This window comes from Maridesulfovibrio frigidus DSM 17176 (assembly GCF_000711735.1).
GTDB classification, from domain to species: domain Bacteria; phylum Desulfobacterota; class Desulfovibrionia; order Desulfovibrionales; family Desulfovibrionaceae; genus Maridesulfovibrio; species Maridesulfovibrio frigidus.
In genome coordinates, this window is record NZ_JONL01000003.1 from 1 (window position 1) to 447,561 (window position 447,561).

Below are 447,561 nucleotides of genomic sequence, written 5' to 3' on the forward strand. Positions count from 1 at the left end.
ATTCTTCTGAATACTTTCGATTACTCATGAGTATTTCTCCTGCATGAGCTGACTTTAACCTCTCGAGCCGTGTCCGTCATCTATAGAGCACTTCAAGGTTCGTACTCTTCCTTACATTTTGTTTACTCGCCCGATGAAAGGCAGAGTATTGGAGAGTGGGGGAGATATTCTATGGTTCGTGGTTATTTAGCTGATGATTTACCAATCGAAAAGTATGGTAGTTATTACTATGAAGTAAAATTAGAAACAGGGGAGACAGTATTTTTTCAAACAGATGTTGATGAAGATTTAGAATCAAAATTTGGTGCTGCGCATGTTATGTGGCATGATATATATTTAGAAAGAACGTCTGCCGTGGGCGAATATATTGTTGAAGGAAGTGACGTTACTCTTACAGGGTATGATCCTGTATATAATAGGTATGAAACAAATGTTGGTAAAAAAGTAGATGCTGTACATCTTGAAAATATAATTAGATTTGTATCTACATTGAAAAGTAATAAAGCTGAAGTTGCTGACTTCTTGGTTGATTATGAAATAACATATAAAGAGTTTGACGATAAATATTTTATAAAAAATCATAATGGGTATAAAACATCTGTATCGATGTATATTGGAAGAATGAGCAAAAAAGTTTGGGGTAGATTTTACCTAACATATCATGATGATGACTGGATTTTTATTGATGCTTTTGGTGTTTCTAATGATGGTCTTCAATACAGATCTCAGAAATTAGATTTTGAAAGAGATAATTCACAGACTATTTGGGAAACATATGATGGAGCTATGTCAAAAGAGTTGCTTAAGTTGACTACTAATATCAGCAAATCAAAAAAATCGATTATCCGCTTTTACGGTAGCAAAGGGACCGTGGATTATGTTGTTCCTTTAAAGCAAAAGAAAGAGCTTTCTAATATGTTGAAATTATATCAGTTGCTAAAATCTTCTGTGTAAACGTTGGAGATGTTGTCAGCCTCAAGATATTAAAATCAGTGGGGAATGTGTGATATATGAATGGAACTAATGTTTGCATTAATATTTTTGTTGAACAACTTCCGCAAAAAATATTTTTTACACCGAACCTAGCTAGCCTGACTAAAGAGTTTCTTCTCCCATTAGCTGCTGTTGCTCTGGGGGCGTATCTAACAAGTTTAGCTTATGAGCGACAACAAAGTGATAAAAAGAAAGATCATGAAATGGGGAAATGTGTTGAATGTCTTGTCGCATTAAATGATCAAGTGAATAGTATTGTTGATTTGGTTGGCTATATGGATGATTATTTATTTGTAGATAATGAGATTGAATGTGAAAAAATGGAATTATTTCAGACATTCTTTTTTTCTAGATCAAACATATACTTTTTGTTTTTGAGTGAATCGAATTTGTATTTAGATATTACAGATTCCTTCAACCTCTATGGTCAAGCTATTGCTCAGATAAATAAATATGAAGAATGGACTGGGAATAGGGGTAAACAATTGGGAATTCTTCTTACAATTGTAAAGGTTTTTGAAACTCTCCTAAATGATCACAGAAAGTCATTCAATAATCTCAAAAAGTTTATTCAGGAAAAGTATGATGTTGTTTTGGATCAATTAAGTTTAGATGAACCAAAAATTGAAGATAAGTTGGCTTTTGTAAAGAAAAAGAGAATTTTAATGTTGATGAAGAAGGATGGCGTAACTTTATAGCCTTGTTCTTTTTGGCAGTGTTCTCATTTCAGCAATTAACCACCGATCCCCAGAATCACACCCCACACTCACACACCCATCTCAAAAAAATCCCCAAAAGAAAAAGGGTTAACTAATTTCTTAGTTAACCCTTTGTATTCTCAGTGGTCGGGGCGAAGAGATTCGAACTCCCGGCATCCTGCTCCCAAAGCAGGCGCGCTACCAAACTGCGCCACGCCCCGACTGATGTAAATTGCTGCACTAGCGCTGTGCACAAGAGAGGGGATAGTTTAAACCCATATGCTTGGCAAGCTTTTTTTTATAAAAAGTAAGTTTATTTTGTTCTTTTTTAAGTGCTGCTAGTTATTTCAACGCTTTACGAAGTGGCTCTGATTTTTGTCTTAAGCTGGTTTTATTTCAAAAACTCCATTTGCGTGAGTTCCACAGTACTTGCACATTCCATTTTCTACCCCTTTTTCTTCCATAGAAAAGCCAAAGCGGCTGATAATTTCCTTTTTACAGGTCGGACAAAAGGTCGCGGACGATTCATTATCGGAGACATTGCCGATATATACATAATTCAGTCCGGCATCCGTTCCTGCTTTCCGGGCAAGAGCTAAGGATTTCATGGGAGTAACAGCGAGGTCCTGCATCATATAGTCTGGGTGGAATCGTGAAATATGCCACGGAACTTCTTCCCCAAGTTCGTCAGCGATGAATTTGGCCATGTTTTTTATTTCAGATATATCATCATTTTTACCTGGAATGAGCAGGGTTGTTACTTCCAGCCACCAGCCTAGCCGTTTTATGTGCTTCAGAGTTTCGAGCACTGGGTTTAGGCTGCCTTTGCATATGTCTTTGTAGAAATCATTATTAAAGCTCTTAAGGTCGATATTTGCTGCATCTATGAGGGGGCTTAGTTCCTCAAGGCATTCAGGGCTTTGGAAGCCATTTGATACTATGATGTTCTTCAATCCTCTTTCATGAGCTAATTTTGCAGTATCCTGCATTAGTTCAAAGAAAACGGTCGGTTCAGAATATGTGTATGAGATTGATCGGCAGTTGTGAGCGAGCGCCGCCTCGACAAGTGTTTCCGGCGTGGCTTTTTGGCCTGTGACGGCTCGCCCGGATTTAGGATGCTGCGACAGCGATGCATTCTGGCAGAATTCACAGCCGAAATTGCACCCTTGCGTACCAAATGAGAAGGTCTCGCTCCCCGGCAGGAAGTGGTACATCGGCTTTTTTTCAACCGGGTCAATATTTATTGCCGCAACTAAATCGTATGTTTTGGTAAAAAGTGAACCATCAACATTTTGTCTTACTCCGCATGTTCCGTGATCATCAGGTCTGATTACGCAAAAATGATTACAAAGGCGGCATTGAACTTTATTGTTTTTAAGTTGTTTCCAAAGTCGTGCAGGATGCAGCATTTTTTGTTGTCCTTATGGTTCTATTTTGGGAACTATGAGAATAGGACCTATATTCGGGTCTATTTCCTCATCATTTTTTTCTTTCGGCTTGGTGCTCATAATATTTGATTTGTTGTCGGACTTTATGGAAATGTCGTTGCTCTTTCCGCTGGTGCCGAGAGTAATATTTTCGCGGTCTTTAGCCGTGTCTTTATTAATAAACTTTGTGCCGGCAGAAGCTGTTCCTGTAAAAGTCAGCCCCAAAATAATAAATAAGAATAATAAACTTTTCTTGTACATGATATTTCTCCGTGTAATAGTGTACCAGACTGTTTGGAAAATGACACTTGCTTATTTCGCTTAGGACATAAAGCTTTGTTTGAGTGTAAGTGTTCGTATTTGATAGTTTTAAGTTGTTTAATGTCGCGGTCTTATTACGGCTGTTGCACATGTTAAAAGTTGAATGATCAGCGTTTTTATATGTTGCAAGCTGTGGGCCTTAACGGTGAATATTTCGGCATAAAGAGGACCGATGTCCCTTGAACTCTTGCCGATTTAAGCATATACAATCCCTTCTAAAGAGATTGTTAGGAGATAAATATATGGCAAGTCGTTCTGATGCTTATAAGGCCGCCGGTGTTGATATCGACGCGGCAAATGATTTTATAGGTCGCATTAAAGGTATGGTGGGTTCCACTTTTACTAAAGGTGTGGTCACGGACATTGGTGGTTTTGGGGGGCTTTTTAAGCTTGACCTGACCCAGATGGATGAACCTGTTCTCGTGGCTGGTGCCGACGGGGTGGGTACAAAATTAAAACTCGCTTTCGCTATAGGCAAGCATGATACCATTGGTATTGATCTTGTGGCTATGAGCGTTAACGATATACTTGTTCAAGGTGCTAAGCCCTTATTTTTCCTAGATTATTTTGCAACTGGAAAACTTGAAACCGGCGTGGCTGAAGAAGTGCTCTCCGGAATAGTTGAAGGGTGTAAGATTTCGGGATGTGCTCTTCTGGGCGGAGAAACAGCAGAAATGCCTGGTTTTTACGCTGATGGAGAATACGACCTGTCCGGCTTCTGTGTCGGCATGGTAGACAATACTAAGATTGTTGATGGTTCCTCTATCACAATCGGTGATTCCATTATTGGACTGGCGTCTTCGGGTATCCATTCAAACGGGTATTCTTTAGTTCGCAAGTTGTATGATGAATCTGGTCTGACTGCTGATGACCTCCTTCCCGGAACAGATACCAAGATCGGCGAAGCTCTTATGACGCCGACTAAAATTTATGCTGATGTTGTACGCAGTCTTTCTCGCGATATTGAAATCAAAGGAATGATTCACGTAACTGGCGGCGGTTTTTACGATAACCTGCCAAGAGTTCTACCTAATCAGGTAACAGCTGAGATTAATTTTGGATCATGGGATGTTCTCCCTGTCTTTAACTGGATGAAAGAGCAGGGTAACCTGAGCTGGCCTGAAATGTTGCAGATTTTTAACTGCGGCGTTGGCTACATCATGATTGTTAAAAAAGACAGAGAAGAAGATGTGCTCAATAGATTGAGGGGCATGAATATTAATTCATGGAAGATTGGCGAAACTATTGCTCGTGACGGTGATTCTGAGCAGGTGAACGTTAACTTTTAGTCTGATTCAGCCCACATTCATTTAATTCCAATAAGAAAGCCCTGAAATATTTATTTCAGGGCTTTCTTTGTTTAATTTATCCAATGTTATTTCTGCTTCCAGTTTCCGGATGCATCTTGAATCCACCATCCAGCGGGAGCTTTCTTCTGCCAGACATCTGTGAAAATATTGGTTACTTTTTGAATTTCACTGCCGGGTATGTTCATTGATGTTGCGACTTCAGCGTATAGTTCTTTTCTAGTCTTGTTGTCTTGTGCGATCAGTCTGCGAATTTTTGCCTTATCGGAAAGATTCAGTCCATCTTTGTTTTTTACTTTGAGTAATCCTTTATTGTCGATGCCGATATTCCCTGCGTTATAATAGGGAATGAGCTTTTGATGAGTGGCAGATATGCTTTGCTTAAGTCCCCTGATTGCCGAGTTTGATTTTTTTAGACCTTCTATGTCGGAAGTCGTTACGCTTTGTGCATGAGCATTAGATGGCGTGAGCATTGCTAAAAATGAAGGCAAGGATGAACTGTCCCCATTTGTTTGTGCGGGGTCTTGCGTACTGGTTCCATACACATCGTCAACAATATCTTCTGCGGCTTTTTCCACCTGCGCGGCTGGGAAGTAGATATTGACCGTGACACATGCAGCAAACGCAAATAACGTCATTAAGGTTAAAACCTGTGCGGTTTTTTTTAACATGAAAATCTCCTGTAAAATTATTTTAGGGCTACTCTGAAATTCTTTTCAGCCTCTTAAGCATGTCTGAGAAGCTAATAAGATTTTCAGGGTTGCTGTTGATGACATTTATGCCGAACAATGGTGGCTTCTTAATAATATACTCGATTCCATCCTCTCTGATCAAGCCTCTAATTTTAAATAAGTCATTGTTTAAGGTACACTCTAGACCAAGTCCTGCATAACTGAATTGCCGGAAAATCTGTGAGAAAAGGCCAACCCCGGCCCCCGTTAAGCCTGATCCTGTCCCGATTACGGACAATGTGTTAACAGCTTTCAAGCTTATTTCCTGATCAGAATCAGCGTCAGGTATGGAAACGGCGATAAGTTTAAATTCCGCTGGTTGTCCATATGCAACAACTAAATCTGTAAGATCAAGATTCATCCTTCCTGTAATTCGTCCGATATCTAATGCCTTGCTTAATGGAATAAGTTTCAAACTTTTAACTTTGAAATCCGCTCCGTATTGTCTGGATGGCGAAAATGGGTTTTCCGCGAAAATTTCAGAAACTTCCATATCACCACCGTAAACCTCACCTGAAAAGGAGCCTTCGGTGGATAAAGTATTTGCAAGAAGCCAGAATTGGAGATCACCGTTGAGTAAACCATCTATAGGAAGAGAGGGGGGCGATAAAGGTAAAAGGTTAACAGCGCTTACATTTAGCTTGCCGTTCAAAGCAAAGTCCTTTGAAAACGGTTTTTCTAGCCTAACTTTTAAAAGTTTTAGCTGTCCCCCGCTTAGTTTAATAGATGGTATTTTCCCAAAAATTACTTCATTTGACGATACAGATAAAGGAATGTTGAAATCTTTTAAAACCAGCGGCCCTGCACTGAATTCTCCAAGACGGATTGTTCCCTGATCAGTTTTTTTGAGTTTATCACTTGTCTGAGGCAGAAAATCATCACCAAGTACAACCGCAAAAGGGAGTTTGGACGATATCTTGTTGGTGTTTATGGAGGAAGAATGAAAGCTGCCTTTCGCGAGGGCAAGGACTCCGTTAATGAGAGTCTCAGAAGGTGATCCGTTGAACTTGCAAGACAGTGCTATGGTTCCGTTCGCCGAAAGATCAGATAGTGAAAAAGGGTCGGCCACAAAAGCTTTAAAAGGATCGTTTAAAGACGGGATATTTATATCCATATTACCTGAGTAGCGTATTTCTTTTTTAGCAGTATTAATTTTCGTATCGATTCTGGTAGTGCCCATCTCTTGCCAGGTAACATCAATTTTTGATGAAATGACTTTCTTATTCTTAGACTGAGTAGCGAGGATGGAAGCCTTTAGCGGCTTATTCTTGAGGTTTAGATAGAGAGTATTAAAGAGGGCTTCACCTGAATTAATATTTAATACTGTGCGTATTTTTGATTCATTAAGTGGCAAGAAGGATTTTAGTGATCCGGAAAAGCTGTCTACAAGGTATAATCCGTCAGGTGAACTTGCGGAAAAATCATCGAAATTAAGCGATAAAGTTGACTCTGGCGCAGAATTTAACTTGTTCAGGTTTAGTGCCAGATTTAATTTGCCCTCTTTTTCCCATTCTAAGGCGGCTTCTCCTAGAAGATTTTCCGCAATATTTTGTAATAGAGGAAGTGGATCGAAAATATTTAGGGAAAGAGTTCCGTCAAACTTAGGAGAATAATTCAAGGCTGCATTGATTATGGGAAGATTTCCGGCTTTTATTTTTAAATTGCTAAATTGGGCCGTTTTAGAATCTGTGAAATATTTACCGCTACCGGTTATAGTTATGTCGGGATTGTGCAGTTTAAGTTCTGAGATATTTAGATTCAGGCTTGCGATATGAATTGATAGTTTACGAAAAGCAACGAACCCTTTTTCTAAGCTCAGTTCAGTGCTAATGTTAATTGGGCCGCTTTTCAGAGGGGATAGTTCGGGGTTAAAATTGCCCTCAAACTTAAAGTTGGCTTGTTGAATATGCTCAAGGTAGCCCTTTAATATCCCGGATAAACCCGCTTTTGGTAGGTCTACCTTAAACTGGTAATTAACACCGAAACTGCTTGTCTCATTCGAGATAGCTGTATGCGGCATAATCAGCACCAGCAGGATTGTGCTGATAAGCATATTGAAGCGGAGCTTATTCATAAATTAATATATACACCTACGGCTGGCGTCTGAAAACAAAAAACCGCCAGAATATTTATGTAATTCTGACGGTTGTTTTATGCTTAGTCTTGTTAGTTAGAATACCACTTCAGGGGTGTTTGTTAGCCCAAGAATGGATTAAAATAACCAAATTTTATCCACGGACATTCTGCTTTTATGCGTTTGCGGAAATTAATGAAGCCCATTCCCGGGCCGAATTCGTACTGTTCCACAAGCTCCATGTAAAGATCGGGATCAATGTTCAGATTGCGTAGCTGTATAAAATCAAGTTCGGATTCCTTCACTACTTTAATCAGTGCATCCGCTTCTTTCTCGGTATCATTAACTCCCGGGAAGAACAGGTAGTTTAGCGATACATGGATACCATGTTTTTTGGCTTCGAATATTGTCGCTATAACATCTTCAAATTTATATCCTTTTGGGCGGTAATACGCATTGTAAACTGGCTCTAGTAAACTGTTCATACTGACTCTGATAGAGGTCAGGCCAGCTTCTGCTAGTGGCTGTATTGCGGCTGTTAAAGATCCGTTAGTGTTTATGTTAACGGTACCCTTACCACCTGCGGATCTAAATTTGCTGATCGCTTTTGTCAGCAACTTCGCTTCGGTTAATGGCTCACCTTCGCAACCCTGACCAAATGAGAATATCGGCCGTGATTCGCGCTTGGCGTGGTAGTGCATTATTTCAGTAATTTCATCTGCTGTCGGTGTAAATTTGATACGTTCCTGCGTGGATGGAAATCCAGACTCCTCAGGTTGTTCGGATATGCAACCTAGGCAACGTGCATTACAGGTCTGTGAGGTTGGAAGGGGCGCTTCAAATCTTCCTAAGGCTAGGTTTTGGGCCGCAGGACAGCCGTAAGTCAATGCGCAGGTAGCTAAATGGCGGACCAGACGATTTTCAGGCATATCTTTCATAAGACGTTTTGCGCCTGAATCTATTTTTTGCCGTGGAATTTTGGTAAAAACCTGTCTTTTATCTTCATCGACTACTTTCGCAGTGATCCAGAATCTGCCGTTTGCAAAACCAACCGCTCCGTAAGAAAACATCGGCAAAACCGGGGAATCATCGGTATTTCCATACGCGGCAAGTCCAGTCAAAGTTAGACCGGGGCAAGCAAAAGCCGCAACCGCTGTTCCTTCGACTTCAACAACTTCGCCTGTTTCAGGATCAAGGCCTATAGGGATTCTCCCGGGCAATAGGAAAAATTCGCTGTCGGGAGGAAGTGGGATATATTCTTCAGGCTTTGGTTGAGCCAGTTCATCGCCTCTGCGGCATATCATTTCAAGTTCCGGATGGTCGAAAATCTGTCCGTCTTTATCCGCGTAAACGAGTAATGGGCGCGGTTTTTTTTTAGAAGCCATTGATTGTTAATTCCTGTCCTAGTTTTCTGGGGGTTTAGGGAGAGTGGCTGTAAGAGTTGTTCCGTGATTTAATGAGCTAGTAAAAGAAAGATCTCCGCCTGAGGCCATGGCGATAAGTTTTGAGCTATATGTTCCAAGTCCGGTTCCATTCTTTTTACCATGAGTAGCATAGCGGTCAAAGAAGTTGCTCTTAATGGATTCAGGGACTTCGCCCTGATTATTAATAGTTGTAACAATCTGATTATCTTTATCCTGCATAGTCACTTTAATAGTGCTATCATTGGGAGCAGCTTCGGCAGCGTTTTTAATAAGATTAGAAAACATAGTGATGATAAGGGATGCTTCCCCGTAGCACACCACCGGACATTCATCCTGTAAAGGCGTATCCTCGAGAAAGCACTCAATGTTAAGTTTTTTCTCTTCTACGATCTGGTTCACATCACCGATTGCAGCCGTGATTGCTCTAAAAATATTAAATGGATGTGCGTCAGCGACAAGCGATCCTGTTTCGAGTCTGATAAGAGTTAAGGATGTATCAATCTGACGGATCATTCGTTCGCTTGTGGTACGAACAATCTTAGCTAAAGGCTGATATTCTTCATTAATTTCAGCTTCAGTTTCAAGTATGCGTGACATCCCTACAATTGTCGCTGTGGGGGATCTTAAGTCATGGCGCGCGATGCGCTCCATTTCTTCCCTGAGTTGAAGTTGCTTACGCTGCTCCGTTACGTCTACAGATAAAAGTAGGAACACAGATGGCGCAACCTGCTCAATGGTCAGATCCCAAAACCTGTCATATGCAAAAACTGATTTAAGCGAGTGGATGCGATACGCTTCTTGATCTGTAAAAAGATTATTGCGCACTTCTTCTGCAAGGAATGGAATGAAGGGAACGATTGAATCTGATTGCTTAATTGGAAGCGTTTCAAGAGCCGACTTGTTTGCCAAAATAGTTTTACTAGTACAAGCACAAATCAGAAGTGCGGGAAATGGCAGCCCTTGAAGGATCAAATCATAAAGTTTTGAGTTGTCTTCGATTTCTCTTTTGCGGCAAATTTCTTTCTGAAATTCAGAAATTTGAGAGATAATTTTGGATATGGATGCGGTGGATGAAATATATGAAACATTATGAAACTCAAATAGACGTTCGAAATTTTCCGGTTTGTTTACGTCTAATAAAAAGAGAGCGGTAGAATCCGGATTGATATCGCGGATTGATGAAAACGTTTCAAATGTATCTTCAAATTCTGCAAAGATGATCAGATCTGGTTGTTGGCTCGCATATATAAAAAGAGTCTCTCTAGCCATTTTAGCTATGGAGACGGAGTGACCCTGATTATGAAGTTCGAGCGTCAAAGAATGGAGTTGCGGATTTTTACCCGCAATCAAAATATTGAGATTGCTATGAGAATCGACAGAACAACAGTCTTTCATACATCCTCCAACAGCTTACGCAGAACCTGGTGTCTGGAAGAAACCATTTGCCCAACGCGTTGAGTCGTAATAACTACGAGAAACTGATACTGGGTTAAGTCCAAGTTTCAGGATAGATTCTTCAAGTTTGTCCCACTGAGCCTCTTCAAAATGAGTAATTAGATCTAAATATTGATGGTAGTTATTGGCTTCTCCGCATAGTGCTGCGCGGATGTCTACTTCCAGAGGTAAATATTTAGTAACTGAAGCCATGGGCATGTCGAACATTGCTTCAAGTAATGAAAATAAACCCAGCAAAAACATTGATTCGGGGTTTAATTTGTTCTTGGATTCTGCTGTAACCATTTCAAGAAATTTTGCTCGCTGAGTAGCTAACTGTGGCAGTTCTGAACTCTTTCCGCTTGAGGTCAAGTCAGTAAGAAGAATAACTCGCAGCCAGTTCTTTATAAGTGTCCATCCGGCTAAAACAATAGCTTGTTTTATAGATGTAATCTTTTGCTTGAACCCAAAAGTGGGAGAGTTCAGAAGAGTCAGAAGTCTGTAGCTGATGGAAACATCGTTTTGTAAAGCTTTGGCGAGTGCAGCAAAGTCTTGAGCTGGATCTTCGATGAGTTTGAAAAGTTTTAATCTGACTATTTCACTAGGGCGCAGTTTTCTACCTGCGATATTCTCAGGTCGTTTGAAATAGAATCCCTGAAAAAATGCAAATCCAAATTTCTGAGCTAATTCAAAGTGAGGCATGTCTTCCACGCGCTTTGCTATTAACTTAACACCTGCTTGCTGTGCTATGCAGTGTATTTTATGTAACTGTTCTTCAGTGGCGGATTTGATGTCTACAATTGCTACATCTGCGTAGTTTATGAAAATTTCACCTTGCGGACGCCCCTCAAAATCATCAATTGCAATTGTGTATCCATCTTTAGATAGTTCTTGCAGTGATTTGATAAGGCTTGGTGTGGGCGGAGTCATCTCCGGGATTTGAACAACTGTATTATTTGCAGGTAGCGAGTAAGGTATCTTTTCGACAATGGATTTATGAGAAAAATTTATAACTAACTTAACATCGCTAGGAAGCTCTTCCCCGGGAGTTGAACAGGAGTCTGCAGCAACATTTAGAGTTGCTTTGTAGTCATCAGATATAATTGCGGTTGTCGCAGAACTGCTGTTGCGGAAAAAAAGTTCATATCCCCACAGAGATTGGTCCGGCTGTAAAATTGGCTGCCGGGCAAAAAATATTTTGTCATATAGCGGGGCGTTACCGGAGTTCATATTTACTACTGCTTTGTTACGAATTTGTTCAACAACTAGTATTAGATATAATGTTTTTTTAACATTTACCAGTGCTTAATTCTGGTGGAGTTTCTTAAATAGTAGTCTTGGATCTTATGTGTATAGAATAGTTGAGATTTGTTTAGTTAATGTGTTTGATTTCTTACATTTTTGTATGTTTTTATTTTTTAGTCTTTGTAGTACGCGCTGAATACTGGGCATTTTGTTAGTAATCAGCTCATTGTACAACGCCAAAAAAGGCGGAATCGAATAAACGATTCCGCCTAAATAAAGGCATATATAAGTCGTTGTATGACTTAACGTTTTGAATACTGGTACTTTGCGCGTGCGCCTGGCTGACCTGGTTTCTTACGTTCTTTCTTACGAGCATCACGAGTCAGAAGACCAGCGCGTTTAAGAAGAGGACGAAGTTCAGGGTCCATAGCTAGAAGAGCGCGGGAAATACCGTGTCTGACAGCCTGTGCCTGACCAGCTACTCCGCCGCCATCAGCGTTGACTTTGATGTCAAATTTGCCGACGTTCTTTGTTAATTTAAGAGGCTGCTGAACAATCATCTGGAGAGTTTTACGAGGAAAGTAATCTTCGTAAGACTTACCGTTGACTGTGATCACGCCTGTACCTGCGTACATGCGAGTGCGTGCTACAGCATTCTTTCTTTTACCAGTACCGTAATTAAAATCTTGGCTCATGTTTTTATCCACCTGTAATTAGAATTCGAAAGGCTTAGGAAGCTGTGCTTCGTGAGGATGCTCAGTGCCAGTGTAAATTTTAAGCTTAGTGAGCATCTTTCTGCCGAGGCTACTCTTAGGAAGCATGCCGCGTACAGCAATTTCGATAACTGCTTCAGGTTTTCTTTCAAGCATTTCTTTCAAAGTCCTGGATTTGATTCCGCCAGGGTGATTTGTGTGCTTGTAGTAAGTCTTCTGATCTAGCTTGTTGCCTGTAACTCTGATTTTGTCCGCGTTAAGAACGATGACGAAGTCACCAGTGTCAGCGTGAGGTGTGAACATTGCTTTGTCCTTGCCTCTGAGCTTTGTAGCGATTCTTGTTGCCAGACGGCCAAGTACCATGTCGGTTGCATCAACTACGTACCATTCACGGCTGATGTCTTCACTCTTTGGAATATATGTTTTCATTTAAAAATGCTCCTTTACGTAGAATCGGGGAATGGGACTTATACATATAATGTTCGTTTGCTGTCAAGAGCAAATAGTCTCATCCCGGTTTTATTTATGATTCGGCAATAACCTTCTTGAGGGTAGCTAAAGCTTTATCAATTCCTTTTGGATCGGTACCACCGGCCTGTGCCATGTCTGGCCTGCCGCCGCCACCGCCGCCTACCTCTGCTGCAACGGGTTTGATCAACGCACCTGCCTTAAACCTACTTGTTAGGTCTTTGGTAACTGCAATGATCAGGGAAACTTTATTATCTTCAACCTCGGCCATCAGACAAATGATACCGGAATCCAGTTTGGACTTCAGCGCATCAGTTTGATCGCGCAGGGCTTTAACATTTGTCACTTCAAGTTTGGCTGCAATAACTTTAATGCCGCCAATTTCTTCAATAGAACCCATAAGGTCCGCACCAGCACCAGAAGCAAGCTTCGCCTGCAATTGATCGTTCTTACGGGTCAGTTCTTTGGTTTGTGCAACCAAGGCTGCGATTTTATCTGCAAGCTGGCCTGGGGCAGCTCTCAGTATGTCCTGAGACTTGCTTAGCTCGTCGCGCTGTCCTTGTAAGAACGCGAGAGAGTTCCAGCCCGTTGCTGCTTCAATGCGGCGTATGCCCGCAGCAACGCCTGATTCGGATAGGATCACGAATGTCCCGGCCTCGCCAGTCGACTTTATGTGTGTACCTCCGCAAAGTTCCATGCTTTCTCCGGCAATGTCGACAACTCTAACGACATCTCCGTATTTTTCACCGAACAGTGCGGTCGCGCCTTTTTCAACAGCTTCTTTGCTGGTGAGTTCCTGAACATCAACTGCAGTTGATGCCAGAATAGCGCGGTTCACTTCGTTTTCAACTTGCCTGACTTCTTCAGGTGTCATGGCAGCAATATGAGTAAAGTCAAAGCGGAGTCTGTTCGGACCAACCAGTGAACCGGACTGCTTAACATGGTCCCCTAGAATCTTTCTAAGGGAGGCATGGAGCAGGTGAGTCGCTGTGTGGTTACGCTCAGTTGCTACTCTGATTTCATCATTTACTTCCAGTTTTGCTTCCTGATCGAGAAGAAGCTCGCCTTCGTTCACAAAAATTTTACAAGCGGTCAGGTCTTGAGATGCTTTAACTGATTCCAGTATATCAGCATTTCCAGTCAGGGTTCCAACTTGGCCTGAATCGCCCATCTGTCCACCGGATTCTCCGTAGAAAGGAGTCGCAGCAGTTATCATCCAGCCGCCTTCACCTTGAGTAATGCGTTCGGTGTGCTGACCGTCTTCAGTGAGGATGTTAACGATTCTGGATTCAGTCACCAGCTCACCATAACCTGTGAATTGGTTTTTAAGTCCTGCTTCGAGAACAGAGCGGAATATAACCGTAGTGTCTTTCTCTCCGGACCCTTTCCATGCTTTCTTAGCGCGAGTTTTCTGTTCCAGCATAGCTGCTTTAAATCCTACTTCATCAACAGTGAATCCGTGCTTTTCAGTGACATCGTTAACGATATCAAGCGGGAATCCGAAAGTGTCGTAAAGCTTAAATGCTAGCTCACCGGAAATTGTATTCTTACCGTCCTGCCTAAGAGCTTCCATCTCGTCTTCGAGAATGATGAGGCCCTTGTCGAGAGTCTGGCTGAATCTTTCTTCTTCTTCACGGACCATGCGGGCCATGAAATCTTTGTTATCTTTAAGCTCGGGGAACTGTCCGCCCATGTCCGCGACAACCATTTTGACTGTCTCGTGAAGGAATGGATCTGTTAACCCGAGAAGGCGGCCGAAGCGGAATGCTCGTCTGATCAAACGGCGGAGTACATATCCGCGTCCTTCGTTTGAAGGAAGGATCTGATCAGTGATTAAAAATGCGATAGAACGAGAGTGGTCAGCAATGACCTGAAGCGCAGTATCGATTTCTGTGTCATCGTTATATTTTACACCAGCTTTTTTCGCAACAGCTTGAATCATGGGCTGAAATAAGTCTGTTTCGTAGTTGGATTGCACACCCTGACAAACAGCAGTTATGCGCTCAAGCCCCATCCCTGTATCAATTGATGGGCGTGGAAGCGGTACACGGTTGCCTTTTTCGTCTTGATCGTACTGCATGAAAACGAGATTCCAGATTTCAAGGTAGCGGTCACAGTCGCATTTTCCGATCCCGCAATTGGGACCACAGCTCATGTTTTCGCCCTGATCTATATGAACTTCGGAACAAGGGCCACAAGGGCCAGTATCACCCATAGTCCAGAAGTTTTCTTTTTCACCTAGTTTGTAAATGCGGTCAGGTGAAACATTGACGACTGTCTTCCAGATTTCTCCGGCTTCATCATCGTCATTGAATATAGTAATGTATAGTTTGTCTTTAGGGAGCTTCAATTCCTCAGTTAGGAATTCCCAGCAAAATTTAATGGCGTCTTCTTTAAAATAGTCGCCGAAAGAGAAATTGCCCAGCATTTCAAAAAAAGTATGATGTCGAGCCGTACGGCCTACGTTTTCGAGGTCGTTATGCTTGCCACCGACACGTAGACACTTCTGAGAAGTGGTAGCGCGGACATATGCTCTTTTTTCCTGTCCAAGAAAGGTTTTCTTGAACTGGACCATTCCTGCATTCGTAAAAAGCAGGGTTGGATCGTCTTTAGGAACCAAGGAGGAACTACTTATAACAGTATGTTCTTTTTCCTCGAAAAATTTTAGGAATCTTTCTCTTATTTCACTGGCCTTCATGAGCTGCCTCCGTAAAAAGATATAATGCTTTTGAACTAAGTAATACTGCACAAAACACGCATTTTTTAACTAGTTCTGGTTAATATTTGCGGCTTTTTCTTTTTAAAACCCCGGATGGCCGAGGTGATTAATCTATTGTCAGGCCAAAAGGCTCTACTCGTCAGAAGTGGCTTCGTCAACCTTCTCTGCTTTTGTAGTCTCTTTCGTAGCTTTTTTGGGAACTTCTTTAGGAGCTTCTTTCATTCCGAGATGAATAAGGATTTTATCTTCAATTTCCTGGCGCATTACAGGGGTGTCCATCAAGAACTGGCGAACATTTTCTTTACCTTGTCCAAGTCTTTCAGAACCGTAAGCGTACCATGCTCCGCTCTTGTCAATGATTCCATAATCTACACCTAGGTCAATAATTTCGCCTTCGCGAGACATCCCTGTACCATATAATATGTCAACAAGGGCTTCTCTGAATGGCGGTGCAACTTTGTTTTTAACAATCTTGATGCGTGTGCGGGAGCCGTAGACTTCCTCTTTGTCTTTGAGGGTCTGGATTCTGCGGATATCAAAACGTACTGATGCGTAGAATTTGAGGGCATTACCACCGGAAGTTGTTTCCGGGTTACCGTATCCAGCCATACCTATTTTCATGCGGATCTGGTTGATAAAGAGCACAACCGAATTCGATTTGTGGATGGTTCCGGTAAGTTTTCTGAGAGCATGAGACATCAGTCTGGCCTGTCCGCCAACTTGAGTTTCACCCATGTTACCTTCAAGCTCAGCCTGTGGGATAAGTGCGGCAACGGAGTCAATAACAACGATATCGACTGCGCTGGAACGAACCAGCAAGTCAGTGATTTCGAGAGCCTGCTCACCATAATCCGGCTGAGAAATGAGAAGTTCGTCGGTATTTACGCCGAGTCTCTGAGCATACTTAACATCAAGAGCATGTTCCGCATCAACGAAGGCAGCAGTTCCGCCGTTTTTCTGACATTCTGCAATTACATGCAGGGCCAGCGTTGTTTTACCTGATGATTCAGGTCCGTAAACTTCAGTAACTCTACCTTTAGGAATTCCGCCGATACCGAGAGCCAAGTCGAGGCTGATGGATCCTGTTGGGATAACGGGGATGGCTTGTATAGCTCCAGAGTCAAGGCGCATGATTGAGCCCTTACCGAACTTGCGTTCAATGGTGGTAAGTGCTGTATTCAGGGCTTCCTTGCGAAGTTCTGCGGGATTTGCTGATTTTCTACTCATGTTTTCTCCAGTTTTGGCTTAGATGTTTTGGCGCATTTTTTTTCAAGTGATTGTCACATGCACAAGAACCCTTTCGGGCGGGATGCGGTATCCACATCAAGCAACTGCTTCCGATACCAAATCGGCGCAAATAAGGCAATCTTTAACGTTCATATAAACTATTATTATTTAATCAAAATTGTTGGAATTATTTTGCATAATGCGCTGCTCATCACGTCTTTTGATAAGATTCAGGTGCATATATGGCAGTTGCAGTTTATAAAAAATGAAGGTACTGCCGCCCCTATGAACAAACAATATGACGCACTAGCCCTTTTTTCAGGGGGCCTCGATAGTATATTAGCATGTAAGGTTATTCAGGATCAGGGACTCAAAGTTCTCGGACTTCATTTTATCACGCCGTTTTTCGGCAATCCCGAGAAAATTGAAGAATGGCAGGATCTCTACGGTGTGGAGATTATGCCTGTCGATATTAGCGAAGAGTATATACAAATGATGCTCGATGTTCCTGCTCATGGCATGGGTAAGCTGATTAATCCTTGTGTTGACTGCAAGATTATGATGATTCGCCGTACCCGAGATATGATGGAACAGTTTGGCGCTAAATTTATCATTTCCGGCGAAGTGCTCGGTCAACGGCCGATGTCTCAGCGTCAGGAATCCCTTAATTCCATTAAAAATGATGCTGATGTTAAAGATCTACTTTTACGTCCGCTTTGTGCAAAAACACAGACCATCACTCCGGTTGAAGCATCTGGTTTGGTGGATAGAGAAAAGCTTCCACGCATCAGTGGGCGCGGTCGCAAAGATCAACTTGCTCTGGCGAAGCATTACGGATTTACCGTAATTCCAACTCCTGCGGGCGGTTGCAAACTCACAGAGTACGAAAATACTGCTCGGATTTTGCCTTTGCTCAAAAATCTCGAAACCCCTGATGTGAATTTCTACAAGCTAGTGCTTGCGGGAAGGCAGTACTGGGCTGGAAATAAGCTATTGGCTGTCGGTAGAAATCAGGCTGATAATGAGGTCCTGGAAACTTTGGTTCGCGAAAATGATTATACCTTTGAAGTAAGAGATTTTACTGGGCCGCTGAGTCTAGGCCGCAGTCTCCATGGAGAACCATGGTCTGAACTGGATATCCTTTCTGCCGCAGCATTCACCGCTGCATTTTCAGCTAAGGCCCGTAATGAAGGATGTGAAGTCGTTGTTGAAGTTATAGGTCCAGAGGGCAAAAGCGAAGTTTCAGTTGTTCCGTCAAAAGAAACTTCGGTCGTTTTTGCAGGCCCTAACATTGATGGGCTAAAAGGGTGGAAAATAGGACGGGATAAGTTTAGAGTCGAAAAGATTGAACTTGAAAAATCAAAACTCAGAAATGAGTACTAATCTTTATACTGTATACTTTCTTCATTCCCGGAGGGGTTAATGCTTTCTCATTCTATTTACTTTTTTATCAGTATATTTCTGCTTTGGTTTGGCGCGGACTGGATTGTTGATGCCGCGTCTAAAATAGCTAAAAAATATCACGTATCAGATCTCGTTATCGGACTTACCATTGTTGCTTTTGGTACTTCCGCTCCTGAGTTTCTTGTTACCGCAACTGCGGCTTTCAAAGGTCTTTCAGATATATCTTTGTCTAATGTAGTTGGGTCTAATATTTTCAATCTCGGTTTCATTCTAGGGCTTATGGCTCTGATTAAACCACTTCCGACCACGCGTGCTCTTGCTTACCGTGACGCACCTATTCTGTTGGCGACCACTGCGCTTATTCTAGGGCTTGCCTACACTGGAAATCTTGGGCACGGCGCAGGTTTTCTGCTTATGTCGATTCTCATAACGTATATTGTTTACTTAATTGTACACAGCAAACGTGCGGCGAAGTCTCTTGCGGGAATTCCGAAAGGGGACGAAATAGAAGTCGATATGACCTGGAAAGACTACGCGAAACTCCTTGCGGGATTCGTAGCAATCGCGCTCGGCGGCGAGTTTATGGTTGATTCTGCCTCGGCCATTGCGACTCATTTTGGTGTGTCCAACTGGGTTATTGGTATGACAATTGTTGCTGCTGGAACATCGCTTCCTGAGCTAGTAACGTGCTTATCCGCCGCCCTTAAGGGACGTAATGAAATGTTGCTTGGTAACTTGATCGGTAGCGATTTCTTCAACTTTGCCGGAGTACTCGGGCTGACATGTATGATGCGTCCGCTGGAAGTTTCTCCCGAAGCATTGCCTGGACTGGCTATTTTGGTCGGAATGGTCGCGCTTGTGTGGCTATTTATCCGTACAGGATGGAAGGTTAGCCGTACCGAAGGGGCCATACTTGTTTCACTCAGCTTGCTCAGATGGGTGCAGGATTTTATGCTTTAGATTTTGTTTTGTGAAGTTGGGTAAGTATTTAAGAATAAATTGCTAAGCCCTCCTCCTATTATTTAGGCGGAGGGCTTTTTATTTGTCTGTTTAGTCGTTTAGCTGTTTGTTGGGTTGCTTATTTATGCGACAACAAGCTTTTTGCTGGGTAATAGGTCCCTTAATACGTAGTGACGATGGTAGGAGGTTGCTTGGTAGAATCTGTAAAGTGAAGTGTTGAGGGCTTTCATTGATGAATCTTTACCTTCTAGTTCGCCCTTCTCGGTTAGCCAGTCAATTCCTAGATATTCTGGAAAGGTTTGATTGTTTCCCAAAAAAGCTTCCTTGGTAACAGCATCTTTCCACTTCTTAATCCTTTCTTCTTCGGTTCCCTCAAATTCCAGAATGTTTTTAACTTTCTCGCGGATGCTGTTAAAATCTAATGCAGTCATGTCGGTTATGCCAGATTTTGCTTGGGTATATTCCACGAACATTTTGTGCAGGGCCTCGCAGGCTTCCATGAACGTAGATGGATTGTCTCGCCATCCGCTGCTTTTTACCGGTTTGTCATAGTCAAATTTCCATACGAGGAAAGGACGGTCTGGGAATGTGCAGGCAGCCCCGTGTCCAAGTGCTCCTGATAATTCTTCAGCAAACCACGATGCAATTGTTTCGAAAAAACCGGCATCTTCTGAGTATTTAACTTTAAAATGTTTTTGTTTATTTTCTACATATTCGATGATTTCTGAAGAGTTTTTAGCGATGTCAAATTCAAAACTGTCATTGTCAATTCTGTTAAGCTCGGAGCTAACTCCACTAAAGCCATAGTGCGAAAATGTGTCTGCATAGACATGGGCAGCAACTCCCATTAATTCATCAGAAAAATCTTCTTTATGTTGTTCTCGATGATTTCGAGTCATTTCTTTCGCAAGGTCACTATTTTTAGTACATACTAATTTTTCAGTAAAAGATTCACCTTCGTTCCCTGGAAGAAAGTGAAACGGAACCCAGATGAAACGTTGGTCGTCTCTGTCTAGGTTTTTGATGTTCATAGCGTGATGAGCACTAGCTCGTGAGTGTAACGCTCCGCCATCTTCGAAATTTACAGATTTCTTCGTCGCGTTATCATCCACAAACTGCGCCGCGCTAGCTATAATCTGTGCTCTTTTTTGAGTTATCCCCGCAGCCCTAGCCATAACGTATGTGCCATAATAGTGCATGTCTTTTTGCATTTTTTAAATCTCCATGCTGTTATAATGTTTGTTTGGCTATTATCCTATTTTAAAAATAGGTCTGTGTGAAGTTTTTATTGATAAAATGCTATATAAATAATTGATATTAATTTTAAATATAGTGTGTGTTTTTTTTGTGGGATTTCAGGAGTAAGCACCGTAAGCTTTAGCTCTCGCAATTTTAGGCTAGTTGTCGTACTGAATAAAAATAGTATATTTTGATGAAAATAAAGGAGTTGAGGAATGTCTGAGAGCTCTTCTGGTCCATTTCAGCACCCTAAACCGTTTTACCTGCTTTTCTCTGTGGAGATGTGGGAACGGTTCGGATATTATGGAATGCAGGCCCTTTTGGTTTTGTTCATGGTCAAGAAGCTGGGGTTCACGGATGAACTTGCGGACACGACTTTCAGTGCATTTGCAGCTCTCGTTTATGCTTTTATGTGCCTTGGCGGGTATATCGGAGATAAAATTCTCGGTAACCGAAGAACCATGTTTCTCGGGGCAATTGTACTTGCGATTGGGTATGGCCTGCTCGGTATTGACTGCGAAAAATTCTTCTATCCAGCCCTCGGGATAATTATTGCGGGTAATGGTCTATTCAAAGCGAACCCCTCAGCCCTTGTGTCGAAACTTTACGATAAAGGTGATCCGCGAGTGGACGGAGCTTTTACTCTTTATTATATGGCTATCAATGTCGGCTCCTTTGCGGCTATGTCGCTTTGTCCATTTATACAAGAAAGATATGGTTGGGATGCTGGATTCTTTGTTTGTTTCATCGGAATGGGTGTTGCCGTTGTTAACTTCATCTTTTTTAGACGAATACTCGATCCGATAGGTTCAGAGGCAGATTTTAGACCTCTTCATTTTCGCAATTGCGGTATTACCATAGTCGGGACAATCGTTGTTGCCGCTGCGTCTGCTCTTTTACTGAAACACCTGACGGTTGCGCATGGGCTGCTATATACCGCTGTCGTTGTTGTTGCTGGTTTGTATATTCGAGAAATTTATAGGGCGGAGCCTCATGAACGCTCAAATTTAATTATCTGTCTGATTCTGATGGCGGAGGCTGTTGTCTTTTTTGCGCTGTACCAGCAAATGCCAACATCGCTTAACCTTTTTGCCGCAAGAAATGTTCATCTTTCAATATTCGGTATGCCCGTACAGGCCGCAACCTTTCAGGCTTTGAATCCTTTCTGGATAATGATTCTCAGCCCTATTTTAGCTGTTGCTTACACAAAGCTTGATAGGTCGGGTAAAGATTTTTCCTTGCCCGGCAAATTCGCACTTGGAATGATCATGTGTTGCGCGTCTTTTCTGACTTTGGCGTTGGTTGCCAAGTATAGGGCCGATGCTACCGGTTATATTGACGGTAACTGGCTTGTCATTAGCTACTGTTTTCAAAGTTTAGGTGAACTTCTCGTCAGTGGGCTGGGGCTGGCAATGGTAGCGCGTTTGACTCCTGAAAGATCCATGGGGTTTATGATGGGGGCATGGTTTATGTTTCAGTCAGTTGCTATGGTGCTTGGCGGGTACATCGCGACCATGGCAAGTGTGCCGGAAGGGGGCGTACATGCTACCAAATCCCTAATTATTTATGGTGATCTATTTATGCGCATTGGTCTTGCTACCGGTGCTATTGCGCTTGTGATGACTCTTTTCGTCCCAGTCCTTAAAAAGCATATTAGTGACTAGCGTCTATTATATATGATATGACTATTCTGACCTAAATGTCTTGCCTGTTTGAAAGAAGGTGACTATCTTTTGTGAACAACGATTGGAAGTAATAGAATGTCTTGAATATTAGCAGGGGCTGGTTTTGTCAGCTATCCTGTTTATTTTCATTGGATAATAAAAATTGTGAGGAGAAAATTATGAGTAGATTTGGTTCTGCCGGTTCAATTCAGACAAAACCGGAAATCCTGAACGCTTTTATGCGCGGGGTTTATAATTGGATGAGTTTGGGGCTTTTGCTAACTGCCGCTGTTGCGTGGCTTACCGCATCAACTCCAGCTGTTTTGAATATGGTTTTCGCAGTGAATCCAACAACTGGAGTAGCTGGTCCTACCATGCTTTTCTGGGCTGCTCTTGTTGGTGAAATCGGGCTTGTTTTCTACTTAAGCGCCCGCATTGCAACTCTTTCCGCTGGTGCTGCAACTGGTTTGTTCATGGCTTACAGTGGACTTAACGGTCTAACTTTGTCCGTTCTTCTACTTGCTTACACAGCATCTTCAATTTTTCAGACATTTCTTGTCACCGCTGGAATGTTTGCGGCTTTATCCATGTACGGTCTTACTACAAAGAAAGATCTGACTGGTATGGGAACCTTTATGATGATGGGTGTTTTCGGAATCATCATTGCTTCTGTTGTGAACATGTTCATGCAGAGCTCAGCAATGAACTTCGTAATCTCCGTAATCGGTGTAGTTGTATTCGCTGGTCTTACTGCTTATGATTCCCAGAAGCTTAGGATTATGGGCGAAAATGTTCCTGAAGGTGACGAGGTTGCTCTTAGGCGCGGCACAATTATGGGCGCGCTGACACTCTACCTTGATTTCATCAACTTGTTCTTATTCCTACTAAGATTCATGGGTTCTTCACGCAATTAAGTTGCGGGCATGATTTGGTTGAATTGACTTGATGCAGATGATGGCTTAGCAGCATTGCTGTTCATTTAAGAGTCTGTAGCAATATGAGATTAATAGTATCAAGGGGAACCGCGAGGTTCCCCTTGATTTTTCAGGTGAGAAACTAATGGCTTGTTTACGTACCGCGCAAAATATTCTCAGTCCCATACTGACTCCGGCAGGGCATGTTTACGGAGCTGTGATGGGGTGCAGGGCAAATCTGTTCAGCAGAGGAACCTTTACTCGTTTTAATCCTTCGTGCCCGTGTGTTTCTGTAGGGAATATTGGGTCCGGTGGTAGTGGAAAAACACCGCTGTCCGGTTGGCTTTTAAAATGGGCGCATGAACAGGGTATGGAATCTGCTCTTCTTACGCGTGGATACGGTGGCTCTCCAACAAAATTTCCGTGTCTGGTCACTGCTGAGACTCCAGTAAAAGAGTCCGGTGATGAACCTTTGATGCTTGCAACAGATAATCCTTATGCGCGGGTTATTGTTGATCCTGTCCGAAAGCGTTCCGGTAAATGGGCGACTGAGTCTTTTCAGCCCGATTTTATGGTGCTGGACGATGGTTTTCAGCATATGGCTGTCCAGCGTGATCTAGACTTTGTTCTGATGACTCATGAGGATCTTACTGATGGGTGGAATAAGGTTATTCCGCGAGGAACTTGGCGTGAAACGGAAGATGCGTTGCGTCGAGCAGATTGCTTTTTCGTTAAGAGTTCGGTTGCAGAGTTTAATTCTATGAAGGGTGTGATAAAGGAAAGGCTGGGCGAATTTAAGAAACCTGTGTTTCAATTTAACTTGAAAGCGGAAAGCTTAATATCCTTGAAGAGCGGTGATGCGGCTCCTTTCGGTTGTGATAAATTTCTATTGGTTTCAGGAATCGGAAAACCTGATCAGTTTTTTGATGACAGTGTTAAGTTTATGAGTCAGGAACCGGCTGGGCACGTTGTATTTAAGGATCATCATCCGTACCGAGCGCAGGATGTGGATGATATAAGGCGCAAAGCTAAACTTATTGCGCGTGAGAATGGCCAGTATAATTTTGTAAAAGTTATTTGCACGCCTAAAGATGCAGTTAAATTGAGCGCTCTTGGGTGCGATGAGTTTTATACAATTGACCTTCGAGTTGAATTTTCAGACTCAATTTTCTTCGACGAAACTGAACCTTGCGGTTTCGATAACTGGTGGAGTCGAGACAGACTTAATTCATATTCGCAGAAACGTATCAGTGAAAATGAAAGTGCGTAAATAATAAGTGCGCATCAATTAATAGTAGTATGCATAACTAACGTTTAGAATATGCCGTTTAAATAAAATTTCAGAATAGATTTGTAAAATTGCGATCTCTAGGTCGCAGTCGAATTTTAAAAGATCAACTTATATAATCTTCGAAAACATGCAGCCGTTTGAGCTGCTCATTTACATCATAACAATTTAGAATCAGGATATATACATCATGGGAAAGAAATCAAAGAAATCAGGCGTACTTAAGCCTTTTGAAGTACTTAAAGTTTTGCGTGCAGCCGAAAGACCTCTTTCAGGTGGCGAAGTTCAAAAAAAACTTGGACTCACAAAACAACATCGTAAATTTGTAAAGAATATACTCATTGATCTCGTCGATGACGGAACCATTGTCAAAGCCAAAAGAGGCTATGGTTTGCTTGAAAAAATGGATCTTATAATTGGTAAATTGCAGGTTCAGAGATCCCGCGTTGCATTTGTGATCCGCGAAGATAAAGGTAGCAACGATATATTTATCAGCCCCCGTGCAATGGGTGATGCGTGGCATGGAGATAGGGTTTCAGTTGCTCTCATCGGTGGCAAAAGCCGTGGCAAGAATCCTGAAGGACGTATTGTTGCTGTGCTTGAACGTGGGAAGCAGGTATTCCCAGTCAGAGTCGTGCGACCTATGGGTGAAAGTGGGCTGTTGTGTAACCCAACAGATCCAAGGCTTGATTTTGGAATTCTGGTTGAGCCGCAGGGTGCTGCAAAGGTTCATCCGAAGAGGAAGAAAAAATACATTGATGAAAATGTCGGTAAAGAAGCTTTTGAAAAAGCTAATGGTCCGGCCGCTATTCCAGAACCCGTTGAAGCTGAATTTGATTATTCAAAAGTTTCTAGCGGAGATATTTTGCTTGTTGCTCCAGGCGCGCGGCTTAAGTCAGATTTGTGGAAAGGTAAGATTCTTAAATACCTTGGACGCGAAGATGATGCTCTTGTGCAGGAAGCTATTGTTAAGGCGAATCACGGTGTTCCTACAGAGTTTCCGGGATCTGTGCTCGCTCAGGCAAGTAAGTTGCCGGATCAGCCAACCGAAGATGATTATAAAACTCGCGAAGACATGCGCGAAATCCCGTTCGTCACCATTGATGGTGCTACCGCAAAAGATTTTGATGACGCTATTCATGTCGAAACTACTCCTACGGGATACCGCTTACGGGTCGCAATTGCGGACGTGAGTCACTATGTCGCAATGGAAACGCCTATGGACCGTGAGGCTCGCAGACGCGGTAACTCATACTATTTCCCGAAATCAGTGGAACCTATGTTCCCTGAAGCGCTCAGCAACGGTCTTTGCAGTCTCAATCCAAATGTTGAACGCCTCGCCATGAATGCAACAATTGAGTTCGATAAAACTGGCGTTCCAAAGTCTTCAACATTCGCACCTGTCGTAATCCGCAGTCATGCCCGCCTTACTTACGATCAGGTATTTAATGCTGTTATCGAAGGCGACAAAGCAGAGCGCGAGAAGATTAAAGATGTGATTCCAATGCTTGAAGTTGCGGAAAAGCTTGCTCGCCAGATTAATGCACGAAGGAACGAGCGTGGAAGCTTGCAGTTTGATCTGCCGGAACCAGAAATTATTTCTAATGAAGAGGGTGTGACCGTTGATATTCGCCCACGGACTCGCAATTTTGCTCATCAGATGATCGAAGAATTCATGATCGCGGCCAATGAAGCTGTTGCGGAATTTCTAACTGCGCGCGAAATGCCATGTTTGTATCGTGTGCATCCCGGACCAGATCCGGAAAAGCTGAGAAACTTTTTCAAAGTGTTGAATAAGATGGGTATTGCTGGAGAGATTCCAGACGCCGTGACACCGCAAGCTTTGCAGCAAGTGCTAGGCAGCGCTGTAGGTGAGGATCAGGAGTTTTTGGTCAGCAGAATGCTCATTCGTTCAATGAAACAAGCTAAGTATGAGCCGGGTAACGAAGGGCATTTTGGTCTTGCTTCAGATTGCTATTGCCATTTCACTTCACCAATCAGGCGTTATGCAGATCTTGCTGTTCACAGATTTTTGAAGGTAACGTTGGGTGATCCGCATCAAGCTATGCCTGCGCAGAAGCAGCTTACGAGCCTCGGCGCTCACTTAAGTGGACGCGAAAGAGTTGCCATGGAAGCTGAGCGTGAAATACTAAAACGCCTTACAATTATCTTCCTTAAAGATAGAGTTGGCGGAACTTTCGACGCGATAGTATCTTCTATGGCTGACTTCGGATTCTGGGTAGAATTCCAGGGTGTTATGGCTGAAGGTATGATCAGATTAGCAAATTTAAGCGATGATTATTATACTTTCTGGCCTGAGCGTCAGATGATTGTCGGCGAGCGTTCAGGTAAGTCATTTAGAATGGGGCAGAGAATAAAGGTAAAACTGGACTCTGTGAGCTTGGAAATGCTTGAAGCGAATTTGTCAGTGGTGAGCGGGGCGGAAGATTTTAAGAAGTTTGTTTAGCTTGCGGGCTGAATTTACTTGTTAGCAGTCTCATCTAAGTATCTGACTACTCTACAAAAAAGGGGTAAGCTAATGACTTTTTCATCAACTTCACAGCTGAAAACGTCATCTGCTTCGGATATGATATTAAGAGCTTCGTATAGTTTTACGAGTGATTCCTGAGAACTGTTGCCGAATAAATCTTTGAGTATAGTGGATATTTCAGAGGGCGCTTCCTTTGCAAGAGTCAGGGTCATCCCTGAATCTCCAAAGTCAAAGTCGAAGTACTCCACATACTCTGCTGCAACGTCGCGCATATCTCTTCCCTTGGTCATTTCGTATAGCTCCAGATTAATTCTGTACAATATAAGAGGACATTACTACATCCATCCGGGTTTGAAAAGTAATCTGTACTCATAAAATGGTTGCGGTAAAGCTTTGCTTAAGTTAATCATAGATTAACACTTGTTAAATTGTGATTGATTGGAGCAAGCAATGCATAACAAAGATTTTGATTCATTCTTCGAACGCTTACAGGGCCAGACCGATATATCCACACAGGCGGAACTTGCTCGTGTTTTAGGTGTCGGGCGGGCTGCTGTTTCCTTGGTTAAGAAAAAAGGAGCAGTTCCCCCGCGCTGGATACTTGATTTGTCTGTGCGGTATAATATTGATTCAACATGGCTTGAATCCGGAGTAGGGTTACCACACCCTGAGGAAAATGTCGAAGCCTTTGCTGATGATTTTGCTAGAATACCTAAAGTTGCAGCTAGGTTATCAGCTGGAGGCGGCTCTTTTGAGACTGGCGGAGAAGTTGAAGGATATTATGCTTTTCGTAAAGATTGGATAGGCTCGAAGGGGAATACTTCAGATATGGTGCTGATGGAAGTCTATGGAAACAGCATGGAGCCAGAATTAAAAGAGGGTGATGTTGTTTTGCTTGATCAGTCTAAGCAAGATATCCTAGCCGGCGGAATATACGCTATTGGTGTTGAAGATACTGTTATGGTAAAGCGTGTAGAAAAACGTCCTGGGCAAATTGTTCTCCATAGCGATAACAAAGACTATACACCTATATTCCTTGGTGGAGACGAATTGCGAAATGTTAGGGTGCTTGGTCAGGTGATGTGGGTTTCACGCGAATATCATTAAAGTCTGATAAACTATAATCTTATAGGCGAGTTCGTTAAGTGTTTACACTGCGGGCTCGCTTTTTTTTGAGAAATAAATATTAAGTGTGTCAATTAAATTTAACTTAATGTTAATTTTAAATTGACACACAGGTTGTGTTATGATTGATTTGAGTTGTCACATGCCAAGAGTTGCGGCGGGAGTGTAAATGCTTCCATGTCAATCAGATGAATTTCAGGAGACTTGTTATGCAGGAAAGATATTGCAAATGTGGAAACCCGGTTATCGTCCAGTACCATAGTAAAAGATCCGAAGATTGGTTTACCCGTTTCTGGGTAATGGGGTCTACTTTTGGAAAGACGGTTAAAGCATGTCCTCATTGTGGTAATCCGCTTAGCATAGACAGCCTTAAATAATGAGTATTAAGTAATAGGGCGCCATATTTATAGTAGCGATCTTGGAGTCGTCTAAATCTAAAAATTGATGTTTTAACAGTAATACTTTTACGCGCTGAGGGTTTTAGTGCGTAAGAGCTAAGTTTAAATTCATTTAAATATAACAAAAATTTTATGAATTTCGGTGAACTTCCCCCCTGTTGTTTACCGGGAAAGTGACTTCCAATTACACACTCCTCAAAAGGATTTCCATCCATTTCTTCAGGCATGCTGCCGTTCTGGCAGCATGCCTCTTTTTAACTTAATTTAAGCTTTATAATGAACAGGATTTGAGCTTTTTGATATTTTTTAATTAAGTGCTATGTCTTATTTTTTGAAGGTAATATTAAGGCACAATTCTAGTTGAGATTCTCTTTCCTTTTTGTTCCTTGAAAGGTAATACCCTTTTTAAATTGAGAACGAATTGGAGGAAGTATGGGAAACTGGATCGTTGATTTTCAGGGTCGTAATCACTCTATGGCCATAAAGCTGAATTTTCTTTGGAACGACAAAAATATTTTCATAATGGATAACCATAGAGCAGCTTTATGGTGTTGGATTCAAAGTCTGAAGGGCGGACAGTCTCTTAAAGTTTTTCATGTAGATAGACATTTTGATGCCCTGTTTTCAGCACAGGATTATGCCCACTTTCCTCACGATGAGTTTGAATCAATGGACATCGAAGAATATCTTACATTTGGTTACGATAACGATTTCTTTGCTGTTACTCCGCTTTTCAGGTGGGATAATTATTTGGGATTATTTATTGAAAAGTATCGTGCACAAATATCTGAATGGGCGTTTGCAACGCATGGAAAAGGTGCGGCACCAAAAGATATCAGCTATGCAGGCTATGAGCCTTGGGAATTCCCATCTGCCATCAGCGACTTGACTGGTAAATGGATTTTCAATCTTGATCTCGACTATTTTTTTGGAAGAATGGCAAATGGACAGATGGAAAGGCTTTTTACCGATATTTATATTAATGATTTTGCCAAAGCCTTACGCACAGCTCTTGATTCTGGAGTTGTCGAAGTTTTAACTATCAGTTTAAGTCCTGAGTGTGCTGCTGGATGGGCTGGTGCAGAGGGGGCGCTTAACGTTTTAGCAAAAGGACTCGGTATTGATTTTTGTTTACCCGACTAGTGGCTCTTAGTTACTCTCTACTACTTTTTTTGTTAGTATAGGAGGGCGTGAACTGATGGGTTGAAGGTCAGATTTTATTTTATGTATTGTACCGTCTTCCAGCATTTTTGAGATTGCCTTGGAAAAGTTGTCAGCTAGTGCGATACCTTCTGGCGTTCTATGGAAGGCAATAAAGACAGGTTCTTCGTAAATGGGGTTAGCCAAATCGTAACTTAATGATAAGTTTAGTTCTTTCATTGCGTTTAGGGTTATGTCCGGGTCCCCTATAAAACAATCGATGCGGCCTGCTTGTAGCTTTTTGAGGCTTGACTGAAAGAAGGCAGTAAAGTCGACCGTGATGTCAGAGTCATTTACTATATTTGGTGGGTACGAAAATCCTGTAGTTAGACCGACTCTCTTCCCTTTTAACTCACTAACAGTTGTTATTGCTTTGGTACCTTTTCTGGTAAAAGCAAAAGCCCTTTTATAGTGGAAAGGAGTCGTTAAAACAAATTGTTCTCTTAGATGAAAGGGGATGGCGGGAAAGAATGCCTGGGTTTTTTTTTCACTAAAATATTTGAACGAACGCTTCGGTGGATATATCAAAATATCGGGCTTAATATTCAGCCTTGAGCAGGCTTCTCTGACTATATCAATGAAAGTTCCTTTTTGTGAATTTTGTATAAGAACAGGAACAGGGAAAGAGGCAAAAGAAACTCTATTGGATGCATAGATAGAAGTGTTCGAAAGTGTAAAGAGTAAGACAAGAAGAGATAGTAATATAGATTTTTTTGCGGTCATTCGGCTTCTCTTAATTTATACTACTACAGTTACTTTGCGTTGACTAAATATCTCTAAAAACAGATCATTTCAAATGAAAGATTATTAAACCTACTCTTTATTCCATACTTTAAATTTATGGTCAGAGAAAAATTCCTTGTACAATTTTTCTGCTTTCTGTTTGAAGTTCTTGTCATGCATTACGAGTACGCTTAGCGCTTCGTATTTAAAATAAGCAATCACATCATCCCAATCTATTTCATCATTACTTACTTTATGCCTAAATCCCTGCAGGCCGGGCTCAACTAGCTTTTGCTTCATAGGCTCGTCAACGCCTGCATCTTTAAAGAAAGCACAAATTTCGTCTTTAACATGTTCAGGCCAATCTGTTTCGCCTAAAGGAATGAGATCTTGAAACTTATTGTCTTCGCCTTTTTTTAAAATATGCATAACCAGTATCTCCACATTTGCTAATTTAATTAGATATATTATATATAATAGTATTAAAAGTAAATTAATAAAATTATTAGTTAATAGTATTAAGAAATAAAAAGCTATTTTGTACGCGTAAACCTACCAATTATCTGCCCCGTTGCGGGGTTACTCTTCGCGTCATCAAATTCAGTCTTTAAAAATGTTAACGCCGAAAGGTCAGAGTTGAAGACTAATGTTCTAATCTGCGAATTACCGCCATTATTTTTATAGTTAATAATATCTGTTATATAAATTGTATTGCCTGAAATGGTGACTGATCTTTTAACTTTAAGTCCATCTAATTCCCATTCACTTTCTAAAAATGAAACTTCTGTCGGGATAACATAAAAGTCATAATCGCTTTTAGTTAGATCATTTTGATCTGAACTGATTGTTATGGTTGCATGAGCAGCAACCATTTTCTTCAGGTAGTGAACTGTGACCTTGCCTGTTAATTTTCCAACAAACTTTGACGTATTAAGTCTTTCAAGTTTAGTTACGGGAGGCGAAGTGTTGGCCATTTGGGGCTGACTTAACGGAAATATTGGCACTATAGCTGTCGCTGGTTTGTACGCTTCTTTTCCAGAAGCGGATGACACGGTTATGATAATGATGGATATGGTTAAGAGCATTAGTTTTATCATTAGTTTCTCTTTTGTTCTATTCTGTTTACTGGCTAATTTTATTAGCTTATTATAAGATATAAAAAATAAGTTTCAATAGGAGAATAGCATGATTCGTCAGTACTGGAAAATAATTACTTTGGTGTTTGTTTTATCCATTTTTATTTCATCGACAAGCTTGCGTGCTGAAATGAAGATCACCTTAAAAGATGGAAAAGTTATAGATGTACCTGTTTCGGAAGATAGTGTTGAATCAATCTCTTACGACAATTCAAAAGATAACACCGAGGATGCGGAACAACCTGTCTTTGCGAAAAATTCAATTAGAATTGAAAGTGCTAAATACGGTAATGTTAGTTTTGAACTTGGTAATGAACTTGGTTATAAGCAGTATTTTTGTGATGCAAAAGGTGCTCTGGTTGAACTTTGTGATGGAACAAAAGCCTGTAGGATAATTGTTGGTAGTAAGATTTGCGGAGATCCTTATCCTGGAAAAGGTAAATATTTGTATGTTGAATATTCATGCGGTGAGAAACTTAAACGGGCCAAAAATACACAAACAGAAATTATGAAATTAAAGTGCCCTTAAATTAAATATATCATTCCTTTTGGGCCTCTTTTTTGCATGTAAATGCAGGTATGGAAAAATAATCCCTATCGGAGGTTTCTTATGAGGAAGGTTATTGCTTTGGGATTAGTTTTTCTAAGTGGTGCGTTGCTTTTTAAATCTGGAATGAACGTTTATTCTTCTCTTAGCCCGAGTCATATTGAAATTCAGCGAGTTGCCGAATTTGATAGAATTGAAGGCAAAAATTGTCCTTTATTTTTTCCGAAGGGGCAATAAAAGGGACGGCTAACTGGAATTATAATTTATAAGGCAGAGCAACCTATTTTTTCACATTATGTGAGTTTTAAAGGCGTATCAAATTAATCTTTGATGCGCCTTTTTTTTGTTAACTTTTGATGACTACTTTGTGTAATGAAAGATTTATGTTTAACTAAAACAAGGAAAACATCTATCTGTTTTGGTCAGTGTCATTGTGTGAGGAAAGGTTTTGTACGTATTATTAAAGTCGGCCTGAAATATTCATTTTACAGGAACTTTAATACATAATTAAGTTTTTTATCAGAGGCTTTTATGACTTTAGGGTATGCTTTTATAAAACCACTTGCTGCCTTTTTGTTGCTCGTGGCTTTTACTATTGTGTGTTGGTTGCTTTTCAATTGGTATAATAGTCCTGATTTTGAGGTAAGTTCTCTTAAGCATGGATCAGTTATAAAGTTTGAAAACGGTATCAATGAAGTTAATGCAAAAAAAGGTAAGTTGACCGTTCTTAGCTATAACCTTGGTTTTGCTGCAGGACCTATGCAAGAGACTTTAGCGGATGATCATCCCGAGTCTTTTTATACAAATAATTTAGATAAATTTATTGAATTAGTTAAATCAAAAGATGTTGATATCCTTTTATTACAGGAGGTTGATTTAGATTCAAAGCGCTCCAGTTATATGGATCAACTGGAGTATATAATGGATCGTCTCGGCTGGGGGTATGCTGCTCCGGTTGTTGATTGGGATTTATACTTTCCGTTTCGTAAAGAACATAAAATAGTTAAGGCTACTGTTGTATTATCCAAGTTCCCAATATCTTCTAATGACTATACTCTTACTTCCTGCAAGCCAAATTTTGATAATAAGTTATTAAATATTTTTTATTATCCGCTTTTGTGGAAATCGACTATGCAGCGTGTTTCCATCTTAGTAGAAGATAATCCTATCGATATTTATAATGTTCACCTTTGTGTATGGAATAGAGCTGCGCGCGTTGAGCAGATTAAATCTCTGTCAAAGTGGATCAACGAGAAATCCTCTGATCGTGCTTTTTTAGTTGCGGGAGATTTTAATTTTCAAGCTTATATACGTGGAACGCCTATTCCATTTGCAGATATGTCCGAGCCTTCCTTTATGAAACATTTATGGGATCAAGTTCCAGAAATTTCTGAATTGTATAGCTCTAAATCTTCTGATGCTAAATCTATTCATAACTATTTTACATTTCCTGAGCGCAGACATCGCTATGATTTTATGTATTACTCTAAAAAAGTTCACTTTTTAGACTCTAATATTATCCAAGACATAGATTCTTCTGACCATTTACCTCTCATTGCAACTTTTAAATTAAAGTAACTTAACCAATGTTAACTTATTGTCGTTATATATCTAATCATTAATCGGGGTGCATGTTTGTTTTTACAATGCAATAAAAATGATACAGTATTCCATAATTACGATTAATAATATTAATGGATAATTCTTAACTGTATTTAATCTATAAATGCGGAGCTTGCATGAAAAGGGTATTCGGCTTGTGTTTAATGGTTGGACTTAGCACGGTTTTGCTTTGTTCTTTTGCACTTGCAGAGGCCGTCGGACCTAAGAAAATTTTCATCGTAAGTAGTTACGCACAAGACAATATTTGCGGACTGCCTCAGTATCAGGGCGTTATTGAAGCTATTGCCGGTGCCGGTTTCCGGATTGATACCGATGTGAAGATTTATTCTTACGCAATGGAAACTAAAAAAGTAAATAATACTCCTGCCTTGATTGATGCACAGGCTGAAATTGTTTTGGCTAAAATAGAGAAAATTAACCCTGATGTTGTTGTTGTTTTGGATGATAATGCATTCAGGGCAGTTGCTTTAAAGCTTGTTGATTCTAAAATAGCGGTCGTGTTTTCGGGGCTTAATGGTCAGCCGGAAGATTACAATGAAATTGTGACGTGGATAGATTCTCGCAGTAAGCCCGGCCATAACATAACAGGCATTTATGAAAAACTACACATCGTACAAGCTTTTAAGGTTCAGAAGAAAATTCTTCCCGATCTAGAGCGAGCATTAATTGTTTCTGACGAGTCTCCCACAGGAAAGGCCGTTTTAAAGGAAGTAAATCTAGAACTTTCAGAGGAAAGTGTAGATGTTTTTTTTGATGTTAAGATTGCCACTTCTTGGGAAGATTATAAGGATATAATATTAAAAAGTTGTTCCAGTCCTGATATAGGTACTATTTATACTGCAGCCACTCTTTTAAAAGACAAGCATGGGCAAGTACATTCCACCTCGGAAATTATTAAGTGGACAGTTGGAAATTGCCTGAAACCAGGTATTCCTATTAATTATTCATTTTCTCGTCTTGGAATGTTTGGCGGGGCCGGAGTAGACTTTATTTCCATGGGGCGGCAAGCAGGCGTCATGGTTGGTCGGATACTAAATGGAGATAAGCCCGGGGACATAGCTATTGAGAATGCTAAACGTTATGGGCTAGTCTTTAATCTTAAGCGCGCTGAAGAACTCGGTATAACCATTCCTAACGACGTATTAATGGCTTCTGACGCAATTTACAGGTAGTTAATTGTCGAAACTTGCTCAAAATATAAAAAGTATAAAAACTTATAGATTGTGTACGCTCTTGGCTGCGGCTATTTGTGGTATTGCGCTACTTTCTGCGCTGTCCATTGGCAGTGTCCTTTCTTATAGTTATTTTAAAAGTCTCAAGGCTGAATTTCATGACCGTGTCAGAGCTGAAGGGGAAGTTCACAGTCTTGAAGTATACAGCTTTTTAAATCGGGCCATGTCTCGGCTTGGCGAGCTTAGTAGGGATAATTCAATTCGAGTTACGATGATGCTCGGAGCAGATTATCCGCTCATTGAAAAGCTTGAAGAGTACGATCAAAGTCCCTTAGGTGTGGATTATTTCATATTGAGAAAAGGTGATGATAAAATTTTTTCATCCACTTCTAAAAAATTCGATAGTGTCCTTGTAAGGCAAGCCCTCGAAAATACACCATATCGCTGCACTTTTTGCCGATCTTCTGACGGTAAATTGGTGACAGTTTTTTCAGTTCCTATTCGTAGCCGGCTGAAAGTTGTCGGTAGCGTTGCCTGTATTGTTGATGCCTCTAAGTCGCGACTTGATTCACTTGTCGATAGCAGTACTGGCGGAAGACTTATTCTATTCAATCAAGGAATCGCATCAGATTTTCTTTCAGGCAAGCCTCTTTCTTTAGAAGTCAATGATGCTATTTCTGATGAAATGGTTCACGCGCGTCTTGGCGATAAACTGGAGGGCGCTCTCTTTCGCAGTTCGCTAGTTCCCGGTCTTTCTTATTTCGTTTCAGATGAGCGTTTGTTCAAAGTCATTTCGAAAGCATTCTATCTTTCACTACCTTTTATTATCATAATTTCAGGGATATGTATGTTTGTGGCGCTCTTTATCAGCCGCAAACTTGGCCAGCCGCTGCAGACTATTACTGAGACTGTAGAGAGTGTTTCAAAGGGGATGGATGTAGCTATCAATGATAAGGATAGCCATATTCACGAGATAGGTACACTTGAGAAATCTTTGTCTTATCTTTTGGAAAGTTTACGTAGGGCAAAGGGGCTTGAGGCTTACCAGTTTTACTTTGATAACGTTAGTGATCTTGTTTGTATTACTGATATTGATGGTCTTTTCATTGAAACAAATGTTCAAATCACTGATCAGTTGGGCTATTCTAAGGAAGAGCTTCTGTCTAAAACTATTTTTGAACTGGTACCTGCGTATGAGCGCGCCTCTTTACGTGCAGTGTTAAGTGATATTTTGGGAGGCAGCGCAACTGATAGTTTTGAATGTTCCATGATTACGAAGACAGGGCGCTCAGTTTACTCTGAAGTTCGTACCCGAAAGATTAAGTACCATGGGGCCGATGTTTTACTCAGTGTTGTTCGTGATGCTACTGACAGAAAAAATGATGAAGAAGAGTTACAGCGTTATGCCGCAGAACTGCTTCGGGCTAATGAAGTGGAGGAGAGAAACTCCGCACATATGGCTGACACTCTTAAGCAACTTGAAGATGCCATGGCTCGTGCTGAGGTTGCAAGCCGAACTAAAAGCAGCTTTCTTGCCCAGATGAGTCATGAGATCCGTACTCCTATGAACTCAATTCTAGGTATGGCGGATATGCTTAGAGAGACTCCGCTTGACGCTGAGCAGAATAGTTATGTGAATATATTTCAGGACTCCGGTGTGGTCCTTATGGATCTTATTAATGATATTCTTGATTTATCAAAGATTGAAGCCGGTGAGCTATCCATAGAAAAAACCGAATTTAACTTGGATCGTCTGGTTGATGAAGTTTCGGGCATTATGTCTGTCACTGCGTGGAAGAAGGGGCTGGATTTAGATTGTCATATAGATCCTTCCGTCCCGTCCCTCTTTGTGGGAGATCCTACAAGAATGAAGCAAATAATTATTAATCTGCTGAGTAACGCAATTAAATTTACAGACATAGGGACTATCAGTCTAGGCATCACCAGTCGATTTGTGGACGATGGCAAAGTGCTTTTAAAGATGGTTGTAACTGATACGGGTATTGGAATTCCAGAAGAGAATGTAGATCTTCTATTTGAAAATTTTACGCAGGCGGATTCCTCTACAACTCGTAAGTTCGGTGGTACCGGGCTGGGGCTTGCTATCACAAAAAATCTTGTAGAACTTATGGGTGGGACTATTTCTGCTTTAAATGGCATTTCGGGCGGTGCGCAGTTTAATGTTGAAGTAGTTGTGCACATGGCAGACAGTCTTGACCTGCAAATGGCAGAGATTGAAAAAGCTGTCCGCGGTAAGACTCTTTTGGTGGTTGACCAGAGCCCGGTTGTTAGAACTTATATTTGTGCATGTTTGGAAAAGTGGGGCGCTGCATGCATTTTGGCAGAGAATGGTATTTCGGCATGTCAGAAGATCAAAAAAACCAATAAAAAAATTGATCTTATAATTATATCAGAGAAATTTGGTGACTCAGATGGACTTGGAGAAGTTGATGCTATCAAAGAATGCATGACTTTTTCTAAGCCGGACGTTTGCCTGCTTTCTTTGTCTCCCGGTGAGAGTTACAGTAGCCCGGTAGTTAATAAATTATTCGGGGTGAAAGGGAGCATTCGCTGGCCCATGACGCGGGGCATTTTGCAATGCGCAATGCTGAATGTGTTGGGTAATGAATCTGTGGAATGTTTGGTAAAAGATCCGGAAGCGATACTTTTACCAACACGAATTCTTTTTGCTGAAGATTCTGAAAGTAACAGAATGCTGGTTGAATTCTATTTGAAAGATACTCCGTTCAAAATCACTTCAGTGCCCGATGGCCGCACGGCTGTAGATATGTATAAGAAGCACAACTTTGACTTGGTGCTGATGGATGTCAATATGCCCGTTTTGGATGGTTATGCGGCAACAAAAGAAATACGGTACTATGAGAGGAAGAACGGGTACCCCAATACTCCGATTGTTATTTTGACAGCGAACGAAATCTCTGAAGATATACAACACCGTATTGAGTATGGATACAATGGTTATATCACAAAGCCGATTAAGAAGATTGCTTTGGTCCGGAATGTTTTGAAATTCACTTCTTAATTGAATCTTTTACAGAATAAATGGGTGGTATATTTAAGCTCCGGAACTTTTGTTTAACCATGCTCCAAGAGCATCCTGCAGAGCAGATGACGCAAGGTGGGCACAGTGTCTTTTATCTTCCGGTATTTTGCCTAGTACCTCTATAATTTCCTCACCGCCTATTTCAGACGCTTCATCAATGCTTTTACCTTTAGCCAGTTCACAGGCTACGTCAGAACTCACGATGCTGGCCCCGCATCCGTCGGTATAAAATGACGCTTCAGATATTTTATCTCCCTCAAATAGAAGAAATATTTTTATGCAGTCTCCGCATGTGCCGGTAACTTCGCCCATTGTATCAGGCTTTTCCATTGTCGCGGCAAAAGATGGATTTTTCCATCTGAGAGTTGTTTCTTCACCGAACATATCTACAGCTGCATCGTCACACTTCTGCTGAATTTCTAATAATAGACTGTCGAGTGGGTCGCTCATTTATGGCTCCTTGTTTATTCTTTTTTGTAGCTACCAAAAAAAAGCGATGCGGGCTATTACAACTATTTTGCTGAAAATTAATGTCTTTCTTGAACGCGTGCTCTTTGATAATAATTAATGAACCAATTTTAAAAATTTAAAATAGATTATCAGGTGTATTCAGAAATGGAATTACGACAGCTTAGATATTTTGTTGCAGTTGCAGAGGAGTTGCACTTCGGACGTGCTGCCCGCAGAGTGCATATCGCTCAGCCTCCTTTTTCACAGCAAATAAAAGGTCTCGAAGAGGAGATTGGCGCAAAATTACTTGAGCGCAATAGTCGTAACGTTCAGCTCACTGCGGAAGGTCAGTACTTTTATGGTCAGGCCGTTTCTATTTTAGCGCAAGCACAAGTTGTTGCTCTTACTGTAGCTAGAATGGCGAAAGGTGAATCTGGCTGCGTGAATGTGGGTTTTATGGAAGTGGCTATGGATAGCCCTTTGCCGGAGGCTATACGGGGTTTTAGGCATAGCTCTCCTGATGTTTCCGTGCAAATCAGCCAACTTGGTGGTTCTGCTCAACTTGCAAAGATCCGTTCTGGGGAACTTGATGTCGGTTTTTCTACCGTTTTCTTGCATGGAATGGATGGACTTGCCTCCATAAGATTGTTTTCAAAAAAACATGCAATTGCTGTCCCTGATGACCATAAATTTGCGCGTGAAAAAAGTTTGTCATTAGAAGATATTGCGGACGAAAAGCTGATATTATTCCCTCGGTCAGGCCAGCCCGATTTGCATGATTCTATAATTAAGGCCTTCAGTAAAAAGAGATTGGTGCCGATAATAAGTCAAGAGGTAGCCGGACTATCTGGAGCCGCTGCTTTAATTGCTTCTGGGATGGGCATTACTTTTTTGCCGGATAGCAGTCGTGTCATCCGGGAGGGGATAACTTTGATTCCTATACGGGATGAATTTCCTACTATGGACCTTTTTATGGTATGGAAGAGGGGAGACCTCTCTAATACCAATAAAGGTTTTATGGAGAGTGTTGCTGACTATTTTTTAAAGTGTACATCTTTCTTTGATGAGATTGGCGAATAACTCGAGCAACATTTATAATTAAGGTCGCACAATGACTGATATTCTTAAGGGTTATGATATATCTTGGGCTCAGTCCGTTACCAGCGTGGATAAAGACGAATGGAACGGGCTTGCAAGCCTTATCGATTTTCCTTTTTTGGAATGGGATTGGTTGCGCCTTCTTGAAGAAAGCGGCAGCATTTGCGCTGAAACTGGATGGCTAAGTGCGCATATGCTTGTTCGTCACGAGGGCAGGCTTGTTGCTGCTGCTCCCTTGTACGTGAGGGATCAAAGTGAAGGCGAATTCATTTTTGATCGGGTTTGGCACGAAGTAGCTCAGAAAGGCGGCATAACTTATTATCCAAAAGTTGTTGGGATGAGTCCTTATACTCCTGCTTCGGGATACCGCTTTTTGATTGCTCCTGATGCTTGTGCGGAGCATCTTGTAAGATTGATTTGCCAGACTTTAGATAGATTTTGCGCAGCCAATGGCCTTGGAAGTAGTGCGTTTAATTTTGTTGATCCAGAATGGACAGCTGAAATGGAAACTCATGGGTATGCTACATGGCAGCATCAAGGATACGTCTGGGAAAATCATAATTACGCAGATTATGATCAGTGGCTGGCGACCTTGAATGGCAATCGCAGAAAAACTGTCCGCCGCGAGAGGAAGTCTTTGAAGGCCGATAATATAAGAATTGAAACCCTCGTGGGGGATGATATCCCCGAAGAATATTTCCCTTTGATGTATGAATGCTATGCCGCAACTAACGATAAATTCGGGGTCTGGAGTTGCAAATTTTTGAATGAACGTTTCTTTGATGGGCTGCAAAAGCATATGCGCAAGAATCTTCTTTTCACTGTTGCGTTTAAAGAAGGAAGTCCCGATCCTATTGCTATGTCGATGTTTGTTTTCGCTGGTGACAGGCTTTGGGGCAGGTATTGGGGATGCTTTGAGGAAGTAAGATTTTTACACTTTGAATTATGCTATTATGCTCCGATCGAATGGGCTATTGCGAATAATATCCGTCTATACGACCCTGGAATGGGTGGTGAACATAAAGCCAGACGCGGATTTTTATCTGCTCCCTGTTACAGTCTTCACAGGTTTAGTGATCCTTCCATGGATTTAACTTTTAAGACTTATATTCTCGAGGTTAATACTCTGGAGAACGGCTATATCAATGAAATGAACGATATGATGCCTATCATTAAAGGCCGCTCGTTAAATCATATCAAGAACGGGTAGTTAATAGAAAAGATCTAACTTTTTGATCATCTTCAGTTACTTTGTCATAGCCCGCAAAGTGGTGGTCTGTTTCGTATGAAATGACTTCCGCGCCAAGTTTTGTAAGTATTCCTTTCATTATATTCTGATCTAATACTTCATCCTGCTCACCGATAAGAGCTAGAACTCCACCTTTATTGATGCCGCCAGCGGTGAGGGCTTCAGTGATTTCTTTTTCGACGCGCGCAAATCTTTCTACATGTTCTTGCTCTATGAGGAGTTGCTGCCCATTTTTAAAGTCATACATTTCACCTACTCTAGATTGGACGAGGGCCGCAGGTGTGAGAGCTGGATTTATCAGTAAAGCCGGAATACCGTGCCTTAAATGCATAACAAGTGCGTAGAATCCGCCCATGGATGAGCCTTGCATTATTATTCGGGCTGATTCGTTTTCGGCAATTATCTTTTCTAGAACCTTCAAACTTTCCTCCGGATCAGTGGGAAGATCCGGGCTAATCAGTTTATGGTTAGGAAAAGATTCAATCAGAGCCTGAGCCTTCGAATTTTGCCCGGATGAACCGAAGCCGTGAATATTCAAAAAAATATTTTTCATTATACTTCCTCCAAGTCCCCATAATGAGTACGGTAATGAGACTTTTAAAGTCAAAGGATAATTGCGCCTTGTGCTGTCTGTCATCTGATAGTAGACGGGGCGGATATTTGAAGGCATAGTCCTTAAGCAATGCTTAGGGTTGCTCAAAAAGCCAATACATTAGGGCTTTGTGGGGAGTTTTTTTGTTAATAGGAGAGAAATGTGGTAAAGGATCATCCCGGGATTGTTTTTTTCAGCGGTGGGACAGCGCTTGCGGGTCTTTCCGGAAGGTTAGCTGATGTTAATCCTGAATGTTCTTATATTATCACCACATTTGATTCCGGTGGCAGTTCTGCCGAACTGAGAAAAACTTTTGATATGCCCGCTGTAGGTGACATTCGCAACAGGCTTATATCGCTGGCAAATTGTGATACCGTTGAGAACTTAGAAATTGTCAGGTTGCTCGCTTATCGCTTTCCTAAATACAGAGATATAGAAGCTCTTAATGGGGAGCTGTTTCATTTAGCCAACGGAACTCATCCGTTAATGGAAAATATTTCAGAAGTGGTTTGTAAAATACTTTCAAATCATTTTACCCGCTTTATAGAACTGTCTGACGGCAGATTTAACCCTGCATATGCTTGTCTCGGCAATATTATTCTTGCTACCGGATATATGATTCATAAGGGGGTATTAGCTCCTCCCATTGCTCAATTTTCCAGACTTATCAGGGCTAGGGGAGTAGTTCGTGCTGCTTCTATGGATAGCGGTCATTTGGCCGTTCGTTTGCTTAATGGTGAAGTTCTTGCTGGGCAGCATTTATTTACCGGCAAAGAAGCCCCGCCTGTTTCGTCTCCCATAGATGGTTTGTGGGCTTGTTCTGGAGTTGAAGATCCATGGCCTCGTTCAGTTCATGCCTCATCGCTTGCTATGATGCTTATCAAAGAGGCCGATGTCATTGTTTATCCCATGGGAAGTTTTTATTCGAGTATACTTGCTTCTCTTCTTCCGAGAGGAATGGGGCAGGCTATATCCAGAAATAATTGCTCGAAAATTTTTATCCCTAATATGGGACATGACCCTGAACTTCTTGGACATGATGTGCCTTTGCAGGTTGAAAAACTGCTAGAAATATTGAGAATGGACAATGCAGCTGAAATTTCAAGTGAGTCCGTTTTATCCATAATACTCATCGATTCTAAAAATGGGAATTACGAGGGAGGGCTGTCGTTAGAAGCTCTTCAAAAACTACCTCTGACAATTATTGATCGTAAGCTTGTTTCTGCAAAAACTGCTCCGCTTATTGATCCAGATTTACTTGCACCAGTGCTTATGGAAATAGCTCAGGATAATTAGTTTATGAATTTGAGTGTTTTTTACATATAATTTTTAAAGTTAATAGGGATCATATATAATATGTATTTGGGCGCTCATATGCCGATTACCGGCGGACTCGATAAGGCTGTTGACAGGATAATGTCTATTGGTGGAACTGCGTTACAGATTTTCACTCACAATCAGAGGCAGTGGAAGGTTAAGCCGCTTGACGATGAATTGGTCGAGAAATTTAAGTCGCGCAGAGCAGAGTGGGGCAATTACCCCGTTTCTGTTCATGATTCCTATCTAATCAATTTAGCTTCGCCCAAACCGGAAAGTGCTGAAAAATCTATTAAGGCTTTTGCTAAAGAACTTACTAGAACTGAACGCCTTGGGATTGAATATGTCGTGACACATCCCGGATCACACCTAGGTTCTGGTAAAGTTGAAGCTCTTGAACGGTATGTTGCTAACCTTGATCAGGCTATAGCTATGTCTGAGACCGAAGAGGTCAGGGTTCTTATTGAGAATACAGCCGGACAGGGAACGAACTTAGGCAGTCGATTTGGTGAGCTGGCTACAATTCTCGAAGATTCCGGCTATACGGAGCGGTTGGGAGTTTGTTTTGATACGTGCCATGCTTTTGCCGCAGGGTACGATTTGCGGACACCTGAAACCTATGAAAAAGTTTTTGAAAGGTTTGATAGTCTCATTGGGCTAGATTTTATACGGTTCTTCCATTTGAATGATTGCAAGGAAGGGCTTGAGAGCAACAAAGATCGCCACGAGAATATAGGTAAGGGGCAGATCGGAATTGAAGGATTCAGATCCCTTCTCAACGACACCCGTTTCTCTACCATTCCAAAGGTCCTTGAGACTCCTAAAGGCGATGATGCTGAATTTGAGGCTGATAGAATGAATCTTGAAGTTTTACGCTCACTTCGCTTAGGTTAGGCTGCACATCAGAGCTTTTTCAGACAAGCTTTAAGAGTTGAAACCCCACAAGAGTGAAACATGTGCAGGGGAATATTGTTTGCCTTTGCATACTTAACGGCGCCTATTTTGGCTGAATGTGATATTTGGTTGGTAAAAATTATTACATGATCTGCCTTCCCCAGCATGGCGGAAACGTTGTTTTCTTTCCCCGTAAAAACTTTAAGCTTAACCCCTTGCTCCTTAGCAGAGGTGATGTAATTCCTTTTTAGCCGATCCATCCCGCCTATAAGAGCTGCACACATAATTTTTCCTCGGTTAACGGTGTCTTTGAGTATATATCTATTGAAAATGAGATTCATTGTCAACAGGTACATGGTAAAAATTTAAACCTGTGGTGTGTGACAAATTATAATGCCTTTTGTCGTTCTTTGGGGTTAAATATAATTATGTTTTTTAGCTTGTTTTATTGTTAACTATAAATTGGTTATGTTTTTTTAAGATGTTACTTTTAAGTAAATAATTTTGTTAGTAGTATAGATAGCAGGGCTCTAATTATTTTATGGTAAAAGATATTAAATACGGAGAAGATCCTCCAAATTATTTTCGTTTCCGGCTATTTTTTATTAGTGCGGTAATCGTTTTTGCAGGGCTTATCGGCTATCTGCTATGGACGAGCTATTGCTCTCAACTCCAAGTAAGGCGGACAGCGAGATCTTTTTTTGTGGGTGAGTCTGCCAAAAGAGCGATGGCTGTGAGCTTTTTCTTTTCCGGGAGAATGACCGAACTTGGTAACCTTGCCACTGATAGTGATATAGTATCTTTAGTAAAAAAGACGGACGTTATTGATTCCGGAGATCTTGAAGAAAATAAACTAATTCAGCTGAGTAGCGTCTGCGATAAAATTTTTGAGACAGTTTATACTAAGTTTTTAGGATTTGAACAGATTTTTGCTAAGATTGCGATTCTCGATGGTCAGGGGAATTTGCTTGCGGATACTGATAGTGAGTGTGTTTTAATTAGCGACAATGATATTTATGCTAAATATGCGTCAAAAGGAAAAGACGTATCATTTAGTGCGGGAAATATCGGTGGTGTATTTTCAATTTTGGTTAGTATGCCTATCGTCGATAATAGTGGGAGTCTCGGTACTGTTGTTGGGTGGGTGAGGGCTGAAAGCCTGTTTGAGAGCCTTCGCGATATGACATCTTCTCCTTCTGTCGGTAGTGATTTCCTCATTGTTGAGGATATCGTTCTGGCAATATCGAGTAGTTCTGCTCTGCAAAGTGGGCAATTGCTTCTTATGGATGTTCTTGGTGGAGACTGGAGTGGAGTTACTCGTCTCGAAGCTGGGAAGTCCGGACGAACAGTGGATTATCTTGCTATATCCTCTCCTGTGAAAAAAACATCGCTCAATGTTGTAAGCTTAGTTGAAGAACAGGAAATTTTCGGGAATATCGACCCTCAAAATCTATTGATGCTTTCAATCGTCCTTTTTCTTTCCATTACAGGTGGCTGTTATTATTTAGTTAGATCAATCATCATGCGTCAGGTCTATGAGACTCGCATTTCTGAAGCAGGCAGACGCGAAGATGCTATCAATAAGCAACGGCTGGTTCTGAAACATGAAGTCGAGGGTAGAAAGCTAGCAGACAGCCTCAGGGTTCAAGCCGAGTCCAGGTACCAAGAGATCTTCGACAATGCTCCGGTGGGCATATTTCAAATTGATTTCGATGGTAGATATTTGACGGTTAACAATGCCTTGATTACTCTTTTACGCTATAATGACGCTGATGATTTGATGAGCTCAGTTACCAGTGTCAGGAATCAAGTTTTTCTAAATAGAGCGGACTGGGATAATATTCTAGGTGAGCTTAAAAGGTCTGGTCAGGTTGTTCGCTATGAAGCCGAATGTGTATGTAAAGATGGCTCCGTACTTTGGACCGCAGGGAACTTACGGCTTGTAAAACCCGAAGGGGAAACCCCAGGGTATATTGAAGGTTTTGTCGTCGATATAAGCTCTCGCAAAAAGATTGAACAAAAACTTATGATTAATCAAAACCGCCTTCGTTCTTTATTTGATAATTCTCCTGTTGCGTTGTGGGAGCTTGATTTTTCAAAGCTGAAAGAGAAGATAGATTCGTGTGATGCTAAAAATACTACGGATATCCGTGGTCGTTTATTCGATTCTATGAATGATGTTCTCCGTAATTTAGGACTGATTAAAATCATATCTGCGAATAACCTTGGCATGGAATTTCTTGGGGTAAAGTCGCGTGAAAGACTACTGGAAACTGGTTTTTCTTCATATCTTTCAGAAAGTTCATGGAAGTATTTCAGAGCAATCCTTCTCGATTTGGTTTCGGGAGTGATGCGTCACCGCAGCGAGTTTTACTATGTTCGCGATGATGGCACAGAACAGTATTTTATTGTTAATTGTACCTTGATCCCGGGATATGAAGATTCATGGAAGAGGGTGCTAGCTACTGTCGAGGATATATCAGAAATTAAGCATATTGAAAAAGAACTGCGCATTAGCAAGGAAGAAGCACAAAGAGCAAACGACGCCAAAGGGCAGTTCCTGGCGAATATGAGTCACGAGTTTAGAACGCCGATGAATTCCATTAAAGGCATGGCTCAACTTGTTGAAACAACGAATTTATCTGCTGAGCAGCGCGAACATATACGTCTCATTAAGTCCTCTGTTGATAGTTTGCTTGTTATCGTAAATGACATTCTAGATTTTTCAAAAATGGGCTCAGGGCATATGGAATTGCAAGCTGAACCTCTTGAATTCCCACCGTTTTTAAAAGAAATGCGTGATGTTATGGACGTAGGGGCTGCTAATAAGGAACTGGATGTTGTCCTTAAGGCTGAGGGGCTTCCTCCTGTTATTGAAATTGACAGCATGAGATTGCGCCAAATTTTGATTAATCTGCTTGGAAATGCGATTAAGTTTACAAGTGAAGGGACTGTGACTCTGACCGTAAAAATGTTGCCTGAAATGACATCTTCCAAAAAGCGTAAAATTTATTTTGAAATTTCAGATACTGGTATAGGCCTTCCTGAGGAGGGAGTTGAATCTCTTTTCAAGTCCTTTGTACAGGCTGACCCTTCAATTACCCGTGAATTCGGTGGTACCGGCTTGGGACTGGCTATATGCCATAGGTTGGTAAGCTTAATGGGTGGGAAGCTGGAAGCAAGGAATAGTCCTGAAGGTGGAGCCGTTTTCTACTTTACATTGCTTGTTAAGGAATGCTTTCAAGAAAATTATTCAGATATCAAAGCCTTGGAACCAGAAAGGTTAGATCAGGTAGCAGACCTGTCAAAAGTAAAAGTGTTAGTTGCCGAAGATAGTAAAATGAACCAGATTCTGCTGCGTAAAATTTTTGAGAAACATAATATTGAGAAGTTTACCATTGTTGAAAATGGCAAAGAAGCTGTTGATGCTTTTATAGCTGAAGAAGATTTTGACATAATATTTATGGACCTTCAAATGCCTGTAATGGATGGCTTTGAAGCTGCTCTTGCTATTCGTAAACTCCATTACCCAGTAAGAATTGTCGCACTTACTGCTAACAATGATGATGATTATTGGTTGCGTTGTAAGCAGTGCGGTATGGATGAGCGTATTACTAAGCCGTTTAATTTTGATGAGCTTCTCGCTGAGCTTGAGAAGGTTGCCTGATTTTTTATTTGTTTGGTAAATATAACTATTTTAAGGTCTTATCTTTTTAAAATATCATTATAAAGAACTGCTTGAAGGTAAGTGTTTACGGTGTTATTTCCTATCCGTGGCGGATGAAATAAACTCAAATGACTTACTGTGGTGAAATTCCGATGATAAAGTCCTTTGCCTTAAGGCATAATAATTATTTGCGGGTGGCCCCGCTACCCCATTTTGTTTTAGGCTTATGCATTGGCATGGTCGTTACTTTGGTGTGGCTTGCCGCAGAATTCTATCGCGATGGTCACAGCTTTGGGTTTGTGTCATCTACTGCTATTGCGCTTAGCTGGGTGACGGGAGCTTTTTTTTCCGTGGCTGATATAATCAGCAGGCACAGGGAATACTTGAGAATAAGGAAAATGCTTGCAGATAAGGGATATAGCGAAAAAATTTTCAAAGCAGTTGCGGCTTCGCGCTGTCAGAGAGACGCGGCAATTTGGGCAGCTAAGCAGACCGGATACGGGTGTTTGGCTAAAAAAGTTTACCATACTCTCGGCTACCGTTGGTATCATTTGATGCCGGATGTGCTAGTTAAAAACCCTTTTCGGATATTTACTCCGTCATTTTTGAAGACAGCTTTTCGTCCGGGTAAGCAAGTTAAATCTGATTAAAAAGTCTCCAGCTTAAACAAGCTGGAGACTTTCTTTTTTAGCACTATCAGGTTTTTCTAATGTTCATTTTCACGCGCGGGGAAGACATATCCTTCTCCGGCTTTTTCTGCGACCGCTTTGTGACGCGGAGGCGCGTTACTGTATTTTACTGAAGGATGTCCAAGCAGCATTACACCATGCAGGCTATGATCTTCAGGCACGCCCAAGAAGGTTCTTATCGGTTCGCTGAATTTTGCGGCAAGCAGTACATATCCGCCCCAACATGCGCCAAGTCCTTTAGCGTGAGCGGCAAGCTCAAGGTGAGTTGCCGCGATAATGGCATCAAGGTCGGGAGTTATACCAACGGTTGGTGCCCAGCTTGCAGCAACTGCCGGAGCGCTGCGGCAGATTATGTCAGCCCCATTTTTAAAAGCGTTAACGATAGCCGCAAGAGACATTTTCTCAGCCATATCAGGGTTGGTGATGCTCATTCCAGCCATCCAATCTATGACAAGGGCTGCGAGTTCCTGAACTTTTTCAGGCTGATTAAGAACCGTCCATGATACTGGCTGAGCGTTGTGGCCGGAAGGAGCGTAGGCGCTCAGGTGAATAAGCTCACCTATTTCATCGATCGTAAGAGGTTTCTTTTTAAATTGGCGAACTGAGCGTCTGCTCTTAAAGAAAGATTCGACAGATGCGTAATCAGCTATATTTTCAGTGGTATAAGGAATGGGCTGTTGGTCCGCAAAAGCACTCAAGGTAATAGCATTGGTCGGACAAACAGAAGCACAGTGTCCGCAATTTATGCAGAATTTTGCTTTTTTGGGATTTACAACGGGAGCTTGTCCCTTTTCATTAATAATAAGAATGGAGGCGGGGCAGTCGCGGACGCAATGTCCATCAGAATTACAAAGACTTGCATCGATTGTTACTGGCATCATTTTTAGGTCCTATGTCTTAGGTTAAATTCTACGAGCTGTCGTTGCTGATCTGTGGTTTTCTCAGCGTGGTCCGATTTCAATAAGTGTTCAGTTTATACAAGCAGCTGGTTGTGTTTTGTTGCTGCAAAGCGTTAAATTGTATTATGATAAAAGATAAATCATTTTTCAGAATTGGCTAGTCTTTTTGACCAAATAAAAAAGGCCACCCTTTTTTATGGGCGGCCTTCAATTGTAATCTATCTACTATTTTCGTTTACGATAATGTTCGCTTTACTCCTGATATTATGAGCAGTCCTCCGCTTATGATTATCCATGAAGCGGGAATCGGAACTGGTGCAGGAACAGTGCTGAGGAACCCCATCTTACCATTATCCTTCAATGTCTTTGATCCCTTAAAACCAAAGTTATCCAACTGAATCTTCGTAGGGCTGAATTCAACATAAAACGCGTTTGTAATGGTCTGTGTTGCTGAACCAGTGTAATCAAACTCAGTGCTTGGTGACAACTGGACGAACTCAGTCAGTCCATTCAAGTTTGTCCCTGCATAGAACTTAACAGCCGTTCCCTTACTTATCTGACCTTGAATGTCAGCTAGCGTAAAGGTTGAGGTAATATCTAGGTCCTTAAATCCAACTGAACCTAAATAGTTGGTGTTAGCTAGTTCCCAAGTATTTCCCTTGTTGTCTAGCTCAAACTTGAAGCTCACGGCATTTGCAGTTGCACCGGATAGAATGAGCACAACAGCCATCAAAATGGCAATAAAGGTAGTCTTCATATTAGTTGATCTCATTTTGTCCTCCGTGCAATATATCCATTAACCCTGTTTTTCTATTTTATAAGTTAATCCCTCTTCTATGATAAAATAATCACTTGATAATGAATGTCAATTGGGGTGAGGGTTATTGTGTTCTTAGCTTATTAAATACAGAATCTTAGGATGTTAGTACTATAGTGTACGAATGAGAAAACCCCTCCGCACAAATATTATTTGTAGGGAGGGGCCAACTATCAATTTGTCTTAGAAAATTATTCTTTATCTTCTATTTTCGGCTCTTCTTCGGTTTTTGTCGCAGGCTTAGCTTTTGGTTTCGCCTTTGCCTTCGGTTTCGCTTTAGTTTCAGCTTTGGCCTTGGGTTTTACTGTCTTGGCTGCAGCTTTTTTAGGTTTCTTGTCGTCATCTTCTTTTTTGTCTTTGGGCTTAGTTTTTGCTTTTGCTTTTTTAGGCTTAGCTTCTTCTTTGTCCTTATCGATCATGACAGTAGTAGGAGTTTCTTCTTCTTGCCATACCAGCTTCATGCTTAATTTGCTTTTGCCGCGCTTGAATCCACCTTTTACTTCGAGGCTTATTTCATCTGTGGGAGCAAGAGTTAGTTTGCTGTCGTCAGTGGATAAATTGACTTTGCCTTCTTTGAATTTTTTCAGAATATCTCTGAGATATGCCACAGCTTCATCACTGGTCATAGTCTTTGTAACAGTGACTTTGTTCTTCTTATCCTTACTCATGCAATACCTCTGAGGTTGCGGAAAATCGGCTGGATTATTGCCGGACTTCCATGTTTGTTTAAAAAATCTATGCGTGTTTTGCCGTGGTGGGCTGAAAAGTTCCGCGCGTCATGAATTTATGACATATTTTTGCCGCCATATCAAAATCTACTCCACCGCTAATTTCGATAACTGTAGTCTTAGAAAGAAGTTTTGCGTAATCTTCAATGTTCTGGTCTTTAATTTTGGCCGGTGAGTCTGGAATATAGAACAGTCCGGTCTCTTTCGTGAAAGCTGGAAGCAGGTCTTTTCGCTTAAGCGGATCAACTACTTTAATGACAGTTTCGCTTTCGTCTCTTTGCCAGTTCAGGATTACTAATGCATTCATCGACGCGCGTAAAATGAATTTTTCTGGACCGAAACATTCGTGAATAAGAGCATCATATTTGTGCTCTAAATCCCAAAGTTTTGCCTTGGAAATAGATAGAAAATGATCACGTTCCTCTAAAGGAATGATCGGTAGCAGATCTGGATTATTAAGCGCAGTGCCGGGGTTAATTCTAGGTTGTTTCGCCACTCCGTAAAAGGTGACTTGTTCACCGGACTCTTTAACCATTACCCTGTCATTACTGACGAAGGTCGCTCCCATGCTCATCAGGTGCAGGGCCAGAGTAGATTTACCCATTCCTGAGAATCCGGCAATAGCGAGACCTCGCCCGTGCTGAATAACGCCTGCAGCATGGCCTAGAAAGCACCCTTGGTTGAGCTTATGCTCTATGAAACGGGTGTTGATGAAATTAATCACCTGATTCGAATTCTCAGTGCAAGGGCCGATAGCTATATTTTCCCCGTCCCCGAAAGCGAAGATCATACCAGTAAGCATTTTGCGCACAACTTTTCCATCGCTAAGATTACAAAATTCTTCCTTGATTTTAATTTTACCGGGATCTGGCTGTTTCACTGTATAGTTAATATTCAGATCTACAGCACCGCATTCATGGGCGGTAATTAAAATGTCGCTCTTTTGTTTGGATGCAAGAAAATCTTTGAAATAGTTCTCAAGATAACGGTATAGTTTGCCCGCGCTAATCCGTATTTCGATGATGATGTCGTCAAGGCGGATAAACAGACTTTTCGTAGCCGGAAAATCTTTGCGGTATTTTTTTACCAGTTCGGCTCGCGTGATGGTTGTCATGCTAAGCTTTTATCCTCTCAATGGCGTAGTCCGCGTATAAAGACGCAGCATCTATACCTCTCGCATCAAGAAGGCCCCGGAACCCGCCGAAGGCTGATACTTCAAAGACTAGTGGCCCATCATCTGTCAGGGCAACATCCACGCACGTAAAATCGAGGTTGAAAAGGGACTGTGCTTTACGAGCAAGTTCTATGACTTCTTTCGGGGGATCTACAGGGGCGTATTTGCCGCCATTTACAGTTGTAGTGTTCCATGATCCGTTTGCCTTACAGCGTGCGTAGGTCGTTAAGTATTCCCCGCCTAGAAAGACTATTCCGAGGTCGCGGTCTTTGAAATCTATAGTTTTTTGGATGTAGAGAATTTTTTTTTCTTTGCTGTACTCTTCAATTGTGGTGCGAGCTGCAGGATTTGGACTTAGAACAAACATGCCCCTTGCTTTTGTGCTGTATAATGGTTTGAAAACAGCCTCTTCATATTCTTCAACTGCCGCAAGAGCGTGATCTATATTTTCGGTAATTGTCGTTGGCGGCATAGGGATGTTTCCGAGCTGCAAGGTAATGGTGCAGCTTAGCCTGTCCAAAACTCTCAGGATGCTTTTCGGGGATGAAAATATTTTAACTCCGCGACCTTCGAGTAGGCGGAGCATTTCTAAACGGTCCAGCAAATCCGGCGAATATTGCTTGCCAATCTTTTTTATGATTATCCCATCGAGCTTTGAAAGGTCGATTCCATCGACAACAGCTGTGCCAGAAGGGAGATCAAGACGGACGTCCTGCATCTCGAAAATCTTTTTTTTCTGTCCCGTTTTGCGTGCAACAGCTTCAGCCAGTTGTTCCGTTGACCATGCATCCTTGATCCCGATTACACCTATTTTCATGAATTATCCTTTTTGCCACTCGAATTAATAATGAAGAATGTCTTCAGGAAGAATGAACTCGTCCCAGTTGCCGTTATAGCGGTTGATCTTTTCAAGCAGGAACATAGAGCGGCTGAACATATCTTTTGCAAATCCGTAATTAAACTCGAATCGTGTGGACGTATAGAGGGAACGGGCTAAGGCCAGCGCCATGCGTGCCTGCCATGTCGAGTCTTTGTGTTCCAGCGCGAATTCCTCAGTAAAGCTGTAGAATCTTGAGATTACATCATTGATCTTGTTTCGTACGGGCCGATCAAAGACGGGCATGCGAAAGCTCGATACGAGAAAGACTGATACATCCTGAATATAGTCGAAATCGCGGGATCTATGCAGATCGATGAACCGCACTCTTTCATCACTATTACTGTATACAACATTATTACAGTTGAAGTCGCCGTGGATGAATACGGTGAAGGGGGCTGGAATATCGTTCTCCGCAACCATAGCTTCGAGTATTAACTCTTCTGATGATACTAATTCAGGAGATCCGGGTGATCTTGCATAGCGGTAAAACTCAGGGTGAACCTGTAGAACTCCCGGCTGACGTGATTTCAGCTGATCCATATAGTTGGTTTTAAATGGAGTGGGATTGATGGTTTTTGTCCAGATGTGTCGCAGGGTTTGCTCTAGGGTGAACAGGCCGTTTTCGATGTCTGCGTCATCTGAAGTAAGAAGCATGGTGTCGAGTGTACAACCCGGTAAAAATTCAACAAGCATTGAACCTTTATTTTCATCAGGAGTTTCGTGATATCCGAAAACATCCGGTACCATATTCGGGAACTTTTCGCTCCAGATTTTAAGGTTTTTACGTTCCCCTCTAATCTTATCAAGGTTGCCTTCTTTATAGATACTTCCCTGCGCGACAGGCGGTCCGTTCTCTTTATCCTTTGCCTGCACGTGTCCGATTCGGCACCCTGAACGCGATCCCCAGATTCCTTGAAAATCTATATCTGAAAATGCACCGTCGTAGCCAGAAACTGATAGTGTTTGCTGTAAAGATTCAAACTGTTCAATTTTGATACGTTCACCGAGAATTGAAAAAATGATTGCTTCGCCTATGTTCAGGAGAGAATCGCCGATTCTTTCAAGGTACCTGAAAATGAAAAGGACTGTGACAAGGTTGGGTATATTTTTACCGCTACCCATTTCCGCCATGATGCGGTTGAAATTGTCTTTGTAGAGCGAGTCCAGACTGTTCTCGGATTTACATATTTCAAGAGCCAGCGGCATGTTGTCTTCGGTAAAGCCTTGATCAATTAAGTCTGTAGTGCCTTCGATTATGTCAAAAGCTTCCGGGCATTCAAAGCGGTTAATAAAACTTTTATCTTCAAGGTAAGCCATCTGGTTAACAATATTAACGCAGTAGTCGCCTATTCTTTCAAGGTTAACTGAGGCAAGCTGAATTGCTCTGATTTTGTTCAGAGTTTTATCATCAAGTTCCGTATCTTTGTTTATGCGTGAATAGCTTTTGTTTTCGATGATAGTTTTAAGGTTATCGATATGATCGTCGCGCGAGGTGATTTTGCGAAAAAGAGAGCGTGACGGAGAGTGCACGAATTCCCGTGTTGCGGTGATCTGCTTTCTTACTTCAAAGACAAGAAATTTAAAGTTCTCGTCCAAACCTTCAAATGTGAGCATTGGTGTGAATTCTCCGTGTAAAAGAAATATGTGAAATTTTTAAAATAGCTTAAATAACGGCTGAATAAGTTATCCAGCTAACCGCGCTTTGTACTCTTTGATAATTGATTGCCTGTCTATACCGGCCACGATTAGTTTTTTCCTGATATTCAGATCGTCCCATGCTGGTTGCAGTCCAATTTCTCTGGCAGCTTTTAGCGGGTCTTGCGTGCTGAGTGGTTTGCTTTTTTCGCTCATGTGGCAGTCATCGCCCATGAAGATGAATACTTCTTTGCTTCCGCTTGCACGGTTTAAGTTTTGCTCATTTATGACTGAGATGAGGAAGTCGGTATACCTTTGTGATTGAGGATTCCATGCCTCAATGCCGTCCACATCATATTTGGCGAGCAAAATGGGCCAAAATTCTTCAGGATGGGGGATAACAACGCATCCGCCAAGGGCGTGCGTTTCTTCGATTATTTCAGTAGCCCTGTAGAAAAATTTTAATGAAAAATCGGCTTTTACCTGAACCTTAATTGCTTTGAGATAGGCTTGAGCTCTATTAATAAGGGTGTTTCCATATTTAGGGCGCATTGCATCAAAGTAGTTTTTGAGAAGTTTGTTTTTAACGGAAGCTTTCGAAATAGCAGACCAGTTTTCGTCCAGCATGGTTTGAATTTTGGTTACGTATATTCTGACCATCTCAACGAGATTTTTGTCCACTCCAGTTTTTCGCGCAGCTTCGTGTACTCTTTTTTCGATGGGCTTGGTTATGGAATCCATGAATTCAAAAAGTTGCGATGAGCGGTATTTGAATGTGTGCGCCAGCATGGATTTTAAAACGTGTGCCTTTTCAATTTTTTCATTTTCAAAATGTAGCAAAAGCTGAACCTTTTGGTTGAATCCGCTAGCGTAGCAATCAACCTCAACTCCAGTGTAGCGGCCATAGCTCATTAGCTCGTTATGCTGGGTAGGAATAAGCATTTCGTCTTTGCAGCCGGGAAACATAGCTTCGATTCGCTGGGAGATTAAGTTCATAGGTACAAATTCAGGATGCCAGTGTACGGCGAGTATTTGTTTCTGCTCAGGGTAAATATTAGAAGGGGTTACTATTTGCTGAATTTGCCAGTCGGCAAGCTCAGTTGAGACAACCTTAAAGAATATTTCGCGATCTTCGTCGGAAATTTCTGGATCTACCTTAATATTTTCAGCGCACACATTATTTGTATTCATTGTTTTCTTACTTATATTGAGAATGGCAATGGGCTTTTATGCTGTTTATATTGTCACAAGCCTTATGAGCATCTTCAATGTTCTTATTTTCAAGCGCTTTCACGAATTCATCGCAGGCTCCGGCGTATTCATCATAGTAGTCTTCACCATGCCCTTCGTAAGTGACCATTAATTTGGAGTCTTCAATGAACTGAGCTGCAATACGCTCAGGAGGCAAGACTCCTGCATGAATGGATTTAAAAATTGTTTTAAACGAGTTTTTCATGCGCTTTTTAAGCTCTGTGTACTTTGTCTTTGGTGGGCTATCTTTTGTCTGATCTTGCGCAGTATTTTGTGTCTCTTGTGTGGCTGGTTGGTAGTTTTTTTCAGGTTTTACTTTTACAGTAATGAGAGTTTCTTCGGGGTCTTGGCTGATTTTAATCTTTAATTTCTTAAAACCTTCGATGGCAGTGAAGTAGGTCATCCCGTCAGTTTCACCCGTTTCAATGGCATCAGCCATTTGGCGCAGGAAATTGGGCAACTCTTCCGGCCTTATGGATCTTTCAATTTTATTTCCTTTTCCCATTACAATTCTCCAGTGTTCTCAAATTTTGTCCCTGAAGCGGGCCTAATCATTGTCCGCGATGGCTAGTTCTTCCAGATTCTTTCCCGTTTCGCGCTCAATGGCTGATTTTATTTTTAGTGCGATTATTTTTTTACGTTCAAGGTCCGCGACTTTTAGTGGATCATTTTTAACATTTTCTATTGCATAGTCATACTTATAAACAACGCTGACAAGTTCTTCGTCATCGACAAGCTTGTCCGCAATAAATATAATTCCTTTTTCGGAGACTGTAAAATCGTCTGAAAAATCAAGATAGTTGTTTATGTCCGCAATTTCAGCAATTTCGGGGTAGCCCAGTTCTTTAAGTTTAGCGCATTCTTCTTTCGCCTCTTTATTACTACCGATAGTAATGGCGCTTAAAATAGATCCTGCTTTGATCAGGTTGAGATTCGGCCCTCTGTCGCGTAGCCATTTGAGGTCGCGACCAATGCGCATGGCGACTGTTTTAACAAGCCGTGCGTTATTAAGCTCGTTTTCAGAAATATTGAAGACTTCGGTTAAAAGCCGCTCGCATTCTTGCTCGGTCGGGATAGTTATGGCTGTTTTATTCTGCACGGGTCACCTTTAATTCTATTATATGATAAAATAATCTCAAAATTTATGGCTCGTATCAAGTAAATTAATTCGCTGATGCATTTTTCAACGACTCTATTAATTTTCAATACCATTTCAGTAGTGTTTAAAATATTATTTTTGATAAGCTATAAATGAAGTGATTATTATTAAACAATCTAGTCCTGTCGATTCTTGTGATTAGATCGATTTAGATCTCTTCAATACTATCTTTATAGTAATCAAGGAAATTCTGTATCAGCGGGGTGACTCTATTCGGATCCCAAATCATTGCAACTTCCAGCTGAGAAGTATCATCCTCTATATGTTTTAGAGCTACTCCATCAGGAATGATATGCTCTGAATCACAGTTTACGAAGGTCCAGCCTAGCCCGGCTGCCACGAAAACTGTGCCAGTGTGCTTTCGCTTATACTGCATCCCCAATTTTAGTTCGAGGCCTTCTTCGCTAAATCGTCTTTGAACCTCTTTAACCCGCATTTTACAATAAGACTCTCGGCTGCATATGTAAGGGATTTCGGATAAATCTTTGAGAGTTACCATCTTTTTTTTTGCAAGTGGGTGATTTGATGGAATAGCCGCACAAGAAGAAGTCCTTTGCACGACAATGTCCGATAATTCTTTGGTGTCTAAAGTACTACGAGTGACAAATCCCACATGACGAGATCCTTCGAGCACTCCTTCAATTTGTTGATGACTGGATTCATCGTGCAAAACAACTTCGACTTGTGGATATTTCTTCATGAAATCTCCCACAATATCTGGAAAAGCTGAGGAGAGTACTAGATATACAAAACTCACATGAAGTTTTCCTGCTGTACCGTCACCCATAGCTTGAAGAGTGGATCTTGCTCGCAACATTGATTTCAGAATTGCTTTTGCTTCACCTAGAAAATATTTACCAGCGTCGGTAAGTTCAACCTTCCGATTCGTACGATCGAACAGTTGCACACCTAAATCTTCTTCTAATTTTTGAATCTGTCTACTGAGCGGAGGTTGCTGTATGTGTAAACGTTCAGCAGCTCTTCCAAAGTGCAGTTCTTCCGCTACAGCTTCAAAGTAGCGTAATTGGCGCATTCTCATATGATACCTTTTGGGTATTGTTAAGGCGTTAAATGGTATTGGATTTGTATGATAACCTGCCATATAACATATGAAACAGCAAGGAGGTCATTATGACTTTTAAAATTTCAAGGGTGATGGTTTGCTGCGTAGTATCATGTATGTTTGTGATTGCGTGCGCATCTTTTGCTTTAGCAGGTGTTGATGAGGTCAAGAGCGGGATGTTGGTTGCAACTGGGAAGAAATGTCATTTCATTGCGGAGCAGGCGGAAGGGAAGGTGTATGTTGTATACGCCGATAATGAGAAGCAGCTTCTTGCGGATGGGTTCGGCTATATTTGCGGCATGGCGGCTGCACCTGATAATTCTGTGTATGTGATGTCACACACCAGTAAACGTCTTTTCAGGGCTACTCCTGATGGCAAGGTGCAGATGGTCAGGAAGGTGGATGAGGTGCCGCGAGCTATTTTGGTGGATCGTGATGGGATGGTGAGATTTGTCACACATGGTGGGGCGGTACACGCGCTTAAATAAGGACTCAGTTTTAGATACTTTTTATGTGGGGACATACAAAAGAGAAAAAGCCTTACGTTTGTAACGTAAGGCTTTTTCTCTTTTAGTGGCGTCCCCAAGGGGATTTGAACCCCTGTCGCCGGCGTGAAAGGCCGGTGTCCTAGGCCAGGCTAGACGATGGGGACGCATCTAAAAAAAATTTGTGTGGCAGGGACACAAGGACTCGAACCTTGATTGACGGAATCAGAATCCGCTGTCCTGCCAATTGAACGATGTCCCTGCAACGAAAGTGGTTCTATGTGGAAAGGATTGTTCTGTCAACAACTTATCGAACAAAAATTAAAAAATGTTGAAGTATTGATTGTCTAATGAACTAAGTCTGTTACTTGCGTTTGAAATACGGGTTGTAAGACGTTGTCTTTGTCCATATGAGTAGTTGGTTGAAAATGTTGCTTAGGTCGCTGTAAGGGTGAATACAGCGTTTTTTTGTCTTATGTGAGTATAGGCTTGCTACTGGGAAACTTATAGCTCCTACAAGCTCTGTTTGGCTTCTGTATGAGCAACATCTGTTGAGCCTAAAAACGAAGAAAGGACTGAATCTTTCGATTCAGTCCTTTTTCAAATTCGTGGCGTCCCCAAGGGGATTTGAACCCCTGTCGCCGGCGTGAAAGGCCGGTGTCCTGGGCCAGGCTAGACGATGGGGACGCATCTAAAAATCGTACTTACTTCTGCGAGCCTGATCGCGTAAATGAAGCAAGTTATGTTGTTGCAGCCAGCACGACTCTATTGGCTTTAGCGAGTCTCACTGTTTTTTGATTGGCGTCCCCAAGGGGATTTGAACCCCTGTCGCCGGCGTGAAAGGCCGGTGTCCTAGGCCAGGCTAGACGATGGGGACGCATTAATCAAAAAAGTGTTGCTGGCAGGGACACAAGGACTCGAACCTTGATTGACGGAATCAGAATCCGCTGTCCTGCCAATTGAACGATGTCCCTGCAACAGAAATGAGTGTTTATTTGGAATCTCTCAGTCTGTCAACAGTTATCTTCAAATATTTTGAAAATAAGATTAAACTGCTTTCGCCATTGCGCGAGTGCGTTTTTTCAGTTTGTTGATTTTACGACGGATAAGGTCGCGATCCTTGCGGGATTCAGCCTTAACTTTATCTTCACGCATAGTTTTGATCTGGCTCTTAATAGTAAAGATCTGATCTTTGTAAGGGGATACTGCGCCTTCTTCTTCAACGATTCCGAGAAATTCTTTAACGTTGGTGATGATAGTTGCTTTGTCCATTCCGGATACACCAGCGATCAAAGGCATCTTGTTGATGCATATCTCGCGGAGTTCTTTAGTGGTCATTTTGTCGAGAGGCTTCTTAAGTGCTAGGCCTTCTAAAGTAATTTTGTCTTCGCTCATGATATTCTCCTTGGGGCCGTCTCCGGCCGTGAAATCTTATGATTTTTCAAATAGACGGACGTACTTCAGATAACATCTGCCGACCGCCGATTCTGGATCAAATTTGTCTTTCATCCCGCCAATGTTTCCGGGACTTTTGATCTTGGCTCTTTGGAAGTGAGTTCGCTGTAATTCGTACCCACCCAATGGAACCCTGCCGTTTAACAGCTCGAATAGCACCTTGTCAAAGACTTCTTCACCAAAAAACGAATTAATTCTCAATAAAATCTCTGGAGCGAAGTATGTGAGCTCCTGCGCGGCAACAGAATCCTCTGCTGCGAGAATCAATGTAGTCTTGCGATGTCCCAGTGGTTTGGCGAACTCCGCAAGTTCCCCCATCAGGTCCGGCCATGCCTTCCATAGCTTGGCAAGCCTGAGTTTGTTTTTACCGTCGAGGGTAGAAACAAACTCCGTCATAGCTTCACCTACGGTGCATAGTGAGCGCTGGCGGGGGTGGAAGAACCTTTTTTTAGGTCCTGTATATTTAGTTTTTTTAGCCATAATTGAAGTTTGATAAAATGCGTTTGTTCAATTTGTTACTATATACATCTAAAAGGCTAATTGCAAAGGGTTCCGTTTATGTAAATATTTTATCTGTCTATAACTGTGTGAAGCGCTAGCAATTCCTAAAATTACCCTGTGATGTTACTCAAATGGGGCGCTTGAATAAATCCACTAATGGAGTTTTTTAATCTTGACGATATTAATTTTGGAGGATAGGCAGTGTTTATATCGTTATATAAAGATGTTTTTATATAGCCACTTCTTATGTCGCCCTAGGGCGAGGGTCTTGATGGAAATTATTAAATTCAGCAAAGCGTTATCAGATGAGATACGAGTGCGGCTTTTAGCTATGCTCCGCGATAACGAGCTTAACGTCGGTGAGGTCGTCCAGGTTCTAGGGATGTCTCAGCCGCGTGTTTCCCGTCATCTCAAAATTCTTCATGAGAGCGGATTGCTTGAATCAAGGCGCGAAGGGTTATGGAATTTTTACAGACTAGCTCAGTCCGGCGCGGGTTTGCGTTTTTCAGATTCAATTAGCTGGCTGATTGAAAATGAAGATGAGGTTTTAGCAGATAAGCGAAGGGTGGTTGAAGTTTTAGCTGAGCGTAATCTGGAAACACGTAGGTTTTTTGATGAAATTGCTGAAGACTGGGAACGTTTACAGCGCGAAGTTTTTGGAGATTTCAACCTTAATTCCGAAGTGCTTAGCTTTATGAACGACTGCGCGGTGGGTGTGGACCTTGGGTGTGGTAACGGATCTTTGCTCGGAGACATGCTTTCTAAGTGTAAATCCGTTATCGGTGTGGATAGCTCCCGTAAGATGCTTGAACTTGCATCTAATAGGATAGGCGAAAATCCAGGAGTGAGTCTTCGTATCGGCGAACTTACACATTTGCCGCTTCGGGACTGGGAAGCAGATTTCGCGGTCATTTCGATGGTGCTTCACCATTTGCCGAATCCTGATAAAGCTGTTGCCGAGGCGGCAAGGGCTTTATCGAGCGGAGGCAGGCTGGTGGTGGCTGATTTTGTGATGCACTCAAATGAGAAGATGCGGACAGAATTCGGTGATCGCAGATTAGGTTTTACTGAGGAAGAGCTTCGTGGGTGGATGGATGAGGCCGGTCTCGGTTCAATAAAAACTCATCGTTTCCCTGTAAAAGAAGGTCTTACGGTTTTGGTTTGCGTTTCTGAAAAAAAATAGTGGGTATTAGCCTACAAAAAAATGGAGTTTGTAATGATTAAATTAGATCCTAAAATGGATAATAAAGTAGCGGATATGTCTCTTGCCGATTGGGGTAACAAAGAAATGCAGCTTTCCGAGCGCGAAATGCCGGGTCTTATGTCCCTGCGTGAAAAGTATGGTAAAGAAAAGCCTCTTAAAGGTCTAAAAATCATGGGCAGCCTGCACATGACTATCCAGACTGCAATGCTTATCGAAACCCTTACAGAGCTCGGCGCTGATCTGCGTTGGGCTTCTTGTAATATTTTCTCCACTCAGGATCACGCGGCAGCAGCTATCGCAGCAAACGGAACTTCTAAAGTTTTCGCTTGGAAGGGCGAAACTCTTGAAGAATTCTGGTGGTGTACAGAGCAGGCTTTGACATGGCCTGACGGTTCCGGTCCTGACCTTATCGTTGATGACGGTGGCGACGCTACTCTCATGATCCACAAAGGTGTTCAGGCTGAAAAAGATCCTTCCATTCTTGAGAAGAAATATGACAACAAAGAATTTCAGATGGTTATCGACCGTTTGAAGGCTTCTGTTGCTGAAAATCCAACTAAATGGACAGACATCGCTAAGAAAGTTCAGGGCGTTTCTGAAGAAACAACTACTGGTGTTCACCGTCTTTACCAGATGCTTGAAGCTGGCGAACTTCTTTTCCCTGCTATCAATGTTAATGACTCTGTTACTAAATCCAAGTTCGACAACCTCTACGGTTGCCGCGAGTCTCTTGCTGACGGAATCAAACGTGCTACTGACGTTATGATCGCTGGTAAGATCGTTGTTGTCATCGGTTACGGTGATGTTGGTAAAGGTTGTGCTCAGTCCATGCGCGGTTTCGGTGCTCGTGTTATCGTTACTGAAGTTGATCCTATCTGTGCGCTTCAGGCGGCTATGGAAGGATTCGAAGTTGCTCCAATGGCGAAAGCTGTTGAGCGCGGTGATATCTTTGTTACTTGCACAGGTAACTACCACGTTATCACAGGCAAAGACATTGAACTGATGAAAGATGAAGCTATCATTTGTAACATCGGTCACTTCGATAACGAAATCGAAATGAGCTATCTCGAAGTTGACTCTAAAGCTGTGAAGCTTGAAGTTAAACCACAGGTTGATAAATGGACTCTCAAGTCCGGCAAATCTGTAATCGTTCTTGCTGAAGGACGTTTGGTTAACCTTGGTTGTGCAACAGGTCATCCTAGCTTTGTTATGAGTAACAGCTTCACTAACCAGGTTCTTGCTCAGATTGACCTTGCTCAGAACACATATGAGCCGACTGTTATGATTCTGCCTAAAAAACTTGATGAAGAAGTTGCTCGGTTGCATCTTGCTCGTCTTGGCGTTGAGCTTGAAGTTCTTTCTAAAGAACAGGCTGACTACATCAACGTTGATGTTGCTGGTCCATACAAGCCGAATCACTACCGTTACTAAAGTAAGGCGATTAATTTAACCTTATTTTTTAGTGTATTGAATTAAAAAGGCCCATTCGTTGAAGCTGATATCAGTTATGATAAAAGTTAATTCGAGTGGGCCTTATTTTATTTTTTTTATAAATATGTCTTTACTTTTTCAGTAGAGTGAGTAAATAACCCACACCTCAGCGTGACTGGACTCACGGAAATCCTCTTTGCCATCCTTTGGCAAACCTACTCCGCACATACGCCGGATTACGATCAAATTCATGTTCCAGAGCCTCAGATAAATACCCTCCGAAATAATCGGATTACGACCGCTGTCACGCGCCGTCGTTATATAATTCCCTTTCACACCAGGATTTACTTGTGAATTTTGATTCTTTTTCTTTTGACCAGCGCATTGTCACTGGCATCATCGGTTGCGGCTATACGATTCCTACTCCAATTCAAGTGCGCGCTATCCCTGAAGTTTTAAGCGGCCGTGATGTTATGGGCCTTGCTCAGACAGGAACAGGAAAGACAGCTGCTTTTGCACTTCCTATTTTGCAGCGCTTGCTTACTAGTAACGCTCCTAAGCAGGGGCCTTGCCGCACATTGGTGCTTGCTCCTACACGTGAACTAGCTTTGCAGATTCACGAAAATTTTATTTCTCTTGGAAAACAGACCGGCATCCGCAGCGCAGCTGTATTCGGAGGCGTCGGCGCCAATCCTCAGATTAAGGCCGCGAACAAAGCTACCGTTATTGTAGCTTGTCCCGGCAGACTTATTGACCTTCTTAATCAAGGTGTACTTAAACTTGATCAGGTCGATACTTTGGTTCTCGACGAAGCTGACCGTATGCTTGATATGGGTTTCATGCCTGACATCAAACGTATTCTTGCTCGTCTCCCTGCTACTCGCCAGAACTTGTTGTTCTCAGCGACTATGCCGCATGATATTAGAGAGCTTGCTGGGAAGATTCTTGTTAACCCAGCAACTGTTCAGGTTGCGAATACTGCTCCTGCTACAAGCGTTGGGCATACTTTCTACCCTGTTCATCCTCAGCTTAAAGTCGGCCTTTTGGAAGCTTTGCTGGACGTAACTAAATATGACAGCATGCTCATTTTTACTCGTACAAAGCATCGTGCTAAAAACTTGGCTAGAAAGCTTAGCTTTCGTGGTCATGAAGCAACATTTTTGCAGGGTAATATGAGTCAGAATCAGCGTCAGCGCGCGCTTGATGGCTTTAAAGACGGTACTTTCAAAGTGATGGTTGCTACCGATATCGCAGCTCGCGGTATTGACTGTGATCGCATTACTCACGTTATCAACTTCGATGTGCCTGATACTGCTGAAACTTACACTCACCGTATTGGTCGTACAGGCCGTGCTGGACGTAGTGGTATGGCTCTTAGTCTCGTAACAAAAGAAGATGAACGCTTGATGCGTGAGATCGAGAAAATTGTGGGCAGACAGATTGACCGTCGCAAAGTGGAAGAGTTTGATTACGATCAGCCTCTCAAAAGTGTGCCGGGAATGGATCGTAGAGGACCAGCTCCTGCTAAGCATAAAAAAACTTACGGCTCTGATAAAAGGCGTCCTGCTGCACCTACTCGCAGACGCACAACTAAAGCTCCCGTTCGTACTAAACGCTAGTCATATCAAGGTCTTGCGTGTATTTTCGAGTGTTATATGAAGTTAGTCTTAATTTCATAATAATTTGTGTTGACTTTTTTCTGACGGTAGGTCAAAGTCAAACCTATTGCATTGGCGACCTCCGTGAAGGCGCCGATTTCGATTACGACAGATATATCAAGGAGCAGTTACGCATCTTGTATGCTGTCCTTGGTTTATATCTGTGGCACATGAGTGCCATGCATCATTACTTTTTATGGAGAATATTGAATGTCTAAGAACATCTATGTAGGCAACTTGCCCTGGTCCGCTAGTGAAGACGACGTCCGCGCAGCATTTGAAGCTTTCGGCGAAGTCATTTCTGTTAAACTTATCGAAGATAGAGAAACAGGCCGCCCACGCGGTTTCGGTTTCGTCGAAATGGACGATTCTGGTGCTCTCGAAGCTATCGATGCTCTTGACGGTAAAGATTTCGACGGTCGTAACCTAAAGGTTAACGAAGCTAAGCCTCGCGCAGAACGCCCACGCTGGTAGTATCCAGATATAAGCAGATTCTGCTCTTTACGCCCGTTTCCCCCAAGGGAAACGGGCGTTTTTTTTGGCCTTGCCGTTTTCTTCATTCATGGTCTAGCTTAAGCTAGTTCTTTCTATGTTTGAATCTTCCTCTGGAGCTTAAATATGATTCGCAAATTATTTCTTCTTATAGCCATCTTGATGGCAATTCCTAGCTTATGTCATGCTGAGGCTGTGCAAATGAAAGTGTCTTCATTTGTTCCGCAAGCTGGTTCAAGTTTGTTCAATGCGAGTGCTCTTTCTGATGGGGATGAATCGACTGGCTGGCTGGAAAATGTTGATGGCAATGGTGCGGGGCAGTGGGTTCAGTTTGTTTTTCCGAATAATGTTGTTGTTGATTCTGTGGTTTTTCGGAACGGTTTAGATTCGGAAAGTGCTGATTTTCAGGTTGCCAAAGTTAAGGGTGTGCGGGTTTCCTTCGGCGGAGTGCATCGGCAGTCGGTAAACCTCAAAGATACCGATAAAATGCAGAAGATTGAAGCTGTAAAGTGTATTACTAAAAGCCTTGAGCTTACGATTGATTCTGTGCATTCAAACGCAACCAATAGTGTTGCAGGTTTTTCTGAAATTTTAGTTGAGTATCACGATCCTTCCACGCAAGAACTGGCGGCTTTAGTTATAAGCAAAAAAGTCTTGGTTAAAGAGCCTTACCTAACTCCCAAGCAAAGAGAACTGCTTGCAGAAAAGTTGGAAAAATTAGAGCAGGAAAGAATTTTACGGGCTGAAGTAGAAGCTTTTTTTGATAAGTTTTACACGGCTTTTGTTACTATCAGTGAAGAGTATCCGCGTATGTTTGTCGAGGCCCAGTTTTTACGTGAAAGTTCATATTTTGAAAGTTTCAGAGCAATGTTGGATAAGCGGGGTGTATTGGAAAAATATCAGAACGCAATCGTTTCTACCTCAGGCCTGCGCTATAATTTTAGAACTCATACGCCGACAGAAATTGAACTTTGGGTGAAGGGTGATTACACCGTGATATTTGATCTTAGAGATAATCTAGTTACTGAAAACTCGTTGTATACTCTTAAAAGAGAGCTTGGTGAGTGGAAGGTTAAAAGCAAGGTTGAGTTTTAAGAAAAATTAACTTTTGACGCTCTGGAATCGAGATTGTTTGGACAATAAGTAATCATTACTTAAGTCGTCTGGAGTTGTAATCCAAACAATAAACAGTCGTAATTGCCAGAATCTCGCACTTAAATTGTTTGAGCATATGAACATAAGTAAAAGGCCCCTTGCAGTATAGTTCTGCAAGGGGCCTTTTAGTGTGCTCTTATCGATGTGCTTTATTAGCGAGAGTTGTTTAAGCTTTATTAATAGTGACTTATTAAGGAGCTCTATTGCGGAGAGGATGAGTCCAGTACTCTACGTTCGGGCTGAGGTGAAGCAGGCCTGTTTCCTGTCCAAGCTCAATGAGTAGGACTGCGCTGAAACAGACGATCAAGGCGATGCCCGTCATCCTTTTGAAACTTCCAGGTGCGGAATATTTCCAGACAATGAATCCTGGCAGAATTCCGAAGATAATACATTCTCCGACTCCGCCAACCATGTTGATGGCGACAAGGAAAATGTCCGGATAAATGAGAGCAACTAGAAGTGGTGGTATAAAGGATAAACACCAGACTAGTGATTTATTCTTTGTTCCCATGTAGGTGGCAGTTAAATCTCGTATGAAACTCATAAGAGCCGTTCCATTTGCCATAAACGCTGTCGACATAGCGACCAGCGCAAAAACTAGTGCCACATAAGTAAATGCCGGAGTTTTAAGCAATTGTTCAAGTGGGATCGTTGCGGGCTGATTTTTAGCAAAGGCTGAAATAAGATCAACTCCGTTAGGTGATGATAGCGGAACAGCTCCCAGAACAACAAACAGCCAAGTCATATTCATAAGCATTCCGATGGTGGTACCACCTATGATTGCTGTCTTGATCTTTTTTGCGTCATGATCAAGCGTACGACAGATACTTGGAATGATATTGTGGAAATGGAAAGCCATTAACAGAACGGGCAACCCGGCTGGGACGTAGCTCCAATCAAAGTGCTCGAGATTTGTAGCCGTGACATCGGGTACAACCATGAAAACGAGCATTCCAAAGGTAATCCACATGGTGATAACCATGGCGGGGGTACATTTTTTCATCATTGTCATGCCGAAAGCTGTCATGCTTGTAACTACGATGAAATAAATAATCATTACAACGGACATTGATACCGTTGATTGCAAACTCATTATGATCGCGGAAATTCCAGCCAGATAAGCTACAAGTACCCCATATAGAACGATCATATTTGCAACGATGCTAACCCATTTTCCGATTGACCCTAGTTCTTCGTGAAAGAATGTAGGTAGGTCCGCATGTTCGTTGTAGGTTAAGCTTTTTTGTCCTGCATAAATGAGAGCTGTATAGGTCATCAGCACCCACATAACCAGTGTTGCCGCAATTGCCGGATATAGGCCCGCCGCACATAGATTAACAGGAATTGCCAGTATTCCTGCCCCGAGCATATTACCAACAACAACAAACATCATTGTCATTGCGGATACGGATTTTTTGTCAGACATTCAGGTCTCCTGTAAGATTGACGAGTCAAGTTTGAATGGCATAATTAAGGGTTGCAACTCTAAAGAATTGCAACCCTTTCTATAAAATTAGCAGCAAGGTGGTTCCAGTGTCAGTGGATGTGAATGAATCATGCTTTCAGGAGAGAGGGCTTTATCCAAATCTTCTTTGGTCATGTACCCCTTCTTGATAACAATGTCGTAAACCGATCCACCTGTATTCAGGGCCTCGTTTGCGACTTCAGTAGATTTTTCATAGCCGATGTATGGATTTAAGGCTGTTACCAGTCCTATGCTGTTCTCAACATATCCTCTGCATACGTCTTCGTTTGCAGTTATACCGGACACACATTTGTCCGCTAAGGTTCTGAATCCTCTTCGCATAATGGTCAGTGAATTTAGCAAGCTGGCAGTAATAACAGGTTCCATGACGTTAAGCTCAAGCTGTCCGGCTTCAGCTGCCATAGTTACGGTTACATCGCCGCCGATAACGGTGAAAGCAATCTGGTTAACCACTTCGGGGATAATTGGATTAACTTTGCCCGGCATAATTGAGGAGCCCGGGGCCATACGCGGCAGGTTAATCTCATTTAATCCACAGCGAGGGCCGGAAGAGAGGAGTCGAAGGTCATTGCAAATTTTTGAAATTTTAACAGCAACGCGCTTAAGAACGCCCGAAAGCTGAACATAGGCTCCCGTATCCTGTGTGGCTTCAATAAGGTCAGGGGCTAGGGTTAATTCGAAACCAGTAAGTTCTTTAAGTTTATCGGTAACTTTTTCAGCGTATTGCGGAGGAGCGTTGAGGCCCGTTCCGATAGCAGTCCCGCCCATATTAATCTCGCAAATGAGGTCTTTTGCTTCACGAACTCTCAAAATATCTTCGCCAATCATAATGGAGTATGATGTGAATTCCTGTCCTAGAGTCATGGGAACTGCATCTTGAAGCTGGGTTCTTCCCATTTTCATGATGTGTGAAAATTCATCACCTTTGGCTGCAAAACTTTTTTGTAAATATTCCATCGCACTGATGAGCAGGTTCATCTTTTCAAGAAGTGCAAGCCTTAAACATGTGGGGTAAACATCATTTGTGGACTGCGCCATGTTTACGTGAATGTTAGGGTGCAAGTTCTCGTACTCAGCTTTTTTGTGCCCTAGAAATTCAAGCCCGACATTCGCAATAACTTCGTTTGCGTTCATGTTGGTTGAAGTTCCGGCCCCGCCTTGAATAATGTCTACTATAAACTGATCATGGTATTTGCCGCTCAGTAGCTCGTCGGACGCAAATACTATTGCTTTTGTTTTGTCATCTTCAAGCTTCCCCAGCTCATTGTTGGTAATCGCGGCAGCTTTTTTGATGTAGGCTAGTGCATTAACAATTTGCGGATAGTGAGAAATTGGGATTCCAGTTATTTTAAAGTTCTCAGCCGCTCTAAGAGTTTGCACTCCATATAAAGCGTCTTCGGGAACGTTCATTTCTCCAATACAGTCATGTTCCAAACGGTATTTCATCGTTTTCTCCTGAGGATTTGCATGTAAAAATATAAGTCTGTTTTGTATAAATGTTCAAATCTGATGCTACAACATAAAGGAAATCTGAAGGATGTAAAACCTCAGATACGTGTAATTTTTGTTAATCTTTAATTCTTTTTATCACAATGACCTGAGGGGTCAATGGGCGAGTACTATTTTGCTTTTTGAGCCGAGTTCATATGTTTATGGATACCGTCATAAAGGTAAATGGCAATTCCAATCCAAATGAAACAGAACGTAACTAGACGAGCCTCGCTAAACGGTTCGTCGTACATAAATACGCCGAGCAGGAGCATTAATGTCGGTGAAAGATATTGGAACATACCCAGAGTCATGAGTTTTAAGCGCCTTGCTGCGTTGGCAAAGCAAATGAGAGGTATAGATGTTACGACTCCCGCGCCAAGAAGGAGGGTCGTTTCCTCTAATCCTATGGTGCCGAAACTGAGAGTGCCCTGGCTATTTAGCCATAGCAGATAACCTCCGGCAAGCGGGAGCAATATTGTCGTTTCAATAAATAGCCCTGGAATAGATTCGACCTTCATAACTTTGCGGACAAGTCCGTAAAGTCCGAAACTTACAGCTAAAGTTAATGCAATATAAGGGAATCTCCCAAGATCTATGACAGAGTAGAGAACCCCCGCGATGGCGAAACCAATTGCGGTTGCTTGCAACCTGTTAAGCTTGTCGCCCATGACGATGAAGCCCAAAAGAACATTTACGAGGGGGTTGATGTAATAGCCTAGGCTGGCTTCAACAACATGATTGTTGCTTACCGACCAGATGAAAGTATACCAGTTCACTGCGATTAACGAGCTGCTGGCGGCGAGTAGTATTTTGCCCTTAGGATCTTTGAGGGCAGTAAGGATTTCACCCCAGCTTTTTTTGGCTGTAACGACAAAGGCCAGAAAGAAAAAGGACCACACAATGCGGTGACAGATAAGCTCGAGCGGGGCGACTTCTTTTAAGGCCTTCCAGTAGATGGGAAGAAGGCCCCACATGATAAATGTGGCGGCAGCAAAAAAAAGACCCTCGCGGGTACGGGTGTTCATTATTTAAATCCAGAGTAAAAAGAATAGATTACGCTAACTGAATTTGTACTCTGAACTTGATGAACTTGAAAAGTCTTTATTTGAAAATTAAAATAATAACTACTCGTTAATATGAGTACTGATGTCTATGCAGAGCACTTTACTATCTTCTCCGCATCCAAGTTTTGTTGAAACTGTTATGCACGTATTACCCGAGGCAAGGGATATATACGGGCAGGTTGTGTGCCACGCTTTGCCGGAGCGAATATTTAAATAGTATTCCTTAAGAGAGTGGTCTGCTCCAACAGGGGCAGGCTGATAGATTAGTCTTCTATTTTCTCTAAGTCTGAATGGATTGCATATAGTCTGCGATACCTGTTTGCCACTCTCATTTAAGATATATGCACACTCAATATTACTGTTCTCATCTATAAAAGAAGATAGAATTGAATCGAAATTAATATCTTTCTCGGTGAGGAGAGCGCTTTTAAGCTGTTTTGCAAGGCGTTTGTAATTTTTATCGCGTTCTTTTTTTAAGGCCAGCTTTTCCATCATGTGAGTTTTGAAGCGCGACGCTATAGATTTTATGGGCGCAGTGTGATCTTTTTCTACATTATCAACATTCATGGGCTTGCCGAAATAGTACCCCTGGAAGACGTCTATTCCGAGGCGCATAAGGGTTAATGCTTCCTGAGTTGTTTCAACACCTTCTGCGAGGGGCAGAGTACCTGTTCTTTCAGCAAGATTAATGAGCGAACGTGTGACTTCGTAGTTGTGAAATTTTGTGTCGATATCTTTAATAAGAGAGCGGTCTATCTTAATGATGTCTGGCTTTAGTGCTGGTATGCGGTCCAGATTTGAGTGGCCTGTACCAATATCATCTAAGGCAATGAGAAATCCCTGTCTGCGGCAGTTTGCAACAAAGCGGTTGAGGACGTCATCATTACCGGCTTTGGATTCAATAACTTCTATGACAATGTTGTTCGCTGTAATGCCGAATTCATTAATCATATTCTTTGTAGTGCCCAGACTTAGTGTATTCTCTCCAAGTACTCCCGCGTCAACATTTACGGATAGGATTAGAGAACGGTCCTTGTGAAATATGGGGGCGAAAGTTTTAAAGGCTTTCCTTCTGCATGCTCGGTCTAGTTTGGTCAGAGTCTCTACATCCTCACACATCGAGAATAAATCAAGAGGAGAGATTACTTCTTCAGTATATGGATTGACACCTCTGGTGAGGGCTTCATAACCGATTACTGATTTTCTGTTCATTGAAATGAGCGGCTGAAACATGGTTGCCAGACATTCTCGTTCAATGATTTCGTGAATTGATATTTTTGATTTGCTGTACATAAGAGTGAACTTTAAGGGCCGGCCGAAAGGAAGTAAATCCCTTTCGGCCGGAGGGTGGCCCGATGTGGGTGGTCATCGGGAATTGTTTAATGCCGGACTTTCTTTCGTGGATGAAAGTCCGGCTAGATTTTTTTGATTTAAAGCGCTTCTTCGCCAGTCCTGATTCTGATAGTTCTAGGCAGATCCTGTACGAAGATAACTCCGTCGCCTTCTTTACCAGTATGAGCACCTGTTTTGATGGCATCTACTGCGTCTTCAACTTTTTCTTCTGCAAGTCCTATTTCGAGGCGAACTTTTTTGAGAAGGTTAACTTCCATTACAACTCCGCGATAGGTCTCTGTGAATCCTGCGCCTCGTCCTGAACCAAGGATGTTGGTTACTGACATGGTATAGATTCCTTTTGCGTAAAGAGCCTGTTTAATTGGAGTCAGACACTCGGGCCGTGTATATGCAATAATGAGTTTCATTTAATTATCCTCGTCTAGTGTGACTATTCGTTGGTGAAGATCTGGAAGCCGCTGTATGATTCAGAGCCGTGTTCAGCTATGTCGAGGCCTTTCATTTCTTCTTCAGCTGTTACTCTGATTCCGATGGTTGCCTTAGCAAGAGCGAAAGCTATGAGGCCTGCACCGAATGCCCAGACGAAACATGCTCCGATACCGATGAGCTGTGGGGTTACAAGTGCGAATCCACCGCCGTAGAACAGTCCGCCTACTCCGTCGTTAAGAACAGGTGTTGTGAATAGTCCACAAGCTAGTGTTCCCCATGCTCCACATACACCGTGAACTGATACTGCACCAACTGGATCATCAATTTTGAGTATTTTGTCGATAAATTCAATGGATAGAACTACTAGGATACCAGCGATAAGGCCGATGATAATGGATGCTGCAGGAGATACTGTTGCACAAGCTGCGGTGATACCTACGAGTCCTGCTAATGCTCCGTTACAAGTCATGGAAATATCTGGTTTTCCGTATCTGAACCATGATGTGAACATTGCTCCGAGTGTTCCTGCACAAGCGGAGAGGCTTGTTACTACTGCGATAAGACCGATAGAGCCGTCTGCAGTTGTTGTGGAACCCGGGTTGAATCCGAACCAACCGAACCAGAGGATGAATACACCAAGTGCAGCCATTGGGATGTTGTGACCTGGGATAGCTTTTGCTTTTCCATCTGGTGTGTATTTACCGATGCGTGGTCCGAGAACGATAGCCCCTGCAAGAGCGATCCAGCCACCTACGGAGTGAACAACTGTTGATCCTGCGAAGTCCATGAATCCGAGCCCTTCGAGCCAACCTGAGCCAGCGTCGCCAAGCCATAGACTTCCCCATGCCCAGTGACCTGAAATAGGGTAGATCAGTCCGGTTACGATCATGGTTACAAGGATGTAGCCACTAAATTTGGTGCGTTCTGCGATACCACCAGAAACAATTGTTGCTGCTGTTGCGGCAAATACGGACTGGAAGAACCAGAAAGTAAGAGTCCACTGTCCGTCAGCGTTAACTAGATTGACGCCTTCAAGGCCGAAACCGGAAGTTCCGATGAATCCACCTGCATCAAGACCGAACATCAGCGCAAATCCGAATAGGAAAAAGATGATTGATCCTGCTGCAAAATCAAGAAAGTTTTTCATAAGGATATTACCGGCGCTTTTACTGCGGGTAAATCCTGCTTCAACACATGCGAAACCAGCCTGCATGAACATAACTAGTATGGCTGCAATAAGTGTCCATAAAATGTTGGCATGGGTCTGAGTCAAATACTCTTCGCCAGCGAAGGCTGCAGTTGGTGCAGCTACCATTAGCATGGCTGCGACAGCCGATACCTTACGGTTAATTGATGGAAATTTGAAAGTCATAAGTTCCTCCTCCTTCGGGGTGTAAATTGCTTTAAGGATGCTATTCTCTAAGCATTTACCGTGCCAACTGCATAAGTGTCTGTATTAATTGTGTTTTATGTAAACGCGCGCAAATAGTCTCTTACAAAATTGTATTAATGAACTTTTTTGTATACTATTTATAGCCCGTTATTGACAAAAAGGTAATAAGTGACGAGGGGTATCTTTTTAAAGTAGGGTAGGATTAACAATAAGTGTCTATTATATTAATGATGGTAGAAAAATAAAGAAAGTTGTTGACTCTTTTTTGCAGTGGTGGTTACTTAATGCCCATGCAGACTTTAACAACCACCACAGGCGCCAGCCTCTCATATTTCTATTTCTTTTATTTTTGGTGCACCTACGCTTGTGGTCGCGTTGAGGTTTGCTCGTGAGAAAATAGAAATTTCTTAACAAACTACCTCTACAAAGGGCCGCAGGCGATAATTCGCCGGCGGCCCTTTTTTTTGATTTGAGGCCGCCACTGGCAGCGGTTCTTATATAAAGGCAAAACTACCGGAGAAGTAAAATGGATGTTGGTAAAAAGATTAGACTTGAAAGAATTTTCAATAGAGCAACTGAAAGAACAATAATCGTCCCTATGGACCACGGTGTTAGTGTTGGTCCAATAGCTGGACTTGAAAATATGCGTAATGCTGTTGATGATATGGTAGCTGGCGGAGCCAATGCCGTTCTTGGGCACAGAGGCCTTGTTCGTTGCGGACATCGTAGCGAAGGACAGGATTGTGGTCTTATTGTTCATCTTTCTGCAAGCACTTCACTTTCCCCCACTCCAAATGCTAAAATCCTTGTAGGTACTGTTGAAGATGCTCTTCGCCGCGGTGCTGACGCTGTAAGTGTCCACGTTAACCTAGGTGACGAAACTGAAATGCAGATGCTTCGTGATCTCGGTGAAGTCTCTGACAAAGCGACCAGTTGGGGAATGCCTATTCTCGCAATGGTTTACGCTCGTGGGCCTAAAATTAAAGATGAGTTCGATCCTGAAATAGTTGCTCATTGTGCCCGTGTTGGTGAAGAACTTGGCGCAGATATCGTTAAAGTTTCTTACACTGGTGATCCTGAAACTTTCGGGCGTGTTGTTGATGGTGTTTGTATTCCGGTTGTTATTGCAGGTGGCCCTAAGCTTGATTCAACCCAGTCTTTCCTTCAGATGGTTTCAGACTCCATTAGCGCAGGTGGCTCCGGTCTTTCCGTTGGACGTAATGTCTTTCAGCATAAGAACCGCGTAAGACTGGTAGAAGCCCTTAGCAAAGTTGTTCATCAGGATGAAACTGTTGAAGCTGCTCTTAAATACATCGGCGAATAACATAATTGGAAATTAAGATGAAAAAGATAGTATACAAAGCAATACCGTTCGATAAAAATCTTTTGACTATTGCTCTCGAGTCCGGCGTAGACGCCGTTCTCGCTGAGCCTGAGCATAAGGATGCGATCACTGAACTTGGCAGAGTTGTTGTTATTACTCCTGAAGAAATGCCGCTTGTTGCGATAAATCAGAAGAGTGATGAAGACATTGCCATCGACCTTTCCAAAGATGGCACCGAAGTTTGTCTTGCTAAGGGCTGGGAAATTATCCCGGTTGAAAACATTCTTGCACAGGTCGATAAGCTTGCCCTTGAAGTTGAATCCTTGGATCGTGCAACTCTTGCCGCAGGAGTTCTTGAACGAGGCGCAGATACCATTGTTGTTCTTCCCGAAGCAGCGCATGAGCTGAAAGCAATTGTCGCGGAACTAAAACTTAGTCAGGGTCACATGGATTTACAGAAAGCTAAGATTACCAAGATTGAATCCGCAGGACTTGGGCACCGTGTTTGTGTTGATACTATTTCCATGCTTAAGAAAGGGCAGGGAATGTTGGTCGGTAATTCCAGTGCATTTACATTTCTGGTACATGGCGAAACCGAGTCCAATCCTTATGTTGCAGCTCGTCCGTTCCGTGTTAATGCCGGAGCTGTTCATGCTTACGCACAGATGCCTGGAGATCGCACAACTTACCTTCAGGAGCTGGCTTCCGGTACGGAAGTACTTATAGTTGATGCTGAAGGTAAAACTTCTATTGCAACTGTAGGTCGCTGTAAGGTTGAAGTCAGACCAATGCTGCTGATAACTGCCGAAGTTACTACCCCGCAAGGGCCTGTAACCGGTAAAGTGTTTTTGCAGAATGCTGAAACAATCAGAGTTGTGAGCGCAACAGGTGAGCCTGTAAGTGTAGTAACAATCAAGCCGGGCGACGAAATTTTATGCCGCTTAGACGATGCTGGACGTCATTTCGGAATGCGTATCAGTGAAGAAATCGTTGAGGACTAGTAGTAAATGCCAGATTCTAAAAAAGAAAAATTAGATGTTCTCAGAGTAACAATAGACACTCTAGACACACAAATCCTGGATCTTCTTAATAAAAGAGCTGAAGCTTCTTTGTCTGTCGGGGCAGTAAAAGCTGGATCTGCCGATCAGATTTTTAAGCCTTTTCGTGAGCAGGAAGTTCTTAAAGGGTTGAGTGATCTAAATCCGGGGCCGCTCCCAGAAGAGCATCTTGAAGGTATATACAGGGAGATCATTTCTTCTTCGCGTAGATTGCAGCGGCCTGAAAGGGTCGTTTATCTAGGGCCTGAAGGAACCTTTTCGTACTTTGCAGGTCTCGAGCATATGGGACGTCAGGCTGACCTCGTCCCTAAAAATAACTTTGAAGACATTTTTGTCGCAGTTTCCAAAGGGGAAGCCGATTTAGGTATTATCCCTCTTGAAAATTCACTCAAAGGGACAGTTGGGCAAAACGTTGATTTATTCATGCGTTATCCCGTGTACATTCAAGATGAAGTTTATAGCCGTATTAGTCATGGCCTTATTACTAAAGGTTCAGGACTGGATAAGATCAAGACTGTATACTCGCACTCAAAAGCTATAGAGCAATGTGCTGGCTGGCTACGCACCAACTTGCCGAATGCGACTCTTCAGTCTGTTGATTCTACAGCAAAAGCTGCTGAAATGGTTGCGGATGGAGATGATTCTTGTGCAGCTCTGGGTAACATCAAGCTGGCAAACATTTTTGGCCTTCATGTTGTTGCCGAAGCAATTGAAGATTTGCCTGACAACTGGACAAGATTTTTAATAATTGGACCTAAGCCCGGTATTGAGGGTAAAAGAGATAAAACAACTATCCTCTTTACTACGCCGGATAAGCCGGGTGCATTGGTTGGTGTTCTTGGTGTCCTTTCGGGCAAAAGTATCAACATGACCAAACTTGAATCTCGTCCTTTCCTTGGCGAAAAGTGGAAGTATATGTTTTTTGTGGATCTTCAAGGTGATCTAAGCACTGAAGAGTATGAAAGTATTATTGATGAACTCAAGGAACGCTGTCTTACTTTTAGAATTCTGGGAAGTTATCCTAGCGGTTCGCAGGGTGGCAGCAAGTTTTAGTTCTTACAACTGCTTTTAAAAAAAACACAGGGATAAACGGATGACTTCCGATACATGTATTAAAATTAAGGCTCCTTCATCGAAATCTTTGTCACATAGGGCGCTCATTGCGGGCGCTTTTTCCGCAGGGACTACAACGGTGCTTGATCCATTAGATAGTAATGATATTAAGCGCACTATGGATTGTCTCACCTCAATGGGGGCAGAATTCAGCGTTGAATCCGGCTCTACTATAGTAATAGGTATGAGCGGAGGCCCTAAGGGGGGCGATAAAGAACCTGCTATCCTTGAAATGAGAGATTCTGGAACAACTTGCAGGCTCATTACTGCGATTGCAGGGGCTGGAAAAGGGCAGTTTCGCATTCAGGGTACATCCCGCATGCATGATCGTCCTATCGGTGAATTAACTAAAGCTCTCGAATCTCAGGGTGTGAAAGTTACTTTTGCTGAGAAAGAAGGATATCCTCCGGTAATACTTGAGTCGGATGGTTTCAGCGGCGGTGAAATGGAAATTTCTCTTGAGGAAAGCAGCCAGTATTTATCCGGTTTGCTTCTTGCCGCTCCATATGCGAAAAAGAGCACAACAATAACAGTTGTCGGTAAAAAAGCCGTATCGTGGCCATATGTTGCTTTGACCCTGAATGTGATGGAAGATTTCGGTGTCTCATTCGCTGTAGAAGTTATTAGCGATGGCAAGTGGGTGCAAACAGATTGGCGCTTGGTGGAGCAGGTTATACCTGGCGAGATCAGATTTGTTGTGCAGCCTTCAAAGTATCAAAGCGATAGTTGCCGCGTTGAGGGTGACTGGAGTAATGGATCATACTTCTTAGCCGCCGGAGCTGTTGGTCAGCATCCTGTTAGAATTGATGGTTTAGCTATCGATTCTTTGCAGGGAGACAGGGCCATTGTGGATATTTTGAAAGCTATGGGTGCTAAAATCGAAAGTGACTCTAACGGGGTTACAGTTTTTCCCTCAAAACTTCATGGCATCGAAGTAGACATGGGACTTTGTCCTGATTTAGTTCCGACAGTAGCAGTTGCTGCTTCTTTTGCAGATGGTCCTACTACTATAACTAATGTAGCTCATCTGAAAATTAAAGAATGTGATCGTTTAGATGCAAGTGCTACAGAGGTTATTAGAGCAGGTGGAAAGGCCGAAGTCGGTGATGATTTCATAAAAATTATTCCTGGGACCCTTAAAAAGGGTGAAAAAATTGTCTTTTCGACATATGACGATCACAGACTGGCAATGAGTACGGCTATTTTCAGCTTGGCAGGCATTGAAGCTGTTGCAGAAGATCCGGATTGCGTTAAAAAGTCATTCCCGAATTTCTGGAAAGAATGGGATAAAATCAAAAAAGGTAATGGTTGCTAAAATGGAATCTGAGTTTAACAGAATTCACAGCATAGCCGTAATTGGCTCAAGAGGACAGATGGGCGGATTTCTAGCCCTGAAAGCCGAGCGTGCGGGTATTCTCGTACATCGGTTTGACCAGCCTCTTGACGAGGAAGAGATGGCTCGCCTTCTTCCTAAGAGCGACTTTGTGCTGCTTTGTATTCCTGTGACCGTTATGGATGATGTGCTTCCTATGGTTGTACCTCATATGAAGAAAGGCGCGGTTCTTTCTGATGTAGGCTCTGTTAAAGGGCGTCCGTTGCAGCAGATGATCAGGGCTTATGACGGCCCTGTGGTCGGAACCCATCCTTTGTTCGGGCCTACCATTCCTGTTGATTTTGATCCAACCGTTGCTCTTGTTGCAGAGCGTGATGGAGACAAACCTTCGCTGCCAGCGGTTAAAGATTTCTTTGAGCGGTTAGATTTCGGAGCATTCGAATCTACAGAAGAAGAGCATGACCGGGCAATGGCAATGATTCAAAGTTTAAACTTCAGTTCCTCCATAGCATTTTTTGCATGTGCGAGAGAACTTCCTAATATTGAAAAGTATGTGACTCCATCTTTTAAGCGCAGGCTTGAAGCCGCTAAGAAAATGGTGACACAGGACAGTGACCTTTTTGTAACTATTTCTGGTGCAAATGAGTATAGCCTTGAAGCTATTCGCTTGTTTCGTTCGTTCCTAAGCCTTGCTGCGTCTGGAGATATGGATCTTCTTTCCGAACGCGCATCTTGGTGGTGGCGTGAAGACAATAAATAGGAGAATAGCATCAAAAAAATTTTAAGCCGTATTCTCCTAGAGGATGCGGCTTTTTTTATATGCCTCGTTTAAGCGAGCACTTACTGTAAAATTAAAAAAGTGGAGTAAATATATGAAAATCGAATTGACGCAGTATGGCAAATGGTTGCCGGCTGATGTGCAAACTCCGATCAGTCTTTATCTTGGACTTGTTGGGGATGCACCGGGAATACTTCTTGAGAGTGCTGAGGTTGATGGAAGGCTTGGGCGTTACAGTCTTATAGCTTGGGATTTTAGACTTTCTTTGACTCCTGTGCGCGGGAAGCTTTCTGTTGAATGTGCGGATTCTCGTCTGGCAGGGCTTGCCCAGTATTCAGGTATGGACTTTCTTGAAGGTCTTCGGGCTGTTATGAAATCCCTGCATGTAGATGCGCAGGATGAAGTTGGTCCGCTTCCGGCTTTTACTAGGGGTTTATACGGTACGCTCGGTTACGGATTGGCAGGAATGCTTGAGCCTAAGCTGGCAGATAAAATTCCAGCCAAAGATGCTGAGGTCCGTCTCGTTTTACCGGGCAGGGCAGTTTTGTTTGACCACCTTAAGCACCGTTGCTGCTTCCTATCTTTAGATGAAGGGGCAGAGCCTGAATTTACGCCTCAGGATTTCACCAACAAAACCGAACCGACTGTCGTTGGCGAACCTACAGTTTCTCCAGGACGTGAGAAGTATATTGAAGGTGTTAAAAAAGTTAAAGATCTTATCGCAGAAGGTGAATGTATCCAGGTGGTTCTATCCACTCGTTTTTCAGCTCCTTTTGCCGGAGATTCTTTCAACCTATACCGCAGACTGCGTCAGGCAAATCCGTCCCCATTCATGTTCTATATGAAGTTCAGCCGTGAAGAGATTCTGCTTGGATCATCACCTGAAATGATGGCTCGTTGTGAACGCGGCAGACTTGAAGTTCGCCCCATTGCCGGAACCCGTCTTAGAGGCGTTGATGCTGCAGGAGACCTGAAAAATTCCGAAGAACTGCTTGCTGATCCGAAAGAGCGTGCGGAACACGTAATGCTTGTTGATCTAGGTCGTAATGACCTCGGGCGCATTGCTAAGGCTGGGACCGTTACCGTTGAGAAGTTTATGCAGGTTGAATATTTCAGTCACGTTATGCATCTGACTTCTTATGTCGAAGCGGACCTTCGCGACGATCATGATGCTATCGATGTTTTGCAGGCGACTTTCCCTGCTGGAACTTTATCCGGCGCTCCTAAAATCAGGGCTATGGAAATTATCTCCGAAATTGAAGAAGTTCCCCGTGGACCATACGGCGGAGCAATTGGTTTCATTGGTTTGGATAAAGATTCTATTAACCTTGATACCGGTATAACTATTCGCTCCATGTGGATCAGAGATGGCAAGTGCCACTGGCAGGCTGGGGCTGGAATTGTTTATGATTCCATCCCTGAAATGGAATGGGAAGAATGCAATAATAAGGCAAGAGTTTTACGGGAAATTTTGCAGTCGGAGGGTGGCGATGTTTTTGCTTGTTGATAATTACGATTCATTCACTTTCAATTTGGTGCAGGCGTTTCAGCAGTTAGGTGCTGAGCCTCTGGTTCTAAGAAATGATCGCGAAGAAATTCTTGAACTTGCCGAATCTGGTAAACTTGATCGCGTCTGTCTTTCTCCCGGACCAAGCCGCCCTGAAAATGCGGGTCTGAGCCTTGAATTTTTGTCGCGCTTACCAAAGGAAATTCCAGTTCTCGGTGTTTGTTTAGGTCATCAGACCCTCGGTCATTTCGGCGGAGCATCTGTTGTGCGCGCGGACCGCATCATGCACGGTAAAACTTCTGAAGTTTATCATAGTAATGATGGACTTTTCAGGGGGATGGATAATCCCTTTCAGGTTTGCCGCTACCATTCATTAGTCGTGAATGTTGATGAAGCTATCGATATGATGGAACTTACTGCTTGGACAGACCAGAAAGAAGTTATGGGATTACGTTATAAGGACCGTCCATGGGCAGGGGTTCAGTTTCATCCAGAGTCAATTTTGACTCCAGATGGACCGAAGCTTCTTAAGAACTTCCTCGACGGTAGTATTTAATCAACTCTCAAGAATTTAAGGATGATAGGGTGAGCAAAATGGCAGAATGTGTAACCTCGGCTTTAAATGAACTTGCCGCAGGGAATGATCTTTCAACAGAACAGGCTGACTGTGTTTTTGAAGAGCTTTTTACTGGGAAAGTCTCGCCCGTACAGGCAGGAGCTTTGCTCATGGGACTGCGCACAAAGGGTGAAACATCCACAGAAGTGGCTTCCGGTGTAAAGGCTGCTCTCAAGGCAGCTAAACTTGTTACAGGTTTAAGTGGTCCTTGTATTGATACCTGCGGGACTGGCGGAGATGGAAGTAATAGCTTTAACTGTTCCACCGCTGTGGCTTTGTATCTTGCCGACATGGGCTATAAGGTTGTTAAGCACGGTAACAGAGCAGTTTCATCTTCATGCGGAAGTGCTGACATTTTGGAAGAGCTTGAAATACCAATCGACACGACTTTCGAAAATGTTTCAGAAGTTCTTGATCGCGATAATTTTGTTTTTCTTTTTGCTCCCAATTATCATCCTGCTTTTGGCATAGTCGGGCCCATCAGAAAAGAGCTTGGTATCCCGACTCTATTCAATCTTATGGGACCTCTTTTAAATCCTGCTCGTCCTACACATCAGGTGCTGGGTGTCGGTCGTCCAGAAATAATGCGCCTTATGGCGGAAGTTCTCGCTTTGACAAAAGTGGAGAAAGCTTACGTTGTTCACGGTGCTGGTAATTTTGATGAGCTGACACCATTTGGCGTTAACAAGGCTGTTCTTGTGGATAATGGCAAACTCACCGAGCTTGAAATTAATCCTGCTGACTATGGTTTCGCGGTTTCTGATCCGAAAGATGTAGCAGTTACAGACCGCAAGAATGCGCTTGAAACTATACGCAAAGTTCTAGCGGGAACAGCGCCACAGCCGATGCTTGATATGGTTGCATTAAATCTCGGGGCCGCGATTTCATTACTTGATGGAATCAGTCTTGCCGACGGAATTAAGAAAGCAAAAGCCAAAGTATCCACTGGCGTAAGTAAGGAGTATTAGAAAATGCTTGAGAAGTTTCGCATAGCCAAACAGGGCGAAGTGGACATGCTCCACAAGCTTGATGCGGAAGGAAAACTTCCCGCGCCTTACACAGGTGAGCGCCCTTCATTTGCTGATGCAATTAAGCGTGACAAGTCAGGTATGAAGGTTATCGCTGAATATAAACGGGCCTCTCCTTCAAAAGGGATTATAAACCTTGAGCTTGGCCCTGTTGATATAGCTAATATGTATGCACGGGGCGGGGCTTCTGCCATTTCGGTCTTGACCGAAGAGCTATATTTCAAAGGTAGTCTTGACTATCTCGATGAAATTAAGCCCTGCGGGTTGCCGATGCTACGTAAAGACTTTTTGGTTGATCCTCTACAGGTCATCCAGACTTCGGCAACTCCAGCTTCAGCCCTATTAGTTATAGTACGTATGTTCGAAGATGACGCATCGCTTAAGGACATGATTGATAAAACTCATGCTGCCGGGCTTGATGCGGTGGTTGAAGCTTTTGATATGGACGACCTTATGCGGGCTAAGAAGGCCGGAGCGCGGATTATTCAAATTAATAATCGCGATCTTGATAACCTCGGTATCGATATGAATAGGTCGGTCGAGTTCATTAAAGAGCGCGATGATAATGAAATATGGATTTGCGCCAGCGGCATTAACGAGCCTGATGATTGTACGAAAATGGCTGAACTTGGCTATGACTGCGTACTGGTAGGAACCTCGATAATGTCAAACGCGAGTCCCGAAGATAAGCTGGCATCTTTGGTTGAAGGGGCTGCGCGATGAATTTACTCGTAAAAGTTTGCGGCATGACCCGTGCAGAAGATGTGGAAGCTTGTGAAGAGCTAGGTGCTGACTTTTTAGGTTTCATCTTTCATCAATCAAGCCCTCGCTGTGTTGATGAGGCTTTTGCCAGTTCAATTGTTACCAAAAAGGCCAACAAAGTTGGTGTTTTTGTAAAGCAGAGCGCAGCGGAAGTTCTTGCAATTTTAAAAAATGGAAAGATTGACTATGCGCAGCTTCATGGCGGGCAGAACGAAGAGTTTTGCAACGCCATCGGAAAGAACCGCATTATTAAAGTTCTTTGGCCCCAGCGGTATGATTCTGTGAAAGAATTTCAAGAGGATATTGACCGTTTTACCCCGCATTGCACCTACCTTCTTTTTGACGCAGGAAGTTCTGGTGGCGGACATGGAAAGACGCTTGATTTCTCAATTTTTTCAGAAGTCAAGATTCGGATTCCATGGCTATTGGCCGGCGGGTTATCAGCTAAAAATTTGATGGATGCTATAAGTGCTGCGAAGCCAAGTGGTGTTGACCTTAATTCCGGAGTTGAAGTCAGCCCCGGTATAAAAGATAAATATAAATTGAGTGCAGCTTTTGTTTCAGTGCACTTAGCAAATAAGAGGAACCAGTCATGAAAAGAGGATACTTTGGAGATTTTGGTGGACAGTTTGTGCCTGAACTGCTCATGCCGCCGCTTCTAGAGCTTGAAGAGGCTATGGGAAGAATTTTAAAGTCGGCTGAATTTCAGCAGGAATATACTAGCTTACTCAAGAATTTTGTAGGGCGTCCTACCGCTCTTACTCATTGCCAAAATCTTTCCCGAGAGCTTGGATTCAACCTCTGGCTGAAGCGCGAAGATCTAGCACACACCGGAGCGCATAAAATCAACAACACTGTTGGTCAGGCTCTGCTTACTAAGATGATGGGTAAGCCAAAGATGCTTGCTGAAACTGGAGCAGGTCAGCACGGAGTTGCTACCGCTACAGCGGCGGCTTTGCTTGATCTTGAATGTGATATTTACATGGGCGCAATTGATGTGAAACGCCAGTCTCACAATGTTCGCCGCATGGAGCTTTTCGGTGCAAAGTGTATTCCTGTTCATTCAGGAACGCAGACATTAAAAGATGCAATCAACGCAGCTATGCGTGTGTGGATAGCAAACCAGCGCACCACTCATTACTGTTTTGGAACTGCCGCCGGAGCGCATCCGTTCCCACTTTTAGTTAGAGAATTTCAGTCCGTAATCGGGCGTGAGGCTAAACAGCAGTTTAAAGAACGCACTGGCGAAATGCCTTACATGGTTGTCGCCTGTGTTGGTGGCGGGTCCAATGCAATCGGTATGTTCCACGAGTTTGTTAACGAAAAATCCGTTAAGATCGTGGGCGTAGAAGCTGCCGGAACTGGCGAGCCTGGATGTACAAATTCAGCACCTATTAATCTAGGTACTCCGGGAGTGCTTCACGGGATGAATACTCTGTTATTACAGAGTGATGACGGGCAGATACTTCCATCACATTCCATCGCCGCGGGACTGGATTATCCGGGCGTAGGACCAGAGCATGTTCACCTACATGCTACTGGCAGAGCTGAGTTCGGCATGGTTAACGATAGTCAGGCTATCAATGCTTTCCAGATGCTTTGTCAGAAGGAAGGAATTCTTCCTGCTCTTGAAAGTTCACACGCAGTAGCGTGGGTTATCGAGAACAAAGACACCATTCCTAAAGACGCAAACGTAATTGTTAACCTGTCTGGTCGTGGTGATAAAGATATGGATATCTTGGATGATTACCTTGCGCAGCACGGAAAATAGTGGAGCAAATAAAATGAGTATTACAACACTTGCTGATAAAATAAATGATGCCAATGCAAAAGGGCGCACAGCTCTTATTCCATTTCTTCCCGGTGGATATCCTAATAAGGAATCGTTCTGGAAAGAAATCCTAGAGCTGGACGCAAATGGCGCAGATATAATCGAAATCGGAATGCCTTTTTCTGACCCTGTAGCTGACGGACCCGTTGTCGAAGCGGCTTCAATGAAATGCCTTGCTGACGGAGTTAATCTTAAATGGATTATCGAGGGACTAGCAAAAGTTCGCTCGCAGATAAACGCAGGAATCGTATTGATGGGATATTACAATCCCGTCTTGCAATACGGACTTGAAAAGTTTGCAAAAGATGCCAACGGAGCCGGAATAAATGGGCTAATCATCGCCGATTTACCTTACGAAGAGGGTCTTGAGTTTCGTGACTTGCTAGCAGCAAACGAAGTTGCGCTAGTGCCACTCGTCGGCTTAAACACCGAGCCTGAGCGCATGAAGCTATATGCCGATGGCGGAAACGGGTTCTGCTATTTCGTATCAGTACTCGGAACAACTGGTGATCGTGATTCTTTGCCTGAAGAGATTAAAGTAGGGCTCAAGCACGCTAAGGACATATTTGATATACCCGTAGCTCTAGGGTTCGGACTAAAGCATCCGTCACAGTTAGAACAGCTCGAAGGGCTGGTCGACGCAGCTGTTTTCGGATCTGCTCTTATTCGTCATATTGATGATGGTAAAAGCTGTGCGGAATTTATGAAAGTTTGGACTTAATAACAGGCTTTTGACTACCAGAGGGGGAACTTTTTTAGGAAAGTTTCCCCTTTTTTACGGATAAACAACAGCCCAGTCTTTGGTTCTTTCATTAATTACGCCAGATTGCCTAAGCGCACGGTCAATGGTCCCATTTTCTCTTAATATTCTAAGACCTTTTTCAAGAGATTTATATACACATTTTCCTTGATGGTGTTTTTTGGAAATCATGAAGTTTCTGCTGTCTGCGAATACTATTTTAGCATTTGGAATAGGGCGGAGTTCTATGTTTTCGACTGTTCGTGATAAGTTGTCGCGATTTGGGAATTCTATTAGTGAAAAATCTGCACGACCTTTCCCCATCATTTTATAAATCAGTTCGTACTTCGGAGCTGTTTCAATATGTGTAAAACCCATTTTTTTTAATAATTTAGAATCCGCCGCCCATGTATTTCCAATTAGTGGAATCTGTTTTTTTAGTGATTCGAATGGTGGACACATGTCTAGTAAACAGGAATCTTTTTTCACGTATATACCTTTTTGAAAATCCCCTGCCTGGATGAGCGGGGTTGTCATATATACTGATTCGTCAAAGTCGCTTTTACACATATCCTCAGCAAGTAGTGTTACTTTGCCTTTTTTTACTTCTGTCATAGCGCGCCCTGAGTTTGGGTAGCACTTGAATTCCATTTCGCAGTCAAATTCTCCGGCGTGTAGTGCTTGGATAAGAATAAGGAGCGAAACCAGACTTCGACTCATTTCTGGTCCACCGTAATCGCTTATTAGTAAAGGATCCCCGCCGTTTTTCTTTATGTAATTTTCGTAGCTATTAATGGTTCTGGTGTTGGTTGCTACCAAAATGTGTTCAGAAGATATGGCGAATGTTGGCGTAAGTAACATAATTAAAATTATGGAAAATATTGTTATTTTATTCATTCTCAAGTGTGTTTTAAATTTATATGTTCGAAGGTGTATGTTTTTTAGAGAATATGTAAGTAAACACTTTCAGAAAGTAAAGCTCAAATTATGAATAAAATAACTCTAGGTGGCTGCGCAGGTAGAACTTCAGATGTGTTGACGATTATAACATGTCTAGGTTGCTGGTGTTTTAGGGAAGGGAGGGTGTCGGATAAATAATATCCCAGTCTTTAACTTTTTCATTAATAATATAGGACTGTCTAAGAGCTCGCTTTATTGTCCCGTTTTCCCGCATAATTTTTAGTCCCTTTTCCAGAGCTTCGAATACGATCTTACCTTGCGGGTGCTTTTTAGAAACCATAAAATGTCTGCTATGTGGAAATACTACTTTAACGTTTGGAAGCGGGTATAAGTCGCCGTCAGTACTTTGTACAATCAGATTTTTATTTAGTGGAAAATCTAGTAAAGTGAAGTCTGCACGGTCTCTATTAATCATTTTGAAAAGGAGATCATATTGCGGCGCAGTTTGTATGTTTTTGAATCCGATTTGTTTTAATGTTTCTATATCAGTGGTCCATGTGTGCTCGACCAGAGGCGTTTTCTTTTTTAGGGATAGAACTGTAGGATTATTTTTTAGTAAAAGAGATTTTTTATTAACGTAAATCCCTTTCTGAAATTCTCCGCGCTGTAAGAGAGGTGCTGTTTTGTAAACAGAGTCATCAAATTCTTGTTCCCAAATGTCAGATGAATATAGAACCGCGCGCCCGTTTTTTACCTCATTGATAGATCTTCCCGGGTTAGGGCAGGTAATAAAAAAAAAGTCTGAGTTCATACCTCCTAAACTTAGGGCCTGCCGTAAAATAAGCATAGATACAGCTGGTCGCGAAGAATCAGGTGAATAGTAATCCGCAATAGCAAGAGGATCCCCACCTTTGCTTTCGACTAAATGCAGGTAGCTCTTCTTGGTTCCCTTGTTACCTGCAATCGGAATTATTTCTGATGCGGTTGTAGGCGCAGGAGCGAGGAGTAATAGTACGGAAAGAATGAAATAAATAAAATTCATATTATGGTTATTTTGAGGTTCTGTGTACACGTTCACAAAAAAATAATGTATTTCTTATTGGAGGTAAAGCTTTAAACTTTCGCAACAGGTAAAGTCATTATGATTGTGAATCCATCGCTTGTATTTGTGGCATGTATTAGCCCTTGATGTATGTTTGCTATCTTTTGAGCTGCCGCAAGGCCGAGCCCGTAACCAGGAGTGTCGTGACCTTTTAAACGATGGAAAGGGTTGAATATTTCTTTAAGATCTTCTTCTGGAACCGGCTCATGACTATTGGTCACACTTACAACCACTTCCTTCATTTGTTCGTTGTTTTTAGCCGCCCGTAAGTCTATCTTGATAGTACCGCTTTTATCGGTGTATTTAAAAGCATTTCCCAGAACATTATCCAGCATTATTCTAATGCCGTTTTGGTTGCAGTCCGTGATTTTTACGTCGGAAAGGTCAGTCTTTATTTCAAGGTGCTTATGATCCGCAGTGGGTTGGTACTGGTACAGCAACTCAGTAATTAATAAATTAAGATCAACAGAATCTTCCATGGCTGGGCTTTTTTGCATGTCCAGCTTAGAAAATTCAATTATTTTACCGATTAATATGTCCATATGTGCAATCTCAGCCTGCATGCCACTGATAAAAACTTCGCACTGAGCAGCTTTTTTGTCGTTAATCCGCTCCCTTATCATCTCCAGAGAAATACGCATCCTAGCTAGTGGGCTTCTTAACTCATGCGAAACATTTGCTGTGAGCTCTCTGCTACTTTTGATTATCTTTTCCAGACTTCCAGCCATGTGGTTGAAAGTTCTTGCCAGTTCGGCCACTTCGTCTTTTCCGCGCACTTCTACGCGCTGCGTTAAATCTCCTTGGCCAAGCTTTGCCGCTTTTTTGGTGAGTTCTTTGATTGGTCTGATTATTCTAAGAGCCACCGGAAGCAGGAAAATAGCCGCAAGTAATGTTATTAAAACCTGCCCGCGCAGAAACCAGATTTCTTCTTCAAACCTGCTCCATGGGTGAAATATATGATAAGTGAAGGGGTAGCCCTCTGGCCGTTTGGAAGCATAAGTTCCATAAATGGATTTCATGCCTTTACTGCGCTCTCTGTATATGTAGGCTCCTTCAAGTGTTTTTTTAGGCGCGTCTTCAAGGTGGACCGTGAGGTCAGGAATTTTTTCTTCTGATGAAGCTATTACTTCAGAATATGGACCGGTAATCCACACATTTGCGTGAAAAGAATCGCTCAGAGCTTTCAGTATAGGGGTGAGGGTTTCTTTTTCTTTTCCGGCAGAAAGCTGATTTAAATCCATTTCCATTTCAGTGAGGTTTTTAACGGTCATGAGCTGACCTTCAGTTCTCTTCATGCGGGGACTGCCACCCCATCCTGAATGAATTATCGAGATGACCGTAAATTCAGAAATCATGAGCACAAGCAAGAATGCTAGAAAAATTTTTAGGTAGAGCCTACTTATTTTCATTTTTCACCCACGAATAGATAGCCGGTTCCCCACACAGTTTTTATTCGCGATTCGTGGTTCTGGTAGGGCTTTAGAAGGGCGCGGAGCTTACTTATATGTACGTCGATGCTGCGATCGAATGCGTTAAAATCTTTGCCCCAGACTGAGGTCATGAGATCATCACGGGTGAGCGGATCGCCTGCATTTTCCATCAGCGCGTGAAGTAGTTTAAACTCTGTAGAAGATAGTTCAAGAGTGTCACCTTCTATCTCTAATCTCTGATGAGGTATGTTCAAAGTCAGCCCTGCGACGTTTATGGTGCTCGAATTTTTAGCGTTTCCATTGCGCTCAGAATCTTGAGCACGGCGAAGTACAGCTTTGATCCTAGCCAAGAGCTCGCGGGGGTTAAACGGCTTGGACATATAATCATCCGCGCCTAGTTCGAGGCCGACTATGCGGTCAGTATCCTCTCCTTTCGCGGTGAGCATGATTACCGGAACATTTGAATGCGGGCGTAGGTCTCGCAAGACTTCAAGGCCATCTTTACCGGGCATCATTATATCTAAGATGATAATTGACGGGTGCACTTTTTTTACCGTTTCAACACATTTATCGCCGGACGGAAGAGTGTTTACCACGTAGCCGTATCCATCAAGATACTGGCTTAACAGGTCTCTAAGTTTAGAATCATCGTCGATTATGAGAATGGATAGTTGTTTTTCCATAACACTTAGATACCCATACAAACTGTTTCATGCAAAGAGAGAAATCGTTCTTTTTACATTTGTTAACAATTTTTATCATAAGCATAATACTCTTTTCTCTCCTTTGCGGTAGTTAGTGAAAAAATGAATCGTAACGGAGATATTATTTATGCCCTCATTTAAATATAAATTTTTAATTTACAGCTTGATCACGGTATTTAGCGTGTCAGCTTGTTCCCCTTTTAAGCCTGATCCTAGAGGGGGCGAACCAATGGGGCTTCCTTTAGCGTATGAGCTATATTCCACTGAACCCGAAGATGGTGGAAAGTGGTGGGAAAGGCTTGGAAGTGCGGAACTTAACGGGTTTGTTGATGAGGCTCTAACATCTGATTTTGATATCCGTATTGCATGGGCAAAATTACGTCAGCTTCGTGCTACAGCTATTAAATCCGGAGCAGATAAATATCCTACCCTCGACGGGAGCGGTTCATCCAGTAATGCTATGACAGGTTCTGACGGAACTGAGAGTACAAAAGGCTCTACTTCAACAGATAGTTATGAGCTTGGGCTGACTCTTTCTTATGAGATTGATGTATGGGGAAAGATTGAAGCTAAGGCCAAATCCGGCCAATTGGATTTTCTTGTTTCCCGTGAAGATGTAAGTACTGCAGCGATGACTGTTGCAGCGGAAGTTGTCTCAAGATGGCTAGAAATTCAGGCACAGCGCCAGAAGAAAGTTATACTTGAACAACAGGTTGAGACTAACCGGATTTACCTAGATCTCATCGAACTCAGGTTCCGTAATTCTCTTGCTACTGCGTTGGACGTTTATCAGCAGCGTGAAAACGTAGCTCGTGTGAATTCTTTAATTCCTCCAATAGAATCCCGCGAAAGACTTTTGCTGAATGAATTGGCACTTCTCATGGGACGTCCCGCCGGAACTGTCCAAGTTCAGACAGCTCTTTATCCTGATCTTGAGCCTATTCCGGGCCTTGGAATTCCTTTCGATCTTATTGCAAAACGCCCTGATATTCGCGCTGCAGGACTTAAACTACAGTCCGCAGATTGGGCCATTACTGCCGCAAAAGCGGATAGACTTCCTAGCTTCAACCTTACGGGTAATGCGGCACTGACAAGTGCGCAAATAGCAAATATTTTCAGTGGCTGGATGGTTGGCCTTGCTGCTTCTATTGCGGGTCCAATTTTTGATGGTGGTCTTCGTGCAGCGGAAGTCGAAAGGACTCAGGCTGTTGTTGATGAGAGGTTAGTGAATTATAAACGTACTGTTTATACTGCGTACAAAGAAGTTCAGGATTCTTTGATTCAGGAATCCTGGCAGAAGAAATACATCACAGCCCGCAAAAATCAGCTTGAAGCCGCAAAAAAGAATCTGAACGAAGCTGGTTCCCGTTACTTACAGAGTCTTGAAGAGTATCTCCCGGTTTTGAATGCTTTGCTTAGTGTTCAGAGTTTGGAGATTAATATTGTTGACGATGAATCCAATCTTTTATTGTACAGGGTTTCGCTCTACCGCGCACTTGGCGGAAGTTGGACCGATTCACTTCAGTCTGCAGATGAGCTTCCTCGTGAAGAAGGCAACATGACTGCCGCAGAGATCAAAACTGCTTCCGCAGAATAAGGATACTTAGATATGACAAAAAAATTAATGTATTATGTAAAAAACATAGGCCTGAAAGGGGTAATACCTCTTTTGATCGTTGGCTTAGCGATATTTGGAGCACAGATGCTCATCAAAACTAAGCCAGTTGCAAGAAAAAAAGCTCGGGTAAGCTCGGCCCCTCTGGTTAATGTTTCCAGTATGAAACCACAGGAACTTAGGATCTGGACTCCTGTTATGGGAACGGTTGAAGCGTCGCGCAAAATTTCGCTTGAGCCTCAGGTTACAGGTAGAGTTATTTCCGTGAGTGATTCTTTTATTCCCGGTGGTTATTTTGCAAAGGGCGATGAACTATTACGCATTGACCCCTTGGATTATGAACTTGCATTGAAGCAACAGCAGTCTGTTGTCATCGAAGCTGAGTATAATCTAAAGCTTGAACGGGGACACCAAAAAGTTGCAGGCCGTGAGTGGAAGTTGCTGAGAAAATCTTCTGGTGGAACCGTGCAGGAAGCCGAATTGGCGCTTAGAAAACCTCATCTTGAAAAAGCTGAAGCAAATCTTGCCGCGTCTAAAGCTAAATTGCGCCAATCCCGTGTTAATCTATCTCGTACAAGGGTTCGGGTTCCCTTTTCTTCCATGGTTGTGACTAAAGATGCCGGACTTGGAGCTAATCTAGCCGCGCAGGAATCAATTGCCACTATGGTTGGTACTGGCGAATTCTGGGTGATGGTTTCTGTGCCTGTAGATCGTTTAGACCGTATAGTGATTCCAAGTGCAGCAAACGAATTTAAAGGGTCGGCAGCACGGGTTCTTTCCGGCAGCAACGGTAACTCTTATGAACGAGAAGGACATGTTTTACGTCTTTTGCCTTCTCTTGAATCAAAGGGGCGTATGGCGCGCGTGATTGTTGCAGTTGAAGATCCATTGAATTTGAAAGGAACCCCGGGCGTTCTTCCTTTGCTCCTTGGAAGCTATATTAATGTATATATCGACAGTGGAACCCTAGACAGTGTTTTTGCTATACCGCGCTCAGCCTACCGAGATGGCGATACCCTTTGGATCATGAATGATAACAGTGAATTAGAAATTAGAAATGCAGAGTCGCTCTGGCGTGATTCGGATTACATATACCTTGAAAAGGGTTTGGTCGAAGGTGAGAAACTAGTTACCTCCGATATTTCTACCCCTTTGCATGGAATGAAGCTTCGCGAAAATGTGTCCGCAGTAGAAATGGATAATACCGATGGCTGATATTATTAAAAAGATAACCGGTCCCATTGCTTGGATGGCAGGTAATTCAGTCGCTTCGAACCTTTTGATGGCTATTCTGCTTGTTGGTGGCCTTTTGATGGCTTTCAGCATTAAGCAGGAAGTTTTTCCTGAGTTCTCCGACGATACGGTAACAGTTTCTGTTACTTACCATGGAGCCAGCCCTGAGGAAGTTGAACAGGGTATTGTGCTGGCGGTTGAAGAAGCTGTTATTGGATTGGATGGGGTAAAGGAAGTCACAAGTTCTGCAGCTGAAGGCGGCGGTTCCGTTACTATTGAAGCTCTTGAGGGATATGACCTTCAACAGCTGTCTCAGGATGTTAAGAGTGAAGTTGATCGTATTACATCTTTCCCTGAAGAGGCGGAAGACCCTTCTGTAAAAGCTTCCAGTCATAAACGTCAGGTTTTGACTTTAATGGTTTACGGTGATGAAAATCCTTTGATTCTACGTAAACTGGCAGAGCAGTTGCGTGAAGAGTTGATCAGTGATCCTGGTATTACTCAGGTTGACCTTTCGGAAGTAAGTGGACTGCAGGTTTCAATTGAAGTGCCACAGGATAAATTACGTGCGTATAATCTTACTTTAACTGAGGTTGCTAAAACTATTAACGCCGCTTCGGTGGAACTGCCTGGTGGTGGTATTAAAACTGGATCTGGTGAAGTTCTCGTACGTTTTAAGGAGCGTAAAGATTTTGCTAGGGAATTTGCCCGTGTACCCGTTGTTACAGGAGATGATGGAACACAGATCCTGCTGGAAGATATCGCGGATGTAAAAGAAGATTTTCAAAGTGATGATAATCTTACTTCATATAATGGTAAACCAGCAGTTCGGTTAAATGTATACAGAGTTGGAACTCAGACCCCCATAACTGTTTCTGACGCTGTTCACGCAAAACTGAAAACATTTAATGCCGGTTTGCCTCCTAGCGTACATGTTGATGTGCGAAATGATTCTTCTGATGTATTTAAGCAGCGTATGGATCTTTTGCTTAAAAATGGATTCATGGGACTTGTCCTTGTGTTTATTTTTCTGGCTTTGTTTCTTGAGCCAAGGCTTGCATTCTGGGTATCCATGGGGATTCCTATTTCTTTCTTAGGTGCAATGCTGATTCTTGCTCCGGCCGGGGCGAGTATTAATATGATTTCAATGTTTGCCTTTATCATTTCTCTGGGTATTGTTGTTGATGATGCTATTGTTGTCGGGGAAAATGTTTATACTATGCGACAACAGGGCATGTCGTGGCAGAAAGCCGCTTATGAAGGGGCGAAAAGAATTGCCATGCCTGTGACATTTAGTGTTCTCACGAATATTGTGGCGTTTATGCCTCTATTCTTTATTCCCGGTGTCATGGGGAAAATATTTAAGATTATCCCGCTGGTAGTGTGTAGTGTTTTTGCAATTTCATTGATTGAAAGTCTTTTTGTTCTTCCCGCTCATCTTGCTCATGGTAGCGAGAAAAAGCCGGGTAAGATAATGAGCTTTATTTTAAGAAACCAGCAAAAGGTATCAAAGGGATTACTGGTCTTTATTGATAAGGTATATCGGCCTATTCTTGATAGAGCTATTGCATGGAAATATTTGACAGTGGCCCTTGGAATTGCCTGTCTGTTGGTTTCATTTGCATATATTAAAAGTGGACGCCTCGGGTTCACCATGTTTCCGAAGATCGAATCTGATTATGCATACCTGACCGTTGATTTGCCATATGGAACAGCGAAAGAAGTAACCCTACAAGTTCAGAATAAAGCTCTCAGAGCTGCAGAAATCGTTAAGAAAGCAAATGGCGGCGATGAACTTGTGCGTGGTATTTATTCTAAAATCGGTGGGGCTGGGCGTGGCAAATCAAGTGGTAGTCATGTTCTAAAGATTCAAATTTTTCTGGCTGAATCTGATGTTAGACAGATTTCAACTGATCAGTTTGTAAAGCAATGGCGCCGTGAAATGGGTCTTCTTGCGGGTGCTGAATCAGTCCTTTTTGAGTCAGACCGTGGCGGTCCGGGATCTGGTGGATCGCTTGAGATTGAACTTAGTCATAGTGATGTGGATGTTCTAGAAAAAGCAGCAGCTTCGCTGGCTGAGTCGCTTGGCACATATCCTAAAGTAAAAGATATTGATGATGGATTTTCACCAGGTAAAAGACAACTCGACTTTGAGCTTTTACCAGAAGGTAGAAGTTTAGGTTTAACTCCGCAAGCTGTAGCTTCTCAAGTGCGTGCGGCCTATTATGGCGCTGAAGTTCTTCGGCAGCAGCGTGGTCGGAATGAAGTTAAAGTCATGGTTCGGTTACCCCTCTCTGAAAGGGTTTCTGAGTATAATCTTGAAGAAATGATGATCAGAACTCCTGAAGGTACAGATGTTCCTTTGCGGGAAGTTGTTAAAATTAAAGGTGGAAGATCATATACATCAATTACTCGCAGAAACGGGCGAAGGGTTGTTTCTGTAAGTGCTGATGTAAATCCGCGTAAAGAAACCTCACAGATTATTACCTCGGTGAAGAGTGATATTCTTCCACAGCTTAAAGCCGACTATCCGGGCCTTGGATTTTCTCTTGAAGGTAAACAAGCGGAGATGCAGGAAAGTACCGATAGTTTGTTCTCAGGTCTGGCAATGGCTATGATGTGTATTTATGCACTTCTTGCAATCCCTTTCCGAAGTTATTTTCAGCCGATTATTATCATGTTCTGTATTCCTTTCGGGATAGTTGGGGCGGTAATAGGGCATATACTTCTGGGATACAGCCTTAGTCTTATGAGTCTATTCGGTATTGTTGCTCTTAGCGGGGTTGTGGTTAATGATTCGCTGGTCTTTATTGACTACGTGAATAAAATGAGGCGCAAAGGGCATTGTGCATATGATGCGGTTCTTGCGGCGGGAACAGCACGTTTCCGGCCAATTATGCTAACCACATTAACGACTTTTGGTGGACTTGCTCCAATGATTCTTGAAACATCAAGACAGGCGCGCTTCTTGATTCCAATGGCGATATCACTTGGCTTTGGGATACTTTTCGCAACAGCAATTACCCTGCTCTTAGTGCCTTCTTTCTATATGATATTTGAAGATATCAGGCTCGGTATACGTAAATTGTTTAATCTTCCCATTGCGGAAGGACCTGTTGATGGACCTATTGAGAATGTTCCAGTTAAGTTTTGTGAACATAAAGATGACTAATTACCGTAATTAGAATGATATAAAAAATCCCGACCGAGAATATCTCGGGCGGGATTTTTTGTTGTGGGTAGTTGTTCTAAACTATGCAGATTTCGTACGTCCGATGGTCAATGCCGCTATAAGTGCTACAGCTTTTGCCGCCACCAGTATGGAAAGGCTGTAGCGGAAGTCCGGAAGGGTAAATTCTTTTGCGCCATGGGAACTTGCAACAAGCATCCAGCCGATAATTGGCTGAGCGAGAGCACTTCCGCCGATCAAAAAAGTATTAACGAACCCGAGTGAAATACCGTTGGCTCCTTTGGGGCTGATGTCATTACCATATGCGTAGGCGACAACATTACCGCTGCAAAAGAAGCCGAGCAGGAACATAAGTCCATACATCAATTGCATCGGAATTCCGGGCAAATATACAACTGCGCTAACACAGATAAGTCCGCCAGAAGCGGCAATAATCATGGGCAGACTGCGTTTGCCTAGTTTGTCGGAAAACCAGCCGAAAAAGAAACTACCCGGTATTGCGCCGACAAAGAGCATGGAAACCACAATCGCCGCATTGGTGGATGATATGCCGTAGAGTTTCGCTATGAAGGATGTTCCCCACAAAGCGCCAAAGCCTGTATATATCATATTTATAGTAGCGGCGTAGCTCGCGTTCAGCCATGCGTGCGGATTGGATGCTATAGTTTTAAGTGCGGTAAGAGCTTCCGCTAAGCCTGACCCTCTGTCTGCAAGAGTGTGCTTTTGAATAATGACTGGAGGGTGGTCTTTAACCAGAAATATTATTAGAAGAGCTACAATCCCGCCAAATGCGGCGATGCCTAGGATAGTGCCGTGCCAACCTGAAACTGCCACCGCGCGGGTGAGCGGAGCCTCGCCCATTACAGCCCCGACCATGCCTATAATATTGGTAAGTCCTACCATGGTAGCGAATTTTTCGGGCGGGAACCAGTTGGATACGAGCTTTAGACAGGATACGAAGGAAAAACCCGTAGCCGCGCCAAGCATGATTCTAACTCCGATTGCCTCTGCGGGGGTGGTCGTGAAGGTAAAAAAAGCCCCAGCGCAAGTAGAAACAATGGCGGCAATGGCAAGTGGACGGTGCGGGCCGAATCTATCCGCCATGATCCCGATTGGGATTTGCATGAGCGCGTATGAATAGAAATATACTGATGAAATAAGTCCCATAGAAGCCGCATCGGCGTGGAAATGCGCGGCAAGTTGCGGCTCCATTGCGCTTGGGGCGACTTGCTGCATGTAGTCGTAGAAGAAATATAAAGTGGCTATGGCCCATACTGCCCAAGGCATTAGCGGGTGGGATATTTGGGATTTTGTTGTCATTGTATGTGGGGTTTTAGGATTGTTATTCTGAACCTCATGACTGTGAAGATAAAAAGATCTTAGGTCAACCTAGGGCGTGGAATTTCTTGCAATAATGCTGTAAGCTCTCCCTCATGTCAAAACGCCCGATACTTGTACTTCAGATGCAGCGAATGGGGGATTTAATCCTTTCCTTTCCGCTTTTTCTGTGGCTTGAGAGAACTTACCCCGGTCACCCCATTTGGGTTGTGGCGGAGGAGAAGTTCTTCCGTCCCCTGATGCCCTTAAGCCCGCAGGTGGTCTACTTCCCTTGGGCGGGACTTGGTGTTCTTCGCAAAGAAAAATACGAGCTGATCATAAATCTTAGCATCCGCAAGCAAGCGGCCTCTCTTGCGGGTGAGCTTAGCTCAGAAGGCAAGCTTGGGCCTGTTTCTAACTCTGATGGCGATGCTTATATCCTTGGAGATTGGCAACTTTACCGTGCAAGTGTGGTCCATAATAATCGGCACAATCGCTTTCATTGGGCGGACTTGAACGCGCTGGACTGCATACCTTTGGATACTATTTCCCGCACATCTTGGTCAGACCCCCGTACTTTACATGGCGGAGATAAGCGCATTGGACTGTTTCTCGGAGCAAGCGAGGAATCTAAGCGCCCTACTGTGCCTTTCTGGGCTGAACTGTGCTCGGAAATACTTAGCCGCGGCATGAAACCGGTGCTTTTTGGCGGTCCTGATGAAACAGGGCTTGGCGCAGAGGTTACGCGTGCTTTCGGTGGCCCTGTGCTCGATATGACTGGCAAGTTAAACCTTGGCGAACTTGTTGCTGTGGGCCAGTCTTTACAACTTTTCATCACACCTGATACTGGGCCTATGCATCTTGCTGCATGGTCTGGCCTGAAGGTGCTGAACCTTTCCATGGGTAATGTTAACCCTTGGGAAACTGGCCCTTATCAGAATGACCATTATGTGCTGCGCTCGACTATGAGCTGCGCGCATGGTTGCTGGGCATGTTCGCGGGATAGGCTTCATTGCCATGATCCCTTTGTTCCTTCTCGTATAGCGGCCATTGCAAAGAGTATGATGCGTGATGATAAGGCTGCGCTTTTAAAAACTTCTCTACCGGGATTGCGTCTTTATTCGTCTTTACAGAGAACGAGCGGGTTGTATAAATTGCAGCATTTTAGCGGTCATTCTTCTGGGGCAGGAGATCGGCTAGGGCTTTTCTGGCAGGAATTCTTCGGTATGTCCTTCGGCTTATGGGATGATGCTGGAACTAAGCTGATATGGGCTGATTTCAGTGAAAATCACCCGCGTCTGGCTCAGAAGATGCGCTCACATTTGCCGGGGTTAGGCAGCGAGTTTAGTAGAGGGCTGGCTAAAAGCGCTCCTCTGTCCGATAATTTCTGGAATTCATGTCCACTTATTATTCGTCAATTCGCTGGATATATTCATCTTTTTCTTCAAAATAACAACTATGATCGCCCGTCGTGGATCAAAGTTTTATCTCTCTACGAACGACTTGCTTCTATAGTAAGTGGCAGCTGATTTTCACTGAACTATTTTCCCCTCTCGGAATAATATTCCCTTTTTTGCCTACCATTATTTATTTTAACATGCTGTAATAATTCATGTTCAGTTTTGGCACGCCTTGTGAAAGAAGAGTTCTCGAGGAGCTAAAAAATGCAAATACTTCCACATCTCGATCAAAGTACCAATGAATTGGCAAAGATTACAGACAGGTCCAACTTGGTTGAAGACTCTTATCGTTCTTCAATGTTCGATGATTTTCTTTACTCAAGCAAGGAGGCTGGTCTCGAAAGTGTCTATCAGCCTGTGCAGGAAGCTGTTGCCGACATCCGTTCTACTTATGATGAAGCACCTAGTGAAAGTGTGCAGTATGATGATGAGGTTCGGAGTACTTCTGAATATATAGAAGAAGCCGCGCGGGAAGTAGCAAATCAGTCTGTTGATCAGCAGCCTCAGGATATCAAGGTCAGTCGTGAAGATTGGAATGAAATCAAGGAAGAGCTTGAAGAGTATGGCGTAGACAAGAAGGACATTGTTGATCTTGAAGAAAAGGTCATGAGCGAGGGTGGCCTAAGTTACGGTGAACTTGTTAGTGAGCTCACCGGCATGATGACGTCCGTAAAGGGTTTTACGCTAAATCCTGTTCAAGAGCAGAATATGCATTCCCTCTTTTCGAAGCTCGGATTCACTCCAGATGAATCTAAGGGAATGCTTACAAAAATTTCTCAGGGAAAGATGGGGGAAGTTGTTGAACAGGTACAGGCTAAAATTGCCTCTCTTCCTGATTCTCAGCCGCTCCAACTTTCAGAAGATGAAACTAAAACTCTCAGCGAATTTTTTAAGCTCTCAGGGGAAAAGACTTCGCAGCTCGCTAAGATGGTCATGACAGAAGGATCTACCGTCGGCTCTGTTAAGAAGGGATTCTCAATGCTGGAAGATGTCTTGACTGAGAATACTGCAGTTCAAGATGCGAAGGATCTTGATCTGGTTAAGACTGTTAGCAACTCTTTGCAGAACTCTATTGATAAGGCTTCCGATCAGACTCCGGATAATTTCCGCATGGCTTCTGCAAAGGTTATTCGCGACTCCATGGGAGTTGGCAAAGATATTAGCGAAAAGAATAATCCTACTGCTGGTGAAGGGGAGCCTGAGAATAGTCATTCCGTAATGACTGGTAAAGATACTGTTGGAGTTGCTTCAAGCAGTACTACAAATCATTCAGGAGCTAACTCAGAAGCTAAATCAGCAAATAATTTAGATGGTAAGTCAGATAAGAGTTCTACAGCCGGTAATCAGAAGGGTGCTTTTGAAGGCAACGCTCAGGATAAGAATACCTTTGGCAGTAGCACTAACGGTGACTCCCAGACTAATCAGGATGGAAACAATTCAGCGAGTGGTGATACTAAGTATACAGCTAAGCACTGGCTTGAAAATATTCTCACAGATTCCAAGGATGTTGACACTTGGAATGACTTTTTCGGCAAGCTGACTGATGGCTCTACTATTAAGGGAGAGTCTGCTCTTCTGGGTGAGGGACTTGGATCTTCTAGTATGGGAGCTCTTAAGGGGGCTGCTACAGCTGCTCAGGCTGGCAAGACTAGTGGCATGTGGGCAAATACTGCCCGGTCAAATGTTCTCGAGCAGGTTCAGGAAGGTGCTTTTAAGAACCTTGGGCAGGGAACTAAGCAACTTACTCTTACGCTTAACCCTCTTGAACTTGGCACAGTTAACGTCATGATTCAGGTTAAGAATAAGGAAGTGCAGGCAACTATAAGAGCAGAAAGCCCAGAGACTGCAAAGGTCATTGCAGAACAGCTGGAAGCCGTTAAGCAAGTTTTGGAAGAACAGGGACTTAAGGTAGAAAAGCTTGAAGTTCAGACCGGTCTTGCGGATAGCGAAACTCAGGATTCATGGAACGGCGCACAGGATCATAACAGCGCACACTATCAGGAGATGATGGCTGGAATGAAGAAGCGTTGGCAGGCTCTTAGACAAGAAGGAACCTCTTTGGCCCAAGATATGCAAAATATAGAGCATGCGGCAACAATTTCCCAAAGTGGATTGCATGTAGTCGCTTAACGAAAAAAGAGAGGTAAGAGTCATGGGATATGTAGGTTACAGTAATATACTAGGCAGAGCGGAAGCCGATTTGGCAGCCAGCAATATGCCGGACCACCAAACGCAGCTGGGAAGCGATGACTTCTTAAAACTACTTTTGACCCAGATGCAGAATCAGGATCCTGCAAACCCCATGGAAGATAAAGAGTACATGGCGCAAATGGCGCAGTTCTCGAGTCTTGAACAGCTTACCAAACTTAATACTACTATGGAAGGCGTGGCCGACAATGGAGAGCAGGAACAGATGGTTTCCGCAGTAAGCTTTATCGGCAAAGAAGTGAAGGCAGAAGGTTACACCGTAAGTCGCTCAGACGGAGAGATCAGTAAAGTCTATTATGGACTAGGTGAAACGGTAGCAAATGCATTTATCAATATTTATGATCAGAATCAGAACCTTGTAAGAACAACCCAGCTCGGTACTAAGGCCGAAGGTACCCACGAATTTGAGTGGGACGGAAAGGACTGGGCAGGGAATGATGTGCCGGATGGTGTCTATACTATTGCAATGGCAGCAGAAGATGTTGATGGCGCACCAGTTATGGTTAAGACGGAAGTCAGTGGTGAAGTTTCAGGAGTCGTTTCTGAGGGCGGACAACAGTTTCTGCATCTCAAAGACGGTCGTTACATCAACTTTCTCAATATTAGAGAAGTTGTCAGTCCCACGGTTGTTGCAGATAGTTCTGACGAAACTACAAGCTAAATACAACCACGAGTCAACGGGACTTAAAGGAGGTTTCTCATGGGTTTATCAGCATCATTATTTTCAGGAATCACAGGACTACAGGCACATGGCGATAAGATGTCTGTTCTCGGTAATAACATTGCTAACGTTAACACTGTCGGTTTTAAAAGTGCAAAGATGCATTTTGAAGATGCGATCAGTCAGGATGTTACAACTGCGACAGGCACAGCGCAGGTTGGTCGAGGTGTTCAGGTCGGGGCAATTTATGCCGACTTTGCACAGGGATCATTTGAGACAACATCAGAAGCAACAGACCTCGCGATTGGTGGGTCAGGCTTCTTCATAGTAAAGCCAAAGGAAGATGAGACCGTTTATTACAGTAGAGCCGGTAATTTCCGTTTCGATAAAGATGGCTATCTAACAGATCCGCACGGTTATGTGTTGCAGGGCTGGGAAGTTCAAACTTCCTCCACTACAGTTGCTACAGGCGACTCAACAACTGCATCAGAGGCTGTGCGAACTGTAGGGGTGCCGACAGATATTAGGCTAGAAAATTTCCAGTCTGCTCCGCAGGCTACATCGCGTATTAATATGATTACCAACCTTGATTCCGGGGAGGAAAGTCATGCTTCCAGTGCGAACAATCCATTTTTCTCTCTCTTTGAAGCGTGGGATGGAACCGCAGACACGCCAGTAGGTGATTCTCTGTACGGATACCAGTCTACCATGAAAGTTTATGATGAAAATGGTTCTTCCCACAATGTGACCACTTATTATGATCAGGTTACACTCAGTAATGCGGGTGGTAAGAAGGTCTGGGAATACATTGTTACAAGTACGCCTGCTGAAGATGGACGTCTTATAAGTGGCACAACTGCTTTCGCAACATCTTCCGCTGCAGGGTTGCTTATGACCGGGACTTTGACCTTTAACGCTGCGGGAGATCTGACAGGAACATCTGCCTTTACTCTTAAGAGCGGCGTAGCGGCGGACGGCATTAAGAACCTTTCTAACTGGACACTTGCGAACTTCTCGCAGAATGGCATGCCACTATTGACTGCCAACTTCTTGTCCACTTCAAATGCCAGTTTTACTGACTCTGTGGGTGTTGCAACTATTGAAATGAACTTCGGACTCAGCAATTCGGATCTCTCAGGAAGTGGTGTAACTAAAGGCTGGAGCACCGGGACAAGTGCTATTTCGAATGCTTCACAGATCGGAACAAATATTACTGATATCTCCAGAATACCAAATTACGGTAGTGTTGAAACCAGTGCGCTGGCCTCGACCAGTTATAGTACGGGATCAACTACATTATTCCAGTCGCAGGACGGTTACACCGCAGGTTTCTTACAGAGTGTATCAGTCGATAGAGATGGGGTTTTGACCGGACGATACTCAAATGGACAGATCCTTGAATTATACGCCTTGACCATTGCCGACTTTAATAATCGGTGGGGACTCCGGCGGGAAGGGGGTAACCTCTTCTCTGAAACCAGAGACTCAGGGGATGCGCTTACAGGTAGGCCGAATAGCGGAGGAAAGGGCTCAATAGCCTCAAACTCTCTAGAAGCCTCAAACGTTGACCTTGCGGTGGAATTTGTAAACATGATTACCACCCAGCGCGGTTTCCAGGCGAACTCGAAGGTTATCACAACAACTGACTCAATGATGGGTGAACTCATCCAGCTCAAGCGCTAATAGTCTCTAATGTATCCTGATAAGATGCTGAAAATATAAGAAAGCTCCTTTCTTACAACCTCCGTAACCGGGATTGACTCCCTCGGTTACACGGTTACCAGAACCCCTGTTCCCGAAACGTGCCGTTTCGAGAACAGGGGTTTCTTTTTGCCAGAAAGCTGACTCTGCTTAATGCCAAATATACGGAATAAATTTCCTGCTTTGGAAAGTGTGTATGGTTCTTTTTTGGGGAAATAGTTATTTAAATAAGTGTGTTGTGTGCTTGAGTGTCGTAGCTATTTCCGTCTTTGCGAGAGGGGTTTGTATAATTTAGTTAGGAGGGAAAAAATTGACTAGGTCAGTCCATTTTAGAGAGTCTAGACTTTGTCTATCTATATAAATCTTTATATTAGTTGATAAAAATGTTTTTGGCATTAGCATTGCTTTAAGTTGTTTAAGAAAACGGATTTTTTGTGAACAACAAGGAGGTTCAGATATGTCCTTAGTCATTAACCACAACCTTATGGCGATGACCGCTACGCGAAATCTTGATCAAGCGTACGGCAACCTCGGCGTCTCCACCCGACGCCTCTCGTCCGGACTAAGAGTTGGAACAGCAGCAGATGATGCTGCCGGACTGGCGATTCGCGAACTTATGCGAGCAGACGTTAAGTCTTTGAATCAGGGAATGAGAAACGCAAATGATGCGATTTCCATGATTCAGACTGCTGATGGAGCTTTGCAGGTTATCGATGAAAAACTCATCCGCATGAAAGAACTTGCAACCCAGGCATCGACCGGTACTTACAACTCCGATCAGCGCCTGATTATCGATTCAGAATTTCAGGCAATGGCATCGGAAATTACCCGTATTGCCAACGCAACAGATTTTAATGGAATTCACTTGCTGAATGGTAATCTTTCAGGGGCGACCAGCGCGCACAACGGAAACGGCGTGCATTCTACAGGTCCTATGAAGGTTCACTTTGGAGCAGGAAACGATTCTGCTGAAGATTACTACTACATTTCAGTAGCGACTTCTACAGCTTCTGCTCTCGGTGTTAACACCGCTATTTCTACTCAGGCCCTTGCTCAGCAGGCACTTGAGAAGATTCAGAACGCTATTATTTCAAAAGATAAGATTCGTGCGAATCTCGGTGCTATGCAGAATAGGTTGGAGAATACTATCACCAACCTATCAATTCAGGCTGAAAATGTTCAGGCTTCAGAGTCTCGTATCTCTGATGTGGACGTTGCAACTGAAATGACCGAATTTGTAAGGAATCAGATTCTCACTCAGGCCGCAGTAGCAATGCTGTCCCAGGCCAACTCACTGCCTAAGATGGCAATGCAGCTTATAGGCGGATAAGTCCGCTTAACATATTGGGTGACGATTAAGGACTGTGGAGGCTGGCTGATCACCGCCTCCCGGTCCTTAGCCTTTTGGGTCAGATTTTTCTGGATATTTGGAATTCAAATAAACAATTGCAGTCGCAGCCGCAGTTTGTTCCGCTTTTTTTAGACTTGTTCCTTCTGCTTCAAAAGTTTTTCCCGTCGGCAAATTTAAAATTACCTGAAATACTTTTTCATGCTCAGGGCCTGCAGTTCCGCTCAGCACATATGTTGGTCGTTCTTTAAATATTTCCTGAGTGACTTCTTGTAATTGACTTTTAAAATCTTTCGATGTTTCGATTTTAAATGTTTCAGGCCATTTATCTTCAAATAAATTTAGTATTAATTTGCACGCTTCAGGGTAACCCCCATCAAGAAAAACTGCTCCGATTACCGCTTCCATTGTATCTGCCAGTAAGGATGAGCGCATTCTGCCGCCCTGTGATTCTTCGCCCCTTCCTAGCTTCAGAAAGTCGTTAAGCCCCAGTTCGAGGGCAACGTTTGAAAGGCTTTTTTCTTTTACTAACTTAGACCTGATTTTAGTCAGTTGGCCTTCGTGAGCCTCTGGAAATCGTTTGAAAAGCTCTTCGGTTACGCTCAATTCGAGGACTGCGTCTCCAAGAAATTCAAGTCTTTCGTTGTCATCGCAAGGCTCAGCCTGCTCATTTGCCCATGAACTATGAGTTAAAGCTGTAGCTAAATGCTTGACTTGCGAAAATCGATAGTGGATACCTTGCTGTAGGCGTAAAAACTCTTCTTCCATAAAACCCTGCTTAAATTTATATATATTAATAATGCAATCTTATTCATCATTAGCGGCTCTTTTTGAGCCCGCATCTATCGCCATTATCGGGGCTACTTCAGATCCGGCTAATCCCGGAAATATTGCAGTGTCCAATCTTCTTGCCTCAGGATATAAGGGCAAAATCTTCCCAGTCAATGGTGAAGGTGAAGAAGTTCTTGGATTTAAGTCCTTTTCTTCTGTTTCGGACATCCCTCGCTTTACCGATTTAGCCATTATATGTCTATCTCCTGCTGAGGTTGTCAGGACAGTGGAAATGCTAGCTGAGCTTCCTGTTCACGCGGTGATTGTTCCCACTGAAGGTTTCGGTGAGACTGGCCGCGAAGGGTATATGCTCGAGCAGCGCCTTGCTAAGATCTCAAAAAATAGTGGGATGGCCATATTAGGCCCGAATTGTCTTGGATTAATGAATTCTTCAATTTTCATGAATGCAAGTCTTGCTACTGACTACATCACGCATGGTAATATTGCATTCTTTTCTCAGTCCGGTGCTCTGTGCAATACTGCACTCGATTGGGCAAATAGTGAAGGAGTCGGTTTTTCAAAATTTATTAGTCTTGGAAATAAGGCAGTTCTCAGCGAAGCGACAATGCTGCGCTATCTTGCCAATGATCCAGATACTAAAGTTATCGTTGGTTATTGCGAAACTTTGAAAGACGGACAGGATTTTTTAAGGGTTGCCTACGACACCACCAGCAAGAAGCCTTTAATTTTGCTTAGGGCTGGCGGAACGGCTGCCGGTGCGCGTGCTGCATCAGCTCATTCCGGTGCTTTGACCGGATCAACCGATGCATACAACGCAGCGTTCAATCAGGCTGGAGTTTTGCAAGCCACTGATATCGAGGATATGTTCAACTTGGCTCACGCTTTTTCATGTCAGCCACTGCCGGAAGGGCCAAATGTTGCTATTGTCACAAATTCCGGTGGTCCCGGAATTCTTGCAGCTGATATGTGCGAGAAGGGTACTCTTAATATTTCGCGTCCGTCTTCAGCTACTCTTGAAAAGATGAAAGACTTCCTCGGGCCGCATGCTGCATTGTACAACCCTATTGATATGATCGGTGATGCAAACGCGGAAACTTATGCAAAGACAATTAGAGCGGTAATTGAGGACGACGTTTTCGATTCAGTTCTGGTTATTCTTACCCCTGCCGCAAATATTTTGGGTGAAGTAGAAAAAGTTGCTGCGGACCTGCTTGTGGCGGCTGAGACCTCTACAAAACCAATTGTAGCGTGTTTTATGGGAGATCCTTCTGTGGAGAAGGCTAGAAAATTGCTCCGCGATGGTGGAATTCCATGTTACGATTTTCCAGAGTCAGCAGTGAGAAGTCTTGATGCGATGGCTCGTTGCCACAGATGGCAGAACAAAGATTGGCCCATCGAAGTTTGTTTTAGGCGTGATATTGCTAAAGCTAAAAGTATTGTAGCAAATTCCAGAAGAGTCGGCATGATGGAACTTGTCGAGCTGGATGCACAGCACTTAGCATCTGCTTATGAACTTCCTGTGCCGGAAACTGTGCTTGCGCGTACTTCAAATCAGGCGGCAAAAGCGGCTAAAAGAATCGGGTATCCCGTAGTTCTTAAAGTTGCTTCTCCTCAGATATCGAGGAAAGACGATCTTGGACTGGTTGTAACCGATCTTCATACTCCTCAAGATCTTAGGCGGGCATTTCAGCAAATAACAGCCCGTGCAGCGCGTAGGCGTAAAGATGCGTATATTACCGGCTGTCTTGTTCAGGCTATGGGGCCTAAGGATTCGCACGAAGTCGAAATTTCTTTCCGCCGTGACGCTCAATTCGGAGCTCTTATACGGTTTTCTCTTGGTGGCATTCACGCAGATATGTTGGGAGATGTGTCATCAAGACTTGCTCCACTTGCGTTAAATGATGCACAGGAAATGATTCGCGAAGTTACGGCTTATCCTGTTCTACGGGGAGCAAGAGCCGGGGCTGCGGTCAATCTAGGTGCCTTAGAAGATATATTGCTTATGGTTTCTCAGATGGCTTCAGATATACCTGAGATTCAAGAAGCAGAGTTTAGTCCCATTATTGCGGGACCTGATGGGGCGGTTGTCGCCAATATGCGTATGACAATCGGTTAAAAATTTCAAATTTAAGGAGTAACCTCCATGCCCGGTTTATATATAGGCTCTACTAGCGGCTATTCCGGTAAGAATATGATCGTTATGGGTCTTGGCTTACATTTTCAAAAACAAGGTGTCAGTCTTGGTTATATGAAGCCTGTTGGAGCTATCCCTGTTGAGGTGGATGGCAGACTAGGTGACGAGGATGCATTCTTTCTTCAAGAGGTCCTAGGAGTCTCCAACCCCGCGAAAGTAGTTACGCCCGTAGTCGTTACTCACGATTTCAAGGTGTCTGCCTTTAACGGAAAAGTTGAAGATCACGTTACGCCTATCGTTGAGTCTTATGCAAAAATAAGTGCTGGTAAAGATCTGACTCTCGTCGCTGGGTCTGGTTCCATGTATTCTGGAAAATATTGCGGAGTGGACGGGGTTCACCTTGTTAAAACTCTTGATGTTAAGTGTATCGTTATTGATAGATTTCAAAAAGAGTTGAATTACGATTATCTGGTAGTGCTTAAAGAAACTCTCGGCGACAATATGGTCGGGGTTATTCTGAACGATATTCCACCTACCTTTATGGATGAGATTACGTCCTTGATTAAGCCTTTTCTCGAAAGAAAAGGGGTTAAGGTTCTGGGAGTCATTCCTAAAGATCCTCTCATGGGGACTATTAAAGTCGGAGATCTCGCGGATCATCTCGGCGGTAAAATAATTTCTGCTCACAGCAAAAGTGATCAGCCTGTGGAAAGCTTCTTGATAGGCACCATGCAGGTTGAAAATTTCATGACGCATTTCAGAAAACATCGTAATTCAGCCGTTATTGTTGGCGGAGACAGATCTGATGTTCAGCTTGTTGCCCTTGAGGGAGAATGTCCTTGTCTGGTGCTAACAGGAAACCTTTACCCTAACGATATCATTTTGACTCGCTCCGAAGTTCTGGGTACGCCCATTATTGTCGTCAGGGATGATACTTTTTCCGTTGCTAAAAAAATGGAAGATGTTCTTTCACGGCATAAATTGCGCGAGCCTGCTAAAATTAAGCATGGCGTTGAGCTTGTTGAGTCTCATATTGATTTCGCGCACCTTAAAAAGGAACTCGGCTTGAAGTATTAGATTTTATTCAGTTGATGTGAACGAACAGCCCCGCAGGATTTACCCGTGGGGCTGTTTTTTTGTGTATTGTATGTGATGGTTGAAAGACAGAAAGATAGAATGCAGAATTACAGACTGACTTATGGCGGTGGCTCTTTACGAGAAAAAAGGACTGTTCTCTTTTTCGTGCACTACGGTGGTCATGGGGCCGTGTCCTGAATAAATTTGCGTATTATCTGGTAGTATAAATATTCTGTTTTTTACAGAACTTAGCAGTGTTTCGCTGTCTCCGCCAGGGAAGTCCGTTCTTCCTACCGATATCATAAATATCACGTCCCCCACGAAAACTGCTCCGATGGTGGGAAAAAAGAATGAAAGCCCTCCCGGAGTATGTCCAGGAGTATCGAGCACCATCATGGGCTGTTCAAAGACCATCTGTCTGCCTGCTTTCAGATCAGTAATATCAAGATCGAAAACGTGTTCGAATTCTTTAGATCCGCCATATGCGTAGGATACATCTTCTAAATATTTGTCAGCAATATTTCCAAATACAGGTGCGCCGGTCATTTTTTGCAATTCGGCCGCTCCGCCGATATGATCCAGATGCATATGAGTCAGGTAGATTGCCGTAATTTTTAAACCGCGTGTTTGTATAGCTTCTAAAAGCGGTAAAGGTTCGGGAGCACAGTCAATGACTACAGCTTCCCGTCCGCAAGTGAGTAGGTAGCAGTTCGTCTCAAGGGGGCCTAGGACAAATGTTTCAACGATAATATCGGACATGTTTACAAAGCCTTGACTACGGGTCGGCAATAGAGTGGAATCGGGCAAATTAATTTTCGAAATTATTTCAACAACTAGCTAGGAATTACGATGCTTTACTTTTTAGGAAACTGTCAAATGGATTTCCTCAGCCGCGCTGTTCGCGAGGCGGGGCATGAATGTACTTATAGAGTGCTGGCTTCCTCGTTTACGTATAACAGTTCGCCCGGTACGATTCCTCCAGAGTTGCTTGAAAAGGATACGCAGCTTGGGCTTGGCGACTTCTACCACGACCGTTCTTTGTTCAATCAGTTTGAAATGATTTCGCAAGATGAAGCTGGAAACGGGGCTGAGCCGGAAGCTATCGTTATTAATCTGTTCCATGAGAGTAGCCCTCTTTTTATTCATAAAGAACAGAAATATGTATTTTTCATTGATCCTAAAGTGTGGCAACATCATCCTGATTTTGAAAAATGGATGTTAGCAGGATTTGGAATGATTCAGGCTAATCCTGCTTCGTATATGAAACGTTTCGAGAAAATGCTGAATAATTTACGCGATAAATTTCCGTCCACGCCTATCCTCGTTGTGTCAAGACTTTCTCATCATCCTGCTTTCGGCCCTGATCCATATTCCTATCTCGAAGGGTGGAATGATTCGTGGAAATATAGTGGCACAACCTTTAATCGCTGGCAAAATAATGTTTCCAACTTAACTGTCCTTGATATGGATAGAGTTTTTGGCGGCATTTGGGCTTCTTCCGAAAAAATAATTGAGCAGCACTGTCCCTTTATGAAATTTAAATTAACCGAAGAAGGCGAGGTCATTAAAGAGATTCATGCGAGCAGAGATGTTGAGCATGTTGGTTCCATGTGGCCTGTACTTGCCCAAAAGATAATCGAGTTTAAAGAGACTGGAAAAATCAGCTACTCTGAAAGCGAAGTAGTGCCGGATGAATGGTCACTTCCGTGGCAGGCTGAGAAGTTTGAAGATGATGAACTGCTGAATATGCTGTCATCCGGCGCGAATTATTCGTGTGCGCGCGCAGTGGGATCATTTTTCGGTAATCTTGAAAAGGATTACACCGCATTATTGGTTCAGTCCGCGGAGTTGACTCCTGTCTGTCATAATACTTTGCATATGATTAAAACATATGGACGGATTTGGAGAAATCCTACTCTTGCCGTGTGGTGTCTGGCACATCGTATAAACGTGACAGCATTTACTGCAAATGGCCCGCTTTACACTGAGGAATATTTGTTGAAGCTGGACGAAATTGAACGATATGCTCTGGGATAAAAAATTGGTCTAATAATTAATTAGCTACGGTCATTCCGTATTCTTGCAGTATTTTTTTAAGCTCGCCTGATTTTTTCATTTCACGCAGCGCCTTATTGAATTCCTTCACGAACGCAGTCGGAGTGTGCTTTTTAGAAAAGGCAATGTAGTATTTCAAAGTTTTGTCTGTGCCTGCATATTGGATATTGTCCAGAGCTAGTTTATGGATCATGGCGGAGCCAACATCTTTGTTGGAATAAACAGCATCAACCTTGCTCTTGGAAAGTTTTTTAAATAGGGCGCTGTCATCTGGCATAATGCTAACATCTATTCTTGATTCAAGTTTCTGTGCAATTTTTTTAAGCTCGATAGATGTGTTTGATGGACCATATGCTCCAACTGTCAGGTCTTGCAGGCTGTGTATATTTTCATAGTTTATTGGCGAATATGTACATTCAAAAAAACCATATTCTACTTGAATAATCGGCGGTGAGAAATCGAGCCATGTTTCTCTTTGCTTATTTTTGCCAACAAAGAATAGAGCTTGAACCTCACCTTTCTCAGCCATATCCTGTGCTTGCTGCCACGCAAACAATTGCAGTTCTATTTTTTTACTCATTTTGTTGCAAACACTGTTTATGATATCTGCCCCCGGGCCTTTCACTTCTCCATTCACTAAATATGAAAAGGGAGGGAAATCCTGAGTTGCAAAAACTAAATAATCTTCAGCATATGCAGGCTTGCAAAGAGTTAGTAGTATTGCGAACAATGCACTTAAAAATATATTTTTTTTCAAGTAATAATCCTTTTCTCTGAAAGCTTGTAGGCCCTAATCGTTTTAGCAAAGGGTCTTCTGTTCTTATGGGATATTGGATTTAGAAAAAATAAATCCTGCACAACAAAATTGTTATACAGGAACTAAGTTAACATTTGGCGCAGTAACCTGCAATGCTGACGTTGAATTATTTAGGAGATTGCCTCTCCGCTTTTAAAGCGCCAAGCAATGCTTCATCCAGGGAAGGGTGCGGGAAAATGATATTATGCAGGTCGTCCTCTGTCCAAGCTTCCTGCACAATCATTGCCGCAGCGGTGGTGAATCCTGAAACGTGATGCCCAACGGCAGTTATTCCAGCTACCTTATCATCCAGCCAGACAACTTTTACGAAACCCTGTGTTAAGGCGTATGACTGGGCAATAGGATTGGCTACCAATTTGAATGAGGAAACTTTTACGTCCCCCTCACCTTCAAGGTCAGAGACCATTCTTCCCACGCGCATTGTTTCTGGTGATCCATAAAGAATAGAAGGAATTGGCGCGTGGGTGTAAGGAGCGGTATCCTTGCCCGCAATTCTGCGGACGACATAACCAGCCTGATGACTGGCCGCGTGAGCAAGCAGCATTTTCCCGTTTAAGTCGCCGATGGCGTAGACATTCGGGGCTGCTTCGAGATTTTCGTTTATCTCCACAAAACCGGGGTCTACTGTCGTAGCTCCGCAATTCTCCAGACCAAGGTCTTTAGAATTGGGGCGTCTTCCTACGGCTATGAGGGCTTTCTCTGCGATAATTTCTATGCCGTCTTCAGTACGTAAAATTGCTTTGCCGTTTTCAGCTGTGACGGTCTTAACTTTAACGCCGAGTTTAATATCCCATTTGTGACGTTTGAACACTGAGTGCAGTGTTTTGGATACTTCGGGATCTTCATAAACAGCGATGCGGTCGAGAGCATCAACGATGGTGATCTTAGTCCCTGTTCTATGGGCAATCTGCGCCATTTCGAGGCCGATAAATCCTGCGCCGATAACGAGGAGTGATTCCGGCATTTCAGTCAATGCAAGAAATCCTGCGTTATCTAAAACTGTTTCGTTGTCAGGATCTAGTCCCGGAAAAACAGTAGGATGGGAGCCAGTAGCTAGAATAAGATTTTTATATTCTAAAACAGCTTCTTCTTCTGGGTGGGAAACTTCAACTTTTCCCGCTTCAATAATTTTGGCAGTGGCTGGATAAAAATCAATTCCGAGAGCTTTCAGCTTTTGCATCATGGCTTTACGGGTGCCAGCTACAAAGCGGTCTTTCTTGGTGCAAAGGGCTTCGAAATTTATCTGAATATCACCAGTTGCAACTTTAGCCTTAACCTGCGCTGCAAGGTCTTCGACAGGAGAAGTTGCTCCGAGATATAACTTGGTGGGGATACAGCCCACATTCAGGCAGGTTCCACCAAGTAAATCTTTTTCTACCAGAGCTACTTTTATGCCAAGTGCAGCCGCTTCTGTGGCAGCATCAAAGCCGCCGGGGCCTGCACCTACGACAACGAGGTCGTAGGCGCGGTTTCCGGTTGGTAAATTACTAGAGGTCATCTGTGATCACCATGTCACGGGCTGCTTTGGTTTCATCAAGCCTGCTGACAGAAAGTGTTATCGGAGCATTTTTGATGAAGTCAGGATCGGAGTCGGATAGCATTGCTATTTCGATCATATCGTCAATGAATCCGTCCAAGGTTTCTTTGCTTTCAGTTTCTGTTGGCTCAAACATCATACATTCCTTAACAATAAGCGGGAAGTAGATGGTTGGAGCGTGATGACCTTTATCGAGCAGAGCTTTAGCCACATCCAGAGCGCGAATGCCATTCTTAGCCTGCTTTACAGCAGATGCTACGAACTCATGCATACAGATGCGGTTATAAGGAATTTCGTAATCGTTTTCGAGTCTCACACGCATGTAGTTAGCGCTGAGAACTGCGTTTTCGGTAGCTCTGATCAAGCCTTCGCGACCAAGGCGCAGCATGTAAGCATATGCTTTCAGGTATACGCCAAAGTTGCCGTAAAACGGTGCAACGTAACCGATTGATTTCGGTGCATCGTAGTCGAGGTAATACTGTCCGTCTTCCAGCTTTTTAACGCGTGAAATCGGTAGGTAGGGGATAAGTTTTTCGCAAACTCCGACAGGTCCGGAACCGGGACCGCCTCCGCCGTGAGGAGTAGCGAGAGTCTTGTGTAAATTGAGATGCACAACATCAAATCCGGCATCACCGACACGCATTTTACCCATAATAGCGTTCATGTTTGCTCCGTCATAGTAAAGTAGAGCGTCTTTTTCATGAATCATTTTAACTATTTCGGGGAGATGATTTTCGAATAGTCCGAGGGTGTTAGGGCAGGTCATCATGACTGCTGCTACTTCATCATCAAGCACTTCCGCCAGAGCTTCAGGAGTGATGATTCCGTCGTGGGACTCAACCGAAACAACGTCATATCCGGCAATAGCGGCTGATGCGGGGTTTGTTCCATGTGCAGAGTCCGGACATATAATTTTGTTTTTCTTGTTGCCCTTATCTTTATGATAGGCAGCAATGATCATTACACCTGTTAGTTCGCCATGAGCGCCAGCCATAGGGTGCATAGTGAAATCTGCCATTCCGGTCAGTTCACTCAGCATTTTCTCGCTTTCGTGGATAACTTCGAGTGCGCCCTGACAATGGCGTCCAGCGCCTTTAAGCTGAGAAATAACAGGATGCAGTCTTGCAAAACCAGGTAGTGCGGCAACCTGTTCTGTGAACTTTGGGTTGTATTTCATGGTGCAAGAACCAAGAGGATAGAAATTTGAGTCTACCCCGAAGTTCTTCATGGACAACTTCGTAAAGTGGCGAACCACATCAAGCTCAGATAAGGAAGGCATGCCTGAAGTCTCACGTAGCAGATCTGTCGGAATAAAATCTTCGAGTTTTGATTTAGGCTTTTCAGGCCAAACACCTTCGCGACCGGGAACGGATTTCTTAAATACGGTTTTCATTATAATGCCCCCCGCAGGATTTCAGCAAATATGCCTATTTGTTCTTCCGTTGTTTTCTCAGTGCAAGCTATAAGCAGCCCGTTTTCGATACCCTCGTAATAGCGTCCAAGCGGGAACCCCGGGATTATACCGCGTTCAGTCAGCTTATCTATTACTTCAAACGCATTTACGGGAAGGGTAACAGCAAATTCGTTGCCGAATGGTCCCTTAGTAAATAGGTCAACTCCATCGATGGAGGTAAGTCTGTCTGCTGCATAATGAGCGCGCTCTATTGAAAGTCCGGCAGTGCGTCGCATTCCTTCGTCGCCTAGGAGGCAAAGGTGGATCAGCGTGCGCAGTGCACAAAGTGCCTGATTGGAGCAAATGTTTGAGGTAGCTTTCTGTCTTCTGATGTGCTGTTCGCGGGCTTGGAGGGTAAGCACGTAGCCGGTCTTTCCTTCGCCGTCTTCAGTACGTCCTGCCATGCGGCCCGGCATTTGACGAACAAGGGCTTTAGAACAAGCCATAATTCCGAGGTATGGGCCACCGAAAGATAACGGCTGACCAACGCTCTGGCCTTCTGCTACTGCAATGTCCGCTCCCATTTGGCCCGGAGTTTTCAGTACAGACTGAAGGACCGGGTAGGTGGACATGATTGCGACCGCTTTGTGCTCGTGTACTGTTGTGAATAGGTCTGTGAAGTCGTTAACAGAACCGAAAAAGTTGGGGTTCTGAACAATTACAGCGGCGGTATCTTTGTCGATGATAGCTGTAAGTGATTTGATGTTTGTACGCCCGTGATTGTGCGGTACGGTTATCAATTCAAGGTTCAGATTAGTTGTGTAAGAATCGAGCATGACCCTATAGATTGGGTTAAGTGCTTCACTTACGATGATTTTGCGGCGCTTGGTTTTGCGCACTGCCATCAGGGTTGCTTCGTACAGAGCTGTTCCGCCGTCGTAAACGGATGCATTGGCGTATGGAAGGTCCATGAGTCTCGCCATTGCGGTCTGGTATTCGAAGATAGCCTGCAAAGTTCCTTGGGAAGCTTCTGGCTGGTATGGTGTATAGGCTGTGTAAAATTCGCTTCTGGAAATTAGTGCGTCGACTGCGGTGGGAATGAAGTGGTCGTAAAATCCAGCTCCAAGAAAGCTGGTCAGGTTTGTGGTGTTTCTGGACGCTATTTTTTCCATTTTTTCAAGAACGGCCATTTCGCTGTTGCCTTTAGGAAGGTCAAAGCTTTTGGGCCTGAGTTCTGTTGGAATTTCAGCGAACAGATCGTCCACGGAGTTTACGCCGATAACTTCAAGCATTTCCCGAATTTCTTCCGGGGAATGAGGTACGTAAGGCATTTCGTCCTCCTGTGAAAAAATTACTTCCCCGCAATCTGATACGGATTGCGGGGAAGATGGTGAATATTATATTTGCAGATGCACCCAGATTAGTGAGCGTCTTCTTCTGTTACGGCCTGATAAGCGGCTGCGTCCAGAAGATCGTCGGTGGAACCAGTGATTTTAACTTTGATCAGCCAACCTTCCTCGTAAGGATCGTCGTTGACTTTTTCAGGAGCGTCTTCGAGGGATTCATTGATTTCGGTTACTTCACAGGCAACAGGAACGTAAACTTCGCTGGCTGCTTTAACTGATTCAATTGAACCGAATTCGTCGCCGGCTTCTAAAACATCTCCTACGCTAGGAAGTTCGATGAAAGTCAAATCGCCAAGCTGTTCTTGAGCGAAATGGGTGATTCCGATAGTTCCGTTTTCGCCTTCAACTTTTAGCCATTCGTGAGATTTGGCGTAAAGAAGTTCCTGAGGGATCATAAAGCCTCCTCTATTGGGTGCACTTGATTTTAAGTTATTTAAGCGTCCTCTGGTGAAGACGTTTTCCTGATAGCATTCCTGCTTAAGAAATAAAAGCCTTACTTATAGAGTTAAACAAGAAAAATTTACTGTGAAATTGCCAGATAACTAAAAAAGATGATATTTAATAAAAACATAATCTGTGTGATTCGTGTTACTAACTATTGTGTTTTGGCGAAGAAAAGCATACGCAAAAGAAGTTAGCTCGTTCTTTGCTTTGCTAACAATTTGTCAAAACAATTTGAGATGTCCCTTATATATAGGATGTCTAAGAAATAAGTAAGCTATATTTTTCAGGAGTAGTCCTAAATGGATTGGGTTTCAGGCGATAGAGAAATAATTGTAGTCAATACTGCCGGACGCGAGTGGAAAATCGAGCGTAGTGCCGATCTGGAAAGTCTATGGAATTCCATCGGCGAAGATGATTTCGGTGATGACGAGCGTCTGCCATACTGGGCAGAACTTTGGCCTGCGAGTGTATTGCTTGGGGAATGGCTGTACCGTAATCAGAAATTAATCAAGGGTAAAAAGTGCCTTGATCTTGGGTGCGGACTAGGACTAACTGCTGTAATCGGGGCTTCTCTTGGCGCGGATGTTGTCGCTTTTGATTATGAATTTCCCCCGCTATATTTTGCCAGAAACAATGCCGAACTTAATGAGACCACGCAGCCTCTCTGGCTTCAGATGGACTGGAGAGATCATTCACTTTCTGAAGGATCTTTCGATTATATATGGGGCGGCGATGTCCTTTACGAAAAAAGATTTTTTGATCCTCTTGAGAGATTATTCCGGCAGGTATTAAAGCCGGAAGGAACTATTTGGATGGCAGAGCCTGTCCGGGATATTTCTACTCCTGTATGGGAGAAGTTAGATCGTTTAGGGTGGAAAACATCTCTACCGCTTACCGAGAAGGCCGCCTGTTGCAACGCTGAAATGACAGTTAATATTCGCGAAGTTGTTCCGGGCATATTTAAGAATTAATACGGAGGTTTGAAATGGGCAAAACTATACGCTTCGGAGTGTCTCTGGATTCAGATCTGTTGGAGAAATTCGATAAGCTTTGTGATGAAAAAAGTTATCAGACCCGCTCTGAGGCCATCAGAGATCTGATCCGTAATATGCTGGTAGAAAAAGAATGGGATGAGACTGATGGCGAAATGGCCGGAACTCTTTCTCTTGTTTATGATCATCACCAAAGCGGTCTCTCTCAGAGACTGACTGAACTACAGCACGACAGTCATGATCTCATCATGTCCACTCTTCATGTGCATCTCGATCATGACAATTGTCTGGAAGTTCTTGTTCTTAAAGGTGACGGGAAAGAAATTAAAGAATTGGCACATAGACTTATTTCCACCAAAGGGGTTAAGCACGGCAAACTCGGGCTTACCACAACCGGTGAAACTCTCGTATAACGGGCTTTAGAATATATAAGGCATCAGCGCAGCGATGCCGTTGGAGTAAAATGGAAGACGTTCAAAACAGTCCATCTCAGGTAGCTATGTCCATAGACAGGGTCGGTGTGCGTGACCTAACTCTCCCTCTTGTTGTGCGAGATAGGGCGGCTGAATGCCAGCATACCATGGCCAAGGTTGCTCTTTCTGTAGATTTGCCGGCCCACTTTAAGGGCACACATATGAGCCGGTTTATCGAAGCTCTTGAAGATTGGACCGAGGAATTGGATTATAAGAGTTTCTTTAATCTGTTGAATGATATTTTGAGAAGACTCGAAGCTAGAAGTGCACATGCAAAATTGTGCTTTCCATTTTGCTTGAAAAAAACATCTCCTGTGAGCGGGCGCAAGGGTTTCATGAGCTACGATTGCTCTGTGGAAGGCGAGCTTGTTGGCGGGCAGTTGGAGTTCACCTTGGGAGTTAAGGTTCCTGTGATGACCGTTTGCCCTTGTTCAAAAGCTATCAGTGATGAAGGAGCACATAGCCAGCGAGCTGTGGTCCATATAAAGACGCGCTCGAAGGGATTTGTCTGGCTGGAGGATCTGATTGAGATTGCAGAGGCATCCGGATCGTCGCAGGTCTATTCTCTTCTTAAGCGTGAAGATGAAAAGTACGTAACAGAGAAATCTTTTTCAAATCCTACGTTTGTTGAAGATGTAGTAAGAAATGCCGCTAACGGTTTGGAAAAACAGCCTAAAATTTCATGGTACAAAGTAGACGTTGAAAGTTTTGAATCAATTCACAATCATTGTGCCTTTGCAAGTATTGAAAAAAAATAAATCGTACTTATATTCTATGTACAGGGGAAAGCGGGGCAACTGCCCCACTGCTCTCCGCCACACAGCCGCTGTTGCTTCCTTAATTGGTCAAGCTATGGCGGCGACTTTTTGGGATAGATTAAAATATTATTGAATCTTTTCAAAAATAATTCGCATCTTTTTAATCCTGTTTCTGTTGGCTGAAAAGTCTGAGTAGCCGATCCTAGATGCTGACCGAATTTGAATCTCGCTTTTATCCTCTTCATAAAAACATTCCAGATCATCAACAAACTTCATTATGCTGCTGGTGAATTCTGCGTGAAGGTATGGACCTTCTCGCTGCACAACTTTTGCTCCGCTCATTTGCTCGATGCTTTCTGCAAGAGTTTTCATTACGATCTCTATGTCGCCGTGCGCTTTTAGGGGAGCAACTTTATGCTCATCATCAATTGCCTGCGAGGACACGCAGTTCGGGCTTTTCGGGCATGTTGCAAATTTTCCATTTTTAATACCTAGGTTCTTAGGCTTACTTGCTGAGCATGCTGAAATAAAAAGTGTCGCCAGCAAAACTAAACCGCAGAGTATAATTAATTTATATGTCATTTTGAGATTTTAGATGAATTATGAAGGAATAAGCAAGTCTTGTTGTTTAGATTAAAATCAATAAAAAAGGGTCGGCAGAAAATTCTGCCGACCCTTTTAAAATTTATAAAACTTAAAAATTATTTGGATTCAACTGCATAAGGCCAACCGTCCTGACCATTAGTAAGAACAAACAAACGGTAAGATGGAATTCCATTGGAAGCCAGGTAGTTAACGGTACGTTCAGCGCCGCCTTTACCACGTGGGCAGATTACAACTACGGGTTCGTTGCTATTTTTGAGCTGGGAAATGGTGTCATTCAGCTTGGCAGTGTCTTCACCTGATTTTACAGGGTAAGCGTAAGTGGCAATAGCGTTTTTGATGTGGTGATCTTTGAAGTCTTCTGCAAGCTGAATATCTACGATACTGATCGCAGCATTCTGGTCCAATGCTTTTTGTAGGGACTCGGCGTTCATGTAATTATATTCATCTTTCATGGCAAAAGCAGTGCTAGCCAAGACGAGGATCATAAGAATAGCAGAACAAACACTTAAAACTTTTTTGGGCGCAAACATAGTATTCTCCTTTGAAATTACAGGCAGTTGATGCGCACTTATAGAATTCCAGAGAGAAAAGGTCCAATATTTAATATTGATAGATGTGGAGAGTATAGATCAGGAACATCTATGAATGTGAAGGTCGTGAAGTGCAGAACTTCTTATGCGAGCAGGGAAATTTATCAAATTATATAAAGTTATGAACAATCTGTGGAAAAGATTGTTCATAACTCTTAGTCACGCCAAAGCAGAGTGCATAATAATGCACTCATTTTGTAGGTGATGTGAAAAACGGGGAGTTTATTTGAACGGGTTCGTTCTAACGCAGAAAGATCCTTCTTTGAGCATGTCAGCGATGCTTATTTCATCTAGAGCTACGTACATAGCCTTGCTTGCTTTAATCCATACTTCACGGGTCGGGCAGTCTTCTATGCGCTGGCAGAGTGTGTCATTATCTAAACATTCCACAAGTCCAATATCGCCTTCAAGGGATCTGACTATGGCTCCGACTGAAATGTCGCTCGGGGCCATGGCTAAGGTGTGTCCGCCTCCGGGACCGCGCTTACTGGAAATGAATCCAGCCTTTTTGAGCTCCCGTATTAGCTTCTCAAGATATTTTGTGGATAACCCCTGACGTTGTGCAATATCGCTGATACGAACGGGGCCACCTTCGCAGTGCATGGCAATATCGAGCATCATTCTTGTTCCGTATCGGCTTCTTGTGGTTAGTCTCATGGCGGGTTCCTTGTGTTTTTTTGTCAGCATTAGGAAAGTAACGCCGTGCGGTCAAGTGCCAAAGTTGAATTAAGTTGAAAATATACTAGATCGTTTTCAAGCGCGCTGAAAGCAGTATTTCTTGAAAATATAAAAAAAGATTGCAACCTTGAGATTTGTTGAATAGAAACGTATATTGGGAAGTTCGCGCGGCATTAGTCAGCGCTGAAAAAATGACCTAATTGGAGAATATTATGAGCCCGAATAGTACCGGGAAGAAAGAGTTTGATGTAATTATCGTAGGCGGCGGTCCGGCAGGACTTTTCGCTGCATACTACCTTGGTGAAAATACTGATCTCGATGTTCTTGTCATCGAAAAAGGTAAACAACCGCTTAAACGGAACTGTCCTATTACCGGAGATCAGGAATGCATTAAATGCAAACCCTGTAATATTCTTTCCGGTGTTGGCGGGGCTGGTTTGTTTTCCGATGGAAAGTTGAACTACATCCATAAACTCGGGAAAACAGACTTAACCCAGTTCATGTCTGTTGAAAAAGCCAAAGATCTCATCAACGAAACTGAAGATATTTTTAACCGTTTCAATATGGACGGGAAAGTATTTCCGACTGATATGGAAGCAGCTAAAGATATTCGTAAAAATGCTCTAAAGAACGGCATTGATTTACTTTTGATTAAACAAAAACATCTGGGAAGTGATAACCTTCCGAATCACATTGCGGCTATGGCTGAATATGTGAAAGGGTGTGGAGTTACTTTCCACACTTCTGAAGATGTTAAAGATATTTTGATTGAAGACGGTGCTCTTGCCGGGGTTATTACAAATCGTGGTGAATATCGCGCTAAAAATGTAATTCTCGCTCCGGGAAGAGTTGGGTCTGAGTGGATGGGATCACTTGCTAAAAGACATGATCTCGCTATCACTCAGCGCGGTATTGAAGTTGGAGTACGTGTTGAAGTTCCCGCAGATATTATGCGTGACCTTTGTGACGTTATTTACGATCCGACATTTTTCATCCGTACTAATACTTATGATGATCAGGTTCGCACATTCTGTACAAATCAGGGCGGTTTTATTGCTCTGGAAAATTATCAGGATTTCGTTTGCGTCAATGGTCATGCATATATGGGTAAAAAATCTGAAAACACCAACTTCGCATTTCTTTCAAAGGTAGTGCTCGAAGAGCCTGTTACAGATAACCATGCGTATGGCGAATCTATTGGTAAGCTTGCTACTATTATTGGTGGCGGTAAACCTATCCTTCAGCGTTTTGGCGATTTGAAAAGAGGGCGTCGTTCGACTTGGAACAGGGTGCGCAATAGTTTCATTGAGCCTACCATGAAGAATGTCACATGTGGTGATATCGCAATGGCTCTACCCGAGCGTATTGTCAGAAACCTCATTGAAGGGCTGGAAAAACTGAATGAAGTTATTCCAGGTGTAGCTAACGAAGAAACACTGCTTTATGCTCCTGAGATTAAATTTTTCTCAACTCAGGTAGAAACAAGTCCTCAGCTTGAAACAGCTTTCGAAGGTCTATTTGTCGCTGGCGACGGTCCAGGGGTTGCGGGTAATATTGTATCTGCTTCCGCTACAGGGATTATTCCTGCTAAAGAAATAACCCGCAGAAACAGTTAGTATCAGTTACTGAAGTAATCTCTCTTAGGCCTCCGCATACACTGTATGCGGAGGCCTTTTTTATTTTATTTTTATTTTAACGGTTTCTAGCTGTCCTCTTCTCTTTTGATGACACGTATTACCTGGTATGCTACTGATTTTTAAGTATTCAACAATATTTCAAACTCAGAGGCCCGAATATGGTTAATGGACCCATGCAAGAAAAACAGTCTGCCAGTGTTATATTTGTTTTACTGATTTCCGCCGCAGCGGCACTGGGTGGATTTCTTTTTGGATTTGATACGGCTGTTATTAATGGGGCTGTAGTTGCTCTGGGAGAGCATTTTAATGTTGGACCTGTTCTTGTGGGGATGTCGGTTTCACTTGCTCTTGTCGGATCAGCGGTCGGGGCTTTAGGGTCCGGCGCAATTTCTGAGCGCTATGGGCGCGTAAGGCCGATGCTTTTTGCCGCACTTCTTTTTACAGCAAGCGGTATTGGGTCGGGATTTCCGATAACCATCTGGGATTTTATTTTATGGCGTTTTGTCGGCGGCGTCGGAATCGGTTTGGCTAGTGCCATTACCCCCGCCTATATTGCGGAAATTTCTCCAGCAGAGCTTCGTGGGCGGTTTGGGTCCTTGCAGCAGTTAGCTATTGTTACAGGGATTTTTGTTGCAATGCTCAGCAACTATATGTTGGTGAAATTTGCAGGAGGCTCCGCTGACATGGAACTTTGGATGGGAGCTGAAACGTGGCGCTGGATGTTCTGGGCCGAAGTTCCTCCTGCATTGCTCTATGGTTTTGCTGCTCTGATGATACCGGAATCTCCACGCTATTTGATTGGAACCGGGCGCGAACGGGAAGCTGAGTCGGTGCTTAGAAGGGTTCTAGGCGAATCCGTTTTGGAAAAAATTGAAGAAATCAAATTGACTCTTAAAGTTGAGAGCGGGACTTCATTTGCTGATTTAAAAGGGCGCTACGGGCTTTCCCCTATTATATGGGTTGGACTGGGACTTTCTGTTTTACAGCAGTTTGTCGGAATTAACGTGATCTTTTATTATGGTAGTATGTTGTGGCGCAGTGTTGGATTTACAGAAGAAAACTCACTCTGGATTACAGTCGTTACGGGCGTTGTAAATATTGTAACAACGTTGGTGGCGATTGCTTTTATTGATCGTGTAGGGCGTAAGCCATTGCTCCTACTCGGTTCGGCTGGCATGTTTGTAAGTCTCGGCTTGCTGGCGTTTCTTTTTGCTAGTGCTCCGCTCGATGCCATGGGAAATCCTGCTCTGTCTGGAGGGGCGGCTACGACCGCGCTGATATCTGCTAATGTTTACGTTTTTTGTTTTGGATTCTCATGGGGGCCTGTTGTCTGGGTTTTGCTCGGGGAAATGTTCAACAACAGGGTCAGAGCTTCGGCATTGGCTCTCGGGGCAGGCGCTCAGTGGATAGCGAACTTCATGGTTTCAGCCTCATTTCCTTCACTTGTGAAATGGGCCGGACTAGGCATAACTTACTCTATGTATGCATTTTTTGCCGCAATTTCGTTTTTCTTTGTGATGTTTGTAGTGAACGAGACACGCGGGAAAGAGCTTGAGGATATGGAGTAGCAGGCAATAAAAGTTAACTTCCATATTGACTTTGTGTCATTTCATTGACAGTGATTATGTAAGCTTTTGTTTAAATAGTCTTTTAGCGTTCATTTGGCAGTCAGGCCATGGTAGTGCGGAATGGCTTTTTGCCAGTATGTGTAGAATAATTTTCGGAGACTAGATGGCTCTTAATTTAGACGGAATAATTGGCAATAGTATCGCCCTCAAGGATGTGTTTAAAATCCTTGGAAAAGTTGCACCTACCGATAGTACTGTACTGGTTACAGGTGAGTCTGGCACTGGTAAAGAACTGATAGTTCGTGCGCTTCACCAGAACAGCAAGCGTAAAGGAAAGCCCTTTGTCCCTGTCAACTGTGGAGCTATTCCCGGGGAACTGCTGGAGTCAGAATTATTTGGTCATGAGAAGGGTGCATTCACGCATGCTATTCGCTCACGTCCTGGGCGTTTTGAACTTGCTGATGGCGGAACTATTTTTCTTGATGAGATAGGTGAAATGGACCTTAGCCTACAGGTTAAGATTCTACGCGTATTGCAGGAAAAAGAAATTGAGCGGGTTGGCGGGACTCAGATAAAAAAGGTTGATGTCAGGATTGTAGCTGCAACCAACCGTGATCTTGAAGCTGAAGTTGCTGCCGGAAGATTTCGTGAGGATCTTTTTTACCGTTTAAATGTAATTCCCATGCACCTTCCTCCGCTACGCGATAGAGGCGGGGATGTGCTGGTTTTAGCAAAGCATTTCTTGTCTAAATTCTGTGTGGATAAAGATAGATGTACTATGCAACTTGGCGGTGAGACCGCTGATTTGCTTGTTTCATATTCATGGCCCGGCAATGTTCGCGAGCTTGAAAATTTCATGGAAAGGTTATCCATTCTTTGTGATGAGGATTTGGTGACACCTGAGGATCTGCCAGAAAAAATATTGAGAGATGTTGGCAGGGAGCCCAAAAAGAAAGCGGCTGACCTTGTTCAACCAATGGGTTTTGCATGGCCTACTTTAGATGATATGAAAGAGCATAGCAGTGAAGGTCTTAAGGATTTTCTTGAACAAATTGAGGATAAAATACTCATTGAAGCTTTGCAAAAAACTGGTGGCGTAAAGAATAAGGCTGCTGAGCTTTTAGGAGTTAAACGGACCACGCTCATTGAGAAAATTAAAAAAAGAAAACTGGAAGTTTAAAAGTTTTTAATTTTTATTTGCTGATTTTGCAAGGTAGGCAAGAATATTGCAGAAATACCAGATTGTGATGATCAGCAATTTAACCGGTTTATTCCGGACTCTTTTGATGGCGGCCTTCATTTGGCTCGTCTGCCCTTATCCTGGTTTGGCTATGGAGTATTTTGTAGACACCAAGTCAGACATGGACTCCCTTCGTTTTGTCTTTGACCAAAAGAATCTTTCCGGCACAGTTCGTAGAAGCGGACGTGAAGAACTCACAATTACATTTCCTACCGGGGCATTAAGAGCGGAAAAACTTCCTACTCCTATGTCGTTATCCGGTCTGCGCATTATCAATTCTATCAAAATGGGGCCTAGCTCCCTTGTTATCGGGACTAGAACGACTGGATTCGGTTTCATTCGCATACCGGGTGGAAACGGGGAGATGGTTTTACAATTTTTCCGTGACCCTATCGGCTCAAAATGGCGTACGCCAACTGAAAAAGCAGCGCGGGTTGCTGCAGCTTCTCCTCCACCTGCCGTGATTGAGCAGGACGTCCAACCTCCCATCATTGATGAAATTGATATAGATCCTGAGTCTGAGGGTGAAAGTCTTTATGAAGATGATGAAGTTGCGCCTGTTCAAAATGAAGAAGTTGAATCTGTACAAGACGAAACTGTCTTGCCAGACCCAGTTGTTACGGAACGACCTGTTTCTTCTGTTCCATATACCTACCGTTCGCCCATTTCTAAAGTAGGCCCTGCTGAAGCAGTGGCTGTTGATACATCCCAGGCATCAGCCAGAGCTGGTGGAAGTGTTCGCTCTGAACCCGTGAATGGACCTGTAAGTGGAAGTGTCGGAGGCCAAGTTTCTCCTCCTGATGGTCAGGTGGAAGGTTCTATTACGGGTAGCGTCAGTCCTCCAGAAGTTCAGCCTCCTGACGATATGGTCATAGAAGATGATGGGCCTGATGAATTTGACCCTGAAGCTGGCGGGCCAGATGATGTAGAAGAACAAGTTTTTCCTCAAGCTCAGCCAGAAGGTGCGGTTGTCAGGCGGGTTAGTCCTCCTGTCCAAGACGCAGGTAGCGTTTCCGGTCAAATTTCAAGACCGCCTTCTCAGGCTTCCGGCAGCGTTACTCCTCCTCCGGGGCAGACTTCCGGACAGGTTACTCCTCCGCCGCAGAGTGATTTTATTCCTGCTGCCAATGATGAGTTCCCTGCTGCTGAAGGTGATGATAATTATTACGGTGCTGCTGAAAATGGAACCGATGACGATTTTTACGGTGAAAATGATAACGCAACAGATGATGGCGAATTTGCCGATTTAGCGACCGATGATACTGATGCTTTTCCTGTTGAAGAAGGGGGGCCTGCTGAAGGTGAGGATGGAGAGACGAAAGAACTGACCCTTGAGGAGAAATTAAAAGTAGCAAGAGGGATCATGCTCGTTGCAGAGAGTGCTCTTGAAGAGGGACAAATTCAAGTTGCGCTTGAAGCGTATGAAGAAGTTCTTGTGATGCCTTACCTGACAAAAGATTTGAGAATCAAGGCCCTTTACGGAAAAGCTGAAGCACTCACTGAGCTTCATAAAGATGATCTGCAAAATAATTTCGGCGATGTTTCTAGCTCATGGATGGAAGCCATGAACTCCGATACGAATTCGCCGAACGTTCCGATGGCTTTGCTTAATCTTGGTCTGATTAACTTGAAGGCGGGAAATATGCCGGAAGCCAAGGCGTATTTTAACCTGTTAAAGTCTCAGTATCCGAACGATCTTAATATTCCCTACATTAGCTTTTATTGGGGTGAATATTACTTAGGCATTCAGGAATATGAAAAAGCCGCAGATCAATTTCAAAATCTTGTACAGACTTATCCTGATAGCAAGGTTGTACGCGAAGCTGCCCTTGGACTTGCTAAATCACTTGATGCTTTAGGCTACAACGAACAGTCTTTTCAGATTATTGACTATATAGATAAACGCTGGCCTAGATACTATATTGAAGATCTTGAGTTTTTGCTGATGGCAGCGAATACGCAGAACCGGCTTGGTAAAGTCGATGATGCTAAAGAAAACTATTGGGCATTTTATAATCTAGCACCGGATTCGAAGGAAAATGATATCGTTTTAGCACGCTTAGGTGATATCTATTTGAAAAATGGTGATACTAAAGCCGCAAAAGATCTCTACGAGAAGGCTGCGGAAGATTATCCAGAAGAAGAAGGCGGTCTGGTTTCTATGATGCGCCTTGCGGAAGAAGGCATTTATGATAACCCTGATATGAATCAGATGGATAAGGTCTTTGATCGCCCTTATAATTTAAGACCTCAGAAAATTTATACGCAAATTATTGAAAAACATCCTAATAGCCCTTTGGCTCCTCTTGCCCAGCTCAAGCTTGGAATGTGGTATTATTGGAATAAAAAGTATGGCGAGTGTCTTGGTTCCGTGCAGGACTTTTTGGATAAATATCCAAGGAGCACTTTGCGCACGAAGGCGAGCGAACTCGGGCATAGAGTCTTTGATAAAGCTGTTCCGGAGCTTGTTCAGGATGAAAATTACGGCAGAGTTGTTAAATTCTGGAATTCTTACGGCAAGAAAAATAACGAAGGTGATGGAGTTAACGACGAAACCAGAATGGGTGTAGCTTTAAGTTACTGGAAAAAAGAACAGCCTAATGAAGCTCTGAAACTTATCGATCGCTATCTGACTGAGAAACAGGTTCCAAAGTATTCCGCCATGGCGCTTGATATGGCTCTTGGTATTTATGTTGAGGAACAGGCTTGGAGTAAGGTTACAGAACTGGTAGACCTAGCAAGAAACAATTGGGAGCTCGATCCGAAGCAGAGTGTGCATATTGATTTTGCCAAAGCTATGGCCTTTGAAAATCTTGGCGAAACAGAGCTTAGTACTCCCCTTTGGGCTGGGCTTGCATCCAATTTATTGTTGCCTGAATCTTCACGGGCATATGCCATGTATTATATGGCGAAATCTGCTATGAAGAAGAAAGAGCTGAAAAAAGTTTTTATTTACGCTCAGGAAGCTCTTGCTATGTTGCTTCAAACTGGTGGTGATCGTGAGAAGATTAAAGATTGTATTCTTATGACAATTTTTGCTGCGGAAAGTTCCGGCAGATATAGAGAAGCTCTTAAATGGGCTGCCGAGTATGATAAGTATATCCCGATTTCTGACCCTGAATGGGCGTCTTCCCGTTTCAGGCTGGCGCAGCTTTATGAGAAGGCTGGAGCAATTGAAGAATGGGGAAAACTGATGGAAGAAGTTGCAAAGAAAAGTCCTGATGATCTCTATGGACGTTTGGCTACATCCGCTCTGGCGACTCGTAAAATTGAGCGTGATGCATCAAAATTTGATTCAGGATCGTCTTTTTAATAACCCTAGTTTATTACGGTCATAAAATCTTATAAAGGCAGGTGGATATGGACAGGAAGCCCGTTGTTGCCGGACGTTTTTATACTGATGATCCTCAGGAACTTAAAATAGAAATCGAAAAATATGTTGGCGAACGCACTAAATGTGCAAAGCCTCCGTATGATCGATTGGTTATGCTCCCTCATGCTGGTTACATGTTTTCCGGCGGTACATGCGGTAAAACTTTATCCGAAGCATCGCTTGCTCCTACCGTAATATTGCTCGGTCCTAATCATAGCGGACTCGGAGCTCCTTTATCTGTTTGGGGTCAGGGGTGCTGGGAATTCCCAGGCGGCAAGCTTGAAGTAGCTGACGTTCTTGCGAAAGAGATAATTGAATGCGGCGCTGGGTTTGTTTCAAATGAAGCTGCTCATAGCCGGGAACATTCTCTCGAAGTCCTTATCCCGTTTTTAAAGTATGTAAATCCGAAAACCCGTATTGTTCCAATCTGTGTGTCAGAACGTGCCCCGGGGGTATTGAAAAAAGCTGGTGATGCTCTTGCCGAGATTATTGCTGAAAGCGATGATGAAATCACCATCGTAGTCAGTTCGGATATGAGCCACTTTATTACCGCTGATCAAGCCAAAAAACTTGATTCTATCGCGCTGGAAGCTGTGATTCGCATGGACCCTGAAGGGCTTTACTCTGCTGTGTCTAGCAATGATATAAGCATGTGCGGAGTTCTTCCTATGACTATGGGTATGCATGCCGTTCAAAAGGCGGGTGCCAGTGGCGGACGATTAGTCGAGTACACTAATTCCGGCAAGGTTACTGGCGATTTTGAAAGCGTAGTAGCCTATGCGGGAATCATTATTTCTTAAAAAGTGTTGAACTGTTAAAATATATTTAGCGACTGTTACTGATGTAGCAGTCGCTTTTTTCGTATAAGAATCCATTATAGAGGTTGCCATTCGCCAAAAGCGGCATTATCAGTACTGAGCATCGATTGAAGGTCTGTTTTCGGACTTGCCTTGATTAGACACAATAATGAGTGAAGGATATATATATGAATTTTGAAAATGGCTATGCAATTGGAATTGATACAGGTGGAACTTACACTGATACCGTCATTGTTAAATGTGCGGATTCGAGCGTTGTTGCTACTGCTAAATCTCCTACGACTCACCATAATTTGAGTCTTGGACTTGCCGCCTCTCTTGATAAGGCTCTGGCAGAAAGCGGAATTGAACCTGGTGAGGTAAATCTCGTTTCTGTTTCGACTACTCTTGCTACAAACGCCGTTGTGGAAAATAAGGGCGCTAAGGTTGGACTTTTTATAATCGGGTCCGGCAAAGTTGTCAGGCTTCCAGTTGTTACCGTCCGTTATATTACTGGCGGACATAAAGTAACAGGCGATGAATATGATCCGCTCGATATTGAGTCTTTGGTAGATGGCATCACTGATATGAAAGGGCATGTAGACAGTTACGCTGTCTGTTCAGCCATGAGCATTAAAAATCCAGCTCACGAAGCCATCGCAGAAAAAGCTATATCCATGACTGATCCAAAACCTGTTTTTTGTTCACACCGGATAAGCACTAAAGCAGGACAGAAAGAAAGGGCAGCTACAACCGTATTAAACGCGCGTCTTATGCCTGTGATGAAAGAATTTCTAGAGGGAGTCGGCAAGGCTCTTGATGAACGCAATCTTGGTAAATTAGTGGTGGTCATTCGCGGTAATGCAACTTCTATGAGCATGGAAAAAGCCGTAGAGCGCGCAGCTGACACTTTTGCAAGTGGACCTGCTTCTACAGCTTATTATGGCTGTGTATATTCTCCTGCAAAAGATGCTCTGATTGTTGATGTGGGCGGAACCACCACTGATGTTACTTTAATCAGAAATTCAAAGCCGACCATTCAGGATAGCGGTAGCATCATCGGTGACTGGGAAACCCATGTTGAGGCCGTTGAGATGTTTACTGTCGGCGTGGGCGGGGATAGTTTTTCGCGTATTACTCGTTCTGGTAATCTTGAAGTTGGCCCGGGCAGAGTTGTTCCTTTATGTATGGCGGGAGATATTCCGCTTCCTGATAAATGGCTCGGGAAAGGAAATGATGCGCGTTTGATAAAGATTGGCCCCGCTGTTGTGGAAAATCCTGATGACCAAATTTTAGTTTATCTTGCCGAAAATGGCCCATCTACCTTCGGGCAGATCATGAAAGGGTTGGACATGGTCGAAATGACCCTCGGTACAAAGCTGGAAAAGCTTGTACGTGTTCAGGCTGTTGACGAAGTCGGCTTTACTCCGACTGACGCACTTCATGTTCTAAATAAAATCGATATCGGCAACCGTGAAATGTCTGTTTCGGGTGCTGCTGCTTTGGGTACGGAATTTGATCTTAACGGCGATGAATTTGCTGAAAAAGTTCTGGATGTGACCCGACTAAAAATCGAGAATGCAATGCTTGAGCATATTGTCCGTAAAGAAATTGGTGGCAATATGGCTGGAATCGTTGCGGGGCGCTCAGCTAGTCCGCTAGTGAGATTTGATGTTTCTTTGAACTTACCAATTGTTGGAATTGGAGCTGCTGCTGATTGTCTTTTGTCTGAAGTAGCTGAGAAATTACACACTGAAGCTGTTTATCCTGAACACCATGAGGTCGGAAACGCTCTTGGCGCGGTTAGAATGGCTCTTGATAATATGAACAAAGGGAGCGAATAATGCGTGATGGTAGAAAGCCTTCGGCTTATGAATATTGCCTTGAAGGGGCCAGCGAAAATATTGAGACAGAAGTCGTTCACGGCTGGATTTTTAAAAATGGCAAATGGGTAGCACACGCATGGTGTGAATTTGCGGATAAGGTCATTGATTTGACCGAATCGACTCATTCTATGTCTAAATTTGATTACTATCAAAAATTTATGGTGAGCGATCAGCGTTGTAAAAGATATTCACGCATAGAATTTTTCACCCTTGTTGGTGATGAAAAGCACTACGGACCATATGATAAAGATTTGTTTTATGCTGAAACATCAGACGAAGATCCTATTGATGTGGTCGAGTCTGGCAGAAACAAAGAAGCCTAGACTGCAGTATGAATATTCCCGGTATTTTTATAACAGGAACAGGTACAGACATCGGTAAAACCGTTGTCACAGCAGGCCTAGCGAGGCTTTTTAATAAAGCTGGCGTGAAGGTTTTACCTGTAAAACCAGCCCAATCCGGCGGAGTTCGCCAGCCAAATGGTAAGCTGGGTTCGCCTGATGGGGATGTTTATAAAAGTGCCGGAGCTGAATGGAATGTAGAAATTCAGTGTCCGTATATATTTGAACCTGCCTGTTCTCCTCATTTGGCTGCAAAGCTAGCTGGCGTTGAACTTGATGTCAGCTCTATTGCTGGAAAAGTGAGGTCTCTTGAAGGGAGTGGAACGCTGCTTGTTGAAGGGGCTGGAGGGGTTTTAGTTCCTCTGAACGGGAAAAGCACTATGCTGGACCTGATGAAAGAACTTTCGTACCCTGTTGTCCTTGTTGCCGGAAATAAGCTGGGCACAATCAATGATTCTTTACTTTCTCTGATGGCCTTAAAACAGGCCGGAGTAAAAGTGTGCGGCGTGATTATGACTGCTTGCGAAGGTCCTGCGCCTTCCGAATTCGGTATGGCTGAAGATAATATACGCTCCATAGAAAATTTTTCCGGAGTTAAAGTCTTGTCCTCCATTCCATATATTTCGGACTGGAATGTTGATGAACTTCGTTGCTGGGAAGAAGTAGACCGCGCCCTTTCTGGTATTAATATTAGCTCATTTTAAGATTTATCCCGCATTTCACTGTTTCATTTAATAACCGCACAAGCCTGATTACAGAGCACAAATGAGTAATAACGAACCTATGATTAGCTTTGATCGAGATCACATTTGGCATCCATATACTTCGGCTGTTAATCCGCTAACAGTTTATCCCGTTGCCGGAACTGACGGGGTACGCATTATCCTTGAAGACGGTACAGAGCTTATTGACGGCATGGCTTCATGGTGGTGCGCCATTCACGGGTATAATAATCCTGTGCTCAGCAAAGCTCTTTGCGATCAAGCGCAGAAGATGCCTCATGTAATGTTCGGCGGTCTAACTCACGAGCCGGCTGTTACTCTAGCCCGTAAATTAATAGATCTTTCGCCTGCACCTTTGCAGCATGTGTTTTTTGCAGACTCTGGGTCGGTATCGGTTGAAGTTGCGCTTAAAATGGCGATTCAATACTTTCAGGGAACGGGCCGTACTGAAAAGAATAGGATAATGACCATTCGTAACGGCTATCATGGCGATACGCTCGGATGTATGTCTGTGTGTGATCCAGTAAACGGGATGCATTCCTTATTTTCCTCAGTTTTACCTAAACATATTTTTGCTGAAGCTCCTTCCTGTCGTTACGATGAAGGGTGTACTGATGAAGATTTTGCGGACTTTAAAAGCAAAATTGAATCTCACGCGCATGAGCTTGCGGCTGTTATTCTTGAGCCTGTGGTACAGGGTGCTGGCGGTATGCGTTTTTATTCTCCCGAGTACCTTAAAAGGGTACGCGAAGCGTGTGATGAGCATGACGTTTTACTTATTTGCGATGAGATAGCGACTGGATTTTGCCGTGCCGGGGCTGTGTTTGGCAGTGATCTCGCCGGAATCAGTCCCGATATTATGTGCGTAGGCAAAGCCATAACAGGCGGCTATATGACCCTTGCCGCAACTCTTGCCACTGAGAAAGTCGCTCAAGGGATTTCATCTGATGGTGGGGTTTTCATGCACGGGCCAACTTTCATGGCTAATCCGCTTGCCTGCGCTGTTGCGAATGCATCCTTAGATCTACTTGTTGAAAGTAATTGGGAAGAGCGCATTCCGCAGATCACAACAATGCTTGAAGACGGGTTTTCGCCTTGCGCGAATCTCCCGACTGTAGCTGAGGTTCGATGTCTTGGTACTATAGGTGTTGTTGAGATGAAACAGCCTGTAGATTTGGACGCGATTCAGGCTGAATTTGTGAAGCGGGGCGTTTGGGTGCGGCCTTTCGGGAAGCTTATTTATGTGATGCCTCCTTATGTTATTTCCAACCTTGAGCTTGAAGCTCTCACTTCCGCTATTTGCGAAGTGGTAAGTTTACAGGGGTAAGGTAATTCGATGGACAGACAAGAAAAGCAAGCTATGTGGGATGCAATTAACGCTGGAAAGCCCATAGATAGGCACGTAGCTTTAGCTATTTTAAGAGCTTCGCACGGTGAACTTGCTGAAATTTTACACGCTGCTCACAAAGTGACATCGCTTCGTTTTGGCAAGGAAGTTTCGCTCTGCTCAATTGCCAATGTGCGTAGCGGAAATTGTTCTGAAGATTGTTCATTCTGTGCTCAGTCAAGTCACTTTAAGGGTGTTCCAGCTCCTACGTACCCGCTTATGTCCACTGAGCAGATTAAAGAATGTGCCGAGAAAGGTGGCAAGGCTCCTCTAGAATATTTCAGCTACGTTACCAGCGGAAGAGCGTTAGAAGGTAAGTCACTTAGCCGCGTTTGTGAGGCTGTTTCCGAAATGGAAGCGGATAAGCAAGAGATTAGTTCAGGTGGATTAAATTCTGCGGATGGAAACTTTAAGCATTGCGCTTCACTCGGGTGTTTGAGTTTTGAAAGCTTAAAAAAACTTAAAGAGTCTGGTGTATCTCGTTACCATCATAACCTTGAGGCAGCTGAGAGTTTTTTTCCTGCCGTATGCACTACTCATAGCTATTCAGAAAGAATTGAGACAGTGCGTAATGCTAAAAAGGCGGGACTTGAAGTTTGTTGCGGCGGCTTGCTGGGTCTTGGTGAAAGCCTTGAGCAGCGGGTAGAGCTTGCAGTCGCTATTGCAACCGAGCAGGTTGATTCCATACCTCTCAATTTTCTAGTGCCAATCCCTGGAACTCCGATGGAAAATAACACTCCACTGGAACCGCTTGAGATCTTACTCTCTATTGCAATGTTCCGCCTCGTAAATCCGCACTCTGAAGTCAGAATGGCAGCGGGGCGTGGATCTCTTCGTTCATTGCAATCATTTATTTTTCACGCTGGATGCAATGGACTAATGGTAGGAGATTTTCTAACTGTGTCGGGGCAAGGGCTTGAAAATGACCTTACCATGCTCCGTGATTTAGGACTTACAGTTAAGTAATAGGATAAGTTTAAAATAGAGTTAGATAGTCTTAGATAATTTGCTCAGAGAATTTCAGTGAAGAATTACAAATAGCATTTTATAAAAAAATCTATCCATAAAGAAAAAGATCAAATCCGCGAAATATTTAATCGCAGGTTTGATCTTTTTTAGTTTCTATAGAAAACAAGGTTTAATCTCGGCGCAAGTTGTACCGGTCTTTTCCTTTTAGTTCGATTAAGTTGAGTGCTGAAGAACTGTGGAAACGTAATCCTGAATTTTAATAAGAATTTCAGGAGAAGGTTTATCAAAGGTTAAGCCTAGAGCAATTTTGCGAGAATCTTTCGTGGCCCTTTGAACCTTGCACGGAATAAAACCATCTTTTTCTTCAATGAAATACGGGCAGAATAGCTTAACGTCATCTCCAATTTCAGGGAAAATAGATGTATCATCCTTGAGGTAAGTTATTCCGCATCCGCTGCTGCTGAGATCTTCGACAATAGTCAAATATTTTTGTTTTTCGATTATGACATCTGCTTCAAGGAAGCAGTTAATTCGTTTATGTCTTCTGAGATTATAAGTCTCTATGCGCTTGGGGTATTTTAAAAAAAGTATTTTATCGGGAGAGTTTATCAGCTTTATGATGTTGGTTTTAAAACCAGAGGCTACTCCCTCAAAAATGTAACGAACAGTCGCTTCATTGCCAGAGTACAGGTATTCAGACCAAATAGCCTTATCATTGGGGTGAACCATAGGCTCTTTAAGGAGAACGTATTTTGACGGATAGCCGCCAAGAACTATGGAAGGAGCCTTATCATTAAGACCTCCTAGTTCGATTGCCACTCTAAGCCCTGGTGTGCATGCTGCCTTTAACTTGGCACTTTGACTCATCATTTTTTTGTCTTCTTAAGTATATATGTTTTAAATTTGTGTGCCCATTCTAAGTCTGGCTGAATGACTAAAGCTTTGTCAATATGATTTAAAGCTTCATTAGACTGCCCTGCGTCAAAGTAAGATCTTGCAATATTAAAATGAAGATTTTCATCTTCCTGATTCAATTCAATCGCTTTCTTATAAAAATTTATGGACTCTTCAAAAAGAGATTGTTTGCGGAGAGAAATAGCAAAAAGATTAAATTCCTGTCTTTGGGCTTCTAAGAAAACAGAATCATTTTTTAAGAGTTTATTAACTATTTTAGATAGTTTAGTGTAGTTCTGTTTGCTGCAGAGAACCGAACCCATTCCTAAATTTGCTTTGGGGTTTGCAGGGTCAATGAGTAGTGCTCGTGCAAAAGATTGCTCTGCATCATCAAGTTCGCCCTTTGCAAATAAGTCTTCACCTTTCAAAATCTTCGCATTGAGAGATTTTAGTGCAGGAAGAGTTTTTCTTTCATAATAATCTATTTCAGGGCTGAATGATGTGAGAAACTGTCTTTTAGTTAGGGTTGTTACCAACCCAGAAGGTATAAATCTCTCATTTAAAGGTTGAACATGATACTGGTCAACTCCTGTACGAGTGACGTAGTAGTATGTTTTGTGCTCGGATTTTTGGAGGGTGGTTCCCGCCCCTGTCTTTTCCTTCGTGTTCTTGGAAAAGACCCCGAGTACTTGATTAAGATCATCCATATATTCTTTCTCCAAAGAATGAATCAGAAATCTCAGCCTATGAGACAAATGCTAAAAATGTTTAAGTCGCTTAAAAAAGTTTTTTGCTTACAAGGTAACTAAATAAGGATGTTACACCGTAAAAATACTATTGTGATTTGCGGATATCCGCGATTTCAAAAGCTTACTGTTCACAACTTAAGTGATATAAGTCGCTCTTTGTAAAATCTTCAATTATTATTGTTTGTAATTAGTAATCGAATAATTTGCTGAAGCGTTTGTAATATAAGCATAGTTTGTCGATTTGTCGATTAGAATATTATTATTGTCTTTCTTTGTGACAAATTATAATTAGTCCATGATCAAAATATATTATAAATAATAATAGTTAATGAAAAAGCCTACTTGCATGTAAGTAGGCTTTTGAATAGTTTTCTAATTTATATTCGTCCTTCTTCTACTGCGTGGCATACGACCAACCCTTCACTGCCGACTTTCATACTCTGCGGTATTTCCATCCGGCAACGGTCATTAGCATGCGGGCATCTACCATTAAAAACACAGCCTGTAGGCAGGTTTATTGGTGTAGGAACGTCACCTGATAGGTGAATATGTTTCTTACGTTTTCCGCCAACTGTTGGAATTGCGGAGAGCAGGGCCTGTGTGTACGGATGCCTAGGTGATGAGAACAGTTCTTTCGCCGGCGCCAGCTCACATAGACAACCAAGATACATAACCGCAACTCTGGTGCTTATGTGCTCAACAACCGACAAGTCATGGCTGATGAACAGGTAAGTTAGATTGCGCTCTTCCTGTGCATCCATGAGCAGATTAAGTACCTGCGCCTGAATTGAAACATCAAGTGCCGCTATAGGCTCATCTGCTACGATAAATTCAGGATCTACTGCCAGCGCCCGTGCGATGCTGATTCGTTGTCTTTGTCCACCCGAAAATTCATGCGGATAGCTATTTGCCCACTCTGGGTCCATTCCAACGCTGCGCATTACTTTGTGAAGACGTCCTTTTGCGTCACCTCGCGTAATGCCTTTGTTGTGAAAATAGATCGGCTCTTCAATTATCTGGCGGACTGTCATGCGCGGATTAAGTGACGCATACGGGTCCTGAAAAACCATCTGCATTTTGGTGCGGAACGGAAGCATTTGTTTGGAAGAAAGCTGATCAATACGCTCGCCCCCATAATAAACTTCTCCGCTGTTAGGCGGGTAGAGACCCATAATAGTTCTGGCAAGTGTGGATTTACCACAGCCGGATTCGCCAACCACACTCAAAGTTTCGCCTTTTTTGATTGCGAAGCTGATGTTATTTACAGCTTGAACAATTGTATGGCGTCGCGTGATTCGTCCGTTTTCCATTGTTAACTGGTCAAGCAAGCCTCCGGAAATATCGAAGTGCTTAACCAGATTTTTTACTTCTACGAGGGAATCGGTCTGCATGACAAATCTCTATTATTTATCGGCATGGTGACAAGCCACCAGAATACCGGATTTATTCGGGGCAAGCTGCGGAACTTCAACTTTACATATGTCCGTACAAATGGTGCATCTGGGATGAAAAGGACAACCTGACGGCATGTTGAGTAGTGAGGGCATCGCGCCTGGAATCTGAGTCAACCTGTCTCCAGCACCGCCACTTTGCGGCAATGCCGCGATAAGTCCTTTTGTATAAGGATGTGCCGGATTAGTTGTAACTTCGCTGGTCAGCCCCGTTTCGACAATACTACCTGCGTACATGACAGCAATTCTTTCCGTTACTTCAGAAACTACAGCTAGATCGTGCGTGATAAGTATCAGTCCCATATCATCAGTCAGGCAGAGTTCAAGGAGTAGATCCATTATCTCTGCCTGAATAGTAACGTCGAGCGCTGTAGTCGGCTCATCTGCTATAATCAGGGAAGGCTCAGTAAGTAGTGATATAGCGATTACAATGCGCTGTCGCATACCTCCGGAGAATTCATGCGGGTACTGGGCGAGGCGTTTTCGCGGTGAAGGGATATAAACTTTTTTGAGCTTTTTAAGAGCAATCTCTTCAGCTTCTTTATAGGATACATCCATGTGCGCTAAAACAGTCTCTGTCATCTGAGTTCCGATGGTGAGAACCGGATTAAGGGTCATCATCGGGTCCTGAAAGATCATTGAGATTCTGTTGCCGCGAATGTTACGAATCTCTTCACTGGACATTTTAGCCAGATCTTTCCCTTCAAACAGAATTGATCCACCTGAGATGTAACCCGGCTGTGAAATAAGTTTGATGATGGAGAAACCTGTCACAGATTTACCTGCCCCTGATTCACCAACTAAGCCCAATCTTTCGCCTTTATTTAAATTGAAACTCACATTACGCACAGCCCTTAGAGCTCCGGTACGCAACGCGAATTCGACGCTTAAGTCTTTTACTTCGAGTAAGTGTTGCATTCTTTATCCCTTATACAGCTTGGGGTTCAGGAAATCTCTAAGCCAGTCACCAAGTAAATTGATAACTAGAATGAGGACAACAAGTACAATTCCCGGGAACATAGTGATCCACCACGATCCGCTGAAAATGTACTCAAAACCCACGTTGATAAGTGAACCAAGTGATGGCTGAGTGACGGGCATTCCAAGTCCGACAAAGGACAGGGCCGCTTCGCTCATAATAGCATTCGCAACTTGAATTGTTGAAATAACAAATACCGGAGAAAGAGTATTGGGGAGAACGTGTCTCCACATTATACGTGTTTTTGATAGCCCTATGACTTTAGCGGCTTCAACATATTCTTTCTTTTTTTCCGCCAGTACGGAAGCGCGGACAGTTCGTGCATATTGAGGCCATTCTGCAAATCCGATAATCAGGATAAGTAGCGGAACTGCAATTTCTTCATATTTTGCAAGACCGAAAGCCGCCTGAAATATTGCGGAAATAAAGATAGCAACCATGTATGTTGAGAATGAAAGCTGTACGTCCGCAATTCGCATCAAGATTGATTCGACACTTTTGCCCATGAATCCGGCAATAAGTCCGACGAATATTCCTATGAATGCTTGTAGGGCAACAGCTCCGAATCCGATAATAAGAGATACTCTCAGGCCGTAAAGCATGGTTGAGAACAGATCCCTTCCCTGTCCGTCAGTGCCGAATAGGAAATCTGGATTTCCACCGGGCAACCATGCTGGTGGAATCTCGGCATCCATAATGTTTATGTTTATGGAGTCATATGGATTGAAGGGAGCAATGAGGTGCGCCGCAAATCCCAATATGAGAAACACAACTAGGATGCAGAAACTGGTAAGAGCGACCGGGTCGCGTAAAAAGTCGTGTAGAAAATATGACTCTTTAAATCTTTGTAATCGAGATCTAGTTTTCATTTTCGCCCCGTAATTCTTACTTGCGGATTGACAAGGCCGTAAATGACGTCAACCAAAGTGTTAACAATGACAAAGATCAATCCGACAACAACCAGATATGCAACCATAAGCGGCGCATCGCCGCGTTCAACTGCTTCGATGAACATGAACCCCATACCCTGCCACTGAAATACAGTTTCAGTAAGGATGGTGAACGCGATCATAGTTCCAAGCTGTACACCCCCGACGGTGATAACTGGGAGAAGTGTGTTTTTGAAAGCGTGAACAATAAATACGCGGCGCGGGGCAAGTCCTTTAGCCCATGCGTATTTGATGTAATCGTTCTGAAGAACTTCCATCATTTCAGATCGAATGAGGCGAATAAACAAGGGCAGCATAATTGATGACAATGCAATGGAAGGCATAATTAGGTGTTTGAGACCGTCTAAGGTCAAAAGTCCTGTTCGCCAGCCCCATAGGTTGATAGTCTCACCGCGCCCGTATGAGGGAAGCCAGTGCAGTTCTACCGAAAAAATGTATATCATTAAAATTGCGGTCAGGAAGACGGGGATAGAAACTCCCAGAGTCGACCCTCCCATGATAATTCGTGAGAATATCGATCGCGGATTAATCGCAGAATATATCCCTAAAGGTATCGAGAAAAATACGATAATGAGCGCGGCACAAAACACAAGCTCAAGGGTTGCAGGCGCTTTGCTGAGAATGACCTTAAGGGCAGATTTTTTGTAGAAAAAGGATCTGCCGATATCGCCATGCATAGCACCTTTTATGAATCTACCGAACTGAACCAGAAAAGGATCATTCAGGCCAAGCTCGTTTCGTAGTTTAGTCCGTTCTTCTACCGAGACAGAAACTCCGGTGATTTCCCTGATAGGGTCTCCGAAGCTCTGCTTAATGGCAAAACCAATAAAACCGATAACCACCATAACTATGATCGCTTGCGCGATTCTTCGTACTATAAAAGCAAACATATGCACTTCATTTCAAAGGGGAACCCCAGTTGGGATTCCCCTTTGTTATTTGTATTAGGTTAAGAAGATCAGTTACTTGATGACAAGATTGCCGAAGTAAGGGAAGTTCTGAACGTTGACGATATCATCAGTGTTCATGTTGTTCTTGCTGGCCCATGAAAGGTTCTGCCAGTGTAAAGGAACAAATGCTGCGTCGTCGTAAAGTGCTTTTTCTATTTTCTGAAGAAGAGCACTACGTTTTGCAGTGTCTGTTTCAGTCTGAGTCTGGATAGTCATAGCGTCAACTTCTGGGTTGCAGTATTGACCGCTGTTGTACTGACCGTAGCCTGTTTCAGTGTTCGGGCACATGAGAAGGAATTCTGTGTAGTTAGCAGAATCTTCAGTATCAGGATGCCAGCCGATCATCTGAATGTCAGCAACGCGTGCATCAAATTGATCCCAGTACTGTGCTTTTGGCATAGTCTTGAGGCTTACTTTGATACCGATTTTACCGAGCATGGAAACAAATGCTTCCGCGATCTTTTCGTCGTTAACGTAGCGGTTGTTTGGTGCGATCATAGTACACGCAAAACCGTCTGCGTAGCCAGCTTCTTTCATGAGCTGTTTTGCTTTTTCAAGGTCGTAGCGAGGAGTAAGAGCTGAATTGTAGCTAGCGAATTCTTTTGGACCCTGCTGAGCTGCAACTGTTGCAAAACCTTTCATTACTTTTTCTACGATACCAGTGTTGTCTGTTGCGTAGATGATAGCCTGACGGACTTTAAGATTCTTGAAAGGCTCAAAACGTTTTGAATTAAGCTGGAAGGTGATGACGCGTGATCCGGACATTGTGACAAGCTCAAGTCCTTCGGTGGATTCAATGCGCTTAAGATCCTGAGGAGGAACAGGCATAATGAAATCAACATCGCCAGAAAGAAGGGCGGCTACGCGAGTTGCGTCATTCTTAATAGGAGTAAGGATGATTGTTTCAACGTTACCTTCTTTAGCCCAGTACTGTGGGAAAGCTTTGAATACAGTGCGAACACCTTGTTCACGCTCAGCAACGATGTATTTACCTGTGCCGGATTCGTTGATGTTTGCGAAGGAAGGTCCAGTCTTAACGATAGCATCCTTGGCCTGTCCGCTTTCGTCTTTACCTGTGTAGAATTTGCTATCCATTGGAAAGATGTAAGTAGCCATGTTCAGGAGGAGTCCGTAAGGCTTCTTGGTGATTACGTCGACAGTGTGTGCGTCAACAACTTTAGCTTCTGCGAAAGGCTCGAAAAGACCTTTGAAGTCAGGGCTAACTTTGAGGCGGTTAATTGACCATACAACGTCTTCCGCTGTAAATGGGTTTCCACTATGGAAGGTTACACCTTTACGAAGATGAAAACGCATGGTGGTGTCATTGATGTGTTCCCATGATTCCGCAAGGCGAGGCTCGAAAGAACCGTCTTTTGCCCAGCGCACGAGTGGATCAAATACCATGTGTGCGTACTGTATCATACCACCGGAAAGCTGTACCTGAGGGTCAAGAGATACTGGGTCAGCATCCATTGCCAGTTTCAGGACTTTTCCTGCATCTGTAGTTTCTTCTTTTTTTTCTGAGCTACAGCCGACTAGGCCGAGGGCCAGAATGACCACAAGAGATAGAAATACTAATGAACGTTTCATCCTCACACTCCTTGAAAGGTAAAAACTGTAATAAAAAATCAGACATCCTTTAAACAAATGACGCTCTAAAAAAGGTCATATCTCTAAACATGAAAATTAAAAAACCCATTCTGCCCACTGCTTCCCCTTGCCGTGCGCATCTCTTAGTATTACACTCGATTTAACATTTATTCAAATCTTTAACTTATTGAAATGACTTATGAAAAATATTATGTTGTTTGAAATTGTCGATTTCTTGAAAAAACGTCAACATTTGTTGCATTTCGGCAAAAAATACAGGGCTGCACACCTTATTACGTATATACTGATTATGGTCAGCTTTTCAGGTTGTGCTGCTTTAAATCCATTCGCAGATTCTATTCCTGAGTACGATCTTGATGGTACACATGAAATGGAGTTGGTAATGATGCCCGGAGATTCTGTAGCATTTGATATGCGAAACCCAGGATCGGGAGGATATCTTTTTGATGGAGTTACTTTTGATCCGAAGCTTGTGAGTCTTGAAAAGTATAATATTTTGAAAGCTGATTCCGGTAGGCTTGGTGATTTTGGGCGCTGGCGGTTTGAGTTTAAGCTTCTTAAAATTGGTGAAGCAGTGGTCATTATCAATATAAAGAGAGCAAATGAGGATCAGCGAGATTCTTATAAAATCGTGACCTTAAGCATAACAGAGGAAGGGGAACCCTTTTTCGAGTGGTAGTTGTAGGTTTTTGTGAATAAAAAAAGGCGGAATTTCGTATACGAAATTCCGCCTTTTAACGTTTGTTCTTATTAATACTTATTCAAATCTTTGATCCAATTTCATTAAAGAGTAGTCTAGCAGGGTACTCTTTGGACATATTACCGCGAGCATTTTAGTTGGGCTCAGGTAAAGGTTGGTCCAGTCAAAATGGATAATGACTTTGTTTGGTGCCACTTCTTCATAGCTTTGCACAGTAGGACGAATGTCTTTGTCTTTGAATCCTTTTTTCGTCTTGTGCTTAATTACATATTCTTCTGATTCCAGAAAATTACGAAGTTCAGCCATTCTTGCCGCTACAGCTTCATCATCGCCATTAAAAGTGATGGCGAAATCTTCGATTTGCGGCTGGGGTTGCTTGCGTGAAAGTGTAAGTGTGTCCGCTCTGGTCATGAGAATACCTATTGGCATTTGCTCATTTAGTCTTTCAACTACTTCTTCTGAAGTGAGTTCCGTGCGGTACATTACGTTCATCCATTCAGCCTGACTTTCTACGGCCACCGGCAGTGCTCGTCCAAAGGATATCAGCGGCATGGGGTGGAACCCTTGAGAGAATGTCAGTGGAAGTTTTGCTCTGCGCATTGCTCTTTCGAAAACAGGGGCAAGGTCTAGCTGGCTTAAGTAAGCTGTTGTTCCTGTTTTTGTGTACCAGATGCGGAAATGGCTGCCCTTGATTCCAAGGTCTGGCTTTTCTTCCTGAACAAATGGTGGAACTTCGCCAGTCTGGTCTCTTTCGGTGAAGACCATCTTCGGGCGGATATCACTTTCAATAGCCTGATCCTTAAGAAGCGACTTGCGCCCGTCAAATTCGCAGACTCCGCAACTGTTGCATTCTGCGTAACGACAGTCATCGGTCATCTTTTCTTTGAAACTGCGATTCCTTTCTGTCAGCAGGTATTTTTTGCTGACACCGCTTGAAATATGATCCCACGGAAGTCTTTGATCTACATCGCGCGCTGCGAGATAATCTTCCGGAGATAAGCCTTCTTCTTTCATTGCTTCAAGGAACTCTGGCAGACTCATATGGTCTTTCCAGCTTGTGAATATGGCTCCGCGTTCGTATGCCTTCTGCACAACTGGGCCTAGTTTGCGGTCCCCGCGTGAGAAAATACCTTCAAGGAAGCTCATACGCGGAATGTGAAATTTTAGTTTGATGCGCTTATATTTGCTGAACTTTTCGCGCAGGTAATCAAGTTTCTCATTAATTTCATCAAGGGAGCTTTGGCGTTCCCACTGGAATGGTGTGTGCGGTTTAGGCACGAAAGGAGAAATTGCAGCGGAGATCTGCATGACTTTGACATGCGGTCCTCCGATGTCGCGAACCTTGACGCAAAGGTCGAGGATTGCATCCAGATCTTCAAATGTTTCCGTGGGCAAACCGATCATGAAATATAGTTTGATGCTCTGCCAGCCATTTTCGAATAGCATTTGCGAATGATCAAGCAACTGCTGTTCGGATATCCCTTTATTGATTACATCACGCAGTCTCTGGCTTCCGGCTTCAGGAGCCAGCGTTGCGCCGGTACGTCTGATGGTTGCAATGCGCTCCATGATAGGAGCGGAAAGTGATCCAACGCGCAGGGAGGGCAGTGAAATTGAAATCTGTTCAGCCGCACAGTGGTCAAAACTTTTTGCAAAAAGAGTATCGAGGGCAGAATAGTCGCCAGTACTGAGTGAGAGATATGAAGTCTCTTCGTAACCTGTTTTATCAAGGCCTTTCATCAATGTATTGGTCAACGTTTTAGGAGTACGTTCTCGAACCGGACGGTAGATTACACCAGCCTGACAGAAACGGCACCCTCTGGTGCAACCTCTGGCAATTTCAAGAGTGAGCCTGTCGTGGATGGCTTTACCATATGGAAGAACCTGATTCTCAGGGAAATCTATAGGATTTAGGTCGTCGACAATGGCTTTTTCAACAGAAAAATCACCTGGATTTTCGGGATCGAAAAATGAAGGGATGTAGATGCCTGCGAGTTTCGAGAGAGCCGTAAGTTTATCAGCTCTTCCCAGTCCCTTTTCTTTACAGTCGGCAATTGTTTCAAGAACACGCAGAATTGATTCTTCTCCGTCACCAATCATCATGACATCTAAAAAGTCTGCCATTGGCTCCGCATTGAAACAAGCGCCTCCACCAGCAATAATAAGCGGGTGATCTTCAGTCCTGTCGGCTGCCTTAAGTGGAATTCCCGAAAGGTCTAACATGTAGAGCACGTTAGTATAGCACAGCTCATGCGTCAGGCTAATTCCTAGGGCGTCAAGATCTTTGACAGGGGTGTCGCTCTCAAGGGTTGCCAGCAATTCATCATGCTCGCGCATTATTCCTGCTGTTTCCTGACAAGGAACATAGGCGCGTTCAGCGTAGAAATCAGGATTGTTGTTCACGATTTCGTAGAGAATTTTTTGTCCAAGGTAAGACATCCCAATTTCGTATAGATCTGGAAAACCGAGAGCTATATGAACTTTGACAGAAGCCAAGTCCTTGTGAACGGTTCCCCATTCGGAACCAAGATAACGTGTAGGACGGGGCAGGAGGGGGAGTAGCTTTTTCAAGTGTATTACCTGTGAAAAAAAGATTTAACTGCGATATTGCCGGAAATATTGAGCCGGAAATTTAAACTGGAAAATATACGAATAGAAATCGGGGAGTCTTGTTTAAGACTCCCCGTACTAATTATTTCTTGAGAAGCTCTGAGATATCGGAAACGTTTCCGCCGCCCATTCCGCCACCTAGGCTTCCGCCAAGTCCGCCGGAGGAAAGAGTAAGCTTGCTGGAAGCTTCAAGGTACTTAGTAGATACATCTTCAGGGCAATTTTTGTATTCATACATAATGTGCTTGCCGTCGAGTTCTCCTTCGATTTCGTTGTCGAAGGGGTAGCCGAAAGGTAGAATCATCATTTGTACACCCTGTTCGGCAGGAACAGTCTGAAGTACAGCAGGATCAGAGATGATATTTTTTTCAGCATCCCATTTACCTATAACCATTTCGCCATTAACCAGTTTGAAAAGCTTTACATTATAGCCCACTAGAACTCTCCTTGAAATTAAGTGCCATTATAAAAAAAGACCGGAAGATGAAAAGTCCGTTCCGGCTTCAAAATTGCGCATTGCAGTAACAAGAGAGAATTAGTGATTGACCTGTGACCTGTCAAGCATATCTACCTTAAAAGGGAAGAGTTGTTTTACTTAATTTAAATAGAAGATCCCTGCCTATGTGTGTCATAGACAGGGATTTTTAAAGAAACGGTCAACGGGGTCATTTCATGACCGCTTAGTTTTAATGGCTATTAGCGTATTCTGGCTGTCCGGAAAGTTCTTTTTTTGGGGCTTTTACAAGTGAGATAGCAATGGATCCCAATATACAGCAAGCTCCGCAGATGGTGAATGCCATAGGGAAGTTTCCTAGATCGCCAAGCTGTCCACCTAACATTGGGCCGAATATTCCGCCTACTCCGTAAGCTAAGAATACGTATGGGTAGTTCTGTCCAACATTTTTTGTCCCGAACGTATCCGCTGTCATGGTCGGGAAGAGAGCAAAGTTGCCACCGAAGTTAAAGCCGATAATTGTTGCTCCAATGTACAATAAGTATTCATTTCCGGCCATGCTTGTGAAAGCAAGCAGTGTTACACCCTGAATTGTCGTCATCATAAAAATTGACATTTTACGTCCAATTTTATCGCTTGCGATCCCCCATGCAATTCTTCCTATTCCGTTTGCAAGGCTAAAGAAAACAGCCATCGCGGTTCCAGATATTGCACTTGATTCTGCTGCTGAAAGTCCCTGTGCTTGAAGTGCTTCCATCGGGTAAAGTTTCATAAGTCCAATGGACATAAGGCCTGCAGCAGCACTAACCGTAAAAGTTAAAAATATAAGAATAAACTGTGGTGTTTTAAGCATTTCTCTAAATGAGAAATCAACTTCTTTTTTAGCAGTTTTACCGGAGGATGTTACTTCTGGGTTGTATCCTTCAGGCAACCAGCCTTCGGGCGGGAAAACCATCCATGTTCCGCCCAGTGCGATCATCGCGAAAAAGAGAACTCCATAGATTGAAAAGGTCATGGAAAGGCCAAAATCGTTTATGAGATTCCCCCATGCTCCAGCGAGTTTTACCCATGCCATTGCACCAAATCCGAAACCCGCAACAGCAAAGCCGGTGATGAATCCTTTTCTATCCGGGAACCAGCGCATACCAACTGCGATAGGTACAGCATAGCCGAATCCGATGCCTGCGCCTCCGATAACTCCGATAAAGAGACAAAGAGCCGGGAAGCTGGTGCCGCCGAACATTCCTGCAAGAGCGTAACCTGCGCCGAGAACAATCCCACTCAGCATTGCGAGTTTTTTAGGACCCCAAACAGCCATTTTTTTACCTGCCCAAACCATGGAGAGGGCAAAAGTTACAAGGCCGATGGAGAAAACAGCCTGAGTCTGAATCTTAGTCCATCCGTCTTGAATAAGAGAGGGAGTAAATACAGACCATGCATAGATTGCTCCGAGAGCCAGTTGAATAAGAATAGCTCCCAGTACTGCAAACCATCTGTTCATTATTTTTTGTTCACTCATTTGTCCTGCCCCCAGTGTTGAGATTGAAAAAAAGCCCTTTCTGCTGTTTTAATTGTGTGCGCTCACTTCTGCGGGTGACCGCCTCTTCCATTTATGAATTAAAACACAGACTAATTTTCAGTGCATTCCATTTTCGGTGAACGGCATGAAAAATAACGAAAAAGTAGTTTTAACCTAGTTTTTACCGCCTATCGCTGGATTTTTGCCGCTGGCAGGGAGGATTATTTCAAAATCATCTCACTATATGTCTGACGCCAGCCTTTTGGGTGAACGTTTACTCCAGGTTTCAAATAACCGACAGCTATAAGCATAGGAATCCAATAATTGTCGGGGATATTAAACTCTTTTTTCACGCCGTCATGATCGAAACCATCCATAGGATGGGTCTCAAGACCTTGCGCCGATGCTGAATACATTAGTGACATAGCGAATAAGCCTGCATTCTTATTGGCAAAAGCTTGTGACGCCTCACTATCTCTTCCGTAAAGTCCTGTGGTTGCACCTAAAAACCAGTCGCGCTGTTCGGGCTGCATTTTTCCAGATTCAAGATTGTCTTTAAAAACACTTTCTAGTGAACTACTTCCTTCTTTCCAACCATCACGGTCGGCTAGAACAATTAGTATAACTGGTGCTTCGGTGACTTTTGGCTGATCGAAGGCAAGCTTTTGAAGCACAGCTTTTTGTTTATTGTCGCGAAGTATCTTCAACTTCCATGGCTGGAGATTGTAGCTGGAAGGCGCTTTTGCTCCGTTTTCAATAACGGTTTTTAAAAGAGCTTCGTCGACATCGCGTTCTGTATCGAAATAATTAACAGCTCTTCTTTTGGTCAGAGTATCGTTGAAATCCATATTATTTCCCCCTTGATATACCTTGTTTCACAAATGTCCCTTCCTCATACTCACGGAATGCAAGATCAAGATCTTCCTTGGTGTGCATGACAATTGGGCCGCGCCAGAAAATTGGTTCATTTAAAGGTTTGCCGGTCATAAGTAGGAAACGTATTCCGCCTTCACCTGCGGTTACCGCAAATTCATCTCCTTTTTCGAACAATACGAGGGAGCGGTTTTTTACCAAAGTTCCGTTCACAGTTCCATCTCCATCAATAATATATATGAAGGCGGTATATTCTTTATTGATAGGGTGAACAAATTCCAGTCCTGCGGGAACAATACAATCAAAGTATTGCGGGTTGATGGCAATGTTTCTTGCCGGGCCACTTATGCCGTCTATTTCTCCTGCAATTACTTTGATAACGGTTCCATTTTCGCGCACAACTTCAGGTATTTCATCCTTCGTTATTTCACGGTAATATGGATCAATCATTTTATGGGAAGCAGGCAGGTTTGCCCATAATTGAAAGCCGAGCATTGCCCCGTTTTCATCTCCTTTGGGCATTTCCTGATGAACAATACCACTTCCGGCAGTCATCCACTGAACACACCCAGCTGAAATAGTGCCCTCATTTCCAAGGCTGTCATCATGTTCTACATCACCACTATGTATATATGTGATGGTTTCGATGCCGCGATGGGGATGCCATGTAAATCCTTTGAGATAATCTGCTGGATTGTGTGAACGAAAATCGTCCAGCATCAGGAATGGATCGAAAAGTGATGCTTCAAAGTATCCGAAGGCGCGGTGGAGCTTTACTCCGGCACCTTCGGTTACAGGTTCACCCTTAAATATTTGTTGAATTTCGCGTCGCACATAAGCTCCTTTATTCTGGAATTCTGTTCTTCCGAAAGGGAGAATGGCTTGAGGATATCAGTAAGATGCGACTTTGTAAGCAGGAATATAATGTAGGTAGCGTTAAATTTGTCATTGGACATAAGAAAGCCGGGGTTCAGAATGCTATTGTTGCCACCTTCCAATAGTCAAAAGCATCTGAACACCCGGCCTGATCCGGACTAAATTACCTTAATATTAAGGTTTCATGATTTCATCGTAACCTTCGATAAGAGTCGTCACAACTGACGGATCTGCGAGGGTTGAGGTGTCACCGAGATTAGCGGTGTCGCCTTCAACAATCTTACGAAGGATACGGCGCATGATTTTACCACTTCTGGTTTTAGGCAGAGATGGGGAGAACTGGATAACTTCCGGAGAAGCCAGAGGTCCAATTTCCTTACGAACATGCATGCGCAGTTCTTTGGTCATATCATCATCTTCGTCAAACTCTGCTTTAAGAGTTACGTAAGCGTAAATTGTCTGTCCTTTAACTTCATGAGGCATACCAACTACGGCTGCTTCAGAAACTTTAGGATGTGAAACTAGAGCTGATTCGATTTCAGCTGTTCCGAGTCTGTGGCCGGATACGTTGATAACGTCATCTACGCGGCCCATGATCCAGTAGTAACCGTCTTCGTCCACGCGAGCTCCGTCACCGGATTCGTAAACGCCCGGGAAGCCCTGGAAGTACTGTTGTTTAAATCTTTCCTGATTACCCCAAACGCCGCGAAGCATCCCAGGCCAAGGTTTATTGATAACGAGGAATCCACCTTCGTTCGGACCGACTTCTTTGCCGTGTCTGTCAACAATCGATGCATCGATGCCGGGCAGAGGGAGTGTTGCGGAGCCTGGCTTAGTCGGCGTTGCGTAAGGCAGAGGAGCAAGAACGTGACCACCTGTTTCAGTCTGCCACCATGTGTCAACGATCGGGATATCTTTATCACCGATTTTATCGTGGTACCACATCCATGCTTCGGGGTTGATAGGTTCACCAACTGTTCCGAGAACACGCAGGCTGGAGAGGTCATATTTTTCAGCCCACTGGTCGCCTTCACGCATTAGAGCACGAATGGCAGTAGGAGCTGTGTAGAAAACATTAACTCTGAATTTTTCACAAACCTGCCAGAATCTAGCTGGATCTGGATAGGTCGGAACGGATTCGAACATGATGCTGGTCGCACCGAGAGCGAGTGGTCCGTATACGATGTATGAATGTCCTGTTACCCAGCCAATATCAGCGGTACACCAGTGAACGTCATCATCTTTAAGATCGAAAACCCATTGGCAGGTATGAGCTGCGTAGGTCATGTAACCACCTGTTGTGTGGAAAACACCTTTAGGTTTGCCAGTACTACCGGAAGTGTAGAGAATGAAAAGAGGATCTTCAGAATCCATGAGCTCGTAAGGGCAGTCGTTGGAAATTTCCGGGTCGGACATTAGGTCGCCCCAGAATCTGTCTCTACCTTCAACCATTTCAACTTCGTTGCCAGCTCTTGGAACAACAACACATTGTTCAACTGTTGGACATTCTTTGAGTGCTTCGTCGGAGTTTGGCTTCAAAGGAATAACTCTGCCGCCGCGAAGTACGCCGTCGCCTGTGATGTGAACCTTAACTTCACAGTCATTGATGCGGTCGCGAAGACTGTTGGAGCTGAATCCTGCAAAAATAATAGTGTGCGGTGCACCGATACGGGTACATGCAAGCATTGCGATAGCAAGTTCAGGAATCATTGGAAGGTAGATAGAAACGCGGTCGCCTTTTTCTACGCCCATTTTTTTAAGAACATTTGCAAATCGGCAAACTTCACGGTGAAGCATGTCGTAAGTGTAAACTTTAACTTCATCGTCCTGCTCGCCCTGCCAGATAAGTGCAGCTTTGTTGCGGCGACCATTTTCAATATGACGATCTAAGCAGTTTGCAGAAGCATTCAGCTTTCCGCCCTTGAACCAGTTAATTTCTGGTTTGTCGAAATCGTATTCTAGAACTGTGTCCCATTTTTTGTCCCATGTGATGAGCTCTTCTGCGCGTTCGGCCCAGAATCCATCCATATCATTAATAGAACGGTCATAAATGGCTTTGTATTCTTCAAGACTTTTCACGCACGCTGTAGGTACGTTGGTGGGAGGATTAAAAAGTCTTTTTTCGGTAGAAAGGCTTTCAATTTTGTTCTCTTTAGTCATTTGGTGAAACCTCCTGAGAGTTAATAGGTGCCTGATTGTGCAGAAAAGGGTTATCCGGTTTGTAACCCCACAAATGGTTTTTCTGACCGGATGAGCTAGTTATATACACTTTTCACTTTTGATGCACATGGTTTTCGATAAACGGTAGGATAAAAGCGTGGACGGAACTAACTGCCGTTTGGCGGTGTTAATTACCCGTTAAACTGAAAAAGCTACCGTTTGCAGCATCTTGTTCCTATTGCCCGAGCTTGTATACTGATGTTACCAAGGTATATTCTCTTAAAAAGATTAAAGAAAGGAAGCTCCACGTGATGAAAGCACTTGTTATAAATCTTACTCGTTTCGGAGATTTGCTCCAGACTCAGCCCGTTATTTCCGGGCTTAAGCTTGCCGGATATGAACCAAGTATAATGTGTCTTGATAATTTTTCCGGAACAACGGCTCTTATGCGCGATGTCGCAAGCACTATTGCCATGCCCGGAGCTTCTCTCCTTGCCGCGCTTGATCGTGATTGGCGCGAGGCCTTGTTGTTATTTGAATCTTTCTGCGCTGAGATTGAAGAGCAAATAGATCCAGACCTGATCATTAATCTAACGCCGTCTCTTCCGGCCCGTTTGCTAGCAATGCGCTTGACCCGCAATGGTAATAAGGTCCGCGAACTTCGCGGTTTTGCCGTGGATAATTTTGGATTCAATGCCGACACCTCACCTTGGGCCGGCTTTCTACAAGTTGCGTCTGCCAATAGAGGGGCCAGCCCTTTTAATGTAGTTGATCTATTTAATAGAGTCGCAGGGCTTGGTGACACTGTACCGTTTAAGCTTGCGGAACCATCTACTGAGATGAACGCTGTCGCAGATGAGTTACTTACACCTCCCATATATGAAGGTACGCAGGTCGATGGCGTTCAAGGCTATGTTGGATTTCAGCCCGGAGCGAGTGAAGACCGCAGGCGTTGGCCTGTTGAACATTTCAGGGAGCTAGGCAATAAATTATGGAATGAATTGCGCAGAGTTCCGGTTCTTTTGGGAACAGAGGGTGAACAGGGCATAGGTAGCAGGATTCTTGAGGGGGCATCATTTCCACCTATTAATCTTATGGGTAAAACGGGTTTGTCGGAACTTTCTGCCGTTCTTGGTAAGCTAGATATTCTAGTTACTAACGATACCGGAACAATGCACCTTGCTGCCGGACGCGGCGTACCTGTTGCTGCTATTTTTCTGGCTACCGCGCAGCCGTGGGATACTGGCCCTGCTGCGGAAAACCTACTTTGTCTTGAGCCTGATGCAGATTGTCATCCTTGTCCGTTTGGAGTTCCCTGCCCAAGCGGTAATATGTGCCGCCACGAAGTCAGCGGGACTTATGTATTTGAAGCTGTCGCACATTTTTTGTCGACTGGACAGTGGGCTAGCCCAGAAAATTCAGGCGCGCGCGCATATCTTACTGGGCGCGATGGTCAGGGGTTTATGGCACTTTCATCGCTATCTGGTCATGATACTTCAGACCGCTATAAATGGATCAAGCTTCAAAGGGATTTGTACCGTCGTTTTCTTGACGGGGAAGACCTTTCCACATTTAAATTAGCAGATGTGGTCCCATCTCTAGAATTTCGGTCAAAACTGGTTCCGCCTCTAGCAGAAGCCCGCGATTTGCTATTTCTTTTGACCAAACAGGCTCTATTGCTACAGGCAAATCCTATTGAAAGTATGAAAGTTAAATTCTTAGCTAACTTTCAGAAAATACAGGATATTTTTTCATCAAAGCCAGAGTTGGTTGTTCTTTCTTCTCTCTGGTATTTCGAGTCCAGAGCGCATGATTCCATGGATGGACTTGCTCTTCTTCTGGAGCGTTACAGAGGGCTTGTTTTTGCGCTTCATTCCTCTTTTGAATAAGTTGGCATAGCTTTTGTATGTTCTCCAGTGTACCGGACTAACCGGAAAAAAATACGTACCAATTTTAGAAGGAGAGTAATCATGATCGTTATCGATGGACAAAAAAGGGACATGGACATTAGAAGTTTTGAGAATCTGGAGCAGGTTTTCGAAAGCGTTATCGAGCAGGGATTTCTTGCTGATCGCATTGTAACTGATGTGTTTGTAAACGATGAACCTTTCAGCGAAATTTACCCGAATCAATCAGAAGATATCGAAACTTCTGAAGTTGAATCTCTCGAAATCAAAAGCTCTACCACTGTCGAAATGGCTAGCAGCATTACCCTTGAACTATACAAAGTCGTGAATATCATGGCGGGTGGCGGTAAGCAGGTTGCTGAACTTTTCAGACAGGCTGATGATGCTGAAGCACTTGAATTATATCAGGATCTACTTGATGTAACCAGAGACTTCCTTGGCATGGTCGGAACTCTAAGGGATCAATTTTCCCTGAGCAAAAAGATTGGTTTTGAGGCTGTTGTAGATGAATTTTCCAGTCTTTTCACTGAAATGACTGAAGTGCTTGAAAATGAAGATTGGATTTTGCTTGCAGATTTACTTGAATATGAATTCCTGCCTTCAGTTGAAAAGTGGAAGAATGTTATTTCCGCAATTCGTGAAGATGTCAGAGAAGCAGCTAAGGGGTAACTGTTATGGCAGATACTTTAAATCTTTTAGATCAGGCTTTGGATTTGGGCCATCAGGAAATGAAGTATCTGGTAGCCGGAGAAGTTGAAGAAGCTTTTCAGATTACTGAAAAAAGAGTGCTTTATACCAGTCAGGCCTTGCAGACTAAAGAAAGTGTAAGTCTTGATGCCATTACAGGTAAGCTTGAGAAGCTAAAGTCCCTTCAAGGACAGCTTACTTCAGTAGCAAAGAAGTTACATGCAACTCTTAAAGAGGATCTTGGTCAGGCCAAAAAGGACGGAGTGCGGTGTCGAGGATATTTAGGAGTTGCGAAAGGAACTCCTCTTATGAAGAACCGCTACATCCATAAGGTCGGATAAACTTATAGACCGGTTTGTAGATTTAGCCCTTTGCGTTAGATGACGGTACGACATGATTCGCCCCGGCAGGAATAATATTCTTGCCGGGGTTTTATCCGTTAAATGCTTATATTTCTGTCCAGTCAATGAGTTGCTCATTTTCATCATGGAGAGTTCCGCTCATGGTGAATTCAACTCCTAAGCGACATGTTGCTCTATCAATGTTTTCAACTGTGCGTATTTGTCCAGCATACCAATAAGGTTTAAATACCTTTTGGCGGAAGTTGAACATGAAAATATTGATAAGCACATTGGTCCCTGTATCAAACTTGTTTTCGCTCAGTATCAGCGGAGTGCTGACTCCGATTCCTCCGTTTGAAATGTTGATAACCTCGTTATCTTCGTGACCACCCGATCTTGGGTCATATGAGTTTACTGCCAAATCTGGAACTGCGTCTGCAAAAGATGCATCGTCTGTGTCAGGTGCTCCGAGCCACATTTTGACCCGTATAAATTGCTGATCAATAACTCTTTTGCGCTTATGCCGACGGCGCTTAACGCTGGAAAACTTGGTCGGGGTGCTGATTGTTATCCGCCCGCAATTTTCAGTTCGACAATCGACTGAAACCATTATGGTCTTAAAGCAGTTAACTGATCCGGTTTCTGTTTTCTCAGGCGGGAACATTATCAGCATTGGTCTGGAGTCGGTGTTTTTTGATAGCCCCAGATCTTCTACTAATTCAAGCTGGAGTCTATCTTCCTGAATATCGGTAATAACAGCGCGTGCGAATAAATTGTCATGCGCATCTGGTTCTGCGATGTCTAATATTACACCGTCGTTTTTGAACGATGAGATAAAATTATTGGATTTACCGGAAGATCCGCTTCCCTTCTTAGGTGATGGACGCAGGATAATATAGCCGATGATTGAGGCTAGCAGTCCAATTCCACCTGCTATAGCCAGAATGATAGGCAGAGATTCAGGCGGAAGAGACTTATACAGTTCTATGGCAGGATTAATTACCATTAAATCCAGTTTGTCTAACCAGTGCCTGAAGTCGAGCTTGTCTAATTTATCTAATATGGATTGAAAATCAAAATTTTCCATTATATATGTCCTGTAATGACAATTTTACGATGACAAAAAATATCTCTAAGTTTTATTCATGTAGGTTCCAAATCAATAAATTGTCAATGTCGGCTTCGAACTGGACTATATTGGTTATTACCGCTATTGACCGCTACAATGAATAGTTAGTGAAGTGGTTCAAGGTTGAATTTAAATCTCCATCTGCGGTGTTTTTAACTGCAGACAGAAATATATACGCAAGGTTTTGATATGCTCGAAAGAACTTTTTGTCATCTTAAAGGGATCGGTAATACTACCGAGGCCAAAATATGGAATTCTGGAATAAGTAGTTGGTCAGACATTGTTAAAGGTGCTGACATGCCTTTTTCAGATGCTAAAATCAGTGAGCTTGAAAAAGGTTGCAGTGAATCTTTGGAGCGTCTCAAAGGGCGAGACCCTCGCTGGTTTGCGGATAGACTTCCGGCGTCTGATCAGTGGCGTATGTATTCTCATTTTCAGGATAATATCGCATATATAGATATAGAAACTACAGGCACAGATGCCCACTCCTGCGATATTACGACCATAGCTCTCTGGAATGGCCGTGAAGTGAAAACCTATGTTCAGGGGCGCAATCTTCATGATTTTGAAGATGAGATTGCTAAGTATCCCATGATCGTAAGTTTCAATGGAAAATGCTTTGATGTGCCTTTTATAGAGAAATATTTCGGCATTAAAATTAATGCAGCTCATATTGATTTGCGCTTTGTTTTCAGATCGCTTGGAATAACCGGCGGCTTAAAGGGTATCGAACAATATTTCGGCATCGATCGTGGCGACGCGGCCGGACTTGATGGTTATTTCGCTGTTCTTTTGTGGAATGAATATGAAATGTCCGGCAATGAAAAAGCGCTTGAAACTCTATTAGCATATAATGTTTTAGATAGCGTGAACCTCGAAAACCTTATGATTCTGGCGTATAACCTTCATATAGAAAGGTTTCCCCAGCATGATCTAAAGCCGATAACCGCGGCTGCGGTCCCGGGTAATCCGTTCAATGCTCATATCAGCGTGGTAGATTCCATTAGGCGCAGATATCCTTCTGGAGGATCTTTCCGTAAATTCTAACGTGAATATTTTTCCTGTTAAAAGCCGCTTTCATTATTTGAAGGCGGCTTTTTTTTGTCGTTTTAAAAAAAATATTTCCTTTGTATTCTCCTGATATAATAGGTTTAATTTTTTTAGAGATTGCGAATGAAGAGGTGGCTGTAAAATTTGGGTATGGTCTATGCAATATGGGGAGGGAAGGGCAAAGAGTGCCTAATTAACATATTGATGATTGTAAGGAGAGAATGGAGATGCAGGAACAGACCGCCATGGAAGCTGAAAAAGTTCGCTATCCGCGCCAATTCACACAGGATCTGGTCATCGACCCATCCCTTTATACTGATAGTTCACTGCTTAAAGATGTCGATATGCTTAGTGATCCTACTGTAGCTGTAACAGATCCCATGATTATGGGTATGGTTCTCAAATATTTTTATTGCTATGTTCACAAGGGTAGTTTTGATGAAGTTGTGCCGTTGCAGGATATTAGTGCGCTTTGTGAAATGTTCAGCCGTCACAGCAGTCTTAATGAACCTGACGATGACATTGAGCTGATGAATTACTTGCGTCAGTGGTCCTTTTCTCTAAGGATGCTAGCCGATATCACTAAGACAAGTCATATTATTCGTTCCATTATTACTCAAAAACTTTCTTCTAAGCTCCAGAAATCAGACGAATATGTTGGTCTTGATATTGGAACCGGAACTGGTATTTTGCTACTTGCTCAGCACATTCACGCTCGTAGGCTCGGCTTTAAAGAGATAACTCTTTACGGAATTGAGTATGACAAAATGGTTGGACTGCAGAGCTATAAAATTTTCAATGAGTTAGGCTTAGCTGATATCATTTTAGGTGATGCTAGAGATAAACGCAATTATGAACCTCTTTTAAATAAGCAGGTTTCATTTGTTTCGAATGAAATGGTTGCTGCTATGCATCAGCCGCTGCGCAGGGAACATTTTGTTTCCATCAGTAAAACCCTTTTCGGGACACTTGGTGAGAACATTGCGAACGCAGGCTTTTTCCCTGAAGGTCTAATTGCTTTTTGTAAGGAAATGAATGTTTCTGTGCTGCTAGCAAAGAATACTGCCTTTCTAGGGCCGAAAGAATATCACGATATGAATCTTCTTCCGCAGGGTATTATTATTGAAGGGAATATTGTGCCTCTCCATGAACTTGGTAATGAACTGATGCCATACTTATCGGAATGGTCCAAAACTCGTCTTTCTCATCGCTGGTAAATTAAGCCGTTTTATAAAGAATTTCAAAAAGCTCCTTTGGTATCTAAATGCCTAAGGAGCTTTTTTATGTTTGAACGGCAATCCATTTCACTTTACAGTGCGTAATAAATATATGATAGTCCGCGCGCTCTACACGGCATTATCTTGTATCGCGGCAATGGAGTTTTTTTTGAGTTTTGATTCTTTTGGCTTTGATTCTCGCATCTCTTCGGGGGTTCGCGCGTCTGGCCAGGATACACCTACTCTGATTCAAGAGAAAATTATACCTGCTGTTTTAGCTGGCCGCGATGTGCTGGGCTTTACTCAGGCGGGCACGGGAAAAACCGCTTCCTTCGTACTGCCTATTTTGCAGAAGTTGGTAAAAAATGGAGTTGAAACACGCGGCCCCATCCGCGTTTTAGTCCTAGCTCCTACTCTTGATATAGCTCAAAAAATACACGAAAATTTTATATCTCTCGGTAAGCAGACCGGAATGCGCAGTGGACTTGCTTGTCCTAATGAAACGAGTAGTGCCGCGTATAAAGCTGATCCCGCAAAACAAGTTAAAGATATTTCCCGTGTATCACTGCTGACTGCATGTCCCGCTGAGCTATCATATATGATAGGCCGTAGTGAGGTTGATTTATCGCAAGTTGATACACTAGTAATCGATGAAGCTGACCGCATGCTGGAGATGGGTTTTTTAGATAATATAAAAACTGTGTTGGCAGAGCTTCCTTTTGAACGTCAAAATTTGATGTTTTCTGCAACACTCCACTCGGGAGTGGGTACACTCAGTTCAGAAGTGTTATGTCAGCCTGAAATATTTCAAATTGCAAACACAGCTCCAGTTGAAACGGTTAAGCATATATGCTGCCCTGTACCTGTTCATCTCAAACAGGAGTTTTTGAAGTCTCTGCTTGAGGATATTGAGTCAGAAAGTGTTTTAATATTTGTCAGGACTAAACGATGGGCGAATCGGCTTGCCGCTAGACTTATAAAATATGGGTTTAATGCCGCAGAGTTGCATGGTGACCTTGCGCAAAGTAAACGTTTGCGCGTGCTGGATGGTTTTAAGAGCGGCAAGTTTAAAATTATTGTATCGACTGACCTTGCTGCGCGAAGCATTAAGTGCTCTTCTATTACACATGTCATTAATTACGATATTCCAGATACTATTGAAATATATAGACATCGTATAAAGATGATCGATGAAAAGTCTCGAAAGGGAGTTGCCTTTCTTTTTACCGCAACTGAGGATGTGTCCAAGGTTGAAAAGATAGAGACGCAGCTTGGTGGAGGTTTTTCTGTTCATCATTTAGATAAGTTTGATTATAAAGCACCCAAGCCTTTGCCAATTGTACCTGATGAGGCTTTGCAAAAAGAGCTGAGTAAGGCCGGGCGCAAAAAGAAAGCCGATAAGCTTCAAAGTTTAAAAGATAAGTAAGTACCATTGGCGTATAAAGTTAGCAGTTTAATATCTTAAGACTCCATGTTATATGATCAGGATAACTTAGGTAGAAATATGAAAAAATTTTGGATCACCACACTAGGTTGCAAGATCAACCAATACGAAAGTGAATCGATTCGCCAGCGCTGGGCGCAGATGGGTTTTGAGCAGGCTGTAAATGATGAAGATGCTGATGATGTCGTGATCAATTCGTGCGCTGTTACAGCATCGGCCTTGCAGGATTTGAGGAAGGTTATTCGTAATCTTAACCGTCGTAACCCTGATGCCAATATTATTGTTACGGGCTGTGCCGCGCAAGTTTTTGGTGCAGAACTAGCGGAACTCCCCGGTGTCATTGAGGTCATTCCACAGGAACGTAAGGCAGATCTTTTGCAACTTACTGGTATAGCTGGTGAGTCTGGTGACCAGCCTAAAGATAGCGGGGCGGAAACTGTTTTTCAGCCTTTTGCAATCAAAGATTATAAGCGAACAAGAGCTGTTGTTAAGGTTCAGGATGGTTGTTCTCATCGCTGTACATATTGCATTGTTCCTATTACTCGCGGGCCAAGTGTCAGCAGGAAGATGGAAGATGTACTGGCTGAAATTGAGCGGTTAATTGAGGCCGGATTCAGAGAAATGATCATTAGTGGCATTAATCTCAGTCACTACGGTCGTGAGTTTGAAGGACGTCCTGATTTTTGGGATCTCATGGAGCGGATCGAAAACGAGTTTGGTTCCGAGTGGGGCGGGAAAGTCAGATTTCGTATCAGCTCACTTGAGCCCGGACAGCTAAAAGAAAGGGCTTTGGAGGTTCTTTCAGCTTCAAAATTAATTTGTCCGCAGCTTCATTTATCCTTGCAGAGCGGCGATAACGCTGTGCTTAAAAGGATGGGCAGGGGGCATTATAAGGCTGAGGATGCGCTTGCATTTACTGAGAAGCTAAGCCAGATATGGCCTGTTTTCGGGCTTGGAGCGGATATATTGACGGGTTTTCCCGGCGAAACTGAGGAGGAATTTAACAATACTCTCGAATTTTGCCAAAAACTCCCTCTATCTTATGCGCATGTTTTCCCGTATTCAGTGAGGCCGGGCACGGCGGCGGCAAAGATGAAAGATCAATTGCACGGCTCTGTGAAGAAAGAACGCGGTGCTATTTTGCGTGGTTTAGTCGCAGAAAAGAAGGCTGAGTTTTTAAATAAAATTTCTGAATTAGATTCGTTGCGAATCCTTTTTCAAAATAAGAATTCAGGTGTTTGCGAGTTTTATTCTACCTGTATTTTTGAGGAAGGATTTGAAGGAGCTGTTCCGCGTGAACTCGTGAAAGTTGCTCCTGTAAAGGTTATTGATGACAAATTGATTGTCCGTCTTATCTGAGCCGGGCTGTTGATATATAAATGATAATATAAAATTGATGAGCAGCACAAAAGATGGTGCTGTTTAAATGATATTTAAAAAGTAAGGAGGCTTAAATGCCTGTAAGCATGACTGGATTTGGACGTTTTGAGACTACTGAAGATAAATGGTCCCATTGTTGGGAAATTCGTAGCGTTAATTCTCGTTACCTTGATCTTAAATGGAGATTGCCCGGTTTCCTTCGTGGATACGAATCCCGTTGGGAAAAATTGGTCAGAAAATATGGCTCTCGTGGTAGAGTTGATATTTCCTTGAATCTTGAAGTTTTCAGCGCAGAGCTTCTCGGAATCGGTCTGAATAAACTTCAGGCAGAAGCTATGATCACTCAGGTTCGCGATATGGCGACTGCTGATGGCGTAGATTTTACTCCTGATTACAATAGACTTTTCAGCCTATCTTCCTTGTGGAGAGATGCTTCAAGCGAGCCGGATCCTAAACTAGCCGCTTCCATCACTAAAGGGCTTGAAGGCGCTCTTGCTAACTGGCGTGAGTCCAGACAAGCTGAAGGTGATGATCTTGTTGTCGATCTTAAAGAACGTTTCACCTTACTTAAAGAGTACGGCGAAACCGTTAAGGCTAAAGTTCCTGAAATTCTTGAAATGAGACGCGCTGCTCTTATTGAAAGAGTTACTAATATGATGGAAACTCTCGGCGCTGAGTACTCTGAAGACAGAATGATTCAGGAAGTTGCTATTCTTACTGATAAACTTGATGTTTCAGAAGAAGCTACTCGCCTTGATGCTCACCTCGACCGTATTTTTGAAGTTCTGAATAGTAATAAGGATGCCGGTAAAAGACTTGATTTCCTTCTTCAGGAAACATTCAGAGAGATCAATACCTGTGGTAACAAGTGTCAGGATATTGAAGTCAGCCGTGTAGTTGTAGAATTCAAGGCTGAGCTTGAAAAGTGCCGCGAGCAGGTTCAAAACATCGAATAGTTTGGTTGCAAATGCAAAAGCAAACATTACTTAATATTGGTTTCGGTAATTACGTGGTTTCCAGCCGCGTAATTACCATTGTCAATCCTTCCTCATCTCCGATGCGCAGGCTTCGTGAAGAAGCGAGGCAGGAAGGACGTCTTGTTGATGCCACTCAGGGACGTAAAACACGTTCAATTATAGTTACGGATTCCAATCATGTAATCCTATCAGCTATTCAGGCAGAAACTATCGGACATCGTTATACATCTGAAGAGGTTGATAATGACTGATATTTCAAGACCGCCCAGAAAAGGGCAGGTGCTCGTACTTTGTGCCCCTTCTGGTACCGGGAAAAGTACTCTGGTACAGAAACTCCGCAAGGAATTTTCAGAAGTGGGTTTTTCCATTTCGTGTACAACTCGTGAACCTAGAGAAGGTGAAGCTCACGGCAGGGAATATTATTTTCTGTCCACTGAGGAGTTCATCACCAAGCGTGATGCTGGAGAATTTGCTGAATGGGCAGAGGTCCATGGTAATTTCTATGGGACTCCTAAAAAGCCTGTTGAAAAAATGTTGTTTAAAGGTATGGATATTCTTTTTGATATAGATTTTCAGGGTGCAATGCAGCTCATGGAAACTATGCCTGACGGGATATTTGTCTTTTTGATGCCTCCGTCATATTCTGATTTACGGTCTCGTCTTGAAGGACGAAATACCGATTCTGCCGAGGTTATCTCTCGCAGACTTAGAAATGCTATGAAAGAAATGGCTTCAGCTCCTAAGTTTGAATTCTGGATCGTTAATGATGATCTCGAACAAGCTTATTCTGAGCTGCGAGCTATTTATCATGCCGGAAAAAATCGTCCCTGTACCAATCCGGGACTTCTTGAAAGTGTATTAAGCAGTTGGGAGTAGTATGTCTGAATTAGTTGTTGCCCTCGATTTTAAGAATGCCAAAGATGCCATTGCGATGGCCGAGAAAGTTCGCGGAGTTGCCCCGTGGGTTAAAGTCGGTCTTGAACTTTTTTGTGCGGAAGGGCCACAGCTCATTTCCACATTTAAGGAGATGGGTTTTAAAGTTTTTGTTGATCTCAAATTTTTTGATATTCCAAACACCGTTAAGGGTGCTGTGCGTTCCGCAACTTTAGGCGGGGCTGATATGCTCAGCCTTCACGCAATGGGCGGAGAGCGTATGGCAATTGCTGCTCGTGAAGGGCGCGCAGAAGCTGCAACCGGCAGCGAAGGTCCTTTGCTTATGGCTATTACTGTGCTCACAAGCATGGGTGAAGAAGATCTTCCGTTTGCGGTTCCAAATGGACTTGGCGATGCGGTTCTTGATCTAGCCCTTGCGTCATCCCAGGCAGGACTAGACGGGGTTGTTTGTTCTGGTCTTGAAGTTGAAGCCGTTAAAGAAAAATGCGGTAGCGACTTTCTATGCCTGACTCCGGGAATCAGACCTGCAAGTGTTTCTGATGACCAGCGCAGAGTTGTAACTCCAGCTCAGGCTGTTAGCAGAGGATCAAACTTCCTCGTTGTAGGGCGTCCGATCACCGGTGCTGATGATCCAGCAGATGCTGCTCGCAGAATTATTGCTGAAATGAACTCTTAGTCGGAGCCGTTAAATAGATGTCGATAGGCCAAAATGTCATGATTCAGGGAGTTTTCTCCACTATGCAGGCTGCAAGTGTGGGAACGGGTACTACTACGAAGCGTACTACACAGAAGATGTTTTGGTTTGTTGCCGAGCTTGCTAATAAGACTCTTGAGGTTCAGCCCTTAAACGAGAGCGAAGTTCCATCCGGTCTGAAGACTATTGTTACAATGGAAGAGTTTCTCAATAAATATGAACCTGAACCTGAATACTATCTTGAAGTTGTTTTACCCCGCATGAAAGAGCTGGATACAACGATTGCTCGCGGGGAGTTGCACCGTGATAGATCAGAGCTCTATAGTGCTGAGTATGAGTTCAGTTCTGCAATTGAGATTGATGAACACAATGTACGGGCAAATTTTGGGCTGGGGCTTACATATCTTGCTCGGGGCGAAACGGATCGGGCCAGCGATATTTTTAAGCGTCTGGTCGTACTCGATTCCACGTTTGAGCCACAGCACAAGCATTTATTTAATGAGTTCGGGATCAGTTTGCGCAAAAACGGCATGATCGATCAGGCTCTTGATTATTATCATAAAGCAGAAAAAATAAGCAAAAGAGATGATAATTTGTGTTTGAATATTGCTCGCGCATATTTTGAAAATGGCAAGGTTCAGGAATGTCTTAATTATGTTCATAAAAGCCTTGATATTAATCCGGAGCATGAAGAAGCTGGGCGCTTTTTAAAGTATATGAAAAATATAGGGTGCGGTGAAGACGATATTATTATGGTTGATGATGAAGCTGCCCCTACAGCCCATGTGAAAGCTAAAATTATAAGCGCCAAAAAAGAAAAGAAAAAAAGCGATGTTGTTGTTGATATGAAGTTTAATTTTTAGTCCCCATCTCTTTTTTTCATAAATAATAACGGAGTTTAATTTGCCATCTATTTGGAAGCTGAGAAGCGAAGAAGAATTGCCTTCTTCCTTACCTACACTTGCGGCAGAGCTAGGCATTACTGAACTTTTGGCTGAAATTTTGTGGAATAGAGGGTTTAAAACTCGCGCTGAAATGGATTTTTATCTTTCACCCGGCCTTAGGAATTTATGTAAACCTACTGAAATTCCCGGTGTTGAAGAATCCGCAAAGGTGCTTGTAGATGGTCTCACTGCGGGCAAAAAGTTCGCTGTGTGGGGTGACTATGATGTGGATGGCATTACTTCAACTGCGCTTGTTAAAACTTTCCTCGAAGCCCGCGGCTTTGAATGCACTCACCATCTCCCGAACCGCATTGAAGAGGGCTACGGCCTTAATATCCCCTATTTACAGAAGCTAAGTGATGATGGTGTGGAACTACTGCTCACCGTTGACTGTGGGATTACTAATAACGCAGAAATTGCTGCTGCGAATGAAATGGGGATGACCGTAGTTGTTTCTGATCATCATTTGCCGAGTGATGAACTTCCGCCTGCCGCTGCAGTTTGTAATCCACGCCTGACGACCTTAAATGGTAAAGATTATGATTGCCCATGTGCCACTCTTGCTGGTGTGGGGGTTGCTTTTATGCTTATGGCGCAAATGAACAGATTGCTTCCGGGTGAACCTGCGGATCTGAGACAATATCTCGATTTAGTAGCTCTAGGCACAATTGCTGACGTAGTTGAATTGCAAGGGCATAATAGAATTTTAGTTAAGAACGGATTGCTTCTTTTGAAAGAAGCAAAACGTCCCGGTCTGGCTGCTCTTAAAGTTGTCAGCAAGTATGATATGTTTGCCGCTATCGGGGCAGGGCAGGTTGGTTTTGGGCTTGCTCCAAGAATCAATGCTGCCGGAAGAATGGGTGATCCTGACAAGGCTCTTAAACTGCTCCTTGCCGAGGATATGGAAACGGCCCGTCCTATAGCAAAAGAGCTGGATGCACTTAACTCTGAGCGGCGCGCTGAAGAAGACCGTATTTTACAAGAGGCCCTTGCTCAGGCTGAAGAACAGTCCCGCCCACCTCATAACAGGGTTGGACTGGTGCTTTTCTCCCCCGATTGGCATCCCGGAATCATAGGCATTGTCGCTTCGCGAGTAGTAGAAAAGTATTATCGCCCGACTATTATGCTTTGCGAAGATGATGGTGTTATCAAAGGATCTGCAAGGTCTACCCGCGAATTTCACATTCATGAAGCTCTAACTGAAATGTCAAATTTATTTACTAATTTTGGCGGTCATAAGCTGGCTGCCGGCATGTCTTTCCCTGCTGCAAACTTTGATAAACTTAAAGAAGGGTTCGATAAAGCTGTCTTGGATGCTGTAGGTCCGGAGCCGTTAAAGCCCACACTTAAGGTAGATAAAGAATTGGAGCTGGAAAAAGTAGATTATGTTCTGCTCAAAGAGATGGAGTTGATGCAACCGTTTGGCATGGGTAATCCTGAACCTGTTTTCACAACCACACCTGTGGAAATTATGGAGCGCAGGCCCATGGGTAAAGAACATGTGAAGTTGGTTATCGCTGATTTGGATAAGAAAAGGAAAATGACAGCTAAGGCGTGGCGCTTGGCCGAAAAATTGGGATCAAATTTAATTGGTTCAAAGATGCGTTTTGCTTTTTCACCCAAGATTGATAAGTTTAATGGGATTCCTACTATAGAAATTATCGTTAAGGATTTCACTCGTAAGCTTGAATAATAAATTCGCACTTTTATTTTATAAAAAAGGTTAGCTATATTAATAGCTAACCTTTTTTGTTGTTGTGCGTTTACTCAGCTGTGGTTGGATCAATGATAGATCTAACTACTGATACGCTGTTTGCCGGAAATCCGCCCATTTCGGCGTGTTTGCGGACTGAAGCTTCATCTGGAGCTATGTAGATGCAATAAATTTTGTCATCTGTAACATAACTCTGAACCCACTGAACCTGTGGCCCGAGCTGCTGCAATACTCCACATGAAGTCTGTGAAATTCCTTGCAATTCTGACTGTTTAAGATCCCCAGCTTTGGGTATTTCGCGTTCAATAACAAATTTAGGCATTTCCTTCTCCTTTAAAATTAAGTGATAAGGACACGCGGCAAGCCATTTATTTAAGCGTATTCGAACAATTAATAAGCTGTTGAATACTGCAACCTTCAGTTATTCCGTAAACTTCTGTGAGCTCTTTTGTCAATAATGAATATATTATTAATGCAAAATTTGTTTATTTCTTTCTAAGTAAAGGGCGCTTCGGTAGAAAGCTTGTTTTTTTTGTTTTGTACAACTGTTTTGAACAGATCTTGTTCTAGTATCTGGATAACACGGCGTTCGTTGTTGTTACGAGATATGGTAAGCAGCCCTTGGTCAGCTAATTCTTGGATGTAATGTTCAATTTTTTCTGTGGTGGTCAGAAATGAGTCAGCTAGAGATTTAAGCGTTGACTCGTATTTGAGTTCTTTTGCTCCATTGGCAACGAACATGTCTAGCATGCGTACTACGCCCATGTTTGCGCTCGGAACTTTCATGGCTTTTTGGGTTGTAGTTTTGAGGCGATTAACGAGTACGGTGATGATAGAGGTGATCACTTTGGGTGAGTTTTGCAAGTATTCATCGAAATCATCTTTAGTGACTTTAATGACCTTTGAGTCTTCACGGGCAGTCGCTGTGGCTGTGCGTACGCCTTCATCCAGAAAAAGAGCCATTTCGCCAAAAATAGAAACAGGCGTGAGGTTAGCAAATACTTTATTATGCCCTTCAACTGTACCGGATATCTCAATTTTACCTTCAGTCAGAATGTAAGCGGCATCGCCTTTGGTTCCTTCTCTAAATAGAACATTGTGCTTAAGCACATTACTCATCAAGAAATTTCCACGGGAAACTTGTTTCAACTGAACTGTCTGCTGTGGGGTTATTGCCACTTAATTGCTCCTAGCTATAACTGTTGATTGCCCGATTTCTGGTTTTACATAATCTGCGAGCATATTGTGTTTACAACTTATCAAACGATTCAGAAGCTTGAAAACTACTCCTGACCAGCGGTGCGCTAAAGATATTTTTTATTCCTAATGACTTGCCATACTCGGCATACTCTTCGAAAACAAGTGGCTCAACGTATCTTTTAACCGCTGGGTGCTCTTTTGAGGGGCGCATGTATTGCCCTACAGTCACGATATCGCAATTTGTTTCTGCTAGGTCTTTAATAACCTTGTAAACTTGCTTATCCGTTTCTCCCAGCCCTACCATTAATCCTGATTTCGCGGGAATACTATTGCTCAATTTTTTTACTCTATCCAGCATCTCAAGACTTTGCTGGTAGTCTGCTTGAGGCCTAATTTCTGAGTACAAATCAGGGGTAGTTTCGACATTATGATTGATGACATGGGGGCCGGCTTTGATGACGGTTTTCAGCGCATCAAGGTTGCCTTGGAAATCTGGGATTAGTACTTCAATTTTACAATCAGGATGGTCGGTGCGAATGCGTGTGATGGTTTCAGCGTAGTGCTGGGCTCCACCGTCCGGTAGGTCGTCGCGTGTGACTGACGTGACCACTACGTACTTAAGGCCGAGCCTTGAGACTGCCTCGGAAATACGGCGCGGTTCATCCGCATCAAGCGGATCTATATCACCCGAAGTAATATTGCAGAAGGCGCAGTTGCGCGTACACACGAATCCCATGATAAGAAAAGTGGCGACTTTGCGCGAAAAGCAATCCCATGTGTTGGGGCATTTCGCGTTCTGACAGACCGTATTTAAATTCAGGTCAGCCAGTAGTTTTGCAGTGTCATTGAAAGATTTACCCGCCGGAAGCTTAACTCTAAGCCACGAAGGAATCCGCAAATATTCTTCTGAATTCTTCTTTAAAGACATTTTTAACATCCTCGATGTCAATATCCTTATCCGCTTCAGCAGAAAGGGATGTCGGGTGTGCGCCATGCAAGCCGCAAAGGGTGATAGCATTGAAAAGTGTCATGTCGCGGGAAATATTAAATGAAAGGCCGTGGTAAGTGATCCATTTTTTCACACCAATTCCGATAGAGCAGAGCTTGCCGTCACCAACCCATACACCGGGCTGACCTTCGCTTCTGTTCGCTGAAACACCAAACCGTGCCGCAGTTTGAATAGCTGTTTCTTCCATGTCATGAAAGAACTTCTTAATGCCTCCGCGCCGCTTTTCAATACGCATGACGGGGTAAACAACAAGCTGACCTGGGTAATGGCAAGTAATATTGCCACCCCGGGTAGTACGAACAATCTCCGCACCCATAGCACGGAGCTTCTCTTCACTGATCAGCAGATTGTCCAGCCCTCCCTGCCTGCCGAGAGTCACCACAGGGGGGTGCTCTAGCAGGTAGAGAGTCTCAGGCGCAGCGGACTGCATAACCTGATTAAGTTTTTCAATCTGAATTTTTTCAGCTTCATCATGGGGAATAATTCCCAGATCAATAAAATCCAATTGAAGTTATCCTTCCACCCTTATTTACGGGGAGGTTTATTTTTTTTGTAGGACTCTTTTTTTGAACTCGTCCAAGAATCGGATGTGTCCTTTGGAGAATGACTTTTTCTTGAACTTGTCCAAGACTCAGATGTGTCCTTTGGAGAATGACTTTTTTTTGAACTTGTCCAAGAATCAGATGAGTTCTTTGGAGAATGACTTTTTCTTGAATCAGGTCTTGAATTAGAACGTTCAACTGGTTTTGAATCTTGATCAGGTTTTGACTTGTGATCAGATTTCGGGTCAGAAGGCTTTGCATTCGCAGCTTTATGAATTGCGCGAGTCGGCAGCTCAACAATCTTTGCGCCTGATTTTAGGTCTTCTTCTAGTTTTTCTGGTGTTGGAATTCCTACGAGTCCACCGGGGAAGATTGATCTTGCTTCGCCTTTGGCTAGAAGTAGGATTAAACCTTCTGCGGCACATCCATATTGCCCGAATCCGCCATCGTCAATTCTGAACGATTCGGAAACAGTTCGTATGAGCATACTGTTTTCTTCTGGCACTGGAGTAGGGGCATCGGCCTGACCTACGTATAGGAAACTCATGCTGACGTTATCTTTTTCCATGCGACATTTCTTCGCGAGCTTTTGTAACCACTCTGGAGCATGGGTCGAGTCAAAGTTGAAATGACACCAAGATTTACCTTGCTCACCGCTCATGGGACATTCTTCGTTATGTGGACACGGAGCTAGGATTGAAAGTCCTTTCTCGATAAATTCATTACGCAAAAGGGAAAGAACGCGGCCCGAACGACGGATGCCTGGTTCAATGATGAGCATTTTCCCTTTAGGTGCGAGCATTCTGCTTATCTGTTGAGAGAATTTATTTGCCCATAGTGGAAGGGGCGTGCGCATTCCAGATGAAGCTTCGTTCACCATGTTTGCGGTGATTAGCAGGTTCGCTTTTTCGCGAACCTTGGATGATGGGCCGCCTTTGACGTTAACCATTTTCCAAGGGCTTTTGGGTGCAAGCGCTTCAAATAGTTTTTGTCCTTCGCGCATAGGCTTTGGTGAACGGTCAACGTTGATAAAGGTCAATCGTTTTTCGCGAAGGTTAGGTTTTGCAATCCAGAGTGCTTGCGCGACAGTCAGCGGTCCTGCTCCGAGGTCAATTATGACGCCTTCATTGGGCAGATCGAAATCCATGCCCTGAAAAAGGCGGGTAAGCCTGTATAAATTCCAAGGTAGGAAAAAGCGTAAGTAAGCATTAAATGTGCGTGGATCACCCATGTAATCTTTGGGTAAACTTGCGCGATCACCTGTTAGCATTTTTGATAAATCGCGGATGGCGTAGTGGACTTCCTCTCTATGTCTTGCACGTAGAGGCGCTGCTTTATCCAATATCTTTTCATAGTATTCTAGCGTGTTGGTGACTTTTTCTTGTGGTAATGGGAAAAGTGATGTGACTCTAATAGACATATTGAAATATCATCCTTTCGAGATATTTTGGTCCAAAATCCTTTCCTCCTGCTAACTCCAATACGGTAGTTAGGGATGGTAGATTTGAAGCGAAATCTCGAGCATTTTTATTATTTGTGAGAATTACAGCTCCGGCTAGGGAGGTGTTGCCTGCGGCGCGGGTTATAGGACCTGTTTCAGCAGGAATAAAACCAGTAGTTACAAGATCATTAATATTTACATGCTGTCCCATTGCTCCGCCTAGAATTAAGGAATTCAGTGAAGAAGGGGGCAGGCCGGCCTGATCTAACAGGGCCGTCATGGCTAAATTGAAAGCGGCTTTGACTTTTAATATTTCTTCTATATCAGAAGCAGGGAGTAAAAGCTCCGTATTTGAGCCTAGATTGAGGGCCGGAGAGCCGTGTAGTTCAGTTATGTTTTGGGCTAGTCGCGCCGCAAAAGGAGTGTTTCCATTTGAGAATTGTCCTTCGCGGGTGAGCACACCTGATTTCAGCAAAATAGAGCAGAGTGAGAGATATCCTGTTCCTGTAATACCTGGAGTGCTTCGGCTATCCGGTTCACTTATAAATGACGGAGAAAGTCCGGCAGGTGTGAGGGTGAAAGAGGAAATTGCACCCGGTCCGGCTGTTCTGCCATTGGATAGTCCTACGCCTTCGAGCGCTGGGCCCATGGGGACAGATGACACAATGTATTCATCTGGCGTGAGGCATAGAACAAATTCACCGTTAGTCCCTAGATCCGCAAAAAGATATGGCGGCTCAGGAACTGCGTCTGAAAAATTAAGGGAAACGATGCCTGCTGTTATATCTGCCCCTACAAAAGGAGCTAGATGGGCAGGGACATACGCTTTGGGAAGATCGTGATTCAGTGATAGAATCTCACCGCCCGGACTTGGGAGTGAATATGGCGCACGGCTTAGCCCTTCGATGTTGTCTTCGGCAAGAATTGAGATCATTGAAGGATTGCCCGTGATTACCATGTCTTTTGCGGGCGCGGTCTGTTCAATAATCTCAGCAAGTCTGTTTGTGACAAGGTCAGATAAAATTTTGCATTGCTCAGGCTTTTGCGCGAAAGCAAGACGGGACATAACTTCGCTGCCAAGTCCGATTTGCGGGTTTAGCTCCTGACCGGAAGTTACTATTTTGCCGTTTAGTGTAAATGCCCAGTGCATACCCGTGGTTCCGAGGTCGACGGCGAGTGATAGATTGTCAGGAAGGCCGCTGGCAAATTTACCTGAAATTTTAGGAACAACGCGTTCTGGATGCGGGAGGTAAACTATTCCCGCGTTTGCTTTGTGTAAGCATGATAACCGCCAGCCAGACTCAATTTCATCTGAACTGAATTTCTTGAGTTCCTCTTTCAAGGGAGCTGGTGCGGATGATCCAAATCTAACTTTACACAAGGCGCAACGGCCCATACCCGAGCAGAGAGGAACTCCGTTAAAAGCTCCGTTCAGGAATAGGATTTGAGCAAGATTAAGCTCATTTGATGGTGTCAGTTCAAGGACGGTTCCGTCATGAACATTCACAGTGAGTGTGTTTTTCATTTGTCGTAATTTTTTGGAATTTTTCTTACAAACGTAACATATATACGCGGGAGCGCTTTAGCAAGGGGGAGGTAGGGCGCAGATCTTTTTAAAAATTAACCATCTAGCTTTTTAATGGCATTACGCAGATTATCCATCCAGCGGTCTGCGAAAATATCGAACTCGCCAATTCCCCGTACTACAGGGATTGCTTCAATTCCTTTTGAGGTAACTATATTCTTCCATGATTCATCATGATCTCCAGCCATATCTTTCTGAACATGATTACCCGCGCCGAATAATAGTGGCAGAAGGAAGGCTCTTTTCTGGCCGGATGCTTCTATTTTCGCGGCAATCTTTTCGATATCATCCTGAGAATTAAGTCTGCCCATGTAGGCATTTTTATCTTTGGATTCGAGCGCGTATTTGAAATGTTTGTATATATTACTGCCGTTCTCTGAGTGGCGTGAACCGTGAGCAACGAGGATTAACGCATCCTTTTCAGGGTGTCTTTCAGGTAGAGCCGTCAGGATAACGTCTGAAACCTCGTCTATCTCTTGAATATTTGTGAGTAGTGGTTGGCCGGGGATAGCTTTTGTAAAAGTATAATCTTCGCAGTTTATGTCGTTAATGATCAAAGTTATGTTCTCGAATTCAGAGCCGGGGATAACGTGCAGAGATTGAATCACGATGTGGGTTATCCCCTCAGCACTCATTTCTTTCAACGTACCTTTAATCGAAGGACTGTGTTTGCCCTGCTTACTGAGAGCTCTGAGGATATGATCTGAGGTATAAGCTTTTTTGGCTGGAATATTTGGATATTCTGCTGCAACTTTATTTAAAATATTGTCCAGAGCAGAATTGGCGGCACTGTTGCTTGAGCCATGTGCGGCGAGTAGAATGCCTTTTTTCATCAAATATATCCCTGCGGAAAAAAACGTTGTGTGTACTTTTACTTTGCGTGAACAGGGATTAATAACAGACAAAGTAAAGGGAGCAAAGCTTTTTGATACTGCCCAAAATAATGAAATTTAGTCTGTTTAATTTGAATAATTAGATTATATTCCAGTTTCGTTCAGTCCTAACTGGGTATTGATTAACGTTTCAGTGTCTATAACTAATGCGTCATTTTCTCCCATCATTCCGAAGCCGAGAATAGGGAGCTTGTAAATGGTGTTTACAGGTAAAGTGAATCCGGTAACAACGGCTTTTTGCTGGCGCAGAACGTCATCTACGAGTATTGCAGCACTGTTTTTTCCAAGTTTAACAAGGATTACTTTTGAAAGCTGTCCTTCGGGTGGCTGAGGAAAATCAAAGACGGTGTGCATTCTTATCAGTGGGTGAATTTTGCCCCTGACAGAGACCGTTTCGCGTCCATCTGGAAGAAGGGCAAATTCTTTCAGGTTCGGTTCATATACTTCGAGAACTTCGCGGCTTGGGAAAATAAATATTTCTGAGTTCACAGAGGTAATAAGAGCGTCAACAATACCTTCATTAACAGAGCGGCTCAGCGGAATGGCAATGGTGAATGTTGATCCTTCACCCAGCTTACTTTTAATGGAGACTTTGCCATCAAGGGTGTTCTGAATAGAACTTACAACCGCATCCATTCCGACTCCGCGTCCAGAAATATCGGTTACTGCTTCAGCTGTGGAAAATCCTGACTGGAGGATAAACTCGAAAATTTCTTCTTCAGCATATTTTTTTTCAGGGTCAGCAAGTCCGCGTTCAAGTGCCTTTGCAAGTAACACTTCTGAGTCCAGGCCTTTACCGTCATCAATGATTTCGATGTATGCGAACTCGCCTTTTCTGCTTGCGCAAAGGCTGACAGTTCCAGATTCATCCTTACCGCACATTTGACGGTCTTCAGTTGATTCTATCCCATGGTCCAGCGCATTTCTGAGCAGGTGGACGAGGGGTTCGTTAAGACATTCGACAATTGTTTTGTCCAGAGCCAGATCTTCGCCAATGACATTAAATTTAATTCTTTTGCCGAGTTTTTGAGATGTGCTCTGAACGAGTCTGTGCATGGGCATAAAAATTTGTTTTAGTGGAACAAGTCTTATTTCATCCACCTCAGATTGCAGGCTTCGGATCACTTTATCAAGCTCGCCGAGACTCACGGAAATTTTAGCCATATTGTCGGTTCCAGTCTGAGCGATTACGGCATGGGTAACCATCAGTTTACCAACAAGTTCGATGATGGAGTCAAGCTGCTGAGTTGAAACACGGATTGAAGATATTGCTTGTGACTTATCTTTTTTCTTTGATTTAGATTGTTCTGCTTTATCAACTTTTTCTTCTGATTTGATAGGCGAAGCTGCAACAGTAACCTGAGGTTCTACACTGCTTACTTGCTCTTCTTGCTGAACCTTAGAGGTTGCATTTGCGTCAGCTGTTTTTCCAGATTCTTGAGCTATGAGCTGTTCAAAAGCATCCAGTTCTGCGGCTTCGGCCTGAGCAAAATCTATCTCTGGGGCTGGGGCGATATCAATTTCTTCAGTTTTGCAGTCAACTGGCGCGGCTCCCTTATCCAAAAGACCTGCAATGCAAAAAAAGAATTTTTTCTGAGCTTCGGTAATTTCAAGCAGGGTTGTTACTAGATCCGGCGTCACAGGGGTTATGCCGTCAGCGAGCATGTCGAGCAAGGCGATAACTTGCGTCGACGGTATTTTCACACTCGCAAGTCCAAGAGTTTGCATGATATTGTTAATATCTCCGGTGCCTTGCTCAAGAGTAATAATTGTCTCTTGTATATCTTCAATACAGCTTGCAATACTGTCTTTCATTATGCATTTGCTCCAGAAAGGTTGTTCGATAGGAAATTTTCCCGACTATCATACTCTGTTAGGTATCTCGAAAATCCCCAAGTGTGAAAATTTGCTGAACATAAACTGTTCATGCCAATGATACCAATTTCGAGATCTTGGGAAAATGAGGCCATCACTTCAAAGAGAGACGAACCTACGGACAAAGTGTTGCTGAAATCAAAAAGAACTCGGCGACCAGTTCCAATGTTCTGCAATACGTCTTTGACGGGGTTACGCTGGCTGGCAAGATAAAGTCTGTTTACTGCAAGACTTATAATTTCCGCACCGTCTACCGACTCTATTTCTATGGGATTCAGTCCACTGTCTGCAGGGCCTGCAACAAGTTTATCTTCACCTAAAAGCCTGCTTTCTATGGAGGCTGTGAATTCTGGATCATAAGTGCCTGTATTTCGCAGTTGTTCAATGAGGATGAATATTGAGTTAACGGATTCAATGGCTAAGGCTATTTGCGGAAGTTCTCTTTTGACTTCGCCTGATTCCATTTTTTTCAGGAAGCTTTCTACTTTGTGAGTAAATCCTGACGCAGGTTCAAAGCCTGTCATAAAACCTGTTACACCTTTAATTGTGTGTAGCGGGCGTGACAAAACCTCAATACCTTCTTCTATTTGTTCTTCATCGAGAAGATTAATGCCCTCAAGAACCTGAGGGTAATATTTGTCATTAACTTCTGAAAAAAATTCTTCAACTAATGAATCATCATCACTCATCTATTGCTCCGTTAAACCTAATATTATTTATTAAGGAGGCCAATTTTTTCTAATTCCTCGTAAAGCTTTTCTTTTAACAAAGGCTTTACCAGAAACGCTGAGGCTTCAAGGTCATGGAATGAACGAATTACCGTTTTAGGGTCATCGATTGCAGTCGTCATGAATACTTTAACGGCATCTTTGCTTAGAACTTTATTCTCTGTTTCAAACTTTCTGATTGCATCAAGAGCCGTAAGTCCGTCCATTTCGGGCATCATGATGTCCATAAAAATCAACTTATATGGCTTGCCTTCTTCGAAAGCGATTTTAAACGCTTCTAAGGCTTCTTTTCCATTAACTGTAATATCAATCTCAAAAAGAGGTGATAGAAAAGTAGACATAAGTTTTCGGCCGACAAATTCATCTTCGGCGATAAGTGCTCTCATTAAAGTCTCCATTAGCAAAGTTATATTATAATACTCACATATAGTGTTTTTTTAATCAATATATAGTCAATAATTTTTAATTAATTATTTAATAATTTCACTGTAAAACTGAATTTTACGGCTTTACTTGCAAACTGATGAAAGGTTGAGTACCTAATGCGCCATGGAAAAGAAGAGAACACCCCAAAGAGAAGCAAGAATTAGGCAAGTGCTTGAAAAGCGCCAGAAGGACCTGACCCTTATCGTCGATAATGTTTGGGATCCGCATAATGTTTCAGCTATTTTACGTAGTTGTGATGCCTTTGGCGTCTATGGCATTCATTTATATTACTCCACAGCCCAGTGGCCGGACTTTGCTAATAAAACTTCGGCTTCCGGCAAAAAGTGGGTAGAGCGCACAAAACATACCGACCCTGTAAAAATGGTCGGTTCGCTAAGAGATCAAGGTTATCAGGTTCTTAGAACCGGTTTTTCAGAAACGGCAAGGCCGTTGATGGACTTTGATTTGAGCATTCCCTCTGCTGTTATTCTAAGTAATGAGCATAGCGGAACAGCTCCTGAAATTGCTGAGCTTGTGCCTGATGAAGTTTATATTCCCATGCAGGGCATGATTCAGAGTTTTAATGTCTCCGTTGCCGCAGCATTAATTCTGTATCACGGTTTTTCCCAGAGATATGCAAAAGGTATGTATGATTCACCGTCTTTTTCACCGGAAGAGATGGATGGCATCGTAGAGGATTGGCTCACTCGCTAGAGATGGGCCGCTAGTTCTCTCCATTTGACCTCGGTGTCCGTCCATAACGTCACTAAGTCTTTTGAGAACATCTTTTCTACGTCCGCTTCGGTGAACTTGCTTTCCAGCTTGATCTTGTTACCGAAAACCTGTGCCATACCGCGTATATTGCTGGCTTTTGCGAGACTGGAGTGCTGAATGTGCCCTATGCGAAGCTGGCCTGCATATATGTGCTCGTGCCCATCTAGATAATGCCGTAAATCCCGCTCAAGATCATCAAACTGAGTGGGGCTGAAGCGGACGTCAAATGGTCCACTCTTATTAATGGCGTCAAGGTTCAGCATATGACAGCATCCTGATACGTGCATAGCTGGACGGGTATATGAAAATTGTCCGTAATCAAAGCTTGATCCACAATTATTGAAAATCATAATTCTTTCGGTCAAACCTTCGATTTGAGATTCCCCGATACCGGGTGGAAGCATATGGTAATCTGCAGATTGTAGCGATGTAGGTTTTGCAGTGGACGTAATCCGGCATCCTACTGCACCTGGATTCCCATATTTTTTTGCGGTTGCGAGTAATTCTTCAAGCCAGTTTTCAGGCAATTCAACATCATCATCCAAAAATACTGCCCATTTCCCTTTGCGGACTTCCGGTTCTGCAAGTAGCCAGTTCCTAGCAGCAGGTGCGCCGACATTTACTGGTAGCTGAATCGAATTATATTGCCCCTCCTGAAAGAGTTTGCCTGCTGTTTGGACTACTTCTCCCGTGTTGTCGGTAGATCCGTTGTTAAGGGCAAAAACGTTGGCTCTGCCTATGTTTGAAGCGGCTACGTTTTTAAGCGTATTATCTATCAGCTTACCATTGTTCCACGAGTACATCAGGATTGAAACTTCATTCGAATAATCTAAAATATTTGCAGTATCAATAGGGTTTAGCAGCGCGTGAAGTTTCTGGCCCCAATTTACATTCCAGATATTTTTCTTCCAGAGCGCGGAAAGGGTGGCTATTGCCTCATCATTTGCGCCCAGCTTTAATTGTATTTCGCACTTGATATACTCTTTCCATACCCCCCATACGTTCCCATCCAGCTTTTCAACTGCGTCCTGAGCTTCGTGCGGAGGTTGGTACAAAAAACTATACTGCGCATATAGCCTATGTTTTACAGGGGTTAACAGCTCATTCCAGTTAGTAAGTTCTAACGCTGACTTCGCTAATTCGGCATTTCCTATCCGTAGTAGCATGTCCCATGAGTGAGCTAGGAAAGCTATTCCCTCAGAACTTCGCAATAAGGGAAAAAGGTGTTTAATTATCAAGGAATGGTCGCCTGCCTGAAGTAGAATGTCTAGATCTTCAACAGGGACACAGTCCATATTCATGTTGGAAATATAATTAATTATTTTTTTAAGTTCATCAGGAGTGTTGATATGACTTACTTCTGAAAACTTTTGCGCGGCATAGTTATTCAGTGGATTTTGCACCCACTTTAAGCGTGCTATTTCTCGGCATGGAACAGCAAAAAAAGGTTTTGATGTTGAAAGTCTCTGAAATGTATTAATAAGTTCGCATTGGTGTGAGTGTTCTTCGGTTCCTAGAACCCATAAAGGAACCGCATTCTTCATTTCATGTAGAAAATTTTCAACATTTGAGGTCGTTAATCCAGAGTTTTGAGGGGGCATCAATTTCTCCATACGGGCGTTTCGTGTTCGGAATATGAATTTATAATACTTTATTTCTGCGTAGAGTAAAAGATGTTGGACATACAGTTTAAAGCTGTTATAGATACACTCTTTATATTTATAGATTTGATCGGAGAATTACGATGACAAATGTTGATGCCGTAAAAATAATTAGATCAGGCGGGGTGATTATTTACCCCACCGAGACTCTTTTTGCCCTTGGAGCTGATGCTCGTGATGAGGGGGCTGCAAATCGTGTTGCTTTAGTGAAAGGACGGCCTGTTTCAAAGCCGCTTCCTCTTATCATTGGTAGTATGGAACAACTAGAGCTTGTTACAAAATATGCGGTGCCCGCTGTTCTCAAGCTTGCGAAAGCATTCTGGCCCGGTCCTTTGTCTATATTAGTTGAAGCGCGCAGTGAATTGCCTTCCGCGGTGAAGGATTCGCGAGGCTACACATCTGTTCGGTGGAGTGAGCATCCTCTTGCCTCCAAGCTTTGTCTTTCGTCCCGCGCTCCGCTTATTGCGACCAGCGCTAATTTTAGTGGTGAAGATGCTGCTGAAAGGGTTGAAGACATTGATAGCGATTTAATTGATTCGGTAGAGGGAGTTTTTGACGGTACCCCTGCACCCCGCGGTGGCAGCCCTTCTACTGTGATAGAGGCATTTCCCGACGGTAAAGTAAAAATTGTCCGTGATGGAGTTATTCCTCGTTCCGCACTAGCTCAGGCTGGTTTTACAGTTATTGATTAAACTTTTTCTAGTAAATGCTATTATCGGGCCTGCTCTTTTAAAAAGAGCAGGCCCTTTTGTTTTTTGGGGTACAAAATATTTAACTGGAAATAGCTTAAACAAACGATATGCATTATCTGAGTATAAAATGTTGTACTTCTTGTGGTGGTACGCTTTTAATGTTTTTAGGTAAAAAAGTCATATTTATTAGTTGTTTATAGTTTAAATTTAAGTTTTGTAAAACTTGGCACGCGTGTTGCTATATTCTAATCACCTTCATTCTTTTGCTGAGAAAATATCGAAAAAATGGCCCCACCGAGTAATCAACGGTGGGGCTTTTCGATTTTTTAGCCCACCACGTACCGCTGTAGCCTACGATGCAGAAAATTCCACCGTTGGCTTCACGGAATGCAGGCGTGTCTGGTTAGTCGTCCAGCAGTGCGTGGATATGTTTATCGATGGGAACCTCAATTACGGTCACGCCTTTACTGTCTAAAGCCTTTTTAAATAAATCATGAATGTCTTCAGTTTTCTCTGCGTAATGAGCTTTTGCTCCATAGCCTTTGGCGAGTGAAACTATATCTATACCGGGTAGATCTAACCCCGGCACATTCGGTGTCTCTTCTAAAAGAGCAAATGATTTTAGAATACCATATTCTTCATTTTTGGGTACAACGATTGTGATATGCAATCCATGTTGTACCGCTGTCCAGATTGCCTGCGGGGAATACTGAAAAGATCCGTCCCCCATGATGACAATGACGGGTCTGTTTCTACCTGACCATTTTTCAGCAAAAGCCAATCCTACCGCTGCGGGCATGTCCCAGCCTAGTCCCCCTGAACCCATCGTGTAATAGCTGTCCGGTTTACATATGGTGCCTAGTCTGCTCCTGCTTAGCTCTGGAATATTGGATGGAGATTCTTGTACGAGAATATAATCTTCGGGTACATGTTCGGAGAGCACTGCGAAAAGTTGTTCAGCCGTAAGCGGGTATTTTATATCTTCTAAAATTATCGACTTAGATGTTGATTCTGGCGCTGCGTGAGGCTGTGTATTTCGCGGTGTTATGAGCTTGGATAGCTCAATTATAGCGAGCTTACTGTCGCTGACAAGACTGTCTCCTACGACGGCTTTGGCCGCTTCGTACGGACTATCTGTTATCTGCAAGAGCGTAGCACCGGATGGCAGATAATCTCCTGCAACCCACGGGTAATACCTGAATACGGGTGCTCCGATAACAACTACAAGATCATGCCCGTGCAAAGCCTTACTTAACGGGCCTATTGCTGCGGGCAGTGCGCCTTTAAATAGCGGGTGGTTCTCTGGAAATGATATTCTTTCTGAAAAAGGGCCATTCCACACAGGAGCATTAACCATTTCGGCTAAAGTGATACCTTCGTCCCATCCATTGCTGCGGGCAATGTCTCCGCCATAAACGAGAACAGGATTTTTGCTTTGATTTATGCGCGCCGCAAATTCAGTGATTCGCGTAGGGTCAGGTGCTGTTCTTGTCGATGTTGTGCGGTAAACATCAATGTCTTCCATTTCTTGATCCCAGTCATCGAGAGGCAGAGATAGAAAGACAGGGCCGGCCGGTTGCTGAATGGCTGTGGCATATGCGCGCATAAATGCACCCGGCACATCTTGAGCGCGTGCAGGTTCATGGCTCCATTTTACCCATGGCTTTGGAAAATTGGCGGCCTCTACATTAGTTAAAAACGGCTCACTGAGCAGCATGTCCCGTGTCTGTTGTCCCGCAGTGATTATGAGCGGGGTTTTGTTTACGAATGCAGATAGGATGCAGCCCATGGCATTTCCCATTCCGGCGCCAGTGTGCACGTTAACAATCACAGGCTTTTTCAACCCTTGCGATAATCCATCTGCAATGCCGACAACGCTGCACTCTTGAAGAGCTAAAATATAGTTAAAGTCCTCGGGGAAATTTTTTAAGAATGTTTCTTCAGTTGAACCGGGATTGCCGACAATGGTGGTCAAGTCTAAACGCCTAAGCAAATCAAAAGTAACTTCACGAACGGTCTTCATAGGCAGTCCTCACTAATATGGTATAATTACGGAGAAGATATCGTTGACTTATTCCTAGCATAATAAATCATATGCCCTCATCCATGTCAAAAGCGTAGATGTTTGAAGAAATACGTAAGACCCTTCTCTTTTGGGCGAATTTCGCATGAAATATGCGAATTGATGTGCTTGGATTCTGTTGGGGTTGTTTCATGATCATTTTCAGGTTCAAAAATTTTAACCTAAAACCCAATGAATCTACTGTTTTTAATTACGGAGTATAAAAAATTTAACTTGTTAGCGAGTTTTGCAAGTTGCCTCTATTTTGTGAAATGGTAGCTATTCCAAATGCTTGCGGTTAATTTAATTATTTTTTTAGTTTTGGCACGCGTGTTGCTATATTCTAATTACCTTCATTCTTTTGCTGAGATTAATATCGAAAACAAGCCCCTCCGGACATCACCGGCGGGGCTTTTTCGTTTTGTATTTACGGATAATGCTGTAAAGTCGCACTGTTGTAACGGTTTTGATGATACGTGCACATCTAAGCTGGATTAATATTTATTTGTTATAATAAGCCTTCTATATACTTTAAAGCTCTAGAAGTGTTGGTGTACAAGGGATAGTTGCATAGTTTAATAATTTGAACTGTATAAAAACAGTTGCTGTTTGATCTCATAAAAAAGAATCGTATTCGCTTGTATTGAAAAAGCATATGAGTTAATAATTATGCCGAGTTGCCACGTGTATGGTTTCTTTGTTTTTTAGAAGTTTTTGTTTTTATGAATTTTAATCAGGATGAATTCAATATGCTTGAATCAAAGCCATGTCCTCATTGCGGAGAAGATGTTGTTGGTTACCGTAATCCGGTTCCTACTGTTGATATCATTATATATGATCCCTGTAAGGGAGTGGTTTTGATTGAACGGAAGAACCCTCCACTGGGATGGGCGTTACCTGGAGGATTTGTTGATTACGGCGAAACTCTTGAGCATGCTGCTGTTCGTGAAGCCAAAGAGGAAACCAGTCTTGACGTTGAGCTTACCGGACTTGTCGGGGTTTACTCATTGCCGACTCGTGATGTGAGACAGCATACCATAAGTATTACTTATAGTGCTGTGGCCCGTTGCACAGATGGTTTAAAAGCCGGTGATGATGCTGGGGAAGCTCAGTTTTATCAGTTAGATAAATTACCTGAATTAGTTTTCGATCATAGAGATATTTTGAATGATTTTTCAACACGAGTTCTAAAGTTGCAAGCTGCGGCTTCCGTTAGCAATTCTGTTGAGCAGCCATAAAATAAGAGGGAGTTAGCCCAGTGCATGACGTTCTATACGTAACTTCGGAAATGTATCCTTTTTCCAAAACAGGTGGACTCGGCGATGTTATGGGGGCACTACCTCCAAGTGTTCACGAAAAAGGTCCTAAAACGGCCGTTATTACACCGTTTTATGGACGCATGAATTTAGACGGTCATAAATTGAGGCTCGTTTATTCTGATTTGCCCGTGGGATATCCATGGCCTTCGACTACTGCAGAGATTTATCAGACGGATTACAATGGGATGTCTGTTTATTTTGTAGCTCGAGGTGAATACTTTGATCGGCGCCATTATTACAATACGCATAATGGTGACTATTTCGATAATTGCGAAAGATTTATATTCTTTTGCAAAGCTGTTTTAAAATGGGCGAGACTTCTGCCCAGCCCTCCCTCTATTATTCATTCTCATGACTGGCAATCTGCGCTAGTTCCTCCTTATTTACACTTTGAACGTTTGAGCGATCCTTTTTGGAAGAATACTAAGTCCGTTGCGACTATTCATAATTTGGCATTTCAAGGCCGTTTTTCCGAAAGGCTATTTCATGAATCCGGCCTTCCCGCTGAAGCTTGGTCAATGCACGGGGCCGAGTTTTACGGTGACTTTAATATGTTGAAAGCAAGTATTGCTTATAGTGATGCCGTAACTGCCGTCAGCCCCACCTATGCCGAAGAAATTCTTGGAGTTGAATTCGGATGTGGGCTAGAAGATTTTTTAACAAGTCACAGCGGTAAAATTGAAGGCATTTTGAATGGTGCGGACTACAATGTCTGGGATCCGTGTGAAGATAAATTTTTGCCGTGCTGTTATTCCGCCGATGATATTGCCGGAAAGCAGATCTGTAAGCAGAGCATGCTGCGCGATTTTAATATGTCTGACACCTTAAAAGATAAACCCGTCTTCGGTTTTATAGGCCGTTTGCGGAATCAGAAAGGTGTGGATCTGCTTATTGAAATCATTCCAGAGTTGCTGAAAAAAGATGTTGGACTGATTGTGCTTGGTGAGGGTAATCTTGCATATGAAGCACAGCTCCTCGAACTTATGGAAGAGTCTGCTGGACGAATGAGTGTGCAGGTTGGATATACCGAAGATTTAGCTCATACCATTCAGGCTGGATCGGACATATTTCTGATGCCGTCTCGCTATGAACCCTGTGGTCTAACTCAGATTTACGCTCTTAGATTTGGTACGCCACCTGTCGCAACAGCTGTGGGAGGGTTGTGTGATACTATCACTCCTTACCCTGCCGAGGATGCAACAGGATTTACCTTTGCTGAGCCTGATGCGGATCTCTTTTTAGCTGCGATAGATCAGGCTATTGAAGCGTGGAATGACAGAAAAGAGTGGAAGAAAATGATTGTCCGGGCCATGCGTAAAAAATTTACATGGGACCGTTCGGCTGATGAGTATATCAAACTGTACCGTAAACTCGGCGCGAGAATTTAGGTAAAATTATGTCACGAGAATTAATAGAAGATTTGGCTGAAAGGCTGGGTGTAGATGTGAAAGGGGTCGATATAGTAGAGGCTGTCCGCTTGCTTCAGCGAGTCGAAGGTAATTTTGATTGTTTCGCTAGAGCCGCAAGCGGTTTCTGCACTCAGGAAGATTGTCTGTTTTATATTGAATGTCTTGAAAATTCCCGAACATCTGAGGATTAATATTTCATGCCAGAAACTTTACCCGTTTATATCGCTCCTTTTGACTTATTTCTGTTCGGTAAAGGACAGCACTGGGACCTTTACCGGATTCTTGGAGCGCACTTTGATGTGCAGGATGGAAAAGAAGGGTACCGTTTTGCTGTGTGGGCGCCGAATGCACAGAATATTTACGTTGCAGGTGATTTTAATGAGTGGAATAGCCGCACCAATCCTTTACTGCCTGTCGGAGTTTCCGGCATATGGGCGGGGTTTGTGCCGGATGTTACCCCTGGTCAGATGTATAAGTATCAGGTCGTTCAAAGTGATGGGCGCGAGGTAACCAAGACAGATCCTTTTGCATTTCGCTCTGAAATGCGTCCGGGGCACGCAGCAGTCACTTGGGGGCTGGATAATTACGAATGGGCTGATGAATCGTGGATGTCAAAGCGCAGAGAAGACGGGATTCCGCTCGAGAAACCAATTTCTTGTTACGAAGTTCATCTTGGATCATGGCGTAGAGAAGGGTGGGATTACCGTACTTACCGTCAGTTAACTGAAGAACTGATTCCATACGTTAAAGACATGGGATTCACGCATATAGAGCTGATGCCCATTGCTGAGCATCCTCTTGATGAATCATGGGGATATCAGACCAGCCATTATTTTTCGCCGACCTCACGGCATGGATCTCCTGACGATCTCAAGTACTTTATTGATAAATGCCATGAAGAAGGCATCGGCGTTATTCTTGATTGGGTTCCGGGGCATTTTCCTAAAGATGAATGGGGGCTTGGGCGTTTTGATGGCACGGCTCTCTATGAACACGCGGATCCGCGCAAAGGTGAGCATCCCGATTGGGGCACATATATTTTTAATTTCGGACGGCACGAAGTGTGTAACTTTCTGCTGACCAACGCTCTTTACTGGTTAAAAGAATTTCATATTGACGGCATTCGTATTGATGCTGTTGCCTCCATGCTTTATCTCGATTATTCGCGAGAAGAGGGCGAGTGGGTGCCTAATGAACATGGTGGTAATGAGAATCTCGATGCCATCGAACTTTTCAAACAGCTTAATACTGTAGTTCATGATCAGTTCCCCGGTGCCATGATGATTGCCGAAGAATCCACCTCATGGCCCGGTGTTTCGCGCCCTGTATACACAGGTGGGCTCGGGTTCACCTTCAAGTGGAATATGGGCTGGATGAATGACTCGCTTGACTATTTTAGCAAAAGTCCGATTCATCGCGCTTATCATCACAACAGCCTTACTTTCTCGATGATATACGCATTTAGTGAGAATTTTGTTTTGCCCATTTCGCACGATGAAGTGGTGCACGGTAAAGGTGCCTTGTTATCTAAAATGCCCGGCGATACGTGGCAGCAGATGGCTAACCTGCGTTTACTTTTCAGTTACCAGTGGGCGCATCCCGGTAAAAAATTGCTCTTCATGGGGTGTGAGTTCGGTCAGTGGAATGAGTGGGATTGCCGTAAAGAATTAGACTGGCTTTTACTCGGATTTCCCGCGCATCAAGGAATACGTAATACCGTTGCAGACTTAAACCGGACCATGAAAGAAAATCCTGCCATGTACAAACAGGATAACGATTGGGCGGGATTTGAATGGGTAGATTTCAGCGATTTCAGGTCGTCTACCATAAGCTTTTTGCGCAAAAGTGAAGATGAAAAGCCTATACTTTGGGTTTTCAACTTTACGCCCGTTATACGCACAGGATATTGCTTAGGCTGTCCACAGGGCGGCAAATGGAAAGAGATTTTCAATTCCGATGCAGAAATATACGGCGGTTCCAATGTCGGCAACGTCGGCGCAGTTAACGCACGCAAAGCTGGAGATATCGGAGCCTTTCCATATTACCTCGAACTTACATTGCCGCCCCTTGGCGCTGTCGCTTTGCGACCTGAGTAGCATGGGTATATAGGCTTTTACTGGGTTTTATGGTTTAGGTTAGGCCTGCGGCGCTTTTGGGAGAAGATGGAGGAAGGCTTGATTAGCCCTTTGGGCTTTTTGGAATGGGTGATTTCGCCTCCGGCGTCCAGAAGGCCATGGGCCCTCTGGACTCCCTTTATAGGGGAGGGATGTTTTTTAAAAGCTAGTTTTGTTTTATGTGATTAATTTTGTTTTTTGGTGGTATTTTTAATACGTTATTTATTGTTTTTATACAGTTACTATTTTTAAATGGGGGAGAGCTTTTTATAAAGCTTTTCTCCTTTTTTATTTTTGTGCTCTTGCTAACTGATTTGAAATGGTATTGGATGAATTTGGCTAGTTTATTAAAAGATTTAAAATATAAATTTTGGATGAAATTATGAAAAAAAATATATGTATAACTCTTGGTGATCCGAATGGCTTAGGACCTGAACTTGTTTGTAGATTACTTGCTGGGCGTAAACCTGAGAGAGCTTTTTTAATGATTGGGCCTGCCAATAGTTTAGAGTACCATCTCGAGAAGCTTGGTTTTGATTCTTTTTATGAGGAAATCGGTGACCCTTATGAAATTGTCGGGGCTAAGGCTGGATACTATTTGTATTGCCCTGATAAAATTAAAGATTATAAATTGGAAGTAGGCGTTGCGGTCCCTGAAGGTGGGCGTGGTGCCGGCGAAGCTTTAGAAACTGCAACACAGTTGCTCGAAGCCAATATTGTTTCTGGCCTTGTGACCTGCCCATTAAATAAAGCCATGTTGCAATTGGCTGGGTTTGATTTTCCGGGACATACTGAATTTTTGGCAGAAAGATCTGGCGTAGGGCGTGAGAATGTGTGCATGCACCTTGGTGGCCCTAAGCTAAAAGTAAGCCTAGTTACCACTCATCCTAAATTTATAGATATTCCGGATTTGATCACAAAGGAAAGAATCCTGCGTTGTCTTGATTTGACTGATAAGCTTGTTAAATCGCTAGGTTTGGATAAGCCCATAGCGGTATGCGGCCTGAATCCTCACGCAGGTGAGTCGGGTAGAATAGGCAGTGAAGAAATTGATATTATTGAGCCGGCGATTAAAGAAGCGAACGCTAAAGGGCTAAACGTAGAAGGCCCTTTCCCGGGCGATACGATTTTTCATTTTGCCGCGCAGGGTTCGTATAGCGCAGTACTAGCCATGTATCACGATCAGGGCTTGGCGCCGCTAAAACTTCTACATTTCAGTGAAGCCGTAAATATTACGCTGGGTCTGCCATTCCCAAGAACCTCACCCGATCACGGCACTGGTTACGACATTACAGGGACAGGTAAAGCATCCTTAGAAAGCTTCAAAGCCGCCCTAGAAACAGCAGAAACAATGGTTGACGCATAAGTAAAAATTAATCCTCCCCCAAATAAGGATTCCAAAGGGGATTATCCCCTTTGGCCGTCGGAGACGAAATCACCCATCAAAAAAGGCCGAAGGGCATCTAGCCTTTAAAAAAAGCGCCGCAGGCATAACAAACAAAAATCGCCTAACTAGCACTCAATATAAAGTTTGCGGCATCGATCAAGTCGTCGGCGATGTATGCGGCTTTGCCGGTACACTTGGGTTCTTCGGTAAGTCCTTTACCTGTGCGGACGAGGATTGAGCTGGCTCCTTTGGCGAGGCCTAGTTCTATGTCACATAGCTTGTCGCCTATTACGTAGCATTGTGTGGGATCTAAACTAAATTCTGCTATGGCATTGTCAAACATTTCAGTCGCGGGCTTGCGGCAATTGCACGCTTGATCTGGGGCGTGCGGGCAGTGATAGATTGCATCAAACTTGACGCCGCTTTTTGAGAGTAGATCTTCCATTCTGGCATTCACACTATTCATGTCAGCCACAGAATAATATCCTCTTCCTATGCCTGATTGGTTGGTCACGACAATAAGACCAAACCCGGCTTTACTCATTATTTCTAGCCCTTTTTCTGCGTTTGGTAGAATTTCAACTCTCTCGGGATCACTGAGGTAGTGCTTGTCTATGATGATTGTTCCGTCGCGGTCCAGAAGGATGTATTTTTCCATAAGTGTACCCATAAGAAAAGCTCAAGCCTTTAGCAGTATTAGTGCTTTGAGACTTGAGCTTTTTTAATTTTATTATCAAATGTCGGCTTGTTAAAATGAAACAGGCAGAACATTCTTTGATTGATAAATTGCTACATGCCAATTTTTTTATTGGCAAATTTGAGCATTTTTTCAGCTTCAGAAAAGCTTGGATTAATTTTAATTGCTTTTGTCGCTGCGTCTGCCATTTTATCCCACTGCTTCCAATCATAGTATAAACGACCGCAGTTAAAGTAGAGATATTCATCTTTATCATTTAACTTCAGGGCCTTGAGATAGTACTTTTCTGCGGTTGCAAAATCTTTCATTTTACGCAGAACAATACCGATACGATTATACAAGAATATCGCATTAGGATCATTAGCTAGTGCTTCTTCAAGGTAGCCAAGAGCATCTTCATAGAGTCCTGCCTTGATGAATTTATCCGCAACTTCGGCTCGTAGTTCCGTGTCATCCTTAAATTCGCTGATAAGCTGGTTGAAAAGAATGTTAGCTTCAGGAATGTCACCCTTTTCTATAAGCTCTTGCCCTTGTGTCAGCAGTGTTTGCTTTCTGGCACCCATTGCTTTCAGAAGGCCTTGAGCGTTATTGCTGACTTTTTCCTGCAACTCTTTTAAGAGCTCGCGCAGGACTGACATGAGGACCTTTTCTTCACCATGTGTATAGTTGATGATCAGCGGGTAGTCTTCACGCAGTTTTTTATCGCTATTAAGGATGTGCACTGCGCTATCAAGTAATTCTTGAAACTCTTCTCTTTCTGCTTTCATCAAAGAGCCGCGAAGCATCGCAACAACTGCATCATACACAGCCTGAACAGCAGGCATAGCCTTTTGCTGTTTTAAAAGGCTTGATACTCCAGCTAACTTTTTCCGGGCGTTTGTAAGTTCACCTGACATATTTTTCTCCGCTTTTATAATTTAGGAGAGAGCTATTTACCGAGAGCATCTTTTACCAGATTACGGAATCTGGAGAAGAAGTATTCACTATCACGTGGACCGGGAGCTGCTTCCGGATGAAATTGTATTGCGATAATTGGTTTGGATTTATGAGCAAATCCTTCCAACGTTTCATCGTTAAGATTTTTATGTGTCATCATAAGATCGGAACACTCAGAAATGTCAACGCAAAAACCATGATTCTGTGAAGAAATTTCGATTTTATTTGATTCCAAGTCTAGTACAGGCTGGTTACAACCGTGATGCCCAAATTTAAGCTTGAAAGTTTTACCGCCAAGCGCGAGCCCGAGGAGCTGGTGTCCGAGACAGATTCCTGCTGTCGGAAGGTCCTGACAAAGAGCACGTGCAGTTTTAACTGCATGATCAAGGACTGCTGGATCGCCGGGGCCGTTGGAAAGAAATACAGCGTCGGGACCTAGGTCGCGAATCTGCTTTTCACTGTAGCTTGAAGGGACACATAGGATTTGAAAACCCTGATCAGCTAAAAGGCGTATAATATTCCATTTAACACCGTAGTCGATGAGTACAAGCTTAGGTGTGTTATCGTTCCACTTATAGCCTGCAGAAACATCGACAGGGACGGGCTTGTTGTCTTTCCATTCATAACAGGAGTCTGAAGATACCTTGTCTGCAAGGTTCTGGCCTTCCATTAAAGGAAGATTTTTGGCCTTTTCAACCAGCTTTACAGGGTCGGTTTCTTCAGTGGAAATGATTCCACGCATGGCTCCGTTAATGCGCAGATGGCGAGTCAGTGCGCGTGTATCAATTCCTTCAATCCCTATAATTCCTGCTTCCTTAAGGTAATCAGGAAGAGATATAACAGAACGCCAGTTTGATGGCTTTTTGCAACATTCTTTGACTATAAATCCGGCAACATGAACCTTTGAAGACTCGTTGTCTTCTTTAGTTATGCCGTAGTTACCGATAAGCGGATAGGTCATGCAGACCATCTGTCCGGTGTAGGAGGGGTCGGTGAGGACTTCCTGATATCCGGTCATGCCGGTGTTGAAGATGGCTTCTCCGCCAGATTCACCGGGGCCGGTGAAGGATGTGCCTTCAAACCAAGTTCCGTCTTCAAGTGCCAAGATGGCTTTCATATTTGTTCCCTCTTAAGAATCTTTATGGCTGTATCCAAGTCATCCGGGCGGTCGACTCCATGGCAGGAGTGTCCTGTAACCGTGACATGGATGGATATTCCGTTGTCCAGCAGCCTGAGCTGTTCAAGCTTTTCCCTTTGTTCAAGCGGGGAAGCAGGCAGGCTGGCGAATGTTTCAAGGGCTTCCATGCGGAAGCCGTATAGGCCGATATGCAATAAATATTCTCCCTTACCATCATGAGAAAAAGGTATGGGAGAACGCGAAAAATATAGTGCTCTGCTGTCTTTGGCAAGTGCGACTTTCACCCTGTCGGGGGAAAGGGCTTCCTCTGCGCTGATCGGCGAGGCAAGAGTTGTAACTCTTACGCTGTCATCCGCAAAAGGACTTACCAAATCAGACAGCATTTCCGGTGCGAGGCAAGGCTCATCACCCTGAATATTAACAACAATGGAATCTTTTGGCAGGTTTAACTTACTTGCCGCTTCAAGAACTCTATCCGTGCCGCTGGTATGGGTGTCCGCTGTCATGACTGCGGGAACTCCCAGCTTTTCGGCTGCGTCCATGATCAAAGTGCTGTCAGTTGCAAGGACAACCTTTTTCATTTCAGGACACTTACTGGCTCTGGACCAGACATGCCAGAACATAGGCTTTCCGCAAATATCAGCCAAAGGCTTGCCGGGAAAACGGCTGGATTCGTAGCGTGCCGGAATAATTCCGTAACATCCTGAAACTAAACTCATCTAATACTGTCCTTTAGCTCAGGTTACGCAGAATCGCTTCACAAGCCAGTTCTGTTCCGCCGCGCATGTTTTCAAGATATTTTTCAAAATCTTTTTTAACTTTGTCCGGCTTGGGCGCTTTTTTACTTATAAGCAGAAGATTTTTTAAAACACCTTCATAGTCATCAGCCTGTCTAGCCAATTTTTTAGCAAATATGTCTTTTCCGACCCAATTGAAGTTTGTCCAGTAGGGCCCGATAACAGGAGTCACACCATAAGAAAGCGGCTCCAGAAAGTTTTGCCCGCCGACAGGAGCTAGGCTTCCGCCGATAAAAGCAGCGCGTGCAAGAGAAAAGGCAGAAAGCATTTCTCCGAATACATCCCATAGAACAATGTGACCGAGGGGCACTTTACCATCCACTTCTGAGCGGAGAATCCACGGGAGACCTTTCTTTTCTAACATGTCTTTCCATGCATCAATTCTATGCATGTGGCGCGGGAAAAGGCCTATGACTGTTTTAGGTCTCTCTTTTTTGAGAGCCGCAGTAAGTTTTAAAACCTGCGATTCTTCTTCTTTACGGATGGAGCCAAGTATTATGAACGGAGTTTTGGGTTTGAAAATTTTAGAAAGTGGGTTCGCTGTATAAGCAAGCGGAGCAACTGTTGCCGTGCTGTCAAATTTGATGTTGGGCATCAAGCTGACTTTGTCTATCTCGAAAAGAGTTTGAAATCTGTTTGCATCATTTGGTGAGATGGCAAGAATCTCTTCAGGCGCAATGGTTTTGAAAAATGAAGGCCATGTCATATATCCCGCAAGAGATTTAGTGCTCATCCGTGCGTTGATTATGATTACTTTTATTCCGAGTTCTTTACATGCCAGAAGGAATCCGGGCCATATTTCTGTTTCAAGTAAAACCACCAATTTAGGGTTGACGGCTTTTAATGCTTTGATAGCCAGACTCGGCATATCAAACGGAAAGTAGGTTGCTGTTGCAGAAATATTTCTAGCGTTCGGGGTAAGCCTGTACACTGTTCTTTCAAGCTCTGAGAGGCCTTGAGAGGTGTTGGTCGTCAATAGAAATTTAGTAGGGCTGGTTGCCTTTATATTATCTAAAATGCGGGTGGCAAGTTTTGCTTCGCCTGCTGATGCCGCCTGAATCCATACATCCGCTTGCGGAGGAAGACTGTGCTTTAAGGTTCTACGATCAAATCCTTCGCGCAGCCTTTCATTCCTATGTAGAAATGGTAAGGCGGCTTTCCAACCGAGGTCGTAGACAAACGAGGCTGTCCGAAGCTTGAGAGATTGTGACATGTAATGGTCCTGACGTTGAAAAAAGTTACTTCCGCTTTTCTTGTCCGAGTTCGATCAGCTTCCCGATTAACTGACAGAATGAGTATCCGGCAGCTTTCGCTGCTCTCGGAACAAGACTTGTAGGAGTCATTCCCGGAAGAGTATTTACTTCCAGAAGGTATGGGACTCCGTTAGAAATTATAAAATCAGCTCTGCTATAGCCGCTAAGCCCAAGAAGTTTATGCACCTTAAGGGTAATTTCTTGAATTTCCCTGGTCAGTGAATCTTCGATCGGTGCCGGGCAGACTTCTTTCGCCCCGTCAAGGGCGTATTTGCTATGGTAATCAAAGAACTCCGCATTTTCAGGCGGTGTAATAAGGACAATCGGTAATGGTTCATCTCCAAGGATGGCGCATGTTACTTCGATTCCCTGAATATATTCTTCAGCTAGTGCGCTGTCGCCCATGCTGAACACTTTCTTAATCCCTGCGTCCATATCTTCTCTGGTCTGCGCAAAAGTCATTCCGAGGCTTGATCCGCCTGAGTTCGGTTTAATGAAAACCGGTGGAGAAAGTTTTTCAATTCCTTTGCATCCTTTAGCGGGGCAAATTAATTCCCACTTAGGAGTTAGAATATAATTTTTATCAAAAATTGTTTTTGCCGCAGCTTTATTAAGCGTCAGGAAAGAACTTTCCGGCCCTGAACCTTGATACGGGCAGGATGTTTGATTCAGCATTGCTTGAATCAGGCCATCTTCTCCGGGTGAACCGTGGAGATTTATAAAAGCAAAATCAACATGGTCAGCGCGGTCGACTAGTGTTGCGAAATCTGTTGCAGGATCAAATAATTCGACTTTATGTCCAAGCTCAAGCAATGCCTTGTGTATGCCTTTTGCTCCGCTCAGGGACACTTCCCGTTCGTCAGACCAGCCGCCCGCTATTAAAAGAACATGCATTGAGATCAACTCCTATTAAATGGCTAAGCCGCTGCTCAAGTATCAGGGCTTGTTCAAATGTTTGCCTAATTCTCATCTTGATTTTTTCAGTTTTACCGTATCTTACGGCTAAATCACTGAATCTTTTTTCAAGCGAAGTCATGGTGTCGTGCATTACGCGCTTGTCGGCGTAGCTTACAAGAAGCGGAAGGAAATATTTTTCAGCATCAGGTTCGAAAGGCCAGAAAACATGATGCAACACGCCCATTGCAATAACAGGGTTCCCGGTTAGTTGCATGACCAATGCAGAACCCAACTGGCTATGGTTTCCGCTGTGTTTTATGCAATAGCTTTTAGCAATGTCATGAAGGAGGGCAGATGCTTGAACGGTATTTACATCAACTTGAACATTAGCCTTTTCACCCATCAGAGCAATGGATACAGCCACTTTTGCAACTTGTGTACTGTGAGCCTTAATGTTGTCGAACATGTCATAATCTTCCCAGTGCTGCATACATTCTACAGCAGTAGGAACAGACCATGAAGGATCGGACTTCACAGGCTCTGGCGGTGTTAAGTTGGATTCCATTGGCGGATAACCGAAAGCTGGTTTCTCAGGAGATTTTATCATCTTGATATCATTCATATAATTTATACATAGTTCTTTAAAGATAGAAACTTCCATCCATTACCATTTTGCATAAAAAAAGGCAAAGCCCCGAATCGTATAAAAACGGGGATTTGCCGAAAAATCCATAACTATAATCTGGCATGAAAATCGTATTGCATGCGAGAAGAAAATATTTCTTAGCCAAAAATGGTTAACACTTGATGTTTACGGAGTGTCTTCCTGAAGAAGCGGATCAGATAGAAGCCTCATTACTCTGGCCATGTCGAAGTCATGTGCTTCGTTAATGTCTCCTGTTTGTGCGGAAGCTTCAACAGTTTGTTCAAGGAGCTGATCTGCGTCTATTTCCTGACTGTTCATTCCGGATCTGATATTGGATGAAACTGTGTCGATTGTCTGCTCACGTGTTTGGACAGGGGCGGCATTACCTTTCCCTGAATTGATATTTTCATTTCTGGTGTGTCCGTTAACTAGATTATTTGCAAAGCTGATTTCCATTTTGATTCCTCCTGATTATATGCACTTAAAGAAAGCAACTTCTGTTCCGATGGCGATAAAATGCATAAGTTATAGCGTGTTATGGTTTTTAGGGGGTGGATTAATCTGCCCTGCTCATTGAAATAGTAGGAAAAAAAGTCTTTATTGAAATAAAAAAAGGCAATAAATGAAATTTAGCTTGAATTTTTTTTTCCTAGGTTTTATTCGAAAGCTAGGTAAGTGGTATTATCGATTAAAATAAATTTGATGATGTGCACTCTATCCTGACAGCTGAGGTGTCTTTCCACTTTGGCGAGTAATGCTTTCAGGAGGTTTTTTTATAAGGCAGGAATGTAACGTAACTAGTCATCCAAAGTCGGCTGGTTGCGAATGTTTTAATTGTAAATTAGTTGTGAAACGCGAAATAGTCATGTTGGCTGTTTCGTGTTGTTCAAAGTCAGAAAAACCTCCGGACATTGGGTCCGGAGGTTTTTTTGTGTCTTGTGAATTTTTAAACTGAGTTTAAATCGTCTTCGATTATGTCTGCGACTCTTTCGGCAACTCCCGGTTCTCCGATCATTTCTCGAAGTTCTTTTAAATCATTGCGTGTCGCGAGTGCTGCAGCGGGGTTGCCTATCCATTTTTTCATGAACGGATAAAAGTGTGCCGCTGTTGCTTCTTCGAGCAAGCATTCCGGCAGTATTGGCTTGTCGGAAATTAAATTCGCAAGGGATACGTATTTTACAGAAATAATCCTGCGGGCAAGAAATGCCGAAAAGGCGGACATTTTATATGCCACAAGAGTCGGTGTGCCAATAAGGGCGCACTCGAGAGTGGCTGTGCCGGATGCCGCCATAATTACACTGGAATTACGCATTAAACGGTAGCGGTTTTCGGGTTGGTTTATGGTAACTGGAATATTTGCGGGCCAGAAGCTGCGGAGTTTTTTTTCTGTAACGCCCGGAGCGCGCGCTATTGCGAATTTTAAATATGGAAAATCTGCGAGCAGTTTTTCTGCTGTTTTTGCGAATTCAGGAAGCAGCGTTGATATTTCCTTGCTCCTGCTGCCCGGTAGAATGCCTACTAAGTGAGGGTCTGGTTCAATTGCATCTAGTTCTGCGAGTGGAAGAATATCTAGTAGAGGGTGCCCGACATACTGCGCATCTACACCTCTATCTTTGAAGAATTGTTGTTCAAAGGGAAGGATGCATAAAATTTTACGCACATATTTTTGTAGAAACTTTGCTCGCCCTTGTCGCCATGCCCATATTTGTGGCGTAATATAATAGTATACAGGGATGCCTAGTTTATGCGCGATCTTAGCTACTCTAAAGTTGAAGTCCGGGCAGTCTATCAATATGACTGCTTTAGGGCGTTCTGCTTTCAGGATGTCGCCTATTTGACCGAAAAGTTTTAATAATCGTGGAAGTTTAGGGAATACTTCTGTGAATCCGACAAGAGAAATAAGTTGCATTGGGTAACGAATGTCACATCCAACTTTTTCCATATCAGTTCCGCCCATGCCGAGGACTTTTAGGTCAGGGTCAGACTTCATCAGTCTGGCTGCCAGTTTTGCTCCGTGCATATCGCCTGAGGCTTCGCCTGCGTTAATCCAAATGCTATTGTTTATTTTATTCATAAGTGTATTTATTTAATAAGTTTTAAAAAAAGATAATACGTTCGCAGTGCGAAAAAGGCAATGATGACTTATGGTGCGACCGTTGTCAGTGATTTTTAAACTTTATTTTACTGGATGATGGGGACTGAATTGCTTGCAATAATGGGGTAAATGGTGTTAATTGCATTCCGAATAACAAGGATTAATTTAACTTTATTTTTAAGGGGTATGTGATGGCTAAGAAGAATGTAAAAAAGATGATGGGCGTTATGTCCGGAGTCTTTGTCCATACTGGCAATCTTTCTAAAGAAGAAGCTATGGAAATGACTGGCATGGATGAAGCTGAATTTAAAACAGTTTACGACAAAGCTGCAAACGTTGTTAAAAAGCTTGAAAGCTATGACTCTGCTGCTGAAAAATATGACAAATTTTCTAAACACCTTTGGGAAGAACTTCAGGAATATGTTGAGAAGTTTGGTCCCTTCGGAATTTAATTATTTCGATTTGAAAAGGGGAAGTCTTTAAAGACTTCCCCTTTCGTATTTCTAATTCCGTGTCATTTATTAAGTTTGATTGCTAATGTATTTGGTTACTAAATTTATGTGAATATTATTATGAAGATTAAATCCGACCGCATTGTTACGGCTGGGCTTAATCTTTTTTTGTTTATTTTATCCTTGCAGGTACCAAATCCAAAAAGGTTCTGCGTAAAGGATGCTGAGCATTGATCCTAGTGCTAGAAATGGCCCGAAGGGGATCATGCTTCCGTATTCTCGTTTTCTATCTACCACCATCATAATTAGTCCCGAGCAAAGAGCTGTAAATGCGGAAACGGTGATTACTAGTGGCAGGTTTTGTGGTCCCGCCAGAGCTCCGATCATACACATAATCTTTACGTCACCTAGGCCCAATCCTTCGATTCCCCGCAGTCCGCGGTAAAGCAGTCTCAGCGACCAGAATATGCCCCCGCCGATTCCAGCGCCTAGAATTGCGCCTTCCCAGCCCAGATTTGTGAACATAGCCGCGCAGGGGATTGCCAGTATTGATCCGGGAATGGTAATGATATCGGGCAAGATGAAGGTCTTTAGATCAATAAATGATGCTACAATCATCAGGCCGCCAAAGAACATATATATTATCCATTGAAGCGACGGGCCATATGCAAACATCAGTAGTACTGCCCAAAGAATGGAAGCACATTCAATGACAGGATACATCGGGCTGATGGTAACTTCGCAGGCTGAGCATTTTCCTTTGAGAAAGATATAGCTCAGCAGTGGGATGTTTTCATACCACTTGATCTGGTATCCACAGTCAGGGCACATTGAGCGGGGTGGATTTACTAACGTTTGACCTGCAATGTAGCGGTAGACAGCGCATGCATAGAAACTGCCCAGAACTGCACCGATTAAAACTGCACTGCATAGCATTGTGTTTGAAATGGCTGCGGGATATACATTCATAAAATTACCGGGGATAATAGCTCGTTAATCAGGTTGCCGCGAATATTTCGGGTTTTCCTGCAAAAAAAATTAGTTTAATAAAGTCACTCGGGTGTGAATACGATAGTTAGCGGGATAGAACAAGTTTTCAAGGAGATAGAAATGGGCGGCAAATATAGATTTATTCCAGAGCTTGGACCGGACGAATTGGCCGCAAAGCAACTTGAGGGTCTCAAGTGGACGGTATCTCATACTTCACGGAACAGTCCTTTTTATGCTGCTCACTTCAAAGGTAACTCCATTGAAGCCGGTGATATAAAAACACTGGATGACATAAGGAAACTCCCGTTCACCACGGCGAATGACCTGAAAGAAGGTTATCCGCTTCCGCTTCTTTCCGTGCCAGAAGAAGATGTAGTCAGAATTCACGGTTCAAGTGGAACAACTGGCAAACGTAAAATTTTATCCTATACTCAGCGAGACATCGACACTTGGAAAAATATGTTTGCTCGTTGTTACGAACTTGCCGGACTTACAACTCTTGATAGGGTGCAAGTTTGTGTGGGCTACGGACTATGGACCGCGGGGGCAGGGTTTCAGCTCGGCTCAGAACATTTCGGAGCAATGACCTTACCTGTAGGTCCGGGAATGCTCGAAATCCAGTTGCAAATTTTAGTTGATCTCGAGGCTACATGCCTTTGTTCAACAGCCTCAATGGCGCTGTTACTGGGTGAAGAAGCTAACAAAGCCGGATTGACTGAAAAACTCAAGCTTAAGCGTTGTATTTTTGGTGGTGAGGCTCATACTCCTAAAATGCGTAGGCAGTTTGAAGAATCCCTGGGCTTAGAATCCAGTCATGACATATCAGGTATGACTGAATTATACGGACCGGGAGCAGGTATTGAGTGTCAGGCGCAGGACGGAATTCATTACTGGGGTGATCAATATATCGCCGAAATTATCGATCCAGTTACTCTCGAACCTGTCGCTGATGGCGAAATAGGTGAGCTTGTTGTTACTACGCTTAGTAAAGAGGCGTCTCCGCTCGTACGTTACCGTACCCGTGACTTGACTCGCATTATTCCTGGAGAATGTGCATGTGGCTGTTCTATGCCCCGCCATGATATGATTTCCGGTCGCAGTGATGATATGTTTATATTCAGGGCTGTAAATATTTATCCCGGCCAGATTGGATCGGTGCTTGAGGCTTTCCCCGAAGCAAGCTCTGAGTATCAAATTTTGCTCGAACGCCGGCAAGGTCTTGATCACATGACAGTCAACGTTGAGCGCCAGCCCGGTGTATCTGCTGACAACGACGCAAACCTTGCAAAAGCCATTTGTGATAGAATTCGTAAATTTATTCTTGTCAGGGCAAATGTTGAAATACTTAAGCCCGGTTTGTTGCCTCGAAGTTTTGCAAAGACCAAACGCGTTATTGATGAAAGGTTGTAATTAGGGGGTAGGGTGGGGCAAGGCTCCCAAAACTTTTTGGTTGTTTGATTGAAATTGGATAATTAAAGGAGTGCTTCATGAAAAAAACAATTTGTATGATTCTGCTGGCAATGTTTATGTTTTCCGTGATCCCTGCATGTTCATGGATGGGCAAAGAAACAGGCAAGGCGACCGAAACTGTGAAACAAGCTCCAGATGATTTTAAGCAGGGATATGAAGAAGGTAAGCAGGAAGTTAAGGGCAATTAGGGGGGATGCCTTCGGCGGGTTGAACCCTTTGGAAACAGGGGGAGTTTCACTATCCGCATCCTTAGATCCGCTAAGGGCCACTCTTCTAAGAGCTGAGGATAGGCTGCTAAAACTTTTTAGTTGTTTATATTTTATAGTTAAGAAGTTTTATTTAAGACTTAAAAAAAGGCTCTGAAATATACAATGTATATTTCAGAGCCTTTTAAATTATCTATAAGTAATTAAACTTATCTACGTCCACCGCGACCACCGTCACGAGGTCCGCCTCTTGGAGGGCGTCCGCCGCTAGGCATTTTGAATCTATCAAGGTCTACTTCCTGTCCAGCCTGCTCCATGAGCCATGCTTTACGGGAAAGTCTGATGCGTCCGTTAGGCTGAACTTCAACAACCTTAACAGTTACTTCCTGACCGAGCTGGATAACGTCTGTTACGTTTTCAATGCGTTCAACGTCAATCTGGGAAACGTGAAGAAGTCCTTCGAGGCCAGGTAGAATCTCAACGATTGCGCCGATTTCGAGGATCTTTTTAACTGTTCCTACGTAGTTCTTACCGAGTTCTGCAGTTTGGTCATAGTATTCAACCATCTGTACAGTCTTAGTAAGAGACTCGAGTGTCGGTGCGAAAATGGAAACTTTACCGGAATCTTCGATGTCGATGTCCGCTGCAGTTTCAGCAGTGATCGCCTTGATATTTTTACCGCCAGGTCCGATCAGGTCTCTGATCTTCTCAGGGTTGATGTTAACAACTTGCATCTGAGGAGCATTGACGGAAAGCTGTTTTCTTGGCTCAGCAATGATTTCTTTCATGTCGTTCAGGATAAGCATTCTAGCGTCTTTAGCCTGTGCAAGTGCTTTACGAAGAACTTCAGCAGGGATTCCGCTGATTTTGATATCCATCTGAATTGCAGTGATACCTTCTTCACTACCAGCCACCTTAAAGTCCATATCGCCGAGTGCATCTTCGTCGCCGAGGATGTCAGTCAATACGTAGAATTCGTCGCCTTCCTGACAAAGACCCATTGCGATACCAGCAACAGGAGCTGTGATTGGTACACCTGCGTCCATAAGAGCCATGGTAGTACCACAAACAGAAGCCATTGAAGAGGACCCATTAGAATCCATTATTTCGGAAACTACTCGTATTGTGAACGGGAAGTCTTCAGCTGAAGGAAGAACTGGAGTCAGAGCGCGCTCAGCAAGCATTCCATGTCCGATTTCGCGGCGTGATGGAGCACGAAGGAATCTAGCTTCACCAACACAATATGGAGGGAAGTTGTAATGGAGCATGAAACGTTTGGTATCGTTACCGATTAAAGTTTCAAATCTCTGTTCGTCGCGTGAGCTACCGAGAGTACAAATTGCAAGAGCAGAAGTTTCACCTCTACGGAACAAACCGGAACCATGAGTCATTGGCAGAGTGCCGACTTCCATGGCAAGGTCACGAACTGTGGTCAAATCACGACCATCAATGCGGATGCCTTTTTCAACGATACGTCCACGAACGATTTTCTTCTCAAGAGCGCCCATAGCTTCGCTTACAGCTTTAGCTCTTTTTGGCTCTTCTGGGAATTTTTCGGTGATGAGTGCAACTGCGTTCTTTTTAACTTCAGATTTTGCAGCTCTGCGAGTCATTTTTTCAGGAATAGTCAGGGCTGCGTCAAGGTCTGCAGCAAAGTTTTCAGAGACAAGAGTAATAACTTCTTCGTCTTTTACAACATCAGCAATTATTCTTTTTGGTCTGCCGACTTTTTCTCTGAGAGCGTCCTGAAGGTCGAACATTGGGGCAAGTTTCTCATGTCCCCATTCAAGTGCTTCAGCGATTGTGTTTTCAGAAAGGAACTGAGCGCTACCTTCAACCATGATTACAGCTTCGCGAGTTGCTGCGAATACTAGGTTCAGGTCGCTGCCGTCAGTTATTCCACTATATGTAGGGTAGAGAACGAATTCGTTGTTAACCATACCGATTCTTGCAGCGGCGATTGGGCCGTTGAAAGGCATGTCGGAGAGATGCAGTGCTGCAGAAGCTCCGGTCATTGCTAAAACATCAGGATTGGTTTCTTTATCAGCGGAAAGGACAGTTGCTATAACCTGTACTTCGTCGGTGAAAGATTTAGGGAACATTGGGCGGATAGGACGGTCCATAAGACGAGAAACGAGAGTTTCACGATCAGAAGGACGACCTACTTCGCGGCGGAAGTAACCACCGGGAATACGGCCTGCTGCGTAAGTTCTTTCTTGATAGTTACAAGTCAAAGGAAAAAAGTCTCTAGGCTCACTGGTTGCCATGCTTACAGCAGTTACAAGAACAACTGTTCCACCGGACTGAATAAGAACAGTACCGTTGGTCTGGTTAGCCATACGGCCTGTTTCGAGCTTGATGTCTAATGTGCCTACTTGGCCCATTACTGAGGTTTTTTCAAAAGGTACTAACATTTAAACTCCTCATGAGTTTGGTTGTAAATAATTTTGGAAAAACGGAATCCGAAACAGCCCGAATTTTCTAGCCGGCTCAGGGAAGATTTCAGATAAATCTGAACCCTTTCCTTAGCCAACTAAAAATCCATAAGGGGATGCCAGAAACCGTTAATCTTTTAGTATTTGTTAAGCGCCTTTAACAGAGTTTCTGCGGACTCAATAAAGTACTAAAAGTGTGTTTGCCTGATTTGCCTTGTAAATTACTTTCGTATGATTCGAACATTATAAAATGTACAGAATTAAGGAAATATAATTTCAGGGCATATAAAAAAGAAAGGGGAGGATCGCTCCTCCCCTTAAACAACTGCTTATTTGCGAAGACCAAGTCTTGCGATAAGATCACGGTAACGCTGAATGTCTTTAGACTTCAGGTATTTCAAGATGTTTCTGCGCTGTCCAACCATTTTCAGGAGGCCAGTGCGTGAGTGAAAGTCTTTTTTGTGATCTTTAAAGTGGCCTGTAAGATACAAAATTCTAGCTGTCAGGAGTGCAACCTGTACTTCTGGAGAACCTGTGTCTCCTGGTGTTAACTGGTATTCCTCAATTACTTTTGCCTTATCTTCAGCGGTCATTACCACAGCGGTACCCTCCTTCGCGTTCCGTAACACGAATGTTTGTTTGTGCTAGAAGTCTAAATCCCACAGGGAATCAACCCCACAAGCCGCGAAGAACAGTCCAGTGCAAGTTGTTATCAACGTATTTGGCTTCTGCTAATGAAAGCGGAATACCTTCGGGGTCAAGAAACATAGCTCTATCACCTTCAATTACGATTAAACCAGGTGCACCAGGCACATTTTCGACTGGGATTCTTGTTCCGTTCTTGATATCGGCGGCCATTTTTTCACCCACAGTGAATTTTGGCCAATGAGGAAGAGCATCCGCAATCGGGATAATACGACTCTCAAAACCGTCAGGATCGTTAAGAACCTCATCTAAATCATGTGCTTCAGCCAACGTGAACGGTCGGCTTTCTTCACGCTTAAGCGATTCCATTACTGCGCCGCATTCGAGCCGTATCCCCAAGCTGTGGACGAGGGAGCGAATGTAGGTGCCGGCAGAGCACCCTACTCGAAAACGGGCCATTGGCAGACTCACTTCTAGCGGTTTACCATCAAAAATTTTAATGCTCTTTATTTTGACAGGAATTTCCTCGCCATTTCGAGCAAGCTCATAGAGTGGTTTACCCTTGTGCTTAGCTGCCGAATATGCAGGAACCTCCTGACTAGTCAAGTCATTCCATGCTAAAATTTCGTTTTCGACCATCTTTTCTGTAATGTTTGAAACATCACTGGACGAAGTTTCTGCTCCCTGAATGTCGTAAGTATCAGTAGTTCTTCCGATTATCAGACTTCCAGAGTAAATTTTATCTTGTCCCATCAAATATGGTCCAAGTTTAGTTGCCTGGCCAAGCATCACAAGCAAAACACCTTCGGCGAGAGGGTCTAATGTTCCGGCATGTCCAATCTTAGATTGCTTTAATTCACGTTTAATAGTGTTAAGGCAATCAGCTGAAGTTGGTCCGGTTGGCTTATTCAGTACAAGCACGCCATGTTTTTGAAAAGGGCTTACGCGAGGTTTTCTTCCCACAGGATGTTCCTTTATATATTGTAAAGCTTTTCAGAAAGAGTTTCAGTAAGCCTATTGCGTACATACTCTGAAGTATTTTCGATCATTCCGCCACTGGCGTTTCTGTGTCCGCCGCCGCCGAAAGTGGACGCTACGACCTGCACATTATCAGGGCCTGATGAACGCAGGCTGAATTTAAATCTGTGCTGGGTATCTTCGCGAACAACTATTGCAACGCGAACATTGCGAATTCTTCTGATAAAATTAACTAATCCTTCACAGTCAGGGCCACCGGTATCTGTTTCGGTGAGCATCTCCTGAGTGACGAATATCATTGCTGTTTGGTCATCATGGAACAGCTCAATTTTAGAAAGAGCTATGGTCCAGAGTTTGATACGTTTCATCGACCATTGATTGCGAATTTTCGGAACATACTCATCTAGCTGTAAACCGTGTCTGAGAATATCAGCCACAATTTCAAGCGTTTCAGGCTTCGTGTTGCCATAGGTGAAGAAGCCTGTATCGGTTGCGATAGATAGGTATATTGCTTCGCCAATTGGACCGGAAAGTGAAATTTTAAGTTCACGGGCAATGAGTGTAATCATTTCACCAACAGCTGGGCGGTTTGTATCAACCCAGTTGATGGTAGCAAAATCAGAGTTACCCATGTGGTGATCGATATTGATGGACTTTTCAGGGTCCATCGCATTCATGAGAGTTTCACCCATTCGTGCTGCGTCACCGCAATCTAGAATAATATACCAGCCGTCGAACCCCTTAGGGATTTCGGTCAGCATAGTAGAGGGAAGGGTAAACCACTTCATAGCTTCAGGAACGCCGCTTTGATTATAAATACGAAAGCGTTTTCCGAGAGCTTTTAAAATGAATCCGAGGGCGGCTGTAGAACCTAGCGCATCACCGTCAGGGTGATAGTGAGAAGCGATAAGAAAATCGTCTTCACCCTTAAGAATCTGGCAGATTTCTTTCAATGGATTGTCCATAGACCATCTCCTCGAGAAAATTATCGTGAACGAATGTGAGTAGCGGAACCTGTCGCACTCTTAGGCGCTTACTGAGTGTGCTGCGCATGTAGCCGGCTGCTTTCTGTAAAGCTTGCTGAGCGGCGGCGATCTTTTCTTTGTCACCTGAAAGGGTGAAAAGAACTTCTGCGTATTTAAGATCTTTGTTGATTCTAACACCACTGATTGAAACCATTTCGAGGCGTGGATCAGCAACATCTTCAATTAGCATTGTAGCGAGTTCTCGCATAATCATGTCACCCATTTTTATGGAGCGGCGTGATGTGGACGTTTTCATATCTATGTACCTTTAAAAAAAATTATCCTGACCGAAACGATCAGGAACTAAAAATTTCTGTTTCGCAATTTATCAATTCTGCTGGTGAAATGGCTTCAACCATCGCAAGAGCTTTTGATAATCTGCTTTCAACTTTACGTGTTTCGTTCGCGACTGTCACTACAGCTAGAACTAGTTTTTCGTGGGAGTCTTGCGCTTCTATTTCTGATACGGAGACATTAAATTTATTGCGCAATTTTTGTTTCAGGCTAAGTGAGATCTTTCGTTTGCCTTTAAGAGAATTGTTACCGTGAAGTCTGAATTCAAGTGAAAGTACGCCGATTATCATTTTGTGCTTGAAAGTTAAAAAAGGGGCGGCATTTGCCGCCCCTTATAATTGCTATTCGAGAGTTCTTGCGACTTCAATTTCTTCGAAGGCTTCAATTGCGTCGCCCTCTTTGATGTCGTTGTATCTTTCAAGTCCAACACCACATTCGTACCCTTTGGCAACTTCTTTGGCGTCATCTTTGAATCGTTTCAGTGAGGTCAAGGTTCCTGTGTAGATTACGACTCCTTCACGAAGCAGTCTAACTTTAGCATGCCTTGTGAGCTTACCGTCTACAACCTTAACACCTGCAACTGTTCCGATTTTCGGTACAGAGAAGGTCTGCTGAACTTCTGCCTGACCGAGGTATACTTCCTTAATATCAGGAGAGAGCATACCAGCCATCGCATCTTTAATTTCGCTAACGAGCTTGTAGATGATGTCGTAGAAACGAATTTCTACCTGTTCACGTTCAGCCACTTCTTTAATTTTAACAGTAGGTCTTACGTTAAAACCAATGATGATAGCCTGACTTGCTGATGCTAGCAGAATGTCTGATTCTGTGATTGCACCTGCACCGCCGTGAATGACGTCAACTTTAATTTCGTCAGTAGCAAGTTTTGCGAGAGCTTCAGCGATTGCTTCAAGTGAACCCTGAACGTCAGCTTTGAGGACAACGTTGAGGTTCTGCACTTTCTGATCAGGTTTGGAAGCAAGGAATGACTCAAGAGTCACTTTAGACTTGCCAGCCAGTTCACGTTCGCGATGTTTCAGCTTACGTTCCTGAGCAATCTTACGAGCATTTTTATCGTCAGAGACACAGATGAATTCATCACCTGCTTGTGGTATTCCGTCAAATCCCTGAATTTCAACAGGGAAAGCAGGACCTGCTGTCTTAATGTTTTGACCGCGATCATTAAACATTGCTCTGACTCGTCCGTGGTATAGGCCACAAACAAAAGGATCACCCTGATTGATGGTTCCTTCTTGAATCAGGATAGTAGCTAGAGGACCACGTCCCTTATCAAGCTTCGCTTCAACAACGTTACCGCGAGCGGCTTTGTCAGGGTTAGCTTTAAGCTCAAGGACTTCAGCCTGAAGCTGAACTATTTCTAGCAAGTGATCGAGACCTGTACGCTGTTTAGCTGATACAGGAACGAACATTGTATCTCCGCCCCAGTCCTCTGGTACGAGGTCGTAGTCAGCAAGTTCACGCTGGACTTTTTCTGGGTTAGCGCCTTCCTTATCCATTTTGTTGACTGCAACAACAATGGGAACTCCGGCAGCCTTAGAATGGCTTATTGCTTCACGGGTCTGGTCCATAACTCCGTCATCAGCTGCGACGACGAGGATTACGATATCAGTAACCTGAGCTCCACGTGCTCTCATTGTAGTGAAAGCTTCATGCCCTGGAGTATCAAGGAATACGATATCTCCGCGAGCGGTGGTTACGTGGTAAGCACCAATATGCTGTGTTATGCCGCCAGCTTCTCCATCGGTAACGGTACTGTGACGGATGGCGTCAAGCAGTGATGTTTTACCGTGGTCAACATGTCCCATAATTGTAACAATGGGAGGACGAGCCTTAAGTGATTTTTCATCATCTTTTTCAGTAGCTGGAACGAGCAATTCTTCTTCGGAGAAGGATACATTCTCAATTCCGTATTCAAATTCAGCTGCAAGCAAAGTGGCTGTATCAAGGTCAAGTGACTGGTTGATTGTAGCCATGACTCCGAGACCGAAGAGCGTTTTGATAAGTTCTTGCGCTTTAAGTCCCATCTGATGAGCCATATCGGCCAATCTGATTGCTTCGTTGAATTTAACTTTACGCTTCGCTGCCTTAAGCGGCTTCTGGACGACAGGCTCTTGTTCCTGACGTTTACCCTTTTTGCCCTTTTTCTTACGGCGAAACTTGCTTTCCATATCGCGTTCTTGACCGGTCTTCTTATGGTCTTTACCAAACTCAACGACGCGCTTATCTTTCTTAAATTTCTTTTTCTTACTCTGGCCGTCGTCTGCACCAGGCTGAGGAGCTCCTGGAACTGGTCTTCCTGCAGGAGCAGGTCTTGCACCAGGTCCGCCGGGTCCACTAGGTCTTCCGCCAGGTCCACCAGGTCTTCCGCCGGGACCGCTAGGTCTTCCGCCAGGTCCGCCAGGTCTTCCACCAGGACCACCAGGTCTTCCACCAGGGCCGCTAGGCCTTGCGCCGGGAGATGGTCTTCTTCCGCCTGAAGGGCCTTCAGCAGCACGCTGTGCCGCCTGAAGATTTGGATCGGGCCTTGAAATAACTTTAACTTTAGGCGGCTCGATTTCTTTCTTCTTTTTACGCTTTTTCTTTTTAGGCTCAGCGTCTTTAGGCTTAGTTTCTTTTTTGTCGGCTGTATCTTTAGAAGGCTTGCCTTTATCTGCAGCAGGCTTCTTTGCAGCTTCTTTTTTCGGAGCTTTTTCTTTGGCTGGTTCTGCAGATGGGGGTGTTTCCGCTTTCTCAACCGGAGTAGTTACTTCTTTAGCAGGAGCTTCTTCTTGCTTTTTAGCTTCAAGATCTTCTGGCTTGATAACTTTTGCAAGAGGCACTTCAGCTTTAGCAGGAGCCTTCTTTTTAGGCTTCTTCTTTTTAGCAGGAGCTTTCTCTTCTACTTTAGATCCATCAGCAGCTTTCTTTTCCGCAGCTTTTTTAGCAGGCTTCTTTGCAGGAGTTTCTTTAGCTACCTCTTCGGTAGCGTCAGAGTCCTTCTCCTTTGGCTTCTCAGCTTCTGGAGTATCAGCGTTTGCTTGAGCAGGAGCGCCTTTACGGCGACGCACAATAACACCGGGCTGAACTTCTCTCTGAGTTACCTTTGCAGATGCTCCTGAAAGTTCTTTGCGAACAGCCTTGGCTGAGTCTTCATCGATGTCAGCTACAGTGCTTTTGGCCTGTACTCCTAAGTCTCGCAACTTTTGAAGAATATCTTTGGGATTGACGCCTAGTTCGGCGGCCAATTCCTTAACTTTTATCTTTGCAGTCATATATCACTACCCCCTAAATTTCTTCTTGCGCGGCTTAAAAAAATTAAATTTGTCCTGACATTTATCGCTTCCGCAGACATAGTATCCGCGTCCTGGCATTATCTTTTTGCTGTCCGAAATTAATTTGTCATCGGAAGTTTCCTTGCCGATAACAAACCTGGATAGGTCTTTTTTGGCAAATCGCTGCCTGCAAATCACGCACGATCTGACAGGATAATCCTTGTCAGTGCTATCCATTCCGGTCAAAGACAATTACTCACTTATTCTTGTATCTGTTTCCGAAGCTTGATCTTCTTCGGAGTTGTTTTCTTCAGCTTCAGCCTCAACGCCTACTTCAGCTTCATCCTCAACGTCTACTTCAGCTTCTGTTTCTTCCACTTCAAGAGTTTCTTCATCTCCTGAAGTATCTTCAACTGGTGCCTCCGCTACTTCCATGTCATCCAAGTAGTCCGCGTCATCGTCACCCATACCAAGAAGCTTAATAGCTGATTTGATATCGGACACTTTTGAAGGAGTCATGTCTTCAATGACCATGAGTATTTCTTCAGAAGCACGGGCAATCTGGTTAACAGTTTCGAAGCCGGCAGCAAAAAAGTTATCAAGGTTTATTTCAGCAACACTTGCAAGCTGGTCCATGCCTTTGCTTGCTGCGTTCATTTCACCGTAGCGGCTCTCTGTGAAGATATCTATTTTCCAACCAAGCAGTCTCGAAGCCAGTTTAACATTCTGCCCTTTGCGGCCAATAGCTACAGTAAGCTGATCGTCTGGAACTACAACTTCAAGAATCTTCTCTTCGTCATCAACTGCGATTCTTGCGATGACAGCAGGGGAAAGTGCGTTCTGAGCGTAGACAGCAATGTCTTGGCTCCAAACAACGATATCGATTCTTTCTCCGCGAAGTTCCTGAACAATGTTCTGGATACGGGAACCACGAATACCTACACATGCTCCGACTGGATCAACATCTCTGTCCAGTGAGTTTACGGCAACCTTGGCACGAAGGCCCGGATCACGAGCAACGCCCATGATTTTTACTGTTGCATCGTCAACTTCCGGTACTTCTCTTTTGAAAAGTGCTGTCATGTAATCAGGGTGTGAACGGGAGACAGTAATCTGTGGCCCGCGAGCTTCTTTCTGAACATCAATTAGGAAAGCCTGAACTCTATCTCCGCGTTTGTATCTTTCGCGAGGAATCTGCTCACTTTTAGGCAGAACAGCTTCAGTTCTTCCAAGATTTATAATCCAGCCAGAACGGTCTCTGCGCTGAATAATACCGCTAACGATTTCGTTAGTGCGGCTCTTGTATTCATCGTAGATAATTTCCTGCTCTGCATCACGCATACGCTGAATGATTACCTGTTTTGCGGATTGTGCAGCGATTCTTCCGAGGTCTTCGATTTTGAGCTTAAAGCCCATTTCGTCATCGACCTGAACGTTAGGATCATGCTCTTTCGCTTCTTCAAGTACAATTTCGCTGATTTCGTCAGTGACTTCTGCAGCTACCACTTTAAACTGGTATACTTCAATCTCACCAACTTCTTCATTGTAATTGACTTCAATATCCATAGCATCGCCGTATTTGCGTGCTACAGAAGAACGGACTGCTTCTTCGAGAGTATCTACTAGTAGATCTCTATCGATTCCACGGTCTTTGCTGATCTGGTCAATCGCTTTCTTGAGTTCAGAACCCATATCGCTCCTCCGCTCCGGTACTTTGTTCAATGCACAAAATGTGTACCGACAAGCCAGATAAATTCCTGATTATTATTATTTAAACTCGTGAATGAGTTTTGCTTTTCTAATTCTGTCCCATTCCAACTTTATTGGATCTTCCTGATCTTCAAGCTGAAGTGTGAGGCCGTCTTCGTCGGTTTCGGTTACGATTCCGCGGAATTTTCTACGGTCCACCAAGGGTATTGTGAGTACAACTTCGATCTTTTTACCGATCTTTGCTGTAACCTGTTCAGGTTTGAAAAATTTGCGTTCTAAACCGGGGGAGGACACTTCAAGAACATATGCATTGTCGATTACTTCTTCGACTTCAAGCATAAGTCCGACGTCCTTGCTAACCTTAGAGCATTGATCAATGCTGACCCCAGTTTCGCTATCTATATAAAGGATAACTACAGGGCGATTTGATGAAGTTACTTCAACGCCCCAAAGTGAAAGACCCATGGACTCGATTGCCGGTTCCACGAATTCACTTATTTTTTTGGCTAATGAGCCTTGATCCACGATATTCCCCGTTTTTCTTGTCGCATGGCGACCAAAATAAAAAAAAGTGGACCTGAAAAAGGCCCACCTCAGCATCTTACAACCCTACAAAAGGTCACAGTTTGAGGCCCGATGCGACAGTTAAGATGTGAGTTAAGGCCAACAAAGCCTAAGTCCGCACCTAAAAAATAAACACTAAAATACATTCGCACCGAGGACAGCAACTTAGGCGCATCATTTTGCAATGTCAAGCCTTGTGATTTTTTTTAATCCTTAAGGCTCTAAGAGTGAAGGGGATGCGTGGTGGAAAAACCGCTTTTTCGTATGACATTATTATCATATAAGATAGGGGGTCTGCAAATGGTATTCTGAATGGGAAAATGATCCCCTTTATCAACTTTTTTTAACTTTTTTATGCTTTATTTGACTTGTTCTGATCATGTGTTATTTTATACATAGATAACAAATAAATTGAGCGAGTGTATTATGCCAATACTTACAGATAATATTGTAGCAGGGCCTCCCGGGCACATTGTCGCAGGACCTCCCGGGCATATTCGTGCTGGAGATTCCGGTCATTTCGAACCCGGGCCAGCAGGGCATGTAGAAATTTCACCTGCCACACAAGGAACTAGAAGTGTCGAAGCCACTATGGGGTTTGTTTCTGACAACGTCACAGGTAGTATTATTTCGGTAGATGCCACTCAGGGTATTCAGCCTCTTCCTTCGGTTGGTGGGATTTCGGTTGACGCAACTCAGGGCACTTATCCCGAAGCGTCCTCTGGAGTTGTTATTCATTATACTGCATAGTTTCTTCTTTCATATAGCTTTTAATTATCCCGATTAAGCATCAGCTTAGTCGGGATTTTTTTGTTCTCCTGTTGGATCACCTGTTTTCCTTCCAGCTTATCCTCCATCCTTAATCATGCTCTCATTTACATCGTTTTCTTTTATTTATGAATTGGCCTGTTGTTTGCAACTAGAGTTTCAAGCAATAGCCTTTTTTAGGAGAAAATAGATGCAAACCAGTATATACAGTGCTCTTTTCGGGGCCATGTCCAATGAACACAGGGTTAGTATTAGCGCCAATAATTTGGCTAACGTTAATACCACAGGCTTTAAACGTGACACATGTGCGTTCGAAGATACCTTTGTTAAATTCGCACATGACTACGTTGTGGATGCAAAGCCTTTTATTCGGGACAAAAACATGTTCCCAAAGCCAAGGCTTATGGCGCGTCCTAGGCTATCTGAAGAAGTTATCGATATGGCTCAGGGGTCACTCCAGAAAACCGATAACTCACTGGATGTAGCTATCCGAGGAGACGGCTTCTTCAAGGTCCAAAAGGATGGCGGAGAGTTTTATACTCGAAATGGAGTATTTACCCTTTCTCCTGAGGGAAATCTGATTACCGAGCAGGGCTATCCTGTGTTGGCAGCTGGGGGACCAGTTTTAATTCCTCCACGGGCCGAAGTTACTATTGATGAAGGCGGATTTATTCGCGCTAATGATCAGGAGCTTGCCCAGCTCGACTATGTACAGGCTGTTGATCCTCGTACTGTCAAAAAAGAGGGTGAAAATTTATATTCGATAGAAGGTGAAGTCGTTCCTGGAACCGGGGACATTCTTCAAGGGTATATTGAAAAATCCAATGTTGAAGTTATTAATGAAATGGTTGCAATGATTGAAAGCCAGCGCAGCTTTGAAATGTATCAAAAAATGATTACCAGCACTGACGACCTGGATACTAAGGTCATTCAGAAGGTCGGCCAGACAACGTAACAAAGGGGGATGAGATTATGATGCGTTCACTATGGACTGCCGCAACAGGAATGGTTGCTCAGCAGGCTCACATCGATGTTCTTTCGAATAACCTTGCCAACGTAAATACGCAGGGTTTCAAGAAAAGTAGAGTTGAATTTGAAGATCTTATGTACCAGACCATGCAGATTGCAGGTACCCAGACAAAGGGTGGAAACAGACTCCCTACCGGTCTCCAAGTTGGTATGGGTGTTAAGCAGGTTAGTATCCATAAGTTCTTTACTCAGGGATCTTTTGAAAGCACTGGTAACCCTCTTGACCTTGCGATTGAAGGGAATGGCTTTTTCAAAATTGATCACAACGGGGATGATGCTTATACTCGGTCCGGTGCTTTTAACTTAGACAATGAAGGCCGCGTTGTGACCTCTAACGGCTATACCTTACAGCCTGAATTTATTGTTCCTTCGGAAGCTGTAAATGTCGTTGTTTCTGAAACAGGACATATGGCCGCTCTTGATGAAAATGGTGTTGAATTGTCCTCCGTAGATATTCCAATCTATGAGTTCATTAATAAAGCAGGGCTCAATGCTCTTGGTAAAAATCTTTACGTAGAGACAGAAGCTTCGGGCACGCCTGTTGAGGGAACCCCTGGAGATGATCAATTCGGTACCATCGCTCAGGGATATCTAGAAGGTTCTAACGTAGAGCTTGTTGATGAAATGGTAGGACTTATTGTCGGTCAGAGAGCTTATGAGACTAACTCAAAAGCAATCACGACATCTGATTCTATGCTTCAGACAGCTATCAACACCAAACGATAATCCGGGCGTTGGGTAATATCGCAAGCTAGCGGTATTACCGGCTTCGCAAACATGGAAAGAGGTGACTCTCATGACCTTAGCAGAAAGATATATAAACCTGTGCAGGGTGTCGGTTATGATTTTGGTGATTGCAGCTATAACTGCTCTCGTCGTAGTTTCCGCTGATGCTGCAACTAAGCAGAATTCCGATTGGCGCATTGTTATTAAATCTGCTGCTACGGTTGATGGTCCTAGAGTTTTACTTGGTGATATCGCAGAGTTTTATGGTGATTTAGCCGCAAACACCAAGCGAGATCTTTCAGATGTAGAATTGTGGAATGCTCCTGCTGCCGGGCGTAAGCCTGTAAGGGTGAATAGCAAAAAGCTTAAGGTTATTCTGAAGCATTACCTAGGTGATATGATTTCCCATTGCGTGCTTCCCCCCACTTTGACTGTTCAGTCTGGCGGAAGGGTTATGAACGAAGAACAGCTCAAAAGGGTTGTTGTCAAGGTTTTGACTCCACACGCTGTAGCAATGGGGGGAGATTATAAGTTTAGAAATTTTAAATTGCCGGACCATCTCTTTTACGCAGATTCAATGGATAGTCTGAAGATTAAAATTACACGTACAATAGTTCCCGGTAATAATTCTTTCAAGATGGAAATAGTGAGCGTTGATGGGCGGGTTTTAAGGGCTATTTCAGGCGGAGTTTTTGTAGATCTCTGGAAGCCTGTTCCTTGTCCGGTTCGCCCTCTGAACCGTAAGGAAGTTATCACACCAGACCTGATTACTTGGAAAAATAAAAATATGGCTCACATGGGTAACAGAGCATGGGATGGTAAAGGCGGACCTTGGAGAATCAAAATTCCAGTTGGAACAGGTCAGCCCATAATGAAGTCTTCCATAGAGCCTGCACCGGTTATTTCGAAGGGAGATAGAGTCTCTCTGGTTTTCAAGGGAAAGCATATTAGACTGACCGTTCCTGTAGAGGCTTTAGAGGATGCGGGGGTCGGACAAAGTATAACGGTCCGCAATTTGCAAAGTAAGAGAAAAGTCGTTGGCAAAGTTGTCAATGCTCAGACTGTTTCAGTTAGGTAAGTACAAGTGGAGGATGGAATAATGAAAAAATCAGTATTGGCAGTATCACTATTAATGCTCTTAGGTGCCGGATGCACTCCTGCCACGCAGACTCCAACACCCATGCCGGTTATGACGCCTCCTGTTTCATATGAACCGGAAGCTCTCAGTAATCCGGGCTCTCTTTTTCTTCCTGCCGGATCTGACTATCTTTTTGATGATAACAGAGCCCGCAGAATCGGCGATATCGTAGTTGTGACCGTTACTGAAACCACTAAGGGGAAGCACACTTCGAATTCTAAAGCCGAACGTGAAAATGTAACGGGTATGAGCGTATCAAATTTTTATGGAGGCGTACTGGGTGCAGTTGATCCATTTGATCTCAAAAGTAATGCTGGAGATACTCCACTGATAGGCTCTGATACTTCTAACAAGTTCAAGAGTACTGGTGAAACTAAGAATGAATCAACTCTCACAGCTTCGGTAGCTTGCAGGGTTGTAAGAATTCTTCCAGGAAATGTAATGCAGGTTGAAGGGGCCAGGCAGGTTAGAATCAATGATGAAACTCAGGTTCTGGTTGTACGCGGTCTTGTTAGGCAGAGAGATATTGGGCCGACTAATACTGTTCAGTCTAGCTATCTTGCCGATGCTCAGATTGAAGTTTACGGACGCGGCATTCTTGCAGACAAGCAGAGACCGGGATGGCTTTCAAGAATTCTTGATAACGTATGGCCTTTCTAATCATTTCATTTGCTACAGAATTTAACATTTCGAGTCACAGTTGATAAAACCGGAGGATAAGATGAAACGCGTTAATAGGACGAACGGCATGCCAGCAGGGTTAATGGCAGCAGTACTACTTTTGTTCGTCATATTCATGCATGCACAATCAGCAGAAGCTGTAAGACTTAAGGATATAGCATCCTTCAGTGGTGTGCGTGACAATGCTCTGGTCGGGTACGGTCTTGTTGTCGGTCTTTCGGGAACCGGTGATGGAACGAACTCTGCGTTTACGATTACTTCCATGATTAACATGCTCGAAAAAATGGGTGTTCAAGTTGATAGTGACTCTATCAAGCCTAAGAACGTTGCTGCTGTAATGGTAACAGCTAAGATGCCTGTTTCCGGTAAGCCGGGAGCGCCTCTTGATGTCACTCTTTCATCCATCGGTGATTCAAGCAGTTTGTTCGGCGGGGTTCTGCTTCTTACTCCTCTAAAAGGTATAGACGGTAATGTTTATGCTCTTGCTCAGGGCGCACTTACTGTCGGTGGTTTTTCTGTCACAGGAGAAGCTGCAACCGCATCTAAGAATGTTGTAACTGTCGGTCGCATTCCTAACGGTGCGACAATTGAACGGTCCGTTTCATTTCAATTTAATAAGCAAAGAAAAATTACCATTAATTTAGGTATGTCAGATTTCGGGACCATCATGCAGGTAGTTAAAAGAGTTAATACCGCAATTGGTGGGAACTATGCCACCCCAGTTGATGCCTCTACTGTAGATCTGGCTATTCCTGATAATTTCCGAGGGAACATGGTTCCTCTCATGGCTTCTCTGGAGAATCTTGAAATCAACCCTGATGTCAAAGCAAAGGTTGTTGTTGACGAGAAAACAGGGACAATTGTTCTTGGGCGGAATGTACGTTTGACCAGGGTCGCCATTGCTCACGGAAACTTGCAGGTCGTCATAGCTGAAGGGGCAGACGTCAGCCAGCCCGGACCGTTCTCACCTGTCGGAGCGGAGACTGTTGCCACTCCTGAAACAGAACTGCAGGTTGAGGAAGACAACAATAGGTTGATGCTGGTTGAAGGTGCCACTTTGCAAGAACTAGTTGATGGGTTGAATGCCATCGGCGCAACACCACGCGATCTTATATCCATACTTAGGACAATGAAGGTTGCCGGAGCACTGCACGCACAATTGGAGGTCATATAACATGATTATCACAGCACAGGATTCCGCAACAGCTCAGGCAAGTGCTGAGGGTCAAGAGCTTCTAGGCTTCAAGAATAAGCTGAATTCGCTCAACGATAAAATATCAGGCGGAGAAAATGTTGAAGAAGGTCTTCGCAGTGCATGTAAGAAGTTCGAAGCTGTGTTCATGGGTAAGATCTGGCAGCAGATGCGTAAAGGTGTTCAGAAGTCCGGCTACCTCAAGAATAATTATGAAGAACAGTACACTTCAATGTTCGATAAAGATTTTTCCGAGAAGCTAGCTGATGGTGGCGGAATCGGATTAGGCGATATGCTTTACCAGCAGCTGAGATCTAAGCTTGATAGTGCAAGCAAGGCAACTTTGCCCGGAACAGGTAATTCCACTGGTCTTAAGACTCTTGATGAAGTTGGTCGCAAGGGAACAAAGGAAGGAGCCATAATCACCGCTAATGAAAATGTGGGCTTAAACGGACTTCCCGGAATACCTCTTCCAAAGCCGGGAATAGCTCTGGATGATACAGATTTTTCATTTGGTCAAAGAGTTGAAAGAAAAGTAGCTCGCCAAAATGGTAATTCTGATTCAGGGGCTGCAGTTGCAGCTGAAAATGGCTCGGTGCAGGAAGCAACCTTTTTTAGCAGACCAGAAGCTATGGCGAGAATTGAAAATTTAGCCCGAAGCATTGAACTTGAACACGATAAGAAAGTTTATGGGCAGGGTGTTACTGCTGATGTAATTGGTAAGAAACTTGCAGGAATGTAAATATAGGTTTTTATAGATTAAGATTTATTAATTGCAAGTAAAATTAAAACAGCTATTTAGCAGGCTGGAGGCATGAGATGATTAAGTACATACAGGAAAATGTTAGCAGGCAGTCCAAAGCTGTATTGTTGCTTTCCATGCTTCTTACGGAAGAATTTTCCTTACTTATGAAGAACGATCCACAAGGAGTAACCTCTGTGGAGATGGTAATTCAGGATCTTATGCGCCAGATTGCCTCTGAACGCATGTCACTGAGAGCTTTGGTTCAAAAAGTTGACCCTGCTGCTGGAAGATTGACAGATATTTTGCCGGCTCTTGCTGATGAACACAGAGTCAGGCTTGAAAAGCTTCTTCTAAAGATGGATGGACAGGAACAGACCTGTGCAGTTCAAGCTGCTAAGAATCAGCAACTTGCACAGGCTTTACTCGAACAGTCCTCTTCAATGCTCGATTTTCTGCATCGCGAAATAACCCCTAAGAGTCACAATGTTTATTCCGCTCGCGGCAGATACCAGAATGTAGCTCCTCCTGCTACGCTTATTAACGGGAGATTGTAATGTCTGGAGTGAATGCCCTTTTTAACTTGGGAAGCGGAGCACTATTTGCTTCGCAGTCCTCTATTCAAGTTACTGGTGATAACATCGCGAATGTTAACACTGAAGGGTATTCTCGTCGTAATGTGCGCCTTGAAGAAAGTATCAGCATTAATGGGATGCCCGGTCAGATCGGAACCGGAGTAAGAGCTGCTGAAGTTTACCGAAATTTTGATCAGTTTATTGAGAATAGCTACAACGATAAGGCAACTGACCGCGAACGCTGGGATACATTATATAATAACCTGCGTAGCGTTGAGAGTCTTTTCAACGAATCAAGCGGTTATGGAATTAACTCCAACCTGACTACATTTTTTAATGATTGGCAGGATCTTTCTCAGCGTCCGGATGACGCAGCTTCGCGTCAGCAGTTACTTGATGATTCAAGAAATATGATCAGTAGTATCAATGGTATGCAGGAAAATCTGGACCGTTATCAGTTGCAGGTTGAGGATTACATCCGGCAGGACGTTGGTGTCGCCAATGATTTGATAGAAAGAATTGCTGACCTCAATGGTCGTATCAATGTTGAACAGATTGATGGTCAGAATAATCCGAATGCTCTTTATGATGAAAGAGCGCGTCTAGTTCGCGAACTTACTGAAAAGATGGATACCACTACCCTTGATAACGGTAAGGGAGATATGACAATTCTGACCAAGGCTGGTCAGACTCTTGTTGATGGCGATAGGGCTTTTAGTCTTTCTTATGATGGCCCTAGCAGCCAGAATAACCTTACTCCTGAATCCAATTTTGACGGTAAAGCATATTTCGAAGGTGAAAGCGCATTTGAATATACTCTTGATGTTGTTGATAATGGCATGGGAGTTAGTTCCGGTGCCGGAGCTGCCTCGTTTAGAGTATCCCTTGATGGCGGCACAACATGGCTTAAGGATTCCGATGGTAACACAAGGACATTTCTTGCTCGTGGTGAAGATAACGCCATCCAGGTGGATGATCTTAAGATATGGTTTGGAGAAACAGGCGATGAAAGTACCTCTCCTGTAAATGATTTCAGCAAAGGTGATAGATTCACAATTGTTCCGAAGAGCGCGCTCTACTGGGTGAAGAATACTTCAACAAAAGAGAATATCACTCCGCAGACATCCTTCACTGGACAAGATGATTCGAGAAGGCTGAGTGGCGGGACTTTGACAGGCTTGTTTTCTTTTAGAGATCAGCATGTTGGTGAATATAAGGCCCGCATGGATTCCATGGCCAATGAGATGACTTGGCAGACAAATAGAATTCATTCGCAGGGATCAGGTCTTAAGGCTCATACATCAATGGCCGGAACATATTCGGTTTCAACCGATGATACTGCTCTTGGAAGCGGTTCCTCGGGATTGCCTTTTGCTGACAGACTGGAATCTGGGAATTCCATGATGTACTTTTATGATTCAGTCACTGGAGATTTAGCTTCCGGTGCATCATACGGAACAATTAATTTTAGCAGCATTGTTCCTCCCGGGATTGAAAGTTTTGATCCTGATCAGCACTCACTGAATGATGTCGTTACTGCGATTAATGATTCTTTTGGTACCTATGTGGATGCCTCAGTCATTAATCATAAGATACAGATTGATGCTAATGACGGGTATGAATTTCAGATGGGAACTGACACTTCGGGGTTATTTGCCGGACTTGGTTTGAATACCTTTTTTGCAGGATATGGTGCAGCAGATCTGACACTTAATCCCTCAATTAATGGTGATGCCAGTTATATTAATGCCGGACATGTTAATGGCGCAGGCGAGGCTAACGCTGGAGATAATACCTCTGCGCTCAGCATTAAAGAGATGGCTCAGGGAGATGTAACCATTACAACTCCATTTGATGGAACCACTACTCAGACTTTGATTGAGTATTATGATTCAACCGTCTCCGCAGTGGGAGCGGATACTGGCAACGCAAAATTTAATTATAATTTTCAGGAAACGCTGGCTTCTGACCTCAATCAAAGGCAGCAGGAAGTTTCAGGTGTTAATATTGATGAAGAAATGAGTAACCTTATTAAATTCCAGCATTCATACACTGCTGCAGCAAAGCTGATTACAACCGCTGACCAGATGCTTCAGACCATATTAGGACTGAAGAATTAAAGTGGCGTTACTAATGAACAGGGTTAACGGAGAAAGGTTATGAGAGTATCGCAACAAATGCTTTTCGGCACTTACGTGTCTAATATGAACAGGTCGCTCACGGATCTGGTCGAGAGCAATATTCAGGCTCAGACTCAGAAGAAGGTAAATAAGCCTTCTGATGATCCTGTTGGCATGGCGCGTATTCTTAACCACCGTGAAACTCTTGCAACTGTAAAGCAGTACCGCACCAATATTGATACAGCCAAAGGATGGCTCAATCTTTCTGACAATACGCTCATTCAGTCTTCAACAATCGTGACCAGAGCTAAGGAGCTTGCCGAGCAGGCCGCTTCTGGAACAATTACCGCAGACAATAGAGAGCAGATTAGTTATGAAGCTCGTCAGCTTTTTCAGCAGCTCATATCTCTGGCAAATACGGAGTACGAAGGTAAGAGTATTTACGCAGGGCATAAGGTTGATCAGAATGCTTTTAATGAAACTCTATGGATGACAACTAACGATTCCGCTGTTTCATCTCAGCAGTTCAGCATTCAGGGAAATACTGATCGGACTATTGTAGTACAATTTTTAGATTCCGGAGATGTCGGAGCACAGGATCTTGATTATCGCTATTCAAAGGATGGCGGAACTACTTTTATAACTAAGACTCTTGCTACCGGTGCGAATACTTTAGATTTTGACGGCGTAACGATGGATCTCGAAGCCGGGACCACTGTTCGTGCTAACTCTGCAGCCAACACCAATGATTCTACTGGAACATGGATGTGGGTTAGGCCGGGCGCTGAGTATATGGGCGATGATGAAGATGCTGTGAACGTTGTTGGGATGAACTCTCCACTTGGCGGTGGCAGAACCAATGCGGAAGGCGTTTTCTCTGGCGATGTGGTTGTCCGCATAGATTCTACTGGCGGACTTCAATCCAACATTAGTTATTCCTTCAGTCAGGATGGAGGAACTAATTGGGTTGAGGGTAATGTGAAAACTGCTGATGGAGTAGCTTCAAATGCTGTTTTGAGCATTCCCGGCGGAATTTTGACAATTTTTTCTAATGCTGGAGCTGGCGGAACTAATATACTCAGCTCAAATGATCAGTTCATAGTAAGGCCTGACACTGCTGCAATAAACGTCCAGATTCAGGAAAATGAATACGTTAAGATCAATGACGTTGGTAAAGATATTTTTGGTGGAGTCTATGAGGCTCCGGGGCAGTCAAATGCCAGTGCTGTGTTTAATAACAACAGTATGCTTACCGGTAGTAATTCCAAGGCTTCGCAGAACCTTCTTGAAACAATGGGTAATCTGGTTGCGTTTCTTGAAACGAACAATCAGTCCGGCGTGCAGGAGTGTTTGGACAGCCTTAACAAGTCTCAAGAACTTTTGCTCACAAGGGTTGCTGATGTGGGTGGTAGGGAAAACAGGCTTGCTGTGGCTGACAATATTCTCTCCGGTCTGCAGATGAACGAAAGTGAGCGAATCTCTCACATTGAAGATATTGATGTTGGTGAGCTTATGACCAAGTTGACCCAGCAGCAAATTGTATACGAAGCTGTTCTCAAGAGCTCTTCGATGATTATGAAGATGAATCTTTTGAACTATGTATAAGCAAAATTTTAAAGTCTTGTCCGTATAATGCTTGCCCGTAACGGTAATGATGCGGTATGAGATTTTTAGTGAACGGAAAAGTTTGCTGAGGTGGCGGATGTTTTCATGGAAGAAAAAACAATCCAATATGGATTACTTACACACAAGAGAATATGCTGATTCTGACTCGGAGACCGGGCGAAGCTCTTTACCTAGATGACAATATAAAGATTACGGTATTAAGTGTTCAGGGCCGGCAGGTTAAGCTGGGCCTAGAGATACCGCAAGAAACTACTGTCTATAGGGAAGAGGTTTACCTCAAAATTAAAGAACAGAACCGTATGGCGCTTGAAAACAGACAGCAGGACCTCTTTGCTGCGACCGAATTATGGCAAAAGAAAGAAAAAAAATAATCAGGACTCGACTTGGAGAAAGAGAGATCGCTGACGAATCGATCATCTACTTTTCCCGTGGTCTAATCGGTTTTGACGATAAAAGAGATTTCACTCTGATTCAAATCAGAGATGATTCTCCTTTTTTATTGTTGCAGAGTATTGAGGACCCAGGGTTAGGCCTGCTCGTCGTCGACCCGTACAGCTTTATGGATGAATATGAAGTTAGACTGAGTGATGCTGAAAAAAGAGTCCTCAGGCTTGAAAATGTTCGTCAATTAGGCGTGTTAGTAACTGTAACAATTCCTCCGGGAAGACCGGATGAAACAACTTTGAATCTGGGTGGTCCTATCGTGATCAACTCGGAAGCGCGTCGAGGTATGCAGGTTCCTCAAGTGGATTCTAAATATCCCACGCACTTTCGCCCGGCAGACGATGAATCCCGTTAGGGGCGTTGCCGGGTTGTACGGCGGGTATTAGTTACCCGTTTATAAAGCTCAGTTCTATCTTTACGGTGAGACTCTTTTTGAGTTTCACCGTTTTCTTTTGTGTTTTTTTCTTTTAGCGCAAGAAATCTACTTCGTCGCGGACAAGGTTCATAGCCGTCTTGCGGATATCCGGCTTATAGGTTCCAGCGCGAACCTGATCTCTAAGCTCATTTACCTTCTGCTCTCTAGTATCCGGGCTGTTTGCAGCAGTCTGCCTGGCTGTGCCAAGTAGCTTTGCCTGCGACGAAACATTAACCACGTCACTAGTCGGCGCAGAGGTTGAACTCTGTGACTGAGCCTTATCTGTAGTGTTCGTTACCCGACTCTCAGAGTATGTTTTGAGGGGGGTATTGTTAAACTGATTGATTTTCATAATCCCCTCCGGGATTGCCAAATGTTGTTATTAGCGTGTTGTTATAAAGCATTAATTTAGAGCATCGTCCTGTCTACCTTTTCGAGAGTTATTTCCCATAGCCTATTCATGACTTGAGACTTTTCTTCGTTAGGTAGGTCTACAATTCCACTAGTGGTCTCTTTAATCACTTGAATATCACTTCCGTCAAGTGGGTATTCAAATAAGTACTTTTCGCCAAAATCTAACTCTAGCTGTTCTAGTATATCGGACACTACTGGGTTTTCATTACCCGAAACAATCAGATTTTCGATAATTTCTCTAGAAATCTTTTCTACAAGCTCGCGACGCCTTGCCTGCCTTGAAATAGTGACAACGTCAACGGACTCGCTCATCTTCAGGGCTCTCCTGAATCTGGCTAGTCTCTTGGCGCTAGTCAACTGCTTACCATAGGTTCGCAGCATATTTCTTATTTCGGCAGGGTTGTTTGCCATTTCTTGTACTCCTTCTTATTACCCTTATCGGCACGTTTATTGGTATACTTTAGGGTAATTATGTAAAAAAAAGGAATTAAAAAAAGAGGATAAAATAGAGTGTGTTGTCGTGAGTATGGAGTGTTTAAAAGTATTAACTGTAAAAATTAAGGCCCAAAAAATTAATAATATTTAGTCTTAAAGGTCGTCACAGATTTGCGGAAAACAGTGACGGAATGTTGGCTCGTTACTCATATAATACACTCCTAGTGTCAAGGAAAACAGAGCTAAAATTCACTAAGTGTCTTTCGTTTGGCAATTAACATTCATTTGGGCCTAATTAAACGAAAGCTTAAGGTTGAATCTTAAGCCTCTTTCTACTAGGTAATAGTCTATGTCAGACAGTCATGGTTCAGTACTTATAGTAACAAAGGCCGGAGGGGGCGCTGCTGCCGAACTTGGAATAACTATTTCAAGGTGGCTTGCTGCGCGTGGTGTACAATCTGTTACCGTTGAGCATCCGGCGCCTCCTGCTCATGTAAAGCTTCTCGAGTATCGGGAAAATTGCTCTCTTGTTCTCGTGTTAGGCGGGGATGGAACCTTCATCAGTACCGCTGGAGTCGTAATAGATTGGAAAATTCCTGTTCTTGGTATTAATCATGGCAGGGTCGGTTTTTTAGCTGAAGTTTCGCCTGACGACTGGGAAGTTGCTCTTGAGAATTTTTTCAGCAACGATCTTGATATTTCGCATCGGCTTGTATTTCATTATGAAGTACAGTCCGGCAATGCAATTGTAGCTAAAGGTGTTGCTGTAAATGATCTGGTTATTTCTCGCGGAGTAGTTGCACGTATTATTTCTTTCGATATAGGGCAGAAGGGGCAATGGATCAAACATATCCGTGCTGACGGGGTTATCATTTCAACTCCGACGGGATCTACTGCATACAATGTTTCCGCGGGGGGCCCTCTCGTACATCCTGAACTTCCTGTAATGTGCCTCACTCCCGTCTGTCCTTTCTTAAATGGTATAAGACCAATGGTTTTGCCTGCTGAAAGACCTCTTACCATTGAAATTTCCGAATCCAGCGGTGATGTGTATATAACCGAGGATGGTAGAGCTCCCTATCCGCTTAGCACCGGGTATCGCATAACTGTGAAACGACATGAAAACGACCTGTTGCTGGCTCGCATTAGCAGTAATACATTTTTTGAAAAGCTCAGAAGCAAAGGTTTTCTTACAGAGTAATGGAGCGCGTATATGGTAATGGCACTTGATTTTACATCGATTAAAGACGTTCGTTATGGGAAAGATCCTGCGGTAGATGCGTGGCTGCTTCATTTTATGACAGCGAATCATCTTGCAAGTTTTATCGATCCTATAAAAAATGCTTCCCCTGAACAGCTCCGGTTCATGGTTTCCATGGATGATGATCAGGTTTTTGCGCCTTGTTCCGATTGGCTGTTTAACAGACTGGTTACACCTGGTCTTGCATCTGACTTGTTGCAGGAATACATTTACGTCTGGAAAATACTTATCAAGCTGGTTCGCACCCATGTTTCAGACCGCTATCAGCGCAAACTGATTTTGAACCTTTGTCGCCATAAATTTAAACAGGCCATCGATGCATCGACTCTGATTCCGTGTCGCCTGCTCAAAGGTATGGTTACAATTTTTCTTTCCCAAAGCGGCCTTGATGATCCATACCTTAATCGTAAAAATATTCTGACCAGCAGAGGAAAAGCATACACTAAGAGTGACTTCTTCAAGAGATCAATGGAGTCATGTCCTTACCCTGCTCTGCATTGTGATTGCTTAGAAGATATGCGCTTTGAACTGGATATGATTGAGCTTGAAAGGATCTTTAGATTATCAACTCTGCCGGATATTTGGTGTTCAGATATTTTTTCAGGGGATCTTACTCGCTATTCAACGTGTTTTTCCAAAGATAAAGTCGATTTTTCAAGCGTGATAGATATTTTCAGTCAAAATAGATCCGGGCTCAAAATTTTATTTATACCAGATGAGTCGGGCGGCTTAATGGCTGACTTTTTGATGGTAAAGTCTCTGCTCAGACAGGGGCACAGTGTAATCATGGCTCTTAAAGAAGGATTCTCTTTTGATTCTCCTACTTTCTGGGACAGTGAAAATGATCCTGTGCTTGCTGAGGCATTGAAAGGTGCCTATTTCATGACGGATGACAGGGTTTCCAAAAATGATCTCCTTGCTACATTACGCAAAAATCCTCTGGTGATCATCTCAGATGGAACTAGAGAGAGGCTTAATTTAATTCGGTGTAGTGTTACTTTTGCAAGAGCATGGAAAGAGTCTGATTTAATTCTCGCGAAGGGTTGGGAGAATCGTCGCAGGCTTATTAAAAATACACATCTTTTCACTCGTGATGTGCTGTGTTTCCATCGTAATTTAGATGGTAAGTTCAAACTTGATTTTAAAGCTAAATCGCCTTCCGCTCATCAATTTAGTGAATCTGACATCTCAGCCAAGGCTGATGAGATTATCACCGAGATGCAACAGGCTAGAGCGGAAAGAAAGGCTGTAATGTTTTACAGTGCGGTCGTTGGAAGTATTCCGGGGCAGGTTGATGTTGCCATTGAACTTTTGATGACATTTGTGACTGACCTTCGGGATCGCCTTGAAGATACATATATAATAAACCCCGCAGAACATTTCGAAGAGGGAATGGATGCGGATGATCTTATGTTTATGTGGGAGAAGGTTCAGCGTAGCGGATTAATCTCCATTTGGAGATTCCAGACTTACGCTGATATTGAAAGGAGTTTTGAACTGATGGGTAAGAAAGTTCCGCCGGTATGGGTCGGTAAAGATGCAACGTATTCTACCGGTTGTACTAAGGAAATGCACATTGCTCAGGATGTTCAGCTCGGTTATCGGGAATTACAAATTATCGGGCCGAGTGCTGATAAGTTTTTACGCAGACGTGAATATGGAGTTGGCAGATTTAGTGACGTAGTCATTGAGCCGTAAAATAAATGATTAAATTAACTCCTTTCATTAAAACGCTGTTAATTGTCTGTGCCCTTTCGTTTTTGGCCTGCGGGTGTGCAACTAAAATACCAAGCGTGGGCAAGAAAAAATATTCCAGAACTAAGCCTAAAACATGGAAAAGCAAACGCGCAAAAGATAATTTTGTTGCGTCTGGACCTGTTAAATATTCTCTACTTCCTTCTTCTTCGTCGGAACTTGCTGCGCGAAGAATAGATATTCGCTCTCAGGGGATGAAGTCATGGAAACAGTTAGGTCCGCAGATCAGACGATCTATTGAATATGCCCGCAGAAATCCGTCCGGAGGATTGGCTCTTAAGAGAAATGAACTTCGGCTAACGTGGGGCCAGCTTCGTAAATCTCTTGAAGATTTAGAACGTTTGCTACCTCGTTTAGATAAGAATCCAGAGCTGCTTGGAAAATATTTTGTGTGGTATGAGCTTCAGTCCGGCGCGGAAATGACAGGTTATTATACTCCGGTTATTGAAGCTAGTTTGACGAAGAGAGGGGCGTATAAATATCCTGTTTATCGTGTACCGCCGGATTTGCGTAAAGCACGTCCCGGTCAGACGCATCCGTGGTCCGAACAATTACGCAAAGCTTATAGGGTTGAAAACGGGAAGATTCTTCCGTATCATTCCCGCCGTGATATTGATGTAAAGAAAGTTTTATCGGGTCGCGGACTTGAAGTTGCTTGGTTTAAAGATCCCGTGGACCTGTTCTATATGCATGTTCAGGGGGGCGGAGTGTTGCGTTTGCCGGACGGCAGATTGCGTACTGCGGTTTTCAGCGGGACTAATGGACTTTCCTTTAAAGGGCTTGGACAAATCATGCTCAACAAAGGGATATTGAAAAGAAGCCAGCTGTCTCGTGCAAAAATTAAGAACTATCTTCTAAGTCATCCTGACAAAATGTGGGAAATAATGGCTTCGAATAAGAGTTACATATTTTTTAAGATAACTCGCGGAGAGCCTTTAGGTGCGACAGGAAAACCTTTGCTGTCTATGGTGAGTCTTGCTTCTGATCCGCAGTTGATTCCTTTGGGCTCGATTGTTTCATTTCGCACCGATATTTATCCTAAAGAAGGGCAGCCTTCGCGCAGGGTAAATGGAATCGGGCTTGCTCAGGATACAGGTAAAGCGATTCGCGGGGCGCGGCTTGACTACTATATAGGTACTGGAAATGAGTTTAAGTATACGGCTCATCATTTGAAAAAGAAAATTCCCGTGTCGCTGTTGATCAGTCGGGCAGCACTAAGAAGATAATATCAGGATAATTCCTGTTTAATAAATAATTGTAAGGAGCGGTATATGGTCCAGTTTGAAACAGTTATCGGGCTTGAGGTTCATGCTCAGCTTAAGACTAATACGAAGATATTTTGTGGTTGTTCCACTCAGTTTGGTAAAGAACCGAATGAGAATGTGTGTGAAGTCTGTTCGGGTATGCCCGGTGTGCTTCCTGTTCTGAATGAAAAAGTTATGGAATACGCAGCCAAAATGGGGCTTGCTACTAACTGCATCATAAATCAGAAATCAATTTTTGCTCGTAAAAACTATTTTTATCCTGACCTTCCGAAAGGGTATCAGATTTCCCAGTTTGAATTGCCCATATGCGAGCACGGACATCTTGATATTTCTTATGAAGATAAATCAGGTGAGCCTTGTAAAAAACGCATTGGCGTTACCCGTATCCATATGGAAGAAGATGCAGGTAAGAATATTCACTCTGTTGCTGAAAATGCAAGTTTTGTTGATCTTAACCGCACAGGCGTTCCGCTTATTGAAATAGTAAGTGAGCCCGATATGCGTAATGCTGAAGAAGCTGTTGCTTACCTTAAATCATTGCGCAGTATTCTGCTTTACCTCGATATTTGTGACGGTAACCTTGAAGAAGGTTCTTTCCGTTGCGATGTTAATATTTCTGTCCGTCCATTCGGTCAGGAAGAGTTCGGCACCCGTGCGGAACTTAAAAATATCAACTCGTTTAGAAATGTTCATAAAGCTATTCATTATGAAGTGGCTCGCCAGATCGACCTTATTGAAGACGGCGAAAAAATTATTCAGGAAACACGCCTTTACGATGCTGACAAGGGAACCACTCATTCCATGCGCGGCAAAGCTGATGCTCATGATTACCGCTATTTTCCAGATCCAGACTTAGTTCCTCTGGTCATTGCGGATGAATGGCTTGCCGAGTGGCAGGCTGCGCAGCCTGAACTTCCAGCTGAACGCAAAGTTCGCTTTGAAGAAGATTTTAAGATCAGCGAAGACGATGCTGGACTGCTTACCGCCGAAAAAGATATTGCCGATTATTATGAAGCTGTTCTTGATTCATACAACGAGCCTAAAAAGGTTGTGAACTGGATCAAAGGCGATTTCATGAGAGAATTGAATCAGTCTGAAGTTGGTCTTTCCGAGTGTAAATTTAAGCCTGAAATGATGGCAAAGCTCGTTGAAATGGTCGATAAAGACGTTATTAGTAATAAAATTGGTAAAGATATTTTCAATGAAATTTTCACCGCAGGGCTTGATCCTGCTAAGTTTGTAAAGGATAAGGGGCTGGAACAGAATTCTGATTCCTCCAGCCTTGAAGCCGCAGTAGACAAAGTGCTTGCGGATAATCCAACTGAAGTTGAGGCGTACAAGGGCGGCAAAAAGAAATTGGTTAGCTTCTTCATGGGACAAGTCATGAAAGAGACCAAAGGTCAGGCCAATCCCGGCATTGTCAGTAAAATGATTCAGCAGAAACTTTCGTAATTAAAAGGAAATATAATGACCGAACATATTCAATATTCAGCAGAAAAAGACGCTCTAGTACTTCTTGATCAGCGCTACCTGCCTACTCGCGAAGATTGGTTTGACTGCAAAACAACTGACGATATCGTCGAGGCCCTTGTGGTCATGGTTGTTCGCGGCGCACCTGCTATCGGCGTAACAGCGGCTTACGGATGTTACCTTGCTGGGCGCGAAGTTGCAGGTCGTGATGACTGGAAAAAAGCTCTCGAAACAAATCTTGATAAAATCGAAAATGCACGTCCAACAGCAGTAAATCTGCGCTGGGCTGTTCGTGAAATGAGAGGGATTTGGAAAGAAGCTGGCGATATTTCTTTAGATGACCTTTGTTCTACTTGGCTTGCGCGCGCCAAGGTTATCCATGTTGACGATATTCGCATGTGCGAAGATATCGGTAAATTTGGCGGAGCACTAATCGATGACGGTGATACAGTAATGACTCATTGTAATGCTGGTGCTCTTGCTACTGCCGGATACGGTACAGCTTTAGGAGTTATCAGAGGCGCGATTGATCAGGGTAAAAAAGTTCAGGTCATCGCGAATGAAACTCGTCCTTTCCTACAGGGCGCAAGACTCACTGCATACGAACTTCACCGTGACGGTATTCCTGTAAAGGTTGCTTGTGATAACGCTTGTGCGCTGCTCATGAAAAAAGGGCTGGTACAGAAAGTTGTTGTCGGAGCTGACAGAATCACTGCTAATGGTGATGCTGTTAATAAAATAGGAACTTACGGAGTGGCCCTGCTTGCCAAAGAATTCGGCATTCCATTTTACGTGGCTGCTCCTGTTTACACCATTGATATCGAGACTCCTACAGGTGATGACGTTCCCATCGAGGACCGTACCCCGCGTGAGGTTACTCATGTTGGTGATACTAGAATTACCCCCGAAGGTGTGGAAGTATTTAATTTCGCTTTCGATCCGACTCCAAATGAGCTTATTGCTGGAATTGTTACAGAGAAGGGCGTTTTGAGGCCTCCTTATACTGAAGCAATTAAGAAGCTTTTCAGCTAGTACATATACATGATGCATGTGGATCAAATGGGGTAGATTATTCTTGTGAGCTCATTTTTTGTAATTATTTTTGTTTTGACTAATTGCAATTGGGGCTTTACAGAGTAAGACTCATTGTGCCATATGCCGCCATTGAGACACCAGAGACGGGAAGATGATGTCTTCCCGTCTTTTTTCAGTTATACTATTTTTTCGTAACACGCTTCATCTACGGTTTACGGTTTACACGTTATATTTTTTTTCAGGAGGCTGGCCATGTTGCCGACCATAGCACTTGTAGGACGTCCAAATGTTGGTAAGTCCACTATATTTAATAGGTTGTTGCGGAAGAAGAGAGCTCTGACTCATGATATGCCCGGGATTACCCGTGATCGTATCTATGATGAAGGTCACTACGAAGGCGTTAGATACGCTCTTGTAGATACCGGTGGACTCGTGATGGAAAGCGACAATGATTCCGAAGAATTTCAGGTGGATATCTTTGATCAAGCTCGAGAAGCTATTGAAGAAGCTCATGCCCTTTTATTAGTGGTGGATGGACGCCTCGGCATGACTCCTCTTGATGAGCAGGTCGCCGCTTACATTCGCCAGAGCAACAAACCTATCGTTGTTGTTGTAAATAAAGTTGATGGATCTGAACTTGAAGATCAGGCTTTATCCGAATTTCATTGTCTAGGTATGGAGATCATGCCTGTTTCTGCTGAGCACGGGTTCAATCTGGAAGCTTTGCGCGCTAAGGTTGCCGAGCTTGCCGAGAACACAGGGATTGTGCCTGAAGACGAAGAAGCAGATGATGAAAAGAAAGGCCTTAAGATTGCCATGCTCGGACGCCCTAATGCAGGTAAGTCCTCCATGGTTAATGCTTTGACTGGAGAAGAAAGAGTTATTGTCAGCGAGATTGCGGGAACTACCCGTGATAGTGTTGACGTTACTTTTGAGTCCGGTGGAAAGGTGTTTACTTTTGTAGATACTGCCGGAGTTCGTCGTAGAACCAATATTTCAAATCAACTCGAACGATTCAGTGTAGTTAGAGCTTTGAAGAGCAGCAAGAAGGCAGACGTCACCGTCATGGTGGTGGATGCGCTTGGTGGACTTACAAAGCAGGATAAAAGACTGATTGATTTTCTTGCGAAAGAGGCAACTCCATTTATCATCGCGGTAAATAAAGTTGATCTGGTTTCTTTAGAAGAACGCAATGAACTTCGCGCTGGCTTTGAAATGGCACTGAGAATAGCGAATCATGTTCCGGTTATTTATACTTCGTGTGTTACTAAGTCCGGCCTTGGCGGAATTCTTCCTCTTGCAGCTAAGCTTAAGAAAGAATGCTCTCTACGCGTTTCTACAGGGCCGCTTAATAGAATCATGAAAGAAGTTATTGAGAAGCATCAGCCGCCGGTTGTTAAGCGCAGAAGAGCTAAGTTTAAATACCTGACTCAAGCTGACGAAGAACCGCCGACCTTTATTTTCTTCATTAATGACGAAAGATTGATCAGGCCTACGTATCATCGTTTCCTTGAGAACAAGCTTAGAAAGATATTGAATGTTAAGATTGCTCCGCTCAACATCTACTTTAGATCGACTGCTAAAAATAAAGTAACGAGATAATAGTAGAAAAGGGTTGACAGCTGAGTGTATATTTCCTATTTAGACGCTCCTGAGCGGGTGAAACGCAAGTTGCAACACTCACTCAAGTGAATTGGAGAGGTGGCCGAGCACGGCTGAAGGCGCTCGCCTGCTAAGTGAGTATAGGGGTTAAACTCTATCCGGGGTTCGAATCCCCGCCTCTCCGCCACGAATGTTTAAAGAGCAGTTGAATTAATTCAACTGCTCTTTTTTTTTGTCTTTTAGGAATGCTATCTCCAGTCTTATTGTTCGTTAGCTATTTACCCGTTTGATTATGATTATTTTTATTTAAAATTGCTTGGTATAATTATAAGGTAATTCGGACGATTCTAGGCTTTTTGTTAAATAGTAGTGAGTTTATTTTCGAAAATGACTATTTTGCTTCAAGTTGTTACTTTAAATGCCGATTACTGTCTAAACAGTAGTAGTTACTATAAGTTTGCAATTCTTTTTATTTGTATTAGAGTTGTTTTAGATATTCTAGAATGATTAGAGAAGATTTGTATCTTCAAGAGGATAAATTTTGAATCAAGTCGGTGTGATAATAGTAGACGATCATGCATTGGTCAGAGAGGGACTTAAGACTATTCTTAAATATCAAGATGGTATTAACGTCTTGGGTATGGCTGAGAATGGCCTTGAGGCTGTCAGGCTTTGCAAACGGTTAAATCCCGATGTTGTGCTGATGGATTTGTCTATGCCAGTTAAAAGCGGTATTCAGGCTATTCAAGAGCTTGTTGGAGAAGGTAACTCTTTAAAATTTCTGGCACTGACGGCCCATGTTGATGCTGAACATGTTTTTTCTGCTCTTGATGCTGGTGCAAGCGGGTATGTTCTGAAGAACTCGACTAGCGAAGAGCTTGTGATGGCTATTAGGACTGTCATGGATGGTAAGGTTTATCTGGCTCCGGGGATATCTGGTGAGGTCGCAAAGGGATTCTTGCAAAAGGGGCGCGGTCAAAGCTGTCAGAAGCTAGATTCGCTGACCAAGCGGGAGAAGGAAATTTTGAAAAATATCCTCACTGGATATAAGAATCGCGAAATTGCTGAACTTCTGAATATCAGTGTTAAGACGGTAGAGAAGCATCGCGCCAACTTAATGAAAAAATTGGGCACGAAGTCAATCGCGGAACTAAGGGCATACGGAGAGAGAATTTCATCTCGCGGAATATTTTTGTAATTAGCTGCTTGGTTTTTACTTAATTTTATACACTTTTACCCTTATTTTACCTTTATTTTCAATATACTGTGCATGGTTTAAAGATAAATCAAATTTAAATCATTTTAATACTAAATAAAGGTTGACATTTAGAGCGATATCGACAATTTTCATTTTGCGTTTGGAGAGGTGGCAGAGTCCGGTTGAACGCGGTAGTCTTGAAAACTATTGAGGGTGTGAGCCCTCCGGGGGTTCGAATCCCTCCCTCTCCGCCATATTTCATATTCACTTCATGTCTGGAAGTGTCATAAGCCCTCAATATGAGGGCTTTTTTTTGTCTTTTGGTTGTCATGAATAGTCCTGAGTTGTCCTGATTGGGCATTTGTTTGGGCATAAAAAATGGTATAAAGTAATTTATACCATTTTTTTTATACCACTTACTGGAGTATTTTATGGCACTGACAGATGCGAAAGTTAAAGCTGTTAAACCTACGATTAAAGAACAAACATTGAATGATGGCGAAGGTTTATCTCTTGTTGTTAGCCCTAGTGGGCGCAAGTGGTGGCGGTTCCGTTACCAGATGAATGGGAAACGGACGATGCTTTCTCTTGGCACATATCCCTACATTACCCTCCAAGAAGCTCGTCTCAAACGGGGAGAGCTCAAGTCTCAAGTTGCCAAGGGCATTGATCCTTCAAAAAAGCGCAAAGAAGATCAGCGTAGAACCAGTGCGACTGAAGGATTTGAAGCGATTAGCCGAGAATGGTTTGGCAAGCAGGAACTCGGATGGAGTGAGCGTCATGCCAAGACAACCATGGAACGGATGGAAAAGAATATCTTCCCCTTCATCGGAAGTCGTCCTATTTCGGAGCTCGGGGTCCAAGATATGCTTAGCGTTACCCAACGCTGCGAGAAGCGCGGAGCAGTCGAAACAGCGAGAAGAATTCGTCAGATTATGTCTCAAATATTCCGTTATGCGGTTGCGGCTGGTCGAGTCGAGCGTGATCCCGCCGCGGACATAAAAGGGACAATTCCACCAGCGCGAAAAGTAAAACATTTCCCCTCGATTACTGATCCTAAAAAAATAGGGCCTCTCTTAAGAGCTATAGATGAGTTCTATGGCACTTTGGTTGTTCATTGCGCCCTCCGTTTAGCTCCATTGGTTTTCGTGCGTCCAGGCGAGCTAAGAACGGCTGAGTGGAGTGAGATAGACTTTGATGGCTGTGAATGGCGTATACCTGAGGAAAAGATGAAGGGCGGGGCCGTTCATATTGTACCTTTGTCACATCAAGCTGTTGATATTTTCAAAGAAGTTTATCAGTTGACTGGACCGTCTGGTTATATTTTCCCCAGTATCAGGACAACGACTCGTCCGATGTCAGAGAATACTATCAACGTAAGTCTTCGCCGTATTGGTTACGATAAGACCGAAATGACTGGACATGGCTTTCGGTCTATGGCCTCCACTCTTTTGAATGAACATGGTTGGAACAAAGACGCTATTGAACGACAGTTAGCCCATACTCCAAAGGATAAAGTTAGGGCTAGTTACAACTATGCAGAGCATTTACTTGAACGTAGGAAGATGATGCAGGCGTGGGCAAATTATTTGGATAGTTTGAAGTTTGGTGGAAAAGTTGTTCCGTTGTTTTCTGATATTTAAAATAGAGGTTGCTATGAGTGAAAATTTTATACCGCCTTTTCTCCCCAAAGGCATGTTTTGGGCCATTCCTAATGTAGAAGAACTCCCTGAGATTGATTTTGATGGAATAGGGAAAAAAAACAATTTAGATATTAACGAAAATATATGTTTTCATATCAAAGGAGCACTAGCTGAATACATTTCTCAGGTAAGGAGTTTCGGGAATCGGCCTCCTAGAGTTGAGCAGATCAAACAGCTTAAGAAGGTAGAAAAGGCCTGTAAATTGATCCGGCCTTTTCTCGAATTAGATACCCCAGGGGTTTTAGATGCTGGTGAATATGATCAGGTAAAGCAATTTCTTTATGAATGTGTGATACCTAAAGTTGGGTGCTTTATCGATGATGAGTTGCCTGGATCGCCACGCTTAATAATTAAAGAGAATGAGCGAGGGCCAATTAAGCTTGAAGGGAAGTGTGTTGCTGATTATTTGGGGTTATGTGTAGACAGGATCCAACAGGAATTGAGTACTCCTGCTAAGCGTGGGCGTCGTGAAAACTTTCAAATAAGACGTTGTTTGATATCTCTTCATCAATGTTATTTTTTGGCGGGGGGAGATGGTCGTGGGGCAGAGCGTAACGGGAGGTTTAAAGGTCCGTTTCTAACTTTTGCAAAAATGCTGCTTGACTATACGAAAGTGCCTCTTGGCTTAACTGATGATCCATATGCAGAGTCTACTCTAGGGACTCTTGTTATCAATAAATATCAATTAAAATAACAAAAAAATACCCATAAGCAGCCGATATATTAGTTTATATCGGCTGCAAGCATTTTAATTATGTAAAAATAAAGCGAATTGAAATGTTATCAATAATTTTCTGCTAGCCATATGCTCTCCTTTACACAGTCACGACACACCAGTGGTGTCACAGAAAAAGGAGAAGAATATGGCAGGTCTTCCGAAAGAAGGTTTTGTCCGTCTGAAACAGATTTTATGTGTCTTTCCAGTCAGTGAAAGTCATTGGTTACGGGGTGTTAAGTCCGGAAAGTATCCATCTTCAATTGCGCTAACTTCAAAAACTGTCGCATGGCGTGTTGAGGATATCCGGAAGCTTCTTGAGTCTCTCTCCAAAAGCGAGAGCGACTCATGACTCATTTCAATCTAATCCCAAAAATAGAGAAGAGGAAGGTTGCTTTCTCTTCTCTATTTTTCTCCAGAGCCTATAAAAACCAATCCACCCTGCCTCATAATAAAGAGGATTTGTTTTTCCACACCTGACGCACCCTGATGATGCTTCTGCAAATTATTGGAAACCGCGGGAGTCTTATTTTTAGCGGTATACCATGTGAAATCAGCAGAAATCAGCTAGAGAAAGCAATTGAACTCATCGCAAGCTATAAGCGCTATTTATTAGTGTGGATTCAGTGAAAAGCAGTGAAAAACATAATGAACTGCATTTTATCATACCTCAAAAACAGTTCATTTAATCCTATTTTAGAAGGGCGTAAAGATGAAGACTATATCTATTCGGTTGTCAGACCATGAACACAGAAAACTTATACAACAGGCAGAGAAGCTCGGAACGACAATTACCGACCTTATACGTGATGCGGCAAAGAAGGCGGCAGACAATTCAGAAGATGAAATCAAAAAAATGGTTTTGGACAGCGAATCCAGAACTGCGGAAAGAATTTGCGATTTTCGCAAAAATCTTGTCGCCGAGTTCAGTTCTCAGCAACAGCAGATGAAAAAAAAGGCAGGTGAGTATAATGGCTAACAAGGAAGCCTCGGGAGAATTAATCCCTCAGCGAGAATTAGACTATTTTATCATTGTGTTTGTCGTATTATCTGTTGTGTTACCTGTGATGATTATTTGTCTGGCTGGTTTTTTTCAACCATATGGTTTGTCGTCAAAATCATTTTTTATGCTTTTTTGTGGAGCAGGAGCCCATAAATTTGTAGGAACTTCATGGTCATATGAGGCCGCAATGACTTGGTGGCGAGCTGGTTTGTGGCCTCATGTTGCTTATGTCTTTTACGGTGTAGTTATTTTTTCAGGTATTATTGCTCTATGGTTAGCTGAGTTTGCTAGCCGTCCACCAGCAAAAATTAGACACATTTTAGGTTCGCGGTTTTATGGGTTTTATGAAGGTTCTAGAAAAGCTGAGAAAGCAGTCGTGAAAGCCTTGAAGGGCGAAATCAAGTTTTCTGGCAAAGGGCTAAACATTCACCCCTCGGTCTCTATTTCTCGCGATCGCGAGACTCGGCACTTTCTTATAATAGGCTCAACAGGAGGTGGTAAAACTACGATAATAATTCCAATGGTTAAGCAGATTCAAGAACGCGGAGATATAATTATAATATTTGATAATAAAGGGGAGTTTACGGGCCTGCTGCCTGGGGTAATCATGGCGCCTTGGGATGATCGTTGTATCGGGTGGGCTGTTGGAGCAGATATTGTAAATAAGCAGGACGCAGAAACACTCGCAGCCCGATTGATTCATGAGAACGGTAATGAGCCTATGTGGGCTCAAGGTGCCCAGATGATTCTAGTGGCATTTATAGTTAAAGCCCAACAGGAAAAAAGTAAAAAATGGGATTTTTTAGATATTATCAACGATCTAAAATCATCCGACAGTAATAGGATTAAGCAAGTCGTCGATGTGCATAATCCTTTGGCTTCTATGCTTGTGGCTGATCCCGGGTCAAAAACAACCCTTAGTTTTTTGGTTCAAGTTATGGCTTGTATGGCTCCTGTCGCGGCTTTGGCAGAAGCTTGGAAAGGTAGGGATAAAGTTTCATTCAGACGCTGGTTGACAGGGAATATACGTGCAGGAAAAGACAACACAATAATATTGCAGAGCAATAGTAGGTACTCCGAAACGACTAAGGCATATTTGCATAGTATTATACAAACACTCGCCTCAATTATTAATTCTCCTGAATTATCAAATTCTAGGGATAGAAGGATTTGGCTCATTCTAGATGAAGTTCCGCAGCTCGGCGAGATGGTTGAATTATCTGAGTTTCTTGAAATTGGGAGGTCGAAGGGCTGCTGTGTTATTCTCGGAGTTCAAAGCATTTCACAAGTTAAGGAGATTTATTCTGACAATGTTGCAGATTCGTGGCTTTCGATGATTGGCACAACTATTTTGTGTCGGACACAAGGGAAAGATTCTCCCAGATGGCTCTCGGAGCTGATAGGCAATCGTAAAATAGAAAAATTAACTGTCTCAACATCGTTTTCCGATACTCCTGCAGGAGGAGGTAACGCACAGCAGTTTACTAAAAATTATAGCTATCAGGAAAAGGATGAGCCCGTTGTTCCGTCTCAAATTATTTCGTCTAGCAAGGAACTAGGTCCATGGAATAATAAAGGATTACGGGCGATTTTGCATACCAACACAGATGTTGTTTGCCGTCTGATCTGGCCTTTCGAAAAGCATAGTAAAATACGTCCTGCCGTTGTGGCTAGGAAGGAATCCGCAAAGTTAGAGGAGGCAATAAGGTGTGTAAGCAATCGAGATTCTGAAGGGGCTAGTCAGCAGGAAAATGCAGGTCCTAATGAAGGGAAAAAGGGGAAGGTAAAAACTATGTCTGTTCTTGATGAATTGGCTGAATTGACTGGCTTTTCAGACGATGATCAGGAGGGCAGGAAATAATGCTTTCAATCTGCCGTATGAGCATTGGAAGCTACGATTACTATACTTCTTTAGCTAAAGAAGACTACTACACCCAGGGGGGAGAACCCCCTGGGCAGTGGTTTGGTAAGAGTGCAGATATCTTACAGCTGTCCGGGCAAGTCGATAATGATCATCTAAAGGCTGTTCTTCGGGGGATATCCCCTGATGGGAAAAAGTTGGTCCAGAATGCTGGTGAAAAGCGACAACCAGGGCAGGATTTCACTTTTTCGGCTCCTAAGAGTATTTCTGTTGTCTGGGCCAATTCTGACCTGAAAATGCGGCAAATGATTCAGCAGGCGCAGAGTCGTGCAGTTGATAAAGCTCTTGAACGAATCGAGGAGCTTACCCTTACCCGACGCGGTAAAGGCGGTCACATTAAAGAAAACCCGATTGGCATTGTGGCGGCAAAATTCGAACACTCAACCAGTCGTGCGCAAGATCCGCAGTTACATACTCATTGTGTGGTGGCTAATCTTGTAAATCGTGAAGATGGCACTTGGGGAGGGATGGAGTCTACTCTTCAGTATCAGCATAAGATTGCCTTGGGGGCTTTATATCGTTGCGAGTTGGCGGCGGGGCTCCAAAAGCTTGGATTTCAGGTGCAGAGAAACGGAGACTCTTTTGAGATAGCAGGGGTTGGAAAAGATATAATTGACTATTTCTCTACCCGTAGAGAGGAGATTGAAAAATCTCTTGCAACCAAAGGATTGACTGGAGCCAGAGCCTCTGAAATTGCAGCTCTGGATACCCGTCAAGTTAAGGAGATGCAAAGCCGCGCAGTCCTTTTTAAGGAGTGGAAAGAAGTTTCGCGTGAATTGGGTTTTGATCTTTCGGACGTGCTGAATAGAGCTGAACCAAGTAAAGAATTAGAAAATACCAAAAGTATCGAGATTCTTTTCGAAAATTTGACCGAGAAGAAAAGTACATTTTCTGGAGCTGATATTTGGAAAAACGTTGCTATTGATGGGCAAGGCCATCTTAACGCGGATAGTGTGCGCAAGCGTGTTAGCGAGTGTCTGGAAAGTTCTGAAATTGTATCGCTTAGGAATGAAAAGACCGGAACTATTCGCTACTCGACTCGTAAACGAGTTGAGCTTGAAAAGCGTATGGTTGAGTCTTTTGAAAAAAGGAAAGGTGAGGACTCTCATAGGGTGTCGGAACAGGCCGTGAAAAAGGCTCTCGTTAGTCGTTCTCTTACTCCTGAGCAGGAAGATGCTTTCAAGAGAATAACCCAAGGCGAAAATTCTATAGAACTACTACAGGGGCATGCAGGAACAGGGAAAAGCTATTTGTTAGGTGCTGCTAGAGAAGTCTGGGAAGAAAGTGGATACTGTGTCAAAGGCTGCGCTTTAGTTGGGAAAGCTGCGCAGGGCCTTGAAGAAGGTTCCGGTATTGAATCACAAACCCTGCATTCATTTCTATATGAGTTAGAAGAGAGGCGTACCGTCCTTGGTGAAAAGTTCATCTTGGTTTTGGATGAAGCAGGTATGGTCGGCTCTGTGCAGATGGAAGATCTATTAACAAGGGCTGAACAAGCTGGTTCAAAAGTGGTTCTTATTGGCGATTCTAAACAGCTCCAACCAGTGAATGGGGGCGGTTCTTTTGCCGCACTTTGGGAGCGTGATAATAATCAGCTAGAAATAACGGACGTTTTCCGTCTCAAAGAAGTTTGGCAGCAAGAAGCTGCATTGAAGATCCGTGAAGGAAAAAGTCTGGAAGCTTTGGAAATGTACGGTAATAATGAGTGTCTTTCGATCGCAGATGACCGCAAACAAGCTATTAACTTAATGGTTAAGGATTGGAGCCAGCTATACAACCAAGATAAGCCCGGAGATTCAATCATGCTTGCTTCAACCAATTGGGAGGTGAATTCGATAAATGATTGGGCGCGTCAGCATTTACAGGACGAAGGAAAGCTCGGTCCCGTTTCAGCAAATTTCCATAGTGAATCACAAGGACAGGATATTAAACTAGCAGAAAAAGATCGAATCGTTTTTTTGAAAAATAGCAAAGAATTAGGAGTCAAAAACGGGACTCTTGCTCAAGTTGAGTTTGTAGCAAAGGCAGAAGGTGGCACTTATGTTCATGCCCGCACAGATGATGGCAAGTCTGTTAAGTTTTCAGATAGAGAGTACGGGCATATTCAATATGGGTATGCCGTCACCACCCACAAAAGTCAGGGTGTTACCGTCGATAGGTCTTATGTCCTGGGTGGTGGCCCTATGGTTTCCCAAGAAATGGCATACGTACAGGCAACGCGCCAACGTCATGAGGTTAACTGGTACTTTTCAAAAGATGATCCTGAAGTATCCTTTTCTAAAGGAGGTCTTGCAAAGGTGTTGGAAGAGACTTCTAAGAAGATGGATCGTTCTCAGGGAAAAGATACAACGTTGGATTACTCCATTGAAAAGCAAGTAGAAACAGATAAACTTTCAAAGCAATTATCACAGAATTATGAGTTTACTCTTTCACGCTAATTTTTTCAAGAAATATTGTTAGCACTAATTTGTGAAATTATTGATGTGTGGCGTGAGTCTCTATTTTGATCGTGAGAAGTTATAAAAAAACTAAAAAGGTCTATGGACATACTTATTTTGATGATTATCATGTCACTTGAATAATAAAGCTTAGGTGGTTTAAACATGACAACTGATTTTAAAAACGATCGATTTCAAATTCTTGCTCTAGACGGCGGAGGCATAAAAGGACTTTTTTCCGCTGCTATTCTCGCCCAACTTGAAAGTGATTTTTGTATACGTATTCAAGATCATTTCGATCTAATCGCGGGGACCTCCACTGGTGGGATTATAGCTCTTGGACTTGGTAAGGGGCTATCTCCCAAAGAACTCGTTGAGTTTTATATTCATGAAGGTCCTAATATTTTTCCTGATAGTTATCTTGATACTCCTCGTCATCTGGTTTCTTGTAAATATGGTAGCACCTCCCTCGAAGTGTGCCTGAAGAAGAATTTTGGAGATGTCATTTTGGGAGAGAGTGAAAGAGCATTAGTCATTCCAGCTTATAACATAAGTGAAGACGATGTTTATCTTTTCAAGACCCCCCATCACAAAGGGTTGAGAAGGGACTGGAAAGTTGAGATGTGGAAGGTGGCGATGGCTACCAGTGCTGCACCAACCTATTTCCCTGCATTTACAGGTGTGGACGATATGCGTTTGATCGATGGAGGAGTGTGGGCAAATAACCCGACTATGGTTGGTATTGCCGAAGCGAAAAATAAGCTTGATGTTCCACTTGAAGCGATACGTGTTTTTAATATTGGGACAACAGACGAGGTAAAAGGAAGGCCTGAAAATCTAGATAAGGGGGGCAGATGGCAGTGGAGATCTGAGGCCATTGAAGTCGTCCTTAGGGGGCAGAGCCTTGGAGCTTTTACCCACGCATGTCTTTTGCTTGGAAAGAATAACGTTGTTCGTCTTGACCCCCAGGTCCCAAATGGACATTTTGCTCTTGATAAAGTGTCAACTGAGGGATTGCTTGGTAAAGCGGCGCATTTTAGTCGCCATATTGGACCTAGTTTTGAGGCAAAATTTTTAAAACATACTGCACCAAAGTTTGTACCGTTGCACAGCTATACTAAGGAGGTCATAGATGGATCAGTTAGGTGAAAAGTATACACTTCTACTTGATGAGATTGCTAGAGAATTGGATATCCCGCCAAGTAAGTATAAACAGGCTGTAGATAGTTACTCTTCAGTTGGCGAATGGTTGGGCGATGGTGAATACGGTAATTGTTATGATGGCCCAGATGTTTATCCTCAAGGATCTTTTAGAATGGGGACAGTTGTTCGTCCTTTTAAGGATGGGGCTGAAGCTGATTATGACATTGATTTGGTTTTTGAACTGAAGAAGGACGTAAATACCACTACTGCTAAAGAAGTTAGACAACAGGTCGGTAAGCGCCTGAAAGATCATAAAACTTATGAACGACTTCTTAAACCTGAAAGCCGGAGATGCTGGACTTTGGAGTATGCAGAAGAAAAAGATGGTGTAGGCTTTCACTTAGATGTACTAATGGCAGTCCCCAAAAATGTAGGCAGCGACGCTGTTGCGATTACCCATAGGAATGAAGATAATACTTATGAGTGGGCTTCTAGTAACCCAAAAGGCTATGCTGAATGGTTTGAAGAAAAGAATCAGGTTGCATATGCTGCAGTTGAGAAACTTCAGAAAGATTTTATCCTTGAAGGGTACGAAGGTCTCTATGCGAATATTGATGAGGTTCCAGATCAATTGGTCAAAACCCCTCTACAAAGATCAATTCAGATTTTGAAGCGTCACCGTGATCAACGGTTTTCAGGACAGCCTTATGAGTCTGCAAAGCCAATCTCAATGATAATAACTACTCTTGCTGCAATGTTGTATGGAAATGAGGCAACTACTTTTGAAGCCCTTACCAATATTGTTCAGCAACTTGATGCTCATGCAAGCCTCATTGATCATGGTTTTGCCCTTGAGAGCATGCAGGCTGAGAGAGAGCTTGTTATTAAAACAGATGATGGCAAATGGGTGATCCCTAATCCCGTTGATCCCGATGAGAACTTTGCAGATCGTTGGCATGAGAATGGTGATGAAAAGGCCAAATATTTTTTCCAATGGGTGAAATGGGTCCGTCAGGATTTGACGGATATCCTTGGAGAACATTCAATTAGTGAGATTTCTGAGGCTGTGAGTCCTTATTTAGGTGAACGAGCTGTTAAGGCCGCTTCTGCCAGAGTAGCGTCTATTGGTGCGCCAATCATAATGGCAGGTAATGCTGTTGATGATGATTATCCGAATGTCGATATCAATGATCCTGCAAAGCCTTGGTACGATGGATAGGTGGTCGTTTGAGTAAATTAATTAAAGTACAGTTTGACGAGCTTGTAGCTGTCCATAAAAGACTGTCTTTGAAGCAAGATGCAGGGGAACTTTTCCAAGTCGTGGGCGATATAGGATTTTCGTCAACAGTTGGGGGAGTCTCCATCAAGGATCGCTACCAGATAGAAATACATATACCTTTAGAGTATCCCGATCACCTTCCTGTGGTGAGAGAAGTTGGTGGGAGAATTTCAAAGGATTTTCATATTAACCCTGACGGTACTCTTTGTTTGGCAGCAGAGATTGAGGTAAAGCGTAGATTTGTTAAAAGGCCGACTTTGAAACATTTCATTGAAGATCTTGTTATACCATTTCTATTCCAACACTCTTTCTTCGCAAAGTATGGCAAAATGCCTTTTGGCGAATTGTCTCACGGTGCAAAAGGTACCACTGAGTTTTATTGCGATTTTTTCGAGGTTGAAGATGAAGTAACTGCTTTAGTTCTTTTGAAAGTAATTGCCGAAAACAATTATCGTGGTCATCACCAATGTCCCTGTGGCAGCGGTCGCCTTTTGAGGAAATGTCATGGTGCCAAGTTATTAGAGTTGATGACTCTTAAACCACATTCTTATTTTTTTTTTGAGTATGTAGAGTGTGTCTTTCGAGAAGGTAAAAATCTAGTTGTTCCGAATATTTTGAAAAGTAACCTAGTGTCAAAGCTTGCGGAAAAACAAGTTAAGAATGGTTATGAATTCCCTTTAGAGTTGTTGATGATGCTGAAAGAGACCGGGACTTAGGAAGGTAAAGCCTTAATTTAAGTGTTTGTTGAGCGTTTGAAGGCGGTATAGTTCTGATGAGAGACTTTTGTTAGTCCTAGCCAAAAGTCTCTTCTAACTCATTATAGAATTCTTCCTCTTCTGAGTCGCTTGCTTCACGAAGAGATATCACGCGTATTGTGTCCCCGTCATTGCGAAATGTACATGCAGCAAAAATAACGACTCCTTGGTATTCGGCCATTACTTGGAATCTAGGTTCTCCTTTTTCCATAAATTCATCGCTAATAACAGTAGCTATTTTGCCATATAGCATGCTTTCAACAACATCACCCATACAACCAAGACAGAAATTGTGTTTCTCATGGTTTATATCACATTTGTTTTCATCAAATTCGATTGTCGTTCCGCTCTTTATAATCAAAGTGATCTCCGTCTGTTGTAGTCTTGAATAAGGGATAATGGCATGGTAGTTAGTCTAAAAATTACATTTTCCATGCTGGTTTTATCATTAATCATTGTTTCACAAAAGGACAAAAAATGATCGATTTTTCAAAACTTGGTACAGGGTCAACAGCTGACACGGTTCTAGCTCCTAGAGACTTGTTTAATGTGCTGCCAGGTAAAGCAAGTAAATTCCAATATCCCCGTGACGTTCAATCGCAAGTTTGGTCAAAATGGTTCGAAAGACGGCATGAATCAAACCTCGTGATGAAAATGAATACGGGGAGTGGAAAAACGGTCGTCGGTCTCGTTTTGTTAAAAAGTTGCTTGAATGAAGGAAAGGCTCCAGCTGTTTATATATGTCCTGATAAATATTTAGTAAAACAAGTAAAGGACGCTGCCGCTGAATTAGGAATAGAAGTAACTGAAGATGTCAATAGCCCTCGATTTCAGTCCGGGAAAGCTATCCTTGTCGCCAATATATATAAATTAGTGAACGGAAAATCTGTTTTTGGTGTTGGAGATGAAGGGGCAAAACTAAAAGTATCAAGTTTAGTCATAGATGATGCTCATGCGTGTTTAGAGACAGTTGAAGATCAATTTACTATCAAGATACCATCTGGGTGCGAGCTTTATTCAGAGTTAATGGCTTTATTTATGGATTCTCTGGTAGCTGAATGTGAAACTAAAGCTATAGAGATCCAGGAAGGGGATCAATCTAGTTCAATGCTGGTCCCATATTGGACTTGGCAGGACAAAATCACTGATATAGCAAGATTATTTGTTAAGCATAAATATTCAAATGAATTAAAATTCGTGTGGCCTCTGATCAAAGAAGATATTTTGTTATGTGACTGTGTCGTAAGTTCTAAAGAAGTTGAGATCTCGCCACATGCTATACCCATTCACATGATTCCAAGCGTTGTTAATGCTGAACGAAAAGTCTTTATGACTGCAACTTTGGTTGATGATTCTATTCTTTCCAGTCATTTCGGTGTAAATGAGCACGAGCTCTCAAAGGCCATAGTACCGGACTCTGCAGGTGATATTGGTGACCGGATGATTATACTTCCGCAAGTTATCAATACTGAAACTACAGACGAAAATATCAAATCTTATTGTAAGGCTTGTTCTAAGAATTTTAATGTTGTGGTTATTGTCCCATCTGCTTTTCGTGCTAATTATTGGGCAGATGTTGCAGATCTAACTTTGACTACTACCAATCTTTATGAGGGGGTAGAAAGATTAAAAAATGGTCTTGTTGGGCTTACAATTCTTATAAATCGCTATGACGGCATAGATTTACCCCAAAATGCCTGTCGGCTTCTTGTTATAGACGGCCTCCCAGAGGTCCGAAGAGCTATAGATAAAATAAATCAAGTCCTTTTAATGGGAACAGATCGGCAATTGAATCAGGTCTTGCAAAAGATTGAACAGGGCATGGGAAGGGGGATCAGGTCTAATGATGATTTTTGTGTGGTGTTTTTGATGGGTAAAAATCTTACAAAACATTTATATTCGTTTGGAGCTCAAGATAAACTGTCACCCGGAACCAAGGCTCAATTGAATTTATCTGAGCAATTGTCTGAGCAGATAAAAGGGACCACGATAGCAGCAATCTCGCCTACTTTGAATCATTGCCTCTCTAGAAATCCTGATTGGATAAAGGCTAGCAAAAGTGTGCTTGCAAGTCTGATTTATTCGGAAGAAAATAATCTTGATCAAATTTGTATAAAGCTGAGGGAAGCATATGATTTAGCTTCGAATAATGATTATCCTAGAGCTGTAGGAATAATTAATGCCCTGATTGATGTAGTGGATAATCAGGATGTTAAAGGATATTTGAAACAACGCCTTGCTCAATATTGCAACATGTATGATAAAGTTGAAGCTCAAAAAGTACAACTTTCTGCAGCAAGTGATAATAGGCGTGTTCATAAACCTATTGCTGGTATTCAATATCATAAAATACAAGGAGATGTTTATGATCAAGCGACTCAATGTAGTAATTTTATCTTACGACAGCAGGGTGATCCTAATAAATTAATCATAGAGGTTGATGGTGTTTTGAGTGACTTGAAATTTAAAGAAGGTACAGCGAACAGATTTGAAGAAGCCCTAAATAATATCGCTAAGTACATTGGGTTTAGAAGTCAGCGTCCTGAGCAAGAATATAAAAAAGGTCCAGACAATCTGTGGAGTCTTGGTGGATCACAATATTGCGTGATCGAATGTAAGAGCTGTGCAGTTGTAGAGACTATAACTAAGACATATTGTAACCAGTTGAATGGTTCCGGTGAATGGTTTGAAAACCAGTATGACAATACTTGTAGCTATACTCCGATTATGGTTCACAACTCTTTTGAGTTTGAATTTGCAGCAACTCCCAAACCGAATACACGAATCATGACAGTAGAAGATTTGGATAATTTTAAAACTTCAGTTCGTGATTTTATTAAGGCAATCTCAGTGAGCAATGAACTTGCTTCTCCAGAAGCAATTAGGGCTAAACTTATTGCTTATAAGTTGCGTGGAAGTGAGATTGTTAGTCATTATACTCGTGCTTTCAGGGTTAGGAATACCGGATAGCTGTCATTTGTTTATAAATCCGCAGATTGAGGCAGAAAGGCGTCAAAGAAGATTTCGAAAAATGGGTAGGAAATAACTCCTGGTATAAAGAATGGTATAAAAAAGTAAAATTTATATTCAAATATCTAAAATGATGAGATAAAATATTTCTATTCGAATCCCTCCCTCTCCGCCATATTTCAAAAGCCCTGCAATTGCAGGGCTTTTTCTGTTTCTAAGATCCGTAAGATCTCTTCGCGTCAGATTTTGGGACACTTTGTACCATTGCTGTCGCAATTGTGGAGACTGTCATGGCATCTCATATCACCCTTCGTTGGGTCTCTTATCATTTTCAATGTCTAGTTAATTCTGACTTCCACTAACTGCTTGGTCTCAATGTCATTAAGATGAGCCTGAGAACTGAGCAGGAAGGCTTTGAATGGGTGTGTGGAAGACGTTTATCGTCCCTCTAAATTTATTGGATTAGTATGACTGAAGTTCGCTACTTTCATATATCCGCACAGTGTCAACATTTCCTTCATTTGCCGTCTTATAAAGCGCACGGGCCAGTTTTTCTATCTCTACAGGCTGATACTTACGAAACCCAAAGAAGAACAGAGGCGTCAAAAGCAGCGATGCGATATTACCTATTACTTCCATTGGGCGAAAATCGTCACGTTTTCCTTTGAGGAGTGAAGGGCGGAATATACGTAGAGAAGGAATCTTTTCTGCAATAACTGCAACTTCAACTTCAGCTTTTGTACGATTGTAAAAACTATTCGATTTTGCGTCAGCCCCAACAACGCTGATCATGCTGAAGGTCTTTATTCCGCATTTTTTTGCGAATCGCACACTGTTTATCACATAGTCGTAATCCACTAGACGAAATGCTTTCTTACTTCCTGCCGCTTTGATGGTCGTGCCAAGACAGCAAAATGCGTCCCCATCACCCAACCCTGAATTGGGTGGCAAATCTTCCAGGACATTCATCTCAGCTACAATCCAGTTCAGCTTAGCATGAGACAAAGAGGTCGGTCGCCTAGCAATCACGGTGACCTTTTGGTAAATATCGCCATTGAGACAGAGATCAAGCAACTGGCGGCCAACCGCACCTGTCGCTCCAAATATTATAGCCTGTTTACTCATAGCTCGATCCCTGGATTAAACGGTCAATAGTTTGCTTGCGAACCAATTTAATCGAGTGAGTCCGTCTTTTCTCGTCTTAATATCCAGATACACACAGGTATCATGCTGAATTCCATGACAATATAGATAATCAAAATTGGCGAAGGTAATCCGTCAATAATTACACTCAAAATTCTACCAGCAACTAATCCACCGCAGAAAAGTGTAAGAACAATTATTCCAACATCAAGAAACTTGGAATTAAAAGCGCAATACAACCAAAACAGCCCTAGAGCGATATAGAGCATCATTACGGCTCTAAGAATATGAGATTGATCAATGTTTGGAGCTTGAGAATCCATTAAAAAAGTTGAAAAAAACCAATGAGGAGAGACTCCGTATAGCAAAGCTATAGTGATTACCGTTACGAACGCAAAAACTAATAAACCTTTTTTAAGTAGCATGTGTCCGAACTCCTTATGTTTTGCCTTTCATCGATCAATATACATGGGTATCCAAGTCTTCGCGGCTTTAATTATCGATAGTAGTTAACATGTCCGTCTTCTCTTCTTCAAGCTATTTTAAACTCCGCAGTCCATTACTCCCAAATCACCTAATTTATTTTATAGTTGGAAAAGTCGCATCAGGTATATCCCGTTTATGTGTGGGTATGATTATTTATGCCCTTATTCATTTTTATATTGTCATTATCGACGTTAATGGCATATATATCTAAAATAATAATAGGAGTAATTCTTATGAAAATGATCAAATCAATAGTCTTCCCTGTTTTTCTGGTGATTTTGATTGGGGGCGGTTGCATTAAAAAGAACCCGCCAAACAATGTTCCTGAGATTCGCTCAGGTATTTTGCAAGGTTACCTGTCTAAGGATGAATATCCAGATTCACTAGCTCTATTGCCGCCTCCTCCGGATGTTGGGTCTGCAGGTTTTGCTATGGATCAAGCCATCAGTAATGAAGCACTTAAATTCCAAGGCACAGCCCGTTTTGAACTGGCACGTAAGGATGCGGATTTAATGTTTCCTGCGTTGGCCGAAACATTCTCTTGTGCTTTAGGTATTCCGATCACAGAAGAACTTACGCCTCACTTGTACATGCTCATGCGCCGCTCTTTGGCCGATGCTGGATTATCCAGCTATGCAGGCAAAGACTACTACCAGCGTCAACGACCATTTATGGTCAATGATCAGCCGACTTGTACTCCTGAAGAAGAGGAGCACCTTTCGGGTGATGGATCATATCCTTCAGGTCATACTGCGGTAGGTTGGGCAATGGCTCTCATTTTAACGCAGGTTGCTCCAGAAAGAACGGATGCCATTCTGAAGCGCGGTAGGGAGTTCGGAGAGAGCCGTATTATCTGTAATGTGCATTGGTACAGCGATGTGCTGGCCGGGCGAATGGTAGGAGCTGCAGCCGTGGCTAGGTTAAATAGCAACGCTGAATTCATGGCGGCTATAGAATCTGCTAGGGTAGAAGTCGCCAAAGTGAAGGATACTGGGATGGCCTTTCCAGATAATTGTCAAAAAGAGAAAGATGCATTTAAACAGTCACTTTCTTTGCAATAAATATCGTATAACACAGCCTTATGGCTAACAAATTATTGAGGAGATCTCGCCATGAAACGATGGATGATTATCCCGCTATGCACATTGCTGGTGGCAACGCTGCTCATTGGCTGCGGCTCAGATGCGGCAGAAAAAGAGAAAACTGCTGAAAAAGAGAAAACAACAGAAAAATCCACGGCTTCGGTAAGCACCTCAAATGTGAAAACTGAAACCACGGAAAAAGCCCCAGCACAAGCAAGTAAAACTGTCGTGCCATCCACAGGTAAGCCTAATATTGTAATTATTTGGGGTGACGACATCGGTCAGTCCAATGTCAGTGCTTACTCTCGCGGCATGCTGGGGTATCAGACTCCGAACATCGACAGTGTTGCCAGTGAAGGAATGATTTTTACGGATTACTATGCAGAGCAGAGCTGTACTGCAGGACGCTCGGCATTCATTACCGGCCAGTCTGTTTACCGAACTGGCCTCAGCAAAGTAGGAATGCCTGGTGCTAAGCTCGGCATGAACGAAAAAGACCCGACTATCGCCGAACTTCTCAAGGAGCAGGGTTACTCAACGGCCCAGTTTGGTAAGAACCATCTTGGCGATAAGGATGAGCATTTGCCTTCCGCCCATGGTTTTGATGAATTCTACGGCAACCTTTACCATTTAAACGCCGAAGAGGAGCCGGAACTTCCAGATTATCCTAATCCTCAAGATTTTCCCGATTTCAAAAAGAATTATGGTCCACGTGGTGTAATCCATTCATACGCTACCGCCAATGGCAAGAAAGTTGAGGAAAATGGCCTTCCATATGCTATCGCAGATGGTCAGGATATCGAGGACACTGGTCCGCTGACAGCCAAGCGCATGGAAACGATTGATGATGATATCGCTAAGCGCAGCGCAGATTATATTCGGAGGCTGGCCAAGACTGGCAATCCTTTCTTCGTCTGGGTAAATTTCACCCACATGCACTTCAGGACACATGTGCCAGAAAAGGACGTAGGAAAGGCGGGCCGTTGGCAGTCGGTATATCATGATGCAATGATGTTGCATGACCAGAATGTCGGAACCGTGCTTGATGCCATTGATGAAGCTGGCATAGCAGACAACACTATAGTATTTTATAGCACTGATAACGGTCCGCATAAAAATACTTGGCCCGATGCCGCTTCCTCGCCATTTCGTAACGAGAAGAATTCCAACTGGGAAGGAGCATACCGCGTTCCGGCAATGGTTCGCTGGCCTGGGCATATCAAGCCGGGATTAGTTTCAAATGAAATCATATCTCACCTTGACTGGATGCCTACACTTCTTGCCGCAGCAGGTGTCCCCAACGTCAAAGAAGATCTGCTTACTGGTTATAAGGCTGTCGGAAAGGATTTCAAAGTCCATCTCGACGGATATAACTTACTTCCTTACCTAACAGGGCAGACAGATAAGTCCCCACGTCAGGAATTCTTTTATTTCTCCGACGATGGAGACCTTACAGGTCTGCGCTACGACAATTGGAAGATCGTCTTTGCTCAGCAAAGGGCTCCCGGTACCTTGAAAGTGTGGAGCGAACCGTATGTGCATACGCGTATTCCAGCGCTATTTAATCTTCGGACTGACCCTTATGAGCAGGCATCAATTACCTCCAATACATATTGGGATTGGTATTTGGATCACGCCTTCCTACTGATTCCGGCTCAGAATGTGGTCGGGGACTTCTTGGAAACATTTCAGGAGTACCCACCGCGTATGAAGGCAGCTAGCTTCACCGTCGATCAGATCATGAAGGCACTGACACCACCTAGCAATTAAACGCAAATTCAAGCATTATGTGCGCCCATCCTTAAGGACCGGGCGCACATTTTCTTTCTAACGTATTTCTGTAACAAAGGTTTACCATGCGACACGCAGCATTTGCGAAATATTTCCTCCTCATATTGCCACTCATCATTTCTAGCCTGTTTGTTGCACCAAATCTCGCAACCGCCAGCACTTATGCCGGTTCTGAAAGTTGTATAGACTGCCATGAAAGATTCTACAAACTTTGGGCGCCATCCCGCCATGGTAGAGCCATGCAGCCATACACTGCGGCTTTCGCCGATAAGCTCTCTTCACAGCTTGCCCCCTTAAGCATTGAAGGGAAGAGCTATCAGGCTTTCACTAGCAAAGAGACAGGGCATATCATAGAAAAGACCGGTGATGAGGTTAAGAAATATCCCATCGAACATGTGCTGGGTGGCAAATATGTGTATTATTTCCTCACGCCAATGGAAAAGGGCAGGCTACAGACTCTACCTCTGGCTTATGATGTGAAGAAAAATGAGTGGTTCGATATGGCTGGGAGCGGGATTAGGCATACCAGAGATTCTGGGGTTTCATGGACCGACCCTGTATACACGTTCAACACAAGTTGCCATGGTTGCCACGTCAGCCAATTACGGAACAACTTTGATCCCGAAAATGATACCTACATGACCACTTGGAAAGAGCCGGGAATCAATTGTGAGACATGCCATGGGCCTTCATCAGAGCACAATCGAGTGTGCCGCGAAGCCGCTGAAGGAACAACTCCCAAAGATTTAAAACTTCTCGGGGGCAAGGGGAAGTTCACCGTGCAGCAAAACTCCGATGCATGCGCCCCTTGTCATGCTCAGATGATTGCTCTGACCGGTGCCTTCATGCCGGGAGACAAATTTTATGATCATTTCGATCTTGTAACATTGGAAGACCCTGATTTTTACCCAGATGGACGAGATCTTGGAGAAAACTATACTCACACCACTTGGAGTTTGAGTCCCTGCGTAAAGTCCGGGGAATTGGGTTGTCTTCATTGCCACACCTCGAGCGGTAGGTTCAGACAAAAAAATGATCCAAACACAGCTTGCTATCCTTGCCACGACAACAAAGTTGACCAACCTGAAAAGCACACTATGCACACTGGGGGAAAAGGGTCCCCGACTTGTATTTCCTGCCATATGAACAAGACCACTTTTGCACGCATGAACCGATCAGATCATTCCATGCTTCCGCCGACACCCGCTGCGACCGTGGCTTTTGGTTCTCCCAATGCATGCAATGGTTGTCACATAGATAAAGATGCAGCTTGGGCAGATAAGATTGTCCGTAAGTGGCGTAAACGCGACTACCAAGCGCCGATCTTGTACCGAGCCGGATTAGTGGAAGCCGCCCGTAAAAGTGATTGGTCGAACCTCAAGGAAATTACTGACTATATTACGGCCAAAAATCACGATCCGGTCTTCGCAGCATCTCTTATACGTATTCTTCGCAGTTGTTCCTTACCTGAAAAATGGCCAGCGCTGCTCAGTGCTCTAAGCGATGCTTCACCTCTGGTTCGTTCGGCCGCGGCTGAGGCGCTCGGGCCGCCTCCGTCACATGAGGCTGTTCAAGCCCTTGTTCAAGCTACGGGCGACTCGTTCCGGGTAGTCCGCATTCGTGCCGCGGCCGCTATTTCGGGGATTCCTATGACCATAACCAAAGGACAGCATAAGGATAACCTAGAGCGAGCTACGCAAGAATTTCTCGCGTCGCTGACGGCACGACCCGACCTTTGGACTTCTCATTACAACCTAGGAAATTATCACTTGCATCGGCGTGAATTTGCGCTGGCTAGTAAATCATTCAGCAAAGCTCACGCCCTAGCTCCCACAGCTGTGCCACCGCTGGTCAATGATGCCATGGCTCATGCAAACGGGGGAGATGCTTTTGGTGCTAGAGATCTACTGCTTCAAGCAAAGGAATTGGCTCCTGAGAACCCTGCGATCCTATTCAATCTAGGACTTCTAGAAGTTGAATTGGACAACAGGAAAGATGCCGAAAAATATTTGCGAGCAAGTCTCAAAGCTAATCCGGGTCTTTCTAAGGCAGCCTATAATATGTCCCTTCTTATCGGAGAGCGAAATCCGGTGGAGGCACTGAAATTTGCGCAACAATCTTATGATGCGACACCAAGCTCAGGATATGCTTTTAACTTGGCATACAGCCAAAACCGGGTAGGTCAGACTGTAGAAGCTCGGACGACACTAGCTGCGGCCATCCGGCAGTGGCCAAAGTTTATCGACTCGTATTTATATTTACTAGATCTGTCCTCTTCTAAGGAGGACAAAGCAGTAGCAAGGTCGCTAATTCAAACCGCGCTAGATTCTCATCAGATTAAGCCTATTGATCGATCGAGATTAAAACATGCACTGGATAGTCAATAACGGTGTTCAAAGCAGGTAGTTTTGTGAAATGAATGTTCGCCTCCTGCTAGTTTCATATTTATTTGTGTACTACCTGATTAAACAGGGGAGTGCTGATAGGGACGTTTTGTGGTTAAAGGTTTTGTTGTTTTCGTGTTTACTAAATGTTTTATCCCCAAATTTAGGTAGCTGTTATTATTATATTCTCTTGCGAAGAGAGACTATATTGGTCTAATAATTATTATTGTTGGTATATATTCAGAAGGAGGACGTCTTGGGAAATTATCCATTATGGTTAATGTGGCTGGTAGGCGGAATTTTTTTAGCCATGTTGGAACTTGCTGTTCCTGGAATGGTTATAATATTTTTCAGTTTGGGATGTTTTGCTGCGGCTGTTGTAGCTGCTTTTGTCAGTGAAATAGTCTCTGTGCAGATTGCCGTGTTTTGTGTTGCCTCAGTCTTTTCTCTTGTTGTTCTCCGCAAGGTGTTTATGAACTGGTTTCAAGGGCAGACTTCTGCTAAAGTCAGTGGTGATCTTGAAGATTCTCCTGATGGAGCGCTTGCAGAAGCCAGCAAAGATTTTCCTGAAAATGGATATGGGCAGATCAGATACCGTGGTTCGTTTTGGAAGGCTGTCGCTGATTCTGGACAATCGATTTCAGCAGGGGAACCTGTTAAAATAATATCGTGGGTAGATAAACGCAAAACTGCTTTTCTGGTTACCAAATCTATTAATGCATAGTTGGGAGATTTTAATATGGAAACTTTTATGAGCCCTGCGTTGGTCGCTTTTCTAGTTATTGCTATATTTGTGGTTGTTGTAATTTTAAGGTCTGTAAAAATAGTACCTCAGAAGACTGAAGTAATTATTGAGAGACTTGGTAAATACCGTGTGACCCTCGGCGCGGGATTTCACTTTCTATTTCCTTTTCTCGACAGAGTTGCATACGAATTTTCTCTTAAAGAAGAGGCGTTAGATACTATGCCGCAGAGCTGTATCACCAGTGATAATGTTGGTGTTATTATTGACGGCTTGATTTTTATTCAGGTGCAGAGTGCAAAAGCCGCAGCTTACGGGATTGATGATTATCATTTTGCTGCCGCTCAGCTTGCGCAGACAGCTTTACGTTCTTGTGTAGGTAAACTTGCGCTTGATAAGACTTTTGAGGAGCGTGATACGATTAATGCTAAGGTTGTTGAGGCCATCGATGAAGCTGCTACTTCATGGGGCATTAAGGTGCTACGTTACGAGATTAAAGATATTTCACCGCCGGAAAGTGTAAAGGCTGCAATGGAAACCCAGATGATTGCTGAACGCCAGAAACGCGCTGATATTGCACGCAGTGAAGGTGAAAAGCAGGCGATCATTAATAAGGCGGAAGCTACGAAGCGTGATGAAGTTCTGAAGAGTGAAGGAGAACAGGCAAGACTTACGAATGAAGCCCGTGGTAAGGCTGAAGCAATTACAATGGTTGCGGATGCAACAGCAAAGGCTTTTCTAGTTGTTGGTGAAACTTTGAATTCATCAGGTGGAGCCAGCGCCGCATCATTGCGTGTAGCAGAGCGTTATGTAGAGGCTTTTGAGAAGCTAGCGAAGGAATCCACAACCCTTATTCTTCCTGCTGAAGCAGGCGATGTGGCATCTATGGTAGGAACAGCCATGAGCGTTTTTGGCAAGATCAAAGGCGATAAAAGCTTAGCCTCACCAACGGGTGAAGTAAAAAGAACTCACACTGAAAAATTTGGGTTTAGCGAGTAGCTGTATCTAAAAGTTTATAATATTAAAAAGCCCCTAACTTAATAGTTGGGGGCTTTTCTTATTTTGTGTTTATTGGTATAATTGAGCAGAATTGTATTATATATCAGTGGAATGTGAATAAATGACAAGCGTTGAAACTATTTCAAATTAATTCGATGTGAATGGTAGGTGAAAGTGATTCAGCAAGCATTGGGCGAATCTAGGCTGGCGAATGCAAAGTGGACCTCTCAAGATGATTTAGAGGCGAGGTATGCCGAGAGGTTGACTGGATATGAGTAAAACTCTAGCCTCTAGTTTGTCTCCGACGAGGCTCTACAGTAGTGACGCTAGGCTCATAGGCTTTCAGTCCCGCATCGCCTGTAAGTAGCTCCACTTTAGTGCCCATGTCCGCATAGTACTCTGCAACATCTTTAATTGTATAGTCTCCTATACTAAGAGTGGAACAGTGGTTTGGCCAGTCTTCGACTAGTGCAAGAAGTTGCTCTTTGCTCCATAGAGAAGATTGATCTGTGAAAGCTGCCCATGGCGTTGTTTCATTTGCCGCTTGTTCAATGATGGAAGACAACGCTTTAGCAATCTCGTAGCAACCACCTGCGGCTTGCGTGATGTGGTTGCCACATTCTATTAAGGTTGCCATGGGGAGTACGAATGTAGTTTTGTTGTTTTTTTCTTCTAAAATTTTTGCTTCAACACGCTCAGCATTCCACTTATCATTCTCCGGTCCACATGTGTCCATATGTGGAACTTTTAAGAAAACGCATAAGATAGATGTATCAATGATAAGGACTTTGCGGGGCATCTTACTTGTCCTCGTCTTGTAGGGCTTCTTGAATTTTACCTTGTGTAACAAGTTCTCCAAGCGGACCACCTGCTAGTAGTTTTGGAAGTCGCTCTACATCTTCTAGCAATGTTATCACACTATTGCCTTGTTGATTTCTATGGACGACTGAAACAAACGGAATTCCTTTTGGTCCCAGTGTATTTAGTAATGCAGGGTTGTGCGTAACAGCAAGTACGTCAACTCCGCGCTTTGCCCCAAGTTCTCTAAGGCTTCGAAGAAGTAATTCTGCTCGAGATGGGTGTAGTCCGTTATCAAGCTCTTCAATAGCTATTAATCCGCCGGGTTCCATTGTTAGCACCGCAATCAAGATCGCTATAAAACGTAGAGTTCCGTCAGACATGCTGTTTGCGTCTACGATAGTATCTTCGTTCGTATTTCCCCATGATTCTTTACAGTATAGCTCCGCCTTAGCTTCGGTCCGACCTATTGTTTCGGACCAAACCTCGGTTATGTCCCCTTCAGGTAATTCCGTTACAAATTTAAGAAGTTTCGATTCAATCTTTTTTTTGTCTTCATGATTAGCTAGAAATCCTGCAATGTTGAATCCATTGTATGATAAATTATCTGATAGTGTTGTTGGGTTTCTCATTCGCTCCGGCATTGGCTTGAATGGAAATAGATTGCACAGTTCATCGGTTATTTGAGTAATGTTTTTAGCATGTTTTGGGAAATCAGAGACAGATTCTAAAACATATATAGGCTTACCAAGTGTAATATCTTGACCAAAAAGAAGTGATTTACCTAGTGCTACGTAAGTGTTTAAATCTTTCTTTTTTTCAATATTCATGATGTATTTTTTACCATTCACATCGTACAATGATTCGGCAGTAATTTTCACTTTGCTTTCTTCTGTTGCAACAGAAATAGAGTATTCGTAGTCATGCTTTTTGATTGAAATTTGTAATTTTATGCTGAATTGTTTAGCTCCGTGACGAATTGCTCCAGCTCGCCCTCCCCGTAAAGGAGGAAGCTCTTCTGATCCCACTAATGCTGCATCAACGCTGACACCTGACGCAATTCGCCGTATAAATTCAAGGGCATCTAAAATATTCGATTTGCCGCTTGCATTTGTTCCAATTAGAACCGTAAGTGGATCTAGGTAGAGTGTTGCGTCTGCAAAACTTTTCCAGTCAATAAGGCGTATTGAGGTTATCATTGCTTGCTCGTCTAGTTGGATATTTTTCTGAGTCACTAAATTGTGTTTTTATTATTTCAATCTGCTTATTTACAATGAAAGCCAGTCGATTACAATGTAATCATTAATAGTCGCCCCAAAAAAGAAAACCGCCTGCTACGCATATGCATAACAGGCGGCTAAAGTTCAACTTAACGTCAACTTCTATTCAATTCTAATTCAAATTATAACTAATCAACTTTGTTGTACGCTTTAGGTGCCGCGCTACAGATAGGACATTTTTCGGTTGCAGGTCCGTCCTGTGTGTGGCCACATACTGAACTTATACAATTAGAGAAAAGTATGTTGAACACAATCATTATATCTCAATTATCTAGTTTATAGCAATGTCCTATATATGTTGATTTCATTGAAGTTATTAACTATATATATTGTATTGTCCGATAACTATATTGAAAGAATGTAGGTGTTCAGTGGCTTTTTATCAAAAAATGGGCGTTGTTTTTAAAGGTTCTAGTGTCACTGCATTTCGTGATCTGCCTGACGATCTTCCTTTCTTGTTTAGTCCTAGATTTGAGCCTTATACGGAATTTAATCGATATATGGCTTATAAGGCGACTGGCTCGTGGCCTTCGCAAAATTCTTGGATTGCGGCAGCTCAGGCATATAGACATTTTTTGTCATGGATGGAAGGTGCAGGGCTTGAGTGGGATGAAGTTAGGTTTAGACATTTAGTTAATTTTAGAGATTCTCTTGTCCAGTCTGGGCTCAAATCTAGCTCTGTGAATAATCGGCTTGTGTTTGTCCATCAGTTTTACAAATGGGTGGCAAATATTGGTGTCGTCGGAGCATTCTCTTTTAATTTTAACGATCTCAAAGTGACCGACAGGGTTCAACAAGGGATGGTGAAATTCTTAGAAAAGGAAGAGGCTGTAAAATTTATAAGATCGTTTGAATATGTCTTTAAGGATAGTTTTGTTTGTAGACAGAATTCATTGATGGCTACTATCATGCTTAGTGTTGGCTTGCGGCGGGCTGAAGTAGTCACTCTTTCTATTGACAAAATTCCTGTATTTGATCCATCAAGAAAATTTCAATACAGTGAAATTCTTGGAAAAGGAAATAAGTTCCGTGCTGTTATGTGGCCCTCACAGGTTTTGAGTTCTATAGAGAAGTTTATTACATACTATCGCAGGCCCTTGGTTGAGCAGTTTGAAAGTGGTGTGGACGGATATGCGGATAAGAATGATTTGTTTTTGAGCACTAAAACAGGGCAAATCTATCACCCCAATTCTGTGGATTCTTTTTTTCGAAAAGTCTCGAAAGCTAGCGGGATCAAGTGCACCCCTCATATGTTGCGACATACTTATGCAACGTACTGGCTCAAGGTTAATGGGGTGACAGATTCCAATGTTATTCGCCTTAGAAATCTTTTGGGTCATTCTCATGCAGATACAACGTTTGATTACGTTCATACAATGGAGAGATTGGTTTTTCACGATGAGAGCAGTGATTGGGCTAATGATGTGGCCGAAAAAGTGGGGTTGTAGTGGTTTTTGAAAATAAAATATTGCCATTCACTAAGATTAACGAGTTAGGTGTGGTTCGCCTCAAATGCGAGAAAGACGGGTGTTCTTATGAGTATAACTTGGGGTTCATAGGCAATCCGCTTTGGAGAGAGGAATTTGCTCGCTCATTTATCTCTCTTTGTGCTCGCCGTAAGGTTCACATCTCACGAAGGAGTATTCTTTCTCATCTGAAAGTTTTTATGAGGTACTTGGAAGAGTGTCAGTATGATACATCTATTCCGTTACATGAAATATCACAACAAACAATTGAAACCTATGCCGTTTATCTTCATAGAAATTATCATAATTTGCACACCTGTACTGCGCTTCTTGCGAGTTTACTTCAGTTGTTGAAGCGACTGAATGCATTGCATGACGATAATTATTTTTCGTTTCCGATCCCCAATAATTATTTCACAGGGACTAGAGCATGTGTAGAACATGCAAAAGCATATAGTGAGACTCAACTTTCAAAAGTTTTTGAAGCGCTTAAAAACAGACTCTCTTCTAATTCTATATTGAGTTTTAAAGAAAAGTGGTTTGATTCTAATAGTTATGTTGTTGGAACATTTCGAAATAAAGATTTCCTTGATTGTTACTATGTTAATTATTTGGGTAAAAAAAAGGATCTAGATTTTATAGGTATATCTCGGAATTCTGCGAACAAAAAGTTTTATAAACAAATTCGAAAACGCTTTGGTACGGTTGACAACTATCGTAAGCTTCATCCAAAAGAATTTTTAGAAGAGAAATTTTTGGGAAAAAAAATGGTCTTTGTAAAAATTTCCTCAAAGGATATTTTCGAGATCCTTTTGTTGGCTGCTTTGACAACAGGGTTTAACCAGCAAGTTCTTTTTGACATGCGTAGAAGCAACTGGTTGACTAAACACCCTTTTCTTAAAGATGTTTGCTTGATTCAGGCCCCAAAGTTTCGTTCAAAAAAAATCTATTCATCAGCCTTTGCAGAAGACAACGTAGACTTGATTGATGTTTTAAAAAAATATCTTCGTGTTTCAGAGTTGCTAGTTGTTAGGGATAAGCAGTTAGATTTCTTTTGGGTTTATAATGGACATATCTCAAATGCGAGTTTTTTTGGTCGTACAATGTGCCAACGATCAAATGCAACTTTTGTGGCAGATAGCGGATTGAGCGATACGCTAAAAGCAAATGCTTTGTCGTTTAGAAGGTTACGCGCTACCTCAGCTGAGCAAATGCTTGTTCGGTTTAAGGGAGATTTTCTTAAGCTCCAACAATTCTTAAACCATTCATGTAGCAGAACAACATATACATATGTTGAAAATTCACTTGATAACATTCATCTTCAAGAATTGCTTTCGGCCAATGTCGAAAAAATGGTGTGTAGTTTTGTCAGTGATGATTCCAATACTGTAGAAGAAGAAATAGAAACGCATCTGCAGGTCGATAAAAATACAACTAAAGATCTTCTTTCCGGAGCATTAGATACTCCATTTGCAAAATGCAAAAATCCGTATGCAGGAGTTTGTCATGGGCAGGAAAAAGGAGAGCTTTGCAGTAACTATGATTTGTTGCGATGTTTGATTTGTAGCAATATCGTAGTTTTTCCTACTGATCTCTATAAGTTATTTTCTTACTCTTATTTTAAAAGAACTCAACTTGAGTCCGGTGAAATTACACCTGAGATTTTTGGTTTCTATGAACCACTACTCTCCTTTATCGAAGAAGAATTAGTTGTGCGTTTTAATGCTTCAGATGTTGAAAAGATGAAGAAAAAGGCAAAGGAAGATCCTTATTATGTACATTCATAATCACATAGTTAAACAGATAGATACCGAAGAAGATTTAGCTTGCCTATTTCTAGACTTAGGCGGTCAAAAGGTAACTGATCACTCTTTCTTTAATGATGACCGTTGGATTTTTGATGATAAAGTGCAAGACAGGAATACATTAAATTTTCATAAAATAAAAAATATACATATGAGAAGAGCTGTGAAAGAAGCTGTGTTTTGTGAAATGCTGTTTCCTGCTTCTTCAAAAAATAAAAAACCATCCACATTAAGTATATTGTGCGTGAATATCCGGGTTTTTGTGGCTTATTTGTGCTCAGAATCTATTTATAGATTTGAAGATGTTACAAAGTATGATTTCGATAAATATGTTAAAAATCGTGTTCGATATTGTAATGAAAACGGGCTGTATCGTGATGGATTGTCCAGCAGGCTGTTTGGCATTGAGCTTCTGTATTTTCATGGGGCAAGAATAACTGATTCCTTACAGTTTGACCCTTTTAGTGGATGTGGGGTTTGGGAATATTGTGCGCAACTTCTTCCTAAACGAAAAAACAAAAAGGCAACGGCTGAACTTCCTGCTCAAGTGGCAAAGGGGATTTTTGATCAGTGTATTTATTATTTAGATCAATCTTTCCAAATCTTAACGCACTCTGAGAACTATTTGTCATTCTTCCTAGATGAGCTCCATAAGTACCAAAAGGGCGAAATTAAAGCTTTAAGGAGAGAGAGTGCTGTCCGTCACTATAAACGATGGATTGAAGTTGAAAAAATCTCAGTTCCTAAATATAAACCACAGCGCCAACTAGGGCTATTGCATCTGTCTTGTTTGATTCTTATCCAGCTTTTTACAGGTATGCGTCGATCAGAATTACTTGCTCTTCCTAGAGGAGGTTTGGCGAAGGTTGAAAACAATACAAAATTACCACTTTATTCGATTGAAGGATTTCTTTTTAAGACCAACTACACTCCCAAACCAGTTAAGTGGTATTGTCCTGAAATTGTCGCAAAAGCCTATAGAGTTGTTGAGAAAATTGCCGAATTGTTATGCCCAGAATCAGAGCGACTTGTCGTGATCTCAAAAGATTTGCGGATTTTTTCAAAAATGATGGGGAACGATAGAATATGTGCGTCTTCTTATAATAACGGGCTTAAATATTTTGTAAAAAAACACAGGATCATTGATGAAAGTGGAGAGTTGTGGCCGATAAAATCTCATCAATTTAGGAAGACGTATGCTCGTATTATGACTGATTATGGATGTGATATCGGCCTCTTGCGACTCCAGCTAAAACACAAAACCATCGATATGACCGCTGAATATGGCGACCCTGATCTAATGCGATTGGTAAATGAAGTGAAGTCTGGTCTTCAAACTACAAATATTGAACTTCTTCTTAATAACCCCCAAGCTGTTGCAGGGCATGGACGGATAAAAATTGATGAGTGGGCAAAGACGTTCAATGGGCTGAGTTCCGAAAGGAAGAAAAAAGATTTCATTAGAGGATTAGCTGCCACTCTTACTATTCAAAGTAATGGAATAGGTGTCTGTGTAACTGATCCCTCGCGCGAAACAAAATGCAACGGTGCAGCTTTTGGATCATGTGATCCTACTTGCCAACATCTTGTTGTTCCTATGCACACTCATAAGCGGATTTATGATGACGCTATCAGCCAGATAAAATATCTACTTAATCATAGAGTTCAGAACGAGCTTCAGAGAGTTCAGCTGCAAGCGGATTTAAAACACTATGAAGATGTTGCTAAGGAGTGGGGTAAATGAATTACGACCATCTGAAAGCAAATGCCGACAAGAGCAAGCAACGGGTTTATAACAAATTGAGTGAAGCCCACGTTAAGTTTATTAATGCCCCCGAAACAAAGGGTAATAAACTCTCGTATAATAAGCTGAGTAAGCTTGCTGGTGTTGATCGTTCATGGGCGAAAAAAGAATACTATGCCCTAATTAAGTGTGAAGTTGACGCATATAATGAATATGTCACTAGGCCGAAGGTAGTTAAAACAGCCAAGGATGTGCAGACCAACAAGTTTGAACGACTTAATAATGAAATTGAGGTCTTGAAGGCAGACAACATTAAGTTACTTCAGCTAAACGCTCTATACAAAATTGAAGCCGATTATTTTCAACAAGAAACCGAAAGTAAGACTGCAAAGATCAAGAAGCTACAAGAACGGATTGCCAACCTTACAAAACAACTCAATGCTAGAACGCGAAATCCGATAGAATTGGATGATTTTCGAAAGTGAGCTGGTCATGTGTGATTCATAGACATCGTTTCAATTTGTCCGTATTTATTTGCTTATGGAAAAAGAAGTCCGACAACGTTTGCAGTGGGTAGAACTTTATGAAAAATCAGGCGATGCCGGATTTGTGTGTAGCGATTATTACAACAACTCATTTGAAAAATGATAGCTATGTTTTTTCAGTCATCCTTAACCAGTAGGAGTATAAAGTGAGCAAAACAATTCATGAATTCGAAACGCTGATTCCAATGGAGCTTGATGTTAGACAAATCTTTAATGATTCGTATTGCGCCGTAAATAACTTTATTACTCTCCCACACTTATTGTGATGAATCGTTTTTTATTAATCCTAATTTAGGAGTATTTTCGATAAATGACTGTATTATTTTTCTTTTTGCAGGTGGCATGTCAGATCAAGTCGAAACTAATACACATAAAGTTTTAATAAGTATCTAGCAAACTCATGACCGCATCCTGTGTTCTCAACATGATTCATAATTTCGCAAAGAATAAAAACACACTCTGATGTAAACCCATTTTATGGGATCGATGCAATGTGAGTTCCAACACTTTTGTTTGTAATATAAGTTGTACAGAATTACGAATGAGTACCTTCTATGCTATTTTACATTTATACCAGATTTGCATAGTGGGTGGCAGGTACGCTACTTTTTTAGTGAGGAACTTTTTTTAAACCATCCACACGGGTACTTTCAATATGAAAATTCTTGTCAATGCATTACCGCTTATCAATTTACGCACAGGAATAGGCCGATATGTTGAGAATTTGTACAAAATTCTTTCCCGTACTCCTGGGGTGCATGTGGCCTATTATGATGGCAAGAGATTACTGGACCGTCTCCCCGAGGCTTCACTCAATGTTGAGCGATGGTCACTTTTAACAAAACTTTTTTGGATGCTTCCTTCGCCTGTTGCTCTGATAGTGCGGATTGCTATTCAGTGGTGGAGGGAACGTAAGTTTCAGAAGCTTTGTTCAGGTTTTGATATATACCATGAGACTTCTTTTTTCCCTTTTAAGGCTCCAAAAGAAGTTAAGACGGTTCTAACAGTTCATGACCTTAGTCTAATCCGTCATCCTCAATGGCATCCAGCGGAGCGTGTTCAGTTTTTTCTTAAGTATTTTGTTAAGAGACTTCCATGGGTAGATGGATTTTTGTCAGTATCCGATTTTACCAAGAGCGAGATGAATCTTCTACTCAACATTTCAGAAAAAGAGACTCAAACTACTCCTCTAGGAATTGATTGTGAACTTTTTTTTGAACCAGAAGCTCGTGTTGTGATGGATGTTCGTGAAAAATATAGTCTTCCTGAGAAATATTTTCTTTGCGTCGGGAGTGGTGATCCTCGTAAAAATGTTGATGTTGTTCTTGCCGCATTGCGTTCTCAGAAAGTGAACGGTTCTTTGGTGCATGTAGGATGGAACGGTTGGGAAAAAGACAGAACGTTGGAAGCTGGAGAGATTCGATTAGGATATGTTTCTGACGAGGATTTGCCTGCGCTATATGCAGGGGCAATAGCTTTTGTTTATCCTAGTTTTTACGAGGGATTCGGCTTGCCTCTTTTGGAAGCAATGGCTTGTGGGTGTCCCGTTGTTACTACGAGGCTTGCGAGCCTACCCGAAGTGGCTGGGGACGCTGCTTTGTATCTTGAGGATCCCTCTGATGCAGAGAACCTTGCTCTCATACTAAACAGGTTAGACAAAGACCCTTTGCTGCGTGAAAATCTTAAAATTAAGGGTCTTGAGCGTGTAAAAGATTTCTCATGGGAGCGCACTGCTGCAGCAACTCTTGCTATGTTTGAGCAGCAACTGTCAAAGAAATAGTGTTGTGTTCAGAGCCCACATTGGTTTTAAGGAGTCGCATGCCAACAAGCTTGTGAATGGTTGTCGCCGTTTTGATGCTTAAGAATAAAATCACCAGTCTCAACTACGGAAGAAAAACCAACAGCTTTAAGCATCTCTGGTATGAGACATTTAGCTGGTACCCACCAGTCAAACGGCCGAGGGGTCTGAATTAATTGTAAACATGGCTTTGTTTCGCCTGGTAAATATGATGAAATTATTACCGCTTTTTTTTTAGTCAAAGACCTTAGATTTGTAAGAGCTCTAACTGGATCCATTATATGCGTCATAAGTGATCCAAAAATGACTATGTCAAACTGACCTATTTGTTCCGGTAGGGTGTCAGAAATATTAAGTGGCATAAGCTCCACAGAACTATTTAGTAGAGCCCTTGCCGAATTATAATCACTGCGATTTGCTTCCGGAATACTTGTTCCACTATAGGTTTTATTTCTACGTGAATCCCAGTGAGAAAGCCCGGCAAGTTCCGTTGCTACCACTCGAGAAGCCCCTCTTTTTTCACATTCAAAAGCAAAAAAGCCTGATCCTGTTCCTATATCTAAGACTGTTTGCCCGCTTAGGTCGTCTGGTATTCCGAAGTTTTTCCATAATGGATATAGATCGTATTGGCCCTGCCAAATAAGTTCTCCGTGTTGACCTCTTAATGTATGATAGTGCCAAGGCGTATCAGAGGGTTCAAGAGTCTCGGACCAGCCGTTTCCAGTGCTATGAATAATATCTCTGGGCAATGTCGTGTTTTCCACTTTATTGCGGGGCAGTTTTTTAGATACCAATGATTTTATAAATTTTGTAATCATATTTTTTAATTTTCCACTTATTGGTATAAAATATTTAGTCTGCGCTAGTGGGATCTTTTAGCAGAGTTTATTTCGAGGTTCGTAGAAGAGTTAATAGTTATTTTACCTTGCAAGTTGCATAGACCTGCATACGGATATGGTCCATCTGCGAGGTAAAGATGCACTGCATCAACAAATCTATCAACATATTCCACAGTGCCATTTTCTGTCCATTCAGCTATAACTATGGTTAGCATATAGCTACCTCTATTTAAGTGTAGAACTTGCTCGAATGTTAGGGATAAAGTTTTTCCAGGAGTGCATTCTTCCATAGGGATATTTGCAAAAGTCGTGTTGTTTCCAAAGACTTGAAACCCATTTAAAGTATTAATCCTGATTCCAATAACGGGGGTTTCAATTGCTTCGCTTATATTGCAGGAGATGCTTACGTTTAGCGGCTTTGAAGAATTAACTGTTACTTCGGAACAATTTTGCATTCCGTTCACACTATAGTTTGCGATGTGGGCTTTACCGTTGCCATAGCGCTGAGGTAAAGGCTCATCGATAGGACTCTCAAGTGGGTCGATAGAAGTCGTTGATGGCGATTTATGTGGTGTTTGTTCTAGTTTGGCTGGTTCTTCTCTACGGGTACTAATTGTGCCGGCATGTTTTTGATAAGCTTCAATCACTTCTCTGGGTGCTCCTTCGCAAAGCACTCGTCCTTGATCAAGAAAGATAGCCCGATCGCAAAGTGATTGGATAGAATCAAGTTGATGGCTAACGACCAGAATCGTAACCCCGCGTGCACGTAATTCTTCAAATTTTCGGAAACATTTTGACTGAAAAAAAACGTCACCCACAGATAATGCTTCATCAATAATAAGAATTTCTGGGTCCACTTGCACTGCTACGGAAAAGGCTAAGCGGACCATCATGCCAGAGGAATAGTTTTTCACTGGCTGGTTGATGAAGTCTCCTATATCTGCAAATTTGAGAATTTGCTCGTAACGCTCATCTATTTCTTGTCGGGATAGACCAAGTATTGCTCCCTGAAGATATACGTTGTCGTGGCCGGATTCCATTGGATTGAAACCTGACCCTAGTTCTAGAAGGGCAGATATTCGCCCATGGATATGTACTTGTCCTTGTGTCGGTTGCAAAAGTCCGCAGACAATTTGCAGCAGAGTTGATTTGCCACTACCGTTAACGCCTATAACTCCCAAAGTTTCGCCTTTTCTAACATCAAGTGAGATATTATGGAGTGCCCAAAACTCACGGTGATGATGGTTGGAGAATAAAGGCAAAGCATCTTTAAGTCGGTCTAGTTGCTTGTCATAAAGACGATACATTTTGGAAATTTCACGTAGTGAAATGGTAAATTCATTTTTTTGCATTGCTTAATTCCTACCCAGACTACAGAACATCACAAAACTCTGGTGATAGTGACCTGAAAAGAGAGTCGGCAAACATAAAAAATATTCCAATACCCAATGTAATAACAATAACAGTGAATAGGTCAGGTGTAACTCCCAAAAGGATTACTTGCCTGTAAAATGCGATAAGATGATGCATTGGGTTGATCAAAACTAAAAATTGAAGACTTTCTGGGACCAGTTCTGCAGGGTAGACAATGGGCGTTGCAAAAAAAAGCAGTTGCAACACGACGCTTAGTGCATGGTCAGTATCACGGATGAACACATTGAGAGCCGCTAAAATGTAAGCCCATGAGAGTGTAAAGAGAGTCAACAGTATGGTTACAAATGGTAAAAGTAAAAGGGTCCAGTGCGGGGGAATGCGGAAAAAAAGCATTAAGACTAATAAAATAATTATAGAAATACCATGACCTGCTAGGCCTGACAAAACACATGAGAACGGAAGAGCCCGTTTATCAAAGAGGGTCTTTTTAACCATATTTGTGTTCCGTGTGATTACATTTACAGAAGAACTTAATGACTCCGCAAACATAGTCCATGGAAGCAATCCCGTTATAAGCCACACAGGGAAGGGAATGTGCTGGTACTCCCCTTGAGTTGTAGCTCTCATTATAACAGAGAATACAAATGTATAAACAAGAGCTTGCAAAAGAGGCTGGAGGATCGCCCAGATTAGCCCGCCGTAAGTCCCCGCAAATTTTCCGGCTAGCTCTCGCTTAACGAGGGATCTGATAAGATTGTGATGTTCTTTAATAAAAAGAAAAGGTGACATTCTTATTTTTTGAGAAGTCTCCATGCTGTCCTAAATTCTTCCTCTATGCATACAGGGTTGTGACTCTGCACAGCTTCTCGCAAAACTATGTTTAAGGAATTGTTCTCTGGTCTTAACCATTTGATCGGAATTCCAAACTCTTAGAAAATCTGAAAACTGCAGGCTGCCCGTTGCCCATTGTGAAATGTCATGGAAGTAGCAGGCCCGCATTAGTCCATCAGGTTGAATGACAGCTTCTTGCCACGGCTTGAAGCAGGAGGATACTTTGGGAGAAATCTTCTTATGACAAGGTGAGTTCCAGTGTGACTGCCCTTCTCCTTCCTGAAAAGCTATTTGGCAAGTCAAATCACATACTATTTCTTGATATTTAGCCGCATTCTTTCCCAAAAAAGGCATGCCCACCAATGAGATATTAATGTTTTTATCTTTGGCTTTATAATATGCCTCAAGCAACATATCATCATGAAATTCTTTATCCTTGAAATCTGACTGAGAAATATAGTCCCAATCCCACCCTTCGGAAGTTTTTACAATATGGTTCGGACCTGAATTGAGATGATTATATTCAATTCCTAAAGCTCCAATGGACTCCGCAAGATCTACCAGCTGTGGTACTTCGTGAATATTAGCTTCGCACAGAGTCATATTTAAGGTTACATTGGAGTGTGTGCGTCCAAGTTTTTTTGCTTGAGCTATGTAATATGTAACATTACTGACAACCGTATCAAATTTTGATCCAGGCCGCATTATTCTATATGTTTTATCCGTGGCCGCATCTAACGAGACAACTATACCTGCCATAATATCTTTTTTTAGCATGTTGTCGGCGCGATTTTTTGTCATCAGCATTGCGTTTGTTGCAAAGCTTACACGAGTTGGCGGAGAAATCATTGAAATAACTTCATCAAAATGTCTGGATAACATAGATTCCCCGCCGCAATGAAGTAATACATATGATGCAGTCGAGAGCAATGGTTTTGCTTTTTCCAGCATATCATCATTGATTTGAGTGTCAGCTGCTTCAGGGCGTACATTTCGATCACAAATCACACAGGGTATTTTGTTGTTGCAATATGTAGTCAAAGCCATTGTTACAACAGATGGTAAGCTCGTAAGGACGGTCTTTCCTGCCTCATATTCTTCTTGATTTAGTTTGGCATTGGCCGCTGGGTCTCCAATGTGGGGTATTGAAGAAAGACTGAATCTATTTTGAGGTAGCTGTGTCTGCTCTGTTTTTTGTCGAAGTATGGCAAATTCACTAAAAATCATGGAAAGATCGCGCGGATCTCCTGCGAATGCCCCTGTCTGTAAGTTAGTTGTTTTGTACTCTATACAAAGTGAATTTTCCTTTTTACCTAGAAATAAAATCTCTTCCTGATAAGGTTCTCCGGGATTCAGATCTTCGAAAGAAGCAATTTGCTTACCGTTAATATTTACAGACATACCTTGATTGGACAGCAAGCTGGTAAATCCTAATTTCAAGACTAAAGGGGTCTCTTCGGGCAAAGAGAAATTCAAAGTTGTTTCTGGATCGCAAAACCAACGGTAAGCGCTGGTTTCAGTGTATTGAAGAAGACTCGGTCCTTTGACTGTAAGACCATAAGGATACATTGGAAAAATTAGATCTATAATACGAGAAGTTTGAGCCATTTGATCTTTTGAAAAATTATCTTCGCGCATTGGAATCTCTCTTCATGTGTGTAATTAGTTGTATCTAAAAAACGGTCTTGTCATATTGTTAGCTTTATATATTAGAAGGATGATTATTTGCATACGCCCTCTATTTCGTCAATATTTGCCTAGGTCCTGCCGAGCTTGCTTTCATATTTGACTAACATTTTTTGGGTTTGCTCGAGTACTTTTTGAGTGAGGTTGCGATCGGCTTTTTCATCATTTAATAATTCTTCCAAACTTGTTATTTCTTTTTGAGATTGCATTTTTTCAAACTCTAAATCCTCAGTGAGCTTTTGCAGGCTAATTGTCCTTTCTTTCAATTGATTAAGTTCGTGACTCTTTTCGGTTAAGATACTTTTTATTTTCTCGAGTTCACTTTCCCGTGTAGTCACGGACTGTTTCAATTCTTCTATTTTCACTAACGCAGATCTGTTCTTAAGCTCTACCGTCTCAAGATTCATGCGTAATTGTATTTTTTCTAGATCTAAATCCACAGTGAGTTTTTGCAGGCTAATTGCCCTTTCTTTCAATTGATTAAGTTCGTGATTCTTTTCGGTTAAGATACTTTTTATATTTTTAAGTTCTGCAGAGTTATTTTTTTGCACTTTAGAGGCAAAACGTTGCTTTAGAGTTTTGTGTTTTTCATTTTCCTGTATGAATTTTTCTTGCAAGTTCCGTGTGTTTTTTTGGGATTCTATGCAGTGCTGACCATGGAAGAAACTCAGATCCAAATACTTCTTTCGGAATGTTCCTGAAAGTCGCGTAGCAGCGTATGCCATCACTTCTGAGGATTCATTATGTACTGATTCCCAAGTAATGCTATACTTTTCTCGAATGTTTTTCAGAGGTATCTTTCCAAAATTATCCAACAATCCAAGGTCATCTAATAGTGAGTTACATTGCTTTTCAGCGTTTTTAAACCACCTAGATGAGGCTAACTCTTTCCAGCGTCCTTGCTCAGGAGGAACGATTAAGCCCGCAATTTGATCAATGTCAGAGTTTGATATTTCTGCAAATTCAGCTAATTTTTGTATAGTACCATTTGAATTTTTCAAAAGATCTTTGTCAAAATCCAGCGATAGATCTGCTTGCCTATTCCCCATGAGGTCACTCAGCTTCCAGATGAGGTAGTGCCTATGATAGCTAGTTTTTACTATTGGACTAAAGAGCAGTGGTAACTTGTGATAAAGAGAAATTGACCAGATAAGAAGGTCATAGTTTGTATTTGTGAATGGGTCCTTCCAAGCTGCTTTGGGTAGATCGCGGACCATTGAGTACCAGTTGTCACGGGGGTTGCGTGCAAGGTGAATTATTTTCGCATTAGGGAACTGGTGTCGCAGCCATTCAAGTCTGAAATCTATTCGATTGAACTGCAATACTGGAACGCGGTTTTTAGCAGATTTGATAAGTCCATCAATGTATCCACTTAACTGAGGATAATTATCCTCAGGCTCTAAGAAAAGCCTCGATAGTCCAAATTCTGAACTGTGCTGAGATTCTACTCTTTTTAAAATTGGCAGATATTCATCCCAGTAACTGGTGACATTGAGGTGACTGGGTGAAGCCCCTTTTCCATGGTTGATGTGAGTAGGCAACAGGTCATTGCATGGCTCATAAAAGGCAACACAACCAGGCATATTTCTAAACATGTTCCATAGTAGAGTTGAGCCGCTCCGAAATCTTCCTGTAATGAAAATAGGTTTATTAGACATTATCGTATTATTGTTTTTCATGCCCAACTGAAGTTGGGACAATCATGATTTTCTTTTTTGCTTTGTGCGTAGCCGTTATGACTTTAGGTAATTGATCGAGATGCATAATCTCAGGGGAAAGAATAGAAAAGAGGTCTTTATTGTTGCAAAGCAGCTCTACGGCCTCGTCTAGATATAGACACGGGACGGGGAATCCGCTCAAGAGCTGGAGTCGTTTAAAGATGAGTTTGGAGAAGTCGATTTTCAATGTATTGTCTTTGGATTTACCCGATAGACCAATATTGACAATCGTGGAGTCAAACGGGAGAAAGTCCATATAGTTTTGTAAATAGCGAGCTGGGGCCGTGTGTAAGACCGTTACACGTCCGGGAGATTCTGCGAGCTTTGCTGGAAATGCTTTGGGTGGGGAAATGGTAACACCGCCGAGCGTTTTCCATTTAAAGTGTTCTCCTCCTACAGCCTGTAAGCAGGCTTCGAGTCCTGGGTGCAGGGATCTGCTTAACGAAATGGTAGGTTTTGATCCCATAACATTGGCAACAAGGTGGGCCAAACAAGAAAGGAACCCTCCTCCCACCACTGCAAGAGTATCACCTTGTTTGAGGTTCGCTGTATGGAAGGCATCCAGCAATACGGTGAGAGGCTCTACTAAAATCAATAAAGATGGAGATATGGGATGTGGTACTTTGCTAAGCAGTCGTACATCCTTAACCAGAAGATTTTTAGCGAATCCGCCTTGTTCGGCTACAACAATGTTGCAGCATCCTCTCTTATTCCCGCTTAGGCAGATAGGACATTCACCACATGGAGCTGAAAGGGCTAAAGCGACTTGATCTCCTTGAGTAAAATCTTTAACTTCTTCGCCTACATTTAAAACTGTAGCCGCAATTTCATGACCGAATCGCTTCCATTTTTTTGCCCATGACGTTGCTTCAATATAGTCGCTTCCGCAGACTCCGCAGCCATCTATTTGCAATAAAACTTCTCTGCTTTCTGGAACAGGAGTTTCTATGTCGCGGATCTGTACCTTTTTGTGTGTCTTGATATATGCGGCTTTCATTTATATTATCCTGTTTCCATTAAACCGCTTTATTCCGCGCTTGTAAATATTAACAAGTCTGGCTGTATAGAGTTCCTGATTGTAATGAGTCATGACTCTTTCGTACGCGGCTTCACCTATTTTGTGTAAGTTCTTGGGGTCTTCAAAAGCCAGATCAATTTTTGCAGCCAAATCTTTTGGGTCGCCGGGGTTAAACGTCCAACCGGTTTCGCCGTCCTTGAGCCAGTCAATTATTCCGCCTATTCGTGAACCGATCACAGGTTTCATGTTGGCGTAGGTTTCCAAGCCGACTAAACAAAAATTTTCAAGCCATACGGAGGGTACAACTACAACTGAAGCCCGTGCATAATATTCACGGGTCTGCTCATATGGAAGTCCCGGAATGATCTCAATTTTGTCCGAAAAAGGCTTTGCCTGATCAATTATTTCATCAAGCAATGGGCCGGCGGTAATTATGACGATCTTGCATTTGCAAGTGATGTGCTTACACGCTTCGATAAGTATATGGATTCCTTTTTCATAGGAAGCCCGGCCTACAAATAAGACCATTCGTTCCGACGCATCGGAATGTTGGCGTATATACTTTCGCACTTGGCTTGCCGGTTGAATGGGGGTGAAGTTCGGAAGCCATGCTATCTGTTTTTTTTGAAATCCGTTTTGCATCATACAATCAATCTGTGCACGGCTTTCGCCAATCAGTACCGGCATGGATTTGTGCAGTTCGTGATGCTTCAGCACCCACTGTGCGTTTCTATCAAAATCTGTCTTTGGTACGAGCCCAGAAGAAATACACCCTTGCTTAACACATTCTGGCCCGAGGGCATAAGGGCAAATACTTTTATCAGGGAGAAGTCGCCAGTTTGTGAAACAGTAAAGACGAGGGTCATGTATAGAACGTACACATGGTATTTTCCCAAGCAAAAATTCCGTAATTATCGGATTTTGAAAGTTGTGAATATGGCAGACATCAGGCTTATGCTCGTCAATAATTTTTTTAAGCTTTGGAATTGCCTGCCTGGTAAGTACACCTACCCCTGGAGAGAAATAAACAAAAAATTCTAATCCCGTGACAGCGTATTCAACTCTTTGCCCTGCAGGATGTTGGTTTGGATTGTCGTTATAAACAACGATGTTGGTGTGCCCATTTTGTTCCAACGCGTTCAGCGTGTCGAAGAGAAGCTTCTCAGCTCCGCCAATCGGGCTATACCAATCACAAATATGAAGAATAATCATCGTACGGGTACTCTTTTTTAGATTCAATTTTGGTCATCAGTCGCATTTTTGTGCGTATGAACTGTCTCGATTCCCATACAAGGGTCATATAGGAAATGCTGCGGTTTATGCGGCCTTTGTTAGTCTCGCTCAGTGATCTGAATTTTTTAAGAAGATAATTCAGCGATATTCCTTTGAACCAACTTGGTAGGTCTTTAATTTTTTCTAACCGGGGAAGCTGGTTAGGCAGCAGAGGGAGTCTGACTTGATTTTGCAAGGCCCTCCAAAACTTTTGAATTCCGTATGTCTCAACTAAATAGCGCAGGTTAGACAAAACTCCGATGCTTGATAGGACGGACTTGGGAATAAGAGGGATATCACGAACAGCCCTTCGCACTTGTATCATTTGATGCAGGGGACGGGTTGGGTCGATAAGCACAAGTCCGCAATTTCCAAAAATAAGAATTCGTGGAATATCCAAGTTGCGGCAGACAACAACAGAGTTGCCATCTACCATTTCTGCTTTGAAATTGGGCTCGAAAACAATATTTGTTTCTGGTGGTACCTGTGAGAAGGCCAATGTGGATCGCACTTCCGTCTCTTCAGCTCCGATAACTATATGTTGAACATTTGAACCGGCCGCAATAATCATTCCGGCCAGAGACGCCATACTGTTTGGAGTGAGTAGATAAATTATTTTTGACCCCTTTCGTTGACGCACAACATTAGAGGCTTCAAATATGTCAAAATATTTAGCAATATAAAAAGCTCGAACCATCTCTTTCTTGGGGAAAGATGGCAATTCAAAAGAAATAGGTACGATGTCATCGCTAAAGTGTTGTGTTTCGGTAATTTCGCAAAACATAGTCCCTTCGTTTTGTACTATGTCCCACATTTCCGTATGAGGATAAGGGATTAACATGCCGAAGACGTAATGGTGAAGTTTTAGGGCGCGCTGGAAACGCACTGTTTCTATGAAACGCTCGAGTGTGTCGCCTGGAAGCCCGATGATAAAATAGCCAACAGCATCAATTCCGACAGATTTTACCAAACGGACTGCTTCAACTACTGCAGAAAGCGGTTCGCCTTTTTTTATAGAATCGAATGTCTTTGGATTCCCGCTTTCGATACCGAAGGCTACACTTGTACATCCGGCCTGCTTCATCAGTTTAGCTAGCTCCAAATCTATTCTATCGGCTCTTATTCCGTTATGACAATACCAAGAAAGGTTGAGCTTCTTTTCAATTAACAGCCTGCAAATCGCTTTGGCTCTTTTGAGATCAAGAGTTAGGTTGTCATCCCATACTTCAAAATGTGTGGTGCCTTTTGTTTTGGCGATAGTTTCAAGCTCATGAACAACACTTTCAGGGCTTCTAAATCTCCATTTATTGGAGCCGGTCAGTTTGTTTACGCAACAATAAATGCATTCGAAAGGACATCCGCGACTGGTGACGACTGGATACCGAAACCCTTCCCAAGAAAAACCTTCGATTACATCTAAATTAGGGAACGGCAGAGCATCTAAATCTTTCGGAGGAGACCATTTGTTAATGACTACTTCTGTACCTCTTCGCCATACTAGGCTGTCTATGCTGGTCGGATCCTCTCCGTTGCCTAAAGCTTCAGCCAGTTCGACCATAGCAAGCTCACCTTCCCCCATTATCCCGTATGTAAGGCTGTGAGCATCCCTCATATAGTCTTCCGGGCAAAGAGTCATGTGCGGCCCTCCGCATACAATCTGAGCATTCGGGCAAGCGGCCGTAAGGAGATCTGCAAGCCTTGAACCTTCAAGCGCTGTTGCAGTTTTAATGGAGATCCCTATCATCAGAGGGTCAAGCTGTTGCGCACGTGTAATGAGTTCTTTGTCTGTGTAGGGATAGCGATTAGGATCAAGGATATGGGTATCGAATCCAGAATCTATCAAGGAAGAGGCTAGGTATGCCAACCCTAAATTGATGCTTTCTTTTTGCCATCCGGAAGGATTAAACAGAAGGACTACTCCTTTATTTATCATTGCGTTTCCTTATATAGTGATCGAACTGAATAAAAGCTTAATAAAATAATAGCTATATTGAAGAAGTGAATTTCACAAGTGTGTAATAAAATTAGTGGGAGAAATGTATTTCATATAATCATCCTGCTGTCTGCTTATAAATCTGATCAATAGATTGAGCAATTCTCGATATAGTGAACTTTTCTTGGAGTCTTCTTTTTCCTGCCTGTCCATACCGCACGGCATCTTCGGGGTTTTTTAAAATATTTTTTATAGCACCGGCTAACGCTTCCGGAGATGCTGGAGGGACAACCAACCCTGTAACATCATTTTGATTGACCCAGCTTGTTCCAGAGCCGGGAATATCCGTACTTATCAATGGCACCCCATACTGCATGGCCTCCAGCAACACTATGCCAAAGGCCTCGCCTCTGTCCACGGATGGCAAACAAAAGGCCGTTGCTTGCTGCAGTAACTCGCATAATTTGCTGTCGGAGATATTACCGGGGAGATGAACGCGCTCAGTTAACCCGAGTTTTTTTATTCTATTACTAATTCTGGCGTACTCTGGACCGTCTCCTGCGATGATGAAATCAGCTTCAGGAACAAGAGCGGCCGCACGTACGAGGTTTTCGAATCCTTTATAAAAAGAGAATCTACCGACACTGAGAATTCGCGGGTTCTTTGTTTTATGGTATTGTCCATGAGTATATTTACTTTGATCGAGTCCAAGAGGTATAATTTCGCATTTGTCCTGCCAAGAGTTCAGCGTCCGGCTTGATTTCAGGTATGGAGGGGATGTGGCAATTATCCGGTTTGCTTTTGAAAGACATCTACTCTCAAACATTCGGTATGCAGGGTAGAGATTGTTAATCAAAGCGCTGGGTGACCCTTTTACATCGGCGTGCCAGTGGACAATATAAGGAATTTCGGAAGGGAAAAAATGGTTAAACAGAACTGCCGGATTTGGCAGATGAATATGGATAATCTGCGGACGCTGGAGTGAAATTATTTTCTTTAGATATATTGAAAAAAAAGGAGAAATAGGAGCAAACGCAGTGTTACAAATAGTACTGGCTCTAGTGATTTTGACACCGTCGATTTGACGGGTATCCGCTCTTTTTAAGGGGGTTGCGTGGTGGCATAGCACATTCACGCTGTGCCCCCGGTGAACCTGTTCAGTCGTTAGATCTCTAACAAATGTTTCTATGCCGCCTCTTTCAGGGTAGGAATACTTACTTATGTGAAGAATACGCATTTTTAAATTTTATGGCAGGCAGGATGTTAAATCAAGCCAAGTTTTAAGTATGGAATCATAAGTGGTGGCATAACGAGTCTTGAGTAATAAATAAAGATTTTAAACTACTAATTTTCGAGATAGCTCCCAGAATGATAAATAAGATTATATTTACTATAGTGACAATGTAAAATGTGCGTTATTAATTTTTTGTGGGTTTAGAAAAGTGTAGTGTATTGATTCGTTAATTTAAGATAAATCAGCATTACTAAAAAAATGGAGTTACTATGAGATATCTATTTGTTCTTATTTTTATAATGGGTTTGTTCGTAGGCTGTTCATCCCATAATCAGGCAGATTCAAATAATGACAACGCAACTCGAAGGCCTAAAACATCTACAATTGTAAATGATATTATCAGCCGAGGATCCCGAGCTCCATAAGAGTTTGAACCTTCAGGGTAGGGATACTTACTTATGTGAAGAATGCGCATTGTTTGAAGTTTTTACGATATGCAAAGGATTAAATCAAGCCAAGGTTTAAGTATGATTTATACAAGACCGCATCACGAGCTATAAGTGGTGAATAAAAGTATTCAATTGCTAAATTTTAAGATAATAAACGAGGTAATATTTAAAAAATAATGTTTAATTATTTATAAGTATTGACATTTAGGGGTTTCTCATGGTTATGAGAGATAGTTAATTTGAAGATAGCATAAATTTTATAATAAATAGGTTGTAGCTAGTATGAAGTACTTATTTTCCTTGATTGTATTATTGGCAACACTCACTGCCGTCTCCGCCTTTGCTGAGACTAATGGACAGCAGCAGGCTACTAGTGATGTTGTACGTTCAAGCAGTCAGGCGCTGAGTACTATGGTACAGGGACGAGTTGCTACAATTGCAGCACCTAAACCTGCTGGATTGAAAAAAGTTTCTCACAATCATATAGATGGCACTGGTAATATCGATATTGCCTTGAATGCTGAAGATTTGGGACTAGCCTCAGGAGAGGCAGCCAATGACTTTGGTGTTTGGGCTTTGGGATCTTATACACAATTTTCCAGCACTGCTGTCGGAGCCAAATATGACGCGGAAGCTTATAATTTCCTTGCAGGGGCTGATTGGCGTGCAACTCCGGAATTCCTAGTTGGATTAGCTGGTGGTTATGGTGCTCTCGATCTTGACAAAAAAGATTGGTCTGGCGGGACTGACACTGGAACTCTTAAAACTGAGTCTGAGTGGACTGTGATGCCTTACCTTGCTTATAATTTTACTGAAAACACCATATTGGATACAGCTTTCGCTTATACCAGCTCCCGCTATAAAGACAGCGATGGAACAAATACCGGAAAATATGATTCCAGTCGTTATTTGACTAACTTAGGTCTCTCTCAATATTTCATGCTTGATGAATGGACCCTTAGTGGTCGCCTCGGCTATATGTACGTAAGTGGTGACTTGGGATCCTATTCTCGCGGTGGTACTGACATTGCTAACCCAGATAGTTATTTAAGTCAGATGAACGTTGAAGCTAAGGCCGCTTATCTCTTTGACAGCTGGATTGAACCATACACTGCGTTACGTTACTATTATGACCTTGGAGTTTCAACTAGGCCTGTTGACTCGGATTATGATGAGTTCGAAGGTGTGCTCGGTTTAAACGTGTATGCAAGTGATGTGTGCACTCTCGGAGTCGAAGGTGGTGCAAGTGCAGGGCGTGCTAAGTACGAATCCTACCGGGGGCAAGCGACTGTCCGTTTTGAATTCTAAAACTACTTTTATAGCCTAATATAAAAGAAGTGGCTCTTTATGAGCCACTTCTTTTTTTTTGCGTAATCATAACGTGTCTCTACGACTTATTTATAAAGAGGGTGTAATGCAAAAATATAAAAATGTTGCTATAATAATACCCGCTCTTAATGAGGTTTTGACCGTTGCGAAAATAGTCAAAGAAGCACGAAGTTATGGATGTGACGTCTATGTGGTAGATGATAACAGCGAAGATGAAACGGCTGATGAAGCCCGCAGTGCCGGAGCTGAAGTTCTGATATTACCCTTTAGATCTGGTGCTTGGAATGCTGCACAAGCTGGAATGTTATATGCCATAAAGAAAGGTAGATATGACTTCTTTATAACGATGGATGCGGATGGACAGCATGAACCTGATCATATTCCGTTGTTGATGGATAGTTGCTCTTCGAGTAATGCAAATGTCGTGATTGGGAGCTGCGTACAACGTGGTAGCATAGCACGACGGATAACTTGGAGTGCTTTCTTTTTTCTTACACGGCTAAACATACATGACATGACTTCTGGATTTAAATTGTATGACAAAAAAGCTGTCGAAATACTTTTGTCTAAAGAAGCGGCTATGTTTGATTATCAAGATTTAGGTCCACTGCTTTTGCTTAGAAGAAAGCGTATTAAATGTATTGAAGTCCCTATCTCTATGTGTTCCAGGGAAAATGGTTGCTCCCGTATTTTTAATTCTTGGATATCTGTCTCAATTTATTTAATAAAAACTTGCGTATGGGTATTCGCTGATTGGATTTCCAAGTCAGGTTATTCTTCGGGTAAATGGACTGATTATGACTCTATTTGATCTTACCGCGCCCGCTATTTCTTTTTTCAGTGTATTAATGATCCTTTTGCTTGTCAGACGACAGCGGTTAGGAATATTTCATACAGTTTGGTGGTTGTTTGCCGTTTTTAGTATGCTTTCCATTGGTTTTTTTCCTTCGTTGGTAGACTGGATAGGACAATTATTAGGGATTCATTATCCTCCTGTACTGCCTATTATTCTGGCTCTTTGTTTTTTGTTTATCAAAGTATTAACAATGGATATTGAACGGACTCAACAAGAAATTAAAATTAGGATTCTTGCTCAAAAAATGGCAGCTTATGAAGCAGAGTTGCATAAATTAAAAACTGAAAGTTCAACTGAACAGTAAAAATTAAACTTCGTTAACAATGATGTGATCACTTCGTAGATTAACTCAAACCGATCTCCGTGGTTAGGGGGGAGGATGACTTTATTAAAAAATATTAATATTAATTTTCTGGCTTTATCGATCATTTTTTTGTTTTCATTTTCGGGTTGTACTTCTTTTTCTCCTCATTCATTTGCTGAGAAGCACGGCTTTTCTGAGCAAATTTTCGTGGCGAATACATTCGATATAACAGGATACTTACGAGGTAAGTCCTCAATCCTCCGTGTTTATTTTGAGGGGGACGGTAAAGCTTGGCTTTCACGAAGTCGACCTTCCAGCGATCCTACTCCACATAATCCTATCTCTTTTTATTTGGCCGCGGCTGATATCAATCCGGCAGTTTTGTATGTTGCCCGACCGTGTCAGTTTGTTAAAGATCAACATCGCAGAAACTGTGTTACACAGTTTTGGACATCGGCACGTTTTTCTGAACCTGTGCTGCATGATTTAAATCAGGTTTTAAATCAGGCAAAAGCAATAGCCGGGGCGCAACGTCTTGAATTGGTAGGCTATTCCGGAGGGGGGGCAGTTGCATTACTTCTGGCAGTACGGCGGAATGATGTTGATCTTGTGGTCACCATTGCTGGAAATTTGGATCACGCTTTTTGGACTAGCTATCATCATGTATCACCATTACGCGACTCGCTGAATCCAGCAGACTATGCGGTTCAAACTCAAAGTATCAAACAAATTCATATTGTAAGCTCTGCTGATTCTATCGTTCCTACTGCGGTCAGCAATAGTTATTTAAGTAAAATGAATGATACTAGTAAGGTTCAAATTGTCACGGTGCACGGAGTAAAGCATACGGACGATTGGAGTCAGATTGTCCCGAGTATTTTAAAAAAGATTGATCAACACAAATAGTGATTCATGAGAATTTTACGATTTACCACTACGACATGGGCGACTATCGCCATTGCAATATGCGCTGTAATTCTAAGCATGACTCTCGCCTTTCAGCACACACGATTACTCATAGAACAAGGTGTTCATGTGCAAGGGGTTCCTCTAGTTGGCAACAATGACGGATATTACTATTTGGATCAGGCATACACTTTGGCTGAGCAACATATTGGAATCGAAGGCGTAATTAACGATAGTCGACAGTCAATGCTGCTTCCGTATTTTCTTGCTGCAGTTGCAGGTCTTGATAAAATGCGATTACAAAGTATCGCCGCATATCTCGGTCCTATTTTAAGTTTATCTATGTTATTAGCAGTGCTTCCATGGGGCATAAAAATTCGCTCTCCTTTTGTTATGGGTGCCTCAGCTTTCCTTGCTCTCTTCGCTCCATATTGGGTAACGCGTACCCATGTCGGTTTTCTTGATACTGATAGCTTAGTTCCGGGATTGTGCCTCTTTGCTCTTTTTTGTGTTTTTCAATTTTCCACAAAAGAAGTTAAGCGGTGGTATTGGATCTCTCTATATGTGGTCATCCTCTTTTTTCTGTGGTTCTGGTGGCGTCCTGGGGCGTTACTTTCGGCAGGATTTATTATTTGCTACTTAGTTTATCCAACTGGGAATAGGCTCGATATTTCGCTAAAGATTTTTCTCTTGTGCGGTTTTATTGTTGCTGTAGGATTGATGATCTTTGGAGTTAAGCCCTTTTCACAATATGCGGAGTACATAAAAGATCATGTTTATCTTGCATTTGGAGGGTCAGCCAATTTTCTTTTAAGCTCCTCCATTATTGAATTGAGAGGAGTAGTCCTGTGGGAGTTGGGGCAAAAATCTCTTGGAAGTGGCTGGTTGTTGATTCCTGCTGTATGCGGAACAATTTGTTATTGTGTGCGTTATCGTACTAAAGCTATTTTTCTAACCTTCGCATGGTGTTTTGGGCTCGCATCAATGATTTCGCAAAGGTTCATTCCTTTGTTTGTACCCGTGGCCGCCTTTTTCACTGCATATTGTAGCATTGTTGTTTGTTCATGGGTAAGCAGTCAAATTGCGTTGCGATTCGCGCTACAAACGAACAAGATTGAATATTTATTAAAAGTAGCATGCTTACCCCTTTTGCTTGGATGTGTGTTTGTAAATGCCGCTACATATCAACCTAAAACATATTTCAGCCGAAATGATTTCGTGCTTGCTAAAAAAATTCGAGCCACATTCCCACCGAATACACTGATATGGACTTGGTGGGACTATGGATATTTTTTTAAATACCTTACAGGAATGGATGCTATTTTCGACGGTGGATCTCAAACAGAATTAACCTGTTTCACTGTAGCTTATCCGCTAATCCAGAAGGATATGGCTGTAGCAGCGAGTTGGATGAAATATTTTGCGGTTTCATCGCATAATCAACTAGATACAAATATGAAAAATGAACAATGGTCTGTTTTTTTAACTGATTTTACGCAAAAAAAAATGGGTACTGCTGAAATTTCTAATCGGCCAGTCGCGTTGTGTTTGCCTGCAAGAGTTTATACCACTAGCGGTTATTTGTACTCATTTGCTCATGTTTTTGAGTCTAAAACAACGCCAATTGTTAACCATTTGGATTTGTATTCAAAGAATGGGTTTAGATATGACTCCAGCACCAGTTCAGTGGAGGTTCCAGAAGAAATTATTATCAAGGGATACAATAGCTTTGGCGGAGTTCTGGACACAACCAATAAGATTCCTGAACAGATAGATTTTACCTCTATTCCAGATCCATATCTTGTATTTTCTGATAGCTCTAATTTTTTGGCAGTAACTGACCGGGTACTGGTTGAATCCGTACTGTTTCGTCTTTTAGGCTTGTTTAATGGTGATATAAGATACTTTTCACCTATTTTCTTTGATTATCGATTCGGTGGGATTTGGCTGGTGAATTAAGGAGAATTGAGTCTGCCATCATATAATACATTTTAATTGTATGATTTAGTTTCCATCTTTATTACTCAAAAAATAGTTGTGTTCAGTCAAGATGTTAGAATTAGTTTCCAACTTTATTTTTTAGCACGCTGAAATTTTAACCAGAAAAGGGGTCTGACGAGTATTTCAGTTTCCAACTTTATTACTCACCCACAATCAGTACCAAGAATACAGTATGAAATATTTCTTTTTAAGGTGTTGTTACGGATGAAGTCATACGAATTCCTCTGATAGGCAACAGGGCGAATGTAGCCTGTTGGGAATCTAATACTGCCTTCATCACAATTTCTGTCGCCAAGATAGTTAGTAACATCCTGCAATTTATCGCCTATCAACCTGGCCGTCTCACGTAGCTCTTTATCATTGCGGATCATGCTTCACCTCCATTCGTAAATTCATTTATCTCAGCTATCATATGCTGTACTGTGTTCAATATCGCCAGCAAGTTGATGTTTTTCTTGTGCTCACTACACGTCCTATCTGAATCTCTTTGACTAGGGTATTGGTTGAACAATCGCGTTTGGCTTGGAAGCGGGGCATGTTATTTTTTACCTTTTCGTAGATACTGAAAGTTAGTCATTCCGGCTTTATACCAAGTTTCAAACCCTAGATCATCCATAGGAACATGCTCTACTTGTTCGGCAAAGAAGGCCAATAAGCCTTCAAGATATTCTACAGAGTCGTCGACAATAGTATCAACAAATTCCATGAACCTTAGAAAGTCCGGCTGATATACAAGGTCAGTGTTGCTTTCGAAGTGTTTATGTACCCCTTCTCCGTTAACATAAGTGTTGATGGCCGTCTCCAATACGAAAAGATTCAGTAGCAATGGCGTTGCCTCATGCTCTGTGCTTACCACGCTTATCGTTTCCGGCCTCCATTCGAAGGTTTTGTTCATGAGGCCTTGTAATGTATGACTGGCGAATTTACTTCGGATGTAAACAACGAATTCGAGATCCTTTTGGATATTTTTAAAACCTGTCGAAAGATCCTGATGTTCCTTGTAAAGTGGGCGGAGCATCTTATCCAACTCTTGGATTTGAGACAGGGAAATAATCATTTGTTTGAAACTCACCCATCCTTTTGTGTCATTAGCTTTTAGGTAGAATACATCTTGAGCCAAGTTTTTCACGTCCTCATAGATGAGGCGAGTTGAGAGATACGGTGCTAGGTATTTAGTCATGTGAGATAGATACCATTAGAAGAGGAAATGAAAAAGCCCCAGCCGAGAGACTGGGGCTTAGGGGGAACAAGGGAGAATTCTCATATAGCAAATTGGTTTTATGGAGTGCTAATCCACCTTCTGGTATGCCTTGGGTGCAGCTCCGCAGATCGGACATTTTTCAGTGGCTTCGCCGTCCTGTGTGTGTCCGCACACGCTGCAAATATAAAATTCGGCTTCAGAAAATTTGTCGGTGTTCTCAAGAGCTTCGGTGTACAATGTCGCATGTACTTTCTCTGCTTCATTAGCAAAACCAAAATAGCGTAGAACGGCGTTTTCACCCTCTTCTTTGGCCTCTTCCATCATCTCAGGATACATCTTTTCAAACTCATATGTTTCGCCTGAAATTGCGACTTTGAGGTTGTCTTCGGTGGAACCGATGCCTTTCATTAGACGAAGATGCGCATGAGCGTGAATGGTTTCTGCGGCGGCTGCAGCACGGAAAAGCTTGGCTACGCCGGGCTTGCCTTCACGGTCTGCTTTTTCAGCGAAAGCGAGGTATTTACGGTTAGCCTGGGATTCGCCTGCAAAGGCCGTTGCGAGATTGTCAAGGGTTTTACTCATTGTTAGGTCCTCTTATTGTTTGGTGGTTGGATGGGTTGGCTTTAACCAATTGATGCAAGACAAGAAATATGTGTTCTACAAGGAAAATGTGCCGATTACTCTGAAACAATTGATGCAAGACAAGAAATATGTGTTCTACAAGAAGAATATGTCGATTACTCTGAAACCATTAATTTACATACACACTGGAAGTGTTCGACATATTATTATATTGTATAATTTTACAGATGTAGAATTCTGCGTCAGCGAAGGTGTCACCATCTGTTTTTAGTGCTGCTGTGTAGAGTTCTGCGTGAACTTTTTCAGCTTCATTAGCGAATCCGAAATAGCGGTGAACAGCTTTTTCGCCTTCAGCTTCAGCTTCTTTAATCATCTGTGGGTACATGGATTCGAATTCAAAGGTTTCACCTTCGATTGCGCCCTTGAGATTTTCTTCTGTAGTTCCGACTCCTTTCATCAAGCGAAGATGTGCGTGTGCGTGAATAGTTTCAGCTGCGGCAGCTGCGCGGAAAAGTTTAGCAACACCTGGTTTGCCTTCGGACTCAGCTTTTTCAGCAAATGCGAGATATTTACGGTTAGCCTGAGATTCTCCAGCAAATGCGTCCTGTAAATTTTTAAGTGTCTTAGTCATAATTAGCTCCGTTATTTTATGTAAAATTAATTTGAATTGATATTCCGTGCGTCTTTGAAGTTACTAGTAATTGTTATCGATAACTTTAGCAAGTAAAAAGTTAGAGTTTAGTAAAAAAATGTGCCGTTTGCGATCTTGAATAGATCTATTTCATTAAAGCGTCCAGATCGTGAAGATACTTTCCCCGAGGAAACTTCCTTTTATACCATTTAGTATATTCTACGGCTTTCTCTCGTTGCTTGAGCAGGTGGAAGCAGCGAACAGCCCCGAATAAAGCTTTTTCGAAATATGGCGTTCCTTGGTATTCTCGCAGGATCTTCCGATACGCCCTGAGCGCGCCATGCACGTCATTAAGTCGATATACATACAACCCACCGATCTGGAGTAGAATTTCTCCCTGCACAGCTTGGCGTTCGGTTAGATCTTCAGCGATAAGGAGGGCGGTCTCAGCATCCTCATGTCGGCCGGAGTCGGCAAGATAGTGGGCGTAATTAATGATCCAGCGGGCAAGGATTTCGTTAAGTAGGGCATTATCCTTTAACGATGAAGGAATTTCTATTGATGTAAGGGCTGATAGCGCACTGCGGGCTTCCGCCAGACCTGCCGATTTCGTAAATGGTGATGGAGGTAGCGCTCTGCGTTTTGCAAAGCTGGCGGTCATGTTCCCGGCTTCAAGGGGAATGGTCGTTTCACTTGTCACAACTTCGACAGCGCCTTCATCCAGAAAGTAAAAGCCTGTTTCGCCATTGTGAGTAATAGTTATATCTGTCCCACGGATACCTATAGCCCCTGTCGGAGTTTTTATATACGAACCTTTTCGTTTCTCTAGTATGGCCCGAGTTATACCGCGGAAAAGGGTGCCTATAAAATTGACTTCCGTTCCTGCTAGTTCGTTGCCAAGCATGAATTCGGTTTCTGATGCAAAACTCAGAATTGAATTATCGATAAGCCGAAGTATGGCTTTACCGTCTGCCCCCGTGCGCAAAATATCCCCGTTCACTACATTCTGTCCGACTCTTGCCTGCTTGAAGAAGTCTTGCCCGTTACGCCGCAGTTCCACTGTCCCGTAAATTTGCTCAAGTGAAGCTGTTTGAGATGCTGATACAGCAGGTACCCAGATTAGCAGCACGAGCATGATGGGTAATTGTATAATATATTTCATGGATACTTTTACCGTGTTCGAGGTTGGCGTAGGAATAAGATGATTTTACTGCCTGCTTATAAGGCTTCCATTAGCATATGATTTTTTACGTATGAGATATTTGTATTACTAAAGATATAACTTCCATCTGTCATTATAGGAATACATTTTATGTCTAGTTGTAAATATTTTTCCTTGTTGTTTGCTACTCCGATAAATAATTAGCGAAACTAATCTCCCTTTTTTATTAGCGGCTTATGAGACTTCCTACATTACATGACATCTACTTGAATGTTCTGTTTCATATTTGAATATTGTTCGTCTGTTTTTGGTGACATAAATATAGTATCACCTTATTAAAATATAGATATAATGTTGACATATAGACTGAAGCTCTGTTAGTCGTCTTTTACTCGTTTTTATAAATAGGTGTGTTAATGTTTTTTGACGCATCTTTTTATTAAAAAATATTGTGATTTACTGGTAATTATTTATGGTTTCAAATTAAGTTTTCTATTCGGTTTTTATAATATTAGTGTTTATAATCGGGGTCTTGCAAGTTATGTTATTAAGTTCAGCATGCGAAAGTTTCATCAAATATAAATTGAGTTCAATCTCAATTTGTATTTTCATTGCTGTATTTAATGCAATAAATTGTTATGCCTCTAATTCGTGTGATGAATATGTGTTTTACGTAGAATCTACTTCGAGGTCTGAGCAAGAGGCAGATCAAATTGCCAATGGCATTATTGGGGCCCTTCAAGGAAGCAGGGGGGGGAGAGTTTCATTCGCTCTTAAATATCTTAAGAATGTGCCGGGTAACGAAAGCCGTGTAATATCCTATGCAAGTTATGATTGTGTAGCCCTGTCTATGGTTACTAAGTCTGAGCTTGTTAAAGCTATTACTGCTATTTCGACTGAAGGCGGGCTAAAAGAAAATCTTTCGACTTATAAACAATTGGGCAGAAGTTTGCTTGTGGAATCTGCCGATGAAAATAAAAAGGTTTACGCATTCTATTCTTTCATATGTCCCTTCGATAGTGAGGTCGCTTTTCAAGCTAAAGCTAGCAACAGTGTCCTCGAATTTCGTAGTAACGCTATTCGAATTTCTGCTAGGCAAAATATTTTTGTTCGTAAAATCGACGTAGGCTGGTCCGATGGGGCTGTAGCGGAAGCAAGTATATCCGCTATGTTTAGCAATTCCACTGCTGATCAGGTGGTTGTTTTAGATAACAAATCTGAGATTGAAAATAAGGCTCATGTTTCCCCTCGGTTTGAACGCACTACGGTTAAGATTCCCTTCACGGCTGCTCCGAAAAAGAAGGTGAAGAAAGCCTCTCCTAAAGGGAAGGACATCATCTCACCTATGGTTCCCGCAAAGGTTAAGACAGCTCCCGTTAAGACTCCCCCAGCGAAGCTTGCAAAATCTACTGAAGCTAAGACGGCTAAGTTTGAAAAAAGCAAAGAAATTGTAATAAATAAACCAATTGAAAAAGATCCGAGTGTGAAAGAGTCGCAGGAGTTGTGGGTTCCTGTTGAGATTGATGATGCCGACTATTCTACTTACTTTGCAATAACAGCAGAGTATTGCGGTGTGGATCAACTTTTGAAAGTTAAATTTGGACAGATAACTAGTTCAGCCCTAGAGAGAGCCATATTGGTCGTAACATTGAAAGATGGAACGTCAGAGAAAGCGCTTATTGGAGGGGATATTGTATTTAAAGGTGTGAGGTCTGGTGTAGATATAGAGGGGCGCTTTGAGGAGGGCGTTAGGTACGAATCTGAAGATTACACATATTCATTTAATGCGACGTTTAGGATTAAGGGGAATTGACGTGTGGAAAGAATATAGGGTCATGAGGGCGGAGTTTAAAGAGTGTTGGAGAAAAACTGTCAAAAAAGATTGGCTGAAAAGTCTGTGGTTTTTTGGGGTGTGGTTGCCAAGTTGTCTTTACAGTCATAGATTTGGGTTTTCGCGTAATAATAAAGAGTTTTCTAAATGTCTTCCTATGATCTTAACAATTTCCTTACAACTTGTTGTCGTTATTTTTATCACTGTCTCAATATTGTTCTATTCTTCTACGTATTATACTAAAAAAATTGAAAGTACAGAGTTTAAAGTTGATGGCCTGGCCCCAGAATCTTCTAATTTAAAATCGTACGTAAAAGATGTTGTAAATGGATTGTTAACTGATGTTAGTCGTTTAAAAGGAAGTGATACTGGACCTAAAAATGAGTTCATTATTGACAAGTTAACTAAACTTGAACTGAACTATAAATTTAATTCGAAGACTACCTTGGCTGTTATAGGGGATATTAAATATGGCAAAGATCAGGTTAAGGGCAATTTTTTTTTACAGGAAAAGTGCACCATGGATAGCTCCATATTTAAAAGCTCTAAAGAGAATGGAGGGGGGCTGCAAATTAGTGTTAGAGGATTAGGTAAAAGCATTGCTGAAATTGCACAGCTGTTTTTGAAAGCTTGTGGGGAGGATGCTTCAATGGCAATTTCTTTACGCAGCAATTCGACTGGCTTAGAAATGAAAAATGATAATTATATTGGAATTAATGATTTTCATATACGTGAAATAGTTTCCGGAAGTAAACATTTTGATTTCGTTTTCAATAATGGCAGTACCTATTTTTTTGAAGGTGAAAAATCTCCATTTTTCTCTAACTTTACAGAGTGCGAAATTATCGTTCCGAGAGAATTTATTCAGTTCAAAAGTACTCGTATAAAGGATGCCGTGCGTGAGGATGGTAGTGTTTCTGCTATAAACAAGGCGATAATGTATAATCCATTTCTTAGCTCTGATAATTTTTTAGTTCGAAGTTCTCCTCTATGGTTTATATTGACACTTGTCTTTGCACTGATGGGTAGCGTTTTTGCAGCATATACAAAGGAAAAAATGTCCTATGTGTATGAATGCAAAGAGCATTGTAAACGAAGAGTTGTATATTTACTCATAGTTCCCATTTTTGGGTCTTTAGGGTTGTTTACTAGTGTTGGACATTACATTTCGCAAGATTATAAACATATTCTGTTTACTGGTTTTAAATTGAATTGGGAAAGCTTTGTGCTTGATCTTTGGACTTGGAGTAGTGATTCCTCTTTGCTATTTATTTTGAAAATGTGTTTGCCAGTGGTAGTAGTGGCCCTATTACTTTGTTGGAAAAAAAGTGTTGGACGCACTCTAGTTCATGATTTTGATTTCAAGTGCAAAGGAATTTGTTCTCGCAACAGTGATAGTTCTGCAAATAAAAAATCGTGGTGCCATGAAAAAAAAAGGGTTGGAAAGTTATACCGTATATTGGGAAATCAGAAAAAATAGGCAGGAATAAGAAATGAAAAAACTACTAATCATATTGGTGTTCGTGCTCATAACAGGTTGTGGCCTAAAGAATAATAAAGGCCCCTCTCAGCAAGATACGAGCAAAATATCCAGTGATGAAATTGTCGATTATGAGTTTGATCTTGATCGTAAGAAAATCTGGCTTGATGAGTTTCTAGAAACTTCTATGGCAATCAGGTCTGTCACACAGAACTTGTATCTCCATAATCAGACTGATTATCGGGATAGTATGGCTATCCAGAGCGACATCGTTTTCGATAAGCTTCTTTTTAGTAATGAGGCATACGAAGAAGTTGTGCAAAATCAGACACAAGGTCTTCGGGATCAACTTATTAAAGCATTGCTGATGGTGGTCCAGATACAGATTGATACTGCTGGCCCTGCTGCAGAAACAGAATCTGCACAAAATAAGAAAGCCAGAGCTAATCTTGAACAATTGGATGATCTCGCAGGTAAAAGAGTTGATTTAGATATTACTGGGTTGGGTCTTGAATGCGGCGAGTTGCAGAAATGTATTTCAGAATTTGAAACCATCACAGATAATCGTAAATAGGAGTGGGGAAATGTTCTCTAACATTGTTTCTAAGCTCGCCGCAGCGGTGAGTTATTCATCACCTTTTCTGCAATTTTGCGTGTTCTTTGGTATAGGGCTTGTTATATTCTATGGGGTCGTAGTGCTTTTTAATGTCAACTTCGATATAGATAGAGTCGATGAAAAAGAGCTAGAGGCAACAGTTGATACTTCTGATTCTTTGTCTACTGCGGTGCAGAAAGCGTATTATCAATCTTTATGTGATGAGCTGGAAAATGCTGACCGGGGTGGCTGTGAGTACTACTTTGACAGTGATTCGAAGTCTTCATCGAAAAAAATGGTGTCTCCGATCAGTAAAGCCCAAAAACGTAATTCTGCTAAAAATACCGCAAAATTAAATATTAAAGCCAAGGATGATAATTCAGAGCGGCAAGTCACTGAACCAGTACAAAATATTGTAAAAATTTACACAAAGCAATATGTGCAAAAGCCGCCACATTTTTTCGTGAATGATGCTGTTTGTCAGTATGGGCTAGATTTTTTTGAAAAAAACATTCTTGAACCATATGAAAGCATAACGAACTTACTTCCTCCTCTTGGTTTTTTGGGAACGATACTAGGTATGACCATGCTGTTTATAAATAGCGAAGGCGGAATTAAATCCAATTTGAGTTCATCAGGAATGGGGACAGCTCTCCTAAGTACGATACTTGCGCTCTTAATGTATGTAATCTTTGAGTGGCGTAAAGTCCGTATGCAGCGCAAGGCCGTTGAGTGCATAAATTCAACATTAATTAAAATTACCATGAGATATCCCTCTAATTAGGTGACCAAATGCGACATAAACCTAGTCTTATATGGATTTTTTCATTTGCCGATTTGGCCTTTCTGTTAGTTTTGGCTTTGTCCGTTTTACCAACAGCAGATGTTGATTATACAGAGTTGAAGCTGACAAAAGTCGCCGGGTATGAGCAGCAGCAAGCAGCTTCAGGGAAGGTTAAACAATGGCGCATATATGTATCTGATAATGCTGAATCTAAATGGCCTGTTGCTTTGGAAGAGTGGGATGGGAGCGGTAAAAAGTGGATGCCACGGAAGGATATTGACTCAGATGTAAAGTTTGAGGATGAGCTTCACGTGTTGAAAGACAAGAATATTGAACCTGAATTTCTGGCAGCTGAAAATTCCAAAACAGGCGTGATGCTACGAGCTCTGTCCATAATACAAAAGGTTTGGCCGAATGTTGAAATTTTTACCACTGTGAAAACAGCAAAGTTGCAAGAGTAGTGCGTGTCGATGATTTATAACAATTGGGCATTGAATAGATATTCCCGTGGTGCGGGGAATGTGATGCTTTCTCTTTCTGCCGAAGTCGACTCCGCTGTTTCGAAGAATCCTTATAAGGTTTCTATCGCGAAAAATGCGGAGCAGTACTCATTCCTTATTTCAACATTGTGTTTCATTGTTTTTGTTCTGTTTTACATTTTTGCCGATCCTTTTATGGTTACAGAACCTAAAAAAATTCCTTCTACCATGATGGCGATGACCATTGTAGAAAGTCCTGTGCCTAAGGTGTCCGCGCCTACGCCCGCCAGCAGTACACAAAGTAATAAACTTGAAGATAAGCACGAGACTCAATCGCCAAAGACGGTAGAGCCTCTCGTGGATGTCGCGATAAAGACTCCTACTGAGGAAATCGAAGATGCCGCTAAACCAGATGATCAAAATAAAATTCCTGAGAACATAGAATCTCAAATTGCCCAGAATGAACAGCCTCCAGTGCAAGAGCTGGTGCTGCCTCCAGCGCAGAAGGTTACTCCCATTTTGTCTCAAGTTAAGAAGAGGACGCGGCCTACTGCAACTAGAAAAGTTGTTGTGCGAAATAAAGCTCCGTTCCCTTCAGCTCAATTACCGGGCGAACAAGATTCTCTTGAGATTGCTAAATCTATGAGAACTAAATCTGCTGCCAGACAAATCTCAGAGGTAGAAAGTTTACAACCTGTTTCGCGAGGTGTTTTGAATAATTCTGACACATCCGAAGTCGGATTAATGGCTCCGGTGAGGCGGGTGAGGCGTCCGGCTTCTACTGGTAGAAAGGCTGTAGATTTAAGTCGTGGAGGAATAGAAGTTTCGGATAGTAAAATAGATTCCGGTGGGGGATTAAAGGTCATTTCAAAGGCAAGAGCTTCTAAATCCGTAGCAGGACGAAGCATTACCCTGCCGAAGGGTGAAAGTGCAGCTCCGCCTTCACTTGGAAAAGCTATTTCCGGCGGATCGCTCGCAGAGGCTCCTTTACGGTCATCTAAAAAAAGCCCTTCGAAATATCGGATAGCAGACCGCGATGATCTCGAAGGTCCGATTGGCGCAGACTTAAGCAAATCTCTTGTAAATTTGGGTGGATCGTTGACCACGAAAAAAACAAAAGATGCTGAAATATCTTTTCGTGAGCTGCCTATTTGTAGCAATCGGAATGAAGCGGACGATTTGATGAGCCGGATAGTTTCGATTTTAATCGATAATCCAGATATTGAAGGCTGTGAGTTTTCATCACACAAGTTTTCGTTTGAAGGAAAGACTAATAAATTTTCTCTTTCCATTAAGCATCCTTCAAGTGAAAAGAAATATTATGAAAACCGATGTGTGTTTCTCGAAAATGCTTTGAAATGTTTAGAAAAAAAGACAAGAGGCGAATGATGAAAAAATATTTAATAATTATATTTGTAATGTGTTTGAGTCTTATTTTTGCATTTTCTGCATGTGCTGACGGTGGATATTGGGATTCTTTCCTTGATGACGCGTATGTCTATACGGTTACAAGTAAAGAAAATTTGAATTCAGAAGTGCTGCAGCGTGAAAAAGAATATATCACAACACTTAAGCAACATAACAGTGTTTTGATAGCTGAGATTACAGGCAAGGATGCTTCAAGTGCAGAGGTAGTTATCGATAAGGGTGACATTAAAACAGGATTGCCGACCAAAGAATATTTTAGAGCGGCAGTTGGTCAGTTTATAGAATACCTCCTGACAAGCCGGGAATCTTATTTAAATAACGCAATTGTTTTGATAGAGAAAACCAGTCCTTCGTTTGGTATTAAAAAGGATTATTTATTCTGGTCGCATTTTATAAATGCTCACAAGTATCTTGCAATGAAAAACAAAGATAAATTTGTTGGTTCTATATACGCGTTGTGGACTGATATTTTAATACCGTTTCAAGTTCAAAAGAAAGAGGGGCTTGCTGCAACATACTCAAGCGCGGCTGATCTGGATTATTATAGTCAGAACGTGTTGAACCTCGTGGTAGACCGCGCTGTGGTGGATCGTAAATTGTCAGGGCTTTATTCACTCGGTCCCATTGTGGAAAATGTTACCGATATGCTCAGCGAGGGAGGAGTTAAAAAATATTATGAATCTGTAACTAACGGGTTTGACGGCAGAGGGTCCGATTCTACTAACATAAATTTCACAATCGCCTTTAATAAGGGACTGGATAGTGTGAATAATTTTGTGGGGGCCACAACTGCAGCAGACGCGGAGGTTGAGCTGAAAGAGGCTCTTGAGCTTTTGACCCTGGCTTACAAGTGGTCGGGCACTGCAAAAGGAAAGGCTGCTGTTCTATCGACCGAAGCTGGTGTCTTAACTAAGGTCTGGGCGAGCAGAGTTGAGAATAGAAAAGAAGTAAATTCATCTTTTTTTAAACGAAAATTGCTTACTATCAGCCAAAAGAATATTGATAGCAGTTTAATGCTTTTCAGAAATCTTGCTACCCCTGTTGGGCAGCGCGATTCTGTAATGCGTGATAATGGTTTTGTTACGGAAGAGGGTTATATCAGTACATTGAAAAAAATGTGGCAGGCGAGCAGTTATCTGGTTGCTTTTCAAGCAGCTTGTTTGGAAAAATCAGAAGTAACTGCGGATAGAGAATGGGCGAAATCAAACCATGCTGAGCAGATCATTTTTGCGAATCCGTACCTGACCGATAAGTTGTATTCCGACCTTGTTCCCTACACAACTTTCTTTACTCTCTCTAACAGTGCAGGGAGTTTGGCCGCATCGAGCTTAGAAGGAACCCTACTTATTCCAACCAGCGAATTGTTGGCATATTCGTTTTATCTTCGAGCTTATGCGGCAAAGTTGAATCCAGTAAATCTCGGCTCGTTGGTTCGTTATGCAAGGCAATTTCAGCCTGAAGTTAGTGGAGACCACCGCTTTAATGATCTGTTTAGACCTCTGGGCGATATAATCTCTAAGAGTATCCAGAGCTGTAGCTCTGTAGATTCTTATTCTTCATACAAGGAATCTATTTCTTCATTAGGTGAGCAGGTTCCTGTTTTTTATGGAAGAATACTGCAAGTTGCTGATCAAGTCTCCGGCAGCAGTGATGCTGAAATTGTTAAAAATGCAATCATTTTGACAAATGTTTATAATGAGTTTGCTGAAGCTAAAAACCCACAAATTGCAAGAAAGATGCTTGTTAAATTTTGTGCGGATGGCGGCTTAAATGAGCCACTGAGTGTATTTTCTAAGGTGATTGGCTCAGGTGATTATGCAACGCTGGCTTCATCCGGTGGAATTAAGCGCAAGCTTGAATTTGACGACTATACTAAGCTACAGAGAAAACTACAGGGTGACTTGAATAGCGAGTTGCATATTTTTCTTAAGGAGCTCTATTATACTCAGGAAAATAAGCTGGCTGATCCGCGATATAGGAAAATTAAGAATATAAATCAGCATGTTCTTGAGGCGGTCAAAGCTGTTTCCAAGAATAGCGTAAAACGATAGAAGTATAAATCGGTGAATCAAGAAAAGCCCCTAGCTTAACAGTTAGGGGCTTTTCTTGTTTAGGTTGCTTGATTTATAATGTAGAGAAAATCCAAGAAACCTGATGTTTATTGAATGAAATAGAATACTTTCACGAAGGACTTGTCATGAGCTTGGAACTGTTTGCCATTATTGCTTTGATTTTTCACCTATTAGGACTGCTCAGCGCGATTACTGCTATTATGGAATCCCGGACTCCACAGGGAGCGGTTGCTTGGGTGCTTGCTCTTATTATGATTCCGTATGTAGCCTTGCCTGTTTATTGGATATTTGGCCGCAATAAGTTTCATGGCTTTGTGAACTTGCTGAGAGTTAAGCATGCTCTTAGCAGTGAAGCTTCAAAGGAATATTTTCAGAAGCTAAGGGATAATGATTTGTTGGTATCGCCTGAGCGCGATGCTTCGTTACCAATTGAGAAGATTGCAAAGCTTCCGTTTACATCAGGTAACAATGTCGAGTTACTGGTAGACGGCAAAGACACCTTTGATTCCATTTTTGAAGGTATTGCGCGGGCAAAGAAATATGTGCTCGTTCAGTTTTATATTGTTAAGGCGGATGGCTTGGGAAATGAGCTAAAAGACCGTTTGATAGCGAAGGGACGAGAAGGGGTGGAAGTTTGTTTTCTATATGATGAAATCGGCAGTATCGGTTTGCCTGATGAATATTTAGAGGAGCTTCGTTCCGCTGGTGTTAAGGCCTTTAAATTTAATACGACCAAAGGGCGCGCGAACCGATTTCAGTTAAATTTTAGAAATCATCGCAAAATTGTTGTTGTTGATGGTCTTGAAGCTTGGGTCGGTGGACATAACGTAGGGGATGAATATCTTGGGCAGGCTGCCGGTTTAGACGATTGGCGCGATACTCATATCCGGATAGCTGGGCCTGCGGCGCAGTCTATTCAGGTTTCGTTTTACGAAGATTGGCACTGGGCTAGTGATGAGCTGCTCGAACTCAATTGGTCTCCGTCCGCTGCTACTAGCGGGAAGAACATCTCCGCGCTGGCACTTCCTTCCGGTCCGGAAGATAGTTTCGAGACCTGCACTTTGTTTTTTATGAAATGCATTCAGAGCGCAAAGGACAGATTATGGATTGTAAGTCCTTACTTTGTGCCGGACGAGCAGTTTATTACCGCACTCCATTTGGCTGTCTTGCGTGGGGTAGATGTGCGGATATTGATACCTCGTAAAACTGATAACCTGCTGGTGACGTTAACTCATTGGGCTTACGTTGAAAAAATGCAGGAGATCGGAGCTAAGGTTTATTGGTATGATAAGGGGTTCCTACACCAAAAAGTTGTACTCATTGATGATGACTATGCAACTATTGGAACTGCCAATTTTGATAACCGCTCGTTCAGATTAAATTTTGAAATTACTGTTGTGGTTGCGAGCGAAGGTTTTAACCGTGAAGTAGCTGGTATGCTTGAGAACGATTTTAGTCACAGCGCGCTTGTTACTGAAAAAGAAGTGAAGGAGCAAAGTTCGTTCATCCGCTTATTTGTCCGAGTTGCGCAACTGACAGCGCCAATTCAGTAAGGTTTCAGGGGTAGTTTATTGTAAGATTGAGTTAAACTCTTTTGGGTTATAGCGTTTCTAGTTTGCATAAATATTATTTCTTGTTTGGAGTGTGAAGACTTATGGAATTTCGTCATTTTATTATTACGCGGTTCAACGTAAAAATATGGCCTATGCCTTTTCCCAAGCGTCTTGAAATATCATGGCTTGCTGAAAGGTTTGACCTATTTCAAAAATATTGTTTTCCCACTGTTTCATCTCAACTTAATCAAGATTTTACATGGCTGGTGTTATTTGATGAAGAAACACCCCCACTATATCGAAAAATAATCAAAGCCTATGCTCGTTACGAAAACTTCACGCCTGTTTTCTGTGGTGAATTTGATACAGTTATGCCGCAGGTTAAAGACATTATTAAGAGCATGGCGGAAGATGTAGATTGGATATTGACCACACGCCTGGATAACGATGATGCCTTGTCTGCTAAATATGTCAGATGTTTACATTCCATTGTAAAGTCTATGAATGAAACCGATTTAGGTGATAAGGAAGCTCTATTTATAAACTTCGCTAAAGGATTGCAGCTTTCGAAGGGTGTTTTTTATGACTTCGAAGACGTTACAAATGCCTTTGTCAGTTTGATTGAAAAAAGAGAGAATTTGAATACTGTTTTTTGGGTGGATCACCCTGCCATTCACGATGTTGCACCGGTTATGCAGATTAAAACTTACCCGCTGTGGCTTCAAATTGTACATGATATAAATGTTTATAATTATGTTCGTGGCGAGGAAATGGACGCTAGCAAATATATGAGTGATTTTAAGTGTGACTTTTCCTAGTTCTTTTGATTATATTTATTTCAACCTTTGTTATGGGAAAGCGTTTCTTGGTATTTTGCAAGTTCGGAAAGTCGATGCTCTCCCCAGTCAGTTGTTACGGTGAGTGAAATTTTATAAAGCTCTTCTGCGTAGTGGTTAATAAGGTAAAATCCGGTTCTGATGTTATTCTCTGGTTTATCTCCGCTTTTTGAACACCCTAAGTATTTGTACCACTTTATGCGTGATGATGTAGCAAGCTTTTCGAGTTTAAGATGAGCTTCTGTAAATCTTACGTGCCCTGTTGTTCCTCCAAATAATTGATTTGCGCTATAAAAAGCTGCTGCTGCTGCTAAAAATGCATAGCCATTACCTGAAAAAAAAGAATAGCTATTACTTGCTAAAAATAAGGGAATAGGCTTTTCCATTAGCGGTATAATCGTTCCGATAGAGGCACAGACAATCATACCCACTCTTAAGATTATTGACCAAAAGGCCCGTCGCTTACTTCTACGATAATAGTACCTTATTTCTGCTTCGACGAGGAGATCTAACTCATTAAAAAGTTCAGTAATTGACATGCTAACAGGGTCTTCATTCCAGACTATTTCTTTAAGTCCCATACGAAATTTACTTATATGCCTGGGGTCGTGTGAAAAGTATTTCTTTAGCTCACGAAATTGCATAGGGCCTCCTTTGTGTAATAGATGGACAGAGACTTGTTATACTCTAAATTGTATATTCTATGACCAATAAAATTTAAGGATTTTACTTTATACTAATTATATTAATAATAATTAGTATAAAGTAAAGATAAAATTCTATATTTGAATTCTAAAAGGAATTTGAAGGGTTTGAAAATAGATTCCAAATTGTCTTGAGAACTTTGTAAACCATAGGTATCGTACTTAAATTAAACTAACTTTATGAATCAAAAGCGCTTGGTATATATATGAAAATGTTTTTTGACGAGCAGGATTACAAGCTGCTTGCAATTGTTCGTGATATTCTTAATCGGGATGTTGCAAGTGGTGAAGATCGTTATCTACTTGCTCCCCATTTAAGTCCGCATGGAATCAGGGAACTTGTTGGCTCACGCGGATTGCGGATAGCTTATTCCGTAGCTCATCTTATCAGTTCGCTTGAAACAGAAGGGGTTGCGGGGCGCATTTCTGCTCTGCGGTCATTGCGTGATGAAGTCCTTGCAATGCCGAAAGGTACGCTCAGGATGAATTCTGCGCGTGTGCTTATTCAGATTATGAAGAAGCTTGTCCGCTCGGTGGGTGATGAGGAGCGTAGTTTGCAACTTGCCCATGATTTTCATGAGGCTGCAACTGGCAAACCCCGTGTTATCCGTGAATTCCTCGAGCGCAACTTCTTGCTCGAAATGCCTGAAGAGTGGAACCATATCGCGTTTGATCATCGCGTTCATGATGCCAACAGCAAAGGGCGCAAATCTCCGACACATTTGGTCATGGATGCTTGGATTAAGGGTATTCGTAGTTTGACCGTTGTTTACTATAATCATGTAGGTGTTGTTGAGTCTCGCGAGCTGTACGAAGCCGCTCGGATCATGGGGATATCGGTTAAGGTCGGCATTGAATATCAAATTCGTTGGCAAAACCGAACTGCTGGGCTTATCTGGACTCTGGACGGTTTTGATAACGGCCGTGATTTCGAACGGTTTATTCAATCTAAAGAAGTAGTAAAATTTTTATCCGAAGGGCTTGAAGTTTCGCGTTGGTTGCAGAAACAGGTTCTCCGATGCGTGCAAAATTTCAACCTATCTCAGCGTAAAATTATCGAAGGTGATTTTGGTGTTGTCTGCCCTGAAATATCCGAGTCTGAATTTTTGGCATTTGTCGGGACTGGGCAGCCTTCATTTTTGCACTTGGGACGCTATATCCTTGAAATGCTTATGCCTGCTCTTAAAGAGCGTGTTGCAGAACTCAAAGCTCAGTATGATATTGCTGAAACCGGTGATAAGTCTGACATTGAGCAACGAGTAGAATCCATAAATTCCTTCGAAGTTGAAACTATTATTGAGCGTTTTATTTGTTCGGACGTTGCATGTTCTATTGATGGTCGTTTTGTGGGCTGCGAGGAAGCTGATCCGCCTGAGCTTATGACTCTTACTCCTGAACAGTTTGTTGAGCGAATTCGGACCATAGCTTCGCAAAAAAGGATTACCCTAGTTCCCGACGGACTTACTATCGCTGACATTATTTGCATTTTGTATAAATGCGGTGGAATGGTCAGATATGTCGAGGAGTTTAATCTTAAAAGGATTTCTCTTGGAACAGCTAAGATTGCGGAAAACGTTCATGGACTTCGTCAGGCATTAAATGAACGTAATTTGCTTGGGCTGAAAAATATAATTTCTCGCGCTATTTTAGATTTAGAGCAAATGGGTTCTGTCGCAGACCCAGAAATACTCGAGTGTTTGCGCAATGTGCTGTCCCATATGGGGACCTTTAGTGCCATGTATGGCGGGACTAGATTGCAGGCGAGAATAGGGAGTGGTTCATCCGGGATTATCAGTAGAATTCGTGGAATGGGGCTTGTTGTTGCCGATACTTTACCTCATACCGCAGCTAAAAAAGTATTTAAGCGGCTTGAGAAAGGTGAATGTCCTATTCCAGTCAAAGCTGATGTCAGGCTGGAAATTATACTTACCCCTAAGTCTTCCGAAAGTAAGCTGTATAATCGGTCAATGAGATTTATTAGGAACTTACCTTTCCTTAAAAAGTTTGGCTACGTAAAAAAAGAGGAATGGCAACTGACCCGTTTTTCTTCGTGTTCCAATAAAGTGACTAATATTGCTTTGCTTGGTGGACTTAGTGAGGCTGGAAATAAATTCGGTGTGGCGGATTTGACTCCGCGCAAGAGTTCAAAATCATTTCGGTTTATGAATTCTTCAATAAAGAATGGACTTAAAATTTTATGCGGTTTCATTCCAGCATTTTTGACTTTCGCGCTGACCAAAGATTGGTGGCTGCTCAGATTTTTCGGAGCATTTATCTGGTTTGGAATTACGGGCTGGAGAAACGTTACGCAGGCCGTACTCGGTGGTGGTGGATTCATCCGTTCGCCGCTGTCACGCTGGAATGATCATGTAAGTTGGTCCCGTATCTCCGACTCGTTGTTGTTTACGGGCTTTTCCGTTCCATTGCTTGATTATTTCGTGAAAACCTTACTTCTAGATGAAGGGTTCGGGGTCAATACGCAAACTGACCCTATTTTGCTTTATGCGGTAATGGGGCTGGCTAACGGACTGTATATATTCAGCCACAATATGTTCAGAGGATTGCCGCGCAGTGCTGCTATTTGGAACTTGCTGCGGTCCATCATTTCCGTGCCTATTGCAATTATGCTTAGTGATGGAATTGGAGTCATGATGGGCATGGCAGGAATCGTTTCTGTAGAACTCGTACTTCAAAAATGGGCGGCGGTGATTTCGAAACTGGCTTCAGATATGGTTGCCGGAATAATTGAAGGAATCGCTGATCGTTCCGATAATATTCGCATGAGGCTATGGGACTATCGCCGGACAGTTAAGAGCGTTTTTGATTGCTATACTCAGCTTGAAATGATGTTTCCTGAACGTAATGGTCGAGATATGCTTTATGAGCCGGATGAATTTATTATTGAGATGCAAAATACGGGTAGTGATCTGGAGAAAATATTTATTATAAATGCGCTGGATCTCATGCGATTCTGGATGTTTCAGCCACGCGCCCGCACTGCTCTAAGGATGCGCCTAAAGAAAATGACGAACGAAGAAAAGTCTATTTTCCTTGCGTCGCAGAATGTTTTGCTCGCTGAAAAAGAAGTTAGCAGGCTGCTTGTGGATGGTTTGGTCGGGAAAAACTTTGGTAAGCCGTTGGCGTTTTATTTGAGTCACGGAAAGAGCTATCTAGAGACAATGCAAAAGGAAGTTTCAATAGCTTAGATAATTATACAGGACAGAACTCCGTCGTAAATGCCGGTGCTCTGTCCTGAATAGGCGTCTTAGTTCTTTTCTTATGCTTTAATGTTGGTAATGGATCCCTTGTCTGTGAAGTGTGCGCTGAGGACACTTTTCTGAAAGTCATAATCGCTGTTTGTAGTTGAACCTGATTGACTGGAGTTCATATAGTCAAGTGTCTTGGTGACAACTTGAGCACCGAACATCTGTTTTTCTGTTGCGGCTGAAATTGTGAAAGCTCCCGAATTGATTGCTGACATATCCATAATCTACCTCCTTGTAGAAAGGCTACTAATAGCGCTTATCTCTCTTTTCGGACAAAGCATAAATAACTTTAGGGTAAAAATAGAAAAAATCCTCAACTCACGTAAAATGAGCTGAGGATTTTAGACAATCAAATTTGTTATGATTTAGTAGTAGCTGTTTTATTTAACTTTATTCCAAAGTTCATTAAGCTCAGAAAGTTCCATTTCAGAAACATCTTTTTTCTGTTCTTTAGCAATATCTTCCATTTTTGAAAATCTTTTCAAAAATTTATTGTTTGTTACGTCTAGCGCGCTGTTGGCTTTGATGCCCTTTCTACGACCAAGCTCAACCAGAGCGAACAAGTAATCGCCGAATTCTTCTTCGGATTTAGCTGCATCGCCAGATTCAAGGGCGCTGTTCCATTCTTTCCATTCACTTTCAAGCTGCTGTACGCACTGCTCATCTGATTCAAAGGTGAAGCCTGTGCGAGCTGATTTTGAATTAATACGATAGGCTTTTAAAAGAGGTGGTAGTCCTTTGGGAAGTGAATCGAAAGTTTTCTTGGAATCATCTTTTTCGCTGCGCTTGATTTTTTCCCAGTTTTTAAGAAGCTCTTCCTGATTTTCAATCTTAGTGTCAGCAAAAACGTGAGGGTGTCTTCTAATCATTTTAGCTGAGCTGGAATCAAGAGCATCGGCTAATTTAAATGATCCTTTTTTCTCATATAATTCCGCAATGAAAAGCAGAAGGAACATTACATCTCCAAGCTCTTCCATTGCTTCTTCTGAATCATCTGCGCGAATGGCTTCCACCATTTCAAATGACTCTTCAATAACATAGTCACAAAGTGAACGCGGAGTCTGGTCTTTATCCCAAGGACATCCGTCCGGACCGAGAAGTGTGGAAATTACGGTTTTCAATTTTTCGAGAGAAGTAGAATTGCTCATTTTATATCACATCTTTAATTTTATCAGTTAACCCCGATTGTTCGGGAAACATAGATTTTATGTCCAGAGAGTCCAATACGTTATCTGGAGCAAAGCCAATAAAAAAGCTGGCAGCGGACATTACTTTCGGAGCCAACTGAGACTTGGTCAAAAACTCAGCGTTCGGCGTGAAGCTGTTCAAAACAACTATAAGTATGCCGCCTACCAATACGGCCTCAACAAAACCTAGGGCTCCGCCGAGAACCTGATCGGCCCAGCCGAGCATGGTGATTGTCAAGATCTTTTTAAGGAGTATCCCGAGTAAGGCGGCAATAAAAACAGTGACTATTATGATTGAGAGGTAGCTAAAAGCTTTAACCGTTCCTGGGCCATCAAAAAAGTTTCCGAAATACGGAGCTAGTTCCTGATGGTATTTAGCTGCCAAGTAAAATCCTAAAATAAGGGAAAAAACAGATATTGCCTCGCGAACTATTCCACGAAGAAGTCCTCTGAATATTAATCCGGCGGCAATAACTATAAGAATAATATCAAGCGAATTTAGTGCTAATCCTGCTGCATTCATGTGCTATTCCGATGTTATATGTTGGGGTTGAGCCATCTGCTCTATTGTTTGATACACTTTAACAGTTAAATTGTTCTATACGGGTATCAGACCAATCATGAAATGTGAATAAGTCTGAACCTTGAAGAAAGAATAAAAATATTACAATTAAGTGAAAAATGAGGTTGTGTCATTCGCATAACTCGGTTAATTCATGATAAATTATGGGGTAACATGTTGTTTTTATGAAACGGCTGTCTTCCCTACGGAGGAATGCATGAATTTGATTGAGACAGAGTTTCCCGGGCTTGTAGTAATTGAGCCGAAGGTATTTCGGGATGAGCGGGGATTCTTTTTGGAAAGTTTTAACAGACCATTTTTTTTGGAAAATGGGCTACCTGTTGATTTCGTTCAAGATAATCATGCATATTCCCGAGGGATAGGTGTTTTGAGAGGGTTGCATTTTCAGCTTCCACCTAATGCGCAGGCAAAACTTGTATGGGTTACAAGGGGCGCTGTGAATGATGTGGTAGTGGATTTGCGAAAGGGTTCGCCAACTTATCTTAAGGCATATCAAATTGAGCTTTCTGCGGAAAATTTCCGCAGGTTATTCATTCCTAAAGGATTTGCTCACGGTTATGAGACACTAACTGAAGAGAGCGAGTTTATGTACAAGGTTGACGCTGGTTATGCTCCTCGGAGCGAAGCCGGCATTCGCTGGGATGATCCTGATCTGGCGATTGAGTGGAAAGCCAAAAATCCAGTTCTTTCAGAGAAAGACAACAAACTTAAATCCTTATCTCAATTTGATTCACCGTTTGAATTTTAGTTGAGATGTAATTAGTAGGGCATAAAGTGCCAAACGTACTCCTGTGTTGTGGATAGGGGGTTTTTGCGTGTCTGAAACTTTGTGAAAAGTTTCATATTCTCTTGACATGGAAAGATTCTCTATTTTAGAAGATATGGCGTTTATTGGTGTTTATGTTTCACAAAACTTAAGGAGTAGTGGGGCGAGGTTATGGAGGAGAAAAGAGCATCGAAGCAGTGTGGAGGAGTTTTTCCCTTCTTCATCGGTGTCCTTGCAAGCCTGGTAATCGGTTGGTGGGTTTTTCCACAGGTTATTTATAGCCAGAAAACACAGCCTATCGATTTCAGTCACAAGGTGCACGTTGAAGGTGAGGGAATGGACTGTGAATCTTGTCACACGTTTATGGAAGATGGTTCCTTTGCGGGGCTTCCTTCAAATGAGCAGTGTGCTGAGTGTCACGAAGATCTTCTCGGCGAATCAAAAGCTGAAGAAACTTACGTGAACGAGTACCTGAATAAGGACGTTGAGGTTCCATGGCTGGTCTATCAGTATCAGCCTGATAACGTATACTTTTCGCACATGGCGCACAAAGGCTTCGAGTGTACTGATTGTCATCCCGACGTTGGCAATAGCGACACCCTGCCGACGTATTACGAAAACAGGATTAGCGGTTACAGCAAGCAGACCATGAAGATGTGGCAGTGTGAGCGCTGTCATGCGGAAGTTGGTACCAGCAACGCATGTTACGTCTGCCATAAGTAAGTGAGGGACTGCAATGGGTATTGATCGCAGAACTTTTATTCAATTGGTTACAGGTGGTGTAGTCGGTTCGCTATTTACGCCTGTTATTTGGAAATCTTTGGATGATGCCGCTATTTGGTCCCAGAACTGGTCCTGGATTCCCAGGCTCAAATATGGACAGATCACTGAGCAGGCAACTATATCCAAATTCGGCCCTTCCCCTTGTTCTCTGATGGTTAAGTCCGTCGCGGGCAGCCCTTACGTGGCAAAAGGAAATGCTGATAATGAAATGAGCAAGGGCGGCGTCGACGCAATAAGCGCAGGCGGTGCACAGCTTCTCTATAGTCCTTCCCGTGTAAAGGGACCTATGAAAAAGGTTGCTGACGGTAAGTACGAGTCTATCTCTTGGGATGACGCTGAGAAAATGCTCTCTAAAAAACTTTCTGCCGTTAAAGGGCAGGCCGGAAAACTCGCTATCGTAAGTGGCGACGCAACCGGAACATCTACCGAAGTTTTGTCTGCTTTTGCAGCAGGTATGGGAAGCAATGATTGCTACCTGATGCCTGGTGATGAGCAGGCAGCAGCAGTTGCTCTTGAAAACATGGGCGGCAGCGGCCAGATTGGTTACGATCTGGAAAACTCTGATTTCGTTCTGCTCATTGGAGCGGATGCAATGAACTCTTGGGGTTCAGTTGTTAGAAATCAGCGTGTATACGCTGATAATCGTCCTACTGGCGGAGACATTGAAAGCGTTTATGTCTATGCCGGACCTTTCTTGAACAGCACTGCAGCTATAAGCGATAAATGGATTCCTGTTGCTCCTGGCACAGGCGCTATTTTTAGCCTCGGACTTGCATACCATATGCTTAATGCCGGCGCTTCCGCTTCTGTCGCAGACTTTGCAGACTTCAAGACTCTGGTTATGTCCAGGTTCACTCCTGATAAGGTTGAAAAAGCAATCGGTGTTGCTCCTGGCGTTATGGCAGGACTTGCTAAGCAGCTTATGTCTGCTTCCGCACCGCTTGTAATTTCTGGTTCTGAATTCGGGCAGGGCGCAGGTGCTGTTGATATTATCGCAGCTTCCGCACTCAATATGCTTCTTGGTAGAGTTGGTGAGAAGGGCGGAATGAAGCTCCTCGCTGAACTTCCTTTAGCTGTTGATTCAGCCGTCAGCCGTGCAGAACTTTCCAGCAGAGATTTTGCTGGTTACCTAGCAGCAGTTGCTACTGATAAAGTTAAAGCTCCTGAAGTGATGATGGCTTACGAAGCGAATCCAGTATATGCAATGCCACAGGCCACAACAATGGCTGCAGCAATTGCTAAAGTACCTTTCCTCGTAAGTTTTAGCACATGGATGGATGAAACAGCTTCTACAGCTGACTTGATTATGCCTAACCCACATTCCTTTGAGCGTTTTGACGATGCGCAGACTCCTTATGGCGTCGGCACCGCAATGCTCAGCGCATGTGCTCCTGTTATAGAGCCTCTCTATAACGGTAAGTCCACCGTAGACGTCATTCTTGGCGTTGCAAGCGGACTTGGTATTGATCTCGGATACGAATCTGTTGAAGCAGTTTTGCAGGCTAAAGCCGAAAAAGCTGGTGCAGATTGGGATTCACTTGTGGAAGGAGCTGCTTATGTTTCTGATTCAACTGAATCAGGCTCACTTAAGTTTGCTGCATCCGTTCTCTCTAAGGCAGTAATAATGCCTAAGGGTGGCGAAATTGCACTGGCTCCTTATGCTAAGCTCAACGTCGGATCCTCTACAATGGCGATTCCGCCATTGAACTGTGTGACTGTCAGCAAGTTCGAGCTGCAAGGCAAAGACCTCTTCGTACAGATTAACGGTAAGACAGCTAAGAAGCTTAACGCTTCTGAAGGGTCTAAAGTTAAGCTCGCTGGAGCAGGCGGAGAGTGTGTTGCCAGAGTCCACATCAACGAAGGCGTAATGAACGATGTGATAGCCGCTCCTCTTGGATTCGGTCATACCGCATGGGACGAGTTCTCCCGTGGTAAAGGCGACAACATCTCCAAAATTCTCACTGTTGGCACTGAGCCCGGGACCGGCATGGCCGTCTGGACCAGTTCTTTCGTGAGCGTCGCCTAAATTAAAGTCAGGGGATTCACGTTATGCAACAAATTGAATTTGATACTAAATGGACCATGGTAGTAGACATAGACAAGTGTTCCGGTTGCGGATCTTGTATGGTGTCCTGCCAGGCAGAAAATAATATAGCACCCATGGAAGACGGTTCGAATAAACTTAAGACCCTCACCTGGATGCTTGTATACGAACTTAACAATGGAAAGGAATTCCCTGAAAGGGAATCAGCTTACCTTCCTAGACCTTGCATGCAGTGTGGAAATCCAGCTTGCGTTCCCGTTTGTCCCGTAGTGGCTACCACTAAGGACGAAGAAGGCGGAATCGTCAGTCAGATTTACCCTCGTTGTATCGGGTGTAGATATTGTATGGCTGCGTGTCCTTACCACGCTCGTTACTTTGGATGGTTTGATCCAATCTGGCCTGAAGGAATGGAAAAAGCACTTTCTCCTAAAACTTCCACGCGTCCTCGCGGTGTTGTTGAGAAATGTAACTTCTGTCACACAAGGCTTATGGATGCTCGTGCTCGCGCTCGTGCTGAAGGAATGGATCCGAACAAACTTCCTGACGGTTGGTATAAACCGGCTTGTCTGGAATCCTGTCCCACTGGCGCAATCAGTTTCGGTGACTCAAAAAATCCTGAACATAAGGTCCACGATCTTATTAAGGACAAAAATGCGTTCCGTATTCTTGAAAGTATCGGCATGGACCCTCAGGTCTATTACATTAGCCGTCGTGATTGGGTTCGTGAGCAGAGTGATAACCACTTGCCTAAAGACAAGCACTAGGAGGGAGTTCAGTTATGGATAGAAATCTCTTCCCCGAAGGCGTAACCCGTTGTGGATTGCCAAAGTTCTCCTTATGGATGGCTTTTGTATCAATATTCTTCTTATGGGGAGCATATGCTGCTGTTGTTATTTTTGTTAACGGCATCGGCGTAACAGGGCTTGATAACTACTTCGGTTTCGGACTGTGGATTACTTTTGACCTTGCGGTTATCGCACTTGGGGCCGGCGCATTCTTTACCGGGTTCCTCAAGTACATACTCAAGATCGATCAATTAAAAAACATTGTAAACCTTGCTGTCATCATAGGATTTCTTTGCTACTCCGGTGCAATGCTTATCCTCACAATGGATATTGGTCAGCCGATCCGCGCATGGTTCGGTTACTGGCATCCAAATGTGCACTCCATGCTGACAGAAGTTATCTTCTGTATTACTGTATACTGTGTTGTGTTGCTCATCGAGTTTATCCCGTTGATCCTCGAACAGAAGCAGTTAAATAAGATTCCTTTCGTCCGTCACTTTGCTCATCACCTTCACGTGAATATGGCATTGTTTGCGGGTATCGGAACATTCCTTTCCACTTTCCATCAGGGTTCACTTGGCGGTATGTACGGCGTTATGTTTGGTCGTCCGTATGCATTCCGTGATGGTTTCTTCATCTGGCCTTGGACTTTCTTCCTCTTCGTTCTTTCCGCTGTCGGTACCGGACCAATCTTTACTGTTTTGGTATGTACCTTCATCGAAAAAATGACTGGTAAGAAATTAGTTGAATACAAAGTTAAGGCCCTTATGGGTAAAATTGCAGGCTCAATGCTCTGCTTGTACATGTTCCTCAAGATCATTGATACTTGGGCATGGGCAACAGGCTACCTGCCATCCGTTGGCCTTACTTTCGACGAAATGTTCTACGGTAATATCTACGGTAAATGGCTAATGTGGGTTGAACTAGGACTTTGTGGTATCGTTCCAGCTATCATGATGATCACTCCTTCAATTCGCAAAAATCCAGCTTTGCTATACACAGCAGGAATTCTTGCTTGTATCGGCGTAAGTGTTAACCGTTACGTATTCACCGTTCAGACCATTGCCATTCCTGTTATGCCTTTCGACACTTGGGAGTTTTATGCTCCTAACTGGGCAGAATGGACAACATGTGGAATGATCGTCGCTTACGGCGTACTTGTACTCAGTCTTTGCTACAGGTATCTACCTGTATTCCCTTCGGAAATTAAGCTGAATAGCAAGTAGTCTTAAGTAGATTACTCTGATTGGTTAAGGCCCGACTCGCAAGAGTCGGGCCTTTTTTTGTGGTCTGTCACGTTCTAAAATATGTATGTCCCGTTGTAGAATAGGTTGATTTGGTTTGATCGCTAAATACTCATATCCATCGTTCTCACGAATTCAAGCTCTCACAATTAGTCTGTACAAATCTGCACGTGTGAGATGGGGCAGTGTTATATAATAGTAGGTAGGTAAAGGTCGATGGTTACAGTATAGTTGCTTAGCCCAAAAAAAAGCCCTTTCAGTAAAACTGAAAGGGCTTTTAAATCGTATGTAGTGACCTAATGCTTAGTAAGGCAGATACCAACTCATACCTTTCATTTTAGCAGGAATTGGAGTTTCATCAGGTTCAGGGTTCGCAGCATCCCAGCAAGCTCTCTCTTCTTCAATCCAGGATGGACGGGAGAGACGGATAGTATTGCCGTTAGTGATGCTATCGTCATCTCCGCTGAAGTGTTGTAGTATCACGCTGATATTTCCAGAAGGATCCTTCAGGGACCACTTCCAGACTTTAAGAGTGCCGAAAGGGTTACCTCTCCAATCGTTCGGCTTACCGAATCTTTTTTCTAGCTTGCTGTATAATGTGTCGAAAAAAGAAAGGCTGTTGTCAGAATACTTCAACTTCATTCTCAAAATTATATTTTTGCGGCTGCAATCTCCAATAACGACATAGCCACCTTTGTAACCTTCAAGTTCTTTGAGGGCGATACGTTTAATGAACTCTTCCTGCCAAGGTGACCTCATGGAGTCATCATCAAGGAAAGATCTGATTGTTGAGATGTTTTGTCCTATAGTTATTCCTGCGATGGATTCCGGCGCATTTGCAGCAAAAGCAGATGACGCGAACAGGAGCAATATAGCAAAGCTTAGAAAAAAGACCCTTTTCATTATAGAAACCTCCAGTAAAATTTAAATCATTGAATACTTATATGAGTGTCAGTCCTATTGTAGACTTACACCCGATGCATGTGGTGTCGTAGTTTGCGATAAACATTTCTTCTCTGCGGCTGATTTTGCTGACAGCTGCCTTTAGGAACTTAGTGCTTAATTCCGGATATTGTTCTCTGACTTTTTCAAATTTATCCTTTGTAAGCCTGATACAGGTTGAATCTGAGGCTGCCTTAAGAGTAAACAATCTTTTGGATTCTCCAATTAAGGTCAAAGCTCCTACAAAATCATCTTCTTTATATGATTGGACAGGTTCATCGCTGATGTCCAAATAAGCATCCATTTTACCTTTGATAATGTAGTAAGCAGATTGATCAACATCACCTGCGGTAAAAACAATATCTCCGGGCGCAAAAGTTTCGCGCACACAAAGGTATGCTAGGAGTTTTTGAGCTTCCAAATCAAGTCCAGAGAAATATGGGACTTCTCTGATTAATTCCAGATGTTCCTGATATTCACTTGTTTCTGCGCTCATGACTATTTAGCTCCATGTATAAGTTCATAAAGTAGGCCCTCTTTAGCAATCAGTTCGTCATAAGGTCCTATTTCCATAAGCTTGCCGGCTTTCATCACGGCAACCTTGTCATAGTTTTTAATTGTATCAAGTCGATGAATTACCGAGATAAGGGTCGACTTGCCTTTCCATTTGGTTTCCAGAAGTCCCTGAATCCTGTTCTGGGAGCGGTTATCAAGTGCTGATGTCGCTTCATCCATAATCATGATTGGAGGATTCTTGAGGAAGGTACGCGCAATTGCGAGCTTCTGCTTCTGACCGCCGGAAAGCTTATCGCCCTTTGTTCCGACTTCAAAACCCATACCTAGTTCAACAATAGTTTCGAGTAGGTCTTCCATAATAAGGAGTTGGACCATACTTTCGTTAATGGCATCTTGAATTTTTGGGTGATCCGTTTTTGGCTTACCGAAAAGGATGTTATCCAAAATTGTCTGCGAAGGGATATATTCAGTCATTCTAAAGAAGCTGAAAGTATCAGGTTTTTCAACAGAAACCTTATTAAAGAACATCTGGCGTCCATCAAGAATCAGCGTTTTTAGTACTGATGGAAGCGCGACGATCTTATGTGTACCCGGTATGAAGTTAAGGGCTAATTGAAGAAGCATATCTCTGTCTTCGCCTTTAATATCCTGCAGGGTACTATGATCAAGCCTAGCAACAAGTTGCTTGTATTCTTCAAAATCTTCGCTCGGGATTGGGCTTTGTTCAAAGAACACTTCTTCCTGAGGAAGGTTACCCAAAATATCGACAGTTTGTTTTGCTGTTTCACGGCCTAAGCTGAGAAGCGGTGTTTCAAGCTGTGCTTCTTTTAGGAAGTCTACAAAGTATTTGTTTGTAGCAAGCTGCTTGCCGACAAATGACTTATCGTTAGCTGAACCGAAGATGATGTTTTCAGCTACAGTTGAATGATCCAGATATTGTCCGTCTTGATAGAATTCAACGTGGTCAGCAAGTTTATCGCCGAAGTCTGCGTGGAAGTTCTCACGGGTTATAACGATTCTATCAGTGAGTTCTTTTTCCTTTTCAGGATCAACAATAGAGTTCAGTCCAAAGCGTAAAACATCAACAAATATTCCGGCCTGCTGAATGGACTCGATCATATGGTCGCGAGTAGGCATTTTGGATTCTTTGTCAGGATCTCTATCAAGTACTGCCATGCATGAATAAAGCAGGTTATCTTTAATTGATCCTGAAAAGATAAACGGCTCCTGCGCAACAATACCCATATTTTGGACCATGTCGGCCTTCGTAAGTTCATCGACTTCGTAGCCGTCGATTTTTACCGACCCTCCGGTATACTTATAAAGTTGAGATACACATTGAGCCAGCGTACTTTTACCACTACCCGAGAATCCGACCAGCGCGAGCTGTTCTCCGGGTTTTAGTTTTAAGTTAATCTGCTTAAGTAATTTGATTCCACCTGAAACGGTGAAGCCGAGGTTCTGAATATCAATTTCACCAGTAAGTTTAACTGGTTCTCTACCTTCAGGTTCGAGCGTAAATTCAGGCTCAACATCGAAGTATTCCATAACACGTTCGTAACGAACTGTTGCGTCATTATGAACTTGGTAGAAATCCATCAACTCTTTCCAGGGATCGTAAATTTTTTCGTAAGCGGAAAGGAAAGCGACCAGAGCACCAAGATCAAATTTACCTTGAATTGCTAAGTAACCACCAACCAAGAATAGGAAAAATGGTCCGAGATTCTGGAAAAAGTTGTTAAGAACTTTGATTCCCTGTTTGTACAGAATCCAAACAATTCTTATTTTAAAGAGGCGATCAACGTAATTGCCGTATTTTCTATTTTCAATGGAGTAAGATCCATTACCGTGAATCTCATGAATACCGGAAATCGTTTCGTTAATATGACTACTAAGATTTCTTGTAGTATCAACACGTTGTTTGTTCGCTGTGTTCGATTTTTTCTGGAGTTTTGGAACCAGATAAATAACGAATGGATACATGGCAATTGAGATACATGCCATCGTCGGGTTCAGGTAGAACATGTATCCAGCAAAAGTGATCAGAGTCAGTACATTCGTTACAGGAACCGCTATGGACTGCCCTACATACTCACCAGCAGGCGCAAGTTCTGTTATTAATGATGATACAACCATGCCCGGGTTGGCTTTTCTGAAGTATCCAAGGGGAAGAGTCAGGATATGCGCGTAAAGCTCTTTTCGCATTTTAGCTAACGCTTCCTGGCCGATGTACGTCTGTAACGTTGTAATAGCGTATTTTAGCAGACTGGCTGCTACCACTGCGATTATGTAAAAACTACAGTACCTTACAAGAAGGTCAACCTTGCGCATACTGATGGCTTGGTTGATGATTAGTTTTTGCATTTCAAGCGGTACTAGCCTAGCTCCAACTGTAAACAGAATTACAACCAGCACAATCATTTGTAATTTGAAATTGCTGTTTTTAACCCAATAAATCAGGGGGCGTTTGGTGATCATTAAAAGAACTCCTGTTGTTCAAATACGGGAAAAGAGCCGAAAATAAGTTATAAAAAAATATTAAAAAAATGACGACATATTTCTCTTAACGGACCAGCTTTGCCATCAAAGTTCATCCACAAAAGAAAGGTGAAGAAATTTATATATTATGTTAGTTTTCCCCAAGAACTGATAATGATGGAATTAATTAACTAACATTCAAAAATTTATTACCTTTTTGTTGACGCAGGGACAAGGTTTTTTTAACTTCTGTGTAGTCAAAGTGTTTTTTTTCTCTACATCTTAGAAAAGTCGAGGATAAAGGTTTGGGTAATAATCGGCAGTTACAAACAAGTGAAGATAAAACTTCTTCTTTTTCGCTGAGAGCAGATCTTGCGGAGTTGAAAGAGCTTGCCGAGAATATTGAAAAATTCGGTGAGTTGAATGATATTCCGGGAAAGGCTCTTTTCGAGGTGAATCTCGTTTTGGATGAACTTTTCACTAACCTTGTCAGTTACGGGTGTTTTTCGGATTCACATAATTTTGATATAATGCTTCTTATTGAAGATGGTGTTATGCTTATTGAGATTAAAGATGACGGGAAACCATTTAATCCCCTTGAAATTCCTGAACCCGAGATCCACTGCGATTGTGATGAGCGGAAGATTGGTGGTTTAGGCATCCATTTTATGCGTAAAATGATGGATGATATTGAGTACTCGTGGAATAATGGTAAGAATAGATTGAAGTTGACCAAAAATATTTAATTTTTTTAATCATATTTATACAGCCACCTGCCGGAATCTACTATTGAGCTACCGGGTGGGAGTAATGGCACGAAAACGGAGGGCAAGATGGGCTTGGAAGTTGGTGAAAACAAAAATGATGGTGTTATAGTTTTTTCGCTTAAAGGAAGACTTGATTCTAATACTTCAAACGATTTTGAAGACAGGCTCTTGAATTCAATTCAGAGTGGAGAAAATAAAATTGTGCTGGACTTTGAAAACCTTGAGTATATTTCAAGTGCCGGGCTTCGTGTTCTTCTAAAGGCTGCTAGAGAGCTTAAAGGCGGCGACGGTAAACTGGTTCTTTGTTGTCTGAAAGATTACATTCGTGAAGTCTTTGACCTATCCGGTTTTGTTTCCTTTTTGCCTATTTTTGATTCAAAGGACGAATGTGTAACATCGTTCTAATACATAGTATTTGTACATGTCTCGTGTCGTTCTGATGATCTTTCGTCAGTATGGGCGGGGTGCATGTTTTATATTTACTTTATTAATCTTCCTGCCCGCTCTTTGTTCGGTCAGGAAGATTTTTTTTAGAACCCGAAGGGGTGGCTTATGCATGAATTATTTATTCCACTGGCGGTAATGCTATCGCCGCGAGGCTTGACTCTTGCCGGAAATGGAGCAGGGCAAGGCGGGATTGTCTTTGCCGGATTACTTATTCTTATGGCTGTCCTTTCGCTCCGCTCTGCTCGTTCAATGGGTATGCTGACCAGTTATGATTTCAAATATGCTAATGAGGTATGTCCTTTTATCGTGGGTGTTTTAGATTCAGCGCGAGTCTTTGCATTGGGCGCTATTCTTGTTTCTTCGCTTGGAATAGCCGGATATGCTGTTAATGAAGTTTTCGCGCTCTGGTTCCCAAATCTTGGTGCATCATTTTTAATTCTCGCTCTTGCGGTGTCCGCTTGCTTTCTGCCAGTTGGAAAAGGGCGGTACGTTTTTATAGGGTCTCTCGGAATTTCGGTCTGTAGCTTCTTATATGTTGCATTTATGACAACTCAGGTTTCAGAGCCCGGTTTTGCCGGTCCGTGGGATGTTGTACCCGCCGGAGGGATAACTTCCTGGCTTAATATAATTTTTCTTGCAGTTCTCGCTTTTATCGGATTCGATTTGGCTTTTAAATCAAAGCTGAGAGATAATCCTTCACTTCCTTCCATTGTCGTGACTGCGCTGGCATTTATCCTTTTCCTGTGGGGCGCACTGCTTATAGTCTCTCCTGATAAAATTGCGGATTCGTACGTCGCACATTTTAAAGTTGCCAGAATAGCACTCGGAAGTACGGGCCGCATTCTTATGGCAATAACTGTTGTATTGGGTACGTTTGCGGCAACTTTCGGCGTGTTCCGTGTCCTTGGAAGCAGGCTTGCTAACCGTATGTGTAAAGGCGAATCCCAGAGTCGAAAAATTGTTGGAACAATTCTGGCTGTCACTGTTGGCGGGGCGATGGCTACTGGGTGGGCCGGAGAACCTGCTTTGGATTCTTTGATTGCGGCAGGACTAAGTTTTTGGTTTATCGGATATGCTCTTGTTGATTTAGTCGATGTTATTGCTAGCCGTAAAGCTGGACTTTTCCCTTTTCTCTCTGCTCTTGCATTTGTTTTTCATGTTTTTGCTGCAATAATGAGTTTTCATCTGGCAGAATTCCAATCATATTTCGGAGCGGCATTTGGTGGAATGTTACTTGTAAGCTTTGTCTTTGCAATTCTCCGCATAATGAAAAAGGATTCTCCGTCTACTGCTGAGCAATAAGTTTGGATTTTTAGAAGGAATAAAACCATAGAATTTATATAGCTACGCTCTTATAATAGGAACTTTTCTCATTTAATTATTGAATAGTCACAAGATTATGATATTCTTAACCTACTTCTAAATTTCTAGAAGAAATAATCCCTGTAACTCCAAATGATAAGGAGAAAAAAGTGAAAAACCGTATCGTTTTATTATTTATATTTACAATGTTTATAACGGTCGCAGCAGTTTATGTTACTGCAAGTCCTGCTTCTGCCGAGAGATTTACTACTGTTTCTGTCGAAACGCTTAAAAGTAAGCTTGGCTCTGACGGGTTAGTTATAGTGGATTCTCGTAGTGGCTCTGATTGGCGGGGAAGTGAGCTGATTATTCCCGGAGCTGTCCGTGGTAAGCCCGGTGCTGAAGATTTATGGGCACCTGAAATACCGAAGAATGCTGAAATTATAATTTATTGTGCCTGACCTAACGAATACACCAGCGCCCGGGTGGCGCAGGAATTAGTTGAAATGGGTTACACTAATGTAAGTGTACTTCTCGGTGGATGGCACGCATGGCATAGAGGCGAGTATCCTGTTACAGAGAAATAGTAAGTTTATAAAATTAGCATTATAAGATTGAAGTAGCGGTCATGTATTTAGTTACATGGCCGCTTTTGTTTGCGCAAAAAAGAACCTCCGGGCGGTGTGTCGCCGGGAGGTTCTTTTAATTAAGCTAGATCTGTTGTTTGAGTGTGGACGTTATCCTATGAAGGTTTATACTTACACAGGTTTATCTCGTTCCAGTTTCGGTAGATTTCTATGTTTTCTAAGTGCTGCCACTCTGAAATATCTACTGATTGTTTTACGTTTCTCTTTCAAGGCGTCACGCTGGGCGGCCAACTGAGCTGCTTCATTACCTTTAGGTTTGTACTTATTCTTAATTCCGCGGAAAGAGACTTTAACTTTCTTATCCTGGAAACTCTGATCTAAATTATCAACGATTTCAGATTCAGTAGTGTACTGATCTTCAAACTTTTCAACCCAAAAATATATTTCAAAGTCCAGCCCAAGTTGTCCGAATCTCTTGAAAAGGATGCTTGGTTCTGGATCAGCTAATACTTTCGGATGTTTCTTAACAATTTTAAGCATTAATTTTTTTGCTTTTTTAATCTTCGATCCCGGAACAAGAGTTATCGGAATTGCTACGCGTATTCTGGAATCGCGGAAGTTAAGGTTTACAATTTCACCTTTGAGGAAGCTTGAGTTTGGAATGATTACCATGCTGTTGTCCAGTGCGCGCATGGTTGTGTTTCGTATGGAAACATCTTCAACCACTCCTATAAGCTTGTTACGTTGCAGGGTGTCACCTTTTTTAATTGAGCCACCGAATAGGATAATCAGGCCACTGACAAAGTTGCTTACGATATCCTTAAGGCCGAAACCAATACCGATAGAAAGCCCGCTTGCTATCCAAGTCAATGCCGACATCGGAATTCCAAGCAATGACAATGCTGAAATGATAAAGATTACCCAGACCAGATAAGATCCGATAGTCGAGAAAGTATGAGCTAGCGCTGATTCAAGTTTGCGCCCGGCAATAGATGTCGATGACACCAGGGTTTTGAGCCAGAATAGAATCAGGCGCGATGTGAAAAATAAAATTAGGATGTAAAATAGGCTTTTAATAGAAATCGCCGCGCCGGCAATTTTAATATCCATGTGCCTAAAAACAAACTTCGCAAAAGGTATGCCGCCCATATATGCCATTGCCCATGCTATGAACATAAAGATGATAACCGAAACCGAGAGCGGGTATAGCATCTGGACCATCTGGTTCTGCTGTCGTTTTTCGGCTGGCTGAACTTTTATAGGCTCAGTAGCTTCATTTTTATCTTCAGCACTACCATTTTCAGTTGCTGCCTCAGTTCCTTCAACAGCATCAGGCATTTCAGGCGCGGTCATGACCGTCTTTAGCGCGTTGCATATTTGCAGCGTGACAAGAAAGAGGAACCAGAGCTGAGTCGCAATCATGGCCTGCGCTCCGAACCCAAAGATGGTTGCGAAAGCTCCTAGGCCGAGAATATACATTGAAACTTTAGATGTTGTTTTTGTTATTCCTAAGGACTGTCTTTTTCTATTAGATCTCATCACCGCTAACGCAATCAGGCTGAGGCATATCCAGATTGTACCGATACAATCTACCGGCATGGTCAGCATGTGAAGCATGTCTCCTGCTGTCATAAGAGCCCAGAGGGTAAACATTGGAGTAAAGATTAGCGGGGCTGGTTGGCTTTTCTCTCTTGCCCATAAAAAATTCCGTGCGCAAATTATAATCCCTAAAGTGATAAGCTCAGTCCATATCAGGCCTGTAATCTGATTTGAAGTGAAGAGGGTTACCTTGCGCGATATAAATATTCCGGCTCCCAGTGAAAGCATTATCAGTCCAAGGTTGTAAGCGGACATTGAGTGCTTTATAAATGATGGGCGTCTCAGCAGGGTTTTGACTGCTTGGCGAAGTACTACCCAGCATATCAAAGATATAATAGCTAAATAGATCATGAAGTCAGTCCAGCTGACCCATACGAAAAGAGGATAATAAAATTTAGAGTGGCTTCTGTTCCATTCGTGGAAAGAGTATGAGATATCCTGCCAACTGCTTAGTTCGAGTAATGTCGGTCCAGCCTCAAAATAGAACCCTTCCATTGAAGTTCTATAATACGTAGTTGTCAGAACTTTATTTTCTTCAATGGCTGCTATCGCTCGATCTGCACGGCTCAAGTATTTATCTATTTCCTTTTTGATCGTACTTGCGTGTTCATGTATTTCATTAAATTTTTGGTAGGTTTGCTGTAGTAGATTGTTTTTTACGTTAGCTTTCAGACTATCTTCAATATTTAGCTGTGCCAAAATATCAATGTCTTTTTTTATGTTTTTGAGACGATTCTTTTCAATAAGAAGACTCTTTTTGGCATTTAAAACATAATCGTTAAGGTCATCCAATTGTAGTAGGATTGTTCTATAGGACCATGGAGTTCGTTTAGCCAGTCCGCGGAGAAGTTTTAGTTGGTCTAGTCTATCTTTTGCTTTGTTGATGCTGTGGTTAAACTTTTTGACCATAGCGGGTAGGTTTTTTTGAAGAATCAGCACCGCTGCGTTTTGTTCAGTGATATCCTGTTCAATACCTTCAACCATGAAGGTCCAAGTTGCTTTATTCGATTCTGCCCGCGCGGAATTGAATAAAGAGAGGCTCAGTAGCATCAGGACGGTGGTAATCAGGATAATTGTATTTCTTTTGTATATGGTCATCTGGCTCTCCGGTGCTTGACAAGTCCGGTATGTTTACGTTTAAGAATGGTGATTAACTGACTGGATCAGACTGCCTTTATACTGTTTATTCTGAGATAGTTCTTTTATTATTAAAACTAAAAAACGTTTTGCTGGTTTTGCTTTTGCAGTTTAGGTGTTTGCGACAAAGAAAACAAACATTTTTATATATATTGTTGCGGTATGGAGTTGCCCTTGAGTAAAATTTATTTGATCGGTCCCAGGGCTTGCGGGAAAACTACGGTTGGCAGAGCTGTTGCCAAAACATTACAATTTGATTTTTATGACAGCGATGCGGTTATCCTTGAAAAAGCAGGGTGTGAAATATCTACTTTTGTTGAGTATAATGGATGGGATGCATTTCGTGATTTAGAAACTAAAGTCCTTAAATTTCTTTCAAAACTTGATAATGTAGTTGTTTCTTGTGGTGGTGGCATTGTTGTTCGCACGGAAAATATTGAAATTTTGAAAGAAGGTTTTACTGTTTATTTAAAGACAGATGTAGATACTCTGGTTCAGCGTCTGTCTGTAAATCCTGAACATGGCCAGCGACCTTCGCTTACAGGTAAGCCTTTGGCGGAAGAGGTTCGTGAAGTTCTGGAAGAGCGAGAAAGCTTATATTCAGACTCGGCGACGGTTATTGTTAGCGGAGCTGATAGTATCAAGGGACTTAGCGCTGGAATTGTAAAAGAATTTAATTTGATTGAGAATGGAGACGGAAAATAATGAGCGGTAATACTTTCGGCAATCTATTTAAGGTTTCCACTTATGGGGAATCTCATGGTCCCGGTCTTGGCGGAGTTATTGATGGATGTCCTGCTGGTATTGAGTTGAATGAGGACATTATTCAGCTTGAGCTGGACAGGCGCAAGCCCGGATCAGGCATTGCCGGAACTGCTCGCAAGGAAGCTGATAAAGTAAAAATTTTATCTGGTGTTTTTGAAGGTAAGACCACCGGAACTTCCATAGGTTTTCATATTGAGAATACCGACCAGCGTTCCAGAGATTATTCAAAAATTATGAATGTCTACAGACCCGGTCATGCTGATCTCAGTTATGATGCTAAATATGGTTTCAGAGATTACAGAGGCGGAGGACGTTCTTCCGGAAGGGAGACAGTTTCCCGTGTTGCCGCTGGTGCTGTGGCGCAGGAGATCTTGCGGGGTGAGGGGATAACTTTCAATGCTTATACTGTGCGCATAGGCGGTATAGATGCAGTCGTAACTGATCCTGATAGTGCGTGTGACCGATTGTTTTTCAGCCCTGATGCTGATGTTCTCGAAAAATGGGAAAAACGCATAAAAGAAGTTCGCTCCGCAGGTGATACTCTTGGCGGAGTTGTTGAAGTTTGCGTGAAAGGAGTTCCTGCCGGACTCGGTGAGCCTGTATTTGATAAACTCGATGCACGTCTTGCCTACGCACTGATGTCTGTCGGCGCGGTGAAGGGCGTTGAAATTGGTTCGGGCTGTGCTTCCGCAGATGCTACGGGCGTTGAAAATAATGACTTTATTAACGAGAAAGGGTTCTTGTCTAATAATGCTGGTGGAATTCTTGGTGGTATTTCAAGCGGACAGGATATAGTTGTAAGGGCGTTCGTGAAGCCCATTCCGTCTATCAGTATTGAACAGCAGACAGTTGATAACGAAGGCCATTCTGCGGAGATAAAGATTGGAGGCAGGCACGATATATGCGCTATTCCGCGTATCGTGCCGGTTCTTAAAGCTATGGCAATGCTTACTGTTGCCGACCACCTTCTCTTGCAGCGTAGAATGAAATAAATAATATCTGAATATTATAGTAAAATGGGAGCACGATTATAAATTGTGCTCCCATTTTTTTTAAAATTTATTTTGCCTTTTTGAGCCTGACTGCTGTCCCATAGCATGAATAAAACCTATCCCCTTCAGGATGGAATGAAACCGCCTCGCGGTAGCCGAGAATTGCGTCGGCATTAGCATCCATTGCTTGAGCTATTAACCCATAGAAAGCATTATCAAAGTTGTAGCTACGACAAACGACCAGTCCGAAAGTTCCCATTACGTCTCTATTGGGAATTTCCTCAATGGTCACTATTTTAAGTTTTCCGCCTAAGTAAAGATTGCGGGCCATTTCAAGCCGCTGTTCTTTCTTGGCATCTTCCTGAGATCTACGTCCTTTTCTGGCTGGACTTCCAAACATAAGAGCCATATTTTTATCCTCTTTAAGTCTTTGTGATGAAAGATTTCTGCCTTAATTATGCATGAATATCAACAGACAGTTCAAGAAAGGTTTTGAGTGAGGGCAACAATATCTTCTTTTAACAAGTCCAACTCTAGACCTACTTCGTTTAAAGCTGAGGATGCATTTTCCTCCTGATTCTCCCTGCACGATCTTTCAAGTCTTAACGCTGCTTTAGAAAGGGCAACTGCCGATAGGTTTGCAGCTGATCCTTTGAGGTTGTGAGCTAGATCTCCCGCTTCTTTTAGTTCATTATTTTCAAGCATGGGGCTTAGTTTACTTACGAAATTTGAGTTGTAGGTGTTAAAGTTATTGAGGATACTGATTAAGATATCCATGTCTCCACCTATTCGCTCTAAAGCCTCTTTGATGTCCAACTGCTGATATTTGGATAAATCCTCTTCTTCAGTATTGGTAGTCCTTGTTTCAGGCTTGGGAGCTGAGTTATCTTTTACCGCGGAAGGTAGGGGCAACAGGTGAGCTTTGATGGTGCTCATCATTTGATTTTTATCTATGGGTTTAGGTATGTAATCGTTCATGCCTGCTTGTAAGCATTTTTCTTTATCTCCGCGCATGGCATGGGCTGTCATTGCTACGATCGGCAGGTCATTCAATTTCAATTCGGTACGTATAGCTTTGGTCGCTTCATATCCATCCATAATAGGCATTTGGATATCCATAAGGACAATGTCGTAGCTGTTTTCTGCGACCATTTTTACAGCTTCAAGGCCGTCAACTGCGGACTCAATTGTCAGACCTGTAGTTTTTAAAATCTGAATTGCAACTTGTCGGTTTATGGGGTTGTCTTCCACGAGCAAGGCTTTAAAACCTTTAAACATCAATTCATTGTAGAGGATCGGTTCACTAATCTGCTTTACGTCACTATCATGCCCGAATATATTTAAAATAGTTTCAAAAAGGATCGTTTGTTTCAGAGGCTTTCCTAGAACTTTTGTTATGCCTACTTTTTTAGCTTTTTCGGTTGCCTTATTAATGTCTGTTGCAGTGATCATAATAATAGGTAGTTCATCATTGGAATAATCCTTTCTTATTTCTTTAGCCGCCTCATCTCCTTTCATTTTCGGAAGATTTAAATCCATTAGTATGAATTTATATGGAGTACTTTTCTTTAGTTTCATCATTCTAATGCCTTCTTCGGCAGAAGAGCTGCTTTCGGAGATAAAACCGAATTGCTGTAGATATTTTTCCAGTACGGCCCGTACAGCTTGATTGTCATCAATTATAAGTACTGGCTGATTTTGAAGTTCAGCGGGTAGTGTGTAGTTTATCGGCTGGGCATTGGGAACCAGCTGTGGATAGAGCGTGAAGAAAAATGAACTTCCTTCATCCAGTTTACTTTTAACCCAGATCTCTCCGCCCATCATATCTACAATTCTTTTGGATATGGTCAACCCGAGGCCTGTTCCGCCATACTTTCTGGTAGTTGACCCGTCTGCCTGTCTAAAAGCCTTAAACAGATCCGGTTGCACCTTTTTTGCTATTCCTATTCCAGTGTCTTTTACGGAAAAGAGAAGCTCTGTTCGTCCGTCTGCAATTATCCCAGCTTTAATCGTAATAGTTATTTTGCCTTCATGGGTAAATTTAAAGGCATTTGCGGTAAGGTTTGCTAGAACTTGTCGTAACCTGACAGGGTCCGTCATTATTCTTCTGGGAACGTCTGGCATGATGTTAATAACAAGCTCTGTTTTAGAAGCGATCATCTGTTCAACAAAAAGATCGGCTATGTCATCAATCAATTGATGGAGATCAAAATTGACCTCTTCAAGCTCAAGTTTCCCGGCTTCCATTTTAGAAAAGTCTAAAATGTCATTAATAAGTCTGAGGAGAACTTGTCCTGAAGTGACTATAATTTTTAAAAAATCATTTTGCTTAGGTGTAACATCTGTTGCGAGAGTCAGGTCAGCCATACCGATAATGGCATTCATAGGAGTTCTGATTTCATGGCTTACATTGGCCATAAATTGACTTTTGGAGCGAGACGCTGCTTCCGCTTCATCTTTGGCAAGTTCAAGTTCTGAGTTAATACTTTTTAGTTCTTCATAACTGTTAGCTAAATTTTTATTACTCTGTTGTATTTTCTGCTTAAGTTGTTCTCGATTCTCTTTAAGTGTCAAATCCTGTTCTTCAATCTGTTGAAGCATGTGGTTAAAGTCTTTAACCAGAGTAGCCATTTCGCCCTGGCATTTAAAATCAACCCTAGCGCTGTAGTTTTTATCAACGGAAATTTGCCGGGCTGTTTTTGATAGTTTGATAATAGGGGTAATAAGAATCTTCCGCATGGCGACAAAAGTGGTCACCATAAGGAGAACAACAAGCAGCATAGTTCTAAAAAGAGATTGTAATATTGAGTTGTATAATTCTTCTTGAATAAATCTTTGACTTAAGAAAATTTCAACTGTCCCAATCGGCTGTTTTAATACCGTAATCGGGGCTCTGCGTTTAATAAAATCTCCACGGGGCCATGCCGTAAACTCAATTATATCCCAGTCCTTATTACGTGTTTTTCCAGCAAAAACGGTTTTTCCATTATCTTCAGTTACAATTATTGCTTTTATTCTTTTATCATTCATCTCGGATAAAATAATTCTGTTTATAGCGGATTGATCAACATTCCAAAGAGGAGGAATCAATGATTCAGATAGTCTTTCAATAAGGCCGTCTGCTTTGTGATTCAGCTCTTCAAGCATGTTTTTGCGCATGGATGAATAATCGTAAGCACCGGAGATTATGAAAGCTAGCACTGAAATCAGTATAATCTGTATACTTATTCGTGTTTGAACTTTGTCTATTTTAAACAATTTAAGCCCGTTGTTCTTTGGATAAAAGTGAGAATCAAATTACTAGTATGAATTACTTTATTTCTTTATCATTACGGCATATTCACTGCAAGATAAACAAAACGGTTGCGTGCGGTCGTGGCAACTCAAGAGGTTTGTGGACAAGTTTGTCCGTGCAAGTTAAATAAAAACCACATTTATTAAGAATAAGGACGGACTATACATAATGAAAATAGCTTTGCTACAGCTGAATTTGACGGTTGGGGACCTTGAAGGGAATATCAAGCTCATTCTTGATGGGGTAGATTATGCTGCGGAGCGCGGCGCAAAAATTTGTGTAACTTCCGAGCTTGCTATTACCGGCTATCCCCCTCGGGATCTACTGCTTAATTCTGATTTTGTGACGCGGTGCAGAGATGCTGTTGCTGAGCTGTCACGCAAGATTCCTGAAGATGTTGCCTTGATTGCAGGTGGTGTCGATCTTAACCATGATGGAACTGGTAACCCTTTACGCAATGCCGCGTGGTTAATTGAGCGTGGAGCTGTGCCTCGGGTGTTTTATAAGTGGTTGTTGCCAACCTATGATGTTTTTGATGAACAAAGATATTTCGAGCCTTCTGAAGAAGTTAATTTTTTTGAATTTGATGGCATTAAGATGGGCGTGACCATTTGCGAAGATGTATGGAATGATCGCAAGAGTGGTGGAGATGGTCCGCGCTATGGAAGAAATCCTCTATCTGAAATAATGGGCAATAAGCCTGATGTTCTGATTAATCTTTCTGCCTCTCCGTTTAATATAGGAAAGCAGCTAGTTCGTGAAAAGATGCTTTCAGCTATCGCTTCAAAGTATAAAGTGCCTGTTGTGTACGCAAATCAGGTGGGCGGTAATGATGATCTCGTCTTTGATGGCAGAAGCTGTGCCTTTAACAGTGATGGCAAACTTACTGCTCGTGGTAAGGGGTTCCGTTCCGATATCGTTATTGTAGATGTTAAGAGCGGAGTCGGAAAAGTAGAGGAAGATGATTTTTGTGAGGAGTCGGAAGCTTGGAATGCTATGGTGCTCGGGCTTCGCGATTATCTGGGGAAAACTGGCTTCAAAAAGGTGGTTCTGGGACTTTCCGGCGGGATTGATTCAGCCTTAACTGCCGCTGTTGCTGCTGAAGCTCTGGGGCCTGAAAATGTTCTGGGAGTGCTAATGCCTTCTCCATATTCCAGCAAGGGGAGTGTTGATGATTCGTTAGCTCTCGTGGAAAATTTGGGCATTAAATCAACGACTATTCCGATACATGATCTTATGGGTACTTTCGAGCAGGCGCTAGCTCATTCATTTGAAGGGTTGCCTGAAAATGTTGCAGAAGAAAATATTCAGTCCCGAATACGTGGAAATCTTGTGATGGCTATTTCCAATAAGATGGGCGCTTTGCTTATTACTACTGGCAATAAGAGCGAACTTGCTGTTGGTTATTGTACTATTTACGGAGATATGGCTGGTGGGTTGGCTGTTATTTCGGACCTTTATAAAACGCTCGTTTTTAGAGTTTGCAGATGGCTGAACGAACAGGGGATGGGCGAAGTCATACCCGTTGCTACCATCGAGAAACCGCCTTCCGCAGAGCTTCGTCCAGACCAGAAGGATGAGGATTCGCTGCCTCCATATGAAGTATTAGACCGCATTATTGAACTTAGAGTTGAGCACCATATGTCTGAGACGGAAATTTTAAGAGAAACAGGCTTCGATCCTGAGATTGTAACAGCTGTTTTAAGGCTGATTAAAATTTCAGAGTTTAAACGCAAGCAGGCCGCTCCGGGGCTAAAAATAACATCCAGAGCTTTTGGCACTGGGTGGAGAATGCCGATTGCTTGCCGCTTTACGGGCTAGCACTCTTTTTTCTAGCTAATAAAGATCAAAAGCAAAAGGCTCGAATCTGGTATGATAAAATTACCAGATTTGAGCCTTTTTATTATTAAATAGAGGCGGGGTCAGACTGCTTGCGCAGATGCTGAATCATTATAACTCGGGTTTTATAATCAGCTCCCATTGGATTCTTCAACTTGCTCTGCGCATAGTTCGAGCCAATGAATAAGTTTTTCTGAAAATCCGTTTTGCTCCAGCCAGTCCGCATTGAGAACATGAGGGGCATATTCTTCATTGCGGAGGTGTAGTTCATGTTCGAAGGTGTTTGCCACATGAACGGCTACTGCTGGAGTGAATCCTTTTTCTTTTGATTGAGAAAGATCGTGGTGGCAGTACACTGCTTCGACTACAGATTCATCAAACCCCCATAAGGCTAGCAGGTATGCTCCAACCTCGGCATGGGTGAATCCGAAAATCTCTTTTTCGACGTCTTTAATGGGGATGTTCTCACTTCGCACATTATTAAGAATTTCAGTGTATTCGCATGGAAAAGACGAAGCGAGGATCAATTTGCCTATGTCGTGTAGAAATCCGGCAAGGAAAGCGTTTTCAGAGATATCGTTATCGCCACCTTCGGCCTTAGCTATCATACGTGCTATTAGCCCTGTGTACTGGCAATGCTTTCCAAGTTCGTCAATTGAAAAATCTATGCTGCTATTTTTGTTGGATTCAAAGAGGTGCATTCCAAGTACCAGCCCTTTGATTGTATCTATTCCAAGTAGCGAGACCGCTTTTTCAGGACTTGATATGTTGGCATAAAGTCCGAAAAAGGATGAGTTCACCAGCTTGAGTATTCCAACGGTCATTCCTAAATCTTCGCTGATAAGCTTGCCGATCTTATGTATTGAAGCCTCTTCGCTTTTCAGTTCTTTTTCTAGTTTGATATATAGGTCCGGCATGCTCGGAAGTTCATCAATTGATGTGATTGCTTTCGAAACCTTTTCGTTCAAAAAAATGTTTTTTAACGTGAGACTTCGTTTTATTGCGCTGATTAGTTCATCTGAAGAACATGGCTTGCTTATGAACTGATGCGCCAACATGGCATATTCCATGGAGTTATCTGCATCTTTACGGTTTGAATAAATAAAACGGATAGCTCCAGGCTGGCTTTTTTTTATTTCTGTTAGAAGAGTACCGTCAGGAAATCCATTGATATTGAAATCAGCGATTACTATATCGAAGGGTTGAATTTCGAGCAACTCCAATGCTTCCTCGGAGGACTCCGCGGGGTGTATTGTCCACTTGTCGTGCATGGGGTGGAGCATTTTTTTCAAAGTTTCAAGTTGTGATTTTTCTTCGTCTACAATGAGGATATTTCTCTTAGATAGTGGCATATTTTACCCTTAAAATCATTTGGGGTTATTATTAAAAGGGAGCACGCTTGTAGTTATATTGAGCTTAAAGATAGCATGCAGCTATGTAATTGAAAACTTAAAAAGGATAGATAATTCTACTAATTTTTGCTTTGATTTTTTTCATGAAAAAAGGGTTGCTCCGAATTAAACCGGAGCAACCCTTTTTAGGTTATTTAGGGGCAGCAGTTACTTGCTGAGAAGAACGTAGGGACGATCAGAAATGAACTGTTCATTGATTATTTCTACATTGTCGGGACGATTTTCCCAGCGGTCAAAGTATTTTCTCTGCATTACTAGGATAACTTTATCCTGTTCTTCAAGAATCCTTTCGATCTCAGCGAAATCGCTTGTTTCGTGAATATTTGTTCCTGCATAGTAGGAGAAAATGCCGGAGTATATTTTATGTGCAAGCGGGTAGCTGCCTTGTTCCACATATTCTTTCATTATTTCACCGGTCATGCGCGGGCTCATGAGGGGATCAAGTGAAGGCAGTGTTTGTAGCGCTAAGGGCTGAATCCACAGAGTCATGGTTGTGGCCATGATAAGTAGACCCATTTTTTTGCCGGAATTTCTGGTAGCAAGCAGGGCCAGTCCACCTAATCCTAAAATTAAAACGGTGAATGAAAGTCCTTGCAGTGCAAAATCAAACGGGAACAGTATTTCAGCAAATGGAGTGGCTACAGCAAGAAGCAGGTAAATGCATGCGATAGCTATCCATAATTTTTTTGAATTAATAACGGGAGGTGCATCTCCTTCTCCCATAAGTCCTCTGGCTGTGAGAATCGCAAGAGGTGCAAATAGCGGAAGGATGTAGATAAGCACTTTGATGCTAAGGCAGGTCAGCATTACAAAGCCGCTGATGAACATTATCCATGCCCAGTCCCTACCATCGTTTTCAGTGCTTTTTCTATGAGTGGTAAGTCCTCGCCAGTATTCCATATTACACATTATTTTTAGTGGAACAGCGAATATAGCCATAGTCCACGGAAGCCACGCTAACGGAAAGGCTACCAGGTAATACTGGAAAGGCTCTTCATGATGGAAAGAGCTTACAGCCCTTTGGTATATTTGTTTGTAGAAAATATTATGAATGAATTCGGTACCGTCGACAATTATTGCGCCAACTACCCATGCTAATAATATTGCGGCAAGGATTCCAGCTCCTTTCAATACAGCCTTACTGCGAAGCATGCTTAGTTTCTGCTTCCAGAAAAGGTAACACACAGCCGTAAGCAGCGGAAAGACTATGCCGAGCGGACCTTTTGTCAGTGTAGCTATGCCCATAAGAGCGAAGGCGGAAAGAATCCAGCGCGGCGCGTTGTTTGAATGAAAAGCCTTGAATAGGCAAATGTTTGTCCAGATTATGAAACTGGCAAAAAGCAGATCCATGCGTGAATAATGCGCAATACCTATGAAGAAAATGTTGGTAATCAGCACAAGTCCGGTTGCGAGGGTCGTTTTGCGTCCGCAGCCGAGAGTCTTAGCTAAAGCTACCGTAGATGCTAGGAATATTCCCGCTGAGAGTGCTGAACCTAGGAAGAACACGCTTATGCCGTCTGCCGGAGTAACAGTGTCTATCAGTGACAGGAACCAGAAATATACAGGAGGTTTGTCTGGGTATGCGACTCCATTAAGGTACATAACCAGCCAGTGACCGGCATCTTTCATCTGATGGTATACTTCTGCGTAGCGGACCTCGTCTGAAAACCAGAGCGAGCGGTAGTCCATTGTGAACATAGATTGTAAAGCAAGAAGTATCAGCACGCTGATCCATGGATTCTTTTCCATGAAATCCCATATAAGGGATGATTTATTATTCATTTTAATTCTCTTTTGAAAAAAGGTGAGTAGCGAAGCCCGCAACCGAGCCTAGCATCCAGCCGAAGAAAACATCACTCGGGTGATGCCATGTGAGATATACGCGGCTTAGCGCCACAGCTGCTGCAAATAAACCTAATAGCAAGGTTAGCAGCAAGGTTCGGTATCTTAGAACAAGAGGCAGTGATGCCCCGTAAATTTCGCAGGTATGTCCGGATGGGAGCGAGTTATAAGCCCCGCGAGTAGAGAACGGTTCAAAAAGCAACCCTTCTCCCGGGCGTGGTCGTCCTATCGCTATTTTTAAAAATCGTACGGTAATCAGGCTGACAACAAGTTGCACCGCCAAAAATACAAGCGCAAATCTGAGTCTTGATTTCTTTCTTTGCCGGATGCCTGTGATTAAAAACCACAAGTAGACAGGATAAAATATTGCGTTGCCCCAATCCGTAATTATTTTCGCGATGGATTTATAATCAGGGTTAGCTAAAGCGTGAGCCCTGCACCATTCTGTAATTGCGGCCTCACTTCCGAAGATGCAGAACATCAGCGCAAGGGCAACCAAGAGCGGTAGTGATGCCAGTATGAAATGGCATATGCTGGAATATCTATGAATGAATCTTGTCACTCTATAAACCTAGCCCTTTTCAGCTTCAGTTGCTGCGTCACTTTCGGCTTCAATCGCAGCGTCGGCAGGGAATTTATCCGAAGTAAATCTTTGCCATGTTTCTTTATCCACATTCATGTCCGTAAGGATTTCAGCAAGCTGTTTGCCTTCTTTTTTCCAGTACTTATAACTGTGATCTGGGCAGGAGAATGGAATAACTAGAGTCCCATCTTCCATAAAATATGGTTCATCGTGTTTTGTTTCGTTCATGAGCAGGGTTTACACGGGCATGGCTGGCTATTCAAGTGAATATTTTTGCAATTGTATTTTGATACTTTTTGTAATATTTGAATATTTCTATGTATTAAGGGTTATATTCTATCTTAAAGTGCTGTTTTTTAAGGAGTGGCTATGAGCTATAACATTACTTCAGAATTCAAAAAACTTGAACGTTGTTCAGATATTCTTATCTATGGAACAGGTCTAGGGGCGAAGAGTCTATTCTTGTAAATAAAAAAACGTCGTAAAGATCTGCAAGTGAAGGCTTTTGTTGATAGCTATAAAAATTCTGGAGAACTTTGTTCTACACCTATTATAAATGTTTCAGAAATTGGAAATTTTGCTAACTGTGAGGTGATTATTGCCTCAATGTATTATGATGATATTGCGAAATTACTAATAAAAAAAGGGAGAGATGATTTTTATGTCTATAACGAAAGTTCCAGGTGGAATGAACTGTGTAAATTTTTTTGTTCGATTGATGTTAAAAAACTTTGTATAATAGATAAGCTACATATATCTAAATATAAATCCACATACTACATTTTTAATACGGGGCTAAACGTAGGAAAAGAGGCCGTTTTTAATGAGCTAGGCATAAATGGTCTTTCTGAAGCAACAGTCGCATGCACTAATGTTTATGATGATATGTATCGCGAAGCTTTTAGAGAATACAAAAAAGGTGAATTTACAGATATATGTATAGTTGATTATGGGGGTAAAGATTATTACTTGGCTGACCTAGCAAGGCATATCATTTCAGAATATAATGAAAATGTGTTAATATATAAGATTCCAGCCAGATTAAAGCTTTGTTTTATAGAAGAAAGTAAGAAGTTGTTGTATATAAATATTCCAAAGGCTGGCGGGACTAGTACTCGAGCTATTTTTGATCAAATTTCGAATCTAGCCGAGAAAGAACTGCCGAATAGCGTGTATAAAAATTTTGATAATTGTGTTAACGTTTCAAATCCTTTTTTTGATAATTATATGAAGTTTACTGTAGTTAGAAATCCATATTTAAGGTTAGCTTCCTTGTATGCAAGTATACTGCGTGAAGGGAGAAGCTTTCATATGAGGCCTTTTTTTGAAAAAAAATTTAAGCCATTGGATTTTGCTAAATTTTGTAAATTCGTTGCAAATTGCCCTGACGAATTTTCAGATCCTCACTTTAAGTCTCAAACAAGCTATTTGAGTACGTCAGAAGGCTTAATTAAAGATATTTTTTTGGTACGTTTGGAAAATTATGATGAAGAAATGAAAGCTATCTTTGCTGAGGTTGGCGAAGAAATCGATGTTCCACATAAAAATAGAGCTAGACCTAACAAATGTAATTATATTTATGATTATTATACGCCGGAGCTTATAAAGATTGTGAATGAACGCTATAAGGAAGATTTTATTAATTTGGGGTATGATTTTTTGTAGAATAAGAATTATGATTCTTTCCCATTAATCTTTTTGCAATTGTATTTTGAAATATTTTGTAATATTTAATACTTATTATAATGTATTAGGGGCTTATATTTTAAAATGTTTGCTTACTAAGGAGTGATTGTGAATTATCCAACTATCTCAGGGTTTAATAAGATTGAACACGGTTCAGATATCATTATATATGGAACAGGGTTAGGCGCGAAGAGTTTGTTTTTAGAAATAAAAAAACGTCGTAAAGATCTGCATGTGAAGGCTTTTGTTGATAGCTATAAAGATTCGGGAGAACTTTTTTCTATACCTATTATAAATGTTTTAGAAATTAAAAGTTTTGCTAAATGTGAGGTTATTATTGCCTCAATGTATTATGATGATATTGGAAAATCTTTAATAAAAAATGGGAGAGAGGTTTTTTATGTTTATAGGGAAACTTCTAGGTGGAATGAATTGTATGATTCTTTTTGTTCGATTAATCTCAAAAAGCTTTGCATCGTAGATAAGCTACCTATATCTAAATCCATATATTATGTTTTTAATCTTGGGATAGACGTAGAAAAAGATGTAGTTTTTAATGAACTAGATATAAATGGACTTTCTGAAGGATCATTCTCGTATACTAATGCTGACGATGGTATGAATTATGAGGCATTTAGGGAGTACAATAAAGATGAATTTACAGAGATATGTATAGTTGATTTTGGGGGCGAAGCTGATTATTTGGCTGATTTAGCAAGGCATATCATTTCAGAATATAATGAAAATGTGTTAATATATAAGATTCCAGCCAGATTAAAGCTTTGTTTTATAGAAGAAAGTAAGAAGTTGTTGTATATAAAAATGCCAAAGACTGGCGGAACTAGCACTGCAAATATCTTTGATCAAATTTCTAATCGGGTCGAGAAAGAACTGCCGAATCGCGTGTATAAGGATGTTGCTAATTGTGTTGACGCTTCAAGTCCCTTTTTTGATGAGTATAAGAAATTTACTGTCGTTAGAAATCCTTATTTAAGGTTAGCTTCTTTATATGCTCATTTAATACGTTCGGAGGAAAGCTTTCATGTGGCTCATGTTTTTAGGAAAAAACTTAAGTCATTTGATTTTGCCACTTTTTGTAAGTTCGTTGCAACTTGTCCTGACGAGTTTTCAGAAATTCACTTTAAGTCGCAAACAAGCTATTTGAGTACTTCAGAAGGCTTAATAAAAGATCTTTATTTGGTACGCTTGGAGAATTATGAGAATGAAATGAAAGTTCTCTTTGCTGACGTTGGCGAAGAAATCGATGTTCCACATAAGAATAGGTCTAGACCTAAAAAAGGTAATTATCTTAGTGATTATTACACTCCTGAACTTATAAAAATTGTGAATGAGCGTTATGAAGAAGATTTTATTAATTTCGGGTATGAATTTTTGTAGAATAATCCTTCAAGTGAAAGAACTCTGACACGGGCAGGTGTGTCAGAGTTCTTTTCATTATGATGGATCTAGGAAGTATGGAGCTTATTCATTGCCGTCTGACTTTCAGGCGGCGATTTTTTTGTTTTCTAAACTGAGACAGCGGTCCATGTATCTAACCTTTTTGATTGTCTTTTTAGCAATCCGCTTAAAGTGAGGTAGATCTTTTGGCTCATAGTGCGTCTTTGCTCTTGCAAGGCCTGCCATGTCCAGAATCTCATTGTAGAGATAAGGAAGATAGAGCGGGTCTTGGCGCAGGAAGAAATAAACATCATAAAATGTTTTATGTATTTCAGCCTGATTCTTTGAGAGTTTACGGAAAAGTTTTTCCAGCTTTTTGGTTGCATTCCTAATTGATACATTCCATTTTTGACACCTTGAATCAAATACTGGCGCTGGCCTCGGAGTGCGGGCCATATTCAGCGCTGTCAAAAAATAATCCATGGATCCTGGCGCTGAGGATAGAATCCCCTTCATGTTGACTTTTTGCATGTCTACATTTCGAGTTCCGTTTATTAAAGCTCCGCCGCCGTATAAATTATAGACAGGAGTCTTAATTTGTTTGAGGTCATCTTCCATTTCGCGTTTGGAGGTCATGTACTGAATTGAAGAAGTCAAATCTTCTCCATCTTCATTCTTGAGATGAACCAATGCACTTTCGGGGAATGTCGCTCCTGCGTTTTGATGGCCTAAGGCATGAGAAATTTTACCTTTCCATGCGAAATCTTGCCCTACAAGCAGGATATGGTTGAATCCGCACCAGTCGAGGAATCTATTCAAAGTATTACTGACATTACTTCCTGCATCAAACACGTATTCATGTTGGTTTAAGGCGAATGTTCCGAGGCCTCCAAGTGTCCACATTGGGATAGTGGGGCCGGGGTATGCTTCCAGCACTTTGTGATCTAGTTTTGTGGAATAAATCAGCGGAATATCTTTGGCCCATTCACTGTCCAACTGATCGTATACCCGGAGCATAGAATCATTGTAATCGAGCCCAATGCAAAAGTGTGGCTTAATGCCTGTTTTTTGAACCGCAGGTAAAGTTTGTAGAGCTGTTACATATATTGCGTTGCCCGGATTTTCAGCTAATTCTGGTCCGAATTCCGCAAGGGATGGTCCAGCGCCAAGAATTACAGCACCTAACCCAGCTCCCGCATTTTTGAGAGTGGAAATAGTTCCATCTGAAACGGATCTGGAATAGTTTTCCAGCTCATTTCCAACCATTACATCCTGCTTCAGGCGTAAAGTTGTCATTTCAACAGTGAAAGATTCCATTTTATTTCTGACAGTTGCAGACCATTTGGCATATTCAGGTCCAAGTTGCTGACTTGGCATATCAAGGCGCAAATAAATTTTGCCGTATACGAATTGAAGGTCTAGGTCTTTAATGATATTCATCAGACTGCCTTCATCGACGGGGCAAAAATGGAGTTTACCGCTTTTCATGAATGGGCGGTAGTCGGTTTGGCCCAGACAGGCTAGCAACATTACCGGGTTTGGTTCTGAAACAATAACTTTATGTGAGTCTGGTGTTTTCATCAGAACACTGTTGAGGCCATAACCCAGATTGCAACCAATAATGAAAGTTGCGCTTGTATCTGCTCTATCGGGAATTTTCCATTCGTTGTATATGAAGTTCGGCATCATTGCTTCGAACATGCCTTTTCCGTTTTCCATTTTCCAGTCGAGGACGTCCCATCTGTTTTTAAATAAACACTGGGTCAGTTTTTCTTCGTCAATATCCTGACTGCTTAGCCAAGCGTAAAGAGGCGGGTTGTATGTTTCCAGCGCTTCGATGTTTTCTTTCAGGAATGGGTAAGCTGACATTGATTCCGTCCTTGGCAGTCGGTTGAAATAATTTTCTGTTATCTATATTGATTGGTCGTCAGATGATTGTTTCTACCTGCTCTGACGAGGTTCTGCTTTTTAACTGCAAAAAGGCTGCCAGAAGAAAGATTTCATGAGAATTTTATAAACATTACTGAACTAATTTTAAATATATACCTGAAAGGATTGGATAAAATGTTTGCAAAAGATATACTCGAATTGGTTGGCGGAACACCTTTAGTTGAGATGCGCCATTTGAATCCAAGTGAAAAGGTCAAGATTCTGGCTAAGCTTGAAGCAATGAATCCTGGCGGCTCAATTAAAGATAGAGTCGCGCGGGCTATGATTAAGCGGGCAGAAGAGTCCGGCGAGCTTACACCTGATAAAATAATTATCGAAGCCACATCGGGTAATACCGGAATCGGGCTGGCTATGGCTTGCGCTGTTAAAGGTTATAAGCTGATGCTAATTATGCCCGAGACTGCGTCCGAAGAGCGTAAGATGATTATGCGTGCTTACGGTGCGGACATTTTGCTGACACCGGGCCACCTTGCAACTGACGGGGCCATTGAACAGGCGTATCGTTTTTGTCGTGAGGAACCTGAAAAATATCTTTTGACTGATCAGTATAACAACACAGCTTCTGTTGCCGCCCATTATAATGGTACAGCTCAGGAAATTTGGGATCAGACTGATGGTAAGGTGACACATGTTGTAGCCTGTCTCGGGACTACCGGGACAATAATGGGGCTGACTCAGCGCCTTAAAGAGTTGAATAAAGATATTCAAGTTATAGCGGTGGAACCACGGCCCGGTCATAAAATTCAGGGCCTTAAAAATATGCAGGAATCATATCCTCCGGGCATATACGATAAGCAGAAGCTTGACCGAATTATAAATGTTGAAGATGTCGATGCCTTTGAATGTTGTCGCCGTCTAGCAAAAGAAGAGGGCGTTTTTGTAGGTATGAGTTCCGGTGCTGCCATGTCCGGAGCTGCTGCCATTGCCAATGAACTTGAAGATGGGCTGGTTGTAACTATTTTCCCTGATGGTGGTGAGCGTTATCTTTCGACTCCTCTTTTTCGCCCGCAGGTCTTTAAAGGGCCTAAGATTTTTGACCAGTCTACAGGTGAAGATAAAATTTTATCCGGCACTGATGCGGAAACAGGAATGTTTACCATGGGCCCGTCCTTCGATAACCCATACGACCCTGAACCGTTTCGCCGTATTGTAATGCTCGATGTTCTTGCGCGTCATCTTGAGCGTGAAGGAAGTAAAGTTTCTGCTCTCGTTGGACTTGCAGATCTTGAAGATCAAACCCTTGCAGTTTCGCGCGACAGGGGCGTAAGCCGTGAAAGCTTTGCTAAAGAAGTTACCATAGCCATGGAAAAAGCAGCCGGTATTTTAGGGGTGCGCGATACAATCCGCTTCAGCAGGGCTTCCACATGTGTGGATAGAACCATTGAGATTTGCCGCACGATGCTGGCTCATGGTTTAGCTTACGAAAAACTACGGTCCGTATATTTTGATGTGTCCCGCGACAAGGGATACGGGCATATGACAAATATGGATATCGATATGGTCAGCCTAGGCAAGACCGTAGACATGGACGATTACGTTAAAGAAAATCCGCGCGATTTCACACTACTTAAACGCGCAACTCTACAAGATCTAAAATTAGGCGATGTGCTAGAAACCGAGTGGGGAAATGTTCGCCCAAGTTGGTTCTTACAACAGGCCGTAACAGCTCTAGAAGGGTTACCGGGCGTGAGCTTGCTTTTAGCCGGAGAGATTCACAGATTCCCACATTTAGAGAATCTACGCGCAATCTGGGCTGGGGCCGGAGTGTCACCTCAGGTATGGATGGTCGCGCAGCCCGTGCTACCCGGTGGGCCTGTCTTACCGTGTATAGATGAGTTAATCGAGCAGGCGGGTCAGCCAATGGCTGTACGCATGTGGATGCTTTCATCATCGTACAAGAAGCCGTTAGTATATAGTGAGCAGGCCATCTCCATGTGGGTGAAGAATCAGCAGAAATTGCAAGATCTCGCCGCTGGACTCAGCATGTTAGCCAATGGTTCCGGCGACATTTCAGAAGATATAGACCAAGAAGTGTTCACGCTTAAAAGTGGTCTGTCACAGGCGCTTGATGATAACCTGAAATTGCACAGATTCTGGCCTATACTTTTCGGATTCTCAAAGGCCATTAATTCATTATTAGGGTCTGCAAAAATCTGCGGGTCCGAAGCTCAGTTCTGTTTGGAGCAGTTGCTTGAAGTCGATGATATTTTAGGAATATTAGATCATGACAATATGCCCGTACCATTCGCAACATTGCCAGAAGAAGTTAAGATAATCTTAGAAGACAGAGAGCTTGCACGAAGGAAGAAGGATTTTGCCACAGCGGACGCATTACGCGATGCGCTGATAGAGGCAGGATTTAACGTGGAAGACAGCTCAGACGGGGCACGGGTGTTTAAGGTTAGGTAGTTTAGGATGGGGATGCCTCCGGCGGCTTGAACCCTTTTGGGAAAAGGGTTTAAGGATCCCAAAACTTTTTAGTTGGGGTGTTGTTTGTTTTTTGGTTGTTTATTATCCCCTGAGACTTATTGTCTTGGGGGATTTTTTTGTGCCTAAATAGTTGCAAAAACCGTTGCAAAAGCATTTGCAAAAAGTGTTGCATAGTTTGTTGCAAAAACATTTGCATGAATTTTTTGGTTTTGGCTAATTGTTCTTATTAAACAGGTTGTTACGTTTTCAAAATGGCGTGCAAAATTGTGCGCATTTTGATGCGCAAATTGTGTTGCAAATACAAGGTCATTAAATAGTAGAAGGCTTAGGAACCGTCTTGACAGTTCCTAATTATTTTATCACAAATATATTATGAATAACGAGCCTGAAACACCCTCCGCTGATATTGAATTATCATTAGAATCTATTTCTAATTCCGAAGACCTTATTAAGTGGTTATCGGATGTCGATTCCTCCAAAATTATTTCTGATTGGCTTGTCGGAGAGGGCTTTTCGAAATGGAAAGTCAGCCTTGCCTTGAAGCTTCTTACGCCTTTGGTTGTTTCAGGTAGAAAACATGCTGTTAAGTTAATGAAAGACGCGACGAAGAAAAGGTTGCTTAAGCATGTCAGCCATTATGAGTGGATTCGGGGCATAGTTGAAAAATTAAAAATATTTAATGCGAAGAACTCACAGCAGACCCAAGCTGAAAGTGAATTGAAAGAAATTTTAAGCGGCAAAATAGCCCGTTCTGCCGGAGATATTGAGCATAGAAACTTGCTGTCTTTGGAGCTGCAAGCCGATCTTAAACAGTTTGGTATGCTTGATGAAATTAAGGATGGTCTTGGAAGCATAATAGAACTTCTAAATCCTCAGCCAGAGTTCAAATATACATATTCAGAAAATACTGAACGCCATAAGTTTATCTACCGATCACAGTACATTCCTTTCGTAGGCAGAGAAGCTGAATTGAAATTTCTTAATGAGTTTCTCTACAATGATGAGCTGTTCCGTTGGCAGTCTGTTCTAGGTCCCGGGGGAGTGGGTAAAAGCAGGCTGGGGCTTGAGTTTTGCTTGAGAAATGGCGGGGCGTATCGTGCGGGCATTCTGGAAGATATTAATTTTAAGTTTGAAAATTGGAAGCCGAACCAGCCGACACTTATAGTTATTGATTATGCATCAAAAGATCAGGAACGGTTAATTCGGGTTCTTGAAATTTTGAGTAATCGTGCGCCGAGATTTGATTACAACGTGCGGGTTTTATTGCTAGATAGAGATAATTCTACCCACAAGTTAAACGAACTTAGAGACCATGCAGATATAAGCCGCATGATTCATTCCCCTCCTTTTCTCATTAATGAATCAGAGTCAGAAATTGCAGCAGGTATTTTTGAATTTTTCTATGAAGTTGAAGCTAAAGAGATTCCTGAATCATGGGATGATAATTTAGTAAAACTGAGAGAAATTGACCCGCTTATGCGACCGTTGTTTGCGGCATATTTTTCGGATGCTAGAGCTAAGGGCGGTTGTGGCAAAGAGTGTAGCCGTGAGTCGCTTTTGCTAGATGTTATTAAGCGGGAAGATAGAGAATTTTGGAAACCTAGTGGGGTAACGGAAGAAGATAAGGCTTTGCTGGCATTGGCAACGATTATTAATGGAGTGCCTGACTTTAAAAATGATAATTTGTTGCCTGCCTGCATTACCTCCGTCTCGGTGTTGCTCCACAATACTCCTAGATTTAAGGCTTTAAATGGTCAATTACAGCCTGACGGTGAAAGGCTTCAGTATATTCCTAGTTGGGAGCCTGATCTCGTTGGCGAACTTTTTGTTTTGGATTTTTTATCTGATAATATTCATACAGGTGCAGTAAGTAAATTCCGTAGTAAAATATTAGAATTGGCGTGGAGTTTTCAGCCTCAAAATACGGCGGCTTTCCTTGATAGGTTAGGACAGGATTATTTGGAACATTCAACATTAAGTAAAGTGATTTCTTTACCTGACAATTCGATAAAATCCGCTTCATACTTTTGGTCGTTCTTGGCAGTGAATTTGATAAGAGATTATGGCAATGCAGGAAATCTGAGCAAAGCTGAAGAGGTGTATGCTGAACTAAAATCTTTGGCTCACGCCAATTCTGAAATTTCAAAGATATCTTTGATGTTGTGTTATGCTTTATATAATTTGAGTAAGTTTTATGTCGAAGCTGACGATTTGCCTAAGGCTGAAGATATGTATGTCGAACTTAAATCATTGGTGAAGGACTTTCATGATAATTTAGATACAGCTTTAATACAGGCACAAGCTATAACAAATCTGATGACTGCTTATGGCAAATCAAAGCATTCTGACAAAGCTAAAAAGGTGTACGGGGAACTGACTCCATTGGTATTGGCCCATGGTGGGAGCTCAAGGATGGTTCTCGAGCAAGTTAGAGCAACTGGAAACCTGCTTGGTGCTTACTGTCAAGCAGAAGAATTGGGTAAAGCTGAGAGGGTGTATGTCGAATTGAAGTCTTTGTTGGGGGATAAACCTGATAGCTCGGTGAAAGCCTTCGAACAAAGTAAAGGAGCCTTTAATTTGATTTCTGCATATGTCTGCACAGGGGAGATTAGCAAGGTCGAGGAGGTCTATGCAGAAATTAAGTCTTTGGTTCTGGACAATCCTGAAATTTCAGAAATAGCATTAATGCAGAGTTCTGCTGCATTTAATTTGACTATATATTACGCTAGAGTGAACGAACGAAGCAAAGCGAAACCCTTATTGCAAGATATGATTACTATTGCTAAAATGTTTTCTGATAACAATGAGATTGCTGAATTACTTTCACCATTCCGAATCTAAAGATAAAATTCCCCCTCCTACTTCTTAGTCATCCGATAAACCCCATCCCAATCCTCGCCAACTGGCACAGGCGGATTCTTCTTATGCTCTTCCGCTCTTAAGCGGAACACTTCGGACGGCGTTACTTTTATATCGGTGAAACGCTCGTGCTTTTCGGCTTCTTTGTATAGCTCTATAGCCTTGTCCCATTCTGTGTTGACGTAATGTTTGCGGGCTTTATTGAATAGCTCGAACAGGATCTTTTCTTCGTCAGTCAGGCCACCTTTCATGGCTACAAGTTCGTAGATTCTGACAGCCTCATTTTTACCTACTACCTGAATATTATCGATCAACCTTGCTTCTACCAGATCCATTACTTTGCAGGGCTTACCATTTTCATCTTCGGCATCCATTTCTAGTGTGAAATGACTGACCGCGTTGAATATTCCGAACTGCTTTGCGCCTTCTTCTAGTCTCGCCGCTAGGTTAACCGCGTCGCCCATCATGGTGTAATTCATTCGCATGGCACTACCCATATTTCCCACTACTATCTCGCCCGTATTTACGCCGATTCTCGTACGCATATTGTGAACTACTTTCGGCCATTTTTCGTCGGGCGCCCATTGTTCTTCGGGGAATCCTTTTGTGTTTCTATTTGGCGCACTTGGCAGCACTTTCTCTTTGGCCCATTTGTCCCTTAGCATGTTGTTAGCATTTTGCATGGCAACAGCTACTCGGCATCCTCGCAAAGCATTGTCTGGCACATCCATTGGTGCTCCGAAAAATGCTATGATGGCGTCCCCTTCATATTTATCGAGGGTTCCTTTGTTATCAATAAGAATGTCGGTCATTACTGACAGATATTCGTTAAGTAGCTCAACAAGCTGTGTCGCTGTCAGTTTTTCAGAAAAAGTTGAGAAGCTTTGGATGTCTGTGAAATAGGCTGTGATTATTCTTGCTTCACCACCTAGTTCGGGCATTTCGCGATTGGAGAACATCTCATCAATCAGCTCTGGAGCAAGGTAGGATGAAAATGTCGCTTGCAGGAACTTTTTCTGTCCTTCTTCTTTCCAGAATTTTATCAGAGTCAGCATGGTGAAATTAATTCCCAATGTAATCAGAGCGTACATGGGTGTTAGGTAAGTATGATGCTCTCTGAAAATAAATAATGATCCAAAGAATATTGCCCCGCCCAGCCCTGCGATAGGAACAACCATCAAAAGTGTGCGTGTCCATGTCAGGAGTATTGTGGTCAGAATACCTGCGATAATGACGATTAAAAGTTCAAGCCCCGGTACCCAGTCTGGGCGGAGTATGAAATCTTTGGTCAGGATATTATCGATAATGGTGGCATGGACTTCAACACCGGGATAGTCGGATGCGAATGGTGTGACTCGTAAATCTCGCAGCCCAGCCGCCGAGGTCCCCATGAAAACTATTTTATTTTTAAGTTCCTTTGCTCCAACTTTTCCACTCAGAATATCGCGCGCACTGTAATACGGGAATTGCATTCCTTTACCGCGATAGCGGACAGCCATTTGTCCTTTAGCATCAACTGGAATTACCGTTTTTCCCAGCCGGATGGACTCAAACCCGTGCATGGACGTTTTTGCGATGATATTTTTTTTGCCGGTAGCTCGCATCAGTGTTGCCAATGCTAGGCTTGGATATTGTTTTCCCTGCCATGAAATTACCAGCGGAACTCGCCTTACCACTCCGTCAAAGTCGGTTATAGAATTATAAAAGCCACAGCGGGGGGCGGCTCTAGTCAACTCTGGAAGTGGGCATATTGCACCCTGTGCGTCCAAAGTCAGTTTATCTAAAGGTTGTGACACACCTGTTTTAATCTGCGCAATAGAAATTGGCGCGACTAAGCATTCTGTTTTTACGGCTGAAACTTCTTCGTCGTCCATAAAGTCGAAATAAAAACCAAGTACATATTTGCCTTGCGACAGGACATCAGCAAGCACCTGATCGTTATCCATCAGTCCTTTGGGTAGCCCTTTGAAATCAATTGTAACGCCTAATTCTTTACGTAAGCTTTCTTTAATAGCGTGCGGGGACGTTCTGTCCGGTTCAGCGAGAAGTATATCAAGTCCGGTTGAGAGGGCACCGGCCTGTGTGATTTTAGCGAGTAATAGTGCCATTCTGTATCTGGGCCAAGGCCACTGTCCGAACTCATTAAGGGATTCATCGTCGATGTCTACAATCACAGGGATGTTTGTTTTTGTTCCTACAGGACTTTGACGCATGAACTCATCATAAATTTTATAATCAACAAACTGTAGTATTGGCGGCCTGAAAACGTAGAGGGCCGCAATTATGACTGTGACAACCATTCCTGTTCCAAAAAGGAAGAATGAGTCAGACCCGTATATTCTTTTTAATGTATGTTTTATTTTTTTTCGCATGTTAATTTGTATTAAAAGATTGATTTTTTCTGTTAGAATGCCATTATGTAACATGTAATAGAGAGTTAATCATCTGGATTTTTTTGGCGTATTTAGGTATATGATAGTGATAAAGTGGTGGAAGTTTTTTTTAAAGATTTAATATATATGTATTTTTTTTGGAGTTTAGCGTGAAAATTGTTCGTTTACCTGTCCTGATAATGTCAGCTCTAATTTTTGCAGCATCTTTTGGTGAGGTTGCGGCGCAGCCTGCAATGTCTGAAGGGATGACTGCGATGAATCCTGATCAGGTTGATGGAAATCCACATCTAGCAAGGATCTTAACGGATCTTCTTGCTACTCACGATAGAATTAAAGCTGCGGAAGCTCGTGTAGAATCCGCTGAGCATCTGGTTTCTCAGAGCTGGTCTGGTTGGACTCCTAGCGTTGACGCTTCGGTTGAAGGTGGGCGCGAGGAAATAGACAAGCCTGGAGGCGGAACAAATAAAGCTCGAAACGAAGAAAAAATTGAAGTAACTCAGCTCCTCTACGATTTTGGCGGAGCTACCGGCGGAGTTTCAAGAGCTGAGGCTGTTTTGAATGAGTACAAAGCTATGCTTGATCAAGTCGAGCAGGAGCTGATTATTCAGGGTGTTGATGCATATCTAGGGCTTATTCGCTCAAGAGAAATGCTCAAGTATGCCATTCAGTCTGAAGATAGTATGAAACGTCTTTCTGGAATGGAAGAGACTCTCGTTCAGCGCGGAGCAGGTCTTTCATATAAGGAACTCCAGATTAAAGCTCAGCTCGCTGGGGCAATGTCCTATAGGGTTACGGTAGAGCGTCAATTGCAGATGGCTCGCAACCGTTATAGATCTGTGTACGGATATGCGGTTACTCTTGACGAAATAGATAAAATGGTTCCTGTGAACATGCCTGCCACATATATGCCGGCATCTCTTGATGATGCGATTGCTTTGGCGCATGAACAGAATCCAATGCTCATTCAGCTTAGATACGTAAAAGAAAGATCCAACAGCGATGTTGATATTCAGGAAGCGACTCTTTTCCCGAAATTTGAATTTGTCCTTGGAGGCAAAAGACGGGAGCAGGATCAGGGCGCAAGTGGTGTAAGAATGGAAAATAAAGCTACTTTGCAAATGAGCTACACCGGTTTTACCGGTATTAGTGAATATCAGGGTGCTCAGTCTGCGAAAGCTAATCTGCGCGAGATTCGCAAGCAGACTCTTGATGTTAGACGTACTGTTGAAGAGAATGTAAGAAATGCTTGGCTTGAGCTTATGACACTTCGTAAAAATGCGGAGCTGTATAGAACTCAGGCGAATATTACTGCCGAGTTTCTTGAACTAATCAAGAAAAAGAGAGCTACCGGAGAACAGGTTGAGCTTCTCGATATTCTGGTTGGTGAGCGTGACTATAGTACCGCCACAAGCGCAAGCGTTACTTCAGATATTGATAATATAATTTTTGCTTACAGACTGCTTTATCAGATGGGTATGATAAACATTGAGGTCTTTAAGTAGGCTGCTTCCCATTTGGCGGATATCCGGCAAAGAAATTCCATGCGCGCTCAGCCCATGGAATTTTCTTGTTTGATGGGTAGAATATTTAGGCAACATTAACTGAGGGTCAACTGATGAGAGAGTTGTTGCGCAGATTGTCATTGGTTCCATTTCTTGCATTTGAGATATCTCTTGCTTCGTTTTTTATTAATATTCTTTCTCTTGCCTCTCCTATTTTTGTCATACAGGTTCTTAATCGCTATGTCGGATACGGCTTTGATGGAACTCTTATTACGCTCACAGCCGGGATGCTTATTGCCGGATTTCTCAGCCACGGTTTTACCGTTGTGCGTGTTCGTCTGGCTTCGGCTGTTAATGTAGGTCCTGACAAGGCACTTGCTGCAGCTGTTTTAACATGCCTTTCCCGTGCAAAAATGAATACGTTAGGGCGCATTTCTCCTGCCAGAATCCATGAACTGATGAGCGGTATACAGGTTGTTCAATCTGGATATGATGCTTCAGTTATATGCTCTGTGCTCGATATGCCGTTCTTTATTCTTTTTGTCGGGGCCGTATTTTTTCTTAGCCCAGCCATTGCTGTGATAACTATTCTTGCTGTTTGCTGTACTCTGCTTGCCGGATGGCTGAGCATGCGGCGAGGTAAAAGACTGATGGATTCCATGCGAAATGAATCTATTTTACATCGGGGATATCTATCTAACGCCATTTCCGGCGCGGATACTGTCAGGGCTTTCGGCGGGCTGGGTTTCCTTTCAAATGTTTTGGATGGTCAGGTCGAAAAGCTTCAAAATATCAAGCGCGACATGGTGCAAAGCGGGACGCGGGCGCAAGCCGTTCTGCAAACACTGGGAATGTTACTCAGGGTGTTGGTCTATGCCGTGGGCGCACGCGAGGTTGTGGACGGAACTCTCAGTATGGGAGGACTTATTGGTGCATCTATTCTTTCCGGTAAGGCACTTTCCGTCTCCGCATCATTTATGAAGTCACGAAATATGATTGAAGAAGCTTCATCAATGATGGGTTCTCTACAGGAGTTCATGAGTCAGCCTCTGGAATCTGTGACGGGAACTGTTTTGAAAAATTACAGCGGCAGTCTTGAGATTAAAGATCTTGGTTTTGCCTACCCCGGATCTAGCGGACCTCTTTTCGAAAGACTTAGCGCAGATATTAAATCTGGTGATATAGTTGTTATTACAGGACACAATGGTTCAGGTAAAACGACCTTAGTCCGTCTGTTACTCGGACTGGTTGATCCCGGTAGGGGACAGATACTTGCTGAAGGGGTTGATCTCCGCCAAGTGGCTGCTCCATGGTGGCGTGGGCAGATAATGTACCTTCCGCAGGAACCCAGATTTTTAAATGCTACAATACGAGAAAATATTTGTTTGAATTGTCCTGATATTGATGACGAAAGAGTTGGAAGAATTGTCGAGGCAGCCGGTTTAAAACGATATCTTGATACCAGCGTGGATGGACTCGAAGCTCCTGTCATAAACGGGGGTTCTGAGCTTGCAGTTGGCATTCGGAGAAGACTGGCTCTTGCCCGGGCATTAGCCGTTCAAGGGGCTGTGTGTGTGCTCGATGAGCCTACCGAAGGGTTCGATCCTGAAGGTTTACGGATTATGGACATGGTTATTCAGAGTATTGTTAAGGCCAAGAAAACTTTGATTATTGTTACTCAGGATGTAAGGCTTGCAGAGCGGTCTAACGTGCTGATTGATCTGAGTACAAAACCAGTGCCTTTGGTGCTTTATCCTGCCAAAGAACGCGGTGAACACGCAAATAGCAATAACGATCCGTCGAAAGAAAATAGCTGCGATGATGGATGCGAGGAAGAGAAATGATAAATAAAGAAGCTCCTCATATTTCTGGCGAAGTTAAAGCCGCAAGCCATTATTTTCTATTTTTATGCGTAGCCATGTGTCTGGGATTCTTTGGTTGGGCCTGCTTTTTTGAGCTTGATATTGTTAGTCAGGCGGAAGGCGAAGTTATACCTAGCTCAAGGCTGAAACTGATCCAGCATCTCGAAGGCGGTATCATATTAAAGATTAGCGCTCGGGAAGGCGAAACTGTAGCTAAGGGGCAGGAACTACTTGTTCTTGAAGATACCTCCAGTGATTCCAGCGTAGAAGAACTTGATGTTCGTGTAAAATCATTGCGTGTGAATATCGCAAGGCTTGAAGCAGAAGATAAGGGGCTTGAGGCTCCTGCATATCCAAAAGATATTTATGAAGAATTTCCAATGATTGTCGAAAGGTCTCTTAAGCTGTTTCAAACGAGAAGAGATCGTCTTAATAATGATCTACAATCCGAAAGAGAAAAAATTATACAGCGCGAACAGGATATTAAGCAGATTGCTTCCAGGCAGCGCAATGCTATAACCAGCCTCAGACTTTTGCGCGAGCAGATTGCAATAAGTGATAGTTTGCTGGGGGAGGGACTTACCTCACGCTACAAGCATCTAGGCTTTCTAAAAGAAGAATCTAAGCTGAAAAGTACCATTGATGAGGACGTAGCTAAAAAGGCAAAAGCCCGTTCGGCTCTTACTCAGGCGCAGGCCGATATCAAAGAAATTACTAACTCATATTATGCTTCGGTCAGGGAAGAATTACAGGATGATCGGCGTGAACTTGAGGAATTTTCTCAGCGCATAAGAAAGTTTCAGGATAATCTGAATAGAACTGTTATCAGATCTCCTGTGGATGGTGTTATCAAAACTTTATATGCCATGAGTGCTGGCGAAGTTGTTAGGCCGGGTATGACTATTATGGATATTGTTCCTGCTGGTGATAAGCTCGTCATCGAAGCTCGTTTGCCTATCAGCGATATAGGGTATGTTAAAAGCGGACAGAAAGCAGTTGTTAAACTTGCTTCCCGTGATGCTGCCCGCTTTGGGAATCTGGATGGAAAAGTCGTAAATATCAGCCCTGATGCCGATACCACTAAGCGGGGCGGGACATATTACAGAGTTCGTATAATAACAGATAAAGATTTTTTTGAGCATGATGGTAATTATTACAGGTTGTTTCCGGGAATTCAGGTTATTGCGGGAATTCATATTGGGACGCGCACTGTTCTTGAGTATATTCTGGAACCGTTCATGGGATCGATGAGTTACGCCATGAGGGAGCGATGAAAAGTAATACGCCGGATGTTTCAAATGGAGACTCAACTAAATCCGATTGGCTGGCAAATCTTCCGGACAACGGGCGCAGGTCTTTTGAAGAAGCGGTTAGGAATCATTCCGCCGGAAAGTATGAGGAAGCTCTTAATTTTTACGCAATGGCGCTTTCGTATGCACCGGATGAGTCAGTTATTTTGTCAAATATCGGTGTGCTATTGCGCTCTCAGGGAAAATTTAAGGCATCCGAAGAGTGCTATCGAAGGGCGCTGGCTATCGACCCTGAATCTCCAGGATGTTGGACAAATTTAGGTAATGTTTTAAGACGATTGGGAAAGTTAAAGGAAGCTGCTTACTGCCATCGTAAAGCTTTCAAAATAGACAAAGAATTTATCGACGCATATTACAATCTCGCGCTTGTTTTACAGGATATGGGTAAGCTTGATGAGTCCATTAAAAATTTTGATTTTTGTTTGAAAGCAAAGCCCGGAGACGCCCGTATTAATTGGGATAAGGCTCTTGCTTTGCTTGCTAAGGGTGATTTTATCAATGGTTTCGAGGGGTATGAATATCGCTGGCAGCGTGGTGAATTGCGGGAGCGTCATTTCAAACAGCCGCTATGGGATGGCTCTCCGTTAAACGGGAAGCGCATTTTGCTGTATAGTGAACAGGGTTTTGGTGATACGTTACATTTATGCAGGTATGTTTCCGAAGTTGCAAAGGCCGGGGGCAAGGTTATCTTTGAGTGCCAGACTGAGCTTGTTTCACTTTTAAAGGGTTTAAACGGGCTTGATAAAATTGTGAGTTCTGGAGATAAGCTTCCTGAGTTCGATGTTCAGGCGTCGCTACTGAGCTTGCCTCTTATTTTTAAACATGAAATCAGCACCGTTCCTTCAGCTTGTCCTTATATTACGCCTCCTGCGGATTCCGGTTTTCCGGTGCATGTTCCTCCCGGAACTAAGTATAAAGTGGGAATTGTCTGGGCCGGAAAGGCCACACATAAAAATGACCATAACCGCTCTGTAAGTGTAGAAAATTTCTTTGTTTTTTCACGTATTCCCGGGGTTATGCTTTATTCGTTGCAAAAAGGTGGACCTTCGATTCAACGGGATGAATTCGCGTGTGGCTTTTTAGTACGGGATTTGGCTGCGGGCTGTAGTGACTTTGCTGATACCGCGAAGGTCATGAAGCAATTGGACCTTATTATAACGGTTGATACTTCGGTAGCTCATCTTGCGGGGGCGCTAGGGATTCCGGTTTTTGTTGCGCTACCGTATAATCCGGATTGGCGATGGATGCGAGAGCGTCCAGATTCTCCGTGGTATCCCTCTATGACTTTATTCCGGCAGCAAGAGCCGGGCAATTGGGATCACGTTTTTAATGAAATGCTATCCGTATTAACGACTATGGTAAGTGAGTAATGGCTTACTTATGTCGGCAATGTTTAAAACAATACTAGACGGAATTGCATACCTGTAATAACTAACATTCATATATTGTTTTTATTGTATATTAGCTGCGATTCTTTAACGAGCGGGGACATGGTAAATGTCGAGTAAGATTCTATTGAAGTCCGGAACGAATGAAGTTGAACTTCTTGAGTTATACCTTGATGAAGGGACTGGAGAGGCGCGTAAGCGCTGGTCTTTCGGACTTAATGTCGCCAAAGTGAAGAAAATCATTAAAGAGGCGGACTTAAAAAATTTTTCAGGACGTAAAGATGGCTCCTTAAAGAAAACAGGCTCTGCTAAAGTAGACACGAGCAATCTTCTTGTTTTGGGCATGTTTGAATTTATGGGCTCCGTCATTCCTCTTATCGACTTAAGCGGTTGGCTTAGAATGGATAAAGTTCGGGGCGAAAATCGTATGGTTCTCGTTACTGAATTTAATGAAGTTACCAGCGCTTTTTTAGTTTCCGGTGTAAACAGAATTCATCGTATAAGCTGGGAAGAACTGGAGTCTTTGCAAGGGAATATGGCTAGGTATGCTGAGGGTACAATTATTGGGACAGTAAAACTTACCGATCCAGCACGTATTCTCCAGGTATTGGACCTTGAGCAGGCTCTTGATGATTTGAGTCCGGCAAAAGGTGATGCATCCCTACTTGAAGTTGAGAAAGTTGATGAAATATTTTTTCAGGCGATGTGTGCAGATGATTCCAGATCTATGCGGAATCTTGTTAAACAGGCTCTCGAGAAAGGTGGATTTTCTGTTGATGCCTTTGTTAACGGGAAAGATTTATGGGATGCCCTTTTGAAGGTAAAAGAGAAAGCTGAAGCGGCAGGTCGTCCAATTACCGATTATCTTCAGCTTGTTGTTTCGGATATTGAGATGCCGGGTATGGATGGTCACGCAGTGACTCGCAAAATCAAAGATGACCCTATTTTAAAAGATTTGACCGTGTTCTTGTTTTCATCTCTTATTACCGAAGAACTCCTGCACAAGGGCGACTCGGTAGGTGCGAACAGGCAGTACTCCAAACCTCAGATTGCACTTCTGGTAGCACAGGCATGGGAAGATGCTAACGCTATGATGGAAGCACAACGCTAATTAGTGGATTGCAATGTGGGTCTGGGAAGGGGTGTTTTTACTTCAAGTTTTTCCGTGATGGCTTGTCTGCGGTATTTATTACGATAGTCCGCAGCAAAGCCATCGGCATCTTTCTTTGAATCGAATATCTTTATAATCACATAATATTTGTAGTCGCTTTTTATATCCTCACGCACAAATACGAATGAGTCAAAACCTCGTTTCTGGACGTTTTGTGCATTCTTTTCTGCAATTTCTGCGGAAGTAAATATTCCTCCCCTCACTATGTATTGCGGAAACGTTTTCTCGGCTTTTTCGGGATTTGGCTTTATAATTGTCCTTAGCTCATACTCCAGTAGAGGTGTTTCTTGTGCCTTAGGAGCTGATTCAATTTGTTCAGGTGCTGTGACGTTAAATTTAACTATTTCAGTATCTGGAAAGTCGAACTCAAAAGACCATTCTCCAGATTGAAGCTCATCCTTATTTGAAAAATCCCATCCGACAAAATATGTATTATTGGGTTCAAGCAGAAGTGGTATAGAATTAATGGTTGTATACCCTTTACCTTCTTTATTAGGAATTCGGGGATGCACCATTTTGATGGTCGTCGAGACAGAAGATGTACCGTTTAAAATAAATTCAAAGCCGAAAGATGTTCCTAGCGCAGCCTCTACCTCCGTCGTGTTCTTAAGTAAACTATGCTTTTTAAGGGGCTTAATATTGTCATAAGACATAGATATGCTGTGTGAGGGGGTCAAATAATAAAGGCCTTTGCTCGTGATTTGAATATCACCAGCAAAAGATAGACTGTGACAGGTTGCAGTCAAAAATAGAATAAATATGCATGTCTGTAATGTCTTTATGAACATTTGCATGTAATTCCCGTGCTGTTTGCGCTGGCAGTAATTTCGGTCTTTTAATTGTTTAAAGCTGTTCTTCCCCGCTGGCAATCAGTTCTAAAGATGCTTCATCGATTATTTCTACAGTCTTCTTATCAACTTTAATTAGCCCTTGTTTACTCATCTTTTTGAAAATGCGTGAAAGGGTTTCCTGAATGGTTCCTAAGTATGAAGCGATTTGTCCTTTTGGTAGGTCCAGTTCCAGAATGTTTGAGTTCTGGGTGGACTTTAACAATAATAAATAGCTTGCCAGTCTTCCGGGAACTTCTTCAAGGCTGAGCGCTGCAACCTGATTTACCATTTGTCTCAGTCTTCCTGAAAGTAATGCTAACATACTCATGGCGAGACTTGGATCTTCTTTTATAATTCGTTCAAATCGTTCACGTGAGAAGTAGAGTAAAGTTGATTTTTCCAGAGATATTGCGCTTGCAGGGTAACTGCTTCCTTCGAAGACAGGTACTTCACCAAAAATTTCACCTGCGCCGAAAATATGAATGATCTGTTCTTTGCCGGAAAGTGATTCGCGGTAAATTTTAACTTTACCGTCTTCCACGCTGTAAAAACCACTCGCCTCCTGACCCATATCAAAAATTTGTTCTCCGCGAACAAGCTTTCTTGGAACAGCGATGCTGTTAAGTTTATCCAACTGGCTTTCTGAAAGCCCTGCGAACAAGTTTATTTGGCTGAGATTATGTGTCTTTTTCATTACAAATAGCCTTATTAGGAATTAATGGTCTAGCTTATTGACTCAAGTCAGACTATGTTGATCTTTTTTAGTTAATCATCAATTTCAACAGCCTGATATCATATGCAAGAGAGGTTTGACTATGGAGAAATCGGCAATCATAAATATTTGTCGGGGAATTAAAGGCGGTGAATGTAGGTTCGCCCTTACCGTTGAAGACGGTTTTGCTGACAGAATTGAAGAGACAATTATCGCTACCGGATGGCCTGAGTTCCTTAAAAAGCAGTTCGGTGATAATATTTCACGGCATAAAGTCTTTAATGTTAATGCTGGAGCCTGTCCTAACGGATGTTCACGTCCGCACATTGCAGATATGGGATTAATTCGCGCATGTGTTCCTGTCATTGATCACGATGGCTGTACCACTTGCGGTGAATGTGTGGAACATTGCCCTGATGATGCGATGGAAATTGTTGATGGAAAAGTGGTCATTAACCGCAACAAATGTTTGGTTTGCGGCTTTTGTACAAAGACTTGTCCTGAATCGGTCATTTCCTGCTCGTCCAGTGGCTGGAGAGTTGTTGTCGGCGGACGCTTGGGCCGTCACCCTAAACTCGGAGCTGAACTTCCGGGAGTATACAGAGATGCGGAAGCTCTAGAGCTGATTGCCAAAGGACTAAAACTTTGGATGGAAAACTACGAAGTGGGCAAAAGATTCGGTTATACAATAGATAAGATTGGTCACGAAAAATTGCTACAAGATTAGTACATATAAGATAGGGAGCGAAAAGCTTTTACAGGCCAAACCCTCCCCTAAAAGGGAGTCCAGAGGGCCTCGGGCCTTCTGGTCCAGCCGAAGGCGAAATCACCCATCAAAAAGCACGCAGTGCATCAAAATCTTAATGTTTTTCTTTGTCCTTTGCTGAGCTTACAATTTAAGAGGGAGCTGGTTTTGGCTATTATCCTGATTACTATTTCATATTTGCTTCTTGCCGCTCACAGTGTGCGCGGCGGAGATTTTGGCCTTGCCGCTTTCTTTGTCGGTTGTTTAGCTCTCGCAACGACCAAAGAACGCTGGGCGGGAGTTGTTACCACTGTGGTCCTTGGCGCAGGCTCATTTATCTGGCTTATGAAGGGCGCAGAGCTCATCCATATGCGTATCGGTCTCGGCGCAGATTGGATGCGTTTAGGCGCGATTATGGGCGCGGTTTTTGCCGTAACCCTTTTTAGTGCTGCTCTTTCTTTTGCTCCCGCAGGCAGAAAAAGGTTCACACGTGATTCTGAAAAAATGTGGTTTAAAGCAGCAATCTTTTTGCTGACTGCCGTGCTTCTTGAGCTGACCCGCAGTAAGGCTCCATTCCCCGTATTATTAGTAGATAGGTTTTTCCCTGGTTGGGGCAGGGCTGAGATATTCCTTATCGCTACCTACGCTTCGTGGATTGGTGGCAAGATGTTTATGCCGGACGGGGCCAAAAGAGTCCGCCCTTTGATCTGGGCAATATTCTCTGGTGCTTTCTTTTTGCAGCTAGCCCTCGGCATTTCCGGATTCGATAAATTTTTGATGACTGGTAATCTGCATCTTCCTGTACCTGCACTTATTGCGGCAGGCCCCGTTTTTCGCGGAAGTGGTTTCTTTATGCCGATTCTTTTTGCCGTATCCATTCTGCTTGTCGGCCCGGCGTGGTGCAGTCATCTCTGTTACATCGGTGCATGGGATGATCTAAGTAGCCGGATCGGTGGCAAGCGTCCTGATGCAAAATTTCCTCACGCGCTTATCTGGGCGCGTTTGATTCTTTTAATCCTTGTTATTGCGGTTGCGTGGGGACTCAGAACCATAGGTGTTTCCGGTTTTGACGCGTTTGTATGGGCCGCCGTTTTTGGTGCTATTAGTTTGTTTGTCATGTTTATATTTTCGCGCCGCATGGGAATGATGGTTCATTGCACCGCATTTTGCCCCATGGGAATAGCTGGCAATATACTTGGCAAGATTTCACCTTGGAGAATGAAAATTTCCTCTGATTGCAATCAGTGTGGCAAATGTAGTAAGGTTTGCAGATACGGAGCCTTGCGAAAAGTAGATATTCAAGCTGGGCGCCCAGGGCTTTCCTGTACCTTATGCGGCGATTGTGTTGCTCCTTGCGCGAGTGGATGCATGGGATACAAACTTCCATTTGTGTCTTCTGATTTGTCCCGTAAAATTTTTCTAGTTATTGTCATATCTTTGCATTGTTTATTTTTAGGTGTTGCCAGAATGTAAATGGTAATTATTATTAATAATGTCCAACTGATAGTGCTGTCAGTAAGGATGAAATAAATTTGTGATAATAGTATAATCTAAACCGTAGATGTGATATGGGTAAATCTAAATTGCCCCCTTTTATCTTAAAAAATAAAAAGGATAAAATTATGAGTCGTACTGTAGCTATTGATATTGATGCATGTATTGGTTGCGAAGCTTGTGCTGAAGAATTTCCAGAAGTTTTTACCATGGGCCCCGCCAATATTCCTCAGGTGTATAACCCCGAGGGTGCTGACGAAGAAAAGATTGAAGAGATTATGGATTTGTGTCCTACGAACTGCATCATTTGGGAAGATTAATTAAAAATTAGAGCTTTTGACTTGGATCAAATACTTCCGATGGGTCTCTGCCTATTCTGCAATCAACGAATAGGAAAACAACTTACCTGAAAAGGAGAAAAATTATGTTTTGTAATCAGTGTGAACAGACAGCGAAAGGCACAGGATGTACCGTAAAAGGTGTATGTGGTAAAACCGATGAGACTTCAGCAATTCAGGATCTTCTGATCCGTGTTCTTGCAGAGCTAGGAACTGTAGCAGTTCAAGCCCGTGAAGAAGGCATCGAAATCCCTTCAGCTGTGAATCGCCTTACTGCCGAAGCTGTTTTTTCAACTCTTACTAATGTAAACTTCGACGACGAAAGATTCATCCCTATCGTTAAGAATGTTGCTGCAGCAAGAGACGAACTCGCTGGAAAGCTCAAGGGCGGATGCTCTTGTGACGGAGCTACTAAAATTGGTGCAACTGCTGCTGAACTCAGCAAACAGGGCGCAGCTTTCTCAGTAACTTCATTTGATGAAAATCCAGATCTGCGTTCACTAAAGCAGATTCTTATATATGGTCTTAAAGGTGTAGCTGCATACGTTGATCACGCTGCCATTCTTGGTCAGGAAGATCCTGCAGTATTCGTATTCATGCACGAAGCTCTAGCTGCTTCCCTCAAACCACTTGGAATGGAAGAGCTTGTCGGCCTTTGCATGAAGTGTGGTGAAGTTAACCTTAGAGCAATGGAACTTCTAGACGCTGGTAACACCGGAACTTACGGTCACCCAGTTCCTACTGAAGTACCTCTCGGCGCAAAAGCTGGAAAGGCTATCCTTGTTTCAGGTCACGATCTGAAAGATCTTCGCGCTCTTCTTGAGCAGACTGAAGGCACAGGAATCAACGTTTACACCCACGGTGAAATGCTTCCTTGTCACGGATACCCTGAGCTCAAAAAGTTCAGCAATTTCCACGGTCACTACGGAACAGCATGGCAGAACCAGTTGAAAGAATTTGCTGAATTTCCAGGCGCAATTCTTATGACAACTAACTGCATCCAGAAACCTTCTGAAAAGTACATTGGTGACATTTACACCACTGGTCTTGTCGGATGGCCTGGTGTGACTCATGTTCCTAACAATGACTTCAGCGAAGTTATTGCTAAAGCAAAAGAACTTCCTGGTTTCCCTGCTGATACCGACAACGGAACTGTTCTTTGTGGATTCGCAAGAAACGCAGTTCTTGGCGTAGCTGACAAAGTTATCGACGCTGTTAAAGCTGGCGCGATTCGCCACTTCTTCTTAGTCGGTGGTTGTGACGGTGCTAAGCCTGGTCGTAACTACTACACTGAGTTCGTTGAAAAAGCTCCAGAAGATACAATTATCCTTACCCTCGCTTGTGGTAAGTTCCGTTTCTTCGACAAAAAACTCGGCGATATCGGTGGAATTCCTCGCTTACTTGATATCGGACAGTGTAATGACGCTTACTCCGCAGTCCAGATTGCAGTCGCTCTTGCTGGCGCATTCGAATGCGGCGTGAACGAGCTTCCTTTGTCCTTCATCCTTTCATGGTACGAGCAGAAAGCTGTATCCATCCTGTTGACCTTGCTCCACCTCGGAATCAAGGACATCCGCATTGGACCTAGTCTTCCTGCTTTCATCACACCGAACGTGCTGAACTTCCTTGTTGAGAATTTCAACATCATGCCTATCAGCACTCCTGATGAAGACCTCAAGGCTATCCTCGGATAGATTGTATAGCGAATAGACTTAATTACAGACTTAAAAAACGGCGGAGGAGGAACTTCTTCCTCCGCCGTAAAATAAACAAATTTTATCAGGTTTTCAGGTTTAGGAGATAAATTATGAAGGTTACAAGAAAGCTCATCCATATAGACGAAGAACTCTGTAACGGTTGTGGAGAATGTGTTCCCGGCTGTGAAGAAGGCGCACTACAGATTATTGATGGCAAGGCTAAACTAGTTGCCGATCTTTATTGTGATGGTCTCGGAGCCTGTCTGGGCGAGTGTCCTACCGGCGCACTTACTGTCCGGGAAGTTGAGACCGTCGATTTTGATCCGAATGCTGTTCGGGAACTTCTCGAAGGGCAGGGAAGAGCAGTGCCAGAGCACATGCCATCCCCTGAAAGTCTGAGACTTGGCGGAGAGCCTAAAGAAGTTCTAGAACCGATTGGCTGTGGCTGTGGTTGTTCCGGAACTAAGGTTGTGGATTTTAATCCCTCCAAGCAGGCTAAGAAACCTGCTGATGTTGAAGGCAAGTCTGTGGAGTCTTCTCTGACTCACTGGCCTGTTCAGCTTAGGCTTGTTCCGGCGGAAGCTCCTTTCCTTAAGGGGGCGGACTTACTGCTCACCGCAGATTGTGTTGCTGTCTCTATGCCCGGATATCACGAAAGATTTCTTCCTGGCCGCAAAGTTCTCATGGGTTGCCCTAAGTTTGATGACGTCGAACTTTACATCGAAAGACTCACCGCTATATTTGCAACAGCAGGTCTGAAGTCCATTACCCTTCTTGAAATGGAAGTTCCTTGTTGCTCCAGCATGAGCAAGATTGTTGCAAAGGCTCTTAAGAATTCAGGTGCTACTATCCCAACTGAGAAGATCATTGTAGCCCGCTCAGGTGAAGTTATTTACAAAGGTGGCTTGGCTCAGCCAGTTAGTCTTTAATTATCGGAACTATCTTGATTTGTTGCTAGGTAACATTACTTAAGCAAAACAATCATAAGCTTCCATGTGTTTAATATGAAACGGGCCCGAAAATTATTTCGGGCCCGTTTTTGTGTTATAGCGGTATATTGCTTTCTTAATATAGCGCATAGTGAGTAGCTTAAGGGGTATAAAATATATTATTTGGCAGTTAACAAATTTGGTTAATTTTACTTAACCCCCTCCCCAGTAAGTCTATGGAGGGGATTTCTTGTTTTATGTCGTAGTTGTCTTATCAAATTAGAGCGTTTAAAGTGGGGTGCAACCTTAAATATCGTTTTTGTTAAATAAAATAGAAATACTTTCTAATTTAATGCATGTTTTACAGTATAGGTAAAATTAGTCTAATTATAATGATTTATCTTTCATTATAAAAACTATATTGTCATAAAAACAACAAAAACAGTCCGTCTGGATGATAATCAAGGATGCGGTTAATGGATGCTTCTCTTATAGATATACTTTGGATTCTCATCTGTGCGGCTTTGGTTTTTATCATGCAGGCTGGTTTCATGTGCCTTGAATCCGGGCTTACAAGGTCGAAGAACTCAATTAACGTGGCTGCTAAAAATCTCGCTGATTTTGTTTTTTCTGTATGTGGATTCTGGGCCGTTGGGTATGGCCTTATGTTCGGGGCTGAATATGCAGGGCTGATTGGAACCGATTCTTTTTTTGCAAACCTTGAATCTACACCTTATATGGTCGCTTTTTTTGTTTTTCAGGCTATGTTTTGCGGTACGGCTACAACTATTTTTTCCGGTGCAATTGCAGAGCGTATGTCTTTTTCAGGCTATCTAATGATAGCTGGAATTCTTGCTGTTTTTGTCTATCCGGTTTTTGGAAACTGGGCATGGAATGGACTTGAAACTGGAAAGCTGGCTGGCTGGCTCGGAGCCAAAGGTTTTGTAGATTTTGCAGGGTCTACAGTGGTTCACTCTGTCGGTGGCTGGGTTGCTCTTGCGGCTTTGCTCGTCGTTGGTCCTAGGCGCGGACGTTTCGTTGACGGGGTGGCGCAGGAAGTAAATGCTTCCAACTTGCCAATGTCCGTACTCGGAACGTTACTTTTATGGTTTGGTTGGTTCGGTTTTAACGGTGGTTCCACTTTAGCCATGAATGGGACCGTTCCCACAATTATCGTTAATACTCTTCTGGCTGGTGGCGCTGGATCTGTAGTTTCTTTATTAGTTGGTTGGTTTGAATGCCGCACTCCTAAAATTTCATATATGATAAACGGCTGTCTTGGCGGCCTTGTTGCTATTACCGCGAACTGTCATGTTGTTTCGGCTCTTGATGCGGTCATTATTGGATCCGCAGCCGGGCCGATATGCATTTGGGCGGAAAAGACTCTTGAGCGGTTTCAGATAGATGATGCGGTGGGCGCTGTCCCTGTTCATCTGGCGTGCGGAATATGGGGAACATTAGCCGTAGCCTTGTTTGGGGATACGGCACTGATCGGAACTGGACTTAGCATGTTGGAGCAGCTTGAAGTTCAGGCGCTAGGAATATTTGCTGCTTTTGTCATCGCTTTTGTCATCCCTTACATTTTGATTAAGATCATTAACCGCTTTATTCCTCTCAGAGTATCCAAAGAAGACGAGGAGGTCGGTCTAAATATTTCAGAGCACAATGCGAGAACAGACTTGCTTGATCTGTTTGCGGCTATGGAAGTTCAGGCTGATACGCAGAATATTTCTTTACGCCTACCTGTAGAGCCTTTTACGGAAGTCGGGCGCATTGCTCGTTGCTATAATTTAGTAATGGATGCGCTTGAAGAGAGTGTATCTAAAACTGAGGCTGTAATTAAATCTGCCACCGATGGGATTATTACTTTTTCGCGTGACGGTTTTTCTATTTTGCATGCAAATCCCCGAGCTATTGAAATGTTTGCTCTTCCTGGCGGAGAAGCACTAAGTTCAGTTCAATTCACAGACCTTGTGAGTGGAGATGATAGTATTTCACGAGGCAGGGTCTCAGAGTCTTTTTTTAATTCACAACTACTTGAGCTTTCGGGGAATAGTGCTGATGGTTCAACTTTTCCTGTTGAAACTGTGATTACTCCGGCTAAAGATATGCCGTTCTATGTCGCCATTATTCGGGATATTACTGATCGTAAGGCTGCAGAGTTGGAGATTTGTACTCAGCAGGCATATTTTCGCCAGTTGTTTGAGAGCTCTCCGCAGGCGATTGTTTTAATAAATACTGATGGTAAGATTAAGGATGTTAATAAAGGTTTTGAGGATCTTTTCGGAGCATCAAGAGAGCTGGTTTTAGGGTTTCTTAACCGCAGTATTGTTGTTCCTGATCATCTACAGCAAGAAGCAGCTCAGTTTAATGAAACGGTACTTTCCGGTCGTCCTGTCGATAAGGAAACCTTCCGAAAACATAAAGATGGACGGCTCATTCCTATTCACGTGCTTGGATATCCAATCGAAGTTAACGGCGAAATTTCCGGTATTTATTATATTTACAACGACATAACAGAGCGCAAAGAATTTGAAAATCAGCTTGCACATCAGGCTTTTCATGATGCTTTGACCGCACTACCGAATCGGGTTCTTTTTACTGAAAGACTTAACCGGGCCATAAAAAGGTCTAAACGTAAAAGTGATCACAATTTTGCGGCAATGATGCTCGACTTGGATCGTTTTAAATGGATCAATGATTCGCTTGGACATCTTGCCGGAGATAATTTCCTCGTAGCAATTGCCAAGAGATTAAAGTCCTGCATTCGTGAAGTTGATACTGTTGCTCGTCTCGGTGGTGATGAATTTGGCATAGTTATAGAGGATTATGGGTCTTCCCGCGAAATAATTGAAGTGGCTAAACGTATTGAAAATGCTCTTGAGCAGCCAATGTTGCTTGATGGAACAACTGTTACATCAAGCGCCAGTATCGGTATTGTTTTAACCACCAAAGATTATACGGACTCAGAAGATATTATGCGCGATGCTGATATAGCTATGTACCGATCGAAAGAACTTGGACGCGCTCGTTTTAAAGTTTTTAATAACAGAATGCACGAGCAGGTTCTGAATGAAGTAGAGCTTGAAAAGGATCTGAGAAAAGCAATTGAAGAAGAAGCCTTGTCTCTTCACTACCAGCCCATTGTTGTTGCAGAAACAGGCAGGCTGACGGGGTTTGAAGCATTACTGCGCTGGGATTGCCCAGAGCGTGGAATGGTTTCTCCTGATGTTGTAATACCTCTTGCGGAAGAAACAGGGTTAATTGCTCCCATTGGCAAGTGGGTTTTACAGAATGCCTGCTCGCGTATGTCTTCATGGGTAAAAGAAACCGGGGAACCGGATCTTACAGTTAGTGTAAACTTGTCATTTAAGCAGCTCTCTCAGTCTGACTTTGTAAGTTTTGTTGAAAAGACCCTATACGATTCGGGGTTGCCTGCTAAAAACTTAAAGCTTGAGTTGACGGAAAGTTGTTTGATGCAGAATCCTGAAGAAACAATTCCAAAATTGACAGAGCTTCGCGCTCTTGGGGTGCGGCTTATTATTGATGATTTTGGAACAGGGTATTCTTCTTTGAATTATCTACAGAGTTTTCCAATTGACGGGCTTAAGATTGATAGATCTTTCATTTCTGCGGATAAAGCCGGGGAAAATAATGTTGAAATTGTCAGAACAATTGTGAATATGGCAAAGAGTCTTAATGTGGGTGTTGTTGCTGAAGGTGTGGAAGAGAGTGGACAGCTTGAAATGCTTAAAGGTATGTCGTGTGATGAAATTCAGGGATTCCTGTTTTCAAAGCCAGTAAGTGAAGATGATGTTCATTCTCTGATATTAAGTTTAAAAAAAGATGAGAAGTAGACGGTTTCAAGGTTATAAATATCCGCTTAAACAAAAAGCCCTTCACAGATAATCTGTGAAGGGCTTTTTGTTTGGTGATCTATAAGGACTATTCAAGAATATTTTGCTCAAATCCAGGATGAATACCGCCTTGCTGTGGTGCGTAGCTCGGCTGAATGCTGGTGCGAGCATTGCTCGATTCTGGTAGAGGGCCGGAAGTGTTAACAAGCGGGAGAATTGACCCTCCATCATTAAATGGAAGCAATGATCTTGTTTGACCATTAAGCGGTACAGTCCAATCCCACGAGCCTAAAATCTCACCATCGTCAAGGGTCGTTATGGCTGCAGTCATGTAAATTAGCTCCGGTCCTACAGTGTATGCTCCGGCAAGGGTGCATCTTATAGGCGCTGGACCATCTTTATCCGCACTCTGGGTTGAAAACTTTGAGTTGTCGGCAACAACTGCAAACCCTTTTTGAGCTATGCGCGAAGCCACTTGTTCCGTAGTTATCTGCGCGAAGTCTGTTTGAAGGGCGCTTCCGCGGATCCTAAAAACATTTACCGTAATTGGTGATCCCGCGGGGAGAATTTCTTCTAACTGTCCGGAAATCTTGTCTGCGGCTTTATAATTAATTTCGATCAATGGAGTTTCGTCCACATTAAAAAAGTCGCCTGTTGTGGGCCTTTTGCCTACGTAATTAATAGTGGCTTCCTGTTGTTTTGCGCAACCGGGAGCGATCATTAATATAAACAGTGCTGATATTATGATACAATTTTTGCCTTGCATGAAAAGCTCTCCGTTTCAGACATATAAAATTTCGTGAGTAATCCTGTCGTTAAATTGAATGCAACGTGGATGCCATACATCAAAAGATGCATTATGCCAGCGCATTAAAAAATAGTATGTTCACACTTTTTTTTTAAAAGGACGAAACTGCTCAATTTTATGACTTATCACGCCGATATTTAATCAAGACGGGAAATAATTTCACGTACAAGGGCAGACATTGCCACAGAAGATTTTGAAGCTTGTTCAATAACTCCTTCGTGAGTTGTTTCAGCCATGCAGTCAGGTAGATTTTTATTGGTCAGGCAGGCAATTCCCATCACTTTCATACCCATATGGACAGCCGTAACAGCTTCGATAGCTGTAGACATGCCGACAGCGTCGCCGCCGAGTAGTTTGAACATGCGGGTTTCGGCCGGAGTTTCAAGATTCGGTCCTGATAGCTGAATATATACACCGCGCTCAAGACGGACAGCAACGGCTTTGGCTGCTTCAATAGCTGTGGCTCTTAAGTCTGCACAGTAAACTTTGCTCATGTCCGGGAATCTTAGGCCCCACTCTTCGTAGTTATGGCCCGTTAAAGGGGATTGGCCTGTGAAATTTATATGGTCGGTAATGAGCATGAGATCTCCAGCATCAAAATGAGGATTGATTGCTCCTGCTGCATTGGTTATGAAAACTTTTTTTATGCCAAGTGTTCCCATTATGCGTATGGTTATACATGCTTCCGCTGCGGTGTAACCTTCATAAAGATGGAATCTTCCACTGAAAACGAGTACAGGTTTTTTGTCCATAAACCCGTATATTAAGCGTCCGCTGTGTCCTTTGACTGTGGACTGTGGCAGGCCGGGTATTTCGGAATACGGTATTTCGATTGCATCATCTAATTTTGCAATGGCTTCGCCGAGTCCTGAACCAAGAATTATTCCGATGGTATTCGCTTGAAAATTATCTATCTTTTCTAGTATATGACTGGTAATAGTAGATGTTAGGTCAGGGGAGGTCATAGTTTCAAACTCGTAGTTTTAGGGTTGATTTATCATGTACATGCAGGGCATAATTACCCGCTGGACTGTTTTTATTACTAACTTAAAAGAGAATGGGATTCTATGGATTTTTCCACTTTAATCGGGATGCTTGTCGGGCTTTCTCTTGTAATCGGTGCGATTTTCATGGGCGGGGCAGTTGATGTTTTTGTTAACTTGCCAGGCATGATGATTGTTATTGGTGGAACTCTTGCGTCTATCTGTGTTGCTTTTCCTTTCGAGGAAGTGATTCAGGCTATGGTTGCCGGCTTTAAGGCCTTTGCTTCAAGAAAAGTTAAGGTCAATGAAGTTGTTAACATCATGGTTAAAGTTGCAGAGATCAGCCGCCGCGAAGGGCTTATCGCTCTTGAGAATGTTCAGACTGAGAATGTTGTTCTGAGGAAGTCTTGCCAGCTTATTGCTGATAATGCAGACCCTGAACTTATCCGTACTACTCTTCAGATCGAAATTTCTGCTATGAAAAGGCGGCATAAAATTGCGCATGACGTATATAAACGTCTTGCCGGTTTAGCTCCTGCTTTCGGAATGCTTGGAACTCTTATCGGTCTTGTGCAGATGCTTTCCAATCTTGAAGACCCCAAAAGCATAGGGCCTGCCATGGCCGTTGCTATTTTGACTACTTTTTATGGCTCTGCTCTAGCTACAGTGCTTTTTATTCCCATCGGGGCCAAGCTTAAAGCCCGCACTCTTCAGGAACAATTGCATTTGGAAATTATTTTTGAGGGTGCGAAATCTATTCTTGAAAATAATAACCCGCGCCTTGTTTATGAAAAATTGTCCTCTTTTCTGGCTCCTAAAGACAGAACTGGAGAGTAGATTATGGGTGATCAGCTTAAATCATCACTATTGCCTGACGATATTGAAGAAGAAGATGATTCAAATGAGTGGATAACTACGTTTGCAGACTTGTGCATGCTTCTACTTGTGTTTTTCATTTTGCTTTACTCTATGTCTGAAATTGATGCTAAAAAGTTTGATGCAACATTTCAGTCCGTCACTAAAGCCATAACAGGCAAGCTCGATAAGATCGCCACGAGTAGAGTTTCACGCGAAGAAGCTGGAGCCATTCTCAATCAGGTTGTGACTCGCAGAGAGATTATTAAAGCGCAGCGAAAAGTTTTTGAAGATGTGAAGTATCTTCAGACGACTAAGGGTGTCGAAGGGATTATGAGTGCCAAGTTTGAAGATGGTAAGATTATTATTAAACTGCCGTCTGATGTTTTATTCAAACCTGGAGATGTTACTCTCAGCCCTAAGGGGCGTGCGGCTATTTCTGCGCTTAAAGACTTTTTTATTTCCCATGCTGACCAGTACATTAATATTAAAGGCTATACTGATGATACCAATCCCGGAGCCGGAAGCAGGCTGAAGGATAACTGGGAGATCTCATCTTTGCGAGCTGTTAATGTGCTTAGATATCTAATGAAAATAGGTATTAAACCCAATAGATTGACGGCTACAGGTCTTGGGGAAATGGACCCTCTTGTACCGAACAATTCTGTGCGTAACCGTCAGCGTAACAGGCGGGTTGAATTTATTTTGGACAAAATGATGACCGGACCTTAATGGTCTGGCAATTGAGTTAACTGCGTAACTGGTTGAATATAGGGTGGTAGTAAGATGGATTTTTCTTACGAGAGTTCTAATAAGGCTAGGGGGGCTTTCCGGACCAGTGTTCCGGGGCTTGCTATTAAGGTTGAGGGGTATCCTGAGCCTTTTAGTGTTAAAGATTTCAGTGTTAACGGATTGGCTTTTTCCGCTGGAGATGTTGATTTTGAGGTTAATACAAACCTTGAGGTAGACCTTGTTCTGGGGAAGAAAGAGATTCTTGTCGGGATAACTCTTGGGGTTGTCAGGAATATCGGAAAAGGGCTTATGGGATGTGTTTTTGTTGATCTTGATAAATATCAAGAAGAACGTCTTGATAAGTTGGTTCTTGAGATTCAAAAGCGCATGATATTACTGCGTAAGAAGAAAGGCGCATCCTGATTTAATCAGGTGTAAAATTATTATCAGGCGGTATTTCACCAGTGAATAGTGGCGAGCATAGGGTACTTATAGCTAATAGAGGTGAAATAGCGATTCGCATTACTAAGGCGTGTATTGAGCTTAACCTCAGTTTTAGCTGTGTTTATACCGATGCAGACCGCGATAGCGGGCATGTCCGCTTTGCACGTGAAAATGGTGGAAGTCGGTCATTGTATTGCATCAGCTCATATAGTGATGCCAATGAAATTTTCAGTGTAGCTGATAGTTGCGGTGCTACAGCCATTCACCCCGGATACGGCTTTTTTGCAGAAGACTTCCGTTTTGCCAGACGTGTTGCCGAAAGAGAAAAGCCTCTTATTTTTATTGGTCCGTCATGGTGGATAATCCGTGAATTGGGCGATAAAATAAACACAAAGCGTCTTGCCCGTAGTCTTGGGGTTCCGACTATTCCCGGCTCTGATAAACCTATTTATAATGAACTTGAGGCTGTTGAGTTTGCCGACAGCCTTTTTGCTTTTCAGAAAGAACAGGGGTTCAAATTTTCCGCTATTATGGTTAAAGCCTCTGCTGGTGGCGGCGGGATGGGGATTGAGGAAGTTACTGATCCTGATGAATTTCGTTCCGTGTTTAGGCGCATTCGTAATTACGCTAAGAGACAGTTTAATGATGAAGGCGTATTAATCGAGCAACGCATTTATGGTTTTAACCATCTCGAAGTTCAAATAGTATCTGAACGGTCCGGTAAAAAACATGTTCATTTTGGAACCCGCAATTGTTCAATTCAAAGTAGCGGAAATCAGAAAAGAATTGAGGTTGCTCCGGGGTTTGCTTCAGAAGATATCCATTATATTTTTAATGCCGCCAGTGTATTAGATTGCATTACATCCCATTCCCTCTCGATGGCTCGCGAAGTTGCTTATGATAATGTAGGCACTTGGGAATGGATTGTGACACCAAGAGGCGAACCTTTTTTGATGGAAGTCAATACACGCATTCAGGTTGAAAATGGAGTTTCGGCTGCTATCTCCAACATCAGCGGGCAGGGTAAAGTAGATATCGTGCGCGAGCAATTGCGGCTCGGGCTTGGTGCGGACATGGGGTATTCTCAGCAGGATATTATTTTGAAAGGTCTTGCTCTAGAATATCGCATTATTGCAGAAAACCCAGATCGTAATTTTGCACCGTGGGTTGGCACTATCGAAAAGTTTGGCTGGGTTGCAGAGGATTGGCTGGAAGTTTTCACTCAGGTTCCGACTGATTGTGAATATGAAATACCTACAGAATTTGACCCTAATTTAGCTCTTGCAATAATTCGTGGCGACTCTTTGGACCAGCTTCGGAAAAGGGGCATTGAATTTTTGGAAGGGTTGGAACTGCGAGGGGCAGACCGGGCAGGTCTGCAGTTACAATCTAATATTTCTTATTTGAAAGATAAAACAGCGTTGATTTTAGAATTTTAGGCTTTAATTTGTGAATGTAAACTTAAGTCAGGGCGCAAATGGATACTGATAAGCGCTTAGATGCGCTGACCAAACGATTGGATTACATTAAAGACATTTTCAAAAACAATGAAAATGCAAACGTCACCATGCTCAGCTCTGAACTTGGTGAGTGTAAACTGTCGCGCTCGAAAAATTATATTCAAGATTTAGATCGTGCACTTACCAGACTTGAAGATTTGTTCAGTTTTTTGGAAGCTAAGCTGGAAAAAGAACTGACTCCGATGGACAAGGTTCGCATTGTGCGCCATCCGCAGCGGATTTGCCTGAATGATATTCTTGAAAATGTTTACGATAATTATACTGAACTTGGCGGGCTTGGTGAAAACAGCATCGATCCAGCGATGGTTATAGCTCAGGCTTGTATCGCAAGGCGGGTCGGTAATAAAGTTGTGAATCAGCCGGTTATGGTTATCGGGCAGGAAAAAGGGCACGGGCAGGAATTCCGTAATGGTGGATCTGTTAAGCCGTGGGGAAATGCTAAAGCGCTACATTATATGAAGGTTGCTCAGGCTGAGGGCATACCTATTCATACCTATATTTTTACTCCGGGGTCTTATCCTATTGAAGATTATCCCGGTGCCGCGCAGCAGATTGCTAAAAATATTTATGAGATGGGACAGATAAATGTTCCAATCGTAGCCGTCATTTCCGAGGGCGGATCAGGCGGAGCTGAGGCCATTGGGCTCGCGGATAAAAGGCTTATGCTTTCGCACGGATACTATTCAGTCATTTCTCCCGAAGGGGCTGCCGCAATTGAGGGAAACCCCCGTACAGGTCAGCGGGTAACCGAAGCAATGATTGCCAGCTGTGCGAAAAAGCTTTGTATTACCGCTGAAGATAATCTGCGTATGGGGTATGTTGATAGAATTATTAACGAACCTATTCTCGGAGCAAGACCGTACAATTATGATTTTTTTAGAGTGCTGAGATCGGAAGTTATTCGCGCAACTAACGAAGCGTGCCTATCTGTGAAAAGGGTCAAATTTTTCAAGGCAATGGCTATTCGCCGTAAAAGAGCTCAGGACGGGAAAGAATTATTTGTGCGTTGGGCTCTGAACAGCGGAGCGCGGAAAAGGCTGGTTGATAAGCGTCACTCTAAGTTCCGCGAATTGTCGACCTCTGCGTATATGGATAATCGTTCACTAATGCTGAAATTGGGTACGGCCTTGCAAGGTGTTGCATGGTCTACTAAATCATGGCTTTTGTACGATTTTGTCGGACGCGGGGCACGCGCAGCAAAGCAGGGTGTAGAAGGGATTCAAGCTGAGGTCTATCAGATAAAAGAAAAAGCGTCCGGCCTACTTAAAAAGGATAATGGCTCTGATCCAGTTGGGAATAATATTTCTAGAGAGGCAAGAGATAAAATTTTGTGCCTCTCATCACCTGCTCAGCAGGGGGCATGTCTTGAGGATGGAACTTGGAAATATCGCAGCCCTCAATCTATTGTAGATAGAACGTTCAGCTGTCCGAATAGTGCGGACGAAGGGTGCCTTGATTTATGGGGACCTGACCTTTTTGGAGATTTCGGTGGAGTTTGCATCACGTGCGGTCATCATTTTAAAATGGAATATCAATGGTATCTGTATAATGTTTTCAATTATGCTGAAGGATTTGAATTTAATTCCGGCATAGAGGCCGCCAATCCACTTGATTATGAAGGATTCGATCTTAAGTTAGATGAGGTTCGTAAAAAAACTGGTCTTCGTTCGTCCTGCATTACTTTTGAAACACGCATGGACGGGATTAATGCTGTGGTTATTTGTATCACCGCACCGTTCAGAGGTGGTTCTATAGGGGCTGCTGAAGGTGAAAAGATTATTCGTGCAGCGGAAAGGGCGCAACGTAAGCAACTGCCACTTATAGCTTATGTTCATGGAACCGCTGGTATTAGAATTCAGGAAGGTACTCACGGTGTGCTGCAAATGCCGCGCTGTACAATGGCGGTGCGTAGATATATGGATGCCGGGGGCCTTTATTTAGTTGTGTACGACACAAATTCGTACGGAGGCTCTGTCGCAAGTTTTCTTGGGTGTTCTCCATATCAGTTTGGTATCCGTTCTTCGAGTATTGGTTTTGCCGGACCACGCGTAATTACTGAAACAACGGGGATTAAAGTTCCTCCGAATTATCATAATGCGTGGAAAGCTCTTGCCAGAGGGCATATACAAGGAATATGGGATCGCAGGGAAATGAGCAAAAATGTACAGCAATCCCTCTTGACCATGGGGGGTAGAAACCTCTACTACCGTTAGCAGAAAGTTGATCCATAATTGCCGAAAGTTGGCAGAGAACAGAAAATAATTCGAGGTTTATATAATGTTAAATATTAAAGAGCTACTTGAAGAGATAAAAGCATCCCCTTATGAAGAGGTTGAAATATCAGTTCCGCATACCGGAATAGTTGAATTTTCTGATCTTAAGGTTGGAGATAAAGTCAGTGGGCCGACTGGAGAATGGAAAGAAAAACCAGGTACTGTGCTTGCGAAACTCACCAGAGAAAGGAACACAAAGGCTATTCCTGCTCCCGAGAAAGGTGAAATTGTTTCTATCAGACATGATTTAGAAGGAAAGTTTGTTGAGGCTGGAGAGGTCCTTTTAAAGATTCGCCATTTTCTCTCGAAAGAAGAAGTGATACAGCTTATCCTTAAGAAGGCGCTTTTCCTTTTCAACGCACCTGAGAAGGCTAAATATTATTTCACACCTGAAATTGATACAAAGATTAAAGGTTCCGGCGAACGTTCCGTGAAAGTCCGCGATGGCCTTGAACTCTTTATTGTATCCCGTATGAAAAGAGAAACTCCTTTGAATTACACTGGGCCTGAAGGCATTATTTACGCTGTATATTTTCACAATGGCGATAATGTTGACGGTGGACAGGCGCTTATCGGAGTTTGCCCTGAAGACCAGCTCAAGCATATTCAGGATGTTGTGAACCGTATTCAGAGTGAATGGGAAGAGAGAGATTAAACTTTTTGAGACTTAACCGAGAGAGGTGTTCGTATGGGAAATGTACTTCAGATAAGAGTCATGGCTAAAACTTACGATGAATCTCAGGTTGATAAGAAATGGCCTTTATTGGTGGCTTTGGCTTGGGCGGAGCCTCGGGCCAAGGGGCGGTCTCACGGAGTAATAGAGCTTGTTGAAGACCTTAAGGATAAGTTAGAGCTTGGTATGCTTTCTAAAGCGGAAGAAGAGCTGCTCGGTGAGTTAATTAGAAAGAGTTTCAATGTTAAGCTGCGTATCGAAGACGCGCTTGGTGACTGGAAGGCTTCAGAAGCTAATACTGCCAGTTTTGATCTCGAAGATTTGCTCGATGAGTTAGAAAAGAAAGTTGTAAAAGATAAATAGTAAATATAGCAATTACAATAATAATTAAAGAAATATTCAATATTACGGGAGCTGCAAATGGCTGGAAGCATGAACAAGGTTATTTTGATAGGACGTATTGGACAGGATCCTAAAATTTCATACACAACTTCCGGTCAGGCTGTTGCAAACCTGTCAGTTGCTACTGATGAAGGTTACAAGGATCGTAATACCGGACAGAAAGTTGATAAAACTGAATGGCATAGAATTGTTGCATGGCGTCAGACTGCAGAGTTTGTAGGCAAATATTTGTCTAAAGGCCGTCTTGTAATGGTTGAAGGAAAGCTTCAGACTCGTAAATGGCAGGACCAGAATGGTCAGGACCGTTACAGCACTGAAATTGTTGCAAACAACATTCAGGGGCTTGATAGCAAGCAAGGTGACGGCAACTATCAGGGACAGCAGCAGGGGCAGGCACAAGGTCAGCCGCAGCAGCAGGGCCAGTATAACCAGCAGCCTCAGCAGAACCAGCAAGCTCAGCACAATCAGCACAATAAGCAAAATCAGCAGAATCAGGCGGGGCAGTACAACCAGCAGCCTCAGTACAATAATGCTCCCCAGAATGGTGGAGATTCTCAGGAAGAAGATCTCGGGCCTGCATTTCCTTCTGAAGCTAGCGGGATGGACGAAGTACCATTCTAGGGAATCAGCTAAGAAGTTAATTGCATCCGCTTCTTTTGGGGTGTGATTTTAGTTCAAAACATATGTGAGTATTAGAAGAGGAAGGCATTAGCCTTCCTCTTTTTTTGTGCAATATTGAAGGTGAGAAATATTATAATTTGTTGGTTTTTATTTAGCTGATTTGTTATCTTAAAAAATGATGGGCCTGTTTTGATGATTTAAAAATGACGTGAGACTTGAGTGTGCATAATGTTACACATGGTAAGACAAACGCTGCGAACTGTCGTCTGAGATGTCTTCTATAGGATGCGGATTGCTTATGCAGATTAAACAACTGTTCCGACACTGGGCCTGTTTATGTTTTGCTCCTGGGGAATTGCTGCGACATAATTATGATGCGTTTAAATCTTTATTGGATTATGACGCGACAGCTTTGGAACTTATTGCAGATATCGAAGATGTCTTTTATGGTAAAAAGTTAGCTGATCATCAGCATGTTGTGTGGTTGATGTCCCAGCTTTCTGTTGCTGTAAAAGGCATGGTTGATCAACTTTTTGAGATGAATCCGCTACTTGCGAAAGATCTGCAGGATGTTTTTGAATCTATTAATTCTATAGTTAGTCTCGCCATCACGCAGACTCTTCCTGAATCATGTCCTCCTTATACTTTTTCGCTTCTACAGGCATCTTCATTTCCAGAATTATCCGGTGGAAAGGGCGCGAATCTTAGCCATGTTGCCATGCTTAGAGATATTCAGACGCCTCCTGGATTTGTTGTCACTTCCAATGCCTTTAATAAGTTTATCCAGTTTAACGGGCTTGAAGATGAAATTGAAAGTCGGCTTCGGCTGATGAAAATCAGTGATCGCAATCTTCTCGCTAAACTTACCCTTGAAATGCAGGAACTCATCTTGGCTGCTGATGTTCCTCCAGAAGTGGCTGATTCAATTGGCTTGGCCTTGGCTAAGAATATTCCGTCAGGAAGTCTTATTGCTGTCCGTTCAAGTGCTCTTTCCGAGGATAGTGAGATTTCGTTTGCTGGACAATATTCAAGTGAATTGAACATCAAACAGTTTGACGTTCTTGAAGCATATAAGCGGGTGCTGGCGGGGAAATATTGCCCGCGCGCGGTATCTTATCGAATTTCGAACGGGCTTTCGGATGATGACACGGCTATGGCTGCTCTTATTATCCCTATGATCGATGTCCAGAATGCTGGTGTTGTCTACTCCAAAAATCCCGAAGAAGCTGGCTGTTGTGAGAATATCTGCGTTTATGGCGTGCAGGGTATGGGAGATAGCTTGGTTGATGGTAGCATATCACCTGCTAAGGCAGTTCTGTCCAGAGATTTTGAACCTTCCTTGATCAGCAAGGAGCAGACAACCAGCGATGCTCTTCCTTCCGAAGGTGCTCTTACCGAGTTAGCTCGTATCGCAATGCTTCTTGAGAATTACTTTGGTGGTCCGCAGGATATTGAATGGGCAACGGATCAACAGGAAAATATTTTTGTTTTGCAGACACGTCCTTTGCAGGGAAATCACGGAGAAGCTTGTGCGGAGCATCCTCCTTTAGTGGTAAATTCTATTGTTAAAGATCTTGAACGGGCGTCGCTGGGAGTTGGTTGCGGTGAAATTTATTTTGCGAAAACAGGTGAGGACTTCCCGCGCATTCCTGAAGGGGCGATTGTTGTCACTCCTACGCTTAGCCCAGCTCTTTTAATGTTTGTTGACGTTATGAGTGGGGTTCTTTCTACTACAGGCAGTAGAGCTAGTCATTTCGCTTCAGTAGCTCGTGAAAACGGTCTTCCTGTTTTAGTGGGGGATGTTGCAAACCTTTTTCAGGCTGGGCAAATTGTTACGGTGGATGGTCTTGAGGGGGCTGTTTATGATGGTTGCGTCGAGGCCGTTTTAACTCGTTCCCGCACTGGAAGGGCGATTTATCCACGGGTTATCGAGCTATATTCCGACATTGTTCCTTTTGTGTGTAAACTTAGTCTTACTGATCCGGAGGCAGAGGATTTTTCCGCTAAAGGGTGTCGCTCTTTTCATGACCTTGTTAGGTTTTGCCATGAGAAGTCCACTCGTGAAATGTTTTTGTCTGTTGATAAAAAAGGGTGGGGGATGGGAGCTTCTAGGCTTCTCAAGAGTGATTTGCCACTGGTTATGTATATTCTTGATCTCGGAAAGGGCATTAACTCAGGCGCGGTTAGGGATTCTATTACTCCTCAAGATATAACAAGCGTTCCTATGCTCGCTTTGTGGCGGGGATTATCAGATGCACAGGTTAAGTGGTCAAAAGAATTAACGCATATTGATTGGGATGAGTTTGATCGAATTTCGTCAGGCATATTTAGCCTAGAATCTAAGGTTCTTGCCAGTTATGGAACTGTTTCAGATGACTATCTTCATTTATTGATTAGGTTCGGCTATCATTTTTCAGTAGTGGATTCTATTTGTGGGCAGGACGAAAGGCTTAATTATATAAAGTTTAGATTTAAGGGTGGAGGTTCGGGTCTTGATAACAAGGTCTTTCGCCTTGAATTTATTAGTCAGGTTCTCGATAGTTATGGATTTGAAATTAACATTCGTGGAGATATGCTTGATGCTGTATGTCGCAGAATGAGTGAAAATGATACTTTTGTCCTTCTCGTTCGGCTGGGGTATTTGCTGGCTGTTACGCGGCTTATGGATATGCGGCTTGAAAGTACAGATCAGGTTGCGGTAGAATTTACGAAATTTATGGACCAAGTGGAGGAGCTTGATGGAAACCATGATAAGTAAGCCTGCCTATAATTTGACATGGGTTACGGAGCAACTTGCGATAGGTTGCGCTCCTATGAGCTTTGCTCAGCTTGAGTCTTTGGAAGATCAGGGGATTAACGCTATTTTAAATTTATGCGGAGAGTTTTTTGACTTACATAGCATTCAGATGGAGGCCGGTTTCGACGTTCATTATCTTCCCTTAGACGATGAAGATGCCCCCGGTCTTATCGAGCTTGAAAAGACTCTGGAATGGCTGGACGAGGCCATTTATATCGGCAAGAAGGTTCTGATTCATTGCAGGCATGGTATCGGGCGGACTGGAACTGTGCTCAATGCATATCTTTTGAGGCGGGGATTAGGGCATAGGTTGGCGAGCAAAGCTCTTAGCAAACTTCGGGCAAAGCCGACGAATTTTGCGCAGTGGTGGGCTATTAGGAAGTATGGCCGCAAAAGCCGCAAATTAAAGATACGCGAGCCGCATTTGGAGTTCAAACGGTTGGTCGACTTAGCTCCTTTTTTTAGTGATTATGTGAGGTTGATAAATAGTATCGAAATTAAAGCTGTAGCAAATCCAGGTCATGAACAGTGCGGATTGGATCATAATCTATGCTGCAAGACTCCTATACGTCTTACATTGGTTGAGGCTGTGCATCTTAGTCATTCCATTAACTTGGAGCTTACTCATGCCGAACGGATCGAAGTTATTCGAAAGGGAGTTGAAGCATCCAGATTAGAAAAATCAGCTGCTAATGATTTGATATCCGAAAATAACTCGAGAGAATATTGTCTGTCTGATTCAGAAGCAATTTGTCCGCTTCTAATGAATAAGTATTGTATGCTTTATGATAATCGTCCGCTGCAATGCCGTACGTTTGGTGTGGATCTTTCTGATGATGGGAGCTTGTGGGGTGAGTTTTTGGAACCTGCGCTAAATAAAATTTCTTCGGAGATATGGTTTGCTTATACGGGATCTATGAGTGGTATTAAAATGCCGCTTTTTTCTTTGCCGGATGTTGTTTCCGGTAAGTTCATTGAGTCATTGTTCAAATGTATGATGGACGAAGGTTTATTGGATGAATAAAAAAGGTAGGCCCCGCTAATGGAGACCTACCTTTTTTTGTAAGCTATGGGTGTGAACAGATGGTGCTGTCTTTAGAGCGCTTCCGACCCGGACTCACCTGTACGAATGCGAACTACTTCATCAACGGGAGTAACGAATATCTTCCCGTCTCCAACCTGACCTGTTCGTGCTGTTTTTAGAACGGTCTCAATTGTTTCATCAAGCATTGATTCGTCTACAACAACTTCAAGTTTTATTTTCGGCAGAAAATCTACTTGATATTCCGCACCTCGGTAAACTTCTTTATGTCCGCGTTGACGTCCAAATCCCTTAACATCGGTGATGGTCATACCTTTGATGCCAATTTCGCTTAAGCTTTCTTTCATCTCATCAAGTTTAAACGGGCGGATTATGATTTCAATTTTTTTCATGAATTATCCTAGATTATACTAATTGAAGATTAGTGCTGGTAAGCGCCTTCGTTGTGCTCACTGGTATCCATACCTTCTTCTTCTGATTTTGGATCCATACGAAGCGGTGAAACTGCGTTAATCGCTTTAAGCAGTATGTAACTGACTATCAGAGTATATCCGCCTACAATGGCTATACCCTTAAACTGTGCGATAAGGAGAGATGCTTCTCCGAATATTAGTCCGTTTGCTCCGCCTGGATTAACCTCCAGTGAAGCGAAAATTCCAAGACATATGGTTCCGATCAGTCCACCTACACCGTGGATACCTACAACGTCGAGACTGTCATCATAGCCCAGTCTGGATTTAGCCATGACTGCGGAATAACAAATTAACCCGCCGAGCATACCTATGATCACAGCTGAGTTAGGACTGACAAATCCTGCTGCCGGAGTAATTGTTGCAAGCCCTGCGATTGCGCCTGAAGCTGCGCCAAGTGATGTCGGTTTGCCGCTGTGGTACCATTCAATGCCGCACCATGCAGCCATTCCTACCATACCTGCTATATGCGTGGCTACAAAAGCTCCGGCTGCGATGCCGTCAGCTGCAAGTGCGCTACCACCATTAAATCCAAACCATCCGAACCATAGTAAACCAGTTCCGATAAGAGTCATAGGGAGATTGTGCGGAATAAACATACGCTTTCCGTAGCCTGTGCGAGGCCCGATGACAAGGCATGCTACAAGTGCTGCGACACCACAGGTGACGTGGACAACAAGCCCGCCTGCGAAGTCTAGAACCCCCATTTCCGCAAGGAATCCGCCGCCCCATATCCAGTGACAGACTGGATTATATACAAGGATCGACCAGAGTAGACTGAATACTATGAATGGAGCAAATCTGACGCGTTCTGCAAATGCGCCAGTGATAAGGGCAGGTGTAATGACTGCAAACATGCATTGGTAGATCATGAAAACTGTCTGCGGTATTGTTGTTGCGTAAGTTTCGCTTGGAGCCCCTGTTACACCGTTCAGTGCAAAAAAAGACATGTCGCCAATAATTCCGTGAAGGTCTGGGCCGAAGGACATGGAATATCCTACGTAGATCCATTCTATACTTATGACTGAGATCATAATGAAACTTTGCATAATCGTCCCAAGTACGTTCTTGCCGCGAACCATTCCCGCGTAAAACAGAGCCAAACCTGGCGTCATGAGCAGGACTAAGGCTGCTGAAACAAGAATAAACGCGGTATCACCACTGTTTATCATCTTTTTCACTCCTAATGGGTCAGCACAAAGTCAGACCTCTTTAACTAATTATTGACGTATTTGAAATGGATATAGAGGTATATAACAAAAATGTACCATGCTTTGCATTCAAATTTGTAGAAACCTACAAATTCGTGACAATTCTGTCAATAGTTATCCGTGGTCAGCGGGTGATTGGCGAGTAAATTGATTTTAACCGTAATAACGGTTTTAACTGGGGTAATTACTTCTATATCAGTCAAAATAAGAGGGTATAATGAGCTTTTACGACATAAGTTACAAAAATGTAGCATCTGTATTGAGCTCTAGAGATAGGTGGGGAGGTGAATAGTTTTATACTTGTAAAAAAATGCGGGACATCGTCAAGGGTGGTGGCGGAATAGGAAGGAGATGAAGTCTTAAAATTAGTTATTTAGAGAACTCTGGAAAGTGTTTTTTGGTAAGGGAAGAAGCATCTTGAGTCGCCATAATTGCTGCGAAATCGCTAGTGAACGGTTTGAGTTCATCTATAAGAAAGGGGACGGTTTCGGTGCATGCTTTGGCTGAGGAAAAAGATTTGGTACTGTTGCCTGACGGAGGAGTTTCAGAGATTGGTGTGCTCTGGTATATTTCACAGGAAGCTTTCCACGCAACTTGTAGGTCGCGATACGCATATCGGTATTCGCGTAGGCTTGTATAGTTTTCACCGCGAAGCATGAAAGCTTCGGCCTTGGTCAGCGGCGTAGCGCCTGAATCGATAATTCCTGATAGGTACTGGACGGCTTTTTCATATTCTTTTTCATTAGTAAGCTCAATAGCATGATCAATCGATCCACCAAACATAGCGCACCCAGAGAGGAGTATTGAAATGAAGCTAAGGAGTAGTCCATTTCTAATTTGAGGGATCAATTGTACTCGTAATATTTTCATGGCTTCTCAATGTATGTTATTTATAGTGCTGTTTTGTGCACAAATCAGCCGTGATTAACTGAACGCGATAAATTATCTCCGAGATTTGGTTTAATATTTGTAATATAGTCTTAGGTAAGATGTCAAAAGAAAGCCCCGGATTCGTAGTGGAATCCGGGGCTTTAGCCATTAACAATTAATGAATTACGAGCGTATTTTAGATCTCGAACAACATTTCAAGGTCATCACGAGTAAGAGATTTAAGAGCGGACTGACCTGGAATAATTGCATCCGCAACGCTTTTTTTCATTTCCTGAAGTCCTAGTATCTTTTCTTCTACAGTATTCTGACAAATCATTTTGTATGCAAAAACCTGTCGTTTTTGACCGATTCGATGAGTTCTGTCAGTTGCCTGATTTTCAACAGCAGGGTTCCACCATGGATCATAATGAATAACGTAATCCGCTGAGGTTAAGTTTAGACCTGTTCCACCCGCTTTAAGCGAGATCAGGAAAATAGGAATGTCAGGGCTATCATTAAACTTATCAACCTGCTCGAAACGGTCCTTACTTGAACCGTCAAGGTAGGTGAACGGAAGTTCTTTGATCGTCAGCCATGAGCGGATAATGTGCAGCATCTGCACAAACTGTGAGAAAACGAGAACCTTATGTCCGCCTTCCACTACATCAAAAATGAGGTCTTTAAATGCGTCAAATTTACCTGATGGCAGATTCGTTGAGAATCCCGGCATGTCGAGTTTGAGCAATCGTGGATGACAGCATATTTGTCTCAGCTTGAGCAGTGCATCAAGGATAGACATCTGACTCTTGGCCATTCCTTTTTGATCAACATCTTTAAGGACCTGATCTCTCAAGCGTTTCGCCAGAGCATTATATAGGTCGCGTTGCTCATCGATGAGTTCGCAATAGTGAACTGTCTCAATTTTAGGAGGCAGATCTTTCGCTACTTCGGATTTAGTTCTGCGAAGAATAAACGGTTGTACTCTTGTTCTCAGATAATCAAGGGCTTCCTGATCACCGTCTTTGATTGGTTTTATTATGCCGCGCTGGAAAGCGTGCTGCGAACTGAGAAATCCGGGCATAAGGAACTCAAAAAGAGACCAGAGTTCAAATAGATTATTCTCAATCGGAGTACCGGAGAGGCAAAGTCGCATGCCAGATTTTAACTGGCGGACAGATTTTGCTGTGATGGTATTAGGATTTTTAATATTCTGCGCTTCGTCAAGGATAACAGTAGTGTATTCGCGTTTAAGTAGTTCTTCCAGATCCCGGCGGAGCAGTGCATACGTTGTAATAACGATGCATGAATCATTGATTTTTTTGAACAGCTCTTCACGCCTTGAACCATAAATTGTCAAAACTGAAAGCTCAGGAACAAATTTCTTCGCTTCACGTTCCCAGTTTGGAAGAACTGAGGTTGGAACGATGATTAAATTAGGTCCTTTTATGCCTCTTTCATAGAGGGACATGAGGAAAGAAAGGGTCTGGATAGTTTTACCCAGTCCCATTTCATCCGCAAGAATTCCGCCGAAATGATATTCTCTAAGGAAATTCAGATAGCTAAGCCCTTGAAGCTGGTATGGACGCAATGTCGCATCAAGCCCTTGTGGTGCTTCAAGTTGCTGAATTTCTTCAAAATCTTTAATTTTTTCCCTGAGTTTAACAAACTGTTCATCTGTTTTGGTGTCGGGAAGGTCCTCGATGATCTTATCAAGAACCGGTGTTTCATACTGCTCATAGGTTGACCTAGGAGGCTGATCAGGATCATAGCCAAGCGCTTTCAGTTTATGACTGAGCTTCTTGAGCCATGCTTCCGGCAAGCTGGTATATGAGCCGTCTTTAAGTTGTACGTACCGTTTACCCTGACTCCAAGCTTCCCATATCTTATCGATAGGAACTCTCTGATCATCATACTCGACGGATATGTCGAGATTAAACCACTTATTATCTTCGTCAGTATCAATTTCGGCGATAATTTCCGGCTTAGTGAGTCTTACTTTGTAGCGAGTAAGATTCTTTTCTCCATAAATTCTATAAGCTTCAACTAACTGTGGATAGAAATCCAGCAGGAATATGATTGCGGCTTCCTGTTCCATGAACCATGTGGAGTTGTTACGAGGCTGAAAGCCCATATCTCTAAGTTCTGAAAATAGTTGTGCTTCTTCATCTTGAGCGCGGCGGACAAGGTAGGATTTTTCTCCGTCTTTGTAACTACCGGTCTGAAGATCAGGGTTCGGCTCAGGCATGGCTACTTCGCCATGTTCTGTATCATATAGGTTATCAATCCTGATGGTCAGCAGGCTACCTTCTTCATTGAGGTAGAGCTTAGGATTAAATGTAGCCGGGACAAAGAAAGGCTGCATTTTTTCAAGAAATTCTTCGTGATCATATAGATCGGATACAGGTATCTGTGTCCAAACTCTGTCAAGAAATTCAGGAATTTCTCCCGGAGGAATTACCGGGTTCTGAATTCTCATTTCCTGTACAAGTTTAGGGTCCAGAGTCGTCTGCACAGGGTAAAAGCCATGCTTCCAGTACACCCATAGTGGCAATCTTCCGTAGAAGAAAACCTCATCATCATCCATAATAGAGAAAGGCGGCTTGCCTTCGTCGGACAATAAAATGTCAAAACTGAGACCTTCATCCGCAAGTTGCGGGGAAAGTTTTAGCTGCATGGTCCTACTTTCAATTCGGATAGGGATGTCCGTATCTTTTAAGAAGATATAGTATTCATCTTTGACTGATCTGAAAAACCATGCATGCAGACCTGCCGGAATGTCGACTCTGTGTCCACGGTAGTCTAGGTAATGGCCTATCTGTTCAGCAACAAGTGGCAGGTTAGGCGAAGTTTCGCTCCACTCTGGGTTTGCTATAATGCTCTCTAAATCTACTTCATTTTGAACCTGTGAAAGGCCTGACTTATTCTGTCTGGCTCTGAAAAATGATACCTGCAAGCGCTCAGGCTCTGGGTACATGCGGTAAATAATGTAATGTTTTCCCGCTTCAGGTTCTAATTCTGTGGAGAAAAATGATCTGAAATTTTGACGCCAGTCAGCCTGCTTTATTGATTCCGCTTTTTCTTCCTCTACATCGAGTGAAAGCAAAAGCTTTAAAGCTGCCGCGCCTACATGTCTGCATACCCCGGAATAAGCATCGGGACAGTTGCAATAGTGGTTGATATTTTCTTCAGCCAGGTTCAAACCAAGCTCGGAAGTGTAGATCTGAAAATCGTCACCTTGGATTGATGAATCGATATCCCAATATCTTTCGCGCTTCCTTATATCCAGTTTTTGCACTCCGCCAGAACTTACAATAGTGCGTGAGCCGTCCAGAATGTATTCCGGTACGGTATTAGATACAAAGTCTTTAAGAATCTTCTTTACGACTGCTTCTTCATTTTGAGACATCCTTGTTTGGACCCCCGAACTCTAACTTTTAATATATTTTTGTAACATCAGTATTGAATATGGAAATATTTATTAGATTTTGCTTGTTACGGTGTTTCCGTAAAGTAAAAAAACGTTTTGGTCAATCTATCTGCATACATTGCTTGGCTTTTAAAGAACATTAGTCCATAGTGTTTAGCTCGATCAATTATGCAATTTTATGAAATATTTTTTACAAAAAAACAAGGAAAACATGAGTCGCAGCATATTTGCTTACATTCTCTTCGGCTGTTTTGTATTTCTCGCCGCGTGCGGTCAAACTCCTGAGCAAGAATCAGAAAAAAAAGCTTTTCCTGAAAGTACAGTTGCTTCGGCTCAAGAATCAACGCCTGTTGCAGGTGGGAGACTTACCGAGCCTCTTCTAGCCGAACCGATAAATCTCATTTCGGCCCTTTCTTCTGACAGCGCGAGTCATACTGTAGCAGATAAGATATTTGTTTCTCCGCTAAAGTACAACAAAGATATAGAATTAGTTCCTGAGGCTGCAGAATCTTTTGAAATTCTTAATGATGGAAAGCTATTCAAGTTTAAACTTCGTGAAGATATTAGATGGACTGATGGGAAGCCACTTACAGCTGAAGATGTTGAGTTTACGTATAAAATGATGATAAATCCCGAAACTCCGACTGCCTACGCTTCTGATTTTTTGAATGTTAAAGAATTCAAGGTCACTGGTAAGTATTCATTTGAAGTCACGTATGACAAAGTTTTTGCTCGTTCGCTAGTTACATGGGCGTTTGATATTTTGCCTAAGCATCTTCTCGAGAACGAAAATCTTAGAGAAACAAAATATTCACGCGCGCCCATTGGGGCTGGTCCTTATAAATTAAAGGAATGGATTTCCGGTCAAAGGCTTATTCTTGAGGCTAACGAAGATTATTTTGAAGGGCGTCCTTATATAGATGAAATAGTGTTCAGAATTATTCCAGATACATCTACTCAGTTCATGGAACTTAAAACTGGCAATTTAGACGGTATGGGGCTTACTCCTCAACAGTACTTGTTTCAGACTAAAGGATCTAGTTGGGAAAAGGATTTTCAAAAATTTAAGTTTCTTTCTTTTGGGTACACATGGTTGGGCTACAATTTGGAAAAACCTCTTTTCAAAGATGTCCGTGTTAGACGGGCTATTTCTTATGCAATAAATAAAGAAGAAATAGTCAAAGGAGTTCTGTTGGGTCTTGGTTCTCCTGCTATAGGCCCATATAAGCCAGATACATGGGTATATAATGATAAGCTTGTCCCTTACGGCTATCAACCAGAGAAAGCTGTGGAACTTTTAAAGCAGGCAGGATGGTCAGATACTGACGGTGATGGTATTATCGATCGTGATGGGATTCCTTTTACGTTTACAATTCTCACAAATCAGGGAAATACCTTACGAATTAAGACCGCAACAATTATTCAGAACCGTCTTAAAGATATTGGCATTGACGTCCAGATAAGAACCGTTGAGTGGGCTGCATTTATTAAGGAATTTGTTGATAAAGGGAAGTTTGACGCGATTATTCTTGGTTGGAGTATAACCCAAGATCCTGACAATTATAATGTATGGCATTCTTCTAAGGCCGTTCCAGGTGGGCTTAATATTGTTAAGTTTAAGAATAGCGAGCTTGACGAACTACTAGAAAAGGGACGAACTACTTTAGTTCAAGCTGATCGCAAAGTTATTTACGATCGTATTCAGGAAATATTACACGAGGAACAGCCTTACTGTTTTTTATACGTTCAGATGTCCCTCCCTATTTATCAGAGCCGGATTAAGGGATTAAAAATAGCTCCCGCAGGGTTAGGATATAATGCAGACAGATGGTGGATACCCACCGCTTCGCAAAAGAAGCTCAGGATACAGCAATAATTATGATAAGAATTAATGAAATTACTGATGTAGTCAGTACCTATATTGATGATCCTGATCTGGATCTTATTCGCAGAGCTTATGTGTTTTCAGCGCGTGCTCATGAGGGGCAGGTGCGCCTTTCGGGTGAGCCTTACCTTTCTCATCCTTTGCATGTTGCTAAAATTTTAGCCGATATGAGGCTTGATGAACCTACTGTTGCGGCTGGTTTACTGCATGATACAGTTGAAGATACTGATGCAACCATTGATGATATCGCGGATCTTTTCGGTGAAGAGGTTGCTGATATTGTTGATGGCGTGACTAAAATCGGGATGATGGATTTTGAGTCTAAAGCTATCGCCAAAGCTGAAAATATTCGTAAGATGATTTTAGCCATGGCGGAAGATATTCGCGTATTGATGGTCAAGCTTGCTGACCGCTTACATAATATGAGCACTCTTGATTTTCAGAAGAACTATAAGCAGCTTTTGATCGCGCAGGAGACTCTGGATATTTATTCTCCGCTCGCCAACAGACTCGGTCTGTATATGGTTAAGCGAGATTTAGAAGATCTTTGTCTGTACTATCTAAAGCCGGATATTTTTCAAAATATTACTGATGGTCTTGAGCGCCAGCATACTCTTGGAAAAGAGTATGTGGATAAAGTGCTTGGGCTTTTACAGGATGTGCTGAAAAGCAATGAGCTTACGGGTTCTATTTACGGAAGAACTAAGCATAAATACAGTATTTACAATAAGATGGTGCGTCAAGGTCTTGAGCTTGATCAGGTTCATGATATTATTGCATTCAGAGTAATCGTCGATTCTGTTAAGGAATGTTACGCGGTTCTGGGGCTGGTTCACTCTATGTGGATGCCCGTATCCGGTCGTTTTAAGGATTATATATCCATTCCGAAAGCTAATATGTATCAGAGTTTGCATACTACTGTTGTCGGTCCCGAAGGGGAGCGCATCGAGATTCAGATTCGTACTGCAGAGATGCAGAAAGTTGCCGAGTACGGTGTTGCTGCTCATTGGCAGTATAAAGAGTCCGGAACAAGTGCTTCAAAGCAGAATAGGGACGCTGAGCGTTTTTCATGGCTTCGTCAGATTATGGACTGGCAGCGAGAACTTGAAGATCCGCGTGAGTTCATGTCTTCACTCAGGTTTGATCTGTTTAATGATGAAGTTTATATTTTCACGCCAGGTGGTGACATTCAGGAACTCCCTGATGGAGCTACTCCTGTTGATTTCGCTTATTCTATCCATACCGATGTTGGTAACCATTGTACTGGTGCGAAAGTTAACGGCAGGCTTGTACCGCTGACAACTGCGCTCAAAAATGGTGACACGGTTGAGATCTTTACCGATAAAAAGCGTAAGCCGAGTCGTGATTGGCTTAAGTTTGTTAAGACCGCTAAGGCCCGTACACGTATTAAGCATTACATTAGAACTGAAGAGCGCGAGCGTTCAATTAGGCTTGCCAAAGAGATGCTCGAGAAAGAAGGCCGCCGCATGAATTTGAATGTGCCTAAGGCCATCAAAGACGGTTATTTCGTCATGCTTGCTGATGAATTTTCATGTGGTAATGTTGATGATCTGCTTTCAAATGTAGGCTATTCACGAATTACTCCTCGCAAAGTTTTGCGTCGTCTCTATGCTGTAATTAACAACATAGAAGGTGAGGAGGAAGTTCCGGACGTTCACCCACAGCAGACCCCTGAAGAGAAAGACAAAGATAAAGCGAAAGACATAGGGAACGCCATCGAAATCGAAGGTGTTGATAATGTTCTTATTCGTTTTGCGGGTTGTTGTACGCCGCTACCGGGTGAGCCTATCATTGGTTATATCAGTCGTGGGCGCGGGGTTGCTGTTCATTCTGCAACATGCCCGAATGTTAAAAGTCTTGAAGAAGAACGTCTTTTGAATGTTTCGTGGTCCGGTGGACAGGAAGAGGCTTCGCATCCGGCGCAGATCAGTATCAGATGCAAGAATATCAAAGGTTTACTTGCTAAAATATGTACGATTTTGTCTGATCAGGATGTGAATATTGATTCCGGTACATTCAGATCGGATGTGGATGGAATTTCGCTCTTGGAATTCACCGTTGAGGTTAGAGATCTAGGGCATCTTCATCGCGCGCTGAACAAGCTTAAGACTCTTGATGAAGTACTTGAGACTACTCGTTTAGGTTAGTTCTCAGGTTCTAATCAGCAAGTTTTTAAGCTGATTGAATGAGCTTTGGTTGATAATAAATTGATGTTCAGGTGATACGTAAACTGTAGTAATTGTCACTATCTGCTTGGAATTAAATAGATATTATGTCGGCACTATCTGATTAAATCAGGTGGTGCCGATTTTTTTTGTTCTTTTTTTCATGCCGGACCCGAGTCGGCTGAGTCAGGTCCGGCCTAAACGATATTCTCTCCATATTGGTTGAAACAATTTGCCGCGCGAAATTCAGAATAGGTTTGGATGTTTTGCAAGGTGGATAGAAAATTATGAGGAATTAGTATGGATAATTTAGACGGGTATTATCTTAGAAAAAAAGAACAGAATGAGCTTTCGATGGGCGCGATATTGTATCATAAGTCTATGAAACCAGAGGAAAAACTTGAGCAAATGTATGAGGTCGTTGAGCCTATAGAATTCGGAGTTGATCCTAATGCAAATTATCAGCAACGGTTTTTTTTCGAATTTAACAACTCCGAAAAAATGTATCCTAAAATGCTTAAAGGGCAACGCAAGGCTCTTTGGGATCGCAGATATAACGAGATGGAAGAGCTTATGGAAACTCGCAAAAAAGCCAAATCTCAGGTCCACATTAATTTTATGTTGAGTAACCCCGAACTAGAGTTGGTTAAGGATCTGCACAACACCGAATACGGTAAAGAATTGATGTCAGAAGTAGCGATAAATCAGCGGAGACGTCCAGAGTCTGGAACTGGTGATTCCATTCATGATGAACTGGAACGGGATTCTGTAGACATGGAAGCTGTACCGCAGTTTCAGTCTAAGCCTTTTCTGATTCCGGGGACGGATGAGAACTTTGCCCAGCTTGAACTAGAAATGGACGATGGCGGTAGGATCATTAAGCGCTCATTCGATCTTTATCCTATGAAAATCGAATACAGGTACGAGTATGATGGAGAAGGTAGGCTTGAAAATGTTTATTGTGATCGCAACACTACCGAGATGTATCAGTACGGTGAGTATGGTGAAAGAACGGCGATTGAAACTAGGTGGGTAAAGCCGCATCGTTATAGTTATAATGACAATTTGCAGCTCATGCAAACTGGCAAAATTAAATATGTTTATGACGACAAAGGGCGTCTGGTTTCTAAAAATGAATTTGGTGAAATAACACAATATGCTTATTTAGAATCAGGGCCGCTGTGTGAAGTGATTCTGCCGGATGGTAAGAGAATTGAGTACACCTATAATCCTGCCGGCCAGAGAGCTTCTAAGGCTGTGGACGGTAAGGTCGTAGAAACATATCTATGGCAAGATCTGACTACATTATTGGTAGTCGTTGACGAGAAAGGCAATGATGAGAAGATATTCAGATATGACGAAGAAGGTGATCCTGTCGGTATGACTTACCAAGATAAAGAGTATCTTTTTGCCACCGATCAGGTCGGATCAATATTTATGGTTGCGGATGATCAGGGTCGTGAGCTAAAACGAGTTATATATGATTCGTTTGGTAATCTACTTGTCGATACAAATAAAAAGTTAGGCACCTGTCTCGGATTTGCGGCAGGTCTCGCAGATAAAGATACGGGCTTAGTCCATTTCGGCTATCGTGAATACGATCCTCGCATCGGCAGATTCATAACACCCGACCCAATTGGTTTTGCTGGCGGGGACGTGGATGTTTATGGGTATTGTTTGGATGATCCTATTAATTTTATTGATCGCACGGGGCTGGCGCAAGTTCATGAAAGAAGACTGAAAGGACTTGAGTTCTTAGATGAACCAAGTGGTACTGCTCTGAAGAAAGCTTTTCATGCAGGTACACCCGTCGGCCGACTTACTAAAGCATTTCCTGGTGCGGTCGATTGGTTAATGGATAAGGGTAATGTAAAGCTTAAACATGAATTTATAAAATATGACAAAGCTGATCTAGAGAAAAAGGAAAAAACAAATTCAGGTTTCTCAAAAGGTGGAGTTCGGCATGATGAAAATGGAGTTAGTACTCCCATAGGCGAGCATTTTGATGATAAAGTAATGCGTCAAGCTGAGAAAAACATCGAGGCAAGTGGGAAGTACAAAAAAGGAAAATACAAAGAGATCGGTAACAACTGCCAAGACTACACAGAAGATGTTACAAAAGAGTGTCAGCGTATACAAAAGAAAGAGTAAAATTAATTTTGACTAAAAAAGAGAGAGGAGAAATCCTCTCTCAATCAGTGGGGAAATATGAAGACGTTAACAATCGTCATCTCTATATTTATTTTAATGTTCATGGTCTACTCAACTAATGTTTTTAAAGCTTATTTTATGTCTGATAAGTATTATGAATCTATTTTTGAAGGGAGTTTTGATCCGAGTATAAAAGGAGCATCTGTCAAAATTAATCTTAAAAATAAATATGATGCTGAATATTCATTGTTTATAATTGTACCTGAACATCTTTCTGTAGAACTACGTACTGAGAAAGAAGTATTGCGTTACAAATTTGTATCAAACGGCAAAACGCTTAAAGAAGGCCTAACAGACTGCCCTTTTGGTGCAATGGGGTACAGTTCATCTAATGATAATTATTGCTCTGCGCTCTTATTAAATTTCACTTTGCCTTATCCGGGAGCTGCAGAGGGTGTAGTACTTGAACTGCAAGCCGAGAATCCAATGTCTTCATTAAAGAAATATGAAGGTGAAATTATGCTTAGCATCATGCCTGCATCTCTAAAATAAATTTCGCTATTCAATAGCTCTTCAAATATTATGCTATTTCCAAATGTAACATCACCTATGGTTACCCCCTTATTGTTGCGGATGACAAAGGTAGTGAGTTAAAACGCGTTATATATGATTCGTTTGGGAATATACTTGTCGATACAAATAAGAAGTTTGACACTTGTGTAAGATTTGCGGCAGGTCTCGCAGATAAAGGTACGGGATTAGTCCATTTCGGATATCGTGAATACGATCCTATCATCGGCAGATTCATAACTCCCGACCCGATAGGTTTCGCTGGCGGGGATGTGGATGTTTATGGCTATTGCTTGGATGATCCTATTAATTTTATTGATCGGACGGGGCTGTTTGTGTTTGGCAAAAGAAGGCTTAAAGGTCTTGAGGTGCTAGATAGTCCTGTAGGTAAAGCCTTGAATGGCGCAGGCAAAAAAGTGCTAGACACAGTTGCCCGGGGTCCGGTTTCAGATAAGATAGAAAAAGAACTTAGCCGCAATAACCTTGAATTAAAACATGAACATGGTTTTTTTGAAGATGAGGAAGGTGGAAATATTGGAAAGTCCGACAAAGGGCGTATTACGAATGAAACTAAGAAAGGTTTTAAGTTTGAAAGGCAACATTATGATGACAAGCGTATGAGGCGAGCAGCGAAAAATCTCAAAGAAGGTGAATATGACGCTGTTTCTAATAATTGCCAAGACTTTAAAGATAAATTGTTAAAAGAGTATCATGCTACTTTTCGCAGTGACAATCTCCACTAACTAAACAAGGGGGGGAGGTACCTTTCCCCCCTCATATAGGCTCAATAATGATATGGAAAAAAGTAGTCTTAACGTGTTTTTTGCTTATAATTGTCTGTTGTTTTTTAGTATACAATTCTAATCATTATCAGGCTATCTTCAACAATAACAAGTTTTATGCGGAGATATACTCAGCTCCTTTTGATGTAACACAGAAAGGAGCAACTATCCGAATTCCACTTAAATTTAGCTACAAAACACGCTATGGCATATTTATAAAAATTCCAGATTATGACCCACTTTCTTATGTTGAGCGCACAAGAGGCTTTTTAGAATATCACTTTTTATCTGATGGAGTTGTTTTGAAAAGTGGAAAGACCTTTCCTAGTAGCCAATGGGAGAGACTGTGGAGAGACGACTGCTCTTTTATAGGCATACTTGGTTTCGACTTACCATTGCCTGGAGCAAGTAAAGACTTAGTTTTGAAATTAACTGTTGTAGAACCTTTTAATTTTTTTATCCCCTTCTCTGGTGACACTTACTGTGTCGTGAAACCAAATGCTAGCTTCAAATAATTGAACTAAGTATCCTCAAAAGATACATGCTTAATCCATTTCGGCTATCGTGAATACGATCCTATCATCGGCAGATTCATAACTCCCGACCCGATAGGTTTCGCTGGCGGGGATGTTTATGGGTATTGTTTGGATGATCCTATTAATTTTATTGATCGGACGGGGTTAACACCCCTAGAAAATATCTTTCGCAGGACGAACTATGATCGCCTTGGTACTGTATATTTCGGACCAGACGAAATTATGATGCTCTATGATGATCTTGGCATCGAGGTGCGGCTTGTCGGCAGTTGTGTGCGCATCGGATGCAACCATGACTTCATAGCCAAGACTCGTAGCTTGGCGCGCAGTAGAATCAACACAAAAGTCGGTGCAGCATCCTGTTATGATGAGCTTGTTCACGCTCAGTTTGTCCAATTCTTCTTTAAGATTAGTACTGCAAAAAGAATCACAGCACGTTTTATCAATAGTCATATCAGATGGCTCTTTATGCAATTCTGGTAATATCTGCCATTCCTCGGAATTTAGTTCCAAGCCCTGTTCTGGCGGTCCGTTATGTCGGATGAAAATGATTGTAATTTCCTTTTTTCTGGCTCGATCGATTAAACCGTTAATGCGCTTTATAACATTTTCAGCATCAAACCGTTTCTTTGCTCCCTCGAAGAGTCCTCTTTGCATATCTATGACCAATAGCGCCCGCATATCTTTACCTCCTGCTGTCTTATAAATTCCCGCTTATGCATGTCCTGAGATAATTTATTGTACTGGACAATGGAAGCGCAATTTGTGCTTTCCACTCGTTTTAGGTGCTTGGAGTTGATTCTATCCGGTTTAATTTTTTTAAATATTGGGTGGTCTTATTTTTTAGTCATTGTATTAATTGTGTATATTGTTGTGATGTTCTATTTAAACAAAAGTTTTAAACGAATGTTTTAAACAAGTGTTTGACTTTCATGAGGAGCGTCGTTAGCTTTCTTTTGAAAGCAGCAAGAAAATTGGCTGCATTAATTATTTAAAAATATACGTCTAGTTATATATATGAGGTTAAAATGTCTGAATTGAATACAAGTGGATCTGGTAATAAATCCCGTGGCGAAGAAACTCGGCAGAAGCTTTTATTAGTTGGCGCGAGGTTGTTTGCGATAAATGGATTTAAGGGTGTGAGCATGCGCAACCTTGCAAAAGAGGCAAATATTAATATTGCAACAGTCGGGTACCACTTCGGCGGAAAACTTGGGCTGTACGAAGCAGTTCTTCAGGACGTTATTGACCACAAGCATGAATTTTTTCCTTCTAAGGAAAATCTCGATGAGCATATTGGTCGGTTTGATTCCGGTGAAATTTCGAAAGGGGACTTAGTTCGATGGTATTTTGGTGTTTTAATTAATGCCATTATCGGGGACCCCGAAACAGAATGGGCGTCTTTGATCATTTCACGGGAACTTGCAGTGCCTAGCGAACTTTATCCACAATTGGATAGGGACTTGCTTACGCCTTCGTTTGAGAGTTTAGCGCTTCTTTTAGAAACGGTTATGGAACCCGATGCTTCTCGTGAAGAGCGAATTATTATGGTGATTGCTTTAATGGGCATGGCTCTCAAGTTTGCACATTCCAAGACAGTATTATCCAGAGTCGGATGGGAAGAGTACACCCCTGAAAATATAGCTAAAGCAACAGATATTTTATGTAGACGAATAATCGGCTTTATCGGTTGTGAGGAGTCATAAAGATATGAAAAAGTTATCACTAGTATTATTGTCCATATTCAGCTTGTTGATAGCTGGATGTAATGATGCAGTAATTCCCGTTAAGGAAGTAATAAGACCTGTTAAAACTGCCACTGTCGGTGAGTCTGATTTTGATAGGCAATGGGTTTTTTCCGGTACAGTGGAAGATGCGCTTGAATCTGAACTTTCATTTCGGGTTCATGGTAAGGTTATTTCGTTTCCCGGTGATCAGATTGGCAGAAAATTTAGAGCCGGGCAGATTATAGCTAAGCTTGATCCCGCTGATTACGAATTAGAAGTGCATCAAGCTGAAGCTCAGCTTGAGCAGGTACGAGCAAATTTCACCAGAGCTAAGGCTGATGTTTCCAGAATCAGGCAGCTTTTTGAACGGGAAGTAATCTCAAAAAGTGAACTTGATCAGTCGGAAGCTGACTATAAATCTCAGGAAGCTCAGCTTAATGCTTGGGCCAAAATGCTCGATATAGCGCGCAAAAAACTTAAGTACACCGTGCTTTCTGCTCCTTTTGATGGATGGGTAAGTGCTGTGAATATTAACATTCATCAGAATGTACAATCTGGCGAGGGCATAATTGTTTTTAATGCTGGGCGCCAGATGAAGATGAGTATTTCTTTACCGGACACTTTGATTGCTCAGGTCACTGAGGGGGAAAAGGTTGATGTTGTTCTCGATGCACTGCCGGGACAGCCTGCGAAAGGAATTGTCATGGAAGTCGGCATTGGCGCGAATGAAAGTTCATCCTACCCTGTAAAGGTTTACCTCGATAATTCACATCAGAGGCTGCGCAGTGGTATGTCCGGCAAAGTTTTCTTCCCAGGCAGAAATGGTGGAAATCACGTGTTTGTTCCTCCTTCAGCTGTTGTTGGCAATCCTGACGGAAGTAATCATGTCTGGGTTGTTGAAAATAACTCAACCGTTAAAATGTGCAAAGTCAAAATCGGATCATTGTCTCCACTTGGAGTGCAGATCAAAGACGGGATTAAGACTGGTGCAGTAGTGGTTATCAGAGGTGTTCATTCTCTTAGAGACGGCATGAAGGTTAAGACCGTTGGGGAGGAATCATGAACGTAGCAAGATGGTGTATTGAAAATAATCGTACTTCTATAGCTTTGTTTCTGCTCATAGCCCTTGGCGGGGTGATGACTTTCTTTAGCATTCCGAAAGCTGAGGACCCTGATTTTACTATTCGTACGGCTGTTGTAATTACCTCTTTTCCCGGAGCTTCGCCGCAGAGGGTGGAAGAGCTGGTTACAGATAAACTTGAAGAGCGCATTAGAGAACTCAGTGATCTGAAGTCGGTTAAGTCCCAGTCTATGACCGGGATATCCATCATAGAAGTTGAGTTCTTAGATCATCTGAAAAACATGGGTCCTATTTGGCAGAATCTTCGAAACAAGGTTTCCGACGCTGAGACAACTTTGCCTCCTGAGGCACAGACTCCCCTTATCAATGATGAGTTCGGGGATGTATTTGGTATTTTGGTAGCTTTGACCGGTGAAGGATTTTCGTACCGCGAATTGAAAGATGTGGCTGACTACACTCGCGACGAACTGCTGTCTGTTAAAGGCGTAGGAAAAGTTGATCGCTGGGGACTACAGGATGAGCGCGTTTATATCGATTTCTCTAACTCGAGAATGGCTGCTGCCGGAGTAAGTCCCTTCGCTCTCGGACAAATGATCGATCATCAAAATACAATCCGCCCGAGTGGCACCGCTAAAGTGGGGCCGGAGCGTATCGCCATTGAGCCGACTGGAGAGTTTAAGTCTGTTGATGATATCGCGTCGCTTTCTTTGCGGCTTGAAGGGATGAAGACTAGTTTAAAGCTTTCTGATGTAACCAAGGTTTCACGGGGCTTTTCTGATCCTCCGTCAGTCATGACCAGATATAATGGGACTCCTGCTATCATGCTTGCGATTTCCATGGCCGACGGCAACAATATCATGGAACTCGGAGATAAAGTTACCGCAAAGCTTGATCAGCTTTCAGCTGATTTATATCTTGGTATGGAATACAATATTATTGTTTACCAGCCTGATTATGTTGAGACTGCTGTTACTGATTTTATGATTAATCTTCTTGAGTCATTTTTGTTTGTAGTGATTGTCATTCTTGCTTTCGCAGGATTTCGGACAGGTCTAGTTGCCGGAGCGTTAGTACCTATGGCTATGCTCGGTTGTATCGGGTTGCTACCCACATTCGGAGTTGCGATACATAAGATTTCAATTGCATCCTTGATTATTTCTCTCGGGATTCTGGTTGATAACGGGGTGGTGGTCTCTGAGGCTATTCTTGTCAGGCTTGCAGCTGGGGAAGAACGTATTAAAGCTGTTGTTAATGCTGTCTCGGAACTCTGGATGCCTCTGCTTGCTGCGTCTATGACAACTGTTTTTGCTTTTTTACCAATTCCGTTGGCGGAAAGTAAAGTTGGGGAATTTTGTTTTTCCCTATTTGTAGTTGTTACGCTTACTTTGCTTTGTTCGTGGGCTTTGTCCATGACTCTTATTCCTATGCTTTGCTATTATGTATTAAAGCCTAAAGTCGTTTTGCAGACCTTTTCGAGTAGAATGTACCGGGGCTATAGACGTATGCTTTTGTTTTGCCTCAGGCAGCGCGCAGCTTTTATCGGGATCATTTTTGCTTTGTGCATAGTTTCATTTTGGGGATTTCAATTTGTTCCTAAAATGTTTTTCCCGCCAAATGAAAGGGCTCAGTTTACCATTGATTTCTGGCAACCATTCGGGTCGGACATTACTACAACGGCTGAGGAAGTTTCCAAGCTCGAGAAGTATTTGATGGTTGATGACGGGGTTGAAAGCATCGGAACTTTTATCGGGCATGGCGGACCGCGTTGGTATCTGCCACTTAATCTTGAGCAGAGTAATAACAATTTGGCTACTTTTGTTGTTAATACTAAATCAGTTGAAGATACGGATAAGGTTATTGCAAGAGCTCGTAAGGAACTTGAGGCGAACTTCCCTGATGCAGATTTCAGTCTGAAAAAATTAATGAACGGACCTCCGGTTGGTGCTCCTGTTCAGATTCGTATTTCCGGTGATGATCAGAAAACGCTCTACATGCTTCGTGATAAAATTGAAGCTTTGCTCGAAGCCGTTCCCGGAGTCTCCAGAGTTTGGGATGACTGGGGACAGTGGGCTAAAAAGCTTGTTGTTGATGTTGATCAAAATAAAGCGCGTGAGGCTGGGCTTTCGAGTTTTGATGTCGCACTCAGTTTGCAATCGGGCATGAGCGGGTATCAGGCATCTATTTACCGTGAAGGGGATGTCAATATTCCCATTGTGCTTAGAGGTGATGAGTCTTTCCGCAATCGTCTTGATAAGCTTGAGAGTATAAATGTTTATTCTTATCAGGATGGTAGCAGTGTTCCACTCAGCCAAATTGCTTCGTCGGAACTTGTTTGGCAGCCGTCTGATATTCGCCGGAGGGACCAGACTCGCACAATGACGGTTAAAGCCGATTTGGCGGATGGGTATTTCGCATTACCGACTGTTGATGCGTTGCGTCCTCAAGTTGATGAACTGATGAACTCTGCTGACTGGCCCATAGGCTACTCCATTGAATATGGTGGTGAGTTTCAGGAAAGTCAGGAGAGTCAGGCTTCTATTAACGCCAATATGCCTTTAGCAATGGGGCTATTGATTATGGTGTTGATATTCCAGTTTAACTCGTTCAGGAGGCCGCTTATTATCCTGTTGACTTTGCCGCCCATGATGTGCGGAATTACGCCCGGTATGTTGCTTACGAATTCTCCTTTCGGATTTATGCCGATGCTTGGAATGATCAGCCTACTCGGGATTATAGTAAATAACGCGATTATGCTCATAGACCGAATTGAGATACAGCGCGGCAAAGGAATGGATTTGGCGGATTCCATAGTGCTTGCGTCGCTCGAAAGGGCTAGGCCAATCATTATGACTGCAACTACGACAGTTATCGGGATGGTGCCTCTGTCATTGCAGGGCGGGGAAATGTGGAGGCCTATGGCAAACTGCATTATGTCGGGGCTGATGTTTGCCACCGTCATTACGCTGATCCTATGTCCTGTTCTGTATTCAGTATTCTTCAGGCAGAGTTTTAAGAACTACACATGGGATTCTGGCGTAATTGCAAAGGGAAGTGACGTTTAGTTTATGAGATGCTCTGAGGGACTATCTGTTTAAGTTTAATTGTAATAAAAATAAATAAAAGCGCAGCATTAGATTAATGCTGCGCTTTTTTAGTGGGATCAAATAACAATGAATTAATTTACATTATGCTATGTTTTTTGAAGGATCTGCTGAATGGCATCAACCAAGTGCTTTGGAGTTGATGCTCCCGCAGTCAGGCCAATTTTATTCGCCCCTTTCAGGTCATCAAGGGGAAGTTCACTTGCAACCTCAACGTGTGTACATTTTGTTCCAGCAGCTTCCACAACTTGAACAAGTCTGCGAGTGTTACCGCTGATACGACCGCCTACAACGATCATATGGTCTACTTCGCTTGAAAGCGTGATAGCTTCTTCCTGACGCTGACGGGTGGCATCGCATATGGAGTTCAGTACGATTACATCCAACCCTTTTTTCTCGAGTATCTGGATAATGTCTTCGTAAATAATCCGGTCTTGAGTGGTCTGTGCTGCAAGGCAATACTTGCGGTTCGTATCCAGTTTGATAGCTTCGAGTTCTTCTATGCTGTCAAATAGGTGCGTACCTGATGGGGCGTAGCTTAAAAGTCCCTTTACTTCAGGATGGCTGTCTTCTCCGTAGAGTAGCAAAACTCGTCCGTCTGTGGTGTTACGTTTAATAAGAAGTTGAGCTTTTTTAACTTTCGGGCAGGTTGCATCTATTACATTTATGCCCCGTTCGCGTAGCTCTTCTTCAACGCTTTGCGGAACACCGTGTGCGCGAATGACTGCATAAGCGCCGGTAGGTATTTCATTTGCTAAATCGGCTGTTATCACACCCTGTTTTTCATATTCTTCGAGTACCTGAGGGTTATGAATGATTGGTCCTAAAATGTATATTGAACCGCGATCTCTACTTTCGATTAGAGAATCCAGCTTGTTGAGGGCCAGATCAACACCCATGCAAAATCCAGCGGTTTCAGCTCTTACAACTTTATCCATTATTTAAACTCTCCTTTTAAAACAGGAATTTTAATTACATCTGTTTTATTCACGAAAATGATGTGATTAAATCTACAGGGCAATGATGGATTTTGCAACTTTGTTCTAATTCTTCAAAATAGGGCGTAACCCATTGACCGCAGAAGGCAAGCAGAGTATTTTCCTAAGTTAAATTAATAGGAATAAACGTTTGTAAAATTTAGTGGAGCTTTGTTAAAGATGAGTTCTGATATTCTTGGAAAATATAAGTCAAAAATTGCAGATGCTTATGACCTGCATCGCAAATTCGTAAACCCTCAGTTTGTTAGGGTTTTGGAAGTAATTGGCTATGATCGCAATTATTGCGGGGCTGAGGGAGCCTACTTAACCGATGCTAAAGGGGTTAAGGTTCTCGATTTTTTGGCAGGATTCGGTGTTTATAATATAGGGAGAAACCATCCCTATGTTGCTGAAGTGCTGCATGAAATTATTGATGCTAAAACAGCCAGCCTTGTACAGATGGATCTTGGTGTTCTGTCCGGCATGCTTGCTGAAAAACTGGCAGCCCTTGCTCCCGGTGATTTGGAAGCTGTGTTTTTCACAAATTCAGGAACCGAAAGTGTCGAAGGCGCTCTGAAATTTGCGCGGCAGGCTACAGGTCGGCATAAGGTGGTTCATTGTGATCACGGGTTTCATGGTCTGACTCTTGGTTCCCTTTCCGTAAATGGTAATAAGGAGTTCAGGGGAAGAAATGAACCTTTACTGCCGGATTGCACGCCTGTTCCATTCAACGACCTGAACGCACTTGAGAGAGCTCTTTCTGGTGGTGATGTAGGGGCATTTATCTTCGAAACAGTTCAGGGTAAAGGCGTTTTTGTGCCAGACGAAGGGTACCTGCAGGGCGCGCGTGACCTTTGTGACCGCTATGGAACTCTGATGATTGCTGACGAAGTCCAGTGCGGACTTGGTAGAACAGGAAAGATGTTTGCTGTGGATCACTGGGGCGTTAAGCCTGATATACTGGTTATTTCCAAAGCTCTTTCCGGAGGATTTATTCCTGTCGGGGCAATCATTACCACCCGCGCTATTCATTCTAAAATTTTCGATTCAATGGAAAGGTGCTTTGCACATTCCAATACTTTCGGCCAGAACGATTTGGCTATGGCTGCGGGTCTTGCCACGATAGAAATTCTTGAGAAAGAAAATCTATTGGAAAATGCCACTAAAACTGGTGATAGAATTATTGAAGGGATGCGGAAGTTAGCAGATAAATATGAAATGCTGACTGAGGTCCGCGGTATGGGGCTTATGATCGGAATGCAGTTTGGTGAGCCTAAGTCTTTAGGTCTTAAGGCAAGCTGGAAGCTGTTGCATAAAATGAATGATGAGTTGTTCTGCCAGATGATAACTATGCCACTCTTAGAGAAGCATAATATCTTAAGTCAGGTCGCGGGTCATGGTCTTGATACCGTCAAAATACTTCCTCCTTTGATGATCAATGATGATGATGTGGATAAATTCCTGACTGCAATGGATTCAGTATTGAAAGAAGCGCACAAGCTTACTGGTTCCGGTTGGAAAACAGTTAAAGATTTAGGCATTCGTACAGCTCGTACTTCCTAGCCTCTCAACATATTGAAAAGCCCCGATTAAAGATTGCTGTTTCGGGCGTAATTTTGTGGATATATTCAAAAAAATTCAGAATTTTTTGATTCTTGTTCTGTGGCGTATGGTTCGTTCATACCCTGGAACAATAGTCATTTGCGGGCTTGTTTTAGCCATTGTTTGTACTGTTTCCTCTGCGATGTTCCTGACGCTGGATAATGATCAGGACAACCTTCTTTCTCACGAGCTTCCTTTTCAGAAGCGGAATCTCGCACAGATTAAAAATTTCGGTGATCAGGAATATATGTTCGTGGTTATTGAAACTGGCGGAACTGAATCCGGTAAGGAACAGGCCGCTCTTTTTGCGTCCTCTCTTGCGGGAAAGCTCGAAGATAAAAAAGACGTAATTCACGAAGTTCATTACGCCATGTCTGCAAAAGATATGGGGCCGGGCGTGCTTATGTTCGCCTCAGAAGATGAAATTCGTGAGTTTGTGGAGCTTTCTCAAAATATAGCACCTTTGGGGCGTGAGTGGTTTAATGGTCCCGGTCTAGCAACTTTTCTCGATATGACAGCTGGTTTGCTGAGCGGTAAAAGTGATATGGGCGGCTCTGCCGGGGCTGACATGTTTGTCCCTACCATGAGCGCTCTTGATTCACTCCTCGGAGAGATGAAGTCCTCCCTTATCGAAGGGGTGGTCGCAAGCGGAAAGTCCTCTCAAATTTTGGGGCTAAACGAGGTTGGTAAGCAATATTTTTATACCAAGAATGGCCGCCTTCTCATTATGCGAATTCTGCCCAAAAAAGATTACGCAGAAATGGGGGTTATCGGTCAGGCTCTTAAAGTTGTTCGCGTTGCTTTAAATCAGACCCGCGAAGAATTTCCAGAGATCAGTGCAGGGCTTACAGGTCGCCCTGTTTTGTCTGCTGACGAAATGAGCACCACAGATAAGGATATGACCATAGCCGCTATCATATCTATTTTAGTGGTGGGATTGCTGTTCACGATTATTCTTCATGGCTGGCTGAGGCCCGCACTGGTTATGTTTTCTCTTTTCTGCGCCATGGCATGGACCTTCGGTTTTGCGTTGGTCACCCTTGGAAGTCTCAACCTCCTTTCTATTGTTTTTGCGCTAGTTCTTGTTGGTATTGGTGTAGATTTCGGTATTCATGTCGTTTTGCGCTATATTGAGGGTGTTGCCGCTGGTTTGTCTCCCGAGAAAGCCGTAGAAGAATCATTGCTACAGACTGGTCCGGGAGTGCTTCTTGGAGGCATAACCTCTGTTTGTGCTTTCTATGCTGTGCTTGGTCAGGAATTTATTGGACTTGCTGAGCTAGGACTTATTGGCGGAACAGGGATTATTTTTTGCCTTATTTCTATGCTGACTGTCCTACCGTCACTTTTGCTTTTGGCTGGCAGGCGCAATATGTTTCCTTCTTCGCAGCCGCGCATGACAACAATGCCTTTTATGGAAAAGATTATTTCTCGTCCTGTAAAGGTCCTTCTTGTTATTGTAGCGTTATCTGCTCTTGCATATCCCGGAATTCAAAAAGCAGGCTTTAATTATAATCTTTTGGATCTTCAGGCTAAAGGGCTTGAGTCCGTTGAATATGAGCATAAGTTAATTAAGGAATCTGACGAATCGACATGGTTTGCTGTAATGACTAGACCGGATATTGAGGGGGTGCGAAACCTTACTGCTGAGCTTAAAAAGATTCCGTCTATTGGAAGAGTTGATTCTATTTTAAATTATATTCCTAAAGAGCAAGCTTCCAAAGCGGCCATTCTAAAACAAGAGGCTAATTCCTTAGATGGTTTAAATTTCTCTGCAAAGCCTATTTTAATAGAGTCTGATCAAGTTTTGGATTCTTTGGAAAATCTCACTGAATCTCTGGAAGATCTTGAGGAGAAGCTGTTTTCAGCCGGGGCAAAAGAAGAACTTAAAATTATTTCTGCGCTTCTGGATAAAGCTTTTGCATGTAGTGATATAATTGAAAAGAGTCCGTCACTGGCACAGAAGCTTATCCCCATCCAAAATCAGTTAGTCAGTGAACTTTCAGAGGCGTTTTCGTGGCTTAAAAATGTTTTGGCTGTTGAGTCCGTTACGCCACAAGATTTGCCTGAACATTTACGTTCATTATATATAGGCAGGGATGGGGCATTTATGATCAAAATTGCTCCTGTCGGCAACATCTGGGACTTTGACTTATTAAAATCTTTTGTAGCAGAACTCAGAGCTATTGATTCTGAAGTGACTGGCGTTCCGGTTGTTGTTTTTGAATCATCACTTCTTATGCGGAACACTTTTGTTGAGGCTGCAGGACTTACACTGGTGCTTGTCTCGCTCGTTTTGTTTCTTACATCATTTAGTATAAGCTATGTTTTACTCACTTTAGTTCCGCTGCTTGTGGGTATTTTCTGGTTACTTGAAGTTATGGGCATTACTGGACTAAGCTTTAATTTGGCTAATTTCTTCGCAATTCCGGTGCTTATCGCTATCGGAGTAGATGGCGGAGTTCATTTTCTTGCTCGTTGGAAGGAACTTTCAGATGGTGAGAGGCTTTACGATACAAGCACTCCAGTTGCTGTCGGGCTTAGTTTTTGTACGACGATGATCGGTTTTGGCGGGTTGCTACTTGCTCATCATCGCGGGCTTGCCTCACTCGGCGGAATAATGGTTGTCGGTTCGGCAACGTGTATGGTCGGGTGTATGGTTGTTTTGCCGGTAGTTTTCAAGCTGATTGAAATGTTCAAGAAGGAGCGCGGTGTATAATGTTTAAAAAAGTTATTTTACTCACATTGTTCCTGATGCTTTCAGTTGGAAGTGCCATGGGCGCAGTTGATCAACCAAATTCGCTTGATTTTGTGATTCTTGAACCCGGTCAGCCCGGTACCTCTAGCGATGCACAGCCTGTGATGGATTCCCTTGCTGAGTATATTTCAGAGAAGATAGGCAAACCCGTAAGCGGTATATATTTTAATGAACTTGAGCCTGCTCTTAAATATCTTGAAGAGAATAAGCCCGCATGGGGAATCAGTGGGTTAACTTTCTTTAAGAGTTACGCAGACAAATTTATAATGAATCCCATTGCATCAACCTTGCCGCAAGGACTTGATAAGGATATCTGGCGCGTTCTCGTTGCTGCGGAGGGACCTGATTTAGTTAATGAGATTAAAGGAACAGTGTTCGGTTCTATGCTTTATACTCCCGAAGCACGAAAAATACTTTTTGGGGAAAATGTCGTTGATGGACCGCTGGTTATTGAAGGAACATCAAGGCCTTTGCGGATGATTAGAAAGGTTAACAGAGGTAAAGCCGCTGGCGTATGCCTGAATGCTGTGCAATATTCAGTTGTTAATAGTGGTGAGCAGTTTTCGGGCATGAAAGTTGTCTATGAATCAGGTAATCTTCCGAACAGTCCGGTTGTTTGGTTTGGCAATATCAATGATGATGCATTTAAGCTTCAAGGTATTTTACTAGATATGAAAGATGATCCAGCCGCAGCGAATTTGCTCAAACTTTTGTTAACATCAGGGTTCGGTCCTGCTGACAAGGAGCTACAATGAAATTGTCTTTTCGTCTTATACTAATTGTTTTTTTTGGATTATTTTTGTCTAGCTGCGCTGCCCAGACTACTGCTCCAATGCCGGTTTATAAAGATAAGGAAGTTAGCCTTTGGAAGTCATGCACAATTAAAGATGCAGAATCTCTTGGTGCAAGCGCCAAGGATGCAGATTTACTAGAATCAATATCGTGTTACGCTTCATTGTTTGAAAGCGGAACTGTTGATAAAACTAAGTACGCCGAGGCTGGGCAAAAAGTAGCTAAGGCATATCTTACAAAAAACCCCAAAAGCGGTGTGGGACACTATCTTTATGCATATTTAGTTGGTAAACATGCCGAGCTTTCGCCCTTGAGCGGGCTTGACCTTGTGCCTGTCTTGGAGCAAGAAGCATTGCTGGCTGTTAAGCTTTCACCGGAAGTAGATTTTGCCGGACCTGATAGAATGCTCGGAGAATTGTACTTGGATGCTCCCGGCGCACCTCTTAGCGTGGGCAGTCTCAGTAAGTCTTTGAAACATTTTGAAGCAGCTGTGAAAGTAGCTCCCGATTTTTACTTGAATCATCTTGGTTATGGGGCAGCGTTGCTTGAAGATGATGATAAAAAGAATGCGTGTATACAGTTTAGCACAGCCTTAAAGAGTAAGAGTTTTAATAATAAATCATTGGAAAATGATACATATAAGAAGTTGATAGGTGCATGTCAGAAAGCACCTGCTCCTAAAAAATAATAAACCCGCTATTTATAAGCGGCAATGAGGTTAGGACTTTGGCAATTCCTGCAATTCAGATCGCAAGACTAGGTAAATATATTCTTTCCCAGACACTCAAAGGCAACAAGCATTACCCATTGGTATTAATGCTTGAGCCTCTCTTTCAGTGCAACTTGCGCTGTAAAGGATGTGGTAAAATTAACCAGTCCGCTAAAGTTTTAAATCAGCGTCTATCGTTTGATGAATGCATCGCTGCAGTTGAAGAATGCGGAGCGCCGATCGTTTCCATTCCTGGCGGAGAGCCTCTTCTACATCCTGATATGCCTGCAATTGTCAAAGAACTCGTTAAACGCAAAAAGTTTGTTTATCTTTGCACAAACGGACTTTTGATCCCTGAGCGCATCAACCAGTTTAAGCCTAGCCCTTATCTGACTTTCAATCTTCACCTTGATGGTTTGGAAGAAGTTCATGATCGCATAGTGTGTAAGCAGGGGGTATTCAGGGCTGCTGTAAATTCAATCAAATTACTCAAGTCCAAAGGATTCAGAGTAAATACCAATACAACCCTTTTCGGTGGTCAGACTCCCGAAAATGCAGCTGAATTTTTCGATTTCCTTACCGAACTAGGTGTAGATGGAATGACTCTTTCTTCAGCGTTCAGCTACGAAGCTGCCGCAGATCAGGATAGTTTCCTCACCCGCGATCAGAGTAAGAATCTTTTCCGCGAAATTTTCAGACTGGGCAAAGGCAAAAAATGGGATTTCAGTCACAGTAGCTTCTACCTAGATTTCCTCGCAGGAAATCAGAACTACTCCTGTTCTCCTTGGGGGAACCCTTGTCGCTCAGTACACGGTTGGCAGCGTCCATGCTACTTACTCGAAGACGGTTTCGTACCAACATACAAGGAACTCATTGAGCAGACAGACTGGGATAAGTACGGAGTTGGAAATGATCCACGCTGTGCTAACTGCATGGTTCATTGTGGATTCGAACCTACCGCCGTTGCTGATTCAGTAAAACGTCCTATTAAGGGAGCTATGCTTGCGCTTAAAGGGATTAATTTAGATTAAGTTTATGCCTCCGGCTGGCAAAGAACCTTTTTTAAAAAAGCTCTTTGCGCTCTCCAAATCTTTTTAGTTGGGGATGAGTTGGGATCATAATAATTAGGTTTAGGAAGTAATTATTAAAAAACCGCTAGAGAGATTCTCTAGCGGTTTTTTTTGTTATTTTTGATATTGTAGACTTAATATTCCGGTTTTGTTATATATATTGCATGAATAAAGCTATATCTTCTCATGAATCTATTCAGGTCTGTTTTACCGCTAGTGTTGAACTTCCTTACGATTTGCGCTTTAGATTTCCAGTCCTCGATTGGACGTCAAGTCTTGTCTCCACATCTGGCGGCAATCAAAAGGAAAGCGACGCTCTGCGTCTCGCCCTGGAAGAGACGCTGACTTTTTTAATATCCGCATATCCTGATGCACAGGATAAAGACATGCTCCGCGTTAATTTTCAATTGAAAAAAGATGGAATGGCAACTGTTACCATTGTGAATGGCGGACCTCCTATCCATCTGAATAGAATCCCGAATTATGATCCACTCAATCCAGAAAAATGTGAGCTTGGCGGGTTGTGGTTATATTTAACTCAAAATTTTGTAGACCGTTTAGAGTTCAACAATCTCGGACTAGCTGGTTGGCAAATCGTAGTTGGTAAGCTTCTCTCAAATCCATCATTTGAGAAAGAGAGCGTCGAGGATGATCTGAATGACAATAAAATTAATTTAAGCCTAAGGTTTGCCACACCAGATGATGCACCTCAGCTTGTGGATTTAACTTACGACACATATGGATATGAATATACAGGTGAATTTTTCTATTACGAATCGCAGCTTAGGGAAGTGATTGAAGGGGGTGACGTAACAGTCATTATCGCAGAAAATGGCGAAACTATTGCTGGAAGCATAGCTTTCTTCTTGTTTGCAGAAAAGCCCCATTTAGCCGAGACGGGGGCGCTGATGGTCAAGCACTCTTATAGGCATACGCGTGCTATTGCATACATGATGAAAGAGATAAATCGTTATATCACTGAAAATTTGCTTGGTGTGGATGTTTACAGCTCCACATGTGTCACCACTAGCACAACCTCGCAAAAGATCGGGAAAAAGTTGAAATATTATCCTTTTTCCTTGCTTTTAAACATGGGATGTCAACGAAAAGATGTCGGGCGATATTCTTGGATGACCCTTTTTGCTCTCACAAAATTTACTGTCCCAGTAACTAATATGCGTATCTATTTGCCGGAGCAACATCATGAGATCGTGCATGCTTTATTTGATCAAGCAGAAATTTACCCAGAGATTATTAATGAAACAAGCAAAGAGTTTCCGAAGGAAACAACATTTTATTTATATAAAATAGCTACCTTGAAATCTGTTAGTATCACATTTCAACAGCTCGGTCGGGATTGGATTTCTAAGTTGCGCAAAACAATATTTAGTTTACGTTGTGAAGGCAGCTTGGCATTTACGGTCTATTTTTCTGCGTGCAGCCCACTCCCGCCAAATCTGGATAAAGAAATGGTCCAATTCAGCGGAATATTTGTAGGAGTTAGCCCCATATCCGCCGATGAATGTTATCTAGTGTATAGTATTTTGGTCGATGGAGTAGACTTCGATAACATTCAGGTTATAGGCTCACGCGGGCAAGAGCTCAAAGAGCATATCCGAGGGCTGTATAACAAGCACATCAAAGAATAGAATCGCTTTTGGCCATCCTGAAAAAAGAACTTTCAGCGCTTGGCACAAGTAAATAGCATACCACTCAACAACCTTACCTAAAATTGCTTCCCGATAAAAAGTTTTGGGATTTTTAAACCCTTTTCGCAAAAGGGTTTAAGCCGCCGGAGGCATCCTTTCATCAAACAAATATCCTACCTAAACTTTTTAAAGCTTTGGAGTAGTCCATACCCATTGGGATTAGTTCGAAGATTAGAGAAGGGCGATTGGCTATGGCTTTTAAAATTGGTTTGAGTTTGGTTTTACCGCTCGAATCAACTCCGTCTAATGATTCTGAGGGGATTGCTCTAGTTGATGCGTCGCTTATGGCGCGGATGCAGGCGAATGGAATTCCTGCTTTAGTGGCGGCTTCTGCTACAGCGATGCTTTCCATATCTGCGGCCAAAGCGCCAGTTCTGTCGTGAAGCGATGTTTTCTCTTTCGGTGTAAGTACTGGCTTTGGAACTGTCACCATCGGGCCGGAAGGAATTTTTCCATAGGCCGGTAGTAGTGAGGTAGATAGATCCACATCTCTTTCGGATTTATGCCACGGATTGTGATTGGCCAGTTCCGAGTGGATGGTTGATGCCGCCAGAAGATCTCCCGCCGCGGGGCCGTGTGCAAGCCCGCCAGATACACCCGCGCTGAGTATAAGATCTGGATTTTTTTGTGCTAGTAGTGTTGCGGCCTCGGAGGTTTGCTCTGCGCCTATGCCCGAAATTACGCATAGAAAGCGGTTTCCGCCAGGTAATATCCCCGATAGTAGCTCAAATTTACCTAGCTTACTTTTTTCGGAAACAGGGCATATGGCACTAGCTTCCTGTTCCATTGCAGCTACAATTCCAATTAATTTATTTGACATAGTGGATCCTTTTTTACCGATGTAACAGTAGGATAGATTAGAATTGGCATATGGTAAAGAGGGGGGATGCCTCCGGCGGCTTGAACCCTTTTGGGAAAAGGGTTCAAGACTCCCAAAACTTTTTAACGAGGTTGAGTATGGGGTTTTTGCCGAATTTTATTTAGCGTTTTGCTAGTATTTTTATAATTAATTTAGCTCATTGCAGTTTGTTCTAGCCAGAACAACAAGACCCTGATGATTTCTTTTTATCATCTTTCTTCTCGTCATCTGCTGCGAAGTTTTTGAGTCCTTCGGCCAAGGCTATCAGGCGTGCGTTGACTTTGCCGTACATGGAATCTTTTGGGTAACCTTTTTTAGGGGTACTTTTTCCCGCTGGTATTCCTGTTAGGATTTCGATTCCTTGGCCGATGTTTTCGACTGACCATATGTGGAATTTACCTTCTTTCACGGCCTCTACAACATCTTTGCGTAGCATTAGATCTTTCACGTTCGCTTCGGGAATCATTACCCCTTGCTTGCCTGTCAGTCCGGCGTGTTTACAGCAAAGATAGAATCCTTCGACTTTTTGGTTTACGCCGCCGATTGGTTGGACTTCGCCTTTCTGATTAACTGAGCCTGTTACTGCAATGCCCTGACTGATTGGGACATCTGCTAAACTTGAGAGTAGGGCGTACAATTCGGTTGAAGATGCTGAATCGCCGTCGATCCCGCCATATGATTGTTCGAAGGCTATACTTGCGGTGAGGGATAGTGGTTTATCTTGCGCGAATTTTTGTCTTAGGAATCCTGATAGTATGAATATTCCCTTGTTGTGAGTAGGTCCAGACATGTCGGCTTCACGTTCAATATTAATGATGCCGCCCTTACCCATGGCGGTTACAGCTGTGATTCTTGAAGGTTTACCAAAGGAATAATCGCCGAGCGAATATACGGCAAGGCCGTTGACCTGTCCTACTTCGGAGCCGTCGGTATCAACGTAGATACTACCGCGATCGATCATTTCCTGAAGTCGCTCTTCCATTTGGTTGGAGCGTTTTCTATGGGCATTGATCGCTTTATCCACGTGTTCTGATGTTACGAACTTTGAACCGTTACGTCCCGCAAAATAGTTTGCCTCGCCTAAAAGGTCTGCAAGTAGTGGGAATGCTGTGGTTATTTTTTCCTGTCGCCCAGCCATTCTTACTGCCTGCTCAATAATTGCGGCAACTCCGGACTGGTCGAAATCCATTAAATCATCTTTTTTTACCATGTTACCTATGAAACTGGCGACAGCTTTAATGGCGTCATCATCGCGGTCCATGGATGTTTCAAAGTCTGCACGCACCTTGAATATTTTAGGAACGTCTGCGTCATAGTGGCGAAGAAGTTGATAGAGATGAGGCTCTCCTAAAACAACGACTTTAACGTCCATAGCAATCGGTTCGGGTTTGAGGCCTGAAGGAGATATGAAGTAGTAGGGATCGAAGGTTTGAATTTCGATCTTTTCGGTCTTTAGAGATCTTTTAAGGGTTGGCCAGACTCCCGGCTCTACAATGGCATCCATGAGGTTGATAACCAGATAACCGCCATTTGCTTTAATGAACGAGCCCGCTTGAATTTTAGTGAAATCTGTACGCCACCCGCCGTGTCTGTCCATGACTCTTTCAATGGACCCGAACAAATTTCGGTAGGTTGGGTATGATTCAAAAATTACAGGTGGACTGGTTTGATCGGTGTTGTCCACCAGTAAGTTTACTTGGTAGGGATGGAGTATTACCTCTGCTTGTGGCGGCATGTAAGTCATTCCGCCTTGACCCTGCTGAGGTTTTGCACCGATCATCCGCAGTGAATCAAGGTCGTCGCTCATCTTTTCAAGCATTTCATCAAAATGCTTTGCTATTTTGGGAACAGTATATTTTTCTTTTAGCGTTGTTATTAAGTCTTCAGCGAGAGTCATGAACATCAATTTATCCACATCTTCGCTTTTCTTTTTTACTTCTTTTTGCAATTTACGAACTTGCAGAAGAATGCTGTCGACTTCCTCTTTGAGTTCTTTTTGCTTTTCCTTAAGTCTGTCGAACTCTTCACGGGGAAAGCGTCCTTTCTCAACTTTTTCTTCGAGTTGAATCATACGCATTGGCTCACCATCTACCAATGGAACTACGTCAGGACGTTGGAATTGCCCCATTTGCATGTTTACAATGACTAACCCTGAGTCTTTTACTTTTTCTTCTATCCCTTGAAAGAACTCGCGGGTCTGCTTTTCATGCACCTCAATTATTTCGTTTTTGCGTGCGATATATTCCTGACTCTCAAAGAGTTGCGGCACTTCTCGTTTAATATTTTCAAGGAAATCGTGGACATCTTTTTTGAAAACAGATCCTTCTCCTGCCGCCATTCTGATTAGTATTGGAGATTCTTCAGATTTAAAATTATTTACGTAAAGGATATCGTCTGGGATTGTGTCGGATTTTGAAAGATCTTTGAGTAGCTTTTTTACTGTGGCTTGTTTTCCGGTGCCTGCTGGCCCGGTAACGAAAATATTGTACCCTTTCATGGGCATTCCCATGCCGAATTTAAAAGCCTCGACGCCTCGGCTCTGGCCTATAATGTCATCGCCTCTGACAAGGTCCTGTGTGGATTCGAATTTCAGCTCATCAGGAGCTAGGGTCCATCTCAGCTGCTCCAGTTTAAGCTCTCTGCTATCAATTGTAGAAGTCATGACTGCTCTCCGTATTGAGGTCTATTCAGATGTTATCGATATGTTTTTCTGGGGTTTGATGATGCATTTTGACAGCACAATTTTAAGCATGCCGTCTTTAAAAGAGGCATTTACATTGTCAGGATCAACTCGGCAGGGGAGGGGGATTTTTTTTCTGAAATGACTTGTTTTTTTGCCGCCGTGGAAAGTAACATTTTTTTCTCCTGAAATTGTCATGGAGGTCTCGGTTACGGTAACTCCGAGGTCTTCTGCGTGAAAACCGGGCATGGTGGTTTTTACTACAAAAGCTCCTTCGACTTCTTCCATTTCTGTTCTTGGGGTGCAGTCAATTATTCCGCATACAGATGGGATGCCGTAGTCAACGCACAGGCTGTCAAAAAGCCTATCCATGTCGTTTTTGAGTTTTTCAAGTTCTCGGCTTCCCCACGAAGTAAGATTAGGCATTTACAATCTCCTTGGTATAACAAGTGGGAGTATTAGTTATAGATAAACTAACATATGGCTGAAAAGATTAGCAACTGCTTTAATTAGAAATGTTGTTTTATTCTGTTTTTATCAATATGTTGATATTTCATGAGATAATGATCGTTGTGGGCGTAGTTAGTTCAGATTTTAATACATATGCAGAATGAAGTTGTGTTTTAGTTATTTTTCCATCTTGCATGTTCAGTAATCATAAGATATTTGGATCATCTCTTCGGGGTTGAAAAGAGAGTATAAGAAACAAAAAATTGAGGAGTAACACATGAAAAGATTATTAGTGATTCTTATGGTTGTTATGATGTTGGCCTTCGCAGTCATGGCTCAGGCTTCAGATGATTCCTGGAACACTGTTAAAAATAACGGCAAGCTCACAATCGGACTTGATGATGCTTTCCCTCCAATGGGTTTTCGTCAAGATAACGGCAAACTAGTCGGTTTTGATATTGATGCGGCTGAAGAAGTCGGTAAACGTCTTGGTGTCAAAATTGTATGGCAGCCAACTGCATGGGACGGTGTTATCCACTCTCTCAATTCAAAAAAATTCGACTGTATCTGGAATGGTATGACTATTACAGCTGAACGTCAGGCTAAGGTTCTTTTTACAAAACCTTACATCATGGACGGTCAGATTGCAGTTGTTGCTATGGGCAACAAAGACATCAAGTCTGCTAAAGAACTTGCTGGCAAAGTTGTGGGTGTTCAGAAAGGTTCCCCTGCTCTTGAAGCTGCAAAATCTTTGAAACCAGCTCCTTCTGAAATTCGTGAATACGATACCAACCCTAAAGCTTTCCTTGACCTCGAATCAGGTCGTTTAACAGCTGTTGTTGTTGATAATATTGCTGGCCGTTACTACATGGCTGCTCGTCCTGGTAAGTACATGGGCCTTCCTGGTTACATTACCAACGAAGCTTTCGGTGTTGCTTTCCGCAAGGCTGACGTTTCTCTCGAAGAAAAAGTTCAGGCAACAATTGATGCTATGATCGCTGACGGAACAATGGGTAAGATCTCCCGCAAATGGTTCGGTGAAGATGTCACCAATCCTTCTAAATGGTAGGATATGACTATTTTAGTTAATAGATTCGGAAAGGGTGGGGCTTTATTGGCCTCGCTCTTTCTTCTTTTTACTCTTCTGGCTTCTCCCGCAGTTTCGTCTGCCGGAGGAGAGTCTGACGCGATCCTTAAAGAGGCTCGTGATGCGCTAGCACTTGGTCATATTGATCAGGCGCAAGTGCTTTTTGCACAGGTTCCCGCGCCCGGCCCTGACGGTGATGACGGTGAATTTGTGTATTCGCGCATGCAGCTTGCGAGACTCTATTTTTCTATGAAAAATATGAGCAAAGCCAAAGCTTCTGCCGAAGAAATTACGGCAGTTTATCCCGATAATGCCGAAGCCAAAAATTTCATCGCATCTGTTGAGCGATCTGTAAGGCCTGAATGGCGCCAAGTCGTTGATGACTGCATTCGCTTTCTGCCTTCGCTTCTAAAAGGTGCGAGCATGACGCTTATCCTCGTATTCTTTACGATGATAGTTTCTCCCATCGGCGGGCTTCTTATTGCGCTCGGAAAACTCAGCAAGACTCAGCCTTTTTCAGGAATCAGTTGGTTCATAATCTGGTTCTTTCGCGGGACTCCGCTCCTGCTGCAACTTTTCTTTATCTATTACGGTTTGCCGGCTATCGGGATAACTTTGTCGCCGCTGGCTTCTGCTTTAATAGGGCTTGGGATTAATTATTCAGCTTATCTTGCTGAAATTATTCGTGCCGGTATTCTGTCTATTGATCATGGTCAGACTGAAGCTGCTAAAGCTATCGGCATGACGTATTCCCAGACAATGAGACGAGTCATAATTCCGCAGACGTACAAAAGAATTATACCTCCTTGTGCCAATGAATTTATCGCTCTTATCAAGGACACAGCTCTTGTCTCTACCATTGCTATGGTCGAACTTATGCGTGCGGCAGATCAGATGTTTAACGCATATTTTAATATTACTGTGCTTGTCCTTGCTGCATTTATTTACCTTATTTTCACAACCGCATTCACCTTGCTTTTCGAAAAAATCGAATACAAGGTGGGAGTATACGAAAGGCGCTAAATGGAAACCATTTTAGAATTAAAACAGGTTGTTAAGCGTTTCGGTTCGCTCACGGCTGTGAATCATATTGACCTGAAAATTAAACGTGGTGAGAAAGTAGTTATTGTCGGCCCTAGCGGGTCTGGTAAATCTACTCTTTTGCGTACTATGAATTTTCTGGAAACAATTGATTCCGGTGAAATTTTGTTTGAGAAACAGCCTTGCGGGTACGTCACACGCGCCGGTAACCTTGTTCTTGATACGCAAAAGAAACTTTGCGCGCTTCGTTCTGAAATCGGGATGGTTTTTCAGCAGTTTAATCTTTTTCCGCACATGACAGTTCTTGAAAATGTGATGGAAGGGCAGATTACTGTTTTGAAAAAAAGCAAGGCGGAAGCGGAAGATACTGCATACAAAATGCTTGAAAAAGTAGGACTTCCTGACAGATCTAGCGTTTATCCCATAACTCTTTCAGGTGGACAGATGCAGCGTGTTGCTATCGCTCGCGCCCTTGCAATGAAACCTAAAATGATGCTTTTTGATGAGCCTACTTCCGCACTCGATCCTGAACTTGTCGGCGAGGTTTTTGATACGATTCGTTCACTCGCTGATGAGGGGATGACTATGGTCATCGTTACTCATAATATGGGATTTGCCCGCGAAGTTGCTGATACTGTGATCTTCATGGAGCAGGGTGATTTTATTGCGCAAGGTACGCCGCATGAGTTCTTCTCAGTTGACGAAATTCATCCTAGAATTAGTGAGTTTTTAGATAAGCTTTTATAAGCTTGTTTTACTGACTTTCCCTGTAAAAGGGCTAGCATTGATATCAGGAACGGTTGTGGATTTATCCGCAACCGTTTTATTTTGGCTCAATTACTTTTGTTATACTTGCAGTTATGGTCGCGCTGATTTATTCATCATAAGTAATGAATAAAATAATATCAGACTTTTATAGGGTTTTTATCCATCCCGTTGATCCTGGCTTGTTTATGACTAAGTATGCGGCTAAATCGGTTGTCGCGTGCGTGATAGCTTTAATCTTAGCCCATTTCGCAGGCATAGCCGGGAAAGATCTTGCGTGGAGTGTTTACGGTTCGGTGGTCGTTGTTCTTTTCAGGGCTGGTAGCACTTTAAAAAAGCGTAAAATTGTTGCCGCAACTCTATGCTTCGCTTTGGCTTTTCTCGTTCCAATCTCAACCTACATTGCCAGTTATTCGATACTTTCAGTGTTTTATCTGTTTATTATCTCTTTTTTGGTCTTTTTTGCCCCAGCGATTGCCGGATCCGCTGCTACAACAGGGGTTGCGGTATTGATCGTTAATCTGATCGCATTTAATTCTCCTGATCTTTTCAGTGTGGGGCTTTACCGCTCTGGATGCATCCTTTTCGGCGGGACCATTTCATACATTGTAATTTTTTATTTGTGGCCTATGCATCCTGATAAGATTCTTTCGAAAGCTGGCGGTTTGGCTTTGTCCGATATCGGAGATTATTTTCGCGCAGTCGCAAGGGCTGGCGGGAGCAAGAAGGATCAAGAAGAACTTACAATTATACATGAAAGATCGGTGGAATCTCTTAGGCGCTACAGGCGTTTCATGGAAGCCATGAATATTGATCCTGTTAAAGAGCTTGGAACATATGAGGGGCCTTCGGCTCTTTATGCATTGCTTATAAGGATGCTTGAGGCTGTTGTTGGGCTTTCAAACAGCACTCATTTTGCAAAACACAGTACGATATTTTCCGGGTTGAGACTTAAATTTTCACAGCTGGCTTTAGAGAGTTCTGTTATTTTTGATTTGCTTGCAGTTAACGTTTCTACGGGTAAAGGGCAGGTTGACCTAAGTGAACTTAATAATGGAATTTCCGCTCTTGAACGGGAATTGCTGGATCTTGGTGCATATAAAAACGATGAAGGGCTGCGTGATGAGTTTCTCGAAGCTTGGGGCGCACTGTATGGTCTGCGCAATTTATGTTTAGAGTTTGACGAAATGAGTCGCATTAATGTTGGAGGTGCAGCTAAATGATGAAAGAAGCACTTCGCACATTCAGGAAAGAATTTCGTTTGGATTCAGCTCCATTTCGGCACGCTGTGCGCGCTGCTATTGCCATTACTGTGGCTGTTGTCGCTTCAAGTTTTCTCGAACTCAGACATGCAGTATGGCTCCCCATAAGTGTTATCGTCATAATGCGTCCTTCGGTTGGTGGAACTTTGCGGCTTGGTTGGCGCAGGCTTTGGGGGACTGTTCTCGGAGCGTTATTAGGAATTCTTATTTTATTTTTTGATCCTGGAAATCAGGTGTTGATTGGGCTTATCGTTCTTTCATTCTTTTTGATGATTCTGATCAGAGTTTATAGTTATACCGCATTTTCATGTTTTCTTACTGCCGCCGTAATTTTGCTTTTAGGGCTTATTTTCGTCGATGGATGGCAGTTTGGACTGGAGAGAATTCTTGATACTGTGCTTGGACTCGGCATTGGGGTTGCGGCTTCTTTCGGTGTCTGGCCTAATATGGCCAGGAAAAATCTGCGGACTAAAATGACCGTTCTTATTCATGCGCAGGCTGTTCATTTTGAAAAGTTAACTCAATCCTACCTTGAAGGAGGAGTCAGTGAGAGCGAACTTGTTACAACTCGAATTGAGGCTGCGCAAGAACTTGATATTTGTGCCGAGGCTTTCCGTGAAGCTTGCGCGGAGCCGGGGCTAAGGGCATGGCAACGCGACAATTTAACCCGGCTCATAAGAGTTTTTACCCGTATGCATAGTTTGCTTATGGCTATGTCGACCATCATCCGTAGAGGTTATGGAGGACCGCTTCCTCCTATTGCTGAAGGCATGATAAAGATTTTGCATATGACACAGGAACATTATGAGTGGCTGGAAGATTACGCGCTGAATTCTGATAATTGCATGATTCATCCTGATTTCGAGGTCGTAGTTAACGAGTTCATGGTAGCTGTGGGTGATGCCCGCATTCGAGGTGACTTTGAAGACGTGCCGCTTGAAAGGCGGAATAATATTTCAGCTTTTATCTGGAACATCCGTTCTCTGGGCGGAGAAATTAATCGTGCGGGTAGACGATTATGTGAGCTTCGTTACGGGAGGAATGAATAAATGAAAATTCCACAAGAGGGAAATATGAACGAGAATCCATACACTTTTGATCGCGTGGTCCGATTGGTACTTTTTGCGCTGACAGTTTGGATTATTGTACGTTTGTTGACTGTTTTAAGTGACGCACTGGTTCCTTTTGTCGTTGCGTTGACTATGGCTTATCTGCTCAATCCGCTGGTGAATATTGTAGGTCGATTTATAAAAAATAGAACTGCGGCAGTTGTTTTTACTTTAATTGCGTTGTTTGTCCCTGCTATAAAATTACTATGGATGGGGCTGGGCGTGGTCGGTTCCGAACTTGGTCGCACCGGTAGAATGCTTGCCACAATCGTTAATGATTCTGCAATTGCTGCGCGCGCTGCGGAATTTTTCCCCACAGATATTTGGCAACAGATTATGGATCTTTCAAAGCAGGACGGAGTGCGTCAGTTTTTAAGTGAGGCTGGTGTTGTTGATTTGCTAAAGGGGTCTGCTCAAAAATTGTTGCCCGGCATTTGGAATCTGGTGAGCGGCTCGGCCCAATCATTAGTTGCCCTTGCCGGTGTTTTTGTAATTATCCTTTATTTGGTGTTTCTACTGGCTGATTTTGAAAAATTAGGATTATGGCGGACGCAGATACCAAACAAATATCAAGAGCGTGTGTGTTCATTTATTGATGAGTTTACAAATATTACTAATCGCTATTTCCGTACTCAAGCACTGATTGCTTGCATCGTAGGATGTTTGTTCGCTACCGGATTTATGATCATTGGGCTTCCCTTAGCTATATTTTTGGGTTTGCTAATCGGAGCGCTTAACATGGTTCCGTATCTGCAAATGGCAGGAATCATCCCGGCCTTTCTGCTTGCCGGAGTGAATGCGCTGGCAACGGGTGGCAATATCTGGATGGGACTTGGCGGAGTGGCGGCAGTCTTCGCGGTAGTGCAAGTTTTTCAGGATGCAGTGCTGGTGCCGAAGCTTCAAGGCGAAAGCCTAGGGCTTTCACCATGGATGATATTGCTCTCCCTATCCATATGGGGGCAGTTGCTAGGATTTTTAGGACTAGTAATGGCATTGCCGCTGAGTTGTATGGCCCTTGCGGTTTATCGGCAGTATGTGGCTGAGCGTGTAAAGTTAAGCATAAAAATTTAATCTTGTTGCAGAGAATCTTTCAATGGCTTAAGCTAATGGGCCTTTTGTATTTATTGATTTAATAAAGCTATATCGTATGATTATTTGCATTAAACCTTGGGAGTTTGTTGGACAAAATAATTCATATGTGCGAAGTTTTGAGCATAGTTAGGCTCTAGAATAGAAGCCTTCTCTCAGACTTTGATTTCTATATTTAAAATGAGTTTTATTTATATACAGGATCTTAGCTCTTTTTTTTAGAGGGCTGATGTTGAGGTAAAGGAGAATTTTTTAGTGATAAACGTTGTAGTTATTGATGATTCGGCCTTTATGCGTAAGGCCATCAGTACTATGCTGGAGAAAGATCCCGGCATAAAAGTGGTGGCTACTGCTCGTGATGGTGAGGAAGGTCTCAAAAAGATCAGGACTCATAATCCTGATGTTGTCACTTTAGACATTGAGATGCCTAAGATGGATGGACTGACGGCTCTACGTCATATTATGATGGAGATGCCACGCCCTGTGATAATGGTTAGTTCCTTAACCACTGAAGGTGCCGAGTCGACTTTGAAAGCAATGGATCTCGGAGCTGTAGACTTTATTCCCAAGCAACTTTCCAAGGTTTCTCTTGATATTATTAAGATAGAGACGGACCTAATTTCAAAGGTAAAAATTGTCGCTCGCCGTAAGATGCGCCCTGTTCCTAGAATGCGCCCAGCTGCAAGGCGAGCTCCTGTCGCTGCCCCTAGGCTACGCGCTGGGAGACCTAAGAGAGATATAGTGATGATTGGTGTTTCTACTGGTGGCCCACCGGCGGTACAGAAGATTCTGTCATCATTACCAAAAGATTTTCCTGCGGGGATTGTAATTGCTCAGCATATGCCTAAAGCATTTACTGGCCCGTTTGCTAATAGGCTTAATAGCGTTAGTCAGATTTCAGTGAAGGAAGCAGAAACAGGTGACAGGCTTTTACCTGGACACGCGTTTGTTGCTCCTGGCGGATCTCATTTGATGATTGATCAGAAAATAAGCAGAATTGAATTGATAGTTACACCTGAACCGAAAGAGGCTCTTTATAAACCCTCAGCAAACGTTTTGGCTACATCCGTTGCCAATGCTGTCGGGCGTAGAGCTTTAGGCGTTATTCTTACCGGAATGGGGAATGACGGGCGAGACGGTATTCGGGATTTGAAAAACAAGGGTGGACGGGCGATTGCTCAGAGTGACTCCTCTTGTGTAGTATATGGTATGCCTAAGGCTATAGTTGATGATGGGCTGGCCGACGAAATTGTTGATATTGATGATATGGCGGAAGCAATTATCAAGAACCTTTATTTGTAATCAGAAGAGTAGAAAGGCTTGTATTGGCAAATCTGCTTAACGGCTTTCGAAAACATGAGGGATAGGCAATGACGGATTGTGCTAAAGTTATAGAAGATCTGAAAAATGAAGACAATGAAATTGTCCGCGAGGCCGCTTTTCAAGCTGGAGAGTTTGCCTGCGAGGAGGCTGTCCCCTTGCTGGCGGAGCTTCTGAAGGCTAATCATCTTGGATTGCAGGAAGCGGCTGACCATGCCCTTCGTAGTATAGGTGGTAAGAGTACTGTTTTGGCGGTTATTCCGTTGTTGCGGTCAGACGATGCTCCTGCTCGAAATCTTTCTATGGATATACTACGTGAAGTAGGAGCGCAGGATTTTCCTTCTCTTGTTTCTTTGATTCATGACGATGATCCGGATATAAGAATTTTTGCTACAGATATTTTAGGTTCTTCAGATAGCTTTATGGCTGTCGAACCTCTGTGTGATGCGCTGCTCAAAGATCCTGAGGTCAATGTGCGCTATCAGGCCGCGGTCAGTCTTGGTGATCTTGAAAATCCAGCAGCTGCGAAGTGTTTGAACAAGGCCATGCAGGATGATGAGTGGGTTCAGTACGCTGTAATTGAAGCTCTTGCTAAAATTAAACATTCCAGCTCTGTTGATGCTTTGGTCAAGGCTCTTAATACGAGTTCTGATCTTGTAGCATCCATGATCATTGATGCTCTCGGTGAGGTTGGTAATATTAAGGCTGTGACTATGCTGTTGCGTCACCTTGATACTTCTGCCACTGCGCTTCGAAATAAAATAGTTAAGGCCATTGTTGGTATTTTGGGTGGAAAATCTCTTAAGCTTTTGTCAGCAACCGAACGTGAAAAGCTCAGAGAATACATGCTCGTTGCGCTTAAAGATGAAGATGAAGAAATTCAAGATGCTGCGATTATCGGTCTGAGTTACGTCGGTGGAGAAAAGGCTACTGCGGAAGTTCTTCAACTTGCCAGTGCACTTGATCCAGACCGTGATACAGATAGGCTTGCTGCTATAGTTGAAAATCTTTCGAACTTAAGTCTTAATAAGTCGCTGATTGAAGCTCTAAATAGTGATGTTTATAAGAAGTCTGCTATTGCTATCGAGGTTCTTTCAAGGCTTGAAGGAACGGAAGTTTCACAGGTCCTTATGGATGCTTTTGAAGGCAAGGAAAGAGATCTTAAACGCGCTATTCTAGAGTCTCTTGCTAATACTGGTGGCCCTGAAGCTAAGGATTTCTTCGTGTCCGTTTTAGAAAATGAACAAGACGGTTCCATGCTTAAATCGGCGATTTACTTCTTAGGGCAGAAGCTTGGACTTCGCGAGGAAGCTGATAAAATTTTCTCCTTGCTTAGTCATTCCTATGATGACGTTAAGGAAGCCGCACTGGATGCGTGTGTTTCTATCGGCGGTGATGAAATTAATCAAAAGTTTATTGATCTTTATAAAAGTGATGAGCCGATAGATAGGCTCATGTCTGTCTTTGCTATGGGTAAGCTGGATGCGGCAGGTAATTTGGAGTTGATCCAGCAGGCTCTTGAAGATGAAGTGCCTGATGTTCGAAAGATCGCACTTGAAGCTTTGGCGGACTGTACCACCGGAATGGAAAGCCTGGAGTTAGTTGTTTCTCGCTTGAATGACGAAAATAGGGATGTTAGACTGACTGTTATAGAGCTTATGGGTCAATGCTATCAGGCGGAAGTCATTCCTTATATTGTGCAAGCTCTTCAGGATGATGATGACTGGGTGCAGATTCGTGCTGTTGAAGCTCTTGGCAATCACCGCGAAGAAGGCGCTTTAACACAGTTGATACCAATGTTGGATTCGCCTAATAAGCTTGTCGTATTAAAAGTTGTTGAAGCTTTAGGGACAATTGGCGGAACTTTGGCATTCCAATCTTTGCTTGAGGCTTCTAATGCAGGCGGAGATCCCGAAATCATGCAGGCTGCCGAAGAAGCTATTTTTAAAATCCAAGAAAACCAGGGGGAAAGGAACTAGATGTCTTCTCTGTTTTCAAAGACTATTTCGCTCCGCAAAGAGCTGAAAATTTCAGAACTGGAATTTACCCAGTTACGAGATTTTATATATGATCAAGCTGGTATTTTTATAGCAGGTAATCGTAAGTATCTTCTTGAGAATCGCCTTGCCAATCGTTTGAAAGAGTTAAATTTAAAGAATTTTGGTGAGTATTATTATTACCTGCAATATGATTCAGGTAAGAAGGTGGAGCTGAACAAACTTTTCGAAGTTATCACAACTAACGAGACTAGTTTCTACAGAAATCCTCCACAGCTTAAGGTCTTTCAAACTAAGGTTTTGCCTGAAGTATTTGATACTCTTCGCAAGAAAAGAAAGAAACGTCTTCGTATCTGGTCGGCAGGTTGTTCGACGGGAGAGGAGCCGTATACTCTTGCTATGATCATCAGTGAAGTGCTTGGGTCTGAACTCAAAAGCTGGGATATAAAAATTACGGCTAATGATTTGTCTGAGCGGGTCCTGAAGTCAGCGCGTAAGGGTGTTTATAATGAGTATTCTCTGAGGACAACTCCAAAGGAAATTGTTCGTAAGTATTTTGATCAGGATGAAAAAGATTATAAAGTAAAAGCTGCGACTAAGCAGTTGGTTTCTTTTGGACAAATTAATCTAAGCGATAGAGTTCAGGTTAAGCGTGTAGAGAGATCTGAGATAGTTTTTTGTCGTAATGTCATCATTTACTTCGATGAAGCTATGAAGAAAAAAGTTATAAATGCTTATTATGATAATCTAGTTCCTGGCGGATTTTTGGTTATCGGGCATTCAGAGTCTTTGCATAATATTACAAGGGCTTTTAAGCCTGTGCATCATCCTGGTGCGATTATTTATCAAAAGTTGGAATAAGACAGTCTGTTCATTAAATACTGTTTAATCGGTGGGCTGTTATGGAAAATGATACATCAGGAAACCTGCTAGGTGAAACTGTCAATTATGCAAAGGTTATAGCCATTGCAAACCAGAAGGGAGGAGTAGGCAAAACAACTACAGCTTTGACTTTGGGGGAAGCTCTTACCCGCCTTGGTAAAAAGGTGTTGGTTATTGATCTGGATCCTCATGCAAATGCTTCTGTTCATTTGTCGTTTTTCCCGGAAACAGTGAGTATGACCGCTCACAATCTGTTCTTTGATGATGCTGACTTTGAAACGCTCTGGCTGCAGATAGTCCAGAAAAGAGCTACTGTAGGATTCGACTTTGTTCCTGCAAGCATACGGCTTTCTGAATTAGAAAATGATCTTAAAGATAGAAAGAATAAAGGGATGGTTTTATCCGGGGCTCTTGCCTGGATAACTGATCAATACGACTATGTCTTGATTGACTGTCCGCCACATGTCGGGGTACTTTTGGTTAACGCCATTGTAGCTTCGGATTTGGTTCTTATTCCCATTCAGACAGACTTTCTGGCTCTTTATGGAATTAGATTGTTGTTTGACACGATTAAAGTTTTAAATAAGGTTTTACCTCGTCCTGTTAAGTTTAAAGCATTACCGACGATGTATGATGGTAGGGCCGGTGCGTGTCGCAAAATTTTGAATCTCATTCGCCGGAAGCTTCAAGATCGGGTTTTTAGCACAGTCGTGCATATGGATACGAAATTTAGAGAGGCATGCGCCAGTGGAAGGGTCATATTTTCAATTGATGAAAAGTCCCGAGGCGCGTTGGAATACATGCAACTGGCGAGAGAGATTATAAGAAATGAAGACGCCTGAAGAATATTTCGTAGAAAATGTGAATTTGCCTGGCGAAGAGCAGCAAAAGGACAATTACACTGATGCTGAATCCGCATTCATGGATAAGTACATTGGCATTGGGAGTTCTGATATTCTCAATGAAATTGAAAGAGTAGATCCGCGTGGAGACTCTAGCTTGCCCGGATTTATGCCAGCTCCTGATATGGATGATTTTGGCGGAGAGGGAAGCGCTGAAAATTTCGAAGAGCGGCTTAAGGACGATGATGAAGTTCAGCTTGTGAGTTTTGTTGTGGGTGAGCGAGAATATGCGCTTCCCATAGTTGTAATTCAGGAAGTTGTGAAAAAAGTGTCTGTAACGCTGCTGCCCTCTGCTCCAGCGTATATGCAGGGTATCATTAATCTTAGGGGTAGAGTTACTCCTGTTTTGGATTTGAGACATCTTTTGCATAAAGGTATCGGGTCATCCGATAAATTCGTAGTGGTGTGTCGTCACAAGGGATTACAGGTTGGGTTAGCCATCAGCGCAGTTCAGACAATGTACCGTGCAGATAAAAGTGAATTGGTTTGGGGAGTGGAATCAGAGATCGGAGTTAGTGCCGATTTCTTGATTGGATTATATAAATCCGGAGAGAAATTGGTCAGTATTCTTTCCGTTGATCGGCTCGTAGAACAAATTTTAAAGAGCGAAGGTGAAAGAAATGCCTAAACATATTCTGATTGTGGACGATTCAAAGACTGTAAGGAACCTTGTTGCCTTCATTATGAAGAAAGAAGGATTCAAAGTGAGCACCGCAGAAGATGGTTTGGATGGTCTTGAAAAACTCTATAGTCTTGACAAGGTCGACCTGATAATTTCTGACGTTAATATGCCTAGAATGGACGGGTTTACTTACATCAAGACCGTTCGTGAGCAAGATGCATACAAGGATATTCCTATTATTGTCCTCTCTACGGAAGGGCAGGAAAAAGATATACAGACCGGGCTTAATTTAGGAGCTAATCTTTATATGGTTAAACCTGCACAGCCTGAAAAAATGGTCAAAAATATCAAGATGCTCCTTGGTTAGCAGTTAAAATTTATTACTCAAGTTTAAGTAATCAGGTGATACGAATGATAATATCTGAATTCTGTCGCAAAAGAACTTTAAATACAGGGGGCTCTAAATGAGCCAGGATTTTTTGGATCCTGAAATATTTGCGGATTTCATAATCGAAGCAAAAGAACATCTGGAAACGATTGAGCCCAATTTACTTGAGCTTGAAAATAATCCAGATAATCTGGATATTCTTAATGAAATTTTCAGACCAATGCACTCTCTCAAGGGAGCGTCAGGTTTTCTTGGTCTGAATACTATCAATGGACTTGCGCATAAAGCAGAAAATGTTCTTGATGAACTCAGAAAAGGCGAGATTTCTGTTACTTCTGAAATCATGGATGTTATTCTGCTTGCAACTGACGATTTACGTCAGCTCATTGATAATTTGCATGAGAGCGGTTCTGAAGGAGAAGTAGAAACTTCAATTGTTATCGGACGGATCGAAGCTATTATGGCGGGTGAGACGCTTGAACCTGAAATAGCAGTAGAATCCTCCGAAGAAGTTGAGCCTGAACTAGAACTTGAACCAGAAGTAGAAGAAGCCGAACCTGTTCTGGATGTGGTTGATGATTTTGAAGAACATGAATTGCCGGAGGTCGAAATGGTGCAGGAACCTAATAGTCCCGAATCTTCTGACCGTAAGCAATCGTATCAGTTTGTTGCTATTGTAAATACTGAGGAAGAGCCATATAAGCTCACCACTGTAGGAGAAGGCCATCTCGCTGATTTTCTTGAGGAAGCTCATGAAATAATAGAGAACCTGACAAGAGGTTTGCTCGAACTCGAGCAAGATCCAGAAGGTGATGAAGAGCTTATTAATGATATTTTTAGATTTTTCCACAACCTGAAAGGTAATAGTGGCATTATTGGATTTCGCGAGCTCAATTCGCTTACCCATGAAGCAGAAACTCTGCTGAATAAGGTTCGCAAGGGCGAAGCCAAAGCTACTCACATCATGATTGATTTGCTTCTTGCTGTCGTGGATGGCATCGAATCTCTTATTGCGCATGTGACTCCGTCTACCGGAGAAGTTCAGCCTCTTGATATTGCACAGCTTGTAGTTCCACTTCAGGATGCTGTTGAAAGAGGAGAGGTCATTCCTGTCCAGGGTAGTCCCGCTGAAGCTGAAGCTGAAGCCGAAGCGGAACCTGAGCAAGCAAAAGCTGAAGTTGAAGAAGAAGTTGAAAATGGTGCTGCCGAAGATGGGCTTGACCCTGAGGATATAGCCATTTTTGAACAGACAGTTCACCAGCAGCTTGATAATATTAGTTTGGCTCTTACTACTCTTGGTGAAGATTCATCCCAGAAAGATTACATAGACGGTTTATTCAGAAGCCTTGTTTCAATTCAGAATTCCGCCGGATATATGGGGTTTGACGATCTCAAAGAATATGGTGAGCGTACTGCTGGTCTTGTAGATCAGGCCCGCTCGACGGATATGGATTTTGGCTTGATGTTAGATCTTTTACGTCAGGAATGTGGCATCATTACAGAAATGATTGTTGCTGCTGTCGCCGAGCTTAATGGCGGAGATGGAGCTGATGCTAAGCCGGAAGCAGAAGTAAAGGTGGCCCCTAAGGTCAAAGAAAATATTAAACCTGCACTAAGGGTTGAACCTAAACCTGCTCCTAAGCCAAAGGCTGAAGCAGCGCCGGATCCTAAGCCAAAGGCCGAAGCGAAACCTAAAGCAGAGCCTAAGCCTAAAGCCGAAGAGAAACCGGCGCCTAAGCCCGTAGCAAAGCCTGCGCCAAAGCCCGCTCCTAAACCTGCGGGAGGCTCGTCAGCTCCTAAGACTACGAAGCCAAAGGCTATGACAACCATCAGAGTTGATCATCAAAAACTTGATCACTTGATGAATTTGATCGGCGAGCTGATTATCAGTCGCGGTAGATATACTATGCTTGCTCGTGGACTGGAGGAAGGACACTTAGAAGTACCTGTAGTCGCACAGCAGCTGACAGAAACAACATATGCTCTGTCCAGAATTTCTGATGATCTTCAAGATACGATCATGAAAGTCAGAATGGTGGCAGTTCAGACTGTTTTCTCAAGATTTCCAAGGTTGGTTCGTGATCTCAGTCGCAAAAGTAATAAGCGAGTTGAGTTGATTACTGAAGGCGAAGATACTGAACTTGATAAGAGTGTTGTCGAAGAAATCGGCGATCCGCTAGTTCATTTAATTCGAAATTCAGTTGACCACGGACTTGAGCCGGAAGAAGAAAGGATCGCAAACGGTAAAACTCCTGAGGGGCATGTTTGGTTACGTGCCTATCATAAGGGTAACTCTGTTGCGATTGAAGTCGAGGATGATGGACGCGGTATTGATCCTGAAAAGATGCGCAATATAGCTGTGAAGAAAGGCGTTATTTCTGCAGATGAAGCAAGAAACCTAGATGATCGCGAAGCTATTGAGCTCATCTTTGCACCGGGATTCTCGTCTGCTGAAAAGGTTACTGATATTTCCGGCCGAGGTGTCGGAATGGATGTTGTTCGTAACAACATCAAGGACCTTAAAGGTAGCGTGCACATTACCTCGGAAGTTGGGAAGGGGTCTAAGTTTACCCTTACTCTGCCTCTGACTCTTGCTATTATTGATGCTCTGATGGTTCAAGTTAATGGCGCTAACTACGCTATTCCGCTTGATGCTGTTTCCGAGACTACGAAGATTGAAGCTGAAAGACTGACAGAAGTTAATAACCGTAAGGTTGTAACTTTACGCGGAGAAGTTCTTGGTATTGCCGAGCTTGCCGAATTGCTTGACCAGCCTGTAAGTGATCCTGACCGGGATGTGCTGCCTGTTGTTATTATTCATGACAATGTCCGCAGATTGGGACTTGTGGTAGATAAGCTTCTAGAACGTCAGGAGATCGTAATTAAGCCTCTCGGACAGTTCCTTAATAGGTTTGACTTGAAGGGCGTGTCTGGTGCAACCATCATGGGAGACGGTAGTGTAGTGCTTATCCTTGATCCTCATGAGGTCTACAGCATGGCTACTGTTAAAGGATCTATGCAGCCATAAGACTTAAATAAGATTAATTAGAAACACCCGGTGAAATTACTTTCACCGGGTGTTTTTTTATGCATAAAAAAAGCTCCGCTGAAGATTTCAGCGGAGCTTTAAATTTTATAATGATAAATTGGGTTACATGGTTATGTATAGGTTCATAGCTCCAGCCATGACTGTGGCGTGGGAGAGAATGATGAGGAGTGGCGCAATAGCCAAACCTATTTTGTGTCTCATTGGAGTTGCGCTTTTCCATGTTACAATCCATATGGCGCAACATAGAAAACTTAAAGCTGCAGATGTTCCAAAGCTTATGAGGGTCGTATTGTTTGAAACAATAAGTCCTGCTTCAAGGCCGCATAAGTAATATATGATTCCAGTAACCAAAGCTAACTGGAGTATTGTCGGAAACAAAGCCCATTTAGCTACAACGGGAAGAGAAAACTTATAGTAATCCCGTCCGAAGTCATCTTTATTCCTGCGTAAAACAAGGTAAAGCCCGCCTATTGTTGCAGCGAAGGACAAAGACATGACTAAGTATAGCCCAGCTAATGATAGCTCAGCAATTCCGGGAATATTCGCGAAGTGCGATATGAATGGGGACTCAGGAACAAGTGGAATTGGGGCTGCAGCTTGCTGTCTGAAGAAAATATTCATAGTAACCGTAACAACATGTATGGTCGTAAGTCCCCCGAGAGAAGCCAATACTCCAAGCAATATATGAAGTGGCTTTTTCTTTTTCATGGGCTTCCATGAAAGTTTATATGGGAGAAGTGTTAAAAGTGTAAAAGCTATTGTGATGTAGACCATCATGAAGGGAGACGCTGGATTAATCATCCATTCTAAGAGCCAATCAAATTTTTGAGTGAAATAAGCTCCGGCTCCCCCGGCTAAGACTAGAAATAGAAAATACAGAATTAATGATAGTGAACAGATCTGTTGAGCAAGTTTGTCGTAGAAGATTTTTTTGCGGGCTTTGGCAATGATTTCTAAAATGACGGCCAGAATAGGTGCACCGATAGCTGAAAGAGCAATAAAATCTCCAATGGCCTTCGGAAGCATTTGTGTCGTGAGTCTTAACGGTTCCATGAGGGTGTTCATATTTACTGTATCCTTCAAAAAATAATGATGTCGTCTAACAGATAAATGCTAATTAGAAAAAAGCAAGAGGGTACATATTAATATGGCAACTTGCGGGCAATTTTTTAGATAAGAAGTGCGCTGTTTCGTTTTATTATATAAACTGTTAGCTCAAATGATTAGCCGATAAGACTAATTTACTATATTCAGTATGAACTTTTGCCTTAAAAATAGCTTTGAATCAAGGGTAAGAGGGCGGTCTTTCAGTAATTTTAGCGATCTACTTGCCAAATTGCCTTAAGTCGCCTATTTTAAATCAGTTTAAATTTGAATAAGGTCTTACCTTTTTTACGTACAGGCCTCTTGTTATTTGTTTTTGCATGCTTTCATAATCCATCTGGAGACACCCTTGATGAGATATTTCTATATTCTTCCAGTGCTTATACTTATACTATCCGTCAGTGGATGTTTTTCTGGCAAACAGCCTGAGGAGCCTGCATTTGGGGGAAGTGAAGAGTGGCGGTTAAAAAGTCTAGAAGAAAATTTTTTGAATTTTAAAGAAGGCATGCATACTCAAAAGGATCTAATCGATAGTAACTATCAGCAGACAAGGTCTGATGTTGATCTGATTCAAGAACGGCTGACCAAGCTTGATAATTCAATTACTGAATTAAAAGTGGCGCAGCAGAAAATTATTGCTACGCAAGCGGAACTCCCCGTTGTTGCCGTACCAGTTCCGGTGCCTGTTGTTGAGGAAGTTGTCAGTTCCAGCGATGAAGAAAAGCCCTGGATGAATGTTCCGGGTGAGAAGGTTGAAGAGGTTGCAGTCGTTGTGCCGGTTGCAGCTCCAAAGTCTTCCGGAAACGTTGAGAATTTATATAAAGAGGGTGTCAATTTTGTTATGAACGATGCGCCTCTTAAGGGGCGTAAGTTATTACTTAATTTTTTGAAGAAGAGCCCTGCGAACAAGCTCGCTCCTAATGCTTTGTACTGGATAGGTGAAACTTACTATTCAGAGAAAAATTTTGCCCAGTCTATTTTGAAATTTAAAGAAGTGAGTAGGCGCTTTCCTAAAGCAAACAAGGTGCCGGATTCAATGCTTAAAATAGGTCTTGCTTATGACAAGCTTGGTGACAAAGAAAACGCTATTTTCTATCTTCAAACCTTGCTTGATGAGTATCCAAAGTCTTCCTCTGCTAAGATTGCCACATCTAGGCTCCGCGAGCTTGAGGGTTAATTGGACAATTTAGGCTCGCAGTTTAATCTCAAAGAAGAGTACTTTGCTTGTCTCGCTTTGAGGTTCACGCCCGGTCTAGGCCCGAAATCATGGGCACGCATACTAAATCATTATTTAAGTGCCTATGATGCCTTAAAAGATTCTTCCAATTGGGCGGAATTGAGATTTTGTCATGAAAAGGTAGCAAAGTCAGCTAAAGATGAGATCTGGCGCCGATCTGCCGAAAAGGAATTCAAAGAGGTTATGAGGCTCCGTTTTGGAGTTCTGCCTTGGACGCATCCCAATTTTCCTGCATCTCTGAAAGAAATATCTGACCCTCCCACTTATCTATATTATTATGGAGATCCGTCTCTACTTCGAAATGCTGGAGTTGCTGTTGTCGGATCCCGTAAGAGCAGTAATCTGGGACTGGAATATGCTAGAAGGTTTTCCCGCGAGCTATCCGCTAAAGGGATCACAGTTATTTCCGGTTTTGCCAGAGGGATTGACGCTTGCGCCCATAAAGAGGCGTTGAAAGAGATAGGTTCATCGATTGCGGTTCTCGGTACTGGGCTTGATGTGGACGATTATCCTTCAAACAGCCGTGACCTTAGAGACAATTTAATAGAGAGCGGGTTGATAGTTTCGGAATTGTCGCCCGGTACTAGACCTTATTCTAACAATTTTCCATTTCGTAACCGCATAATCAGTGGGCTTAGTTCCGGCGTGCTGGTGGTCGAAGCAAATGTCAAAAGCGGAAGTTTGATAACTGCCAGACTCGCTGCTGAGCAGGGGCGCGAAGTTATGGCTCTTCCGGGTCCTCTAGGAAGCAGTAATTTTGCGGGTTGTCTTAAGTTAATTAAAGAGGGCGCCGCTCTTGTCGAAAGTGTAGATGATGTTTTATTGAATATTGGTCATTCACTGGCTGTTGATCTTGAAAGTAAGGTTGAAATTCCACCTGAACGGATTTTGCCGCGAAAGAATTTACGCAGTATAAAGAATACAAGAGCAGAAAATAATACTGTTGCCCAGTCTGAAAGTGCTACTTTTGTTCTGGATGTAGATAAACTTGACCCTTCCGAAGTTGATATTGCGCGAGTTCTTGAAGCTGAAGGTAAGCTTCATCTTGACGAAATTGCACGGAAATCAGGAGTTGAAGTGGCTATTACCGGGGCTGTTCTTCTCGGGATGGAAATGAAGGGAATCGTTGTGCACTTTCCCGGCATGTACTATGATCTTAAGCGGAACTGAGGTACAGTCCTTAATGGCTTGCCAAAGAAGAGAGTCCGATAATCACATATGATTTAATTTGATCAGGAGATGTTCGACAGATGCAAAAAATTCCAGTTAAGCTTGCAGAACCGGGGATGAAGCTGGCAAAGCCCGTTACTCGTGAAAACGGTATGGTCGTTCTTGCTGAGGGGCTTGAACTTACTGAGAGTCTCATTTCTCGCCTTGAGGGTATGGATGTTGAGCGCATTGTTGTACAGGGTAACCCTCTTGACCTCGGCTCCGGTGGAGATTCTTCATGGGGAAAAAAATCTGAACGTCTTGATCATCTTTTTCGCAAGTATAATGAAGATAAGTGGATGTTCCGCGTAAAGGGATTTTTCAGGGAATATTTCAACCTCAAAGCTGCTGCTCAGAAAGCTGCCGAGGATGCCGAAAAATTAGCCGAGGAAGAGGCCGCAGCTGCCGCTCTTGAAGCTGAAGAAAGTAGCGAGGAATCTTAAAGATGTCTGATCAGGATCTAAAAACCAGCGTAAAAGGTCAAATTCTTTCTATTTCAGATCTGCCTACTTTGCCATCTGTACTTGACGAAGTAACTAAGCTTGTTGATGACCCCAATTCTTCTACCGAGCAGGTTGCTAAAGTTATTTCGAAGGATCAGGTTCTGTCGGCCAAAGTTTTGAAAATGGTAAACTCCCCTATCTACGGTTTTCCTGGACGCATTACTACTATTCAGCATGCTCTGGTTTTGCTGGGTCTTAATGTCATTAAGGGAATTATTATTTCCACCTCCGTCTTTGATATGATTCAGAAAGCTATGTCAGGACTTTGGGAGCACAGTCTTGGTTGCGCGCTGGCTAGTGGTGCAATTGCGAAGGCTGCTGGGTTTGAAGATCCTGAAGAATTTACTGTTGCAGGGCTTCTGCATGATCTTGGAAAGGTTGTGACAGCAGTTCAGTTGCCTGAGCTTAATGAAGCTGTCATTATGACTGTTAAAGATAAGGATCTTTGTTACTATGATGCGGAAAAAGTAGTACTGGGTTTTGGTCATGACCGCATTAATGCGTGGCTTGCACGCCACTGGAACTTACCTCCTAATGTCAGAGAAGCAATGACATTTCACCATCATCCGGACAGAGCTCAATTTTATCAGCAGACCGCGGCTGTTGTTCATGTTGGCGATTTTATAGTTCGTCTATTTGAATATGGTAATGGTGGCGATGATCAGATTTCATATTTCAAGCCGGCTGCCATGAAAATTCTAAAACTAAAGATGAAAGACCTCGAGCCTGTTATGGATGAGTTGTCTGATCAGTTTGTGGAAATATCAGGACTCACTTTCTAGTAAAAACTTAGTTAGCATTTTCTTATTCGGTATGTTTTATATAGCGTTTGTTTAGTCGTCTTTATCTGTTGTAAGGTGCTTTCAGAATAAGTGTTGTTTTGTCCACTATTTTGCTGTTTGTTCTTTGACGAAGCTCATCAGTGATGCTAACTCATAGTTCATGGACAAGAATAATGATCACGGCCTGTTGGGGCTGACAAAACAACGAGCTATTCTGGTTTCTCCGGACGATAGTCTTAAAGAACTTTTAATGAGTATATGGCCTGAAGATGTCATTCGTTTTGAGTTTTATACTAAGGCGAAAGGGGCCATTGAAGAGATTTTCAATAACCCTCCTGATTTGCTTATAGTTGATAACAGAGTGACGGATATTACTGCTGCAGAGATGGCCCGACTTGTTAAAAGTGAAAATGTCTACCGCCAGCTTCCCGTTGTAATCTGCTTTGATGAAAGCGACCTGGCTAAGCCGTGGGATTGGAACGAAATCGAAGTTGACGACTTCCTCATTCGTCCGTTTTTTATGCCTGTTGTTCGAGACAGAATCAATTTGACCTTGTGTCGCGCTCTGCGTGCCCTTGATGCAAATCCGCTATCCAAGCTTCCTGGAAATACTTCTATTATTCAGCGCATTCAATCGCTTATTGATCGCAAGCAAGACTTTGCCTTAGCCTACTGCGATTTGGACTATTTCAAGTCCTTCAACGATAAATACGGTTTTTCGCGCGGTGATGAAGTTTTGAATATGACAGCGCGCATTATCGTTAATACAGTTAAGAGTTTTGCCGGAGAGCAGTCTTTTGTTGGTCATGTCGGCGGGGATGATTATGTCGTAATAACTTCTCCAGATATCGTTGAAGAGGCCTGTAAAGGAATTATTTTTTCATTTGATGGCATAGTACCCAATTTTTACGATATTGAAGATCGCAAAAGAAAGTCCATTGTTTCTGTCGATAGGCAGGGCGTGACGCAAACTTTTCCGCTTATGGCTATTTCTATTGCGGTTGTTTTCAACATCGGTGGCAAAATAAAGCATTTTGGTGAAGTTTCTGCAATTGCTATGGGTCTTAAGAAAAAAGCTAAGGAAAATCCAAAGAGTAATTATGTCCTCGACCGTCGGACCCCATAAGGACTTACCAGAACCAGTTCAAACGTTTCTCATTCATATGGATGCTGAGAAAGGTTGTTCTAAGGCTACATTGTGCTCTTATGAAAAGGATTTAGCTCAGTTTGAAGATTTTTTAAATACCCGTTCTTCTTCTTTGGCAAGTACATGTGAAATTACTACCGATCATGTTCGTGGTTTCCTGGCAAAATTGCATGCACGCCGATTAGCTAAAAGTACACTTTCGCGGAAATTATCCTCCCTACGATCTTTTTTTAAGTACCTGACTAGACATCGGGTTATTTCAAGCGATCCGATGGTAGGTATACGGAATCCTAAGCAGGAAGTTCGGCAACCGCGATCATTAAATGTTGATCAGGCTGTTAGTTTGCTTGACTCTAAATGTGGCGTGGAGCCGGAAGATAAAAGAGATCAGGCCCTGGCTGAAATTATGTACGGATCTGGTTTACGCGTTAGTGAGGCTATCTCTTTAAGTCTCTACGATGTGGATACTTCTTCGGGCATTGTCCGTGTTGTTGGTAAAGGGAATAAGGAGAGGATTTCTCCCTTAAGTGATTCCGCCCGTGAAGTGCTTGATGCATATATTGCCGTAAGGGGGGAACTCGGGCCGGCCCTTGATGAGAACGCTCTTTTTGTCGGTAACCGGGGCGGGCGCATTAATCGCCGGCAGGTAAACCGAATTCTTGCTCGTATGGGTGAAGAGGCTGGGATACATAACGGAGTGCATCCGCATATGCTTAGGCACAGTTTTGCTTCGCATATGCTTCAGTCAGGTGCTGATATGCGGTCAGTGCAAGAGTTACTCGGGCATGAAAATCTTTCTACCACTCAAAGATACACTCATTTAAACTTTCAGCACATAATGAATGTCTACGATAAAGCTCATCCTTTGTCTGATGTCGGTGCTGTTAAAAAAGATACAGATGATGGAAAATTGTCAAATAATGATGAAGATAAATTTCTAAAATTTTAATATTACTGATTAGGGATGTCTAACTTATCAAACTAGGAGGTAGTTCTATGAAAAAACAGACAGCAGCCGTTGTGGTAAACGCAATTGAATCTAAAAGTGAAACGGCAAGGAACGAGGCCCTTTTTGAAATACGCAGTTTGAAAAAAGATTTAGCTAAGCTAGAAAAAGAACTTTCATCCAAAAAATGCGTTGTTGAAGATCCTGCTTTCGATCTAGTACATAGTGCCTTTGAGATATTTCGTCACACACAGGTGATGTCAGAGAATAAAAAACTGACTGAGCAAATTGATCAATCGCTTGAGAAATCATCTTTTAAAGATTTCCTTGATTCAAAAGGGGCTAGAATTCTTAAAAAGCCCGAAGGGTGGCACTGGATTTCACCAGCAGGCGAGATGCATTTTCTTGGGGCAGGGTCAGATGCACAAGGTGCGGCAAAAAAACTCGAGTCGATTGTTTCCAAACGCAGTAGGCCTGCAGCTAAAAAAGCCGCAGTTAAAAAGGCTCCAATTAAAGCTGATCCTGTAGAAGAGGCCACGAAAGTTGAGGATGTTAAAGAACCTAAGAAGGCGAAAGGCAAATAATGTTTCTAAATTGAACGGGTTTAAGAGGATTGTTTCTTTTTAATCTGTAGAATTGATTACTCGCTAAGATTTGTTTTGTTCTCTGGTAAACTCGATTAAGAGCAAAAAAAAGGCGTCCCTGATGGGACGCCTTTTTTTTGCTTATATATTGGGACTCTATTTAAGCGCAAGCTACTTCAAACTCAGATGTAAGTTCAGCCATTAGTTCTTTAACGGAAACTATTTTCTTAGTTCTATAGGCGTTTGCCCCTGCGAATGCGAAGCCATGCTTCAGCTTACCGCGTTGCGCACTTATAAGTGCGGTGGCAATACAGTAAGGAGTGGTCTCGACGTCACAAGTTTTGAGGCATTTGAATGCGCATTTAAACGGAGTTTTATTTCCTGAGTATACTTCCGTCAGGTATGCATTTTTAATTGCTCTGCCGGGAAGTCCTACAGGACTCTGGATAACCGTCATATCATCTTCTGTGGAATCTACGTAAGACTGCTTGAATTTGTCATCAGCATCACATTCGTGAGTTGCGACAAATCTGGTTCCGAGCTGAACTCCGGAAGCGCCCATCTTAATGAATTTGCAGATATCTTCACCCGTGTATATACCGCCTGCGGCGATAACAGGGATCTTTTTACCTGTCTTTTCTTCAAATTTCTTAACTGCTTCAAGCACATCAGGCAGGATTGATTCTAGTGCAAATGCTGGATCATCAAGCTGCTCACGCTGAAAACCCAAATGTCCGCCGGCTTTAGGGCCTTCGACGACAAATGCGTCAGGAACGTAATCAAATCTTGATATCCATTTCTTGCAGATAATAGAAGCTGCTCTGCCTGATGATACGATAGGAACCAGTTTGGTCTTGGCGCCATCAGCTAGATATTTCGGGAGGTCTAAAGGAAGACCTGCGCCGGAAAAAATAATGTCCACGCCTTCTTTTATCGAAGCTGTTACCTGCTCTGCGAAGTCAGTTAAAGCAACCATGATGTTAACACCGACAATGCCGGATGTTTTGGCTTTAGCTTTTCTGATTTCTTCAGCAAGAGCTTCGGACTGTGCTTCAGGCGTAGCTCGGTTCGGCTTTGTACTGGTAAGGCCGATCATGGCTGCAGCAATAACGCCTATTCCGCCTTCTTCTGCGACTGCGGAAGCTAGACCGGAAAGGGATATTCCTACGCCCATTCCACCTTGAACAACTGGAACTTTGGCAACTAGGTCACCTATTTTTAATTGGGGAAGCTTCATTTGTAAGTTCTCCTGTCTATATATTTTAATAAACTACTCAATTCATTTTTTTTAATGTTACTCGCTATTTCGGCAAACTAGCTCTTTTGAAGCTTTGTAAGGCTGAATAAAGGGAGCATGAATAGTTTATAGTTCGAGCAAAGTTTTTTCCTTTATAGCCCTTTAAGTCAAGTGTTTTTTTGTAGTTAAAAGCCGGTTGGAACACTCGATTAGGCACTTAAGGTGCTTATATTAATTATATTTACTAGCGTATGTATTTGTTCACTATCATTTCTGCAAAGTACATCGAGCTTGTAAATGCGGGAGAGATTGCATTTAGTACGTGAACACTTTTTTCGTCGCTTTCGACAAGGAAGTCCATAACAAGCTCATTGCGTTTAACGTCCACAAGCTGTGGACGGATACCGACTTTTGGTGTGCTCTCGATATCTTCGGGATTAAGCTCTTTAACCAACTCTTTAGCATCATTGAAAAAGCATTTGAAAAGGTATTTGCGGGGTTCTTCAAATGCAATTGAACGAAATTTTGAATTTCTCATAAAGAGAACTGCATCCCTTATCATAATACTAAATGCTTCTTTGTCCAGTCCTGAGAGGAGGCCATAGTTCTCTCTACCGAAGGCAGGGATAGCTGTTGGTCCTAAGTAAACATCACCTGTAGCTCCGCGTGTGAAGTGGATTCCTAGGAATGGATTTTTTATGTTCGGGACAGGGTAAATGCTACCCTTAATAATATCCGCTTTTTCTTTTTTAAGCTTTTTGTAAATGCCTTTAAACGGAATGAGCTGGTATCCTTCACCGAATCCGAAAGGTCTGGCTACTTGGTCGCTGTAGGCACCAGCTGCGTTTATAAACATTCCGCAGCTTAATTTACCTTTGTCAGTGATAATCTGGTTGTTCTTTTTAGCATCGATAAATTTAGTGCCGAGCATAAAGGTTACTTTGCCGCTTTGCACGAGATCCGTATATAGTGACTTCATAACACTGCGTGGATCAACCACTGCTGTGTAATGGGAGAATAAGGCCTGTTTACACGTTTTTGCGTTAGGTTCGATTTTGGAGAGGCGTTCTTCGCCAATTAGCTCAACCTTTGCACCGTTTGCAGTTGCACGGTCGTAAAGTTCATGCAGGGTCGGTACTTCAGATTCATTTCTTGCAACGATGACTTTTCCTGTTTCGAGCAGAGGTAGTCCTTTCTCTTTGCAATATTTTTTCATCATGAAGTTTCCGGAAAGGCAGGATACAGCACGTAGACTGCCGGGAGCGTAGTAAATCCCTGCGTGCAGGACTCCGCTGTTTCGTCCTGAAGCGTGGAGCGCTACTTCATTTTCTTTATCAATGATGATTATGTTCTTGTGGCCTTTCGCAAGTAACTCGCGCGCAACGGTTAAGCCTACGATTCCAGCTCCGCATATCAGTATGTCAGCAGTTTTCATTAAGTAAATCCTTTACAGTTCAATTTTTTTTAAATTTAGAATGGTTCTTTATATGAACCCTTTCTTACTATTCTTAGGGCTTGCTACGCTCCGCATGCTTCACGGTACGAGCACCAGTTGCATTGTGCGGAGCGAATGGCTTTAAACTCAGGCTCGGCGATCAAATTATTAATGATGCATGCCGAAAGGGCCGGAATTTTTGTGCCGATAATTTCAATCCTATCTTCCTCATCCGTTTTGGAATCAAAAAGAAATTTTTCTTTGCCGTCTTTGACTAACTCTACAAGGGCGGCTTGATGAGGCATTTCTCGCGATGAGTGATGGTCCATCAGTAGGTATAGTGGTAATTGAAGGCTGTCGGCGCCTGATTTTACTTTTTGTAAAAAATCAGACGCGTCATTATACAAGCTTTGCGGATCTTTAAGTACTTGGTCCCAGATTTCTGAATCGGCCCAAAATGATTTGCGAGGCATGTGTAACTGTCCGGTTTTATAGTCAATAATATAGCGGGAATTGTCTCTATTATCAACCCTGTCAATTCTTCCATAGATTTTAACTGGATAATCACCAACATCAAGGAGTGCACATGCTTCGTCCTCAAGAGATATAACTGTTGTCGTTCCAATGTTTTTTAGGAACAAGGACAGTCTGTTTTTACCTGCATGTTCAAGGGACTTTTTGATGTCATATGGCAAGTTTGCATACAGGGAATCTCGTTCGAGTCTTTCCATGAATAGGTCGTTTAAGTTTGCGCCGCTTAAATCTTCTCCGCAGATCACTTTTCCCAAATAAGGCTCGAGAAAGTCTTTTAGCACCGTATGTATTAATTCACCGAAACCTGCGCGATCTCCATCTAAATTGACTGTTTCAGTTTCCCTAACGTTAGACAGATAGCGGAAGAAAAACAGCTTGGGACATGTTACGTAGCAGTCCAGCGCAGATGGAGATAATCCTTTAGTTTTCAGAATATTTCCGAGTTTATCCGCAACAGGTTCTTTTGCTATGGATACCGGAGAGTTTGATATGGCCCCAACTGGAAAGTTGATGGCTTTGAGTGGGAAATTTTCACTTGGAGTAATTATCCGCTTTTCTTTTTGCTCCAATTCCCAGAGAAGCTGTTCGACGAATCTGCTACGCACGCTTTTTGAATCTAACAATCCGGGCTGATCCCCACTTTGATAGAATATGCATGACTCTTCGCTACCCATAATCAGCCTGTAAAAGTTGTATGTGGCAACGCTTTCTCTTTCGTGCGAATCCGGTAGATCCAGTAAATGTCTGAGCTGATCTGGCAGAAGTGGGTCATATGGATCAGTTCCAGGAATTTTATCATCTACCGTATCTAGTATATATGTACGTTTGAAATTTAGTAGTCTGCTTTCAAGCATACCCAGAACCTGCATACTTGAAATGGGGTCCGGCTCAAAGGATACCCGTTGGGATGCTAGTAATTGTCTGAATATGGAAAAAGATAACGGCTGCCCGAACTCATCATTACTAATAGAGCTTTCACGCAGTTCGGGGATGACCTCATTCATCAGACGGAATAAACATTCAGAATCGAGCAAATATCTTTGCCATAATGTACCGCCACGCAACCTGAGCATTTCAGCCATGCTTTGCAAGCTGTCTGCAAGCTCGGCAAGGGTATTGATATTTGCGAAACCATCTATGCAGAGACCTATGACTTCTGCACGTAATTCTTCTGTGCTGTCTGGATTATCAACAAGGTTGCCGTTCTCGTCGTTGTACACAGGGATAAAATCGGTATGATTCACATATGGGGATCCGCATCGAAGGACTGTTTCCCACTGATGAAAAATTGTGCGTAAAGGTTGCTCGTCGTCAATCTCAAGCATTTTAAGGTACGGATGTCTGATTAGCGCGAGAATGTCTTTCCAGTGATAAGCATCGCCGCTCTTGGTTTCCTGAAGTTTTAGAATTGCCTCAACAAGTCCATTCAGGGCTGAGCGTCCAAGTGGATAGCCCATACTGATATTAATATCGCGCTCAGGTAGATGATGCATGACCGGAAGCAGCAAGGATGTGTCCGGTAGAACTACGGCGCAATCATCATAGTTATCTTCAACCGAGCTTAGGAGTTCTTCTCGCATGGCGCATAGCTGCGAATGACGGTCGAATCCTTCAAAGAATTTAAGTTTCGGCAGGGTGGAACTGTTTTCCGCGCTATCGTCCGATATTGCTTCTGCTTTCCAGTTGCGCAACCAGTTGTGATGTTCCTTTACAGCGAAATGTCCTTGTTCTCGTAGTGCTAATGCTGGATCACTATGCCATATCACTCGCAGGTCCAGATTATCCCATAGGTGGTGGAAAAATTTATCTTCAACGCCGGCTAGTCCGTAAAATCCGGCCAAGTATAATTTTTTGCCATCTAAGATAGTATCGAGCTTCTCAAGGTTGGTAGACAGGTTGCGGCTTTCTAAACCTGTTGTTGACCAGCCGCGTCTTTCGAGAGCTTCGACATATTTAACGAAAATAATCTCGATTTCTTCAAGCAGTGCTGCTGCCCATTCGAGAACTTCGCCTTGGAGCATCGATATATTTCGCGGCGTGATATCCTGCCTGAGCATTTCTTCTAGAAGAGACGCTAGGCGGGTTCCCCATGGGAAAAACTTTTGCAAATCGCAAGGGAGTTTGGATAACAGCCCTTTAGATTCAGCGCGGAGTCCTTCAATAATATTAAAGAGCAGTCCGACTTGATCAAGCTTACCGATTCTGCGCGGAAAGTTGCCTGTGAGTTTAGGCATCAGTGAGCCTACAAAGTCTGAAAAAGAATAAATTTCAGGAAGTATGCAGGGTTTCTCCAGCTCATCCGATGCCGCAAGGGCTTTCTTTAAATATCTGGCAGGGCGGTGATGTGGAACAATCACAATGGTATTGCTCAGGTCACCGTCAGATTCATCTATTAAGATAGAGCTGAAATTTTCGATGAAATCGCGTTTCCATGAAATAATAGAAATGGGCTGGCGGGTGGTCATATGAACACCTCCTGTGTGAACTGCTCATCAAGGTAAACGAGTAGCCCTCGTAATTCCTTTTGATTTCCGTACATTTCTTTGAGCAGCCTCATGTAACGTTTAACCTGTTTTTCGTTGTCAGCTGACGGGTTCCCAGTTTTGTACTCCACAACCAGTGCGTGATTATCTTCGAGCAGGAGTAAGTCAGCGCGGTGGGTATCACCTTTTTTATCCATGATGGCTACTTCAGGCCTGCCGCTCACTATGGCGGTGCGGACTTCTGTATCCGACAAGGCCCATAGAGCCATTGCGGTTACTTCTGGAATGATTGTTTCATGCTCATCTGCTATGGCTGGGAACTGGGCAAATGCGGCTTCCGCACTGCGCAAACAATCCGCAGCGTCGTCACCTGTGAGGATTAAATTTTCCATAGCCTTATGTGCAAGTTCGCCGCGCATAAGGGCGTTATATGAGTAGTCTTCTAAGTTATGACGGTAGACGCGAAGTCTAGGTAGCCACGCCATGAGCTCTTGCGGTTGGAATTCGTCGGTCGATTCTTTGTTGTCGCAAGTTTTAACAGATTCAGTAGACTTAACAGAAACACCAGACTTGGCTGGTTCGGGCGCAGAGTTTGCACTTGAAGTTAAATTTGAATCTTGATGAGATTCACTTTGAATCTCATTTGAACTTTCAAATTCTACAGGAGGTTTGCCATATTCCAACAAACCTAGGTCTGAGAATTTGCCGTTTAAAATAGTTTCAATAGCAGAAAGTGCGGGCGTTACGCTCTTAACTTTTTCTGAGGGCATGAAACCGTATAGCTCATCGCCAGCTCTAGTCCACGCTACATATAAGAGGTTGAGCTGTTCTGTGAACATGCGTGTCCGGTTTTCATAATACTGATCACCTAGAGAGCTGGACATTGGAGTCAGCAAAGTTTTGCCGTCAACTTCTATGTCGGTGAACGTTGTGTCCGAACCGGAAACTGACCAGTTATGGAACGGTACGATAATTACTGGAAATTCGAGTCCCTTGGATTTGTGAATGGTCATGATGCGCACTGCATTGACCGATTGCGGGAGGGGTACTTTTTCGTCGGCGGATGATAATTCCCAGAAATCTAGGAAAGCTGCTAGCGATGTGCCGCGATTTTCTTCTGCCAGATGTACGACTTCTAGAAATCTGCGGATATAAAGTTCATCACCCGGGCATGATTCGATGATTTTGAAGCGGGAGACCATTTCACTTGCGAGGTCGTAAGGAGTCATTAACCCGGACTTGCGCAGGAATGGCGAAATGTGATTGTTCCAAAAGGTTGGGAATTTTTCAGCGAAACGGCGGTAGAGCGGGCCTTTTTCTCTGTTTGCCAGCCATTCGGTTATTTCATTGTTGGAAATGCCGGATACCGTCTGGAATACTTCCTTGCCATATACGAATTCTAAGAACGCAAGGTCATCCTGCGGATAATCCAAAAATTTCAAAAGCGAGACTATTTGTCTGACGACAGGATGGCGGTCGAGTTGCAGGCTGTTCTCTGTGATGACAGGTATAGATTTTTCTACCAGCCAGTCACATAGGAGCTGGGCGTGGTCGTTTGACCTAACGAGCACGCAAATATCTTCGAATTCTCTGCGCTCGCGCAAGTCGTTCATTAAAATGTCGAAATTACGTTTCGTTTCAATTTCAATTTCTGATGAGGTTTCCGCAAAAAGTTTTTGCAGTTTTACATATCCACCTTCGCGCGGCTTATTCAGTGGCAAGCTTTGCGTTGCGTTTTCAAAGGTGGATGCAATTTTTTCTGCTAGTATTCCCTGCTGTTCTTCGGGACCGTTCGGGTAAAGAATTTCAGCAAGATCAGTCGCCACATCGAAATCAGCCAGTGCATCAAAGAATGAGTTGTTGAACTTGACTACATTTTCAAGACTGCGCCAGTTGTATTCGAGATGACCGGGGGTGAATTCTGAAATAGATGTGAGTTCTGGATCTCCTGCAATTTCATCGAATAGCTCTGACCTACCGCCGCGCCAGCTATAAATGGCCTGCTTAACGTCACCCACATAGAAAAGACTTCCGCGCTTGGACAAACATTCCACGGCTAGCGGAACCATTGCTTGCCACTGGGCAAGGCTTGTATCCTGAAATTCATCAATAAGCAGGTGATGGAGGCGAGATCCCATACGGCAGAATGCATCTGGAAGGGCTTCGCCGTTTTGTAAAACATATGAAGCGACTCGCGGCAGATTTGAGCTAAGTAGCATGCCGTTCAGTGATTGATATTCAATGATATCATCACGGATTTCTTCTACGATCTTTACAAATGGAGCAAGAGCGTAAGCACCGCGTAAAATTATAGCCTGATCGCGGTAAACTTCGTGGGCTTGTTTTAGGTCGGCATAAATCTTTTCGTGCAGAGAATTGATGTCGCCTTTGGATTTTTTAAGAACACAATCTTCAAAGCTATCTTTCTGAACCATGGCTGAGTCTTTTGGCTCGCCCATAAAATCGAGAGCGGCCGCATGGGCTAGATATTTTTTAAGATGCGCAGAAGCGGCAAGGCTATCTGTATCTATTAAAGAAGACATGGCCGTCACGGCCTTCATATATTTATCGTAATCAGATTGAAGCATCCCTGCTATTTCTTCTTGATCCGTTAATCTTTCGCCTGGAAATTCCATCACATGACTAAGGATCTGAATCAGTCTGAAACGCATTTGCTCTGCAAGCCAGAATCCTTTTTTATTCTCTTTGAGAACGAGGCTCTCTACCGCGTCATCCATGAGCTTTTTGCGGAACTCGTCGTTTCCTTCGCAATGGGTCAGAAATTTATTGAAGTTCGGTTCAAATAGGGTCGTAGGGTCGAAAAGTAGCTGAAAATCCGGACTCAGGCCAAGCTCAAGGGCGAAGATGCGCACCAGCAGGTTTAACAGGCTGTCGATGGTTCTAATGTTCAGCCGACTGTAGCGTTGCAGAATCGGAGTGAGTTGTTTTTTCGCTTCCGCAGGACTCCAGTCGCTACCGAGTCCGTCTCCTTCTAAGTCGAGGGCGCGGTTCTTAAGTGAACGCACAACGCGCTCTTTCATTTCAGCGGCGGCTTTGTTGGTGAAAGTTACAGCCATTATTTCGGGCCAGCAGTATCCTTTCGCCTGAGATGATTTACATACAGGGATAGAGTCTTCTTCCTGTGATCCGGCTAGGAGCGACAGAAAGCGCGCAGTCAATTCATATGTTTTGCCTGACCCGGCGGAGGCTTTAACCTGTTGGAGCATTTTTAAGACCTTTGTGTTGGCGAGCTATACTGTTGCAGGTTTTAATTTTTTAAAGCAGGACCGTATTTTGTTTTCCATAACTATCATAAGTACAGCTGAAATAATGAGTGCGCTTCCGAGGTATCCTGTCCAATCGAAGCTTTCATTCCACCACAACCATGCCAGCAGGGCGGCAACAATAGGTTCAACTGTGGCGATAACGGATGCTGATGTTGCTTCGAGATACTTAAGGCCAGCATAGTAGACCGTATATGCTCCGTAGGTGCAGATGGTGGCAAGGGCTATTAGCGATCCCCATGAAATTGGCGTTTTGTGGTGAAATTCAAAAAATGGGAGCAAACCAAGCGCGCCAATTGGAAGAGCATAAAGAAATATTGTCGGCGTTGAGTAACGTGTAAAAATTGTTTTGCCGAAAATATAATAAAGGGCGTATGTAAAACCTGAGGTTAATCCGCACATAATTCCGAACCATGTGAAGTTTACGGCCCCTCCTGTGCCGAAAAATTGAGGTCCGAGTGATACGCATGCAACGCCTGTGAGAGTCATGCAAATAGCACCAATTTTAATTGGCCCCATCTTTTCTCCTAGGAATATCCATGACATAACAGCAACCCACGCCGGAGCCGTATACAGCAAAACCGAGGCCAGAGCCGCGCCGACGCCATGCACTGCAAGCTGGTATGATCCGTAAAAAATGGTGACGCCCAATATCCCGAACAGGGCGACAGATGGGATATCCTTGCGTTCTATTCTGAATGTACGCATACGGTATGCATGGACAGCGAATAGTATCCATGCGAAGAGTGCTCTCCAGAACGCGTTTTCCAGCGGAGGAATTCCTTGTTCAATGGGAAACTTTGAAATAGGTCCGATAAGGCCCCACATAATTGCGGCCATCAGTATCAGTATACATCCTTTGATGTTCATATCGGGTCCTCATGGTATATGGTAAGTAAAAAAGTGCTGGTTTTATTTTAAATTTTACAGTTGGAATCAGTAGCAAAGTTGTATGCTCTTTCCCTCAAATCGTCAAAGAACTATCGCAAGATAGCGCTATAAAATATTAGGAGAAAAGTTTTGGATATTACAAATTTAAGTGAATGTTCACGTGTGGTTGTAACTAGTGATGATGAAGGTCTACGCCTCGATAAATTTTTGATTATGCTACTTCCGGATACCAGTCTTCGTGAGCGCAGAAGAATTATTGATAATGGTCTGGTTTCTGTAAACAGGCGCAGCGCAAAAGCCAGCCTTAAAATGTTCGTTGGTGCTGAAGTTGTTTTGTTTGAAAAAAAGAACGTTCCTACGACTGCTGATATTTTGCCAAGCCTTAAAATAATTAAAGAGACTGGCGAGTTTGCCGCAGTTTACAAACCAGCTGGAATCCATTCCGCATCCATCGCGAGCAGTTTGGAAGTTTCCGCGCAGGATTGTCTTGCAGAACTTTTCCCCGAAAGACAGCCTATTTTAATTAACAGGCTTGATCATTCGACTTCCGGTATACTTCTTGTTGCTTTCGGGCACGACGCAAGTCGCCGCTTTAAAGGATTTGAGGAAGAAGGCAAAGTCGAAAAAGAATATTTTGCTAGAATTATCGGAAGTCCTCGCTCAGAGTTCGTTATGAAAAATGAGCTTGATACAGATTCAAGAGCTGTGACTAAAGTACTCGATGATGACGCTGACAGACTCCGCTGGAGTTATGCAGACCGAGTCAAAGACCTAAGTGATGGCATAGTTGTCGTGAAAGTACGCATCACAAAAGGCGCACGCCACCAGATCAGAGCGCATCTGGCACATGCAGGATTCCCGATTGTAGGGGATGCAGTGTACGGTGAAGCTACTGCTGATGGTAAAATGTATCTGCACAACCAGAGAATTTCATTCGAAGGTTTTGAAGCTGAGTGCGAGCCTGAGTGGGATTAAGTTTTAGGTTGTATGGTTTAGCTTGAATAGGCGGTTAGCCTGAACAGGTTGGCTTCGTTTATATATGAATAAATAAAACCCCCTTGGAGCGTGAGCTTCAAGGGGGTTTTTGTGTGCTTAATGCGTGGAGTAAGATCTTACTTCTCTGATATTAACAAAGCCTTAGCAAAATCTTCACCGTTGAATGGTCTGAGATCTTCCATCTTTTCCCCGAGTCCTATGAAGGTGATCGGGATTTTGTTCTGCATGGTCACGGCAATCATTACGCCGCCTTTTGCTGTACCATCCAGTTTAGTGAGGATTAATTCATCCACGCCGATTGCTTCATGGAAAAGCTTGGTCTGCGATAGAGCATTCTGTCCGGTAGTTGCGTCAATAACCAGAATGCTGCGGTGCGGAGCTTCGTCGTGCTTTTTGCTGAGAACTCTTTTGATCTTATGTAGCTCTTCCATCAAGTTGTTCTTGGTGTGCAATCTTCCCGCTGTATCAAGGAGCATGAGGTCGTAGCCGTTTTTAACAGCGTAATCTATGCCTTCGTAAGCTACTGCGGCTGGATCGGAACCTTCTGCCTTAGCAAAGAATCCCGCCCCTACGCGTTTTGCCCAGATTTCAAGCTGGCCGATTGCGGCCGCTCTGAATGTATCACCCGCGACGATGAGAACTTTGCGGCCCTGCATCTGCTCGCGATGAGCAATCTTAGCAATGGTGGTTGTTTTACCAACACCGTTAACTCCGATCATCATTACTACTTCTGGCGGAGTGAAAGCTTTGATACGCTTAGGAACTTTAAATATTTCATCTAGCTCTTCGCGAAGAAGAGTTTTGAAGTTTTCGGGGTTTGTTTCACCACTTTTACGGATTCTTTCTTTCAAGCGGTCTATGAGTTCTGTGGTGGCTTCAAAACCAACATCTGCCATGATTAGAATTTCTTCGAATTCTTCCCAGAAATCTTCATCAAACGCGCTATGGCTGGAAAGTAGAGAATCAATGCGCTTGGTGATTTGTTCTCTTGTTTTAGCAAGGCCTTCTGAAAGTTTGATGAACAGACGACTTTTCTCGTCTTCTTCATCTTCGAGTTCTAAGGCCAAGGCTAAGCGGTACTGCAATTCAGAACGGAACTCGTCAACATGTTCATAGTCCATGTCTTCAAGCCATTCTTTGAAACGGGTAACAAAGTCTGCCGCTTCATCCGCAGGTGCTTCGAGAGCTTCGAGCAAAAATTGTAAACGTGCCCAGAGATCTTCTCCGGCAGTTTCTACTCCATCAAGGATCAGCTCAAGCCATACGGAAAGGCGTGGGTCTGCTTGCTGGAGAGCTTTGGTCAGGTCAATCTGCCATTGCGGTTTGTCTGCGTCGTCTTTTGACTCAGTTACCATGGAAGGCTCGATTACTCTTGCCTTGCCACCGTCCTTCACAGGATCAATGGTTTTTACTTCAAGAGCTGGTTCTGGTGTGATTGTTTCCTGAGCTGCAGGAGCTGGTTCAGCAGGTTTTTCAACTACTGGTGCGGCTACAGGCTCAGCCTTTGCATCTTGTTTTGGTGTGACAATAGGCTCAGGGTCAACAACAGGCGCAGGCGTGACAACTGGCTGAGGCTCAGGAACAGGCTTAGGCGTAACAATTGGTTCCGGCTTCGGAGCTGGTTCTTGTATAGCTTCAGCTTTAGGCTCAGGTTTTGGTGCTGGAGCTGGTTCAGGTTTAACAACCTGCTGGTCTTGCGGGGCTGGCTCAGCAACTACTTGCGCAGGAGCTTCTTGTTCAGCTTCCTGACTGACCGTTTTTTCATCACCTAAATATTCTTCAAGAGCTTGGTTAGCTCTGTCTTCTGGACTGACAAATAATTTTTTTACTTTAGAAAAGAATCCCATTGAAATCCCCTTATAATTCTATTTTGAACAGCGGAAGATAGCGCAGTCCTGCCTGATACGCAACTCGAAAGCACTGCATAATTGCCCGCTAACTTCGTTGCTGCAAAAAAATCAAAAGCTCACATATAGGAATATGCTTCGCTCTTGATTTTTTATTGCGCCTTATTAGCGAACAATTCTACAGCACTTTCGAAAATTTATTGACTGAGGAATGTTCGTTATCTTTTTCTATATTTTACAGTTTACCCTTTTTGCAGCTACATATATATAATGTTGAACAAGATAGTTGAAATTTGCTCGTCTTACATATACATATTTGCGAAACGCAATAAATGGAGACTTTTTATGAAAAGAACGTGCATAAAAGATGCTTTGAATGCGGAAAGCTCAGTTTCTGAGATTCTCATCAAAGGTTGGGTCCGTACGAAGAGAGATAGCAAGGGTTTTTCATTTTTAGAAATAAACGATGGTTCCTGTATTAAAAACATTCAGGCAATCATTGATCATACCCCTGAAATTGTCGCCGTACTTGAGAAAATTAATACTGGCGCCTCTGTCAGCGTTACGGGCGAGCTTATCGAGTCTCCCGGTAAAGGGCAGAAGTGGGAAGTTCGCGGTAAAACCGTTGAAATGCTCGGTGCTGCGGATGCTGAAACTTTCCCGCTACAGAAGAAGCGTCATTCTGACGAGTTCTTGCGGACAATAGCGCATCTTCGTCCCCGCACGAATAAATTCGGCGCAATGTTCCGTATTCGCGCGGAACTTTCATATGCGATTCACAAATTTTATCGTGATAAAGGCTTTTTCTACGTTCATACTCCAATCATCACGGGCTCAGACTGTGAAGGTGCCGGAGAAATGTTCAGAGTTACATCTCTTGATCACGAAACTCTTTCTAAGACTAAAAAAGAAGAGCAGGGCGCACGCGACTTTTTCGGTCAGGAATCTCACCTGACTGTATCGGGGCAGCTTTCTGCTGAAATGTATGCATTGTCTCTTGGTAATGTCTACACCTTCGGGCCGACTTTCCGTGCTGAAAAATCCAATACACCGCGCCACGCTGCGGAATTTTGGATGATTGAACCTGAGATGGCATTTGCTGATCTTGATGATAATATGGATCTCAGTGAAGAGATGGTTAAATATCTCATTGCGCACATCCTAGAGAATTGCGCTGATGATATGGAACTGTTCGCGAAGTTCGTAGATAAAACTTTGATGGATACACTCAAGAATATTTCTGAAAATTCATTTGAGCGCATCACTTACACTGATGCAATTGAACTTTTGCAGCGTTGTAAGAAAGCCAGCAAGTTTGAATACAAGCCGGAGTATGGCCTTGATCTGCAAACAGAACATGAGAGATATCTCACTGAAATGCATTTCAAGAAGCCTGTAATCGTATATGATTACCCTGTGGAAATTAAGCCTTTCTACATGCGTCTTAACGATGACGGAAAAACCGTTGCCGCAATGGATCTGCTTGTTCCTAGAATCGGTGAACTTGTCGGTGGCTCGCAGCGTGAAGAAAGACTTGATGTGCTTGAGCGCAGAATCACTGACATGGGAATGGATACCGAAGATTACTGGTGGTACCTAGACAGTCGCCGTTTCGGAACCGCGCCGCATGCAGGATTCGGAATGGGTTTTGAGCGTATGCTCATGTTGCTGACCGGAGTTACTAACATCCGCGACGTAATACCTTTCCCAAGAACACCTAAAAGTCTCGAATTCTAATTATATTAGGGCCGCCTTGTGCGGCTCTTTTTTTTATATATGCTAACAATACCGCGCCACATAAAATCTTCCACTGAAATCCCGAGTATCACTCTGGATGGTTTGACCTTTGTGCAATATCAATGTCGCAAATCAATGGTCAGGCATGAGGCGTGTGTTGCACAGCATTCACTCGTGTTCATTTTGTCGGGCACAAAGATCATCCACTCGGCCGACGGCGATGTTGAGCTTGGCGCAGGAGATTCTTTTTTCATTCGTAAAGGGTGCCACCTAATGTCCGAAATGGTTCCGGAGGACGGAGGGACCTTTGATACGATTCTATTTTTTCTAGATGATTCAATGTTTACCGAGTTTGTTGATTCTCTTTCTTCGAAAAGGGATGACCCATTGATTGATATTCCTTCGCTATTTCGTGTTGAGACTAGTGAGCCCATCCAGATCTATCTGTCATCTATTATTCCGCTTTTCGGCTCGCCATTAGCTTATGACGATGAATTCTTGCGACTTAAGGTGCGGGAACTGCTTCATTACCTATGCGGCGCAAGTGGGAACGAAAATTTTGTTAATTTTTTACTTTCATGTCGCAACGAAATTAAAGCTGATCTGGTTGCTACCGTGGAACAGTATTTTAATAAAAACATCAGCCTTGAAGATATGGCATCCCTTTCCGGGCGCAGTCTTTCCACTTTCAAACGAGAGTTCAGTAAAATTTTCGGAACATCCCCAGCTAAGTGGATTCGTGCGCGTCGTCTTTCATGGGCTGCGCAATTGATTCAAAATTCACCCAAAAGCATATCTGAAATATCTTATGAAGCTGGATATGACAGCCTTTCCCATTTCAGCAGTATTTTCCGCAAACAATTCGGTTACACCCCCCGTGAATATCGTTCTGGACTAAAATCGTCAAAGCTTGAACTTTAAACGAGAGTTAGTTTCTTCTTTTTTCTCTAGTTTCATTTGAAAGAAACACGGAGGAAATTTTGAAGAGATACTTAGTAGCGTTTATTTGTCTGGTTTTTGTGATGTCACTTGGCGCGTGCTCGTCAAAGAGTTTAAAGGTCGACGGATTTTCCGCGCCGGAAAGTGTTACGTCTGACGGAACATACTTTTATGTTTCGAATGTGGGCGAGAAGCTTAAGCCTATGGATAAGGATAGCGACGGCTATATTTCAAAGCTTTCAGCCGAAGGCGAAGTGCTTGAGCACCGTTTCATTAAAGATCTTAATGCACCGAAAGGAATGGTGACATTGAATGGCGTTCTGTATGTTGCAGACATTGATGTGCTTAAAGGATTTGCCGTGGAAACTGGCGAACAGGTTTTTAGTCTCGACTTCTCAAGCGAGGGAACATCCTTTCTTAACGGGGTCACTGTGTTAAATGAAAAGAGCATTTTGGTTTCCGCGATGGATACAGGTAAAATTTACGAGGTTGATATCGCTGGGAAGCCTTCTTTTGTAGAAGTAGAAGTTGAATTCGGTATCCCCGGTGCAAATGGATTAAGCTATGTCCCAGAAGATGAAACCCTTTATGTTGCAACTTTCGGTACGGATCATAAGCCGAATGGGTTCGTCGGGAAGGGGCGGCTAGAGAATGGTAAACTTAGCTTTAAGAAGATTCATACAACAGGCGGCATGTATGACGGTATGTCTGTCGATGGAGACAACGCATACTTTTCCGATTGGGTTGCTTTTGAGAAGAAAGGTGTTGTTCTTAAGTTGGATATGAAAACTGGAAAGGTCGAAGAAGTCGCGCTGCCGGAGAAGGTTGCCGGGCCTGCCGATTTCTATCTGGATAAGAAGAGCAAGAGGCTTTGGATTCCAATGATGATGGAGAATTCTTTGCTGATAGCGCCATATTAGATAAATGCTGTTATTAGTTGGCATTAAAAGATCCCCCTTCTATATATAGAAGGGGGATCTTTTTTTGATTTTACTTCAACGGCAAAAGTAGCAATGTAACTAGATGTTCAGGTTTTGTAGAATGAGGATCATTCAAATACTGTTCGTAGCATGGTTCATCTCTATATTCTTCGCCGCTTTCCGGCAGCCATTTCGTGTAAAATTCCATCCATTTGTCAGCAAGCTGAGCGTAAGGTCCGAGGAGGACTGCTACAGCGTATCTGCCGCCGTTAACATCTTTAAATTTAACTTCGCCGGAGTTAGCAACTTCCTTATCAACAGTAATGCATGCTTCACTGCGGAGATTTTCAGCAGGAACTTCCATGGGATTATCATGATATACGCCGAATGATTTGGTCCTTTCATTGAAAAGACCGTTTGCGCCGGCCCATGATGCAAGTTTCATCCAAGCTACTTCAACTTCCTCATATGGACCGACATGCTCTACATAAGCCATTTTCATTGGGTCTAGGTTCCAAATTTTAACTTCCATTTTAAGCTCCATGTTTAAAAATTAGATTAATTAATTGCCAAGTAAATTTCTGTAATTAAGTCTTCAGGAGCGGTCTCCGCAGGGGTGTTAAGGTATTTTTCAAATGATGGGATAGAATCCCTCAGTTGATGCCCACTAGCGGGTAACCATTTCCCATATAGCTGTTTATACGCTTCTTCGAGTCCGTCGTAAGAACCACAATGAGTCGCAACGGCGTACTTTCCGCCCGGAATTGTCTGAATTCCTATGTCCCCTTCGGCCGTAAGTTCTTTTGAAGTGCTTATGCATGCATCGTATCTAATCTTGCCTTGCGGAGTTACAGACGGATCATCATAGCAGAGTCCCATAAATTCTGTCTGAGCATCTAGAAGACCTGTCGGCCCCGCCCAATTGCAAAGTTTTTCCCAAGCTTTTCCTACTTCAAAATAAGAACCAACATGTCTAACGAATGCAACATATATCTCATTACGCTCACGCACGTCCAATTGAATAGTTGGAGATGATTGATCGAAATTTATATTCATACTTGTCGGTTCAGGGGAGTAGTAGATAACATTGGGATTAGAAGGGCTTGTCAGTTTTCGGGTAGTACGTCTGTAGTCACTTGGGGGAACCGTAAACATCTTTTTGAATGCGCGGCTGAAGGTCTCTGGTGATTCATACTGTGCGGTAAGAGCAATGTTTATGACTGATTCATCCGTATAGCAGAGCATGTACGCAGCTTTTTCGAGGCGGAGACGACGAATGTGTTCTTTTAAACTTTCGCCGATCATACCTTTAAAGATGCGATGAAAATGAACTACGGAAAAACAGGCCGCCGCAGCCAGCTCTTCAGGAGAAAGAGGCTGGTCCAGATTCTTTTGAATATAAAGCAGCACGTCCATCATTTGTTCGTTGTATGGTTTCAGTAGGTTCGACATGGGCTATCCTTACTGTCATTGCGAGAATTGGCGCATGACATTTTTTATCATTTTGAAATATTCTAAATTAACACGCGTTGAATTAGAAGTTAAAAAAGCAATTTCATGTTGATGTACATATATAGAAGGGGTTAAACTGTCCCCATGAATAAATGGAAAGGATTAATACTTTGTATCGCCATGACTATGCTTTTATCAGCATGCAATTCGGTTAAGAATATTACAGGAAGCCCGTGCGTCAGCAATTCAACTACGAGTACTCAGATGCTTGTGGATTCGGCTGCGTGTGCCATTAAGCAAATGAGGACGAATCAGTACGGTCCAACAATTGATTACTTGCTCGAAATTTCCAGAGCAGTGTTTATCTTTCCAGATGTGTACAAGATGGCCTTCATGATCGGCGCAGAGGGTGGAACTGGCGTGTTGTGCGCAAAAGATAATACAGGTTTTTGGAATGGTCCGGTATTCTATAGTATGACGGGACTTGATATTGGAGTGCAGGGCGGCATTGCAAGTAAAACTGTTATGATATTCCTTCTTGATGACGAAGCTCTTGAATCCGCTTTGACGGGAAAGCTGGATATGTCACTTGGAGCGGATCTGGCTATTGGTAGGCTAAGTGACCAAAGTCATCGGGGTCTATTTGATATGGAAGGGAATATGTACACAGTAGTTTATCAGGCGGGTGCGTTTGGAGGAATGACATTCCACGCAGGCGCTTTAATGGTCAGCAAGGATAGTAATAATGCTTACTACGGTAAGAGGGTAGAAGTTAGAGAACTGCTTATGACTCACGAATATGATAATATGGACGCTGACATCTTGCTCAATGCTTTAGTTGGAATTTGATTTTTTAGATGTATTGATATTCCTCTGCAGTCTTGTGTTCTTCTTTTGCGTACTGGAGAAGGTCTTTACATATGAATTGTGTGTTGTGGTAAAAAACAAAGAATTGTAAAATCTTCTGCAGGTAGAATCTTTTGGTAGCCCCTTCGTTTCGAAGTACTTCGAGTCTTTCCTGAACTGAATCAAATACAATCTGTAAGTCCTTTTCGTTTAGAGATTTTTCTGAACTTATGTCGCACATTGATTGCGCTATTGTTATTGAAAGGGCCTTTAGCTCTTTTTTCATTATGATCTCATAACCTTCACCCTGAACGTCGTTAAGAGCTTGCAGCATAGCATTCAAGTGGGAAGCGTTTTTCTCCAGAGTTCTCACCTTTAAGCCTAACAGGTCGGTGTTCTCTATATATATGAGGCGCTCGTGTCTTAGGACTTTCGCGTATAGATCACGGTTGAGTGCTACCTGGCTGGTGAAAGAGTCCAGCATATCCGGTGCAAGTCCTGATTGTTTCTGTAGGAAGCTTTCCATTAGAGTTTCAAAGTGTACTGCGCACTCTTTAAATTGTATTCTGATTCGTTCATTTAATGATTCAGAAGCCCGCATGGGGAATATCATTATACTGGTAACGAAAGCGCACGCTACGCCTATGCTGATTTCAAGAACTCTATATAGTCCAAACTCAATTCGGTTATCCTGGCCAAGGCTTGCGAGAGTTATTATTGTCACAGTGATGGCGGCCATTCTATAGAACTCGTTGTATTTGGTCATAAAAGCGCAGAAAGCGACAGAAAGGAAGAGAGATAAAAGAATCATAGAGGGAGTCTGAGGGAATATAACAATGCAAAGGATGCCCATGAAAGCACCTATGGCTGTACCTGAGAATCTATACCAGCACATCCTTATGGAGTCTGCAATGTTGATTTGCATGACAATGACCGCAGATAGTGCAGCCCAGTATCCATAAGAAAGGTTTAAAACGTAAACAGTGAGAATATATGCGAGGACTGCCGCGATGCCTGTTTTAAATCCGTGTATAATGTGGGTGTATTGCGAGCTTGGTGTAAGTCTATTCATATAGGATATCTTAGGGGATAGATGTTTGTGTTGTTTTGAGTATGTATATCATGCTGAAGAAAGGCAATAGGAGAGTCTTAAATCAACTAGAATGGATAGCGTATAACGAAGAGTCCTTTGGAAAGGTGGACTCTAGTTTCTGTTTGCTAAGAATGAATTAGCGTGGTTAAGCCATTCCCAAACTAAGTACCTAACAGATATCCATAATAACGCAGAAACCTATTGACGTGGAGCAGCGTTTTACATAGAACCTCTTTCTCGGGTCAGCAACGCCTTAACGGCACAGCGTCTCCGAAAGTTTATTATGACAGACCGGTCACAAAACGGTTGACTTCTAAACGGGAATTACATAGTTTCCGATTCCGCGCTGCAGAGATGTAGCGACACTGAGTTAAGTCTCAGAGATCATTGAAATAAAAGTTAAATTCTTCTTGACCGACCGGGCCTGATTCATTAGGTTCTGGTTGCTTCCCGAAAGGCTGACCACGACGCAGAGATGTTAAGTGAGTCCGGCATAAGTGCTGAGTCGCTTGCGGGGAGGTCAAGAAAAACTTTTATAAAGTGGTTGACACTTGGAGCGGCTTCATCTAGATTGCCACTCCGACGAAGGGAAAACAAGCCTTCGAGATCATTGAGAAAAACAAATTTCAGAAAGTAGTTGACGGGGGTGAGCGAGTCGTTTAGATTCCCACACCGCACCACTCGCAAGAGTGGGTTAGCGACTCTCTAAAAAGTCGATCACGAAAGTGGTTGACAGGGTACAGTTCTTTGTATAGAAACTGTTCCTCTTGGGCGAAACATTTTTGTTTCAACTGAGAAAAGTTCACTGAAAAAATTAGACGCAGGGTTGACATGAACTCTTTAATGTTCCACATTAAAGGTTCGCAATAGCGACCAAGGTCTTTGACAATTAAATAGCGAGTTGGGCAAAATTAGAACGACACATACATTATTGTAAGTGCGATCAAAACGCAGTTTTTTAACTGGAGAGTTTGATCCTGGCTCAGATTGAACGCTGGTGGCGTGCTTAACACATGCAAGTCGAGCGAGAACGGTTTCTTCGGAAGCTTAGTAGAGCGGCGCACGGGTGAGTAACGCGTGGATGATCTACCTTGAAGATTGGGATAACAGCTGGAAACGACT

At 42.7% G+C, this 447,561-nt stretch carries 378 protein-coding genes, 8 tRNA genes, 1 rRNA gene and 1 pseudogene; 224 read left to right on the forward strand and 164 right to left on the reverse strand.

All coding sequences use genetic code 11. The annotated features are described in order from the left end of the window. Positions 1 to 171 precede the first annotated feature (171 nt). Together BR06_RS0107280 and BR06_RS0107285 are read left to right on the forward strand one after the other, a co-directional pair. A complete protein-coding gene (locus BR06_RS0107280; RefSeq protein WP_031481785.1) occupies positions 172 to 954 on the forward strand; it encodes a hypothetical protein in 783 nt (260 codons plus the stop codon). Positions 955 to 1,010: 56 nt separating this feature from the next. Then, positions 1,011 to 1,691 (forward strand): hypothetical protein, encoded by a 681-nt coding sequence (locus BR06_RS0107285; protein WP_031481787.1) that lies wholly within the window; start codon positions 1,011 to 1,013, stop codon positions 1,689 to 1,691. A gap of 144 nt (positions 1,692 to 1,835) precedes the next feature. Here the strand turns inward: BR06_RS0107285 and BR06_RS0107290 are convergent. The 3 genes from BR06_RS0107290 to BR06_RS0107300 form a co-directional block, all read right to left on the reverse strand. Continuing rightward, a tRNA-Pro gene (locus BR06_RS0107290) sits at positions 1,836 to 1,912 on the reverse strand. Positions 1,913 to 2,071: 159 nt separating this feature from the next. Next, positions 2,072 to 3,100, reverse strand: a complete 1,029-nt coding sequence (gene amrS / locus BR06_RS0107295; protein WP_031481789.1) for an AmmeMemoRadiSam system radical SAM enzyme — start codon at positions 3,098 to 3,100, stop codon at positions 2,072 to 2,074. Positions 3,101 to 3,112: 12 nt separating this feature from the next. Then, entirely contained in the window at positions 3,113 to 3,379 is a 267-nt protein-coding gene (locus tag BR06_RS0107300) for a hypothetical protein (RefSeq protein ID WP_031481791.1), read from the reverse strand. A 302-nt stretch (positions 3,380 to 3,681) separates the two neighbouring features. Here BR06_RS0107300 and purM point away from each other — a divergent pair, with 302 nt between their 5' ends. Further along, on the forward strand, positions 3,682 to 4,728 hold the full coding sequence (gene purM / locus BR06_RS0107305; RefSeq protein WP_031481793.1) for a phosphoribosylformylglycinamidine cyclo-ligase: 1,047 nt from the start codon (positions 3,682 to 3,684) through the stop codon (positions 4,726 to 4,728). A gap of 86 nt (positions 4,729 to 4,814) precedes the next feature. On the opposite strand, the gene BR06_RS0107310 is transcribed toward purM, so the two are convergent. The 9 genes from BR06_RS0107310 to recA form a co-directional block, all read right to left on the reverse strand. Then, complete coding sequence (locus tag BR06_RS0107310) at positions 4,815 to 5,417, reverse strand: DUF1318 domain-containing protein (RefSeq protein ID WP_031481795.1); 603 nt, start codon at positions 5,415 to 5,417, stop codon at positions 4,815 to 4,817. Between the two features lie 28 nt (positions 5,418 to 5,445). Beyond that, positions 5,446 to 7,551 carry a translocation/assembly module TamB domain-containing protein gene (locus tag BR06_RS0107315; protein ID WP_031481798.1) on the reverse strand — a complete coding sequence of 702 codons (2,106 nt, stop codon included), beginning with the start codon at positions 7,549 to 7,551 and terminating at the stop codon, positions 5,446 to 5,448. Positions 7,552 to 7,673: 122 nt separating this feature from the next. Next, the gene (locus tag BR06_RS0107320; RefSeq protein WP_031481800.1) at positions 7,674 to 8,936 is read right to left on the reverse strand and encodes a radical SAM protein; all 1,263 of its coding nucleotides are present in this window, start codon (positions 8,934 to 8,936) and stop codon (positions 7,674 to 7,676) included. An 18-nt stretch (positions 8,937 to 8,954) separates the two neighbouring features. Further along, the gene (locus BR06_RS0107325) at positions 8,955 to 10,370 is read right to left on the reverse strand and encodes a hybrid sensor histidine kinase/response regulator (protein WP_031481802.1); all 1,416 of its coding nucleotides are present in this window, start codon (positions 10,368 to 10,370) and stop codon (positions 8,955 to 8,957) included. A 15-nt stretch (positions 10,371 to 10,385) separates the two neighbouring features. Beyond that, positions 10,386 to 11,639 carry an EAL and HDOD domain-containing protein gene (locus tag BR06_RS0107330; protein WP_031481804.1) on the reverse strand — a complete coding sequence of 418 codons (1,254 nt, stop codon included), beginning with the start codon at positions 11,637 to 11,639 and terminating at the stop codon, positions 10,386 to 10,388. Between the two features lie 317 nt (positions 11,640 to 11,956). Next, a complete protein-coding gene (rpsI, locus tag BR06_RS0107335) occupies positions 11,957 to 12,349 on the reverse strand; it encodes a 30S ribosomal protein S9 (protein ID WP_031481806.1) in 393 nt (130 codons plus the stop codon). 18 nt (positions 12,350 to 12,367) lie between these two features. After that, positions 12,368 to 12,796 carry a 50S ribosomal protein L13 gene (gene rplM, locus BR06_RS0107340; RefSeq protein ID WP_031481808.1) on the reverse strand — a complete coding sequence of 143 codons (429 nt, stop codon included), beginning with the start codon at positions 12,794 to 12,796 and terminating at the stop codon, positions 12,368 to 12,370. A gap of 94 nt (positions 12,797 to 12,890) precedes the next feature. Then, on the reverse strand, positions 12,891 to 15,533 hold the full coding sequence (alaS, locus tag BR06_RS0107345) for an alanine--tRNA ligase (protein WP_031481810.1): 2,643 nt from the start codon (positions 15,531 to 15,533) through the stop codon (positions 12,891 to 12,893). A 153-nt stretch (positions 15,534 to 15,686) separates the two neighbouring features. Then, entirely contained in the window at positions 15,687 to 16,781 is a 1,095-nt protein-coding gene (gene recA / locus BR06_RS0107350; RefSeq protein WP_051676963.1) for a recombinase RecA, read from the reverse strand. Between the two features lie 57 nt (positions 16,782 to 16,838). On the opposite strand from recA, the gene BR06_RS0107355 reads away from it, so the two are divergent. Both BR06_RS0107355 and BR06_RS0107360 read left to right on the forward strand, forming a co-directional pair. Continuing rightward, a complete protein-coding gene (locus BR06_RS0107355; protein WP_235727684.1) occupies positions 16,839 to 18,164 on the forward strand; it encodes a tRNA(5-methylaminomethyl-2-thiouridylate) methyltransferase in 1,326 nt (441 codons plus the stop codon). A 39-nt stretch (positions 18,165 to 18,203) separates the two neighbouring features. Continuing rightward, a complete protein-coding gene (locus BR06_RS0107360; protein ID WP_031481816.1) occupies positions 18,204 to 19,145 on the forward strand; it encodes a calcium/sodium antiporter in 942 nt (313 codons plus the stop codon). 122 nt (positions 19,146 to 19,267) lie between these two features. Here the strand turns inward: BR06_RS0107360 and BR06_RS0107365 are convergent, their stop codons facing one another. Further along, positions 19,268 to 20,356, reverse strand: a complete 1,089-nt coding sequence (locus BR06_RS0107365) for a DUF6765 family protein (RefSeq protein WP_031481817.1) — start codon at positions 20,354 to 20,356, stop codon at positions 19,268 to 19,270. Between the two features lie 243 nt (positions 20,357 to 20,599). Between BR06_RS0107365 and BR06_RS0107370 the strand changes: the two genes are divergently transcribed. The 4 genes from BR06_RS0107370 (at position 20,600) to rnr (ending at position 26,717) form a co-directional block, all read left to right on the forward strand. Next, on the forward strand, positions 20,600 to 22,048 hold the full coding sequence (locus BR06_RS0107370) for an oligopeptide:H+ symporter (RefSeq protein WP_031481818.1): 1,449 nt from the start codon (positions 20,600 to 20,602) through the stop codon (positions 22,046 to 22,048). Positions 22,049 to 22,227: 179 nt separating this feature from the next. Beyond that, entirely contained in the window at positions 22,228 to 22,962 is a 735-nt protein-coding gene (locus tag BR06_RS0107375) for a Bax inhibitor-1/YccA family protein (RefSeq protein WP_031481819.1), read from the forward strand. 145 nt (positions 22,963 to 23,107) lie between these two features. Further along, positions 23,108 to 24,232, forward strand: a complete 1,125-nt coding sequence (lpxK, locus tag BR06_RS0107380) for a tetraacyldisaccharide 4'-kinase (RefSeq protein WP_031481820.1) — start codon at positions 23,108 to 23,110, stop codon at positions 24,230 to 24,232. A 208-nt stretch (positions 24,233 to 24,440) separates the two neighbouring features. Continuing rightward, positions 24,441 to 26,717, forward strand: a complete 2,277-nt coding sequence (gene rnr / locus BR06_RS0107385) for a ribonuclease R (RefSeq protein WP_031481821.1) — start codon at positions 24,441 to 24,443, stop codon at positions 26,715 to 26,717. Positions 26,718 to 26,731: 14 nt separating this feature from the next. Here the strand turns inward: rnr and BR06_RS0107390 are convergent, their stop codons facing one another. Beyond that, a complete protein-coding gene (locus BR06_RS0107390; RefSeq protein WP_031481822.1) occupies positions 26,732 to 27,031 on the reverse strand; it encodes a hypothetical protein in 300 nt (99 codons plus the stop codon). A 160-nt stretch (positions 27,032 to 27,191) separates the two neighbouring features. On the opposite strand from BR06_RS0107390, the gene BR06_RS0107395 reads away from it, so the two are divergent. The 3 genes from BR06_RS0107395 (at position 27,192) to BR06_RS0107405 (ending at position 29,407) form a co-directional block, all read left to right on the forward strand. Beyond that, positions 27,192 to 27,848, forward strand: coding sequence for a LexA family transcriptional regulator (locus tag BR06_RS0107395; RefSeq protein WP_031481823.1), 657 nt, complete (start codon positions 27,192 to 27,194; stop codon positions 27,846 to 27,848). A gap of 227 nt (positions 27,849 to 28,075) precedes the next feature. Next, the gene (locus tag BR06_RS20500; protein ID WP_169738230.1) at positions 28,076 to 28,243 is read left to right on the forward strand and encodes a hypothetical protein; all 168 of its coding nucleotides are present in this window, start codon (positions 28,076 to 28,078) and stop codon (positions 28,241 to 28,243) included. A 453-nt stretch (positions 28,244 to 28,696) separates the two neighbouring features. Next, positions 28,697 to 29,407, forward strand: a complete 711-nt coding sequence (locus tag BR06_RS0107405; protein WP_031481825.1) for a peptide arginase family protein — start codon at positions 28,697 to 28,699, stop codon at positions 29,405 to 29,407. 6 nt (positions 29,408 to 29,413) lie between these two features. Here the strand turns inward: BR06_RS0107405 and BR06_RS0107410 are convergent, their stop codons facing one another. The 3 genes from BR06_RS0107410 to BR06_RS0107420 all read right to left on the reverse strand — a co-directional run bounded on the left by BR06_RS0107410 (position 29,414) and on the right by BR06_RS0107420 (position 31,284). Further along, a complete protein-coding gene (locus tag BR06_RS0107410) occupies positions 29,414 to 30,187 on the reverse strand; it encodes a substrate-binding periplasmic protein (protein WP_031481827.1) in 774 nt (257 codons plus the stop codon). 90 nt (positions 30,188 to 30,277) lie between these two features. Next, complete coding sequence (locus BR06_RS0107415) at positions 30,278 to 30,616, reverse strand: hypothetical protein (RefSeq protein WP_031481829.1); 339 nt, start codon at positions 30,614 to 30,616, stop codon at positions 30,278 to 30,280. A 104-nt stretch (positions 30,617 to 30,720) separates the two neighbouring features. Next, the gene (locus BR06_RS0107420) at positions 30,721 to 31,284 is read right to left on the reverse strand and encodes a hypothetical protein (RefSeq protein ID WP_051676964.1); all 564 of its coding nucleotides are present in this window, start codon (positions 31,282 to 31,284) and stop codon (positions 30,721 to 30,723) included. A gap of 88 nt (positions 31,285 to 31,372) precedes the next feature. Between BR06_RS0107420 and BR06_RS0107425 the strand changes: the two genes are divergently transcribed. From BR06_RS0107425 to BR06_RS0107445, 5 genes are all read left to right on the forward strand, one after another. Beyond that, on the forward strand, positions 31,373 to 31,852 hold the full coding sequence (locus BR06_RS0107425; RefSeq protein WP_031481833.1) for a hypothetical protein: 480 nt from the start codon (positions 31,373 to 31,375) through the stop codon (positions 31,850 to 31,852). 81 nt (positions 31,853 to 31,933) lie between these two features. Next, positions 31,934 to 32,107: a hypothetical protein gene (locus BR06_RS20505; RefSeq protein ID WP_169738231.1), complete on the forward strand. Its 174-nt coding sequence runs from the start codon at positions 31,934 to 31,936 to the stop codon at positions 32,105 to 32,107. A gap of 294 nt (positions 32,108 to 32,401) precedes the next feature. Then, positions 32,402 to 33,448: an endonuclease/exonuclease/phosphatase family protein gene (locus BR06_RS0107435; protein ID WP_031481835.1), complete on the forward strand. Its 1,047-nt coding sequence runs from the start codon at positions 32,402 to 32,404 to the stop codon at positions 33,446 to 33,448. Positions 33,449 to 33,609: 161 nt separating this feature from the next. Continuing rightward, entirely contained in the window at positions 33,610 to 34,665 is a 1,056-nt protein-coding gene (locus tag BR06_RS0107440; RefSeq protein WP_031481837.1) for an ABC transporter substrate-binding protein, read from the forward strand. Between the two features lie 4 nt (positions 34,666 to 34,669). Next, positions 34,670 to 37,708 carry a PAS domain-containing hybrid sensor histidine kinase/response regulator gene (locus BR06_RS0107445; RefSeq protein WP_235727685.1) on the forward strand — a complete coding sequence of 1,013 codons (3,039 nt, stop codon included), beginning with the start codon at positions 34,670 to 34,672 and terminating at the stop codon, positions 37,706 to 37,708. Positions 37,709 to 37,741: 33 nt separating this feature from the next. On the opposite strand, the gene BR06_RS0107450 is transcribed toward BR06_RS0107445, so the two are convergent. Next, on the reverse strand, positions 37,742 to 38,179 hold the full coding sequence (locus BR06_RS0107450; RefSeq protein WP_031481842.1) for an iron-sulfur cluster assembly scaffold protein: 438 nt from the start codon (positions 38,177 to 38,179) through the stop codon (positions 37,742 to 37,744). 165 nt (positions 38,180 to 38,344) lie between these two features. On the opposite strand from BR06_RS0107450, the gene BR06_RS0107455 reads away from it, so the two are divergent. Then, on the forward strand, positions 38,345 to 39,259 hold the full coding sequence (locus BR06_RS0107455) for a LysR substrate-binding domain-containing protein (RefSeq protein WP_031481844.1): 915 nt from the start codon (positions 38,345 to 38,347) through the stop codon (positions 39,257 to 39,259). 31 nt (positions 39,260 to 39,290) lie between these two features. Continuing rightward, complete coding sequence (locus BR06_RS0107460) at positions 39,291 to 40,487, forward strand: GNAT family N-acetyltransferase (protein ID WP_031481846.1); 1,197 nt, start codon at positions 39,291 to 39,293, stop codon at positions 40,485 to 40,487. On the opposite strand, the gene BR06_RS0107465 is transcribed toward BR06_RS0107460, so the two are convergent. Then, positions 40,474 to 41,079, reverse strand: a complete 606-nt coding sequence (locus tag BR06_RS0107465) for a YqiA/YcfP family alpha/beta fold hydrolase (protein WP_031481847.1) — start codon at positions 41,077 to 41,079, stop codon at positions 40,474 to 40,476. The two genes, BR06_RS0107460 and BR06_RS0107465, sit on opposite strands and share 14 nt — an antisense overlap. 201 nt (positions 41,080 to 41,280) lie before the next feature. Between BR06_RS0107465 and BR06_RS0107470 the strand changes: the two genes are divergently transcribed. Together BR06_RS0107470 and BR06_RS0107475 are read left to right on the forward strand one after the other, a co-directional pair. Next, positions 41,281 to 42,414 (forward strand): GAK system CofD-like protein, encoded by a 1,134-nt coding sequence (locus BR06_RS0107470; protein WP_031481848.1) that lies wholly within the window; start codon positions 41,281 to 41,283, stop codon positions 42,412 to 42,414. Positions 42,415 to 42,474: 60 nt separating this feature from the next. After that, complete coding sequence (locus tag BR06_RS0107475) at positions 42,475 to 43,329, forward strand: deoxyribonuclease IV (protein ID WP_031481849.1); 855 nt, start codon at positions 42,475 to 42,477, stop codon at positions 43,327 to 43,329. 8 nt (positions 43,330 to 43,337) lie between these two features. On the opposite strand, the gene BR06_RS0107480 is transcribed toward BR06_RS0107475, so the two are convergent. Then, on the reverse strand, positions 43,338 to 43,613 hold the full coding sequence (locus BR06_RS0107480) for a DUF2325 domain-containing protein (protein WP_031481850.1): 276 nt from the start codon (positions 43,611 to 43,613) through the stop codon (positions 43,338 to 43,340). Positions 43,614 to 43,870: 257 nt separating this feature from the next. On the opposite strand from BR06_RS0107480, the gene BR06_RS0107485 reads away from it, so the two are divergent. Together BR06_RS0107485 and BR06_RS0107490 are read left to right on the forward strand one after the other, a co-directional pair. Next, positions 43,871 to 46,996, forward strand: a complete 3,126-nt coding sequence (locus tag BR06_RS0107485; protein ID WP_051676965.1) for an ATP-binding protein — start codon at positions 43,871 to 43,873, stop codon at positions 46,994 to 46,996. A gap of 152 nt (positions 46,997 to 47,148) precedes the next feature. Next, positions 47,149 to 47,646, forward strand: a complete 498-nt coding sequence (locus BR06_RS0107490) for a hypothetical protein (RefSeq protein WP_031481852.1) — start codon at positions 47,149 to 47,151, stop codon at positions 47,644 to 47,646. A 56-nt stretch (positions 47,647 to 47,702) separates the two neighbouring features. On the opposite strand, the gene BR06_RS0107495 is transcribed toward BR06_RS0107490, so the two are convergent. From BR06_RS0107495 to BR06_RS0107540, 10 genes are all read right to left on the reverse strand, one after another. Then, on the reverse strand, positions 47,703 to 48,566 hold the full coding sequence (locus BR06_RS0107495) for a nitroreductase family protein (RefSeq protein WP_051676966.1): 864 nt from the start codon (positions 48,564 to 48,566) through the stop codon (positions 47,703 to 47,705). A 253-nt stretch (positions 48,567 to 48,819) separates the two neighbouring features. Continuing rightward, entirely contained in the window at positions 48,820 to 49,356 is a 537-nt protein-coding gene (locus BR06_RS0107500; RefSeq protein ID WP_031481854.1) for a hypothetical protein, read from the reverse strand. A 236-nt stretch (positions 49,357 to 49,592) separates the two neighbouring features. Then, on the reverse strand, positions 49,593 to 50,069 hold the full coding sequence (locus BR06_RS0107505; protein ID WP_031481855.1) for an amphi-Trp domain-containing protein: 477 nt from the start codon (positions 50,067 to 50,069) through the stop codon (positions 49,593 to 49,595). 67 nt (positions 50,070 to 50,136) lie between these two features. Beyond that, positions 50,137 to 51,243, reverse strand: coding sequence for an HprK-related kinase B (locus BR06_RS0107510; RefSeq protein ID WP_034602932.1), 1,107 nt, complete (start codon positions 51,241 to 51,243; stop codon positions 50,137 to 50,139). 1 nt (position 51,244) lies between these two features. After that, positions 51,245 to 52,120, reverse strand: coding sequence for a GAK system ATP-grasp enzyme (locus tag BR06_RS0107515; RefSeq protein WP_031481857.1), 876 nt, complete (start codon positions 52,118 to 52,120; stop codon positions 51,245 to 51,247). A gap of 24 nt (positions 52,121 to 52,144) precedes the next feature. Then, positions 52,145 to 53,797, reverse strand: coding sequence for a PhoU domain-containing protein (locus tag BR06_RS0107520; protein ID WP_031481858.1), 1,653 nt, complete (start codon positions 53,795 to 53,797; stop codon positions 52,145 to 52,147). A gap of 69 nt (positions 53,798 to 53,866) precedes the next feature. After that, entirely contained in the window at positions 53,867 to 55,009 is a 1,143-nt protein-coding gene (locus BR06_RS0107525) for a PHP domain-containing protein (protein WP_031481859.1), read from the reverse strand. Positions 55,010 to 55,016: 7 nt separating this feature from the next. After that, positions 55,017 to 55,574, reverse strand: a complete 558-nt coding sequence (locus tag BR06_RS0107530) for a GAK system XXXCH domain-containing protein (RefSeq protein ID WP_031481860.1) — start codon at positions 55,572 to 55,574, stop codon at positions 55,017 to 55,019. 42 nt (positions 55,575 to 55,616) lie between these two features. Further along, positions 55,617 to 56,168: a metal-dependent phosphohydrolase gene (locus BR06_RS0107535; RefSeq protein WP_235727686.1), complete on the reverse strand. Its 552-nt coding sequence runs from the start codon at positions 56,166 to 56,168 to the stop codon at positions 55,617 to 55,619. A 208-nt stretch (positions 56,169 to 56,376) separates the two neighbouring features. Continuing rightward, a complete protein-coding gene (locus BR06_RS0107540; protein WP_235727687.1) occupies positions 56,377 to 57,261 on the reverse strand; it encodes a LysR family transcriptional regulator in 885 nt (294 codons plus the stop codon). Positions 57,262 to 57,359: 98 nt separating this feature from the next. On the opposite strand from BR06_RS0107540, the gene BR06_RS0107545 reads away from it, so the two are divergent. Then, positions 57,360 to 57,779, forward strand: a complete 420-nt coding sequence (locus tag BR06_RS0107545; RefSeq protein ID WP_031481863.1) for a hypothetical protein — start codon at positions 57,360 to 57,362, stop codon at positions 57,777 to 57,779. An 86-nt stretch (positions 57,780 to 57,865) separates the two neighbouring features. On the opposite strand, the gene BR06_RS0107550 is transcribed toward BR06_RS0107545, so the two are convergent. The 7 genes from BR06_RS0107550 to BR06_RS0107580 all read right to left on the reverse strand — a co-directional run bounded on the left by BR06_RS0107550 (position 57,866) and on the right by BR06_RS0107580 (position 59,711). After that, a tRNA-Glu gene (locus tag BR06_RS0107550) sits at positions 57,866 to 57,943 on the reverse strand. Between the two features lie 20 nt (positions 57,944 to 57,963). Further along, a tRNA-Gln gene (locus BR06_RS0107555) sits at positions 57,964 to 58,038 on the reverse strand. Between the two features lie 347 nt (positions 58,039 to 58,385). Beyond that, positions 58,386 to 58,463: transfer RNA gene (locus BR06_RS0107560), tRNA-Glu, on the reverse strand. Positions 58,464 to 58,575: 112 nt separating this feature from the next. Beyond that, positions 58,576 to 58,653: transfer RNA gene (locus BR06_RS0107565), tRNA-Glu, on the reverse strand. A 22-nt stretch (positions 58,654 to 58,675) separates the two neighbouring features. Further along, a tRNA-Gln gene (locus tag BR06_RS0107570) sits at positions 58,676 to 58,750 on the reverse strand. 73 nt (positions 58,751 to 58,823) lie between these two features. Next, complete coding sequence (locus BR06_RS0107575) at positions 58,824 to 59,171, reverse strand: hypothetical protein (RefSeq protein WP_031481864.1); 348 nt, start codon at positions 59,169 to 59,171, stop codon at positions 58,824 to 58,826. Positions 59,172 to 59,207: 36 nt separating this feature from the next. Beyond that, the gene (locus tag BR06_RS0107580) at positions 59,208 to 59,711 is read right to left on the reverse strand and encodes a DUF721 domain-containing protein (RefSeq protein ID WP_031481865.1); all 504 of its coding nucleotides are present in this window, start codon (positions 59,709 to 59,711) and stop codon (positions 59,208 to 59,210) included. 292 nt (positions 59,712 to 60,003) lie between these two features. On the opposite strand from BR06_RS0107580, the gene BR06_RS0107585 reads away from it, so the two are divergent. From BR06_RS0107585 to BR06_RS0107605, 5 genes are all read left to right on the forward strand, one after another. After that, entirely contained in the window at positions 60,004 to 60,915 is a 912-nt protein-coding gene (locus BR06_RS0107585) for an ArsR/SmtB family transcription factor (RefSeq protein ID WP_031481866.1), read from the forward strand. Positions 60,916 to 60,948: 33 nt separating this feature from the next. Next, the gene (gene ahcY / locus BR06_RS0107590) at positions 60,949 to 62,367 is read left to right on the forward strand and encodes an adenosylhomocysteinase (protein ID WP_084154059.1); all 1,419 of its coding nucleotides are present in this window, start codon (positions 60,949 to 60,951) and stop codon (positions 62,365 to 62,367) included. Positions 62,368 to 62,717: 350 nt separating this feature from the next. Beyond that, positions 62,718 to 63,986, forward strand: coding sequence for a DEAD/DEAH box helicase (locus BR06_RS0107595; RefSeq protein ID WP_084154061.1), 1,269 nt, complete (start codon positions 62,718 to 62,720; stop codon positions 63,984 to 63,986). Positions 63,987 to 64,235: 249 nt separating this feature from the next. After that, a complete protein-coding gene (locus BR06_RS0107600; RefSeq protein ID WP_031481869.1) occupies positions 64,236 to 64,499 on the forward strand; it encodes an RNA recognition motif domain-containing protein in 264 nt (87 codons plus the stop codon). Between the two features lie 144 nt (positions 64,500 to 64,643). Next, on the forward strand, positions 64,644 to 65,612 hold the full coding sequence (locus tag BR06_RS0107605) for an NADase-type glycan-binding domain-containing protein (protein WP_031481870.1): 969 nt from the start codon (positions 64,644 to 64,646) through the stop codon (positions 65,610 to 65,612). Positions 65,613 to 65,862: 250 nt separating this feature from the next. On the opposite strand, the gene BR06_RS0107610 is transcribed toward BR06_RS0107605, so the two are convergent. The 6 genes from BR06_RS0107610 to BR06_RS0107635 all read right to left on the reverse strand — a co-directional run bounded on the left by BR06_RS0107610 (position 65,863) and on the right by BR06_RS0107635 (position 72,867). Next, complete coding sequence (locus BR06_RS0107610; protein WP_031481871.1) at positions 65,863 to 67,098, reverse strand: aromatic amino acid transport family protein; 1,236 nt, start codon at positions 67,096 to 67,098, stop codon at positions 65,863 to 65,865. A gap of 87 nt (positions 67,099 to 67,185) precedes the next feature. Beyond that, positions 67,186 to 68,604, reverse strand: coding sequence for an aspartate ammonia-lyase (gene aspA, locus BR06_RS0107615; protein WP_031481872.1), 1,419 nt, complete (start codon positions 68,602 to 68,604; stop codon positions 67,186 to 67,188). Between the two features lie 173 nt (positions 68,605 to 68,777). Then, entirely contained in the window at positions 68,778 to 69,674 is an 897-nt protein-coding gene (gene rarD, locus BR06_RS0107620) for an EamA family transporter RarD (protein ID WP_031481873.1), read from the reverse strand. 99 nt (positions 69,675 to 69,773) lie between these two features. Next, positions 69,774 to 71,006, reverse strand: coding sequence for an EAL domain-containing protein (locus BR06_RS0107625; RefSeq protein ID WP_031481874.1), 1,233 nt, complete (start codon positions 71,004 to 71,006; stop codon positions 69,774 to 69,776). A 137-nt stretch (positions 71,007 to 71,143) separates the two neighbouring features. Beyond that, complete coding sequence (locus tag BR06_RS0107630; RefSeq protein ID WP_031481875.1) at positions 71,144 to 71,473, reverse strand: P-II family nitrogen regulator; 330 nt, start codon at positions 71,471 to 71,473, stop codon at positions 71,144 to 71,146. A gap of 23 nt (positions 71,474 to 71,496) precedes the next feature. Further along, positions 71,497 to 72,867, reverse strand: a complete 1,371-nt coding sequence (locus tag BR06_RS0107635) for an ammonium transporter (protein ID WP_031481876.1) — start codon at positions 72,865 to 72,867, stop codon at positions 71,497 to 71,499. 547 nt (positions 72,868 to 73,414) lie between these two features. On the opposite strand from BR06_RS0107635, the gene BR06_RS0107640 reads away from it, so the two are divergent. The 12 genes from BR06_RS0107640 to trpA all read left to right on the forward strand — a co-directional run bounded on the left by BR06_RS0107640 (position 73,415) and on the right by trpA (position 84,959). Next, complete coding sequence (locus BR06_RS0107640; protein ID WP_031481877.1) at positions 73,415 to 74,212, forward strand: 2-amino-3,7-dideoxy-D-threo-hept-6-ulosonate synthase; 798 nt, start codon at positions 73,415 to 73,417, stop codon at positions 74,210 to 74,212. Positions 74,213 to 74,229: 17 nt separating this feature from the next. Then, the gene (locus BR06_RS0107645; RefSeq protein WP_031481878.1) at positions 74,230 to 75,213 is read left to right on the forward strand and encodes a 3-dehydroquinate synthase II family protein; all 984 of its coding nucleotides are present in this window, start codon (positions 74,230 to 74,232) and stop codon (positions 75,211 to 75,213) included. Positions 75,214 to 75,219: 6 nt separating this feature from the next. Continuing rightward, positions 75,220 to 76,323, forward strand: a complete 1,104-nt coding sequence (gene pheA, locus BR06_RS0107650; protein WP_031481879.1) for a prephenate dehydratase — start codon at positions 75,220 to 75,222, stop codon at positions 76,321 to 76,323. A gap of 40 nt (positions 76,324 to 76,363) precedes the next feature. Beyond that, positions 76,364 to 77,698, forward strand: coding sequence for a 3-phosphoshikimate 1-carboxyvinyltransferase (gene aroA / locus BR06_RS0107655; RefSeq protein ID WP_031481880.1), 1,335 nt, complete (start codon positions 76,364 to 76,366; stop codon positions 77,696 to 77,698). Between the two features lies 1 nt (position 77,699). Beyond that, a complete protein-coding gene (locus BR06_RS0107660; RefSeq protein WP_031481881.1) occupies positions 77,700 to 78,476 on the forward strand; it encodes a prephenate dehydrogenase/arogenate dehydrogenase family protein in 777 nt (258 codons plus the stop codon). Positions 78,477 to 78,588: 112 nt separating this feature from the next. After that, entirely contained in the window at positions 78,589 to 80,001 is a 1,413-nt protein-coding gene (locus BR06_RS0107665; protein ID WP_031481882.1) for an anthranilate synthase component I family protein, read from the forward strand. After that, the gene (locus BR06_RS0107670) at positions 79,985 to 80,557 is read left to right on the forward strand and encodes an anthranilate synthase component II (protein ID WP_031481883.1); all 573 of its coding nucleotides are present in this window, start codon (positions 79,985 to 79,987) and stop codon (positions 80,555 to 80,557) included. Before BR06_RS0107665 ends, BR06_RS0107670 begins: the two co-directional genes overlap by 17 nt. Before the next feature lie 38 nt (positions 80,558 to 80,595). Next, complete coding sequence (trpD, locus tag BR06_RS0107675) at positions 80,596 to 81,585, forward strand: anthranilate phosphoribosyltransferase (protein WP_031481884.1); 990 nt, start codon at positions 80,596 to 80,598, stop codon at positions 81,583 to 81,585. A 3-nt stretch (positions 81,586 to 81,588) separates the two neighbouring features. Next, on the forward strand, positions 81,589 to 82,368 hold the full coding sequence (locus tag BR06_RS0107680; RefSeq protein ID WP_031481885.1) for an indole-3-glycerol phosphate synthase TrpC: 780 nt from the start codon (positions 81,589 to 81,591) through the stop codon (positions 82,366 to 82,368). After that, positions 82,365 to 83,003, forward strand: coding sequence for a phosphoribosylanthranilate isomerase (locus BR06_RS0107685; RefSeq protein WP_031481886.1), 639 nt, complete (start codon positions 82,365 to 82,367; stop codon positions 83,001 to 83,003). Before BR06_RS0107680 ends, BR06_RS0107685 begins: the two co-directional genes overlap by 4 nt. After that, a complete protein-coding gene (gene trpB, locus BR06_RS0107690) occupies positions 83,000 to 84,178 on the forward strand; it encodes a tryptophan synthase subunit beta (protein WP_031481887.1) in 1,179 nt (392 codons plus the stop codon). Before BR06_RS0107685 ends, trpB begins: the two co-directional genes overlap by 4 nt. Before the next feature lie 13 nt (positions 84,179 to 84,191). Beyond that, positions 84,192 to 84,959 carry a tryptophan synthase subunit alpha gene (gene trpA / locus BR06_RS0107695; protein WP_031481888.1) on the forward strand — a complete coding sequence of 256 codons (768 nt, stop codon included), beginning with the start codon at positions 84,192 to 84,194 and terminating at the stop codon, positions 84,957 to 84,959. A gap of 54 nt (positions 84,960 to 85,013) precedes the next feature. Here the strand turns inward: trpA and BR06_RS0107700 are convergent, their stop codons facing one another. The 4 genes from BR06_RS0107700 to BR06_RS0107715 all read right to left on the reverse strand — a co-directional run bounded on the left by BR06_RS0107700 (position 85,014) and on the right by BR06_RS0107715 (position 89,092). Then, a complete protein-coding gene (locus tag BR06_RS0107700) occupies positions 85,014 to 85,874 on the reverse strand; it encodes a type 2 periplasmic-binding domain-containing protein (protein ID WP_031481889.1) in 861 nt (286 codons plus the stop codon). Positions 85,875 to 86,046: 172 nt separating this feature from the next. Further along, the gene (locus BR06_RS0107705) at positions 86,047 to 86,919 is read right to left on the reverse strand and encodes a type 2 periplasmic-binding domain-containing protein (RefSeq protein ID WP_031481890.1); all 873 of its coding nucleotides are present in this window, start codon (positions 86,917 to 86,919) and stop codon (positions 86,047 to 86,049) included. Positions 86,920 to 86,990: 71 nt separating this feature from the next. After that, positions 86,991 to 88,388, reverse strand: coding sequence for a HAMP domain-containing protein (locus tag BR06_RS0107710; protein ID WP_031481891.1), 1,398 nt, complete (start codon positions 88,386 to 88,388; stop codon positions 86,991 to 86,993). Beyond that, a complete protein-coding gene (locus BR06_RS0107715) occupies positions 88,385 to 89,092 on the reverse strand; it encodes a response regulator (protein ID WP_031481892.1) in 708 nt (235 codons plus the stop codon). The genes BR06_RS0107710 and BR06_RS0107715 overlap by 4 nt, the downstream gene beginning before the upstream one ends. Positions 89,093 to 89,342: 250 nt before the next feature. Between BR06_RS0107715 and BR06_RS0107720 the strand changes: the two genes are divergently transcribed. The 3 genes from BR06_RS0107720 to BR06_RS0107730 are packed head-to-tail and all read left to right on the forward strand — an operon-like array spanning position 89,343 to position 95,133. Then, complete coding sequence (locus tag BR06_RS0107720; RefSeq protein WP_235727688.1) at positions 89,343 to 90,710, forward strand: efflux transporter outer membrane subunit; 1,368 nt, start codon at positions 89,343 to 89,345, stop codon at positions 90,708 to 90,710. Positions 90,711 to 90,722: 12 nt separating this feature from the next. Continuing rightward, entirely contained in the window at positions 90,723 to 91,943 is a 1,221-nt protein-coding gene (locus tag BR06_RS0107725; RefSeq protein WP_031481894.1) for an efflux RND transporter periplasmic adaptor subunit, read from the forward strand. Continuing rightward, positions 91,936 to 95,133 (forward strand): efflux RND transporter permease subunit, encoded by a 3,198-nt coding sequence (locus tag BR06_RS0107730; RefSeq protein WP_031481895.1) that lies wholly within the window; start codon positions 91,936 to 91,938, stop codon positions 95,131 to 95,133. Before BR06_RS0107725 ends, BR06_RS0107730 begins: the two co-directional genes overlap by 8 nt. Before the next feature lie 81 nt (positions 95,134 to 95,214). Here BR06_RS0107730 and BR06_RS0107735 read toward each other — a convergent pair whose 3' ends face one another. Beyond that, positions 95,215 to 96,471: an MFS transporter gene (locus tag BR06_RS0107735; protein WP_031481896.1), complete on the reverse strand. Its 1,257-nt coding sequence runs from the start codon at positions 96,469 to 96,471 to the stop codon at positions 95,215 to 95,217. Between the two features lie 152 nt (positions 96,472 to 96,623). Here BR06_RS0107735 and BR06_RS0107740 point away from each other — a divergent pair, with 152 nt between their 5' ends. From BR06_RS0107740 to BR06_RS0107760, 5 genes are all read left to right on the forward strand, one after another. Then, positions 96,624 to 97,997 (forward strand): glycosyltransferase family 9 protein, encoded by a 1,374-nt coding sequence (locus BR06_RS0107740; protein ID WP_235727689.1) that lies wholly within the window; start codon positions 96,624 to 96,626, stop codon positions 97,995 to 97,997. 135 nt (positions 97,998 to 98,132) lie between these two features. Further along, complete coding sequence (locus BR06_RS0107745) at positions 98,133 to 100,058, forward strand: flagellar hook-length control protein FliK (protein WP_031481898.1); 1,926 nt, start codon at positions 98,133 to 98,135, stop codon at positions 100,056 to 100,058. Positions 100,059 to 100,080: 22 nt separating this feature from the next. Continuing rightward, positions 100,081 to 100,797, forward strand: a complete 717-nt coding sequence (locus BR06_RS0107750; RefSeq protein WP_031481899.1) for a flagellar hook assembly protein FlgD — start codon at positions 100,081 to 100,083, stop codon at positions 100,795 to 100,797. A gap of 39 nt (positions 100,798 to 100,836) precedes the next feature. Continuing rightward, positions 100,837 to 102,480 carry a flagellar hook protein FlgE gene (locus tag BR06_RS0107755; protein ID WP_031481900.1) on the forward strand — a complete coding sequence of 548 codons (1,644 nt, stop codon included), beginning with the start codon at positions 100,837 to 100,839 and terminating at the stop codon, positions 102,478 to 102,480. A 475-nt stretch (positions 102,481 to 102,955) separates the two neighbouring features. Beyond that, entirely contained in the window at positions 102,956 to 103,828 is an 873-nt protein-coding gene (locus BR06_RS0107760) for a flagellin N-terminal helical domain-containing protein (RefSeq protein ID WP_031481901.1), read from the forward strand. 66 nt (positions 103,829 to 103,894) lie between these two features. Here BR06_RS0107760 and rnc read toward each other — a convergent pair whose 3' ends face one another. After that, on the reverse strand, positions 103,895 to 104,614 hold the full coding sequence (gene rnc / locus BR06_RS0107765) for a ribonuclease III (RefSeq protein WP_031481902.1): 720 nt from the start codon (positions 104,612 to 104,614) through the stop codon (positions 103,895 to 103,897). Positions 104,615 to 104,645: 31 nt separating this feature from the next. On the opposite strand from rnc, the gene BR06_RS0107770 reads away from it, so the two are divergent. Together BR06_RS0107770 and BR06_RS0107775 are read left to right on the forward strand one after the other, a co-directional pair. Further along, complete coding sequence (locus tag BR06_RS0107770; RefSeq protein WP_031481903.1) at positions 104,646 to 106,754, forward strand: acetate--CoA ligase family protein; 2,109 nt, start codon at positions 104,646 to 104,648, stop codon at positions 106,752 to 106,754. A gap of 27 nt (positions 106,755 to 106,781) precedes the next feature. Further along, positions 106,782 to 107,849, forward strand: a complete 1,068-nt coding sequence (locus BR06_RS0107775; RefSeq protein WP_031481904.1) for a phosphotransacetylase family protein — start codon at positions 106,782 to 106,784, stop codon at positions 107,847 to 107,849. A 135-nt stretch (positions 107,850 to 107,984) separates the two neighbouring features. Here the strand turns inward: BR06_RS0107775 and BR06_RS0107780 are convergent, their stop codons facing one another. Further along, on the reverse strand, positions 107,985 to 108,608 hold the full coding sequence (locus BR06_RS0107780; RefSeq protein ID WP_031481905.1) for an MBL fold metallo-hydrolase: 624 nt from the start codon (positions 108,606 to 108,608) through the stop codon (positions 107,985 to 107,987). Positions 108,609 to 108,725: 117 nt separating this feature from the next. Between BR06_RS0107780 and BR06_RS0107785 the strand changes: the two genes are divergently transcribed. After that, a complete protein-coding gene (locus BR06_RS0107785; RefSeq protein WP_235727690.1) occupies positions 108,726 to 109,886 on the forward strand; it encodes an SGNH/GDSL hydrolase family protein in 1,161 nt (386 codons plus the stop codon). A gap of 16 nt (positions 109,887 to 109,902) precedes the next feature. On the opposite strand, the gene BR06_RS0107790 is transcribed toward BR06_RS0107785, so the two are convergent. From BR06_RS0107790 to gcvH, 5 genes are all read right to left on the reverse strand, one after another. Then, positions 109,903 to 110,661: a substrate-binding periplasmic protein gene (locus BR06_RS0107790; RefSeq protein ID WP_031481907.1), complete on the reverse strand. Its 759-nt coding sequence runs from the start codon at positions 110,659 to 110,661 to the stop codon at positions 109,903 to 109,905. A gap of 166 nt (positions 110,662 to 110,827) precedes the next feature. Further along, positions 110,828 to 112,219, reverse strand: coding sequence for a dihydrolipoyl dehydrogenase family protein (locus BR06_RS0107795; RefSeq protein WP_031481908.1), 1,392 nt, complete (start codon positions 112,217 to 112,219; stop codon positions 110,828 to 110,830). Next, on the reverse strand, positions 112,209 to 113,651 hold the full coding sequence (gene gcvPB / locus BR06_RS0107800) for an aminomethyl-transferring glycine dehydrogenase subunit GcvPB (RefSeq protein ID WP_031481909.1): 1,443 nt from the start codon (positions 113,649 to 113,651) through the stop codon (positions 112,209 to 112,211). The genes BR06_RS0107795 and gcvPB overlap by 11 nt, the downstream gene beginning before the upstream one ends. Next, positions 113,651 to 114,982 carry an aminomethyl-transferring glycine dehydrogenase subunit GcvPA gene (gene gcvPA, locus BR06_RS0107805; RefSeq protein WP_031481910.1) on the reverse strand — a complete coding sequence of 444 codons (1,332 nt, stop codon included), beginning with the start codon at positions 114,980 to 114,982 and terminating at the stop codon, positions 113,651 to 113,653. Before gcvPA ends, gcvPB begins: the two co-directional genes overlap by 1 nt. An 89-nt stretch (positions 114,983 to 115,071) precedes the next feature. Then, the gene (gene gcvH / locus BR06_RS0107810; protein WP_031481911.1) at positions 115,072 to 115,452 is read right to left on the reverse strand and encodes a glycine cleavage system protein GcvH; all 381 of its coding nucleotides are present in this window, start codon (positions 115,450 to 115,452) and stop codon (positions 115,072 to 115,074) included. Positions 115,453 to 115,800: 348 nt separating this feature from the next. On the opposite strand from gcvH, the gene BR06_RS0107815 reads away from it, so the two are divergent. Genes BR06_RS0107815 through folE2 form a run of 3 tightly spaced genes read left to right on the forward strand, consistent with a single transcriptional unit; the run spans position 115,801 to position 117,724 of the window. Next, on the forward strand, positions 115,801 to 116,472 hold the full coding sequence (locus tag BR06_RS0107815; RefSeq protein ID WP_031481912.1) for a class I SAM-dependent methyltransferase: 672 nt from the start codon (positions 115,801 to 115,803) through the stop codon (positions 116,470 to 116,472). Between the two features lie 14 nt (positions 116,473 to 116,486). Then, positions 116,487 to 116,906 (forward strand): nickel-responsive transcriptional regulator NikR, encoded by a 420-nt coding sequence (gene nikR / locus BR06_RS0107820; protein ID WP_031481913.1) that lies wholly within the window; start codon positions 116,487 to 116,489, stop codon positions 116,904 to 116,906. Between the two features lie 50 nt (positions 116,907 to 116,956). Next, positions 116,957 to 117,724, forward strand: a complete 768-nt coding sequence (gene folE2 / locus BR06_RS0107825) for a GTP cyclohydrolase FolE2 (protein WP_031481914.1) — start codon at positions 116,957 to 116,959, stop codon at positions 117,722 to 117,724. A gap of 126 nt (positions 117,725 to 117,850) precedes the next feature. On the opposite strand, the gene BR06_RS0107830 is transcribed toward folE2, so the two are convergent. From BR06_RS0107830 to BR06_RS0107840, 3 genes are all read right to left on the reverse strand, one after another. After that, positions 117,851 to 118,306 (reverse strand): DUF1499 domain-containing protein, encoded by a 456-nt coding sequence (locus BR06_RS0107830; protein WP_031481915.1) that lies wholly within the window; start codon positions 118,304 to 118,306, stop codon positions 117,851 to 117,853. Between the two features lie 119 nt (positions 118,307 to 118,425). After that, on the reverse strand, positions 118,426 to 118,860 hold the full coding sequence (locus BR06_RS0107835; protein ID WP_031481916.1) for a rhodanese-like domain-containing protein: 435 nt from the start codon (positions 118,858 to 118,860) through the stop codon (positions 118,426 to 118,428). 282 nt (positions 118,861 to 119,142) lie between these two features. Then, entirely contained in the window at positions 119,143 to 119,577 is a 435-nt protein-coding gene (locus BR06_RS0107840) for an RrF2 family transcriptional regulator (protein ID WP_031481917.1), read from the reverse strand. 233 nt (positions 119,578 to 119,810) lie between these two features. On the opposite strand from BR06_RS0107840, the gene BR06_RS0107845 reads away from it, so the two are divergent. The 10 genes from BR06_RS0107845 (at position 119,811) to bioB (ending at position 133,515) form a co-directional block, all read left to right on the forward strand. Next, on the forward strand, positions 119,811 to 121,214 hold the full coding sequence (locus tag BR06_RS0107845) for an NAD(P)/FAD-dependent oxidoreductase (protein WP_031481918.1): 1,404 nt from the start codon (positions 119,811 to 119,813) through the stop codon (positions 121,212 to 121,214). Positions 121,215 to 121,393: 179 nt separating this feature from the next. After that, positions 121,394 to 122,803, forward strand: coding sequence for a sugar porter family MFS transporter (locus tag BR06_RS0107850; protein WP_031481919.1), 1,410 nt, complete (start codon positions 121,394 to 121,396; stop codon positions 122,801 to 122,803). A gap of 163 nt (positions 122,804 to 122,966) precedes the next feature. Next, on the forward strand, positions 122,967 to 123,983 hold the full coding sequence (locus BR06_RS0107855; protein WP_031481920.1) for a sigma-54 interaction domain-containing protein: 1,017 nt from the start codon (positions 122,967 to 122,969) through the stop codon (positions 123,981 to 123,983). A 106-nt stretch (positions 123,984 to 124,089) separates the two neighbouring features. Continuing rightward, positions 124,090 to 127,356 (forward strand): tetratricopeptide repeat protein, encoded by a 3,267-nt coding sequence (locus tag BR06_RS0107860; protein WP_034602935.1) that lies wholly within the window; start codon positions 124,090 to 124,092, stop codon positions 127,354 to 127,356. A gap of 47 nt (positions 127,357 to 127,403) precedes the next feature. Beyond that, positions 127,404 to 128,216 carry an AmmeMemoRadiSam system protein B gene (amrB, locus tag BR06_RS0107865; protein WP_031481922.1) on the forward strand — a complete coding sequence of 271 codons (813 nt, stop codon included), beginning with the start codon at positions 127,404 to 127,406 and terminating at the stop codon, positions 128,214 to 128,216. A 185-nt stretch (positions 128,217 to 128,401) separates the two neighbouring features. Then, positions 128,402 to 130,057, forward strand: a complete 1,656-nt coding sequence (locus BR06_RS0107870) for a hydantoinase/oxoprolinase N-terminal domain-containing protein (protein ID WP_031481923.1) — start codon at positions 128,402 to 128,404, stop codon at positions 130,055 to 130,057. Then, a complete protein-coding gene (locus tag BR06_RS0107875) occupies positions 130,057 to 130,422 on the forward strand; it encodes a hypothetical protein (RefSeq protein ID WP_031481924.1) in 366 nt (121 codons plus the stop codon). The genes BR06_RS0107870 and BR06_RS0107875 overlap by 1 nt, the downstream gene beginning before the upstream one ends. Before the next feature lie 8 nt (positions 130,423 to 130,430). After that, a complete protein-coding gene (bioD, locus tag BR06_RS0107880) occupies positions 130,431 to 131,144 on the forward strand; it encodes a dethiobiotin synthase (RefSeq protein WP_031481925.1) in 714 nt (237 codons plus the stop codon). Between the two features lie 61 nt (positions 131,145 to 131,205). Then, on the forward strand, positions 131,206 to 132,489 hold the full coding sequence (bioA, locus tag BR06_RS0107885; protein WP_031481926.1) for an adenosylmethionine--8-amino-7-oxononanoate transaminase: 1,284 nt from the start codon (positions 131,206 to 131,208) through the stop codon (positions 132,487 to 132,489). A gap of 9 nt (positions 132,490 to 132,498) precedes the next feature. After that, positions 132,499 to 133,515: a biotin synthase BioB gene (bioB, locus tag BR06_RS0107890; RefSeq protein ID WP_031481927.1), complete on the forward strand. Its 1,017-nt coding sequence runs from the start codon at positions 132,499 to 132,501 to the stop codon at positions 133,513 to 133,515. A 216-nt stretch (positions 133,516 to 133,731) separates the two neighbouring features. Here the strand turns inward: bioB and BR06_RS0107895 are convergent, their stop codons facing one another. The 7 genes from BR06_RS0107895 to BR06_RS0107925 form a co-directional block, all read right to left on the reverse strand. Next, positions 133,732 to 134,388: a PilZ domain-containing protein gene (locus BR06_RS0107895; protein WP_031481928.1), complete on the reverse strand. Its 657-nt coding sequence runs from the start codon at positions 134,386 to 134,388 to the stop codon at positions 133,732 to 133,734. After that, entirely contained in the window at positions 134,385 to 135,119 is a 735-nt protein-coding gene (locus tag BR06_RS0107900) for a tetratricopeptide repeat protein (RefSeq protein WP_031481929.1), read from the reverse strand. The genes BR06_RS0107895 and BR06_RS0107900 overlap by 4 nt, the downstream gene beginning before the upstream one ends. A 419-nt stretch (positions 135,120 to 135,538) precedes the next feature. Further along, positions 135,539 to 136,552 carry an ABC transporter ATP-binding protein gene (locus BR06_RS0107905; protein ID WP_031481930.1) on the reverse strand — a complete coding sequence of 338 codons (1,014 nt, stop codon included), beginning with the start codon at positions 136,550 to 136,552 and terminating at the stop codon, positions 135,539 to 135,541. A 12-nt stretch (positions 136,553 to 136,564) separates the two neighbouring features. Then, complete coding sequence (locus BR06_RS0107910; protein WP_031481931.1) at positions 136,565 to 137,530, reverse strand: ABC transporter ATP-binding protein; 966 nt, start codon at positions 137,528 to 137,530, stop codon at positions 136,565 to 136,567. 3 nt (positions 137,531 to 137,533) lie between these two features. After that, the gene (locus tag BR06_RS0107915; protein ID WP_031481932.1) at positions 137,534 to 138,460 is read right to left on the reverse strand and encodes an ABC transporter permease; all 927 of its coding nucleotides are present in this window, start codon (positions 138,458 to 138,460) and stop codon (positions 137,534 to 137,536) included. Continuing rightward, complete coding sequence (locus tag BR06_RS0107920; RefSeq protein ID WP_031481933.1) at positions 138,457 to 139,431, reverse strand: ABC transporter permease; 975 nt, start codon at positions 139,429 to 139,431, stop codon at positions 138,457 to 138,459. The genes BR06_RS0107915 and BR06_RS0107920 overlap by 4 nt, the downstream gene beginning before the upstream one ends. A 72-nt stretch (positions 139,432 to 139,503) precedes the next feature. Next, positions 139,504 to 141,081, reverse strand: coding sequence for an ABC transporter substrate-binding protein (locus BR06_RS0107925; protein ID WP_031481934.1), 1,578 nt, complete (start codon positions 141,079 to 141,081; stop codon positions 139,504 to 139,506). A gap of 199 nt (positions 141,082 to 141,280) precedes the next feature. Between BR06_RS0107925 and BR06_RS0107930 the strand changes: the two genes are divergently transcribed. Further along, on the forward strand, positions 141,281 to 141,781 hold the full coding sequence (locus BR06_RS0107930) for a hypothetical protein (protein ID WP_031481935.1): 501 nt from the start codon (positions 141,281 to 141,283) through the stop codon (positions 141,779 to 141,781). Positions 141,782 to 141,859: 78 nt separating this feature from the next. Here BR06_RS0107930 and BR06_RS0107935 read toward each other — a convergent pair whose 3' ends face one another. The 6 genes from BR06_RS0107935 to acs all read right to left on the reverse strand — a co-directional run bounded on the left by BR06_RS0107935 (position 141,860) and on the right by acs (position 150,294). Then, positions 141,860 to 144,373, reverse strand: coding sequence for a TIGR03960 family B12-binding radical SAM protein (locus BR06_RS0107935; RefSeq protein WP_031481936.1), 2,514 nt, complete (start codon positions 144,371 to 144,373; stop codon positions 141,860 to 141,862). Positions 144,374 to 144,494: 121 nt separating this feature from the next. Beyond that, the gene (locus tag BR06_RS0107940; RefSeq protein WP_031481937.1) at positions 144,495 to 144,848 is read right to left on the reverse strand and encodes a hypothetical protein; all 354 of its coding nucleotides are present in this window, start codon (positions 144,846 to 144,848) and stop codon (positions 144,495 to 144,497) included. Positions 144,849 to 145,098: 250 nt separating this feature from the next. Further along, positions 145,099 to 146,385 (reverse strand): L-lactate MFS transporter, encoded by a 1,287-nt coding sequence (locus tag BR06_RS0107945; RefSeq protein WP_031481938.1) that lies wholly within the window; start codon positions 146,383 to 146,385, stop codon positions 145,099 to 145,101. Between the two features lie 221 nt (positions 146,386 to 146,606). Next, complete coding sequence (locus BR06_RS0107950) at positions 146,607 to 147,233, reverse strand: nitroreductase family protein (RefSeq protein WP_031481939.1); 627 nt, start codon at positions 147,231 to 147,233, stop codon at positions 146,607 to 146,609. Position 147,234: 1 nt separating this feature from the next. Beyond that, entirely contained in the window at positions 147,235 to 148,092 is an 858-nt protein-coding gene (locus BR06_RS0107955) for a pirin family protein (protein WP_031481940.1), read from the reverse strand. Between the two features lie 216 nt (positions 148,093 to 148,308). Beyond that, positions 148,309 to 150,294 (reverse strand): acetate--CoA ligase, encoded by a 1,986-nt coding sequence (acs, locus tag BR06_RS0107965; RefSeq protein WP_031481941.1) that lies wholly within the window; start codon positions 150,292 to 150,294, stop codon positions 148,309 to 148,311. A 311-nt stretch (positions 150,295 to 150,605) separates the two neighbouring features. Between acs and BR06_RS0107970 the strand changes: the two genes are divergently transcribed. The 3 genes from BR06_RS0107970 (at position 150,606) to BR06_RS0107980 (ending at position 153,229) form a co-directional block, all read left to right on the forward strand. After that, positions 150,606 to 152,183, forward strand: a complete 1,578-nt coding sequence (locus BR06_RS0107970; RefSeq protein WP_031481942.1) for a glycosyltransferase family 9 protein — start codon at positions 150,606 to 150,608, stop codon at positions 152,181 to 152,183. Positions 152,184 to 152,264: 81 nt separating this feature from the next. Continuing rightward, positions 152,265 to 152,870: a hypothetical protein gene (locus BR06_RS0107975; RefSeq protein ID WP_031481943.1), complete on the forward strand. Its 606-nt coding sequence runs from the start codon at positions 152,265 to 152,267 to the stop codon at positions 152,868 to 152,870. A 5-nt stretch (positions 152,871 to 152,875) separates the two neighbouring features. After that, complete coding sequence (locus BR06_RS0107980; protein WP_031481944.1) at positions 152,876 to 153,229, forward strand: hypothetical protein; 354 nt, start codon at positions 152,876 to 152,878, stop codon at positions 153,227 to 153,229. Positions 153,230 to 153,335: 106 nt separating this feature from the next. Here the strand turns inward: BR06_RS0107980 and BR06_RS0107985 are convergent, their stop codons facing one another. Then, the gene (locus BR06_RS0107985; RefSeq protein WP_051676967.1) at positions 153,336 to 154,316 is read right to left on the reverse strand and encodes a PilZ domain-containing protein; all 981 of its coding nucleotides are present in this window, start codon (positions 154,314 to 154,316) and stop codon (positions 153,336 to 153,338) included. 231 nt (positions 154,317 to 154,547) lie between these two features. Between BR06_RS0107985 and BR06_RS0107990 the strand changes: the two genes are divergently transcribed. From BR06_RS0107990 to recJ, 10 genes are all read left to right on the forward strand, one after another. After that, on the forward strand, positions 154,548 to 155,405 hold the full coding sequence (locus tag BR06_RS0107990; protein ID WP_031481946.1) for a ribonuclease H-like domain-containing protein: 858 nt from the start codon (positions 154,548 to 154,550) through the stop codon (positions 155,403 to 155,405). A 230-nt stretch (positions 155,406 to 155,635) separates the two neighbouring features. Then, the gene (locus BR06_RS0107995; RefSeq protein WP_031481947.1) at positions 155,636 to 156,625 is read left to right on the forward strand and encodes a class I SAM-dependent methyltransferase; all 990 of its coding nucleotides are present in this window, start codon (positions 155,636 to 155,638) and stop codon (positions 156,623 to 156,625) included. Between the two features lie 169 nt (positions 156,626 to 156,794). Beyond that, positions 156,795 to 158,051 carry a DEAD/DEAH box helicase gene (locus tag BR06_RS0108000; RefSeq protein WP_034602955.1) on the forward strand — a complete coding sequence of 419 codons (1,257 nt, stop codon included), beginning with the start codon at positions 156,795 to 156,797 and terminating at the stop codon, positions 158,049 to 158,051. A gap of 78 nt (positions 158,052 to 158,129) precedes the next feature. Then, a complete protein-coding gene (gene mtaB, locus BR06_RS0108005; protein ID WP_031481949.1) occupies positions 158,130 to 159,428 on the forward strand; it encodes a tRNA (N(6)-L-threonylcarbamoyladenosine(37)-C(2))-methylthiotransferase MtaB in 1,299 nt (432 codons plus the stop codon). 95 nt (positions 159,429 to 159,523) lie between these two features. Continuing rightward, entirely contained in the window at positions 159,524 to 160,405 is an 882-nt protein-coding gene (locus tag BR06_RS0108010) for a YicC/YloC family endoribonuclease (protein WP_031481950.1), read from the forward strand. A gap of 11 nt (positions 160,406 to 160,416) precedes the next feature. Further along, on the forward strand, positions 160,417 to 160,677 hold the full coding sequence (locus BR06_RS0108015) for a DUF370 domain-containing protein (protein WP_031481951.1): 261 nt from the start codon (positions 160,417 to 160,419) through the stop codon (positions 160,675 to 160,677). After that, positions 160,670 to 161,302: a guanylate kinase gene (gmk, locus tag BR06_RS0108020; RefSeq protein ID WP_031481952.1), complete on the forward strand. Its 633-nt coding sequence runs from the start codon at positions 160,670 to 160,672 to the stop codon at positions 161,300 to 161,302. The genes BR06_RS0108015 and gmk overlap by 8 nt, the downstream gene beginning before the upstream one ends. A gap of 1 nt (position 161,303) precedes the next feature. Continuing rightward, the gene (gene pyrF / locus BR06_RS0108025; RefSeq protein WP_031481953.1) at positions 161,304 to 161,996 is read left to right on the forward strand and encodes an orotidine-5'-phosphate decarboxylase; all 693 of its coding nucleotides are present in this window, start codon (positions 161,304 to 161,306) and stop codon (positions 161,994 to 161,996) included. Positions 161,997 to 162,013: 17 nt separating this feature from the next. Next, positions 162,014 to 162,877 carry a tetratricopeptide repeat protein gene (locus tag BR06_RS0108030; RefSeq protein ID WP_034602936.1) on the forward strand — a complete coding sequence of 288 codons (864 nt, stop codon included), beginning with the start codon at positions 162,014 to 162,016 and terminating at the stop codon, positions 162,875 to 162,877. A 40-nt stretch (positions 162,878 to 162,917) separates the two neighbouring features. Continuing rightward, positions 162,918 to 164,651, forward strand: coding sequence for a single-stranded-DNA-specific exonuclease RecJ (gene recJ, locus BR06_RS0108035; protein ID WP_031481955.1), 1,734 nt, complete (start codon positions 162,918 to 162,920; stop codon positions 164,649 to 164,651). Between the two features lie 70 nt (positions 164,652 to 164,721). Here the strand turns inward: recJ and BR06_RS0108040 are convergent, their stop codons facing one another. The 10 genes from BR06_RS0108040 to BR06_RS0108085 all read right to left on the reverse strand — a co-directional run bounded on the left by BR06_RS0108040 (position 164,722) and on the right by BR06_RS0108085 (position 174,331). Continuing rightward, a complete protein-coding gene (locus BR06_RS0108040; protein WP_031481956.1) occupies positions 164,722 to 164,994 on the reverse strand; it encodes a DUF4242 domain-containing protein in 273 nt (90 codons plus the stop codon). A 173-nt stretch (positions 164,995 to 165,167) separates the two neighbouring features. Then, positions 165,168 to 165,851: a Crp/Fnr family transcriptional regulator gene (locus BR06_RS0108045; protein ID WP_031481957.1), complete on the reverse strand. Its 684-nt coding sequence runs from the start codon at positions 165,849 to 165,851 to the stop codon at positions 165,168 to 165,170. 70 nt (positions 165,852 to 165,921) lie between these two features. After that, the gene (gene lipA, locus BR06_RS0108050) at positions 165,922 to 166,800 is read right to left on the reverse strand and encodes a lipoyl synthase (protein ID WP_031481958.1); all 879 of its coding nucleotides are present in this window, start codon (positions 166,798 to 166,800) and stop codon (positions 165,922 to 165,924) included. After that, entirely contained in the window at positions 166,748 to 167,386 is a 639-nt protein-coding gene (gene lipB / locus BR06_RS0108055; protein ID WP_031481959.1) for a lipoyl(octanoyl) transferase LipB, read from the reverse strand. The genes lipA and lipB overlap by 53 nt, the downstream gene beginning before the upstream one ends. Positions 167,387 to 167,406: 20 nt before the next feature. After that, positions 167,407 to 168,843, reverse strand: a complete 1,437-nt coding sequence (locus tag BR06_RS0108060; RefSeq protein WP_084154065.1) for a small ribosomal subunit Rsm22 family protein — start codon at positions 168,841 to 168,843, stop codon at positions 167,407 to 167,409. Further along, the gene (locus BR06_RS0108065) at positions 168,833 to 170,389 is read right to left on the reverse strand and encodes an ASKHA domain-containing protein (RefSeq protein WP_031481961.1); all 1,557 of its coding nucleotides are present in this window, start codon (positions 170,387 to 170,389) and stop codon (positions 168,833 to 168,835) included. The genes BR06_RS0108060 and BR06_RS0108065 overlap by 11 nt, the downstream gene beginning before the upstream one ends. 95 nt (positions 170,390 to 170,484) lie before the next feature. Next, positions 170,485 to 171,282: a sirohydrochlorin cobaltochelatase gene (locus BR06_RS0108070; RefSeq protein ID WP_031481962.1), complete on the reverse strand. Its 798-nt coding sequence runs from the start codon at positions 171,280 to 171,282 to the stop codon at positions 170,485 to 170,487. 144 nt (positions 171,283 to 171,426) lie between these two features. After that, positions 171,427 to 173,157 (reverse strand): chemotaxis protein CheA, encoded by a 1,731-nt coding sequence (locus BR06_RS0108075; RefSeq protein WP_031481963.1) that lies wholly within the window; start codon positions 173,155 to 173,157, stop codon positions 171,427 to 171,429. Then, the gene (locus BR06_RS0108080) at positions 173,157 to 173,906 is read right to left on the reverse strand and encodes a histidine kinase (protein ID WP_031481964.1); all 750 of its coding nucleotides are present in this window, start codon (positions 173,904 to 173,906) and stop codon (positions 173,157 to 173,159) included. The genes BR06_RS0108075 and BR06_RS0108080 overlap by 1 nt, the downstream gene beginning before the upstream one ends. A 23-nt stretch (positions 173,907 to 173,929) precedes the next feature. After that, complete coding sequence (locus BR06_RS0108085) at positions 173,930 to 174,331, reverse strand: response regulator (protein ID WP_031481965.1); 402 nt, start codon at positions 174,329 to 174,331, stop codon at positions 173,930 to 173,932. A gap of 163 nt (positions 174,332 to 174,494) precedes the next feature. On the opposite strand from BR06_RS0108085, the gene BR06_RS0108090 reads away from it, so the two are divergent. Further along, positions 174,495 to 175,085, forward strand: coding sequence for a TrmH family RNA methyltransferase (locus BR06_RS0108090; RefSeq protein ID WP_031481966.1), 591 nt, complete (start codon positions 174,495 to 174,497; stop codon positions 175,083 to 175,085). Here BR06_RS0108090 and BR06_RS0108095 read toward each other — a convergent pair. Beyond that, a complete protein-coding gene (locus tag BR06_RS0108095) occupies positions 175,082 to 176,746 on the reverse strand; it encodes a glycosyltransferase family 2 protein (protein WP_034602938.1) in 1,665 nt (554 codons plus the stop codon). The genes BR06_RS0108090 and BR06_RS0108095 overlap by 4 nt on opposite strands. 143 nt (positions 176,747 to 176,889) lie before the next feature. Here BR06_RS0108095 and BR06_RS0108100 point away from each other — a divergent pair, with 143 nt between their 5' ends. Further along, positions 176,890 to 177,498: an L-threonylcarbamoyladenylate synthase gene (locus BR06_RS0108100; protein ID WP_031481968.1), complete on the forward strand. Its 609-nt coding sequence runs from the start codon at positions 176,890 to 176,892 to the stop codon at positions 177,496 to 177,498. A 403-nt stretch (positions 177,499 to 177,901) separates the two neighbouring features. Here BR06_RS0108100 and mdlC read toward each other — a convergent pair whose 3' ends face one another. Then, positions 177,902 to 179,521: a benzoylformate decarboxylase gene (gene mdlC, locus BR06_RS0108105; protein ID WP_031481969.1), complete on the reverse strand. Its 1,620-nt coding sequence runs from the start codon at positions 179,519 to 179,521 to the stop codon at positions 177,902 to 177,904. Between the two features lie 788 nt (positions 179,522 to 180,309). Here mdlC and BR06_RS0108110 point away from each other — a divergent pair. The 5 genes from BR06_RS0108110 to pdxA all read left to right on the forward strand — a co-directional run bounded on the left by BR06_RS0108110 (position 180,310) and on the right by pdxA (position 185,768). Beyond that, positions 180,310 to 180,798, forward strand: coding sequence for an NUDIX domain-containing protein (locus tag BR06_RS0108110; RefSeq protein WP_031481970.1), 489 nt, complete (start codon positions 180,310 to 180,312; stop codon positions 180,796 to 180,798). Between the two features lie 20 nt (positions 180,799 to 180,818). Beyond that, on the forward strand, positions 180,819 to 182,267 hold the full coding sequence (glgA, locus tag BR06_RS0108115) for a glycogen synthase GlgA (RefSeq protein ID WP_031481971.1): 1,449 nt from the start codon (positions 180,819 to 180,821) through the stop codon (positions 182,265 to 182,267). 8 nt (positions 182,268 to 182,275) lie between these two features. After that, a complete protein-coding gene (locus BR06_RS0108120) occupies positions 182,276 to 182,479 on the forward strand; it encodes a hypothetical protein (RefSeq protein ID WP_031481972.1) in 204 nt (67 codons plus the stop codon). Positions 182,480 to 182,485: 6 nt separating this feature from the next. Beyond that, a complete protein-coding gene (gene glgB, locus BR06_RS0108125) occupies positions 182,486 to 184,384 on the forward strand; it encodes a 1,4-alpha-glucan branching protein GlgB (protein ID WP_031481973.1) in 1,899 nt (632 codons plus the stop codon). 400 nt (positions 184,385 to 184,784) lie between these two features. Continuing rightward, positions 184,785 to 185,768: a 4-hydroxythreonine-4-phosphate dehydrogenase PdxA gene (gene pdxA / locus BR06_RS0108135; RefSeq protein ID WP_031481975.1), complete on the forward strand. Its 984-nt coding sequence runs from the start codon at positions 184,785 to 184,787 to the stop codon at positions 185,766 to 185,768. 142 nt (positions 185,769 to 185,910) lie between these two features. Here the strand turns inward: pdxA and BR06_RS0108140 are convergent, their stop codons facing one another. From BR06_RS0108140 to lpxB, 9 genes are all read right to left on the reverse strand, one after another. Beyond that, on the reverse strand, positions 185,911 to 186,447 hold the full coding sequence (locus tag BR06_RS0108140) for a D-glycero-alpha-D-manno-heptose-1,7-bisphosphate 7-phosphatase (protein WP_031481976.1): 537 nt from the start codon (positions 186,445 to 186,447) through the stop codon (positions 185,911 to 185,913). A gap of 131 nt (positions 186,448 to 186,578) precedes the next feature. Further along, complete coding sequence (locus BR06_RS0108145) at positions 186,579 to 187,382, reverse strand: tetratricopeptide repeat protein (RefSeq protein WP_031481977.1); 804 nt, start codon at positions 187,380 to 187,382, stop codon at positions 186,579 to 186,581. Positions 187,383 to 187,414: 32 nt separating this feature from the next. Next, the gene (carA, locus tag BR06_RS0108150) at positions 187,415 to 188,539 is read right to left on the reverse strand and encodes a glutamine-hydrolyzing carbamoyl-phosphate synthase small subunit (protein WP_031481978.1); all 1,125 of its coding nucleotides are present in this window, start codon (positions 188,537 to 188,539) and stop codon (positions 187,415 to 187,417) included. Then, on the reverse strand, positions 188,536 to 189,279 hold the full coding sequence (gene kdsB / locus BR06_RS0108155; RefSeq protein ID WP_031481979.1) for a 3-deoxy-manno-octulosonate cytidylyltransferase: 744 nt from the start codon (positions 189,277 to 189,279) through the stop codon (positions 188,536 to 188,538). The genes carA and kdsB overlap by 4 nt, the downstream gene beginning before the upstream one ends. Positions 189,280 to 189,292: 13 nt before the next feature. Beyond that, positions 189,293 to 190,570 (reverse strand): 3-deoxy-D-manno-octulosonic acid transferase, encoded by a 1,278-nt coding sequence (locus BR06_RS0108160; RefSeq protein WP_031481980.1) that lies wholly within the window; start codon positions 190,568 to 190,570, stop codon positions 189,293 to 189,295. 25 nt (positions 190,571 to 190,595) lie between these two features. Continuing rightward, the gene (locus BR06_RS0108165; RefSeq protein WP_031481981.1) at positions 190,596 to 191,504 is read right to left on the reverse strand and encodes a D-alanine--D-alanine ligase family protein; all 909 of its coding nucleotides are present in this window, start codon (positions 191,502 to 191,504) and stop codon (positions 190,596 to 190,598) included. Further along, the gene (locus tag BR06_RS0108170; protein WP_235727691.1) at positions 191,470 to 192,114 is read right to left on the reverse strand and encodes an HD domain-containing protein; all 645 of its coding nucleotides are present in this window, start codon (positions 192,112 to 192,114) and stop codon (positions 191,470 to 191,472) included. The genes BR06_RS0108165 and BR06_RS0108170 overlap by 35 nt, the downstream gene beginning before the upstream one ends. A 204-nt stretch (positions 192,115 to 192,318) precedes the next feature. Beyond that, entirely contained in the window at positions 192,319 to 192,609 is a 291-nt protein-coding gene (locus BR06_RS0108175; RefSeq protein WP_031481983.1) for a hypothetical protein, read from the reverse strand. A 490-nt stretch (positions 192,610 to 193,099) separates the two neighbouring features. Further along, the gene (gene lpxB, locus BR06_RS0108180; RefSeq protein ID WP_031481984.1) at positions 193,100 to 194,227 is read right to left on the reverse strand and encodes a lipid-A-disaccharide synthase; all 1,128 of its coding nucleotides are present in this window, start codon (positions 194,225 to 194,227) and stop codon (positions 193,100 to 193,102) included. A 212-nt stretch (positions 194,228 to 194,439) separates the two neighbouring features. Between lpxB and BR06_RS0108185 the strand changes: the two genes are divergently transcribed. Beyond that, a complete protein-coding gene (locus tag BR06_RS0108185; RefSeq protein ID WP_031481985.1) occupies positions 194,440 to 194,700 on the forward strand; it encodes a hypothetical protein in 261 nt (86 codons plus the stop codon). Between the two features lie 177 nt (positions 194,701 to 194,877). Here BR06_RS0108185 and BR06_RS0108190 read toward each other — a convergent pair whose 3' ends face one another. Continuing rightward, positions 194,878 to 195,669, reverse strand: coding sequence for a prepilin peptidase (locus BR06_RS0108190; RefSeq protein WP_031481986.1), 792 nt, complete (start codon positions 195,667 to 195,669; stop codon positions 194,878 to 194,880). Between the two features lie 141 nt (positions 195,670 to 195,810). On the opposite strand from BR06_RS0108190, the gene BR06_RS0108195 reads away from it, so the two are divergent. Both BR06_RS0108195 and BR06_RS20315 read left to right on the forward strand, forming a co-directional pair. Beyond that, positions 195,811 to 197,100, forward strand: a complete 1,290-nt coding sequence (locus BR06_RS0108195) for a phenylacetate--CoA ligase family protein (RefSeq protein ID WP_031481987.1) — start codon at positions 195,811 to 195,813, stop codon at positions 197,098 to 197,100. 77 nt (positions 197,101 to 197,177) lie between these two features. Then, positions 197,178 to 197,348, forward strand: a complete 171-nt coding sequence (locus BR06_RS20315) for a hypothetical protein (RefSeq protein WP_156952685.1) — start codon at positions 197,178 to 197,180, stop codon at positions 197,346 to 197,348. 227 nt (positions 197,349 to 197,575) lie between these two features. On the opposite strand, the gene pnp is transcribed toward BR06_RS20315, so the two are convergent. The 10 genes from pnp to BR06_RS0108250 form a co-directional block, all read right to left on the reverse strand. After that, positions 197,576 to 199,780: a polyribonucleotide nucleotidyltransferase gene (gene pnp, locus BR06_RS0108205; RefSeq protein WP_031481988.1), complete on the reverse strand. Its 2,205-nt coding sequence runs from the start codon at positions 199,778 to 199,780 to the stop codon at positions 197,576 to 197,578. A 350-nt stretch (positions 199,781 to 200,130) separates the two neighbouring features. Beyond that, positions 200,131 to 200,400: a 30S ribosomal protein S15 gene (gene rpsO / locus BR06_RS0108210; RefSeq protein WP_031481989.1), complete on the reverse strand. Its 270-nt coding sequence runs from the start codon at positions 200,398 to 200,400 to the stop codon at positions 200,131 to 200,133. A gap of 70 nt (positions 200,401 to 200,470) precedes the next feature. Next, entirely contained in the window at positions 200,471 to 201,409 is a 939-nt protein-coding gene (gene truB, locus BR06_RS0108215; protein ID WP_031481990.1) for a tRNA pseudouridine(55) synthase TruB, read from the reverse strand. An 11-nt stretch (positions 201,410 to 201,420) separates the two neighbouring features. After that, on the reverse strand, positions 201,421 to 202,389 hold the full coding sequence (locus tag BR06_RS0108220) for a DHH family phosphoesterase (RefSeq protein ID WP_031481991.1): 969 nt from the start codon (positions 202,387 to 202,389) through the stop codon (positions 201,421 to 201,423). After that, positions 202,352 to 202,705, reverse strand: coding sequence for a 30S ribosome-binding factor RbfA (gene rbfA, locus BR06_RS0108225; RefSeq protein ID WP_031481992.1), 354 nt, complete (start codon positions 202,703 to 202,705; stop codon positions 202,352 to 202,354). Before rbfA ends, BR06_RS0108220 begins: the two co-directional genes overlap by 38 nt. A gap of 40 nt (positions 202,706 to 202,745) precedes the next feature. Then, on the reverse strand, positions 202,746 to 203,033 hold the full coding sequence (locus BR06_RS0108230) for a DUF503 domain-containing protein (RefSeq protein WP_031481993.1): 288 nt from the start codon (positions 203,031 to 203,033) through the stop codon (positions 202,746 to 202,748). Positions 203,034 to 203,084: 51 nt separating this feature from the next. After that, positions 203,085 to 206,015, reverse strand: coding sequence for a translation initiation factor IF-2 (infB, locus tag BR06_RS0108235; RefSeq protein WP_031481994.1), 2,931 nt, complete (start codon positions 206,013 to 206,015; stop codon positions 203,085 to 203,087). Between the two features lie 6 nt (positions 206,016 to 206,021). Then, complete coding sequence (locus BR06_RS20940; protein ID WP_031481995.1) at positions 206,022 to 206,252, reverse strand: YlxR family protein; 231 nt, start codon at positions 206,250 to 206,252, stop codon at positions 206,022 to 206,024. Between the two features lie 15 nt (positions 206,253 to 206,267). Further along, entirely contained in the window at positions 206,268 to 207,707 is a 1,440-nt protein-coding gene (nusA, locus tag BR06_RS0108245) for a transcription termination factor NusA (RefSeq protein WP_031481996.1), read from the reverse strand. Positions 207,708 to 207,782: 75 nt separating this feature from the next. Then, entirely contained in the window at positions 207,783 to 208,250 is a 468-nt protein-coding gene (locus BR06_RS0108250) for a ribosome maturation factor RimP (RefSeq protein ID WP_031481997.1), read from the reverse strand. Positions 208,251 to 208,715: 465 nt separating this feature from the next. Between BR06_RS0108250 and BR06_RS0108255 the strand changes: the two genes are divergently transcribed. The 12 genes from BR06_RS0108255 (at position 208,716) to fliW (ending at position 219,685) form a co-directional block, all read left to right on the forward strand. Next, positions 208,716 to 209,039 carry a hypothetical protein gene (locus BR06_RS0108255; RefSeq protein ID WP_031481998.1) on the forward strand — a complete coding sequence of 108 codons (324 nt, stop codon included), beginning with the start codon at positions 208,716 to 208,718 and terminating at the stop codon, positions 209,037 to 209,039. Between the two features lie 208 nt (positions 209,040 to 209,247). Continuing rightward, positions 209,248 to 210,012: a flagellar basal-body rod protein FlgF gene (flgF, locus tag BR06_RS0108265; protein WP_031481999.1), complete on the forward strand. Its 765-nt coding sequence runs from the start codon at positions 209,248 to 209,250 to the stop codon at positions 210,010 to 210,012. Between the two features lie 17 nt (positions 210,013 to 210,029). Then, positions 210,030 to 210,812 carry a flagellar basal-body rod protein FlgG gene (gene flgG, locus BR06_RS0108270; RefSeq protein ID WP_031482000.1) on the forward strand — a complete coding sequence of 261 codons (783 nt, stop codon included), beginning with the start codon at positions 210,030 to 210,032 and terminating at the stop codon, positions 210,810 to 210,812. Between the two features lie 70 nt (positions 210,813 to 210,882). Next, on the forward strand, positions 210,883 to 211,890 hold the full coding sequence (gene flgA / locus BR06_RS0108275; protein ID WP_031482001.1) for a flagellar basal body P-ring formation chaperone FlgA: 1,008 nt from the start codon (positions 210,883 to 210,885) through the stop codon (positions 211,888 to 211,890). A gap of 21 nt (positions 211,891 to 211,911) precedes the next feature. After that, a complete protein-coding gene (locus BR06_RS0108280; RefSeq protein ID WP_031482002.1) occupies positions 211,912 to 212,610 on the forward strand; it encodes a flagellar basal body L-ring protein FlgH in 699 nt (232 codons plus the stop codon). Positions 212,611 to 212,671: 61 nt separating this feature from the next. Beyond that, positions 212,672 to 213,805, forward strand: a complete 1,134-nt coding sequence (locus tag BR06_RS0108285; RefSeq protein WP_031482003.1) for a flagellar basal body P-ring protein FlgI — start codon at positions 212,672 to 212,674, stop codon at positions 213,803 to 213,805. Between the two features lies 1 nt (position 213,806). Continuing rightward, on the forward strand, positions 213,807 to 214,565 hold the full coding sequence (locus BR06_RS0108290) for a rod-binding protein (RefSeq protein ID WP_031482004.1): 759 nt from the start codon (positions 213,807 to 213,809) through the stop codon (positions 214,563 to 214,565). A 77-nt stretch (positions 214,566 to 214,642) separates the two neighbouring features. Next, positions 214,643 to 215,122: a flagellar export chaperone FlgN gene (gene flgN / locus BR06_RS0108295; protein ID WP_031482005.1), complete on the forward strand. Its 480-nt coding sequence runs from the start codon at positions 214,643 to 214,645 to the stop codon at positions 215,120 to 215,122. After that, complete coding sequence (gene flgK, locus BR06_RS0108300) at positions 215,122 to 217,260, forward strand: flagellar hook-associated protein FlgK (protein WP_031482006.1); 2,139 nt, start codon at positions 215,122 to 215,124, stop codon at positions 217,258 to 217,260. The genes flgN and flgK overlap by 1 nt, the downstream gene beginning before the upstream one ends. A gap of 39 nt (positions 217,261 to 217,299) precedes the next feature. Continuing rightward, on the forward strand, positions 217,300 to 218,865 hold the full coding sequence (gene flgL, locus BR06_RS0108305) for a flagellar hook-associated protein FlgL (RefSeq protein ID WP_031482007.1): 1,566 nt from the start codon (positions 217,300 to 217,302) through the stop codon (positions 218,863 to 218,865). 152 nt (positions 218,866 to 219,017) lie between these two features. Next, positions 219,018 to 219,257 (forward strand): carbon storage regulator CsrA, encoded by a 240-nt coding sequence (csrA, locus tag BR06_RS0108310; protein WP_031482008.1) that lies wholly within the window; start codon positions 219,018 to 219,020, stop codon positions 219,255 to 219,257. Next, entirely contained in the window at positions 219,233 to 219,685 is a 453-nt protein-coding gene (gene fliW / locus BR06_RS0108315; RefSeq protein WP_031482009.1) for a flagellar assembly protein FliW, read from the forward strand. The genes csrA and fliW overlap by 25 nt, the downstream gene beginning before the upstream one ends. A gap of 112 nt (positions 219,686 to 219,797) precedes the next feature. Here the strand turns inward: fliW and flgM are convergent, their stop codons facing one another. After that, entirely contained in the window at positions 219,798 to 220,097 is a 300-nt protein-coding gene (gene flgM / locus BR06_RS0108320; RefSeq protein ID WP_031482010.1) for a flagellar biosynthesis anti-sigma factor FlgM, read from the reverse strand. Between the two features lie 56 nt (positions 220,098 to 220,153). Continuing rightward, positions 220,154 to 220,570, reverse strand: a complete 417-nt coding sequence (locus tag BR06_RS0108325) for a DVU0524 family FlgM-associated protein (RefSeq protein ID WP_031482011.1) — start codon at positions 220,568 to 220,570, stop codon at positions 220,154 to 220,156. A gap of 373 nt (positions 220,571 to 220,943) precedes the next feature. Here BR06_RS0108325 and BR06_RS0108330 point away from each other — a divergent pair, with 373 nt between their 5' ends. The 18 genes from BR06_RS0108330 to BR06_RS0108420 all read left to right on the forward strand — a co-directional run bounded on the left by BR06_RS0108330 (position 220,944) and on the right by BR06_RS0108420 (position 241,098). Continuing rightward, the gene (locus BR06_RS0108330) at positions 220,944 to 221,795 is read left to right on the forward strand and encodes an NAD(+)/NADH kinase (protein ID WP_031482012.1); all 852 of its coding nucleotides are present in this window, start codon (positions 220,944 to 220,946) and stop codon (positions 221,793 to 221,795) included. A gap of 12 nt (positions 221,796 to 221,807) precedes the next feature. Further along, complete coding sequence (locus BR06_RS0108335; RefSeq protein WP_031482013.1) at positions 221,808 to 223,553, forward strand: hypothetical protein; 1,746 nt, start codon at positions 221,808 to 221,810, stop codon at positions 223,551 to 223,553. A gap of 5 nt (positions 223,554 to 223,558) precedes the next feature. Further along, complete coding sequence (locus tag BR06_RS0108340; protein WP_031482014.1) at positions 223,559 to 224,836, forward strand: MltA domain-containing protein; 1,278 nt, start codon at positions 223,559 to 223,561, stop codon at positions 224,834 to 224,836. Positions 224,837 to 224,881: 45 nt separating this feature from the next. Continuing rightward, positions 224,882 to 226,327, forward strand: a complete 1,446-nt coding sequence (gene gatB / locus BR06_RS0108345) for an Asp-tRNA(Asn)/Glu-tRNA(Gln) amidotransferase subunit GatB (RefSeq protein WP_031482015.1) — start codon at positions 224,882 to 224,884, stop codon at positions 226,325 to 226,327. Positions 226,328 to 226,342: 15 nt separating this feature from the next. Further along, positions 226,343 to 227,377, forward strand: a complete 1,035-nt coding sequence (mtnA, locus tag BR06_RS0108350; RefSeq protein ID WP_031482016.1) for an S-methyl-5-thioribose-1-phosphate isomerase — start codon at positions 226,343 to 226,345, stop codon at positions 227,375 to 227,377. 255 nt (positions 227,378 to 227,632) lie between these two features. Further along, on the forward strand, positions 227,633 to 228,982 hold the full coding sequence (der, locus tag BR06_RS0108355) for a ribosome biogenesis GTPase Der (RefSeq protein WP_031482017.1): 1,350 nt from the start codon (positions 227,633 to 227,635) through the stop codon (positions 228,980 to 228,982). A 93-nt stretch (positions 228,983 to 229,075) separates the two neighbouring features. Continuing rightward, positions 229,076 to 229,169 (forward strand) — tRNA-Ser (locus tag BR06_RS0108360). 354 nt (positions 229,170 to 229,523) lie between these two features. After that, positions 229,524 to 230,180, forward strand: a complete 657-nt coding sequence (locus BR06_RS0108365) for a response regulator (RefSeq protein ID WP_235727692.1) — start codon at positions 229,524 to 229,526, stop codon at positions 230,178 to 230,180. A gap of 162 nt (positions 230,181 to 230,342) precedes the next feature. Beyond that, a tRNA-Ser gene (locus tag BR06_RS0108370) sits at positions 230,343 to 230,434 on the forward strand. Between the two features lie 177 nt (positions 230,435 to 230,611). After that, complete coding sequence (locus BR06_RS0108375; RefSeq protein WP_031482019.1) at positions 230,612 to 231,823, forward strand: tyrosine-type recombinase/integrase; 1,212 nt, start codon at positions 230,612 to 230,614, stop codon at positions 231,821 to 231,823. 13 nt (positions 231,824 to 231,836) lie between these two features. Continuing rightward, positions 231,837 to 232,577, forward strand: coding sequence for a hypothetical protein (locus tag BR06_RS0108380; RefSeq protein WP_031482020.1), 741 nt, complete (start codon positions 231,837 to 231,839; stop codon positions 232,575 to 232,577). Between the two features lie 169 nt (positions 232,578 to 232,746). Continuing rightward, positions 232,747 to 232,950 (forward strand): helix-turn-helix transcriptional regulator, encoded by a 204-nt coding sequence (locus BR06_RS0108385; protein WP_031482021.1) that lies wholly within the window; start codon positions 232,747 to 232,749, stop codon positions 232,948 to 232,950. A 360-nt stretch (positions 232,951 to 233,310) separates the two neighbouring features. Beyond that, the gene (locus BR06_RS0108395; protein WP_031482022.1) at positions 233,311 to 233,577 is read left to right on the forward strand and encodes an HK97 gp10 family phage protein; all 267 of its coding nucleotides are present in this window, start codon (positions 233,311 to 233,313) and stop codon (positions 233,575 to 233,577) included. After that, positions 233,570 to 235,462 (forward strand): type IV secretion system DNA-binding domain-containing protein, encoded by a 1,893-nt coding sequence (locus BR06_RS0108400; RefSeq protein ID WP_031482023.1) that lies wholly within the window; start codon positions 233,570 to 233,572, stop codon positions 235,460 to 235,462. The genes BR06_RS0108395 and BR06_RS0108400 overlap by 8 nt, the downstream gene beginning before the upstream one ends. Further along, a complete protein-coding gene (gene mobF, locus BR06_RS0108405) occupies positions 235,462 to 237,960 on the forward strand; it encodes a MobF family relaxase (protein WP_031482024.1) in 2,499 nt (832 codons plus the stop codon). The genes BR06_RS0108400 and mobF overlap by 1 nt, the downstream gene beginning before the upstream one ends. A 165-nt stretch (positions 237,961 to 238,125) precedes the next feature. Then, positions 238,126 to 239,109 carry a CBASS cGAMP-activated phospholipase gene (locus tag BR06_RS0108410; RefSeq protein WP_084154067.1) on the forward strand — a complete coding sequence of 328 codons (984 nt, stop codon included), beginning with the start codon at positions 238,126 to 238,128 and terminating at the stop codon, positions 239,107 to 239,109. After that, a complete protein-coding gene (locus BR06_RS0108415; protein WP_051676969.1) occupies positions 239,093 to 240,322 on the forward strand; it encodes a nucleotidyltransferase domain-containing protein in 1,230 nt (409 codons plus the stop codon). The genes BR06_RS0108410 and BR06_RS0108415 overlap by 17 nt, the downstream gene beginning before the upstream one ends. A gap of 8 nt (positions 240,323 to 240,330) precedes the next feature. Next, positions 240,331 to 241,098 (forward strand): SEC-C domain-containing protein, encoded by a 768-nt coding sequence (locus tag BR06_RS0108420; RefSeq protein ID WP_031482027.1) that lies wholly within the window; start codon positions 240,331 to 240,333, stop codon positions 241,096 to 241,098. 76 nt (positions 241,099 to 241,174) lie between these two features. Here the strand turns inward: BR06_RS0108420 and BR06_RS0108425 are convergent, their stop codons facing one another. Beyond that, positions 241,175 to 241,498 (reverse strand): BrnT family toxin, encoded by a 324-nt coding sequence (locus BR06_RS0108425; protein WP_031482028.1) that lies wholly within the window; start codon positions 241,496 to 241,498, stop codon positions 241,175 to 241,177. Between the two features lie 116 nt (positions 241,499 to 241,614). On the opposite strand from BR06_RS0108425, the gene BR06_RS0108430 reads away from it, so the two are divergent. Then, entirely contained in the window at positions 241,615 to 244,107 is a 2,493-nt protein-coding gene (locus tag BR06_RS0108430) for a DEAD/DEAH box helicase family protein (protein WP_031482029.1), read from the forward strand. A 462-nt stretch (positions 244,108 to 244,569) separates the two neighbouring features. Here BR06_RS0108430 and BR06_RS0108435 read toward each other — a convergent pair whose 3' ends face one another. Next, positions 244,570 to 245,232: an NAD(P)H-binding protein gene (locus BR06_RS0108435; protein ID WP_031482030.1), complete on the reverse strand. Its 663-nt coding sequence runs from the start codon at positions 245,230 to 245,232 to the stop codon at positions 244,570 to 244,572. Positions 245,233 to 245,279: 47 nt separating this feature from the next. Then, complete coding sequence (locus BR06_RS0108440; RefSeq protein WP_031482031.1) at positions 245,280 to 245,675, reverse strand: DUF4345 domain-containing protein; 396 nt, start codon at positions 245,673 to 245,675, stop codon at positions 245,280 to 245,282. A gap of 300 nt (positions 245,676 to 245,975) precedes the next feature. Here BR06_RS0108440 and BR06_RS0108445 point away from each other — a divergent pair, with 300 nt between their 5' ends. The 5 genes from BR06_RS0108445 (at position 245,976) to BR06_RS0108465 (ending at position 252,734) form a co-directional block, all read left to right on the forward strand. Further along, the gene (locus BR06_RS0108445; protein ID WP_156952686.1) at positions 245,976 to 246,797 is read left to right on the forward strand and encodes an acid phosphatase; all 822 of its coding nucleotides are present in this window, start codon (positions 245,976 to 245,978) and stop codon (positions 246,795 to 246,797) included. 51 nt (positions 246,798 to 246,848) lie between these two features. Beyond that, a complete protein-coding gene (locus tag BR06_RS0108450) occupies positions 246,849 to 248,588 on the forward strand; it encodes an arylsulfatase (RefSeq protein ID WP_084154071.1) in 1,740 nt (579 codons plus the stop codon). An 86-nt stretch (positions 248,589 to 248,674) separates the two neighbouring features. After that, a complete protein-coding gene (locus BR06_RS0108455; protein WP_031482034.1) occupies positions 248,675 to 250,996 on the forward strand; it encodes a HEAT repeat domain-containing protein in 2,322 nt (773 codons plus the stop codon). 253 nt (positions 250,997 to 251,249) lie between these two features. Further along, positions 251,250 to 251,717, forward strand: a complete 468-nt coding sequence (locus tag BR06_RS19680) for an NfeD family protein (RefSeq protein WP_156952687.1) — start codon at positions 251,250 to 251,252, stop codon at positions 251,715 to 251,717. Between the two features lie 15 nt (positions 251,718 to 251,732). Continuing rightward, entirely contained in the window at positions 251,733 to 252,734 is a 1,002-nt protein-coding gene (locus BR06_RS0108465; RefSeq protein ID WP_235727693.1) for an SPFH domain-containing protein, read from the forward strand. 283 nt (positions 252,735 to 253,017) lie between these two features. Here BR06_RS0108465 and BR06_RS0108470 read toward each other — a convergent pair whose 3' ends face one another. Both BR06_RS0108470 and BR06_RS0108475 read right to left on the reverse strand, forming a co-directional pair. Further along, complete coding sequence (locus BR06_RS0108470; RefSeq protein ID WP_031482037.1) at positions 253,018 to 253,533, reverse strand: hypothetical protein; 516 nt, start codon at positions 253,531 to 253,533, stop codon at positions 253,018 to 253,020. A gap of 1 nt (position 253,534) precedes the next feature. Continuing rightward, positions 253,535 to 254,731, reverse strand: coding sequence for an AAA family ATPase (locus BR06_RS0108475; RefSeq protein WP_031482038.1), 1,197 nt, complete (start codon positions 254,729 to 254,731; stop codon positions 253,535 to 253,537). A gap of 452 nt (positions 254,732 to 255,183) precedes the next feature. On the opposite strand from BR06_RS0108475, the gene BR06_RS0108480 reads away from it, so the two are divergent. The 5 genes from BR06_RS0108480 (at position 255,184) to BR06_RS0108500 (ending at position 262,152) form a co-directional block, all read left to right on the forward strand. Next, positions 255,184 to 256,260, forward strand: a complete 1,077-nt coding sequence (locus BR06_RS0108480; protein WP_031482039.1) for a tyrosine-type recombinase/integrase — start codon at positions 255,184 to 255,186, stop codon at positions 256,258 to 256,260. Then, positions 256,260 to 258,065, forward strand: a complete 1,806-nt coding sequence (locus BR06_RS0108485) for a site-specific integrase (protein ID WP_031482040.1) — start codon at positions 256,260 to 256,262, stop codon at positions 258,063 to 258,065. The genes BR06_RS0108480 and BR06_RS0108485 overlap by 1 nt, the downstream gene beginning before the upstream one ends. Continuing rightward, entirely contained in the window at positions 258,052 to 259,827 is a 1,776-nt protein-coding gene (locus tag BR06_RS0108490) for a site-specific integrase (RefSeq protein ID WP_031482041.1), read from the forward strand. The genes BR06_RS0108485 and BR06_RS0108490 overlap by 14 nt, the downstream gene beginning before the upstream one ends. Next, the gene (locus BR06_RS0108495; protein ID WP_031482042.1) at positions 259,824 to 260,312 is read left to right on the forward strand and encodes a hypothetical protein; all 489 of its coding nucleotides are present in this window, start codon (positions 259,824 to 259,826) and stop codon (positions 260,310 to 260,312) included. The genes BR06_RS0108490 and BR06_RS0108495 overlap by 4 nt, the downstream gene beginning before the upstream one ends. A gap of 715 nt (positions 260,313 to 261,027) precedes the next feature. After that, the gene (locus tag BR06_RS0108500) at positions 261,028 to 262,152 is read left to right on the forward strand and encodes a glycosyltransferase family 4 protein (protein ID WP_031482043.1); all 1,125 of its coding nucleotides are present in this window, start codon (positions 261,028 to 261,030) and stop codon (positions 262,150 to 262,152) included. Between the two features lie 26 nt (positions 262,153 to 262,178). Here the strand turns inward: BR06_RS0108500 and BR06_RS0108505 are convergent, their stop codons facing one another. From BR06_RS0108505 to BR06_RS0108545, 9 genes are all read right to left on the reverse strand, one after another. Continuing rightward, entirely contained in the window at positions 262,179 to 262,988 is an 810-nt protein-coding gene (locus tag BR06_RS0108505; protein ID WP_031482044.1) for a class I SAM-dependent methyltransferase, read from the reverse strand. Between the two features lie 44 nt (positions 262,989 to 263,032). Continuing rightward, positions 263,033 to 264,361: an ABC transporter ATP-binding protein gene (locus tag BR06_RS0108510; RefSeq protein WP_051676971.1), complete on the reverse strand. Its 1,329-nt coding sequence runs from the start codon at positions 264,359 to 264,361 to the stop codon at positions 263,033 to 263,035. 19 nt (positions 264,362 to 264,380) lie between these two features. Beyond that, a complete protein-coding gene (locus tag BR06_RS0108515) occupies positions 264,381 to 265,196 on the reverse strand; it encodes an ABC transporter permease (protein WP_084154073.1) in 816 nt (271 codons plus the stop codon). A 6-nt stretch (positions 265,197 to 265,202) separates the two neighbouring features. Beyond that, positions 265,203 to 266,852, reverse strand: coding sequence for a radical SAM/SPASM domain-containing protein (locus BR06_RS0108520; RefSeq protein ID WP_031482047.1), 1,650 nt, complete (start codon positions 266,850 to 266,852; stop codon positions 265,203 to 265,205). Between the two features lie 119 nt (positions 266,853 to 266,971). Next, the gene (locus tag BR06_RS19685; RefSeq protein WP_051676972.1) at positions 266,972 to 268,579 is read right to left on the reverse strand and encodes a sulfotransferase; all 1,608 of its coding nucleotides are present in this window, start codon (positions 268,577 to 268,579) and stop codon (positions 266,972 to 266,974) included. Beyond that, complete coding sequence (locus BR06_RS0108530; protein ID WP_031482049.1) at positions 268,566 to 269,615, reverse strand: alcohol dehydrogenase catalytic domain-containing protein; 1,050 nt, start codon at positions 269,613 to 269,615, stop codon at positions 268,566 to 268,568. The genes BR06_RS19685 and BR06_RS0108530 overlap by 14 nt, the downstream gene beginning before the upstream one ends. Further along, a complete protein-coding gene (locus tag BR06_RS0108535) occupies positions 269,616 to 270,848 on the reverse strand; it encodes a glycosyltransferase family 4 protein (protein WP_031482050.1) in 1,233 nt (410 codons plus the stop codon). It abuts the gene before it with no gap. Next, positions 270,826 to 272,841, reverse strand: coding sequence for a B12-binding domain-containing radical SAM protein (locus tag BR06_RS0108540; RefSeq protein ID WP_031482051.1), 2,016 nt, complete (start codon positions 272,839 to 272,841; stop codon positions 270,826 to 270,828). The genes BR06_RS0108535 and BR06_RS0108540 overlap by 23 nt, the downstream gene beginning before the upstream one ends. Positions 272,842 to 272,959: 118 nt before the next feature. Then, a complete protein-coding gene (locus BR06_RS0108545; RefSeq protein ID WP_084154075.1) occupies positions 272,960 to 274,078 on the reverse strand; it encodes a glycosyltransferase in 1,119 nt (372 codons plus the stop codon). Positions 274,079 to 274,806: 728 nt separating this feature from the next. Between BR06_RS0108545 and BR06_RS0108550 the strand changes: the two genes are divergently transcribed. From BR06_RS0108550 to BR06_RS0108570, 5 genes are all read left to right on the forward strand, one after another. Next, positions 274,807 to 275,832 (forward strand): autotransporter outer membrane beta-barrel domain-containing protein, encoded by a 1,026-nt coding sequence (locus tag BR06_RS0108550; protein ID WP_031482053.1) that lies wholly within the window; start codon positions 274,807 to 274,809, stop codon positions 275,830 to 275,832. A gap of 106 nt (positions 275,833 to 275,938) precedes the next feature. Next, a complete protein-coding gene (locus tag BR06_RS0108555) occupies positions 275,939 to 276,664 on the forward strand; it encodes a glycosyltransferase family 2 protein (protein WP_031482054.1) in 726 nt (241 codons plus the stop codon). Then, positions 276,651 to 277,013: a DUF2304 domain-containing protein gene (locus BR06_RS0108560; RefSeq protein WP_031482055.1), complete on the forward strand. Its 363-nt coding sequence runs from the start codon at positions 276,651 to 276,653 to the stop codon at positions 277,011 to 277,013. Before BR06_RS0108555 ends, BR06_RS0108560 begins: the two co-directional genes overlap by 14 nt. 75 nt (positions 277,014 to 277,088) lie before the next feature. Beyond that, positions 277,089 to 277,919: a dienelactone hydrolase family protein gene (locus tag BR06_RS0108565; protein WP_031482056.1), complete on the forward strand. Its 831-nt coding sequence runs from the start codon at positions 277,089 to 277,091 to the stop codon at positions 277,917 to 277,919. Between the two features lie 129 nt (positions 277,920 to 278,048). Further along, complete coding sequence (locus tag BR06_RS0108570; protein ID WP_031482057.1) at positions 278,049 to 279,878, forward strand: hypothetical protein; 1,830 nt, start codon at positions 278,049 to 278,051, stop codon at positions 279,876 to 279,878. A gap of 185 nt (positions 279,879 to 280,063) precedes the next feature. On the opposite strand, the gene BR06_RS0108575 is transcribed toward BR06_RS0108570, so the two are convergent. From BR06_RS0108575 to BR06_RS19695, 5 genes are all read right to left on the reverse strand, one after another. Continuing rightward, positions 280,064 to 280,291 carry a hypothetical protein gene (locus tag BR06_RS0108575; protein WP_031482058.1) on the reverse strand — a complete coding sequence of 76 codons (228 nt, stop codon included), beginning with the start codon at positions 280,289 to 280,291 and terminating at the stop codon, positions 280,064 to 280,066. Between the two features lie 167 nt (positions 280,292 to 280,458). Continuing rightward, positions 280,459 to 281,100, reverse strand: a complete 642-nt coding sequence (locus BR06_RS19690; RefSeq protein WP_051676973.1) for a hypothetical protein — start codon at positions 281,098 to 281,100, stop codon at positions 280,459 to 280,461. Between the two features lie 108 nt (positions 281,101 to 281,208). Then, the gene (locus BR06_RS0108585) at positions 281,209 to 281,703 is read right to left on the reverse strand and encodes a rubrerythrin family protein (RefSeq protein WP_031482060.1); all 495 of its coding nucleotides are present in this window, start codon (positions 281,701 to 281,703) and stop codon (positions 281,209 to 281,211) included. Positions 281,704 to 281,872: 169 nt separating this feature from the next. Continuing rightward, complete coding sequence (locus BR06_RS0108590) at positions 281,873 to 282,334, reverse strand: rubrerythrin family protein (protein ID WP_051676974.1); 462 nt, start codon at positions 282,332 to 282,334, stop codon at positions 281,873 to 281,875. Between the two features lie 145 nt (positions 282,335 to 282,479). Beyond that, the gene (locus tag BR06_RS19695; RefSeq protein WP_051676975.1) at positions 282,480 to 283,496 is read right to left on the reverse strand and encodes a FecR domain-containing protein; all 1,017 of its coding nucleotides are present in this window, start codon (positions 283,494 to 283,496) and stop codon (positions 282,480 to 282,482) included. A gap of 664 nt (positions 283,497 to 284,160) precedes the next feature. On the opposite strand from BR06_RS19695, the gene BR06_RS0108600 reads away from it, so the two are divergent. The 9 genes from BR06_RS0108600 (at position 284,161) to BR06_RS0108640 (ending at position 294,536) form a co-directional block, all read left to right on the forward strand. Next, positions 284,161 to 285,309 (forward strand): hypothetical protein, encoded by a 1,149-nt coding sequence (locus BR06_RS0108600; RefSeq protein ID WP_156952688.1) that lies wholly within the window; start codon positions 284,161 to 284,163, stop codon positions 285,307 to 285,309. A 1-nt stretch (position 285,310) separates the two neighbouring features. Next, entirely contained in the window at positions 285,311 to 286,807 is a 1,497-nt protein-coding gene (locus tag BR06_RS0108605; protein WP_031482064.1) for a hypothetical protein, read from the forward strand. Between the two features lie 13 nt (positions 286,808 to 286,820). Further along, positions 286,821 to 287,381, forward strand: a complete 561-nt coding sequence (locus BR06_RS0108610) for a hypothetical protein (RefSeq protein ID WP_031482065.1) — start codon at positions 286,821 to 286,823, stop codon at positions 287,379 to 287,381. A gap of 10 nt (positions 287,382 to 287,391) precedes the next feature. Beyond that, positions 287,392 to 288,186 carry a MotA/TolQ/ExbB proton channel family protein gene (locus BR06_RS0108615; protein WP_031482066.1) on the forward strand — a complete coding sequence of 265 codons (795 nt, stop codon included), beginning with the start codon at positions 287,392 to 287,394 and terminating at the stop codon, positions 288,184 to 288,186. Positions 288,187 to 288,194: 8 nt separating this feature from the next. Next, the gene (locus BR06_RS0108620; RefSeq protein ID WP_031482067.1) at positions 288,195 to 288,647 is read left to right on the forward strand and encodes a hypothetical protein; all 453 of its coding nucleotides are present in this window, start codon (positions 288,195 to 288,197) and stop codon (positions 288,645 to 288,647) included. A 3-nt stretch (positions 288,648 to 288,650) separates the two neighbouring features. Next, positions 288,651 to 290,054 (forward strand): hypothetical protein, encoded by a 1,404-nt coding sequence (locus BR06_RS0108625; RefSeq protein ID WP_156952689.1) that lies wholly within the window; start codon positions 288,651 to 288,653, stop codon positions 290,052 to 290,054. Then, the gene (locus BR06_RS0108630; protein WP_031482069.1) at positions 290,054 to 292,144 is read left to right on the forward strand and encodes a hypothetical protein; all 2,091 of its coding nucleotides are present in this window, start codon (positions 290,054 to 290,056) and stop codon (positions 292,142 to 292,144) included. Before BR06_RS0108625 ends, BR06_RS0108630 begins: the two co-directional genes overlap by 1 nt. A gap of 146 nt (positions 292,145 to 292,290) precedes the next feature. Further along, positions 292,291 to 293,718 carry a cardiolipin synthase gene (gene cls / locus BR06_RS0108635; RefSeq protein ID WP_031482070.1) on the forward strand — a complete coding sequence of 476 codons (1,428 nt, stop codon included), beginning with the start codon at positions 292,291 to 292,293 and terminating at the stop codon, positions 293,716 to 293,718. A 101-nt stretch (positions 293,719 to 293,819) separates the two neighbouring features. Then, positions 293,820 to 294,536, forward strand: coding sequence for a glycosyltransferase (locus BR06_RS0108640; protein ID WP_034602942.1), 717 nt, complete (start codon positions 293,820 to 293,822; stop codon positions 294,534 to 294,536). A gap of 20 nt (positions 294,537 to 294,556) precedes the next feature. Here BR06_RS0108640 and BR06_RS0108645 read toward each other — a convergent pair whose 3' ends face one another. Then, positions 294,557 to 295,198 (reverse strand): SLATT domain-containing protein, encoded by a 642-nt coding sequence (locus BR06_RS0108645; protein ID WP_031482072.1) that lies wholly within the window; start codon positions 295,196 to 295,198, stop codon positions 294,557 to 294,559. A 266-nt stretch (positions 295,199 to 295,464) separates the two neighbouring features. Here BR06_RS0108645 and BR06_RS0108650 point away from each other — a divergent pair, with 266 nt between their 5' ends. Next, positions 295,465 to 298,464 (forward strand): hypothetical protein, encoded by a 3,000-nt coding sequence (locus tag BR06_RS0108650; RefSeq protein ID WP_031482073.1) that lies wholly within the window; start codon positions 295,465 to 295,467, stop codon positions 298,462 to 298,464. Between the two features lie 71 nt (positions 298,465 to 298,535). On the opposite strand, the gene BR06_RS0108655 is transcribed toward BR06_RS0108650, so the two are convergent. The 3 genes from BR06_RS0108655 to BR06_RS0108665 form a co-directional block, all read right to left on the reverse strand. Then, positions 298,536 to 298,745, reverse strand: coding sequence for a hypothetical protein (locus BR06_RS0108655; protein WP_031482074.1), 210 nt, complete (start codon positions 298,743 to 298,745; stop codon positions 298,536 to 298,538). Positions 298,746 to 298,904: 159 nt separating this feature from the next. Further along, positions 298,905 to 299,672, reverse strand: coding sequence for a nucleoside triphosphate pyrophosphohydrolase (mazG, locus tag BR06_RS0108660; protein ID WP_031482075.1), 768 nt, complete (start codon positions 299,670 to 299,672; stop codon positions 298,905 to 298,907). A gap of 1 nt (position 299,673) precedes the next feature. Next, positions 299,674 to 300,234, reverse strand: coding sequence for a CvpA family protein (locus tag BR06_RS0108665; protein ID WP_031482076.1), 561 nt, complete (start codon positions 300,232 to 300,234; stop codon positions 299,674 to 299,676). Positions 300,235 to 300,490: 256 nt separating this feature from the next. Here BR06_RS0108665 and rfbC point away from each other — a divergent pair, with 256 nt between their 5' ends. The 5 genes from rfbC (at position 300,491) to qrcD (ending at position 305,898) form a co-directional block, all read left to right on the forward strand. After that, the gene (gene rfbC / locus BR06_RS0108670) at positions 300,491 to 301,042 is read left to right on the forward strand and encodes a dTDP-4-dehydrorhamnose 3,5-epimerase (protein WP_031482077.1); all 552 of its coding nucleotides are present in this window, start codon (positions 300,491 to 300,493) and stop codon (positions 301,040 to 301,042) included. 189 nt (positions 301,043 to 301,231) lie between these two features. Further along, on the forward strand, positions 301,232 to 301,783 hold the full coding sequence (gene qrcA, locus BR06_RS0108675) for a menaquinone reductase multiheme cytochrome c subunit QrcA (protein ID WP_031482078.1): 552 nt from the start codon (positions 301,232 to 301,234) through the stop codon (positions 301,781 to 301,783). Positions 301,784 to 301,796: 13 nt separating this feature from the next. Then, a complete protein-coding gene (gene qrcB / locus BR06_RS0108680; protein ID WP_031482079.1) occupies positions 301,797 to 303,869 on the forward strand; it encodes a menaquinone reductase molybdopterin-binding-like subunit QrcB in 2,073 nt (690 codons plus the stop codon). A 23-nt stretch (positions 303,870 to 303,892) separates the two neighbouring features. After that, complete coding sequence (qrcC, locus tag BR06_RS0108685; protein WP_031482080.1) at positions 303,893 to 304,651, forward strand: menaquinone reductase iron-sulfur cluster-binding subunit QrcC; 759 nt, start codon at positions 303,893 to 303,895, stop codon at positions 304,649 to 304,651. 14 nt (positions 304,652 to 304,665) lie between these two features. Beyond that, on the forward strand, positions 304,666 to 305,898 hold the full coding sequence (gene qrcD / locus BR06_RS0108690) for a menaquinone reductase integral membrane subunit QrcD (RefSeq protein WP_031482081.1): 1,233 nt from the start codon (positions 304,666 to 304,668) through the stop codon (positions 305,896 to 305,898). Between the two features lie 321 nt (positions 305,899 to 306,219). On the opposite strand, the gene BR06_RS0108695 is transcribed toward qrcD, so the two are convergent. From BR06_RS0108695 to BR06_RS0108705, 3 genes are read right to left on the reverse strand one after another with little or no spacing between them, the layout of a single operon-like run. Further along, positions 306,220 to 306,819: a hypothetical protein gene (locus BR06_RS0108695; RefSeq protein WP_031482082.1), complete on the reverse strand. Its 600-nt coding sequence runs from the start codon at positions 306,817 to 306,819 to the stop codon at positions 306,220 to 306,222. Between the two features lie 37 nt (positions 306,820 to 306,856). Continuing rightward, positions 306,857 to 307,354 (reverse strand): Crp/Fnr family transcriptional regulator, encoded by a 498-nt coding sequence (locus BR06_RS0108700; RefSeq protein ID WP_031482083.1) that lies wholly within the window; start codon positions 307,352 to 307,354, stop codon positions 306,857 to 306,859. Positions 307,355 to 307,356: 2 nt separating this feature from the next. Continuing rightward, a complete protein-coding gene (locus BR06_RS0108705) occupies positions 307,357 to 309,852 on the reverse strand; it encodes an ABC transporter ATP-binding protein/permease (protein ID WP_031482084.1) in 2,496 nt (831 codons plus the stop codon). Between the two features lie 305 nt (positions 309,853 to 310,157). Here BR06_RS0108705 and BR06_RS0108710 point away from each other — a divergent pair, with 305 nt between their 5' ends. The 4 genes from BR06_RS0108710 to BR06_RS0108725 all read left to right on the forward strand — a co-directional run bounded on the left by BR06_RS0108710 (position 310,158) and on the right by BR06_RS0108725 (position 312,955). Then, positions 310,158 to 310,598: an ATP-binding protein gene (locus tag BR06_RS0108710; protein WP_051676976.1), complete on the forward strand. Its 441-nt coding sequence runs from the start codon at positions 310,158 to 310,160 to the stop codon at positions 310,596 to 310,598. 87 nt (positions 310,599 to 310,685) lie between these two features. Continuing rightward, positions 310,686 to 311,024, forward strand: a complete 339-nt coding sequence (locus BR06_RS0108715; RefSeq protein ID WP_031482086.1) for an STAS domain-containing protein — start codon at positions 310,686 to 310,688, stop codon at positions 311,022 to 311,024. Between the two features lie 147 nt (positions 311,025 to 311,171). Then, on the forward strand, positions 311,172 to 312,368 hold the full coding sequence (locus BR06_RS0108720) for a hypothetical protein (protein ID WP_051676977.1): 1,197 nt from the start codon (positions 311,172 to 311,174) through the stop codon (positions 312,366 to 312,368). A 170-nt stretch (positions 312,369 to 312,538) separates the two neighbouring features. Beyond that, positions 312,539 to 312,955 carry a rhodanese-related (seleno)protein gene (locus tag BR06_RS0108725; protein WP_407637426.1) on the forward strand — a complete coding sequence of 139 codons (417 nt, stop codon included), beginning with the start codon at positions 312,539 to 312,541 and terminating at the stop codon, positions 312,953 to 312,955. Between the two features lie 171 nt (positions 312,956 to 313,126). Here BR06_RS0108725 and BR06_RS0108730 read toward each other — a convergent pair whose 3' ends face one another. Continuing rightward, positions 313,127 to 315,652 carry a mechanosensitive ion channel family protein gene (locus tag BR06_RS0108730; protein WP_031482089.1) on the reverse strand — a complete coding sequence of 842 codons (2,526 nt, stop codon included), beginning with the start codon at positions 315,650 to 315,652 and terminating at the stop codon, positions 313,127 to 313,129. 201 nt (positions 315,653 to 315,853) lie between these two features. Between BR06_RS0108730 and aroL the strand changes: the two genes are divergently transcribed. Together aroL and aroC are read left to right on the forward strand one after the other, a co-directional pair. After that, positions 315,854 to 316,396: a shikimate kinase AroL gene (gene aroL / locus BR06_RS0108735; protein ID WP_034602945.1), complete on the forward strand. Its 543-nt coding sequence runs from the start codon at positions 315,854 to 315,856 to the stop codon at positions 316,394 to 316,396. Beyond that, positions 316,396 to 317,448 carry a chorismate synthase gene (gene aroC, locus BR06_RS0108740; RefSeq protein WP_031482091.1) on the forward strand — a complete coding sequence of 351 codons (1,053 nt, stop codon included), beginning with the start codon at positions 316,396 to 316,398 and terminating at the stop codon, positions 317,446 to 317,448. Before aroL ends, aroC begins: the two co-directional genes overlap by 1 nt. 67 nt (positions 317,449 to 317,515) lie before the next feature. On the opposite strand, the gene BR06_RS0108745 is transcribed toward aroC, so the two are convergent. Both BR06_RS0108745 and BR06_RS0108750 read right to left on the reverse strand, forming a co-directional pair. Next, on the reverse strand, positions 317,516 to 317,857 hold the full coding sequence (locus BR06_RS0108745) for a hypothetical protein (RefSeq protein ID WP_031482092.1): 342 nt from the start codon (positions 317,855 to 317,857) through the stop codon (positions 317,516 to 317,518). 71 nt (positions 317,858 to 317,928) lie between these two features. After that, positions 317,929 to 320,706, reverse strand: a complete 2,778-nt coding sequence (locus BR06_RS0108750) for a hybrid sensor histidine kinase/response regulator (protein WP_031482093.1) — start codon at positions 320,704 to 320,706, stop codon at positions 317,929 to 317,931. A 205-nt stretch (positions 320,707 to 320,911) separates the two neighbouring features. Here BR06_RS0108750 and BR06_RS0108755 point away from each other — a divergent pair, with 205 nt between their 5' ends. Continuing rightward, on the forward strand, positions 320,912 to 322,564 hold the full coding sequence (locus tag BR06_RS0108755) for an NAD+ synthase (RefSeq protein ID WP_031482094.1): 1,653 nt from the start codon (positions 320,912 to 320,914) through the stop codon (positions 322,562 to 322,564). Between the two features lie 149 nt (positions 322,565 to 322,713). Here the strand turns inward: BR06_RS0108755 and BR06_RS0108760 are convergent, their stop codons facing one another. The 4 genes from BR06_RS0108760 to BR06_RS0108775 all read right to left on the reverse strand — a co-directional run bounded on the left by BR06_RS0108760 (position 322,714) and on the right by BR06_RS0108775 (position 326,647). Further along, entirely contained in the window at positions 322,714 to 323,934 is a 1,221-nt protein-coding gene (locus BR06_RS0108760) for a response regulator (RefSeq protein WP_031482095.1), read from the reverse strand. A 207-nt stretch (positions 323,935 to 324,141) separates the two neighbouring features. Continuing rightward, positions 324,142 to 325,776: an ArnT family glycosyltransferase gene (locus BR06_RS0108765; protein ID WP_031482096.1), complete on the reverse strand. Its 1,635-nt coding sequence runs from the start codon at positions 325,774 to 325,776 to the stop codon at positions 324,142 to 324,144. 1 nt (position 325,777) lies between these two features. Then, positions 325,778 to 326,398, reverse strand: a complete 621-nt coding sequence (locus BR06_RS0108770) for a phosphatase PAP2 family protein (protein WP_031482097.1) — start codon at positions 326,396 to 326,398, stop codon at positions 325,778 to 325,780. Positions 326,399 to 326,407: 9 nt separating this feature from the next. Continuing rightward, positions 326,408 to 326,647, reverse strand: coding sequence for a hypothetical protein (locus tag BR06_RS0108775; RefSeq protein ID WP_031482098.1), 240 nt, complete (start codon positions 326,645 to 326,647; stop codon positions 326,408 to 326,410). A gap of 267 nt (positions 326,648 to 326,914) precedes the next feature. Here BR06_RS0108775 and BR06_RS0108785 point away from each other — a divergent pair, with 267 nt between their 5' ends. Together BR06_RS0108785 and BR06_RS0108790 are read left to right on the forward strand one after the other, a co-directional pair. Continuing rightward, complete coding sequence (locus tag BR06_RS0108785; protein WP_031482099.1) at positions 326,915 to 328,084, forward strand: sulfotransferase family 2 domain-containing protein; 1,170 nt, start codon at positions 326,915 to 326,917, stop codon at positions 328,082 to 328,084. A 129-nt stretch (positions 328,085 to 328,213) separates the two neighbouring features. Next, positions 328,214 to 329,503 carry a sulfotransferase family 2 domain-containing protein gene (locus BR06_RS0108790; RefSeq protein ID WP_031482100.1) on the forward strand — a complete coding sequence of 430 codons (1,290 nt, stop codon included), beginning with the start codon at positions 328,214 to 328,216 and terminating at the stop codon, positions 329,501 to 329,503. A gap of 105 nt (positions 329,504 to 329,608) precedes the next feature. Here BR06_RS0108790 and BR06_RS0108795 read toward each other — a convergent pair whose 3' ends face one another. After that, the gene (locus BR06_RS0108795; protein WP_031482101.1) at positions 329,609 to 331,372 is read right to left on the reverse strand and encodes a motility associated factor glycosyltransferase family protein; all 1,764 of its coding nucleotides are present in this window, start codon (positions 331,370 to 331,372) and stop codon (positions 329,609 to 329,611) included. 195 nt (positions 331,373 to 331,567) lie between these two features. Between BR06_RS0108795 and BR06_RS0108800 the strand changes: the two genes are divergently transcribed. Both BR06_RS0108800 and BR06_RS0108805 read left to right on the forward strand, forming a co-directional pair. Then, on the forward strand, positions 331,568 to 333,862 hold the full coding sequence (locus tag BR06_RS0108800; protein WP_031482102.1) for a cysteine synthase: 2,295 nt from the start codon (positions 331,568 to 331,570) through the stop codon (positions 333,860 to 333,862). A gap of 393 nt (positions 333,863 to 334,255) precedes the next feature. Further along, positions 334,256 to 336,724, forward strand: coding sequence for a P-loop NTPase family protein (locus BR06_RS0108805; RefSeq protein ID WP_031482103.1), 2,469 nt, complete (start codon positions 334,256 to 334,258; stop codon positions 336,722 to 336,724). A 17-nt stretch (positions 336,725 to 336,741) separates the two neighbouring features. Here BR06_RS0108805 and BR06_RS0108810 read toward each other — a convergent pair whose 3' ends face one another. After that, on the reverse strand, positions 336,742 to 339,042 hold the full coding sequence (locus BR06_RS0108810; protein WP_235727694.1) for a CHASE2 domain-containing protein: 2,301 nt from the start codon (positions 339,040 to 339,042) through the stop codon (positions 336,742 to 336,744). Positions 339,043 to 339,284: 242 nt separating this feature from the next. Here BR06_RS0108810 and BR06_RS0108815 point away from each other — a divergent pair, with 242 nt between their 5' ends. The 5 genes from BR06_RS0108815 to BR06_RS0108835 all read left to right on the forward strand — a co-directional run bounded on the left by BR06_RS0108815 (position 339,285) and on the right by BR06_RS0108835 (position 346,308). Further along, on the forward strand, positions 339,285 to 340,637 hold the full coding sequence (locus tag BR06_RS0108815; protein WP_031482105.1) for a TolC family protein: 1,353 nt from the start codon (positions 339,285 to 339,287) through the stop codon (positions 340,635 to 340,637). 113 nt (positions 340,638 to 340,750) lie between these two features. Then, positions 340,751 to 342,481 carry an ATP-binding cassette domain-containing protein gene (locus tag BR06_RS0108820; protein WP_084154079.1) on the forward strand — a complete coding sequence of 577 codons (1,731 nt, stop codon included), beginning with the start codon at positions 340,751 to 340,753 and terminating at the stop codon, positions 342,479 to 342,481. Then, entirely contained in the window at positions 342,478 to 343,773 is a 1,296-nt protein-coding gene (locus BR06_RS0108825; protein ID WP_156952690.1) for an HlyD family type I secretion periplasmic adaptor subunit, read from the forward strand. The genes BR06_RS0108820 and BR06_RS0108825 overlap by 4 nt, the downstream gene beginning before the upstream one ends. Further along, on the forward strand, positions 343,770 to 345,179 hold the full coding sequence (locus BR06_RS0108830) for a tetratricopeptide repeat protein (RefSeq protein ID WP_031482108.1): 1,410 nt from the start codon (positions 343,770 to 343,772) through the stop codon (positions 345,177 to 345,179). Before BR06_RS0108825 ends, BR06_RS0108830 begins: the two co-directional genes overlap by 4 nt. A 127-nt stretch (positions 345,180 to 345,306) precedes the next feature. Beyond that, positions 345,307 to 346,308, forward strand: coding sequence for a chemotaxis protein (locus BR06_RS0108835; protein ID WP_031482109.1), 1,002 nt, complete (start codon positions 345,307 to 345,309; stop codon positions 346,306 to 346,308). Here BR06_RS0108835 and BR06_RS0108840 read toward each other — a convergent pair. Both BR06_RS0108840 and BR06_RS0108845 read right to left on the reverse strand, forming a co-directional pair. Continuing rightward, on the reverse strand, positions 346,305 to 347,162 hold the full coding sequence (locus BR06_RS0108840) for a DUF3859 domain-containing protein (RefSeq protein WP_031482110.1): 858 nt from the start codon (positions 347,160 to 347,162) through the stop codon (positions 346,305 to 346,307). The genes BR06_RS0108835 and BR06_RS0108840 overlap by 4 nt on opposite strands. 49 nt (positions 347,163 to 347,211) lie before the next feature. Beyond that, positions 347,212 to 347,892, reverse strand: coding sequence for a Crp/Fnr family transcriptional regulator (locus BR06_RS0108845; RefSeq protein WP_031482111.1), 681 nt, complete (start codon positions 347,890 to 347,892; stop codon positions 347,212 to 347,214). Positions 347,893 to 348,013: 121 nt separating this feature from the next. Between BR06_RS0108845 and BR06_RS0108850 the strand changes: the two genes are divergently transcribed. The 6 genes from BR06_RS0108850 to amt all read left to right on the forward strand — a co-directional run bounded on the left by BR06_RS0108850 (position 348,014) and on the right by amt (position 356,970). Continuing rightward, entirely contained in the window at positions 348,014 to 348,637 is a 624-nt protein-coding gene (locus BR06_RS0108850; RefSeq protein ID WP_031482112.1) for a 4Fe-4S dicluster domain-containing protein, read from the forward strand. Between the two features lie 186 nt (positions 348,638 to 348,823). Beyond that, positions 348,824 to 350,128, forward strand: a complete 1,305-nt coding sequence (locus tag BR06_RS0108855; RefSeq protein WP_031482113.1) for a 4Fe-4S binding protein — start codon at positions 348,824 to 348,826, stop codon at positions 350,126 to 350,128. Positions 350,129 to 350,277: 149 nt separating this feature from the next. Further along, positions 350,278 to 350,469: a ferredoxin gene (locus BR06_RS0108860; RefSeq protein WP_031482114.1), complete on the forward strand. Its 192-nt coding sequence runs from the start codon at positions 350,278 to 350,280 to the stop codon at positions 350,467 to 350,469. A 104-nt stretch (positions 350,470 to 350,573) separates the two neighbouring features. After that, entirely contained in the window at positions 350,574 to 352,181 is a 1,608-nt protein-coding gene (gene hcp, locus BR06_RS0108865; RefSeq protein WP_031482115.1) for a hydroxylamine reductase, read from the forward strand. Positions 352,182 to 352,294: 113 nt separating this feature from the next. Beyond that, on the forward strand, positions 352,295 to 353,113 hold the full coding sequence (locus BR06_RS0108870; protein ID WP_034602946.1) for an ATP-binding protein: 819 nt from the start codon (positions 352,295 to 352,297) through the stop codon (positions 353,111 to 353,113). A 476-nt stretch (positions 353,114 to 353,589) separates the two neighbouring features. Next, positions 353,590 to 356,970, forward strand: coding sequence for an ammonium transporter (gene amt / locus BR06_RS0108875; RefSeq protein ID WP_031482117.1), 3,381 nt, complete (start codon positions 353,590 to 353,592; stop codon positions 356,968 to 356,970). 88 nt (positions 356,971 to 357,058) lie between these two features. On the opposite strand, the gene BR06_RS0108880 is transcribed toward amt, so the two are convergent. Both BR06_RS0108880 and BR06_RS0108885 read right to left on the reverse strand, forming a co-directional pair. After that, entirely contained in the window at positions 357,059 to 357,736 is a 678-nt protein-coding gene (locus tag BR06_RS0108880) for a hypothetical protein (protein ID WP_031482118.1), read from the reverse strand. A 179-nt stretch (positions 357,737 to 357,915) separates the two neighbouring features. After that, the gene (locus BR06_RS0108885) at positions 357,916 to 358,743 is read right to left on the reverse strand and encodes a purine-nucleoside phosphorylase (RefSeq protein WP_031482119.1); all 828 of its coding nucleotides are present in this window, start codon (positions 358,741 to 358,743) and stop codon (positions 357,916 to 357,918) included. 102 nt (positions 358,744 to 358,845) lie between these two features. Between BR06_RS0108885 and BR06_RS0108890 the strand changes: the two genes are divergently transcribed. From BR06_RS0108890 to BR06_RS0108935, 10 genes are all read left to right on the forward strand, one after another. Beyond that, on the forward strand, positions 358,846 to 359,598 hold the full coding sequence (locus BR06_RS0108890) for a motility protein A (RefSeq protein ID WP_031482120.1): 753 nt from the start codon (positions 358,846 to 358,848) through the stop codon (positions 359,596 to 359,598). Positions 359,599 to 359,601: 3 nt separating this feature from the next. Beyond that, the gene (locus BR06_RS0108895; protein WP_031482121.1) at positions 359,602 to 360,348 is read left to right on the forward strand and encodes an OmpA/MotB family protein; all 747 of its coding nucleotides are present in this window, start codon (positions 359,602 to 359,604) and stop codon (positions 360,346 to 360,348) included. 54 nt (positions 360,349 to 360,402) lie between these two features. Continuing rightward, entirely contained in the window at positions 360,403 to 360,771 is a 369-nt protein-coding gene (locus BR06_RS0108900; RefSeq protein ID WP_031482122.1) for a PilZ domain-containing protein, read from the forward strand. Positions 360,772 to 360,812: 41 nt separating this feature from the next. After that, positions 360,813 to 362,231 (forward strand): ATP-binding protein, encoded by a 1,419-nt coding sequence (locus tag BR06_RS0108905; protein WP_031482123.1) that lies wholly within the window; start codon positions 360,813 to 360,815, stop codon positions 362,229 to 362,231. Positions 362,232 to 362,269: 38 nt separating this feature from the next. After that, positions 362,270 to 364,525, forward strand: coding sequence for a carboxyl transferase domain-containing protein (locus tag BR06_RS0108910; RefSeq protein ID WP_031482124.1), 2,256 nt, complete (start codon positions 362,270 to 362,272; stop codon positions 364,523 to 364,525). A gap of 64 nt (positions 364,526 to 364,589) precedes the next feature. After that, complete coding sequence (locus tag BR06_RS0108915) at positions 364,590 to 365,240, forward strand: hypothetical protein (protein ID WP_031482125.1); 651 nt, start codon at positions 364,590 to 364,592, stop codon at positions 365,238 to 365,240. A gap of 33 nt (positions 365,241 to 365,273) precedes the next feature. After that, positions 365,274 to 365,621 (forward strand): hypothetical protein, encoded by a 348-nt coding sequence (locus BR06_RS0108920; protein ID WP_031482126.1) that lies wholly within the window; start codon positions 365,274 to 365,276, stop codon positions 365,619 to 365,621. 57 nt (positions 365,622 to 365,678) lie between these two features. Beyond that, complete coding sequence (locus BR06_RS0108925; protein WP_031482127.1) at positions 365,679 to 366,281, forward strand: single-stranded DNA-binding protein; 603 nt, start codon at positions 365,679 to 365,681, stop codon at positions 366,279 to 366,281. Between the two features lie 298 nt (positions 366,282 to 366,579). After that, the gene (locus BR06_RS0108930) at positions 366,580 to 369,039 is read left to right on the forward strand and encodes a PEP/pyruvate-binding domain-containing protein (protein WP_034602947.1); all 2,460 of its coding nucleotides are present in this window, start codon (positions 366,580 to 366,582) and stop codon (positions 369,037 to 369,039) included. Beyond that, entirely contained in the window at positions 369,029 to 370,102 is a 1,074-nt protein-coding gene (locus BR06_RS0108935; RefSeq protein WP_031482129.1) for a phosphatase domain-containing putative toxin, read from the forward strand. The genes BR06_RS0108930 and BR06_RS0108935 overlap by 11 nt, the downstream gene beginning before the upstream one ends. 71 nt (positions 370,103 to 370,173) lie before the next feature. Here the strand turns inward: BR06_RS0108935 and BR06_RS0108940 are convergent, their stop codons facing one another. From BR06_RS0108940 to BR06_RS0108955, 4 genes are all read right to left on the reverse strand, one after another. Beyond that, positions 370,174 to 370,512: a P-II family nitrogen regulator gene (locus BR06_RS0108940; RefSeq protein WP_031482130.1), complete on the reverse strand. Its 339-nt coding sequence runs from the start codon at positions 370,510 to 370,512 to the stop codon at positions 370,174 to 370,176. A 29-nt stretch (positions 370,513 to 370,541) separates the two neighbouring features. Beyond that, positions 370,542 to 371,762 (reverse strand): ammonium transporter, encoded by a 1,221-nt coding sequence (locus BR06_RS0108945; RefSeq protein WP_031482131.1) that lies wholly within the window; start codon positions 371,760 to 371,762, stop codon positions 370,542 to 370,544. Between the two features lie 408 nt (positions 371,763 to 372,170). Beyond that, a complete protein-coding gene (locus BR06_RS0108950) occupies positions 372,171 to 372,671 on the reverse strand; it encodes a hypothetical protein (protein ID WP_031482132.1) in 501 nt (166 codons plus the stop codon). Between the two features lie 196 nt (positions 372,672 to 372,867). Beyond that, positions 372,868 to 376,077 (reverse strand): DEAD/DEAH box helicase, encoded by a 3,210-nt coding sequence (locus tag BR06_RS0108955; RefSeq protein ID WP_031482133.1) that lies wholly within the window; start codon positions 376,075 to 376,077, stop codon positions 372,868 to 372,870. Positions 376,078 to 376,309: 232 nt separating this feature from the next. Between BR06_RS0108955 and BR06_RS0108960 the strand changes: the two genes are divergently transcribed. The 7 genes and pseudogenes from BR06_RS0108960 to BR06_RS20840 all read left to right on the forward strand — a co-directional run. Beyond that, entirely contained in the window at positions 376,310 to 377,974 is a 1,665-nt protein-coding gene (locus tag BR06_RS0108960) for a peptide-binding protein (RefSeq protein ID WP_051676978.1), read from the forward strand. A 2-nt stretch (positions 377,975 to 377,976) separates the two neighbouring features. Next, the gene (locus tag BR06_RS0108965; RefSeq protein WP_031482135.1) at positions 377,977 to 380,151 is read left to right on the forward strand and encodes a RelA/SpoT family protein; all 2,175 of its coding nucleotides are present in this window, start codon (positions 377,977 to 377,979) and stop codon (positions 380,149 to 380,151) included. Between the two features lie 318 nt (positions 380,152 to 380,469). Next, positions 380,470 to 382,320: an RHS repeat domain-containing protein gene (locus BR06_RS0108970; RefSeq protein ID WP_031482136.1), complete on the forward strand. Its 1,851-nt coding sequence runs from the start codon at positions 380,470 to 380,472 to the stop codon at positions 382,318 to 382,320. Positions 382,321 to 382,377: 57 nt separating this feature from the next. Further along, positions 382,378 to 382,872, forward strand: coding sequence for a hypothetical protein (locus BR06_RS0108975; RefSeq protein WP_031482137.1), 495 nt, complete (start codon positions 382,378 to 382,380; stop codon positions 382,870 to 382,872). 110 nt (positions 382,873 to 382,982) lie between these two features. Then, on the forward strand, positions 382,983 to 383,633 hold the full coding sequence (locus BR06_RS20710) for an RHS repeat-associated core domain-containing protein (RefSeq protein WP_268870795.1): 651 nt from the start codon (positions 382,983 to 382,985) through the stop codon (positions 383,631 to 383,633). 47 nt (positions 383,634 to 383,680) lie between these two features. Further along, a complete protein-coding gene (locus BR06_RS0108985; protein WP_051676980.1) occupies positions 383,681 to 384,187 on the forward strand; it encodes a hypothetical protein in 507 nt (168 codons plus the stop codon). Between the two features lie 30 nt (positions 384,188 to 384,217). Next, positions 384,218 to 384,343 (forward strand): annotated as a pseudogene (locus tag BR06_RS20840) (RHS repeat-associated core domain-containing protein); the annotation flags it as partial. A gap of 18 nt (positions 384,344 to 384,361) precedes the next feature. Here BR06_RS20840 and BR06_RS0108990 read toward each other — a convergent pair. Then, positions 384,362 to 384,889 carry a cysteine hydrolase family protein gene (locus BR06_RS0108990; protein ID WP_031482140.1) on the reverse strand — a complete coding sequence of 176 codons (528 nt, stop codon included), beginning with the start codon at positions 384,887 to 384,889 and terminating at the stop codon, positions 384,362 to 384,364. Between the two features lie 347 nt (positions 384,890 to 385,236). On the opposite strand from BR06_RS0108990, the gene BR06_RS0108995 reads away from it, so the two are divergent. The 3 genes from BR06_RS0108995 to BR06_RS0109005 are packed head-to-tail and all read left to right on the forward strand — an operon-like array spanning position 385,237 to position 390,078. Next, on the forward strand, positions 385,237 to 385,914 hold the full coding sequence (locus tag BR06_RS0108995; protein WP_031482141.1) for a CerR family C-terminal domain-containing protein: 678 nt from the start codon (positions 385,237 to 385,239) through the stop codon (positions 385,912 to 385,914). Between the two features lie 4 nt (positions 385,915 to 385,918). Continuing rightward, complete coding sequence (locus tag BR06_RS0109000) at positions 385,919 to 386,998, forward strand: efflux RND transporter periplasmic adaptor subunit (protein WP_031482142.1); 1,080 nt, start codon at positions 385,919 to 385,921, stop codon at positions 386,996 to 386,998. Next, positions 386,995 to 390,078 carry an efflux RND transporter permease subunit gene (locus BR06_RS0109005; protein ID WP_031482143.1) on the forward strand — a complete coding sequence of 1,028 codons (3,084 nt, stop codon included), beginning with the start codon at positions 386,995 to 386,997 and terminating at the stop codon, positions 390,076 to 390,078. The genes BR06_RS0109000 and BR06_RS0109005 overlap by 4 nt, the downstream gene beginning before the upstream one ends. A gap of 128 nt (positions 390,079 to 390,206) precedes the next feature. Here BR06_RS0109005 and ispH read toward each other — a convergent pair whose 3' ends face one another. Then, the gene (ispH, locus tag BR06_RS0109010) at positions 390,207 to 391,055 is read right to left on the reverse strand and encodes a 4-hydroxy-3-methylbut-2-enyl diphosphate reductase (protein WP_031482144.1); all 849 of its coding nucleotides are present in this window, start codon (positions 391,053 to 391,055) and stop codon (positions 390,207 to 390,209) included. Positions 391,056 to 391,274: 219 nt separating this feature from the next. Here ispH and BR06_RS0109015 point away from each other — a divergent pair, with 219 nt between their 5' ends. From BR06_RS0109015 to BR06_RS0109040, 6 genes are all read left to right on the forward strand, one after another. Further along, positions 391,275 to 392,657 carry an aspartate aminotransferase family protein gene (locus tag BR06_RS0109015; protein ID WP_031482145.1) on the forward strand — a complete coding sequence of 461 codons (1,383 nt, stop codon included), beginning with the start codon at positions 391,275 to 391,277 and terminating at the stop codon, positions 392,655 to 392,657. Between the two features lie 55 nt (positions 392,658 to 392,712). Further along, a complete protein-coding gene (locus BR06_RS0109020; protein ID WP_031482146.1) occupies positions 392,713 to 395,412 on the forward strand; it encodes an MMPL family transporter in 2,700 nt (899 codons plus the stop codon). Next, entirely contained in the window at positions 395,412 to 396,206 is a 795-nt protein-coding gene (locus tag BR06_RS0109025; RefSeq protein WP_031482148.1) for a PhnD/SsuA/transferrin family substrate-binding protein, read from the forward strand. Before BR06_RS0109020 ends, BR06_RS0109025 begins: the two co-directional genes overlap by 1 nt. Beyond that, complete coding sequence (locus BR06_RS0109030; RefSeq protein WP_031482151.1) at positions 396,203 to 396,931, forward strand: hypothetical protein; 729 nt, start codon at positions 396,203 to 396,205, stop codon at positions 396,929 to 396,931. Before BR06_RS0109025 ends, BR06_RS0109030 begins: the two co-directional genes overlap by 4 nt. Before the next feature lie 38 nt (positions 396,932 to 396,969). Beyond that, a complete protein-coding gene (gene hpnH / locus BR06_RS0109035) occupies positions 396,970 to 397,983 on the forward strand; it encodes an adenosyl-hopene transferase HpnH (protein WP_031482153.1) in 1,014 nt (337 codons plus the stop codon). A gap of 203 nt (positions 397,984 to 398,186) precedes the next feature. Continuing rightward, positions 398,187 to 399,671 carry an ATP-binding protein gene (locus tag BR06_RS0109040; protein WP_031482155.1) on the forward strand — a complete coding sequence of 495 codons (1,485 nt, stop codon included), beginning with the start codon at positions 398,187 to 398,189 and terminating at the stop codon, positions 399,669 to 399,671. Between the two features lie 160 nt (positions 399,672 to 399,831). Here BR06_RS0109040 and BR06_RS0109045 read toward each other — a convergent pair whose 3' ends face one another. From BR06_RS0109045 to BR06_RS0109055, 3 genes are all read right to left on the reverse strand, one after another. Next, positions 399,832 to 400,551 carry a phosphorylase family protein gene (locus BR06_RS0109045; RefSeq protein WP_031482157.1) on the reverse strand — a complete coding sequence of 240 codons (720 nt, stop codon included), beginning with the start codon at positions 400,549 to 400,551 and terminating at the stop codon, positions 399,832 to 399,834. A gap of 211 nt (positions 400,552 to 400,762) precedes the next feature. Further along, positions 400,763 to 403,252 carry a Lon protease family protein gene (locus BR06_RS0109050; RefSeq protein WP_031482159.1) on the reverse strand — a complete coding sequence of 830 codons (2,490 nt, stop codon included), beginning with the start codon at positions 403,250 to 403,252 and terminating at the stop codon, positions 400,763 to 400,765. Positions 403,253 to 403,273: 21 nt separating this feature from the next. Continuing rightward, positions 403,274 to 403,696: an Hsp20/alpha crystallin family protein gene (locus BR06_RS0109055; RefSeq protein WP_031482161.1), complete on the reverse strand. Its 423-nt coding sequence runs from the start codon at positions 403,694 to 403,696 to the stop codon at positions 403,274 to 403,276. Positions 403,697 to 403,997: 301 nt separating this feature from the next. On the opposite strand from BR06_RS0109055, the gene BR06_RS0109060 reads away from it, so the two are divergent. From BR06_RS0109060 to BR06_RS0109120, 13 genes are all read left to right on the forward strand, one after another. Then, entirely contained in the window at positions 403,998 to 404,789 is a 792-nt protein-coding gene (locus BR06_RS0109060) for an amino acid ABC transporter substrate-binding protein (protein ID WP_031482163.1), read from the forward strand. Positions 404,790 to 404,792: 3 nt separating this feature from the next. Beyond that, complete coding sequence (locus tag BR06_RS0109065) at positions 404,793 to 405,830, forward strand: amino acid ABC transporter permease (RefSeq protein ID WP_031482165.1); 1,038 nt, start codon at positions 404,793 to 404,795, stop codon at positions 405,828 to 405,830. Then, a complete protein-coding gene (locus BR06_RS0109070) occupies positions 405,831 to 406,595 on the forward strand; it encodes an amino acid ABC transporter ATP-binding protein (RefSeq protein WP_031482167.1) in 765 nt (254 codons plus the stop codon). Positions 406,596 to 406,801: 206 nt separating this feature from the next. After that, a complete protein-coding gene (locus BR06_RS0109075) occupies positions 406,802 to 407,836 on the forward strand; it encodes an aluminum activated malate transporter family protein (RefSeq protein ID WP_235727696.1) in 1,035 nt (344 codons plus the stop codon). Further along, the gene (locus BR06_RS0109080) at positions 407,833 to 408,924 is read left to right on the forward strand and encodes an FUSC family protein (RefSeq protein ID WP_031482171.1); all 1,092 of its coding nucleotides are present in this window, start codon (positions 407,833 to 407,835) and stop codon (positions 408,922 to 408,924) included. The genes BR06_RS0109075 and BR06_RS0109080 overlap by 4 nt, the downstream gene beginning before the upstream one ends. After that, positions 408,925 to 410,055: an AI-2E family transporter gene (locus BR06_RS0109085; protein ID WP_235727697.1), complete on the forward strand. Its 1,131-nt coding sequence runs from the start codon at positions 408,925 to 408,927 to the stop codon at positions 410,053 to 410,055. It begins immediately after the preceding gene. A gap of 273 nt (positions 410,056 to 410,328) precedes the next feature. After that, positions 410,329 to 411,375 (forward strand): protein-glutamate methylesterase/protein-glutamine glutaminase, encoded by a 1,047-nt coding sequence (locus BR06_RS0109090; RefSeq protein ID WP_031482175.1) that lies wholly within the window; start codon positions 410,329 to 410,331, stop codon positions 411,373 to 411,375. Between the two features lie 68 nt (positions 411,376 to 411,443). Next, positions 411,444 to 413,372 carry a HEAT repeat domain-containing protein gene (locus BR06_RS0109095; protein WP_031482177.1) on the forward strand — a complete coding sequence of 643 codons (1,929 nt, stop codon included), beginning with the start codon at positions 411,444 to 411,446 and terminating at the stop codon, positions 413,370 to 413,372. Then, positions 413,373 to 414,251, forward strand: coding sequence for a CheR family methyltransferase (locus BR06_RS0109100; RefSeq protein WP_031482179.1), 879 nt, complete (start codon positions 413,373 to 413,375; stop codon positions 414,249 to 414,251). Between the two features lie 41 nt (positions 414,252 to 414,292). After that, entirely contained in the window at positions 414,293 to 415,114 is an 822-nt protein-coding gene (locus tag BR06_RS0109105) for a ParA family protein (RefSeq protein ID WP_051676981.1), read from the forward strand. Beyond that, entirely contained in the window at positions 415,101 to 415,802 is a 702-nt protein-coding gene (locus BR06_RS0109110; protein ID WP_031482183.1) for a chemotaxis protein CheW, read from the forward strand. Before BR06_RS0109105 ends, BR06_RS0109110 begins: the two co-directional genes overlap by 14 nt. Further along, complete coding sequence (locus tag BR06_RS0109115; protein WP_031482184.1) at positions 415,795 to 416,163, forward strand: response regulator; 369 nt, start codon at positions 415,795 to 415,797, stop codon at positions 416,161 to 416,163. The genes BR06_RS0109110 and BR06_RS0109115 overlap by 8 nt, the downstream gene beginning before the upstream one ends. 97 nt (positions 416,164 to 416,260) lie before the next feature. Further along, positions 416,261 to 419,212, forward strand: a complete 2,952-nt coding sequence (locus BR06_RS0109120) for a chemotaxis protein CheA (RefSeq protein WP_031482186.1) — start codon at positions 416,261 to 416,263, stop codon at positions 419,210 to 419,212. Between the two features lie 123 nt (positions 419,213 to 419,335). Here BR06_RS0109120 and BR06_RS0109125 read toward each other — a convergent pair whose 3' ends face one another. Then, entirely contained in the window at positions 419,336 to 420,298 is a 963-nt protein-coding gene (locus tag BR06_RS0109125) for a hypothetical protein (RefSeq protein WP_031482188.1), read from the reverse strand. A gap of 391 nt (positions 420,299 to 420,689) precedes the next feature. On the opposite strand from BR06_RS0109125, the gene ybgF reads away from it, so the two are divergent. The 7 genes from ybgF (at position 420,690) to BR06_RS0109160 (ending at position 426,745) form a co-directional block, all read left to right on the forward strand. Continuing rightward, the gene (gene ybgF, locus BR06_RS0109130; RefSeq protein WP_031482190.1) at positions 420,690 to 421,514 is read left to right on the forward strand and encodes a tol-pal system protein YbgF; all 825 of its coding nucleotides are present in this window, start codon (positions 420,690 to 420,692) and stop codon (positions 421,512 to 421,514) included. Then, positions 421,515 to 422,744 (forward strand): DNA-processing protein DprA, encoded by a 1,230-nt coding sequence (gene dprA, locus BR06_RS0109135; RefSeq protein WP_031482192.1) that lies wholly within the window; start codon positions 421,515 to 421,517, stop codon positions 422,742 to 422,744. It begins immediately after the preceding gene. 80 nt (positions 422,745 to 422,824) lie between these two features. Beyond that, positions 422,825 to 423,226: a hypothetical protein gene (locus BR06_RS0109140; protein ID WP_031482194.1), complete on the forward strand. Its 402-nt coding sequence runs from the start codon at positions 422,825 to 422,827 to the stop codon at positions 423,224 to 423,226. Positions 423,227 to 423,228: 2 nt separating this feature from the next. Further along, a complete protein-coding gene (locus BR06_RS0109145; RefSeq protein WP_031482196.1) occupies positions 423,229 to 424,068 on the forward strand; it encodes an HDOD domain-containing protein in 840 nt (279 codons plus the stop codon). Positions 424,069 to 424,228: 160 nt separating this feature from the next. Continuing rightward, positions 424,229 to 425,194: a GGDEF domain-containing response regulator gene (locus BR06_RS0109150; protein WP_031482198.1), complete on the forward strand. Its 966-nt coding sequence runs from the start codon at positions 424,229 to 424,231 to the stop codon at positions 425,192 to 425,194. After that, positions 425,169 to 426,164 carry a tyrosine recombinase XerC gene (xerC, locus tag BR06_RS0109155; protein WP_051676982.1) on the forward strand — a complete coding sequence of 332 codons (996 nt, stop codon included), beginning with the start codon at positions 425,169 to 425,171 and terminating at the stop codon, positions 426,162 to 426,164. The genes BR06_RS0109150 and xerC overlap by 26 nt, the downstream gene beginning before the upstream one ends. Positions 426,165 to 426,211: 47 nt before the next feature. Beyond that, positions 426,212 to 426,745 carry a hypothetical protein gene (locus BR06_RS0109160; protein WP_031482202.1) on the forward strand — a complete coding sequence of 178 codons (534 nt, stop codon included), beginning with the start codon at positions 426,212 to 426,214 and terminating at the stop codon, positions 426,743 to 426,745. Between the two features lie 160 nt (positions 426,746 to 426,905). On the opposite strand, the gene BR06_RS0109165 is transcribed toward BR06_RS0109160, so the two are convergent. From BR06_RS0109165 to BR06_RS0109185, 5 genes are all read right to left on the reverse strand, one after another. Next, on the reverse strand, positions 426,906 to 427,982 hold the full coding sequence (locus tag BR06_RS0109165; protein WP_031482203.1) for an NAD(P)H-dependent flavin oxidoreductase: 1,077 nt from the start codon (positions 427,980 to 427,982) through the stop codon (positions 426,906 to 426,908). Between the two features lie 244 nt (positions 427,983 to 428,226). Continuing rightward, entirely contained in the window at positions 428,227 to 429,417 is a 1,191-nt protein-coding gene (lhgO, locus tag BR06_RS0109170; RefSeq protein ID WP_031482205.1) for an L-2-hydroxyglutarate oxidase, read from the reverse strand. 83 nt (positions 429,418 to 429,500) lie between these two features. Continuing rightward, complete coding sequence (locus BR06_RS0109175; RefSeq protein WP_031482207.1) at positions 429,501 to 432,416, reverse strand: PD-(D/E)XK nuclease family protein; 2,916 nt, start codon at positions 432,414 to 432,416, stop codon at positions 429,501 to 429,503. Beyond that, complete coding sequence (locus BR06_RS0109180; protein ID WP_031482209.1) at positions 432,413 to 435,661, reverse strand: UvrD-helicase domain-containing protein; 3,249 nt, start codon at positions 435,659 to 435,661, stop codon at positions 432,413 to 432,415. The genes BR06_RS0109175 and BR06_RS0109180 overlap by 4 nt, the downstream gene beginning before the upstream one ends. A 24-nt stretch (positions 435,662 to 435,685) precedes the next feature. Then, positions 435,686 to 436,588, reverse strand: coding sequence for a DMT family transporter (locus tag BR06_RS0109185; protein ID WP_031482211.1), 903 nt, complete (start codon positions 436,586 to 436,588; stop codon positions 435,686 to 435,688). A 150-nt stretch (positions 436,589 to 436,738) separates the two neighbouring features. Here BR06_RS0109185 and BR06_RS0109190 point away from each other — a divergent pair, with 150 nt between their 5' ends. Continuing rightward, on the forward strand, positions 436,739 to 437,584 hold the full coding sequence (locus tag BR06_RS0109190; protein ID WP_051676983.1) for a pseudouridine synthase: 846 nt from the start codon (positions 436,739 to 436,741) through the stop codon (positions 437,582 to 437,584). 137 nt (positions 437,585 to 437,721) lie between these two features. On the opposite strand, the gene ftsY is transcribed toward BR06_RS0109190, so the two are convergent. Beyond that, positions 437,722 to 439,452 carry a signal recognition particle-docking protein FtsY gene (ftsY, locus tag BR06_RS19215; RefSeq protein ID WP_034602949.1) on the reverse strand — a complete coding sequence of 577 codons (1,731 nt, stop codon included), beginning with the start codon at positions 439,450 to 439,452 and terminating at the stop codon, positions 437,722 to 437,724. Between the two features lie 345 nt (positions 439,453 to 439,797). Here ftsY and asnS point away from each other — a divergent pair, with 345 nt between their 5' ends. From asnS to BR06_RS0109210, 3 genes are read left to right on the forward strand one after another with little or no spacing between them, the layout of a single operon-like run. Beyond that, complete coding sequence (asnS, locus tag BR06_RS0109200) at positions 439,798 to 441,189, forward strand: asparagine--tRNA ligase (protein ID WP_031482217.1); 1,392 nt, start codon at positions 439,798 to 439,800, stop codon at positions 441,187 to 441,189. A 39-nt stretch (positions 441,190 to 441,228) separates the two neighbouring features. Further along, entirely contained in the window at positions 441,229 to 442,110 is an 882-nt protein-coding gene (locus BR06_RS0109205; protein ID WP_084154082.1) for an AraC family transcriptional regulator, read from the forward strand. 59 nt (positions 442,111 to 442,169) lie between these two features. Next, positions 442,170 to 443,048 (forward strand): NHL repeat-containing protein, encoded by an 879-nt coding sequence (locus tag BR06_RS0109210; RefSeq protein ID WP_051676984.1) that lies wholly within the window; start codon positions 442,170 to 442,172, stop codon positions 443,046 to 443,048. Positions 443,049 to 443,118: 70 nt separating this feature from the next. Here the strand turns inward: BR06_RS0109210 and BR06_RS0109215 are convergent, their stop codons facing one another. Then, a complete protein-coding gene (locus tag BR06_RS0109215; protein ID WP_031482223.1) occupies positions 443,119 to 443,580 on the reverse strand; it encodes an AraC family transcriptional regulator in 462 nt (153 codons plus the stop codon). Between the two features lie 26 nt (positions 443,581 to 443,606). After that, positions 443,607 to 444,500, reverse strand: a complete 894-nt coding sequence (locus BR06_RS0109220) for an AraC family transcriptional regulator (protein WP_031482225.1) — start codon at positions 444,498 to 444,500, stop codon at positions 443,607 to 443,609. A gap of 144 nt (positions 444,501 to 444,644) precedes the next feature. On the opposite strand from BR06_RS0109220, the gene BR06_RS0109225 reads away from it, so the two are divergent. After that, positions 444,645 to 445,349 (forward strand): lipid-binding SYLF domain-containing protein, encoded by a 705-nt coding sequence (locus BR06_RS0109225; RefSeq protein WP_031482226.1) that lies wholly within the window; start codon positions 444,645 to 444,647, stop codon positions 445,347 to 445,349. A gap of 4 nt (positions 445,350 to 445,353) precedes the next feature. Here BR06_RS0109225 and BR06_RS0109230 read toward each other — a convergent pair whose 3' ends face one another. After that, the gene (locus BR06_RS0109230) at positions 445,354 to 446,418 is read right to left on the reverse strand and encodes an FUSC family protein (RefSeq protein ID WP_031482228.1); all 1,065 of its coding nucleotides are present in this window, start codon (positions 446,416 to 446,418) and stop codon (positions 445,354 to 445,356) included. A 980-nt stretch (positions 446,419 to 447,398) separates the two neighbouring features. On the opposite strand from BR06_RS0109230, the gene BR06_RS0109235 reads away from it, so the two are divergent. After that, positions 447,399 to 447,561 (forward strand): 16S ribosomal RNA (locus BR06_RS0109235); the annotation flags it as partial.

Excerpts from the sequence above, each read along its gene's own strand:
- BR06_RS0108385 (WP_031482021.1), top strand. The coding sequence starts at position 232,747 with ATGGCAGGTCTTCCGAAAGAAGGTTTTGTCCGTCTGAAACAGATTTTA.
- recA (WP_051676963.1), bottom strand. The coding sequence starts at position 16,781 with ATGAGTAGAAAATCAGCAAATCCCGCAGAACTTCGCAAGGAAGCCCTG.
- BR06_RS0107360 (WP_031481816.1), top strand. The coding sequence starts at position 18,204 with ATGCTTTCTCATTCTATTTACTTTTTTATCAGTATATTTCTGCTTTGG.
- rplM (WP_031481808.1), bottom strand. The coding sequence starts at position 12,796 with ATGAAAACATATATTCCAAAGAGTGAAGACATCAGCCGTGAATGGTAC.
- BR06_RS0107680 (WP_031481885.1), top strand. The coding sequence starts at position 81,589 with ATGCTTGAGAAGTTTCGCATAGCCAAACAGGGCGAAGTGGACATGCTC.
- BR06_RS0109205 (WP_084154082.1), top strand. The coding sequence starts at position 441,229 with ATGCTAACAATACCGCGCCACATAAAATCTTCCACTGAAATCCCGAGT.
- BR06_RS0109050 (WP_031482159.1), bottom strand. The coding sequence starts at position 403,252 with ATGACTTCTACAATTGATAGCAGAGAGCTTAAACTGGAGCAGCTGAGA.
- BR06_RS20315 (WP_156952685.1), top strand. The coding sequence starts at position 197,178 with ATGAAAAAAACAATTTGTATGATTCTGCTGGCAATGTTTATGTTTTCC.
- BR06_RS20940 (WP_031481995.1), bottom strand. The coding sequence starts at position 206,252 with ATGGATAGCACTGACAAGGATTATCCTGTCAGATCGTGCGTGATTTGC.
- flgA (WP_031482001.1), top strand. The coding sequence starts at position 210,883 with ATGACCTTAGCAGAAAGATATATAAACCTGTGCAGGGTGTCGGTTATG.
- BR06_RS0107760 (WP_031481901.1), top strand. The coding sequence starts at position 102,956 with ATGTCCTTAGTCATTAACCACAACCTTATGGCGATGACCGCTACGCGA.
- BR06_RS0108900 (WP_031482122.1), top strand. The coding sequence starts at position 360,403 with ATGGATTTTTCTTACGAGAGTTCTAATAAGGCTAGGGGGGCTTTCCGG.
- BR06_RS0108795 (WP_031482101.1), bottom strand. The coding sequence starts at position 331,372 with ATGTCAGCTTACCCATTCCTGAAAGAAAACATCGAAGCGCTGGAAACA.
- pnp (WP_031481988.1), bottom strand. The coding sequence starts at position 199,780 with ATGTTAGTACCTTTTGAAAAAACCTCAGTAATGGGCCAAGTAGGCACA.
- flgF (WP_031481999.1), top strand. The coding sequence starts at position 209,248 with ATGCAAACCAGTATATACAGTGCTCTTTTCGGGGCCATGTCCAATGAA.
- BR06_RS0108560 (WP_031482055.1), top strand. The coding sequence starts at position 276,651 with ATGACTCTATTTGATCTTACCGCGCCCGCTATTTCTTTTTTCAGTGTA.
- BR06_RS0107700 (WP_031481889.1), bottom strand. The coding sequence starts at position 85,874 with ATGAATAAAATAACAATATTTTCCATAATTTTAATTATGTTACTTACG.
- BR06_RS0109220 (WP_031482225.1), bottom strand. The coding sequence starts at position 444,500 with ATGTCGAACCTACTGAAACCATACAACGAACAAATGATGGACGTGCTG.
- BR06_RS0108650 (WP_031482073.1), top strand. The coding sequence starts at position 295,465 with ATGAAAATGTTTTTTGACGAGCAGGATTACAAGCTGCTTGCAATTGTT.
- BR06_RS0107665 (WP_031481882.1), top strand. The coding sequence starts at position 78,589 with ATGAAAATCGAATTGACGCAGTATGGCAAATGGTTGCCGGCTGATGTG.
- lhgO (WP_031482205.1), bottom strand. The coding sequence starts at position 429,417 with ATGAAAACTGCTGACATACTGATATGCGGAGCTGGAATCGTAGGCTTA.
- BR06_RS0107520 (WP_031481858.1), bottom strand. The coding sequence starts at position 53,797 with ATGCTCACATTTGAAGGTTTGGACGAGAACTTTAAATTTCTTGTCTTT.
- BR06_RS0107625 (WP_031481874.1), bottom strand. The coding sequence starts at position 71,006 with ATGTACAGCAAATCAAAAATATCAATTCACGAAATCATTGAACGAGAA.
- BR06_RS0108555 (WP_031482054.1), top strand. The coding sequence starts at position 275,939 with ATGCAAAAATATAAAAATGTTGCTATAATAATACCCGCTCTTAATGAG.
- BR06_RS0108645 (WP_031482072.1), bottom strand. The coding sequence starts at position 295,198 with ATGCAATTTCGTGAGCTAAAGAAATACTTTTCACACGACCCCAGGCAT.
- BR06_RS0107670 (WP_031481883.1), top strand. The coding sequence starts at position 79,985 with ATGTTTTTGCTTGTTGATAATTACGATTCATTCACTTTCAATTTGGTG.
- BR06_RS0108550 (WP_031482053.1), top strand. The coding sequence starts at position 274,807 with ATGAAGTACTTATTTTCCTTGATTGTATTATTGGCAACACTCACTGCC.
- BR06_RS0108615 (WP_031482066.1), top strand. The coding sequence starts at position 287,392 with ATGTTCTCTAACATTGTTTCTAAGCTCGCCGCAGCGGTGAGTTATTCA.
- BR06_RS19695 (WP_051676975.1), bottom strand. The coding sequence starts at position 283,496 with ATGAAATATATTATACAATTACCCATCATGCTCGTGCTGCTAATCTGG.
- BR06_RS0108715 (WP_031482086.1), top strand. The coding sequence starts at position 310,686 with ATGGGCTTGGAAGTTGGTGAAAACAAAAATGATGGTGTTATAGTTTTT.
- rnc (WP_031481902.1), bottom strand. The coding sequence starts at position 104,614 with ATGGAAGAAGAGTTTTTACGCCTACAGCAAGGTATCCACTATCGATTT.
- BR06_RS0107815 (WP_031481912.1), top strand. The coding sequence starts at position 115,801 with ATGGATTGGGTTTCAGGCGATAGAGAAATAATTGTAGTCAATACTGCC.
- BR06_RS0108015 (WP_031481951.1), top strand. The coding sequence starts at position 160,417 with ATGCAAAAGCAAACATTACTTAATATTGGTTTCGGTAATTACGTGGTT.
- BR06_RS0107710 (WP_031481891.1), bottom strand. The coding sequence starts at position 88,388 with ATGAAAATAAGTAGGCTCTACCTAAAAATTTTTCTAGCATTCTTGCTT.
- BR06_RS0108540 (WP_031482051.1), bottom strand. The coding sequence starts at position 272,841 with ATGATAAATAAAGGAGTAGTCCTTCTGTTTAATCCTTCCGGATGGCAA.
- BR06_RS0107635 (WP_031481876.1), bottom strand. The coding sequence starts at position 72,867 with ATGACTTTCAAATTTCCATCAATTAACCGTAAGGTATCGGCTGTCGCA.
- BR06_RS0108435 (WP_031482030.1), bottom strand. The coding sequence starts at position 245,232 with ATGAGTAAACAGGCTATAATATTTGGAGCGACAGGTGCGGTTGGCCGC.
- BR06_RS0107420 (WP_051676964.1), bottom strand. The coding sequence starts at position 31,284 with ATGATAAAACTAATGCTCTTAACCATATCCATCATTATCATAACCGTG.
- kdsB (WP_031481979.1), bottom strand. The coding sequence starts at position 189,279 with ATGAGTTTAGTTTCAGGATGTTACGGAATTATTCCGGCACGCTACGAA.
- aroC (WP_031482091.1), top strand. The coding sequence starts at position 316,396 with ATGAGCGGTAATACTTTCGGCAATCTATTTAAGGTTTCCACTTATGGG.
- carA (WP_031481978.1), bottom strand. The coding sequence starts at position 188,539 with ATGAAAGCCATCTTGGCACTTGAAGACGGAACTTGGTTTGAAGGCACA.
- qrcB (WP_031482079.1), top strand. The coding sequence starts at position 301,797 with ATGGGTATTGATCGCAGAACTTTTATTCAATTGGTTACAGGTGGTGTA.
- BR06_RS0109180 (WP_031482209.1), bottom strand. The coding sequence starts at position 435,661 with ATGCTCCAACAGGTTAAAGCCTCCGCCGGGTCAGGCAAAACATATGAA.
- BR06_RS0108965 (WP_031482135.1), top strand. The coding sequence starts at position 377,977 with ATGATAAGAATTAATGAAATTACTGATGTAGTCAGTACCTATATTGAT.
- aspA (WP_031481872.1), bottom strand. The coding sequence starts at position 68,604 with ATGAAATACCGTTTGGAACATGACTGTATTGGAGAAATGAACGTTCCC.
- BR06_RS0108705 (WP_031482084.1), bottom strand. The coding sequence starts at position 309,852 with ATGATCACCAAACGCCCCCTGATTTATTGGGTTAAAAACAGCAATTTC.
- BR06_RS0107390 (WP_031481822.1), bottom strand. The coding sequence starts at position 27,031 with ATGACCAAGGGAAGAGATATGCGCGACGTTGCAGCAGAGTATGTGGAG.
- BR06_RS0108190 (WP_031481986.1), bottom strand. The coding sequence starts at position 195,669 with ATGAATGTATATCCCGCAGCCATTTCAAACACAATGCTATGCAGTGCA.
- BR06_RS0108145 (WP_031481977.1), bottom strand. The coding sequence starts at position 187,382 with ATGTCAGGTGAACTTACAAACGCCCGGAAAAAGTTAGCTGGAGTATCA.
- BR06_RS0107980 (WP_031481944.1), top strand. The coding sequence starts at position 152,876 with ATGGCAGATACTTTAAATCTTTTAGATCAGGCTTTGGATTTGGGCCAT.
- BR06_RS0108095 (WP_034602938.1), bottom strand. The coding sequence starts at position 176,746 with ATGCCCCCTCAAAACTCTGGATTAACGACCTCAAATGTTGAAAATTTT.
- BR06_RS0107720 (WP_235727688.1), top strand. The coding sequence starts at position 89,343 with ATGGGGCTTCCTTTAGCGTATGAGCTATATTCCACTGAACCCGAAGAT.
- qrcC (WP_031482080.1), top strand. The coding sequence starts at position 303,893 with ATGCAACAAATTGAATTTGATACTAAATGGACCATGGTAGTAGACATA.
- ahcY (WP_084154059.1), top strand. The coding sequence starts at position 60,949 with ATGATTAAATTAGATCCTAAAATGGATAATAAAGTAGCGGATATGTCT.
- BR06_RS0108695 (WP_031482082.1), bottom strand. The coding sequence starts at position 306,819 with ATGAAAAGGGTCTTTTTTCTAAGCTTTGCTATATTGCTCCTGTTCGCG.
- BR06_RS0108835 (WP_031482109.1), top strand. The coding sequence starts at position 345,307 with ATGTCGAGTAAGATTCTATTGAAGTCCGGAACGAATGAAGTTGAACTT.
- glgB (WP_031481973.1), top strand. The coding sequence starts at position 182,486 with ATGCCAGAAACTTTACCCGTTTATATCGCTCCTTTTGACTTATTTCTG.
- BR06_RS0108080 (WP_031481964.1), bottom strand. The coding sequence starts at position 173,906 with ATGAGTGATGATGATTCATTAGTTGAAGAATTTTTTTCAGAAGTTAAT.
- BR06_RS0108960 (WP_051676978.1), top strand. The coding sequence starts at position 376,310 with ATGAGTCGCAGCATATTTGCTTACATTCTCTTCGGCTGTTTTGTATTT.
- BR06_RS0108490 (WP_031482041.1), top strand. The coding sequence starts at position 258,052 with ATGTACATTCATAATCACATAGTTAAACAGATAGATACCGAAGAAGAT.
- BR06_RS0108530 (WP_031482049.1), bottom strand. The coding sequence starts at position 269,615 with ATGAAAGCCGCATATATCAAGACACACAAAAAGGTACAGATCCGCGAC.
- BR06_RS0108545 (WP_084154075.1), bottom strand. The coding sequence starts at position 274,078 with ATGCGTATTCTTCACATAAGTAAGTATTCCTACCCTGAAAGAGGCGGC.
- qrcD (WP_031482081.1), top strand. The coding sequence starts at position 304,666 with ATGGATAGAAATCTCTTCCCCGAAGGCGTAACCCGTTGTGGATTGCCA.
- BR06_RS0108755 (WP_031482094.1), top strand. The coding sequence starts at position 320,912 with ATGAAAATAGCTTTGCTACAGCTGAATTTGACGGTTGGGGACCTTGAA.
- BR06_RS0107660 (WP_031481881.1), top strand. The coding sequence starts at position 77,700 with ATGGAATCTGAGTTTAACAGAATTCACAGCATAGCCGTAATTGGCTCA.
- BR06_RS0107985 (WP_051676967.1), bottom strand. The coding sequence starts at position 154,316 with ATGGAAAATTTTGATTTTCAATCCATATTAGATAAATTAGACAAGCTC.
- BR06_RS0108280 (WP_031482002.1), top strand. The coding sequence starts at position 211,912 with ATGAAAAAATCAGTATTGGCAGTATCACTATTAATGCTCTTAGGTGCC.
- BR06_RS0107530 (WP_031481860.1), bottom strand. The coding sequence starts at position 55,574 with ATGGGAAAAGGAAATAAAATTGAAAGATCCATAAGGCCGGAAGAGTTG.
- BR06_RS0107715 (WP_031481892.1), bottom strand. The coding sequence starts at position 89,092 with ATGGAAAAACAACTATCCATTCTCATAATCGACGATGATTCTAAACTT.
- BR06_RS0108170 (WP_235727691.1), bottom strand. The coding sequence starts at position 192,114 with ATGATAAAATCTCCTGAGAAACCAGCTTTCGGTTATCCGCCAATGGAA.
- BR06_RS0108655 (WP_031482074.1), bottom strand. The coding sequence starts at position 298,745 with ATGGATATGTCAGCAATCAATTCGGGAGCTTTCACAATTTCAGCCGCA.
- alaS (WP_031481810.1), bottom strand. The coding sequence starts at position 15,533 with ATGAAGGCCAGTGAAATAAGAGAAAGATTCCTAAAATTTTTCGAGGAA.
- BR06_RS0108730 (WP_031482089.1), bottom strand. The coding sequence starts at position 315,652 with ATGACCATATACAAAAGAAATACAATTATCCTGATTACCACCGTCCTG.
- BR06_RS0109160 (WP_031482202.1), top strand. The coding sequence starts at position 426,212 with ATGAAAAAACAGACAGCAGCCGTTGTGGTAAACGCAATTGAATCTAAA.
- BR06_RS0108800 (WP_031482102.1), top strand. The coding sequence starts at position 331,568 with ATGTTTGCAAAAGATATACTCGAATTGGTTGGCGGAACACCTTTAGTT.
- BR06_RS0108120 (WP_031481972.1), top strand. The coding sequence starts at position 182,276 with ATGTCACGAGAATTAATAGAAGATTTGGCTGAAAGGCTGGGTGTAGAT.
- BR06_RS0108255 (WP_031481998.1), top strand. The coding sequence starts at position 208,716 with ATGCCAATACTTACAGATAATATTGTAGCAGGGCCTCCCGGGCACATT.
- aroA (WP_031481880.1), top strand. The coding sequence starts at position 76,364 with ATGACTTCCGATACATGTATTAAAATTAAGGCTCCTTCATCGAAATCT.
- BR06_RS0108700 (WP_031482083.1), bottom strand. The coding sequence starts at position 307,354 with ATGAGCGCAGAAACAAGTGAATATCAGGAACATCTGGAATTAATCAGA.
- BR06_RS0108990 (WP_031482140.1), bottom strand. The coding sequence starts at position 384,889 with ATGCGGGCGCTATTGGTCATAGATATGCAAAGAGGACTCTTCGAGGGA.
- BR06_RS0107745 (WP_031481898.1), top strand. The coding sequence starts at position 98,133 with ATGCAAATACTTCCACATCTCGATCAAAGTACCAATGAATTGGCAAAG.
- BR06_RS0107685 (WP_031481886.1), top strand. The coding sequence starts at position 82,365 with ATGAATTTACTCGTAAAAGTTTGCGGCATGACCCGTGCAGAAGATGTG.
- BR06_RS0108100 (WP_031481968.1), top strand. The coding sequence starts at position 176,890 with ATGACAAATGTTGATGCCGTAAAAATAATTAGATCAGGCGGGGTGATT.
- BR06_RS0108375 (WP_031482019.1), top strand. The coding sequence starts at position 230,612 with ATGGCACTGACAGATGCGAAAGTTAAAGCTGTTAAACCTACGATTAAA.
- BR06_RS0109145 (WP_031482196.1), top strand. The coding sequence starts at position 423,229 with ATGTCTGATCAGGATCTAAAAACCAGCGTAAAAGGTCAAATTCTTTCT.
- BR06_RS0107605 (WP_031481870.1), top strand. The coding sequence starts at position 64,644 with ATGATTCGCAAATTATTTCTTCTTATAGCCATCTTGATGGCAATTCCT.
- BR06_RS0107505 (WP_031481855.1), bottom strand. The coding sequence starts at position 50,069 with ATGAGTAAGGATAAGAAGAACAAAGTCACTGTTACAAAGACTATGACC.
- BR06_RS0107575 (WP_031481864.1), bottom strand. The coding sequence starts at position 59,171 with ATGAGCGAAGACAAAATTACTTTAGAAGGCCTAGCACTTAAGAAGCCT.
- BR06_RS0108830 (WP_031482108.1), top strand. The coding sequence starts at position 343,770 with ATGAAAAGTAATACGCCGGATGTTTCAAATGGAGACTCAACTAAATCC.
- BR06_RS0107280 (WP_031481785.1), top strand. The coding sequence starts at position 172 with ATGGTTCGTGGTTATTTAGCTGATGATTTACCAATCGAAAAGTATGGT.
- BR06_RS0108395 (WP_031482022.1), top strand. The coding sequence starts at position 233,311 with ATGAAGACTATATCTATTCGGTTGTCAGACCATGAACACAGAAAACTT.
- BR06_RS0107770 (WP_031481903.1), top strand. The coding sequence starts at position 104,646 with ATGCAATCTTATTCATCATTAGCGGCTCTTTTTGAGCCCGCATCTATC.
- BR06_RS0108455 (WP_031482034.1), top strand. The coding sequence starts at position 248,675 with ATGCGACACGCAGCATTTGCGAAATATTTCCTCCTCATATTGCCACTC.
- lipA (WP_031481958.1), bottom strand. The coding sequence starts at position 166,800 with ATGTCTTTAAAGAAGAATTCAGAAGAATATTTGCGGATTCCTTCGTGG.
- ybgF (WP_031482190.1), top strand. The coding sequence starts at position 420,690 with ATGAGATATTTCTATATTCTTCCAGTGCTTATACTTATACTATCCGTC.
- gcvH (WP_031481911.1), bottom strand. The coding sequence starts at position 115,452 with ATGATCCCTCAGGAACTTCTTTACGCCAAATCTCACGAATGGCTAAAA.
- trpA (WP_031481888.1), top strand. The coding sequence starts at position 84,192 with ATGAGTATTACAACACTTGCTGATAAAATAAATGATGCCAATGCAAAA.
- lpxK (WP_031481820.1), top strand. The coding sequence starts at position 23,108 with ATGGCTTGTTTACGTACCGCGCAAAATATTCTCAGTCCCATACTGACT.
- BR06_RS0108845 (WP_031482111.1), bottom strand. The coding sequence starts at position 347,892 with ATGAAAAAGACACATAATCTCAGCCAAATAAACTTGTTCGCAGGGCTT.
- BR06_RS0108850 (WP_031482112.1), top strand. The coding sequence starts at position 348,014 with ATGGAGAAATCGGCAATCATAAATATTTGTCGGGGAATTAAAGGCGGT.
- BR06_RS0108520 (WP_031482047.1), bottom strand. The coding sequence starts at position 266,852 with ATGCGCGAAGATAATTTTTCAAAAGATCAAATGGCTCAAACTTCTCGT.
- BR06_RS0107455 (WP_031481844.1), top strand. The coding sequence starts at position 38,345 with ATGGAATTACGACAGCTTAGATATTTTGTTGCAGTTGCAGAGGAGTTG.
- BR06_RS0107320 (WP_031481800.1), bottom strand. The coding sequence starts at position 8,936 with ATGGCTTCTAAAAAAAAACCGCGCCCATTACTCGTTTACGCGGATAAA.
- csrA (WP_031482008.1), top strand. The coding sequence starts at position 219,018 with ATGCTGATTCTGACTCGGAGACCGGGCGAAGCTCTTTACCTAGATGAC.
- der (WP_031482017.1), top strand. The coding sequence starts at position 227,633 with ATGTTGCCGACCATAGCACTTGTAGGACGTCCAAATGTTGGTAAGTCC.
- BR06_RS0108495 (WP_031482042.1), top strand. The coding sequence starts at position 259,824 with ATGAATTACGACCATCTGAAAGCAAATGCCGACAAGAGCAAGCAACGG.
- acs (WP_031481941.1), bottom strand. The coding sequence starts at position 150,294 with ATGACTAAAGAGAACAAAATTGAAAGCCTTTCTACCGAAAAAAGACTT.
- BR06_RS0109080 (WP_031482171.1), top strand. The coding sequence starts at position 407,833 with ATGATGAAAGAAGCACTTCGCACATTCAGGAAAGAATTTCGTTTGGAT.
- BR06_RS0108610 (WP_031482065.1), top strand. The coding sequence starts at position 286,821 with ATGAAAAAACTACTAATCATATTGGTGTTCGTGCTCATAACAGGTTGT.
- BR06_RS0108160 (WP_031481980.1), bottom strand. The coding sequence starts at position 190,570 with ATGTCACAATCTCTCAAGCTTCGGACAGCCTCGTTTGTCTACGACCTC.
- BR06_RS0107465 (WP_031481847.1), bottom strand. The coding sequence starts at position 41,079 with ATGAAAAATATTTTTTTGAATATTCACGGCTTCGGTTCATCCGGGCAA.
- pyrF (WP_031481953.1), top strand. The coding sequence starts at position 161,304 with ATGTCTGAATTAGTTGTTGCCCTCGATTTTAAGAATGCCAAAGATGCC.
- BR06_RS0107910 (WP_031481931.1), bottom strand. The coding sequence starts at position 137,530 with ATGCAACACTTACTCGAAGTAAAAGACTTAAGCGTCGAATTCGCGTTG.
- gmk (WP_031481952.1), top strand. The coding sequence starts at position 160,670 with ATGACTGATATTTCAAGACCGCCCAGAAAAGGGCAGGTGCTCGTACTT.
- BR06_RS0107480 (WP_031481850.1), bottom strand. The coding sequence starts at position 43,613 with ATGTGTGCAGCTCTTATAGGCGGGATGGATCGGCTAAAAAGGAATTAC.
- nikR (WP_031481913.1), top strand. The coding sequence starts at position 116,487 with ATGGGCAAAACTATACGCTTCGGAGTGTCTCTGGATTCAGATCTGTTG.
- BR06_RS0108890 (WP_031482120.1), top strand. The coding sequence starts at position 358,846 with ATGGATTTTTCCACTTTAATCGGGATGCTTGTCGGGCTTTCTCTTGTA.
- BR06_RS0108415 (WP_051676969.1), top strand. The coding sequence starts at position 239,093 with ATGGATCAGTTAGGTGAAAAGTATACACTTCTACTTGATGAGATTGCT.
- BR06_RS0108410 (WP_084154067.1), top strand. The coding sequence starts at position 238,126 with ATGACAACTGATTTTAAAAACGATCGATTTCAAATTCTTGCTCTAGAC.
- BR06_RS0108950 (WP_031482132.1), bottom strand. The coding sequence starts at position 372,671 with ATGAAAATATTACGAGTACAATTGATCCCTCAAATTAGAAATGGACTA.
- rbfA (WP_031481992.1), bottom strand. The coding sequence starts at position 202,705 with ATGAAAACGTCCACATCACGCCGCTCCATAAAAATGGGTGACATGATT.
- BR06_RS0107870 (WP_031481923.1), top strand. The coding sequence starts at position 128,402 with ATGAATTTTGAAAATGGCTATGCAATTGGAATTGATACAGGTGGAACT.
- BR06_RS0107915 (WP_031481932.1), bottom strand. The coding sequence starts at position 138,460 with ATGAAAACTAGATCTCGATTACAAAGATTTAAAGAGTCATATTTTCTA.
- BR06_RS0108475 (WP_031482038.1), bottom strand. The coding sequence starts at position 254,731 with ATGATAACCTCAATACGCCTTATTGACTGGAAAAGTTTTGCAGACGCA.
- BR06_RS0109140 (WP_031482194.1), top strand. The coding sequence starts at position 422,825 with ATGCAAAAAATTCCAGTTAAGCTTGCAGAACCGGGGATGAAGCTGGCA.
- BR06_RS0107410 (WP_031481827.1), bottom strand. The coding sequence starts at position 30,187 with ATGACCGCAAAAAAATCTATATTACTATCTCTTCTTGTCTTACTCTTT.
- qrcA (WP_031482078.1), top strand. The coding sequence starts at position 301,232 with ATGGAGGAGAAAAGAGCATCGAAGCAGTGTGGAGGAGTTTTTCCCTTC.
- BR06_RS0108440 (WP_031482031.1), bottom strand. The coding sequence starts at position 245,675 with ATGCTACTTAAAAAAGGTTTATTAGTTTTTGCGTTCGTAACGGTAATC.
- BR06_RS0108175 (WP_031481983.1), bottom strand. The coding sequence starts at position 192,609 with ATGGAAATCAGCTTTGCAAATAATCTAGTTAACGGACACACCAGAAAT.
- BR06_RS0109215 (WP_031482223.1), bottom strand. The coding sequence starts at position 443,580 with ATGGAAGTTAAAATTTGGAACCTAGACCCAATGAAAATGGCTTATGTA.
- BR06_RS0107460 (WP_031481846.1), top strand. The coding sequence starts at position 39,291 with ATGACTGATATTCTTAAGGGTTATGATATATCTTGGGCTCAGTCCGTT.
- BR06_RS0108165 (WP_031481981.1), bottom strand. The coding sequence starts at position 191,504 with ATGCATGTTCTTTTAATAGCGGGCGGCTGGTCTGACGAACGGGAAGTG.
- BR06_RS0107540 (WP_235727687.1), bottom strand. The coding sequence starts at position 57,261 with ATGCGCCAATTACGCTACTTTGAAGCTGTAGCGGAAGAACTGCACTTT.
- BR06_RS0109005 (WP_031482143.1), top strand. The coding sequence starts at position 386,995 with ATGAACGTAGCAAGATGGTGTATTGAAAATAATCGTACTTCTATAGCT.
- BR06_RS0107775 (WP_031481904.1), top strand. The coding sequence starts at position 106,782 with ATGCCCGGTTTATATATAGGCTCTACTAGCGGCTATTCCGGTAAGAAT.
- trpB (WP_031481887.1), top strand. The coding sequence starts at position 83,000 with ATGAAAAGAGGATACTTTGGAGATTTTGGTGGACAGTTTGTGCCTGAA.
- BR06_RS0108920 (WP_031482126.1), top strand. The coding sequence starts at position 365,274 with ATGGGAAATGTACTTCAGATAAGAGTCATGGCTAAAACTTACGATGAA.
- bioA (WP_031481926.1), top strand. The coding sequence starts at position 131,206 with ATGAGTAATAACGAACCTATGATTAGCTTTGATCGAGATCACATTTGG.
- BR06_RS0108565 (WP_031482056.1), top strand. The coding sequence starts at position 277,089 with ATGACTTTATTAAAAAATATTAATATTAATTTTCTGGCTTTATCGATC.
- BR06_RS0108895 (WP_031482121.1), top strand. The coding sequence starts at position 359,602 with ATGGGTGATCAGCTTAAATCATCACTATTGCCTGACGATATTGAAGAA.
- BR06_RS0107645 (WP_031481878.1), top strand. The coding sequence starts at position 74,230 with ATGAAAAAGATAGTATACAAAGCAATACCGTTCGATAAAAATCTTTTG.
- BR06_RS0108400 (WP_031482023.1), top strand. The coding sequence starts at position 233,570 with ATGGCTAACAAGGAAGCCTCGGGAGAATTAATCCCTCAGCGAGAATTA.
- BR06_RS0107995 (WP_031481947.1), top strand. The coding sequence starts at position 155,636 with ATGCAGGAACAGACCGCCATGGAAGCTGAAAAAGTTCGCTATCCGCGC.
- BR06_RS0107285 (WP_031481787.1), top strand. The coding sequence starts at position 1,011 with ATGAATGGAACTAATGTTTGCATTAATATTTTTGTTGAACAACTTCCG.
- BR06_RS0107495 (WP_051676966.1), bottom strand. The coding sequence starts at position 48,566 with ATGATGCCAGTAACAATCGATGCAAGTCTTTGTAATTCTGATGGACAT.
- BR06_RS0108880 (WP_031482118.1), bottom strand. The coding sequence starts at position 357,736 with ATGCAAGGCAAAAATTGTATCATAATATCAGCACTGTTTATATTAATG.
- BR06_RS0107375 (WP_031481819.1), top strand. The coding sequence starts at position 22,228 with ATGAGTAGATTTGGTTCTGCCGGTTCAATTCAGACAAAACCGGAAATC.
- BR06_RS0107725 (WP_031481894.1), top strand. The coding sequence starts at position 90,723 with ATGACAAAAAAATTAATGTATTATGTAAAAAACATAGGCCTGAAAGGG.
- BR06_RS0108075 (WP_031481963.1), bottom strand. The coding sequence starts at position 173,157 with ATGAAAGACAGTATTGCAAGCTGTATTGAAGATATACAAGAGACAATT.
- pheA (WP_031481879.1), top strand. The coding sequence starts at position 75,220 with ATGCCAGATTCTAAAAAAGAAAAATTAGATGTTCTCAGAGTAACAATA.
- BR06_RS0107580 (WP_031481865.1), bottom strand. The coding sequence starts at position 59,711 with ATGGCTAAAAAAACTAAATATACAGGACCTAAAAAAAGGTTCTTCCAC.
- BR06_RS0107740 (WP_235727689.1), top strand. The coding sequence starts at position 96,624 with ATGGGGGATTTAATCCTTTCCTTTCCGCTTTTTCTGTGGCTTGAGAGA.
- BR06_RS0108810 (WP_235727694.1), bottom strand. The coding sequence starts at position 339,042 with ATGGTTGTCACAGTCATAATTGCGGCCCTCTACGTTTTCAGGCCGCCA.
- BR06_RS0107370 (WP_031481818.1), top strand. The coding sequence starts at position 20,600 with ATGTCTGAGAGCTCTTCTGGTCCATTTCAGCACCCTAAACCGTTTTAC.
- BR06_RS0109100 (WP_031482179.1), top strand. The coding sequence starts at position 413,373 with ATGTCTTCTCTGTTTTCAAAGACTATTTCGCTCCGCAAAGAGCTGAAA.
- mtnA (WP_031482016.1), top strand. The coding sequence starts at position 226,343 with ATGACCGAACATATTCAATATTCAGCAGAAAAAGACGCTCTAGTACTT.
- aroL (WP_034602945.1), top strand. The coding sequence starts at position 315,854 with ATGGAGTTGCCCTTGAGTAAAATTTATTTGATCGGTCCCAGGGCTTGC.
- BR06_RS0108930 (WP_034602947.1), top strand. The coding sequence starts at position 366,580 with ATGCAGATTAAACAACTGTTCCGACACTGGGCCTGTTTATGTTTTGCT.
- BR06_RS0107545 (WP_031481863.1), top strand. The coding sequence starts at position 57,360 with ATGACTTTTAAAATTTCAAGGGTGATGGTTTGCTGCGTAGTATCATGT.
- trpD (WP_031481884.1), top strand. The coding sequence starts at position 80,596 with ATGGCAGAATGTGTAACCTCGGCTTTAAATGAACTTGCCGCAGGGAAT.
- rnr (WP_031481821.1), top strand. The coding sequence starts at position 24,441 with ATGGGAAAGAAATCAAAGAAATCAGGCGTACTTAAGCCTTTTGAAGTA.
- BR06_RS0109015 (WP_031482145.1), top strand. The coding sequence starts at position 391,275 with ATGAGTTCTGATATTCTTGGAAAATATAAGTCAAAAATTGCAGATGCT.
- BR06_RS0108030 (WP_034602936.1), top strand. The coding sequence starts at position 162,014 with ATGTCGATAGGCCAAAATGTCATGATTCAGGGAGTTTTCTCCACTATG.
- cls (WP_031482070.1), top strand. The coding sequence starts at position 292,291 with ATGAGCTTGGAACTGTTTGCCATTATTGCTTTGATTTTTCACCTATTA.
- BR06_RS0107630 (WP_031481875.1), bottom strand. The coding sequence starts at position 71,473 with ATGAAACTCATTATTGCATATACACGGCCCGAGTGTCTGACTCCAATT.
- BR06_RS0108640 (WP_034602942.1), top strand. The coding sequence starts at position 293,820 with ATGGAATTTCGTCATTTTATTATTACGCGGTTCAACGTAAAAATATGG.
- BR06_RS0107755 (WP_031481900.1), top strand. The coding sequence starts at position 100,837 with ATGGGTTTATCAGCATCATTATTTTCAGGAATCACAGGACTACAGGCA.
- BR06_RS0108330 (WP_031482012.1), top strand. The coding sequence starts at position 220,944 with ATGTCAGACAGTCATGGTTCAGTACTTATAGTAACAAAGGCCGGAGGG.
- BR06_RS0107905 (WP_031481930.1), bottom strand. The coding sequence starts at position 136,552 with ATGCAGACCGATTCCCTCGTAGAAGTAAAAAATCTGGTTAAGCACTTC.
- bioD (WP_031481925.1), top strand. The coding sequence starts at position 130,431 with ATGAATATTCCCGGTATTTTTATAACAGGAACAGGTACAGACATCGGT.
- BR06_RS0107440 (WP_031481837.1), top strand. The coding sequence starts at position 33,610 with ATGAAAAGGGTATTCGGCTTGTGTTTAATGGTTGGACTTAGCACGGTT.
- BR06_RS0107795 (WP_031481908.1), bottom strand. The coding sequence starts at position 112,219 with ATGACCTCTAGTAATTTACCAACCGGAAACCGCGCCTACGACCTCGTT.
- folE2 (WP_031481914.1), top strand. The coding sequence starts at position 116,957 with ATGGAAGACGTTCAAAACAGTCCATCTCAGGTAGCTATGTCCATAGAC.
- gatB (WP_031482015.1), top strand. The coding sequence starts at position 224,882 with ATGGTCCAGTTTGAAACAGTTATCGGGCTTGAGGTTCATGCTCAGCTT.
- asnS (WP_031482217.1), top strand. The coding sequence starts at position 439,798 with ATGAAAAGAACGTGCATAAAAGATGCTTTGAATGCGGAAAGCTCAGTT.
- BR06_RS0107450 (WP_031481842.1), bottom strand. The coding sequence starts at position 38,179 with ATGAGCGACCCACTCGACAGTCTATTATTAGAAATTCAGCAGAAGTGT.
- BR06_RS0109055 (WP_031482161.1), bottom strand. The coding sequence starts at position 403,696 with ATGCCTAATCTTACTTCGTGGGGAAGCCGAGAACTTGAAAAACTCAAA.
- BR06_RS0107840 (WP_031481917.1), bottom strand. The coding sequence starts at position 119,577 with ATGAGACTAACCACAAGAAGCCGATACGGAACAAGAATGATGCTCGAT.
- BR06_RS0108805 (WP_031482103.1), top strand. The coding sequence starts at position 334,256 with ATGAATAACGAGCCTGAAACACCCTCCGCTGATATTGAATTATCATTA.
- purM (WP_031481793.1), top strand. The coding sequence starts at position 3,682 with ATGGCAAGTCGTTCTGATGCTTATAAGGCCGCCGGTGTTGATATCGAC.
- BR06_RS0107325 (WP_031481802.1), bottom strand. The coding sequence starts at position 10,370 with ATGAAAGACTGTTGTTCTGTCGATTCTCATAGCAATCTCAATATTTTG.
- BR06_RS0107950 (WP_031481939.1), bottom strand. The coding sequence starts at position 147,233 with ATGGATTTCAACGATACTCTGACCAAAAGAAGAGCTGTTAATTATTTC.
- BR06_RS0107705 (WP_031481890.1), bottom strand. The coding sequence starts at position 86,919 with ATGAATTTTATTTATTTCATTCTTTCCGTACTATTACTCCTCGCTCCT.
- BR06_RS0109230 (WP_031482228.1), bottom strand. The coding sequence starts at position 446,418 with ATGAATAGACTTACACCAAGCTCGCAATACACCCACATTATACACGGA.
- BR06_RS0108340 (WP_031482014.1), top strand. The coding sequence starts at position 223,559 with ATGATTAAATTAACTCCTTTCATTAAAACGCTGTTAATTGTCTGTGCC.
- ftsY (WP_034602949.1), bottom strand. The coding sequence starts at position 439,452 with ATGGGATTCTTTTCTAAAGTAAAAAAATTATTTGTCAGTCCAGAAGAC.
- mobF (WP_031482024.1), top strand. The coding sequence starts at position 235,462 with ATGCTTTCAATCTGCCGTATGAGCATTGGAAGCTACGATTACTATACT.
- BR06_RS0108910 (WP_031482124.1), top strand. The coding sequence starts at position 362,270 with ATGGATACTGATAAGCGCTTAGATGCGCTGACCAAACGATTGGATTAC.
- BR06_RS0108060 (WP_084154065.1), bottom strand. The coding sequence starts at position 168,843 with ATGTCTATTAGAGTCACATCACTTTTCCCATTACCACAAGAAAAAGTC.
- BR06_RS0108195 (WP_031481987.1), top strand. The coding sequence starts at position 195,811 with ATGGGCGGCAAATATAGATTTATTCCAGAGCTTGGACCGGACGAATTG.
- BR06_RS0107855 (WP_031481920.1), top strand. The coding sequence starts at position 122,967 with ATGGCTCTTAATTTAGACGGAATAATTGGCAATAGTATCGCCCTCAAG.
- BR06_RS0108970 (WP_031482136.1), top strand. The coding sequence starts at position 380,470 with ATGGATAATTTAGACGGGTATTATCTTAGAAAAAAAGAACAGAATGAG.
- BR06_RS0107895 (WP_031481928.1), bottom strand. The coding sequence starts at position 134,388 with ATGATGAGTCAAAGTGCCAAGTTAAAGGCAGCATGCACACCAGGGCTT.
- nusA (WP_031481996.1), bottom strand. The coding sequence starts at position 207,707 with ATGGGTTCTGAACTCAAGAAAGCGATTGACCAGATCAGCAAAGACCGT.
- BR06_RS0108575 (WP_031482058.1), bottom strand. The coding sequence starts at position 280,291 with ATGATCCGCAATGATAAAGAGCTACGTGAGACGGCCAGGTTGATAGGC.
- BR06_RS0109070 (WP_031482167.1), top strand. The coding sequence starts at position 405,831 with ATGGAAACCATTTTAGAATTAAAACAGGTTGTTAAGCGTTTCGGTTCG.
- BR06_RS0109030 (WP_031482151.1), top strand. The coding sequence starts at position 396,203 with ATGAAATTGTCTTTTCGTCTTATACTAATTGTTTTTTTTGGATTATTT.
- BR06_RS0108290 (WP_031482004.1), top strand. The coding sequence starts at position 213,807 with ATGATTATCACAGCACAGGATTCCGCAACAGCTCAGGCAAGTGCTGAG.
- BR06_RS0107850 (WP_031481919.1), top strand. The coding sequence starts at position 121,394 with ATGGTTAATGGACCCATGCAAGAAAAACAGTCTGCCAGTGTTATATTT.
- BR06_RS0107600 (WP_031481869.1), top strand. The coding sequence starts at position 64,236 with ATGTCTAAGAACATCTATGTAGGCAACTTGCCCTGGTCCGCTAGTGAA.
- BR06_RS0108010 (WP_031481950.1), top strand. The coding sequence starts at position 159,524 with ATGCCTGTAAGCATGACTGGATTTGGACGTTTTGAGACTACTGAAGAT.
- BR06_RS0107365 (WP_031481817.1), bottom strand. The coding sequence starts at position 20,356 with ATGCAAAAAGACATGCACTATTATGGCACATACGTTATGGCTAGGGCT.
- gcvPB (WP_031481909.1), bottom strand. The coding sequence starts at position 113,651 with ATGAAAACCGTATTTAAGAAATCCGTTCCCGGTCGCGAAGGTGTTTGG.
- BR06_RS0108665 (WP_031482076.1), bottom strand. The coding sequence starts at position 300,234 with ATGAATGCAGCAGGATTAGCACTAAATTCGCTTGATATTATTCTTATA.
- BR06_RS0107485 (WP_051676965.1), top strand. The coding sequence starts at position 43,871 with ATGGTAAAAGATATTAAATACGGAGAAGATCCTCCAAATTATTTTCGT.
- mdlC (WP_031481969.1), bottom strand. The coding sequence starts at position 179,521 with ATGAAGACCGTTCGTGAAGTTACTTTTGATTTGCTTAGGCGTTTAGAC.
- BR06_RS0107515 (WP_031481857.1), bottom strand. The coding sequence starts at position 52,120 with ATGAAAATAGGTGTAATCGGGATCAAGGATGCATGGTCAACGGAACAA.
- BR06_RS0107500 (WP_031481854.1), bottom strand. The coding sequence starts at position 49,356 with ATGAGATCAACTAATATGAAGACTACCTTTATTGCCATTTTGATGGCT.
- flgL (WP_031482007.1), top strand. The coding sequence starts at position 217,300 with ATGAGAGTATCGCAACAAATGCTTTTCGGCACTTACGTGTCTAATATG.
- BR06_RS0108720 (WP_051676977.1), top strand. The coding sequence starts at position 311,172 with ATGCATGAATTATTTATTCCACTGGCGGTAATGCTATCGCCGCGAGGC.
- BR06_RS0108325 (WP_031482011.1), bottom strand. The coding sequence starts at position 220,570 with ATGGCAAACAACCCTGCCGAAATAAGAAATATGCTGCGAACCTATGGT.
- BR06_RS0108870 (WP_034602946.1), top strand. The coding sequence starts at position 352,295 with ATGAAGGTTACAAGAAAGCTCATCCATATAGACGAAGAACTCTGTAAC.
- BR06_RS0108825 (WP_156952690.1), top strand. The coding sequence starts at position 342,478 with ATGATAAATAAAGAAGCTCCTCATATTTCTGGCGAAGTTAAAGCCGCA.
- BR06_RS0109075 (WP_235727696.1), top strand. The coding sequence starts at position 406,802 with ATGACTAAGTATGCGGCTAAATCGGTTGTCGCGTGCGTGATAGCTTTA.
- BR06_RS0108745 (WP_031482092.1), bottom strand. The coding sequence starts at position 317,857 with ATGGCTCTTATGTTTGGAAGTCCAGCCAGAAAAGGACGTAGATCTCAG.
- BR06_RS0107900 (WP_031481929.1), bottom strand. The coding sequence starts at position 135,119 with ATGGATGATCTTAATCAAGTACTCGGGGTCTTTTCCAAGAACACGAAG.
- BR06_RS19690 (WP_051676973.1), bottom strand. The coding sequence starts at position 281,100 with ATGACTAAATACCTAGCACCGTATCTCTCAACTCGCCTCATCTATGAG.
- BR06_RS0108885 (WP_031482119.1), bottom strand. The coding sequence starts at position 358,743 with ATGACCTCCCCTGACCTAACATCTACTATTACCAGTCATATACTAGAA.
- BR06_RS0108945 (WP_031482131.1), bottom strand. The coding sequence starts at position 371,762 with ATGATAAACAGTGGTGATACCGCGTTTATTCTTGTTTCAGCAGCCTTA.
- BR06_RS0107435 (WP_031481835.1), top strand. The coding sequence starts at position 32,402 with ATGACTTTAGGGTATGCTTTTATAAAACCACTTGCTGCCTTTTTGTTG.
- BR06_RS0108085 (WP_031481965.1), bottom strand. The coding sequence starts at position 174,331 with ATGAGAGCACTTATCGCCGAAGATGAATTTGTCGGCCGAAAACTTATG.
- BR06_RS0108500 (WP_031482043.1), top strand. The coding sequence starts at position 261,028 with ATGAAAATTCTTGTCAATGCATTACCGCTTATCAATTTACGCACAGGA.
- BR06_RS0109125 (WP_031482188.1), bottom strand. The coding sequence starts at position 420,298 with ATGAACACCCTCATGGAACCGTTAAGACTCACGACACAAATGCTTCCG.
- BR06_RS0108445 (WP_156952686.1), top strand. The coding sequence starts at position 245,976 with ATGATCAAATCAATAGTCTTCCCTGTTTTTCTGGTGATTTTGATTGGG.
- BR06_RS0107510 (WP_034602932.1), bottom strand. The coding sequence starts at position 51,243 with ATGACAACCATCACGCGAGCCGAACTGGTAAAAAAATACCGCAAAGAT.
- flgG (WP_031482000.1), top strand. The coding sequence starts at position 210,030 with ATGATGCGTTCACTATGGACTGCCGCAACAGGAATGGTTGCTCAGCAG.
- BR06_RS0107750 (WP_031481899.1), top strand. The coding sequence starts at position 100,081 with ATGGGATATGTAGGTTACAGTAATATACTAGGCAGAGCGGAAGCCGAT.
- BR06_RS0108450 (WP_084154071.1), top strand. The coding sequence starts at position 246,849 with ATGAAACGATGGATGATTATCCCGCTATGCACATTGCTGGTGGCAACG.
- BR06_RS0107875 (WP_031481924.1), top strand. The coding sequence starts at position 130,057 with ATGCGTGATGGTAGAAAGCCTTCGGCTTATGAATATTGCCTTGAAGGG.
- BR06_RS0107930 (WP_031481935.1), top strand. The coding sequence starts at position 141,281 with ATGAAAAATATTATGTTGTTTGAAATTGTCGATTTCTTGAAAAAACGT.
- BR06_RS0108535 (WP_031482050.1), bottom strand. The coding sequence starts at position 270,848 with ATGATTATTCTTCATATTTGTGATTGGTATAGCCCGATTGGCGGAGCT.
- BR06_RS0107860 (WP_034602935.1), top strand. The coding sequence starts at position 124,090 with ATGGCGGCCTTCATTTGGCTCGTCTGCCCTTATCCTGGTTTGGCTATG.
- BR06_RS0107525 (WP_031481859.1), bottom strand. The coding sequence starts at position 55,009 with ATGAATACAAATAATGTGTGCGCTGAAAATATTAAGGTAGATCCAGAA.
- BR06_RS0108230 (WP_031481993.1), bottom strand. The coding sequence starts at position 203,033 with ATGATAATCGGCGTACTTTCACTTGAATTCAGACTTCACGGTAACAAT.
- BR06_RS0109150 (WP_031482198.1), top strand. The coding sequence starts at position 424,229 with ATGGACAAGAATAATGATCACGGCCTGTTGGGGCTGACAAAACAACGA.
- BR06_RS0107730 (WP_031481895.1), top strand. The coding sequence starts at position 91,936 with ATGGCTGATATTATTAAAAAGATAACCGGTCCCATTGCTTGGATGGCA.
- BR06_RS0107475 (WP_031481849.1), top strand. The coding sequence starts at position 42,475 with ATGTATTTGGGCGCTCATATGCCGATTACCGGCGGACTCGATAAGGCT.
- BR06_RS0107920 (WP_031481933.1), bottom strand. The coding sequence starts at position 139,431 with ATGTTTGCTTTTATAGTACGAAGAATCGCGCAAGCGATCATAGTTATG.
- BR06_RS0108620 (WP_031482067.1), top strand. The coding sequence starts at position 288,195 with ATGCGACATAAACCTAGTCTTATATGGATTTTTTCATTTGCCGATTTG.
- mtaB (WP_031481949.1), top strand. The coding sequence starts at position 158,130 with ATGAAAAAATTTTGGATCACCACACTAGGTTGCAAGATCAACCAATAC.
- BR06_RS0109110 (WP_031482183.1), top strand. The coding sequence starts at position 415,101 with ATGAAGACGCCTGAAGAATATTTCGTAGAAAATGTGAATTTGCCTGGC.
- BR06_RS0107990 (WP_031481946.1), top strand. The coding sequence starts at position 154,548 with ATGCTCGAAAGAACTTTTTGTCATCTTAAAGGGATCGGTAATACTACC.
- BR06_RS0108140 (WP_031481976.1), bottom strand. The coding sequence starts at position 186,447 with ATGGAAAAATACATCCTTCTGGACCGCGACGGAACAATCATCATAGAC.
- BR06_RS0107395 (WP_031481823.1), top strand. The coding sequence starts at position 27,192 with ATGCATAACAAAGATTTTGATTCATTCTTCGAACGCTTACAGGGCCAG.
- rfbC (WP_031482077.1), top strand. The coding sequence starts at position 300,491 with ATGAATTTGATTGAGACAGAGTTTCCCGGGCTTGTAGTAATTGAGCCG.
- amrB (WP_031481922.1), top strand. The coding sequence starts at position 127,404 with ATGGACAGGAAGCCCGTTGTTGCCGGACGTTTTTATACTGATGATCCT.
- BR06_RS0109105 (WP_051676981.1), top strand. The coding sequence starts at position 414,293 with ATGGAAAATGATACATCAGGAAACCTGCTAGGTGAAACTGTCAATTAT.
- BR06_RS0107640 (WP_031481877.1), top strand. The coding sequence starts at position 73,415 with ATGGATGTTGGTAAAAAGATTAGACTTGAAAGAATTTTCAATAGAGCA.
- BR06_RS0108925 (WP_031482127.1), top strand. The coding sequence starts at position 365,679 with ATGGCTGGAAGCATGAACAAGGTTATTTTGATAGGACGTATTGGACAG.
- flgN (WP_031482005.1), top strand. The coding sequence starts at position 214,643 with ATGATTAAGTACATACAGGAAAATGTTAGCAGGCAGTCCAAAGCTGTA.
- BR06_RS0108955 (WP_031482133.1), bottom strand. The coding sequence starts at position 376,077 with ATGTCTCAAAATGAAGAAGCAGTCGTAAAGAAGATTCTTAAAGACTTT.
- BR06_RS0109095 (WP_031482177.1), top strand. The coding sequence starts at position 411,444 with ATGACGGATTGTGCTAAAGTTATAGAAGATCTGAAAAATGAAGACAAT.
- BR06_RS0108065 (WP_031481961.1), bottom strand. The coding sequence starts at position 170,389 with ATGAAAAACACACTCACTGTGAATGTTCATGACGGAACCGTCCTTGAA.
- BR06_RS0107405 (WP_031481825.1), top strand. The coding sequence starts at position 28,697 with ATGGGAAACTGGATCGTTGATTTTCAGGGTCGTAATCACTCTATGGCC.
- BR06_RS0107330 (WP_031481804.1), bottom strand. The coding sequence starts at position 11,639 with ATGAACTCCGGTAACGCCCCGCTATATGACAAAATATTTTTTGCCCGG.
- BR06_RS0109115 (WP_031482184.1), top strand. The coding sequence starts at position 415,795 with ATGCCTAAACATATTCTGATTGTGGACGATTCAAAGACTGTAAGGAAC.
- fliW (WP_031482009.1), top strand. The coding sequence starts at position 219,233 with ATGGCAAAAGAAAGAAAAAAAATAATCAGGACTCGACTTGGAGAAAGA.
- BR06_RS20505 (WP_169738231.1), top strand. The coding sequence starts at position 31,934 with ATGAGGAAGGTTATTGCTTTGGGATTAGTTTTTCTAAGTGGTGCGTTG.
- BR06_RS0108515 (WP_084154073.1), bottom strand. The coding sequence starts at position 265,196 with ATGGAGACTTCTCAAAAAATAAGAATGTCACCTTTTCTTTTTATTAAA.
- BR06_RS0109085 (WP_235727697.1), top strand. The coding sequence starts at position 408,925 with ATGAAAATTCCACAAGAGGGAAATATGAACGAGAATCCATACACTTTT.
- BR06_RS0107610 (WP_031481871.1), bottom strand. The coding sequence starts at position 67,098 with ATGTCTGACAAAAAATCCGTATCCGCAATGACAATGATGTTTGTTGTT.
- mazG (WP_031482075.1), bottom strand. The coding sequence starts at position 299,672 with ATGAGCAATTCTACTTCTCTCGAAAAATTGAAAACCGTAATTTCCACA.
- BR06_RS0107735 (WP_031481896.1), bottom strand. The coding sequence starts at position 96,471 with ATGACAACAAAATCCCAAATATCCCACCCGCTAATGCCTTGGGCAGTA.
- BR06_RS0108380 (WP_031482020.1), top strand. The coding sequence starts at position 231,837 with ATGAGTGAAAATTTTATACCGCCTTTTCTCCCCAAAGGCATGTTTTGG.
- BR06_RS0109225 (WP_031482226.1), top strand. The coding sequence starts at position 444,645 with ATGAATAAATGGAAAGGATTAATACTTTGTATCGCCATGACTATGCTT.
- BR06_RS0108630 (WP_031482069.1), top strand. The coding sequence starts at position 290,054 with ATGAAAAAATATTTAATAATTATATTTGTAATGTGTTTGAGTCTTATT.
- BR06_RS0107300 (WP_031481791.1), bottom strand. The coding sequence starts at position 3,379 with ATGTACAAGAAAAGTTTATTATTCTTATTTATTATTTTGGGGCTGACT.
- BR06_RS0108185 (WP_031481985.1), top strand. The coding sequence starts at position 194,440 with ATGGCTAAGAAGAATGTAAAAAAGATGATGGGCGTTATGTCCGGAGTC.
- BR06_RS0107945 (WP_031481938.1), bottom strand. The coding sequence starts at position 146,385 with ATGAGTGAACAAAAAATAATGAACAGATGGTTTGCAGTACTGGGAGCT.
- BR06_RS0107970 (WP_031481942.1), top strand. The coding sequence starts at position 150,606 with ATGAAAGCACTTGTTATAAATCTTACTCGTTTCGGAGATTTGCTCCAG.
- hcp (WP_031482115.1), top strand. The coding sequence starts at position 350,574 with ATGTTTTGTAATCAGTGTGAACAGACAGCGAAAGGCACAGGATGTACC.
- BR06_RS0109065 (WP_031482165.1), top strand. The coding sequence starts at position 404,793 with ATGACTATTTTAGTTAATAGATTCGGAAAGGGTGGGGCTTTATTGGCC.
- BR06_RS0108070 (WP_031481962.1), bottom strand. The coding sequence starts at position 171,282 with ATGAAAAAAGGCATTCTACTCGCCGCACATGGCTCAAGCAACAGTGCC.
- BR06_RS0108465 (WP_235727693.1), top strand. The coding sequence starts at position 251,733 with ATGGAAACTTTTATGAGCCCTGCGTTGGTCGCTTTTCTAGTTATTGCT.
- rpsI (WP_031481806.1), bottom strand. The coding sequence starts at position 12,349 with ATGAGCCAAGATTTTAATTACGGTACTGGTAAAAGAAAGAATGCTGTA.
- BR06_RS19685 (WP_051676972.1), bottom strand. The coding sequence starts at position 268,579 with ATGAAAAACAATAATACGATAATGTCTAATAAACCTATTTTCATTACA.
- flgK (WP_031482006.1), top strand. The coding sequence starts at position 215,122 with ATGTCTGGAGTGAATGCCCTTTTTAACTTGGGAAGCGGAGCACTATTT.
- BR06_RS0107415 (WP_031481829.1), bottom strand. The coding sequence starts at position 30,616 with ATGCATATTTTAAAAAAAGGCGAAGACAATAAGTTTCAAGATCTCATT.
- BR06_RS0107785 (WP_235727690.1), top strand. The coding sequence starts at position 108,726 with ATGGATTTCCTCAGCCGCGCTGTTCGCGAGGCGGGGCATGAATGTACT.
- BR06_RS0108470 (WP_031482037.1), bottom strand. The coding sequence starts at position 253,533 with ATGCCCCGCAAAGTCCTTATCATTGATACATCTATCTTATGCGTTTTC.
- BR06_RS0108430 (WP_031482029.1), top strand. The coding sequence starts at position 241,615 with ATGATCGATTTTTCAAAACTTGGTACAGGGTCAACAGCTGACACGGTT.
- BR06_RS0108935 (WP_031482129.1), top strand. The coding sequence starts at position 369,029 with ATGATAAGTAAGCCTGCCTATAATTTGACATGGGTTACGGAGCAACTT.
- BR06_RS0107925 (WP_031481934.1), bottom strand. The coding sequence starts at position 141,081 with ATGAAACGTTCATTAGTATTTCTATCTCTTGTGGTCATTCTGGCCCTC.
- BR06_RS0108840 (WP_031482110.1), bottom strand. The coding sequence starts at position 347,162 with ATGCAAATGTTCATAAAGACATTACAGACATGCATATTTATTCTATTT.
- amt (WP_031482117.1), top strand. The coding sequence starts at position 353,590 with ATGGATGCTTCTCTTATAGATATACTTTGGATTCTCATCTGTGCGGCT.
- BR06_RS0108985 (WP_051676980.1), top strand. The coding sequence starts at position 383,681 with ATGATATGGAAAAAAGTAGTCTTAACGTGTTTTTTGCTTATAATTGTC.
- BR06_RS0108285 (WP_031482003.1), top strand. The coding sequence starts at position 212,672 with ATGAAACGCGTTAATAGGACGAACGGCATGCCAGCAGGGTTAATGGCA.
- BR06_RS0109040 (WP_031482155.1), top strand. The coding sequence starts at position 398,187 with ATGAATAAAGCTATATCTTCTCATGAATCTATTCAGGTCTGTTTTACC.
- BR06_RS0109175 (WP_031482207.1), bottom strand. The coding sequence starts at position 432,416 with ATGACCACCCGCCAGCCCATTTCTATTATTTCATGGAAACGCGATTTC.
- BR06_RS0107315 (WP_031481798.1), bottom strand. The coding sequence starts at position 7,551 with ATGAATAAGCTCCGCTTCAATATGCTTATCAGCACAATCCTGCTGGTG.
- rarD (WP_031481873.1), bottom strand. The coding sequence starts at position 69,674 with ATGAACACCCGTACCCGCGAGGGTCTTTTTTTTGCTGCCGCCACATTT.
- pdxA (WP_031481975.1), top strand. The coding sequence starts at position 184,785 with ATGAAAAAAAATATATGTATAACTCTTGGTGATCCGAATGGCTTAGGA.
- BR06_RS0107490 (WP_031481852.1), top strand. The coding sequence starts at position 47,149 with ATGATAAAGTCCTTTGCCTTAAGGCATAATAATTATTTGCGGGTGGCC.
- gcvPA (WP_031481910.1), bottom strand. The coding sequence starts at position 114,982 with ATGCCTTACGTACCTCATTCCCCGGAAGAAATTCGGGAAATGCTTGAA.
- BR06_RS0107585 (WP_031481866.1), top strand. The coding sequence starts at position 60,004 with ATGGAAATTATTAAATTCAGCAAAGCGTTATCAGATGAGATACGAGTG.
- BR06_RS0108915 (WP_031482125.1), top strand. The coding sequence starts at position 364,590 with ATGTTAAATATTAAAGAGCTACTTGAAGAGATAAAAGCATCCCCTTAT.
- BR06_RS0108090 (WP_031481966.1), top strand. The coding sequence starts at position 174,495 with ATGGAAAAGAAGAGAACACCCCAAAGAGAAGCAAGAATTAGGCAAGTG.
- BR06_RS0109185 (WP_031482211.1), bottom strand. The coding sequence starts at position 436,588 with ATGAACATCAAAGGATGTATACTGATACTGATGGCCGCAATTATGTGG.
- BR06_RS0109000 (WP_031482142.1), top strand. The coding sequence starts at position 385,919 with ATGAAAAAGTTATCACTAGTATTATTGTCCATATTCAGCTTGTTGATA.
- BR06_RS0107830 (WP_031481915.1), bottom strand. The coding sequence starts at position 118,306 with ATGACATATAAATTAATTATACTCTGCGGTTTAGTTTTGCTGGCGACA.
- BR06_RS0107975 (WP_031481943.1), top strand. The coding sequence starts at position 152,265 with ATGATCGTTATCGATGGACAAAAAAGGGACATGGACATTAGAAGTTTT.
- BR06_RS0108765 (WP_031482096.1), bottom strand. The coding sequence starts at position 325,776 with ATGAATAATAAATCATCCCTTATATGGGATTTCATGGAAAAGAATCCA.
- BR06_RS0108220 (WP_031481991.1), bottom strand. The coding sequence starts at position 202,389 with ATGGACAATCCATTGAAAGAAATCTGCCAGATTCTTAAGGGTGAAGAC.
- BR06_RS0107780 (WP_031481905.1), bottom strand. The coding sequence starts at position 108,608 with ATGTCCGATATTATCGTTGAAACATTTGTCCTAGGCCCCCTTGAGACG.
- BR06_RS0109120 (WP_031482186.1), top strand. The coding sequence starts at position 416,261 with ATGAGCCAGGATTTTTTGGATCCTGAAATATTTGCGGATTTCATAATC.
- BR06_RS0108335 (WP_031482013.1), top strand. The coding sequence starts at position 221,808 with ATGGTAATGGCACTTGATTTTACATCGATTAAAGACGTTCGTTATGGG.
- BR06_RS0109025 (WP_031482148.1), top strand. The coding sequence starts at position 395,412 with ATGTTTAAAAAAGTTATTTTACTCACATTGTTCCTGATGCTTTCAGTT.
- BR06_RS0107355 (WP_235727684.1), top strand. The coding sequence starts at position 16,839 with ATGCACAAGAACCCTTTCGGGCGGGATGCGGTATCCACATCAAGCAAC.
- BR06_RS0108860 (WP_031482114.1), top strand. The coding sequence starts at position 350,278 with ATGAGTCGTACTGTAGCTATTGATATTGATGCATGTATTGGTTGCGAA.
- xerC (WP_051676982.1), top strand. The coding sequence starts at position 425,169 with ATGTCCTCGACCGTCGGACCCCATAAGGACTTACCAGAACCAGTTCAA.
- BR06_RS0109060 (WP_031482163.1), top strand. The coding sequence starts at position 403,998 with ATGAAAAGATTATTAGTGATTCTTATGGTTGTTATGATGTTGGCCTTC.
- BR06_RS0108775 (WP_031482098.1), bottom strand. The coding sequence starts at position 326,647 with ATGAACGAAACAAAACACGATGAACCATATTTTATGGAAGATGGGACT.
- BR06_RS0108975 (WP_031482137.1), top strand. The coding sequence starts at position 382,378 with ATGAAGACGTTAACAATCGTCATCTCTATATTTATTTTAATGTTCATG.
- bioB (WP_031481927.1), top strand. The coding sequence starts at position 132,499 with ATGGACAGACAAGAAAAGCAAGCTATGTGGGATGCAATTAACGCTGGA.
- flgM (WP_031482010.1), bottom strand. The coding sequence starts at position 220,097 with ATGAAAATCAATCAGTTTAACAATACCCCCCTCAAAACATACTCTGAG.
- BR06_RS0108760 (WP_031482095.1), bottom strand. The coding sequence starts at position 323,934 with ATGCCACTATCTAAGAGAAATATCCTCATTGTAGACGAAGAAAAATCA.
- BR06_RS20500 (WP_169738230.1), top strand. The coding sequence starts at position 28,076 with ATGCAGGAAAGATATTGCAAATGTGGAAACCCGGTTATCGTCCAGTAC.
- BR06_RS0108940 (WP_031482130.1), bottom strand. The coding sequence starts at position 370,512 with ATGAAAAAAATTGAAATCATAATCCGCCCGTTTAAACTTGATGAGATG.
- amrS (WP_031481789.1), bottom strand. The coding sequence starts at position 3,100 with ATGCTGCATCCTGCACGACTTTGGAAACAACTTAAAAACAATAAAGTT.
- BR06_RS0108510 (WP_051676971.1), bottom strand. The coding sequence starts at position 264,361 with ATGCAAAAAAATGAATTTACCATTTCACTACGTGAAATTTCCAAAATG.
- ispH (WP_031482144.1), bottom strand. The coding sequence starts at position 391,055 with ATGGATAAAGTTGTAAGAGCTGAAACCGCTGGATTTTGCATGGGTGTT.
- BR06_RS0108590 (WP_051676974.1), bottom strand. The coding sequence starts at position 282,334 with ATGACTAAGACACTTAAAAATTTACAGGACGCATTTGCTGGAGAATCT.
- BR06_RS0108110 (WP_031481970.1), top strand. The coding sequence starts at position 180,310 with ATGCTTGAATCAAAGCCATGTCCTCATTGCGGAGAAGATGTTGTTGGT.
- BR06_RS0107425 (WP_031481833.1), top strand. The coding sequence starts at position 31,373 with ATGATTCGTCAGTACTGGAAAATAATTACTTTGGTGTTTGTTTTATCC.
- BR06_RS0108040 (WP_031481956.1), bottom strand. The coding sequence starts at position 164,994 with ATGCCTAAATTTGTTATTGAACGCGAAATACCCAAAGCTGGGGATCTT.
- infB (WP_031481994.1), bottom strand. The coding sequence starts at position 206,015 with ATGACTGCAAAGATAAAAGTTAAGGAATTGGCCGCCGAACTAGGCGTC.
- BR06_RS0108995 (WP_031482141.1), top strand. The coding sequence starts at position 385,237 with ATGTCTGAATTGAATACAAGTGGATCTGGTAATAAATCCCGTGGCGAA.
- lpxB (WP_031481984.1), bottom strand. The coding sequence starts at position 194,227 with ATGAATAAAATAAACAATAGCATTTGGATTAACGCAGGCGAAGCCTCA.
- BR06_RS0107845 (WP_031481918.1), top strand. The coding sequence starts at position 119,811 with ATGAGCCCGAATAGTACCGGGAAGAAAGAGTTTGATGTAATTATCGTA.
- BR06_RS0107310 (WP_031481795.1), bottom strand. The coding sequence starts at position 5,417 with ATGTTAAAAAAAACCGCACAGGTTTTAACCTTAATGACGTTATTTGCG.
- BR06_RS0108820 (WP_084154079.1), top strand. The coding sequence starts at position 340,751 with ATGAGAGAGTTGTTGCGCAGATTGTCATTGGTTCCATTTCTTGCATTT.
- BR06_RS0109045 (WP_031482157.1), bottom strand. The coding sequence starts at position 400,551 with ATGTCAAATAAATTAATTGGAATTGTAGCTGCAATGGAACAGGAAGCT.
- BR06_RS0108585 (WP_031482060.1), bottom strand. The coding sequence starts at position 281,703 with ATGAGTAAAACCCTTGACAATCTCGCAACGGCCTTTGCAGGCGAATCC.
- BR06_RS0107835 (WP_031481916.1), bottom strand. The coding sequence starts at position 118,860 with ATGTTTGCGCCCAAAAAAGTTTTAAGTGTTTGTTCTGCTATTCTTATG.
- BR06_RS0109165 (WP_031482203.1), bottom strand. The coding sequence starts at position 427,982 with ATGAAGCTTCCCCAATTAAAAATAGGTGACCTAGTTGCCAAAGTTCCA.
- BR06_RS0108505 (WP_031482044.1), bottom strand. The coding sequence starts at position 262,988 with ATGATTACAAAATTTATAAAATCATTGGTATCTAAAAAACTGCCCCGC.